Annotated in this window: 361 protein-coding genes, 1 tRNA gene and 2 pseudogenes (2 of these 364 only partly in view); 161 read left to right on the forward strand and 203 right to left on the reverse strand. The window is 45.5% G+C overall.

Going from position 1 to position 461,373, the window contains the following annotated elements; translation table 11 throughout:
- Together NCI00_RS03905 and cdaA are read left to right on the forward strand one after the other, a co-directional pair.
- Positions 1-159, forward strand: the 3' portion of a protein-coding gene (locus NCI00_RS03905) for a DedA family protein (RefSeq protein ID WP_166557112.1). Its footprint begins 480 nt before the window's first position; the window shows 159 of its 639 coding nt (coding positions 481-639); its start codon lies beyond the left edge, outside the window; its stop codon occupies positions 157-159.
- A gap of 51 nt (positions 160-210) precedes the next feature.
- Positions 211-1,014 carry a diadenylate cyclase CdaA gene (cdaA, locus tag NCI00_RS03910; protein ID WP_253525221.1) on the forward strand — a complete coding sequence of 268 codons (804 nt, stop codon included), beginning with the start codon at positions 211-213 and terminating at the stop codon, positions 1,012-1,014.
- A 3-nt stretch (positions 1,015-1,017) separates the two neighbouring features.
- On the opposite strand, the gene NCI00_RS03915 is transcribed toward cdaA, so the two are convergent.
- The 4 genes from NCI00_RS03915 to NCI00_RS03930 form a co-directional block, all read right to left on the reverse strand.
- Positions 1,018-2,424 carry a sulfatase family protein gene (locus tag NCI00_RS03915; RefSeq protein WP_253525223.1) on the reverse strand — a complete coding sequence of 469 codons (1,407 nt, stop codon included), beginning with the start codon at positions 2,422-2,424 and terminating at the stop codon, positions 1,018-1,020.
- Positions 2,425-2,459: 35 nt separating this feature from the next.
- On the reverse strand, positions 2,460-3,992 hold the full coding sequence (locus NCI00_RS03920) for a sulfatase family protein (protein ID WP_253525224.1): 1,533 nt from the start codon (positions 3,990-3,992) through the stop codon (positions 2,460-2,462).
- A gap of 83 nt (positions 3,993-4,075) precedes the next feature.
- The gene (locus NCI00_RS03925) at positions 4,076-5,416 is read right to left on the reverse strand and encodes a sulfatase family protein (protein WP_253525226.1); all 1,341 of its coding nucleotides are present in this window, start codon (positions 5,414-5,416) and stop codon (positions 4,076-4,078) included.
- 56 nt (positions 5,417-5,472) lie between these two features.
- Entirely contained in the window at positions 5,473-5,658 is a 186-nt protein-coding gene (locus NCI00_RS03930; protein WP_114067122.1) for a hypothetical protein, read from the reverse strand.
- Positions 5,659-5,732: 74 nt separating this feature from the next.
- Between NCI00_RS03930 and NCI00_RS03935 the strand changes: the two genes are divergently transcribed.
- Positions 5,733-6,743, forward strand: coding sequence for a S1C family serine protease (locus tag NCI00_RS03935; protein ID WP_253525228.1), 1,011 nt, complete (start codon positions 5,733-5,735; stop codon positions 6,741-6,743).
- Positions 6,744-6,825: 82 nt separating this feature from the next.
- On the opposite strand, the gene NCI00_RS03940 is transcribed toward NCI00_RS03935, so the two are convergent.
- The 3 genes from NCI00_RS03940 to NCI00_RS03950 all read right to left on the reverse strand — a co-directional run bounded on the left by NCI00_RS03940 (position 6,826) and on the right by NCI00_RS03950 (position 8,050).
- A complete protein-coding gene (locus NCI00_RS03940) occupies positions 6,826-7,083 on the reverse strand; it encodes a hypothetical protein (RefSeq protein WP_253525230.1) in 258 nt (85 codons plus the stop codon).
- Positions 7,084-7,213: 130 nt separating this feature from the next.
- Positions 7,214-7,672: a nuclear transport factor 2 family protein gene (locus NCI00_RS03945; RefSeq protein ID WP_253525232.1), complete on the reverse strand. Its 459-nt coding sequence runs from the start codon at positions 7,670-7,672 to the stop codon at positions 7,214-7,216.
- Between the two features lie 78 nt (positions 7,673-7,750).
- A complete protein-coding gene (locus tag NCI00_RS03950; protein ID WP_253525234.1) occupies positions 7,751-8,050 on the reverse strand; it encodes a hypothetical protein in 300 nt (99 codons plus the stop codon).
- Between the two features lie 96 nt (positions 8,051-8,146).
- On the opposite strand from NCI00_RS03950, the gene hslU reads away from it, so the two are divergent.
- Positions 8,147-9,583 (forward strand): ATP-dependent protease ATPase subunit HslU, encoded by a 1,437-nt coding sequence (hslU, locus tag NCI00_RS03955; protein ID WP_253525236.1) that lies wholly within the window; start codon positions 8,147-8,149, stop codon positions 9,581-9,583.
- Positions 9,584-9,590: 7 nt separating this feature from the next.
- Here hslU and NCI00_RS03960 read toward each other — a convergent pair whose 3' ends face one another.
- Genes NCI00_RS03960 through uxuA form a run of 3 tightly spaced genes read right to left on the reverse strand, consistent with a single transcriptional unit; the run spans position 9,591 to position 11,571 of the window.
- Entirely contained in the window at positions 9,591-10,067 is a 477-nt protein-coding gene (locus NCI00_RS03960) for a PIN domain-containing protein (RefSeq protein ID WP_253525239.1), read from the reverse strand.
- Positions 10,064-10,348, reverse strand: coding sequence for a hypothetical protein (locus tag NCI00_RS03965; RefSeq protein ID WP_253525242.1), 285 nt, complete (start codon positions 10,346-10,348; stop codon positions 10,064-10,066). The genes NCI00_RS03960 and NCI00_RS03965 overlap by 4 nt, the downstream gene beginning before the upstream one ends.
- Positions 10,349-10,383: 35 nt before the next feature.
- Positions 10,384-11,571, reverse strand: a complete 1,188-nt coding sequence (uxuA, locus tag NCI00_RS03970) for a mannonate dehydratase (RefSeq protein ID WP_253525244.1) — start codon at positions 11,569-11,571, stop codon at positions 10,384-10,386.
- Between the two features lie 204 nt (positions 11,572-11,775).
- Between uxuA and NCI00_RS03975 the strand changes: the two genes are divergently transcribed.
- From NCI00_RS03975 to NCI00_RS03985, 3 genes are all read left to right on the forward strand, one after another.
- The gene (locus NCI00_RS03975) at positions 11,776-12,906 is read left to right on the forward strand and encodes a Re/Si-specific NAD(P)(+) transhydrogenase subunit alpha (protein WP_253525246.1); all 1,131 of its coding nucleotides are present in this window, start codon (positions 11,776-11,778) and stop codon (positions 12,904-12,906) included.
- Between the two features lie 93 nt (positions 12,907-12,999).
- The gene (locus tag NCI00_RS03980) at positions 13,000-13,308 is read left to right on the forward strand and encodes an NAD(P) transhydrogenase subunit alpha part 2 (protein ID WP_013928540.1); all 309 of its coding nucleotides are present in this window, start codon (positions 13,000-13,002) and stop codon (positions 13,306-13,308) included.
- Between the two features lie 78 nt (positions 13,309-13,386).
- Positions 13,387-14,790, forward strand: a complete 1,404-nt coding sequence (locus tag NCI00_RS03985) for an NAD(P)(+) transhydrogenase (Re/Si-specific) subunit beta (protein WP_253525248.1) — start codon at positions 13,387-13,389, stop codon at positions 14,788-14,790.
- 165 nt (positions 14,791-14,955) lie between these two features.
- Here the strand turns inward: NCI00_RS03985 and NCI00_RS03990 are convergent, their stop codons facing one another.
- The 4 genes from NCI00_RS03990 to NCI00_RS04005 form a co-directional block, all read right to left on the reverse strand.
- Positions 14,956-16,119 (reverse strand): DNA-binding transcriptional regulator, encoded by a 1,164-nt coding sequence (locus NCI00_RS03990; RefSeq protein ID WP_253525250.1) that lies wholly within the window; start codon positions 16,117-16,119, stop codon positions 14,956-14,958.
- A 109-nt stretch (positions 16,120-16,228) separates the two neighbouring features.
- Complete coding sequence (locus NCI00_RS03995) at positions 16,229-17,482, reverse strand: sugar MFS transporter (protein ID WP_253525252.1); 1,254 nt, start codon at positions 17,480-17,482, stop codon at positions 16,229-16,231.
- 220 nt (positions 17,483-17,702) lie between these two features.
- On the reverse strand, positions 17,703-18,551 hold the full coding sequence (locus NCI00_RS04000) for an ROK family protein (RefSeq protein WP_253525254.1): 849 nt from the start codon (positions 18,549-18,551) through the stop codon (positions 17,703-17,705).
- Positions 18,552-18,724: 173 nt separating this feature from the next.
- Positions 18,725-21,304, reverse strand: a complete 2,580-nt coding sequence (locus NCI00_RS04005; protein WP_253525256.1) for a family 20 glycosylhydrolase — start codon at positions 21,302-21,304, stop codon at positions 18,725-18,727.
- Between the two features lie 101 nt (positions 21,305-21,405).
- On the opposite strand from NCI00_RS04005, the gene NCI00_RS04010 reads away from it, so the two are divergent.
- The 4 genes from NCI00_RS04010 to NCI00_RS04025 all read left to right on the forward strand — a co-directional run bounded on the left by NCI00_RS04010 (position 21,406) and on the right by NCI00_RS04025 (position 27,847).
- Positions 21,406-22,503, forward strand: coding sequence for an acyltransferase family protein (locus NCI00_RS04010; RefSeq protein WP_253525259.1), 1,098 nt, complete (start codon positions 21,406-21,408; stop codon positions 22,501-22,503).
- Positions 22,504-22,551: 48 nt separating this feature from the next.
- Positions 22,552-23,538, forward strand: coding sequence for a metallophosphoesterase family protein (locus NCI00_RS04015; RefSeq protein ID WP_253525262.1), 987 nt, complete (start codon positions 22,552-22,554; stop codon positions 23,536-23,538).
- 220 nt (positions 23,539-23,758) lie between these two features.
- Positions 23,759-26,170, forward strand: a complete 2,412-nt coding sequence (locus tag NCI00_RS04020) for a hypothetical protein (protein ID WP_253525264.1) — start codon at positions 23,759-23,761, stop codon at positions 26,168-26,170.
- A 123-nt stretch (positions 26,171-26,293) separates the two neighbouring features.
- Positions 26,294-27,847, forward strand: a complete 1,554-nt coding sequence (locus NCI00_RS04025) for a calcineurin-like phosphoesterase C-terminal domain-containing protein (protein ID WP_253525266.1) — start codon at positions 26,294-26,296, stop codon at positions 27,845-27,847.
- A gap of 55 nt (positions 27,848-27,902) precedes the next feature.
- On the opposite strand, the gene NCI00_RS04030 is transcribed toward NCI00_RS04025, so the two are convergent.
- The 6 genes from NCI00_RS04030 to NCI00_RS04055 form a co-directional block, all read right to left on the reverse strand.
- On the reverse strand, positions 27,903-28,175 hold the full coding sequence (locus NCI00_RS04030) for a hypothetical protein (RefSeq protein WP_253525268.1): 273 nt from the start codon (positions 28,173-28,175) through the stop codon (positions 27,903-27,905).
- Positions 28,176-28,639: 464 nt separating this feature from the next.
- A complete protein-coding gene (locus tag NCI00_RS04035; protein WP_253525270.1) occupies positions 28,640-28,891 on the reverse strand; it encodes a hypothetical protein in 252 nt (83 codons plus the stop codon).
- A gap of 70 nt (positions 28,892-28,961) precedes the next feature.
- Entirely contained in the window at positions 28,962-29,834 is an 873-nt protein-coding gene (locus NCI00_RS04040) for a DUF808 family protein (protein WP_253525272.1), read from the reverse strand.
- Positions 29,835-30,328: 494 nt separating this feature from the next.
- Positions 30,329-31,714, reverse strand: coding sequence for a purple acid phosphatase family protein (locus NCI00_RS04045; RefSeq protein ID WP_253525274.1), 1,386 nt, complete (start codon positions 31,712-31,714; stop codon positions 30,329-30,331).
- A 195-nt stretch (positions 31,715-31,909) separates the two neighbouring features.
- Positions 31,910-32,890, reverse strand: coding sequence for a Gfo/Idh/MocA family protein (locus NCI00_RS04050; protein ID WP_253525277.1), 981 nt, complete (start codon positions 32,888-32,890; stop codon positions 31,910-31,912).
- Positions 32,891-33,004: 114 nt separating this feature from the next.
- Complete coding sequence (locus tag NCI00_RS04055) at positions 33,005-33,829, reverse strand: HpcH/HpaI aldolase family protein (protein WP_253525279.1); 825 nt, start codon at positions 33,827-33,829, stop codon at positions 33,005-33,007.
- A gap of 211 nt (positions 33,830-34,040) precedes the next feature.
- Here NCI00_RS04055 and NCI00_RS04060 point away from each other — a divergent pair, with 211 nt between their 5' ends.
- From NCI00_RS04060 to NCI00_RS04075, 4 genes are all read left to right on the forward strand, one after another.
- Positions 34,041-35,642 (forward strand): sodium:solute symporter family protein, encoded by a 1,602-nt coding sequence (locus NCI00_RS04060; protein ID WP_253525281.1) that lies wholly within the window; start codon positions 34,041-34,043, stop codon positions 35,640-35,642.
- 132 nt (positions 35,643-35,774) lie between these two features.
- Positions 35,775-36,746, forward strand: coding sequence for a glycosyltransferase family 2 protein (locus NCI00_RS04065; RefSeq protein WP_166557288.1), 972 nt, complete (start codon positions 35,775-35,777; stop codon positions 36,744-36,746).
- A 139-nt stretch (positions 36,747-36,885) separates the two neighbouring features.
- Positions 36,886-37,887, forward strand: a complete 1,002-nt coding sequence (locus NCI00_RS04070) for an OmpA family protein (protein WP_253525283.1) — start codon at positions 36,886-36,888, stop codon at positions 37,885-37,887.
- 358 nt (positions 37,888-38,245) lie between these two features.
- Positions 38,246-39,619, forward strand: coding sequence for an amidohydrolase family protein (locus NCI00_RS04075; protein WP_253525285.1), 1,374 nt, complete (start codon positions 38,246-38,248; stop codon positions 39,617-39,619).
- Between the two features lies 1 nt (position 39,620).
- On the opposite strand, the gene NCI00_RS04080 is transcribed toward NCI00_RS04075, so the two are convergent.
- The 9 genes from NCI00_RS04080 to NCI00_RS04120 all read right to left on the reverse strand — a co-directional run bounded on the left by NCI00_RS04080 (position 39,621) and on the right by NCI00_RS04120 (position 52,912).
- The gene (locus NCI00_RS04080) at positions 39,621-40,250 is read right to left on the reverse strand and encodes a hypothetical protein (RefSeq protein ID WP_253525286.1); all 630 of its coding nucleotides are present in this window, start codon (positions 40,248-40,250) and stop codon (positions 39,621-39,623) included.
- A 152-nt stretch (positions 40,251-40,402) separates the two neighbouring features.
- Complete coding sequence (locus NCI00_RS04085) at positions 40,403-42,955, reverse strand: M1 family metallopeptidase (RefSeq protein WP_253525289.1); 2,553 nt, start codon at positions 42,953-42,955, stop codon at positions 40,403-40,405.
- 183 nt (positions 42,956-43,138) lie between these two features.
- Positions 43,139-44,149, reverse strand: coding sequence for an aspartate-semialdehyde dehydrogenase (locus tag NCI00_RS04090; protein ID WP_114067153.1), 1,011 nt, complete (start codon positions 44,147-44,149; stop codon positions 43,139-43,141).
- 331 nt (positions 44,150-44,480) lie between these two features.
- Positions 44,481-45,059, reverse strand: a complete 579-nt coding sequence (locus NCI00_RS04095) for a 5-formyltetrahydrofolate cyclo-ligase (RefSeq protein WP_253525292.1) — start codon at positions 45,057-45,059, stop codon at positions 44,481-44,483.
- A 4-nt stretch (positions 45,060-45,063) separates the two neighbouring features.
- A complete protein-coding gene (locus tag NCI00_RS04100; RefSeq protein WP_166557075.1) occupies positions 45,064-46,533 on the reverse strand; it encodes a peptide MFS transporter in 1,470 nt (489 codons plus the stop codon).
- A gap of 156 nt (positions 46,534-46,689) precedes the next feature.
- Positions 46,690-48,141 carry a TolC family protein gene (locus NCI00_RS04105; protein ID WP_253525295.1) on the reverse strand — a complete coding sequence of 484 codons (1,452 nt, stop codon included), beginning with the start codon at positions 48,139-48,141 and terminating at the stop codon, positions 46,690-46,692.
- A complete protein-coding gene (locus NCI00_RS04110) occupies positions 48,134-51,286 on the reverse strand; it encodes an efflux RND transporter permease subunit (RefSeq protein WP_253525298.1) in 3,153 nt (1,050 codons plus the stop codon). Before NCI00_RS04110 ends, NCI00_RS04105 begins: the two co-directional genes overlap by 8 nt.
- A 45-nt stretch (positions 51,287-51,331) precedes the next feature.
- Positions 51,332-52,453 (reverse strand): efflux RND transporter periplasmic adaptor subunit, encoded by a 1,122-nt coding sequence (locus NCI00_RS04115; RefSeq protein ID WP_253525301.1) that lies wholly within the window; start codon positions 52,451-52,453, stop codon positions 51,332-51,334.
- Positions 52,454-52,567: 114 nt separating this feature from the next.
- A complete protein-coding gene (locus tag NCI00_RS04120; RefSeq protein WP_253525303.1) occupies positions 52,568-52,912 on the reverse strand; it encodes a hypothetical protein in 345 nt (114 codons plus the stop codon).
- A 373-nt stretch (positions 52,913-53,285) separates the two neighbouring features.
- Here NCI00_RS04120 and pckA point away from each other — a divergent pair, with 373 nt between their 5' ends.
- On the forward strand, positions 53,286-54,896 hold the full coding sequence (pckA, locus tag NCI00_RS04125) for a phosphoenolpyruvate carboxykinase (ATP) (protein WP_374758831.1): 1,611 nt from the start codon (positions 53,286-53,288) through the stop codon (positions 54,894-54,896).
- A gap of 195 nt (positions 54,897-55,091) precedes the next feature.
- A complete protein-coding gene (locus tag NCI00_RS04130; RefSeq protein ID WP_253525305.1) occupies positions 55,092-55,982 on the forward strand; it encodes a S1 family peptidase in 891 nt (296 codons plus the stop codon).
- A 7-nt stretch (positions 55,983-55,989) separates the two neighbouring features.
- On the opposite strand, the gene NCI00_RS04135 is transcribed toward NCI00_RS04130, so the two are convergent.
- Together NCI00_RS04135 and NCI00_RS04140 are read right to left on the reverse strand one after the other, a co-directional pair.
- Entirely contained in the window at positions 55,990-56,793 is an 804-nt protein-coding gene (locus NCI00_RS04135; protein ID WP_253525307.1) for an SDR family oxidoreductase, read from the reverse strand.
- Between the two features lie 90 nt (positions 56,794-56,883).
- Positions 56,884-57,888 carry a helix-turn-helix transcriptional regulator gene (locus NCI00_RS04140; RefSeq protein ID WP_253525308.1) on the reverse strand — a complete coding sequence of 335 codons (1,005 nt, stop codon included), beginning with the start codon at positions 57,886-57,888 and terminating at the stop codon, positions 56,884-56,886.
- 202 nt (positions 57,889-58,090) lie between these two features.
- Here NCI00_RS04140 and NCI00_RS04145 point away from each other — a divergent pair, with 202 nt between their 5' ends.
- The gene (locus tag NCI00_RS04145) at positions 58,091-59,506 is read left to right on the forward strand and encodes an aldehyde dehydrogenase family protein (protein ID WP_253525310.1); all 1,416 of its coding nucleotides are present in this window, start codon (positions 58,091-58,093) and stop codon (positions 59,504-59,506) included.
- Between the two features lie 52 nt (positions 59,507-59,558).
- Positions 59,559-60,305, forward strand: a complete 747-nt coding sequence (locus NCI00_RS29490; RefSeq protein WP_253525312.1) for an energy transducer TonB — start codon at positions 59,559-59,561, stop codon at positions 60,303-60,305.
- 3 nt (positions 60,306-60,308) lie between these two features.
- On the opposite strand, the gene NCI00_RS04155 is transcribed toward NCI00_RS29490, so the two are convergent.
- Positions 60,309-62,552, reverse strand: a complete 2,244-nt coding sequence (locus NCI00_RS04155; RefSeq protein WP_253525314.1) for a tetratricopeptide repeat protein — start codon at positions 62,550-62,552, stop codon at positions 60,309-60,311.
- Between the two features lie 287 nt (positions 62,553-62,839).
- On the opposite strand from NCI00_RS04155, the gene NCI00_RS04160 reads away from it, so the two are divergent.
- Positions 62,840-64,963, forward strand: coding sequence for an outer membrane protein assembly factor BamB family protein (locus NCI00_RS04160; protein ID WP_253525317.1), 2,124 nt, complete (start codon positions 62,840-62,842; stop codon positions 64,961-64,963).
- Positions 64,964-65,076: 113 nt separating this feature from the next.
- Here NCI00_RS04160 and NCI00_RS04165 read toward each other — a convergent pair whose 3' ends face one another.
- The 6 genes from NCI00_RS04165 to NCI00_RS04190 all read right to left on the reverse strand — a co-directional run bounded on the left by NCI00_RS04165 (position 65,077) and on the right by NCI00_RS04190 (position 74,113).
- Positions 65,077-65,850 (reverse strand): NIPSNAP family protein, encoded by a 774-nt coding sequence (locus NCI00_RS04165; RefSeq protein ID WP_253525320.1) that lies wholly within the window; start codon positions 65,848-65,850, stop codon positions 65,077-65,079.
- Positions 65,851-65,903: 53 nt separating this feature from the next.
- Positions 65,904-68,192, reverse strand: a complete 2,289-nt coding sequence (locus NCI00_RS04170) for a S9 family peptidase (protein WP_253525322.1) — start codon at positions 68,190-68,192, stop codon at positions 65,904-65,906.
- Between the two features lie 163 nt (positions 68,193-68,355).
- Positions 68,356-70,383, reverse strand: coding sequence for a M13 family metallopeptidase (locus NCI00_RS04175; RefSeq protein ID WP_253525324.1), 2,028 nt, complete (start codon positions 70,381-70,383; stop codon positions 68,356-68,358).
- A gap of 271 nt (positions 70,384-70,654) precedes the next feature.
- Positions 70,655-71,908 carry a DmpA family aminopeptidase gene (locus NCI00_RS04180; RefSeq protein WP_253525325.1) on the reverse strand — a complete coding sequence of 418 codons (1,254 nt, stop codon included), beginning with the start codon at positions 71,906-71,908 and terminating at the stop codon, positions 70,655-70,657.
- Between the two features lie 55 nt (positions 71,909-71,963).
- On the reverse strand, positions 71,964-72,167 hold the full coding sequence (locus tag NCI00_RS04185; protein WP_253525327.1) for a M3 family metallopeptidase: 204 nt from the start codon (positions 72,165-72,167) through the stop codon (positions 71,964-71,966).
- 137 nt (positions 72,168-72,304) lie between these two features.
- Positions 72,305-74,113, reverse strand: coding sequence for a helix-turn-helix domain-containing protein (locus tag NCI00_RS04190; protein WP_253525329.1), 1,809 nt, complete (start codon positions 74,111-74,113; stop codon positions 72,305-72,307).
- Positions 74,114-74,522: 409 nt separating this feature from the next.
- On the opposite strand from NCI00_RS04190, the gene NCI00_RS04195 reads away from it, so the two are divergent.
- Entirely contained in the window at positions 74,523-75,989 is a 1,467-nt protein-coding gene (locus NCI00_RS04195; RefSeq protein ID WP_253525330.1) for a carbohydrate-binding domain-containing protein, read from the forward strand.
- Between the two features lie 95 nt (positions 75,990-76,084).
- On the opposite strand, the gene NCI00_RS04200 is transcribed toward NCI00_RS04195, so the two are convergent.
- The 4 genes from NCI00_RS04200 to NCI00_RS04215 all read right to left on the reverse strand — a co-directional run bounded on the left by NCI00_RS04200 (position 76,085) and on the right by NCI00_RS04215 (position 80,779).
- Positions 76,085-76,837: an SDR family NAD(P)-dependent oxidoreductase gene (locus NCI00_RS04200; protein WP_253525332.1), complete on the reverse strand. Its 753-nt coding sequence runs from the start codon at positions 76,835-76,837 to the stop codon at positions 76,085-76,087.
- Between the two features lie 23 nt (positions 76,838-76,860).
- On the reverse strand, positions 76,861-79,233 hold the full coding sequence (ppsA, locus tag NCI00_RS04205) for a phosphoenolpyruvate synthase (RefSeq protein ID WP_253525333.1): 2,373 nt from the start codon (positions 79,231-79,233) through the stop codon (positions 76,861-76,863).
- A 15-nt stretch (positions 79,234-79,248) separates the two neighbouring features.
- Entirely contained in the window at positions 79,249-79,635 is a 387-nt protein-coding gene (locus NCI00_RS04210) for a hypothetical protein (RefSeq protein WP_253525335.1), read from the reverse strand.
- A gap of 271 nt (positions 79,636-79,906) precedes the next feature.
- Positions 79,907-80,779, reverse strand: coding sequence for an alpha/beta hydrolase (locus NCI00_RS04215; RefSeq protein WP_253525337.1), 873 nt, complete (start codon positions 80,777-80,779; stop codon positions 79,907-79,909).
- Between the two features lie 203 nt (positions 80,780-80,982).
- Here NCI00_RS04215 and NCI00_RS04220 point away from each other — a divergent pair, with 203 nt between their 5' ends.
- Positions 80,983-84,111 (forward strand): ELWxxDGT repeat protein, encoded by a 3,129-nt coding sequence (locus tag NCI00_RS04220; RefSeq protein WP_253525338.1) that lies wholly within the window; start codon positions 80,983-80,985, stop codon positions 84,109-84,111.
- A gap of 1 nt (position 84,112) precedes the next feature.
- On the opposite strand, the gene NCI00_RS04225 is transcribed toward NCI00_RS04220, so the two are convergent.
- The 7 genes from NCI00_RS04225 to NCI00_RS04255 all read right to left on the reverse strand — a co-directional run bounded on the left by NCI00_RS04225 (position 84,113) and on the right by NCI00_RS04255 (position 89,701).
- A complete protein-coding gene (locus NCI00_RS04225; RefSeq protein WP_253525340.1) occupies positions 84,113-84,565 on the reverse strand; it encodes a DUF4440 domain-containing protein in 453 nt (150 codons plus the stop codon).
- Between the two features lie 147 nt (positions 84,566-84,712).
- The gene (locus tag NCI00_RS04230; RefSeq protein WP_253525341.1) at positions 84,713-86,224 is read right to left on the reverse strand and encodes a choice-of-anchor I family protein; all 1,512 of its coding nucleotides are present in this window, start codon (positions 86,222-86,224) and stop codon (positions 84,713-84,715) included.
- Between the two features lie 108 nt (positions 86,225-86,332).
- Positions 86,333-86,899, reverse strand: coding sequence for a DUF4256 domain-containing protein (locus NCI00_RS04235; protein ID WP_253525343.1), 567 nt, complete (start codon positions 86,897-86,899; stop codon positions 86,333-86,335).
- Positions 86,900-86,922: 23 nt separating this feature from the next.
- On the reverse strand, positions 86,923-87,306 hold the full coding sequence (locus tag NCI00_RS04240) for a DoxX family protein (protein WP_253525344.1): 384 nt from the start codon (positions 87,304-87,306) through the stop codon (positions 86,923-86,925).
- 6 nt (positions 87,307-87,312) lie between these two features.
- The gene (locus NCI00_RS04245) at positions 87,313-87,792 is read right to left on the reverse strand and encodes an SRPBCC family protein (protein ID WP_253525346.1); all 480 of its coding nucleotides are present in this window, start codon (positions 87,790-87,792) and stop codon (positions 87,313-87,315) included.
- 6 nt (positions 87,793-87,798) lie between these two features.
- On the reverse strand, positions 87,799-88,122 hold the full coding sequence (locus tag NCI00_RS04250) for an ArsR/SmtB family transcription factor (RefSeq protein ID WP_253525347.1): 324 nt from the start codon (positions 88,120-88,122) through the stop codon (positions 87,799-87,801).
- Between the two features lie 271 nt (positions 88,123-88,393).
- Positions 88,394-89,701, reverse strand: coding sequence for a hypothetical protein (locus NCI00_RS04255; protein ID WP_253525349.1), 1,308 nt, complete (start codon positions 89,699-89,701; stop codon positions 88,394-88,396).
- A gap of 224 nt (positions 89,702-89,925) precedes the next feature.
- On the opposite strand from NCI00_RS04255, the gene NCI00_RS04260 reads away from it, so the two are divergent.
- Positions 89,926-91,119: a DegT/DnrJ/EryC1/StrS family aminotransferase gene (locus NCI00_RS04260; RefSeq protein WP_253525350.1), complete on the forward strand. Its 1,194-nt coding sequence runs from the start codon at positions 89,926-89,928 to the stop codon at positions 91,117-91,119.
- Positions 91,120-91,226: 107 nt separating this feature from the next.
- On the forward strand, positions 91,227-93,899 hold the full coding sequence (locus NCI00_RS04265; RefSeq protein ID WP_253525351.1) for a glycoside hydrolase family 2 protein: 2,673 nt from the start codon (positions 91,227-91,229) through the stop codon (positions 93,897-93,899).
- 120 nt (positions 93,900-94,019) lie between these two features.
- On the opposite strand, the gene NCI00_RS04270 is transcribed toward NCI00_RS04265, so the two are convergent.
- The gene (locus tag NCI00_RS04270; RefSeq protein WP_253525353.1) at positions 94,020-96,587 is read right to left on the reverse strand and encodes a glycoside hydrolase family 20 protein; all 2,568 of its coding nucleotides are present in this window, start codon (positions 96,585-96,587) and stop codon (positions 94,020-94,022) included.
- A 292-nt stretch (positions 96,588-96,879) separates the two neighbouring features.
- On the opposite strand from NCI00_RS04270, the gene NCI00_RS04275 reads away from it, so the two are divergent.
- From NCI00_RS04275 to NCI00_RS04290, 4 genes are all read left to right on the forward strand, one after another.
- Positions 96,880-99,222 (forward strand): hypothetical protein, encoded by a 2,343-nt coding sequence (locus NCI00_RS04275; RefSeq protein ID WP_253525354.1) that lies wholly within the window; start codon positions 96,880-96,882, stop codon positions 99,220-99,222.
- 6 nt (positions 99,223-99,228) lie between these two features.
- Positions 99,229-100,137 (forward strand): dihydrodipicolinate synthase family protein, encoded by a 909-nt coding sequence (locus NCI00_RS04280; protein ID WP_253525356.1) that lies wholly within the window; start codon positions 99,229-99,231, stop codon positions 100,135-100,137.
- Between the two features lie 57 nt (positions 100,138-100,194).
- Positions 100,195-100,428, forward strand: coding sequence for a hypothetical protein (locus NCI00_RS04285; protein WP_253525357.1), 234 nt, complete (start codon positions 100,195-100,197; stop codon positions 100,426-100,428).
- 152 nt (positions 100,429-100,580) lie between these two features.
- Positions 100,581-100,847, forward strand: coding sequence for a hypothetical protein (locus tag NCI00_RS04290; RefSeq protein ID WP_253525359.1), 267 nt, complete (start codon positions 100,581-100,583; stop codon positions 100,845-100,847).
- Between the two features lie 105 nt (positions 100,848-100,952).
- Here the strand turns inward: NCI00_RS04290 and NCI00_RS04295 are convergent, their stop codons facing one another.
- From NCI00_RS04295 to NCI00_RS04320, 6 genes are all read right to left on the reverse strand, one after another.
- The gene (locus NCI00_RS04295; protein WP_253525362.1) at positions 100,953-103,115 is read right to left on the reverse strand and encodes a polysaccharide lyase family 8 super-sandwich domain-containing protein; all 2,163 of its coding nucleotides are present in this window, start codon (positions 103,113-103,115) and stop codon (positions 100,953-100,955) included.
- 81 nt (positions 103,116-103,196) lie between these two features.
- On the reverse strand, positions 103,197-104,831 hold the full coding sequence (locus NCI00_RS04300; RefSeq protein WP_253525363.1) for a zinc-dependent metalloprotease: 1,635 nt from the start codon (positions 104,829-104,831) through the stop codon (positions 103,197-103,199).
- A 102-nt stretch (positions 104,832-104,933) separates the two neighbouring features.
- Entirely contained in the window at positions 104,934-106,661 is a 1,728-nt protein-coding gene (locus NCI00_RS04305; RefSeq protein ID WP_253525365.1) for a tetratricopeptide repeat protein, read from the reverse strand.
- A gap of 68 nt (positions 106,662-106,729) precedes the next feature.
- Positions 106,730-106,921, reverse strand: a complete 192-nt coding sequence (locus NCI00_RS04310; protein WP_253525366.1) for a hypothetical protein — start codon at positions 106,919-106,921, stop codon at positions 106,730-106,732.
- A 48-nt stretch (positions 106,922-106,969) separates the two neighbouring features.
- Positions 106,970-107,695, reverse strand: a complete 726-nt coding sequence (locus NCI00_RS04315; RefSeq protein ID WP_253525368.1) for a hypothetical protein — start codon at positions 107,693-107,695, stop codon at positions 106,970-106,972.
- Between the two features lie 63 nt (positions 107,696-107,758).
- Positions 107,759-108,916: a DmpA family aminopeptidase gene (locus NCI00_RS04320; protein WP_253525370.1), complete on the reverse strand. Its 1,158-nt coding sequence runs from the start codon at positions 108,914-108,916 to the stop codon at positions 107,759-107,761.
- 306 nt (positions 108,917-109,222) lie between these two features.
- On the opposite strand from NCI00_RS04320, the gene NCI00_RS04325 reads away from it, so the two are divergent.
- On the forward strand, positions 109,223-110,431 hold the full coding sequence (locus tag NCI00_RS04325; protein ID WP_253525372.1) for a neutral zinc metallopeptidase: 1,209 nt from the start codon (positions 109,223-109,225) through the stop codon (positions 110,429-110,431).
- Between the two features lie 243 nt (positions 110,432-110,674).
- On the opposite strand, the gene NCI00_RS04330 is transcribed toward NCI00_RS04325, so the two are convergent.
- The 9 genes from NCI00_RS04330 to NCI00_RS04370 all read right to left on the reverse strand — a co-directional run bounded on the left by NCI00_RS04330 (position 110,675) and on the right by NCI00_RS04370 (position 121,247).
- Entirely contained in the window at positions 110,675-112,180 is a 1,506-nt protein-coding gene (locus NCI00_RS04330) for an agmatine deiminase family protein (RefSeq protein ID WP_253525375.1), read from the reverse strand.
- Between the two features lie 78 nt (positions 112,181-112,258).
- Positions 112,259-113,326, reverse strand: a complete 1,068-nt coding sequence (locus tag NCI00_RS04335) for a DUF3500 domain-containing protein (RefSeq protein ID WP_253525377.1) — start codon at positions 113,324-113,326, stop codon at positions 112,259-112,261.
- Positions 113,327-113,411: 85 nt separating this feature from the next.
- Positions 113,412-115,568: a molybdopterin-containing oxidoreductase family protein gene (locus tag NCI00_RS04340; protein ID WP_253525379.1), complete on the reverse strand. Its 2,157-nt coding sequence runs from the start codon at positions 115,566-115,568 to the stop codon at positions 113,412-113,414.
- Positions 115,569-115,621: 53 nt separating this feature from the next.
- Positions 115,622-116,056, reverse strand: a complete 435-nt coding sequence (locus tag NCI00_RS04345; protein ID WP_253525381.1) for a WG repeat-containing protein — start codon at positions 116,054-116,056, stop codon at positions 115,622-115,624.
- A 31-nt stretch (positions 116,057-116,087) separates the two neighbouring features.
- The gene (locus NCI00_RS04350) at positions 116,088-116,603 is read right to left on the reverse strand and encodes a nuclear transport factor 2 family protein (RefSeq protein ID WP_253525383.1); all 516 of its coding nucleotides are present in this window, start codon (positions 116,601-116,603) and stop codon (positions 116,088-116,090) included.
- Positions 116,604-116,641: 38 nt separating this feature from the next.
- Positions 116,642-117,190 (reverse strand): YceI family protein, encoded by a 549-nt coding sequence (locus NCI00_RS04355; RefSeq protein ID WP_253525384.1) that lies wholly within the window; start codon positions 117,188-117,190, stop codon positions 116,642-116,644.
- Between the two features lie 3 nt (positions 117,191-117,193).
- A complete protein-coding gene (locus tag NCI00_RS04360; protein ID WP_253525386.1) occupies positions 117,194-118,753 on the reverse strand; it encodes a hypothetical protein in 1,560 nt (519 codons plus the stop codon).
- A 258-nt stretch (positions 118,754-119,011) separates the two neighbouring features.
- A complete protein-coding gene (locus NCI00_RS04365; RefSeq protein ID WP_253525387.1) occupies positions 119,012-120,127 on the reverse strand; it encodes a tetratricopeptide repeat protein in 1,116 nt (371 codons plus the stop codon).
- Positions 120,128-120,338: 211 nt separating this feature from the next.
- Positions 120,339-121,247 carry a dioxygenase family protein gene (locus NCI00_RS04370; RefSeq protein ID WP_253525388.1) on the reverse strand — a complete coding sequence of 303 codons (909 nt, stop codon included), beginning with the start codon at positions 121,245-121,247 and terminating at the stop codon, positions 120,339-120,341.
- A 214-nt stretch (positions 121,248-121,461) separates the two neighbouring features.
- Between NCI00_RS04370 and NCI00_RS04375 the strand changes: the two genes are divergently transcribed.
- Complete coding sequence (locus tag NCI00_RS04375; protein WP_253525390.1) at positions 121,462-121,752, forward strand: nucleotidyltransferase family protein; 291 nt, start codon at positions 121,462-121,464, stop codon at positions 121,750-121,752.
- A gap of 77 nt (positions 121,753-121,829) precedes the next feature.
- Positions 121,830-122,078, forward strand: a complete 249-nt coding sequence (locus tag NCI00_RS04380; protein ID WP_253525392.1) for a HepT-like ribonuclease domain-containing protein — start codon at positions 121,830-121,832, stop codon at positions 122,076-122,078.
- Between the two features lie 3 nt (positions 122,079-122,081).
- On the opposite strand, the gene NCI00_RS04385 is transcribed toward NCI00_RS04380, so the two are convergent.
- Both NCI00_RS04385 and NCI00_RS04390 read right to left on the reverse strand, forming a co-directional pair.
- The gene (locus tag NCI00_RS04385) at positions 122,082-123,380 is read right to left on the reverse strand and encodes a DUF418 domain-containing protein (RefSeq protein WP_253525394.1); all 1,299 of its coding nucleotides are present in this window, start codon (positions 123,378-123,380) and stop codon (positions 122,082-122,084) included.
- 49 nt (positions 123,381-123,429) lie between these two features.
- On the reverse strand, positions 123,430-124,758 hold the full coding sequence (locus NCI00_RS04390) for a DUF418 domain-containing protein (RefSeq protein WP_253525395.1): 1,329 nt from the start codon (positions 124,756-124,758) through the stop codon (positions 123,430-123,432).
- Positions 124,759-125,122: 364 nt separating this feature from the next.
- Between NCI00_RS04390 and NCI00_RS04395 the strand changes: the two genes are divergently transcribed.
- The 4 genes from NCI00_RS04395 (at position 125,123) to NCI00_RS04410 (ending at position 129,090) form a co-directional block, all read left to right on the forward strand.
- Complete coding sequence (locus NCI00_RS04395) at positions 125,123-125,689, forward strand: RICIN domain-containing protein (protein ID WP_253525397.1); 567 nt, start codon at positions 125,123-125,125, stop codon at positions 125,687-125,689.
- 177 nt (positions 125,690-125,866) lie between these two features.
- Positions 125,867-126,457 carry a collagen-like protein gene (locus NCI00_RS04400; RefSeq protein WP_253525398.1) on the forward strand — a complete coding sequence of 197 codons (591 nt, stop codon included), beginning with the start codon at positions 125,867-125,869 and terminating at the stop codon, positions 126,455-126,457.
- Between the two features lie 387 nt (positions 126,458-126,844).
- Positions 126,845-128,395, forward strand: coding sequence for a tetratricopeptide repeat-containing sensor histidine kinase (locus tag NCI00_RS04405; protein ID WP_253525400.1), 1,551 nt, complete (start codon positions 126,845-126,847; stop codon positions 128,393-128,395).
- Between the two features lie 2 nt (positions 128,396-128,397).
- The gene (locus NCI00_RS04410) at positions 128,398-129,090 is read left to right on the forward strand and encodes a LytR/AlgR family response regulator transcription factor (protein WP_253525402.1); all 693 of its coding nucleotides are present in this window, start codon (positions 128,398-128,400) and stop codon (positions 129,088-129,090) included.
- A 47-nt stretch (positions 129,091-129,137) separates the two neighbouring features.
- Here NCI00_RS04410 and NCI00_RS04415 read toward each other — a convergent pair whose 3' ends face one another.
- The 4 genes from NCI00_RS04415 to NCI00_RS04430 form a co-directional block, all read right to left on the reverse strand.
- Positions 129,138-130,667 carry a sulfatase family protein gene (locus NCI00_RS04415; RefSeq protein ID WP_253525403.1) on the reverse strand — a complete coding sequence of 510 codons (1,530 nt, stop codon included), beginning with the start codon at positions 130,665-130,667 and terminating at the stop codon, positions 129,138-129,140.
- Positions 130,668-130,725: 58 nt separating this feature from the next.
- On the reverse strand, positions 130,726-132,390 hold the full coding sequence (locus NCI00_RS04420) for a sulfatase (protein ID WP_253525405.1): 1,665 nt from the start codon (positions 132,388-132,390) through the stop codon (positions 130,726-130,728).
- A 301-nt stretch (positions 132,391-132,691) separates the two neighbouring features.
- On the reverse strand, positions 132,692-134,116 hold the full coding sequence (locus NCI00_RS04425; RefSeq protein ID WP_253525407.1) for a sulfatase-like hydrolase/transferase: 1,425 nt from the start codon (positions 134,114-134,116) through the stop codon (positions 132,692-132,694).
- Between the two features lie 370 nt (positions 134,117-134,486).
- The gene (locus NCI00_RS04430) at positions 134,487-135,626 is read right to left on the reverse strand and encodes a phosphatidylserine decarboxylase (protein ID WP_253525409.1); all 1,140 of its coding nucleotides are present in this window, start codon (positions 135,624-135,626) and stop codon (positions 134,487-134,489) included.
- A gap of 177 nt (positions 135,627-135,803) precedes the next feature.
- On the opposite strand from NCI00_RS04430, the gene NCI00_RS04435 reads away from it, so the two are divergent.
- On the forward strand, positions 135,804-137,126 hold the full coding sequence (locus NCI00_RS04435) for an adenylate/guanylate cyclase domain-containing protein (RefSeq protein WP_253525410.1): 1,323 nt from the start codon (positions 135,804-135,806) through the stop codon (positions 137,124-137,126).
- 106 nt (positions 137,127-137,232) lie between these two features.
- Here the strand turns inward: NCI00_RS04435 and NCI00_RS04440 are convergent, their stop codons facing one another.
- The 15 genes from NCI00_RS04440 to NCI00_RS04510 all read right to left on the reverse strand — a co-directional run bounded on the left by NCI00_RS04440 (position 137,233) and on the right by NCI00_RS04510 (position 165,476).
- Positions 137,233-138,801, reverse strand: a complete 1,569-nt coding sequence (locus tag NCI00_RS04440) for a hypothetical protein (protein ID WP_253525413.1) — start codon at positions 138,799-138,801, stop codon at positions 137,233-137,235.
- 437 nt (positions 138,802-139,238) lie between these two features.
- A complete protein-coding gene (locus NCI00_RS04445) occupies positions 139,239-139,766 on the reverse strand; it encodes a YybH family protein (protein ID WP_253525415.1) in 528 nt (175 codons plus the stop codon).
- A gap of 89 nt (positions 139,767-139,855) precedes the next feature.
- Entirely contained in the window at positions 139,856-140,746 is an 891-nt protein-coding gene (locus tag NCI00_RS04450) for a dioxygenase family protein (RefSeq protein ID WP_253525416.1), read from the reverse strand.
- Between the two features lie 53 nt (positions 140,747-140,799).
- Positions 140,800-143,229 (reverse strand): TonB-dependent receptor, encoded by a 2,430-nt coding sequence (locus NCI00_RS04455; protein ID WP_253525418.1) that lies wholly within the window; start codon positions 143,227-143,229, stop codon positions 140,800-140,802.
- 201 nt (positions 143,230-143,430) lie between these two features.
- The gene (locus NCI00_RS04460; RefSeq protein ID WP_253525420.1) at positions 143,431-144,237 is read right to left on the reverse strand and encodes a hypothetical protein; all 807 of its coding nucleotides are present in this window, start codon (positions 144,235-144,237) and stop codon (positions 143,431-143,433) included.
- 264 nt (positions 144,238-144,501) lie between these two features.
- On the reverse strand, positions 144,502-145,278 hold the full coding sequence (locus NCI00_RS04465) for a hypothetical protein (RefSeq protein ID WP_253525421.1): 777 nt from the start codon (positions 145,276-145,278) through the stop codon (positions 144,502-144,504).
- Between the two features lie 86 nt (positions 145,279-145,364).
- A complete protein-coding gene (locus NCI00_RS04470; RefSeq protein ID WP_253525423.1) occupies positions 145,365-145,835 on the reverse strand; it encodes a YybH family protein in 471 nt (156 codons plus the stop codon).
- 100 nt (positions 145,836-145,935) lie between these two features.
- The gene (locus NCI00_RS04475; protein ID WP_253525424.1) at positions 145,936-153,030 is read right to left on the reverse strand and encodes a choice-of-anchor D domain-containing protein; all 7,095 of its coding nucleotides are present in this window, start codon (positions 153,028-153,030) and stop codon (positions 145,936-145,938) included.
- Between the two features lie 426 nt (positions 153,031-153,456).
- Complete coding sequence (locus NCI00_RS04480; RefSeq protein WP_253525426.1) at positions 153,457-155,400, reverse strand: helix-turn-helix domain-containing protein; 1,944 nt, start codon at positions 155,398-155,400, stop codon at positions 153,457-153,459.
- 146 nt (positions 155,401-155,546) lie between these two features.
- Positions 155,547-156,827, reverse strand: coding sequence for an HlyD family secretion protein (locus NCI00_RS04485; protein WP_253525429.1), 1,281 nt, complete (start codon positions 156,825-156,827; stop codon positions 155,547-155,549).
- 116 nt (positions 156,828-156,943) lie between these two features.
- Positions 156,944-159,136, reverse strand: coding sequence for a peptidase domain-containing ABC transporter (locus NCI00_RS04490; protein ID WP_253525431.1), 2,193 nt, complete (start codon positions 159,134-159,136; stop codon positions 156,944-156,946).
- Between the two features lie 210 nt (positions 159,137-159,346).
- The gene (locus NCI00_RS04495) at positions 159,347-161,098 is read right to left on the reverse strand and encodes a helix-turn-helix domain-containing protein (RefSeq protein ID WP_253525435.1); all 1,752 of its coding nucleotides are present in this window, start codon (positions 161,096-161,098) and stop codon (positions 159,347-159,349) included.
- 196 nt (positions 161,099-161,294) lie between these two features.
- Positions 161,295-162,881 carry a 3-keto-alpha-glucoside-1,2-lyase-like domain-containing protein gene (locus NCI00_RS04500; RefSeq protein WP_253525438.1) on the reverse strand — a complete coding sequence of 529 codons (1,587 nt, stop codon included), beginning with the start codon at positions 162,879-162,881 and terminating at the stop codon, positions 161,295-161,297.
- Positions 162,882-162,883: 2 nt separating this feature from the next.
- The gene (locus NCI00_RS04505) at positions 162,884-164,503 is read right to left on the reverse strand and encodes a M28 family metallopeptidase (protein ID WP_253525442.1); all 1,620 of its coding nucleotides are present in this window, start codon (positions 164,501-164,503) and stop codon (positions 162,884-162,886) included.
- A 169-nt stretch (positions 164,504-164,672) separates the two neighbouring features.
- Positions 164,673-165,476 carry a hypothetical protein gene (locus NCI00_RS04510; RefSeq protein ID WP_253525446.1) on the reverse strand — a complete coding sequence of 268 codons (804 nt, stop codon included), beginning with the start codon at positions 165,474-165,476 and terminating at the stop codon, positions 164,673-164,675.
- A gap of 244 nt (positions 165,477-165,720) precedes the next feature.
- Here NCI00_RS04510 and NCI00_RS04515 point away from each other — a divergent pair, with 244 nt between their 5' ends.
- The 3 genes from NCI00_RS04515 (at position 165,721) to NCI00_RS04525 (ending at position 167,696) form a co-directional block, all read left to right on the forward strand.
- Complete coding sequence (locus NCI00_RS04515; RefSeq protein WP_114067231.1) at positions 165,721-166,059, forward strand: hypothetical protein; 339 nt, start codon at positions 165,721-165,723, stop codon at positions 166,057-166,059.
- A gap of 47 nt (positions 166,060-166,106) precedes the next feature.
- Positions 166,107-166,505, forward strand: a complete 399-nt coding sequence (locus NCI00_RS04520; RefSeq protein WP_253525449.1) for a hypothetical protein — start codon at positions 166,107-166,109, stop codon at positions 166,503-166,505.
- A gap of 81 nt (positions 166,506-166,586) precedes the next feature.
- Positions 166,587-167,696 (forward strand): acyltransferase family protein, encoded by a 1,110-nt coding sequence (locus NCI00_RS04525; RefSeq protein WP_253525450.1) that lies wholly within the window; start codon positions 166,587-166,589, stop codon positions 167,694-167,696.
- Positions 167,697-167,843: 147 nt separating this feature from the next.
- Here the strand turns inward: NCI00_RS04525 and NCI00_RS04530 are convergent, their stop codons facing one another.
- The 7 genes from NCI00_RS04530 to NCI00_RS04560 all read right to left on the reverse strand — a co-directional run bounded on the left by NCI00_RS04530 (position 167,844) and on the right by NCI00_RS04560 (position 177,919).
- Positions 167,844-169,232: a mandelate racemase/muconate lactonizing enzyme family protein gene (locus tag NCI00_RS04530; RefSeq protein ID WP_253525452.1), complete on the reverse strand. Its 1,389-nt coding sequence runs from the start codon at positions 169,230-169,232 to the stop codon at positions 167,844-167,846.
- 4 nt (positions 169,233-169,236) lie between these two features.
- On the reverse strand, positions 169,237-171,567 hold the full coding sequence (locus NCI00_RS04535; protein ID WP_253525454.1) for a c-type cytochrome: 2,331 nt from the start codon (positions 171,565-171,567) through the stop codon (positions 169,237-169,239).
- A gap of 171 nt (positions 171,568-171,738) precedes the next feature.
- A complete protein-coding gene (locus NCI00_RS04540) occupies positions 171,739-173,067 on the reverse strand; it encodes a DEAD/DEAH box helicase (RefSeq protein WP_253525455.1) in 1,329 nt (442 codons plus the stop codon).
- Between the two features lie 81 nt (positions 173,068-173,148).
- Positions 173,149-174,918 (reverse strand): purple acid phosphatase family protein, encoded by a 1,770-nt coding sequence (locus NCI00_RS04545; protein WP_253525457.1) that lies wholly within the window; start codon positions 174,916-174,918, stop codon positions 173,149-173,151.
- A gap of 91 nt (positions 174,919-175,009) precedes the next feature.
- The gene (locus tag NCI00_RS04550) at positions 175,010-176,650 is read right to left on the reverse strand and encodes a glycerophosphodiester phosphodiesterase family protein (protein WP_253525459.1); all 1,641 of its coding nucleotides are present in this window, start codon (positions 176,648-176,650) and stop codon (positions 175,010-175,012) included.
- Positions 176,651-176,737: 87 nt separating this feature from the next.
- Positions 176,738-176,932 carry a hypothetical protein gene (locus NCI00_RS04555; protein WP_114067239.1) on the reverse strand — a complete coding sequence of 65 codons (195 nt, stop codon included), beginning with the start codon at positions 176,930-176,932 and terminating at the stop codon, positions 176,738-176,740.
- Positions 176,933-177,061: 129 nt separating this feature from the next.
- Positions 177,062-177,919, reverse strand: a complete 858-nt coding sequence (locus NCI00_RS04560; protein ID WP_253525462.1) for a glycerophosphodiester phosphodiesterase family protein — start codon at positions 177,917-177,919, stop codon at positions 177,062-177,064.
- 174 nt (positions 177,920-178,093) lie between these two features.
- Between NCI00_RS04560 and NCI00_RS04565 the strand changes: the two genes are divergently transcribed.
- Positions 178,094-178,795 carry a hypothetical protein gene (locus tag NCI00_RS04565; RefSeq protein WP_253525465.1) on the forward strand — a complete coding sequence of 234 codons (702 nt, stop codon included), beginning with the start codon at positions 178,094-178,096 and terminating at the stop codon, positions 178,793-178,795.
- A 106-nt stretch (positions 178,796-178,901) separates the two neighbouring features.
- Here NCI00_RS04565 and NCI00_RS04570 read toward each other — a convergent pair whose 3' ends face one another.
- The 7 genes from NCI00_RS04570 to NCI00_RS04600 form a co-directional block, all read right to left on the reverse strand.
- Positions 178,902-180,248, reverse strand: a complete 1,347-nt coding sequence (locus NCI00_RS04570; protein WP_253525468.1) for a PhoPQ-activated pathogenicity-related family protein — start codon at positions 180,246-180,248, stop codon at positions 178,902-178,904.
- A gap of 42 nt (positions 180,249-180,290) precedes the next feature.
- Complete coding sequence (locus NCI00_RS04575) at positions 180,291-181,535, reverse strand: hypothetical protein (RefSeq protein ID WP_253525471.1); 1,245 nt, start codon at positions 181,533-181,535, stop codon at positions 180,291-180,293.
- A gap of 86 nt (positions 181,536-181,621) precedes the next feature.
- A complete protein-coding gene (locus NCI00_RS04580) occupies positions 181,622-183,259 on the reverse strand; it encodes a SusD/RagB family nutrient-binding outer membrane lipoprotein (protein ID WP_253525474.1) in 1,638 nt (545 codons plus the stop codon).
- 22 nt (positions 183,260-183,281) lie between these two features.
- Positions 183,282-186,695: a SusC/RagA family TonB-linked outer membrane protein gene (locus NCI00_RS04585; RefSeq protein WP_253525477.1), complete on the reverse strand. Its 3,414-nt coding sequence runs from the start codon at positions 186,693-186,695 to the stop codon at positions 183,282-183,284.
- 347 nt (positions 186,696-187,042) lie between these two features.
- On the reverse strand, positions 187,043-188,731 hold the full coding sequence (locus NCI00_RS04590) for a SusD/RagB family nutrient-binding outer membrane lipoprotein (RefSeq protein ID WP_253525480.1): 1,689 nt from the start codon (positions 188,729-188,731) through the stop codon (positions 187,043-187,045).
- A 29-nt stretch (positions 188,732-188,760) separates the two neighbouring features.
- The gene (locus NCI00_RS04595; protein WP_253525484.1) at positions 188,761-192,042 is read right to left on the reverse strand and encodes a SusC/RagA family TonB-linked outer membrane protein; all 3,282 of its coding nucleotides are present in this window, start codon (positions 192,040-192,042) and stop codon (positions 188,761-188,763) included.
- Between the two features lie 293 nt (positions 192,043-192,335).
- Positions 192,336-192,878 (reverse strand): RNA polymerase sigma factor, encoded by a 543-nt coding sequence (locus NCI00_RS04600; protein WP_114459919.1) that lies wholly within the window; start codon positions 192,876-192,878, stop codon positions 192,336-192,338.
- Between the two features lie 352 nt (positions 192,879-193,230).
- On the opposite strand from NCI00_RS04600, the gene NCI00_RS04605 reads away from it, so the two are divergent.
- From NCI00_RS04605 to NCI00_RS04630, 6 genes are all read left to right on the forward strand, one after another.
- Entirely contained in the window at positions 193,231-195,477 is a 2,247-nt protein-coding gene (locus NCI00_RS04605) for a ligand-binding sensor domain-containing protein (RefSeq protein ID WP_253525486.1), read from the forward strand.
- Between the two features lie 67 nt (positions 195,478-195,544).
- A complete protein-coding gene (locus tag NCI00_RS04610; RefSeq protein ID WP_253525488.1) occupies positions 195,545-197,764 on the forward strand; it encodes a ligand-binding sensor domain-containing protein in 2,220 nt (739 codons plus the stop codon).
- A 181-nt stretch (positions 197,765-197,945) separates the two neighbouring features.
- On the forward strand, positions 197,946-198,389 hold the full coding sequence (locus NCI00_RS04615) for a DUF6934 family protein (RefSeq protein WP_253525490.1): 444 nt from the start codon (positions 197,946-197,948) through the stop codon (positions 198,387-198,389).
- Positions 198,390-198,409: 20 nt separating this feature from the next.
- The gene (locus tag NCI00_RS04620; RefSeq protein WP_253525492.1) at positions 198,410-198,571 is read left to right on the forward strand and encodes a hypothetical protein; all 162 of its coding nucleotides are present in this window, start codon (positions 198,410-198,412) and stop codon (positions 198,569-198,571) included.
- A gap of 568 nt (positions 198,572-199,139) precedes the next feature.
- Positions 199,140-200,318, forward strand: coding sequence for a protein NO VEIN domain-containing protein (locus NCI00_RS04625; RefSeq protein WP_253525493.1), 1,179 nt, complete (start codon positions 199,140-199,142; stop codon positions 200,316-200,318).
- 208 nt (positions 200,319-200,526) lie between these two features.
- On the forward strand, positions 200,527-201,264 hold the full coding sequence (locus NCI00_RS04630) for a DUF4240 domain-containing protein (RefSeq protein ID WP_253525495.1): 738 nt from the start codon (positions 200,527-200,529) through the stop codon (positions 201,262-201,264).
- Between the two features lie 168 nt (positions 201,265-201,432).
- Here the strand turns inward: NCI00_RS04630 and NCI00_RS04635 are convergent, their stop codons facing one another.
- Together NCI00_RS04635 and NCI00_RS04640 are read right to left on the reverse strand one after the other, a co-directional pair.
- Positions 201,433-202,881 carry a Gfo/Idh/MocA family protein gene (locus NCI00_RS04635; RefSeq protein WP_114067255.1) on the reverse strand — a complete coding sequence of 483 codons (1,449 nt, stop codon included), beginning with the start codon at positions 202,879-202,881 and terminating at the stop codon, positions 201,433-201,435.
- A gap of 278 nt (positions 202,882-203,159) precedes the next feature.
- Positions 203,160-205,085 carry a sialidase/neuraminidase family protein gene (locus NCI00_RS04640; RefSeq protein WP_253525497.1) on the reverse strand — a complete coding sequence of 642 codons (1,926 nt, stop codon included), beginning with the start codon at positions 205,083-205,085 and terminating at the stop codon, positions 203,160-203,162.
- A gap of 294 nt (positions 205,086-205,379) precedes the next feature.
- Between NCI00_RS04640 and NCI00_RS04645 the strand changes: the two genes are divergently transcribed.
- On the forward strand, positions 205,380-206,810 hold the full coding sequence (locus NCI00_RS04645; RefSeq protein WP_253525499.1) for a hypothetical protein: 1,431 nt from the start codon (positions 205,380-205,382) through the stop codon (positions 206,808-206,810).
- Positions 206,811-206,999: 189 nt separating this feature from the next.
- Here the strand turns inward: NCI00_RS04645 and NCI00_RS04650 are convergent, their stop codons facing one another.
- On the reverse strand, positions 207,000-207,926 hold the full coding sequence (locus NCI00_RS04650) for an NADP-dependent oxidoreductase (RefSeq protein ID WP_253525500.1): 927 nt from the start codon (positions 207,924-207,926) through the stop codon (positions 207,000-207,002).
- Between the two features lie 99 nt (positions 207,927-208,025).
- Here NCI00_RS04650 and NCI00_RS04655 point away from each other — a divergent pair, with 99 nt between their 5' ends.
- Positions 208,026-208,382 (forward strand): winged helix-turn-helix transcriptional regulator, encoded by a 357-nt coding sequence (locus NCI00_RS04655; RefSeq protein WP_114067260.1) that lies wholly within the window; start codon positions 208,026-208,028, stop codon positions 208,380-208,382.
- A 91-nt stretch (positions 208,383-208,473) separates the two neighbouring features.
- A complete protein-coding gene (gene aac(6'), locus NCI00_RS04660; protein WP_253525501.1) occupies positions 208,474-208,911 on the forward strand; it encodes an aminoglycoside 6'-N-acetyltransferase in 438 nt (145 codons plus the stop codon).
- Positions 208,912-209,073: 162 nt separating this feature from the next.
- Here aac(6') and NCI00_RS04665 read toward each other — a convergent pair whose 3' ends face one another.
- The 4 genes from NCI00_RS04665 to NCI00_RS04680 form a co-directional block, all read right to left on the reverse strand.
- Positions 209,074-210,369 carry a PQQ-dependent sugar dehydrogenase gene (locus NCI00_RS04665; protein ID WP_253526002.1) on the reverse strand — a complete coding sequence of 432 codons (1,296 nt, stop codon included), beginning with the start codon at positions 210,367-210,369 and terminating at the stop codon, positions 209,074-209,076.
- Positions 210,370-210,511: 142 nt separating this feature from the next.
- Positions 210,512-211,450, reverse strand: a complete 939-nt coding sequence (locus NCI00_RS04670) for a M20/M25/M40 family metallo-hydrolase (protein WP_253525504.1) — start codon at positions 211,448-211,450, stop codon at positions 210,512-210,514.
- 139 nt (positions 211,451-211,589) lie between these two features.
- A complete protein-coding gene (locus NCI00_RS04675) occupies positions 211,590-211,838 on the reverse strand; it encodes a GlsB/YeaQ/YmgE family stress response membrane protein (protein ID WP_114067264.1) in 249 nt (82 codons plus the stop codon).
- A gap of 84 nt (positions 211,839-211,922) precedes the next feature.
- The gene (locus NCI00_RS04680; protein ID WP_114067265.1) at positions 211,923-212,495 is read right to left on the reverse strand and encodes a helix-turn-helix domain-containing protein; all 573 of its coding nucleotides are present in this window, start codon (positions 212,493-212,495) and stop codon (positions 211,923-211,925) included.
- A 179-nt stretch (positions 212,496-212,674) separates the two neighbouring features.
- Here NCI00_RS04680 and NCI00_RS04685 point away from each other — a divergent pair, with 179 nt between their 5' ends.
- The 6 genes from NCI00_RS04685 to NCI00_RS04710 all read left to right on the forward strand — a co-directional run bounded on the left by NCI00_RS04685 (position 212,675) and on the right by NCI00_RS04710 (position 219,619).
- The gene (locus NCI00_RS04685) at positions 212,675-213,784 is read left to right on the forward strand and encodes a sensor histidine kinase (protein ID WP_253525506.1); all 1,110 of its coding nucleotides are present in this window, start codon (positions 212,675-212,677) and stop codon (positions 213,782-213,784) included.
- 5 nt (positions 213,785-213,789) lie between these two features.
- The gene (locus tag NCI00_RS04690; RefSeq protein ID WP_253525508.1) at positions 213,790-214,485 is read left to right on the forward strand and encodes a LytR/AlgR family response regulator transcription factor; all 696 of its coding nucleotides are present in this window, start codon (positions 213,790-213,792) and stop codon (positions 214,483-214,485) included.
- A gap of 286 nt (positions 214,486-214,771) precedes the next feature.
- Positions 214,772-215,506, forward strand: a complete 735-nt coding sequence (locus NCI00_RS04695) for a dioxygenase family protein (RefSeq protein WP_253525509.1) — start codon at positions 214,772-214,774, stop codon at positions 215,504-215,506.
- Positions 215,507-215,552: 46 nt separating this feature from the next.
- Entirely contained in the window at positions 215,553-216,254 is a 702-nt protein-coding gene (locus NCI00_RS04700) for a pirin family protein (protein ID WP_253525511.1), read from the forward strand.
- Between the two features lie 75 nt (positions 216,255-216,329).
- Complete coding sequence (locus NCI00_RS04705; protein WP_253525514.1) at positions 216,330-217,007, forward strand: zinc metalloprotease; 678 nt, start codon at positions 216,330-216,332, stop codon at positions 217,005-217,007.
- Positions 217,008-217,150: 143 nt separating this feature from the next.
- Positions 217,151-219,619, forward strand: coding sequence for a DUF5686 and carboxypeptidase regulatory-like domain-containing protein (locus NCI00_RS04710; protein WP_253525516.1), 2,469 nt, complete (start codon positions 217,151-217,153; stop codon positions 219,617-219,619).
- Between the two features lie 127 nt (positions 219,620-219,746).
- Here NCI00_RS04710 and NCI00_RS04715 read toward each other — a convergent pair whose 3' ends face one another.
- Entirely contained in the window at positions 219,747-221,570 is a 1,824-nt protein-coding gene (locus tag NCI00_RS04715) for an ABC transporter ATP-binding protein (protein ID WP_253525518.1), read from the reverse strand.
- A 187-nt stretch (positions 221,571-221,757) separates the two neighbouring features.
- Between NCI00_RS04715 and NCI00_RS04720 the strand changes: the two genes are divergently transcribed.
- From NCI00_RS04720 to NCI00_RS04740, 5 genes are all read left to right on the forward strand, one after another.
- On the forward strand, positions 221,758-222,324 hold the full coding sequence (locus NCI00_RS04720) for a Uma2 family endonuclease (protein WP_253525520.1): 567 nt from the start codon (positions 221,758-221,760) through the stop codon (positions 222,322-222,324).
- 86 nt (positions 222,325-222,410) lie between these two features.
- Positions 222,411-224,780: a PSD1 and planctomycete cytochrome C domain-containing protein gene (locus NCI00_RS04725; RefSeq protein ID WP_253525522.1), complete on the forward strand. Its 2,370-nt coding sequence runs from the start codon at positions 222,411-222,413 to the stop codon at positions 224,778-224,780.
- A gap of 48 nt (positions 224,781-224,828) precedes the next feature.
- Positions 224,829-226,283 (forward strand): DUF1501 domain-containing protein, encoded by a 1,455-nt coding sequence (locus NCI00_RS04730; protein WP_253525524.1) that lies wholly within the window; start codon positions 224,829-224,831, stop codon positions 226,281-226,283.
- Positions 226,284-226,408: 125 nt separating this feature from the next.
- Positions 226,409-226,942, forward strand: a complete 534-nt coding sequence (locus NCI00_RS04735) for an REP-associated tyrosine transposase (RefSeq protein WP_253525527.1) — start codon at positions 226,409-226,411, stop codon at positions 226,940-226,942.
- Between the two features lie 175 nt (positions 226,943-227,117).
- A complete protein-coding gene (locus tag NCI00_RS04740) occupies positions 227,118-229,262 on the forward strand; it encodes an FN3 associated domain-containing protein (RefSeq protein WP_253525529.1) in 2,145 nt (714 codons plus the stop codon).
- 48 nt (positions 229,263-229,310) lie between these two features.
- Here the strand turns inward: NCI00_RS04740 and NCI00_RS04745 are convergent, their stop codons facing one another.
- Positions 229,311-229,733, reverse strand: a complete 423-nt coding sequence (locus tag NCI00_RS04745; protein ID WP_253525531.1) for a DUF2141 domain-containing protein — start codon at positions 229,731-229,733, stop codon at positions 229,311-229,313.
- 219 nt (positions 229,734-229,952) lie between these two features.
- Here NCI00_RS04745 and NCI00_RS04750 point away from each other — a divergent pair, with 219 nt between their 5' ends.
- Entirely contained in the window at positions 229,953-231,419 is a 1,467-nt protein-coding gene (locus tag NCI00_RS04750; protein WP_253525533.1) for an MFS transporter, read from the forward strand.
- 88 nt (positions 231,420-231,507) lie between these two features.
- Here NCI00_RS04750 and NCI00_RS04755 read toward each other — a convergent pair whose 3' ends face one another.
- Positions 231,508-232,191 (reverse strand): hypothetical protein, encoded by a 684-nt coding sequence (locus tag NCI00_RS04755; protein ID WP_253525535.1) that lies wholly within the window; start codon positions 232,189-232,191, stop codon positions 231,508-231,510.
- A 296-nt stretch (positions 232,192-232,487) separates the two neighbouring features.
- On the opposite strand from NCI00_RS04755, the gene NCI00_RS04760 reads away from it, so the two are divergent.
- The 8 genes from NCI00_RS04760 to NCI00_RS04795 all read left to right on the forward strand — a co-directional run bounded on the left by NCI00_RS04760 (position 232,488) and on the right by NCI00_RS04795 (position 238,992).
- Positions 232,488-233,039, forward strand: a complete 552-nt coding sequence (locus tag NCI00_RS04760; protein ID WP_253525537.1) for a YceD family protein — start codon at positions 232,488-232,490, stop codon at positions 233,037-233,039.
- Positions 233,040-233,092: 53 nt separating this feature from the next.
- On the forward strand, positions 233,093-233,284 hold the full coding sequence (gene rpmF, locus NCI00_RS04765) for a 50S ribosomal protein L32 (protein WP_114067282.1): 192 nt from the start codon (positions 233,093-233,095) through the stop codon (positions 233,282-233,284).
- 150 nt (positions 233,285-233,434) lie between these two features.
- Positions 233,435-234,373: a phosphate acyltransferase PlsX gene (gene plsX, locus NCI00_RS04770; RefSeq protein ID WP_166556951.1), complete on the forward strand. Its 939-nt coding sequence runs from the start codon at positions 233,435-233,437 to the stop codon at positions 234,371-234,373.
- 100 nt (positions 234,374-234,473) lie between these two features.
- Entirely contained in the window at positions 234,474-235,463 is a 990-nt protein-coding gene (locus NCI00_RS04775; RefSeq protein ID WP_253525538.1) for a beta-ketoacyl-ACP synthase III, read from the forward strand.
- Positions 235,464-235,596: 133 nt separating this feature from the next.
- On the forward strand, positions 235,597-236,160 hold the full coding sequence (efp, locus tag NCI00_RS04780) for an elongation factor P (protein ID WP_166556949.1): 564 nt from the start codon (positions 235,597-235,599) through the stop codon (positions 236,158-236,160).
- 76 nt (positions 236,161-236,236) lie between these two features.
- The gene (gene accB, locus NCI00_RS04785) at positions 236,237-236,710 is read left to right on the forward strand and encodes an acetyl-CoA carboxylase biotin carboxyl carrier protein (protein ID WP_253525540.1); all 474 of its coding nucleotides are present in this window, start codon (positions 236,237-236,239) and stop codon (positions 236,708-236,710) included.
- Positions 236,711-236,830: 120 nt separating this feature from the next.
- Positions 236,831-238,174, forward strand: a complete 1,344-nt coding sequence (gene accC, locus NCI00_RS04790) for an acetyl-CoA carboxylase biotin carboxylase subunit (RefSeq protein WP_253525542.1) — start codon at positions 236,831-236,833, stop codon at positions 238,172-238,174.
- Positions 238,175-238,464: 290 nt separating this feature from the next.
- Positions 238,465-238,992, forward strand: coding sequence for a YciE/YciF ferroxidase family protein (locus NCI00_RS04795; protein ID WP_114067287.1), 528 nt, complete (start codon positions 238,465-238,467; stop codon positions 238,990-238,992).
- A 113-nt stretch (positions 238,993-239,105) separates the two neighbouring features.
- Here NCI00_RS04795 and NCI00_RS04800 read toward each other — a convergent pair whose 3' ends face one another.
- Positions 239,106-239,522 carry a GNAT family N-acetyltransferase gene (locus NCI00_RS04800; RefSeq protein WP_253525545.1) on the reverse strand — a complete coding sequence of 139 codons (417 nt, stop codon included), beginning with the start codon at positions 239,520-239,522 and terminating at the stop codon, positions 239,106-239,108.
- 251 nt (positions 239,523-239,773) lie between these two features.
- Here NCI00_RS04800 and NCI00_RS04805 point away from each other — a divergent pair, with 251 nt between their 5' ends.
- The 9 genes from NCI00_RS04805 (at position 239,774) to acs (ending at position 251,425) form a co-directional block, all read left to right on the forward strand.
- The gene (locus tag NCI00_RS04805; RefSeq protein WP_114067290.1) at positions 239,774-240,196 is read left to right on the forward strand and encodes an IS1/IS1595 family N-terminal zinc-binding domain-containing protein; all 423 of its coding nucleotides are present in this window, start codon (positions 239,774-239,776) and stop codon (positions 240,194-240,196) included.
- Positions 240,197-240,605: 409 nt separating this feature from the next.
- Complete coding sequence (locus tag NCI00_RS04810) at positions 240,606-241,982, forward strand: porin (RefSeq protein WP_253525548.1); 1,377 nt, start codon at positions 240,606-240,608, stop codon at positions 241,980-241,982.
- A 73-nt stretch (positions 241,983-242,055) separates the two neighbouring features.
- Positions 242,056-243,654 (forward strand): MFS transporter, encoded by a 1,599-nt coding sequence (locus NCI00_RS04815; protein ID WP_253525551.1) that lies wholly within the window; start codon positions 242,056-242,058, stop codon positions 243,652-243,654.
- 72 nt (positions 243,655-243,726) lie between these two features.
- A complete protein-coding gene (locus tag NCI00_RS04820) occupies positions 243,727-243,951 on the forward strand; it encodes a DUF6814 family protein (RefSeq protein WP_114067293.1) in 225 nt (74 codons plus the stop codon).
- 103 nt (positions 243,952-244,054) lie between these two features.
- The gene (locus NCI00_RS04825; protein WP_114459881.1) at positions 244,055-244,258 is read left to right on the forward strand and encodes a hypothetical protein; all 204 of its coding nucleotides are present in this window, start codon (positions 244,055-244,057) and stop codon (positions 244,256-244,258) included.
- Positions 244,251-246,947 carry a sodium:solute symporter family transporter gene (locus NCI00_RS04830; protein WP_253525554.1) on the forward strand — a complete coding sequence of 899 codons (2,697 nt, stop codon included), beginning with the start codon at positions 244,251-244,253 and terminating at the stop codon, positions 246,945-246,947. Before NCI00_RS04825 ends, NCI00_RS04830 begins: the two co-directional genes overlap by 8 nt.
- A gap of 108 nt (positions 246,948-247,055) precedes the next feature.
- Entirely contained in the window at positions 247,056-247,439 is a 384-nt protein-coding gene (locus tag NCI00_RS04835) for a response regulator transcription factor (protein WP_114067296.1), read from the forward strand.
- 25 nt (positions 247,440-247,464) lie between these two features.
- Positions 247,465-249,393, forward strand: coding sequence for a propionyl-CoA synthetase (locus tag NCI00_RS04840; RefSeq protein ID WP_253525557.1), 1,929 nt, complete (start codon positions 247,465-247,467; stop codon positions 249,391-249,393).
- Positions 249,394-249,535: 142 nt separating this feature from the next.
- A complete protein-coding gene (gene acs / locus NCI00_RS04845) occupies positions 249,536-251,425 on the forward strand; it encodes an acetate--CoA ligase (RefSeq protein ID WP_166556940.1) in 1,890 nt (629 codons plus the stop codon).
- Positions 251,426-251,480: 55 nt separating this feature from the next.
- Here acs and NCI00_RS04850 read toward each other — a convergent pair whose 3' ends face one another.
- Entirely contained in the window at positions 251,481-251,981 is a 501-nt protein-coding gene (locus tag NCI00_RS04850; RefSeq protein WP_253525560.1) for a DUF1003 domain-containing protein, read from the reverse strand.
- A gap of 39 nt (positions 251,982-252,020) precedes the next feature.
- Here NCI00_RS04850 and NCI00_RS04855 point away from each other — a divergent pair, with 39 nt between their 5' ends.
- Entirely contained in the window at positions 252,021-253,010 is a 990-nt protein-coding gene (locus tag NCI00_RS04855; RefSeq protein WP_253525562.1) for an aldo/keto reductase, read from the forward strand.
- 607 nt (positions 253,011-253,617) lie between these two features.
- Positions 253,618-254,490, forward strand: coding sequence for a CPBP family intramembrane glutamic endopeptidase (locus NCI00_RS04860; RefSeq protein ID WP_253525564.1), 873 nt, complete (start codon positions 253,618-253,620; stop codon positions 254,488-254,490).
- Here the strand turns inward: NCI00_RS04860 and NCI00_RS04865 are convergent.
- Positions 254,480-255,463 (reverse strand): hypothetical protein, encoded by a 984-nt coding sequence (locus NCI00_RS04865; protein ID WP_253525566.1) that lies wholly within the window; start codon positions 255,461-255,463, stop codon positions 254,480-254,482. The two genes, NCI00_RS04860 and NCI00_RS04865, sit on opposite strands and share 11 nt — an antisense overlap.
- 90 nt (positions 255,464-255,553) lie before the next feature.
- Here NCI00_RS04865 and NCI00_RS04870 point away from each other — a divergent pair, with 90 nt between their 5' ends.
- Positions 255,554-256,363: an SDR family oxidoreductase gene (locus tag NCI00_RS04870; protein WP_253525568.1), complete on the forward strand. Its 810-nt coding sequence runs from the start codon at positions 255,554-255,556 to the stop codon at positions 256,361-256,363.
- 153 nt (positions 256,364-256,516) lie between these two features.
- On the opposite strand, the gene NCI00_RS04875 is transcribed toward NCI00_RS04870, so the two are convergent.
- Together NCI00_RS04875 and NCI00_RS04880 are read right to left on the reverse strand one after the other, a co-directional pair.
- Positions 256,517-257,761, reverse strand: a complete 1,245-nt coding sequence (locus tag NCI00_RS04875; RefSeq protein ID WP_253525570.1) for a glycosyltransferase — start codon at positions 257,759-257,761, stop codon at positions 256,517-256,519.
- On the reverse strand, positions 257,758-258,564 hold the full coding sequence (locus tag NCI00_RS04880) for an FkbM family methyltransferase (RefSeq protein ID WP_253525572.1): 807 nt from the start codon (positions 258,562-258,564) through the stop codon (positions 257,758-257,760). Before NCI00_RS04880 ends, NCI00_RS04875 begins: the two co-directional genes overlap by 4 nt.
- Positions 258,565-258,628: 64 nt before the next feature.
- Between NCI00_RS04880 and NCI00_RS04885 the strand changes: the two genes are divergently transcribed.
- The 9 genes from NCI00_RS04885 to NCI00_RS04925 all read left to right on the forward strand — a co-directional run bounded on the left by NCI00_RS04885 (position 258,629) and on the right by NCI00_RS04925 (position 271,152).
- Positions 258,629-259,210, forward strand: a complete 582-nt coding sequence (locus NCI00_RS04885; protein WP_253525574.1) for a Uma2 family endonuclease — start codon at positions 258,629-258,631, stop codon at positions 259,208-259,210.
- Between the two features lie 37 nt (positions 259,211-259,247).
- Complete coding sequence (locus NCI00_RS04890) at positions 259,248-259,742, forward strand: dihydrofolate reductase (protein ID WP_253525576.1); 495 nt, start codon at positions 259,248-259,250, stop codon at positions 259,740-259,742.
- 173 nt (positions 259,743-259,915) lie between these two features.
- On the forward strand, positions 259,916-261,373 hold the full coding sequence (locus NCI00_RS04895) for a M20 family peptidase (protein WP_253525578.1): 1,458 nt from the start codon (positions 259,916-259,918) through the stop codon (positions 261,371-261,373).
- An 89-nt stretch (positions 261,374-261,462) separates the two neighbouring features.
- Positions 261,463-262,725 (forward strand): tail fiber domain-containing protein, encoded by a 1,263-nt coding sequence (locus tag NCI00_RS04900; RefSeq protein WP_253525581.1) that lies wholly within the window; start codon positions 261,463-261,465, stop codon positions 262,723-262,725.
- A gap of 220 nt (positions 262,726-262,945) precedes the next feature.
- The gene (locus NCI00_RS04905) at positions 262,946-263,563 is read left to right on the forward strand and encodes an RNA polymerase sigma factor (protein WP_253525584.1); all 618 of its coding nucleotides are present in this window, start codon (positions 262,946-262,948) and stop codon (positions 263,561-263,563) included.
- A gap of 103 nt (positions 263,564-263,666) precedes the next feature.
- On the forward strand, positions 263,667-264,728 hold the full coding sequence (locus NCI00_RS04910; RefSeq protein WP_253525587.1) for a FecR family protein: 1,062 nt from the start codon (positions 263,667-263,669) through the stop codon (positions 264,726-264,728).
- Positions 264,729-264,954: 226 nt separating this feature from the next.
- Complete coding sequence (locus NCI00_RS04915) at positions 264,955-268,482, forward strand: TonB-dependent receptor (protein WP_310586763.1); 3,528 nt, start codon at positions 264,955-264,957, stop codon at positions 268,480-268,482.
- A gap of 21 nt (positions 268,483-268,503) precedes the next feature.
- Entirely contained in the window at positions 268,504-270,276 is a 1,773-nt protein-coding gene (locus NCI00_RS04920; RefSeq protein WP_253525591.1) for a RagB/SusD family nutrient uptake outer membrane protein, read from the forward strand.
- A 33-nt stretch (positions 270,277-270,309) separates the two neighbouring features.
- Positions 270,310-271,152, forward strand: a complete 843-nt coding sequence (locus NCI00_RS04925) for an endonuclease/exonuclease/phosphatase family protein (protein WP_253525594.1) — start codon at positions 270,310-270,312, stop codon at positions 271,150-271,152.
- 69 nt (positions 271,153-271,221) lie between these two features.
- On the opposite strand, the gene NCI00_RS04930 is transcribed toward NCI00_RS04925, so the two are convergent.
- Both NCI00_RS04930 and NCI00_RS04935 read right to left on the reverse strand, forming a co-directional pair.
- Complete coding sequence (locus NCI00_RS04930) at positions 271,222-272,991, reverse strand: ABC transporter ATP-binding protein (protein WP_253525596.1); 1,770 nt, start codon at positions 272,989-272,991, stop codon at positions 271,222-271,224.
- An 18-nt stretch (positions 272,992-273,009) separates the two neighbouring features.
- Positions 273,010-274,245, reverse strand: coding sequence for a 3-phosphoshikimate 1-carboxyvinyltransferase (locus NCI00_RS04935; protein WP_253525598.1), 1,236 nt, complete (start codon positions 274,243-274,245; stop codon positions 273,010-273,012).
- A 170-nt stretch (positions 274,246-274,415) separates the two neighbouring features.
- Here NCI00_RS04935 and NCI00_RS04940 point away from each other — a divergent pair, with 170 nt between their 5' ends.
- The 4 genes from NCI00_RS04940 (at position 274,416) to NCI00_RS04955 (ending at position 278,029) form a co-directional block, all read left to right on the forward strand.
- Positions 274,416-275,351, forward strand: coding sequence for a glycosyltransferase family 2 protein (locus NCI00_RS04940; RefSeq protein ID WP_253525600.1), 936 nt, complete (start codon positions 274,416-274,418; stop codon positions 275,349-275,351).
- The gene (locus NCI00_RS04945; RefSeq protein ID WP_253525602.1) at positions 275,293-275,868 is read left to right on the forward strand and encodes a WcaF family extracellular polysaccharide biosynthesis acetyltransferase; all 576 of its coding nucleotides are present in this window, start codon (positions 275,293-275,295) and stop codon (positions 275,866-275,868) included. Before NCI00_RS04940 ends, NCI00_RS04945 begins: the two co-directional genes overlap by 59 nt.
- A gap of 80 nt (positions 275,869-275,948) precedes the next feature.
- Positions 275,949-276,713: a glycosyltransferase family 2 protein gene (locus tag NCI00_RS04950; protein ID WP_253525604.1), complete on the forward strand. Its 765-nt coding sequence runs from the start codon at positions 275,949-275,951 to the stop codon at positions 276,711-276,713.
- Between the two features lie 101 nt (positions 276,714-276,814).
- Positions 276,815-278,029: an MraY family glycosyltransferase gene (locus NCI00_RS04955; RefSeq protein ID WP_114459858.1), complete on the forward strand. Its 1,215-nt coding sequence runs from the start codon at positions 276,815-276,817 to the stop codon at positions 278,027-278,029.
- A gap of 32 nt (positions 278,030-278,061) precedes the next feature.
- On the opposite strand, the gene NCI00_RS04960 is transcribed toward NCI00_RS04955, so the two are convergent.
- Positions 278,062-278,655, reverse strand: coding sequence for a DUF502 domain-containing protein (locus NCI00_RS04960; protein ID WP_253525606.1), 594 nt, complete (start codon positions 278,653-278,655; stop codon positions 278,062-278,064).
- 295 nt (positions 278,656-278,950) lie between these two features.
- Between NCI00_RS04960 and NCI00_RS04965 the strand changes: the two genes are divergently transcribed.
- A complete protein-coding gene (locus NCI00_RS04965) occupies positions 278,951-280,267 on the forward strand; it encodes a tetratricopeptide repeat protein (protein WP_253525608.1) in 1,317 nt (438 codons plus the stop codon).
- Positions 280,268-280,633: 366 nt separating this feature from the next.
- Here NCI00_RS04965 and NCI00_RS04970 read toward each other — a convergent pair whose 3' ends face one another.
- Positions 280,634-281,644 carry a threonine aldolase family protein gene (locus NCI00_RS04970; protein ID WP_253525610.1) on the reverse strand — a complete coding sequence of 337 codons (1,011 nt, stop codon included), beginning with the start codon at positions 281,642-281,644 and terminating at the stop codon, positions 280,634-280,636.
- A gap of 93 nt (positions 281,645-281,737) precedes the next feature.
- Positions 281,738-282,247: an RDD family protein gene (locus NCI00_RS04975; protein WP_253525613.1), complete on the reverse strand. Its 510-nt coding sequence runs from the start codon at positions 282,245-282,247 to the stop codon at positions 281,738-281,740.
- Between the two features lie 545 nt (positions 282,248-282,792).
- On the opposite strand from NCI00_RS04975, the gene NCI00_RS04980 reads away from it, so the two are divergent.
- The gene (locus NCI00_RS04980) at positions 282,793-283,224 is read left to right on the forward strand and encodes an Hsp20/alpha crystallin family protein (RefSeq protein WP_253525614.1); all 432 of its coding nucleotides are present in this window, start codon (positions 282,793-282,795) and stop codon (positions 283,222-283,224) included.
- A 97-nt stretch (positions 283,225-283,321) separates the two neighbouring features.
- On the opposite strand, the gene proB is transcribed toward NCI00_RS04980, so the two are convergent.
- Positions 283,322-284,353, reverse strand: coding sequence for a glutamate 5-kinase (proB, locus tag NCI00_RS04985; protein WP_253525616.1), 1,032 nt, complete (start codon positions 284,351-284,353; stop codon positions 283,322-283,324).
- Between the two features lie 431 nt (positions 284,354-284,784).
- Here proB and NCI00_RS04990 point away from each other — a divergent pair, with 431 nt between their 5' ends.
- Together NCI00_RS04990 and NCI00_RS04995 are read left to right on the forward strand one after the other, a co-directional pair.
- Positions 284,785-285,321 carry a hypothetical protein gene (locus NCI00_RS04990; protein ID WP_253525619.1) on the forward strand — a complete coding sequence of 179 codons (537 nt, stop codon included), beginning with the start codon at positions 284,785-284,787 and terminating at the stop codon, positions 285,319-285,321.
- A 476-nt stretch (positions 285,322-285,797) separates the two neighbouring features.
- Positions 285,798-287,159: a YopA family protein gene (locus NCI00_RS04995; RefSeq protein WP_253525621.1), complete on the forward strand. Its 1,362-nt coding sequence runs from the start codon at positions 285,798-285,800 to the stop codon at positions 287,157-287,159.
- A 54-nt stretch (positions 287,160-287,213) separates the two neighbouring features.
- Here NCI00_RS04995 and NCI00_RS05000 read toward each other — a convergent pair whose 3' ends face one another.
- The 6 genes from NCI00_RS05000 to NCI00_RS05025 all read right to left on the reverse strand — a co-directional run bounded on the left by NCI00_RS05000 (position 287,214) and on the right by NCI00_RS05025 (position 298,875).
- Positions 287,214-288,626, reverse strand: a complete 1,413-nt coding sequence (locus NCI00_RS05000) for a SusD/RagB family nutrient-binding outer membrane lipoprotein (RefSeq protein ID WP_253525623.1) — start codon at positions 288,624-288,626, stop codon at positions 287,214-287,216.
- A gap of 33 nt (positions 288,627-288,659) precedes the next feature.
- On the reverse strand, positions 288,660-291,827 hold the full coding sequence (locus NCI00_RS05005) for a SusC/RagA family TonB-linked outer membrane protein (protein ID WP_253525625.1): 3,168 nt from the start codon (positions 291,825-291,827) through the stop codon (positions 288,660-288,662).
- An 85-nt stretch (positions 291,828-291,912) separates the two neighbouring features.
- Positions 291,913-292,515: a peptidylprolyl isomerase gene (locus NCI00_RS05010; protein WP_253525627.1), complete on the reverse strand. Its 603-nt coding sequence runs from the start codon at positions 292,513-292,515 to the stop codon at positions 291,913-291,915.
- A 131-nt stretch (positions 292,516-292,646) separates the two neighbouring features.
- Positions 292,647-294,995: an FAD-dependent oxidoreductase gene (locus NCI00_RS05015; RefSeq protein ID WP_253525629.1), complete on the reverse strand. Its 2,349-nt coding sequence runs from the start codon at positions 294,993-294,995 to the stop codon at positions 292,647-292,649.
- A 63-nt stretch (positions 294,996-295,058) separates the two neighbouring features.
- On the reverse strand, positions 295,059-297,068 hold the full coding sequence (locus tag NCI00_RS05020; RefSeq protein ID WP_253525632.1) for a glycoside hydrolase family 2 protein: 2,010 nt from the start codon (positions 297,066-297,068) through the stop codon (positions 295,059-295,061).
- Positions 297,069-297,159: 91 nt separating this feature from the next.
- Positions 297,160-298,875, reverse strand: a complete 1,716-nt coding sequence (locus NCI00_RS05025) for a sodium:solute symporter family protein (protein ID WP_253525635.1) — start codon at positions 298,873-298,875, stop codon at positions 297,160-297,162.
- 132 nt (positions 298,876-299,007) lie between these two features.
- On the opposite strand from NCI00_RS05025, the gene NCI00_RS05030 reads away from it, so the two are divergent.
- Entirely contained in the window at positions 299,008-299,448 is a 441-nt protein-coding gene (locus tag NCI00_RS05030; protein WP_253525638.1) for a DUF6934 family protein, read from the forward strand.
- A gap of 30 nt (positions 299,449-299,478) precedes the next feature.
- On the forward strand, positions 299,479-299,616 hold the full coding sequence (locus tag NCI00_RS05035) for a hypothetical protein (protein ID WP_253525640.1): 138 nt from the start codon (positions 299,479-299,481) through the stop codon (positions 299,614-299,616).
- Positions 299,617-299,627: 11 nt separating this feature from the next.
- On the opposite strand, the gene NCI00_RS05040 is transcribed toward NCI00_RS05035, so the two are convergent.
- The 7 genes from NCI00_RS05040 to NCI00_RS05070 all read right to left on the reverse strand — a co-directional run bounded on the left by NCI00_RS05040 (position 299,628) and on the right by NCI00_RS05070 (position 312,726).
- Positions 299,628-302,138, reverse strand: a complete 2,511-nt coding sequence (locus NCI00_RS05040; protein ID WP_374758832.1) for a glycoside hydrolase family protein — start codon at positions 302,136-302,138, stop codon at positions 299,628-299,630.
- A 45-nt stretch (positions 302,139-302,183) separates the two neighbouring features.
- Entirely contained in the window at positions 302,184-304,091 is a 1,908-nt protein-coding gene (locus NCI00_RS05045; RefSeq protein WP_253525642.1) for an early set domain-containing protein, read from the reverse strand.
- Between the two features lie 41 nt (positions 304,092-304,132).
- Positions 304,133-305,113: an FAD:protein FMN transferase gene (locus tag NCI00_RS05050; protein WP_253525644.1), complete on the reverse strand. Its 981-nt coding sequence runs from the start codon at positions 305,111-305,113 to the stop codon at positions 304,133-304,135.
- A 51-nt stretch (positions 305,114-305,164) separates the two neighbouring features.
- A complete protein-coding gene (locus tag NCI00_RS05055) occupies positions 305,165-306,967 on the reverse strand; it encodes an FAD-dependent oxidoreductase (RefSeq protein WP_253525646.1) in 1,803 nt (600 codons plus the stop codon).
- Position 306,968: 1 nt separating this feature from the next.
- Positions 306,969-308,129 carry a hypothetical protein gene (locus NCI00_RS05060; RefSeq protein ID WP_253525648.1) on the reverse strand — a complete coding sequence of 387 codons (1,161 nt, stop codon included), beginning with the start codon at positions 308,127-308,129 and terminating at the stop codon, positions 306,969-306,971.
- Positions 308,130-308,199: 70 nt separating this feature from the next.
- A complete protein-coding gene (locus NCI00_RS05065) occupies positions 308,200-309,639 on the reverse strand; it encodes a RagB/SusD family nutrient uptake outer membrane protein (protein WP_253525650.1) in 1,440 nt (479 codons plus the stop codon).
- Positions 309,640-309,660: 21 nt separating this feature from the next.
- On the reverse strand, positions 309,661-312,726 hold the full coding sequence (locus tag NCI00_RS05070) for a SusC/RagA family TonB-linked outer membrane protein (protein ID WP_253525652.1): 3,066 nt from the start codon (positions 312,724-312,726) through the stop codon (positions 309,661-309,663).
- A 336-nt stretch (positions 312,727-313,062) separates the two neighbouring features.
- Between NCI00_RS05070 and NCI00_RS05075 the strand changes: the two genes are divergently transcribed.
- Entirely contained in the window at positions 313,063-314,076 is a 1,014-nt protein-coding gene (locus tag NCI00_RS05075) for a LacI family DNA-binding transcriptional regulator (protein WP_253525654.1), read from the forward strand.
- A gap of 40 nt (positions 314,077-314,116) precedes the next feature.
- On the opposite strand, the gene NCI00_RS05080 is transcribed toward NCI00_RS05075, so the two are convergent.
- The 15 genes from NCI00_RS05080 to NCI00_RS05150 form a co-directional block, all read right to left on the reverse strand.
- Positions 314,117-315,136, reverse strand: a complete 1,020-nt coding sequence (locus NCI00_RS05080) for a glycoside hydrolase family protein (RefSeq protein WP_253525656.1) — start codon at positions 315,134-315,136, stop codon at positions 314,117-314,119.
- Positions 315,136-316,257 (reverse strand): glycoside hydrolase family protein, encoded by a 1,122-nt coding sequence (locus NCI00_RS05085; protein ID WP_253525659.1) that lies wholly within the window; start codon positions 316,255-316,257, stop codon positions 315,136-315,138. Before NCI00_RS05085 ends, NCI00_RS05080 begins: the two co-directional genes overlap by 1 nt.
- A 6-nt stretch (positions 316,258-316,263) precedes the next feature.
- On the reverse strand, positions 316,264-318,588 hold the full coding sequence (locus NCI00_RS05090; protein ID WP_253525662.1) for a DUF5703 domain-containing protein: 2,325 nt from the start codon (positions 318,586-318,588) through the stop codon (positions 316,264-316,266).
- On the reverse strand, positions 318,585-319,403 hold the full coding sequence (locus NCI00_RS05095) for a sialate O-acetylesterase (RefSeq protein ID WP_253525665.1): 819 nt from the start codon (positions 319,401-319,403) through the stop codon (positions 318,585-318,587). The genes NCI00_RS05090 and NCI00_RS05095 overlap by 4 nt, the downstream gene beginning before the upstream one ends.
- A 67-nt stretch (positions 319,404-319,470) precedes the next feature.
- Positions 319,471-321,189: an alpha-L-fucosidase gene (locus NCI00_RS05100; RefSeq protein ID WP_253525668.1), complete on the reverse strand. Its 1,719-nt coding sequence runs from the start codon at positions 321,187-321,189 to the stop codon at positions 319,471-319,473.
- A 17-nt stretch (positions 321,190-321,206) separates the two neighbouring features.
- Positions 321,207-322,451: an L-fucose:H+ symporter permease gene (fucP, locus tag NCI00_RS05105; RefSeq protein ID WP_253525670.1), complete on the reverse strand. Its 1,245-nt coding sequence runs from the start codon at positions 322,449-322,451 to the stop codon at positions 321,207-321,209.
- A complete protein-coding gene (locus NCI00_RS05110; RefSeq protein WP_253525672.1) occupies positions 322,439-322,795 on the reverse strand; it encodes an L-rhamnose mutarotase in 357 nt (118 codons plus the stop codon). Before NCI00_RS05110 ends, fucP begins: the two co-directional genes overlap by 13 nt.
- A 5-nt stretch (positions 322,796-322,800) precedes the next feature.
- Positions 322,801-323,565, reverse strand: coding sequence for an SDR family NAD(P)-dependent oxidoreductase (locus tag NCI00_RS05115; protein WP_253525674.1), 765 nt, complete (start codon positions 323,563-323,565; stop codon positions 322,801-322,803).
- 12 nt (positions 323,566-323,577) lie between these two features.
- Positions 323,578-324,804, reverse strand: a complete 1,227-nt coding sequence (locus tag NCI00_RS05120; RefSeq protein ID WP_253525676.1) for an enolase C-terminal domain-like protein — start codon at positions 324,802-324,804, stop codon at positions 323,578-323,580.
- Positions 324,805-324,841: 37 nt separating this feature from the next.
- Positions 324,842-326,236 carry an alpha-L-fucosidase gene (locus tag NCI00_RS05125; protein ID WP_253525679.1) on the reverse strand — a complete coding sequence of 465 codons (1,395 nt, stop codon included), beginning with the start codon at positions 326,234-326,236 and terminating at the stop codon, positions 324,842-324,844.
- A gap of 52 nt (positions 326,237-326,288) precedes the next feature.
- Positions 326,289-327,800 carry a sulfatase gene (locus NCI00_RS05130; RefSeq protein ID WP_253525681.1) on the reverse strand — a complete coding sequence of 504 codons (1,512 nt, stop codon included), beginning with the start codon at positions 327,798-327,800 and terminating at the stop codon, positions 326,289-326,291.
- An 87-nt stretch (positions 327,801-327,887) separates the two neighbouring features.
- Positions 327,888-329,561, reverse strand: a complete 1,674-nt coding sequence (locus NCI00_RS05135) for an alpha-L-fucosidase (RefSeq protein ID WP_253525683.1) — start codon at positions 329,559-329,561, stop codon at positions 327,888-327,890.
- 51 nt (positions 329,562-329,612) lie between these two features.
- On the reverse strand, positions 329,613-331,901 hold the full coding sequence (locus NCI00_RS05140; protein WP_253525685.1) for a glycosyl hydrolase family 95 catalytic domain-containing protein: 2,289 nt from the start codon (positions 331,899-331,901) through the stop codon (positions 329,613-329,615).
- 253 nt (positions 331,902-332,154) lie between these two features.
- Positions 332,155-333,684, reverse strand: coding sequence for a RagB/SusD family nutrient uptake outer membrane protein (locus tag NCI00_RS05145; protein ID WP_253525688.1), 1,530 nt, complete (start codon positions 333,682-333,684; stop codon positions 332,155-332,157).
- 40 nt (positions 333,685-333,724) lie between these two features.
- The gene (locus tag NCI00_RS05150; RefSeq protein ID WP_253525690.1) at positions 333,725-336,853 is read right to left on the reverse strand and encodes a SusC/RagA family TonB-linked outer membrane protein; all 3,129 of its coding nucleotides are present in this window, start codon (positions 336,851-336,853) and stop codon (positions 333,725-333,727) included.
- 188 nt (positions 336,854-337,041) lie between these two features.
- Here NCI00_RS05150 and NCI00_RS05155 point away from each other — a divergent pair, with 188 nt between their 5' ends.
- From NCI00_RS05155 to NCI00_RS05165, 3 genes are all read left to right on the forward strand, one after another.
- Entirely contained in the window at positions 337,042-337,914 is an 873-nt protein-coding gene (locus NCI00_RS05155) for an AraC family transcriptional regulator (RefSeq protein WP_253525692.1), read from the forward strand.
- 332 nt (positions 337,915-338,246) lie between these two features.
- The gene (locus tag NCI00_RS05160) at positions 338,247-339,494 is read left to right on the forward strand and encodes an MFS transporter (RefSeq protein WP_253525694.1); all 1,248 of its coding nucleotides are present in this window, start codon (positions 338,247-338,249) and stop codon (positions 339,492-339,494) included.
- Between the two features lie 161 nt (positions 339,495-339,655).
- Positions 339,656-339,841, forward strand: a complete 186-nt coding sequence (locus NCI00_RS05165) for a C1orf53 family protein (protein ID WP_253525696.1) — start codon at positions 339,656-339,658, stop codon at positions 339,839-339,841.
- A 6-nt stretch (positions 339,842-339,847) separates the two neighbouring features.
- Here the strand turns inward: NCI00_RS05165 and NCI00_RS05170 are convergent, their stop codons facing one another.
- Both NCI00_RS05170 and mutS read right to left on the reverse strand, forming a co-directional pair.
- The gene (locus tag NCI00_RS05170) at positions 339,848-342,787 is read right to left on the reverse strand and encodes a leucine-rich repeat domain-containing protein (RefSeq protein WP_253525698.1); all 2,940 of its coding nucleotides are present in this window, start codon (positions 342,785-342,787) and stop codon (positions 339,848-339,850) included.
- A gap of 45 nt (positions 342,788-342,832) precedes the next feature.
- The gene (gene mutS, locus NCI00_RS05175; protein ID WP_253525700.1) at positions 342,833-345,553 is read right to left on the reverse strand and encodes a DNA mismatch repair protein MutS; all 2,721 of its coding nucleotides are present in this window, start codon (positions 345,551-345,553) and stop codon (positions 342,833-342,835) included.
- A 155-nt stretch (positions 345,554-345,708) separates the two neighbouring features.
- Between mutS and NCI00_RS05180 the strand changes: the two genes are divergently transcribed.
- Together NCI00_RS05180 and NCI00_RS05185 are read left to right on the forward strand one after the other, a co-directional pair.
- The gene (locus NCI00_RS05180) at positions 345,709-347,151 is read left to right on the forward strand and encodes a Gfo/Idh/MocA family protein (RefSeq protein ID WP_253525702.1); all 1,443 of its coding nucleotides are present in this window, start codon (positions 345,709-345,711) and stop codon (positions 347,149-347,151) included.
- 36 nt (positions 347,152-347,187) lie between these two features.
- Entirely contained in the window at positions 347,188-347,925 is a 738-nt protein-coding gene (locus tag NCI00_RS05185; RefSeq protein ID WP_253525705.1) for a glucosamine-6-phosphate deaminase, read from the forward strand.
- 248 nt (positions 347,926-348,173) lie between these two features.
- On the opposite strand, the gene NCI00_RS05190 is transcribed toward NCI00_RS05185, so the two are convergent.
- Complete coding sequence (locus NCI00_RS05190; protein WP_253525707.1) at positions 348,174-348,431, reverse strand: hypothetical protein; 258 nt, start codon at positions 348,429-348,431, stop codon at positions 348,174-348,176.
- A gap of 678 nt (positions 348,432-349,109) precedes the next feature.
- Here NCI00_RS05190 and NCI00_RS05195 point away from each other — a divergent pair.
- The 4 genes from NCI00_RS05195 (at position 349,110) to NCI00_RS05210 (ending at position 355,115) form a co-directional block, all read left to right on the forward strand.
- On the forward strand, positions 349,110-350,222 hold the full coding sequence (locus NCI00_RS05195) for a fatty acid desaturase family protein (protein ID WP_253525709.1): 1,113 nt from the start codon (positions 349,110-349,112) through the stop codon (positions 350,220-350,222).
- A 191-nt stretch (positions 350,223-350,413) separates the two neighbouring features.
- The gene (locus NCI00_RS05200; RefSeq protein ID WP_253525711.1) at positions 350,414-353,257 is read left to right on the forward strand and encodes a family 78 glycoside hydrolase catalytic domain; all 2,844 of its coding nucleotides are present in this window, start codon (positions 350,414-350,416) and stop codon (positions 353,255-353,257) included.
- 257 nt (positions 353,258-353,514) lie between these two features.
- Complete coding sequence (locus NCI00_RS05205) at positions 353,515-354,072, forward strand: RNA polymerase sigma factor (protein ID WP_253525713.1); 558 nt, start codon at positions 353,515-353,517, stop codon at positions 354,070-354,072.
- A gap of 32 nt (positions 354,073-354,104) precedes the next feature.
- Positions 354,105-355,115: a FecR family protein gene (locus NCI00_RS05210; protein WP_253525715.1), complete on the forward strand. Its 1,011-nt coding sequence runs from the start codon at positions 354,105-354,107 to the stop codon at positions 355,113-355,115.
- Between the two features lie 119 nt (positions 355,116-355,234).
- Here NCI00_RS05210 and NCI00_RS05215 read toward each other — a convergent pair whose 3' ends face one another.
- Positions 355,235-355,393 carry a hypothetical protein gene (locus NCI00_RS05215; protein ID WP_253525718.1) on the reverse strand — a complete coding sequence of 53 codons (159 nt, stop codon included), beginning with the start codon at positions 355,391-355,393 and terminating at the stop codon, positions 355,235-355,237.
- A gap of 20 nt (positions 355,394-355,413) precedes the next feature.
- Here NCI00_RS05215 and NCI00_RS05220 point away from each other — a divergent pair, with 20 nt between their 5' ends.
- The 13 genes from NCI00_RS05220 (at position 355,414) to NCI00_RS05280 (ending at position 371,990) form a co-directional block, all read left to right on the forward strand.
- Positions 355,414-358,881: a TonB-dependent receptor gene (locus tag NCI00_RS05220; RefSeq protein WP_253525721.1), complete on the forward strand. Its 3,468-nt coding sequence runs from the start codon at positions 355,414-355,416 to the stop codon at positions 358,879-358,881.
- A gap of 16 nt (positions 358,882-358,897) precedes the next feature.
- Complete coding sequence (locus NCI00_RS05225) at positions 358,898-360,376, forward strand: RagB/SusD family nutrient uptake outer membrane protein (RefSeq protein ID WP_253525723.1); 1,479 nt, start codon at positions 358,898-358,900, stop codon at positions 360,374-360,376.
- A gap of 128 nt (positions 360,377-360,504) precedes the next feature.
- Positions 360,505-361,962 carry a sulfatase family protein gene (locus tag NCI00_RS05230; protein ID WP_253525725.1) on the forward strand — a complete coding sequence of 486 codons (1,458 nt, stop codon included), beginning with the start codon at positions 360,505-360,507 and terminating at the stop codon, positions 361,960-361,962.
- Between the two features lie 17 nt (positions 361,963-361,979).
- Positions 361,980-365,600, forward strand: a complete 3,621-nt coding sequence (locus NCI00_RS05235) for a family 78 glycoside hydrolase catalytic domain (RefSeq protein ID WP_253525727.1) — start codon at positions 361,980-361,982, stop codon at positions 365,598-365,600.
- 147 nt (positions 365,601-365,747) lie between these two features.
- Positions 365,748-366,641, forward strand: a complete 894-nt coding sequence (locus tag NCI00_RS05240) for an RluA family pseudouridine synthase (RefSeq protein WP_253525729.1) — start codon at positions 365,748-365,750, stop codon at positions 366,639-366,641.
- 262 nt (positions 366,642-366,903) lie between these two features.
- Positions 366,904-367,320, forward strand: a complete 417-nt coding sequence (locus NCI00_RS05245) for a DUF1801 domain-containing protein (protein ID WP_253525731.1) — start codon at positions 366,904-366,906, stop codon at positions 367,318-367,320.
- Positions 367,321-367,377: 57 nt separating this feature from the next.
- Positions 367,378-368,382 (forward strand): 4-hydroxyproline epimerase, encoded by a 1,005-nt coding sequence (locus NCI00_RS05250; protein WP_253525733.1) that lies wholly within the window; start codon positions 367,378-367,380, stop codon positions 368,380-368,382.
- A gap of 25 nt (positions 368,383-368,407) precedes the next feature.
- Positions 368,408-369,394, forward strand: coding sequence for an HNH endonuclease (locus NCI00_RS05255; RefSeq protein WP_253525735.1), 987 nt, complete (start codon positions 368,408-368,410; stop codon positions 369,392-369,394).
- Between the two features lie 173 nt (positions 369,395-369,567).
- A complete protein-coding gene (locus tag NCI00_RS05260; protein WP_253525737.1) occupies positions 369,568-369,735 on the forward strand; it encodes a hypothetical protein in 168 nt (55 codons plus the stop codon).
- A gap of 132 nt (positions 369,736-369,867) precedes the next feature.
- Positions 369,868-370,062, forward strand: coding sequence for a PIN domain-containing protein (locus tag NCI00_RS05265; protein WP_253525739.1), 195 nt, complete (start codon positions 369,868-369,870; stop codon positions 370,060-370,062).
- 387 nt (positions 370,063-370,449) lie between these two features.
- The gene (locus tag NCI00_RS05270; protein ID WP_253525742.1) at positions 370,450-370,680 is read left to right on the forward strand and encodes a DUF8507 family protein; all 231 of its coding nucleotides are present in this window, start codon (positions 370,450-370,452) and stop codon (positions 370,678-370,680) included.
- Positions 370,649-371,083, forward strand: coding sequence for a putative toxin-antitoxin system toxin component, PIN family (locus NCI00_RS05275; RefSeq protein WP_253525745.1), 435 nt, complete (start codon positions 370,649-370,651; stop codon positions 371,081-371,083). The genes NCI00_RS05270 and NCI00_RS05275 overlap by 32 nt, the downstream gene beginning before the upstream one ends.
- Before the next feature lie 298 nt (positions 371,084-371,381).
- A complete protein-coding gene (locus NCI00_RS05280) occupies positions 371,382-371,990 on the forward strand; it encodes a Uma2 family endonuclease (RefSeq protein WP_253525747.1) in 609 nt (202 codons plus the stop codon).
- A 3-nt stretch (positions 371,991-371,993) separates the two neighbouring features.
- Here NCI00_RS05280 and NCI00_RS05285 read toward each other — a convergent pair whose 3' ends face one another.
- From NCI00_RS05285 to NCI00_RS05295, 3 genes are all read right to left on the reverse strand, one after another.
- Entirely contained in the window at positions 371,994-373,139 is a 1,146-nt protein-coding gene (locus tag NCI00_RS05285) for a cysteine desulfurase family protein (RefSeq protein WP_253525750.1), read from the reverse strand.
- 67 nt (positions 373,140-373,206) lie between these two features.
- Complete coding sequence (locus tag NCI00_RS05290) at positions 373,207-373,602, reverse strand: hypothetical protein (protein ID WP_253525755.1); 396 nt, start codon at positions 373,600-373,602, stop codon at positions 373,207-373,209.
- Between the two features lie 96 nt (positions 373,603-373,698).
- Positions 373,699-374,931 carry a sulfite oxidase gene (locus NCI00_RS05295; protein ID WP_253525758.1) on the reverse strand — a complete coding sequence of 411 codons (1,233 nt, stop codon included), beginning with the start codon at positions 374,929-374,931 and terminating at the stop codon, positions 373,699-373,701.
- A gap of 407 nt (positions 374,932-375,338) precedes the next feature.
- On the opposite strand from NCI00_RS05295, the gene NCI00_RS05300 reads away from it, so the two are divergent.
- The 9 genes and pseudogenes from NCI00_RS05300 (at position 375,339) to NCI00_RS29560 (ending at position 385,856) form a co-directional block, all read left to right on the forward strand.
- Positions 375,339-376,427, forward strand: coding sequence for an aminotransferase class I/II-fold pyridoxal phosphate-dependent enzyme (locus NCI00_RS05300; protein WP_253525761.1), 1,089 nt, complete (start codon positions 375,339-375,341; stop codon positions 376,425-376,427).
- 145 nt (positions 376,428-376,572) lie between these two features.
- Positions 376,573-377,274, forward strand: coding sequence for a DUF2306 domain-containing protein (locus tag NCI00_RS05305; protein WP_253525764.1), 702 nt, complete (start codon positions 376,573-376,575; stop codon positions 377,272-377,274).
- Positions 377,275-377,412: 138 nt separating this feature from the next.
- Positions 377,413-377,883: a MarR family winged helix-turn-helix transcriptional regulator gene (locus tag NCI00_RS05310; RefSeq protein ID WP_114070280.1), complete on the forward strand. Its 471-nt coding sequence runs from the start codon at positions 377,413-377,415 to the stop codon at positions 377,881-377,883.
- A 421-nt stretch (positions 377,884-378,304) separates the two neighbouring features.
- Positions 378,305-378,955, forward strand: a complete 651-nt coding sequence (locus NCI00_RS05315; RefSeq protein WP_253525767.1) for a TetR/AcrR family transcriptional regulator — start codon at positions 378,305-378,307, stop codon at positions 378,953-378,955.
- A 64-nt stretch (positions 378,956-379,019) separates the two neighbouring features.
- A complete protein-coding gene (locus NCI00_RS05320) occupies positions 379,020-380,381 on the forward strand; it encodes a TolC family protein (RefSeq protein ID WP_253525770.1) in 1,362 nt (453 codons plus the stop codon).
- Between the two features lie 69 nt (positions 380,382-380,450).
- Complete coding sequence (locus NCI00_RS05325; protein WP_253525772.1) at positions 380,451-381,587, forward strand: efflux RND transporter periplasmic adaptor subunit; 1,137 nt, start codon at positions 380,451-380,453, stop codon at positions 381,585-381,587.
- A gap of 7 nt (positions 381,588-381,594) precedes the next feature.
- Complete coding sequence (locus NCI00_RS05330; protein ID WP_166556858.1) at positions 381,595-385,071, forward strand: efflux RND transporter permease subunit; 3,477 nt, start codon at positions 381,595-381,597, stop codon at positions 385,069-385,071.
- 135 nt (positions 385,072-385,206) lie between these two features.
- Positions 385,207-385,440, forward strand: coding sequence for a hypothetical protein (locus NCI00_RS05335; RefSeq protein ID WP_253525774.1), 234 nt, complete (start codon positions 385,207-385,209; stop codon positions 385,438-385,440).
- Positions 385,440-385,856 (forward strand): annotated as a pseudogene (locus NCI00_RS29560) (PIN domain-containing protein). Before NCI00_RS05335 ends, NCI00_RS29560 begins: the two are co-directional and overlap by 1 nt.
- Positions 385,857-385,904: 48 nt before the next feature.
- Here NCI00_RS29560 and msrB read toward each other — a convergent pair.
- From msrB to NCI00_RS05375, 8 genes are all read right to left on the reverse strand, one after another.
- The gene (msrB, locus tag NCI00_RS05340; protein ID WP_253525776.1) at positions 385,905-386,399 is read right to left on the reverse strand and encodes a peptide-methionine (R)-S-oxide reductase MsrB; all 495 of its coding nucleotides are present in this window, start codon (positions 386,397-386,399) and stop codon (positions 385,905-385,907) included.
- A 13-nt stretch (positions 386,400-386,412) separates the two neighbouring features.
- On the reverse strand, positions 386,413-386,682 hold the full coding sequence (locus NCI00_RS05345) for a DUF5615 family PIN-like protein (protein WP_253525778.1): 270 nt from the start codon (positions 386,680-386,682) through the stop codon (positions 386,413-386,415).
- Positions 386,683-386,780: 98 nt separating this feature from the next.
- On the reverse strand, positions 386,781-387,008 hold the full coding sequence (locus NCI00_RS05350) for a DUF433 domain-containing protein (protein WP_253525780.1): 228 nt from the start codon (positions 387,006-387,008) through the stop codon (positions 386,781-386,783).
- Positions 387,009-387,186: 178 nt separating this feature from the next.
- Positions 387,187-387,801 carry a DUF1684 domain-containing protein gene (locus tag NCI00_RS05355; protein WP_253525782.1) on the reverse strand — a complete coding sequence of 205 codons (615 nt, stop codon included), beginning with the start codon at positions 387,799-387,801 and terminating at the stop codon, positions 387,187-387,189.
- A gap of 74 nt (positions 387,802-387,875) precedes the next feature.
- Positions 387,876-389,585, reverse strand: a complete 1,710-nt coding sequence (locus tag NCI00_RS05360) for an alpha/beta hydrolase (protein WP_253525784.1) — start codon at positions 389,583-389,585, stop codon at positions 387,876-387,878.
- 84 nt (positions 389,586-389,669) lie between these two features.
- Positions 389,670-390,689 carry a GntR family transcriptional regulator gene (locus NCI00_RS05365; protein WP_166556854.1) on the reverse strand — a complete coding sequence of 340 codons (1,020 nt, stop codon included), beginning with the start codon at positions 390,687-390,689 and terminating at the stop codon, positions 389,670-389,672.
- 21 nt (positions 390,690-390,710) lie between these two features.
- Positions 390,711-391,517, reverse strand: coding sequence for a tRNA threonylcarbamoyladenosine dehydratase (locus NCI00_RS05370; RefSeq protein ID WP_253525786.1), 807 nt, complete (start codon positions 391,515-391,517; stop codon positions 390,711-390,713).
- Positions 391,518-391,588: 71 nt separating this feature from the next.
- A complete protein-coding gene (locus NCI00_RS05375; protein WP_253525789.1) occupies positions 391,589-392,254 on the reverse strand; it encodes a TatD family hydrolase in 666 nt (221 codons plus the stop codon).
- A gap of 49 nt (positions 392,255-392,303) precedes the next feature.
- On the opposite strand from NCI00_RS05375, the gene NCI00_RS05380 reads away from it, so the two are divergent.
- Positions 392,304-392,759 carry a GNAT family N-acetyltransferase gene (locus NCI00_RS05380; RefSeq protein ID WP_253525791.1) on the forward strand — a complete coding sequence of 152 codons (456 nt, stop codon included), beginning with the start codon at positions 392,304-392,306 and terminating at the stop codon, positions 392,757-392,759.
- On the opposite strand, the gene NCI00_RS05385 is transcribed toward NCI00_RS05380, so the two are convergent.
- From NCI00_RS05385 to NCI00_RS05395, 3 genes are read right to left on the reverse strand one after another with little or no spacing between them, the layout of a single operon-like run.
- Positions 392,760-393,116 (reverse strand): hypothetical protein, encoded by a 357-nt coding sequence (locus NCI00_RS05385; RefSeq protein ID WP_253525793.1) that lies wholly within the window; start codon positions 393,114-393,116, stop codon positions 392,760-392,762.
- Positions 393,113-393,337, reverse strand: coding sequence for a DUF4160 domain-containing protein (locus tag NCI00_RS05390; protein ID WP_253525795.1), 225 nt, complete (start codon positions 393,335-393,337; stop codon positions 393,113-393,115). Before NCI00_RS05390 ends, NCI00_RS05385 begins: the two co-directional genes overlap by 4 nt.
- 23 nt (positions 393,338-393,360) lie before the next feature.
- Positions 393,361-394,695 (reverse strand): cation:dicarboxylate symporter family transporter, encoded by a 1,335-nt coding sequence (locus NCI00_RS05395; RefSeq protein WP_253525797.1) that lies wholly within the window; start codon positions 394,693-394,695, stop codon positions 393,361-393,363.
- Positions 394,696-394,738: 43 nt separating this feature from the next.
- Between NCI00_RS05395 and NCI00_RS05400 the strand changes: the two genes are divergently transcribed.
- Positions 394,739-395,356, forward strand: a complete 618-nt coding sequence (locus NCI00_RS05400; RefSeq protein WP_253525799.1) for a Uma2 family endonuclease — start codon at positions 394,739-394,741, stop codon at positions 395,354-395,356.
- Between the two features lie 28 nt (positions 395,357-395,384).
- Here NCI00_RS05400 and NCI00_RS05405 read toward each other — a convergent pair whose 3' ends face one another.
- From NCI00_RS05405 to NCI00_RS05440, 8 genes are all read right to left on the reverse strand, one after another.
- Positions 395,385-396,305, reverse strand: a complete 921-nt coding sequence (locus NCI00_RS05405; protein ID WP_253525801.1) for an AEC family transporter — start codon at positions 396,303-396,305, stop codon at positions 395,385-395,387.
- A gap of 45 nt (positions 396,306-396,350) precedes the next feature.
- Entirely contained in the window at positions 396,351-397,364 is a 1,014-nt protein-coding gene (locus tag NCI00_RS05410; protein WP_253525803.1) for a polysaccharide deacetylase family protein, read from the reverse strand.
- Between the two features lie 7 nt (positions 397,365-397,371).
- On the reverse strand, positions 397,372-398,202 hold the full coding sequence (locus tag NCI00_RS05415; RefSeq protein WP_253525805.1) for an alpha/beta hydrolase: 831 nt from the start codon (positions 398,200-398,202) through the stop codon (positions 397,372-397,374).
- A gap of 111 nt (positions 398,203-398,313) precedes the next feature.
- A complete protein-coding gene (locus NCI00_RS05420; protein WP_253525807.1) occupies positions 398,314-399,225 on the reverse strand; it encodes a sugar phosphate isomerase/epimerase family protein in 912 nt (303 codons plus the stop codon).
- Positions 399,226-399,480: 255 nt separating this feature from the next.
- On the reverse strand, positions 399,481-399,807 hold the full coding sequence (locus tag NCI00_RS05425; protein ID WP_253525809.1) for a hypothetical protein: 327 nt from the start codon (positions 399,805-399,807) through the stop codon (positions 399,481-399,483).
- Positions 399,791-400,021: a DUF433 domain-containing protein gene (locus tag NCI00_RS05430; RefSeq protein WP_114459799.1), complete on the reverse strand. Its 231-nt coding sequence runs from the start codon at positions 400,019-400,021 to the stop codon at positions 399,791-399,793. Before NCI00_RS05430 ends, NCI00_RS05425 begins: the two co-directional genes overlap by 17 nt.
- A 144-nt stretch (positions 400,022-400,165) precedes the next feature.
- A complete protein-coding gene (locus NCI00_RS05435; protein ID WP_253525811.1) occupies positions 400,166-401,680 on the reverse strand; it encodes a DUF1501 domain-containing protein in 1,515 nt (504 codons plus the stop codon).
- Positions 401,681-401,696: 16 nt separating this feature from the next.
- Entirely contained in the window at positions 401,697-404,909 is a 3,213-nt protein-coding gene (locus NCI00_RS05440) for a DUF1553 domain-containing protein (RefSeq protein ID WP_253525813.1), read from the reverse strand.
- 200 nt (positions 404,910-405,109) lie between these two features.
- Here NCI00_RS05440 and NCI00_RS05445 point away from each other — a divergent pair, with 200 nt between their 5' ends.
- The gene (locus NCI00_RS05445; RefSeq protein ID WP_253525816.1) at positions 405,110-405,991 is read left to right on the forward strand and encodes a helix-turn-helix domain-containing protein; all 882 of its coding nucleotides are present in this window, start codon (positions 405,110-405,112) and stop codon (positions 405,989-405,991) included.
- Between the two features lie 56 nt (positions 405,992-406,047).
- On the opposite strand, the gene NCI00_RS05450 is transcribed toward NCI00_RS05445, so the two are convergent.
- The 7 genes from NCI00_RS05450 to NCI00_RS05480 all read right to left on the reverse strand — a co-directional run bounded on the left by NCI00_RS05450 (position 406,048) and on the right by NCI00_RS05480 (position 412,245).
- Positions 406,048-406,803, reverse strand: coding sequence for a class I SAM-dependent methyltransferase (locus tag NCI00_RS05450; protein ID WP_253525818.1), 756 nt, complete (start codon positions 406,801-406,803; stop codon positions 406,048-406,050).
- A gap of 101 nt (positions 406,804-406,904) precedes the next feature.
- A complete protein-coding gene (locus tag NCI00_RS05455; protein ID WP_114067579.1) occupies positions 406,905-407,834 on the reverse strand; it encodes a hydroxypyruvate isomerase family protein in 930 nt (309 codons plus the stop codon).
- An 81-nt stretch (positions 407,835-407,915) separates the two neighbouring features.
- Positions 407,916-408,461, reverse strand: coding sequence for a PH domain-containing protein (locus tag NCI00_RS05460; protein ID WP_253525820.1), 546 nt, complete (start codon positions 408,459-408,461; stop codon positions 407,916-407,918).
- 30 nt (positions 408,462-408,491) lie between these two features.
- A complete protein-coding gene (locus tag NCI00_RS05465) occupies positions 408,492-409,874 on the reverse strand; it encodes a sensor histidine kinase (protein WP_166556836.1) in 1,383 nt (460 codons plus the stop codon).
- A gap of 38 nt (positions 409,875-409,912) precedes the next feature.
- Positions 409,913-410,680 (reverse strand): hypothetical protein, encoded by a 768-nt coding sequence (locus NCI00_RS05470; RefSeq protein WP_253525823.1) that lies wholly within the window; start codon positions 410,678-410,680, stop codon positions 409,913-409,915.
- A 45-nt stretch (positions 410,681-410,725) separates the two neighbouring features.
- On the reverse strand, positions 410,726-411,775 hold the full coding sequence (locus NCI00_RS05475; RefSeq protein ID WP_253525826.1) for an AMP-binding protein: 1,050 nt from the start codon (positions 411,773-411,775) through the stop codon (positions 410,726-410,728).
- Between the two features lie 8 nt (positions 411,776-411,783).
- On the reverse strand, positions 411,784-412,245 hold the full coding sequence (locus NCI00_RS05480; RefSeq protein ID WP_253525828.1) for a QcrA and Rieske domain-containing protein: 462 nt from the start codon (positions 412,243-412,245) through the stop codon (positions 411,784-411,786).
- A gap of 176 nt (positions 412,246-412,421) precedes the next feature.
- Here NCI00_RS05480 and NCI00_RS05485 point away from each other — a divergent pair, with 176 nt between their 5' ends.
- Positions 412,422-414,050, forward strand: a complete 1,629-nt coding sequence (locus NCI00_RS05485; protein WP_253525830.1) for a CotH kinase family protein — start codon at positions 412,422-412,424, stop codon at positions 414,048-414,050.
- A gap of 4 nt (positions 414,051-414,054) precedes the next feature.
- Here NCI00_RS05485 and NCI00_RS05490 read toward each other — a convergent pair whose 3' ends face one another.
- A complete protein-coding gene (locus tag NCI00_RS05490; protein WP_166556832.1) occupies positions 414,055-414,504 on the reverse strand; it encodes a type I restriction enzyme HsdR N-terminal domain-containing protein in 450 nt (149 codons plus the stop codon).
- Between the two features lie 80 nt (positions 414,505-414,584).
- On the opposite strand from NCI00_RS05490, the gene NCI00_RS05495 reads away from it, so the two are divergent.
- Complete coding sequence (locus NCI00_RS05495; RefSeq protein WP_253525832.1) at positions 414,585-415,355, forward strand: AMP nucleosidase; 771 nt, start codon at positions 414,585-414,587, stop codon at positions 415,353-415,355.
- Between the two features lie 83 nt (positions 415,356-415,438).
- Here NCI00_RS05495 and NCI00_RS05500 read toward each other — a convergent pair whose 3' ends face one another.
- The 5 genes from NCI00_RS05500 to NCI00_RS05520 form a co-directional block, all read right to left on the reverse strand.
- A complete protein-coding gene (locus NCI00_RS05500) occupies positions 415,439-416,779 on the reverse strand; it encodes a tetratricopeptide repeat protein (RefSeq protein ID WP_253525834.1) in 1,341 nt (446 codons plus the stop codon).
- A 110-nt stretch (positions 416,780-416,889) separates the two neighbouring features.
- A complete protein-coding gene (locus NCI00_RS05505; protein WP_253525836.1) occupies positions 416,890-417,789 on the reverse strand; it encodes a 1,4-dihydroxy-2-naphthoate polyprenyltransferase in 900 nt (299 codons plus the stop codon).
- A 318-nt stretch (positions 417,790-418,107) separates the two neighbouring features.
- Positions 418,108-421,032 (reverse strand): FAD-binding and (Fe-S)-binding domain-containing protein, encoded by a 2,925-nt coding sequence (locus NCI00_RS05510; RefSeq protein ID WP_253525838.1) that lies wholly within the window; start codon positions 421,030-421,032, stop codon positions 418,108-418,110.
- A 349-nt stretch (positions 421,033-421,381) separates the two neighbouring features.
- Complete coding sequence (locus NCI00_RS05515; RefSeq protein ID WP_253525845.1) at positions 421,382-422,842, reverse strand: UDP-N-acetylmuramoyl-L-alanyl-D-glutamate--2,6-diaminopimelate ligase; 1,461 nt, start codon at positions 422,840-422,842, stop codon at positions 421,382-421,384.
- Between the two features lie 133 nt (positions 422,843-422,975).
- Positions 422,976-423,563 (reverse strand): LOG family protein, encoded by a 588-nt coding sequence (locus tag NCI00_RS05520; protein ID WP_166556827.1) that lies wholly within the window; start codon positions 423,561-423,563, stop codon positions 422,976-422,978.
- 130 nt (positions 423,564-423,693) lie between these two features.
- Here NCI00_RS05520 and NCI00_RS05525 point away from each other — a divergent pair, with 130 nt between their 5' ends.
- From NCI00_RS05525 to gmk, 11 genes are all read left to right on the forward strand, one after another.
- Positions 423,694-424,815: an XdhC family protein gene (locus NCI00_RS05525; protein ID WP_253525848.1), complete on the forward strand. Its 1,122-nt coding sequence runs from the start codon at positions 423,694-423,696 to the stop codon at positions 424,813-424,815.
- Between the two features lie 4 nt (positions 424,816-424,819).
- On the forward strand, positions 424,820-426,016 hold the full coding sequence (locus tag NCI00_RS05530) for a molybdopterin molybdotransferase MoeA (RefSeq protein WP_253525851.1): 1,197 nt from the start codon (positions 424,820-424,822) through the stop codon (positions 426,014-426,016).
- A 445-nt stretch (positions 426,017-426,461) separates the two neighbouring features.
- A complete protein-coding gene (locus tag NCI00_RS05535; RefSeq protein ID WP_253525854.1) occupies positions 426,462-428,903 on the forward strand; it encodes a ribonucleoside-diphosphate reductase subunit alpha in 2,442 nt (813 codons plus the stop codon).
- 125 nt (positions 428,904-429,028) lie between these two features.
- On the forward strand, positions 429,029-429,367 hold the full coding sequence (locus NCI00_RS05540; RefSeq protein ID WP_253525857.1) for a YbaB/EbfC family nucleoid-associated protein: 339 nt from the start codon (positions 429,029-429,031) through the stop codon (positions 429,365-429,367).
- Positions 429,368-430,405 carry a glycosyltransferase family 2 protein gene (locus NCI00_RS05545; protein ID WP_253525860.1) on the forward strand — a complete coding sequence of 346 codons (1,038 nt, stop codon included), beginning with the start codon at positions 429,368-429,370 and terminating at the stop codon, positions 430,403-430,405.
- A gap of 97 nt (positions 430,406-430,502) precedes the next feature.
- Complete coding sequence (locus NCI00_RS05550) at positions 430,503-431,528, forward strand: rod shape-determining protein (RefSeq protein ID WP_013926777.1); 1,026 nt, start codon at positions 430,503-430,505, stop codon at positions 431,526-431,528.
- Between the two features lie 105 nt (positions 431,529-431,633).
- Positions 431,634-432,482, forward strand: coding sequence for a rod shape-determining protein MreC (gene mreC, locus NCI00_RS05555; protein ID WP_253525862.1), 849 nt, complete (start codon positions 431,634-431,636; stop codon positions 432,480-432,482).
- Positions 432,479-432,982: a hypothetical protein gene (locus NCI00_RS05560; RefSeq protein ID WP_253525865.1), complete on the forward strand. Its 504-nt coding sequence runs from the start codon at positions 432,479-432,481 to the stop codon at positions 432,980-432,982. The genes mreC and NCI00_RS05560 overlap by 4 nt, the downstream gene beginning before the upstream one ends.
- A 220-nt stretch (positions 432,983-433,202) precedes the next feature.
- Positions 433,203-433,832, forward strand: coding sequence for a sigma-70 family RNA polymerase sigma factor (locus NCI00_RS05565; RefSeq protein ID WP_114067598.1), 630 nt, complete (start codon positions 433,203-433,205; stop codon positions 433,830-433,832).
- 138 nt (positions 433,833-433,970) lie between these two features.
- Positions 433,971-434,261 (forward strand): hypothetical protein, encoded by a 291-nt coding sequence (locus NCI00_RS05570; RefSeq protein ID WP_229598947.1) that lies wholly within the window; start codon positions 433,971-433,973, stop codon positions 434,259-434,261.
- Positions 434,262-434,264: 3 nt separating this feature from the next.
- Positions 434,265-434,831, forward strand: coding sequence for a guanylate kinase (gmk, locus tag NCI00_RS05575; RefSeq protein WP_253525867.1), 567 nt, complete (start codon positions 434,265-434,267; stop codon positions 434,829-434,831).
- A gap of 99 nt (positions 434,832-434,930) precedes the next feature.
- Here gmk and NCI00_RS05580 read toward each other — a convergent pair whose 3' ends face one another.
- Positions 434,931-435,935, reverse strand: a complete 1,005-nt coding sequence (locus NCI00_RS05580) for a YpdA family putative bacillithiol disulfide reductase (protein WP_253525869.1) — start codon at positions 435,933-435,935, stop codon at positions 434,931-434,933.
- Positions 435,936-436,053: 118 nt separating this feature from the next.
- Here NCI00_RS05580 and NCI00_RS05585 point away from each other — a divergent pair, with 118 nt between their 5' ends.
- From NCI00_RS05585 to NCI00_RS05620, 8 genes are all read left to right on the forward strand, one after another.
- Positions 436,054-437,604 (forward strand): S10 family peptidase, encoded by a 1,551-nt coding sequence (locus NCI00_RS05585; protein WP_253525871.1) that lies wholly within the window; start codon positions 436,054-436,056, stop codon positions 437,602-437,604.
- 176 nt (positions 437,605-437,780) lie between these two features.
- The gene (locus NCI00_RS05590; protein WP_253525873.1) at positions 437,781-439,079 is read left to right on the forward strand and encodes a serine hydrolase domain-containing protein; all 1,299 of its coding nucleotides are present in this window, start codon (positions 437,781-437,783) and stop codon (positions 439,077-439,079) included.
- 138 nt (positions 439,080-439,217) lie between these two features.
- Positions 439,218-440,333: a redoxin domain-containing protein gene (locus tag NCI00_RS05595; RefSeq protein WP_253525876.1), complete on the forward strand. Its 1,116-nt coding sequence runs from the start codon at positions 439,218-439,220 to the stop codon at positions 440,331-440,333.
- Positions 440,334-440,825: 492 nt separating this feature from the next.
- Positions 440,826-441,161, forward strand: a complete 336-nt coding sequence (locus NCI00_RS05600; RefSeq protein ID WP_253525878.1) for a hypothetical protein — start codon at positions 440,826-440,828, stop codon at positions 441,159-441,161.
- A gap of 432 nt (positions 441,162-441,593) precedes the next feature.
- Positions 441,594-442,154, forward strand: a complete 561-nt coding sequence (locus NCI00_RS05605; protein ID WP_253525880.1) for a helix-turn-helix domain-containing protein — start codon at positions 441,594-441,596, stop codon at positions 442,152-442,154.
- Between the two features lie 98 nt (positions 442,155-442,252).
- Complete coding sequence (locus NCI00_RS05610; RefSeq protein ID WP_114067607.1) at positions 442,253-442,477, forward strand: hypothetical protein; 225 nt, start codon at positions 442,253-442,255, stop codon at positions 442,475-442,477.
- Between the two features lie 89 nt (positions 442,478-442,566).
- Entirely contained in the window at positions 442,567-442,914 is a 348-nt protein-coding gene (locus NCI00_RS05615) for a cupin domain-containing protein (protein ID WP_253525882.1), read from the forward strand.
- A 31-nt stretch (positions 442,915-442,945) separates the two neighbouring features.
- Positions 442,946-443,095 (forward strand): DUF1003 domain-containing protein, encoded by a 150-nt coding sequence (locus NCI00_RS05620; protein ID WP_253525884.1) that lies wholly within the window; start codon positions 442,946-442,948, stop codon positions 443,093-443,095.
- A gap of 64 nt (positions 443,096-443,159) precedes the next feature.
- Here NCI00_RS05620 and NCI00_RS05625 read toward each other — a convergent pair whose 3' ends face one another.
- From NCI00_RS05625 to NCI00_RS05640, 4 genes are all read right to left on the reverse strand, one after another.
- On the reverse strand, positions 443,160-443,942 hold the full coding sequence (locus NCI00_RS05625; protein WP_166556810.1) for a class I SAM-dependent methyltransferase: 783 nt from the start codon (positions 443,940-443,942) through the stop codon (positions 443,160-443,162).
- A 2-nt stretch (positions 443,943-443,944) separates the two neighbouring features.
- Complete coding sequence (locus NCI00_RS05630) at positions 443,945-444,868, reverse strand: glycosyltransferase family 2 protein (protein WP_253525886.1); 924 nt, start codon at positions 444,866-444,868, stop codon at positions 443,945-443,947.
- Complete coding sequence (locus tag NCI00_RS05635; protein WP_253525888.1) at positions 444,862-446,010, reverse strand: DegT/DnrJ/EryC1/StrS family aminotransferase; 1,149 nt, start codon at positions 446,008-446,010, stop codon at positions 444,862-444,864. Before NCI00_RS05635 ends, NCI00_RS05630 begins: the two co-directional genes overlap by 7 nt.
- Positions 446,011-446,832: 822 nt before the next feature.
- Positions 446,833-446,904, reverse strand: a tRNA-Arg gene (locus tag NCI00_RS05640).
- Between the two features lie 191 nt (positions 446,905-447,095).
- On the opposite strand from NCI00_RS05640, the gene NCI00_RS05645 reads away from it, so the two are divergent.
- The 5 genes from NCI00_RS05645 (at position 447,096) to NCI00_RS05665 (ending at position 450,506) form a co-directional block, all read left to right on the forward strand.
- The gene (locus NCI00_RS05645) at positions 447,096-447,401 is read left to right on the forward strand and encodes a transposase (protein ID WP_253525890.1); all 306 of its coding nucleotides are present in this window, start codon (positions 447,096-447,098) and stop codon (positions 447,399-447,401) included.
- Positions 447,401-447,832: an IS3 family transposase gene (locus NCI00_RS05650; RefSeq protein ID WP_253525892.1), complete on the forward strand. Its 432-nt coding sequence runs from the start codon at positions 447,401-447,403 to the stop codon at positions 447,830-447,832. Before NCI00_RS05645 ends, NCI00_RS05650 begins: the two co-directional genes overlap by 1 nt.
- The gene (locus NCI00_RS05655; RefSeq protein ID WP_253525894.1) at positions 447,801-448,244 is read left to right on the forward strand and encodes a DDE-type integrase/transposase/recombinase; all 444 of its coding nucleotides are present in this window, start codon (positions 447,801-447,803) and stop codon (positions 448,242-448,244) included. Before NCI00_RS05650 ends, NCI00_RS05655 begins: the two co-directional genes overlap by 32 nt.
- Before the next feature lie 449 nt (positions 448,245-448,693).
- Positions 448,694-449,554: a DNA-methyltransferase gene (locus NCI00_RS05660; RefSeq protein WP_253525897.1), complete on the forward strand. Its 861-nt coding sequence runs from the start codon at positions 448,694-448,696 to the stop codon at positions 449,552-449,554.
- Positions 449,544-450,506, forward strand: a complete 963-nt coding sequence (locus NCI00_RS05665; RefSeq protein ID WP_253525899.1) for an XcyI family restriction endonuclease — start codon at positions 449,544-449,546, stop codon at positions 450,504-450,506. The genes NCI00_RS05660 and NCI00_RS05665 overlap by 11 nt, the downstream gene beginning before the upstream one ends.
- A gap of 170 nt (positions 450,507-450,676) precedes the next feature.
- On the opposite strand, the gene NCI00_RS05670 is transcribed toward NCI00_RS05665, so the two are convergent.
- The 10 genes and pseudogenes from NCI00_RS05670 to NCI00_RS05715 form a co-directional block, all read right to left on the reverse strand.
- Positions 450,677-452,296: a hypothetical protein gene (locus NCI00_RS05670; protein ID WP_253525901.1), complete on the reverse strand. Its 1,620-nt coding sequence runs from the start codon at positions 452,294-452,296 to the stop codon at positions 450,677-450,679.
- A gap of 165 nt (positions 452,297-452,461) precedes the next feature.
- On the reverse strand, positions 452,462-454,051 hold the full coding sequence (locus tag NCI00_RS05675; protein ID WP_253525903.1) for a hypothetical protein: 1,590 nt from the start codon (positions 454,049-454,051) through the stop codon (positions 452,462-452,464).
- Between the two features lie 49 nt (positions 454,052-454,100).
- Positions 454,101-455,183 (reverse strand): S1 family peptidase, encoded by a 1,083-nt coding sequence (locus NCI00_RS05680; RefSeq protein ID WP_253525905.1) that lies wholly within the window; start codon positions 455,181-455,183, stop codon positions 454,101-454,103.
- Between the two features lie 71 nt (positions 455,184-455,254).
- A complete protein-coding gene (locus NCI00_RS05685; RefSeq protein ID WP_253525907.1) occupies positions 455,255-456,391 on the reverse strand; it encodes a caspase family protein in 1,137 nt (378 codons plus the stop codon).
- 9 nt (positions 456,392-456,400) lie between these two features.
- Positions 456,401-457,201, reverse strand: a complete 801-nt coding sequence (locus NCI00_RS05690) for a hypothetical protein (RefSeq protein WP_253525909.1) — start codon at positions 457,199-457,201, stop codon at positions 456,401-456,403.
- Positions 457,202-457,621: 420 nt separating this feature from the next.
- The gene (locus tag NCI00_RS05695; protein ID WP_253525912.1) at positions 457,622-458,503 is read right to left on the reverse strand and encodes a hypothetical protein; all 882 of its coding nucleotides are present in this window, start codon (positions 458,501-458,503) and stop codon (positions 457,622-457,624) included.
- 225 nt (positions 458,504-458,728) lie between these two features.
- Positions 458,729-459,142 (reverse strand): annotated as a pseudogene (locus tag NCI00_RS05700) (transposase); the annotation flags it as partial.
- 150 nt (positions 459,143-459,292) lie between these two features.
- A complete protein-coding gene (locus NCI00_RS05705) occupies positions 459,293-459,775 on the reverse strand; it encodes a helix-turn-helix domain-containing protein (RefSeq protein ID WP_253525915.1) in 483 nt (160 codons plus the stop codon).
- A 25-nt stretch (positions 459,776-459,800) separates the two neighbouring features.
- The gene (locus tag NCI00_RS05710) at positions 459,801-460,112 is read right to left on the reverse strand and encodes a hypothetical protein (RefSeq protein WP_253525917.1); all 312 of its coding nucleotides are present in this window, start codon (positions 460,110-460,112) and stop codon (positions 459,801-459,803) included.
- A gap of 999 nt (positions 460,113-461,111) precedes the next feature.
- Positions 461,112-461,373 carry the end of a tyrosine-type recombinase/integrase gene (locus NCI00_RS05715; protein WP_253525919.1) on the reverse strand. Its footprint extends 329 nt past the window's final position, so only the last 262 of its 591 coding nucleotides appear in the window; its start codon lies beyond the right edge, outside the window — the gene reads right to left on this strand; its stop codon occupies positions 461,112-461,114.

The raw sequence follows: 461,373 nt of genomic DNA on the forward strand, positions 1-461,373 counted from the left end.
ATTTTTGGATTGACGGGCGGAGGGTATTATTTTGGCGAAAAATTTCCCTGGATTATTGATTATGTTCATTATATTATCTTTTTCTTTTTGGGAATTACTACGTTCACGGTGGTGAGGGGGTATTTTAGCGCAAAAAAAGACATAAGCAGCGAGGGATAAAATGTAGTCTAAAAGAGATAAGCCGCCGTAGTACAGTTAACTTAACAAATTATGTTTTTATTCCAGATAGGTTTTTTAAACATCGAATGGGTAGACGTATTGGACATTCTACTCGTGGCGTTTTTGCTGTATCAAATCTACTACTTAGTACGGGGAAGTCTGGCGAGCCGCGTATTTTTGGGCTATTTACTGATTTATCTTTTCTATTTGGTCGTACGGGCCGTTGGCCTTGAGCTTTTGACCAAGATTCTGGAATATTTTATGGGCGTGGGCGCCGTGGCGTTGATTGTGATTTTCCAACAGGAAATTCGGCGCTTTCTGTTGTTTATCGGAAAATCAACCGCTTTTGCCAACAACCGACTTCTGGGTCGTTTTTTGCGCCAGCCTACTTCAACCGACAAAATCAACGAAATCAAACCCATCATTGAAGCCGTTCGGGCCATGGCGTCCGAATTTACGGGTGGGCTATTGATTATCAAGAAAAACGACGAGCTCGACAAATACCTCCAAACTGGCGAAGAAGTCGACAGCGTGCTCTCCAAGCGCCTTTTTCTTTCATTGTTTAACCAATACAGCCCCATGAACGATGGCGGTGTGATTGTGGCCGACGGGCGCATCAAAGCCGCACGCTGTATTTTACCCGTTTCTGACAGTGACGATTTCGGCAATTTAGGCTTTCGTCACCGGGCGGCGTTGGGCATGAGTGAAGTAACGGATGCCGCCGTCATTGTGGTCTCCGAAGAAACAGGCCGTATTTCGCTCGCCATTGAAGGAAATTTATTAAGTAATATTCCCGCTTCTGAAGTCGAAGAGCGTCTACGGAAATATCTGTTTGAGCAAAGCAGTAAAAAATAATTATTAATTCTTCATTTGTTCGGTCTTTGCTGAGTTGCCGTAGTAAGGGTACGTTTCAAAAGGCTGCATTCCCGCCGTGCGAGGGTCGGCGGTCTCTTTTCGCCATTGGTTCAATTTCATTACCAAACTCTTTTTAATGGACTGGTAGTTAGCGTTTTTGGCCAAATTATTCACTTGTTCAGGGTCTTTCTTTAAATCATACAGCTCCTCTGCTGGACGCTTGGCAAAACACAATCGGTAATGATAGGCGTACTTGGCCGAATCTTGTAAGATAACATCCTTGGTAGGCCCAGGATCAACGTCTCCGTAAGCCCCTACGGCAAAATAAGGCTGCGGGTCGCCGGCAGGCCATTGCTCTGGCGCAAGGTTTTGAATGTATAAATAATCACGGTTACGAATGGCGCGGATAGGATAACTTCGGTCGCCCTTACGCACATTGGCGTGCCGTTCGCGTTCTAGAAAAACTTCATTGCGATGATTTTGAGTTTCGTTTCTCAACAAAGGCCACAGGCTTTTACCCGACATTTCTTTGGGAATTGACAAACGGGCAGCCTCTAAAAAGGTAGGCGCAAAATCGACAAAACTTACGAAACTATTGGTAGCATGAGCTGGGATTTTGCCTTTCCAATAAACCACCAATGGTAAGTTCGTTCCCGCATCATACACATTGGCTTTGGCACGCGGAAAAGGCATTCCGTTGTCGGAAGTAACGACTATGAGAGTATTTTCCAGCTCGCCGATTTCTTCCAGTTTTTTGAGCAATAGCCCCACTTCCCGGTCAAAACGCTGTACCTCATAATAATAATCTAACACATCGTCGCGGATTTCGGGCGTATCGGGCCAGTAAGCAGGCACACGCACGTCGGCAGGGTTCATTCCCGAGGCTTTTCCCGTTCCTGCCTCATACACCCGGTGCGGGTCTTGGCTGCCAAACCAATAACAAAAAGGGCTGTTGGTGGGTCGTTTTTCCAAGAACTCATCAAAGTTTTTGTAGCTTTTACCCGCAGGGTTTTGTTCATAACCCCCGACTTTAAAATCGCCCGGCCCCCATCCTTTGCGCTCCAATCCCACATGGTAACCGTTCTGGGCCAATATTGATGCATAATTGGGCAACTTGGTTTGCAGCGTACTCCAAAGGTTTCCGCTTTCTTCGTTTTGGTGCGGATAACGCCCCGTCAGAATCGTTGCCCGGGAGGGGGTACACGACGGAGAGCCACAAAAAGCATTTGCAAAAACGACACCCTCGCGGGCCAAACGGTCAAAATTGGGCGTTTTTACGACTTTATCCCCGTAAATACCCGCGTGTTTTCCCCAGTCATCCGCAATACAAAAAAGGATATTAGGCTTTTTTTGCGCCCACAAAGAGTGCATAAACAAGCATAAGACACCCGCAAACTTTATAACTTTCATAATGAAGAGATGTGAAGTGTGGTACGGACAAAGTGTCAATAATTGCCCTTATAAATATGGTCGCTACGCTTCTGCTTAATTGGTTTGAGCGGAATTTGCAAACCATTGGTACTCTCCAACCAGCCCCAAACTTGGTCGCGCAGGTCTTTCGCAATCGCTTGGTGTTGTGGACTTCTGATGAGGTTATTGATTTCTTCAGGGTCGATTTGGAGGTCGTAAAGTTCGTTGGCATCCCACACGCCGTGGTTGAAAATGTATTTATAACGGTCGGTTCGTACCGCAAACATCGTGGGTGTTTGAGGATAATCATATTCCCAATAGTACTCATAAAATGCCCGGTCTTTCCACTCCGCTTTTTGTCCTTTCAGCAACGGCAAAAACGATTTTCCCTGCATTTGAGCGGGCGTAGCCAAACCCGCATAAGCCAAAATCGTGGGTGCAATGTCGATGTTCTGAATCACATTGGTGAGCTTGGTTTTGGGTTTTATTACCGACGGGCAACTCACCAACATCGGCACCCGCATGGATTCTTCGTAAGCGTGGCGTTTGTCAATCAGGCCGCGTTCACCAAAACTAAACCCGTTGTCGCCCATATAAATCACCAAAGTATTTTCGGCCAATCCATTGTCTTCCAAGTATTTCATCACCCGACCCACGCTTTCATCGACTCCGAGTAGGGTTTCGCAATACTGACGATAAAAATCATTGAAACTGATGGTTCCGTGGTAAAGATAATCGACTCCGTGCCAGCTATATCGCTGATTTTTGACCCAATTGGGCATATCTTTCATGTTGCCTTTGACCTCACCCGTTTCGGGGTCTTTTGCATTTTTTCCCCAAATTTTACTGGTATCGCTCTTGGTCAAGTACATTGAGGCAGGGTACTGAATCGGCATGTCTTTGTACTTGCCCGCGTGGCGTTTGGCGGGTTGAAAATCGGCGTGAACGGCCTTGTGCGAGAGGTACAAAAAGAACGGTTTGTTTTTGTCCTGCTTACCCATCCACTCAATGGCGTAGTCGGTCAGCAAATCGGTCGTATAGCCATCTTTGTGGCTTACCTGTTTGCCGTTGATGTTGAATGTGGGATTGTAATACTGCCCTTGTCCTTTAAAACTCAGCCAATAATCAAAGCCCGGTTGCGGGGCGTCGTCGGCGTTACCCATGTGCCATTTGCCCAAGAAAGCCGTTTTGTAGCCCGCCTTTTGCAGATACATCGGAAAAAATTTGGTATTGGGCGGCAAGGGCGCAAAGTTGTCAACCACCTGATGCGTGTGCGCGTATTGACCCGAAAGAATGCTCGCCCGGCTCGGCGAACAAAGGGCCGTGCTCACAAAGGCGTTTTGCACGTGCGCCCCATTGGCGGCCATTTTATCCAGGTTAGGGGTCTGTAAACCCGAGAACTTTTCCATAAAACCCATGGCATCGTAGCGGTGGTCATCGGCCAAAATGAAGATGACATTTTTGGGAGAAGCAGCAACGTTTTTGGTGTTTTTCGACGGATTAAATCCCGTCAAAGCAACGATACCAGCCGTAGCTGCGATACAAAAGAGAAAGGCTTTTTTGAACATGATAAAAGAAAGGTGAATAATCTCTTGATAATAAGCGTAACAGAAGACGCTTTTACTTAAATAATTCAGGTAGATGCACGCGGCTACTTTTGCCAGTTTACCGCGCCTGCTTTTTGAATATGCCGTCTTAGCTTTTTTTCTAGTGCGTCATAAATTGGCTTGTTGGCTTTTCTAACGTCCGTTGTTTCGAGGGAATCTTTCGACATATCGAAAAGCTGAAACGGCTCAAACGGCGTGTTTTGCAAGATTTTCCAGTTTCCCTCTCGCAAAGCGTAGTACTCTTGTCCGCCATACGCACCACCTTCCCGCCGTACCCAGAAAGTGGGCCTATCCGAGTTTGTTTTGGCCCCTCCCTTCAGCACGGATAAAAAAGACTTCCCATCTACGACGGGTGGGAGTTTCGCCCCCGCAGCTTCACAAAAGGTGGGGAGTAAATCCATGGTAAGCGCCCGAAAATCCGTTTTAGTGTTGGCGTTGATTTTATTCTTCCAAACGGCGATGGTCGGCACCCGGATTCCGCCTTCGTACATGGTCTGTTTGCCTCCTTTCCAGATACCGTTATCGGCTTCGTCCGACAGCAGGCCACCGTTATCGCTGCTGAAAACAATGAGCGTATTTTCGGCCTGCCCATTTTGGCGCAGTACCTTCATTACCTTGCCGATACTTTCATCCAGATGCTCAATCAGGGCCGTGAGTTTGGCCCGTTTTTCGGTAAGATTAGGGTTCCGTTTTTTTACTTTGTCCAACCATTCTTGGGGCGGTTGAACGGGAAAATGAGGGGCGTTGTACGCCAGATACAAAAAGAAAGGTTTCGGATTTTTCTTTTGGGTATTCAGGTAATCAATGGCCCATTGGGTAAATAAATCAGTGGCGTGGCCTTGAGGTTCAATGACCTGTCCGTTGAGCCGCATCCAGTTTTTCCCTTCGCGCAGGTGCGTGTAGTAATCATCCATCATGTCTTCCAAAAACCCGTGAAAATGCGTAAATCCCCGTTGGTTGGGGTGATTTTCGGGCTCCAGTCCCAAATGCCATTTTCCAACCATAGCGGTCTGATAGCCAGCCGTTTTCAATATCTGAGGGAGTGTGGGGGCTTGGGGCAAAAAGTACCCCCAGCTATTTTCAACGTTGCCCCGAATCACGCCAGGCACACCCACCAAATCGGGATAACGGCCCGTCATCAGGGCGGCCCGGGTAGGCGAACACACGGTTGAATTGGCGTAAAAATTCGTGAATCTCATCCCCTGTTTGGCAAGGTTGTCCAGATGGGGTGTTTGGCAATATTTTGAACCGTATACACCTACTTCGCCCCACCCCATATCGTCCACCAAAATCATGACGATGTTGGGTTTTTGTTGGGCAAAAGCCAAAGAAGAGAAAAATAAAAGAAAACAGAGACAACGAACGCAAGAAGGCAAAAGGCTCATATCGTTTTTTATGATTTACTATTGCTATAAATCACAAAAGCCGCTATTCTAACCTTCTATTCACCGCTTTTTAATAGATACTTTCTGCGCACATCATTGATTAAAAATTTTTTTTGGGCGGTGAAGCTCTCGGGATGTACTTGTGCATACAGCGTTTCCCATTCCTGAAAACGCTCCGCTTCGTGTTGGCGAAATGCCTTTATGTCAATTTTTTTGGTGATAAGGTATTGTTCAAAGGTCATTGTCTGTCAAAATGTCGTTTTTTATACAATGGAACGGGGATTGAAGCACTGGGTTTTTCTCATTCTCAAACACCATGATTACTTTCACTAACTCAAGTACTGACGTCGCCGAGGGCGGAAGTTCAGTCTTTCAAGATGATGCACCTTTACTCGATGCTTACTCCCAAACGGTGGTAAATGTAGCTAAAAAAGTCAGCAACTCGGTCGTTCAAATCAAAGTGAGCGGCAAAAAAGAACCCCGCAGCCGCAACCCAAACGAAGGTCAGGGAACCGGCTCAGGGTTTGTGATTTCGTCCGATGGGTTTGTCATCACCAACAACCACGTCGTGGCGGGTGCCACCAAAATTTCGGCACTACTACAAGACGGGCGTGAGTTTGAAGCCCAAATCATTGGGCGGGACCCCGCCACCGACATTGCCGTGTTGAAAATCTACGGAGATGCCTTAAAGGCCGTTGCATTTGGCAACTCCAAAAACCTTCAGGTAGGCCAAATCGCCATTGCCATCGGCAACCCCTACGGATTTCAATACACCGTCACGGCAGGGGTCATCAGCGCCTTGGGCCGCACGTTACGCTCGGAGTCTGGGCGTTTGATTGACGATGTCATTCAGACCGACGCTTCACTCAATCCCGGCAATTCGGGCGGGCCGTTGGTCAACTCACAGGGGGAGGTCATCGGCGTCAATACCGCCGTCATACTACCCGCGCAGGGGCTGTGTTTTGCGGTATCTTCCAACATAACGGCGCAAGTAGCCGGTCAGCTTATCATGCAGGGGCGCGTACGCAGGGGATATTTGGGGATTGCTGGGCAACTCATCAACCTCACCGACCGCATCATGCAGTACAATCAATTACAAACCAAAACGGGAATCTACATCGTGAGTGTAGAGGCCGACGGTGTGTCGTACAACTCGGAGTTCAGGGCGGGCGATATTATTGTGGGCTTTGAAGGAAACCCCGTTGGTTCGGTAGATGATTTACACAAATTGCTCACCGAAACCACCATCGGAAAACGCAGTGAAGTAACGATTTTAAGGAATAATTTGGCGAAGAAGATAAGCGTTATTCCGGGGGAGCTGAAGTAAAACCGAAAAATCAGTAATGTAAAACTGAAAAAGTTTTTCAACAATTATCCATCCTCCCTGATACCTCTTCAGGGAGGATATTTTAAGATGTTTCGACACGCTCAATGGCTTCCTGAAAATCGGTGTGCATTTGATTGAAACGCGCAAAAATGGTTTTTAGGAAGGCTTCGTCAGAAAACAGCTTATGAATATCGGCTTCGTCACCCAAAAAATCCATTTCACTAACTTTGTACGTTTGCTCGTACAAACCCGCTTCCACCTTGACGATGTACTTACCGTTCCATGTATAAAGGGCAATTTTGTAATGATCGGTGCTTGATATATCTCCTACGTAACGCATGATAGTAAGTGAAAGCGGTTACTCATAACCGCGTTTTTTTGAAGGGGAGGTTGCTTACAACCGACCTTGTTTTTCTTAGTATTGCTCGGGTATTCTATCGGGCAGAGGCCGCTGCGGCCCTGCCCCTACCTTATTCACAACCCTCTTTGCGGCGGGTGTCGATGATGCTCAGGATTTTCCAACCCGCGGCAGTTTTGACCAATTGAAACGCATTGACCCCGCAATGACTGAAATTACCTTTGTAATAAAATTTGTAGGGTGTCCAAGCCGTGGCCATTTCACCGTCGATGCGAATGTCGACCGCGCTCAGGCGTTCGTCCAAATCACCAGGGGTGGCTTTGCCAATACTTTTCAAAAATCCTTCGAAAGAATCAGAGCGTACCGTGACTTCACCAGATTTGTTTTTGGCAATCGACTCAAGGCGCGCGCCCGGCATCAACGATTGGCGTACCAAGGTCGAATCGCTCTTCTTCATTCCGTCAAACAGCTGCTGGATAGGCACTTTGACCGCCATTTCTTCGGCCGATTGGGCAAAACCGCCAACGCTACAAAAGAGCGAAATACTCAAAGTTTGGAATAACTTTTTCATAGGAAAATGAGTTTTAGGAAACAAAAGAAGCGACGCTTATTCAAACGTCGCTTCGTATTTATATCAAATGCTAAAAATCTATTTGGCAGCAGTTGCTGCTGAATCAGCCGCTGCTGGGGCCGCCGCAGGAGCCGTGGTTTCAGCCGTAGCTGCACCAAACATTTTTTCACGAATACTGTTGGTACGTAGTTCGAGTTCGGGCTTAGCCGTATATTTAATCTTGGTCTGACGAGCCGCCGAATCAGGATGCACACCGTAAACGTATTCATCGCCGGCGCGTACATCTGTTTGATCAATCTTATTGTTCTTTTGATACTTACAAGAGGCCAAAGAAACAACCAACAACAAAGCACTTATTTTCAAAAAGTTACGTTTCATCTTCAAGATTCGTTTATCAAATTTGTACAAAAATAGAGCTCAAATTTGAAATTGCCAACGTTTCTACATTTGTTTTGCAAAATTTTAATCGCATTTATGTCCTTACACTTAGACAAATTGACACCGCGCGAAATAGTCGCCGAGCTTGATAAATACATCATCGGACAACACGATGCCAAACGCAACGTGGCCATTGCCCTCCGAAACCGTTGGCGACGCATGAACAGCACGCCCGAAATGCAAAAGGAAATCATTCCCAACAACATCCTCATGATTGGGGCCACGGGGGTCGGAAAGACCGAAATTGCCCGCCGATTGGCCAAAATCGCCAATGCACCTTTCGTAAAAGTGGAAGCGTCGAAGTTTACCGAAGTGGGTTACGTGGGTCGCGATGTAGAAAGTATGGTACGGGATTTGGTAGAACAGGCGGTCAATCTGGTTAAAACTGAAAAGAAAGAAGCCGTCAAACAAAGAGCGCAGGAAATCGTCGAAGATATTATTCTGGACGTATTGATCCCTCCGATGTATCCCAACAATACCAACCAAGGTCAGCACCGCCCCAGCGTTGGATTTGCCATTACGGACGATGCTGACATGGTGCAAACACCGCCGCCGATTTCTTCCATGCCCGACCACGAGCTCAACGAACGGACACGCGGGCGTTTTCGGGAAAAGCTGCGCGCGGGCGAGCTCGAAGACCGCAAAATCGAAATCGACATGCAGGCATCGGCTGCACCCAACATCGGTGTCATGGGCGGTCCCATTGATGATATGTCGATGATGAATATCCAAGAAATGCTCGGCAATATGATGCCTAAGCGCAACAAAAAGCGCAAGGTGACCATCGCCGACGCCCGTAAGATTTTGCTCGAAGAAGAAGCCGCCAAGCTCATCGACATGGACGAGGTCAAAGAAGAGGCCATCGCTAAAGCCGAAGATTTAGGCATTATTTTTATTGATGAGATTGACAAAATCGCCAATTCAAACGGTAAAGGTGGAGGCCCTGATGTGAGCCGCGAAGGCGTGCAGCGCGATTTATTACCGATTGTGGAAGGCTCCACGGTCAACACCAAATACGGCCCCATCAAAACCGACCATATCCTGTTTGTGGCAGCGGGGGCATTTCACGTTTCGAAGCCATCTGATTTGATTCCCGAATTGCAGGGACGTTTCCCGATTCGGGTAGAATTGCAAAGCCTTACGGAAGATGATTTCTACCGGATTTTGAAAGAGCCGCGCAACTCTCTGACTCGTCAATACCACGCGCTGATGGAATCCGAAGGGGTTGAATTGACATTTAACGACGACGCCCTGCGCGAACTCGCCAAACTGGCGTTTACCATCAACTCCGACGTCGAAAACATCGGTGCGCGTCGTTTGCAAACGGTCATGAGTACCTTACTCAATGATTTTATGTACGACATTCCCGACGTTATCGGTGCCAATTCGCATGTGTTGGTCACCAAAGAATTGGTGCAACAACGTCTGTCGAGTCTGGTCAAAAACCGTGATTTGAGTCAGTATATTCTGTAGTGAATGACTATTTCTTTAGTAAATTACCTGACCTCAAATGGTTGAAATTGAAAGCTGTATAGCCTTTTGTAGAAAGATAATGGTAGAGACGCAAATCATCGGTAAGCACTACATAGTTTTGCTGCGCTAAATATTGGATAGCAGTATCGCTCAGACCAAATTTGTTAAAGCAAGTTTGGTCTGAGTGTATTATTTCCAAACTACTTGTTAGATTTTCCTCCAACAGTTCAATGATTGTTTTAAGTATGGGAAAGGTTTGTGTATCAGCCAGATTAGTTGTTTCAGCCAAGATGTGTGGGGTAATGATGACTTTATCAAATATCTCAATAAACCGAAGGAGCAATTGAAAATCCTCTTCCAAAAATTGTTGTGTCCGTTTGAATTGACTGATTTTTTTAGGGTCATAAATACCCATTAAATATAGCAAAAGCAGGTTGGTATCTATCACCAAACCTGCTTTTTTCTTTAATTCCGCTCTGGTCATTGTGCCTTGGCTAATTCTCTTATTTTCATAGAAAGCACTTCTCCTTTGTCAGAGTCTACCTTAAATATTTTATACTTTCTTACATCCCCTGCCAAAGCCGATAGAAGATTGTTTTTTTTTTGACTTTGAGGATGCGTAAAACTAAGGGTGATCAACCAAGCTTTAGTACCAAGTTGATAGTCAGAGTACTCTACTTCTTCCACCAAAACATCTTGGGCTTCATTATCAATAGAAGCTAAAAACTCTACGCTTGCTGCAACTGCCTGTTTTACATTAATCATGACTTACATATTTACAGAACAAATATAATCATAAATCACAAACCCCGCTCAATGCCCATTTCCAATCCTCTCAACTCCGCCAATCCGCGCAAACGACCGATGGCCGTGTAGCCAGGATTGGTCCTTTTGCCCGCGTTGAGGTCGTCGAGCATTTTGTGACCGTGGTCAGGTCGGAACGGCATCCGTAGGTCGGTGCGGCCTTCCTGTTTTCTACGTCTTTGTTCCAACACCAACGCTTTCATAACGCCGTACATGTCCACATTTCCTTCCAAGTGATTGGCTTCGTGAAAGTTACCTTCTTCGTCGCGCTGCGTAGCCCGTAGGTGAATGAAGTGAATGCGGTCGCCGAGGCGCTCGACCATGCCCACCAAGTCATTGTCGCCGCGCACGCCGTAGCTTCCCGTGCAGAAACACAGGCCGTTGGCCGATAAATCGGCAGCAGCTAACAATTGTTTGGCATCAGCTTCGGTACTTACCACGCGGGGCAGGCCCAAAATCGGATACGGCGGATCATCGGGGTGAATCGACAATCGAATGCCCGCATCTTGCGCTACGGGCACGATTTCGCGCAAAAATGCGTACAGATTTTCGCGTAATTCTTTGTCACCTACATATTTATACGTATCCAACACGTCCCGAAACTGCTCTACGGTGTAGCTTTCTTCAGAACCGGGCAAACCCGCGATGATGTTACGCACCAATCGTGTAACATCCGCCTCGTCGGCTTTATCAATCCACGCTTTGGCTTTTTTCTGTTGCGTTTCGGTATAGTGCGCTTCCGCCCCTACCCGTTTTAAAATATACAATTCAAAAGCGGCAAATTCATTAAAATCAAAACGCAATCCCGTAGAACCGTCGGGCATGGGGGCGTTCAAATCCGTCCGTGTCCAGTCCAAAATGGGCATAAAATTATAGCAAACGGTATCAATGCCGCAAGCCGCCAAATTGGTGAGCGATTCTTTGTAGTTGTCGATGTATTGCTTAAAATTTCCCGATGCTTTTTTGATGTCTTCATGAACGGGTACACTCTCTACCACCGACCAGCTCAAACCCGCTTCTTCGATGATAGCTTTGCGTTGTTGAATATCTTGTACCGTCCAAACCTGACCGTTCGGAATTTGGTGCAGGGCGTTTACGATGCCCGTTGCGCCGGCTTGTCTTACGTCCGACAGACTTACGGGGTCGTTGGGGCCAAACCACCGCCATGTTTGTTCTAATGCCATATTTTGATATGCAAAAGCACTGTTAATTGTTATCTGTTAATCGTTATTTATTAATTCTTTTACCCTGAATAAGTTGGCAAGCAAAAAATAAAGTCAGCAAACGAAAAAAATTACTTCACAAATTTGCTAAAAACAGCCTGCTGCTATTGTTTATGCAAATTTTGTCCTATATTTTGGCGTTTAATTCCTAAAATCTTCTTGACCTTGAAAATTGCGATTTTAAAAGAAACGAAAGCCTTTGAAAGGCGCGTTGCTATCACACCTGATATTGTTAAATCTCTTCTGAAAGCAGGTTTTACGTGCACCATTCAATCGGGCGCGGGCGAAAACTCCTCCCTTCTGAACGCAGACTACGAAAAAGCGGGCGCCACCGTCGCCGCCGACACTCAAACCCTTCTGTCCGATGCCGACGTGGTGCTGAAAGTCAACGCCCCCACGCTCGACGAAGTAGCCCAAATGCGCGAAGGTGCCGTTTCGATTTCGTTTTTGTACGCTTACACCCAGCCCGAGTTGGTCAAGGCCCTCAATGCGAAAAAGATTTCGGCTTTCAGCATGGATGCCGTACCCCGCACCACCAAAGCCCAAAGCATGGACGCGCTCAGCTCGCAGGCCAACCTCGCTGGCTACAAGGCCGTGCTGCTCGGCGCCAACGCCCTCGGTAAGATTTTTCCGCTCATGATGACCGCCGCTGGTACCATCAAACCTTCCAAGGTACTTATTTTTGGCGCGGGTGTGGCGGGCTTGCAGGCCATTGCCACCGCCAAACGCCTCGGAGCCGTCGTGGAAGTATCGGATGTACGCCCCGAAACCAAAGAACAAGTGGAATCGCTGGGGGGCAAATTCTTGAGCGTTGAAGGCATGGAGGCCAACAAGTCGGAAGGCGGCTACGCCAAAGAAGTATCGGCGGAGTTTTTGCAGAAACAACAGGACCTCATTAAACAACGCATCAAAGACGCCGACATCGTTATCACAACTGCCCTTGTGATGGGCAAAAAAGCCCCGATTCTGGTCACGGAAGAGATGGTAAAATCCATGAAGACGGGTAGTGTGATTGTGGACATGGCCGTAGAATCGGGTGGAAACTGCGCCCTGAGCGAAGCCAACAAAACCGTGGTCAAAAACGGCGTCACCATCATCGGAGAGTCTAATCTCCCCGCCTTGCTATCGACCAACGCCAGCGATTTATACGCCAAAAACATCAGCACACTTCTATTGCATTTGGCCAACAAAGACGGTTTTAAGTGGGAATTGGAAGAGGAAATCACCAAAGGCAGCCTCATCACCCACCAAGGTACTTTGGTACATGCTTTTACAAAAGGGATTCTGGAGAAGTAGTGAGGAGCGAGAAATGAGGAGTTTTTGACTTCAATCTTCCTCATCAATTACTAATCACCAGCTACCAACCACTAACCACAAATCACTAATTAAATGGATTCAATCATCACGTTTATTGGAGAAAATATCCAGCTTATTTATATCCTCATCCTCTCCATTTTTGTGGGAATTGAGGTCATTTCCAAAGTGCCGTCGGCGCTGCATACGCCGCTGATGTCGGGTGCCAATGCCATCCACGGGGTGGTGATTATCGGGGCCATCATCGTCATGGGCCACGCCGAAGCTGGCAACTGGCCCGCCTTGATTTTGGGCTTTTTGGCGGTGATTCTCGGCACGCTCAACGTCGTCGGCGGTTTCGTAGTCACGGACCGAATGTTGGAAATGTTTAAAAAGAAGAAATAAAATTTAGTTCGCAGTTAGCAGCCCACGGTAACAAGGGGAAGCGGCTGCCAACTGTTTACTGTAAACTGCACACTCACAATGCTTCAACAATACTGGTTATACCTCATTTACCTTTTGGGTTCCGTGTTTTTTATTGTAGGCTTGAAAATGCTCTCAGGCCCCAAAACCGCCCGTAACGGCAATTTTTTGGCAGCAGCGGGCATGACACTCGCCATTTTGGGCACCATCTTCATGCACAAAAATGAAGAGGGCGAGTCGATAGGCAACTACGGCTGGATTTTCGGCGGTATCGCTATCGGTACCGTGTTGGGCTGGATTTCGGCCAAGAAAGTTAAAATGACTGCCATGCCCCAAATGGTGAGCCTTTTCAACGGCATGGGCGGTGCCTGCGCAGCCCTAATTTCGCTGGTAGAATTTGGACACCTGCACGGCGATACCTCGCCCGTCACGATTCTGACCATCGTGGCTGGACTCGTCATCGGGAGCGTTTCGTTTTCGGGCAGTATTATTGCTTATGCCAAGTTGCAGGAAATTCTGAAAAAGACTTTCAAGCTTCCTGCCCAAAATATCCTGACCATCATTCTCATGGCAGGCATCGTCGGACTGAGTATTTATCTGGCCTTCGGACACGCTTCTACTGCGTTGCTGTACGTTATTTTTGCCCTGTCACTGGCTTATGGTATCCTGTTTGTGTTGCCCATCGGCGGGGCGGATATGCCCGTGGTCATTTCGCTGTTGAACTCCTTCACGGGTGTTGCGGCGGCTTTCGGCGGTTTTCTGTACGACAATCAGGTCATGCTTACGGGCGGAATTCTGGTGGGTTCGGCGGGTACGCTACTTACGATTTTGATGTGTAACGCCATGAACCGTTCTCTCACCAATGTTATCTTCGGGTCGTTTGGCGGTGGCGGTGCTACGGCAGGAGAAGCCAGCACCTTTGCGGGCGGCTCAGTAAAAAGCAGCACGCCTTCCGACATTGCCATCTTGATGAACTACGCCCAGAAAGTAATCGTAGTGCCGGGCTACGGATTGGCCGTGGCGCAGGCGCAGCACGTCATCCACGAACTGGAAGCGATTCTCGAAAAACGTGGTGTGGAAGTCAAATACGCCATTCACCCCGTAGCAGGACGGATGCCCGGCCACATGAACGTGCTCTTGGCGGAATCCAACGTAGCTTATGATAAGCTCGTGGAAATGGAAGAAATCAACGACCAGTTTGCCACCACCGACGTGGTGTTTGTGGTAGGAGCCAACGACGTGGTCAACCCTGCCGCGCGTAGCAACCCCGCCAGCCCCATCTACGGAATGCCCATTTTGAACGCCGACAAAGCCCGCACGGTGATTGTAAGCAAGCGCTCCATGGCGGCCGGCTACGCGGGCATTGACAACGAACTCTTCTACTACCCCAACTGCCTCATGCTCTTCGGCGACGCCAAAGATTCGATTACGAAAGTTGTGGCGGAATTGAAGGGAATGGATTAGTGGCTACCATCTGATGATTATTGGGCAGTACCAGTATTAGAAATTAGTGAGACATATTTTGGATTTTCACACAACAGGCAGCCCAAAAGAGCTGCCTGTTGTGTGAAAATAAATTGTTTATTTCTTAAATTCCTAATGCACCAATTTTAACGAAACTTGGAGCACTCACTTCCCTGCCAAATGCTGATTCCGGTACTCAATGGGCGTGCAGCCTTTGATTTGGCGAAATTGACGCGCAATGTTTTTGCTGTCAGCTAGCCCCATGTCCAGTGCGATTTCAAAAACCGTCATGTCGGTTTCGATGAGTTTTTGGGTAAACTTTTCGATACGCAGATTAAAAATGTATTTGTAGATGGGATAGCCTGTAATGTCCTGAAAACGCTGTTCCAAGGCTCTTCTCGATAGTGGAACCTGCTTAACAATGTCTTCCACTTGGAGGTTTTTGTCGATATTTTGGTGAATAAACTTCAACGAAGAAGCAATGTAGCGGTCGTTGGTGGCGTAAATATCGGTGGACTGCCGCGTGATGATTTGCGTGGGTTTAACGATGATGTCGTAATAGTCGGCCGTGCCGTTCTCAATCATGTGGTGTAGTAGCTTGGCCGCGTCGTAGCCGCCTTTTTCGGTGTCTTGGCCGATGCTCGACAGTGGTGGGTCCGAAAATTCACAAATCATTTCGTCGTTGTCGACGCCCAGCACTGCCACGTGTTCGGGAATACGGATATTGGACTGACGACAGGCTTCGGTGATGTGTTGACCCTGGTTATCGTCGCAAGTCATAAGCGCGATGGGCTTGGGAAGCGATTTGAGCCACTGACTCAGCGGACTGGGTTTGTAGTACCACAACTCACTCGACCGCGCCATAATGTGCTCAAAATAATGCACTTGATGCCCCGCTTTTTTGACCCGATCTTCGAAGCCATCTGCGCGCTCACGCGACCAAACGATGTCTTTGAAACCATAAAAAGCGAAGTTCTTGAATCCTTTTCGGAGAAAATACTCGGCCCCCATTTTACCCGCTTCGTAGTGGTCGCCAGTGATGTTGGGAATCTCTTTGAAGCGCTCTTTAAAATCTTGGGCAATGACGGGGATGCCTGCTTCCACGATTTTACTGATTTTGGGGTCGTTGTACAACTGCCCGATGATACCGTCGGCTTCCCATTCGAGCGCCCACTCCAAAATCCCGTCAATGCCAATTGTTTCGCGCTGAAACAACGGCATCCGACAGAAAATCCAGGGTCCGTGCTCTTTGGAATATTTAGAGATTCCTTTCAACAGTCCCTTGCTGTATTCTTCGGCAAAGTCGATGAGAAGAATGATCTTGTACATGTGTGACGGAGTAGGGTTAATTTTAGGTACACACCCGTTTCTGGAAGGAGCATTTTATCATTTGTTAACTTTCGGTTTTCAGAAACCTCGTACACAAACGCCCATAGCCTTACGAAAAAAGCTCTTTCCAACTTTTGACGGTGGCATTGGTCACGAGGGGTTTGGCCCAGAGACCGATGCTCAAAATGTACCCTAAAGTAATCATCAAAAACAACATTGCCAAGCGTAAACCGACCAATTCGGCCAATCCGCCGATAATGAGCGGCACCACCGCACCGCCCGCAATGCCTGAGCAAAGAATTCCCGAAAATGTACCGTGGTGATACGGCACCGAGTTGAGCGCCAACGACACAATGATAGACCACATGACCGATGCACAAAATCCGCTTAGCGGAAACGCATACAGCGCCGCTTGAACCGGCCCAAACAGCCCCACCAACACCGAAACAATGGCGCCCACGGTGAATAAAATCAATACCCGACGGCTATCGAAGATTTTGAGTAACACCAATCCTAAAATACAGCCAATGGTAAGTAAACCCCAAAAATAAGAAATGACCGACGCGCCTTCGGTGGCGGGGTCGATGTTGTGGTAGGTTTGGAGAAACTTAGAAGTCCAGTTGGCAATGCCCTGCTCAGTACCTACATAGCAGAAAATACCGATAAAAAACAGGAATACATAGCGGTTTTTGAGCAGGTCTTTGAAGGCATTTTCGGTATCAATTTTTTCATCTTCCTTAAGTTCCACTTCGGGGAACTTAACAAATCGAACCACGACCACCATCAGAAAAGCCACCACCGCAAACACCCAGTACAGCGACACCCATTTCAGGTCGGCGGGCACAATTTGGTTGAGCGTGTTGATGACAGCATTGGATGCCGTGCCAGCGTGTACATTTAAGACCAAATAACTGTACAACATCGGGCTCAGAAACGAAGCTCCCCCGAAAAAAAGCTGTGCCATCACCGAGTTAAAGGCAAAATTGGCCTCGCCACCCGCCACCCGCAGCAACGGATTAATCACCACTTGCAACATTGCCATGCCAATACCGATGATGAACAATGAAACCAACGCCACCGTAAATGTAGGCACCAAGGCAAACAATAATGCCCCTCCAAAAGCCATCATAAAAGCCCACAAAAGCACTTTTTTCTCCCGGTATTTTTCCACCAAAATCCCCGAAGGAATGGAGGCCACCCCGTACGCCACAAAAAAAGCAAATGGTAAAAAACCCGCAAGTCCAATACTCAGATCAAAACCAGAAACGATGTCGGGGATGATGGGCCCCAGAATGTTGCTAAGAAAGGAAATAACGAAGAATATCAGAAAAATCAGAATGACAATAAAGGTGTTGCTTTTCATGGAATGGGGTTTACAGGAATAGGAAAGACAAAGTTAATTCTTAATGCGAATGGCGCAAACGATGCAATTGGAGCCGCAAAACTGAAAAATGTAAAATAGCAAACCGCCCGACGCAGTCCCGTACAAAGTTGAAATCTATTTTTTCACAAAACCACCCTCGCGGTTTTGTATTTTTCGGTTTTACATTCTTCGCGGGGCTACCCGAGCGGTTCTATTGCTCCTAAACTTTCACCTTCAAGTCTTGCGAAACCAGCGCGGCGGCTCCCAACATTGAAATATCATCATCTTGAGATTGAAGCAGTTTGAGGCGCTTGAGCGACTGCGGATAGGCAAAATCGTTGAGCGTTTCCAACATTCCCGCCTTAAATAAAGGATAGGCTTTGGAAATCGACCCGCCCAATACAATGGCTTCTGGGTCAAATACATACATGGCGGCTTTGATTGCACACCCGATATGTACCCCAAATTCAGACCACATATTGATGGCCTTTTTGTTACCATTAAGTGCCGCTTGGCTTGCTTCGAGGGCGGTGGTGCCGTGGATAGAATCGAAGAAATTGCTACAAGCGTAGTATTCAAGGTTATGGTCGCGATAAGGAAGCAGGCCTATTTCTCCCGCCCCGCAATTGTGCCCTATATATAACTGATTATCAATGATTAATCCAGAACCAAGGCCTGTGCCGATGGTCATCCCGACAACCGAGCTGTAATTTTTGGCCACTCCGAAACGGTGCTCTCCGAGGGTAAAACAATTGACATCGTTGTTGACAAATACTGGCAGGTTGAATTCTTCTTCTAAAATATCACGCAAGGCCACTTTTTCCCATGAGGGAATATTCGCGACATTATACACGATGCCGCGTTCAACATCCACCACCGACGGCACACCGATACCAATGCTGGTGGCGGGGTAGTCGGTCAGGGGTTTAATAAGATTGATTAATTGGGTTAAAGTAGCCGATAACGAGTCCTTTTGTTGAAGGAATATGGTGTTCTGCCGAATAATCGAACCGTTTGTTTCGACGCCCGCCTTTATTTTTGTTCCTCCTAAATCTACACCTATTTTCATGTTCACTCTTTTTTAATCGTTTTCTTTTTTTCATTCCTGCGACGGGGCATATCCTGCCGCTAGTTACCTATTTATTTACCGTAAAGTTGTGGACTGTTGAAGCAATACCGACCCTCGGAATTTTGGACAGTAAATTCCGTTTACTGATGATTCTTTTGTGTTTTTTAGTTTAATCAATTCACAATCACGGTTCGGCTTCCTTTGCCAGAGGCATCAAAACTTTTCAGTTTAACGGTACCGCTTACTTTTACTGGACTTTTGTATTCTGCTGATTTTTGGGTGGGCTCGCTGCCGTCAGTAGTGTACCGAATCGTTAATCCTGGAAAGGCTACGTTGGCGTTCAGGGTGCCGTTTTCAATGAGGGCTCCCGGTAACGGTACTCGGTAATTGTAGCCGCCGTTGAGATAACTTAATCGTGGCAACTCTTTCTGGGCCAACGTATTTACAAATACATTCCAGCCCGTTTGAATGACTTTTTCTCGCGTCGTTTTATCGGCGATATTCTCCCACGGGCGCTCGGCACTCCAGGCACTTTCAGCAAATCCCATAAGCTTGGGGAGGGTATAATATTCCATCATGTCGCGGCCTTTGACGGTTTCGCTCCAGAGCTGACATTCTACGCCAATGATATTTTTGCGGGCTTCGGGTTTGAGGCGTTCCACTTTATCAAAGACCATGGGTTTGCCCATGGCGGTGGTGTAGGTGGTTTTGAACATATCGTAGGGCGCAAAGGTGTAATTGTCGCGCGTGTCTACAAACCCCGCCCAATAGAGACCGGGCTCTTTGGGGTCGTTGTTGTAGGCCAAATCAAAATAGAAATTGGTGACGTTGCAGAGCACCACAGGGTAGCCAGCATTGGCGATTCTATACCCCATGTCGGGGTCATACACGTTGTTCCAAACGTAAGGAACGACATTTTTGCCCGCAAACTCAGGGTTGACTTTCAACGTACCTTCTTTGTCTTTAATCATCGAAACTTCTTCCCAACCATGTACCTGAAGGTTGCGTTTTTGGAGTCTTGGCAACAATCGACGAATGAAATACGGATGTAGGTTGTATTCATTGCCAATACTTGGGTCTTTTTTGAGAAGTTCCTGTGCCAAAGGGGACTTCGTCCAAGCGCCTGCGGCAACTTCATCACCACCGATGTGGAAAAGGTCGAGCGTTAGCCCTGCTTCCTTGTACATTTTGATGATTTCGTCGGTGACTTTTTCGTAAAAACGATAGGTGGACTCCCGCGTTACGTCCACTACGTTGTCTTTATAGCCCTGCGCCGATAGGTACACCGATTTATCATCGGGGTCAATGAGGCGGTATTCGTTGGCTTCTTTTTCTTTGCCTTCCTTCATCAATCGCTCATAGCGCGCCTCCATGGCTTTGATGGCGGCATGGGCGTGTCCGGGCAGATTTACTTCAGGAATGATTTTGATGTGCCGTGCAGCGGCGTATTTTAGGATTTCAATAAAATCTGCTTTAGTATAAAAACCGCTACCATGTTTGCCTTTTTCGTACGCCACTGGTCCAGAACCATAGCCCGGGTGCAGGGCGGCATTCTTGTACGAGGAAATGTGTTGACGTTGTGCACCTACCTGCGTCAGTTCGGGCAAACCTTCAATCTCCAATCGCCAGCCTTCGTCTTCGGTGGTGTACAATAAAAAGTGGTTGAGTTTATAAAACGCCAGCACATCCAGCAGCCGTAAGAGGGTTTCTTTGGTCTGAAAATTTCGGCTCACGTCGAGCTGCATACTACGAAAATGAAAACGTGGAGCATCTTCGATTTGAACGTAATCCAAACCAACCGAAGCCGCTTTTTGAACAAACGCTTGGGTAGGAATCAGCGCCACCAAACTCTGTGTACCGTAAAAAACCCCCGCCGCGTCGCTGCCGACGATGGAAATACCTTTGTCGTTGATGTTCAGTTGGTAGGCTTCTTTGCTGATGCCGTTGACGGCGACTTTGCCCGTTTGCAGCGAAATCGTGTTGTCAGCAGGGGCCGCATTTTTTACCGTAAAATCGCCGCCGGTCAACTCCTTGAGACGTTGGGCGAGCAATTTGGCTTCGCTCTCCAGTCCGTTTTGGTAATGAATGGGCGTGGAGGCGGTCAAAGCAAACGTTCCTTTGCCAGACGTTACTTTCACGGGTGTCGGAATCACCTTCAACAATTGGTCGGCGCTGACTGGACTGACGCCCAAATTTTCTTTGTATTGCTGCTCATGGGTCAAAATCGGGTCTTCGTCGTTGCTTCCGCGTAGCAATTGCTCTTTTTTGGTGAAGGGCACCACAGTACAGGGGTCAAGCTGTACGATTTGTGTCTCTTTTCCTGCTTTATCATAAAATACAAAATACAAGCCCAAAGGCGCGTCGGTTTCTTTTATGATGCCTTCCGTTCCCCGATAACTCACCGTCAGCGAGTCGCCGGGGGCTAGACGAAAGCCCTTATTGGGCGTCATTTTGTACCAATCTCCGTTGATGTGTTCGAGGGTAGCGGGTTGGGGAGTCGGATGCCCCGTGAGGGGGCGCGGAGCCATGTTGAAAAATAATGCCCAATCACGGTCATTTAACGTGAGCGTTCCGTTGTTTTTTAGGTAAAATTTGGCTTCAAAGGTGTCTTTCGGCCCCACAAAATTACTGACCAATTCCCACGAAATAGCCACCTTGCCAGCTTGGTCAAACTCACCGCTTTGGGTTGATTTACAGCTGATAATCGCAAGAATTGTTGTAAAGAGAAACGCACTATGTAAAATATTACGCATAATTTGCGGGGTTAAATAGCCCTAATAATACTGTGGCACGTATTAAAAATACCATTCAGGTTTGAAGTAATTTTTAACATTGACTTAATCCCTTCCTTTTGATGCTACCACAAACCAACCGACTCATTTCGCTGGACGCGCTGAGAGGGTTTACCATTGCGGCCATGCTCATGGTCAATTTCCCAGGCAGCGAGGAGCACGTCTTTTTTACCCTGCGTCATACCAAGTGGAACGGCCTTTCTTTTACAGATTTGGTAGCTCCTTTTTTTCTGTTTGTGGTGGGGGTTTCGATTGTTTTTGCGTATTCCAAACGAAAGCAAGACGGCAGTCCGAAAGGAGAACTTTACAAGAAAATCGTCATTCGCTCACTGAAGATATTTGCGGTGGGAATGTTTTTGAACCTGATGCCCAACTTTGATTTCAGCGACATACGTTGGACGGGCACATTGCACCGCATTGCGTTTGTATTTTTGGGGTGTGCTATTTTGTTTTTGAATACAAATTGGAAACAACAGGCTTGGATTGGGGGCCTCATACTGGTCGTTTATTGGCTGGCGTTGACGCTGATTCCTACGCCGGGCGTGGGGCAAGTGATGCTAGAACCGGGCGTAAATCTGGTGGCGTGGTTTGATAGTAAATTTCTGCCGGGTAAAATGTGGCAGGGCACCTGGGACCCCGAAAGTATCCTGAGTACGTTTCCGTCTATCGTGTCGGGCATAACGGGAATGCTGGCCGGGCGGTTGTTGCAAAGTACCTTTACGCCCAACGAAAAAGTTAATTACCTCATGACGGCGGGCGTGTTTTCGGCGGCATTGGGGTATTTTTGGGGCTTGGGTTTTCCAGTCAATGAAAACCTTTGGACGAGTTCGTTTGTCCTCGTGACGTCGGGTTTTGCGGCCTTGCTGCTGGGGGCTTTATATTTTATGGTCGATGTTTTGGGCAAAACCAAAGGTACCCAACCCGGAATTATCTTTGGCGCAAACGCCATTGCGGTGTATGTATTGGGAGACGTATTAGCACTCTTTTTTTACGGGGCAAAATTCGGCGACTATTCGCTCAATCAGCACGTTGTCAATGGTTTAATCAACGCAGGCGTTGCGCCCAATTTGGCCAGTTTGGTGTACGCACTGTTTTTTGTTTCGGTCAATTTTGTCCCCGCTTATTTTCTTTATCAAAAAAAGATATTTATCAAATTGTAACAACATCTGATTGTCAGGCATTGATTTACTCGAATAATTTGTTGATTTATGAAAAACCATTTTTACACCGCGCGGGCGAACCCATTTTCGGTTTGTTATTTTATTGTTTTTCTGTTTTTCGGTTTTCTCCTTTCCACCACCTCCTTTGCTCAAAAGGCACAAAAGGTAAAGTTTGGTCTCTTTACGGATGTGCATGTGCCCACCATGCACGACGCCAAAGAGCGCCTCACGGCTTTTATGGACAGCATGAAGACCGCCAAGCCCGATTTTATCATCGAACTCGGTGATTTTGGTACGCCCGCGCCCAAGTATGCCTACGGATTTGATATTTGGAAGTCGTACGCTGGCCCAAAATATCAGGTCATCGGCAACCACGAAATGGACGGAGGATTTTCTCTACCGCAGGCATTGGCTTACCGTGGTATGTCCTCTTCGTATTATTCATTCCAACAAAATGGTTTTTATTTTATCGTGCTGGACGGAAACGACAAAAAAACACCCGACGTAAAAGGCTATCAGCAATACATCGGAGAGAAGCAATTGGCGTGGCTGAAAGATGAATTAGCGATAGCCAAAACACCCATCGTTATTTTCTCACATCAAGGATTAGGGAAAGACGGTGTTGACAATTCGGCCGATATTCGGGCCATGCTAGAAGCGCACAATACGAAGGCCAAAAAGAATAAAATTATTGCCAATTTCTACGGGCACATTCACTACGACCGCGCCGACAACATCAATGGCATCTGGTATGTCTGCATCAATTCCATGTCGTACAAATGGCTGGGAGAAGAATATGGTCACGTGCGGTACAGCCAGCAGATTGATAAAGATTTTAAATGGATAAAATACACCGCTCCTTACAAAGACCCGCTTTATACCGTGATTGAAATCTCTACAAAAGGAACGATTTCTATTGCTGGAAAAAAATCGGAATGGGTGGGCCCTGCTCCCGAAAAAGTGGGTTTCCCCGTGCAGAATAGCGAATATGAAGTACCCGAAATCAGGGCCCGAATGCTGAAATTTAAACCGTAGGGCAGGCCCGCAACGGCGTATGACGCCCAAATATATTTTGGTATATGAACCGAAAAACCTAAAATAATAAATGTAAAATGTAACGTAGGGGCATGCCTTGCGTCTGCCCAGTAACCGCGAAAGATTTCTAACCGCATCGAAAAAGGGCGGACGCAAACAGGGGCGGACGCAAGGCCCGCCCCTACATGTTTTGACTATTTGTTTTAATATCTATCTGATTATGAATAAATTACTATTTATTTTTTTGTTGTTATCCTGTTTTGCCAGTTTTGCCCAAACCATTGATATTTCTGAGGCACGAATCTATACTTCAATTTCTGATAAGCAGGTGTTACGGCGAAGTGTTGAGATATTACAACAGGAAGTAAAAAAACGCAGCCGCTTGGATTGGCCCCTTTTGAATAAACTCCCGTCGGATGGGAAGCCCTACGTGGGCATTGCGTTGGAAAGTGATTTGTCAGCGTTGCCGACCAAAGTACGTGACGAGATTCGCAAACTGCCCGCCATCGCCGCCGAAGGGTTTAAGTTGTTGGTAATGCCCGACACCAAAGCGGTTTTCGTTGTGGGCAAAGACGCCCGCGGAATTTTGTACGGAGTGGGCCGGCTCTTGCGGAAAATGGAAATGAGTCATACGTTGGTTACCGTTCCTACTACGCTGGCGCTGGCTACGAGTCCTAAGTATCCCGTTCGGGGGCACCAATTGGGCTACCGCCCCAAAACCAACGCTTACGATGCTTTTACGGTGGAGCAGTTTGACCAATACATTCGAGAATTAGCACTTTTTGGGGCCAACAGCATCGAAATTCTGCCGCCCCGCACCGACGACGACGCCACAAGTAGGCACATGAAGCTGCCCGCCATCAAGATGATTGCGGAGCAAGCCCGGATTTGTAAAGAATACGGCTTGGACGTGTGGATGTGGTACCCCAACATGGGCTCCAACTACACACACCCCGATTCTATTCAAAAAGAATTGAAAGAGCGGCACGAGATTTTTTCTACGGTTTCTCAACTCGACAACGTGTTTGTACCCGGCGGTGACCCAGGCGACTTAGAGCCCGACGTGATGTTTGCGTGGCTGAGCAAAATGGCCGTTGTGTTAAAAAAATATCATCCAAAAGCCAAAATATGGGTGTCGCCGCAGGTATTTCGACCCACCAAAAAATGGTTTGATGCGTTTTATTCGCACGTCAATCGTAACTATCCGTGGTTTGGGGGCGTGGTGTTTGGCCCGTGGGTTAAAATGCCCGTGGCGGAAATTCGTAAAGTGATAAATCCTGCGATTCCCATTCGCCATTATCCCGATATTACCCACAATTACAGCGCACAATACCCCGTGCCGCACTGGGATTTGGCCTACGCCATGACGCTCGGGCGGGAGAGCATCAATCCGCGTCCGCACGATGAAAAAATGATTCATAATGCCTTGGATGAATACGGCGTGGGGAGCATCAGCTACTCGGAAGGCACTAACGACGACGTCAACAAATTTGTGTGGAGCGATCAGGACTGGAATCCAGACATGCCCGTCATTGAAACACTACGGGACTACGCCCGCCTGTTTTTTGGGCCTGAATATCAAGAACCCGTTGCACAGGGGTTGGTGGCGTTGGAAAATAATTTAAAAGGACCGCTGATGACCAACGAGTCGGTATCTCGAACGCTGATGCAATGGCAGACGATGGAAAACGACGCCTCACCCGAACTGTTGCAAAATCCTCGCTTCCAGATGGGGCTGATTCGGGCGTATTACGATGCCTACACGCGCCGCCGCTTGATGTACGAGACCGAAGTAGAGCAGGAAGCCAAAGATATTCTAGAAAGGGTACGGTCTGGCAGTTCACTGGCCACGATTCAGCGGGCAAAAACGGCGTTGGAAAAAGCCTGGAAGTGGCCTATCCTGCCCGATTACCGCCGCAAGTGCTTTGCATTGGCGGATTCATTGTACAGAAGTATCGGGGCACAGTTGACGATTTCTAAACACGGTGCAATGTCGGGACGCGGTAATTTTGTGGACAATATCGACATTCCGCTCAATGATGCGCCCTACCTTTTAGACCAATTATCAAAAATTGAAAAATTGGGTAATGAGACCGAACGATTGCAGAAAATTGACCAGTTGCTTCGCCGTACCGACCCTGGGCTTGGTGGCTTTTACGATCATTTTGGTTCTCCCGAAAGCTGGCACCGCGTGGTGTCGGAGGTGTCTTGGGAAAAAGACCCTGGCAGTTTGCAATCTCCCCGCATTGGATTTGGGGTAGGTTTGGTGGGTGAAGAATGGGTAGACGAAATCAAAGCCACGGGTTTTAAAGGACAGGTCACGCCGCGGGTGTGGATGAAGCAAGCGAAAACGCTGTACGACCAACCGCTGAAAATCGCCTACAATGAATTAGACCCGCAGTCGTCGTACCGAATGAAAATTTCGTACACGGGGCGTTTTCGCTCACGCATGAAACTCACCACCGACGACGGCTCCGTTATCCACGATTTTCTTCAAACGGGCGAGCAGCCGATTTTCGAATTTGACGTTCCCCAAAAAGCCACCGCCGACGGCAAAGTGACGTTTATTTGGAATTGTGGCGAAGGAGAACGCGGCTCACAAGTGACGGAGATTTGGTTGATGAAGAAATAAAGCTTTCGCTCTTAGGTAGCTTTCCGTTTATTTTTATAAGGGAAATCATTAAGAACCACTAAAAGCAGAAAGTTAGATTTTTACAAAATGACAAATATGCTTTTAACCCCATTTTAAATTAGTATGAAGCAGGTTGTGTGCAGCATTTTTCTATTCGTAGGTTGGCAATCGTTTGCTCAAACCACCGCAACTGGCACGGTCTACCACGACCTTAACAAAAACAGTCGAAAAGATAGCGGCGAGCTGGGCATTGCCAACGTGTGCGTTTCCAACGGCAAAGAAGTCGTCAAAACCGATAAAAACGGTAAATGGACGCTACCCGTGGGCGATGATACGGGCTTTTTTGTGATTAAACCTGCCGAGTATGCCGTTCCGCTGACGAGCGATAACCTACCGAAACATTATTATTTTCATAAACCCAACGGCTCGCCCTCTACCAAGTCGGAGGGAATAGCGCCTACGGGTGCGCTGCCCAGTTCCATTGATTTTCCGTTGTGGAAGCAGAAGCCAGAGAGGCAATTTTCGGTGCTGTTGTTCAGCGACACGCAAACGCGGGGCCTGACGGAGGTCAATTACGTAACACGCGACGTGGTCGAAGAATGCATCGGAACAAAGGCGCGTTTTGGTATTTCATTGGGCGATATTGTGGCCGATGACCCTAACCTTTTTGCGGAAATCAACGGCAGCATCGGGCAAATCGGCGTGCCTTGGTACAACATTTTTGGCAATCATGATTTTAACCGTGGGGCTTCCGATGACCAGTTCAGTGATGAAACCTTTGAGCGTTTTTACGGCCCAAGTACCTACGCTTTTGAAGAAGGCCAAGTGGCGTTTGTCGGCCTCAAAAACGTTTATTTCGGCCCCGACGGGAAGTACAAAGGCCATTTTACGGAAGCGCAGATTGCGTTTGTTAAAAATTACCTTGCCCACGTACCCGACGACAAATTGGTCGTTTTGCTGATGCACATTCCGATTGTGATTTGTGATAACCGAAAGGAAATCTTTCAGCTCATCGAAAAACGCCCGTACACCTTTTCGACGTCGGGGCATACGCATACCATGATTAATTTTTGGGTGGATGAAAAATACGGCTGGACCAACCCAACGCCGCATCATCATTTTGTCAATGCTACGATTTCGGGAAGTTGGTGGTGCGGCCTGAAAGATGAAACGGGTATTCCGCACGCAACGATGAACGACGGGACGCCCAACGGCTATTCTATTTTGACGTTTGACGGCAACAAATATGCCATTCGCTTCAAAGCGGCTCGTCGGCCAGACGACTATCAAATGAATATTTATTGGCCCGATGAACTTACCAAGGCAGAGCTAGATACCACGCAGTTGCGGGTCAATGTTTTTGCCAGCTCGGCTCGCTCCAAGGTAGAGTTTCAATTGGCGGGTCAAACGAATTGGACGCCTTTGGCGCTCACTCCTCAGCGCGACCCCGGAAATATGCTTATGTTTCAACAAAGTGCCTATTTGGAAGCAACCGTCAACGACACCAAACTGGACAAAATCTTTGGCTGGAGCATGGATAAACCCAGTGTCTCAACGCACATTTGGCAGGGAAAATTGCCGGCAGATTTACCAACAGGTACGCACCGACTGACTGTTCGCACGACTGACGCCTTCGGCAAAACCTACACTTCACATCGGATTTTTAGGGTACGATAAAAAATAGAAAAAGGGGGAAATTCCGTGGAATCCCCCCTTTTTCTATGAACCATCGCTAGCGACTTGGGCTATCATTAGGTCGTTTTTGCTCCTGCTCCTCACGAAGCTCGCGGTCGGCATCGCTTTCTCCGCTGCGCTGTTGGTGCTGTTGGCTTTGGTCGCCCTGTTGCGTCTGCCCACCTTGTTGTCTTTGTTCCTGCTGTTTAGTGCCGGAGTCCTGACGTTGGGTTTGGCCTTGTCCCTGTTGCGACTTGTCACCTTGTTGTTGAGGGTTGTTGCGTTGCTCAGAATCTCGGTTCTGATTTCCGCTTTTTTGGTTGTTTTCCATTTTAACGAAAAGATGGTTTGTTAAAAAAATGGTTTTTGATTTTAACAAAGAGAAAGATTCTTTTCCATGTGTAAGACATTCCGCTCTTCCATTTCTCCTCTCTTTCTCTTTGCTCATTTTCAGAGATTATCTCTCTGGCTCTATTTATCAAAATAACCATACCATCCCCTTTTGGAGGGTTTTAGGCTTCTTTTCGAGGTGAAAGTTTCACAGTGTGGGGCTATTATTGGCCAACAATGGGGCAATAATTGTGTTAAAGAAGTTATTTATTATATTTTTTTAATAATCCAACGTAATATTCAGGTTATCTGAGTAGCGGGTATTTTAAAAGCATAGTTAGTAGCTTTCAGCGCCATCTCCGTGTTACAAAGAGGCTGATTGTTTTTAGTTTGGGGTGGTTTTCGGAAAACGTTGAACTAAAGAAAATTCAAAAAACTGTAAAACTATTCCAGCAATGCAGAGATTTAATTATTCTGTTCCCTTCTTTTGATCTCTTTATCCAAGTTTTGGATACTGATGAATAAAGGTAATAATGTTCCAATCACCCCAAGGGTACCAAGTTGTCCCCAATTTTTAGTTGTGATGGCTACATACACAATAAAAATGATAGCTACGGTCATAAGACCTGCCACTGCCGCGGATATTTTTTGGTATTTCGCTTTGGTCGCTTTGAGTTCTTCGAGGCTCTTGTTTTCGAATGAGTTGTTCTTTTTCATTTGATTGAGGTTATTGATGATAAGGGTTTAACGTGTTTTTAATTTTCAATAGGCAAAACAGGCATTCAAATCAGGTGTTTTTTCTAAATAACGAAAGGATTGTTTTAGCAGCAGCCACTAAAACTAAAGCCAAGAAACCGCCTATCACACCAAAAGTAAATTCTTTTAAAAGGGTTGGCCACTCGGGTAAAATGTGGTGTAAATAGTCAATATTGTGCGCAAATATCCCCCCCGATACAAGCAGTAATGCTATGGTTCCTACCACCGAAAATACTTTGATAACAACGGGTAACGTTCTTACCAATAACCGACCGAGGGTGTTTAAAAAGCCTTTTTTCTTCGATTTTTCAATCAACTTAAATCCAAAATCATCCATGCGAACCACCAGCGCTACAATGCCATAAACACCCACAGTAGCTATTATGGAAACAACCGATATGGTTAAAATTTGCATAATTAAGCTATTGTTTAAAACGGTACTTAAGGCAATTATAACGATTTCAACAGATAGGATAAAGTCGGTGGTTACGGCTGATTTTATTTTTGTTTTTTCTAAAGCAGCATCTTCTTTCATTTCTCCAATGGCTGCTTGCTGAGCAGGTTGTTTTTTATGAAAGAAGTATTCCGCTATTTTTTCTACACCTTCAAAGGCGAGGTAAAAACCACCCAGTATAAGTATGACGATAATGGCAGTCGGTAAAAATATATTTAGCAATAAAGCTATTGGGATGATAATTAGCTTGTTAATGAAGGACCCTTTTGTAATTGCCCATAAAACAGGGATTTCTCTGGATGACACAAAGCCCGTTGATTTTTCAGCATTTACGGCCAGGTCATCGCCAAGTATTCCGGCTGTTTTTTTGGTAGCGAGCTTGGCCGCAACAGCAACGTCGTCCATCAAAGCAGCTATGTCGTCTAAAATTGCAAAAAAGCCTGATGCCATATCTTTGATTAAAGTTGTTTGGATGCCAAAGTAAATCTTTTTTTGTTAACTACCCGGGCATGGTGATGCAAAAAAGCATCTGCTTCCGGGGCAAAGTCTATAGGTTTTAATAGTTCAGGAGTAAATTTCCCTAAAATTTGAGGTATGTGTCCTTCCCAACAATAGCCCTTCTGTGATAAGGACTCTAACGGGTTTTAAGGTTGCAACTTGTTGTATAACAGGATTATTTTTAGTTCTGGCTAATTATTTGGCGTTTACAGCCTCCCTAGCTTGGGGTGAATAAATCAGTATTTTGGAAGAATAATTAGCGGCTTCTAGCGCACTCACCATGTTGCAAACACTTTGATTATTTTTGGTTCGCAGTCTCCCTACGGAAGACTACGCACAACTTGGGGGCTTTTAATGCCTTATTGAGGTAGTTTTACGAAAGTAAAAAACGAAAAAGGCAAAAGCAATCAGTCGCCCCAATTGCTTTTGCCTTCAATAAAAAAGTCTTACTTCTTGCCTTCTTTCCGCGCTTTGTATTCCTTAAATCGGTTTTCGTATTCCTTGATTTGCTCAGGCGTGAATCGGTTGAGGTAGGTTTCGGGCAAGGCCAAGCGCTCGGGAGCCAATGTAGGCGCTTTGTCGATGAGCGTATTGCGGCCGTTGGCACTTTTGGTCAAATCAAACACATCATACAGCTCTCCCGTCACGGTGTAGGATTTGTACGAAAGTTTGTTGCCATCTACCGTAATAAGCTGGTACAATTGCGTGTTGGAACCCGCCCGGTCCATCCAGTCTTGCAAACCAATCGTGTACATTTTGGGCCCGCTGACCGATACCACATAAATAGGCCCATCGGGGAATTTGCGTGTTTTGCCAAGGGGCATATTGAGGCCGCGTCCGTAGGTGTGGTCATGCCCCTGCAAGACTAAATCGACGTTGTATTTTTTGTAAATAGGCTCTATTTTCTGACGCCATTCGTCGTTATTGCGCCCGTTGGCGGTGGAATAAATGGGGTGGTGATGCACCGCCACGGTCCATTTATTGGGGTTGTTGCTCAACACGCCCACGAGCCATTTGGCCTGCGCATCCATCACGGTTGAGTCCAACAAAGCCCCTTGCGAGTCCAAAGAGATAAAACGAACACCTTGGTAATCAATGTAGTATGCGGTTTCCTTGAGTTTATCGGGACCATTTTCGGGCAACACAAACGACGGCCGCCAGTGCATCGACACCCGCCCTTTCCCAGTAGCATCTTTAAAATACTCGTGGTTGCCGGGCGTAGCTAGCGTAGGCACCATGCCCGTAATCCAGCCACCCGCCTCAAACCACTCGCCCCACTGCCAGTCAGCGTTGGAAGTGGTAATCAAATCCCCCGCGTGAATCATTAAATTAACGGAAGGCATTGTCGAATACGCTCCCCGAATGGCCCGTGACCAGAGCGAACGAATGTCGTTTTGGGCATCACCAAAGTAGAGAAACGAAAACGGGGCGGGTTGGTCTTTGGCGGTCTTAAAGTGAAACCATTCGCTCCATTCGTCACCAGCACCTACGCGATAGCTGTATTTGGTGTCGGGTTTGAGGTCTTTGAAGTGGACCGAATGGTATAAAATCTGTTTACCTTCAATGAGTACTTTTTCGGTAACGGCTGGAACGATGGTGGCTTTTTTGACAAAATCAGGGCTCGCATCGGCTTCGTGAATGGCCCCAACGGCTCCCACCACCGATGAGTCGGTACGCCAATTGACGGATTGGGAAGTGGCGGGATTGCCTTGCCAGCCCAAAATAAGGCGGTCGGGAAAACGCGTAGGCGTGTAAGGCTTGTGGGTCTGGGCCTTGCCAACAAAAGCAATCAGTCCGCAGGCAAGCAAGAAACTAAGAGAAAGACTTTTCATAGGGGTTGGTTATTAGAAACGTGAGGGGCCGAAATTGCATGGATTTAAAAACCAAACTTACTTCATAAGCCACTGATTTTATAATTTCGTTTATTATCAAATGCTTAATTTAGAAATGGGGTGCTTTTGGACGAAAAAATGCGCAGTAAAGCCCCAACTTGGAGTGGCCCCAATACCCTTGCAATGAATGGTGGGTTAGTGGTGCGTAATTTGGTCCATGATGGTATTGGCACGAGCGCCCGTTTCGCCCGTGCTTGGGCATTGGCCTTCACCGCGCAACTGCTGCACAATGGTCTCAATCAAAGGTTGTTGGACGTGTTCAGGATAAGGAATCAAGTACTCATCGGTGCTATCGGCGGTTTCTACTTTGATGGTAAACCGTTCGAAAAAAGAAAACGTAATTTTCCCTTTAGAACCGATGAGCTGAGATTCGTCGAGGCGTTGCTCTGGGTTGAGCGTGTAGCACCAGCTTCCTGTGCCCAGCACCCCCGATTCAAACTCAAAATTGGCAACAGTGATGTCGTCGGCTTCGTACAATCCCGCCTGATTTCGAGAAATGCCCTGCGCCAATTTAATGGGGCCGAGCACGTATTCCAGAAAATCAAACTGGTGAGACGCTAAGTCATGAAAGTGCCCACCACCCGAAATAGCGGGGTCTACGCGCCAGCGCGGACGCGCGTCGTCGCCAATTTCTTCGGCGTAGGGATTATAATGGATTTGCACCGTTACCAACCGAATATCACCGACAACTTTTTGGTCGATAAGTTCTTTGAGTTTTACAAAATAAGGCAACGTGCGACGATAATATGCCACAAAAAGCGGCACGCCAGTTTCGCGACTAACCTGGTTCATGGCCTCGCATTCGGCGGCGTTGCGCGCCATGGGTTTTTCCACGTACACGGCTTTACCTGCTTTCATGGCTCGGGTGGCGTAGTCAAGGTGTACGTCGGGCGGCGTGGCGATGTAGATGGCGTTGACCTCGGGGTCGTTGATTAGCTCATCCACGTTGGTATACCATTTAGGTACGCCGTGGCGTTGGGCGTAGTCGGCGGCTTTTTCGGCGTTACGGCCCATGACGGCCACCAACGACGAGTTAGGTATTTTGCTAAACGCTGGGCCACTCTTCTTTTCGGTTACGTTGCCGCAGCCAATCATCCCCCATTTGATTTGTTCCATTTTTGTCTAATGCTCAATTTGTAGAAACTACTTATTTTTAATTACTTATCTATAAAGGCCAAAAAAAGGGAAGATTACCAGTTCGGACAGTTGTTTTTATGCATTTGCAAATTCCTAGACCGTCAAGGAGGGGGTAGCATCAGCGTTTGGGCTATCTCCTGCGGCTTGTTTGATGATACTCAAATCATGTTGTAAGCGTTGACTAAAAAGCGCCACGTCAAAACTGTGTACCACCATGTTGGCTCCTTCTTTCATCCATTTGATTTGTCGTTCAGGCTCCAGCGAAAAGTGAATACCAATCGAAAGTCCTTTGGCGCGGGTTTGGTGAATAATACTCCGGACGGCCGCTTCAAAGTCGGGGTGGTCGTACTGCTCAGGCAGGCCCAGACTCACCGATAAGTCGTGCGGACCGATAAACACCGCATCCAATCCCGGCACCGACAAAAGGGCGTCGAGTCGTTCCAACGCGGGTACGCTTTCGATGTTGGCAATGCAAAGATTGGCGGCGTTGTGGTTGGAGATGTATTGTTTTAGTTCAGGCGTCATTTCTTCGGCTCCCGTCAGGTAATTCTTTAATTTTTCTCCCTTAAGTGGTCGAAATTTAACGGCCCCTACCAACTCCTGAATTTGGGCGGTTGATTCTAAATAAGGCGCTACCACGCCCAATGCACCGCCGTCAATCACCTGACAAGCCAAAAAAGGATTGGGCTCAGGAATCCGCACGATGGGCGTAATGCCCAATGCCCTGAAAATCTGACACATTCTGGCTAATTCGGCGCGGTCGAGTGGGATGTGCTCGGTGTCAATAAACACAAAATCAACGCCAGTGCGCTTGATGGCGGCGGGCCACATGGGTGCGGTAGACGTAATGCACGTTCCGTACACATTTTGACCGTTTTTTAATTTTTGGAGTAGCGTGGGAGTAATTGAAGTGCTCATGAGTCTTCCTGAATTGGATAGAAACAGTACTTGCCTTTGGGCGAATGAGGCTATTTCTTCTGTGCAGTATTTTAAGTTATAAATAGTCTTAATCGAATAAAAAAAGGTATTAAGGATTGCGTGACCGAAAAACGGATTTTCGGAACACAACTAACTGGATATACAATAAACGAATAACAAATAATCGTGCTTTAGCACCCAGACCCAAATCATGAAGAACCTTCCCCTTATTGATGTTGCCATCATTTTAATGTATTTAGCCGGAATGGTGGGCGTTGGTGTGTATTTTTCCCGCAAAAACAGCCGGGAAAGCAGCAACAACGCCGAGCAGTTTACTACCGCCTCGGGGCAGATTCCGGGCTGGGCCATCGGTATGTCGATTTATGCGACTTTTCTAAGCAGCAATACCTTTTTGGGCGTGCCCGGCAAGGCTTTCGGGAGCAACTGGAACTCCTTTGTGTTTAGCCTTTCTATGCCTTTGGCGGCGTGGGTAGCCACTAAATTTTTCATTCCTTTTTACCGAAATACGGGCGAAGTATCGGCCTACACCAACCTCGAAAACCGTTTTGGACCTTGGGCGCGGTCGTACGCGGTAGTGTGTTTTTTGTTGACTCAGCTCGCCCGTATGGGGTCCATTTTCTTCGGAATTGCCCTTAGTTTACAGGCCCTGACAGGCTACCCGATGGCCACGATTATGGTGGTGGTGGGTATTTGCATCATTCTCTATACCGTCATGGGAGGCATGGAAGCCGTGATTTGGACCGAAGTAGTGCAAGGCGTAATCAAAACAGCGGGTGCGGTCATTATTTTGTGGCTGGTAGTCGATGGTATGTCGGGAGGAGTTGGTAAAATCATCGACATCGGACAAGCCGACAATAAATTCAGTCTCGGTAGCTACGCACCAGATTTTTCCCAACCTACTTTTTGGGTGGTATTGCTTTACGGGTTCTTTATGAACCTCAATAACTTCGGTATGGACCAAAACTACGTACAGCGCTACCACACCACCACCTCCATCAAAGAGGCGGCCAAGTCGGTGTGGCTATGCGTGTACTTGTACGTACCTATTTCGTTGATATTCTTTGTATTAGGTACGTGTCTATACGCTTATTACCAATCCAATCCTGAGTTGTTGGAGGCGGTTAAAATGCAAGCGGCGGCCGATAAGTTGCCGGGTGGAACGCAAGAGGCCATCAAACAATTGGCCGCCACGCTCAAGCCAAGCGACTTTGGCGATAAGGTAATGCCGCACTTTATGGTCACCAAAGTTCCAGCAGGTTTGTTGGGGCTGATTGTAGCCGCGATTTTGTCGGCGGCCATGAGCACCATTAGTTCGGGCATGAACGCTTCGGCCACGGTGTTTTCGGTCGACATTTACCAGCGCTACATTAAGTCAAATCTGACCGATAAGCAGTCACTGAGATTACTATACGTTGCCACCACGGTGTTTGGGCTCATGGGCATGGTTACGGGCATTGCCATGATTGGTGTCAAGAGTATTTTGGATGTGTGGTGGGTGCTTTCGGGGATTTTTGCGGGCGGTATGTTGGGGCTGTTTTTGTTGGGAATCATCTCGCGTCAGACTCGCAACGTGGAAGCCCTTACGGCAACCATGATTGGTTTGCTCGTCATTCTATGGATGACCTTTTCGGCCCAAATTCCTGATTCTTTAGCGTATTTGCGGAGTGCGTTTCATCCCAATATGATTATCGTCGTGGGCACGCTCACTATCTTTTTGGTAGGTATTCTTTTGACAAAAATTAGGGGTAAAGTGCCTGAAAAGACCGAAGAACAGACCGTTACTGGGGCATAATTGCAATTTTGAAGTGCTTTGGCACGTTTGTTGATTTTGGGTTTTATGCAACACCCTAATCCTCAAAATCCAATGGAAGCACCAAAAGAATTTGTAGCTTTGCTGCGCGATACGCAATTGATTTTGGATACTATGCCCGGCGAAGCCCTTGATATATCAGTCGTTATTCCGCTCTTCAACGAGGAGGAATCGTTACCCGAATTGACCGCTTGGATTGGGCGGGTCATGGAAGCGCATCAGTTTAGTTATGAGGTACTGCTGGTCGACGACGGCAGTACCGACGATTCGTGGAAAGTGATTCAGAAACTGGCCGTTAGCGACCCGCACATCAAAGGGGTGCGCTTTAACCGAAATTACGGTAAAACGCCCGCCCTGCAAACGGGTTTTCAGCTCGTACGCGGCAGCGTGGTTATTACGATGGATGCCGACTTGCAAGACAGTCCCGACGAAATCCCCGAATTGTACCGCATGATTACGGAAGATGGTTTTGACTTGGTGTCGGGCTGGAAACAAAAACGCTACGACCCACTTTCCAAAACCCTACCCACCAAGCTCTTTAATGCCGTAACTCGCAGTATATCAGGGGTTCATCTGCATGATTTCAACTGCGGCCTGAAAGCCTACAAGCAGCGGGTGGTCAAAAACATTACGCTCTATGGCGAAATGCACCGCTATATTCCAGTGGTGGCTAAGTGGAACGGTTTCCGTAAGATTGGTGAAAAAGTAGTACAGCATCAAGCGCGCAAATACGGCAGCACCAAATTTGGTCTGGAGCGGTTTGTGAATGGTTTTCTGGATTTGCTTTCCATTACGTTTGTGCACCGTTTTAGCAAAGCGCCCATGCACTTTTTCGGGCTGTGGGGTACGCTCTCGTTTTTGCTGGGTTTTGTCATTACCTGTGGTTTAATTATTAAAAAGATATACCTCATTTTTGCCCACGAGCCTTTTCGCAACGTAACCGAAAATCCGCTGTTTTATATGGCCTTGGTCGCCATAGTCATCGGATTTCAGCTGTTTTTAGCGGGATTTTTGGGAGAAATGATGGTCAAACAACATACGGTCAAACAGGCTGATTATTTGGTCGTGGAGAAGATAGGGGTTTAATTAGTTTGAACGAAAAAATTACGAATATAGAAGCGCGGGAAGGGGTCTCGCGCTTTTTTTATATAAAAAATAAAATTTATGGTTAAAAAACGAAACTATATAACTTTCTTAGATATAAATAAATTCTTAAATTGAAAAAATGATGATTTCTTATTTGCTAAGTTTCGTTTGCAACCTTTACGGCGGCGGGGTTACTCAGGAAGTTGCCCAAGTAGAAAATCACTCGGTACGAATTGTCGGAAGCTTTCGTGACAATACCACGAAAGACTTTCTCAAGAAAAGCACCATTCAGGCGGTATTTAAGTCGGGAAAAAAAATGACGTACGAAACCAATGCCAATGGTGTGTACGAAATTGTAGTGCCTGATTCTACACAATTTCTAACGTTTGATGCGGATGGGTACCGCCCCCAAACGATTCCTGTCACGTTTATTGGGAAGATTTCGAGTAAAGCGACATTCTCGATTACGCCAGAAATGGTACAGAAGGATTCGCTTCAACCTCATGGCAACTTTCCTGGAATATTGTTGGTATCATTTCGTTTTCCTGACCAAATAAATGTAAATCACTTAGTTACGCAAACCAATAATGCGATGCGTTACGTGAGTTTGGACTACCGTAAAACTTACAACAAAGGCAAGCACTGGCCAGGTCAGTCCATCCCATTAGCCAAAGGCGCTTACGAATACAAATCGACAACAATAGAGGGGAAAAAGCTGTTTTACAGGCAATTTGAAATGCGGGAAGGGTATAATTTTATGGAAATCGAACCTCAACCCGAAGAAGTACTTTCACTGCCTGCGGAGGCATTGACCACCAAGGTGTTGTATTTTTCGCAAAGCACCTATGAGTTGAATGATGATGCGAAAACCGCTTTAGATGGAGTAGGAAAATTTTTGCTCGCTCAACCACACATAAAACTGCAAATCACTGGGTATACAGACAATGTCGGTGAAGCCGAAAAAAATCTCATCCTTTCAGAGTACCGTGCCAAAGTAGTGGCGAGTTATTTGGAGCGAAAAGGAGTTCCAGCAAGTCAATTGGTAGTGCAATGGAAGGGAGCAGCATTGCCAGTCGAGTCAAATGACGTAGAAGATAACAAAGCGAAAAATCGCCGAGTGGAGATAGAGGTGATTCGGTAATACTGTTAAGAGGATTCACGCAGAGGTTCAAAGACGCAACCGATTATTTGGTCGTGGAGAAGATTGGGGTTTAATTTCCTGAGATATTCCCAAAAAGCGTCCAATGGGTGTTTCTGCCTGCTGGACGTTTTTTCATTAGTTAACCTTTCCTCGTAAAAAATCAGCGCCCCTCAAATCTCTCTCAATTTAAAGAATATCCAATACCTCATAAAGAATCTTGTTTTGCTTTTTTGATGTCAGCCATATTTTCAACAAATTGCCATAGCATCAGCCATCAAATAAACCTCATTCCTTGATAGATGGCCCCGCCCCAATAGGAATTTTGATTACTACGCACAAATCCTAACCATCTACTTGTATGCGCAGCTCCTCTCTCCTCCTGTTTATTGTCTGGCTTTTGGCCTCCTGTACCGCAATTATGGCGCAAGAGCTGGTCAACAATCGTCAGCGTGAAATCGTTTTTAAATCCGTTAATGTTATCCCGATGGATAAGGAACGGGTCATGGAAAATCAAACGGTTATTATCAAAAACGGTCGCATAACGGCATTGGGCGACGCGGCAAAAGTGAAAGTAAGTAAAGGCGCCTTGGTCATTGATGCAAAAGGCAAATACCTAACCCCCGGTTGGGCTGAAATCCACGCGCACGTTCCCCAAACGGACGATTTTGAACCCATGAAAGAGGTGCTGATGCTTTATCTGGCGAATGGAATCACCACCATTCGAGGGATGCTCGGCCACCAAAAACACCTTGAATTACGGAGTAAAATCAACGACGGAACGATTCTTGGGCCTCATTTTTACACAACGGGGCCATCGTTCAACGGACAGACCGTAAAAACTGCCGAACGAGGAGCAGAAATGGTACGCGAGCAAAAAGCTGCGGGGTACGATTTTCTAAAGTTACACCCAGGGCTCACAAGAGAAACTTTCCCCGCTATTGCCAAAACCGCCAAGGAAGTTGGTATTCCGTTTGTGGGACACGTTTCCTTTAATGTCGGTGTTTGGCGGGCCATTGACGCAAAGTATTCGACCATTGATCATTTGGATGGTTTTATTGAAGCCCTAACCCCAGGAATTGATACGCTGGTCGAACAAGAAGTGGGTCTGTTTGGGGCTTGGATTGCAGATCGGGCAGACGCTTCACTCATTCCAAAACTAATAGAGGGCCTACGCAACAACCACATACGGGTTGTACCTACGCAGGCGTTGACTGAGCGGTGGCAATCGCCACTTTCGGCAGAGGCTTTTACCAACGCCCCAGAAATGAAATACATGAAGCCCGAACAGGTAAAGGGTTGGGCAAATACGAAAAACACCTATAACAGCAACCCTAACTTCTCAAAAGCGCGCGCCGAAAAACTGATACAAATTCGCCGAAAGCTGCTCTATGAATGTCAGAAAAATGGGGTGGAGATTTTGTTAGGCTCCGATGCTCCCCAAATATTCAATGTACCGGGTTTTTCTATTCATCACGAAATGAAATACCTCGTAGATGCTGGACTGACGCCGTATGAGACTTTGCGTACTGGAACTGTCAACGTAGCTTCTTATTTAAATAAACCAGATTCGGGGATTATAAAGACTGGAAATGTATCGGATTTGGTCCTGCTAAGTGGCAATCCCCTGAAAGACATCAATCAGACCCGACAGATTGAAGGGGTGATGATTGGTACCAACTGGCTTTCAAAAGTCTACATTGAAAAGGAGTTGAAAAAGTTAGAGAAAAAGTAAACTAAAAGGATTTATTTTCTTTTAGCTCCTGTATTTTCAAAAGCATTTCTACGTCCAATTGGTCTTTGAGCCGATTGGACGCTTTTTTTGCTCGAATAAGATCTTCGAGTGAGATAAAGGGGATTTGTTGCTCTGCCAAGGTAACAATTAGTGCATTTTTCAGGGTTGTTTCAAAATCGTCAACCCCTGCCAAAGCCAGCATAAAATCAATGTTATATCCTTCAATATTAAAGCGATAAACACTTCGATCATTGGGACGAGCAAGGGTATGCACTAATTCGTAAATCTGCTCTTTATCTAGCCCTATTTGTTTCAAAACCAGCCGAAAGCGTGCTAAGTTGGCAGTTGTATTATGAAGCCAAATGTCAAAATCATCGGAAGCACGCAAATAGCCGTGAATGTTAACTGCATGGCCGCCTACAACCAGATAATCAAGTTTATATTGATTGAAAATTGAAATCAGTCTCAAATGAAAATCTTCGGTCAGTCGCATATTTTGGCGAAAAAACAATAATTCCCGATGTAACTCTACTCCTCTTGAAAAGCGTTGAGCAGCGTCCAACTGAAGAGCCTCGCGTATATTTTCGAGGTCTTCGTCTTCGGGAGCAAATATTTTTATGGCTACTTTCACTTCCAAAAGGTACGATTTTTCTTAAAATCCACAAAAGCAAGAAACTCTTCTGTACCAAATATTTTGCGGTCAATACAGTGTTTAATAAAAAATCCCCACCTTGGCGAGCCATAAGTGGGGATTTTTATGCGGGTTATACTCAAGTGATTTTCTCAAAAATCCCCTACCTGTCCGTACATATTCTTCAATTGGGGGTCGCGCTCGGCGTTGCGGATGTCTTTACGCATGGCTTTTACCCCTTCGATATCCGTCAATAATCCCAGCACTTGATAGGCCCCGAACCGCACAAAATAGGCGGGGTGATTGCGGGCCGTGGTTTCGAGCATAGGTAGGGCTTTGCGCTGCACGTCGGCATTGGAGCGAATGAGGTATTTACCGAAAACCTGCAAGAAATTATAGATTTCAGCCGATTTTAACTTACTCATTTTTTGCATGAACCACTCGTACTGGTCTGGTTTGGCCAAGCCAGCGTAGTAATTGGCCACGGCGGTCACAATTTCGCTGTTAGGGGCGTTTTCAAACCGAAGTGCCACATCGGCGGCGTCATCAGGTTTGCCAATCAGGTACGCATCCAAGGCCGCCGAAACTACTTGGTATGAACTGTCGTTAAGCGCTTCGCGGAAGAGCGGGTCATTGGAGTTGTCACCAAACGAGCCCAACGTAATCACAGCTTCCATGCGCACGCGCGGGTGGGCATCCACGCGGGCTTTACTTTGAATGATGCGTTCCACTTCGTTGAATTGCAACCCGTCGTATTCGGAGAAATTAGAGATGGCCAATTGTCGGATTTTCCAGAATTTATCGTTCATAGCGCTCATCATCACGTGGCGCACGGTGGAGTCAATCATTTGTCCTTCCAATCGCGTGATGGCTTCGTAGCGTGCCAGATATTTGTCGCAATGACCATACTGAAAAATCAATTCAGGCTTCGTTTTTTCGTAGTCTACTTCACCCAACAGTTGTTTTTCAACGTCAAAATCCACCAAATCGGGACGTTGCGCGGCGGGAAACTCAAAGGTTTGACGCGCCCGGTTGACCACAATTTCGTGGGTATTTTTCTGGCCGTTTACCCACACATCTACTTTGAGCGGCAGACGATAAATGGGCGTATAGGTCGAATCCTGCAATTGACTTACTTTCAGCGTTACTTTTCCATCGTTCCAAGTTTTTTCTACCTTGAGGTTGGCGTGGCCCGGCGATAAAAACCATTGGTTAAAAAACCAGTTTAAGTCCTCCCCTGTCACTTCTTCAAAGGCTTCGCGCAGGTCATTGATTTCGGCGGTTCCGTATCCGTGACGGATAAGGTAGTTGCGAGAAGCCGTAAAAAAGGCCTCATCGCCCACGTATTTCCGAAGCATGTGCAACACCCGCCCGCCTTTGGCGTAGGAGTGATTGTCAAACATGTCTTCCATGTCGGTGTAGTTGTACCGAATCAGCGGCTCCTGCTTTTGTTCCGACTCGCCGAGGTATTGTTGCAACTCGCCATGTCCCCACAAATCGGCTTCTTCCGTGCCTTTTTTGTATTCATTCCAGAGGTATTCCGAATAGTTGGCGTAGGCTTCATTAAGTGGCAAATGCACCCACGATTCGCAGGTGACCAGATTGCCAAACCAATGGTGCATGAGTTCGTGCGCAATCACATCGTCGGAGTTACCGTCGAGCAAGGCACGCGAATCGTTCTGTACATTTTCGGCATGAACGGTCATGGAGGTATTTTCCATGGCACCCGCTACAAAATCACGGACAGCGATTTGGGCGTACTTTTCCCACTGAAATTCTACCCCGAATTTTTCCTCAAAAAATTGAATCATTTCGCGCGTTCGGCCAAAAATCGCTTTGGCATAAGGAGCGTATTGAGGCTCTACATAATAACTCAGTTCTAACCCTGGGCGGACGGTATCGCGTGCTACTGCAAAATCTCCCACCACAAACGCCGCCAGATAAGGTGCGTGCGGGAGGCGCTGCACCCAGCGGTCGGTGCGGGTACTGTCGGAATTGATGCGAGATTCGACCAGTTTGCCATTTGAAAGGGTCTTAAAACGGTTTTCGACGGTCAATCGAAAATCTTGCGTCATTTTTTCGTTGGGGCTGTCGACCGTTGGCATCCAGCAGGAGTTATATTCTGTTTCGCCCTGCGTCCAGATTTGCTGCGGTTTGCCTTCGTCCATGCCGTCGGCATTGATAAAATAAAGCCCTTTATCTCCTTTGGGCCCTGCCACCCCAACGGGCAGTTCGTTGGGTTTGGCCACATAGTCAATCAATACGTGCAGCGTATCAAAGCGGCTATAGGTACGCCGAAGTTTGATGGTAAGCAGACGTTTGTCGTAGGTATATTCGAGGGGGTCATTGATGTATTCTGTAACGACTTGTTTGGTCGTTGAATCTATCCTCGTGAGGGTATCAAGCTGAAATATCCCTTTAATATCGAAGCCCTTAGCATCTAATTCCAGCGTTTTTTGAGGATAAAAATAAGGCTTAAATGTAATAGTGGCCGAGCCGAGTGCGTGCTGACGGAGCCAGTCAAAGCGCATATCCAACTGGGTGTGCAGAATATCATTTTTAAGCGCACGAGTAGGTCGATACGGTCCTTTTTTGGCCGCCCAGAGGGGCGCTTTACGAAGGGTGTCGGTGGGAGTATAACCTTTGGCAAACGAGTGATGAGTGACAAAAAGGAAAATGAAAAGTATAGAAATATTTTTTACCATTAGCTTCAACCTTTGTGCTTATAATCTTGATAATCAAAACAAAATACCTGCAAAATCGTTTGCTGGTTGCAATGAAAATAACGCAAAGTTCGGAAACCTATTGGGAAGCACGAAATAAAATTAATAAAAAAGGCGTCCGACGGTTATAAACCGTCAGACGCCTCTGCCTAAAATTCGTTATTTTTATACCAATTCAGCTTCTTCTACCAAATTGTGTTTTACCAAATATTCGGCAATTTGTACGGCGTTGGTGGCGGCTCCTTTGCGGAGGTTATCGGCCACAATCCACAAATTGAGCGTTTTGGGTTGCGATTCGTCGCGACGGATACGACCGACAAACGTCTCATCTTTTCCGTGCGCCGTGAGCGGCATGGGATAGATTTTATTTTTTGGATCATCCTGAATTACAACGCCTTCCGCCTGACCCAAAATTTCATAAATCTCGCTCAGTTCAAACTCATTTTCAAATTCGATATTGACCGCTTCTGAGTGACCACCGATGGTAGGGATGCGCACCGTCGTAGCCGTAACGGCGATGTTGTCGTCCATCATAATTTTCTTGGTCTCATTGGTCATTTTCATTTCCTCTTTGGTGTAGCCGTTATCCAAAAATACGTCGATGTGCGGCAGTACGTTGAGGTCGATAGGATGCGGGTACACTTTCGCCACGCTAGTATCGCCTGTACGCTCAGCAAACAGCTGATCTACGGCGGCTTTACCCGTTCCAGTCACTGACTGATACGTCGAAACCACCACGCGCTTGATGCCATAACGCTTGTGCAATGGGTTCAACACAACCACCATCTGAATGGTCGAACAGTTGGGGTTGGCAATGATTTTATCTTCTTTGGTCAGCGTGTACGCGTTGATTTCGGGAACAACCAATTTTTTGGTTGGATCCATGCGCCATGCCGAAGAGTTATCGACCACCGTAATGCCCGCTTCCGCAAATTTAGGCGCCAATTCCAAAGAAGTGCCGCCGCCTGCCGAGAAGATAGCAATCGCAGGTTTTGCAGCAATGGCATCTTCAAAGCTTACGATGGTGTATTGTTTACCCTTGAACGTCACCTGTTTACCTACCGATCTTTCGGATGCGACGGGAATCAATTCTGTGACGGGGAAGTTGCGCTCTTCGAGTACTTTGAGGATTTCGCTGCCTACCAAACCGGTAGCGCCTACTACTGCGATTTTCATTGGTTTGCTTTTGTTTGAGTTAAATTAAAGTTGACAATGGTACATAAAAAAATCGTCACCGTGAAGGTTAAGAATCAGGACAAACACGCTGGCATGGTGGGGTCAATATCCCATCAGGCTCCGCGTGTCTATTTAGATTTCTTTGTGTTCACAGTGACGATAAAAATGTGGGTGCAAAATAAAGGTAAACTTTAAAACTTACCAAGAAAAAAATGTCTTTTTTGCAAAAAAGGGCTTTGTTGGTTGTCAAAATGGTAAAAAGTAGGGCAAGATTTTGAAAAATTGCTTCTCCGATAAATCACACCAAGCCGCAGAAAGGCAAAGCTACAGGTTACCACTGCCAAATTTGCGTAGGGGTAATGCAATAATCCATCTGGACATCAAAGGAATCAATGTCGTCGATTTTGAGGATAGGGTCAAACAGCGAAAGGCCCACTTTGATAACATTGGGGCGGCATTGGACCAAAAAACGGTCATAAAAACCACGGCCGTAGCCTACGCGGTAGCCGTTGCGGTCAAAAGCCATCAGTGGTAGAATGACCAAGTCAATGCCCGTAACGGCATACTGCAAATTGCAGGTAGGGTCGGGTTCCAGAATGCCCCATTTGTTGAGTTGGAGCTTCATGTCGGGGAGCCATTGATAATGCTCCATTTCGCTTGTTTCGGGCAATGCCCGGGGAACAACCACCTGATTATAAAGGTATTTTTCCTGAATTGTATAAATAATGGGAAACGTATCTACCTCATTTTGGCGACGGATGGGGAGATAAGTATGAATGGCCTTGAGGTTTTCAATGGCAAAAAAAGAAAAAAAGAGCCGCGCAATGGCCTGACTTCCCTCGGCCACCTCTGCGGTTGTCAATGTTTGACGGCGCTCTCCGAAGAGTTTGCGCAGCTCCTTTTTTTTCATCTTATTATTTGATTCCGCCCATCCAATCTTTGAGCGGGCGTTGAAGAATAAGCGTTACACTGCCCACGGCCAAACAGAACCATACAATGCTCATAAACATTTCGGGCATTTGCTGTACGTTCTCTTCGTCGAAGCCGCCCGCAAATAAGCCCGCAAATAAATTGCCCAAAGCCGCCGCCACAAACCAGATGCCCATGAGTTGACTAAGGTATTTTTTAGGGGCTAATTTAGTGTACGCACTCAAGCCTACGGGACTCAAACACAGCTCACCCAAGGTATGAAACAAATAGGTTGAAATGAGCACAAGCGCCGAGGCTTTTACGCCAGTGAGGGCAATTTTAGCACCCCAAACCATGATGTAGTACCCTAAACCCAGTAAAAATAAGCCAATCGCAAACTTCACTAATAACGGAGGATTCAGCTTTTTCTTTTCCAAAAACACCCATAATCCGCCCAAAACGGGGGCAAAAACCAAAATATAGAAAGGATTAAAATTTTGGAACCAACTGGAAGGCATCCCGAAGGGAAGGTCTGAATAGCGGTCAGCAAAAATTTGGAGCGACGAACCTTGTTGTTCAAATCCCGCCCAAAATAGTACGGCTCCCCAAAACAAAATAAACAGAATCACGATGCGCTTCATTTCGATTTTGGAAAGGTCGGAAGCAAACAGTAGGTTGGCAAAATAAATAATCACAATAGCCACCGCAATGATGCCCATAGACGTAGCCACGCCTGATTTGCTGCTCCACGAAAACGTACCGTTGAATTGCAAAATGAGCACAAACGCCACCAAAAGGGCCGCCAACACCCAAGAAAGCGGGTTGATTTTTTCGTCACCCTTTTTCACTTCAGAGACTTTAGGATGCATTCCCTTGTCTTGCAGGTAGGGTTCGGCAAAAATACGGTACACTACCAAGCCCAAAAACATCGCTACGGCAGCGGCCCCAAAGCCGTAATGCCAGCCTATTTTCTGGCCTAAATAGCCCACAATGGTGATGCCCAAAAAAGACCCCAAGTTGATACCCATATAAAAAATGGAAAAAGCGGCATCTCTGATGGCGCCGCCCCCTGGGTAAAGCTCACTCACAATCGAGCTGATGTTTGGTTTCAATAAACCCGTTCCGATGGCTACCAATCCCAAACCCGTAAAAAATACCGCTTCGGAAGAAGGAAACGCCAGCACAATGTGGCCGAGCATGATGGCGATACCACCGTACCAAATGGCTTTACGCTGTCCTAAAATATTGTCGGCCAACCAACCGCCTGGCAGCGACAGGAGATAAACTGAAAATGTGTATAATCCATAAATGGCCCCGCCTTCTCCTTCATTGAGCCCCATTCCTCCGCTGGTTTTATCCAGTAAAAAAAGCAGGAGGATGGCCCGCATTCCGTAGTAGGAAAAACGTTCCCACATTTCGGTAAAGAATAATACAAATAAGCCTTTCGGGTGTCCAAATACTGTTTTTTCAGTCATAAAACGGTTGGTTTAGCTTGTTGAAATGAATAGGTTATAAACGTCAATAAATGATTTGTGGTAACCGAACAAAGTACATTTGAAATGTTTAACTCTGTCGGTCACCACAAAAATATAAAAAAAGCCCTATTTGTTGAATTTTGGCCGATAAGTTGCTTATTTCCAGCCTCCCCCTAAAGACCGATATAGGTGAATGAGGGAGTAATATTGCCGCTTGCGAACGTCAATCAGCTCTATTCTGGATTGTAGCGCATTTTTACGGTTCAAAATAACTTCCAAATACGTAGCGCGACCCGTTGAAAATAATTCGGAAGCCGTCTGGATAGATTTTGTCAACACATCGGCTTCCGAGGTTTTAAGGGCGTGCAGTTTCTCCAAATTATTGATAAGAACAAGTTGGTTATACACTTCAAAATAGCCGTTCAACATACTCCGCTGGTAATTGTAGAGCGCTTCCACCTGCGCCGCGCGTGCGGTTTTGAGTTCGGCTTTCAGCGCACTTTTATTGAACAACGGGGCCGTCAGACCACCAATGATGTTGTACGCAATAGATTGCGGTGTGATTAAAAACTCAGGACGAAACGACTGCAAGCCCAACACCCCAGTCACGTTTAGCGACGGATAAAAGGCGGCTTTGGCAATGAATACATTGGCTTTAGTGGCCGTTAATTCGTATTCTGCCTGCTTCACATCGGGCCGATTTTTGAGCAACTCTGCTGGTACGCCCGCCCTGACCAGACCTGGCAAAGGAGTCGTAAACCGCGATTTGTTTCGGCGTATGGGCTGCGGATAGCGCCCTAGCAGGAAGTTGATTCGGTTTTCTATTTCTACAATACGTTGGGATACTTCCACTTCAATACTTTTAGAATTAAGCACTTGCGCTTCAAACTGCTTTACGGCCAATTCGTTGGCGCGTCCCGCATCTTTCTGAATTTGGATGATACTCAACTCATTGTTTTGCAAGGTGATGGTTTCTCGAATGAGGTCTAATTCATTCTCAAACGCCAGCAGTTCATAATACAACAGCGCAATGTCGGCCACAAGGTTGGTGAGCACAAAATTACGACCTTCGACCGTCGATAAATAGCGCGCCAAGGCTGCTTCCTTACGCGTGCGCAATTTCCCCCAAATGTCAATCTCCCAAGAACTTTGCAAACCAACGGTAAAATCGGGTAGGTATTCGGGAATTCTCTGGTTCTCGGAAATATTATCGGAGAAGTTGGTGTCGTAATTTCCAATTCCATCCATGGTGTATTTCCCAAACCGCCGTTGTCCCGTCGAACCGCCCCCCGATACAAAAGGGAGCGTCAATCCTTTGGCTTGCTCTACCTGCGCCCGGCCCATTTCGATGCGCTGGAATGCGATGCGCACGTCAATGTTGTTTTGCAAGGCGGTATCAATCAGCGCCGTGAGCGTCGTGTCTGAGAAATAATTTCTCCAATGAATATCGGCCGAATTTCCCTCTTTTTGCGCAACCGGATATGCTTCAGGCATGGGTTTGAGCGTGGGAAGTTGTTCTGGCGTTTTTAATAATTTACAGCCTGTAAGTAATACAAACAGGGCTGAAACAACAACGGTGGTTTTATATTTATAGGGTAGGTTACGCATCAATTTCCTGATTTAAGTAGATCTCTTTCTTTTTCTTGGGGGTGGAAAAACGCTCGGAAAGGGTTGCAAAAATGACGTACAACCCTGGGATGATGATTACCCCGAAGATGGTTCCGAAAAGCATCCCTCCAGCGGCGGCGGTTCCGATGGTACGGTTACCAATTGCGCCCGCTCCCGAAGCCATCATGAGTGGGATTAGCCCTGCTATAAAAGCAAAGGAGGTCATCAAAATGGGTCGCAAACGAGACGCTGCCCCTTCGATGGCCGCTTGCAAAGGTTTCATGCCTTCGTCGCGTTTGAGAATGGCAAATTCTACAATCAGAATGGCATTTTTTCCCAGCAATCCAATCAGCATTACCAGCGCTACCTGCGCGTAAATGTTGTTTTGCAATCCTAAAATAGCCAAGAAGAAAAACGCCCCAAATATCCCCGTAGGCAGCGACAAAAGCACTGGTAGCGGCAACAAAAAGCTTTCGTATTGGGCCGCAAGTAGCAAATACACAAACACCAAACAGATGATGAAAATATAAATGGCTTGGTCGCCCGACAGGATTTCGTCGCGCGTCATACCCGACCACTCGTACGTGTAGCCCTTGGGTAGCTTTTGAGCCGCCACCTCTTGAATGGCTTTGATGGCATCGCCACTACTGAAGCCCGGAGCGGCATCTCCGTTGATCATGGCCGCCGTAAACATATTGTAGCGTGTAAGCTGTTCGGGGCCATATACTCGCTCCATTCTGACAAAAGCCGAATAAGGCACCATTTCGCCTTCGGTATTTTTGACGTACAATTTGAGCAGGTCGTCGGGCTGCATACGGTACTCGGGCGATGCCTGAACCATGACCTTGTACATTTGCCCAAAACGAATGAAATTGGTGGCGTAAAAACTACCGATAAGCGATTGCAGGTTGTTCATGGCGTTGTCCACTGAAACGCCTTTTTGGGCGGCTTTTTCGTTGTCAACGTGAATCAAATACTGCGGAAAACTCGCATCATAACTCGTAAAGGCATTGACCACTTCGGGGCGTTTGTTGAGTTCTTCAATAAACGACTTTGTGACTTTTTCCATCGCCTGCAAGTTACCACTTCCCGTACGGTCTTGAAGACGAAACTCAAACCCACTGGCGTTTCCGTAACCGGGTACGGCAGGAGGAGGAAAAAACTGAATGTCAGCGTCTTTGATGTGTTTGGTTTTTTCGGATAGCAACGCAATGACATCGTCAACCGATTCTTTACGGTTTTCCCAAGGTTTAAGGTTCATCATCCCCATCCCAAACGATGCCCCCGCTCCGTCGGTCATCAAACTAAAGCCCGACAAAGTCGAAATAGATTCAACGGCGTCGAGTTTTAGGCTCACTTTTTCAATTTCGTCCACTACGGCCTCGGTCCGTTCGAGGGTAGCCCCCGAAGGAGTCGTGATATTGGCATAAATCGTTCCTTGGTCTTCCGTTGGGATAAAGCCCGAAGGCAAAAACAGGTTAGTACCCCACGTAGCCGCAATGAAGAAAACGAGCATCGCGAATGTTACCACGCGGCGATTGGCAATGGCATTGATAAGCGATTTATAACGGTCTGACACGCCGTTGTACCAATTATTGAAGCCATCAAAGAAACGAGTGAGCAACGTGGCTTTTTGTCCGTGGTGGCTTTTGAGCATGATGGCACAGAGCGCAGGCGTGAGCGTAAGGGCGTTGACCCCCGAAATCACAATCGAAATGGCCATCGTAATCGAGAACTGACGGTAGAAAACCCCCGACGGGCCGTCCATGAAAGCTACGGGCACAAATACGGCCGTCATAACGAAGGTAATGGCCACAATGGCCCCGCTGATTTCATTCATGGCTTCAATGGTAGCTTCTTTGGCGTTGAGGCCTTTTTCTTCCATTTTGGCGTGAACGGCTTCGACAACAACAATGGCGTTGTCGACCACAATCCCGATGGCCAATACCAAGGCAAACAGCGTAAGGAGGTTGATTGAAAACCCGAACATCTGCATAAAGAAAAACGTACCAATGAGCGAGACGGGCACCGCCAAGGCGGGAATCAACGTAGAACGGAAGTCTTGAAGGAAGATAAACACCACCAACGCCACCAAAATAAAGGCTTCAATCAAGGTTTTGATTACTTCGTGGATGGAGGCATCCAAAAAGCGCGATACATCGTAGCTAATGGTGTATTTCATGCCTGGCGGAAATGACTTCTGCAATTCCGTCATTTTGGCTTTCACGTTGGCAATCACTTGACTCGCGTTGGAGCCGGGGCGTTGTTTAAGCAAAATCGCCGCCGAAGGACGCCCGTTTTCTTTCGACAACACGTTATAATTCAACGAACCAAATTCAATATCGGCAATGTCTTTGAGGCGTAAAATATCGCCGCTGGGATTGGCCTTAATGATGATATTCTCGTATTGTGTTTGGTCAGTAAATTTCCCCGTATAGCGAAGTACGTACTGCAACGACTGCGACTTTCGCCCCGAGCTTTCCCCGATTTTTCCGGGGGCCGCTTCTACGTTTTGGTTGCGGAGCGCCGTGATGACATCGTCGGCGGAGACGTTATAGACCGTCATGCGGTCGGGTTTGAGCCACACGCGCATGGAGTACTCCCGTTGCCCCATGATGTTGGCAAAACCCACCCCGTCGACGCGCTTTAACTCAGCTACGACGTTGATGTCGGCAAAGTTGTACAAAAACTCTTCGTTAGCGGTGGTATCTTCGCTCAAGAGGTTAATGTACATCAACATACTGTTGACCTCTTTTTCGGTCGAAACCCCCGCTTTGATTACCTCCTCGGGCAATTCGTCGAGCACCGTCGCTACCCGCGTTTGAACGTTTACGGAGGCCAAATCGGGGTCGGTTCCAACTTTGAAATAGACCTGAATAATACTGGTACCGTCGTTGCCCGAAACTGACGTCATGTAGGTCATACCCGGCACTCCATTGATGGCCCGTTCGAGCGGCGTTACCACGGCCTTAGAACAGGCTTCCGCGTTTGCTCCCGTGTATTTGGTAGTTACCGTCACGGCAGGAGGGGCAATGTCGGGGTACTGGGTCACGGGCAATTGGGTCATGGCCAAAAGCCCCAGCAACGTAATAATCAAAGAAATAACAATAGACAGGACGGGCCTGTGAATGAATGTGTTAAACATGCTAAAATTCCTTTAGGGTGAGACAACATTGAATAAACAGACCAGTTATTGCTGCTCCAATTGCGCGATAATCTGCCTTAAAGGAACCATTTGGGGCTCAACCTGCATCCCTACTTTCATATCCTGAATGCCTTCATAAATGATTTTATCATTCTTGCTCAAGCCCGATTCGAGGATGTATAAGTGCGGAATGCGCAACTTCGGAACAAAACTGCGCATCTGCACTTTGTTCTGACTGTCAAGCACATAGACGTATACTTTATCCTGAATTTCAAACGTAGATTTTTGGGGAATCACCAAGGCCTGATTGACCTTTTTTAGGATGCGGACTTTGCCGCTGGAGCCGTGCTTGAGGATTCGCTCTGGATTGGCAAAACGCGCCCGGAAAGCAATGCTACCCGTAGCGTTGTCAAATTCTCCTTCGATGGTTTCGACGTAGCCTTTGTGCAAATGCTCTTCGTTGTTGGCTAAAATGAGCGAGACTTCATTGCGGTTGGTTTCCTCTTTGTTGCCAGAGGCAAATTCTAGGTATTCTTTTTCCGACACGTTGAAATAAGCATATACTTCGTTGTTGTCGGAGATGGTAGTCAACAGCGTGCCTTCGTCAATCAAACTACCTATTTTATTGGGGATACGGTCAATGATACCGTCAAAAGGGGCTTTTATTTCAGAGTACGATAGCTTAAGCCGGGCACTTTGTTCTTCAGATTCGGCTTCCTCCACGCGGGCCAGTAGCGCGTCCAACTTGGCTTTGGCCATGTCTAGTTCGGTTTTGGAAACTACATTTTTATCGACCAACTTTTTGACGTTTTGCAGGTCTAGTTCGGCCGTTTTTGCCTCGGCAATGGCGCTTTTTAAGCCCGCCGTTGCGTGCAAGAGCGCGCCTTTATATTCTTGGTTGCTGATACGAAAGAGCACTTGCCCCTTTCTGACACTTTTACCTTCGTCGACGTGGATACTTTCGATGTATCCTTTGACCCGGGCGCGGATTTCAACGTTTTTTATGGAGTGGATATCAGATACATAGTCCTGATTATACACCGTATCAATCGCCACGGGTTGGGTAACTTGAAATTTCTCGCGGGTGGTTTGGGTTCCTTGGTCGGGCGTGGAACATGCCATCATAGACATACCCACAATCGTTAAACATACGAATGGTTTCCTCATTGTAATAATGGTTATTAAACAGAAATGGATAATATAAAAGAACGTACTGAACACCCATAACGGCAGATGTTCGGCATTTAACGGAAAAGAAGCACTTTGAACTAAAGTGTAAAATTAAGCCTGATTCGGTGGGGGTGAATTAGGCTCACTGTAATGCGGTACGAAGTTGTCTAAATAATGACCAAAATTGCGTGAAAGCCCCTCAGGGTTTCCGCGCTGGATAAATTCCAAATCAAGCGGTGGCCAAATAAGACAAATACTGAATTCTTCTAAAAAGCTGCTTTCCTCATTTTTATCATTGACAGGAACGTCCTGATGGAAAATCGAAGGATTGAAAATATTGCCAGCAAGCCATTCAAATAGGCTGTTGGCTTGGTGAGAAGTAGAACTTGCCTGATAGAAAAAACCTCTCTCAGAAAAACCCGTCGGACTGACAGTATCCATAGATACATGAATCATTTGCAAAAGTAATACCCAGCAAATGAACCTTCTGATGATATGTCTGCCTTCCAATGGTTTCATATTTGTAAGACAAATATATAGATAAAAGGTTTGTTATCACGCACATTATGTTAAAAAAATCCAAAAACACTACGTTATAAAGTTTGGTGATTAAGAGTATTAGCCAAAAATTGGGTTTTATATCCCCGAAAATTTATAAAGTCTGATTCAAATCATTCCTACCACCAGATTAAACCAGTAGGTTGTTGGAGCAATACCAAATTAGCAAAATAAATTACAAAAATCACCGATGAATATTTTTGTAATTTGGGTTCGTTGCTAACTTTGTGAAGTCGCAAAATGACGTACACTTCCTCAAACAATAATGCTCATGAATGCTTTAATGGACAATGCTGAAGTCAAAAAAGACATGGTACAAAACCTGTTAGGACTGGGACAGGTTAAAAAATTCAATTTTAATTTACCCCCAGCGGCGTTGGTTGAACACGCCATTCTCAACGGCGAAGGCGTGTTGGCCGATACGGGCGCGTTGATGGTTGATACCGGAAAATTTACTGGGCGTTCACCAAACGACCGCTACATTGTAAGCGATGATAAAACCCTTCAGGCCGTTTGGTGGAGTGACATAAACATTCCTTTTGATGCCCAAAAATTTGACGCACTGCACCGCAAAATGTTGGATTATTTGGAGGACAAGACCGTGTACGTACGTCAGGCCCATGCTTGTGCTCATGACAACTACCGCCTCGGTATCACGGTGGTCAATACGTGGGCTTGGCATAACCTGTTTTGCTACAACCTGTTTATGCGCCCCGAAGAGCAGGCCCTGCTAAGCCCCAACACTGATTTTACCATTATCAATATTCCCGAATTTCAGGCCGACCCGCTCACTGATGGCACCCGCAGCGAAAATTTTGCCATTCTAAATCTCAGCAAAAACATCATTCTGATTGGTGGAACGGGCTACGCGGGCGAAATGAAAAAAGGGATTTTTTCGGTGCTCAACTTCAAATTACCCCACGAAAGGGGAGTGCTTTCCATGCACTGCTCAGCCAACGTGGGCAAGAAAGGTGACACGGCGATTTTCTTCGGGCTGTCGGGAACGGGGAAAACGACCCTTTCGGCCGACCCGAATCGGTCCCTCATTGGTGACGATGAGCACGGTTGGGCCGACGAAACTGTGTTTAATTTTGAAGGAGGGTGCTACGCAAAAGTGGTGGACCTGACCCGCGAAAAAGAACCCGAGATTTACGACGCCATTCGCTTCGGAACGATTGTTGAAAACACCCGTTTTGTGGAAGGTCAGCGTACCATCAACTATGCCGACCGGTCGGTGACGCAAAATACCCGGACGGCGTATCCCATCCATTATATTCCCAACATCATGCGTCCTTCGCGCGGTGATGCTCCCCAAAACATTTTCTTCTTGGCCGCGGATGCCTTTGGCGTTTTACCTCCGATTTCCCGATTGACCGCTGGACAGGCCATGTACCATTTTATTTCGGGCTACACGGCCAAAGTAGCAGGCACCGAAATGGGCGTAAAAGAGCCTCAGGCTACGTTTTCGGCCTGCTTTGGAGCCGCATTTTTGCCGTTGCATCCTACGCGCTACGCAGATTTGTTGGGCAAAAAAATCAACCAACACCAAGTGAATGTATGGTTGATTAACACTGGCTGGTCGGGAGGAGGCTACGGCGTGGGCAGTCGAATGAAACTGTCTTACACCCGGGCCATGATTACGGCGGCCCTCAACGGTGATTTAGACCAAGTGAGTTATACAAAACATCCGATTTTTGGCATCGAAATGCCCGACTCGTGCCCGAATGTGCCAAGTGAGCTGTTGCATCCGCGCAATACGTGGGAAGACCCCGAAGCTTACGACCACATGGCATTGCATTTGGCGGGTTTGTTCAGGGATAATTTCAGTAGATACGAAGATTTTGCCAGTCCGCAGATTTTAGCTGGTGGCCCGATTGGCTAAGGAGTACTCATTGATTTTTGTTTAGCCCACGGAGCCATCTGTGGGCTTTTTTTGTATAAAAAACCCTGAAATTAAGCACTTTGATGGCGGTTGCCCGACTTTCAATTTCCACCTTTTTTTTTCTGGTACAGGAATTGCTATTAATCTTCCCAAAAGTTGCGGAACTTTCGCAAAAATCTAACCAACCCTTCAAGAATGTTTGTCGAAGCCATTGAGCGCGTCAGCGAGTTTACCCGACCTATTCACATCATTACCCGTTTGTATCACCAATCCGACATTTTGCCCGGGGCGGCAACGATGTTTTTTGTCAACGAAAACGGCTATGCCGTTACGTGTCGGCACGTGGCCGAGATTATTGTCAACGCAGCGGCGATTCAGCAAAACTATACGCAGTTTGCGGCCGAATTGCGCAAGTATCAGCGCGACCCTCAGCTACGCCTGCACCAAAAACGACTCGAACAAAAACACGGCATGGCTTTGGGTACAATCATTACCCAAAAACTGGACTTCATCAATTGCTTTGACAGTCTGACCCATATCGACGTAACCTATCACCAAAAATACGACTTGGCCCTTTTGCGTTTTCGCACCAACGGTAAATCATACTACGGTCGCCCTGCTGAATTTCTGTCGGATGCCCAGGCCGTAAAACCCGGCAAAACACTTTGTCGTTTGGGGTATCCTTTTTCAGAATTTAACAATTTTCGGTACAACGCCGACCTTGATGATATTGAGTGGACGGGTGCGGCACCGCACGTAACGCCCGCCTTTCCTATCGACGGTATCGTGACGCGCTTCATCGGCGACGAGACGGGCCAAGCCTACGCCATTGAAATGAGTACGCCTGGGCTGGTAGGTCAAAGTGGCGGGCCCATGTTTGATTCTGACGGAGTGGTGTACGGAATGCAGCAATCAACGCGGCATCTTCATTTGGGTTTTGACATGGTCAACCGCGACGTATGGATTGGTACGCAACGCGCCAAAGTATCTAATCACCCTTTTTTGCACGTGGGAGTGTGCATCAGCGGAACCATCATTAAGGATTTTTTGCGTCAGCACGGAGTGAAGTTTTACCAGAAAAAATAAGGTGTTTTTATTTTAAACCATAATTTCCTCGGAGCAGGTATTCAAAGAATCGGCTCGGCAAAAAACGTTTGAGCCAGAGTGAAAACCGCTGCAAAAATGGCCCTGCGATGTAGTGGATTTTTGGCGAAGAACTATTGATGGCCTGCTCAATGATTTTGGCGATGTAAAGCGGGTCTTCGGCCTTGCTCACTTCGTCGTTGACAATGTTATTCATGGTTTCGACGAAGGAACGATAAGGTGACGCTGGCGAGGGCATGGCCACAAGGCGGGCGGCGTTGATGTTGGTACGGACGTCGCCCGGTAAAATACTGCACGCCCGAATGCCAAAGGGTTTCAATTCGATGTTGAGTGTTTCGGTCAGGATTTCGACGGCGGCTTTGCTGGCGCTATAAATACCCCGAAAGGGCAATCCCATTCGCCCCGCAATAGATGCCACGTTGATAATCAGCCCATTGCCTTGGAGCCTCATGACCGGAAGCGCCGCGCGGCACATCCGGAGCAGACCATAAACATTGGTATTAAAAACCTGTTCAATGAGCGCATCGGGGGTTTCTTCCAGTGCCCCGATGATTCCCAGCCCTGCGTTGTTGATGAGCACGTCGAGGCGCTCTTCACGTTGGAGCAGTTGCGCGATGGCCGCCTGAATGGAAGTCTCATCATTCACATCCAGCAGGAGGGTTTGAAATGGAACGATTTCGGTAAAAGGTTTTCGGCTGGTGCCGTACACGCGATGCCCCAACTGCGTTAAATATTCGGCCGTAGCACGGCCAATTCCGGTAGAAGCACCCGTAATTAAAATAACTTTAGACATTTTTTGGGTATATCGTTAACCGTTAATTAGTTAAAGGTTTTAATACGTCTTTTATGACGTTCAATCTTTAACGGATACCAGTTAACTGCCTTACTTTTTAATTTGATTTAACTCTTCCTGCATTTGATTGACCAGATGCCTAAGGTGATCCAAAGATACGGTAGGCTCGGGCAAAACCGTACTAAAAAACGCTTTAATTTCCCACACTTCTAATACATCTTTCAGTGGAACTTCGAAGGTTGGAATGGTATTTTTGTCGGAACTAAGCAAGAGTGTCCCCTTGATTTTGACCTGATTATAGACCCTACGACACACTACGCCCAGATTTCGGGCCACCAATAAATAGGTTTTACCGTCGGCAATGTCGTACCAGTTTCCGATAAATTGCCCAATCAAAAAAGCGTTGGGATAGGTAAAATCATCTCCCGCTTCAAAGGCCCGGTATGCGCCGTTTGGCAGGAGCGGCCACTGAAAAACGGGCAAACGTTTGATAAAATCGCTGTTGTTGTGCTTCTCAATGTACTCCTTCCACTGGCTTTGGCGCACGTAAGGAATCAGCTGAGGCGATGTTTTTTCGTACTCGGCGGTTGGCATTTGTACCATCGTAGCCCCGTTGCTGTTGTCGTATTGGTTATTGAAAGCAGGCGGCTGATACGCGGGAGACGGCGGCTGAACTGGAGCAACGGGTTTGGGCGGCTCAATTACCGAAGCAACTGGCACAGACGGCGGCGCAGGAATGGATTGCGGACGAGGAACGGCCGCAGGAGGTGTATAGTATTGTTCAAAAATGCTGGATAATGTCTGTGGTTCTACCCCTACTTTAGGCTCCGACACAAGTGGGCTAACGGCGGGCTTGTCTATCGGGAGTAAATTGGGGGTTTCACGGATTTTGCGCAGGTCTTTTTTTAGCAAATCGTCCACCGATACATTGAAGAGTTTTGACATCAACTTCAACACATCAATGTTGGGATTGGCGCGCTGCTCCTCATACGCCCCTACCGAAGCCCGCTTAATACCCAACCGACGGGCAAACTGGTCCTGCGTCATTCCGTGTAGTTTGCGCAGGTATTTCATATTATCACTGACAATACTCATGGCAATTTTGATAAAAATTTTAGTAAAAGTAGGGAATTTTCAGTTTTACTAAAAATACATCTACAATCTCCTTGAAAATTGTATTTTTGAGGAGAAATAATAAAATAAAAGTTAGACACAGGTTAAAAGTGTCAGGGTAGAAATTGAGGCAGAACGAACAACTTTATTTTTTATAACTCATTAATAATTAACGTATTCCAATATGTCAGTCGCTGAATCAACCTTAACCCGTGACCTACAACGCGTTTTTGACGCCCAACGTAAAAATGCCGTCAACGTGGCATTAACAAACGCAGATGAGCGGGCCGAAAAACTAAAAGTACTGCTGGATTACCTCATGGCCCACCTGCCCGACGTAGAGAAAGCGATGTATGACGATTTTCGCAAACCTGCCGTAGAAGTGCTATTGGGAGAGGTCTATACGATTACGTCAGAGATAAAATTTGCCCGCAAAAACCTAAAAAACTGGATGAAACCCCAACGCGTTCCTACGCCATTGGGCATGATAGGTACTTCCAATTACATCAAACACGAGCCCAAAGGCAATGTGTTGATTATTTCACCCTGGAATTATCCGTTGGCATTGGCCATCAAACCCCTCATTTCGGCCATTGCGGCAGGCAACGTAGCCATGCTGAAGCCTTCAGAGCTTACGCCCCATACTTCACGTTTTCTCAAAAAAATGATTAACGATTTGTTTGCCGAAGAAGAAGTTACCGTTTTTGAGGGAGATGCCGAGGTGGCCACCGAGCTACTGAAACTGCCTTTCAATCATATTTTCTTTACGGGCGCGCCCACAATCGGCAAAATAGTCATGCGAGCCGCCGCCGACCATCTAGCATCCGTGACGCTGGAGTTGGGAGGAAAATCCCCCAATATCATTGACGAGACCGCCGACATCCAAAAAGCCGCCGAAATGACGGCTTGGAGCAAAGGCCTGAACAATGGTCAAACCTGCATCGCGGTAGATTATGTGATGATTCATGCTTCCAAAAAAGACGAGTTCATCACTTCGTATCGGGCTGCACTCCAAAAAATGTACAGTGAAGGCGCGGAAAAATCAGACAGTTATGCGCGCATAGTCAACAATCGGCACTTCAACCGCCTGAAAGGCTATCTGGACGATGCCATCGCTAAAGGAGCCTCGGTGGTGGTGGGCGGAAAAACGCTGGCCGAGCAAAACTACGTGGAGCCTACTTTGCTAACCAACGTCGGCGACGAGATGAAAATCATGCAAGACGAAATCTTTGGCCCGCTGTTACCCGTGTTGACTTATCAAAACAAAGAAGAGGTAATTGCGTACGTGAATGGCAAAGAAAAACCGCTTGCGCTCTACATTCACAGTACGGATTCAAAAAACATTGATTATTTCCTGAACAACACTACGGCGGGCGATACAGTCATCAACGACGTGATGATTCAGTTCGGCAATGCGGAGTTGCCCTTCGGCGGGGTCAACAACAGTGGCATTGGGAAGTCAAACGGGTATTTTGGTTTTCAGGAATTCAGCAACCTGCGGGGCGTGTCTAAACGTCAATTTGGCACCATGAAGTTTCTGTACCCGCCTTACACGGCCAATGTCAGAAAAATTATGGATTTATTTGTGAAGTATTTTTAGATGCTTACGTTTGTACATAGACTTGTATTACATTAAATGAAAATTCAAGCCCGTGAAAACAGTCCTTCTTTTGATACTGTGTATCTCTTTGTCGGCAGTGGCGCAGGAATTGAAAACGGTCAAAAAGACCCTGACTTCCAATCCCTTTACGGAAGAAATAGAAGAATATCAGGTCTTTAAATCGGATAAAAAAATTCGGCACGGCTCCTACGTTCGTTTGGTCAATAAAAAAATACTGGAGACGGGTTTTTACAAAAACAACCAAAAAGACAGTGTCTGGACCAAGTTCTATCCGCAAACGGGAGCAATTCGTGAACAGGGAAACTACCAGAATAATCAACGTGTGGGCCCTTGGAGTTTTTTTAATTTCAAAAAGCAGAAAGAGCAAGTGTATGATTTTACCGCCCGCCGACTGTTGGAAACAATTGATGACAGTACCACTAAAATAGGATGGGTGATTATGGGAGCTGATACAATCCAAACCAACATAGAGTTTGTGGCAACCCTCATTGGGGGGAGTTCAGCATTTGCTGAAATCCTGACTAAAAATATCAAATACCCCATAGCTGCCGTCAAAAAAGGTATTTCGGGACGGGTATTGGTATCGTTGACGGTGGATGAAGATGGGAAAGCGTCAGCGCACAAAGTGGTCAAGCCGCTCAATAAAGACTGTGATGCGGAGGCATTGCGGGTAAGTTTACTACTGACCGATTGGCTGCCAGCCATTAAAGATGGAAAACCAGTCAAAAGTATTTGTCTTGTACCGGTCAGCTTCAATTTTGGAGGGATTGTTCGGTGAGCTTTACATCTTCGGGCAGCTTGTCTTGCCTCGGCTCCTGCGCGAAGCGGGCCGGAAGCGAATTTGGTTCTTCGTGACTAAATACCCTCCTTTTCCTTTTTTAAAGACATCCCCGCCGCCGTCCATTGGGATAAAATCCATGGAGGGCAAAAACGCAAAATCATCAAGGGGCTGCGCCTGTACGTCAAAAAGCGGGTCGCCGGGAAAGTGATAAGTTTCAAAATCGTAATCAAACAAAAAAATCGTCACAAATCCGTCTGGGCTGTATTTGAGGCTGATGTCGTTGGTGGGCATGAGCTTAAAGGCCTGTTTCAAATCAGCGCGACGCACAAACACATCCTTAAAGTGGTCGTGGTACAGTTTGGCGCGGTTGTAGAGATAAATGACGTTGGCGGTGTCGTAACTGATGGCAATGTCGAGGTAATGCCCCGAAAAATCCCGCCTGGCTTCTTTCGCAAACAGCACGCCCATGTTACTGATGGCGTTGGGGCTCAGGTAGCGTTGATAATTCTCAATGGCGGGGGTTTCTTCATTCCGATTTTTGTACACATTGCCGATATTGACATAGTACGGTCTTTTGGTGGAGTCAACTTCTAGCGCTTTATCAAAGTCCTGCATCGACAGCGTTGAAAATTTGGCCTCATCTTTGTGGTTGCGCTCATGACGCTCCCGTAACGACATATACGACTGAACAATGCCTCGATTGTTGTAGAGCATGGCGAGTTTTCGTTGCCGTAGTAGACTGTCATACAATACTTTTGCGCGGTCGATTTCATCTTTGTTTAGGAGCGATATCGCCAAGCCATTGCTCGCATTTACATTGCTCGGATCCATGCGGTGCGCCTGCGAAAAGTCATCCATCGCATCGTCGTATTGGCGGCATTTGAGGTAAATATTCCCCCGATTTACGAGCATCCTTACGCTTACTTCATCGTTAGCTCTAATGGCTTTTTCGAGCCATTTTAGCGAGGAGAGAAAATATCCCTCAATGCGTAAATATTCGCTCATGGCCAAACACGGAAGCAGCCCATTGCCCGCGAGCCGAACGGCGGTTTGTACATCGTCTTTGGCGAGTTTTGATTGTTCGGTGTACAAACGGCAAAAAGCGCGGGCCGCAAAAAAATCAGCGTGGTTACGGTTTTTTACATTCAGAATCTCGCCTGCTTGCTCAAAACAGCAGACCGCTTCCCCAAAATTTCGCAGCCGATAATTGACCATTCCTAGTCCCAGCCAAGCACTTTTTTGGGTTGAGTCCAAGTCGAGGGCGCGTTCAAAAGCCTTTTGTGCTTGTCGTTGGCCGTTGGTGCCCACGTACGCATTGCCGAGGCTCAACCACGCTTCTGCCGATGATTCATTGTGGCGGCAAGCCGCATCGTATTCCAACACGGCAAGCTGGTATTTTCGCTGTCGATACAGCGCATGGCCGAGCCCCAAATGGGCAGCAAAACGATAATAAGGGTCTTTTAATTCTAAATATTCACGGTACAACACCTCCGCCTGCTCATATTCTTGCTGGGCAAGGTGGGTGTTCCCGCGCTGAACCAGTAGCCTCGGCCCCGTAGCTCTTCGACCCGTTTTAAGGGTAAATTTCTCGGCTTTTTCGTAGAGTTTTTCGGCATTTTTGTAATCACCCAACCGAAAAAAAATGTTGGCGTACAGTTCGTGAAATTCGGCGGCTTTGGCAAATCCAATCCGTTTGGTGTGCTCCTGCGCTCCCGATAGATTATTGAGACGGTACTCGGCCAAGGCCATGTTGAACAATAGCGTGTCGGTCGGTTGGGCCAACGCCCAAGTAGCCAAGCTTTTATTGATTTCTCCATTTTGGGCTTCCCAAACGCCTTTATTGTGCAGATACCTACGCCCTACGCCCGTTTGTGTCATTATTTCTAATGCATCATTGTAGTTTTTTAGCAAACCCGTTATGAGTGAGAGATTGTACAATAAGGTATCATTGGCGGAGGAATGTTCCTGCGCTTGCATGAAGAGTGATTGGGACGTCTGAAGTTTAAGTTGATAAGCCTGTTGAATACCCGCATTATTGAGCTGTCGGAAGCGTTTATCCGTCATTTTCGGCGCTTTGATGGGGATAGAAGCTGGGCTACGGCGGGGGATATTTTTTTTTCCAAGAGCAGACCTTAAAGGTACAGAGATATTCGTGTCGGTTGAGTCAACTTCCATTGCCAATGCAGGCAGTACCGAAGACAGTACCAACAAGAAAAACCCTAAAAAAAGCCCTTTTATAGTCATAACAAACCAATATTTTGGGTAGCTCTCAATACAATCTTTCACACGAACCGTGCCATTTAGACTACTTTTCTTAAAACAAAATATTGAGTTTGGAAGGGAGAAATTATATACCAAAAAAAATAATGGTACAGAGACTGTTGGTAAAAATACCAGTTAAGGCTTACAAAACAAACATCCGCCCTGAAGAATATTGCCAGCTTTTATTATTTGGCAATCGTCTTTTACAGATTTATTACGTGAAAAAATCGCCAAATGGTGCTTATAGAGTCAGTTAAAAATTGTTCTCTATGAAATTAAGTTCTTTGTCTAAAATCACGATTGCCAGCGCGGCCCTTATCGTTTCGGCGTGGTATTCTGGCTCCGACGATAAAAACCGATACACGGGCTGGAGTGAATTTTTGGGTGGACCAGAACGTACGCATTATTCGAGCCTCACCCAAATTACGACCGAAAACGTCAAAAATTTACAGGTCGCGTGGGAGTATCATTCAGGGGATACTACGGGGCAAATTCAGTGCAATCCCATCATGGTCGATGGCGTCTTGTACGGTACAACCGCCTCAGTACAAGTATTTGCGCTGGATGCCGCCACGGGAAAAGAACTTTGGAAATACAAAGACTCCAAAGACCCACAATGGTTTAATACCAATCGGGGCGTGACCTACTGGGAAGATGGCAACGACAAACGTATCTTTTTCAGCGCGGGGCAGTGGCTCTACGCACTGGAAGCAAAAACAGGAAAACCCATTGAATCTTTCGGTGAAAACGGTCGGATGGACTTACACAATGGGCTACCTGCCTCGGCCAAAGATAAATTTATCTGCTCTAACACCCCCGGCACTATTTTTAAAGATTTGATTATCATGCCCGTACGCCTGTCAGAAGGCCCAGATGCGGCTCCGGGCCATATTCGGGCTTTTAACGTTCGCACTGGCAAACTGGCTTGGACCTTCCGGACCATTCCGCATCCCGGCGAAGTGGGCTACGAAACTTGGGGGAAAAATAACTACAAAAATGAAGATGTGGGCGCGGCCAACAACTGGGCTGGCATGGCCGTAGACCGCGACCGGGGTATTCTTTTTGTGCCTACTGGCTCGGCAGGGTATGACTTCTACGGCGGCAATCGGCCCGGGCAAAACCTGTTTGCCAATTGTTTGTTGGCACTCGATGCCGCTACTGGCAAGCGACTGTGGCATTTTCAATTTGTGCACCACGACGTATGGGACCGGGATTTACCTTCGGCTCCCACGCTCGTGACGGTCAATCGAGACGGGAAAAAGATTGATGCCGTGGCGCAGATTACCAAGTCAGGTTTTGTGTTTGTCTTTGACCGAGTGACGGGAAAATCGCTCTTTCCCATCAAAGAAATTCCCGTACCTACCAATGGAGTGCCTGGCGAAAAACCTTGGCCTACCCAGCCCGTACCGCTCAAACCGGCGCCTTTTTCGCGGCAAACACTGACGATGGACGAAATTAATCCATTCGCCGCCAATCGAGATGAATTGGCCGCTACGCTTCGCAGTGTACGTCATCGCAATCAGTTTGAGCAACCAAGCAAAGAAGGAACGTTGATTTTTCCCGGCTACGACGGCGGCGGGGAATGGGGCGGAGCAGGCTACGACCCCGAAACGGGCATATTGTACGTAAATTCGAATGAAATGCCTTGGATTATGACGATTGTGGACAAGCCCAAAATGGATAAGTTGGCGATGCTTCCCACGGGCGAACGCGCCTACGTGCAGTACTGTACTGCCTGCCACGGTGCCGACCGCAAGGGGAATCCAAAGAGTGGGTATCCGTCGTTGGTAGGCATTAATACCCGTCGCGACCGGGCCTACATTCACACACTGGTCAGCAATGGAAAAGGAATGATGCCGGGATTTTCGTACCTGAAACCCACCGAAAAAGACGCGCTGATTGCCTTTTTGTTTGGGGAAGAGAAAAAAGAAGCGGGTAGCGCGGCAGTTGAAGACAAGTTTTCGAGCGTGCCTTACAAAACCACTGGTTACAATAAATTTTTGGATAAAGACGGCTACCCCGGCATCAATCCACCGTGGGGGCAGTTGAGCGCCATCAACCTCAATACGGGTGAATACGCCTGGAAAATCACATTAGGAGAGTTTAAAGAACTAACGGCCAAAGGAATAGCCCCGACGGGTTGCGAAAATTACGGCGGCCCAGTCATTACGGCGGGTGGTGTGTTGTTTATTGCCGCCACCAAAGACGGGATGTTCAGAGCGTTCAACAAAAAAACGGGACAACTGTTGTTTGAAACTAAACTCCCAGCGGCGGGTTTTGCCACGCCAAGCACCTATCAGGCCAACGGAAAACAGTACGTGGTCATTGCCTGCGGTGGTACCAAGCTAGGCACGCCCAAAGGCGACAGTTACGTAGCGTTTGCTTTGCCGTAGATTATACATTTTTTTGTCAAGAAAATTAATACAAAACGGGTGGTTTTGCAGCTAACGCTTGCAAAACCACCCGTTTTCCGTTCCTCCGTATTCCGTGTTCCTCCCTATTGGTCTTAAATCTGCGAATAGGCCGTAGGTTCCAGAAAGATACGCGCAATTCTAGAAACTGTATTGGCGTATTCGGGCGCTTGCGAAAGCTGCTTCCAGTCAGGGTCAGCGCTAAATTGTGCCCAGTTGGCGTTGCGCTCTTCCATGTTTTTAAAGGTCAGCATATAGGTCAGACACGGCATACGCGGCCCGATAAGGACTTCGCCAAAGAAGACAATGTTGAGTTTGACTTTGTTAAAAATAGCAATTTCTCCTTCGTTAAACATCTTGATTTTGCGACGGGCGGCGTCTTCGTTGTAGCTTTCGTAGGTTCTGAGTTCCATGATTCGCGGCTCTTTGACAGGCGTAGCCAACTTGGGCATCCCGTCAAAGGCAACCATCAATGAACTGCCCATCCGGTCAAAAGTAGCTTTATCGACGGGGGTTTTTAGGTAGGCATCGGCGGCGCTGAGGTAGTCGGCATCGGTTTTCAGTTGATCGTGGATTTGGAAATATTGCTCCTGCGTAGCGTAAGCAATCAGCACGTGCAATTTGGCGGGGTCGTCCTTGCTCATTTCCTTAAACACCCCTACTTTACTCGCTCCCATTCGGTTGAGGGCGGGCATCAAGGCGGTTTGTATGTAGGCTTCCAAACGGCCCATGCCACCCATTTTTGTCTCGTACGACCGCAATTCGTAGACTTCTTTATCGTTTTTTTTAACTGATTGTGCAGCTAATTTTGGCGAAACGGCCCCGAGCCCAAGCAGGGAGGAGGCCGCCATAAACTTTCTTCTTTTCATTTGTATGTGATAGGTTATTGCTTAGAAAAGCATCAATTGGTGCTTCCTTACCCTTATTTTGCTTCGTTTAGCAATAATTGCACGGGAAAAGAAGGTGGCTCAACGCCCAGCAAATGCCGTACGAAGAAATCGCGGCGCTTGCGCTCGCCATACTCACCACCCATGGAGTGGCCCATATTAGGAATCATCAGAAAATCAAAATCTTTGTTAGCTTTGATGAGAGCATTTACCAGTTGCAGGCTCGAAGCAGGATCTACGTTATCGTCCACTTCCCCCAATATTAGCAATAATTTTCCTTGTAGTTTGTGCGCGTGGGTTACGTTTGAAGATTCGGCGTAGTGAGGCCCTATGGGATAGCCCATCCACTGTTCGTTCCACCAAATTTTGTCCATGCGGTTGTCGTGGCAACCCGATGATGATACGGCCACTTTGTAAAAATCGGGATGTAAAAGCAGCGCTCCAGCCGAATTTTGCCCGCCAGCTGAATTTCCGAAAATGCCAACCCGACTCAAATCCATGGCCGGATAAATTGCTGCCGCAGCTTTCATCCACAGAATTCGGTCAGGAAATCCTGCATCTTTGAGATTTTGCCAACATACATCGTGGAAAGCTTTCGACCGGTGGGAAGTCCCCATTCCGTCAAGTTGTACCACAATAAAACCCAGTTCGGCCAACTCAAACATCAAACGGGGCCGTTCGGCTTCGATAAAAGATTTGGGGGCATGAGCGCTGTGCGGACCAGCATAAATGTACTCAATGACGGGGTATTTTTTAGCGGGATCGAAGTTAGTCGGGCGGACGATAACTCCCCAAATGTCCGTCTTACCGTCGCGGGCCTTGGCAGTGAATACTTCGGGGGCGCGCCAATTTACTTTTACATATTCCGAAATATCACCTTTTTCCAACTCCATCATCACCGCGCCATTCGCGGCTGAGCGCAGAACCGTAACCGGCGGCATGTCGACGCGAGAGTATAGGTCAACAAAGAATTGTTTATCAGGCGAAAAAAAGGCAGTATGGTTGGCGTTTTCGGTCGTTAGTGGCGTGAGTCCAGTACCGTCAAAATTGATTCGATAGTACTGCACATAGTAGGGGTCTTCTTTGGGATTTAAACCTCCGGCTGCGAAAATGAGCGTTCGCTTTGTCTCGTCCACATGAACGACATCCCGAACTACCCATTCACCTTTGGTGATTTGGTTTTTAACCTTTCCCGTTTGCCCGTCGTACAAATACAAATGGTTCCAGCCGTCGCGCTCCGACATCCAGATGATTTCCTTGCCATCCGCAACATCATACCGAAATCTTTTGCCCGAGTTAGAACTGGGTGAGTAAGTAAAAAAGGTTTTGCACTGTTCGTCCACAAGTGCCCGAACCACGCCCGTTGTGGCGTTGACTTCCAAAACCCGATACACCTGATGGCCCCGCTGATTGTACTCGAATGTAAAGGTGCGGCTGTCTTTGCGCCACACTGCTCGTGAAATACTATACTGTTGACTAAATAGTGCGTCGTCAATGGATAAATGCTTTTTGTCATCAATTAGAAACAACTGAGGGCGTCGAACCGTCACAACATCGCCCGGTTTGAGGTAGTCCCGACTTTCGAGTTTGGGTTGTAGTTGGTCCTCGGGCGAGGAGCGTACAAAGTAGATTAGGTGTTTTTGCCCTGGTCGTACTTTGTTAGTGACCAGTTTTTTAGAATCAGGCGACCATTGGATAAGTCCTGAGTAATATTCTCCTTCAGCTCCATCAAAACTTAGCTGGGTTTCAAGGTTTGTTTTCTTTGAACGAATGTACAGATTATGATTTTTGATGAAAGCGGTAGATTCGCCGTTGGGAGATACAACCGGTTTATCCGTGGATTTGTCTGCTTGTTCATCTCTGTTTGCACCCCCATAGCTGGGTGTCCGGGAAATTACCGGTTGTTTTTTGAGCAATGAATTCGATGCAAGATTATATGCCCACACATAACCACTTGCGGTAAATTCAATCTCACGATCATCCTGACTATACGTTATGGCTGAAAAAGGCAAATTGAATGAATCAATAGCCCCATCACTCATGACGGCAAGTTTCTGAGCTAGTTTTACCTGGTCAAATGCTGGTTGGCGGGTTTTGGCGACTGGATCAACCGAAAAAAATTCTTTACCGCGTGGTGTTTGAATTAAATACCATGCCAATCGACCACTCGCTGACCAATTGATAGTAGAGGGTGTATTATAAAGTTTATCCATCGCCTTTTTCATTTTAATGGCTTTGGCATAATCTTCTGGTTTCCCTTGGGCAAACCCTGAAATTGGGATTAACAATACTGATATAAGCAGGGTAAAAATTGTCTTTTTCATAAAGTTGGTTTCTGTTGTATCCCCGTACCTTTGTTTTTATGTTAGGCAAAGTTGTGTTAGGTATTATTTATAAACAGTTTTAAGCTTCTTTTTAGATTTTAGCACTTTTTCAGAATACGTAGGCAGGTCAATAGTCTTAACATAGACTTTTTGAAGGTCTGCACTACCAAATCTTTGTCCGGTTCTCGCGGTAAAGTTTATCTCCTTGCTTCACATCAAACGCCTGATAGAAAGGCTCGAAGTTGGAAAGGGGACCGTTAGCCCTGAACTCGGCGGGCGAGTGAGGATTTGTATTGATGCTTAGCTGTAAGGTTTCATCTCGTACTTTTTCTCGAAATACCTGAGCATAAGCCATGAAGAAGCGTTGATTGGGGGTGAAACCTTCCAGCTTCTTTTGCTGCTTAGCCTGCGAAGTTAGCGGAAAGGCTTCATAGGCAATAGATAAACCACCCAAATCGGCGATATTTTCGCCCAGAGTCAATTCCCCTTTGACCGACAGCCCCTCCAGCACTCGGAACCCGTTGTATTGATCAACTACCTGCTGAGACCGCTGTTTAAAGGCTTCATTGTCTTCTTTCTTCCACCAGTTTTTCAGCATACCCATGTAGTTGAAGAGCCGTCCCTGATCGTCGAAGCCGTGTGTCATTTCGTGACCAATCACTGCTCCGATGGCCCCGTAGTTAACGGCATCGTCGGACATGATATCGAAGCAAGGCCATTGTAGAATACCCGCTGGAAACACAATCTCGTTTTGCAACGGATTGTAATACGCGTTGATGGTCTGGGGCGTCATTCGCCATTCGGTTTTATCGATGGGTTTATTCAGCCGGGCAATGGTTTCTTTTTCATGCCATAGCTGTAGCGCCTTTACGTTCTCATAAAAGGTTGTTCGGTTGATGACTACGCCCTCGTAGGTTTTCCATTTATCAGGATAGCCGATTTTTGGGGTAAAAGACTCCAGTTTTTTGAGGGCCTCTGCTTTAGTTTCGGCCGTCATCCAGTCAAGTGACTCCAGGCGGGTTCTGAATACTTTTTTCAGATTGCCCACCAACTCCATCATGCGCTGTTTGGCCTCTGGTTTGAAATACCGTTTTACGTATAGCTGCCCCAGTAAATCACCCATCGCACCATCGGTTTGGTCCAATATCCGTTTCCAACGATCCTGCTGCTTTTGCCTGCCAGTCAGTACTTTGTTATAGTCGAAATTGGCCCTTACAAATGGCGCACTCAGCAGCGAAGCCGCTGACGCAATAACCGAAAAGCGTAGCTTGGCTTTCAGAATCTGAATGTCATAGGTTGTTAATAGTTCATTAAGTGCCCTGTAATAGTTAGGATGGGCTATGATGATGGTATCCTGAACCGCTCCCCTAGTAGTCAGGAATTGGGGTAAGGCCAGATTCGGCACCTGCTCACTGAATTCTTTTAAAGTAACCTTATTGTATTGTCTCAGGAGGTCACGCAGCTCAATGCTGCTGAGGTGCGAGGCGGCCAGTTGGGTTTCTAACGCTAAAATCTCGTCAGCCTGTTTTTGGGCGATGGCTTCTGAGGTGCCAGTCAGCACAAACAGTTGGCTGATATATGCTTTGTAAGCATTTCTTATTTTAACCGTAGCCTCCTCGGTTTTGGTATAGTAGTCTTTATCGGGCAAACCGGTACCCGCCTGAGCCATATAAAGTACGTTTTTGGTTGGGTTACGGGCATCCTGAAAGATAGAATACGTTATAAAGGTGTTACCCCCGTCCAAGGGGTGCGACGCGCAAAAAGCAAGCAGGGCTTTATAATCATTAATGGCTTCTATCTCGGCCAGAACCGGCTTAATCGGCGCATACCCGCGTTTCTCAATCGTCAATGAGTCCATGCCGGCGGCATAAAAATCGCCCACGCGTTGTTCCACACTGCCTATAGCAAAGCGGCCTTGGGCAGTGTTTTCCAGAATAGACTTTAATCGGTTTTGCGTTTCGTTTTGGAGTATACTAAAAGTTCCCCATCCGGTTTCTGAGGCCGGAATAGCTGTGGTTTTAAGCCAGGTACCGTTTACGTACCGAAAGAAATCATCCTGTGGCCGAACCGATTTATCCATCGCTGACAGATCAAGACCTGCCTTTTTAGGTTCATCTTTTTTAGGATCGCCAACGAAGGCAACGGTTAGTAAGGCGGCTGTTATGAGGAAAAGGAGGGTAAATGATTTCATGATTTTTAGATTGAAAGGTTATTGTGGCATCTTATTTGTCTTTTGCAGGTATAGCTGCCATAGCACGTAATCCTTTTACAAAGCTTTAGGGCTGACATTTACAACTTTGTAATGACCAAGTCCTACGATTACTGAATTGGGTGAAGGAATTAACATCGTAACCTGACCTCTTTCTTTGTCCATACACTAAGCTCCATATGGCATAATTTCTCCATAAGGCTTCATAGCGAGTTTTGGGGCGCTTCTGTATGAAAGCGTAATCGTAGTGAGATTATGGCTTTATAATCAGCCGGTTGTATTTTTTAAGGATTGTACGTATACTTTCATGCGGTAGGGCGGGAATGAAGTTTCCATTGATACCATCCATTGATTTCGCGGCAACCAGAGCGTTCAGAATGGCTTCTTCTGTGGCCTGAACGGTTGCTGTAAACAATGGATCCATGGCATCGTTGGACAGCATCTGAACGGCACGGGTCGCTGTTCGGTCAAACGAAGCCGAATTTGCCGTGGAAAACGCCAGAAAAATGTCCCCGGAGCTATTGCCACCTACGCCTCCTGTTTTGCCGATTCCCAAAGGAACTCGCTGGGCGATACGTTTAAGCTGATGGGGAAGCAAGGGGGCATCGGTAGCGACAATCACGATGATGGAACCTTGTTCAGAGGACTGTTTAGCGGTTGGTTTGCCGTAAATCTGCTCCCCGTTAAGCCGCCAGGAGAGCGTGTCCAGCAACGCCCTTCCCACAGGTATACCGGCAATGGTCAGTTGCCCGCGGCTACCAAAATTGGCCTGCACGAGCACCCCCACTGTATGTCCGTTAACGACGCGTGAAGCAGTGCCGGTTCCTCCTTTAAAACCCAGACAAACCATACCCGTACCGCCCCCAACAGCCCCTTCTGCAACGGGCCCGTTCTTAGCCCCATCCAGCGCCTGCATTACATGCTCGCGGGTCACATGAAAGCCGTTGACATCATTCAGCAGTCCATCATAGGTCTCAGCCACGAGCGGGTAAGAAAACCAAAAACCACCGCCTTGTGTATTGTAAAATTTCTTTTGAGCCTGCCAAGCTACGGTTGCATCCCGGACAACGCCTACACTATGTGTGTTGGTTATAAGAATCGGAGTTTCAAGAAATCCTGATTCGGTTACCCAAGTGGTTCCGGTCATTTCGCCGTTTCCGTTCAGGCTGTACCAGTTAGCAAAAACAGGATCGAAGGTTTTACCACGGGGCAGGATAGCCGTTACCCCTGTTCGGACAGGGCCTTTCCCCACCACTAACGGGCCGCTTCCTTCAATGATCGTCGTCATACCTACTTCTACCCCTTTTACATCAGTAATTGCATTGTAAAGCCCAGGTTTGCCGTCAAGGGGAATGCCCAGGTCTCGGGCACGGGTAGGATTTGGCTGGGCTGGTGCTGCGGCTGAGAAGCCAATGAATAGCCAGAAAATGATAAATTTGGTTTTCATAAGAAGTAAGGTTTGTTTAAAAAAAATTGTTTTCGGAATCACACCCTTACGGAAGGTCACGAACGTGGTATCGGTTTGAAATTGTCTGATAGAAAGTACAAAATAAAACCCCGCTTTAGGGTATCAACCCCGCTCGGCGTAGCATCGCCTGCGGCTTGGGGTCGCGACCGCGAAACTGACGATAAAGTTCTATTGGCGGTACGCTTGCACCTTTTTGGAGTAGGTCTCTGAATTTACGGGCGGCCTCTGGGTTAAAAATGCCTTTTTCTCTGACGTATTCGTAGGCATCGGCATCCAATGGCAAAATCAGGAGTTTCATAATGTAAAGCCGTAGGTTAGGAATGTATGCGCTTAAAAGTAGCCTATTTGGCATACACCGACTAAAATCGAGCGTTACAAAAACGTTACAATTGATTTCGGGCTTGTTTTGGGCAAAATACGGAGGGACGAAAGCGGCTAAATAGTGCTCGCCAACTCGCTGATATCCAAATCTTCTGGTGCTTCCAGCTTGCGCCTGATGCGGAGGCGGTATTGGCGCACGGCCCCCACCCCTACGCCGAGCATGGCGGCCATTTCTCGGTTGGAGTAAGAAAGCCGAGCGAGGGCCATAAAGCGAATTTCTGCGGGTGTCAGGTCGGCAAATTTGGTTTTGAGACGCACAAAAAAGCCGGGATGTGCTTTTTCAAACAGCTCGGCAAAGGAGTTCCAGTCATCGTCGGTCAAAATGACTGATTTTCTGAGTTCATGGAGCAGTTGATACTCCGCCGAATCGCGGGACGGCGTGCTATTGGCGGAATTCCAGTTTTGGGTAAAGCGCGCAATCATGTCATTTTTTTGCTGAATTCCCTGCCGTATTTGGTCCAGTTGGGCTTGGGCGTGGTGGAGTTCCGTTTCGGCCAATTGCTTTTGAGCGATCAATTTTTGCTGTTTGAGGTGTTGCTGTTTGTAGAGTAGATACGCCACCAATACAAAAACGACCAATAACAGCAGCAGCCCGTTTCGAATCAGTAATTGCCGTTCCCGGTCTTTTTGCAGAAGCAATTCCCGTGCGTTGAATTTTTCGTGGTCAACGGCAATTTCGGCTTTGTGCTTATGAGTTACGTCCATTTGCTGTTTCACAATAAGTTCTTGTGCTGCCGATGAGTCGGCATATAGCATGGCCTGCCGGTAGTTCCCGCTCGCTTTTTTTACATTTGACATGACGAAGTAAGGCTCGGCTAAAAATTTAGCGTTGGGCAAAGCTCTGTCTTGGTCGCGGTATTTTTTGGCATGATTCAGCGTCGTAACGGCCCATTGCTGCGCCCTTTTAATGTCACCTTTTTCCAAGGCTATCAGCGCCAGCTTAGCCCCGAACGAAGCTGAATTATTCCACATTTGGGTTTGCTCACTGAGTTCAAAGCCTTTTTGAAGATAAGGCAGGGCTTTGCTGTATTTTTTTTCTCCAAAGTAAGTTAAGCCAATATTACCATTGATGATTCCTGTCCATTTTTCGAGCTTTTGCAGTTTCGACTTACTAAACAGCGAAGCAAGATAAGGAACGCCCCACTCAAAATACCGCCGGGCGGCGGCGTAGTTTCGAAGCCTCAGATAGGCCATTCCCACCATATTGGCATTAAAAAGATGGGTTTGCGTGATCGGTTTCTGAATATTATTCATCAGAACTTCACCGTACCGGATGGCATTTTCGTAGTCAGTAAAATCATAATGAGCCAACGCAATGATGTACATCGTGTATTGGTAATCAGGATATTCAGTCTCGTTGAGGTCTTTGATAAGGTCAAAAAGTTTCAGGTAGTATTGAAAGGCGAGGCCGTATTCCTTCTGAACATTATAATGGTACATCCCTAATGCCTGGTGCATTTTGGCAAAAAGAAAATGGTTGCCTGATTCCTCCGCTTTTTGCAAGGCAGCCAGCGCCCGGGGGAGGTATTTTGTTTTAAAATTAGGGTTGGCATGTTCATATTGCATGATCGTAACCTCCAGCGTGAGCAAGTCCAACGCGGTCCCTTCGGAAGTAAAGAATGTTTTCAATTCATCAACAAACGGTCTCAAAAGAGAAGTGTCTTTTTGGTGCAGCGTATGATATGTATTGAAAATGGCGCTGTACTGCCGTTGCGGGGTCAGATACAACAATGAATCAGGATTAGCAGCCTTTGCTTCTGGCAGGGTAAGAAGGCAATATACAATCCCAGCAAAGCAGATTGAGTTGTAAAACTTAATAGACCAAGTTATCAAAAATGTTGAATTCCGAATTGTTGAAGTCATTTACACTAAATCTTTGGTGATTATGCAGTACTTCGCACAGCTGACAAGGTTTTATTTTGCCATAAAGTACAGCTACGAAATCATACCTTATTGATTTTTTAGATGACTTTTATGTTTGACCAAAAGAGAGAACTTTTGATTTCGAGAAGAGTATAATAGACCTGAAAAATCCGAATAGTTGGAAGAGTTTATCATTTTTTTGAGGTTTTAGGAAAGACAGCAATATTATTATTTATGGCTTATATTCCAAAGAATATACCTAAATGTTATCTGACATGCGCTGATATGTTTTCGGCTTTTTGTACTGTATCGCATTTTCACCGCAACACAATGTATACATTGTGCGTAACGTATCATAATAAATCAAGTTGGATTTAACAAATATTACCGACACCCAAGAATGAAAAGGATGAATAAGAAAAACCTGCCTTTATGGATGATGTTGACCATAATTGCATCGCTGTTGATTGCCTGTAAAGATGGCTCGGACGTATTGCCCTCCGAAGACGAAGACAGTATCGAATTGCATGAAGCAGATAGCGATTACACATGGAACAATGCCGATGTGATTCCTATTGTACTAAACGGAACCTCAATTACGGCCAATAATGCGGGTGTCAGCGTAGCAGGGGCGGTTGCTACCATCAAAGCGGCGGGAACTTACAGCATCAGCGGCACCTTGACCAACGGCCAAATTGTGGTGAACAATGAAGACAAGGGTGTAGTGAGGATTATCCTTAACGGTGTGGATATTACGAGTTCAAACAGCGCCCCGATTTATATAAAAAAAGCGGGAAAAGCACTTGTCGTTCTGGCCGACAACACCCAAAATAAACTCACCGACGGGGCCACTTACGTTTATGACATACCCGCCGACGAAGAGCCAAACGCAGCCTTGTTCAGCAAGGCAGATTTGACCATTTTTGGTAATGGCTCGCTGACCGTAACTGGCAAATTCAACGACGGCATTGCGAGCAAAGACGGTCTTATCATCAAAAGTGGCACCCTTAACGTAACGGCCGCTGATGACGGTATCCGAGGAAAAGATTATCTCATCATCAAAGACGGGGCAATCAACGTGACGGCAAAAACCGATGGGCTCAAATCCAACAATGACGAAAATACGGCATTGGGATATATTATTATTGAGAAGGGAGCCATGACAATCTCAGCGGGCGACGACGGGATTCATGCCGAAAGCAAGTTGACAATCAACGGAGGAAACATCAACATCACCAAGTCTTACGAAGGAATCGAAAGTAAAATCATCACCGTCAACGACGGCACTATTCACATCGTATCTAGCGACGACGGCCTCAATGCGGCGGGTGGAAGCAGTGAATCAGCCACAGCCTCGGGTAGTTATTATTTTTACATGAATGGCGGCTACATCTGGATGGATGCCAACGGCGACGGCGTGGATGTAAACGGCACAGCCGAAATGACAGGGGGCGTTATAATCGTCAACGGAACCACGGCCAACAACAATGCTGCCGTAGACTATGATCGCTCTTTCAAGATTGCGGGAGGGTATCTGTTGGCGGTGGGTAGCTCCGGAATGGCGCAAATTCCAGGTACAAGCTCGACGCAAAATTCAGTGTTGATTACCCTTACTACGGCGCAGCAGGCGGGCTCTTTAGTCCATATTCAGGACAGTGAAGGCAAAGATATTCTAACCTTCAAATCCACCAAAAAATACCAATCTGTGGCGTTTTCCTCCCCCGAACTCAAAAAAGACACTTCCTACGACGTCTTTTTTGGAGGAAGCTCAACGGGCACAGTCACCGACGGCCTGTACAAAGATGGTATCTATACCTCGGGTACGAAAGCGGGTACTGTAAGCATTACGAGTGTGGCAACTAAGGTAAAATTGTAGTTTGTTCTGGGGCAAAACACCCATAATGATAGAAATTCCTATTAATAGCCCAAAAACGAAGGCGGATGTTTGCATCCGCCTTCATCAATAAATATCTATCGGGCAATCAATCCACCGTCGAGCACCAACTCGGCACCCGTCATAAAAGAAGACTCGTCGGAAGCAATGAACAATGCGCCATAGGCGAGTTCTTTAGGGTCGGCGAGGCGTCCCTGTGGCGAGGTGTTTTTGATGAGTTCTTCGGCGCCGGGCACGTGCGTAAAGAAATCGGTCATGGGGGTCAGTACACCGCCTGGGTGTAGGGAGTTAACGCGAATGTTGTCTTTGGCGTATTCAATGGCCATATCCTTGGTCAACAGCCGAAGCCCGCCTTTGGATGCCGTATAGGCTGGCCCGTTACCGCCCACGTTGCCCGCAATGGACGCCACGTTTATGATACTTCCACCGCCATTTTGTTTCATGGTTGGCACCACCGCTTTCACGCCCAGAAAAGGCCCTGTTAGGTTGATAGCGATGATTTTATCCCAACTGGCTTTTTCGGTATTGTCGGTGGTTGCTCCTGCGGGATAGACGCCCGCGTTGTTGACCAAAATATCAATTTTTCCGAATAATTCAACGGCTTTGTCGGCCACTTTTTTCCAATCTGCTTCCGATGTTACATCGTGGGCAATACATTCAATGGCTAACCCTGCCTTTTGGGCTTCGGTGACCCATTTTTGCATTTTTTCAAACTGAACATCAGTGGCGAGTACTTTGGCCCCCTCTTCGGCAAAGAGCTTGGCTTCGGATTCTCCCATGCCTCCTGCGGCTCCCGTAATGATGGCAACTTTGTTTTGTAAACGGCTCATATTCTTTTGGTTAAAATGGTGTATTAAAGTGTTTTTTCGGCGATAACAATGTTTTCAATTCCTTTCAGTAGCGCATCGGGCGTGAACGAAATACTGTCGATTCCTTCTTTTACCAGAAATTGGGCAAAGGCAGGATAGTCGCTCGGGGCTTGTCCGCAGAGGCCAATTTTAGTGCCTGATTGTTTGGCCGACTGAATCACCATCGCCAACATTTCTTTCACGGCGGCGTTGTTTTCATCAAACAACCCGCTGATGATGGACGAGTCGCGGTCGATACCGAGGGTGAGCTGGGTAAGGTCGTTTGAGCCGATAGAAAATCCGTCAAAAATCTCGGCGAATTGTTTCGCCAAAATCACATTGCTCGGAATTTCGGCCATGACGTAGACTTCCAAACCGTTTTTGGTTCGTTCGAGCCCAAAGCTTTTCATCACCTCCAAGACTTTGCGGCCTTCGTCTACCGTACGACAAAAAGGAATCATCACCTTCACGTTGGTGAGGCCCATTTCATCCCGCACGATGCGGATGGCCTCGCATTCCATGCCAAATCCTTCGCGATAACGCTCATGATAGTACCTCGATGCGCCCCGAAAACCCAACATTGGGTTTTCTTCTTTGGGTTCATAAAGCGCCCCGCCAATCAGTTGACTATATTCGTTGGTTTTGAAATCACTCATCCGGATGATGACATCCTTTGGATAAAAGGCTGCCGCCACCGTGGCCACGGCCTCGGAGAGTTTTTCGATAAAGTATTTTTTTTTGTCGTGATAATGCCGCGTGATGGCTTCAATCGCCTTTTTGTCGTTGCTGTCGGGCAGTGTGTCATACAGCACGAGCGCCATCGGGTGAATCCGAATGGCGTTGGCAATGATAAACTCCATGCGCAACAAACCCACGCCCTCATTGGGATAAAACGAGAGTCGGAAGGCGTTGTCGGGGTCGGCCAAAATAAACATCGGCTTGGTGCGGGTGCGGGTATCGTTGCCAAAATTAATTTCGTGCTCTTCCCATTCCAATTTGCCGTCATACACCCGCCCCTCGTCGCCCTCAATGCAAGAAACGGTGATGATTTGGCCATCTTTGAGTTTTTGGGTCGCATCCATCGTACCCACTACCGCGTGGATGCCCAATTCGCGCGCCACAATCGACGCATGACTGGTACGCCCGCCTTTGTTGGTGACGATACTGACCGCTTTTTTGAGAAGTGCGTTCCAGTCGGGATTGGTAATGTCGGCCACGATAATGTCACCTTGTTGGACTTTTCCCGCATCTGCCAGCGACTCCACAATGCTCACCCGGCCGCTTACAATGGAGCGCCCCACGGCCTTGCCTTTACAGATGGGCAACGCACTCGAATGTATTTTATATTCTTTGATACCAATGCCTTTGGCCTGTTTTTGGGTTTGTACGGTCTCGGGGCGAGCCTGCACAATAAACAGCTCTCCCGTCAGCCCGTCTTTGGCCCATTCAATGTCCATGGGCATTCCGTAGTGTTGTTCGATTTGAGAACACCAACGCCCAAGCTGTTCGACATCCGTGTCTGAAAGGCAGTATACGTCTCGCTTTTCGCGGGGTGTGGCAACGTTAATAATTGGCCGCTCGGTGCCCGTCGAATACACCATCATATTTTCTTTGGCTCCCATGCGGTGCTGGATAATGCTCCGTTGGCCTGCTTGAATGGCGGGCTTGAACAGGTAAAATTCGTCGGGATTCACGGCCCCTTGCACAACGTTTTCGCCCAGTCCCCAAGCACCAGTAAGGTAAATTACGTTGGTAAAACCCGTCTCGGGGTCCAGCGTAAATGCCACGCCCGCCGAGCCTTTGTCTGACCGAATCATCTGCTGTACCCCCACCGAAAGCGCCACTTTCAAGTGCTCAAACCCATTGTCGATACGGTACTTGATGGCGCGGTTGTTGAACAGCGAAACGTAACATTTTATCACTGCGTTCAACAGGTTTTCTTCGCCTTCGATGTTCAAAAAAGAATCGTGCTGCCCTGCAAAACTGGCCGTTGGCAAATCTTCGGCGGTGGCACTGCTCCTTACGGCCACCGAAATAGGTGCATTGTTCGCCAAAAGGCGATAGGCAAGCAGCGTTTCCTGCTTTACGGCTTCTGGAAGCACCCCACTACCAATCAGCTTACGGCATTTTTGGCCGATTTCGGGGAGGTTGGAAAGGGTATTAACATCCAGTTCCGCAAGCCATTCGGTGAGTGGCTCCACAAAACTATTTTCATGCAGAAACAACCGAAAAGCATCGGCGGTCAGCGCAAATCCATCGGGGATTTGGATGCCGAGCGGCGAAAGGGTGTTGAGCATTTCGCCCAACGAAGCATTTTTGCCACCCACCGACGGCAGGTCAGTGAGCTTTATATCCCTGAAATTGACGGAGTAATTCATAACACGTTGATTGCATTACATTCGGTCGGCCAAAAAGCGATTAAACTCCGCTTTTAGATCGGCATAGATTTCTTTGAAGGTGGTGATTTTAGCGTGGGTGGCTTGGTGGTCGACAAAAAGGTGGCGGTCTATCGCCACGGGATTTTCTTTGGCATAATTGGCCAACCATTGCTCATGAATAACCGCTTCGTGATTGAGCGTATCCAATTGCTCTTGTTGGATAATGAATTGATTTTGGAAATGTTCAACCTGTATTTTCACCTCTTGGGCGGTGTTTTCAGCGGCGATTTCCTCCAATCTTTTGTTGAAAATACTCAATTCATCTGCGTAAAATTTCGCTTCTGCCAACCATGTTTGATGTTCAGCGTGCAATTCGTCGATGTGTTTTTTCTGTGTTTCCATGTTCTACCAGAGGAGTTAAATTCCTTGGAGTAAGGTCAGGAATTCAGAAGTAACAAGGAATGACAATTGTCATGTTTTAAGCTGATGTTTTAGAGAAAAAATTATGTTTTTATATTGATAAACAGACGGTTATATATTTTCATATTGCAGCGCCGTGTGAGCTAACATTCCCTGTAACGTCTTGAGAGAAGCTCCTCTATCACACAAAAAAATGGCGGTGAAAAACACCGCCAATGGTACAAACCCAAAAAAATGGCTTCTTGCTCCTAAATCAATATTGATGAAACGCATCGGAGACAAACGACAGCACCGTGGGTAAGGCTTTGCGCCAATATGTCCAAGTATGCCCGCCGTCGTGAATGCGGAATTCGTGCGGAATTTCTTTCTTCCGCATCGCAATGTGTACCAGAGAGTTGCCCTCAAAAAGAAAATCATCGTCGCCGCAATCAATGTACCAGCGCACCGCCTTTTTTTGGTCGTCGGGTACATTTTTGATTAACTCCAACACACTCTGACGCTTATAATACGCTTCCATTTCGGCATCGGTGTAAGTTACATCGGGCTTCGTTCGTTTTAGTTGGGCTTTTACATCCTCCAAAGTAAGCGGCCCCGTAGCGGCGCTGAGCGGGCAGGCCGACGAGAACAACTCTGGATGATGCAACGCGTAGGTAAACGAGCCCCCGCCGCCCATAGATAAGCCCGCCACGGCTCTAAACCGTTTTTCGGTTTTAATACGGTAGGTTTTTTCCACGTAAGGCATCAATTCCTGAAAGAAAAAATCTTCGTAACGCCATTCATTTTTTGGGTCGTTGGCGTAGCCACGGGTACCCGTGTTGGCATCCGGCATAACGATTATCATGGGCGTAGCGGTGCCATCACTAAAAGCTTTTTCGGCAATATGCTGTACTTCACCAAATTGCACCCAGCCCGTTTGGTCGTCGCCAGCGCCATGAAGTAAGTACAACACGGGATATGTACGCTGCGAAGTCTCATAATTGGGTGGCAGATAAATGGCAAATTTTCGATCGCTTTTCAGGATTTTGCTCGGCACACTCAGATTATCAAATACTTTACCCGATTGGGCCATCAGCAGTTGAGTGGCCAACAAAAATCCCCCAACGGTAATTGATATACTTTTTTTCATTTTCAGGAAGATTTAAAAATATACTTATGTATGTTATAATTCAGTTTTGCATGATATAAACAGGTACATATTTTACCTTTTTTACATTTTAAGTTATTTTTGAGACATGCGAAAACCGTTGAAAAAACAACGGCAGATTGGGGCGGGAGAATACGCAGTTACATTTCAATAAAAGAATCCTAAACCACTTATTTAACCTACAAATGAAAAGTTTACTTTTAGTTGTATCATTTTTCACCATTTGCAATTTTTTACAAGCCCAATCTCTCCTGAAAGATATCAAAACCGACAACGGTTCGTCGCACCCCCGGCAAGTGATTGACATCAACGGAACCATCTTTTTTCTTACCAAAACCAACGCTAGCGAAACCGTAGAACTCTGGAAATCAGACGGCACCAACGCAGGAACATCGCTCGTCAAGAGCCCTTATTCTGGCGCATCTGGGCCTTTTTTCCCAAATACCAGCACTCCTGTATTCTTTAAATTCAATGATAAACTGATTTTTACCGCTACCGATACTCAGTCCAATCAGACGTTTGAATTATGGATTACGGACGGTACGGCGGCGGGCACCAAAATGCTCAAAGACATCAACCCTGGGAGTTCGGGTTCTAACCCCAATACCTTCGTACAACTCGGGGCAAAGTTCCTGTTTAAAGCATTTTCTCCCACCAGTGGGGAAGAACTTTGGGTGAGCGACGGCACCACCGACGGCACGCAACTCTGCAAAGATATTTACAGCGGAGCGAGCTACTCCTTCATCCGAGGATTTACCGTTTTTAACGGCAAGGCTTTCTTTTATGCCTCCGAACCCACCACTGGCACCGAACTCTGGATGACCGACGGCACCACGGCTGGCACTGTGGTGGTGACGGATGCCCAACTCAATCCGGGCGGTGGGCTAAGCACGATTGACGCAACCGTCCAACTCCCCGTAGCCACTTCTACCCACCTGTATTTTCCTGTCGCTAACAGTGTGTATGGCAAAGCCTTGTTTGGCTATTCGACCACGGGCTTGCTGGGATTAGCCTTTCAAAATCCCTATGGGAATGCCATTCCTAGAGAGCTAACGCTGTTTAATGACCGGGTGTATTTCACCGCCAACCACGACAATATTGCGAGTCATCGTACCCTTTTCAAAACCGACCCGAACGACTACGCACAGTATGCTTTGGGTGCCTACGGCAATGACCCCAAAGACTTGACGGTTGCCAACGGAAAATTGTTTTTTACGGCCGATGATTTCAACTTAAGACGTGAATTATTCAAAACGGACGGTGTCACCGACATTACCGCCCCTACCCCCATTAAAGACATCAATCCCGCCACTACCACTGGTGACGTAACCTTCCCGACCGAAGCCGCCAAACGAATCTTTATCGGAACCCCTACCCGACTTTATTTTTTTGCCAATAATGGCACAACAGGATTTGAACTTTGGAGCTCTGACGGCACCTCCGCTGGTACCAACTTGGTCAAAGACTTTATGACAGGCACTGGCACCGCCAACTATTCTTATTTGCAGGCGTTTGAGAGTGAATTGTTTTTTATTGCCAACGAAACAACCTTGGGGTACAAAGCTTGGAAAACCAACGGCACATTGGCGGGTACGCAGACCGTTGAATCCATCACTCCCGCACTCAATATCACCAATGTGTACCCACTCCAAAATTCAGGCAGTACGTTTTTTCTCAGTGCTTTTTCGGCCACTACGGGCTATGAATTGTATAAACTGAGCGGTGGCGTGGTGTCGTTGGTCAAAGATATCAAAACGGGCGGCACGCAAAACAACAGCCAAAATCTCTTCAGGATAACCGAGAGCACAGCAGGTATATTTTTTACCTACGACAACGGCAAAGACGGGCTAGAATTATGGAAAACTGACGGTACCCAAAGCGGCACGCAGTTGTTTTATGACTTCTACTCGTATCCACTGAGTACCCAAAATCCGTACCGCTCGTTTTCTTCCTTCGATTTCTACAGCAATTCCAGTATCTTCAACTCGGAGTTTGTTTGGTACAACAACAAAATGTATTTCTTTGTTAATCAACAACTTTGGGTGACCGACGGCACCAACCCTCCTACTCTTTTCAAATCTATCCAGAGCAATAATCAGTCCAATGCATACTCTCTTGCGGTTTATAACGGGGCATTGTACTTCAACATTGCCAACAACCTTTGGAAAACAGACGGGACCGAAGCGGGAACCGTGCTCGTCAAAAGCCTAGACAATAGCCAAGGCCCACCCCTCAGCAATTTTGCAGTAGCCAACAACCTCTTGTTTTTTTCGGGATATACCTCCACCCACGGCGAAGAAATCTGGCGGTCAGACGGTACCACTGCGGGTACATTTATGACCAAAGAACTCATCCCAGGCATTAACTACCCCAACCTTCCTAGCTCATTTCAGGTTAAGCCCGTAGGTAATACGTTATTTTTTACATTCTACGACTCGGTCATAGGAGACGAACTTTGGAAGTCTGACGGAACCGAAGCGGGCACCGTTTTGGTCAAAGACATCGCCCCGGGAGTGGGTGTGGGTGCTTCGCTTTCGTACATGACCAACTTCAACAATCAGTATCTGGTGTTTGCTGGCAATGACAGCGATTGGACCGATCCTAATCCCAACGGAAACGGGACTGAACTCTGGAAATCAGACGGTACTACGGTGGGTACCCAGATGATCAAAGACCTAAATCCTGCTCTTGGAGAGGGTACCTTTCCCCTCAATTTTTACCAAAATGGGTTCGCCATTTTTAACAATAAAGTCTATTTTTCAAGCACAGCTCCCGACGGACAGCGCCGACTGGCAGTGTCTGATTTAACCCCCACTGGCACTTATCATCTCGACATGCTGGCGGGGACGGAAGTGCGGGCCACCAATTATGGGTTGATCTTTGTAGGCTATGACACAATTTCAATCGGCTATGAACCCTACTTCTCAGACGGCATCACCAAAGTGCTGCTGAAAAATATTGCCCCCGCTACAAACGCATCATCATCGCCCTTTTTTTTTTACCACTCGCCATTACGAAAAATCATTCTTTTTATGGCCAATGACGGCACTACGGGAACCGAAATCCACGCCTTAAAAGATTGCCCCCTTCAGTCAACCGTAGGCGGAACACTTTCGGGCACCAATCAAGTGGCGGCCCAGCAATTCATCACGTCGACGGCAAAGTTATCGACCAACAGCACCACCACTTTCACGGCAGGCAACGCAATTTTGCTCACGCCCGGTTTTGAAACCACCGCCGTCAAATCCTTTTTGGCTCAACTCAATGGCTGTATCTACAGCACCACTGGCAGCGCGCCTATTCCCAGCAACTAGCCTATTTTGGCATTGGGGTAGAGTGCATTTGAGTTAGCCACCAGCGGCGGTTTTTCTTGACCAAAATGGCACTTTCTAGCCATTTGACGGTTCTTTTTTCGTTGGTCTCGGCGTGGGTTAGCGAGGCGGTATTGTAATACCCCACCCACGCAATGTCTTTTTTGACGTTAATCCGAATGAAGTTAAAGGCGTTGGTTCTTACCCAAACCCGCTTCTGCGCCTGCCGTTTGGCCACGAAATTACGCAAGGTATCAGTTGTCCAGAGATACCCCACTTCGTAGAGTTCAAACTCGGGCGTACAGTTGCGCTCCATGTATTTGAGGTCATTTTGGGAGAACAGCTCAAAAAAATCGGCAATGACGTTTTTAATAGCCACAGTGTCTTTGGCCAATGTTTGGGTAAAGCCGCTCAGGGGTACATATCCTAAAAGGCAAACAAGGAGAATTTTTTTCATGGGTTTGTCGAAGTAAGCAGGCAATTAACCGATTTTGCCGCGTTTGGGCAAGGAAAATTAGCAAAACAGCTTAACGACCTTCTTACTAATACAAACATAGGCTGCTCCGCATAGCAGAACAGTCTATGTTTGTATTAAGGATAAACCTTACTGAGGCATGTACACTTTGATGACGCCATCGTTTTCGCTGCTGACCACAAACAAACTCTTTTTAACGGGGCTGTTTTGGGCGGGAATAAACAGAACACCTTCTGGAGCATCGCCACTTTTGAGTATTTGTAAAAATACTGGCGAAGTGGGGTTAGTTACGTCATAGATTGCCACCGCATCAGCTCTTTCCATACCCACAAAAGCAATCTTACGACCGCCCACCGTACCCACCGCGATACCTTCGGGTTCAACGCCTTTATCGTCGCTTCGACCGTCATCGTATACACCCGCAGTTACGGCGCGTTTTTCGAGGTCGTTTTTACTGTCGAATACCAAGCTACCATTGGCTCCGTTCCAAACACTAAACGAACGGGCACCTAAAGAATAAAGTGCTTCGAGTTCGCCATCCCCGTCGGTGTTTCCGAGCGTTGTGGTGATGTTTAGGCGGCCCAATTGTGTTGCCTGTTTCAGCGTGGCAGCCGTGGGAAACACGGCAGGGTCAAGCGTAACGGCATTGGCGCTTATCCTGCGTATCTCCGAGAATCCGCTATATTCGCGGGCATCTCCTTCATTGGCGGTGAATAAATAGGGGGTTCCGCCAGTTTCTACTACGGCAATGGCGTCGGGTTGGTACATGCCAAATACGGGCCATTTCTTAAACGCCACGGCATTGTCTTGGTCGCTCACATCAATGGCGTTTTCGTCCAAATTGTAATTTTTGAAGCCTAACGGAAAAATGTCAGTGATGGTTTTTGACGCGAGGTTAATTTTGGCAATGGCGTTGTTTTCCTGCAAGGTCACCCACGCCGTTTTTGAATCTTCTGACACCGTAATATATTCAGGTTCAATGTCTTTGATGATGTCGGCACCAGGGCCGAATAACCGAAAACCCTTAGCCATCAAGGCGGCAAGTTGGGGGGCAAAAGCCGCAAAATCAAGCGTAACGACCGAATAGTTGTTATCTACTGAAATGATAGAAACCGTACCAGCGGGGTCGACGGTATAGGCGTCGTTTGGCTCACCTTCATTGGCGGTAAGAATAAAACGTCCGTCGGGTGAGTAAGTAATCATGTCGGGCAATGCTCCCACGGGAATCACTTTTACTTCTTTGTAATCTATGGTATTGAAGATGACCACTTTCCCGTTCTCTTGCTTATTTAGGGATTCAATGGCCGCCGCCAATTGACCTTTGTATACACTTACGCTGTTGACCGCTCCGCCGTAAGGGGCCATGCTGATACTCCCGATTACTTTCATCGCCGACGGGTTGCTAAAATCAATCACGTCGATTTTGTTGATGGGGTTATTCCCCGCTACGTTATTGTTGACCACAAAGAGCCGACCCGTAACGGGGTCGTAGGCGCTTATTTCAGCCGCGCCAATATCGCCAATGTCGATACTGCCGATTTCGGCAAAAGTAGAGGGGTTTTCGTTGGCGGGGTCAAGGCGGTGGTCGTCGCAACTGATGATGACGAATAACAGCGAGAGAGAGAGTAATATTTTTTGCATCGTGTTTTATTTGCAAAAGTACCCTCCCGGTATTACGCGGATATGAATAAACCATTAAGTGATGGTTAAATGTAAGAAGGACGTCATGAGCCAATTTTTTGAACAAATTCAGACCCTTAGCGAGCCACGAAACCCTCGGGCAGCGTAGTAAGATTCGGCGCCGTTGTGATACAAAAAGACGGTGTCGTAGCGACGGTCGCAAAAAAGGGCACCACCACGCTTTCTAATTTCGGCGGGTGTTTGTACCCAACTTGAGGTTTTTAGATCAAAATTTCCCAATTGCTGCAACTGTCGGTATTGTTCCTCCGTCAGAAGCGCAATGCCCATATCGGCCGCCATCTCAACGGCGCTATTTTCGGGCTTATGTTCTTTCCGTGACTCCAGTGCTTCGTGGTCGTAGCAAACACTTCTACGGCCTTTAGGACTTTCTACCGCGCAATCATAAAAAATGTATTCGCCAGTCTTGGCATCATAGCCCACCACATCGGGCTCACCGCCGCTAATTTCCATTTCATCAAGCGACCACAGTTTTTCGGGGTTTGCTTCCAGCTTTGCCAGTACGTTAGTCCATTCCAACCCCTGATGTCGGTTTTTATTTTTCTCAAAGCGCGTTTTCAATACGCTGAGCAGTTCTTCCCGTTGTTCCGACGACAATTCTTTTTTAGTGTTATTCATGGTTTTGTAGGTGTATTAACTGTTTATTGAGCAACTAAACTGATTTTTCTATCGGCAGGCCTGAAATACCACGATACCGCCGTCAAGATTAGTAACAGTAACGGGCCGAACAGCTCTTTTGGGGAATCACCCAATAAGATATGTGAAAATACCGCTCCCGACATGGCAAAGAAAAAGCCTGCATACGCCCATTCTTTCACTAACGGAAATTTGGGGATAAGCACAGCCACCACTCCCAATAGCTTCCAAACACCCAGCAACGTTAGAAAATAGACAGGATAGCCCAAATGAGCAAACATATCCACTTCTTCTTTCATTTTTAATAATTGTACAATTCCCGTGGATAGCATTCCCAAAGCCAACCAGACAGTAGCTATCCAGTAAATGATTTTATTCCGTTTTGTCATAATGGATTATTTTAATGGGTTTAGGATGTCCTGTATTCGGTTGTGGGCCATATTGATGCCTTGTGCAAAGGGTAACTTGAGCATTTGGTCTCGGTCGGCCACGGAACGATATACGATATGCATGGTGAGTTTGCTGGTGGCTTCGGTGAGTTTCTCAAATTCCAAAAACTCCAACTGAATGGGAAATCGGTACGCCGAAGCGGGGGTATTTTCCATTTCAAACGTCCGGGTGATTTTCTGGGTTGGCACAAACTCATGAATGACGCCGTTGAAACCGTATTTGTTTCCCTTTGGGTCGGTGGTTTCAAATTGATAACTGCCGTGCTTTTTGTTCTCCAATTTCAGCACTTTCGTTCCCATCCACTGCTCCACAATGTTGGGCTCTTCGTAAGCCTTGAACAATAATTCTAGGGGCAAATCAAATTCCCTCGTAATCGTCAAGTCCTGTTTGCCGTCTTCGGCGTGGATTTTTGTTTTTTGTTCCATGCTGTTTTATTTTTCTGTTTTGTAATTTTTCATGATGGCTTCCAATTTGTTAAATCGGTCGTCCCACATTTGGCGGAACGGCTCAATAAAATCATCTACTTCTTTCATTTTCAGCGCATTGAGTTGATAGTAGATTTCTCTGCCGTTTTGTTGTTGTTGCAGCAATTCACACTCGGTGAGTATTTGCAGGTGTTTGGAAACCGTCGGGCGGGCGGTGTCAAAGTTGGCCGCGATGGCCCCCGCCGTCATAGCTTGCGAAGCCAGCAGCAGCAGAATAGCCCTCCGTGTGGGGTCGGCAATGGCTTGAAATACGTCTCGTCGTAAGTTCATCGTGTAGTCATTTGACTACAAATATATGCGTAGCTATTTGACTACACAAATTTTTCTACGATTTTTTTGGGGGTGAGAAACCTCGGAGTATTCCTCACCCTTAGTATACGGGGACACAGGTCAAGGGGCAGGTTATTTTTTGGAGTTTGGTGGGTGGGGGGCTATTTTATAAAGTCTTTCTAAAGAATGTGCATAACTTAGTGTCCAACGGCAAAACCCCACAAAAAAAGCGCTGGTTGCCCAACGCTTTTTTTATTTTTTAGACCATGAATTACTTCGCTTCCTCCACTGGCGGCGGTACGCCAAAGCGCTTTTGGGCATTTTTCAGCTCGTCGTGGGAGTTGATGAGGATGAGCGTCAGAAACGCAAAAACGACCAGCAAAATGCCGAAATTGACGCCCCATTTCTTGGGCGCAAGCGGTTTGGCGCTAAACTCGGGCTGGGCTTTACCAATCAACAGGGCTACGATGACCCAATTGACAATGTAGAGATACTGCTCAATGCGATAACCACTCATAAAAGCACCCGTCACCAACAGGCTGAACATCACATACAGCCCCCAATGACCAAGGAAAAGGGTATAAATTTCGTTGGCGCTGTAAGCAAGCGGATTAGGTTTGTTTTGATAAAAACGCACCCACCAAAAAGCCGTAAACGCCACCACCAGACCAATTGATGTCCATTGTACCCCCACCAACACGGGGCTGTCTTCGGCCAAAGCCAACTTACTAAAAATTCCCTGAAGGCGGTCTAAGTCAAAGGATTGGTCCCAGACAATAAACGGAATCACCAACACAACCATCAGCAACGGAAACCACACCTTGGATTTGGGTTGGGCATCGTCGGTCTTTTCCCAATGAGAGGTCAGCGTGCCGTAAGTCATGCCGAGTCCGCCGAAAAAGCCTAACGAATATTCCATCACGTTCCAGAAATTGAACTTGATGCCTGATACATGCCCAAGTACTTGCAGAAAATTCCCGAAACCAAAGCCAAAGCCCCCGCCCAATCCCGTAAACACCGCCACACGCAGGGCTGAATAATGCTTATTTCGGACCAGATACCACGTCAGGGCCACGGCCGAGCCAAAGCAGGCCGCCCACATTTCGGAGCGCGGCGGGGTCATGCGCCATTCAAATTCTTCAATCATAAAGAAGTAAAAAACAATCGCCCCCACGACCATTTCAATGATTACTTCGTGCCATTTGACAGGTTTGGCAGCTGAATTTTCCAACGCTAATCCAAACAAACCCCCTCCTACAAAACCGTACAATCCGCCAATCACAAACAGCATCAGCAAGCCGTAATAGACGTTTACAAACTCAATTCCGCGCCCGTAGCCCACTACAATTCCATAACTTGCCAAGCCGCCCAAGCCCCAGCCAATGGCCCCCGCAAGGGTAGCGGCAAAGACTTTGGCGTACCAATCGGCACGTTTGGCCACGAGCAAAACGCTCAGCGAACCAATGGCCCCCGCCCAAGCAGCGCCGTGTTCGTGACCGAATTGTCCGCGAATGGCCCAGGCCGTCCCGAGTGCCATTCCTACCATGAGCATCGCAAAATAGAGTTGTTTGTTTTTCATCTTGAAAGAAGGTATTTTAAGGGTTTAGTGTCGTTTTTTGATATACAGTTTTATCGAGAAAAAGGGCTACTTTAGGTTGTTTTTTGGGTCACAGAGTGGCACAAAGTTTTTCTCTGTGTAGCTCTGTTTCTCTGCGGTTAATAAAAAGGCGCTGAGTAAAAGAATAGCCTAAAACACTCCCAAAACAGTATTATAGTTTATACTAAGAAACCCATTATAATAAAGTGGAAATAGCCGAAAAAACCGTCAAGAAGACCTTTTCTTGGCCCATATTTGATGAAACCGAAGTAGAAGCCGTGGCCCAAGTGGTACGGAGTGGCAAATGGGGGAATCCCGATTGCGGCGATTTGGTCGAGGCGTTTGAGAAAGAATTTGCCGCGTATTGCGGCAGTAAGTACGCCGTTAGCTGCGTCAACGGCTCGGTGTCGCTGCGGTTGGCCTTGATTGCCTGCGGCGTAAAGCCCGGCGACGAAGTCATCGTACCGCCTTATACGTTCATTGCCACGGCCTCCACGGTCATTGAGGCCAACTGCGTGCCCGTCTTTGTGGATTTGGACCCCGATACGTACAACATTAGCCCCCAAGCCATCGAGGCTGCCATTACGCCACGCACCAAAGTTATCATTCCTGTACATTTTGGTGGACAGTCTTGCGACATGGACGCCATCATGGACATTGCCAAACGTCACAATCTGCGCGTCATTGAAGATGCCGCCCACGCACACGGAGCCGAATACAAAGGCAAAAAACTAGGCTCCATCGGCGATGTGGGCAGTTTTAGTTTTCAATCTTCCAAAAACCTCACGGCAGGCGAAGGCGGAATCGTGGTAACCGACGATGATGAACTCTACGCCATGATGAACTCCCTCCGCAACGTGGGGCGCATTGAAGGCGGGCAGTGGTACGACCACTATAACCCGGGCTGTAATTACCGCATTACGCAAATGCAGGCGGTATTGCTCTCGGCTCAACTCAAGCGCCTAGAGGCACAAACCCTCACCCGAAACGAAAATGGGCTGTATTTGAATCAGTTGTTGGAACAAATCGACGGCATTACGCCTTTAAAACGCGACTCCGACATCACCCTGCATTGCTACCACATTTACATTTTCAAATACGACAAAACGTACTTTGGCGGACTGAGCAAAACCGAATTTGTGGAGCGTTTGGCGGCAGAAGGTGTGCCATGTTTTCGGGGCTATCCTCATCCGTTGTACAAACAGCCGTTGTTTCAAAACAAGAATTTTATGTGCTACGCCATTCCTGACGATGTAGACTACACGCAGGTAGAGTGTCCCGTTGCGGAGCGCGCGTGCAGCGACGAAGCCGTTTGGATTTTGCAACATGCGATGTTGGGAACCAAAGAAGACATGGAGTCGTTTGCGGAGGCCATAAAGAAAGTACAAAGAGAAGTTTAAAAATGGAGGTCACAAAGTCATACAGAGTTCCGCCACAGAGTTTCATAAAGTCAGTAAGACCCTGTGCTTCACTCTATGAAACTCGGTGACCATTTTATTTAGAAGCAATGCAAAAAACAATCTTAAAACTCAATTTCATCTTAGTAACGGTACTCGCTCTCACAAGCTGCGGGTCAAAAATAAAAGTTGAAGACCGCGCCTTGCGCGACGGTTGGATGATTGCCTCCTCGAAAGAAGTAACCGGCGACGCCAAAGCCCTCTCGGAGAAAATCAACGCTTCCGAAAAATGGTACAAAGTCACCTTACCCACCACCGTTTTGGGAGCATTGGTAGACGCGGGCGAGTACAAGGATGTGTTTGTAGGAAAGAATCTGGAAAAAGTGCCGCGTGCGCGTTTTGAAAACAATTGGTGGTTCAGAAATACCTTTACCGTTGAAGACTTTGACGCCCAAAAAGAACAATTACGGCTGTTGGTAGAAGGCATTAACTACCGCGCCAATTTTTGGGTGAACGGTAAACAAATCGCCACGCAGGACACCTTGTTCGGGGCGTTTCGGCAGTTTGATTTAGACATTACGCAAGCGGCCCAAAAGGGAGAAAATACGCTTTTGGTGGAGATTTTTCCGCCCAAAGTTCGTGATTTTTACATGGGTTACGTCGATTGGGCCCCCACGCCTCCCGATCATTTTATGGGTATTTACCGTGACATTCGCCTCAAACGTTCGGGAAAAGTGTCGCTCAATGCGCCGTTTGTAGCTCCTGATGTAGACACCAAAGACCTGACCAAAGCGAGCGTGACCGTCAGTACCGAAGTCCAGAACCACGGCAGCGAAGCCAAAACGGTGGAGATTTCGGGAAAAATAGACGACATTACGTTTAAGAAAACTGTCAAATTGGCTCCCAACGAGCGACAGGAAGTAAAATTTACGCCGCAGGAATTTGCACAATTGAACCTCAAAAACCCACGCCTTTGGTGGCCGAATGGCTTGGGAGAGCCCGCAATGTATCAACTCGAATTGGAGGTCAATGAGCAAGGAGTCGTACAGGATGCACAATCCACGAAATTTGGCGTACGAAAAATTGAAACCGCGCTCAACGACAAAGGCGTACGCGGCTACAAGGTCAACGGCCGCGACGTTCTCATCAAAAGCGGCGGTTGGGTAGATGATTTATTTTTGCGATTCATGCCCGAAAAAGACGCAGCGCAATTGCGTTACGTCAAAGAAATGAACCTCAACTCGCTGCGGTTTGAAGGAATTTGGGGCAACAATCACCATCTCTATGACCTATGTGACGAAAACGGAATTTTGCTCATGGTCGGCTGGAGTTGTCAGTGGGAATGGCCCGATTATTTGGGCATGGAGCTGAAAATGAAGCCCGGCGACGAAAACCTCCCCATCAACGAAGGAGTGGATTTGTACGCGGTAAAACTCACGCCACAGGAAGAGATTTTGCTTTCCAACTACTTCCGCGACCAAGTGAAATGGCTGCGCAATCACCCGAGCATCTTCACTTGGGCGGGCGGCAGCGATGCCATGCCCAAGCCGTCATTGGAAAAAATGTACCAAGAGACCCTGAAAAAATACGACCCAACGCGGGAGTTTTTGGTATCGTCGGGGGCGTTTGTGAGCACGATTTCGGGTTCGTCGGGTATGAAAATGAATGGGCCGTACGAATACGTGCCGCCAGTGTATTGGTACGAAGACAAGAAACTAGGCGGCGCTTACGGCTTCAATTCCGAGGTAGGCCCCGGCCCGCAGATTCCCCCCGTAGAAAGCATCAAAAAGATGATTCCCGAAGCTGATTTGTGGCCTGCCGACAACAAAATGTGGAATTATCACTCGGGACGTAAAGACTTCAATACGATGGGTGTATACCTCAAAGCCCTCAACAACAAATACGGCACACCGACCAATTTGGACGATTTGGCCATGAAAGCGCAGTTGATGAACTACGAAGCAATTCGGCCTATGTTTGAGGCGCACGTCATCAATCGTCCCACGGCCACTGGCGTAGTGCAGTGGATGCTCAACTCGCCATGGCCAGAGTTTTACTGGCAGTTGTACGATTATTACCTGATGCCGACGGGCGCGTATTACGGCACAAAAAAAGCCGCTCAACCGCTCAATGTGGTCTATGATTATTTCAATCGTACCCTCCACGTAAGTAACGACACCCGCGCCGCCATCAAAGGATATCAGGCGGAAGTGAAGTTGCTGGACCAAAATTCCAAGGTGATTTTTGAGCAAAAACAAACGTTTGATGTAGCAGAAAATACCGTTCAGAAATGGATGCAACTTCCTGCGTTACAGGGTAAAAATCAAGTCTATTTTTTATCACTAAAACTTAAAGATACCGCTGGTGATATTGTGGCCGATAATTTTTATTGGCTTCCAACCAAAACCGATGAGCTGGATTGGAAACAGTATTTTTGGTTTTACACTCCTCAGAAACAGTACGCGGATTTTACGGCCTTAAATACGTTACCCAAAGTAAAACTCCAAACCGAAAAAACGCTCAAAGAGCAGGGCGATGAATACGAAGTGGCCGTAAAACTCACCAACCCTTCGGACAAAGTGGCCTTCTTCATTGAACTAGAATTGGCCAAAGACGCCAAAGGTGCCGCGATTTTACCCGTTTTTTGGACGGACAACTACGTATCATTATTGCCGGGTGAAACCAAAACGGTCAGCGTTAAATGCTACAAAAAAGACGCAGATAACAAAGCCCCGGCGGTGCGGGTGAAAGGGTATAATTTGGAAGGAAATTTGGCTTTGTAAGATGTTTTTTCAAGCGCCAGACCCACCCCGCCCTAAAGGGCACCCCTCCTTGGAGGGGAATAAAGCGAATCCCCTCTTGGGAGGGGTCGCCGGAGGCGGGGGTGGGTCTGGCACATTGAATCATTTAGCACTCTCCACCCAATGATGAAACGCCTGTACGTTGGGTGCGCCTTCTTCGGCGAAATGCGTGATGCCTTCTCTTTTTACAATGGTATTAAATTTGAGATATGTGCCATCCACCCGCGAAAACGTTGGGTTTTTGCGGCATTTTAAGTACAACAACGGCAACGAAGCCATTTCAACACGACGCAAAATTTCATCATTGTCCGCTACTTTTTCGGCTTCTTTGAAAAGCTTCGATGCCTGTTGGACAAAATCTCCCGCAAAAATGACATCGTCGGGTTTGAGTCCCAAATGAATGTGCGTGTCGGGGGTAATTCTTCCTTGAAGCAAATCATAATATTGGCGAATAAATTTCCCCGCCCGGCCGTAGTAGCCAACCATAAAATCATCCACCACTTCGTTGACGTTGCACTCTGGATTCCACAGTAATTTGGAAATCAGGTAGGCCTTCAACTCCGCAAATTCTCCCCCGCGACTTTGGTAAGCCGCCTGCTCCATGATACCGATGGCGTTATTTTCCTTAAAAGTCTTGATGTTGGGTTGCAGCACTTTAAAATTAGGATACGGCATGATGTAATGCCCAAAATTGACCACATAATCCCAAATGTACATGTGCGGAGCCAAGGTCGACCAGCCTTTGAGGTCTTGCAAAAACGATTGGTTTTCGGGGCAAGATTTAAAATCGTGCGCAAAACAGCACTCAATGCTGCAAAGCCGCACCACGACATTATTGCGCGGACGAATGCTTTTGGGCGGCGTACGGGTGTATTGATAGGCCAACGTTCCAATAAATTTATTTGGAAATTCTTTCTCTACTGCCTCGGCTACTTGGTTCACAAACCAAATATTAATACCAGATTCGCCGCCTTCACGCTGCACAATCGCCTGACATTTATCGCATTGACAGGGATTGTACCAGTCATTTTGAGAGACATCATAAATCAGATAATCGGGACTTTCGCGCATCCGTTTTTTGATGCGGTCGGTGATGATTTGCAACACGTCCGGATTGGAAAGGCACAATTGTGCGCGGTCGTGGGTGCGTTTGCCTTCGATCAAACTGTAATATTCGGGATGTTTTCCAAAAAACTCCGCCGGAGGCATAAGTGGATAAAAGGTGTGCACCGACCAATACGCCTCCACTCCACCAGGCTGCTGTCGCTGATTCATTGCTCCGTTCATCTTGTTGCGTGCGGCCCACGTTGGGTCAAAGGCTTCGTAATAAAAGTCATTGCGCACCCGAACACCCGGCGCTTCCGAATGGTCAAAATGATTGAAAATCAACTCGTCTCTTTTGGGAATGACCTGCACCGTGGGCGTATAAAACCGACAGCCTAATTCGTTTTCCAAAAAAGTCATGACACCATACATGGTGCCGCGTTGACTACCGCCGTAAATCAAAATATCCCGTCCTGCGTTGCAATAACGAAACGATTCGTCAAGTTGGGCAGGCGGGGTAGCTCCCGTTTTCGTTTTGATAAACTCATTAAAACCTACCACAATTTGCGGGCCGTCGAAGGGTTGGTTTAAGGACTGAATCGGCAGTTCGGCCCCGCTGATTTCTTTCAACCAACGTTGCAATTCCTGCGCGGCCCACTGCTCAGAAGCGGAGGCTGTGGAGGCCAACGCAATGCGATAACTTGATTTTTTTTGAGCAAACAGCGTGTAATTAATGCGCTTTCCTGCCTCAAACGGAATAAGTTGCGTCAATTTTTCTCCGTTTTTCAGCTGGATGTCAATTTGTACCGTAAAAGGCTGTAAATGACTGATTTTTAAATTAAACGGATGGGTAAAGTTGCGGCCTCGCTGTTCGGTTAACACCACCTTCTTTTGGTTGTCACGAATGGAATACTGGATACTTTGGACCAATTCATTCAACACCGTGCTCGATAACTCAGAAGCCAATTCGGCCTCGCCGTTTTCCTTGGTGGTCACTTTGAAAATGCCGCCGTTCGCCATCAATTTTTGGGTCGAAAAGGGAAACAATCGAACGCAGAACTCCCACCGATTGCCGCGCTCTTCTACTTTGAGAAGCAATGTGTTAGTGCCTTTTTTGAGAGTAACGGGAATAATGTCATCGTCGACGGTCAGGCCGCGCGCGCCAGGCGCATCCCACACTTCCACGCCGTTTACCCACAATCGTCCGCCGTCGTTGGTGCCCAGCGCCACAAACCAAATACCTGCTTCTGGGGCCTGCACTTCGGTGTAGGCGTATGCGCACATATTGTCTTCCCGTGAAATGGTTTTGTTCAAGTCAATGATAGAATCCGAAGTGGTATGCACCTGCCATTTGGCGGTTCCGTTGGCGTGTTTGACCACGTCGCCCGCTTTGATTTTTGGATTTTTTTCACCGCCGATTTTGCCTAAAAAGTCATTATTAAACCCCACCAAATGGTCCCATTGCTGAAAAGCATCTGTGGGTTTTTCCAACGAAAACGGTCCGCACAACAGCCACGTTTGGAGCCATTTTCCTGCCGCAATGGGTTGAGGGGTAAGTTTTTGGGCGGAGCTTTTTCCCGTAAAGAAGAATATTGAAAAACAGAGGTATAGAATGCATTTTTTCATGATAGAAGGTTTAGAAAGAGGGATAAATAAAGTACCTTTTTTAGGGACAAAAAGGCTATTGGTAATCTTTGATTTACGCTCATTTTGTCATGCTGTAAGCATCTAAATAAATGCCGTCTTTTTCTCTATAACATGAAAGCCCTTTCTTATAATTATCGACCCCCATGAATAGGTTTTTAGACCCTTACAGGGTGACAAAGCGAGGTGGCAAAAGAGGGCTTTTGCTATTCTTCAATAGCCCAAACCTCTGCTTGATAAGTAATACAACAACATTCATTTGATTTACAAACCCATGTTTTCTAAAAATACTTTTTATCTCTTTGGCCTTCTGCTTTGCAGCGCATTGATGCTGAACGCTCAACCCATTAGCCTTAAAAATGCCACGGTTTTAGTCGCTTCGTCGGTGCCGTCCCCTATGAAAGAAACCGCCGCGCGAATGTTGACGGAAGAAATCGCCAAGCGCACCAATATAACACTTAAAACAGCAACTGCTTGGCCTAAAACAAATGCAGTAACGGTGGCGCTTGTACTTGCCAGTGACCGTGAATTGTTAGGAAAAATGATTCCTGCCCGACCCGATAAAAGTAGTGCGGAATACCAAGCTGAAGGTTTTCGGGTGGTAAGTGAAACCAATGAAAAAGGTGGTGTTTTATGGGTCATCGGAGCCGATGCGCGCGGGGTTTTGTTTGGTACGGGTTGGCTGCTCAGAAAACTTCAATTAGCGACAGGAGTAGCTCAGTTGGATACTAAAATGGATTTTGCTTCCTCGCCAGCCTATCCCATTCGGGGGCATCAGTTGGGCTATCGTCACACCGCCAACTCGTACGATGCGTGGAGTGTGGCGCAGTATGAGCAGTATTTCAGGGAGTTAGCGATTTTTGGCACCAATGCCGTAGAAGGAATTCCGTTTCACGAAGATGAAAAACCCAATCCGCATTTTAAGATTCCTGCATCCGAAATGCGCATTAAAATGGGGGAATTGTGCCAACTATATGACATGGATTATTGGGTTTGGACGCCTGTGACGTTTGAACTGACCGACAAAGAAAAACGCACTGCCGAACTCAAACTGCACGAAGAGTTTTACAAAAACTGTCCGCGCCTTGACCATATTTTTGTACCCGGCGGCGACCCTGGCGATAATCATCCAAGCGAGGTGATGCCGTTTTTGAAAGACCTGCACCAAATTCTCACCAAATACCATCCCAAAGCTAAGATATGGATTTCGTTGCAGGGTTTCAGCGTGGAGCAGGTAGATTATTTTTATCGTTATCTGGCCGAAAATAATCCCGATTGGTTGCAGGGCGTAGTCTCCGGACCGAGCAGCCCGCCGATGGCCGAAACCCGTTATCGTTTGCCGAAAAAATACCAACACAGGGAGTATCCCGACATTACGCACAACGTCCGCTGCGAGTTTCCGGTGCGCGGTTGGGACCAAGCTTACGCCCTCACCTTGGGCCGTGAAGCGTCCAATCCGCGTCCGTACGCCTTTGCCGAAATCCACCAAACGTACGCACCATTTACCGACGGTTTTGTGTCGTATTCGGACGGTTGTCACGATGATGTCAACAAGGTGATTTGGAGTATGCGCGGTTGGAATCCGCAAACGGATGTGCGGGAAATTTTGACCGATTATACGAATTTCTTTTTTGGGAAAACCGTTACAGAATCCGCTGCTGATGGTATTGCAGCACTTGAAAACAATTGGAAAGGGCCACTCGCTCAAAACGGCGGCGTAGAGGCAACGTTTGCCTTTTGGAAAAATCTCGAAACCACGAATCCAACCTTAAAAGGCAACTGGCGCTGGCAGATGCTGTTGCTGAGGGCTTATTATGACACCTACACCAAACGCAGACTAACCTACGAGCAATCGCTTGAAAAACAGGCGAATGCGCTACTATCAGAAGCCCCAAAAACAGGTGCAGAAAAGGCCATGGAAGCGGCATTGGAGACCGTAAACAAAGCCGATAAAATAAACATCGCTCCCGAACTGCGTCAGAAAATTGAGCAATTGTGTGCCGATTTGTTTGCTTCGATTGGTTTACAAACGAGCGTATCCAAGCATCAGGCCAAAAGTCACGAGCGCGGTGCGGTGCTGGATTTGGTGGATTATCCGCTCAATAACCGTTGGTGGTTGGCCGATGAATTTAAGAAAATCAGCGCATTGCCTTCCAACGAAGCCAAACTGCAACGACTCAAAACCATCAGTACGTGGGAAAACCCCGGGCCAGGAAGTTTTTACGACGATGTATCGAGCGTGGCCAAAGGCCCGCGCGTCAAGACGGTCTCCGAAGATGCGACCGACGTGGCTTGGTGGCAGGACGGTTTCAGTCGGGCACGGCTTTCGTCGCAGTTGTTTCAGAAATGTCCAGAATTGGTTTATGATAATCTGCAACCGGGGGCGCGCTATATTATCCGGGTAGTAGGCGAAGGCGAAGCTTTGTTGCGGGTAGATAACCATCGTTTGCAACCAACCGTTTATAACCGTGAAACCGAATCGGTGAAAGAATGGATCGTGCCGCTTTCGCTGACGCAGGATGGGAAATTGCACGTGACGTTTGATGAGCCGGAAGAGTCGCATTTGAACTGGCGCAAGCAGTCTAAGATTTCGGATGTTTGGTTGTTGAAACAGTAAAAACCAATGAAAGAACTCTTGCCGGTTTCGGGTATCATTACCGTTTTGAATACGCCTTTTGATGGGCAAGGTCGGGTCGATGAAGCTTCGTTGAGACGCAATGTGCAATATGCTTTGGCGGCGGGCGTAGCGGGTTTTTTGGTGCCAGCGATGGCGTCGGAGGTGTATTCGTTGGCAATAGCGGAGCGTTTGCGCATGGTGGAAATCGTGACGGAGGAAGTGGCAGGACGCGTGCCAATTTTTGCGGGGGCAGGCGAACGCGACGCCGTTCGGCAACAGGAAATGGTGCGGCAATACGTGCAAATGGGCTGCCGTCATGTGCTTTTTCAAATTCCGTTTGAGAACGAAACGCAATTCAAAAAGCAGTTTTATGACTTGGCTGCCCTCGGTCCCGAAATCATCATGTTGCAGGATTGGGATGCCAACGGCGTGGGTCTTTCGGATGCGCTTATTTGGGAACTTTTCAAGGAAGTAGACGCCTTTCGCAGTCTGAAAATTGAAACCGTTCCTGCGGGTGTGAAGTACAGCCGTATTTTAGAATTGACCGACGGAAAGCTGCATTTAAGCGGCGGTTGGGCCGTAACGCAGATGATAGAGGGCCTGAAACGAGGCGTTCATGCGTTTATGCCCACGGGCATGCACCTGATTTATACGACGATTTACCGGTACTTCAAAACGGGAGAACTCGAAAAAGCGGAAGCCTTGTTTTATCGGTTGCTCCCCGTGTTGAGTTTCTCCAACCAACACCTTGATATTTCGATTCATTTCTTCAAACGCCTTTTGCACCGTCAGGGGATTTACAGCACGCCCAATACGCGGGCGGCGCTTTTGCCGTTTGATGCCGTTCATGAGCAAATCGCAGAGGCGCTGATTGAGCGAGTGATGACGATGGAAGCGGAGTTGAGGGAAGGGTAATTGGTATTTGTAAAGTACTTTTCTGTTATCTTTGATAAAGAATAAAACAGTAAAAGTATGTCAACTTTAGAATTGAAAGCGGAGATTCATAAGAAAATAGATGCCTTGGACAATGTTTCCGAACTGATTGACCTCAATCTGTCTTTAGATTGGTTTATGCAGCAAAAGTTGACAGATGAGGAAAAAACAGTCTTGGAAAGATTAAATCAGGCCAAAAAAAGTGCAGATGAAGGGACTGGTATTTTGCACGCTGACGTAATGAAAGAAGCAAAGCAATGGCTAAAAAGGTGATTTGGCAATCCGACGCAAAAGAGGATTTTAGAGCGATTGTCAATCCTACGCCCTTGGTGGTGTTTTCACCGCCAAGTTTTTCAGGTCAATAAGAGAAAGAGTTGAGGGTGAAAAACACCTTCAACAGCGTTAAACAACGGAACACCTTAGAAATGAAAATGACCCGTGAGCAAAAGAATCTTTTGCAACTAATTGATGAACTTCTTTGGAAGGAGTGGGATCCAATTGGAATAAATGATATGGAAGAAGCAAGAGATGAATACCGAAGTTATGCCTTACATATTTTAAGTTTAAAAATTCACGGGGCTGATAAAGTAAAAATGGCTAGCCACCTTTTTAATATTGAAACCGTTAGCATGGGTTTAGGTGGTAATTATAAGCACTGCGAAGAAATTGCAGATAGGATATTGAATCTTTAGCAATATTGTGTGATGATGTTTTCACCGCTAAGTTTTTCAGGTTAATAAAAGAAGGAGTTGAGGGTGGAAAACACCCTAAACGGCGCTACGGCGCTGAAAATCTCCCTACAATTTTACACCCACACTTTTGCCCGCATAAACTCCCTGCGGCAAGTCCACCACCAATAAAGTAGTATTTTGTTTGCTGTCCGGGACGGAAAAATAGCCTTCTCCTTTGGCGGTGTAAATGCCCGGCATGGTGAGGGTTATGCGTCCCAATTTCCGGGAAGGATCGGCGAGGGTGAGTTCTTTCAGTCGATTGCCGTTCATTTTGAGCATTGCCATACCTTGGCTGTCCATTTTCAGTTTTGAACCTTTGGCAATTTCGACTTCGCCGTTCTTATAAAAAGCCAATTGAATGATGCCTAAGTTAGTGTGTTTTACGGCCTGTAAATCAGGCGTGTTGGAAAGGATTTCGATGGAACGATTCGCGCTACCAGCCAATTGTTGCTCCGACACATTGGGCACCACAATGTATTGGTAAGACGCGCCGTTGGGTTTGTTCCCGTGATTGAACCACAATTTAAACACGTCTTCTTTGACTACTTCGGTGCTGATGTTTTTCTGGTCAGTAATATCTGACCAACGCCCCGTTTCTGGCTGATTGGACAGGTTGATGGTGGTGGGCTCGGGGAAAATGTACCCTACTTTGTCGTGGTAAACCCATTTCACCTTTTCGGCCACTCGGTTACCTTGCGGGAGGGTCTTTTTTGTGCCGTCCTGCATGACGGTTACGTCGCTTCGCATCAATACCTGATTAATGGTGGTGGCTACGGGCAGATCGGGCTTTGATTTGATGTCGGTGCCGAGACAAACGTATTCTTCGTCAAAAAAGAACCACGATTTTTTGGCTTCAGTCATGTCGTGCGGACTTTTGAAATCAAAGGCTACGGCTCCGTACAACCCATCGGTCACGGCGCCTACAAAGTTCGTCAACCCTTCTTTCTGAATATCTTCCGGACCGTACAATTTGGCCTTTTGCATGATAGTAGTGCCCGATATTTTTTGCCAATCATACACTGCCCAAATGTTGTGGTATTCGTCGCCTTTGAGCATCAGGTAGTTGGTGCCGTCGGCGCGGTGGTGGGTGGTTTTGCCTGGGCCGTTGTAGGGCTCTTCCATGTTGCGGTTGCGGGTAGAAAACATCCGGACGGTGGTATAAAACCCGGGCCGCTGAAACACAAAATGCTCGGTTTGCCAGAAGAATTTGGCGAACGATTGAGAAGGTTTGGCTTCTCCTTTGCGGAGCCGAATGATTTCTTCTAACTCTTTTTTACGGTAATCGGTACTGACCAAAACTCGTTCGATTTCGAGGGTGCTTTGCGGCTGAAAAAAAGCTACTTTCTGGGAAATACTGCGGTTTTTTACGCTGATGTCTTCGTAGACTCCGTATACCATTTGTTTGTAAATCCCGTCCAAATAATAGTCTACGAGTTGGTTTATTTTTTCTTTGGAAAACTGATACTTGGTGCCAGCCACATAAAACGACCACTCGCCGTACGCGTTGGCATATTTGCCGTAGCCGTAGGAGGAGGTATTATTGACGCGATCGACGCGATGGTGAAAACTGTAATCGTGCTGAATGCCGCGCTCGCCCGTCGCAAATTTCATTTCGCCTTCAATGATTTTGATGATGTTGTCAAACTCCTTCGCATCTCCCCTGAAGAGCAAATTTTTGGCCAGAATCCCTGCAATCACGATTCGGTCGCCGCTTTGACGGGCACCCGACGCACTCATATTGGCCCGACCAATCATGGGTTGGGCTTTTTCTACCAAGTCTTTGGGCAGTTCATCCCCTATGACCAACATCAGATTGCCCAAGTTAGTGGGCGTCGTGATTTGATTGTCGTGCCAGTTGTCGCCCACAAAATCATTTTTTACCCAATACTCCAACCCTTTCGTTATCAGGTCTTTGACTTTTTTATTTTGATAAAAAGCGGAGGTTTTGGTTTTATAGGCTTTGGCCAAATACACCAGATCGCGGGTGTGGCCTCCGTGCGGAAAGCTCGCGGTTCGGCTGAGGTCGGCGTAGTTGATTCCCTGAAAACTGCCGTCGTCGTTCATCTTGGCGATGATGGCTTCTATGGCCTTATCGCTGACGTTGTTGCTCATCAATTCGGTGACGATTCGCCCTTTGATGGTTTCTAAATCTTTATTTTGGGCGTGGCAAAAAGTGGCAAACACGCTACCAAACAGGACCATCAATAATGCCTTGATACGTAGTTTCATGGTGGATAAACTGGAGGATTAGGGTTTCATTGGCCGTAAGAAAGCAGACCTTCTAATGAAAAAGAAGGCTTGCTGACAAACTTACTTGACCACCTTATAAACCTTTGACGCACTGGCATTCAGTTGGATAAAATAGTTCCCCGAGTTCCACGAAGCGGCATCTATGATGTGATGGTTTTTGGGCGTCGCAATTCGCAGTATTTCCCGCCCCGTCAGGTCATAAATGACGACACTTTGCGGAGTCAGGGTTTTTATAGACAATTGGTTAAAAAACGGATTGGGATAGATAGAAACATTCTCGTCCAAAGGATCATTTTCCAAACCCGTTATGCTTACCGTAACAACATTAGAGGTAATGTTTTTTTGCCCCCGTTGATGCACCCGAAAGTACGCCGTTGTTCCCATAGGTAACGAATATGCTAAGGTTTTTTGATAGGAAGAAACACCCGCTGAGGGAAATGTGCCGATCGTAGCCCACGTTTTTTGCGCATCTACACTGTGTTCAATCACAAATGAATCTCCTATAGCATCGTAATTGGTTTGCCACGCCATCGCTAGGCTGTCTTTCTTTACCTCATACCTTAAGTTGATGACCGCACATTGAGCAAGCAAATTTTGGGTTTCCAACCGACCCAATGTTCCGTTAATCGTTTCTTTACTTTTGGGACTCCAACTAGCAGCTCCGTATTGAGGAAACATTACATAACCCGAAAATTCGTCATGACCTGCCCCAAAAGCATGGCCTAATTCGTGCGCAAACAGCCACCTTGTTTGAGCGGCATCTGGAAAGTTTTTCAGCACCACCGTTCCCATTCCAAACTCATTTTGCCCCCCTCCCCCGTATCCCCAAGTGCTAAGTTCATTGGGTGTATTTCCAAAGTTTATCCCCGTGATTCCCGCCAAAATCAGCGATTTATGTTTTTTCCAATCAGCGGGTTTTGGCCATGAGTTATGAAATTCTCCCCAAACCGTAGCCAGCGATTTACGACTGTCAGTGGTCCAAGGGGAATTCATTTCGTTGGTCTGAATCACCTGACCGATTACAATGAACGAAATGTTGGCGTTAAATACATAGGGGCCCCATATTTCTTGGGCAGCGGCCAATTTCAGAAGATTATCCGCCTCAACTTCAGCTCGGTTTTGATTCAAAAAACGATAGTGGGCGTAGTCACACACAAAGCCTACTGGAAACTCATAACAACCGCTCAAAAGCCCCACCCCAACTCGGGCAGACGCGGAGGTTTTGGCCACTGGTTGATGGTCGTGGTTACAGGAATAACCTAACGCTCCGTTTGGGCTCATTTTTTGGTAAGAATACAGCGAGTCATTCGATTTTTCCAAACTGACCAAATCACCGTCTTCGACCATCAATAAACCATAAAATTGGTGGTCAATAGCCGTTACATAGTATTTTTGGCCATTATCCGTTGCTTCAAAAAAATCCACCTTGCTTGGTTCTTGCCCTTCCGACGTAAAAATGTGATCATATTCTTTGAGCCGACTGGGTTTCAGGGTTAAGTTGAGCGTTTTTTGGGGTAATTCAATACGTAGTTTTTGGGTAACACCCTGTCCAGTTTGCTCAATTCTACCGCGCCCAAAGGGTTGTTCAGTGCCGTTTTTTAACGGATTTTCCGGCACAAACCGAATCGTCGTTTGTGCTTTTGCTAATGTAGCAACCCACAAAAAAGCAGATGTTATTAAAGTGACAATTTTCATAGATTTAGCTCCCCGTATTAAACATCATAAAACGATGGGTTAGTCACCAAGTACGATATCAGTACCTCAACACAAAGCTGCGGACTTGGTATATCTAATCTGTCACTTTTTCTTGGCTATTGTATAAATGCCCTTATCGCCGTACTTGCTGGCTTCTTTTAACTTGATTTCCAAGTCCTTGATTTTGGCGGGGTCGTTTTTCTGGACATATAAGTTGAGCATAGCATGATAAACGTAGGCACTAATGGGAAATCTTTTGAGCAGTGAATTGTAGCTTTCAAGGGCTTTATCCCATTGGCCTGCTTTTTCGTGTGTTCGGGCGAGGCTCACGGCCACTGGTCGCGCATACAGTGGAGGTTCGCCGTAGCCTAACTCCAATTCTTGCTTTTGGGCTTTTTCCAGCAACTTTATCGCCTGTGTATAATTGCCCTCCTCACTTTCGATGCAACCTTGTAGCTCCAAAGAAGCCGTATTCAGCGGGTTTTGTAGCCATTTGCTCAGGGTACTGTCTTTTCCCGCTTGTTTTTCGTTGCGCCACAAAAAAGCGTCTAAACTATTGGAGAACTGGGTAGCTTCATTGAGTTTGCCTTTTGCAAGGGCATCCATGCCTCTGCAAAAGAGCAACAAGCCATTTTTAAAATCCATGTTTGACACACTATAAACGGTATCTTTATCGAGAATTTTCTCCAACTGCGCTACGGCTTTGTCCCAATACCCAAACGCCATTTCCATTTTAGCAGGCGCCAGTATGCCTTGTTGAAAAAACGTACCGTCGTAGGCTTTTTTACGCTCTTTGGTCACGGGCATACTTTTTAGTTTTTCGGCATAATAAAGCCCCTCATTGTGCCTCCCATCGTGAACACAATTGTTGATTAAATAATTGATATTGTGGATATAATTCCAGTTGTCTACTTCCTGAATGCCCTCGTTTTTCATGTAAGCCGAATCCACTTTTACCGCCGCCACAAACGAATCGTGGGCTTTTTTGTAATCTCCCACTCGGTTGTAAATATGCCCTGGCATGTGAACGATGTGACCAGAGGTAGGGGCGAGAGAGGTCAATAAATCGGCACTTTGCAGGGCCTTTTCGGGGCAACAATGCTCCATCTGATGAATCCAATAGTGATGAAAGGCGTGGTTGTTGGGTTCGGCTCGTTGTATATCTCGTAACAGGTATTCACTGTAAATCATACCATCGTTGGGATTCAAATCGGTATCAAAACCACTCATTTTGCCTAAGGCCAAAAACAACTTAGCATCAATATCATCGGGGAATTTATGGACAATCATCTCGTACTTTTTGAGCATTTCTGGATAGGCTTTTTCTTTGAGCGAATCGTCCAAAAGTGCCAGTTCGGCATACAGTTTTTCGTGTTCGTTGGCGGTTTTGAGTAGCTTTTTCAATTGTTTTACGGCATTTTTTTTCTGACCTGTCAGTACGCTGTCTTCCTCAGGGCCAGGGGTTTGGAGTAGTCCCCAATACGGCATCACGGCGGTAGAATCCTGCCGAATGGCTTCTTTGAAGGCACGGTAGGCCTCAAAATCCCAAAAATCGTGCAATAGGTTAAGTCCTTGATTGAAATACTGTTGTGCTTTTTCGGATTTGGTCTCAATCTTCATTTTTGAGCCCCCGATTCCTGTCATCAATTTGGGGCTTGGGAGGTTGTGGATATAAAAGTTTTGTTTTCGTGATGCCTGCATGTGGGCGAGGTGATTATGGCTGTTTTTGGTATCGTCCACGTGGTGGTCGTGTTGAGCGTAGGCATTTGTGTTGGCGGTGAATACACAGCCAACGGCAAAGCAAAAAAGGAGCAGGGTAGAGTTTCTCATATTGGATTTATTTTACGACAAATACTAATACATTCGTTATCAATGGGTTTGAGTAGATAGCGCTACCGTCAACCTCGTCTCTGATAGTTCTCCATAAAACCCAAAGTATCTTTTAATTTTTCAAATCCAGAACTACCTTTTAAGCCATATTCTAATGCTATTGCTATGGTAATTTCGTATTTTAAGCTATCAATTAATTTTCTGTTTTGGCTAAAACCAAAACTACTTATGAGGGCGAGAAAGAAGGCTAGGGTTTTCATCATCCGTTGGTTTTGAGAGATAATTTAATAGTAAATTCCGAACCCTCATTAAACTACATGAAACCACTCACAGAACGATTGCCAAAAAGGGTATTTGTAAAAGTTGAGTACCGAAAAATGGTAGAGTAGTAAAATGACTAAGGCAACCGGAAAAATATTCCACCGCTTATTTGAGCGAATATCCCAAATACTCAACCCCACCAAAATAAGGTCGGCCATCAGAAACCCGATGACGGGAACAACGGGCATTCTGTCAATGGTGGGTACATAGGCAACTAACGAAGGAATATAATTGCCAATGATGCGGTCGGTGATGGGTGTAAACATCGGAAACGCCGTACAAATCATGTAGCGGGCGTGGATGTTGGCTTTGCGTTTATGATAAATGGCCAACCCATAAAAAATCAAATACGCGATTAGCGCATTGACCACCAACGCCACGAAAAAATAACCTGTGCTTCCAAGCTGTTCAAACTTTGATAAACTGTATTTGAGTAAGTCCAGTGTGGTAAATACCAATATCGGTACCAGCAGATACGAGAATTTTCCGAGTGTTCTATGAAGTCGCACTTTTTTAGTCCGTATCAAATACGGCTGAATGATGAGTATAACAAGCCACATGATAAGGGCCATGCCGTGGGTGTGCATACGGTAGTTTTCTTGGTCAAAAATTCTGGTAAAATAGGAGTTCCAGAAACCCACAATCGCACACAAAAAGAAGACGATAAAGAAAATAATGATGTAACGGTAATTGATGGATTGGGTTGGTTTCATTGTTCGTGATTTTTAAGATTTAGGCATCATAATCCATTGCATAAACCTCGACCAGAAGTTGATTTATTTTACTCTGTTATACTTTTTCAATACATCAATCACCGTTTTGTGCGGCAGGGCATAGGCTTTATTTCCGTTGATGCCTTCCATTGTTTCAGCGGCAACCATGGCGTTGATGATGGCTTCTTCGGTAGCCTGCACAGTGGCTTCAAATAAAGGATTAATTAACTCGTTGGGCAATTGGTCTACTTTTGTGAAATTCTCACGCTGAAATGCTGCGGGATTGGCGGTCGAAAACGCAATAAAAATATCGCCTGAACCATTTTCACCCCGGCCCCCTACTTTGCCTACGCCAATAGGAACCCGCGCCGAGATTCTTTTTAACTGATGCGGTAGCAGTGGTGCATCAGTTGCCACCACAACAATGATGGAGCCATCGCCAGGTTGGTAGGAAGGAGGCGCATTGAACTCGTAGTTTAGAGTGTCTTTCAACTCCTGTCCTATGGATACTCCCGCAATGGTGAAGTTTTTTTTGCCACCAAAGTTGGATTGAACCAAGACGCCTACCGTATAGGTAGAGTCTTTAATTTTGACAATTCTGGAAGAGCTACCCGTTCCTCCTTTAAAACCCAGACACATCATACCCGTACCACCGCCTACATTACCTTCTTGTATTACGCCTGATTTGGACGTATTTAAGGCTTCGAAGGCATGTTTTTCTTCGACATGAAATCCGTAAATATCATTTAAAAAACCATCGTAAGTTTCGGCCACGACGGGATACGTGTACCAAAAATCTTCTTTATACCAACCCGTTTTTACATACCATTTCAAGACCGCATCCCGCACTACACCCACGCTATTCGTGTTGGTTATCATTATCGGCCCTTCTAAAAAACCTGATTCGGTGATCCAAGTAGTACCGGTCATTTCACCATTGCCATTCAATGAGTACCAGTTGGCAAATACAGGTTTATTATTTCGTCCTCTTGGCAATATAGCCGTAACGCCCGTTCTTATAGGTCCTTTGCCGCGTATATTCTTACCTTGACCAGAAATAATGGTGCTATAACCCACCTCCACGCCTTTTACATCCGTGATGGCATTGAATTTTCCCGTTGTACCTTCAAAAGGAATTCCGATTTCTCTCGCGCGTGGTTTTTGGGCGAAACTGAAGGATTGGCTCAATAAGGAGACTACGAAGAACAAAATAATTTTCATGATTTATGATTCAATATATAGAAGGATTATTTGTAATTAGGCATTGGTTACCAAAACAATTCAAGAAACTGACAATAAAAAAAACAAGCATCTTTTTTGGCTCCGGCAACTGCTTTGCGTTTGTTGAAATTGAAAAAAGGTTTGCGAATATTTATATTTATCCCTTTTGATTTATTCTGTATACCTACGGGCAATTATAGACCCATTCTGTTTATTTATCCCAATACAACCTTTAAATAAAACCAAGTTGACGATTATAATGTTTTTTTGGTATATTAGCAAATCATAAACCTTTACTACAAAAACATGAAAAAGCTACTAGTACTTTCAATGGTCTCGCTCTTTTTATTGACAGGATGCGAAAGAGAATCCTCCTTAAATGTTACTGAAAACAACACTACGCAGGAAGCTAATTTAACATTGGCAAAAGAAAGATTAAATGCCTTAATTAAAGAAGGCAAATTGGTTCCTAAGTTTGGTTCGGCTTTAGCAAAAACGGCCCCCGGAGCTTCAAATGCGCGGGCTGGGGTTCAATCATCTATTTGGTCAAAAACCGCTGATTATACTTATTACCAATCTTTGGTACAAAGGGCAATTAATCCTGATGACTATGAGTGCGGACCGACCGAACTTGATGGATATATTCCATCGCTTATTGTGGGTTGGACAAGTAGTGACTTTTTCTTATACAATAACTTCGGTGATTTTGCTTTTTTGGAAGCCTATTTTCTAGACAATACCGATGGTGGAGATTCTTTTGGTACAACTGGGCAGTTTACCAACGTGACCAACCGTGTTTTTAAAGATTTAAAGCGATTCTGGAATATTCCGACCGATATTCAAATTGCGGATGCCCACGGAACAGTCTATAATAATGTACCTCTAGTGGTAACATTGGTTAAGACATTTTTTACGTATAATGGAGGGCCTGTTCCCGACGATATCGCCTTAGATTTAGCATTGACATTGCAAGCGGTATTTGGCTCCCCTAAATTTCATTATTTTAACAATCCTTTGTTGACGTTTAATGCCTTTGCTTCGACTGCTGAGCCTGCTTACGGTCTTCCCAAAAAAATTGTAATGGGCGATGGCATTCAACAGGCGTATGCTGATCTGGGCTACAGTGATGTGGCCACACAGGCCATATTGGCTCACGAGTATGGCCACCATGTGCAGTTTGCTCAAAATGTGGATTTTGGCAATAGCCCTGAAGGAACCAGAAGAACGGAATTAATGGCCGATGCCCTCTCTGCTTATTTTCTTACTCATAAACGCGGAGCGGCTTTAAATTGGAAAAGAGTTCAAGAGTTTTTGGGTGTTTTTTATTCAATAGGAGACTGTGCATTTGACAATGATGGACATCATGGTACGCCAAACCAAAGAATGAAAGCGGCTGAATTTGGTTATCAACTTGCCAATCAGGCTCAAAAACAAGGCCATATATTAACAAGTGAAGCGTTTATTGCTCTATTTGATGCCGAACTTCCCGTTCTTATCGCACCTGATGCCGATTAATTAATCCCTTATATCCTTCAGAGCAGATTCCAAAATCCGCTCTGAAGGATAATCAATATAGGCAGTATTTCGGTGATTTAATTATCGTATCTGCCAAACTGAGAAGTTAAAGGGAATTTTATGGTTTCGTTTAATAAAACATCTCCACTCAAAAAATACCCCAAAGCCAGCCTAGCTGCTGAATAACGAGCATCATAGACGAAAATGGAGGTGCGCCCAATTCAACGTTTTTGGAATACGTGGTTATCGCTCTACCGTATAAAACCCAATCGGTGCAGTGCGGGGCATGGTTTCTGTTTTGCCCGATTTTGAGGCCGCTGAGATGTAATATTCGATGGTTTTGTTGGAGGCGTTGGCTGGAATGGTAGCCGCAAAATGCGTGTCAATGTCGGTCGGTTTGAGGGCTTCTTCCTTCCAGTTTTGTTCTCCTTTCACGCGCCAATACAACCTCTGGGCTTGCGTCTCCAACCCTTTTTTGCTATAATCTATAATGGTAGCATACACAGTCAAAGGCTCGTTGCGTGCTACTTGCACGGGCAACCTTTTGACCGTGAGGTAAAGCATCTGACTGTCCCACACCGCACGGGTGCGGCAATGTAGCGCATCGCCAAAGTTCCAGCCGTAGCCTGATTTGTAGTGTTCTTGCATGGCCTTCGAGACCACGGGTTCATCTTTCAAAGCAAAGGTAAATCCTTTAATGGTGTAGCCTGGCATGGCTTTTTGCCACGTTTGGAGAGCTGCGCTGTCTTCTTTGATTTGAAACAGCGGTACATAGATGGTTTTGTTGACAATAATCGAATTGGTATACGCCGCCAATTGTTCTTTGTCGTAGCGGCCCGTTTTTATTCGGATGATTTGGTAAGGGCGACCATAGACGGATTTCAATTTTTTCAATTCATTCTCAACGATGTTTTCATAAATGGCATACAGCTCATGGTCGGTGGGTGGTTGGGCCACGAGTATGCGTTCTTCGTCTAGGAGTTTCATCAAACAGTCAAGGTGTTGGATGCCCCGTTTTTCAAAGTTGGGAAGAATGTGGTACTTACCAAATCCAGCTAATTCTTTGTTGAGACGAAAGAAATTGTCTTTAGAAACCCCGTAAAACTTGTTCTCATTCAGCAAGATACAAGAGGAAAACGCCGTGCCGAGCCCATCGGTCAGGACGTTGCCACCCGTGGTGATAAAGGGTAAGTCCAACACCCCGATATTCAAGCCTTTGGCCAGTGGCAGGGTGGCGTTGTCGTCGGTTTCGGTCTTGATGATTCTGTTTTCTTGGTCTTTGTAGATAAATTCTAAAGAATCATTACAACCTATTTTGGTGTTTGGGGTGGCAAAGATGTACTTGCCGTCGCCGAGTTTCATGGTGCCATCGGGCGTAAAAATGGCGCTTGGCCCCCAGTCTCTCGTCCACCAAGCGTCTATGCCTTGCGGAGCTTGTACAAATGTATTGTTGGCAGCCGCAATGCCCCATTTGTCGTAGCATTTTTGGGCTTCGATTTTGGACGAGTCGTTGGCGACCAACGTATAAAGGTGATTGTCTTTGGCCAATTCTACCACCAATTTGTACGGCACGCACAAAGGCCACACTACCATCGTGCCTTTGGCAGGTTCCCATTCGGCGGCGGTTCGGTTGGTGTTGGCTTGGGTGTAGTAATTATCAACAAGGCTCGACGGGTGATTGCTTTGCTGACTTGTACAGGCTGACCAAAGACATAAAAACAGTAATAGGATAGATTGAGATTTCATCATCCTGCTTTTGTAAATAAGTGTAGAACAAGTTTAGGAAAGCCGATTGCAAATCCAGATGAGTAAAGGTTGTATCAAAACTCAATGTTTGGATGCTTTGTAGTGTTGGTGCAAAATATCCTCGCCAAAATCGTTGCCTTTTTCACGAAGAATGGCGTGAATATGATTGCCATCATTTTGAAAGCCTACGTTGTCATATTCAATCAAAAAATCAGGCCCATGGATGATGTAATAGTGGGGTTTGTTGTTGTCGAGGCTCCCTATCCAAGCAAAATACACCTTTTCGATGCCCGATTTCATGATTTTCTCCATCAATTGATGGGCTTTGTCGTGTTCAAAATTATGGGTATATTCTTGAATCAATAGTTTGAAAATCGTCATTTGCGTTTCGTTCAACTCTTTAGCCGCAATGCCGTAGTATCCCTCAATACGCTGCTTGGCCTGCGGTGAAGTGATGATGTCTTTAGGAACATCTTGTTTCAAAATAGCAACCGCTTTTTGGGCATCCGTAAGTGAGTTTATGAACATAAATCCGTAGTCTTCTTCTTTGCTCAGCACCCGCAGACCCGAATATTTTCCAAACTTAACTTCGGAGGGGTCGGTACCAATGAAATAGGGCGACATGGTGATGTTCTTGCCGTCGGAAGTGAGGCTCAATGCCATGTGGTGTCCCCCAAAATTGAGTCCCCAAGGTGCTTTGGTGTCGGGTTTGCCCCAGATGGAAACAAAATAATTTCCGTAAGCCCATTTAAAATCCTGCATCCGTTTCAGGAGTTTTTGGTCAATTTTGCCTTCATCAAAAGACTGTTGATAAAGTGAATTTAAGATGTCGTCCAAGGCCATAATACTGGTGGTTTTCAAATATCCCTGCGAACTGAGCATGGCCGAAAGCACCCGATGAAAAGCCAATCTACTTTTGTCAGAAAGCGAGCCGTAGGCAATACCCGGCCGAGGCACCAGACCCACGGGCAGGTTGGTCCATTTGTGGCGGAGGCTGTCATTGAAAGCATACACCGTCTTTTTCATCTCGTCGGCACTGAGCGTATTAAGAAAAGAATTTACGGTTTGGACAAGGGGTTGATTGGCTTGACAAAAGCCTTTTAATGTCACAATAAGACTCAAAATGAGGACTTTAAAAAGTATTTTCATTAGGAAAAAGGTTTAGGAGTAATTGGCTTACTTGGCATACCAAGGTAATAGAAAATTATTCAAGATAATGAAGGAATTAATGTTTTCAAACCTTCACCACCTCTACTCGGGCTTCTTGGAGGGCGGCGCTTCCGCCCATATCGGTCAGTAGGTCGTGCGTGAGGGCGTTGGCCGATGAGCCGCCTTTCATCAACGACGACCAAAAACCTTGGGGCAAACAAACTACGCCTTTTCTCACTTTATTTTTGATGCGGGCGGTCAGATACACTTCGCCTCGTTGGTTGAAAACTTTGAGTTCGTCGCCATCCGCGATGTTCCGCAGTTTGGCATCGGCTTCGTGGATGTCCAAATAAGGCTTCCCCTCCTTTTTAGTGTGTTTTTCGTGGTTGGCACGGGTGCTGTTCAAGAAATTTTTGGTGGATTTGACGGTCAATAAATGCAACGGGTATTTTGCCAAATCTTCTGCCGAATACGCAAAAGGAACATAGTCGGCGATGGGTGGATTTTGGCCCGCATCGTACAGCTTGCATTTACCGCCCAGTTTGCCAAAATTACCTTCGGTGTGGGGCATCCATTTTTCGGGTATATTTAATTTGGCCCATCCTGTTTTTCGGAGCGATTCAAACGTGATTCCTTTCATGTAGGGCTTGTCGCTGTCCAAAAGGCTTTTCACAATGTCCAAATCGGCATGATACAGGTACTTTTCCGTGAAACCCATTGCTTTGGAGAGCAGTCTAAAAAACTCGGTGTTGGGTTTTGATTGCCCCAAAGGTTCGATGGCCGGTTCGTTGAAAGTCAGGTAAGGCGTTCCGTAGGAGGTCAAAAGGTCCCAGTTTTCGAGGGCCGTGGTGGCTGGAAATACGTAGTCGGCATAGCGAGCTGTGTCGGTCAGGAAGTGTTCCAAAACAATGGTCAATAAATCTTCCCTTTCTAAACCCTTTACCACCAAGTTTTGATTAGGCATGGTGACGGCGGGATTTGAGTTAAACACAAAAAAGGCATGAATGGCGGGGCTTAAGTCTTTACTAGTTAGGGCTTTGCCCAGCTGCACCATGTTTATCTTTCTGGTCTTTTTGTTTTTCAGTTCTTCGGGTGTATCAAGAAGTTGGTAGTTGAGGGCATCGCCAAAAAGTTCATAAGTCATGTTCATCAGCCCACCGCCCAACTGTTTCCAAGCTCCCGTGAGGGCGGGCAGCATGGCAATGGCCCGGGCAGCACTGGCCCCGTTTGCTTGGTGCTCAAGGCCAATCAAGACCCTGATGAGCGAGGGACTTCCTTTGGCGTATTCGCGGGCCAATTGGGTGATGTCTGTTTCGTCGAGGCCCGTTATTTGAGCCACGGCTTGGGGCGAATACCGTTCTACGTGCTTGGTTAGTTCTTCAATGCCTGTGGTGTACTTGTCAATATAATCTTGGTCTTGCAGTTTTTCGTTTAAAATAACGTGGATAAGCCCCAGCGCCAATGCGGTATCGGTGCCTGGCAGCGGTTGAATGTGCCAATCGGCCTGCATGGCAGTTTGCGATTGAAACGGGTCAATGACCACCAACTTTGCACCTTTTGCGCGGGCTTTTTCAATAATCGTCCATAAATGCTGATTGGAATGAACGGGGTTTGTGCCCCACAAAACAAGGTATCGGCCATGAATGATGTCTTCGGGTAATACGCCCGTGGTTTGGCCGTTGGTCGCCATGATGCCGGCTTCCACGGCTCCACCGCAGATGCTTCGCTCCAATTGAGTAGCCCCGATGTGGGCAAAGAAATTATCCCCTGCACCGATTTGTACTTTGCCTTCGTTGCCTCCGTAACTAAACGGCAAAATTGCCTCTCCGCCCTTTTCTTTGATGATTATTTGCAGTTGGGCGCTGATTTCCGCAATCGCTTTTTCCCACGTAATTTCTTCAAACTTTCCTTCACCTTTTTTACCGATTCTTTTCAAAGGATGAAGCAATCGGTTGGGAGAGTAGGTGACGTCGGTGGGATAATTGGCCATTTTGTCGCAGAGTTTTCCTGCCGTAAAAGGGTGCTCGGCAGGAGCTTTAAAATCGGTGACTTTGTCGTTCTGGACAGTTACCTGCCAACTGCACGAGTCGGGGCAGTCCAAACAACAAGCTCCATTGACTGTTTTGGCGGCGTTGGCATCCGAACAAGCAGAGTTTATGAGTGGAAGAAGCCCAAGACCAACAGCCCCTTGTGTGCTCATTTCAAGGAAGTTACGGCGGGTTATTTCTTTAGAAGCAGTCAAATTTTCAAGGGTTTAGTAAGATTTAATGACGAAGTTTGATTAAAAATTAACGGCTATTTTTTTGCCCCACTTTTATCCACGTATTCCCAGGCATCGCTCACCCAGCTACGGTTTTCACCCTCTTTGACGGTTTGACATTGGTTGCTCACTTTGGCTTTGCCGTTTTCGAAAGGATAGGCGCAGTCAAATTGAGGCTCGATGACGATTTCATAAGTTTTGGCATCAGCATAACCAATTTTGCCGTTTTTTACCACCCTTATCAACCCCTCCGACGGGTAATCGGGGCCGTTGTCATAAACAAATACTGCGTAGAGCGCCATTTTTTTGCTGTCCATGATGACCCATTTGCCATCGCTGACTTGCTCCATCACCAATGAGTCGGTGACGGTCTGCTTTTCTTCCTTATCGGTGCTTGAAGTACAAGCGGCCCCCGTGAGTAATACCCCAACAAGTAGCGATAATAGGACGTGATGAAGTGTTGTTTTCATAAATTGATTTATTGTTTTGAAAAGGAAATGATTACTTCAAAGCATCCCATTCTTCTTTGGCAGCCTTAGATTTTTGGTATTCCATCAAACATACCCACTTGTCGCCTTGCTTTACCAACAATGCTTCTAAGTGTGTATAACTCTCGGCAATGAGCTTGCCCGTGCTATCGTGGGAGGTGAAATAGAAAATCCCTGTTTCGTGAGCCGTAGTTTCGCCGCCTATTCTTTGTGAAAAACGAAACTGAACGTTATCCATCTGCTTCCCGTTTTTGGTATCAAGAAAACCCTGTTTCCACCCAGCCAATGCAGCCGTCATAGGTACTGAATACTTATTTTTTCCTGAGGTAGTCACCAAGACGGCATTCTCGTGGCAAGTAGCTTTGTAGCCCTCAAAATCACCTTCTTTTACCGTTCGGGATATTTCCTTCCAATAGCTCTTGTCTATTTCGGCTATTCGCAGAGCGTCTGTATTAGTTTGGCCTATCACTTTTGTGGTTGCTATACAGGCAAGAAAAATAACGGTTGGGAAGAAGGCCTTGCTTTTCATAAATATTTGATTTTATTGGTTAAAAAAATGAAGTGCTATCAATTAGTACCCCGACTTGTACCAGCCCAAATGTCAATTTTAACGGTATCAGATAAGACAATGCTTTTTTCACCCAAACCAAAGTCCAAGCGATTCAGCGAAAATGTTCCCTTGAATTCTGCTTTGCGGTTGGTTTGTTTGAACATAAATGGTATCACAATTTCCTTCGTTTGTCCTTTGAGTGTAATGGCGCAATAGGCATCAAAACCGTTTTTTGATTGTATTATTTTTTTGCTTTCGATTTTGATGGTTGGATATTTCTCAATGTCAAAATAATCCGCTTTTTTCAAATGTTTGTCCCGCAGTTTGATGCCAGTGTGTATGGTTTCGGGCTTGGCTTCGGCTACAAAAAGACTTCTGTCTAATTTGTTTTTTGAGAATTTGATTTGGGCAGTTATTCCTGTCATGCTACCCTCTACGTCAAGACCTGCGTTTGAAATGTAAAAGACAAGGCGGGTGGAATCAATTTTCCAAGAATCTTGACCAAAAACCCAGTTTGATGCGAGGGTAAAAAGCGCTATATAGCCGATTATTAATTTAAATTTCATCTTTTAAAGCGTTTTAAGAAATGCTATCAATGCTGTTTTTTCCTCTTTTGTGATATCCATTCCAAATTCATGTCCTTTTATTGCCATTGTTTTGGCGAAGGCGGGTTTAAATCCAGTAGGAACATAATCATCGTCAAGTCTTCGTTTGTCGAGCCAATCTTCCAAAGTCGCTACATTGCCACTATGCCCAAATGGACTGCGATACCAAACGCCTAATAGTGAAGGAACTTTGTAATATCCTGTACCACGCCTTGTATATAAGGCTAATTCAGGATTGGTTTCGACTGAAACATCAAAAATGTCGTATGATTTATAATGACTTGCAGGGGGGGTAAAACCATCAACGGGTGTTAATTTATTGTTTGTATAGAGTGGTGGTGTGTGGCAGGTAACACATCCTTCCCGTTTAAAAACCAATTCACCTTTTTTAACCAAATCTGGCGGAAATGAATTTGGGTTTTTAGGTGCTTTTAATGAATACAAATATTTCCCCAAAGCATATAATTGCATTTCAGAATAGCGGTCAGAGCATCCTAAAAACGGCGCCTTGCCAACTTCGGGTAAGGTCTTGAAATCAGTAGCGGCGGGTATATAACCATTATAACTATTGAGCATATCCAATAATTGGTTAAATGCTGCATACCGCATTATATCGCCAATATTGCGGTGCATCATCAATCCCGTATAATCAAGATATTTCCTGTCTTTGATGCCGATTAAGTCAGGAATATTTGTTGGCTGATTATAATTTGAACCATGCCTTATCATTACACCCGATGGGATTGCTTTTAAGTAAGCGATAATTCTGGCTGCACTAATGGTATCAAGTTCAGTTTGAGAAGAATGACTAACCCAAGGTGCTTTTTGCAACATATTCCTGCCAGCTCTCATTCCTTCATCAAATTCTTTCAACTTTTCCTTAGGCAATGATTTTAATGCGTTTTCAGCACCAAATCCATCTATTTTATCCAAAGGGAAATTTCCTTGTGCCCCCTTTATAGTTGTACCATCTGGCATTACCCGAGTGTGGCACATGGCACATGAAAAAACGCCAACCTTAATTTTTGATTTTTCATCAACCACGTAGGAATAATACGGAAATGTTTTTTTAGAAATAGGAATTTCGGCATTTTTGATAGATGCTTTAAGCTCCGTAAGAAAACTATCTGAATAGTCAAACGTGGCTAATGGTGCACTAAACACTTCTTCACCTAATCGAATTAGGTCTTGTTCCGTTTTGGGTTCGTTTTGAAATATATCAACAGGGTCAAGCGATTTTAGCGAATCTATATATTTTCGATTTGCCTCCGTATCATCTGTTAAAAGTATGGGGTAGCTTTTAAAAATTTTTCTCTCGGGAAGTTTGTAATAATACTCCTCTGAAATGGGTGTAACTGATACCGCCGCATCCGTTGGGGGAAGCATAAACTTGGTAATTTCAGCTATATCCCAAGTTTTCGGAATGTCAAAAGAGGCTGATTTCAGTTGAAATCCAAGAATAGCAGCAGTACTTACAGCAATAACTGATAGGGCCGTACTTCTTAAAAGTGTTCTTCTTTTCATTGTAGAAGGGGTTTATTCTTAAAAATTGAGAAATCACTTCGCTGAGGATTGTGCAATCGTTTTGGTGATTGTTAAAAAAGTAAGAAGTAGGGTTGTCAGAAAAAAGATATTTTTTTTCATTTTAAAATTGATTTTTTGATTGAAAATAGCGAAAATGCTGAGAGGACGGTGGTTACTTGGTCGTTGTGACAAAAACACCAAGTCCCCATTTCATTCAAGACTTGCTGAGACGGGTAGCCTTTTAATTATTGATGCTTGTCACAAGCCAGCTTTATTTGTAAGTTCCTTAAATCTTTTATCACTTCTGATACGTTGCCAACGAGGGTCATGGTTGAGCCAAAGCAACCAACCATGAATACCATCGCCATCTTCCACAACTCTGTTGAGCCACATAAACGTGTTGTCGAAATCACCAAGTGCTTCATAGACTCCAGCTATTTGATATTTCACCACATGTTCACCTCTTCCAAACCTGTCTAATAATTCTTGAAGTGCCTTTTTTCCATTTTCAATGTCACCGGCCTGAACATAGGCACGGGCAAGATGGCCTACACCACCCGCATCACCTTGTAGCGATGGTGTGGCAAGTTTACTTTCTTCCAAAGCTTTGTCGAACTTTCCAAGCTCTGCCAATGCAAGCCCTTTATAAAAATGAAGAACTGCACCGCCAGGATTACGGGCAATAAGACTATCGCTATAATTAATAACCCAATCGTAGTCATGTGCCATAAAACGCATACGTGTGGAGTTGTAAAGGATGCTTCGTCTTGTCACACTGTCGGCATCGGCAAGGGCTTTTTCTCTTACTTTATAAGCTTCGGTAAAATTGTTTTGCGCTGCCAATAAGATGGCATATTCAAATCTTATCCACGCATTTTTAGTGTCTACTTTTAAAATTCGCTCCAGAATTTCTCTTGCACAGGTATAGTCGTTCTGTAATGCTATTTTCCCCTCTGCTATTCCTCTGAGTCCCGTAACACTGTGAGGATTTAAAGAAAAGGCTTTAAAGAAATATTCCAACGATTTTTCACTTCCCATTTTCTTTTGCATACCTGCAAATCTCGGTGCTGAACCGTAAATGTCACTCAATGTATAGTAGGCCCTGTCATTGGTTGTATCTGCGGCTATGGCGCTTTCAAGTATTTCAATTATTTCCCCAACACTCTCTTTAGTAAGGGGTAAATATTTTTTCCTTGTTTCAATCAAAGAATCAGAACGCATTCGTTGTGGGGAGAGATTCACCTCATTTGTCAACTTAGGTAGATTAGTAGGACATTCAGATGGGAATCCTTTTGGCAAGGGCTTTTGTTGTGCAAAAGTGTATAGGCTTGAACAGCCTATAAAAACAATTAGAGAAATGATTAATTTTTTCATTTTGAAAATTGGTTTTTTGATTGAAAAATAGTTATCACCTCTCAAACCCTACTTGACTCAACATCATCAAGTCGCGCCCCGTGGCAGCCTTGTCGTTTTTACAGATAAACATAGACATCATACTTGCCCGTTTGTGGCTTTATCGGTTGCAATAAAAGGTTGTAGTTTTTTGTGGTAGTATCGGGCGTGGGCGACCCGATAGTTCTCTCCATCACTTCCCTTTCACCGATACTGTTGTCTCCTTCTCTCCTTTCTCATTGGTAAAATTTTCCATCATTTTTACGGCACCAGAAGGCATAACTTCAAAAACAAAAGATAATTGATACTTGGGTGGCACCCCCGATATTGTGAAAGTGTTGTTAGTGATGTATTCTAAATTCATCCCGAAAGGCATACCATTTGCTTTGTCGCCTTTTATCCATAATTGTTTGTCTTTTTTGATAAGTTCGGTTTTTTTATTCGCATCTTTTTCATTCACATAAATGCCAATCAAACGGTCAAGTGCAGCAGGTTCTGCGGCGAGTTTTTTAGCCATACTAACATCAAAAGATACTTTTTTGCTTCCATCTTTCAGATTTTGGACTTCCAGAATCCTTCTTTTGGCGGTTGGAGAAGCCGAACCACTATCCTTTTCAAGCCAAGGGTCGCCCGTAAAATAAAGTTGAGTCACTAATGGCTGATAGCCTTCGGCAGAAATCATCAGGTGAAAATGCGCTGGTCGGTAGTTGTCGCCCTCACCGTAAGGAACCGGCAAAATGGTTTTGAAAGAGTAATTACCTTCATTATCAGAATAGAGCGTACCTCGATATTTAAAATCAGCCGATTCGTTGTCATATACGCCGTTGCCGTTGCAATGCCAAAGTTCTATTTTGGCGTTTTTGTAGGGTGTGATGCAATCGTCGTGTTTGATTTTGCCGAATAATTCAATCGGGGCGCCTTTTTCGCCTTTAATGACGAGGCTGCTCCGAACTGGGCTGTCGGGGCGGTAAAATGGGCCTAAAACATCGGAGGTTGTTTCGCAGTCGCCCACGTAGCGGTCGCCTTCTAAACGTACAAAGCCAGTAGCCGATACCGCAACGGCTGATAAAGCCGAGGTTTTCAAAAATATCCTTCTTTTCATTGTTGTCAATTGTTTTATCGTTAAAAAATGGGGAAAGTTTTGAGCGATTTTTATTTTTTAAAAGGCTGCATTTGCCAATACGTCAAACTTCGCCAGAGCCATTCTAAGTGGTGATTTCAGAAACGAGTGCGTCCAGTTGTTGATTAGAGGAAAAGCGTTTGATTCATTGGGTTTGATATAAATTGAATAGTTTTGTACTAAAAATAAAATGGGCATGATTGAATCTCAAAAAATCAAAAACCTTTTGGTAGCAATCAAACCTGAATTGCTGAAACACTACCCAATTAGCCGTTTGGCTATTTTTGGGTCGGTAGCACGTAACGAAACAACGCTATTGAGTGATGTTGATATTTTGGTTGAATTTGACAAACCCATTGGTTTTCAGTTTTTTAATTTGGCAAAAGAATTAGAAGCTTATCTCCAAATGCCCGTTGATTTGGTTTCTCGCAATGGTATCAAACCTGCTTATTTTGCCGCCATCGAACCCGACTTGATTGATGTCTAAGCGTAATCCTGAATTACTGATAGCTGATATGCTTTTGGCTATCTCTAAAATCAAAACTTACACTAACGGCTTAGATTTTGACAGTTTTATGGCTGATAGCCGGCCGCACTGGTGATGCCGTTGAACGAAATTTTGAAATCATCGGTGAGGCTGCCAACCAATTACCCGAAGCCTTCCAAAATGAACATGCTGAAATAGCTTGGCATGGTGTTATTAGTTTTCGCAATAGACTGATTCATGGTTATTTTGGTGTTGACTATGAAATTCTTTGGTACATCGTGCAGAACGATTTACAATCATTAGAAAACCAACTTCGGGCTTTGTAGAAACTACCGCTTCATCGGCTGCAATTTCCAATACGTCAAACTCCGCCAGAGCCATTCGAGTGGGCCGAAACGGAAATACTTTAACCATATCGGGCTAACAATCAATTGAAAAACCCAAATGCTGATAACGATGTAATACAACTCATAGCGCTGCAATTTGCCGTACATCGAAAAGCCATAACCCAAGAATATGAAATTGCAAATAATAGAATGAGTGATGTAATTGGTAAAGGCCATTTGCCCCACTGCCGCCAACGATTTTTGTAGAAAAGGAAGGAAACCTGATTTGACAAATAGCATGATGAGGGCAATATGCCCGCAGGTGGTGGGGATTCTGCCCAGATTATAAGTCATAAAGGTTTTGTAGATAGACAGAATAGAAAAATTTGAGGATACGATGTGCGACCCTTCAAAATAATTAATGGTAATACCGATACCATAGCCCATCAATGCCATAAGCCAATAAAACCGATTCGATTTGGCAGCTTTTAAAATGCCCAATTTGAAAAATGCCATGCCCCACAGCATCATAGCCAGCGTATCCCAAAAATTGAGAAAGTATAGAAACGTCGTCTCCATGTATTGATTCACAGGCAATTTGTGCATCACAATACTCCAATACCCTTTACTTCGAGCAGTCATTTCTTCCTTTACTTGTGTGGGAGTCGCTTTTTCTTCTTTTAGGATTGCATTCCACTTTTCAATAGCAGTAGAATCTTCTTTGACGAGATTTTCCCCAGTTGTTTTTTTCGTTTGGGCTATTGTAACCTTTCCAAAAGCATCTTTAATTTTGAAATAATCCTTTACATTAAAAGCAGCCGCAACGATTAAGATAATAGCCGATGCCAGGATGAGATATTTGGGTGCAAGATGTCTAAAACTAAACGCAAACATGCCCACAATGCCATAAGTATAGAGTATATCTCCATCCCACAACAGCAAATAGCAATGGATAACCCCAAAAAGAACCATCCACATCAATCGGCGGAAAAAGAGATCGGTTACGACTGTGCCCTGCTTGTTTTCGACCGAACGACTAGTAAACAATAGGATCCCTGCGCCAAACAACATCGAAAACATCCCGCGCATGGTACCTTCAAAAAACAGCGTATTCATCCACCAAAACGTAAGGTTCCAGCCCGTGGCACCTCCGTTGTTGGTCGGGTCAAAATAGGCTTTGTATAAGCCAAAAACGATAATATTCATCAATAAAATGCCGAATAGGGAAATGCCCCGAATGGTGTCCATTGCTAAGATCCGCTCGGATTTGATGGTAGGTTGTAGGGTTTCTTGAGTTTGCATAAGTACTAAGGTTTTCGGTATAAGTTATTGGTACTTACTGTTTCAAGTTTTATTTTTTGAAAGGCTGTATTTTCCAATACGTCAAGCTGCGCCACAGCCATTCGAGTGGGCCAAATAAGAAGTATTTTAGCCATATCGGACTGATAATCAACTGAAAAACCCAAATCGCAAAGGCCACGAAGTAAATTTGATAGAATTCCAGTTCGGCAAAGTAGTTGAGACCGTAGCCAAAGAAAAACAGCGTACATATCACCGAGTGTGAGATATAATTGGTGAAAGCCATGCGGCCTACCGCCACCAAGCGGTTCATCAAGCCCTGCACCACGCCCGATTTGTAGAGCAAAATCAGCGAAGCGGCATGGCCCATCACCAACAGAATACGCTGAAAAGGATAAATCAAATTGACCCAGTTGATGGGCACTTGTTCCATGCGGGCGAGGTTGGCTTCGAGTGTAGAGAAGTGATAAAAAGCGTAATAATTGGCGTAAATCACCAGCGGCAAGCCAAGGCCATATCCGATTTTGATAACGGTCCAATAATCTTTGTTTGACCAAGCGCCCGTCAAAAAACCCCATTTGAAAAGTGCCAGCCCCAACAGCATCAATGCCAACGAATCCCAGACTTCAAAGGGCAGATATTTGGTCTGAATGTCAAAAGCAATGGGGCGCAAATAACTAGCCACGGTGCTATAATTCGACTTCATTTTCAGGGTATTGGCCTTGGCATCTTCACGGTTAGGAATCATGGTTTTTTCTATTTCTCGCCATTCGGCCAATGCCTTGTTTTGGGCGGCAGTCAACGTTTGATTTTGACTTTTGGCTTTGGTGGCTTCCACGTAAGCAATTCGTTTTTCGCGGATGTCTTGGTACTGAATCGTGCCTGCCACAAAACTAACCACTGCTACGATAGGTACCGCCCACACCAAGTATTTGGGCGGAACGTTACGAAAAAGGTACAAAATCATACCGCAAACGGCATAGAGATAAAGAATCTCCCCAATCCAAAGAATCAAGTGGGAGTGTATCAATCCAAACAACAGCAACCAAAACATACGACGGTAATAGAGGGCATGAACCGAAACACCTTTGGTGCCTTTGTTGGCAATAAACAGCAACACGCCCGCCCCAAACACCATCCCGAACATGGCCCTCATTTTGCCCTCAAAAAAAATACCGATGAATTGGTAAAGCCAAAAGTTTGGGTTGTCGGGGTCATTTTTGAAGACTTCAAACGAATAATCTGCCATTGAAAAGCCAGGAATGTTCATTAATAAAATGCCGAGTAGCGCGAACCCTCGCAGCATATCAATGGTTTTGATACGATTTGACTCCGATACTGGCGCGATGGTTGAAGACTGAGAAGAAATGAGCTGTTCCATTGATTTTTGAGAGGGTTTAAGTAGGGTAATGTATGGGCTTCTTTCTTATAGGTTACCAAACACAACAAAGATAAAAAGTGGGGTTCTGAAAGGCTTCTCTTATTGTTCCAAAGACTTTGTTTATTGTTCCAAAACTTTGTCTATTGTTCCAAAGTGTGAGTTTCTATGTATTAACTACCTCTTAGCGCTGGGTATAATGACGAATTTAAGGTAAGCAAAATCTTCATTCTATCCCTAAAATCGAGCTTCTATCCCAGAAATTTTGGAGGCTCTGAATGGCAAAATAGCTTTGGTACATTATCAAAAAGCAGGAAGCCGAAAATGCTGATTCAGAGTAGGCAACAAATAGTAAATCTTTACCTAAATGAAAACTTTAAAAACCCTTGGAATGATTCTGTTCATTGGCCTTTCATTAACATCTTATGCCCAAGAGCGGGGGCGTTCTTTTAGCCCTAATTATCAAGGCTATTATTATTTACGGACGGCATTCACGGGTGACGCCCTATCTCTTGAAAGCAATGGTTCAGCGAGTAATGTTATGAGTGGTGCATCGTTTATGTCTTCTCAAAAAGGTGCGACTGGAACAATGTGGAAATTGGTTCCAGATGCTAAAAATAAAGGTTGGTATCGCTTAAAATCGAATGATCAGGGCGATGGTAGATGTTTGGAGGCTAATACTGCCGGGGGAGAGAAAGATGGTCGGTCTTTTATGGATAATTGTCAAGATGTAACTGGTCAACTATGGCGATTAGATTTAGTGAGTGCCAACAACGGCGACCACCTTTATAGATTACGTACAATGCTCCATGGCAACAACTTCTCTCTGGAAGGCAATAAGCCCGAAAATAAGTCTGTATATTCTGGCAATGCATTTATGGATAAAACCCAAAATGTTTCGGGTCAAATGTGGAGATTAGTACCTGTACAATGAAACCATAATTATAGTATTGAGACATGATATTCTGAACGTAAAGTAGTATAAAATGATCAGTTATTTATGTCTCAATACCATATAATTACCTCAAAACTGCATATCGGCTATTATTAAATTGAAAATTTTAACCTTTTATCAACCAATCAAATCTCCGACAAAGCCACACATTTTATTATGAACAAATCATCCATTATTTCAGGCGTTTTATCAGTACTTGTAGTATGCGGCAGTTTATTGTTTACCAGTTGTGAAGGCCCCGCTGGGCCTGTTGGACCCGTGGGACCCGCGGGACCGACTGGTGCCACCGGACCCGCTGGGCCTGCCGGTGCAGCTGGGGCAACAGGACAGACTGGCAATGCCAACGTGATTCAAATCTCATATCCAGCCAAAACTTGGGCGACAACAAAAGGCTCAGCTCAACAATTTGTTTTCCCTTCCAATGTCACGACGGCGATAATGAATAGTAGTGCTGTATTAGTCTATATGACCGATGGTACACCAAATAATGCAACCCCTTATGGTTGGTATTCTATACCTGGTATTGTTCCATCAAATGGAGTTGAACATGAATTCTACACACAAACCACTTTTGCTGGGAACACCGCAGGGATCAATATTTATAGAAAAGTAGCTTCGCCAGCAGCGCTTACCGCTTCAACCCGAATAGTTATCATCCCAGCAAATGACCTCCGCAATGGCCGCAAGGCCACCGTAGATTTCTCAGATTATAATGCAGTGAAGGAGTTTTATGGTCTGAAAGATTAATAAATAGACTTCTGTAAACCACAAAAATGAATACGATTTTGTGTTAAGTTTACAGAAAGATTTATTAAAGCAAATAAAATCAACTTCCCGAAAGTTTTAGTCCTTTCGGGAAGTTCTTTAGCAATTATGCCGAGCAAACTCATTAAAATATCACTTTTGCTAATCACGGCTTTGGCTACCTCTGGCTTTGGTCAACCACTTAGTTTGCCCACGAAAGAGGTCGATAAATTGAAACAAAATCTGACGGTTTTTAAAGAAGACACCAATCGAGTTATCAACTTATGGCGTTTGGCAAGGTATCATACCATGACAGAGCCTCGGCAGGCGGTGTTGTATGCCACCGAGGCAATTACGCTCGCCCGAAAACTCAAATACACCTACGGCGAATTGGTTTCTTTACAGTCTTTAAGTTTTGTATCAACCATTACAGGCGACTGGCAAAATGGGATGCAAACTGCTTATGAAGGTTTGAAAATAAGTCAAACCAAATACCCCAAATTAGAAATCGTATTTTATAATTTGATAGCACTCGTTTATGAAAAACAACAAGATAGTAAACAGCGGCTGGAATGGCTATTGAAAGCCTATCATCACCCCGAAATCAACTCCTTGCCCAACAACGGAAAATGGCTGATTTACCATAACATTGGTGAGGTTTACGAAAACCTAAATGAATATGATTCTGCAATGAAATATTCGGAAATAATAGATATTAATTGCCGAAAACTGAATATTCCCATAGAGGTATCGTATGCCAATGCAATAATGGGCAGAGTGGAAAAAAAACGAAAAAACTATGCAGAAGCATTGCAATACTTAAAAATCGCAATGAGTTTTTCGAACAAATTTGGTAATCCTTTTTTAGAATCAGAACAATCGGTTGATTTAGCAAGCGTTTTTCATGCAATCCATCAACCAGACTCCGCTATTTTTTATGCCGAAAAAGCCTTAAATGGGGGTAGAAAATTTAAAAATTTAGTGCTGACGGCAAGTGCCGCAAAACTTTTAGCTGAGATATATGAATATAAAAACCCCTCAAAGGCCATCAGTTATTTAAAAATTTTGAATGCTACCAATGATAGCCTTTATACCGCTACAAGAATTATTCAGACACAAAATATCGTAAACACTATACAACAACGTGAGCGAGATTTAAAAGAAGCAAAAAAAGATTACGATAACTCAATAAGGCAGAATGCACTCATCGGATTTCTCATTTCTTTAGGCTTGCTGACATTGATTTTGATACGAAACAACCGTCAGAAACAAAAAGGTGTGGCTATTTTGAAGGATAAAAACAGAGAAATAAGCCTTCAAAAAGATGAAATTGAAAAAACAATGGAGCAGAAGCAAATGCTACTTTCTGAGTTGCAACACCGAGTAAAAAATAATTTACAGTATGTTATCAGTATCTTAGAAATCCAGAAAGAATCAGTAAATTATAGCAATATTGACGACTTGATTAAGAGCAACCAAAATCGCATTCATTCGATTGCTCTGCTTCATAAAAAATTAAATTTAACAGATAGTGTCAATGACGTTGATTTGAAAAGATACATAACAGATCTCTCCCAACTCGTCAAAGATTCGTATGATAATAAATTTAAAAATGTGAATTTGTTTATCACTTGCGAAGTTGAAATTTTATCTATCACAAAGGCTTTGCCTTTAGGTCTGATAATCGTCGAATTGGTCAGCAATAGCATGAAACACGCCTTCAAAAACCAGCAAAATGGTATCATCAATATCGAAATTACGTATGACGCACATTCAAAGAAGAATTGCCTATACTATATTGACAATGGCGAAGGTTTTGATTTTGTAAATGTAGAGACCAAAGGGCTGGGCGTAGAAATAATGAAAGGTTTGATTGACCAACTCAATGGTAAAATAGATACCTACCTCAAAAAAGGCTTTGAACTGAAAATCTATTTTTAAAGATGAATTCAAAGGTAATATTAGTCGTAGAAGACGATTATCTGAATAGAAGACTCACCAAGAAGATTCTTCAAGAAAATGGTTATCAGGTTTTAGAAGCAAAAAATGCCGACGAAGCCCTGAAGATTCTCGATAAAGAATTGGTGGACCTCGCCATTCTCGACATCAACCTTGGCGATGGCGAAATGGACGGTATCAGCTTGGGAAATCTCATTCAAAACAAACAAAAAGTACCATTTATTTATCTGACTGCCTACGAAAACGCAAAAGTTATCAGCGAAGCCGTAGCAACTTCGCCATATTCATATTTAACCAAACCATTTAAAAACAGCGACTTAGTTGCCTCTGTCGAATTGGCAATTATCAAATCTGCCAAAGAAGACAAACCCAAACCTACAATTTTGGTAAAAGATGGTGAATACAAGGTTGCATTGCCAATAGAAGACATCAACTATATCACATCAGAAGGCAACTATTTGCTATTTTACACTGATAAAAAGACCTATAAATGTCGCTCAACCATTGAGCAGATTCTTAAAGTTCTCCCAGCATTATCATTTATACAAATCCATCGAGCTTTTATTGTCAATAAAAACAAAGTTGAGAAGTTCAATTCTAAAAGCGTGATAGTAGGAAATTCTGAAATTCCGTTGTCGAAAAAAGATTTTCCAAATAATTTGTCGAGCACGGGGTAATATTTCCAAAATCTAAAACGATAGCACAGAAGGAGAAAATCTTTTGCTCAATGTTGAATCTTAGAAGTGATAATGTCGTTCAATTTTTGTTCCAATTCTTTCAAAATATCGGGATGCTCAGCGGCAAGATTTTTAGTTTCTTTGATGTCAGTTTTGAGATTGAAGAGCCGTTTTTCTATTCTATGACCGCTATCAATTTGTTTATTTTTCATCCAGTCTGCCCCATTTGATTTGGTGGGTTTGATGTATTTCCAATCTCCTTTTCGGAGGGCATACGTAAAGCCCTCTTCCAACAAATACTCTCTTCCTTTATTGGATTTCCCCAACCAAGAATCCATAAAATTCTGACTGTCGGGGGCATCACCCGCAGGTATTTCTTGTTTCAAAAAGGCCGCCAAAGAAGCGTATAAGTCAATCTGGGATAATAAAGCGGCACTTTTTTTGGGCTTTACGGTTCCGTTCCAATAAACAATGGTTGGTACCCGGTTTCCGCCTTCGTAGATTGAGTACTTAGTACCTGTATAAATCCCCGCAGGTTTGTGATTTCCGACCATTTCAGCAGCTTTGTCGGCGTAGCCATCTTGCAAAATCGGGCCGTTATCGCTCGTGAAAATAATCATCGTGTTTTTATCCAAACCTTCGGCTTTGAGTTTTTTCATGATTTCGCCCGTACACCAATCCATTTGAGCAATCACATCGCCTCTTGCTCCCATACTACTTTTACCCTGAAATTTCTGATGTGGCAAACGAGGTACGTGAATATCATGGTAAGCGTAAAACAGAAAAAATGGTTTTGTTTTGTTCTTTTCGATGAATGATGTGGCTTTTTGTGTCAATACGAAGGGAAAGTCTTCGTCGGTCCACAAGGCTTTTTTGCCCCCACTCATGAAACCAATGCGACTAACACCATTGATGACAGCGTTTTTGTGCTGTGTGTCGGCATCTACTCTGAGCAGGTCGGGGTTTTCTGTCCCGATTGGGTAGCCCCCCTCTATTCGTTCACCGTAACTTACCTTCATAGGGTCGTTGGGGTCTAAGCCCACTACTTTTTGATTTTCAACAAATACGCAAGGCACTCTATCGCCCGTGGCGGGAATCAAAAAGCTATAATCAAAGCCAATTTCTCGTGGCCCTGGACTGATTTCTTGGTTCCAATCCAAGGTACCATTGCCTAAGCCCAAATGCCATTTTCCGACCACGCCCGTGGCGTAGCCCGCTTTTTTGAGCATACTTGCCAAGCTTCCTTGTTTCGGATTTATCAGAAGTGGCGCATCACCTTGCAAAATGGCCGCTTGACTCCTGAAAGCATGACTGCCTGTGAGTAAAGAATAGCGAGAAGGGGTACAAGTAGAAGCCGAGCAATGGGCATCACTGAAATTGACGCCATTCTTTGCCAAAAAATCAATATTGGGCGTTTTTACGCCCACAGCGCCGTTTACGCCAATGTCACCATAACCCAAATCATCCACGTAAATCAAAATGATATTGGGCTTTTGGAGCGTTGCTTGGGCTTTTGTAATCTGTATAGAAAAGGCAACGAATGCAATAAGTAGCGAAAGCTTTTTCAAAGGGTTCATTATCACGAAAATAAGCAGTTAGAAAATCGAATGTGAATAGACGCGAAATCAAGTCTTATTAATCCTTGGTCGTTTTACTTTTCCACCAGTTTTGGTTGGGTTGGTAATCTACCCTCAGAAAATTAAGCCTTTCTTTTTCGAGTTTTGGCATCAATACTTCTACATTATTTTGGTGTTTTTTATGGGCCAATTCAGGGTTAAATTCGGGGTCTGGAACGGGATAATTGGCGTTTACACTTTTCAGCCAATTGAGCAGTTTCGCCTTCAGCCTTTGCGTTTCCTTTTGATTTTTTGCGGCTAAATCGGTTTGTTCGTAGGGGTCTTTGGCCAAATCATAAAGCTCATCATGCCCATCTTCCCAGTAATGAATCAGCTTCCAATTTTTATACCTGATGGTAGAGTTTGGCTGACCTCCTTGATTTCCATAATGCGGATAATGCCAATACAACTCCCTGTCTTTTAATGTTTTATTTTCAAACAAGGGCTTCAAGCTAACGCCGTCTATGTGTTGTTTTGGCAAAAGCGGAAGATTGGCAAAATCTAAAAGAGTCGGAAAGAAATCAGCCCCCGTGGCTGGAAAATCAATTTGTTTGACCTGCTTTTTCAACCAAGGGATTTTAATGAAGTACGGCTCCCTGATGCCCCCCTCCCATTGATAGCCTTTCCCTCCTCGCAGCGGCAAATTGGACGTCGAAAAAGCATCTCCCGACGCAACGCCTCCGTTGTCGGAGGTGAAAATGACGATGGTATTTTCTTCCAAATTCAACCTTTTCAAAGTATTCAACACTTCACCGACGGCATCGTCCATACTTTCTACCAAACCGCCATACACGGGATTGTCTTGTACTTGCCGAATCGGCAAATCTTTTTCCATCACGTAGCCGTTTTGGGCAAGGCCATTTTTTTCGGCTTTCTCACGGTACTTTTTCCATTTTGCTTCGGTGGTTTGAATGGGCCCATGCACCGCGTAAAATGATAAAAAGGCAAAAAAAGGCGTATCTTTTTGTTGCTCAATAAATGCCGAAGTCTCCTTGGCCAGTCGCATTTCGAGGTTTTCACCGTCTTTGACATTGGGCAACGAAGGGTTTTCCCAGGGAGAAAAATACCCACCTTTGGGGCTGCCTACTTCCCAGCCACCTTTGTTGATGTCAAAACCGTGGTCTTCTGGGTAGCTTCCTTTTTCGCCTAAGTGCCATTTGCCCGCAAAAAAAGTTTTGTACCCGTTGGCTTTCATTACCTCGGGCAAGATTACGTCGGCTTTGGATAACTCATGGACGTATTCAGCAGGCAATAGCTTCGAGAATCGTTTTTCGGTCCGCCATTCCGTGCCTGATTTTGCCCCAATCCAGTCGGTTATGCCATGCCTCGCCGTAAATTTACCCGTCATGATACTTGCCCTCGAAGGACTACACACGCCGCTACACGCATATCCTTGGGTAAAAACAGTCCCTTCATTGGCAATTCTGTCCACATTAGGGGTTTCGTAAAACTTGCTTCCTGTACAGCTTAAATCTCTCAGCCCCAAGTCATCCACAAGGATAAAAACTACATTTGGTTTTTGGGGTGCTTGGCCTTTACTATTTTGCGCTTTTAGACTAGGAAAAGCCAACAACAACACGATTGTGTATTTTATGAGCATACGTAACGGACTTCTAAAGGCTTTATTCATTTTATCCACCCAAAAATAATTCTCTGAAAGGGATACATTGAGGCTTAAATTCATCTTTTTTAGGCAAGTTTTTTTACATTAAACAGCATTGAATCGTCTTTTTATTTTTTTAAGGTCTTATCTTCCAACAATTGCTTATCTACATCAGGCAGCAAGGCAAGGAGGTCGTTATCACCACTTTGTCTTTTATACCAAGCCTCCACTTTGCGTGTTTCATCGATAGTACATTGACCACCAAGGTATTTATCTAATAATTCTTGAAAGATGGATTTAGCGCATAAGATTCTACCAATCTATAAAATCATTTTTGCTACGAGAAACTACTGTTTTACAAATTGACAATTCTACTGTGACTTTATTTTTTTAAAGTCATCCCTTTCAGCTTTTCGTACTCTTCTCTTTGGGTTAATCCCAAGAAAACAGGGGCAATCATTCCTTTTTCCCACCTTACTCTTGCCTTGCCCATTTCGTCTGCCAATTTTTTTTCTTTATCTATGCTATTGGTGGCTTCGTTTATTTCTTTCTTCAAATCATATAAGTAAACGCTGTCTTTCAATACCACCATTTTCTTTTCATCCTTCTGGATGATGGCATAATTGCCTCTGTCGTACATCCGCCAAAACAAAAAATCGTGCGGTGCTTTGTTGGTTTTATTGGTTAGATAGGGCAACAAATCAGTGCCATCTAATGGGTTTTTAGGTTTGGCCGCGCCTTTGATATTTGCCAAAACCGTACTTAAAATATCCAAGGCAATGATGGGTTTATCGTACGTCAATTTAGCGGGGATTTTACCCGTCCATTGCATTACAAAAGGCACGCGGATACCGCCTTCAAAGACGCTACCTTTTTGTCCACGCAGGGGGGCATTGCTGCTACCGTTATCAGCAATAGGCCCACCGTTATCGGATAAAAAAACAATAATCGTATTGTCAATTTGCCCAATTTCTTTCAATTTATCAAGCAATCTGCCTACACCATCATCCACGGCACTCACCATAGCGGCATAGGTGCGGCGTTTGGTATTTTTGATGTTTTCAAAACGCTTGAGGTATTTTTCGGTGGCTTGTAGCGGGGCATGGGGGGCGTTGTAAGCAAGGTACAAGAAGAACGGCTTTTGTTTATTTCTTTCCACAAACGACACCGCTTCTCTGGAAAGAGCATCGGTTAAATATTCAGTTTCTTCAACGACAGTATAATTTCTGTTCAGTTTTGTTCTATAACTTTCCCCTTCGCCATTGGCATCTTCGGGGTTTTGGAGAGTTAAATTTTCGGGGAAGTATTGGTGTCCGCCGCCTAAGAAGCCAAAAAACTCATTGAATCCACGTTTCAAAGGGTGCAGTGACTTATGGGCTCCAAGGTGCCATTTGCCCACAAGCATACTATTGTACCCCGACCGCCCCAACACATCGGCCATTGTCTCTTCAGTAAGGGGCAAGCCCATTGTACTATCGCCTGTTACGTATAGTGGATTGCGTTCATAACCAAAACGGTATTGATAACGGCCCGTCAGCAAACCCGCACGGCTTGGGCTACATACACCAAACGAAACATGCCCCGACGAAAACACCACGCCAGCCTTAGCAATACGGTCAATATGGGGCGTTGGAATATCTTGACAGCCATTAAAACCCACGTCGTTGTAGCCCAAATCATCGGCTACGATGACGATTACATTGGGTTTTTGGACTTGGGATGCGACTGATTGTGCCCTTTTTTTGGAAACAAAGGCCGCCATTGTGAGAACGAAGGCAGTTGAGAATAGGAATACTATTTTTTGCATGGTTCAATCTTGGACGTTATTCTTATGGAGATGAGGACTTCTATATTTTTTTAAGGTACATAATCTATTTGAGGTTTTGCAACACTTAGTGATGATAGAATTTCTCTAATTTCTAAGCGTAGGTCAATAGAAAGCCCCTCCAACCCTTAGTGGGTGTCAAAAAAAGGTGAATTATACAAGATTATAGGTTAGGGATTTTCTTGAGGTCATAAACATCAGCCCATAATGTTTTTTCTCCAGCAGTATTTTTTACCGCTGGAGAAAAAACAGAAGTTTAAACATTACTTAAATAGTACTTTTCATAGTCATCCCCCTGTTCGTCAAAAATTGGGCATAGTTGATTATTTTTAAAACATTAATTCGCATATTTTCAACACACAGGAAAAGCCATTCCGAGCCTTGTACCCATTTTATAATGCACATTGGGCTGGGCCGTGATGCTCAGGTTTGTGGCAGATTCAAACAGTAACACGATGTCGGACCCACCAAACTGGAAATAGGCCAATTCTTCACCTTTTCTAAGTGTTACACCAACTTCAGCCGTAGTAATTACTGATGAAACTTGGCACATCCCCATAGGCAATACCGCAACCAAACCTACTGACGATTCTATTACGACCAACCCTCGGGTTTGGTCAAATTGATAACCCGGCGAATCAGGTGCGTCAAAATGCCTCTTGGGCAATAAAATACCGTTATTCGATAAATCTGCAATGGCATCTACTTCGAGATAAGCTTGCCCCTGAATCACCCGCGACTCCAACACTTTTCCTCCTACTGGTGCATGTAGGCGATGGTAATCAGTAGTATTAAGAAAGGCATGCATAAAAATACCATTTTTGAAACGATCTTTATAGGGACTGCCTTCCATCAGTTCGCTTATTTGCCAATGAAGGTTTTTGATAGTTACGTGCGAATCAGCCCTGATTTCCCATTGACCAGCAAAAGTACAATCGGCGGGAAACACTACTACTGCAGAATTTTCAACCGCTGCCACTGGGCGATAACCCGGCTTAAAATTTCTTGCAAAAAACTGATTGAAGGTTTTCCAGCCGCCATTTGGCCTAATGTATTCACTCATATTATATGCTGGTGAGGCATAAAATGTGGCTTCATATTCGGGGGTTAGTGATTCGGGAGTATCCATAAAAGCACCCATTGCATTGGCATAATTAACAATCCATTGCGAAAATGGAGTAATTGGTGGCATACTTTGGTGTGGCAATAACTTGGTTTGTAAAGACAAAACGGGCTCTTGATCAATGATAAAATAAGAAGCGCAAAGATGATTGTACACGTCTTTGCCCGTACTGTTTTCTCGAGGTTGCCAGTACAAAAGGTCGTTGTACCAATCAAGTAAACTGGGGATATCAGTGACTGATTTGAGGAGCGGAATATTTTTAGTCCCTGCTTTTTTAATGGCCTCTTCAAATTTTTGTTCCCAATTGTATTTGGTTATCAAATCGGCCAGTTCTGTTACCACGGGGTGGTATTGTGCATTTTTGCTCATGATGAAATTATTTATTTAAAGTATTAATTATTAGATATATGAAAATAAAAAAAGAATACATAACTTTATTTCAATATTTTAATGAGCGGATTCATCTGTTTTACACATTTTTTCAAATAGACAAACCCAATTCTATTGTAAAATTTTCAAAGCTCTTTTAAACCCGCAACCCAACCCATGAATTTCAAATTATTTATAAAAAAATTCAATAATTTTATTAATTGGATTGGTAGTATTGGATTCGCTCCCCATGATAAGGCAGAGCAAAAAAGTGTCAAAATCATACTGACCATAGTGCATTACGTAACCATCATCAACATGCTGTATTTCAGCTTTGTATATGGCGCTATGGGCAGATTGGCAGTTAAGCAGGCTTTACTTATTTTTTCTGGTTACCTAATTTTAAACCTTATTTTTTTTAGATTCCACCGTAATTTCAAGCTATTCAGAGATATTATATTTGTCGGCATATACGTTTATATTATTTATTATCAATGCCTAATGGGGGGGTATATTGGTTCGACTGGCTATATGTTGTATGGTATTTTAGTATTAAATGGGGTGCAATTATTTTACAGAAAAAATGCAGAAAGAAACGCCTGGTTTATTTTATTTATGGTTACAGCTATTGTATTATTTTTCTTAGAACCGATTATTTCAAAGGGGATGGTGCCCGTATCAAAGGAGTTTGTGTTAATTACATACCTCAATACATTTATACTAATGGCTAGTATGGCAATATTATCTACTAATTATTTTGTAAGAATCATCAAAAATGAGCAATTAAAATCAGATAATTTGATTCGAAATATATTACCCGAATCGGTGGTAAATGAAATCAATGAGCAAGGCAAGTATTTGCCAATTTCAGTACCATTGGCTACTGTTATATTTATGGATTTTGTGAATTTTAGTAAGAACACTTTTGTGTTATCACCCAAGGAGATTATATCAGCCCTTAATTTGCATTTTTCTGAATTTGATCAAATTTTCAAAGATCACGAGGTAGAAAAACTTAAAACGATAGGAGATGGTTACATGGCGGTAGGTGGCTTACCTATTGTCAATAATTCCCATCCTGTTGATGTTGGTTTAGCGGCTATGAAAATTATACTTTATTTAGAAAAAGTAAAAATGGAAAAAAAACAGCACGATTGGGATATAAGAATAGGTATCCATACAGGGCCCATGGTGGCGGGCATTATAGGCAAAACGAAATTTTCGTACGATGTTTGGGGTAATTCAGTAAACCTCTGTGCCCGATTAGAAACTGCCAGCAAACCCAATTGCATCAATGTTTCTCATGAATTTATGCTTCTAACTGCCGATTTTTTTGACTTTGAACCAAGAGGATTTATTGAAATAAAAAATGGACAACCCATAAATATGTATTTCTTGAAAGATATCAAAGCCGAATTAAAGCTCGAACGTTTTGTGCCAAATCATCTTTTTTTTGATTACTATAAACAATTTTCCAATACACCTTTAGTGACTGATTGAGTATGTAGATTATGTACTTAAGCGGATGGCTGGAGTGGGTTTTGAGAAACCAACTCCTTTTAGCTGCCAAATGGATTTAAAAATTATTGAATACCAAATCTGTTTATTAATAGACCTTAGGTTTTGGCTCTAATTCCGTATTTATCATTACGGTACAAATCGTTTTTAGGTTAATATTGGGGTTTTTGTCAAACAGGCCAATTTCTATCATGTGTACAATGGATGGAGGTGCATTAAACTCAATACCTGTGGCTGTTGGGGCTACAATATTTCTTGAGTCGTCAAACATCGTTTTTATATTGGTTTTCATCCATTCATAAGCCTCATCTACGGAGATTGCCGGTGTAGCAATAATTGTAGCCCAGTTGGCTCTAACTTGCCACATTGCCCACCAAGCTAGAAATTCGGGTAATATTTGAGGCTGTGCCATTAAAAAAGTTACAAAATCCTGTAATTTCCCTTCAAACCTATTTAAACTCGCCAAATTGGTCAATGCAGCAGGAATATTTTCAGCTTTTCCGCCAAAGCCAATATAGAGCCCCTCAAATGTTTGGATATAGTAAGGGCTGTTGTTAAAATCGGGAACGGGGCTAATCGGTGCAAAAATTTTGGCATGAGCCTGCATGATAGTTTCCAATATGGGCATGGCAACCAATAAATATTGTGCCTTGGCAATACCCAATCGGTTTGCTGCCTGATCGCAGAATGCCATAATGGTAGCACAGCTAACTATTGCACCCGCATCAATAAAATCGGCATAAGCCTCCACAAAATCAAATATTACATCAGTAGTAAATTGAGGACTCCAACCCGTGCCCTGCGTGGGTAATAAAGGCCGAAACCCTGTAAAAGTGTTCAATTTCCCCTGCCTTCTAGCCGTGTCATACGCATTATATTCGTCAATTGTAAAGGGCTTAATTTGGGCAGGACTAAGGCCGTCTTTTTTCCAAAGTTGCTCAAAATCAGTTTCAAGCTCAGGCGAAAATACTTCGCCTAATATTTCAAAATGGTTTTTACAAAATTCATCATAAAAAGCAGATCCCTCTACATCACCGTAGGCTTCCATAAAGGCCTTCCGATTATGTGGTAAATTTAATGCAACTGTAGCCACGAGTGTTTTATGAGCCGCACAATACGTAAACCATGTAGGGTCAGTTTTTAAGTAGTCGGCCTCCATAATCCAATCACGGTAAAACATCAGGGCGGTATTAATATCTACCATTCTGAATTGCGAATTTTTATAATCTTGTGGAAACCTAATCCCGTAATTCAAAAATTTATCGACAATCAAAAAGTTTTTATTAAGCATAGCCTGGTCTACTCCGTTCATCGAAATCACCACTAAATTACACGGATAGCCAAAGTCATTGTTTATTTCACCCTCAACACCCCACCTGCGATTGTGGTAAAGTGGTGGAGAATTTGAAGTTACACCCTGCCCATAATAGGCCCCCAGATGCGTAATTCCCATTTCAATTTTTTCGGTTTTTGCAAATCCCGCAATCGTATTTTTATTGAGCTCTGGATGAATAAAAAAGATAAAGGCGTATAATGGATCTGTGGCTGAAATATTCATTTTCTGCCTCACAAATGTATCTACTATTTGTGAGGCCCATGCTTCCTTGCCATCGGCACTTATCAAAGTGCCGTATTCATTGACGGGTAAAAGGTACATGCCCACATCACCATTTTCGAGCAGATATTGGTAGTCTTTTACGTTGAAAATACTGCCGTCGGGCAAAATAATATCGGTTGAGCCAAACTTTTCACGAGTGGTTCCATAGTTTTTAAGAGCCAGATCAGTTACTTGATAATCGCTCGGATAAACTGAGGGCTTATTGTTATGTAAAACGGGATTGCGGGTAGAATTTGTCATGTCTTTATAGGGTTTAAGAAGTAGTTTTTAGTTAGGCGGTTTCTATTTTTTCAAAGACTTTGTGTATTGTTACATGGGCTCAGTTTTAAGCATTATTGTGTCGTTTCATGCGTATTAGAAGCCGGTATTTTGGAGAATTTCGTAAAATAGCCCCCCCCTTTCAAATCGGTAGGTATTTTTCGAGTAATAGGTTTTACTGAGAAAGCAAAATACCTTCCCAGTAAAACCCTAGATGATTACTTCGCTTTCACGTCATCGTTGTAAATATCTCGTACGCACAGGTATTTTCCGTCACGTTTTTCCCAGATTGCCATGTATTTACCCGTGGAAATCACTTTTCCAGAGGCATCTTTGAGCGTTGACTTACCAACTTCCGTAACGGTATTTTCGTCGCCAAAAACATCCATCACTTCATAGGCACTCGTGGCACCTTTGGCTTTTTTGGCAAAGTTTGCCTCAATGTCCTTTTGAAGGGCCGCTTTGCCTACTACCATTGGCGCATTATTGGACAAACTCGCGGCATCATCGGCATAAAAAGCCAGTAATGCCTGCACATCGCGGGCATTGTCGGCGGCAGCCCAAGCCGTTTCTAAGGCTTGTATTTCCGTTTTTATGGCCGCCATGTCTGGCTTGGTCACTGCTTGTTCGGTAGTCTCCGCAGCGGATTTGGTTGTAGTGTCAGTAGCAGGCGAATTACACCCGATGGTTAAAAAAGAAATAGCAACTGCCACAGTGGCAGGTAAGAAAAAGTTACTGTTTTTCATTGTTTTGAGTGATTTGTTTTTTTGCCTGTGCTGACCGGTCGCTTCGGCAATACGATTTCGACAGCTCCGTTTTTGGTATTAATTTTCGGCTACCCTTTCCAATACTCTACCGTTCCTTTTTGATTGTTTTCGTACATAAAATTCAATGTACATTTAACGCCCCCCGACCCCAATAGCTCAAAGGTGTAAGTTTCAAACATTCCTTTGGGCATTCCTGCGTAGTCAAATGTATTATTGCCAATGTAGCGGTACTCTTCACCGAACACTTCATTTTTTAGCCAAAGCGCGTTATTCTTTTTGAAAAACTCTCTGCTTTTGGTTTTATCTTCTTTGCTCACATAAGTACCTAATAATCTATCAATTGCCATTGGTTCAGCCATCATAACTTTTGCCATCGACACATCGTAAAACACCTTCTTTGCATTGCCCGAATCAGACACTTTCAAGATTCTTTTTTTGGCAAAATCGGAGTTGGCGTAAGCGTCTTTCTCGATGTGCTTGTCGCCATTGAAGTAGAGCTGCGTCACCAAAGATTGGTAACCTTCGGCGATAATCATCATGTGGTAATGGGCAGGTCTGATTTGGCCCCCACCCGCATCATAGGCAACGGGCAAAATCGTTTGGAAGGAATAATTGCCGTTTTCGTCAGAAAAAGTGGTGCCACGGTATTTGAACTCCGAGGTAGCGTTGTCATAAACCCCATTTCCATCGCAATGCCACAGTTCTATTTTGGCGTTTTTGTAGGGAGTTGTGCAGTCTTGGTGCTTGATTTTACCCACCAATTCCACCAATTCTCCTTTTTCTCCTTTGATGACCAAATTGCTGCGAACGGGGCTGTCGGGCCGATAAAAAGGCCCTAAAATGTCGGAGGTAGTTTCGCAATCGCCCACGTATCGGTCGCCTTCTGGACGTACAAAACCAGTGGCTGATACCGCAATAGCTGATAAAGCTGTGCTCTTCAAAAATGTTCTTCTTTTCATGGTAGAGGTATTAAATTAGGGTAGAAGAATGTTTGTAGGTCATGGGTACACACTTACTCCACGCGCGCTTTCTCTTCTGCTTCTGCTCTTTTGGCGGCGGCTTTCATTTTTTGATTACCAAAATTTTGCGACCAAGCCACTTTGAATTTGGGCTGGGTAAATTGCAGTCTTGTTTCAAAATACTGCTGCTGTTCGGGCAAATTCAAATTAATTCGGTAGATTGAAGAGTTGAAAATGTTATCGTAGCCGAGGCTCAGTTTACCGCCATTCTTACCCATTTTCTTTTGTAAACCAACATTCAATTCACCAAACGCTTTCATTTTAGAAATGCCCCACAACCCACCTGAATTGTAATAACCTGAAACTTCCAAAGTGACTTTTTTGGTCAAACTAAACGTCTGTACGTTGTATAAAGTCACATTGGGAAATTTGACCGTTACCAAATATCCGTTGTTATAAGCATTTACGACGCTGAATACTCCCGCAAGATTGGTGTACGTTGTCCACCATTTAACGGGGCTATAAGGCTGCCCGATGGTCAACGAATACGTTTGCAAGTTTTTTTGATTTTCCGCAACATAATAGAGTTTGTTGCTACCGGGTTTTATGCGCGCCTGAAAACCCGCAATGGGACTCGACGTGTAGCTATACTGCAAACTAAACAAGGTGCTTTTGAAACGATAATCGGCCTTTAAGTTGTCAGAGAGGGCAGGTTGCAAGGCCGCATTGCCCGACAAAAAAGTATTTGGGTCAATAAAAAAGGTAAACGGTGCCAAATCTTTAAACGTAGGGCGCGTAATGCGGCGGCTGTATGAAAAGCTCAACGTTTTATTTTTATTGTAATCATGCGTCAAAAACAGGCTTGGAAATAATCGCCCGTATTTGCGGTCAACAATATTGGGGACTTCTTCCGAACCCAAATTCGATTGCGTGTATTCAAAACGCAAGCCCCCCTTCACCGTGGTTTTTGGGCCCCATTTCATTTCATACGAAGTATATGCGGCGCCGATACTCTCTTTCAAACTGTATTTTGCCGTGAAATCAGGGTCGGCTTTCCACGCATTAAACATGAGCGTTTCAACTCCTACATTGTTCTTAAATTGAGACATTACGGCCTTCACTCCCATCTCCAACTTCCCTTTTTTGCCGAAATCTCGGCTATAATCCATTTTCACAATCCCAAAATTGATGGGTGTGATTTTAGTACTTCTTACCGTTTGATTGAAAAGTAAATTGTTTTTACCATCAAACCACGTATTGTTATAATTTACGGGTTGATCGTTGTCATAATGCAAGTAATCAACCCCAAATGACAGCACTTCATTCTCACGCAAAGTGCGCTGAACCCCCAAACTTGCCCCTACGTGTTTCCAAAGATTCACTTCGTTGATTTTGAGACGAATCAGGGTATCCACCACGTTATTTCGTGAAAGGGTTGATTCATTCAGTGTGTTGTTCATGGCATATTTTTTTGAAAAAGCCGACACCGCAAAGCTCACCGTTGTCTTGGTATCCAGCTGATAATCAAGCCCAATGCGCACATTGTGGTTGTTGTCGCTGGGGTGGCGCAAGGCAGAAGTCTCCGTTTCCAGTAAATTATTCCCCAACACAATGCGCCGATACGTCCGACTGGTTTGCTCCTGACCCAAATGCACGTAGTCGTAGGAGCCATAAACCGTTATTTTTTTGTGTCTATAATTCAGGTTGAAGCTACTATTTCCAACGGCGCCTCGGCCATAACCCGCCGTAAGTGCATACGAGCCACTAAAGCCTTCGTTTTGATTTTTTTTCAGGAGAATATTGATGTACCCGGCATTGCCTTCAGCGTCTAAATTGGAAGGTGGCGTAGACAATAATTCGATTTTCTCAATGCTCCCAGCACTCATGCCGCTCAACATTTGTACGGCGGCATCGGAGCTCATATAATTTAGCTTACCATTAATCATGACCACCACGCCACTCTTGCCCGAAAGCGAAATTGTGTTGTCTTGGCGATTTACCATCACGCCGGGAGAACGCTCAAGAACATCCAAAGCGGTGCTGCCTGCCGATGTAATCGAACTTTCGACGTTTATCACCAGGCGGTCAATTTTTTGCTCAAATAGCGGCTTTTTGGCAACGACTTCAACGGTATTCAATTCCATATTTTCTGATAAAGCAATCACTCCCAAATCCATCGTTGAAGACTGCGGAATCAGCTGAAAGGAATGTGTATTTTTTTTAGAAAAACCCAACATGCTCACTTCACAGAAATAAGCACCTTCTTTGATATTTTGAATCGTGAATGAACCATCTTCTTTGGCAACATCTCCTTTTACAAAAGAAGAATCTTTGACACTTAAGACTAAAATATTGGCAAAGGGCAGCGGTTTACCCACATTATCGGCAACTTTGCCTAAAATTTGCATTTGCCCAGAAACAGATTGGCTTATAAAAAACACAACTGATACAATGTAAATAACTGAACGAATAGAGGTTTTCATTTTTGTAAGGGTTTCAAGAAGTGAATGATGAAATTCTGTACTCTCCTCAGGGGAGAAATTCAAACTGAACCCTTCGAAACCAACGACGGCTTTTATCTTTTTCGTTGGCCCGATTACATATTGTAGTAAGCTGGGGCATCATTTGTACATCAAAATTTAACGACAAATGATACCCATTCAATAAACCTGATAATCAGTCGATTAGCGTGCCGAATCTAGCAATTCCCACAACTCTTGACTTACCATGCTCCGCGCGTCAAAAATCTTTTTTTCGTAGGCTTTGGAGGTCATACCGGGATGCACTTTTGCTAAGATTTTTTGAAAATCGGAAGCAGCAGCCATGTCTTCCCACTTGTTATAAAAATCAGAAGTGACGTAATTAAACGGTTGCCCTTCTCCACCCAACACGCGGCTGTAAAGCCCCCATGCCGAGCGTCCACCTGTTTTCATCATTTCAACGTGCATCGGTTTCACCAACTTGGTTTCCATGTTGTAATACTCCTCCGCCTTCTCGTCTTTTACTTTCATGAAATTGATCATTTGATACTTGGCGAATGTGGTGGCCTTGGGGTCGGCGGCCACAAAATCAACACCGTAAAACACATTGCTTTGGGTCAGATTACGCAGTTTTCCAGTTTCGTTCGCAATGGCAAGTTGTTCTTTGGTCAACAATTTCTCAACATCACTAGCGAGCAAATTCCCGTACGGATTTTCCAACTTTTTCCACCCCTGAACCACCGTTACGGTGACATAATCATAGGGTCGGTCGGTGCCGCTTGGCATCCGGACGGCATACAAGCTCCACGAAGTAATCAGACCAAGTTTGATGCGCTCCTGATGAATACGCTTCCAAACCTCGCGTTCAGCTTTGAGGTATTCGGCTTCCTTACCAGGAGTTGCCTTCATCGTTTCGACGATAAAAAAGGAAGGCTCGGGGTTCTGAGCCAAAAGTGAAAGGTTGCTCAATAAAAGGGCAACGAAGAGCACGAAATGTTTAGCATTTTTCATTAGTAGAGGAAGATTTAGGGTAAAGTGATAGACTTAAAAGCTGACTCAAAGATAGCTTGCTTAAAATAGACGACTTTAGTGTATTGTTGCAGAAACTTAGTCTATTGTTGCAAAAAGTTAGTCTATTGTTCCATTGACTCAAAAACACCCTACAATTGCTCCCACTCTACTCATCATTCTACCTGATTATCAATATTTTGTAAGATGCTAAAAAGCCTATTTTTTGCTTGTTTTTAATCCCAAAGAATCTTCAAAAGAAATATTTCAGCGCGATTCTGCGCCCATGATAAGCGTCATAAGCTGCTCCCACCAAACCATGTCGGGCACAACATAATACAGCCCTTGGCTGATGAAATAAATGACTAGACAAATTTCCAGCGTTTTGGTGTTGCGTCTGGCGTTATAGTCGAGCCACAGAAGATATGCTAAAACAATGATAATCAGCGCATACGCAAAGGTTTCGACGGGTATTCCTAAAGGAAAGACGGAGATGCCTACCACCATAAACCAAATCCGATCTACGGTAGGCCCCAACACGGTCAAAGACGCCGCCAACATATAACGGGCATGCACATACGTGCTTTTGCGATTGAGAATGGCCAATGTGTAAAATAAGCCCAGCCAAAATATATAAAACATGGGCAGAGCTTGGTACTTGGCCGACAGGTGCAGTAATTCTTCCTGCGTGTATTTCGGTATTCCCTTGACGGCCTCTTTCGAAATCAAGTCCATGTACACAAAATAGCCGTGTTTTGTCATCAAAAAAGCAGAAATCAAGAGAAGTGGCACAAGCACATAACTGGCTTTCCCAACCCTCCGATGCCAGACCTTTTCTTTGTATTTAATCAAAAATGGCTGAACGATGAGCATGATAACCCAGGCGGCCATCAACCCAAAATGAACGTGGATAATAGTGGCCTTGGGTTCAAAAAACACCGAAAAATAGGTGTGATAAAAACCCCCGAAAACCAGTAGGATTATGATCAAAAACCAGTAACCGAGGTTGGGGTACAGTGAATAGGCTTTAGGGCTTGTTTTCATCAAATGGATTTGATTAATTGTTCAATTCCCAACACTTTACCGCACACTGATTCCTGGCCTGCAAAATGAAAAACTATCAGCGCACGTTACTTGGCATCATCGTTGTACATCTCTCTGATGCACAAATACTCACGGCCGCGTTTTTCAAAAAGTGCCATGTATTTGCCACTGCCGACCACTTTCCCCGTCGAGTCTTTCATGGTGGTTTTGCCTACTTCCAACACCTGCTTTCCTTCCGAAAACACCTCGATGGTTTCAAAAGAATGGGTCAATTTTTGGCTAAGGTTTTGCTTTTCCTGAAACTTCCGGATGGCCTCCTTTCCAACCAGCATGGGCGAATCGTCGGGCATTGACACGGCATCGTCGGCGTAGAAAGCCATGAGCTCGGGGATATTTTTGGTATTCACCGCAATGGCCCAATTGTTTTCTAGGGTTTCAATATCGGTACGGATTTGGACCAAGTCGGGCTGGGCGTTTTCATCCGTATTTTCACCCTGCGATGCCGTACAGGCACCCAACATAACAAATATACATCCGATTTGAAGAAGAGATTTCATTTTGTCAAATTTTAAAAAATAACCCACTCATAGACAACCAATTAAATATTAAAGTATTCTCCGAAAGCAAAAGTGCTTCCGGAGAATACAATGCATTATTTTACAACTTATTGACCTTCACAACCGCTTCGTGGTTTTGGCTGTCGCGGCAGCGAATCAGGTACAGTCCGTCGGGCAGCTGATTCAAATCAAAGGAGAGTTGGTTGGCTCCTTCGTTCATCTGCTCGGCCTTTTGCACCAATGGGCGGCCAATCAAATCTACCACTTCAATCCGCGCCAATCCCTTGCTGACGTTGCGCAAATCAACCGTTACCAAACCAGCGGTCGGATTAGGATACACCTGCATCATCAGGGCCATTGGGCGCGTTGCCTCGTCGGACTCCACACCGATGCGGGCACTGCTTTGGGTGCCGCAAGGCGTGATACCGCAGGCGCCCAGCGTGGCACCGTTGGCCAAAAGAGCGGGTACGGCCGTCGGGGCTACGCAGAGCGTCTTGCCTCCAAAACAAACCAGTACTTTTTCGACGGCATTGGAATTGCCACAACGTACGTCAATGACTTCTACCGTTACCTCGTCGGTGGAGGTACAGCCGTTGGCATCGGTCACCGTAACGGTGTAAGTGGTAGTGACCGTGGGGCATACCTGCACCGTGGCACCCGATAGATTGCCCGGCGACCAACTGTACGTAAACCCACCCGCGGCACCCGTGGCCGAGGCAGTCAGATTGGTACAGTTGCTGCCGTAGCCATTGTATACGAATTTGCAGCTACCCGCATCCACCGAAGGAGGGGTTTTCAGGGTAATTACCACGGGGTTGCTGGCGTAGGTCGTTGTGCACGTAGGAAAAGCCTGCGAACGTACTTTGATGTTGTAATTGCCAGCGGCAAAGCCGCCGAAAGTGGCACTGCTTTGCCAATTGCTGCCGTTGTCGATGCTGTACTCCAACGTGCCGCTACCCGTGGCGTTGACCACGATAGTACCCGTAGGAGTGGCGCAGGTGGATTGCGTAACAGTAGGTGCATTGATGGTAATGGCAGGGCAAACAGCATTGCCGGTTACCGCAAAATCATACACCGCTTCGTCGCAATCATTGCTGTTGACGGTGATGACGGCATTCTGCACGCCCGTTGCGGTGGGCGAAAAGGTGACAGTAAAGGTCGCCGAACCGCCTGCCGCAATTGGACTCGCAGGAGATAAAGCACCTACCGTAAACAGCCCGTTGTTGGAAACAATGCTGCTGATGTTGAGGGGAGTACTGCCCGTATTTTGTACAGTAAATGTTTTTACTGCGTTGCTGGTTACCTCAAAACTTCCAAAATCGGTTCCTTTGGCCGCCGTAGGCGCGTTGTCACCATCGGGGATATTGGTGAGGGGAGAACCTCCTTGAAGGTTGATTTCTTGCCCGTTAACGGTAATCAAAACCGGCATGGAATTGACTTCGTCACACACCCCGTTTTTGACCACGGCGCGGAAGTACGTATTGGCCGTCAGGTTACCGATGGTGGCACTGGTAAGTGTTGTACTCGTACTTGCGATGTCAGTCGGTGAAGTGAAGGCCAAATCGGTTGATTTCTGCCATTTGACCACGTTGCCCGCATTGCCCGTGAGGGTTAAATCTGCGGGGGCCGTGTTTGCACAAATCGTTTGGGCGGCACCCACCGTTCCGCCGACGCTGGCGGGATTGACCGTCACATTAATCCCTACCGTTCGCGGACACGCATTGGCGGGGTCGGTCACGGTGAAATAAAGCGTATGAGCGCCCACCGTCAGGTCGGTGACCGTAAATGTATTGCCGCTGTAAGTACCTGCCGTAGCCATCATATTGGCATCTTTGTACCACGTACCGCCCACGGTAAAGTCATTGGAACCGCCAATTTGCAGGGCAGGCGTAAGCACACCACAGGTGCTGATGGGCGCTATGATCACATCATTGTTGGTGACGTTGGGGATGGGATTACCTTGTGGGTATTCGATGACTCCGTTGTTGGTGAGGGCTGAGTTAGTATGTGCTTGCGCCGTTTTGACCGTAAAGAAACCTGCGTTGGTAAAAGTGCTGCTGTTGTTTAGGTTGTCAAATACCGTCAAGGTAGCGCAGGCATTGTTGGAAAATGTACCCGCATTGTTTATTCCATGGCCCCCAATGCTACCCAACGTGCCGATGCTAACGGTGCCTGCGTTGGTGAAGGTGGTCAACAATTCATTCAAAATGCCGTCTTGGTTAGCGGGTGTTTGGTCGATTTGAAGCAAGCCCCCAGCCAGATTATTAAACACCGCTGCCACCATACCTGAACCATTGCCATTCAAAAGACCTTGCGCCGATCTTAACGGTACATTGTTGCCCATCTTGATTTGACCCGCATTGGTAAACGTACTCGTATTGGTCATACCCCGGGTTACCCGATCTAATTGAATGCTACCCAAAGCATTGTTGGAGAAAGTCCCCGTATTCAAAATACCTACGCCCATATTGGCAATAGATCCTACGGTGATTTCACCACTATTTTGAAAGCTGTTTCCGGAAGTCCAAATGCCGTTACCCCATGCACGATCGAGGTAAATTTTACCACCAGAGTGATTTATAAATGAGTTTGTATTTCTAATGCAATCCTGAGCCGTTATCGCAGTTGCACCAATTCGTATTTCCCCTGTATTTGAAAAGGGATTGTTATTTAGAATACCTCGAGAAGTTACTCTATCAATCGTAATTTGCCCACCAGTATTATTATTGAAAGTGGCATCATTTGTGAGGCCATTCGAGGCCATCCCTGCGCTTACTGTCGCACCGATAGTGATTTTAGCGGCGTTGGTAAAAGTGCCACTCTCGTTGTATAGACCGATGGCGGTTGCATTATCAATTTTGATTTCACCGCCTGTGTTGTTGTTGAACATGGCTGTGCTGCCAAAGTTATTTAAGCCACGCTGACCTACACTTGCCAAAGCACCAATGGTGATAAGGGCTGCGTTATTGAAGGTGGCCGTATGGTTCAAAAGACCACGGCCAGTTCGGTCAATCTTAATGTCGCCACCTGTATTGTTATTGAAAGTACTCGTGTTATGGTTATAAATTCCTTCGCCTCCTATACTTGTGGTTGCGCCGATGGTGATTTTAGCGGCATTGGTAAAGGTGCCTCCCCCCTCGTTGTATAGACCTATATTGGTGGCATTATCAATTTTGATTTCACCGCCCGTGTTGTTGTTAAACATAGCTGTGCTGCCAAAGTTATTTAAGCCACGCTGACCTACACTTGCCAAAGCACCAATGGTGATAAGTCCGGAGTTATTGAAGGTTGCATCTCTATTCAAAAGGGCACGAAAAGTTGAACGGTCAATCTTGATGTCCCCGCCCGCGTTGTTATTGAAAGTACCCCTGTTATAAATTCCTTCGCCTCCCACACTTGTGGTATTACCCAAGATAAGCTGTCCATTGTTTTCAACCGTGCCAAGGTTGTCGAAAGCCGTGGTCGCCCCACCAATACCACTTACATTTTTCGAGCCGTTCACCGTCAGACTGGCCGTGGTGGAAATAGTGAGGGTAGTTCCAGTTTGTACTTCAATAGATTTAGCTACTGCCGCAGTCCCACCCACAATGCTGGGTTTGTTGGTCGTATTGGGTAGCACTACATCGTCTACTGCCGTAGGTACGCTGCCATCCGCCCAATTGCTTGGGGTAGCCCAGTTCGTAGAGACGCAGCCCGTCCAAGTATCGGTAGTGGTGGAGGCGGTAAAAGGCGAGGCAAGCACCACGGGGTTGCTGGCGTAGGTAACCTCGCAGCTTGGAGTGGCCTGCGAACGTACTTTGATGTTGTAATTGCCAGCAGCTTGCCCACCGTAGGTATTGCTGCTTTGCCAAGTGCTGCCATTGTTGATGCTGTACTCCAACGTGCCGCTACCCGTGGCGTTGACAACGATAGTACCCGTAGGAGTGGTGCAGGTAGGCTGTGTAACTGTAGGTGCATTGATGGTAATGGTAGGACAAGCGCCATTGCCCGTCACAACAAAATCATACACCGCTTCGTCGCAATCATTACTGTTTACGGTGATGACGGCATTCTGCACGCCCGTTGCGGTGGGCGAAAAGGTGACAGTAAAGGTCGCCGAACCGCCTGCCGCAATTGGACTCGCAGGAGATAAAGCACTCACCGTAAACAGCGCGTTGTTGGAAACAATGCTGCTGATGTTGAGGGGAGTACTGCCCGTATTTTGTACAGTAAATGTTTTTACTACATTGCTAGTCACATTTACATTGCCAAAATCGGTTCCTTTGGCCGCCATAGGCGCGTTGTCGCCGTCGGGGATATTTGTGAGAGGTGAACCGCCTTGGAGATTGATTTCTTGCCCGTTAACAGTAATTAAAACTGCCTCGGAATTTACTTCGTCACACACCCCGTTTTTGACTACGGCACGGAAATAAGTGTTTGTTGTCAGGTTGCCGATGGTGGCACTGGTAAGTGTTGTACTCGTACTTGCGATGTCAGTCGGTGAAGTGAAGGCCAAATCGGTTGATTTCTGCCATTTGACCACGTTGCCCGCATTGCCCGTGAGGGTTAAATCTGCGGGGGCCGTGTTTGCACAAATCGTTTGGGCGGCACCCACCGTTCCGCCGACGCTGGCGGGATTGACCGTCACATTAATCCCTACCGTTCGCGGACACGCATTGGCGGGGTCGGTCACGGTGAAATAAAGCGTATGAGCGCCCACCGTCAGGTCGGTGACCGTAAATGTATTGCCGCTGTAAGTACCTGCCGTAGCCATCATATTGGCATCTTTGTACCACGTACCGCCCACGGTAAAGTCATTGGAACCGCCAATTTGCAGGGCAGGCGTAAGCACACCACAGGTGCTGATGGGCGCTATGATCACATCATTGTTGGTGACGTTGGGGATGGGATTACCTTGTGGGTATTCGATGATGCCGTTGTTGGTCAACGTACCGGAATTGGCGTGGGCGCTGAGCGTATTTACCCGAAAAAATCCATCATTGTTGAAAGGGTAATAGTTGTATAATGTACCAGACAAGTGTACCTCTGCACAAGGATTGTTATTGAAAGTGGCATAGTTAATGATGCCGTAGGCTCCTACACCTGCGTTTACACCGATAAAAATTTTCCCTGAATTTGTAAAGGTGTGAGAGAACCCAGTACTAAGCCCTATAATCGTCGAGTTATCAATATGAATTTCTCCGCCGGCGTTGTTATTAAAATTGCGTTCAGCAATAATGCCCACCTGCCCTACACTGGATAGGTTGCCAAGCCTCAGTAGGCCACTATTGTTTACTGTTCCAATATTATAGAGGCCGCTGGTGAGACCGTTCCAGCTTTTGGAACCATTGATAACCAATTCACCTGAGGCATTAATGGTAAGCACCGCATTATTCATCACACCTACGGTTTTAGCTACCGCTGCCCCGTTAATGACGGGATTATTGCTTGTCGCAGGAATCGTCACTTCGTCTACTGCCGTGGGTACGGTGCCGTCTGCCCAGTTGGCTGGGGTAGCCCAGTCGGTAGAGACACAGCCCGTCCAAGTGTCTGCCGTAGTTGAGGCGGTAAAGGGCGAAGTGAGTACCACGGGGTTGCTGGCGTAGGTAACTTCACAGCTTGGAGTGGCCTGCGAACGTACTTTAAGGTTGTAATTTCCTGCGGCTTGCCCACCGTAGGTATTACTGCTTTGCCAATTGCTGCCGTTGTTGATGCTGTACTCCAACGTGCCGCTACCCGTGGCGTTGACAACGATAGTGCCCGTAGGAGTGGTGCAGGTAGGCTGCGTAACAGTAGGTGCATTGATGGTAATGACGGGGCAAACAGCATTGCCAGTTACGGCAAAATCATACACCGCTTCGTCGCAGTCGTCGTTGTTGACGGTGATGGTGGTATTTTGAGCGCCCGTTGTAGTGGGCGAAAAGGTGACGGTGAAGGTCGCCGAACCGCCTGCTGTTATGGTCGTGGGGAGCGTTAACCCGCTCACGGCGTACAGCCCGTTGCTGGAGCTAATACTGCTGATGTTGAGGGGAACTCCGCCCGTATTTTGAATGGTAAAAGTTTTTACTTCATTGCTACCCACATTTACATTCCCAAAATCGGTTCCTTTGGCCGCCGTAGGCGCGTTGTCACCATCGGGGATATTAGTGAGAGGAGAACCTCCCTGCAGATTGATTTCATGTATGGTGCTGGTCATCACGCTGTTTGCACCTACTGCCACGAAAATATTATTTCCAAACGTTACGCCCACCCAACTATTCGCCGCTGCTGCTGCACGCGCCGTCCAGGTGATGCCGTCGGGGCTGGTCATCACGCGGTTTGTACCGTCGAATGCCACCGCCACGAACAGTCCATTGCCATAGGTCACTTCAATCCAAGTGTTTGATTCCGCTGCGGTGCGGGCTGTCCAGTTGATGCCGTCTGGGCTGGTCATCACGCGGTTTATGCCCACCGCCACGAATAGCCCGTTGCCGTAGGTCACGCAGGCCCAGCCAGCAGCCCCCACTTCCGTGCGAGCTGTCCAGTTGATACCATCTGGGCTGGTCATTACGCGGGTAGTACTAGGACTGATGGGAGTTCCCACGGCCACGAACAGGCCGTTGCCGTAGGTCACGGAATTCCAACGAGTCGTCACTCCTGTCGCCGCGCGGGCTGTCCAGGTAATGCCATCGGGACTGGTCATCACACGGTTTGTGCCAGTTACCGCCACCGCCACAAACAGGCCATTACCGTACGTCACGGAGCCCCAATCATTCGCTTCTGCGGCCGTACGCGGAGTCCAAGTGATACCGTCGGGGCTGGTCATCACGCGGGTAGTGCCGCTGTTTGCCACGGCCACAAACAGACCATTTCCATAGGTTACGTAGTACCAATTGCTCACCGCTGCTGCTGCGCGGGCTGTCCAAGTAATACCGTCGGGGCTGGTCATCACGCGGTTTGTACCATCAAGTGCCACTGCCACGAACACACCGTTACCATACGCTACGGAGCGCCAACCGTTCGATTCTGCGGCCGTTCTGGCTATCCAAGTGGTACCGGTGGAGAGGCATTCAACTGCTGGCTGCGCGACCGAGGCTGGTGCATCGCCGGCGGTGACTTTAGGGACTTCGGCCCAACTTTGTACGGATGTACAAATGATTAGGTAGAGGAAGAAGAATTTTCTTATTGAATCAAAAACAGTAGGGTAAAAGACCTTCATAAATAGAGAGTTTTTCATACGAAACGCTTGTAAAAAAAGTAGTATAAAGTGTAATTGTAAACGTGTAATAAGTTAGAAGTCCCAAGCGTGAAAACGCATCCGCAAAAGCCGCCAAAGGCTGGCCTTTCGAGCACCGAATCAAGAAGGCATGGGAGTAATAAGTACAGGTGGGCACCTGCCAAAACAGCAAAGAGTTTTCATCCAATTTTGGTTTAAGGGTTTAGAGAATAGCCGTTACGCCATTGTTTTGGCAAAGCTAAGGAGCTATAATTTGAAGATGTTAGTCTATTTGGGCAATTCGTTAGTTTATCGTTCCAGACTTAGTTTATTGTTCCAAAAACTTAGTTTATTGTTCCAAAACCCTTTTTGAAACGCAAAAAAGAGCCCTACACCGAAAATAAACAGTCGGCAATGAGATAATAAAACTGGCGGTCAGTTGCTGGCTTATTGAGGCAGTGATTTAGAATCCATTAAGTCAAACTTGCGAAGTATGGCCTCAAAACGGGGGTCTTTTCGATGGATTTTGAACGTTGGGTTTACCAGAATATCGGAGTGAATAACGCCCAAATCGGCCGCTTTTTGTAAGTAAACCATGCTGCTGTCTTTCTCCCCCATGCCTGCGTAAACCATCGACTTAGAAAGGTAATCTTGCGGGTGATTCCCCAGCGATTTTAGATACGACACCGACGAAGCTTTATTGCCCTGACGGGCTTCGCAATAGTAGATGAGCGTGCTGAAATATTTCATATTTGGATTCAACTTCTGCACTTTTTTGAATTCTTTCAGCGCCTGCGCGTAGTTCTCCCGAGTCAAGTAATAGTAACCCCTCGCCATGTAATACACAAAGGAATCATCGAAAATCAACTGGCCGTCTTTGATGCTTTTTTCAGCCAAATCGTACTGCCCAGCGTAGGCACAATTCAAGACATGCCCACCCAAAATAACAGGGTACAACGGGTCGATGGCCATGGCTTTGGCGCTGTATTGGAGCGCTTCCTCTGGGTGGCCCATCGAGCGCATCAACAAGCTGTACCAATAAATGGTTTGGGCGTCGTTGGGGCGGTATTTCAAGGCAATAGTGTATGATGTCTTGGCTTGCTGCCACTTAAACTGATCCCGGTACACATTCCCTAAGGTGGCATAAGCCGTGGCATTTTGCGCATCCAATTGAATCGCTTTCAGCGCGTTTTGTTCGGCGACATTGCCGCTAGTCGCCATATCGGCATAGCCCATATTTCCCGTAAGATGACTGGCAATCGCCTTGTAAGCGTAGGCTTCTGCAAAATCGGGGTCGAGCGCCAGCGCACGTTCAAACTTCTGGATACTCGCGGCCAATTTTTCTTGGGTACGCTCAATCATCAGCAAGCGCCCCTGCAAAAACTCATTGTAAGCCTCGGCATTTTTTGTCGGAACCCGCTCTAATTTATTCGCCAATCCGGGCGTAATCTTTTGGTTAAGTTCTAAGGCAAGTTCTTTGACGACTTCGTTCATCAGATTGAAAAAATTCTTCAAATCTCCTTCCTGGTTTTTGGTCCAAACCGTGATACCATCTTGGGTACGAACCAATTCTAGCGCCACTTGCGCCTTATTGTTCTTTTCATCGACGCGTCCCTGCAAAATATACGCCACCTGAAGTTCGGCCCCAATCTGCCGAGCCGTCTTTCCGCTGTCTTTGTATTCGTTGGAAGACCGCCGGGCAATCACTTTAAGGTTTTCAATGAGCGACAGTGAACCGTGGATTTCTTCCATTACCCCTTCGGCCAGCGATTCGCCGTTAGCATCACTTTTGAAGGGTAAAATGACAACGGAGTTATCAAAAAGTTCGTTGTAATTAGCCACGCCGAACGCATTAGCAGAGCGTGAATTTTCCTGACTTTTCCAAAAATACACCCCAATCACAAACCATATCGCCAAAAAAATACCACCCCATACGTACCGATAACTTTTGTCTGAACGATGCACCGAAGCGCCCTGAACACTGGGCCCGCTCACCGTAAAAGTGCTGCTCGCTGGGGCAGGGATATTTTTTTGTTTTCTGAATTCGGTCGGGCTAACCGCAAATTCTTCAAAGAAGTATTTACTGAAATTTTGGGGGCTGTCTATTCCGATTAAATCCGCAATTTCGGCAATGCGCCGGTCAGACGTTGCCAGTAGCTCTTTTGCTTTGTGCAATCTTATTTTTCGGATGTACAGCGTGGTCGAGAGTTGGGTTTGGTCTTTGATAATCCGGTGCAGGTGCGTCCGGCTGATACCCAATTCTTTATAGACCTGATCTAATGAAAACGTAGGATTATCAAGGTTTTCCTCAACAATTCGGGTTAATTTCTCAATGATTACATTTTCTGGTACACTCATACGACCAACTTGGGAATCAAATACTAGGGCCATGTTTGGGTATAAAGTTAAGGTCTTTAATGATATTTTTAGAATATTTTATTGGACAATAAATATCCTTGATTGAAGACCAATTCTCTTGGCCTATATTTTGGATTTCTGAACTACCTAACCGTCGTGGTACGACTACCCAAAATACCTTACATCAATAACTTCCGAAAACCGTAGAAGGCACGTTCAATCAGGCGAAGGTCGGCGGTTACGATTTCTGCCGTACCCGCCATTTCTGACTTACAAACAAAGGTCTGGTTGTAGGTACTTTTCAGCCCTTTAGGTAGCGCCACCATGACGCGGTAATAGCGCACATTCAGCGAAGGAGCCAGGCTCAGCACTCGCCCTTCGAGCATTCCAAATTCTTGATAGGGATAGTCGTCTAGTTTGATGATGACTTTTTGGCCCACATCGGCCTTTCCCATGCCATGAACAGGGATATCCATCGTGGCAATAAACTGTGCTTTTGTTGGCATCACGGCAAAGAGCGTATCCGAAACGCTGAGGTGCTGGTTTTCGGTTAAGTTCTTCAAAAAGACCAACTTACCGTCGGCGGGAGCCGTAATGAGGTAGTTTTGTTGCCAGTTGCGCAGGCTGTTTTCAATGTTATGAACACTGCGTTCGATGTTGTCGAGATAAAGACGTTTTCTTTCCAAAAACGTTTGCTCAAACACCCGCAATTCTGCTTCCAATTCGTTAATTTTTAAATTATTATCAAGCGTATTTTTAAGAAATTCTTCACGCTCTCGTTGTTTTTTTAAATGCTTATTCTTGCTCGCGATGTATTCAAATTTACTGTAAATCCCTTCTTTAAACAGCTTTTCGTCGCTGAGAAAATGCTCTTTTTCATTGGCAAACTCCTCTTCATTGAGCATTTTCTGACGCTCGTTGATGGCAGCCAATGCACGAAGCTGCTCCGCTTGTTGTTGCATCGTTTGCCCCTGCGCTGCTTGGTAAGTATCTGACTGAATGCGTTTGAAATCTCGGTAATTTTGGCGAAGTGCGTTAAAATCTTCCTGTAAATCTCCCCAGACAAAGTTGTTGCTTGGAAAAACAATTTCACGTTGTGGATTTTGCAAAAAAGCCTGCGCATCGCTGAGTAATTGCTGCATGGTAGGGATATTTTCTAGCCGCGTTGTATTTTCCGTTTCGGCCAAAACATCTCCTTTTTTTACCATCATTTCGTCCTTGGCCAACAGCCGTACCATGCGCCCGCCCATGGGCGCTACCACCCGAATAGGCGGCACTTGCGTGGTGACGATGGCGTTTCCTTTCAATACTTCGGGGTATTTAATGACCCACGTACCAACAAAAAACAACATCACAATTCCCGACATCACCCCCGCTCCCGTACGAATCACCCAACTGGGTGTTTCGCTCAAAATACTGAGCATTTCTTCTCCTAACTGATTATCTGAGTACTTTTTCATGTTACGTTTAAGTTACTGAATTGAATAAAATCAACGATTGAATAATTTTGAGGGTCACTCTCTACTTGGGGCAGAGGCAAGAACTATACTTCGGGCCGAGGCAAGCCCTGCCCCTACTAGGCGGCGGCTTCTAGCTGCGTGGTGAGCAGTTCATAATAGCGCCCTTCCAACGCAAGCAGCTCTTCATGGGTGCCTTTTTCTTTAATTTGCCCTTCTTCAATGACCACGATTTGATCGGCATTGCGAATGGTGCTGAGGCGGTGTGCGACTACTACTACGGTGCGGCCGCTGAAAAATTCGTCCAGATTTTTCATGATTATCTGTTGATTCTGAACGTCTAAGGCGCTGGTACCTTCGTCAAAAAATAAGAATTCAGGGTCTTTATAAACTGCACGGGCAATGAGTATACGTTGCTTCTGTCCTTGGCTGATGCTGCCGTGCTCGCTGCCGATGATGGTGTGATAACCCAGCGGCGTGGACTCAATCCACTCGTGGATATTGGCCACCCGAGCGGCATTCTGCAAACGCTCCATGTCGGGGTCGTTATCGCCAAGGGCGATGTTGTTCAGAATCGAATCCGAAAATATCACCCCGTCCGACATCACCACTCCGCATTCGCTGCGCCAAGCCCGCGTTGAGATGTTGTTGAGACTGAGTTTTCCGAGCGACAATTCCCCCGAGGTGGGTGCGTAATGTTTCATCAACAATTTGAGAAGGGTGGTTTTGCCGCTGCCACTTGAGCCCACAATGGCGGTTGTTTTGCCCGCAGGAATGTAGAGCCGAATATCGCGGAGAGTACTATTTTTGGCATTTGGGTAGTGGAAATTTACATTTCGCAAAACCAAGGGTTGTTTCTCCGACAACTGCGTCACTTTTGTAAAATCATCGCCTTCTTCTTCGGGCATTTGATGCACCGCGTTGATGCGCTCGGTGCTGATGCGGGCATCCTGAATCTGCTGAAGATAGGCAAAAAGCTGTTCGGTGGGGCCGTTGGTTTGACCTAGCATTTGCTGTACGGCGAGCATGGCTCCCAGCGAAAGGTCGCCGTCAAGAACGGCCTTGGCCGACAAAAACGTGATAATCAACACCTTGGTTTCGTTGATGAGCAAGCCGCCGATTTGCTGAACCTGCGAGAGCTTAAGGAGTTTGATATTTTGCCGAAAAAGCTTGGCCCGAATCTGTTCCCAATCCCAGCGTTTGAGCATTTCGGCATTGGCCAACTTAATGTCGGGCATTCCCTGAACGAGCTGAACCAGTTTATTTTGTTCTTGTTCGGCCATTTTTGCCCGCTTGAAATCATGCTCGCGGCGTTTTTTCATAAAAATCGAAATCCAACTGATATAGAGCAGCGTAGCTCCCAGAAAAATGCCGAAGATGGTCAAGTCGTAGAGGGCAAAAATAAGGGTGTAAATGACCAGATTCAGTACCGAAAACAAGATGGCAATCAGGTGCGTTGAAAGAAACGTTTCGATGCGTTTTTGGTCTTCGATGCGCTGCATCACCTCCCCCACGGCTTTTTCGTTGAAATAACTGATGGGCAAACGCATGATTTTGGCAATAAAATCGGTCAATAACGACACCCCGACGCGGGTACTGACATAGAGCAAAAGCCAACCTCGAATGGCTTCGAGCGAATTGCGCCCCACCATCAGCATCAATTGCCCCGCCAGAAAAATATAGATAAAGTTTAGGTTATGGTTCATCACCCCCACATCCACAATGGACTGGGTAAGAAAAGGAAAAATGAGTTTGAGAATAGTCCCGACAATCATGCCCAACCACAACTGCCACATCAATTTGGGGTATTTTTTTAAATAGGCCGTCAACGAACGTAATCCCTGCGGCTGGGCATCGGTGGGTGCTTCGGCATCCTGAAAAAACGCGGGCGTGGGGTCGAGCAACAATACGGTTCCTTCTTCTGCGCCCGCTGGTAGCCAATGTTTGCAAAATTCATCGGCCGACACCGTCAGCGGAGTTTTGTCGGTGCAGATGGAAACCTGATTCTGAACGATGTTGGAAACTACCACAAACCCGTGATTATCCCATTTTATAATGCAGGGCAGCGGGATTTCCCGTTTGAGGGATGAAAAAGAAATACTGATGCAACGGGCTCTGAAACCAATGGACTCGGCGGTTTCGGCAAGGTCTCTCAAGCTACCGAAACCATGGCTTTTTTTAGCCCGGAGGGTACTTAACGAGAGGATTTTGCCATGGTGTTGCGCTACGCTTCCCAGGCATTTTAGCGCGGAATCATTGTGGTCTTTTTGACGTACAAAAGCCGATACAGACGAAAAATGTTGAGTTTCCATACGCAGAACAATCTTAAATAATTACAGTTAGACCCTTGTTTATCATTAATAAATGATAAATCAAAAGTATAACCGCCCCAACAAAAGCCGTTGGTACGATGTTCTGAAAACTTAGTCTATTGTTTCAAATATTTAGCTTATTGTTCCACACCCTCGGCAATAGAAGAAGGAACAGATTGGATGTGAAAGGCTACCGTGGTAGGTGCATTTTTATCGGGCTTTAAGGATTGTCTTTTCCAATAGCGTTTTGTAGCGGGAATCTTCTTTGAAATGAGCCAACCAATCCCGTACAATAAATGGGAAAAACAGCATCGGAGGCTCGCGCAAGGCAATAGCCTTTTCAAAGAAATCATACGCCGTATCTTTATCGCCCAGACAGGCGTGTACGATACCCATGTCATAGTTGGCCACGGGTTGGGTTTGGTGCAAGACTTCCATTTTCTGGATTACCTCCCTCGCTTTCTCTTGGTGGCCCACCAGCGCCAACAGGCTGCCATAGCCGCTCAGGGTTAGGCCACTATAATTTTGACGGAGGGCCTTTTCTAGTTCGGCGAGGGCTTCATTATATTGCTTGGATTTTATCAAATTGAACCCCATGATGATGTGCCCGCCCCAAAAATTGGGTTCGAGTTCCAGCAGCCTTCTTCCCTGTACAAGGGCTTTCCGAAAATCACCCGCAATCCAGTAAATATACCCTGTGTAGAAATTATTAATCAATGAAAAAGGGTCGAGGTCAAAGGCAGTCTGGGCATGGTCGATGGCGCGGGGAACTTCGCCCAATATACTGAGACACAGGGCATATTGACCGTGGGCTTCAGCCATGTTATGATTCTGCTCGAGGGCTTTTTGGAACGAGCGCAACGCCCCCACCAAATCCCATTCATAATACATCTTTAAGCGAGCGATGGCCAGATGACTTTCGGCAATTTGGTCATCCAATTCAAGCGAATATTGGGCGCACTGCTGCATTTGAGGTAGGCACTGGGTAGCCGAGGCGTACCGATAAAACCACAAATTGAGAAAACAGGACGCCATTCCAGAATAGGCGATAGCATAGCTGGGCTCGATTGCTATTGCTGCCTGATAATAGTCAATGGCTTTGTAAAAATTGTCGGCTCCCGCAAATTTATTGTAGTAAAAACGCCCGTACAGATACAGCCGATACGCCTCGGGATTGTTGGTGTACCTCTTCAAGACGGCGACTTTTTCGGTAACTAATACATTGCTCTTAATCCGGTTGAGAATGGATAGTGAAATTTCATCCTGAATATCAAATACATCTTCCGCTTCGCGGTCATATTTTTCCGACCATACATTAAACCCGTCGGCTACTTTGTTAAGTTGGGCGGTAATACGTAGCTTATTGCCTGATTTTCGGAGGCTTCCTTCCAAAACAAAGCTAACGTTCAGCTGCTGACCGATTTGTCTTACGTCCAGGTTTTGGCCTTTAAACGCAAAACTGGAGGTACGTCCCGCTATTTTCAGGCCCGAGACCTGCGCAAGTCGGTTGATGATCTCTTCGGTCATGCCGTCACAGAAAAAATCCTGCTCGGGGTCGCTACTCATATTTACGAAGGGCAATACTGCAATCGACACTTCCAAGTCGGTCACCGTAGAAACTTCTTCCGTTTGGGACTGTTTTCTGAATTCAGTAGGATTTACGTTGAACTCCTGCGTAAAGTATTTGCTAAAGTTTTGCGGACTGTCAATTCCTACTTCGTAGGTAATTTCAGACACTCGCATGTCTGTATTCAGTAATAAGTCTTTGGCTTTCAACATTTTTACTTTCCGGATGTAAAGAGTGATAGGAAGTTGGCTGTGGGCAGTTACGATTCGGTGCAGCTGCGTTCTGCTTATTCCCAACTCCTTACAAATGCTACTTAGCGAGAAGGCCGGATTGGTAATATTCTGCTGGATTAAATAGGTTAGTTTCTCAAAAGTTTCTTTTTCTGAACTATGCATAATACCCTTAACGCAAATAAAGACTAGATTAAATTTTGTAAAATTCCCTGAATGTAGTCAATAAATACATTTTTTGGGCAATGGAAAGAATTATTATCATAGGTGCTTCATTTTTTGTCGAGAAACATCGTTAGGGGAAACACTATAACCAATTATCGTTCAAAATATCTGAGAGATTAATGAGTCAAAAAATAATTTACAACTCCCGAATCCGAATGTTTCGAAAAGCCGCTTCGTCGCCGTGGTCTTGGAGCAGGATATGCCCAGGGGCAGTTCCGAAATCCTTTACGTCTTTAAACTTACTTTCGGCTTTGGCTTTCATAAATTCAGGGCTGCCGATGGTGTACTCAACCACTTTTACGCCATTGAGCCAGTGCGTTACGTGCTTACCTTCCACCCTGATACGGCCTTTGTTCCATTCGCCGATGGGTTTTAATTGTCGTGAAACGGGCGCAAACAACTCGTACAATCCGGCGGTGCGGCGTTTGTCGTTGGTGTCGTTGGCAATGTCTTTGTTGCCAGCATCATCGATGAGCTGATACTCACAGCCTAAAATGGCACCGTCGAGGTATTTTTTGACGAAATATTTCAACCCTGTATTTGCTCCTTGGGCTAGTTTGAATTCAAACTCCAAGTCAAACTGCGCAAACATCTTTTTGGTAATAATGTCACCACCACGTACTACGGCTTTGCTTTCGCCTTTCCCTTGATTAACCACCAGAATTCTATTGTCAATGGCCCAACCTGCTTTGGGAAATTGGTCCGATTTGGCCGAAACCCATTGCTCGGTAGAGGTGCCGTTAAAAAGTGGAATCCAGTCGTTTGGAAAATAGACATTTACCTCGGGGTGCATCGTATACATGCGGTATTGCTTGCCGTCGTGGACCAGCAAACCGCTGGATTTGTCGTTACCGATGATGGGGTTATTTTCATATTTTTTCCAGTGGATCAAATCCTTAGAAACCGCCACGTTCATCGACCATTCGCGCCAATCTTTAAAGGCGGAGGCGTGATAATAGCCGTAGTACAGCCCTTTGTATTTGATAATTTGGTTCATGGCTACGGCGTATTGGTCGTAGGTTTCGGGCCCCATTTTCAACACGGGTTCGTCTTGCACGTTCGTCCAGATTTTCAGGTCTTTGGAAGTAGCCAGCCAAATACCCAAGTCGCCGCGTTCATAAAAAAGATACCACGTGCCCTTTTCGTACCAAATCGCGGGGGTTCCGTACGCCCCTTCGGAAATTGGGTTTCCGTTGGTGAGCCGCACATTCAGCGCCCCCTTTTCCTGCCAATGAATGCGGTCGGTGGAGGTGAGCAAATGCGCAATGTCGTTTCTGCCTTCGGCAAACATATAATACACGCCGTTGGACTTAATGACCGACATATCTTCGACCCAATCCAAATCATAAATGGGATTCGACGAATGGCGCGTCCACGTGAGTCCGTCGGGAGAAGTGGCGTAGCCTAAATGCATAACGGCATTTTTTTCCTTTTTGTAGCCCGTGTACCACAAATGGTAGGTGTTTCCTTCACGTAAAATGTAGCCGCGTTCCCTGATTTTCTCGTCCCAAGTGCCAGGCTTACCCGTTCCTGCAAAAACAGGATTTTGGGCGTAGGATTTGAAATTGACAATTTCGCTCGGGAATTCATCGGGTGCCGTTGGTAGTATTCTCACCGCCAACGTTTTATTGCCGTTGGCAGTATTCTCATTGCCAGCCTCGTTAGGCGAATAACCAATGGAAAAAGCCACCATGAGTGGCGTTAAAAGCGTTACTATTTTCATGGTCATTTCATCATTTTATCGCGAGCTGCCTTGAATTCAGAGCCTTTTTTCCATCCCGGATAAGTGCTTTCGTTGCTGATGCGATGCCCCACTTCGTACAACAGTTTCATGTCTTCGACGATACCCGTCAAATCCCACTTTCCGTCATACTCGTCGGTGGGCATGTGGTAGCGGTAGAGATTAAACTGCTCTTTTTGGGCTTTGCCCCAGTCTTCGCCGTGTTGACGGGAAATGACGCCGTTTTCGATGTACAACGACGGTACGCCTACTTTGGCAAAATTAAAATGGTCGGAACGAAAATACCATCCTCCCGACGGATTGGGCTCCCCGCGCGTGAATCGGTCTTGCTTTTTGGCCGCGGCCTCAATGTAATCGTCCAAATCTGACTGCCCTTTTCCGACCACAATCACGTCTTTGGTGCGTCCAAAAGGCTGCAAAACGTCCATGTTGATGTCGGCCACGGTTTTGTCAAGCGGAAAGATGGGATGCGTACAATAATATTCTGACCCCAACAAACCCTGCTCTTCGGCCGTTACAACCATAAACACAATCGAGCGGGCGGGTTTCTTTTTGAGTTTAGTAAAAGCCGTCGCTATTTCCAATACCGCCGCCGTACCTGAGGCGTCATCGGCGGCTCCGTTATAAATAGAATCCCCGTTGATTGGCTCGCCCTTGCCGAGGTGGTCCCAGTGGGCAGTGTACACCACGTACTCGTTGGCGCGGGTTGTTCCTGGCAGCACCGCCATCACGTTGTGAGAGGTGGATTTTTTGGTTTCATTGTCGATGGTCAACGAAGTTGTTACGCCCAGCGGCACGGGTTTAAACCCTTTTTTGCTGGCTTCGTGCATTACATCGGGCTTAATCCCTGCGAGCTGAAAGAGTTTTTTGGCCGATTCTAGCGTAATCCAACCTTCCATCGCGGCCCGTGAGCGGTTGTCGTCGGCAGCTTGGAGGTAGAGTTTGGATTTTGACCAGCCGCTTCGCACTACCGACCAGCCATAACTCGCCGGGCCTGTATCGTGAATGATGAGCACGCCAGCCGCGCCTTGACGAGCGGCCTCTTCAAATTTGTACGTCCACCGGCCGTAATAGGTCATGGTGTTTCCTTTAAACAGGTTATCGTCTACAATCCCCGGGTCGTTGACCAACACCAATACAGTTTTACCTTTGACGTCCAGCCCAGCGTAGTCGTTCCAACCGTATTCGGGCGCCACAATGCCATAACCCGCAAACACCATTTCGGAGTTTTCGACCTTTACTTGGTCTTGCACGCGGCGCGTAGCGGCCACAAAATCTGTAAGGTAGTTGAGGGAAATCTCCCCGCTTTTGCCTTTCATGACCAGCGGACCAGCGGGTTTGGACAAAATATCCACCATAGGCACCTCCTGAAAATAGCTTTTGCCATTGCCGGGTTTCAGGCCCAATTTTTCAAATTCGGTTTTTAAGTAATTGATGGTTTTGGTTTCACCAACACTGAATGGCTTGCGACCTTCAAAGGCGTCGGAAGCTAGTACTTGAATATGCTTTGCAAATGCCTTGCCGTCGATGAGCGCATCGTCGGCGGTGTGGCTTACCAAAAAGACACTGCTCAGGAGGAGGCAGAAAAAAATCAATTTGTTCATGAGATGATTACGGGGTCAGTGAATCACCAAAGATAGGAAGATAGGCTCCATAAATTCAAGAACGAAAAACGTATCTCCCCAAATCATTTTTTTCATTCACCACAAAAAAGCCCCCTCTCGACACCCAGAAGGTGACAAGAGGAGGCAATACACTTAAAATCATACTGAATCAATACTCCAATTTCAACGTCCATTCAGCGCCTCCTTGGTTGATGGTGCGCTGGGTAGGAATCCCTTTGGCGTCGTATTGGTAGCGGAACGTAGTCGATTGTTTAAGACCCGTCGAAGCCGCCGTGCTGATTTGTTTTCCGGGGTTATTTACTTGAAATTTCACCCAAGGTACGTACGGGAAAAACGATAGTTGATCGAAGGGGTTGGACGCGCTGTCAAACTCACTGTAATCGAGCGTTTCGTACAAAGAATATTTACCTTCCATAAAGAGAAAATAATCTACATGTACGCAATTGCCTTTGGCATCGTAGGTGTACTTCCATTTGGTTTTGGCGGGTGCATCCGACATTTGACGGTCATCGGGGACAACCTCCTCCCGCTCACTGACCCGGCCTTTGGCATCAAAGAGAAAATACGTGGTGGAAATCAGGCGATTAGAGGCTCGGCTTTCGACCCGTTCCAACGTGCCATTTGTGTAAAAATAGCGGTGGTCGCTGCCCTGCGAGCGCACCGTGATGAGCTGCCCAGCGGAGTTGTACTCAAAATTGTTTTCGATGCGTTTGATTTGACTCGGGTCTGATTGAACATACTGCCATTGCGACACATGTCGGGTAATGCGCCCGCTGCTGTCGTAATCAAATAACTGATAATCAATCTCTGAAGCGCTCGCCTTGCGCAATTTCAAGGCATTCGTTTCGGTTTCGTCGGGAGGCTTGGGAAGGTCATCATTGTTTTTGCAGGCAGTCATCATCAACGCTACCGCAACGACCCATGTCGTCATTTTTAACAAGTGTGTTTTCATAAAAAAGTGGCTGTTTCTAATAAAACGGATACTGAATTCTGACCCAAAACTGCTTTATTTATCATTAAATTACGCAACCATCCCTCTTGAATTGTGGGAAATCATTGATGAAATGTCGAAAAAAGTAGCTATTCTGTACAACAATGCGCTCAAACGAAAACACTAATTTTGCAGCAAATAGCCAACGCTCATTAGCACCTTTTCAGCATCATTTTTTATCTTAAACCCATAATTGCTATCTGTTATGAATTTAACCAAGATTTTGATTGCTACCTTCCTGTTTCTTCTAGGCTCTTTTGGCCATTGGTACATCATGTATTGGCAGTTCAAATCTCCCAAATGGATTTCCTCCATTTATCCTTATTTGCTGGCGATTGCCTGTACGTGGCTGTGGATCAAAGCCTCAGAGTACGGCGTAAAAGGCTTTAACGGCTCCATGTGGTCCAATCGGTTTTTGTTTTTCGTAACGGGCGTTTTTGTGGGCTCTTTCCTGTACCCGATTCATTTTGGGCAAACATTCACCCTAAAAGTCGCCATTCAGCTTTTATTGGCATTGGCCATTATTGTCGTTTCTATTCTTTAAACCACAATTAAGCTTTTGATATATTTAACTTTGAACCAAAAACAACCATGAAACGCACCTCCATTTCGCTGCTATCTTTCTCTCTATCAGTTCTTTTTCTGTTTTCTTGCGGCGGTGATGCTGCCGAACTGGAACGCCTGCAAAAAGAAAATCTTGACCTAAAAGCGCAGTTGCAAAAACTGAACGCTCTTCAGTCGGCCAAGAAAGTACGGTACATTCTCAAAATTCGGTTGAAGCAGGCAAATTTTTCGCTTAGTATCAAAAAACACATCAAAAACGCCGTGAATGCCATTGATTTTGAGCTTCCCGTCGATAAGGATTTCTACGACAGCGTATCGAAAGGCACCGAAATTGTGGACAAATTTCGCTTTGGCTCTTTCGTACTATACGGCAGTTTCGGCGACTGGGAAATGACCGTCAAAGACAAAGAAATTAGAGAAATGTAGCAGATTTGGGTGGTAATCAATAGTAAAAAAAGCCGCAAATGGAGTTATAGGATGTAGATACCTAAACCTACAACCTGACACATGAATTCAGCTTCTTCTTCAAGCCGCCTAGCCTCACTCGATGCTCTACGCGGCTTTGATATGCTCATGATTTCTGGCGGCGGTGCCTTTCTTTCTTTGATGGGCGGCAAAACCAACATTGGTTTTATTGATGCCATTGCAGCGCAATTTCACCACCCCGATTGGGACGGATTTACCTTCTATGATTTTATCTTTCCGCTGTTTTTGTTCATGGCGGGCGTGTCCCTTTCCATCAGTCTCAAAAACGGCGTCGCCAAAGGCATTCCCCAATCCAAACTCTTGGAAAAGGTATTTAAGCGAATGCTCATTTTGTTTTTTCTGGGAATATTAGACAAAAATGCCCCCGTTGATTTTTTTGACCCCGCCCATATTCGCTACGGAACGGTGCTCGGGCGCATCGGGATTGCCACTTTTTTGGTAGCTATTTTGTACCTTAACACTGGCTGGAAAACGCACCTTATCGTCGCATTCTCCATTCTTGGGCTATATTACGCAGCATTGATGCTGATTTCGGTTGGTGATTACGGCGGTGGCGACCTTACCTTTGAGGGCAATTTGGTGGGGTGGATTGACCGCTCTTTCATGCCCGGACGCCTCAAGCAAACCACCTACGACGAGCTAGCTATGACCACCCAACTCTCGGCTACCTGCCTGACTATTTTCGGCAGTTTGGCGGGCAAAGTACTATTGGACAAAACCACCGCCAACATCAAATTGATTCGGCTCATTGGCATGGGTGCCATCGGCATCGCGGCGGGCTTGGCGTGGGCTACGGTTTTTCCACTCAATAAACACCTGTGGTCTAGCTCCTTTATTCTGCTCACGGCCGGCATGGCTTGTCTGTTGGTCGCCCTTTTTTATGGAGTAATGGACGTGTTAAAATTTACCAAATGGGCCTTTTTCTTCAAAGTTATTGGCATGAACTCGTTGGTGATTTACATGGCCTGTCGCTTCGTCAATTTCGGAGAGTCGTCTCGGCTGCTTTTTGCGGGATTGTACGGCTACGCGCCCGAAAAATGGCACGAAGTATTCAACGCCCTAGGCGGGCTGATCTTGGTGTGGCTGGTGCTGTACGTGATGTATCGCCACAAGATTTTTGTGAAGGTGTAACGCGTATGTAAGTACTAAGACAATATTAATCACGCAGAGACGCAAAGTGGCAAAGGGAATAGGTTATTGATAATAAACACTTTGCAGCTTTGCGCCTTAGCGTGAATCTTAAATTTATCGTGCCTTGATACTTAAGATAAAGTTTATTTATCTCGGAAATAACCCTTCATAATGCGCGGAAGGCTCAAAAATACCCGCGCTTTGGGCGTAGAACGACGCATCGGTTGGGTAGACGCCCTTTACCGTTTTTGTCCACGTGCCGCTGGCTTTGGGGTGATAACTCATAAGTCGGTCCCAGTTTTTGTAATATTGATGTCCGTTGGTTTCCTGTAGGCCAATCGACATATTGGGAAACGGCGGCAGCCGCGCCGCCACGGATTTGTTCCAATCCACCAGAATCGGGCTCACCGTGAGGTCGGCGCAGAAGCAGGGGATGTTCTTTTCGTAGGCAAGCTGCGCAATCTTCATGGTCATGCTTAGGGTTTTGGCGATGGCCTTGACCGCAATGGCCGAATACCCCTGCTCAATGCGCCGAGCGGCATCTTCGACGGTGTGGGCGCTTTCGTCGGCAGCAATGCGTACCCCAAAATCTCCGACATAGACCTCATTGTCTTCGGCAAATGGCTCTTCGACCACGGCAATTTGGTCAAATGCACCGATTTTTTTAGCATGGTCCAAGAACCGCAGTAGCGTGTCTTTGTGCTCGTAGCGGCCGTTGGCGTCGAAATAGTACGGAATTTTACCACTTTTGGTGTAGGGCGTTTCGTAATGCCCGATGGTCTTGTGCAGGGCGGTCAAAAATGCGAGGTCTTTTTCCAGCATTTCTTTCTGCGTACCCGCCGCCCCCGTTTTGAGTTTGAGAATAAAATAGCCTTCATCGGCGGCGGTTTTGATGCGCTCCGTGGTGGTCCCGACGCTAAACGACGGAATGCTCGCCACCTTTTCGTGCCGATAAGACAGCCCTGGCCGATACGCCGTCGGAATCATTTCATCAAAGGTTTTCATGTTGTTCTCGTGAGCGTACAGCAACCACGCTGCATTGTCCACACACACCAAGGCATTGAGGGCGAATGTTTTGCGCAGATCGGCCACGCCCGTGATTTTTTTGCCGTAGTCCAGCACTTCGGGCAAAACCTGCTCCATCAAATCGACGGGATTGGTAAAGGAGGTGCCTTTGATGATCTGCAGTGCGCGTTCGCTCATGGCGTACATGAGGGCATTGCCGGCGCTTTCGGAATGGCCCGCCGCCACCCGCGCATCCGACCACAGCACGCCCTGTGTGCCCAAACCGATCTTCCGAACCCCCGACTCGGATTCTATCATGGCCACGGCCTGCCAACTATCGGTGATGGCGCCGCCCTTAAAACGGTAGGCGTTCAAGGGTTCGCGTTCAAAATTGGCATCAACGTTTTTGATTTTAATCAATTTTTCGAGGGTTTCGGCAAAAGTTGGTTCCGCCAAACCCAATGCCGCCACGCTGCCCGTATACTTCATAAATTCTCGCCGATTAAGGAATTGATTTTTGAAAAAGTCCATGAGATTAGTTCGGAATATTGTTTAAAGTATACCACGCTTCCGACGACCAAAGGGATTGTCCGCGGTGGCTTTTGAGCGTATCTGGCAAGCGAAAATAAACGACGTGCTCTTTTTTTAGATTCGGAATTTCGAGAAAAACCCGCGTTCTATCTTCCGAAATGCTGAGTTTCTGTACATTCATCGCGGTCAGGTCCATTTTGGGGCCGCCGTAGTTTTTGGTCGGCAGGTACCACCATTGATGGATCAGAAAATCAGCCGGGCGCAATTTTTGTCCTTCTTTGAGTGGCTCCGTAAATTCAATTTCAAAGCCCTGGGGCTTAGCACGCACGGCCAGCATTTCAAAGGTACTTTTGCCGTTGTATTTTATTTTTTGTAACCCCCGTACGCGGTCTTTCCAACTCCAGCCGCCGCCTGCCATACCTACTTCTCCCACATACAACGCGCCATCTGGCCCCCAGCGCAGCCGATTGACGCCCGCTTCAAATCCCTGCGAGAACCGAAAGACAGCGCCTTGGTATTCACCGTTTATCTTTTCCAAAAAATCACGTTGAATACCGCCGTGGGTCACGTCGCCGTGCAGCATTTGGCCTTTGTAAGGGCCGTCTTTTATCAAAACGGGCTCAGAAGGAGAATTCCCGATTTCATCCTCGGGCAACCAAATCGCGGGCGCAGCCATCGGTGGGGCGGGCTCGTCGCTGAGCCAGCCCCACGCCATGCCGTGGTACTCTCCTTTTTTGACGTGAATAAATTTATTGCCGGGCAGCCATTGCCCTTGATTATCAGTCACAAACAACTCATTATCAACCCCTAACCCGATACCATTGGGCGTGCGCAGGCCATAATTGACGGACTCAAAACTACCATCGGGCGCAATTTTGATGGTGCGGCCTCGGTCGGGCAGTTGCTTTTCGTAGGGTTTGAGGCGCATCGCCATCGAGAGCGTGACGTAGAAATACCCCTCTTTGTAGACCAATCCAAAAGCAAATTCGTGAAAATCGGCAGTAACGCCCCAACTGTTGCACACTACGCGGTATTCATCAATAATTTCATCGCCGTCAGTATCAATCAGTTTCGTTAATTCATGTTTTTGCAAGACGTAGATTTCACCATTAACCACCTCAATACCAAGCGGTTCAGCCAAGCCAGACGCAATGCGTTTGACGGTGATTTTGTTGGTATCTCCCGTGGCAACATTGTCCAATACATACACACCGCCGACTTCGTCCCACGTGGTAACCAAAAGCCGCCCGTCGGGTTTGAATGCCAACGCTCCCACTCGGGGTTTGAAGTTTTTGGTGTGCAGCGTTTGCAGATCATAGCTTGGATGAACTTTATCGAGCGGTGCCCCAAACCCCGGTGAATTTGTGCGTTGCACTGCCGGTTCTTTTTTTGGTTGGTTCACTGGTTTTTGGATAACGGCCTCTTTGGGTTTGAGCGTAAAAATATAACTAACCATGGCCGTCAGGTCATTTTCGGTCAGTAAGGCGTGCGAATTCATGACGCCAGTGCCCCATACGCCCGTGCCGCCTTCCCTAATTTTATTTACCAACAAATCCACCGATTTCTTGTTGTTAGGATAGCGTTGCGCCACGCGCTGAAACGCCGGCCCCACTTCGTTTTCATCCACTTTATGACACACAAAACAATCGCTTTTGTCCATCAGCGCCCGTCCCGGATGAACGGCTTTGGCAACAGGTGCCGGCGGAAACTGCTCGGGCAAGGGTTCAAAATAAGCGCTTAGGTAAGTAGTGTTATTGGAATGTAAAGCCCTTATTCCCTCGGATGTTTGTACAGAAACGGCAACTCCTTCCGGAACATTTGACGTGGTAAACATTCTTTCCAAGCCAGGCTTCCCAGCCGTATTGCGCACAAATTCGGGGCGCTCCGTTACGAGAACGGTGTCTTTGGAAGAAAGCACTAACGCAAAATGAAGGTAAATCTGTTGATTTCTGAACGCATAACCTTTGTACAGTACGCGCGCCGGCTCGTCCTTACCACTGATGCTTACACGCCACGGCGACGCGGGCAGGCTGTCGCACAGGTAGGCGGTGCCCCATGAGCCTGGCTGAATGTCTTTTTTGTTGGTATAAGCCGCCCCTTCCAGCGTGATCCCGCCTTTCCAAACTTTGTACAATTTCCCTTTGGCCAAGTCGTAGGCTGCGTAACATTCTTTATCCAAAGCCAAAGTCAACATCCGGGGCTTTTTGTCAAGCACCGAGCGTATCGCCCATACATCCAACGGCCGTAGAATGTCTTCTTTGCCCGAAGGGAAACCTGCCGCAAAAACAACCACCGTCGCGGCCAATAAGGCCAAATTTCGTAACCGTATCGTCATAACCTTCCACCCGGGGATTGGAGTTTTTTTCTGGGTTAAGAAGGTGTTTTGGGCATTTATTTACTCTCCATGCTAAAGCGTGGAGTTAAGGAAGAAGGGCAGGCAACACGGGTCTGCATCCCAATGACAAAAAAAGAGGGTGGTGAAAACACCACCCTCGGCAATTGAAGTTTATGATTTTCGGGTTTTCCGAATCGGCTTGCCGTACTTTTTCATCATTTCTTTGGCGTGATTTCGGCGTACGTTTACCTTTTGGTTCTTTTCGGTTTTTTCGTGAAAAGCCCCACCAAAAGTATCACTTTTGACAATTTTTACACTGATGATTTTCGTGTAACCCGTATCTCTTTCTTCGGGGGTCAGTTCGTCCGAAATTTCGAGTAATTTGGGCAACGGGCGCATCGGAATCGGCTGCTTCATCAGGGCTTCGATGGCTTCCTGCTGCTCCTTTTCTTTTTCCACGATAAAACTGATGGCGATGCCTTTTTTATCCACCCGGCCCGTACGTCCGATGCGGTGGATGTAGGTTTCGGGAAGTTCGGGCAAATCAAAGTTAATAACGTGCGATACTTCCGAGACATCCAATCCGCGCGCAATGACGTCGGTGGCAATGAGCACGCGACAAGCTCCACTCTGAAAGCGATTAACGGCCTCAAAACGCTGCATTTGGGCTTTGTTGGAGTGAATCACGCTGACCGTATCGCCAAATTGCTTTTCCAGTTGTTCAAACAATTGATTGGCCAGAGATTTAGTGGCCGCAAAGACCAGCACTTTGACCATGTCGGGGTCGTGGCCAAGAAGCAATTCTAGCAGATTTACTTTTGTGTAGAAATTGGGCACTTGATAGGCCATTTGGTAGATATTCTCCAACGGCGTACCTGCTGGGGTGGCCTCCACTTTGACGGGATGGTGAAAATATTCCTGCATCAACTGCTCCACTTCGTCGGTGATGGTGGCAGAAAACAAAAGGTTTTGGCGTTTTTCGGGCAAGGTATCCAAGATGAGTTTCAACTGCGCCCGAAAGCCCAGATTGAGCATTTCGTCGGCTTCGTCGAGCACCAGTTTTTTCACGGCTTTAGGCTTGATCACCCCGCTCGACAACATATCCACCAAGCGCCCGGGCGTTGCTACCAACACATCTACGCCCTGCAACACCTCCGCTACCTGCGGCTTCATGTTTACGCCTCCATACACACCCACCGTAACCACGCTCATGTACGGAGTCAATTTCTTGACCGATTCCACCACCTGCACCACCAGTTCTCGCGTGGGAACCAAAATAACTACTTGCGGATTTTTTTCTTTTGAAAACTGAAATTGCCGAAGGCAAGGCAAAAGATAAGCTAGGGTTTTTCCCGTTCCTGTTTGTGCAATCCCGTACACATCTTGCCCCGACATCACCACCGAAAATACCTTTTGCTGAATGGCCGTAGGCGTCGTAAAGCCTAAGTCATTGATGGCATTGAGCAGCGGTTTATTGAGATTTAATTCGTCGAAAGTCATACCTAATTCGTTAAAATAAAGACTAAAGGTACAGGGATTCAGCGAATTTTACATGAACAGGCCTAAATCAGGGTGGCCTTTTTATTTCTCAATCGTAAATTCATCCTTCACTTTTCCGTACTCATCCAAACAGCGCAGGGTCAATTTGTTGTTATCAATTCTGATGTGCTGGTACACGGGCCCGCTCTGAAAACGCGCCGCTGCGTAGGGCTCGTCGGGCCAGTTTTTGTGGTGACTCGGAATACTGATAGAAATGGTATAAATCGTGCCTTTGGCGGGAGAATCAACAGGTTTTTCGGCGTACATGGGTTTGCTGCGCATGTAGTAATGTACGTGCCCACTCATGACCATATCAACGTGGTAACGGTCAAACAACACGCCCCATTCTTTGCGGATTTGCGCATAATCTTCTTCAAAATTATAGGGCGGAAAGTGCAGCATCACAAACTTCCATTTGGCCTTGCTTTGTGAAAGTTGCTTTTCAATCCAATCCGTTTGCGCATCGATGGGCGACGTGCCATCGAGCATGATAAACAAAGCATTTTGGTAATTGAAAGCGTAGGTCCGTTCAGAAGGTACTTTATCGGGGCCGTTGGTAGGCAAGCTGAACAGGTTTTGGTACATCGCCGCGCCTAGCCCGTCTTGGCTGTCGTGGTTGCCAGGAATGGGCATGAAGGGTTTTTGACTAAAAATCTTTCCTGAATGATGAAAAAACTCATCCCACTCATTGCGGTCAAGGCCCGTACTGACCAAGTCGCCGATGACCGAATAAAAAGAAATTTCAGGGTGACGTTCGAGCGTTTGGCGGGCCATCCGCCCCCAATCAGGCGACTTGTGCGTATCGCCAAACCAAACAAACGAAAACGCTTCAGGCTGAGCTGCTTCGGTCTTAAAATCAGTCACTTCTGACCAACCCGTACTCGGAGAACCCACCCGATACGCATACGTAGTAGCAGGCGTAAGTTGGGTTAGTTTGGCCGTAAAACGCTGAATGTAACGGTCGTTGCGTAGCAAGCGGTCTTCCATCTTAAACGGCAGTGCGTTGGCGGTCAGCGTATCGGTCGAGTTTTTTTTCCAGTATTGTACTTTTCCTGCTTTAACCGCCGCCTGCGTACGCCACTGCACATCAATGGTGGTAGAAGGGTCGGCACTCCACGAAAGCAGCAACTGATCAGGTTTGTTGACGGCAGGATAGTCGGTCTGCCGGAAGGCTTTCACTAAATGGGCTTCACGGGCGCGCCCACGAATGGTGGTCAACAATTGCTGTCCCTGCAATGCCAATGGCACTTCCGTAAGCGTGAGCTCATCCCAATCATGGTAAGTAAAGGCTCCTACTTTAAATTCTTCGATGTGTTGGTTGGCGGGAAAAAAGTTTGAGATAGTCAGTTTATCGCTTTTTTTCTGCGGCCCTACACCCACAAAATACACGGGGCGATGCTTGTCAAATCCGTTGATGCCCAGCGCTACTTTACCCTTCGAAAACTTCTTTTGCCAGACTTCGTAGGTATATTCTTCATTTTTTACCAGCATATTTGTTTTTTGAAACCCACTTTTTGCCAACCAAAACGGCGGCACTTTCTGCGCTTGGTCACGCATGAGAGATACAACCACGGGTACATTTACGTCAAAAGTCCAGTAGCGAGTAGCGAGGGTCTGTTTTTCTTCATTTGTTAAAAAAGGCAGAATGTAGGCTTCCGAAATGGTGTCAAGTTGGGCGGGTGTCAGTTTTTGATACAACCGCGTGACGACATTGTCCATCACTTTATGAACCGTGGAATCAGTAGTGGCGGCGGTGCCAAAAAGCAAAAAAGCACTCAGAAAAATGGATGTAAAAAAAACGGAAAGTTTCATGGTGGATTGATTCACGCCAAGGAGCAAAGCATTTAAGTACATCAACTACTTTGCCCCACAGCGGCTTGGTGGGAGTTTAAGTGTATTATGTTTATTTAACAACAGGGTATTGTTTTTCGAGCCATTGTACCATTTTCCCAAAAACATCCACTGCCGCCGAGGCGCTCATGCCGTGTTTTTCGTGGGGGTACAATTCTAGTTGGGTCAGAATTCCCAATGATTGAAGTTTTTTGTGAAGATTTTCGGCCTGACTTACGTGCACCAACGGGTCTTCTACCCCGTGGAATGAAATGGTGGGCACCCCGCTTTCTTTGGTGAGGTGCAGCAGCGGGCTGGCATCTACACAAATTTGTGCTTTAGGGTCGGCCTCTCCCAAAAACCGAATAACGGTATTGTTGGCATCAGTGCCATCGGCCCGCACAGACTTGTCGGTCAGGTCGGTAGGCCCCCAGAGGTTCAATACGGTTTTTACTTGTTTGTTGGGGTCATGGGCATAGGCATAAAGCAAGGCCAAATGCGCCCCCGCGCTGCCGCCCATGAGGGCAAATTCGTTGCCGTTGAAACGGTATCTTTTGGATTGAGCCGACAGAAAAGCAATGGCTTTTTTAACGTCTTCGATTTGGGCAGGAAACAGATTTTTTCCGTCTTTGACCAAACGATAATTTATCGAAACCACGATGTACTTTTTTACACCGACCAATTCATCAATGAGTTGTTTCGGAAATTCGCTTTTATCACCCCGACTCCACGAGCCGCCGTGGATGTAGACCAGCACTTTGGTATCGGGCGTATGATTTTCGGGTATGTAGGCGTCCAGCATATTTTCTTTGCCCTCGCCTTGCGCGTAGGGCACGTCCAACAGGGATTGATACGCGGGCTTTTTGGGAACAATGACCGCATTTTTGGCCACTCCATCGCGCCAATTATTGGTTTTTAGGTAATTGACCAACGCTTCGGGATGGTCGGTTTGTACACCCTGCACCCCCTTGCTCAACGCTGAGTCCCACGCATCTTTGCCTTCAGAAGGGCTTTGAACATCAAGCCAAACAGCTACGCCTTCTTCCTGCGCGGTTTGCACCATTGCTTGCTCGGAGATGTTATCCAGCACCTCTACTTTTACCTGACCCAAAAAGAATTTTAGCTGCTGGGGGTTCTTGACGTCGTCCAACAAGCTGGTCATCAGCGGCATCTGAGGGGCAATACTCCGCCATTGTTTGTAGTAGGGCACTTTGTTGAGGTACACCACAATCTGCTTTTCCATGCCCTCTTCCTGAATCTGTTTCCAGGTTTCGGCCACGTCGGCGTCTTTAAAATCCAGATAAATATTAATCCGATTTTTGCACAACTTCAACACTTCCCGAAAAGTCGGAATTCGGTAAACGGTGGCATCGTCCGCTTTGGGGCTTTTGAGCTGAAGTTGGCTCAGCTCGGCAAATGTCTTGGCTTTGACCTCCCCCGTTGTGGTAGTCATACGGTCGAGGGTTCCGTCATGATGAATAACCAACACCCCGTCTTTGCTCGTCCGGATATCGACTTCTACATAATCTGCCCCGCTTTTAATGGCTTCTTCGTAGGCAGCAAGGGAGTTTTCGGGCACATTCACGTGGTTGCCACGGTGGGCAATGACCACAAACTTATGCTTAGAAACTGGCAGCGGAATTTGGGCATAACTTCCGAAGAATGCCGTTGCTGTTATTAAAAACAGCAGAAACTTAGAGATATATTTTGTCATATAACTATCCTGTCGCGAGATACGCCCAGCGCTTATTGAAGATACAGGTTTATTACGTTAAAAAAGGGGTGGATACAGCCAGAAAATCTACTTTTCTTGTTGCACGCTTTTTGCGTGTTCGTTCTCGGAAAGCAATTGCATGAAGTAGCGCTCCAACACTTCCGAATAAGCGGGCGACATTTCATTTTCCCCAATACCAGCCAAAAATTCTTCGAGTTCCACTTGTGAAATCTCGTTGCGCATCAGCCTACCAATCAAATAGTCAGGACGGTTGGTTTCCATTATTTTTTTGGCTTGTTATATGTCTATATACTTTGTTCCAATCATAAAAGGCTACTCAGACTGTGTTAAATTTAAGTTTTCAATTATTTGATTGGACAAAAACGTCGTTTGTCAATAAACAACCTTCCTTCAAATATGTAAACCTTTATCTTTCAATAGCTTTAACAACAATTCGGGCTCATCTGTTTGAATAACGTTGGCCCCGTGTTTCAACAATTTGTCGAGTGCTTCGTCTCGTCTTTCGGTCCGGAGCAATATATCTATCGGTCCCAACGCATTAATCCATACGCGTGCTCCGCGCTTTTTGATAAGACTGACCACTTCGGGCGTGTAAAACGAAAAATCAATGTGTACGACTTCGGGTTTGAAAAGCGTAAGGGCCGAATCAGCCATGGCTTGCGAATGTGCCCGGGGCATGAGCATGTATTTTTTATCGACCTTGTCTACAAAATGGAGGGCGTTGTAGTCACTGTCGAAATAAAAGACAATGTCTTCGGTTTTGGTCTTCTTTACCACGTCGATGATGGGCCCCAACTTGTCGGTTTTCAAATCCAAATCCACCAAAATACGTCCTTTTGCTAAACGTAGTACCTCCTCCAACGTGGGGATTTTCTCTTCGGTTTTTGCGCCCTTTACCACCAAATTGTAGGTTTGCAACTGCGCAAAGGTCATGGTTTCGGGGTTTCCTTTGCCGTTGGTGGTGCGGTCAATCTTACCATCATGCATCAACACGGGCACACCGTCGGAGGTTACTTTGACGTCAATTTCGATGATGTCAATACCCAGTCGTATCGCTTCCTTGACGGCGGGGATGGAGTTTTCGGGGTATACATTATGAACTGCGCGATGCGATGCCACCAACACGGTATTGGAAGTAGTTGTTAAGAAGTCTTTTTTGATTTCTTTGGCGCGGCGCGCCGTCATGGTGGCAGCCGTGCCCATAAAAAGGGCCGCACCTACAAAGGCAACAATAATTCTGTGATTCATGAGTGTTACTTCTTTATCAAGTAATACCTCTGTTCTCTGGAAAAAGACTAATTTCGGCGCAGGTTATTTTGATAATTGTCTGGCGGCGTACCGTAAAAAAAACGATTGATTAACAATCCAAACCAGTTCATTAATTTTGACCATCAATAAATTATGTACTTAATATTTTCCCCAATGGCTCGTCTTTTTTTGTTCATTATTTTACTCTTCGCTGTACACCTAACTTCCGCCCAAAACCGTTACAAATACCCAGTTTTACCCCAAACTGGCCCAAAAATAGAATCGTTTGTGCCCAAAGGCTGGCATATTGTGGAAAAAGCCGAAGGCGACCTCAACAAAGACAACGCGCCTGACATCGCCGCCGTGGTGGAAGCCGACAAAGACGTACCCAATCTCAAAGAAGAAGATTACCCGCAAAAGCCTCGTATTCTGCTGATTGCTCTGCGTCAGGCCAACGGTAGTTATACTTTATCCATACAAAGCAACGAGTCCATCTTGCTTTTCAATGAAGGGGGCGTAATGGGCGACCCGCTGGCGGGATTGACCATCGAAAGAGGTACGCTGTTGGTGCAGTTTTATGGCGGGAGCGCCGACCGCTGGGGCTATGACTACCGCTGGCGTTTTCAGAACAACGACTGGTTTTTGATTGGTGCTACGGCTACCTTTTCGTCGATGAGTGCGAATCAATTCAACACCTATGATTTTAATCTCTCAACAGGAGCTGCCGAGCACACGAGCGGGGCATTTTTGGAAGAAGAAAACAAGAAAAATACGCCTGAGAAAAAAAGGAGCTTCAACATTGGCAAAAAACCGCTCCTCAAACTCCGTACCTTCAAGCCCGTCACGACCCTCATTTACAAGGATGTGTATATTTAAAAAGGAGCTAAAAGTCATTTTTGAACAACCCCTCCGAGCCATCTTTACAAACACAAACCCCGACCATTGAGCCGGGGTTTGTGCAATAATGGGGTTACGCTTTTTGTTACAATATACCTTTTGAATCGGTCAAAAACATGCGGGTACTGACGGTGTAGGTACCGCCGTTGGCATCTTTGTATTTTAGATCCACATAAAAAGCTTTGTAACCGCTACCCGCGTAGGCTTCCTGCAACTTTATTTTTGAGGTATTGGAAACGCCCAAACTATAACTCGTCCATTTCTCATTTCTGAAATCTTTGTCCGACGAAGTAGCGGTCCACACCACGGCGTCTACCAAATCGTTGCGGTCGGTTTTGATAGAAACTTGCGCTCCTTTTTTCTTAGGGCTTACTTTCCACGTAGGCGTAGGATAATTGCGGTCGTTGATGGTCGTTCCAAAAAACGCGCTTAATGCTTCCAAGGCCTGTTTTCCTCCGCCTAAGTCGTGACCAGCATTGGGCACGTAGTGAATCATGTTTTTGCCCGGAATCTGGTCGTAGTAATGTTTAATGGCATCAACGGTCCAGTACTCGTCGTTGGTACCGATAAAAATCAACTTCGGGACGGTCAATTTCGCACGGTACGAGTAGGGGTCAATCATGGTCGTAATGGCGTTGCCTTGGGGGGTATTGGCCGTTTGTGGGATTTCCAGTTTTACATAATCTTCGATTTGCTCACTGTATGCGCCGTAGGATTTCAACTGATAATCTAGGGTAGCGGGCATATTGAGCATATCAATGACCATCGGGCCGATGGCTTTCACCCGTTTGTCATCAATGGCGGCTGAGAGCCACGTAGTCCAGCCGCGTTTGGAAGCGCCCGTTACCACAAAGTTATTGACATCGTGTTTGAGGGTTTGTTTTGAAAATGCCTGCACGGCATCCATCGCTTTTACGGCGCTTTTCACCATCGGAAACAACAACGGCCACGAATAATCTCCGTCTTTTTTGAAGTTATGCAAGGTGTACGAAATCAGCGCATCTTCGGTCAGATTACCGTATAAAGGCTGATTGGGCGCTTGTTTCAGCAAGACCACAATGGCTTTGTTTTTGGCCGCGATTCCCATCAGCGAAGGCCACAGTTTGTCACTTTTGCTCCAATTGGGTTGTTCTTGTTTGTTAGAGCCACCCGTGATGAAAAGCATTGCGCCATCGTGCAGGTTTTCTTTAGGAACCATAACGGTGAGTTGGTGCCGCCACGCGATTCCCCGCCATGTTTGGGACGTAAGCAATAAATTATAACCCGTTACATCTCCTTCAGTAAACGAATCTTTCAACTCCCATGAAAAGGTTTTATCTCCATTGTTGACGTAACTTTTAAGGGCTGTTTCGGGGGTAATGGCCTGCTGTGCAAAGAGTTGGAAAATACCAAGGCAAACACTGAGGACTAAACTAAAAAGGGATTTGTGCATGGCAATAAATTGATTATTGAGGAATAATTATTAACGATTTTTTTATTCTGGCTTAGGGCTCTCTTTGACCAACTTGAGCGCCTGTTCGATGTAAATTTCACCCGTCATTTCGCCGAGACTAGTGCGACTTATATAATCGTAACGTTTGAAACTGTTAAAATCTACTTTGGTGAGCATATACCCAAACGCGTCGTTGGTGAGGCCAAACAAAAACGGCAATTTGGTATTCATGTGTCGTTTGAGGTAAAAGCCGATATTGGGCAATGCCTCCCCTGGAATGGTCAAAATCTGCGCCGGCCCAATGTTCAGCAGATTTACCTGCGTACTCACGGCGTCGGGTTTGGCATTCGCGTGTTTGAGTGGCGAATTCTTGAGAATGTACTTCATCATGTCGGAGTCAACGGGAAACTCTACAGTCCGTGCCGTGCAATACACCGACGGATTTGATACCGTTGGCGCGGTACTTACAATCCTCAGGGCTTCGTCGCCGAGCAACTCTCCGATGCGGATACATTCTTCCCACGTATTGGCTTCAGTGTTGGCTTCGCGGCGGGTATCGGCCGTGACCATTCCGCCCTGCGCACCGTTTACAAAAATGGCCATGCCACCGCCTTTAGACTCGATGCGGTTGTATAATGGTCCACACAAGTCGGGGCTTAAAATACCCCGTCCCGAGCCTAGTACTTCGGGGTGAATGGCGTAATTTACCAAGGTAGCAATGGGTTTTCCCGACTTGGAAATCGCCTGAATGACGCCGCAGCGAGGGTCGTACAAGTCGGCGGCGTAATAATTATAGGCAATCTTTCCCTTGGCTTCCCCCACGGCTACTTTGAGCGTAGCTGGCTCCAACTTGGCAACGGCTTCATTGACCGCATCGGCAATTTTTTTAACGCAGTCTTCCAAATAATTCAAGTCGGCCGAGGTTTTGCCCGTTTGGTCAGGAAATCCATACGCATCTGGCCCACTGTGGGTATGCGTACAGCCAATCAGAACATTTTCGGGCGGAATGCCTTTGATTAACGCCCTTGAACGGTTGCCCAAAATAGACGACCAGCCCAGATTATCTACGCTCACGATGGCTACGCGGGTGTTTCCTTTTTCGAGCACCAACACCCGGGCAAACAAATCACCTTTTTTCTCCGTAGCTGGTTTGGGCGTTCCGATGCCACCCGATACGGGCAGGAGTGGATTAGGAGTAATGACACGCAATGCTGCGGCAGCTTTAAACTCCTGCGCACCAGCATTATAAAACAATAAAAGAAGGAATAAATAACCAATTTTTCTCATGCGAATACTTTCTATTTTTATTTGTGAAAAGGGCAAAAAAAGGGTGGATATACTCCACCACTTTTTTGTTCAACTAACCCAAAAAATTACCACGGTTTGCCCGTACCCTGGATGACCCACGGTTTGGACCAAGGACTGTTTTTACCGTCAACGGTTGAGTAAGGCGTGGTTTCCAACTTACTCATGGCCGATTCAGCATTTGTTTTATTCAAGTTACGTTCGTCAAGCATGTAATAAAAACGCACTGGCAACACACTGCGCTTTGATTGATTACCCGTTTTCAATTCGGGGAAACCCGTTCTGCGGTAGTCAAACCAAGCTTCCTGCGCAGCCGTCCAGCTCGCAATCCATTTTTGCTCAATGATTTGCTTCAACGTACCGTCAAATTTAGCATCCGCTCCCGCGATGTAGGCCGCGTAGCTACTGCCCACACCCCACGTATCCATCGACGCTTTTACGCCCGCTTCGTAGTGGGTTTTGGCATCACCTGCTGCCCATCCTTTCAAGGCGGCTTCGGCCAAAATAAAGCGCACTTCAGCCGCCGACATCAACCGTGATTTAAGCAACGGCCCTTTGGCCTGACGATAAATATCACTCAGCCACGATACGTGTGGATTGTTGGCTCCCTGCTCAGCCGTGGGGCTAAGGTTGTAGGTAGGCCCGCCCAACATCGCCGTTGGCAGTCCCACGTATTCGTTGGTATTGTATTCTTTACCAGCTACTTTATCGGGCGACAAATAGCGTTTATTACCTTCTATTTTATCAGTTCCTTTTGGAAGAGCAGGGTCAACGACGATTTGAATTTTAACCTTATTGGCCCAAATACCCAAACGCGGATCTTTCAAAACAAGCAATCGGTCTACCAAAGTAGCGGCCATTTTAATCCGGCGATAATTACTTTCGCTGGCGTCATAAATGGCGTTGGCTGGCCACGAATCATCGTTGCTATTGCCCGCAAATGGCATGGCGGCATCATCGGCAATGGCCGTAATGATGGGGTATTGTGTAGCATTGGCCACGATTTTTTCAATACCCGCCTTGGCTACATCTGGTTTTTTGGCAGAGATACGCATGTAATAACGCAGCGCGAGCGAATTGGCCAATTTCCGCCATTTGGCAGGCGCGCCCTGATAATACACATCGGCGGTTCCGACGGTAGCGGTGTATTCCGTGGCATTTTTGGAAAGCAACGTATTGGCTTTGTCCAAATCAGCTAAAATACCCGTATAAATGGCTTCTTGTGAATCATAGGCAGGGAACGTATTCTCAGCCCCACCTACGGCGCCTTTCAGCGCTGCCGAGTAGGGAGCATCGCCCCAAAGATCGGTAATTAACCCAAACATCATGGATTTCACGACCAAAGCAATGCCTTGATGCAACTCCGACTTGATGGCTACGCCACGGTCGTACACGTATTGGTTGTTGCGCAGGATGTCGTAATACCCCGCCCAACTCTGACTTCCGCCCCAATCATAGTCATTGTGGCCACCGCTCCAGCCGTCTTTTTGGGTGTGCTGCATTACCCCGGCAATGTCTTGATACCCTAAGTTGACGAATGCCTTTCCCGTTTCGGTCAACACCGTAGACAGCACCAAATTTGGGTTGGCGTTGTCGGGGTCTACTCCGTTGGGGTTGATGTTCAGTTCGGTTAAGTCTTTGCAGGAAAACACCGTACAGGAAAACAAAACCGCGAAGCAGGTAAATTTGAGTGTGTTGAATTTCATCACTTTATCCGTTTATGTTTTCTTAAAAAGTTAAGCCTAATTTGAAGCCGACCGGAATCACCCAAGGATTGACGTTGTAGCGTTCAATCCCTTGTTTGAATTGGCTGCCACCCTGAATCCCCGCTTCTGGTTGGAATGCGTTTTCGGGGTCAATGTTGATTTTAGCGGCCGTCCACAAGATAATGTTGCGACTATAAACTGAGAAGTTGGCACTCTGAACGCCCACTTTCCGCAGCCAGTTTTGGGGTAGGTCGTAGCCCAACGTAATTTCTCTCAGTTTCAAGAAAGAAGCATCGTACAAAAATGCCCGGGTAAACGACCAAGCCGTACTACCCGCAAACGGCAGGATAGTGGTGCCCGCTCCGCCAAGGTTTTCTTTGAAGCCGGTTGGGTTTCCGTTGGCATCGTAGCCCGTAGCAATCACACCCGGAATGAACACCCCACCGTGCGGCAAGGTGTAGGGGCCGTATTTGAACGGATAGCCGCCATAATCAGGCGTTGGGCCACCCACCAGCGGGAAATAATTTCCGTTAATCCGAATGAGTTCATCCTGATTTGCCACCAAATAATCGCGCAATGCTTGGCCCGTCAAACCGTTAGGATTGATAAGTTTGTCCAAAAACAACTGCGACTGTCCGTTTTCTTCGCCATAGCGGTAGGTTTGAGAAACAAAATCTCCCCCGTTTCTCCAGTCAAACGACATGCTCAAGCTAAAGCCTTTATACGAAATCGACGTCTGCAACCCCATGATAAATTTAGGGTTGAAGTTACCGATTTTGTTTTTGGTATTAATGGCGTCAATCGACTGCCACTTACCCGTTTGGTCCAGGATTGGATACCCAAAATACGGCGATTCTTTGTTTTCGACCGTCACGATTTTGGCGTCATAAATATCCCCGATTTGTTCGCCCACGTACGTCCACGCCCCTCCTTTGGCATCTTGCCACAAGGTGTAGTAGGGCAAATCATCCGAAAGTGATTTGATGGTGGTGCGGTTGCGGGTCCAGTTGGTGGTCAAATCCCATCTCCAGTTATTTTTATCCACGAGGGTTCCGCCGAGGCTCAACTCAAAGCCTTTGCTGACCAGCAAACCAGCGTTGATGTTTTTGGATGAATAGCCCGACGAAGGCGGCAACTTAGTGCTCAGGATTTGGTTACGGTTTTCAACCATATAATACGTACCCGAGAATCGCAGACGGTTTTTGAACAAGTTTAAGTCAATCCCACTTTCGTACGAGGTCACGATTTCAGGTTTTAAATCAGCAATCAGGAGCGTTCCGGGCGTTGACAAACGCGGAATGCCGTCCCACGTACCCGCATTGCCCAACGAACCGAGCAACTGATACGGATTGGCGTCATTTCCTACCTGAGCAAAACCTGTTCTCAATTTCAACATGCTGATTTGACTCGTCAAAGGCAACATTTCGTTCACCAATAAGCTCAACGAAGCCGAAGGATAGAAATACGAGCGGTTGGCGGCAGGTAGCGTACTCGACCAATCGTTACGGGCCGTTACGTCCAGAAAAATCATGTCTTTATAACCAAAATTAGCCAATCCGTACACGCTGTACATGGCACGTTGGAAACGACTGCTGTTATAATCTAAGTTGGCAGGTGCAATGTTTTGGATGTTAAACACTCCCGGTACAATCAAGCCAGTGCCTCCCTTGGTGGCGTTGGTGACGTTTGAGCCCCGCTGATAACGGGAGTTCCCACCCACTGAAAGCGACAGGCTGAAGTCTTTGATGTCTTTTTTGTAGGTCGCCAAAAAGTCGGCGTTGGTTTCCAAATTGGCAATATTGATGAGGCCATAAGCACCACGCGGGTCGTTGGTGTAGCTGTTGGCTATTTTCAATTCACGGTTTTCATTATACGTGTCAACGGCATAACGCCCCATTAGGCTGAACGACGGCGAGATTTGCCAGTCGGCCCGGATGTTTCCAAATACCCGGTCGCGGGTAAAGCTGTTGTTAACCTCGTTTGCCAAGAAGTAGGGGTTATTGTAAATTCCTTTGAACTGCGAGCGTTGCTGAAGTCCTTCCTGACCCGGCAACCAGTAGTTTTCGAGGTCTTTGATGTCGGTGTGGGGCGAAACAGCGTACGCCCATTGCAGGGGGTTGGTTCCACGGTTACCAGCAGGGCGGTTGTTGGAATTGGAACGGCTCAGGTCAAGATTAGTGCTGATTCTGAGTTTTTCATTCACCTTCACCGACGTGTTCAAGTTGATGGTGTTTCTGAACAAATCAGAATTGGGAATGATGCCCCGGTTCTGCATATTTGAATACGATAAACGATAGCTATAATTGTCGTTGCTGTTGGCCACCGATACTCCGTTGGTTGTAGTAATACCCGTCTGCACAAAATTTCGGACGTTGTTGGGATGCGAAACCAACGGCATTTTGATTGGTTTTCCGCTGGCGTCGAGCGGGCTGTTCCACTGCACTTCTTCGTAGCCTTTATCCAATGCCGCCCCGTAGGTAGCCCCCACATTTTCTTGAATAAGCGCCCCAAACGGATTGCTCAGCGGAGTCCCGCTTATTGAGGGCGGAATGGCCGAGAATTGACCTGGGCCAAACTGAGTTTGCCATTTCAAGAACTTAAACGGTTTATCAAAAACGGTATTAGACGTAATAGAAACGGTCATTTTCTTGGCTTTGGCCCCGTTTTTTGTCGTAATCAAAACCACACCATGTCCCGCACGCGAGCCGTAAAGGGCCGCCGCACTGGGTCCTTTCAAAATCGAAACGCTTTCTATATCGTCGGGGTTTAGACTGGAAATGGAGTTGCCAAAATCGGCGCGGTTGTCATTTCCTACCTGACTTATATTGTTGAGGGTATTGGCCAGCGGCACCCCGTCAACGACAAACAGGGGCTGATTGTCGCTACCCAATGAAGTAGCGCCCCGAATAATCATACTAACCGACGAACCAGTGCCGCCCGTAGAACTTACCGTAACCCCGGCCACCTTTCCGGCCATTGCATTCAAGACGTTTTCTTGCGCTACCCGGTTCAGTTCTTTGCTGTCAATTTTACCCACCGAATACCCCAGCGATTTTTCTTCCCGCTTGATACCCAAGGCCGTTACGACCACCTCTCTGAGGTTTTCAGCACTGGGCATCAACGAAACGTCCACGATGCTTCTGGCTCCAATGGCTACCTCCTGAGCGGTAAAACCCACAAAGGAAAAAATCAGGACTGGATTGTTGCCCGACACCTCAATGGAGTACGCACCTGCACCGTTGGTACTGGTTCCTTTTTGGGTTCCCTTTACAATAATATTTACCCCGGGCATACCGGTACCGTCTTCACTGGATGTGATTTTGCCAGTTACGGTTCGGCTTTGCGCCATCGCCGTAGAGAAGCATAACCCTGCAACCACTGTTAAACTAAGCAAACACCTCAACGTACGTTGTAGAAAAGTAGAGCTAATAATCATGGTTATTATCGGTTAAAGAAGTTCTATACTCCAATACCCACAAACCCTTTAATCAGACTACTCTGCATGAAGAATTATTTCAAAAAAATGTACTATTTAACGATAATTTAAAAATATTATAATATTGAGATAATCTTGTTATTTTTTTTACAAAAAAACATTTTTATTATTTCATTGATTACCAATAAATTAGCAATAGACACTTGAGCGTTACATACCATTAACCGAAAAATTTTACACCAAAACCTGTCTCAAAAATATCCTAAAAAAAACGAAAGGCGGAGGAATATTCCCCCGCCTCTCAGCATACTACCAATTGTACATTTTTAACTAATCTTCTACTTTGTCTACCAAGGTTTATTGGTTCCTTGTACAATCCAAGGTTTTGACCATTGGCTATTTTTTCCTCTCAAACCTGAGTGTTTTGTGGTCTCAAGTTTATTGATAGCCGCGTCGGCATTGGTACGGTTGAAGTTTACTTCGTTGTCGCCGTAGTTGAAACGAACGGGCAATACTGGCTCAGCCGACGCCTGACCCGCTTTGAGTGCTGGAAGGCCTGTTCTGCGATAATCAAACCATGCTTCGGTGGCGGCGGTCCAGCTGGCAATCCATTTTTGCTCCATGATGCGCTCCAACGTATTGTTGTAGGCTACACCCGGCTTAGCGATATAAGCATCATACTGTGAGCCTACGCCCCAAGTTTCGAGGGAGTTTTTCACCCCTGCGTTGTAGTGCGTAGCGGCAGTTCCTACGGCCCAGCCTTTTTGAGCGGCTTCGGCCAAGATGAAGGCCGTCTCAGCCGATGAGGCCAAACGTGCTTTCAACAAACCACCGCTGCTACCGCGATACACATCCGCCAACTGAGAAACGTGCTGGTTTTGGACTGTTTGACCCGGTGTTGGGTTATTGTTATAATAATCAGGTTGTCTCAAGCCCGGTGGCACGCCTACGTACTCGTTGGTGTCCAAAGTCCCAGTGTATAATTTAGGATTGTAATGACGGGTGAACTTAACACCTTTTTTTACTTCTGCATTAAATACAACATCGGTCAAATAACGGGTTCCTTGCATAATCACACCGTCTTTTCTGATAAACTCATCAACGGGCGTAGCAAGGGTTGGGTCGGCTACCCAACGTACATATACTGGCGCAAACCACACTTTAAGACGAGGGTCGCTGTTGGCCATCAAGCTATTGAGCAAGGTTTGAGCGGGCTTTTTGCGTCTGAAGTTAGATTGCTCTTGATCAAAAGCTACCGCACCTGGCCATGAGTTACCAGCCGTAGCGCCGATGTAGTTCATGACGGCATCGTCAGCGGGGGTTTTCATATAAACTCCCGATGCGTAGATGGCTTCAATACCGGCTTTGGCTTCGGCAGGCATTTTGTCCGAAACCCGCATGTAGTACCGCAACAAAAGTGTATTGGCAAATTTCTGCCATGACGTAGGATTTCCCGCGTAGAAAATATCGTATCCTGCGGTATAGCCTGTGGCATCTTTGGTGGCAAAAAGCGCCGAAGCCGCTTTCAAGTCAGCAATGATCCCTTTGTAAATCACCTCTTGGCTATCAAATGCTGGTTTCAAAAACTCATTTGACTGGTCGCCTTTTACGGCGGCGGTATAAGGGGCATCGCCCCATAAATCAGTGATTACGCCAAAGATGAACGAACGCATGGTCAAGGCCACGCCCTGGTGGAATTTATAGTTAAGTTCGGTCGAACGCTTATACAAAAATTCGTTGTTGCGCAACATATTATACCAGCCGCTCCAGTCTTGCGGGCCCCAATCATAGTGGTTAATTCCGCTAAACCAACCGTCGTGTTGGATATGTTGGGCTACCCCTGCCACATCACCGTAGCCAAGTTCCAGATAAGACCGGGCAGCGTTGTTCATTACTTCGGGCATCATTAAGTTGGGATTGGCGGTAGCTGGGTCAATCCCGTTGGGGTTCTCGTTGATTTCAGACAGGCGGTCGCTACAAGAAGCTACCAGCATGACTGCGAGAACCAAAACCGATTTTGATATTTTCTTTAACATGTTGATCGTAGTGATTTAAATGTTATTGGTTACAAATTGAAGTTTAATTTAAATCCGACCGGAATGGTCCAAGGCATCACGTTTTGCAATTCGATTCCCTGACGGAAGCGACCGCCATCGGCTTGGAACGCTCTTTCGGGGTCAATTCCGATTTTAGAAGCCGTCCACACCATGATGTTTCTCGTAAATACCGAGATGCTGGCGTTACGGAAAGCACCGATGTTTGGAATATTGTATGAGAACGACAATTCTCTCAGCTTGATGAACGAAGCATCAAACGTGATTTGCTTGTTAAAGCTCCAAGGGTAGGTATCTGTGATGGGATAAATGTTGGTACCTGCACCGCCCAAATGCTCTTTGTAAGTGCCATCAGACTGAAGAATTACGCCCGGAATAAATCCGCCATCGCCATCAGCACCCATACCACCCGTTGCTTTGGTGTGACCACCCACACGTGGGAAGTTACCGTTTTCAGGAATGATATATTTCTCAGGATCTGATTTCAAAAGGGCCACTAATTCTGCCTCTGAGTACAACCCACCCGGAATCAACTGATTCAATTGGCGCTGTGATTTCCAGTCAGACTCTCCGTAGCGATAAGTATACGATTGGAAGTTACCGCCGATACGGGTATCAAAGCTAGCCGCCAACGAGAAACGCTTGTATGAAAGCGTGGCTTGCATACCCATGATAAAACGTGGGTTGAAATTACCTACTTTTTCGCGGGCAGTACGGTCGTTTACCGCAATCCACTCGCCATTGTTATTCAAAATTGGCCAACGGTAATAAGGAGAAGAAGCATCTTTGACGGTAGCATAGCCACGGCTGTAGATATTTCCGATTTCTTCGCCTACAAATGTAAACGCGCCACCGTTGTTGTCATCCCAAAGTTGGTAAAAATCCATTCCTTCGGTCAACTCTTTGATGACGGTACGGTTGCGGGTAAAATTCACGTTAAGGTCCAGATTCCAACCGTTCTTGTCACGAATCGGGCTACCTCCCAAGTTGATTTCCCAACCTTTGCTGGCCAATAAACCTGCGTTGATTAGTTTGCTACCAAAACCCGAAGAAGATGGGGTAGTGATACCCAAAATCTGGTTTTTATTCTCTACATAGTAGTAAGTACCTTCAAAACGCAGACGGTTTTCGAAGAAACCTAAGTCAACTCCAAATTCGGAAGAAGTGGCGATTTCAGGCTTCAACTGTGAGTTCAAAAGCGTGCTTGGAACACCTGTGGTAATCAAACTTCCCCATGAACCAGTGCCCAGTGTAGGCACCAATTGGTACGGGCTGGCGTCGTTACCTACCTGCGCCCAACCAGCTCTGAATTTCAGCAATGAAATTGACTTAGGCAAGTTGAACGTGTAGTTTGCCAACCAGCTCATTGAAGCCGATGGGTAGAAATACGAGCGGTTTTCGGCAGGGAGCGTGCTCGACCAGTCGTTGCGGGCGGTCAAGTCCAAATAGAGCATGTTTTTGTAGCCCAAAGAAGCCATTCCGTACAAACTGTATATAGCTTTTTTGTTGGTTCCGTTGCTTACTTGCAACGATGCCAAAGGAATGTTGGAGATTCTGTAAAGCCCTGGCACGGTCAGGATACTGCCGCCCATAAAATCTTCATTGTAATTCTGAACCATGTAGTTACCACCACCCGACACGCTCAAATCAAACGACTTAATGTTCTTTTTGTACGTCAAAAGGAAGTCAGCGTTGGTTTCTTTACGACCGATGCCCTGCTTGTAATAGCCACCGTTGCGACCACGGCTATAGCTCCAAGGAATGCTAGTTTCGCGGTCTTCTACAAACATATCGTGTGAAATACGCGCAAAAGCCGACAAGTTTGACGTAATCGAGTAATCTAATTTCATGTTTCCGTAGATACGGTCACGGTTGAAGGCGTTGTTGATACCATAGGCCAAGAAATAAGGGTTGTCACCGTTGGTTGGTGAGCGCTGCTTGATTTGCTCGTTGCCTGGTAGCCAGTAATCTTTCAATTCTCTAATATCAACGTGCGACCACTGATAAACGGCCTCCAGCGGGTTAGCACCACGGTTGGCGGTAGAAGGGCGGTTGTCCGACTGCGAGCGTACAAAGTTCAAATTGGTTGTCAATTTAACTTTGTTGGTGATGTCGTAAGTAGCCGCGGCTGACAACGAATGGCGATTCAAATCCGAGTTAGGGATGAGACCTTTGTTGGTCATCATGTTGTAAGACACCCGGTAGGTTGTTTTATCATTTGACCCCGAAATCGCGATGTTGTTGGTAGAAGTGATTCCCGTTTGCAGGAAGTTCTTCATGTTGTCTTTATAAGACTTCAATTCCGTAGGGATTTTATTGCCGCTGGCATCCAATGGGCTGTTCCACTGAACGGCGGTCAGGCCTTTGTCCAGTTCAGGGCCACCCCAGTAAGCCGAAGTTTCATCCAAACGGGCATTGCGGTCGCCGTTGCCATATTTGTAGTGCAGGTCAAGGTAGCGGTAAGGCGTTTCAAACACATTGCTCGTCGAAAACGATACGCCAAGACCTTTGCCTTTTTTACCAGATTTGGTGGTAATCAAAATCACCCCGTTACCAGCACGAGAGCCGTAAAGAGCCGCAGCGCTGGGGCCTTTCAACACCGAAACGCTTTCTACATCGTCGGGGTTAATGTCAGAAATGGCGTTACCGTAGTCCACGTTGTTACGGTCGCCCATAGAACGAAGGTTGTTCAAGTTGTTGGCAACCGGAACTCCGTCAATCACAAACAACGGCTGATTGTCGTTGCTCAATGATTTAGCACCACGAATAATGATACTTACCGATGAGCCTACACCACTGGTTTGGTTGATGGTTACCCCCGCTACGCGTCCAGAGAGCGCATTTAGCACGTTTTCTTGGGGTACATTAACGATGTCTTTTCCCGACACCTCGCCCACCGAATAACCCAGTGCGCGTTTTTCTCGCTTGATACCCAAGGCCGTCACCACTACTTCGTTGAGGTTTTCGGTACCTGGGGTCAACGAGACATCCACTACGTTGCGGTTTCCTACTGCCACTTCAGCAGCATCATAACCCACAAACGAAAATACGAGCACGGGATTGGCCCCGTTTACTTCGATGGAGTAATTTCCGGTTGCATTACTGCTGGTTCCTTTTTGCGAACCTTTCAAAACGATATTGACGCCGGGCATTCCGGTACCGTCTTCGCTGGTGGTGACTTTACCTGTGATGGTCCGGACCTGCGCCCAAGACGTCACAAAACAAGTCCCCACAACCATTGTCATAAGCAGCAAACGCCTTAGCGTTTGTTTCAGAATAAAGTTGCAGTTCATCTTTTGTCAATTGTTTAAGGTATTAAATGGTACTCATAAATACAGGTTGTCCTATGTGATGTACTATTCGTAAGAAGATTATTTTTTTATTAAGTACGGGAAAATAAGTAAGCAGGTGCTTCAAACTCAGCAGTATAAACATGAAACATAGGCATAAGGAACCATCTCGTGAGCGATGGACTTGACAACAGGAATAAGGCAGTGAAAGTAGGGATACAAATCTTCGAAAATAGGGCAATATCGGTATGGATTTACGGGCTTTACACCCGTGCAAACGTTATTGAATGGGTCAATTAAAGTACAGCCGCCATGTCTACCCGCTCGCGCAGAAATTGCTTGGCTTTAACCAACTGATTTTTGACGGTATTTTTTGAAATACGCATCAACTCCGCAATCTCCTGATAAGATTTACCTTCCTCCACATTCAGCTTCAGAATGATTTTTCGCTTTTCCGACAACGAATCAATGGCCGAACGTAGGCGCACAATCTTTGCCTCTTCGGTTTCAATCTCATCGATGTGTCTATCCTCCATTCGTTCCATGTACTGCTGACGAATAAAATGGCTTTTTTCCATCTTTTTAAAATGGTCAAAGGCCAAATTACGCAAACACGTAAACAAATAAGAATTAAAGTTTAGCTCTGGATTTATCTGGGTTCTTTTTTCCCAAATCTTTATGAAGACCTCATGCAGCATGTTTTCTGCCTCCTCTTCATCTTTGACGAGCGAAACGCAAAACTTAATTGCAGGGGTTTTGTAGTGGTTGTACAACTCCGCAAAGGCAGTCTGATCACCTTGGATTACTTTACGCAGGGTATATTCGCTGATACAGGCCATGGTGTAGTTTTTTGGGAAAGGTTAAAACTGGGTATAGATTGTAAAAGGACTACTTATTCTTAGAATTGTGAAAGTAAAATTACACCCTTATTTTCGGGAAACCGTCTCAAATTGCGTAAATATATCCTCAAATCGCGCAAAATATCAAAGAAGTAATATATCCTTAATAAAAGCCTATAAACCATTGTAAAACTATCATTTAGCCATAACAATTCGTTTATAAACGAGGGACATTGCGCTGTATCACCCCTCCCAAAAAACAAAAATTCCCCTATTCGCTAAAATTGACGCCTTCTCAATAGCCTGCACCCGGTCGAACGAAGTAATATCTGTGCATGACACCCAGCCAAAAATGAAATCGTTCCTCAAAAAAAGTATTCTAATCCTCCTGTTTTTGTGCCCTCTTAGCTACGTCTGCGGTCAAGTCAGCCCGCTGTCTTCATATCAAGACACGGCATTTTGGCAGGAGTTTCACGAAGCATACCCCGTCCATTCGTCGGCTTCCGCACCCAATGAGGTCCGCAGTATTGCCGTCGACAAAAACGCCAACGTATGGATTGCCACCGCAGCGGGGGTGTTTGTAAAAAACGCCAAACAATCCACTTGGAGCCCCCTCCCAACCGAGGGGACAAATGGGCCCGCTTTCTCCGTCGCCGTTGACGCCAACAACGTGGCGTGGGTGGGTACTTGGGAAGGCATATATCGGTCTCGCAACCAAAAACTCGAACGCCTCGCGGGTGTAGAAGCACCCATCTCTACCCTCTGCCCCACGCAGGACGGATTGGTGGCCATCGGGCCCAAAGGAATTTGGCAATTTGACGGGCAGCGGTTTGTAAAAAAAGACTGGGAGATTCCCCGTTCGGTACGCCATGCCATGACCGATGCCCAAGGAAATTTATGGCTCTCAAGCGACGTGGGATTATATAATATTAATAAGGTAGAAAAAACCAGAATTTTCAGGAATAAAAATGAGCTTTTGAGCGCATATATAAAAGGTAGCGCATCAGATACCCAGCAACGAATTTGGGCAGGAGGTTTGGGGGGAGTAACCGTCCTTCAAGATGGAAAAAAAATACAGACCATCACCCCCGCCGAAGGCCTCCCCACCGTGTACGCCACGTGCGTCAAAGCAGCCCCCGACGGTACGATGTGGGTCGGCACCGAGAAAGGCGTGGTTCGCTATTATCCAAACGGCACCCACTCATTGCGGTTTACGCGCCGATGGCTACTCGACGACCACGTGGTTGACATTGATTTTGACCAAAACGGCAACGCTTGGATTGCAACCAAGAAAGGGGTGAGTGTTATCAAACGCAAAAAAATGACCTTGGCGCAAAAAAACGATTACTTCCACGATGTACTCCTCAAACGCCACATCCGGGCCCCGTGGATTGCGGGCCAGTGCCGCTTAGAAAAAGCGGGCGACCTCACCACCTGGCAACCAGAAGACGACGATAACGACGGCGAATACACGGGCAACTACCTTGCCATGGAGTGTTTTCGGTACGCCGTTACCCAAAGTCCCGACGCCAAAGAAAATGCCCGAAAGGCCTTTGGATTTCTGAAACTGTTGCAGGAAGTAACCGATACCGAAGGTTTTTTTGCCCGAACAATCGTTCCTGTTGATTGGAAAGGCGTGCTTCACGACAGAAACCGTAGCTTTTCTCCCCAAGAACTAGCCGACGAATTGGTCAAAGAGCCGCGCTTCAAGCCCGTGGAGGTTCGTTGGCGTAAATCAAAAGATGGCAAATGGCTCTGGAAAGGCGATACCAGCAGCGACGAAATGTGCGGACACATGTTTGGCTATTATTTCTACTACGAACTGGTGGCCGACGAAGCCGAAAAAGCAATCGTGCGCAAGCACGTAGCGCGCATCATGGATTACCTCATCAAACACAATTACAACTTTGTGGATATTGACGGAAAGCCCACGCGCTGGTCGGTGTGGTCGCCCGACCAACTCAACCGCGACCCGGAATGGGCCCCTGACAAAAATCAAAACTCAATGGAATTATTGGGTTTTCTGAAATTGGCGCATTACATGACCAACGACGACAAATACCAACGCGAATACCTGCGGCTCATCGAAAAGGAAAATTATTTAGAAAACATGGCGCAAGTAATCCACCAAAATCCCGCGTGGTTTGTCTATTTTGATGTGGTGTTACAGGCGTACATTTATCCGATTTTATTAAAATGCGAAAAAGACCCGCAACGCTTGGCCTTCTACCAAAAACACATGGATGAATGGTTTGAAAAACGCAAAGCTGACCAAAATCCACTCATCAATTTTATTTATTGCTATTCGAGAAACCAAAAAGTGGAGCTCGCCAACTCCGTTGATTTTCTGGTCGATACCCCGCTGGATCTCATCGACTGGCCCATCGACCACACCCAACGCGAAGACCTGAAAATTGTACGAACACCCGTGCTGGAAGACCAACAGGTGAACATTCTCCAACCAGCTAGCATCCGCATGACCGTTCGTTGGGACAAAAACCCCTGGACCGCCGCCGGAGGCGAGCCCCACCGCGAGCGCGAACCCGTTTTTTGGCAGTTGCCCTACTGGATGGGCCGCTACCTCGGCATGATACGATAACCCTTTCATCTAACATTTATCAGTTAACATTTATCAATCCTATTTCATAACTCGTAATTCACTCAAAATGCGTTCAACCACCTTTCTATTGCTGTGTTGTCTTGGATTATTCCTATCCTGCAGCAAAAACACCACTACCCAACCCGTCTACGAAGACGTCCCCTTTTGGCAGGATTATAGCGTCAAATATTATTCCGAACCCACCAACGGCACCTTACTTTCGGCGTTCAGCGACCGCAACGGCGTGGTGAAAATTCTGTCGAGTGCGGGCCTGTTTCAGCCCTACGACGGGCAGTTTTTGTACCACGGCAAACTCCAAGCCGACGGCACCTACCGTCCGTTGAAAGATAAAAAAATCGCCGCGTTGGGCGTATACGAAAATCAATTCGTGTTTTTGGACGATAAAACCGTGTTGAGCAATGCTTGGGCTGGCAAGCTATTTTCTAAACACGCCCTTCCTGCCTCCCGGATTTTTGCGGGCGGAAAAGCCTTTACTTTTTTGGTTTCAGACGGCAAATCACTGCAACTCCTCAAAGATTCGACCTCACTTTGGAAAGGCGATTTGGGCGGCGACGAAGTGGTTTCGATTCGCTACCAAGCCGACGCCAATGTGTTTTGGATTTTGGGCAAAAAATCGTTGCACACCTTATCGGGCACTCAACTAACCAACGCTTTTCAGGGTGCCGCTTTCACGGCCTTTGACATCACCGACGATGGCAAAAAGCTCTTCATCGGCACCACCGACGGCTACATCGAATGGGACATTGCCACCAAAAAACAAGTGGGTGAAATCCGTAAAAAACTTCCATGGACCGAAATTACGGCCGTGGATGCCATCGGCGACAAAGTGTGGTTTGGCACCACCAACGGCGCTTTTGCGCTCCGCGCCGACGGCAAATTTGACTACTACAACGGCGAGCGTTGGCTACCGAGCAACAGCGTTGTTCATATTGCCGAAGGTCCCAAAAAATCTGTGTTGGTGTTGACCACGGCGGGTTTAGGACAGATTTGTTTCAAACAAATGACCTTGGAAGAAAAAGCCATGTATTACGAAGAGCAGGTACGCAGCCGCCACATTCGCAACGGTTTTAATGCCTCTTTGGACAACATGGAAAAAGGCAACATCGCTTCTGGCTACCTCGCCGACTCCGACAACGACGGCTTGTGGACTTCGATGTATTTGGGTGGCGAGATTTTCCGCTACGCCGTGACCAAAGACCAAGATGCTCTCCAAAATTGCCGCGAAGCGCTCGACGCCATGGAACGCCTCTACACCATCAACCCCGTGCCTGGGTTTCCGTCGCGGTCGTTTGAGCGGAGTGGGTACATTTCCCAACTTGCCGACCCTGAGCGCTGGCAACACGCCGCCGACCCCGAATGGGATTGGAAAGCCACCACCAGCAGCGACGAAGCCGTGGGGCACATTTTTGCGTTCGGAGCCATGGCGGAGCTAATCGACGACCCCGACATGAAAAGCCGCGCCATTACGCTGATTGACACCCTGATGGGCCACATCGTAAAGAACAATTATTACCTCATTGACTACGATGGTAAACCGACCACTTGGGGTCGCTGGAGTCCAGAATACGTCAATGCCATGCCCAAAAACGTGGGTGACCGTAAGATTACATCGTCCAATATCACGGCGATGCTGCAAACCGCCTATCATTTCACCAAGAAAGAAATCTACAAAGAAAAAGCGCTTGAGCTAATGCAAAAGCACGGGTATCTGGAAAACCTCATGCGCCCCATGAAGGAAATCGGCCCAGCGCCCGGCGAAGCCGACGACCTCAGCAAACTGCTCTCCGACGGCTGGAATCACTCCGACGACGAAATGTATTTTGTGAGCTATTGGGGTCTGTACCGTTATGCTTTCAACGACACGCTCAAAGCCAAATACAAAGAGGCCATCATCGACCACTGGCAAATCGAACGCCCCGAAAAAGAAGGAGCTTGGAACATTTTCACGGCCTTGACGGGCACGTCAGAATTTGACCTCAACGAAGCCGCTTGGTACCTAAGAGAGCACCCCCTCGACCTCATCGACTGGGCCATCTCCAACAGCCACCGCAAAGACGTGGAAAAATTAGCGCCTAATTTCCGCAACCAAACGCTCAAGGAAGTGCTCCCACCCGACGAGCGCCCCGTACAGCGCCACAACGGCAATATGTTTCACCTCGACCGCACGGGCAGCAACGGCACCTCCGAGCACAGCGCGGGCGATATTTGGCTCCTGCCCTACTGGATGGGCCGCTACCTAAACGTCATCAGCGCCCCGAAGAAGTAACTTTCTATACGTAACAAAAGGGTTGCAATCGCTTATTTCATAGGCAGTTGCAACCCTTTTGCTGTTTTTATACGCTCCATTTTTAGCCCTTACGGCGAGAACATCGTCAAGATTGTCGAAAAAAACCTACAACGACAAAAAAAATGTAAATTTGTAGGGAAATGACAAAAATAATGAGTAGATGAAATTACCTAAATATCCTCTCGCATCGAGCGACAGGATGATGACTTTCGAGTTTGTGAGCGAAGGGAAAAAAGGGCTTATTCATAAACTTGTGAAATATCAGCCAACCAATTTAAAAGGCTTGTATAATCTCGCATTTGGGGATAAAGCACCTGAAACAGGAGAAATTGATGATAAAGTAATTTCAAACAATGGGGATAGCGAAAAAGTTTTGGCCACTGTAGTAGCAACCGTTTATGCCTTTACTGACAAATATCCTGACGCTTGGGTTTATGCGACGGGGAGTACAAAAGCCCGGACAAGGCTTTACAGAATGGGAATTTCAAAATTTTTTGATGAAGTATCATCAGATTTTGAAATCCTTGGCGAACTAAATGATGATTGGGAAACATTTAAAACCGATGTTGAATACGAAGGATTTTTGGTGAGACGAAAATTATAAACAACGAAAAAGAAGAGAATATGAAAGTGACAAACGAATTAAAAAAGAGAAAAACCCCAATCGTAAAGATTGATAAATCGTTAGATAAGTTTGACGATAAAATATTGTTTCCAGAAAAACTTGAGAAAGCGAACGAAATGCTGAAAAAGATTGGGTTGCCAAAGCAGTGGACAACAAAATAGTGACCCACTGCCTAGGCATTTTTGAAAGCAGGGCTAGACGAGAAAAATCTAATCCTAATCTTCTTATTTTCGCCACTTGGCGCTGTTCTCACCGCCCCCCTTTTTGTCACCCTGTAAGGGTCTGGGTCTACTTCTCGTCCTTTTGCCCTTAGCGGGGCCTTCACCGCAAAGTTCTTTGCTTGCCTCACTCGTCACCCTGTAAGGGCCTGCTTCTCGTACCATACCCACCATTTTTCTCCCCGACCTACCGCTTAATAACTATTTATGACACGACTTGCTAAATGGCATAAAAAAGGGTAGCTTGCCTAAGGAGAAACATATTTGAAATATGACATAATACCTTTATCTTCTTTTGTAGTGGTCAATTGGTTATTGTATCTGATATTGACAACATGGAAAGTATAACTCGAATAGTACAATAAAAACTTAATAAAGTTTAAATAAATACAAAAAACGGCAAAACCCCTTGCCGCAGGCGCAACACAAGGAGAACTTCACAAAGCCGCAAACTGTTAGCGGTCATGCTTTAACGACAGTGCTAACATCAAACTAACGAGGATTTAATAACATGAACAACCAGAAAGTAAGAGAAATAGTAAAAGGCTACAAGCGACATTTTAAGAGCATCCACAAAGAGGAGATTTATAAGTGGCGTGCTGTAAAGTGCTTCCAAGACAATTGGAATGTTAGCGCACCAGACTTTCTGGCAATGCTTGACAACTCATTTGCTTTAGCAAAAAATTTACTTGACTCTGGGCTTTATTATCCTAAGCGAATGTTGCATCACTACAGCGCTAAAGAACCTGAAACCGTCCGACAACTTTTTATTGACCTTTACAAAGAAGACGAAGACCTCATTGACAGAATTGAAACTTTTCAAGAAGGTATTAAAGCAATCAACAAAAAATATTTTCCCGACAAAAATGATTATCAAGACAAACGAGCAGTTTTAGTTTATCTCTGTTTGCGTTATCCCGACAGATACTATCTCTACAAATACAGAATGTTCAAAGGGTTTGTCGGACTTGTTGACTATCCCTATCAACCAAAGACAGGTGATATTCAAAACATTTTAGAATACTTATCGCTTTGCGACATTGTAAAAGCAGAAATTATCAAGGACAACGAGTTGCTTGAAGTTCACAAGACGAGAATAAAAGACCAAGAGTATTTAGACAGTTCATATCACATCCTAACGCAAGACATAATTTATGCGGCTGTTCAACACATTGACAAGTTTGACCAAGGCGGCAAGCAAGAACCCGCTTTGAAACGATTGGTAAAAGTTGATAGAACTGTTTTGCCAAAAGCCGACCCAGTTGTTCTGAAAGGTTCATTCACCAACTACATTGAAAACGACAAAGAGAAAAAAAGAATTGGCGACCTTGGTGAACTCTTAGTTCTTCAACATGAACAGGAAAAATTAAAATCTCTCGGCATCAACAAAGTTCCTGAACATATTTCCAAATCACAAGGTGATGGTTTAGGTTATGACATTCTTTCGTATGACGAAAACGGAAAACAAATGTTCATTGAAGTTAAAACAACTTCCAATGGGGTAAACACACCGTTCTACATCACACGTAACGAACTTGAAAAGAGCAAACAAGACAGCGACCATTTTTTTCTCTACAGGCTTTACGAGTTTGATGACACAGACAACAAAGCAAAATACTATAAACAAAAAGGAAACTTGACTGACTTATGCGTGAACCCTATTTTATACCGAGCAATCGTAGCAGAGTGAGTGCAAACTTTGGACTGACTGACCTTCGTGGACGGCATAGCACGAACCGCTAACAGCAGTTTGGCAAAAGCTAGGCTTCATTGCTAAAACGTTGGTGGCAAGCATAAAAAAACTATCAGCGGACATTTTAAAACCAATTTCGGTGGACTTAAAGAAAATGCTTTTGCGATTCTGGAACAGTTTTTTGAAGAATAACAATAAAATAAGTATGACTAAAAACCTAATTTTCCAAGACGATTCCTCAAATAAATTTTGGCGTGTTTCTGTTGAAAATTCAACTTTAACGGTAATTTATGGACGGATTGGAACGGCTGGACGTTCCGATTCAAAAGAATTTCCATCTAATCTTGAAGCTGAAAAAGAAGCTAATAAATTGATTGCTGAAAAGTTAAAAAAAGGATATAAAGAAGACAATAATATCAATTTTAGTGAGGCAGACTTTTGGAACATTATAGAGCGTGCAAAAAAATCCTCAGAAGGAGATTATGAATATCAAGCCGACTTATTGACAGAACTACTTCAAAGTCGACCAATTTCTGAAATTATTGAGTTTGATAATATTTTTAGCGAACTTCATCGTAAATCATATCGTTCAGACTGGTGGGGAGCAGCATATTTAATAAATGGAGGCTGTTCTGATGACGGTTTTGACTATTTTAGAGCATGGGTTATTTCAAGAGGTCAGAAAGCATACTATGAGGCATGGGAAAATCCCGAAAGTTTATTGAAATATATAAACGAAGACAATATTGGCGAATGCTACGCTGAAACTTTAATGTATTCTGCAAGTATAGCGTATGAACAGAAGACAGATAAAGACGATTTTCATGATAAAACTTATTCCCTTCCTTTGCCAGAAATTGTATTTGATTGGCAAGAAGACGACGACAGTTTACAAATTAAGTTTCCTAAATTATTCAAAAAATGTAAAGATTTAGGTTTTTGAAGTTGTTTTTTTTCCTTTGTGCTGTTATCCCCGCCAATTTCTTCCCTCCCTCTCCATTTTGCAGGCATAAAAACACCTGCAAAGGCATATTGCACCCGCAGAGTCATAAAAAAGGGCAGTCTCCAACGTTGGAGACTGCCCCGGCAAAGGTATAGTTAGGGATAGTAATTAGAGATTTAAGCTCCAACCTTCGCGGTACTCGCGCTTCACGAACTGATTGGCCGGCTCGTAGTTAGTGATTCTCATATTGGGCGCGTCGTAGTACAGCTTCTTGCGGCCGTTGTATTTATCCACGGTGCGTTTGGCGGTTGGGTTGTCGCGAAGCATCCAGCTACGGAGCGCCAAGTTTCCAATCAAAATGCTTTCGGTAAACGGTGCCGCGTACTCAAACGGCGAACTCGTCACGCCTTTGCCGTGGCCCGCAATACAGGCATTTACCCACTGTAAATAATGGTTTTCGTCGGGAACGCGGGCGATGGTTTCGGGGATATTGAGCGTTTCGTTGGCCTTGAGTGGCAACAAACGCGGTTTGGCTCCGTAGCAATCGGCCATCAGTTTTCCTTTAGAACCAATGAACAACACCCCGCCGTCGGAGTTGCCGAAGCTCTCGCCGGGCAATAATTCTTCGGGCAGTTCGGGCAAAATACCACCGTCGTACCAGCTTACTTTGATGTTGCCTTTGCCGTCTTTTCGGGGATAGTCCAAGTGAATCGACGACGAGAACGGCGTCCAGTCGGGGTTATCGTCCTGCGGGCGAAGCGTAAAAGTCCAAGTGCCGGCCACGCTACACTCGACCGAGGTGGGGTAATCAATCGGTAAAATTCGATAAATCGGGTCCATAATATGGCAAGCCATATCGCCCAAGGCACCCGTACCGTAGGGCCACCAGCCACGCCAGTTCCAAGGTAGATACGCTTCATTGTAAGGCACTTTTTTGGCGGGTCCGAGCCACAAATCATAATCCAGTTCTTTCGGAATCTCAAAGGTTTTATCGGTCGGTACGGCTTGCGGCCACACGGGCCGGTTGGTCCAAGCCAATACTTTGTGTACTTCGCCAATGATGCCCGAATCGTAGATCTCTTTCATGCGGCGCACGCCGTTGCCCGAGCCGCCTTGGTTGCCCATTTGGGTCACAACCTTGTATTTTTTGGCGGCCTGTCCCAAAATACGCGCTTCGTAGATGTCGTGCGTGAGGGGCTTTTGGGTGTATACGTGTTTGCCCAACTGCATCGCGGCGAGGGTGGCTACGGCGTGGGTGTTATCGGGCGTAGAAATAGAACAGGCGTCGATGTTTTTGTTTTCTTTGGCCAACATTTCCCGAAAATCCTTGTAGTAAGTGGCTTTCGGGAATTTGGTGCGAGACTCCACCGCCTGCCGGTCGTCTACGTCGCAAAGGGCTACAATATTGACGTTGGGACTCGCCGCAAACGATGCTAGATCACTTTTCCCTTTGCCCCCTACTCCAATGCCCGCAATGTTGAGTTTGTCGCTGGGGGCAACGAAACCTTTGCCCAGTACGTGGCGCGGCACAATAAAAAACGACGTGGCCGCCAGAGAAGAGGCTTTGATGAAATCGCGGCGGCTATTGGAATCAAGCTTGATTTTTTGTTCTTCCATGATAACAAATAAAATTTTGAGGTTTAGGAACGGAGCGTTGACGGTATACTACTGAATAACAAGGGAATCGTACCTATCTTTTGTCCAAAAAATTATCTATTAACTGATATATGCCTTTTTTTATGTTCGGCAGACGTAATGTGTAATGTTGCCGGGTAGACGTGATGTGTAATGTTACCAGGCAGACGTGATGTGTAATGTTACCGGGCAGACGTGATGTGTAATGTTACCGGGCAGACGTGATGTGTAATGTTACCGGGCAGACGTAAAGCCTGCCCCTACGGGTGTTTTATCAATACATCATCCACGTAAAAAACCGCCCGTGTTAGGGGTTCGTCGGCGCCAGCGAGCGGTGGGTGCGGGTCTTCGTTGGGTGACTTACGGTTGGGCAAATTGCGGTAAGGGCCAGTGCGAAGCGACAGCCGCTCTACCGATTTGACGGCTTCGGCCAAGGCTGCTTTTTCTAACACTTTTTTTCCGTTGATGCTCAAATCAAAACTTCCCGCCAACGTTGCATTTACCCTAAACGCCAGTTCGTACCACTGCGCTGGCTGATAGGTCTGCACGATTTTCTCCGTGCCTCCGTCGGCGACGATGATGTTCCCTTTTTCATCAAACCGTACCCTCACGGGGCGGTTGCCGTAGCGGTCGGTGAGGTCAATTTCGAGCGAGCCGCTTTGGTTTTGGGCGGGTTGTACTTTCAACGAACATTCAATTTGGGTGCCTTCTTCAAACACCCGAATGGCGCGGGCGTAATCGTGCGGGTCTTTGTCCGACAATTCGAGGCATTTTCCCGTGGACTTGGGAGTATTGACCACCGTAACGGGGGCCCACTGGGGAGCGTATACGTTCCAGTCGGGCACGCTGCCGTTGAGGTCGAGCGCGTCAAAGCCATCGTTGACGTTGCCTTTCACCGCATAGCGCACGGGCGTAGGCACGCGGCTGATCCAAATATCTTCTTTGTTCATGCTGTACGACAACCACAGGTCATTGCCAGGAGGATTGCCGTTGCCTTCTTCGATGCCGCGCACGTAGCAGGGGCCAAAGTCTTTCCAACGCCCAAAAAACCGACGCGGCGGCACTTCGCCCTGCACGAGCAGCATATTGTCAAAAATAGCGCCGTCGTCGCCCGTGATGACCGTGAGCGGGAAACGGTGCTCGTCCATTTCGATGGGATTGTACGCGATGGCGTAGCGGCCGTCGTCGGTGCGCTGCCCCCACTGCTTGCCACCCGCCATGGTCAGCGTCGGCACTTTGACGGGGGGCGAGAAGGTTAGACCCTCGTCGTCCGACAAGGCCGCTTTGGAGCGTTTCCACAGCGCCACCACTTTGCCGTCTTTGCGGTGGTAGTACGATAGCGCCTGAATATCAAGCGATTTGTCGAGATTATTTTTATAAAACCCGTCCAGCCCAAGGTCTTCTTCGCGCCATTGCAACGTCATGAGTTTATCGGCCAAAAGTGCATTGCAGGCCTCCACAAAACCTTTATCGGTAGATTTTTGGTAAAACGGATAGCTCGTGTTCTTTTCGTTCCACTTCATGCCGTCGACGGTGGTGTGGCTGCTGTAACGGATAAAATAAATGGGGCCGTAGGTGCCGTCTTTGTAGGCCTCGCGCACCACGCGCCCGATGCCGCCTTCCTTAAACGGCTCTTCGGTGTGACCATAAAAGGCCAATACCAACAGCCGCCCGTTGGGGGCAGTGTAAAAACCCATGCGTTGGTGCATCATGTAACCATCCGACCCTTTGGGGATTTTGACGCCCTTGGGGGCCACATACGGCGGAAACACTACCGTGGGTTTGCTCCAAGTACGCCCATCTTTGGAGGTCACGACCAGCGTTTGCCCCGGCGCAATGTGCTCATCGACGGGGTTGCTGAGGTATTGCTGATAGAAGGTATCGTTCCAATAACACAGGTTGGAGGCGTGGTTGTAGGTCCACCCAAAACCATCGGCCAGCTCGGGGTGCGTACGATTGACGCGCAACGTTTGGCGACTCTCTACGCCTACCGCATACCGCAACCGCCCCTCGTGCACCTGAGGGTCTACGCTTTCGCCGCCCACGTACCGCACGGGTTCGTGGATGCTGCCCGTTTGGGCTACCCCTATTCCACTGCCAAAAACCAAGGCCATGCCGTACCAATACGCTTTATTCATCATTTTTTTCAACAGGATTTTCTTGAAATGAATACTGCGACTAGGCATTTTTGGGCTAGTGCTACCTCTTTTTTTGAGAAACTACCGCTTGATAACTATTTTCTGACACGACTTGCTGAAGGGTGTAAAAACTTGTATTTTTCGGGAGGATTTGGGGGGATTCATGCTCTTTTTTCTGGGTGGGCAGGTTGATTCAGTTGAATACCGCCTCCACAAAAGTATAATACAAATAATACAATAAAAACTTGGCAAAGTTTAAATAAATACAGAAAGTACGACATAACTTTCGCATATTTGAGAGTTAGCTGTCAGGCTATGAGCGACACGAACAAATATTGAACAATGGAGAGAATTTATTTTGACAAGCAAATTTTCAGTCACTTATTCAAAGGAGAGAAACCATTATATCAGAATTTCCTTAAAGACTTACTTGATAATAAAGACAGATTTCTATTCTGCTATTCTCACGGACATTTACTTGATTTGAAAAACGACAAGACAGATATAAAGTATAAAGAACTTGATTTTATAGAAAGTCTTGTTGGAGACAACTATCTATCCTATCACGCTTTAGACAAAAGAACTTCTTGTTATTTGGCAAGACCTAATGAAGCATTTAGAGATGTTGATGTTGAAGACGAGCCTTTTTCATTTTCTTCAATATTTGAAGACTTAGATTTAAGTTATGCAACACCAGAACAAGCAGAGAAATTAAAAAATGCTACCAACATTCTGAAAAATCAACAATTAGACTTTGGATTTTTACAAAACCAAGAAATCCCAAAAGAACTTAATGATACTGTAGGAAAATTTTTGCCTGTTGGATTAAATCCAATGTCAATAATGGAATGGACTGAGCATTTTATGGGAATGCTAAAAACAATGGAAGAAGACAAAACAGCTTATAAAGGCTTGCGTAATGTGGTTGACAAAAATATAAATAATGGCAAGTTTACTGTTGAATATGATAGTATTGACTTCAACGATGACTTAAAAAATTCAGTTCTACAAAAAACCTTTATTGAATATGTCAACAATAATCTAAATCCAAACGGTGACAAAACCATAACTGATTATGATTTTTACATTCAAGCTTATTTCACACTTGACTTACTTGGAATTAGTAAAGAACCTTCTAAAGGTGTGAAGTTTAAAAATGTAATGAATGATGGATACCATAGTTATTATGGAGCTTTTTGTGATTATGTTATTTCTGACGACCAAGGTTTTCTAAAAAAAACAAAAGCACTTTATAAACTTTTAGGAATAGAAAGTAAAGTTTACCACATAGAAGAATTTATCAGTTATTTTACTTTATTAAAGAATTCACTTGAAAAAGACAGTAATACTTTTTTCGAACTCTTAGTCAATGACATAAAAAACGGACTTGTTTTAGAGGATAAGAATTCTTTAAAGTATAATAGGCAGACGACAATTATAAGGCCATTTCACACTTATTTAGGTTACTTCAACAGAATTGAAAGTATAAACGAAGACAACCAAAGTTTTATTCTACTGCGTAGAAAAACTAAAAACTACTCTTATTTTAGTTTTTACAGAGAATATGAAGGAATTATCAATAATGCATTTAAACTCTTTGGCTACGACAAAAATTTCAAAGGCGAATTTAATTGGGAAACTGAAATTAATGAAATTAATAAAGGTGTTTGGGACGGACGCTTTTGGGACTTTGACAGCTTGACAATATTAATAGAGATTAACAAAGGAATTAATGAAATATGTTTACTAATTTCAACAAAAGATAACGGATGACAAAAGCCCGAACAGCTAACATCGGTTTGGCAATAGTGGGGCTGAACTGCAAAACTCAACATTAGTAATTCTATTGAGCATTTGTGCTAAATTCGGCTGACGAATATAAAATGCCCCACCATCGCCAAGCCCTGTTCGTTAGCAACCATTATATCAGGCATAATTAGTCAAAAATGGCGCTTTTTTGAATTAAAATACTAGCACAATTTTTGAGTGAGTTTTTCTATTTTCTACTAATGATAATGCATTTTTTGCATCCGAAAACGAAAGCACCTGCGGCTGTTTAACCTTAATTTTTTCAGTTTCTAACCACGCTGATATTTTAGAAAATATTTTGGAATTAGCCCTTGTTTGCGTCATCTTTCCTGAAATGCCATATTTAGTCAGCTCGGCAGCATTGGGTGGCTGTGTAGTAGAGACAATTATTCCTCCTTTTTTTACCAGAGCATACGATTTACTCAACGTTTCGCCTCCTACCAAATCTAATACTACATCTACATTTTTTACCACCGTAGAAAAATCGGTATGGACATAATCTATGGCAGTATCTACGCCTAATGCCGTAATTTCTTGTAGATTATTTCCTGTGGCGGTTCCTATTACATTAAGACCCATTTTTTTGGCAATTTGTATAGCCATTTGTCCAACTGCCCCGCCTGCTCCGTGTATTAAAAGCTGCTGACCTTCTTTAATTTTTGCATCTTCAATGAGTGCAGTATATGCCGTCCCTAATGAAAAAGGAACCACTGAAGCCTCTGTAAAAGATAAAGATTTGGGTTTCAACATGATTTCATCGGCATTTACCGCAACGTATTCGGCATAAGTACCGCCCTGCATAAAATTTGCCATCAACATTATTTCATCTCCTGGCTGATAATTTTTAACATCATTGCCCACTTCTGTAATCGTTCCGGCACCTTCCCAACCCAGCGTAAAAGGAAATGATTTAGGCAAAACACCAGACATATAACCTGAACGAATTTTGTAATCAACAGGATTGACCGATGATGCTTTTAACTGCACCAATACTTGATTGGGCATCGGTTGAGGAATGGGAATGACTGTATTTTCTAAAACGGAATTATCTCCGTATTGATTAATTTGTACTGCTTGCATTTATCCAATCTTTATAAAAGTTTATTCGCAAAAGTATGTACATTTGACACATAACTAGGCTAATCCTAATTATTTTACATACGCAAATATTTTAGACTAATGGAAAATAAACGGCAAAGAAAGCTGAAAGACTTTAATCCGAACAATTGTCCTGTTGTTTATAGTTTAAATAAGATTGGAAATAAATGGAAGTTATTGATACTTCATTACATCAAACAAGGCAACAACAGATACAGTACCTTACAAAAGGTAATTCCAGACATCAGTCGTCAAACACTTACCAATCAGCTTCGTGAACTAGAGGATGATGGTATATTGGAACGAATTATTTACCCGCAGATTCCGCCAAAAGTTGAATATAAATTAACAGAAATGGGCAACTCTCTACAACCCATCATCCATGAAATGAGTAAATGGGGACTTCAGTACGTTACACCAACTGCTAGAAAGAAATAACGGTACATAACGTCGCGTCGGTTTGGCAATAGCCCACTTCGTCCTTATCTCTCATTTACAGATAAAACCACCCCAAATTCAAAACGTTTCCATGCACATCGAAGTCCTTTCAACCCACAACTGCCAAGCCCTGACCCAACTCGCGTTGGAACTCTGGCCCGAGTGCGTATTCGAGGAAGAGTACGAACAGTTTGCGGGGCTGATTGAGTCAGAAAATGACATTTGCTACGTTGTTCGGGAGCAGGAGGAATACATTGGTTTTGTGCATGTCAGCATTCGGCATGAGTACGTAGAAGGTGCCGACGACCTACCCGTGGCCTACGTGGAGGGTATTTATGTAAAACCGAGGTATCAAAAGCAGGGCGTTGCCAAACAACTAATGGCGGTTTCGGAGGCGTGGGCCAAGCAAAAAGGACTCACCCAAATGGCATCTGATACTTCCGTGGAAAATTCGGCAAGTATTGAGTTTCATCAAAAAATAGGGTTTATCGAGGCCGAGCGTATCGTGTGTTTTATCAAAGCATTGTAGCTTTCGCTTATGCCGCTGTTGGTGTTCTTCCACCAACAGCCCGCCTTGATTTTGCAAGCCCCTATTGATTACGGGGGAGAACACCCGCAAAGGTGTAATACCCGCAAAGGCACAAAAAAGCGCACGCCATTGCTGACGTGCGCTTTTTTTGTATATACAACCCTATTTTTTAGGAGCCTTGTAGGCAATGCGGTACAGGGTTCCGTTCAAATCATCGGTGACGTAGAGCGAGCCATCAGGACCTTGGGCGAGGCCCGTGGGGCGGTGTTGAATGGGGCCAGTGGGTTTGGCGAGGTCGGTACCCGCAAAATTGTCGGCAAAAATCTCCCAAGGGCCCGAAGGTTTACCGTTTTTGAAAGGCACAAACGCTACCATGTAGCCTTTTTTGAGGCTAGGAGCTTGGCCATGGAAAGCGATAAACGCCCCGTTTTTGTAGCGCGCAGGAAACATTTTTCCCGTATAAAAAAGCACGGCGTTGGGGCCCATGTGCGCCGGAAAATCGGCCACAGGATTGATGGCTTTTTCGCCGCCCGTTTTTTTACCGTCGCCGCCGTATTCGGGGCAAAGGATTTTCTTCTTTTGGAACGGGTCATAGTACACGTACGGCCAACCGGCATCATCGCCTTCGTGAACCTCGTACATGGTTTCGGCAGGGAGTTTTTCGCTGTCTTGCGGGGTGTAGTACTGCGGGAAAACGTCGTGGAACTTGCCGCGCCCGTGCATCATCACAAACAACGAATTGGTACCTGAATTCCAGTCTAATCCTACCACGTTTTTTAGTCCCGTGGCGTAGCGAGTGCCGTCGGAATACTGCTGATTAAGCTGATCGGCTTTAAAACGCCAGATGCCGCCCACCGAATCCAGCAATGGGCACGGCATTTTGCCTTTGTTGGTGCCCGCTTCTTTGCAGGTTTCGTCGTAAGAACCTACGTTTACGTACACGTAGCCGTTGTTGTCTACCGCAATATTTTTGGCTTCGTCGCGGCCTTTGCTCACCAATCCTTTCACAATCTGCTCGGGATTGTTCATGTCAATCACTTCCTCTTTTTCATTGAGTTTGTATCGGTACACGCCCGTATTGGAAGAAGCATACAGATAGCCCCCGCGAATAAAAATCCCCGAGCCTTTGTAATCTCCGAAGCCCACTTTTTCGTCAATGGCTCCGTCGCCGTTGGTGTCGCGCAGGCGATAGATGGCCTTGCCCTCTTTGAGTTTGTTGATTTTAACGTAAATATCGCCGCCTTTCGAAACCGCCAAGTGGCGCGGCGTTTCCAAATCTTCGGCCAAAATAGTGGCGGAGAAGCCAGCGGGCATTTTAATATCGGTGGCAGGAATGACGCCCGTGGTCGTTTTTTTAGCGTTGGGAGCCGTGGTGTCGTCACTTTTGTACGCGGCCAAACCGCTTACTGTCACCAACGCGGCAGCCACAGAGAGCGTTTTTAGAAATGGATGCATTATCGTAAATTAGGTTGAAGTTAGATTACTTTGGTATAAAGCAAGTTGTGGGTGAATTATAACGTCGGCGAGGTTTAGACCTTTATAACATCATAACGTCGGCGAGGTTTATAACCTCGCCGACGTTGAGTGCCGACCTTGAAACCTACTTCACTTCGGTGTACCCCAACTTGGGCAACTTCATTGCGTTTTCAATCAGCTGAATATGAATATCCAGAATCCCGACGGCAGATGGAATATCAATTTTTTCGGGGTCGTCGGTGGGCATGTGGTAGTCGTCGTGGCCGCCTGTGTGGAAAAACAGCACGGGCACTTTTTTGGCATAAAAAGACGCATGGTCGGCCCCTCCGCTCCCTGAACGGTCGGTAAAGAATTTAACGCTTCCTTTTACTTCTTTAAACACTTCTGGCCACGCGTCGCTTGTTCCGTAACCGCCGATACCCACACCCCGGTCGGCGTTGTAGCGGCCAATCATGTCCATGTTGCTCATAAAATGGATTTTATCCAACGGCAAGGTTGGATTATTCACAAAATACCGCGACCCCACCAAGCCCAGTTCTTCGGCACCAAAGGCAATAAACAGAAAGTTGTAGGGTTCTTTGATGTTGTTTTGGGCGTAATAGCGGGCCAATTCCAGCAGCCCAGCCACGCCCGAAGCGTTGTCGTCGGCACCGTTATGGATTTTTCCCTGCGGCGCTTTATCCCGCGAGCTACCCTGCGTTCCCGTGCCCAAGTGGTCATAATGCGCGCCAATGACGATGGTATAAGGAGCACCGTTGTCCAAAAAACCGATGACATTATTGGCCGGTCGAATGCTGTCGGGCACAACTATACGCCTTACTTTGGCCGTAAAAGGCTGACGGTAGCCGTCTGTGCCCAAGGCGGTTAAATCGAGTTTTTTGAATTGTTTGATGATGTACTTGGCCGCTTTGGCGTTTTCTTTGCTGCCCGTTTCGCGCCCCTTCATTTTATCGGAAGCTAAATAATTGATATGCTTGGCCACACGGTTGGCATCGATTCGGGGAGATTGCCCGAAAAGGAGAACTGAAGCAAAAAACAAGGGTAAAAAGAATGAGTGTTTCATGAAGTAAATGGGTAAATAACGGCGGCAAAGATAAAGTGAACTCCGCACTATCAAAGCAACTCTTTTCATTTTAAGACCCATCAAACACACAAATAGCCGGCAACGGGCCGGCTATTTATAAGATAATTTTTTCTGTATACTATCGTCGCTTGACGAGTCCTACCACAAAAAGTAAGACCAACGCCCCAATAACGGCGGTTAGAATAACCCCAACTAAGCCCGCTCCGAGCGAAACTCCTAATTGAGCAAAAAGCCAATTTCCGACAAACGCACCGAGAATACCCACAAGGATATTGCCGAACAAACCATAGCCGAAACCACGTTTGATTTCACCAGCTATCCAGCCAGCGATGGCACCCACAATCAGTACATAAATTAAGTTATTCATTAGAAAAGCGTTTGAGTGTAGACAACATCAATGCCTTTTGATTGATGAGCAACCACAAGCAACAAAATAAAATCGGCATTTGCGCTATTCCTTGAAAAAATACATAACCAGCATGGTAGCGGTGGTATCTCCGATGTTGGTTGGTTTGTGCGGTAGGTTGGCATCAAAGAAGATGGAATCTCCCGCTTGCAGGGTATATTTTTGGTCGCCAACGGTATATTCTACATATCCGCTGATGATGTATTTATATTCAAATGCGTTGGTTTTGACCATAAAAGAACGGGTAGCTTTGGGGGCCAATTCCAACAAAACGATGTCGGTGGGCAAGCTCTGAATGGTGCGCGTCATCACCCGTTTGTAAACAAACCCTTTCGATTGTTCCTTTTCAAACTTTTGATAATCTTCGTTGCGTTTCACCACCACTTTGCTTTCGGAGGCCTGCTCTACATCGGCAAAAAAGTCGTTTAAATCCACGCCCAGCGAGCGAATCAAATTGATGAGCACCAACAACGAGGGAATGGTCCGGTTGTTTTCGATTTGAGAAATCAGGCCTTTGCTTACCTGCGCACGGTCGGCGAGCTGCTGAATGGTAATCCCTTTTGACTTGCGATAGTCTTTAAGTTTGCTGCTAATTTGAATAATTACTTCGTTGGCCATACGAGTGAATATAAAGTTGAATGTTAGGTGAGTTTAGCAAGGGATTGTCTTCCAGCGTCCAAATCTCCGTGTTTTTTCGGTGATACAAGCCGTTTCACCTACGGATTCTACTTTATCACCTCAAAAATTTCGCGCCAAGGGCTTTGTTTTTTACCTTTCAACCCAAATTATCCCTGCCAATGAACAGAACCTATTGGACCATCGCGATTCATCTTTTATGTGGTGTATCGTTTTTGGCCTTGCCCTATATTTTTGCGCCAAAAGGCTTTTCTCAAATGGCCGAAATCGCGCACAATCCCCACGAACGGACCAACCTGCTGGCTTATCTATTCATGTTGGGATTTTTTTACCTGAATTATTACGTCCTGATTCCTAAGCTCTATTTTGCCAAAAAGTACGTTTTTTATGCAGGAAGTACGCTTTTGTGCTTTGGGGTCGTGGTATTTATGCTTGTGTCGGTAGACCGCCAAGATTTAATCCCTCAACACACCGCCCCTGCGGAGCCACCGCCTTCGGAACTTAAAACCGCCCACCCACTTCCGCCTAAATTTGACGTTCAAGACCTGCACATGCCCCCGCCTCCCCAGAGAGCTAACCAAGAAAAACCGCCTTTTGGCTTTGAGCTGAGCCATGCGCTTTTTTTGTTTTTGGTGGGGGTGTTTGTTTCGCTTTCGTTACGTATCAACGACCGTTTGCGGGAAACCGAACGCCAAAAGCTCAACACCGAATTGTCATTTTTGAAGGCTCAAATCAACCCGCATTTTTTGTTCAATACGCTCAACACCATCTACTCGCTGGCCATTGAGCAGTCGTCCAAAACCGCCGATGCCGTGGTCAAACTTTCGTCGCTGATGCGGTACGTCATGCGAGAGGCCGATACAGATTTGGTGCCGTTGGCCAAGGAATTTTCGTACGTTGAAAACTACGTAGCCTTGCAACAATTGCGACTAGACGATACCGTGACCGTCGATTTTAGCATCACGGGCAAGCCCAACGGCCAACAAATTGCGCCGTTAATTTTGATTTCATTCATCGAAAATGCGTTCAAATACGGCGTCAATCCACAGGAAAAATCACTGGTACAGATTCAGCTTTCTATTGCCGAAAATCGTTTACATTTACGTACGTTCAACAAAAAAGTACGGGTGTTTTACGACGAAGAAACTTCCAGCGGTATCGGTATTGAGAATACCCAAACACGACTGCAACTGATGTATCCTGCCAAACATTTGCTGACCATTACGGATGTTCCTGAAAGTTTTACGGTAGATTTAACCATTGAATTGTAAGCAACATGCTCAAAGCCATTGCCTTAGACGACGAGCCGCCTGCCCTCCGCGTGATTGCGCATTTCTGCGGGCAAGTGGATTTTGTTGACCTTCAACAAACATTTTCCCGCACCGACGAAGCCTTTGATTACCTCTCTGCAAACACCGTCGATTTGCTTTTTTTGGACATCAACATGCCGTCTATGTCGGGCATTGAATTTTATAAGGCCATTCCGCAAGATGCGATGGTGATTTTTACGACGGCCTACGCCGAGTACGCCGTAGAAGGCTTTAATCTGAGCGCTATTGACTATTTATTGAAGCCTTTTACGTTTGAGCGTTTTGTGCAATCGGTTCATAAAGCCAAAGACTATCAGCAGTTTCTGCAAAAGTCAGAAGCACCCGAACCGCCCCAGTATTTGTTTATCAAAGCTGATTACAGCATTTACAAAATCGCTTTTACCGACATTGTTTTTATCGAAGGACTGGACGATTACCTCAAAATCCACCTTGAAGGCAGCAAACCCGTCGTAGCGCGCATGACCATGAAAGGAATCATGGAGAAGCTACCAGTGCAGGATTTTATTCGGGTACATCGCTCGTTTATTGTGCCTTTTCGCCGCGTTGAAAATGTCCGCAATAGACTCATTACGCTGGCAGGCGAAGAGATTCCGATTGGCAATAGTTATGAGAAAGAGTTTTTTCGGTTGTTTAAAGGCTAAACATGACCGAAGCATACCCCTCCCCTTTTCTCCGCTAAATTCTGCTTCTTCACTTCAAATTTTCAGCACTTCTACACAGTTTTGGGGTTATGGGTATGGGTTGTTAATTAACTCTAGCATCCACAAAACCCCATCTATCAGAGATTTAGGGGTTAAACTTTACCCTCACGTTTACCGCAGAAAACATCCTATTTACCTCAAATACAGCCTTTACCACAACGAAAGTGCAGGTTTGAACGTATAAAGAGAGGTAAACAATCACCCCTCTCTAAAAATTTATAAGAACATGGAACGCAAGGATTTTTTGAAAAAAAGTTTGTCATTTTTGGGAATTGCCGCCGTCACGCCGTTGGTGGGAGCTTGCAGCAAATCGGACGTTGACCCTACTACTACTACTACTACCACTACGGGGTCTACCAATGGCACCACGGGCGGCACTTGCGACGTTACTCCTTCCGAAACCGCAGGGCCTTTCCCCACCAAAACCCCCAGCTCACTGGTACTAAAAGACATTCGCTCCGACCGTACGGGGGTTCCGATGACCGCAACGATTACCATCCGAAACAAAGCCAATGACTGTAAAGCCCTCGAAGGTGCTTTGGTAGATATTTGGCATTGCGATGCCGCTGGCAATTATTCAGAATACGGCGGAACGGGAATGCAGAGTACCAATTACACGGCAGTTCATTTTTTGCGGGGGCGCCAAACAACCGACGCGAGCGGCAATGTAGGCTTCACCACGATTTTCCCGGGTTGGTATTCGGGCCGTGCGGTGCATATTCACGTTCACATCTACAACGCCGCTGGCAAATCGCTGTTGGTTACGCAAATTGCCTTTCCTACCGCTGTATGTGACACGGTATTTACCACCGCAACCAATTTTTATACCAAAGGGAAGGCCGATACCACCAACGAAAGAGACAACGTTTTCAGCGATGGTTTTGCCAATGAAATGGCTACCATAACGGGCAGCGTTGCCAACGGGTACGCTTTAACGCATACCATAGTGGTCAGTGCTTAATGATTTTGCCAGCCCTCTTTTATTCAAGAAAAAACCTCTGACAGGAATGACCCAAATTGAAGCAACGATTTTTTTGGCCGACCAACGCGGCTGTTCTCAAACCGATTGGTTTCGGAGTTTTCATGGCTTCAATTTTGGGGCATACCATAGCGAGCACCGTCAGCCGTTTGGCCGATTGAGGGTTTTTAATGACGATACCCTCGCTGCCCAAAAAAGCCTTAAAATGCAGGTGGATGAAAATACGGAGGTGATTTTGATGCCGCTGGTAGGAGCTATCGAATACCGTGACAGTTTAGGCGAGACCGGTTTTGTAGAAGCAGGACAGGTGCGAATTTTCTCCGCAGCCCGGGGTATGGAGTACGAAATCACCAATCCGTATCCTGACGAATTGGTCAATTTTTTACAGATTTGGCTCACGGGAAATGAGCAAGAATTTACGCCAAGTTTAATCCAAAATTCGTTTGATTTCCAACAAAAAAATCAATTACTCCCTCTTCTTTCCACCCAAACAAGGGCCTACATTGGTCAATTCGGGGGGCGGGAAGAAGGGATTTATGAAGTGCAACATCCCAATACGCATGGGATTTTTGTATTCGTTATCGAAGGCGCTTTTGAAGTGCAAAACCGCCTGCTCCACCCCCGCGACGGACTTGCTCTGAAAGGAGTAGACACGGTTGATTTTGAGGCCCTTTCCAACGACGCCATTCTCTTTCTATTGGAAGTACCTCTTGAACCATATAAGGCCTAAATATTTGATTTCCTTTGATACCTTATATGGTTCAGGGCTTTTTTTCGTTTAAGAATTGCTCTTAAAATCCATAAAATGGCCGCTTTAGCAATCCGAAACGAACAAAGTAAAATCGTTACCATCTCTGCCAAACTTATCTTTTATGGCACCCAAGCCACGGAAGAGTTAGCAAAAAAAATAGCCACCGAAATTCGTGACATGTACCACGAACCCAAAGCATGTGTTAACATCGCAGGAGAGGCTTACGAAGTACACATACGAATTGATTATGAAGTGGTTAGCTTTGAAGAAGTGATTCAGTTAGCCATAAAAAACGCCAATTTTCGTTACAATTTTATTCGCCTCGAAGCCCAGAACCATGTTACCCGTTCGTTCATGGGCTTTGGTTTAGGCGACAACGTCGGGCACTGGATTACATCCGACAATTTGGGGGACTCTACCACCGCCGCCCACGAATTCGGGCACGCCCTAGGACTTGACCATCCCGAGCGTTATGATTTCAGAGGCTTAGGCAATCCCGGCATCATGGCTCCGCGCGGCACGATTGTCGATGCCCATTTACAATGGAATCCCGCCGTAGCGGCTGGCGAATACGGCGGTACGCTCAAGCCCTTTCACCGCCGCGTGCAGGCCTACGAAATTGAGGCCATTTTTAAAGATTTGAAATTTGACCCCAACGGCTACGCCGAAATCGGGCATTTGAGCAATGTACTGTTCACTGAAAATGGCGACCCACTCAATATAATTTTTTAAAGATTCAGCACCTAGCTTTGCGGTTCCGTAGCCTGTCATCCTGGATGCAATCATCAAATACTCGAATAAGAAAATAAAAACTCCCTTTCCGACGTTTTTCAAAAAGGTGCAAATCGTACGATAAACACTTTAACTACAGCCTTTTGAAAAACAAACTACTGCTAACCAGCCTTTTCCTGCTGCCTTTTTTATCCTTTTCTCAAGAGTATTTTATACTGCGCGGCTACGTTTATTCTGAAGACAACGAGCCCTTGCCGGGTGCTTCTATTCGGGTGGTCAACAACAATACGGGCACGGTGACCAATGCGCAAGGCAAATACGAAATCAAGTTATTAGAAGGCTTAAACCGCATTTCTGTGTCTTCCATGGCCTATCAAACGGAGGTATTTGAGGTGGTGGCTAACAAAGATTTGGTAAAAAATATCTTTCTGAAAATTGACTATAAGCAGTTGGATGAGGTGGTGGTGAAAATCAAAAAGAAAGATGAATCGTATGAAGTCATTAAAAAAGTGCTTGAAAACAAGGCAGCTATTTTAAACCAATACCAAAACTACAAAGCCAAGGCGTACATCAAAAGTGTGGAGATAGTTGAAAAAAAAGTTGTAAAAAAGAAAGACGAAGACTTGCCTCCCAATCCAAACGAACAGCTTCAACTAAGCGACAAAGCACCCACAAAAAAAGACAGCATTCCCAATCTCAACATTTTTGAGTGCCAACTCATAAGGCACCAAAGCAATATTGGTCAGCAAAAAGAAGAGCGCGAAGCTGTGAAGAAAATAGGCGACCAAAGTACCCTTTTTTTCAAATCAGTCACCGATGGGGAGTTTAACTTTTACCAAAATCACCAAAAAATAGCCAAAATCGGTGACAACGAAATCACTTCTCCTTTGAGCGACCTTACTTTTCTGAGTTATAAATTTCAGTTGCTCAAGTATTATTTTGTGGGTCAGGATAAAATATTTCAAATCAAAGTCACCCCCCGAGCCTTGGGCAACGCGCTGTATGAGGGTACAATAGAAGTGCTGGAAGATAAGTGGGTACTGCGGAATGTGGACTTGAAATTGACCAAAAGAGGACTGCTGCGTTATGACGAATTTGGGGTGAAGCAAGAGTTTGAAAACATTCAAAATCGTTGGGTTGCATCAAAAATTACCTATACGTGGAAAGTAAAAGAAGGCGGAACGAAAAAATCTGGTAAGACCGAAGTCATTCACTCCGATTATGCATTTGACCTGAATTTACCCAAACGATTTTTTGGGGATGAAGTAGGTCTAACCACCGAAAATGCCTACAAAAGAGATTCGACATTTTGGGAGACAATCAGGCCCCATCCCCTCACCAAAGACGAGCAAAAGGTCATCAAGGAAAAAGAACGGCTTGAAAGATTGCAAAATTCAAAAGCCTATTTGGATTCTATCGACAAGATTTACAACCGAATCACGATTCCCAAAATCCTTTATTTGGGTATGGGGCACATCAATCGTGAGAAGAAAAACAATTGGTATTTTGACCCGATTCTGGGCCTCATCGACCCTTTGGCCATCGGTGGTTGGCGAATTCGATACGGTTTGGGCTACTACAAGCGTCATGAAAACCGAAAACAGGTGTGGATTAACACGAGTTTTACGTACGGTTTCAAAAACGAAGACCTTAAAGGCAACATCAACCTGAATTATTTTTACAATCCGCTAAAAGTATCCAATATCTACTTCGCGGTTGGTTCTGGATTCAACGTCATTAATGGGGCCGCCACCCTGAGCGATATAGCCCGACGCAGCAATTTTTATCAGAATAAATTTGCGGAGGTTCGTCACCGTACCGAGCTCTTCAACGGATTTTATCTCAACACACAACTATATTATGAAAACCGCAGCGATTTGGCAGATTTTAAATTTGGGTCTTTAGGCGATAGAATTTTTAGTAACAACACCCCACAACCTTTCCCCACTAGCCACGTCTACCGAACCAACATCGGCATCGAATACACTCCTCGGCAATTGTATTTGAGAGAACCCAACGAAAAAGTAATTCTGGGCTCAAAATACCCCACTTTCAGCGTTAATCTGGACCGTGCCTGGCCGATTAAAGGGCAAAACAACAACGTCTTTACCCACTTGTCGGCCTCCGTCCGACAAACTTTCAATGTGGGCATCATCGGCACTTCCGAATACCGCCTCAACGTTGGAAAGTTTCTGGATACCACTAGCTTAGCGGTGATGGATTATAAGTATATGCGGGGTGGCGACAATTATTTTTTCTCACCCGCCATGCTTACTTATCAACTGATTCCCAAGACGTTTCCTGTCTTCAACTGGTATTTTGAATCGCATTATGTGCATCAGTTCAATGGTTTTTTGACGAGTAAAATACCGTTATTCAACAAAACTAAAATCAGAGAAGTAGCAGGCGGTGGGTTTTTGTACGTTCCCGAACGAAAATACCAGTACTCAGAGGTCTTTTTTGGATTGAACCGGGTCTTCAAGATAGGCCGCGAAAGAATACGGCTCGGTGCTTATTATGTCATTGGCCAATCCAACGATTTTGGCGTCAGAAATGGCTTCAAGTTTTCTTTAGAGCCTTACAACCACAGTAAGAATACGTGGAGTTTTTAGGGAAATTGTTTGGCGGTTTTCACTGTCGGGCCTGCCCCTACGTTTAACATTTTACATTTATTATTTTTCTGTTTTGCGGTTCCCAAAACGGTCAGAGGCAAGCGGGCAGACGCGAGGCCTGCCCCTACTAACTCTGCATCAGGCTCAACTTTCGATAAAAACCTTTTTCATCCGTCAACAGGTCGTCGTGTGTGCCGCGTTCGATGATTTTTCCGCCGCTCAATACTAAGATTTCATCAGCGTGTTGAATCGTGCTGAGGCGGTGCGCAATGACGAGTGTTGTACGGTTTTTCATCAAATTGGTCAAGGCTTCCTGTACCAGTTTTTCGGATTCGGTATCCAACGCCGAAGTAGCTTCGTCCAAAATCAAAATCGGTGGGTTTTTCAGAATCGCCCGCGCAATGCTCAGGCGTTGGCGCTGCCCGCCCGATAGTTTTGTGCCACGGTCGCCGATAACGGTCTGATAACCATCATTTTGCTCCACAATAAACTGATGCGCATTGGCGATTTTAGCAGCGGCAATCACCTGTTCCTTTGTGGCATCGGTTCCAAATGCGATGTTATTAAAAATGGTATCGTTAAACAAAATAGACTCCTGCGTCACGATGCCCATTTGGTCACGGAGTGATTTTGTAGTTACGTCGCGCAGGTCAGCGCCGTCTATTAAAATTTTTCCTTCCGTAGGGTCATAAAAACGCGGCACCATATCGGCCACCGTCGATTTCCCGCCACCCGAAGAGCCCACCAAGGCCACGGTTTTTCCTTTTTCAATGGTAAACGAAATATCCTGCAAAACAGGAATGCCTTTTTCGTACTCAAAAAATACGTTTTGAAATTCAATGGCGTGGTTAAAGGTTTTTACCTGCGTTGCATTGGGCGCATCTTTTACGTCAACGGGGGTATCAATGAGTCGCATGATGCGCTCTCCCGACGCCACCCCGCGCTGAATCCCGCTCACGGCATTGGATATTTCTTTGGCGGGCCGCAAAACCTGCGAAAAGATAATGATGTAGGTCACAAAGGTAGACGCCGACAGCTCAAAATTGTCCGATAGCACCATCGAACCGCCGTACAATAAAATACCCGCCACCACAGCGACGCCCATAAATTCCGACATCGGCGGTGCCAATTCCTGCCGAAAAACCATGCGCAATAATGAATGACGATAGCCTTGATTTTCAGCGGCAAAGCGTTTTTGAATTACTTTTTCAGCATTAAAGCCTTTCACGACCCGGATGCCGCCGAAGGTTTCGTCCAATACGCTGATGATATTGCTCAAGCGCTGCTGCACTTCCGACGCCGATTCTTTGAGTTTTTTGGCCAACGTGCCGATGATAATTCCCGAAAGCGGAATCACAATTAATGTAAAAAAGGTCAGCTTGACCGACATCGCAAACAACGTTACGAAATAGAAGATCAACGTAAAAAGTTCTTTGAACAACGCACTGAATGCCCGCCCAAGTGAGTTTTCAATTTCCTGAACGTCAGTAGTTACCCGAGAAATGAGGTCGCCTTTTCGCTCATTGGAAAAGAACGATAAGCTCAACCGAATGGCATTATCAAACACCGCCTGCCGTAGTTGCGACACGGTATAGGCTTTGAAATTTTCGATGATACGAATGGAAAAATACTTAAACACATTGGACAACAACACACAAATCATGATGGCTCCGCACACAAACTGCAGCGCCCCATATTTGCCATAATCCTGAATGGCGTGGCCGAAATAATACTGAAACAAATCGACAAGGTAGGCCGCATCGAATCGAAACGACGGAAATACCAACTGCTCAGGGATTTTTGCTTTTCCGAAAAGAACATCCAACAAAGGCTGAATCAACGTAAAATTGAGCACCCCAAACAAGCTACCCAATAATGAAGTAATAAAGTACGGCCCCACGTATCGGCTCAACGGACGCGCGTACTGTAAAATGCGCCAATAAATTTTCATCTAAATGTGTATCTCAATTTTATCAATCCCAACAATGACGAGGTCTTTATGGTTGAGAAGGTGCAGAAGTTTATCAAATTAAAAGGCAAAGTTAGTAAAAAACGCGGGGAGTTGGACTTTCTCGAAAATGCTTTCCGCCTTTGTCAACTACCCGAATTATTGTATTTTTGGTAAAAAAGATGAAGCTATGCAAACATCGACGTCGGTAACAGTAGCAGAATACTTTGATTTACTTCAGAAATCAGACATTAAACTCGAATACCATGCCGGCGAAGTAGTAGCCATGGCAGGCGCACAGCCTGCCCACAACAGAATATGTGTCACACTTTCTGCCGCACTTGAAAATTGTCTTCGTGCAGGAGAATGTGTTGTATTAAACAGCGACCAACTTATAAAAATAGAAGGCTGTCAAAAATACGTCTTTCCCGATTTGGTCATTGTTTGCAAAAACCCTGTGTACGAAAAAGCCCCCAACGGCTTAGATGCGCTCGAAAATCCCGAGATTATTGTCGAAGTGTTGTCAGATTCAACCGAAAGTTACGACCGTCTCGAAAAATTTGATTGCTATAAAACCATTCCCTCCTTCCGTGAATACGTACTTGTTTCCTCAAAAAAGAAGAAAGTAGAAGTAATCAAAAAACTGAGCGAAGCCGAGTGGCTAAGCCATACTTATAGCGAAAAAGACACTGCCATCCAGATTGGAGAATTTGTGATTGACCTTTCTGAAATTTACCACAAAGTAGTGTTTGCATAAATTATTTGACGTCAAGGAGTAGAAATTAGTTTTTAATATTTTTTAAAATATATTTGTACTTATTATAAACTGTACCAATCCTTAACGTGAAAATATTTTCCTCGGCAAAGTCTTATTTGCTCAAAAACAGGCTTTTAATTGGTATTGTGGTTGCGTTGGCGTGCGTCACAACGGCTTGCTTTCTCAACCGAGGCAACGCGTCGGCGGCGTCCATTCCTGACGAGGTAGACTACAATTACCACATTCGGCCGATTCTCTCCGACCGTTGCTTTAAATGCCACGGCCCCGACGCCAACAAACGCGAAGCTGACCTGCGTCTTGATACGGAAGCTGCGGCCTATGCCGCACTGAAAGACAATCCAAAACTCCACGCCATCGTCCCCGGCGACTTGGACAATTCGGCCGTTTGGCTCCGGATTACGACCAAAGACACGGCCGAACTGATGCCGCCCGTGGAATCTAACCTCAAGCTGACCGAGCACGAAATTGCCCTTATCGAAAAATGGATAAAACAAGGAGCCAAGTACAAGCCTCACTGGGCGTTTATTGCCCCTACCACGCCCAAGCTCCCCGAAGTAAGCGATGAGGCTTGGCCTAAAAACGAAATTGACCGGTTTACCCTGGCCAAAATGGATGAAAACGGCCTCTCTCCCAACGAAGAAGCCGATAAAGAACGCCTGCTCAAACGCGTAGCGCTTGACATTACGGGCCTGCCCCCTTCGTTTGAATTACAAGAGCGTTTTTTGAAAGATAAATCCGAAAATGCCTACGAAAAAGTGGTGGATGAATTGCTCAAAAGCAAGCACTACGGCGAAAAAATGGCGCTCCCGTGGCTCGATGCCGCTCGTTATGCCGACTCCCACGGCTATCAGGATGACGGCCTCCGCACGATGTGGCCGTGGCGCGATTGGGTCATTCATGCTTTCAATCAAAACTATGGATACGATAAATTTGTAACCTGGCAATTGGCAGGTGACCTGTTGGTCAAACAACAGGGCAAAAAAGCCGATGACCCCGCAGCCAAGGAAATGATGCTGGCTACGGGTTTTAACCGCAACCACAAAATTACGCAGGAAGGCGGTGTAATCGACGAGGAATATCGCATTGAGTACGTAACTGACCGGACCAACACTTACGGAAAAACGTTTTTGGCGCTCACCTACGAATGCGCCAAATGCCACGACCACAAGTACGACCCTATTTTGCAGAAAGATTATTACAGTGCCTTTGCGTTTTTCAACCAAGTCCCCGAAAAAGGCCTTTTCGGCACCATTGACGCCAATTTTGCCGACCCGCCAAACATGAAAATCACGACTAAGGATGTCAAAGACATTCTGAAATTTGTGAACAAAACCGACACGGCGGCGGTATTGGTCATGGTGATGCAAGACAAAGATACGCTACGCCCTACGCACATTCTGAACCGTGGAAATTATGACCAACTCGGCGATGTGGTCACGGCCAATATGCCCAATTTTATTCTTCCTTTTAATCCTAAAAAATACCCTCAAAACCGCCTCGGGCTGGCCCAATGGATGCTTGACCCTAAAAACCCCCTGACCGCCCGTGTGTTTGTGAACCGAGTATGGCAGGAGTTTTTCGGGCGGGGAATTGTCAAAACGGTCGGTGATTTTGGAATGCAGGGCGAGCTTCCTTCCCATCCGCAATTATTGGATTGGCTGGCCGTTGATTTCCGAACGCACGGCTGGGACATTAAGCGGTTGGTCAAACAAATTGTACTCTCAGCCACTTATCGACAGTCGTCCGTTATTACCAAAGAGCATTTATCGAAAGACCCTGAGAATGTTTTTCTCGCCCGCGCTCCCAGAATGCGCCTACCCGCTGAGTTTGTCCGCGATTTAGTGCTGGCCAGCAGTGGCCTACTGAACCCCGAAATCGGCGGTCCGAGCGTCAAAACGTACCAACCGAAAGGGCTATGGGAATCAGCAACTTCTGGAAGAGGAATCCTGAAAACTTATGTTCAGGACCACGGCGACAGCCTCTACCGACGCGGTATGTACGTCTTTATAAAACGTACGGTTCCGCCGCCGAACATGTTGATTTTTGACGCCAGCAACCGCGACCAATGCGAAGTCAAACGCTCCCGCACCAACACGCCGCTCCAAGCACTTCTGATGCTCAACGACCCCACCGTTTTGGAATCTGCCAGGGTTTTGGCCGAAAAACTGACGTTGGAAAAATCTTCCGTTGACGATAAAATCAGCAAAGCATTCCGACAAATCGTCTGCCGTCAAGCCAAATCCAAGGAGTTGGACGTGATACGAAAGTATTTTGATGAAGAAAAAGCCGCACTCGCCAAAGCTCCGCAAAAAGCCACCAAATTGCTAAGCGTGGGCGAAGCGCCTCAGGCCCGCATTCCCGACCGCCCGTCGGTAGCGGCGCTGATGCAGACCATTTTGATGGTGTATAATTTGGAAGAAGTTATCATGAAATAAGGGGTTTTTCGACAAAAACCTACGTTTCCTATCCCCTATGTGGTTACAATGAAAAACGAATTTTTAGAAAATCGCCTTAACATAAATCGTCGGCATTTTTTGGGTAAAATGACTGCTGGCATTGGCAGCGTAGCCCTCGGCTCACTGCTCGTTCCCGATTTGTTCAAAGGCTCGGGCGACGACTCCGACGCCCTGCCCTTGGGTATTCCGCACTTTGCACCCAAAGCCAAACGCGTGATTTACCTGTTCCAAAACGGCGCGCCATCGCAATACGAAAGCTTTGAGTATAAACCTATGCTCAATAAAATGGCCGGGGAAGAGCTCCCCGCTTCCATTCGCATGGGCCAACGCCTCACGGGTATGACCGCCAATCAGGCCAAATTCCCGTTGGTAGGTTCGCATTTTCAATTTGCGCAATACGGGCAATCGGGCATGTGGATGAGTGAGTTGTTTCCCAACATTGCCAACATCGCCGACGACCTCTGCATGATTAAAACCATGAACACCGAGGCCATCAACCACGACCCGGCCCTCACGTTTATGCAAACAGGTGCCCAACAGGGCAACCGCCCCAGCATGGGCGCATGGGCAAGCTACGGACTGGGCAGCGAAAACAAAAACCTTCCTGCATTCTCGGTGTTGCTTTCGCGTGGCAAGGGCAACGGTCAGGGCGTTTATTCCAAACTGTGGACCAACGGTTTTTTGGATTCTACCCACCAGGGCGTGGTATTCAGCAGCGGCGAAGAGCCCATTTTGTACCTCAACGACCCCGCTGGCACCGACCGCTCGGCCCGGCGTAAGATGCTGGACAACCTTTCTGAACTAAATAACATGGCCTACGACGATTTTGGCGACCCCGAAATCAAGGCCAAAGTGCAGCAATACGAAATGGCCTACCGAATGCAAACGGCCGTGCCTGAACTCACCGACCTCAGCAAAGAACCCGACCACATCATCAAAATGTACGGTCCAGAATGTTTGGTACCGGGCACTTTTGCCGCAAATTGTCTTTTGGCCCGTAAGCTGTCGGAAGCGGGTGTGCGGTTTGTGCAGTTATACCATCAGGGATGGGATCAACACGGCAACATGGTCGGTGAAATGCCCCTTCAGGCCAAAGATACCGACCGCGCTTCGGCGGCGTTGATTACCGATTTGAAACAACGTGGTCTACTCGACGAAACCTTGGTCATTTGGGGCGGTGAATTTGGCCGTACCAACTACAGCCAAGGCACGGCTACCAAAGACAATTACGGTCGCGACCACCACCCCCGCGCTTATTGCACCTTTATGGCGGGCGGCGGCGTCAAACCAGGCACCGTTTACGGCGAAACCGACGATTTTGGGTACAATATCGTCCGCGACCCCGTACACATCAACGATTTCCACGCCACGGTCATGCACCTCATGGGACTGAACCACGAAAAGCTGACCTACAAGCACTTAGGCCGCCGCTATCGCCTGACGGATGTGGCCGGAAAAGTAATTCCGGGCTTGATTGCATAACGCTGTCGCTCGCGTCCCGCGAGTGACGACTATTATAAGGCTTCCAGCCGGTTTTAATTCTTTAGGCCAGAGGCCTGTCAATAAACGTCACTCGCCAGACGCGAGCGACTGCGATAACAAAAATTATGTCTGAACTGCGTAAAGCAAACGTATTGGAGGCTACTTATTTTGTAACACTTACCGTAGTTGGTTGGATAGATGTATTTACCAGAAAAGAATACGCTGATGAAATCATTAAAAACCTAAAATTCTGCCAACAGAAGAAAGATCTTGAAATATTTGAATATGTAATCATGCCAAGCCATATTCACCTGATTTGTCGTCGTAATCAAGGCTTATTGAGTGAATTACTCCGCGATTTCAAAAGCTACACCGCAGAGCAAATCCTGCAACTTATCCGAGACAATCCACAAGAAAGTCGCAAAGAATGGTTAATGTATATGTTTCAGTTCTTCGCCAATCGTCATGCTCAAAATTCAGATAATATGTTTTGGCAAAAGACTAATCATCCGATTGAGCTTTATTCAAATAAGGTCATTCAACAAAAAATTGATTACATACAGCAAAATCCTGTTGCGGCAGGCATCGTTACGGAGCGTTATTATTATTTATATAGCAGTGCCTGCGCTGATTCACCGTTGCAAGTCAGTGAAATGTAAAATGCAGTCGCTCGCGTCTCGCGATGGGGCGGCCCGCGCTGTGACCTGTATTAACAGGCCTCCGGCCTAAATATATACAAAGGCCAGAGGCCTTGTGATAATCGTCACTCGCGAGACGCGAGCGACTACTTAAAGCCAATTCGACACTCTGCATTCTTAACTCGACATTCCAAAAATGCTTCGTTTTCAAAACCTAACCTCATACCTACTTTTAGCCATTCACGCCCTGTTGGTATTTTTATTGGTATTTCAGGACAAAGTCATCCTTCCGACGTGGTTGCAACCCGTGGGGCGAATGCACCCGATGCTACTGCATTTACCCATTGGTTTATTGATTTTGGCAGGATTGCTGTGGATATTCAGGGAAGAATTTGAAGGGGCAAACTTTAACAAATTATTGGGCTTTATCCTGTCATTGACTGCCTTAACGGCTGCCCTAACCGCGCTGATGGGATTCTTCCTCTCCCGCGAAGAAGGCTACACCGCCGACTTGCTCAATTGGCACAAATACACCGGAATCGGCCTGAGTTTTCTGGCGTATGGCTTGGTTTTATTGCATCAACAATCCATTGAACGCAAAGCCATATTTAATGCAGTTTTGGCGCTTAGTGCGGTAGTTTTAGCCGTAACGGGGCATTTTGGAGCCAGCCTCACGCACGGAGAAGGTTATCTGTTTCCCACCAAAGATGGCGACGCCCCCCTTACCATCACCGACGACACCCCAGTGTTTGAAGCGGCTGTTCAGCCCATTTTGAAGGCCAAATGTTTTCAATGTCACAACGAGCAAAAGACCAAAGGCGAACTGCTCATGACCACCGTGGCGGGCTTGCTGAAAGGCGGCAAAAACGGCCCGATATGGGTAGCGGGCGACGCCCTCAACAGCCACATTATCCAACGCGCAAACCTGCCACTCGACGATAAAAAGCACATGCCTCCCCGAGGAAAAGCCCAGCTGACGCCGCAAGAAATCGGTTTGCTGACGGCCTGGGTGCAAAGCGGAGCCGATGTCAAAAAGCCCATCAAAGCCTTGGCGGCCAACGACCCAATAAAAGCATTTTTGGAAAAGGGAGAAAGGAAAACGGAAAATGCAGCGGTTTACACCTTTGAACCAGCGTCTGAATCTACCCTCGAAAAACTCAACAATCCCTTCCGAGTGGTGTTTCCTCTGGCGCACAATTCACCCGCATTGCAGGCTGATTTCTTTGTACGTCAGGCGTATAAACCAGAGCAGTTGGGCGAGTTGTCGGACATCAAACAACAATTGGTGGTGCTGAATTTATCAAATATGCCCATCAAAGACGAGGATTTGGCGACCATTGCCAAATTTGAAAAGTTAGAAAAACTCAACTTGAACAATTCAGACATTACAGGCAAAACCCTGTCGGCATTTAAAACGCTGACGGGCTTAAAATCACTGTCATTGTCGGGCACAAAAGTGACCAAGGAATCATTGAAAACCATTGAAAATCTACCCAATCTTCAGGAAGTATTTATCTGGAATACGCCCATTTTGGAGAAAGAAGTGGCAGAATTGAAGAAACAAAACCCTAAAATTCGCTTTGAATTGGGCTACGTTCCCAAAGAATCTGAAAGGTTAAAGCTCAATCCTCCGATGTTGGTCAACGAAAAATTTGTGTTGACCGAGCAAACGCCCGTTACCTTCAAACATCCCCTCAAAGGCGTCACAATTCGGTATACGCTCGATGGCTCCGTCCCCGACTCTACGGCCTCGTCGATATATAAACAACCGATTGCCCTTAACGGCTATACCGTGGTGAAAGCCCGCGCAACCAAAGACAACTGGTACGCCAGCGACGTGGTCGAGTACACGTTTTTCAAAGGAACCTATCGCCCTACCCTTGTCGAATTGTTAAACGAACCCAACCCTCAATACCAAGGCGAAGGCAGCAATACCCTCATCAATCAGAAAAAAGGCGAAGCCAGCGATTTTAAGAACCCTGCTTGGCTTGGCTACCGCGAAAAACCTTTTGAAGCACTGTTTACGTTTGCCCAGCCTACGGGAGTCAAAGCAGTGACCCTGAGTATTGGCAAAAACATCGGTGGCTTCATTTTCCCGCCAGCATCGGTCGAAGTGTGGGGCGGCAGCGATAAAGCCCATCTGACCCTGTTGCAGAAAATTTTACCCGAACAACCGACCAAAGACCAATCAGCCCGCATCGAAGCCATCCAGAGTCAATTGAAAGAGGGTAAATACACGGTCATTAAAGTTGTTGCACGGCCAGTACCAAAACTTCCCGCTTGGCATCCGGGCAAAGGACAACCAGCGTGGGTATTTGTAGATGAAGTATTTTTCAACTGAAAAGAAGAATCCCACTCTCCCAAGGTTTCAGGTCAGTTAAAAAACCGCCTAATTCAGCAGTTTTATTCTAAGGTGTGAAGTTCCGTTGCCTTTCACTTCAAAGGCGCAATCTTCAAAATTGGGGCCCGTAAATACCGGACGATAATTATTACTGAAGCCAAAAGGCTCTTTGGGATAACCCACGAAGTTTTTATCCAACTTCCAATTATCATTCATATCGTGATACAACGCCAGCGCATAACGCCCCGGCGGCAAATTCATCACGGTGCGGGTTTCTCCCTTGGCCGACACCGCCACCATTTGCCCAAAATCAGGCTTGGTGTACGTACTTCCAAAGGTATTTCCTGCCCGAAATACGCCCAAACGCAAAGTGCCCTTCGGATGGCGGATGTTGGTTATTTCAATGGTAAGGGCGGTTTCTTCGGCCGTCAATAAAAGTGAAAGTAAAGAAATTAAAAGCAACAACTTCATAAACGAGACTGGGTAATAGCTGAAAGAAAATAATGTATACGATTACTAAAGACTATAGACAGGCGAAAATAATATAACCCCTAGTTAACAACTAGCGACTGCTTACTTTTATTACTTTCATCCAAATTTTTCTCGCTTAAATGTAAGTCATTAGATTTGCATTTAATGACGAAATGCCTATAATTGCATCACTGCTTTCGATTTAACTTAACCTATGTAATGAACGAAAAACCCAAATTAACCTTTTGGCAAATCTGGAACATGAGTTTCGGGTTTTTAGGGATTCAATATGGCTTTGGCTTGCAACAAGCCAATATGAGTCCCATTTTCCGCTACCTCGGAGCCGACGAAGCGTCTATCCCTGGCCTTTGGCTTGCTGGACCGCTTACTGGCTTATTGCTCCAGCCCATCATCGGGGCCGTTTCAGACCGCAGTTGGTCCCCCACTTGGGGGCGGCGTAGGCCATTTATCCTTGCGGGAGCACTTTTAGGAAGCATTGCTATGATTCTGATGCCCAATTCTTCGGCGGTCTGGATGGCGGCGGGCCTGATGTGGATTCTCGACGCGGGCCTCAATTCTGCCATGGAACCTTTTCGGGCTTTTGTGGGTGATATGCTCAACGAAAAACAGCGTCCTGTTGGTTTTGCGGTCCAATCCTTCTTTGTGGGTTTTGGACAAACCCTCGCCAACCTGATGCCCTATATTTTGCCACTTTTGGGTGTCTCGATGGTTTTATCTGACGACCAACTGGCCAATGGTATTCCCAACTCGGTTCGCTATCCATTCTATATAGGAGCAGCGTCTATTTTACTGGCGGTATTTTGGACAATGCGTACCACCAAAGAATACCCTCCCGAAAACGATGATTATAAAAAAGCGCACGTTTTCTCGGAAGAAGAAAAAAAATCCATTTCCTTTTGGCATTTAGCCTTAGCCGTTGGCGCCGCGATTTTGGCCTTTGGCTTTGCTTACTTTTCGGGTGGCTTGGCCAACGGCCTCAAATGGGGTTTAGGTATTTTAATTGGTGGGTACTTGGTGTTGATGTTGCCCGTATTCAAAGAAATTTTGGCCCCGCTTTCAACCATGCCTACGGTCATGCGTCAATTGTGGTGGGTAAAGTTTTTTACTTGGTACGGCCTGCCGCTGATGTGGCAATACCTTTCATTGGCTACGGCCAAATACGCCTTCAACGCGCCCGATGCCGTTTCAAATCCAACGGGTTTTGAAGAAGGAACCAAATGGGGCGGGCTTTGTTTCGCCATGTTCAGTATTTCGTGCGCGGTCGTTTCATTTTTTATCCCCCGGATTGCCAAGGCCGTCGGGAGCAACCGCGCCACCCACGCCCTGTTTATGTGCCTCGGCGCGGCTGGTTTCTTTATGACACTGATTTCTAACGATAAGATGATTTATTTGGCCGGTATGACCATCATCGGGTTCATGTGGGGCTCTATAATGTCAATGCCTTATCTAATGTTGGCCGAAGCCGTACCCAAAGAAAAAATGGGGGTATATATGGGTATATTCAACGGCTTTATCTGTGTTCCGCAGTTTATCGGGATGCTTACCGTACCGCTTTTCTATAAAACATTGTTGGGCGATGACCCTCGCAACGCCCTTGTGTTGGCGGGCGTTTGTATGTTATTTGCCGCTGCTTCTTGTTTTTTGGTGAAAGAAGCGAAATCATAGCCTAGAAACTTACCCTAATATAAAAATCCCCAATAGCATCATGCCATTGGGGATTTTTATAATTGTACTTAGTTATACGATTCTTGGTCTACTTTTTATTAAAATTATACCCCAACGTCAGGAAGAAAATCTGGGATTCTGTACCAGCGTAAGGTTTTACACCTCCTTCCGAAAAACCCTGATTCAGGAAGTCGTTTAAGTAATACTGCACTTTTAACCCAAATCCATTTTTAGCCTGAAATCCAACAAAAACGGCGGGCATAAACGCATTGGTACGATTGCTGAACCATTCATTAAATTTATCGACCTTCTCGCCGTTGATAAAGTCTTTTTGTTTGTAATTGATGGCAAAACCAGCTTCAGCTCCCCCATACACGTAGAAGTTACGCAAATCTCCGATTTTAATCCCCACCGGAATTCCCACCGCATACACCCGCTGTTTGGTTTTAAATTTATCGGTTTTGACCGTTCCTACAATCTCTTCTTCCGTAATCATTCCGATATTGGTCAGGTTCAATCCACCAAAAACCCCGAAATGATTTCCTAAGTCCAGATTGGCATTGGTGCCTAAGTTAAAAAACAACGTAAAACGCGGAATACTTCCCACTTCCTTACCGTTGCGGGTTACTTGCGAAAACGACAAAAGAGCACCGTTTCCACCCTGCGTGTAATAAATCTTCGACGATTTTTCTTTGGCTGAATCTTCAACGCTGTCCTGGGCAATGGCAGCTACGGAAGTCAAAAAGGCGATGGCGAAAATGATTGTTTTCATGGCTGTTGATTTTTTATGGTTAAGAATGATTTTCGTAAACAAGATGCAAGCTACTGGTCAAATGGTGACGGAATTGAGGATAAATGGGCAAAAAAAAGGACGAGCGTTCCAAATTCTCCGCTCGACGGCAAAACCGTTTTATAGACTTCCTTTGAAAAATATTTCCCAGCCTTTGGGCCTCTTGGTCGTTAAAACCGCGTTTTTCGCTTTGTCGACATTAAAATAGAATATAAACTTTTTAAGATTTGCGATTTTTAATAAATACTCCTAACTTTGCAGCCCATTTTGATAGAGAAGTGAAAGCGCTAACACAGTACGACATAGGCATTTACGGTTTAAAAGACAAGCAGTATGTCTATAATTTTGAGTCAGGTCGCGAATTTTTCGAGGCACTGGAGCAAGAATTAATTGAAAATGGTCATTTTACAACGCATTTGACCATCGACAAGTCTACTACGATGCTGATTCTTAATTTTAGCATTGCAGGAGTCGTTGAGTTGGTGTGTGACCGCAGTCTTGAAGTTTTTGAAGAGCCGATTGATTTAACCGAAAAGCTCATTTTAAAATTTGGAGACCACGATGAAATACTGGCCGAAGACATTGAGCTTATCCGTCACGAAACGGTTAAAATCAACGTTGCTCAGTACATTTTCGATTTCATCGCGCTTTCATTGCCTATGAAAAAACTTCATCCACGCTTTAGAAATGAAGAGAATGAAGATGAAGAAGAGGGAATTTTGGTGTACCAGTCGGGAGAAGAAAGCGAAACAAAAGCCGCTGATACCCCCGACAACGAAGCAATAGACCCCCGCTGGGCCGCTTTGCAAAAGTTAAAAGGAAAAGAATAAGCATTTTTTTAGAGTAACTATAGATAACGAACAAACAATAAAGACATAAGGCAATGGCACATCCCAAACGAAGACATTCAAGCACTCGCCGCGACAAACGCCGTACACACGACGCAATCCAGGGTAAAGCACTTTCAACTGACCCAACAACGGGCGAAGTACATTTGATGCACCGTGCGCACGTATTTGAAGGAAATTTGGTTTACAAAGGCAAAGTTGTGGTAGAAGGCTACAAGCAAGTCTAATTCATAACTCTCTGTATGTGAAAGCATTTTATGGCAACTTATAGATAAAGTTGTTGTGAAATGCTTTTTTAGTATCGGTTATCTGCTATTTTTACAGCCTCATTTTGAGTATAACGATACCTTCTTGATACCCAATACCTCTAAAGAATAATGAAAATAGGAATAGACGCAATGGGAGGGGATTTTGCCCCCGATGCTATAATAGAAGGAGCCGTCAATGCAGCATCCCAATTACCCCCGGATATCCATATTGTATTGATTGGTAAGCAGGATGTAGTCAATGCTTTGCTGGAAAAATATAATTATCAGGGCAGCCAAATTGAAGTTGTCCATGCCGAAGAAGTCGTAGAAATGGGGGAACATCCCACAAAAGCGCTCTCTCAGAAGCCCCATTCCAGTATCTCAATTGGATTTAAGTTATTAAAAGACAAACAATTAGATATTTTTTGCGGAGCAGGCAACACGGGCGCTATGCACGTAGGAGCACTCTTCAGTATCAAAGCAATTGAGGGAATCATCCGCCCAGCCATTGTAGGATTTGTGCCTCAGAAAAAAGGCGGGCACGCCGTTATGCTTGATATTGGCGCCAATGCCGACTGCAAACCAGAAGTATTGGAGCAATTTGGCGTCATAGGCTCTATCTTCGCCCAGCAAACTTTCCAGATTGAACGCCCACGCGTGGCTTTAATGAATATCGGGGAAGAAGAGCAAAAAGGCTCGGTAGTAGCGCAGGCCGCTCACCAACTTTTAAAAGACAATACCCGAATTCATTTTGTAGGCAACATGGAAGGCGGCGATATGTTTGACGACAAAGCCGATGTCATTGTCACCGACGGATTTACGGGAAATGCTCTTTTCAAGTTGGCCGAATCTTTCTACGATGTTGCTAAAGAGCGCGGTATTCAGGATGAGTTTATTGATAAAATGAATTATGAATCAGTGGGCGGTAGCTCCATCATCGGAGTCAACGGCAACGTCATGATTGCACACGGAATATCCTCGGCCATCGCCATCAAAAATATGATTACCTGGGCGCGCAAACAAGTGGAATCACACGCCTACGTTCAGATTGCCAAAGCCCTAAGTTAAAACTGCGTTAGCTGTTACCCGTTCAACGTGGTTCGAATTTAAAAAACGAACTCACGTATAACCGAGACACAGATAACTAATAACTTTTACGAAGTAAAAAATGAGTCAAATTCGAGCTGCTATTACGGGGATACAAGGATACGTACCCGACTACATTTTGACCAATGCAGAATTGGAAAAAATGGTTGATACCAATGACGAATGGATAACCGCCCGCACAGGTATCAAAGAACGTCACATCCTCAAAGGAGAAGGCCTAGGCACTTCTCACATGGCAGCTGAAGCAGTACAAGGTCTTTTGACAAAGACCCATACCGCCCCAGAAGAAGTTGATTTACTTATCTGCGCAACCACAACCCCCGACTTTATCTTTCCAAGTACCGCCAATCTTATCTGCGATATGGTCGGTATCAAATCCATCGGGAGTTTTGATATTCAGGCGGCCTGTTCGGGCTTTGTGTACGCCCTGACCGTGGGTTCTCAGTTTATCGAAACAGGAAAATACAAAAAGGTGATTGTAGTAGGTGCCGATAAAATGTCGGCCATCGTCGACTACACCGACCGTACCACCTGCGTACTTTTCGGCGATGGAGCGGGGGCTGTAATGCTCGAACCCAACACCGAAGGCTTTGGAATTATCGACAGTATTATCCGCTCCGACGGTGCCGGACAGCCTTTCCTGAACCAAAAAGCAGGAGGAAGCCGCTACCCACCCACCCACGAAACCATCGATAAACGCTGGCACTATGCGTACCAGGATGGTCCTTCGGTATTTAAGTTTGCCGTCACCAATATGGCCGACGTTGCCGCTGAAATCATGGAGCGCAATCACCTCACGGGCGACGATGTGGCGTGGCTCGTACCACATCAGGCCAACAAACGTATCATTTCTGCCACCGCCAATCGGATGAAAGTAGGAATGGATAAAGTGATGCTTAATATTCAGAAATACGGCAATACCACCGCCGCTACCATCCCGCTTTGTTTGTGGGATTATGAATCTCAACTCAATAAAGGCGACAACCTGATTTTGGCCGCTTTTGGGGGTGGGTTCACATGGGGCTCGGTGTATGTCAAATGGGGCTACTAAGCTTTCCAGCAGCTCTTTAATGTTTTTTTATCAACCTATATTTTGCAAATAATCGTCAGTTTAAGGGTTTGTAATGTAGTTTTAGCCGCTTTACCAATCAACTACTCAACCAAAAACTGTAACTCAAAAAAGTATGGCAACAACCGCAGACATCCGTAATGGATTGGTCATTAACTTCAACAACGATTTATTCCAAGTAGTTGAATTTCAACACGTAAAACCTGGCAAAGGCGCAGCTTTCGTACGCACGAAAATCAAAAGCCTTACCACTGGAAAAGTGTTGGATAACACCTTCAACTCAGGAGTAGCTATTTATCCAGTTCGTGTAGAACGCCGCTCTTTCCAGTACTTGTACAAAGATGAAACTGGTTATAATTTCATGGACAATGAAACATTTGACCAAATCTCTATTTCCGAAAAACTTCTTACGGCGGCTGATTTGCTGAAAGAAGGCCAAGTCGTTGAAGTACTCATTAATACCGAAAACGAATCCCCCCTCACCTGTGAATTACCCTCTTTTGTGGAACTTGTCGTCACCTACGCCGAGCCAGGCATCAAAGGGGATACTGCCAATAACCCCCGCAAGGCCGTTGAAGTTGAAACAGGAGCCCGTATTATGGTGCCTATGTTTATCGAAGAAGGAGATAAACTCCGCATCGATACCCGCACTTACGATTATGTAGAACGCGTAAAATAATTCCTACTGATTGTAGCCAATCATTGATGGCATGGCGCTAAAAAATAGTGACGACTGCGTAATAACCACTAAAAAAATGGAAATCAAAGACATTCAAAAATTGTTGGACTTCATCGCTAATTCTGGCTTGGATGAAGTCAATATCGAAACCGGAGAATTTAAGGTAAGTGTAAAGAAAAATGCGGCAGCTACGTATGTAACGGCCGCCCCTGCCCCCGTAGCAGCAGCGCCCGTAGCGGCTCCTCAGCCCGCGGCTCCCGCCGCCCAGCCTACCGCCGCCCCTGTGGCTCCCAAGGCTGATGATTCAAAGTACCTGACCATTAAATCACCAATGATTGGTACTTTCTACCGCTCAGGTGGCCCCGATAAACCCTCTTTTGTAGAAATAGGCGATGAGGTTACGGCGGGCAAAGTAGTTTGCATCGTGGAAGCCATGAAGCTCTTTAACGAAATCGAGTCGGAAGTATCGGGCCGGATTGTGAAAGTATTGGTTGAAAATGCAACTCCCGTTGAATACGACCAGCCTTTGTTCTTGGTAGAACCCATTTAAATCGTCGGAGTTAATCAAGTTTTGCCGTAAAATATCGGAAACAATCAAGTTTTGATTGATAAACTCCCCGATTTTATGACAACCCCCTGATTACCAATGACTACTCAATGACTCAAAATTATGTTCAAAAAAATACTTATTGCCAATCGCGGGGAAATCGCCTTACGGGTGATTCGTACCTGCCGCGAAATGGGAATTCAGACCGTGGCGGTGTACTCAACAGCCGACCGTGAAAGTCTGCACGTACGTTTTGCCGACGAAGCGGTTTGTATTGGCCCCCCTGCGAGCCGTCAGTCTTACCTGAATATTCCAAACATCATTTCGGCCGCCGAAATCACCAACGCCGACGCCATTCACCCCGGCTACGGATTTTTGTCGGAGAATGCGGAGTTTTCTCGAATTTGTGCCGATTACGGTATCAAATTCATCGGAGCCACGGCCGAGCAGATTAATTTCATGGGCGACAAAGCTACCGCTAAAGCAACCATGAGAGCCGCGGGCGTACCCGTAATTCCAGGTTCAGAAGGACTGCTTGACTCGGTAGAACAAGGCAAAGAATTGGCCAAAGAAATTGGCTACCCCGTCATTGTGAAAGCAACCGCGGGGGGCGGTGGACGTGGAATGCGTATCATCAAGGATGAAAGTGAGTTTCAGAAAGCGTGGGATGATGCCAAAATGGAATCGGGCGCGGCTTTCGGCAACGACGGCCTTTATCTCGAAAAATTTGTAGAAGAACCCCGCCACATTGAAATTCAGGTGGTAGGCGACCAATACGGCAAAGTATGCCACCTTTCGGAGCGCGATTGCTCGATTCAGCGTCGCCACCAAAAACTGGTTGAAGAAACACCTTCTCCCATCGTGACCCCCGAACTTCGGGAGCGCATGGGACAAGCCGCCATCAAAGGTGCCTCGGCCATCAATTACGAAGGTGCAGGAACCATTGAGTTTTTGGTCGATAAATACGGTGAATTCTACTTCATGGAAATGAATACCCGGATTCAAGTAGAACACCCGATTACGGAAGAGGTAACCAACTTTGACCTCATTAAGGAACAAATCAAAGTGGCGGCTGGTGAGCCAATTTCGGGACAAAACTACACCCCACAGCGCTACGCAATGGAGTGCCGTATCAACGCAGAAGACCCCGCCAACGGATTCCGCCCAAGCCCCGGCAAGATTACGCAATTGCACTTTCCGGGCGGTCACGGCGTTCGTATCGATAGCCACGTGTATGCCGGCTACACCATTCCTCCCAATTATGACTCCATGATTGCGAAGATTATTGTAAGCGGTCAGTCACGCGAGGAAGTAATGACCCGCATGAAACGGGCTTTGCAGGAATGCGTCATTGAAGGCATCAAAACCACGATTCCTTTCCATATCCGCCTCATGGACGACCCCGGCTTTAAATCAGGGATATTTACGACCAAATACTTGGAATCCTTTGATTTCGGAGGATTGTAAAGTATAAATAACCGAAAAATGTAAAACTGATAAATGTAAAATAAGGAGAATACAGTCTGCAACAAGCTGTAAATCCGTTTTTCATTTCTCAACATTTCTTTAAAAGCGAGCTTTCAAAAGCTCGCTTTTTTTGTTTCAACTTTCCCAAAAGTGTGCCTTTTTGGGAAGCCTTTTCTTGAACTGATGCACAATTTGAGGTTGTTATTTCCCAAGAAACCCTGTCTTTAAGTTAGCATGATTTTTTTATCTTTTCGGTCATAACTTATCATTTAACTTTAACAAACAAGGTTATGAAAAAGCAACAAATCACCGAAGAGATGAAACAATCTCCGCTTCATCAATTGTTTTTGGAAGAAATTAAAGACATTTATTGGGCCGAAAATCATTTGCTGAAAGCCCTACCAAAAATGGCCGAAGCCAGTACTTCAACCGAACTTAGGAAGGCATTTGAAGGTCACTTGGCCGTTACGCAAACCCACGTAGAACGTTTGAAAAAGGTTTTTGAATCATTGGACGAAAAACCTGAAACCAAAACCTGTGAAGCCCTTAAAGGACTAATCAGAGAGGCCAACGAAATCATTGACGATACCGAAGACGGCACCATGGTGCGGGATTGCGGCCTGATTTTGGCAGCCCAAAAAGTTGAACATTACGAAATTGCAACCTATGGTACCCTGCGTACTTTGGCCGCTATTATGGGCCATACGGAAGTGCAGGCACTTTTACAGGCTACGTTGGACGAAGAACACTCGGCCGACGATGAGCTAACACAGGTGGCGATGTCATTTGTCAACGAAGAAGCCATGTCCGAAAAATAGCTTAAGAGATTCTTATTGAATAACTTAACAAAAAAGCAGAAGGTGAACCCTTCTGCTTTTTTGTTAAGTTAAACTCATCTATGCTACTCAAGTTTTAGCTTCTTTGTGAAACGTCATTTCAGTTCTTCTACCGTATCTATAAAATAACAATGCGGATGATGTTTCATGCCTATTTTGGGATAATACTCTACTGCTTTGGGCGCCGACAATAAAATGAGTTTGGCACGGGGCGCGGCCAGTTTTGTTTGCCGAATCAATTCCTTACCGATGCCCTGTTTTTGATACGCTTCGTCCACCGCCAAATCTGACAAATAGGTACAAAAAGCAAAGTCAGTAATGGCCCGCGATATGCCAACGAGCGCGCCATTGTCGCGCGCCGTTACCAACAGATTGGCATTTTTGAGCATATCTGCTATCCGCTCAGTATCCTCAACGGGGCGACGCTCGCCTAAGGTTGAGCGATTGAGTACTGATATAAATTCATCAACAGACAGCTGATCTTCTACTTGATAATTGATTGAAAATGACATGTAAGGTATTGTTTTAGGCTCCAACAGAACAGGCAACAATTATCCGTACTTTTCGGCACTTTTCAGCATAGAGAAACAAAAAACTGTTCTTTTGCCTCGAATATAAGCAAGCCTAAAGGCTATCTATCTAAAATTAGCACATCCACCCCAAAAATGATCAAAAGCATTTTTTCATAGAACGGGGCAATTTAGATTTGGTAAATTACTATAGCGAAATATCTTTTTTCACCCGACTAAACCTTCTCTCATCAATGGCTGCAACCTTGAAATGCCCCAAATGCGATAGCCTAGAAACTGTCAAAAACGGAATTATTAAAAACCGCCAACGGTTTCGGTGCAAAAAATGCGATTACAATTTTACCGTCGACAAACTCGGCAAAGGCATTAGTTCGTATTACGTCATCAAAGCCCTCCAGCTGTATATTGAAGGGGTGAGTTTCCGCGAAATCGAGCGTTTGTTGGGCGTCAGTCACGTATCGGTCATGAACTGGGTCAAAAAATACCAAATCAAAATGCCCGACCGAATCACGCATCATGCCACTTATAAAGTAATGAGCCATAAGGAATTGGCGGAGTTTTATGCCGACCGCAAAAACCTCGAAGGAACGGGCATGATTGTGACCGAATTGGGCGATAAATTTATGATGATTAAATGGGAACGATTTAAAGATTGAGGCTCCGAAGAATTCTTTTTAGTCAAACAAGGCATTGCATTCTCCCCTATTTCTCTTATTTATTGCTAATATAATATACTTTTGCTAAATTACTATAGGCACTTTTCGGGGTGCCTATTCCTATTTTGTGCCCCTTTATACTTCAATTAGCGCCAAAATACCCTATAATATTCTGCTTTTTTCTTCAATTACCACAGAATATTTAGACTTGGGCACCATTATTAATATAAAATAAGGCAAATCGGGTGTTTTATTTGCCTTTACCTATACTAATTGACCAAAGCTATATCAATATTTTTTTTATTTATTGTATTTTATGGTGTTTTGAATCACGATTGCTGCCCAAGGCGCCGGGGCTTCGATTGCAATGCAGTCCGAATTTTTCGAAACCTTCTCCTCTTAACCGACAATGAAAAAGTTATTTTTAGTATTGATTTTTGCTGCAAGCTACGCCCATAGCTACGCCCAAGGCTCTACGGATTATGGTTCAGGAATGAAATTTAATATAAATCCTGAAGGCACTAAATACGTGCGTTTGATTACTTGGAGTCAGATATGGGCTAGGTCTGTACAGAACAATCCTGGCACGTTAGTCAACGGAACACCCCAAGACAAAACGTTTGATGTGGGTGGTCGGCGCTTACGGATGTTAGCAATGGCCCAAGTCAGTTCACGATTTATGGTATTGGCTCACTTTGGTGTCAACAATCAGTCTTTTCTGAACGGCGGTGCTGCGGGCACTTCCGGAACGGGTGGGTATGGCGCTGGCAAAAAACCCGGGCTATTTTTCCATGATTTTTGGAGTGAATATACCGTCATCCCCGCCATCAATGCCGAGACAAAAAAGCCCAACAAATTTACGATGAATATTGGGGCTGGTCTGCACTACGTAATGGGGATTTCAAGAATGACCATGTCGAGTACCCTTAATTATTTGGCCGTTGATGCACCCATATTCAACTGGGCACTTATCGAAAACAGCGATCAATTTGCCCGCCAATACGGCATCTTTGCCAAAGGAAAAGCGGGCAAGTTTGAGTATCGTTTGGCATTAAATAAACCGTTTGCCACCAACGGAACGGCCACCGAAGGCGTAGCCGTTGACAACAATGGCCAGAGTAAAGCCGCGCTGGCAGGCTATTTAGAATATGAATTTTTTGACCGAGAATCCAATGCCCTTCCTTTCAAAGTGGGCACCTACGTTGGCACCAAAAAGGTATTTAATGTAGGCGCAGGGTTTTATTCTCAAAAAGAAGGAACACAAAGCCTGAAAAATGGAATTGTACAAAAACATGCAATAAACTTGCTAGCGTTGGATGCATTTCTGGATATGCCGATCGGTAAAAAAGAGAAAAATGCGGCCATTACGATGTACAGCGGCTATTTTAATTACAATTTTGGTCCCAACTACCTCCGCAACATCGGCATCATGAATATTGGCACCATTGACCCCAAGTTTACCGATAAAAAAGCCTTGGCGGGCGCGGGAAATGCCCGCCCAATGATGGGAACAGGCTCCATTTTCTATACACAAGCAGGAATTTTATTGCCCAAAACCAGCGATAAACCCAAAATCCGCGTTCAGCCATTTGCCGCTTACACGTCTAAGAAGTTTGAAGCCCTCAGTAAAACAGGCAGCTACTTTGACCTCGGCAGCAACTTTTTCATCGACGGGCACCACGCAAAAATCACTTTACAGTACTCAACTCGCCCCATCTACACGGCCAAAGATGTCATAGATGGCAACAAAGGTGAGTTTATCGTTCAATTCCAAACGTATCTTTGAGTTTGGTTAAGTAAAACCCTCCTCCGAAACCCTTATATTTTCTCTAATTATAACACCTAACTTTCCTACACTAATGTCAGAATCTGCAACAACGAATACCAAAGCGCAGAAAAAACAAAGCTTAGCGGCCATCATTGCGGCATCGTCGGTCGGTACGATGATTGAGTGGTACGATTTCTACATCTTTGGAAGCTTGGCGACGATTATCGCCACCAAGTTTTTTCCAGACGGTAACCCCACCGCGGCTTTTCTTTCTACCTTAGCCACTTTTGCCGCAGGCTTTGTGGTTCGTCCTTTCGGGGCCATTTTCTTTGGCCGCTTAGGTGACCTTATTGGCCGAAAATATACCTTCATGGTCACGTTGCTGCTGATGGGCGGCGCTACGTTCATGATTGGTTTGATTCCCAGCTACGAAACCATCGGTTTCTTGGCCCCTACCCTCGTGCTTTTACTGCGTCTTTTGCAGGGGTTAGCCCTTGGCGGCGAATACGGCGGCGCCGCTACTTACGTGGCCGAGCACTCTCCCGCCGACAAGCGTGGGTTCTGGACTTCATGGATTCAAATCACGGCTACGGCAGGGTTGTTTGTATCGCTGATTGTGATTCAATTGACCCAAAACAGCATGTCGAAAGAGGCTTTTGCCGAATGGGGCTGGCGCGTACCGTTTTTGGTTTCCATCATCATGGTCTACGTTTCGGTCTTGATTCGTAAAAATATGCACGAATCGCCGTTGTTTGCCAAAGCAAAAGCCGAAGGCAAAACCTCTACCAATCCGCTGAAAGAATCATTCGGCAACCGTTACAACTTCAAATTTGTGTTGCTGGCTTTATTGGGAGCCACTATGGGTCAGGGAGTTGTGTGGTACACGGGGCAATTTTACGCGTTGAGCTTCCTGCAAAAAGTAATGGCTATTGACCTTCAGCAATCCAACGCGCTGATGACCTACGCGCTGATGTTGGGCACGCCATTCTTTGTGCTATTCGGTTGGTTGTCTGATAAGATTGGCCGCAAAGGCATCATGCTTGCCGGTATGTTGATTGCCATTTTGTCGTACCGTCCGATTTACGAGAAAATGTACCAGACCACCAACATCCAAAATAAAACGGAAGTAGCCGAAAAAACAACGGTAGGCATAACCCGCACGCTGGACAAAAAAGACGGGGTTGAAACCAAAGATTCGCTCATTGTCACTACCACCAAAAAAGAATATACGGACGGCACTCAATACGAAGAAAAGAAGATTGAAAAAATCTTAGCCGATGCTTCGGCGGCCCCTGTAAAACCTGAAGTCAAGAAACTCGTCACCATCAATGACAGCGATAAATGGACGCTTATTTGGCTAGTCTTCATTCAGGTGATTTTCGTAACAATGGTCTACGGCCCTATCGCAGCCTTCCTCGTTGAGATGTTTCCGACCCGCATTCGCTACACGTCTATGTCGTTGCCGTACCACATCGGAAACGGCGTATTTGGTGGACTGTTGCCTACCATCGCCACCGCTTTGGTTGCCTCGGCTGGCAAAGCCAACGACATCGCCAAAGAAGCGGGGGAAGCATTGCCCAACGCCGCTCCTTACCTCGAAGGACTTTGGTATCCGATTGTCATTGCAGGAATCTGTTTTGTCATTGGATTATTGTACATCAACGGTAAAGACCGCAACGTGAATGACTAGTTCACCAAATCAACGAGTAACAAAAACGCTCATTGCTCCTATTTTTCAACTGATTTAGCAACAACAAAGACAATGAATACGATAAAAAGACTAGCAGGTATTATCTGGTTGGCCGTGGGTGCCGCCGCAGGGTATTATTTATTAATCAATCAGGCCATCCCCAAATTTGGCACGGGCAAACCTGAAGACTTGATTCCTGCGGGAATTTACACCTTTATCTTGTGTCCTCTTATTGTAGGGAGCCTGGCTACTTTTGGAATTTATGCCCTCAAAGGCGAATACGACAGTAAAAGTTAGGTTTAGGGTTTAGTAGTTTGAATGATTGTCGAAGTAGTATCGCTCTTCGGCAATCATTTTATAACGGCAACGCTTAGCAGGCACCTTCACTTTATCCCTTCTTATGAATACAAATCGTAAAATTTCATTAGTGGCGTTGTGTGTAGTGGCTATTGTCCTCTTCAATACCCCCTTTCTTTCGATTTTCAACAAGCCGACATTTATCGGGAGTATCCCCGTATTTTACGGTTTTCTATTTGGGGCATGGTTACTGATTATTGGGGCTACGGCGTGGTTACTTCGTCAATCTAAAGCAGAAGATGAGTAGTTTTTGGATTATTTGCTGGTCTTTATTGTACCTGTTGCTCTTGTTTGTGATTGCCGACCGGGCCGAGCGCCGCTCGTCCCACAAGCGCAGTTGGGTGAATAATCCTTACGTGTATGCTCTTTCATTGGCCGTTTACTGCACCGCTTGGACGTTTTATGGCAGCGTGGGTCGGGCGGCCGAATCGGGGCCAGATTTCCTAAGCGTTTATATCGGCCCTACGCTCGTGATTCCGCTTTGGTGGATTATTTTCAGGAAGATTATTCGCATTTGTAAAGTCCAGAGAATCACCAGCATTGCCGATTTTATCTCCGCCCGTTATGGCAAAAGCCGCGCCTTGGGCGTGATTGTGACCGTGGTATGTTTACTGGGCATCATCCCCTACATTTCCATTCAACTCAAAGCTATTACGAGCAGCTTTCTGATTCTTTCGGGCAATGATACCTCGCCCAATCAGTCGTTTTGGAGCGACCAATCGTTTTACATCGCCCTGATGCTGATTGTGTTTGCGATTCTATTCGGAACCCGAAAACTAGAAGCCAACGAACGCCACGAAGGCCTCGTTGCGGCCATTGCCTTTGAGTCGCTGGTCAAGTTATTTGCGTTTTTAGCGGTTGGAGTCTTCATTACTTTCGGCATTTTCAACGGCTTCGACGACATCGCCGCCCGCGCCGTGAAAGTCCCCGAACTTCGTAAACTATTTACTTTACCCGAAAACCAAACGGGGAATTGGTTCTGGCATTGCTTTCTGGCCGCCATTGCCATTCTGTTTTTACCGCGTCAGTTTCAGGTAACGGTGGTGGAAAATATCGACGAAAATCACCTCAAAAAAGCGCAATGGTTATTCCCACTTTACCTGCTGATTATCAACATTTTTGTGCTACCAATTGCCCTCAGCGGAAAATTGCTTTTTGCCAGCGAAGCCATCAAATCTGACACCTATCTGCTGGCCATACCACTGCATTTTAAGCAACAAGGCTTGGCTTTTCTGACTTATTTGGGCGGATTTTCGGCAGCGACAAGCATGATTATCGTGGAATGTACCGCCCTGACGGTGATGTTCAGCAATAATTTACTGATGCCGTTTTTGGTGAGCCGTCGGGGGTGGCAAGAACGTATGGGGTCTTCGATTGGGAGTTTTGTCATTACGGCCCGTCGTTTATTTATTGCCGTCATTATTTTGCTAGCGTACGCTTATTACAAAAACGTCAGTGACAAGTACTCGTTGGTATCGGTCGGCATGGTTTCGTTTGCGGCAGTGGCGCAGTTTGCTCCCGCTGCTTTGGGCGGAATTTGTTGGAAACGGGCCAATCTGACGGGAGCGATGAGCGGAATTTTGGCAGGAACAACTGTTTGGTTTTATACCCTGATTATTCCCTCAATGGCCTCAAATGGCCTTATCTCTTCCGACTTTTTGGCGCATGGGCCCGCGCACATTCATTGGCTTAGGCCAGAAGCATTTCTGGGGCTTGAGGGGATGGACAACCTTTCGCACGGCGTCTTTTGGTCGTTACTATTTAACGTTTCATTCTACGTTTTGGGGGCGCTAAATTTCTCCCAAAGTGCCGTAGAGCACAACCAAGCCGCGTTGTTTGTCGATATTTTCAAATACGACACGTCTTACGAACGTTCGGTGGCTTGGCGAGGAAAAGCCTTGGTGACTGACATAACGAATCTTTTAAGTAAATTTTTCGGGGAAATGCGCGCACAACGGGCCATAACGCTCTACGTCAAACGCAATAAACTTGCCCTTTCTGCCAAATATGCCGACCCGCAGTTGGTCAATTATGCCGAAAAAATGCTCAGCGGTGCCATTGGGGCTGCTTCGGCGCGGGTGGTGGTGGCGTCGGTGGCGAAAGAAGAACCCGTAACGGTGGATGAGGTGATTGATATTTTAAAAACGTCACAAGAATTGCGCCTTGTGAACGAAGAGCTGACGCGCAAATCGCGCGAACTGGAGCAACTCACGGGTCAGCTCAGGGAAGCCAATGAGCGTCTGCAACAGGCCGACCGCGAAAAAGATGATTTTCTGTCGACGGTTACGCACGAAATCCGGACGCCCATGACCTCCATTCGGGCATTGTCGGAAATTGTCCACGACAATCCTGACATGGACGAAGACCAGCAAAAGCATTTTCTGAGTACCATCATCAAAGAATCAGACCGCCTGACCCGGCTCATCAACCAAGTGCTTGATTTGGAACGGTTTGAAACTGGAAAATACCAATTGGCCAAAGAAACATTTCACCCCGAAACCCTTATCGACGAATCTATCAATTCCATTAATGCCTTGGCCACCGAAAAAAGTATTGTCATTCAAACCTCTTACGCGACCAAACTACCCAAGATAAACGGAGATTTTGACCGGCTGATGCAGGTGCTCATCAATTTGTTATCCAACGCCATCAAATTTTGTCCCGCCCAAAACGGGCTCATCGAAGTAAGGGCAATGGCAGACGGCAATTACCTTTCTATCAGTGTAAAAGACAATGGACCCGGCATCAGTGCGGAACATCTAGCCCTGATTTTTGATAAATTTTACCAAGGAAATGCCCCGCTTGCCCGCAAGCCCAAAGGCAGTGGATTGGGGCTGGCCATTTCCAAAAAAATCATTGAACTGCATCAAGGAAGCATTCATGTGCAGAGTACAGTAGGTGAAGGAGCGTTGTTTACTTTTGAAATTCCGGTGTAATATCTATATCTCTTTGCGATCACAATTTTATTTTAAGAGAATAAATTTTCTATTTTACAACGTTATTCACTCAAAACTCCTAGGTCACCCTACGAACATACTGCCTATATGACACGCCAACATATAAAAATAGTAATAGTAGACGACGAGCCCAATATTTTGATGTCGCTGGAATTCCTGATGAAAAAGGAAGGATACAAAGTTTTCATTGCCCGCGACGGCGAAGAAGCCGTTGATATCGTTCGCACCGAAATTCCAGACGTTGTTTTGTTAGATATTATGATGCCCAAAGTCGACGGGTATGAGGTGTGCCGTTTTATCAAAAGCTCACCAGAATATCAACATGCCAAGGTCATCTTTATGAGTTCAAAAAGCCGCGAAACTGACCTGCAAAAAGGATATGATCTTGGCGCCGATTTATACATACCTAAACCGTTTTCAACCCGCGACATGGTGGCCAAAGTAAACGCACTTACGATGAGCGCCGTGTAGTTTCCCCTTTTAAATTTCATTACTCATGAAATCACCAACACCCTCTTATGCAGGCTTTTATGAAGCCAGCCTTGCTAGTCCTGTGGATTTTTGGGCCGAACAGGCCGCCAAAATTGCGTGGTATAACGCACCCGTTCAGACATTAACGATGAACGAAAGGGGGTTCTATCGGTGGTTTGAAGGGGGAACACTAAATACCTGCTACTTGGCCGTGGATTATCACGTGGAACACGGCCGGGCGGAGCAGGTGGCGCTTATTTATGATTCTCCGGTGACCAAAAGCGTTCAAAAATACACCTACGCTCAACTTCAATCGGAGGTGGCAAAATTGGCAGGGGCATTGCGTCAATTGGGCGTCGAAAAAGGAGATTGTGTCGTGATTTATATGCCGATGGTACCCGAAGCGGCTTTTGCGATGCTGGCTTGCGCCCGTTTGGGGGCGGTTCATTCGGTGGTTTTCGGAGGATTTGCCCCGCACGAACTGGCCATACGCATTGACGATACGCGTCCTAAAGTTGTTATTTCGGCTTCGTGCGGTATTGAGTTTGAGCGGGTGATTCCGTACAAACCGTTGCTCGACGACGCCATTCACCTCGCCCAATTTAAACCACCTCACTGTTTAATTTTACAGCGTCCCCAAATTCACGCTCTCATGCACGCGGGGCGCGACGTTGATTTCAGCACCGCCGTTGCGCAGGCCGAGCCCGTTGATTGCGTACTCGTTGACGCCCTCGACCCGCTATACGTTTTGTACACGTCGGGTACCACGGGCAAACCCAAAGGAATCGTTCGCGACAACGGGGGGCACGCCGTTGCCATGAAATTTTCGATGCAGTATGTATACAACATTCAACCCGGAGATGTGTATTGGGCCGCTTCTGATTTGGGCTGGGCAGTTGGTCATTCATACATTATCTATGCACCTCTTATTCAGGGCTGTACCACCATTTTGTTTGAAGGAAAACCCGTTAGAACCCCCGATGCGGGCACCTTTTGGCGCATTATTTCAGAACATCAGGTAAAAGTATTTTTCACCGCACCCACGGCATTTCGCGCCATCCGGAAAGAAGACCCACAGGCTGAATTTCTCCAAAAATACGACCTTAGCTGCCTCCAACAGCTCTTCGTAGCTGGAGAGCGCTGCGACCCTTCTACCCTCAAATGGTTGCAGGAAATAACCAATAAACCCATCATTGACCATTGGTGGCAAACAGAGTCTGGCTGGCCGATGATTGCCAACATGACGGGTGTGGAGCTTTTGCCAGTCAAACCCGGCTCCGCTACCAAACCCGTTTGTGGGTTTGATGTGCAGATTCTGGACGAAGACCGACAGCCGTTGGAAGCCAACCACGAAGGATACGTTTGCCTCAAACTCCCACTACCTCCCGGCTGCCTACCCACGCTCTGGAACGACGATGCCCGCTTTCAGGAATCGTATCTTTCTAAATTCCCGGGGTATTATTTTTCGGGCGACGGTGGTTACAAAGACGACGACGGCTACGTATACATCATGGGCCGCGTAGATGATGTCATCAACGTAGCGGGGCACCGCCTTTCTACGGGTGAAATGGAGGAATTTGTGGCTTCGCACCCCGCAGTGGCGGAATGTGCCGTGGTGGGAATTCAGGACGAAATGCGCGGACAACGCCCCGTGGCGTTTGTGGTGCTGAAAGATGGAATGGCCATCGACGAGCCAATGATTGAAACGCAATTGGTGACGCTGATTCGAGAACAAATCGGGGCTGTGGCGTACTTCAAAAGTGCGTTAATTGTAAAACGTTTGCCCAAAACTCGTTCGGGAAAAATCCTGCGAAAAGTGATGCGCCAAATCGCCGACGGCGAATCTTACAATGTTCCTTCTACAATTGACGACCCAGCGATTTTAGGAGAAATAGCCGAAAAATTGCAGAACCGAAAAATTGGCAAAGGATTCGGAGAATTTGCAGTCATCTGATTTTCATTACTTTCTATACCTTTTTAGCAATTTTAGGACAGCGATTTCACTCAAACGGGAAAATGTTTTGTTATTTTTAGACCCGCATTCATCAACAACCTTCCTAACCACGTTAACTTTTACCAAAACACATTCAGATATCATGCGTATCCGTACATTTGAAGAGTACCAAACCGCCTATCAGCACAGTGTAGAAGACCCCGAAGGATTCTGGGCCGAAGTAGCTCAGGAATTCAAATGGCATAAGCCGTGGAAAAAAGTGCTCGAATGGAATTTTAGCACCCCCGACATCAAGTGGTTTGTAGGTGGAAAAACAAACATCACCGAAAACGCCCTCGACCGTCATTTGCGCGAACTAGGCAATCATCCCGCCATCATTTGGGAGCCCAACGACCCTTCTGAACCCAGCGTAACGCTCACGTACAAAATGCTCCACGACCAAGTGTGTCGTTTTGCCAACGTGCTCAAGCGCAACGGCGTTGTCAAAGGCGACCGCGTGTGTATTTACCTGCCAATGGTGCCCGAAGCAGCCATCGCTATCTTGGCCTGTGCGCGCATCGGTGCTGTTCATTCGGTCGTATTCGGTGGGTTTTCGGCCCAATCGTTGACCGACCGCATCATTGATTCTAACTGTAAAGTTATTGTAACCTCTGACGGTGCGGCGCGTGGCAATAAAAATATCCCCATGAAAGATACCGTTGACGACGCCCTGATTGCGTGTCCTTCGGTTCAAAAAGTTATCGTACTGACCCATACCCGCACGCCCATTTCGATGATTAAAGGCCGTGACGTATGGTGGGAAAGTGAAATGAAGCAAGTTACGTCGGACTGCCGGCCCGAGGTGATGGATTCAGAGGACCCTTTGTTTATTCTCTATACATCAGGCTCAACGGGCAAGCCCAAGGGCGTTGTGCACACCACTGGCGGCTACATGGTGTATTCGGCGTATACGTTCCAAAATGTATTCCAATACGAAAAAGACCAAGTATTTTTCTGTACCGCCGACGTGGGCTGGATTACGGGCCACAGCTACATCGTATACGGCCCGCTGTTGAGTGGAGCTACTTCTCTGATGTTTGAAGGCATCCCGACCTATCCCGATGCGGGACGTTTTTGGGATATTGTTGACCGGCACAAAGTAGACATTCTTTATACCGCCCCCACGGCCATTCGGTCGTTGATGGGCTTTGGCTTGAAATACGTCGAAGGCAAAGACCTTAGTTCGCTCAAAGTGCTGGGCTCGGTGGGGGAACCCATCAACGAAGAAGCATGGAACTGGTACAACGAACACATCGGTAAAGGTAAATGCCCGATTGTAGACACATGGTGGCAAACCGAAACGGGCGGTATTTTGATTTCGCCCATCGCGGGAGTGACCAAAACCAAGCCAACCTACGCTACCTTGCCGCTGCCCGGGGTACAACCGATATTGGTCGACGAAAGCGGCAAAGAAATAGAAGGAAACGGCGTGAGTGGAAATCTTTGCATCAAATATCCGTGGCCGTCTATCATCCGTACCACTTGGGGCGACCACGAGCGCTGTCGGCAGACGTACTTTTCGACCTATCCAAATCTATACTTTACGGGCGACGGCTGCCTCCGCGACGAAGACGGCTACTACCGCATCACGGGCCGCGTAGATGATGTGCTCAACGTATCCGGGCACCGCATCGGAACCGCCGAAGTAGAAAACGCCATCAACATGCACGCCGACGTCATCGAGAGTGCCGTGGTGGGCTATCCGCACGACATCAAAGGGCAGGGTATTTATGCGTTTGTGATTTGTGAAAACACCCTCGACGACGAAGACCTGTCGCGCCGAGATATTTTAGCCACCGTGACGCGCATCATTGGGCCCATTGCCAAACCAGATAAAATCCAGTTTGTCAGAGGATTACCCAAAACGCGCTCGGGAAAAATCATGCGCCGAATTCTGCGTAAAATCGCCGAAGGAGACACCTCTAATCTAGGCGACACGACCACGCTTCTGGACCCCACAGTGGTGGATGATATTAAAGCAGGCGCGATGTAATGTAAGTTTATCCGCTATTCTTTCAAGAAGGCTGCCTCATTCAGGGGTAGCCTTTTCATTTCTTCGTCTCCAGTTTATGAATCACATAATCTAGTTTTTCGTGCAAAAGTCGAATTTCCAACTCGGCACGGAGGTTAATTTCGTAATCACTTTTGGCACGTTCGCGGTCCTTTTGCTCCTGACGATTCTGGCTCATCATGATGACTGGGGCCTGCAAAGCGGCCAAACAAGACAATATAAGGTTGAGCAAAATGAATGGATAGGGGTCAAAACCCTTGTTGAGCAACAACCACACATTGACGCATATCCAGACGGCGATAAAAAGACCAAACGAAATGATAAACGTCCAGCTACCGCCAAATTCCGCTATTTTATCCGCTACCCGCTCGCCAAAAGTAGTTTTTTGTCGGGCATCATCCACCGAATTGTCCACCAAAATACGGCTGATACTCATAGAAACCAAGATTTTCATCTCTTCATCCGATAGCCTTCCTAAGTCTTTTTGGAGAAGGGTTTCGAGGTGTTTTATTTTTTGATTGTTTAAACTTGTTTCCATTTTTATTGGTTTTGAATAACACACAAACGCCGCAAAGCAATGCAAAAACGCCCACTAGGAAACAGTACGATTTCGCTCTCGTCCATCGGCTTAGGCTGCATGGGAATGTCTGAGTTTTACGGTGCCACCGACGATACCGAATCCCTCAAGACCCTCCATACGGCCCTCGACGAAGGTATAAATTTTCTGGACACTGCCGACGCCTATGGGCCATTTAAAAACGAAGAACTCGTTGGAAAAGTGGTACGCCAACGCCGAGACGAGGTAGTGATAGCCACCAAATTTGGCATCATACGCGACACCAACGACCCCGCCAAGCGAGCCTTCAGCGGACGCCCAGAATACGTACAAGCGAGTTGTGATGCCAGCCTTAAACGCCTGGGTATTGATACCATTGATTTATATTATTTGCACCGTTGGGACCAAATTACCCCCATTGAAGAAACGGTAGGTGCCATGAGTGAGCTTGTAAAAGCGGGAAAAGTGCGCTACATAGGACTTTCGGAGGTGTCGGCACAAACCATCAAACGCGCCCATGCGATACATCCCATCTCGGCTGTTCAGTCAGAATACTCACTTTGGAGCCGCGATATTGAAGAGTCCGTCATTCCTACCTGTAAGGAACTGGGCATTACTTTGGTTGCTTATAGTCCACTGGGGCGAGGTTTTTTGACGGGACAGTTTCAAAAATTTGAAGATTTATCTCCCGATGATTTCCGACGGAATTCGCCACGTTTTATGGGCGAAAATTTTGCCAAAAACCTCGCCATCGTTGATTTACTCAAACGCTGGGCCGAAGAGCGCGGCATTACACCTTCACAGTTAGCGCTGGCGTGGGTACTGGCACAGGGCGAAAATATCGTACCTATCCCCGGCACCAAACGAGTTTCTTACTTAAAGGAGAACCTAGGTGCACTCACCATAATGCTCTCCAAGGAAGAATTGGCCGAACTCGAACGCATCAGCCCCAAAGAAGCCGTAGCAGGACTGCGTTATCCAGAAGCAATGATGAAGGTGCTGACGGCATAAAGTATAGTTATGGCCACGTAGTCTATTTCTCAAAATTATACCAAAATAGTGCTAAACATAATTAAGTTTATTTTTTGGACAAAACTCTTTGTATCTATTAATCTTCGCCATTTTTTTCTTTTTAAATAGTAAAAAACAAGAAAATAAATTTCACATTTTCTGATTTTTAATTTTTTCATTTAATTTTTAAAACCAATAGTTATTCAAACAAAATAGCGACTAATTGTGGATAATATATAATTTTATCAAGAAAAATATTCAATTAAGGATATTTTTTAAAAATTATTTGTAGATACATTGAATTTTACATTAGCTTTGAGCATTCAATGAAAAACAAAGCAGATTTTATTTGTTTTGTTCAACTTTGAAACACATTTCATCAACCTTCAAATAGTGACTACCCCCTTTTTGTGTAAAAGCGAAAAGGGGGTTTTTTGATGCTCAACGTCCCTATGGATTGTGGTTACTTTGCCGATTAGGGTAGCTTAGTAGACTGAAAACTGCATCCGACAAGCTATTTTTCTTATTCCAATAGGTGTAATTCACTGACTCGTATCAATTAGTGAAGAAAATGTGCTTATTTCGGCCTTCATAAGACCTTTACCCTATGCAAATCAACCCCTTCATTGATGCCGCTCGGCAGGGGCGTAACGAATTTGGCGTGTACGTCGCTGTGTTTATCTTAGTATTTATCGCCAATCTTCTTGGCTCAATTCCGGGCGCTTGGGCCATGGTCACGTGGAAAGATGACCCTCAGGCCTTGCCCGTTTATCTTATTACATCCCTGATGTTGTTGGGCTTTGTGGCTTCGCTCGTGGTGCTTTGGCTATGCGTAAAACACCTCCACAAACGCAATCCACTCACGATGATTTCGCCTTCGGGGGTTGTCAATTGGCCTCGTATACTCAAATCCGCCGGGCTTTGGATGGTTTGCTCAGCGGTAGTAGAAACCGCTACTTACTTACTGTTTCCTGACAAATACCAGTTTTCGCTCAATTTGAAGGACTTTTTACCCTCGTTGGTCGTGGCCATTGTCTTACTTCCTCTTCAAACTTCTTTTGAAGAGCTTTTTTTCAGAGGGTACCTTTTGCAGGGAATTGGCTCGTGGAACCTCTGGGCTGGCATCATTATTACATCCACGGTTTTTGGACTTGCGCACAGTTTCAACGACGAGATTGAGGCCGTAGGCTCATTGGGCCTCGCGATGGTATATTACATCGGTGTCGGTCTGTTTTTTGCGCTGTTGGGCGTCATGGACAAATCACTTGAACTGCCACTGGGCATTCACTTGGCCAACAATATGTACGCTTTTCTGTTGGTAGGCTACCCAAGCAGCTCAGTACCAAGCTCAACCGTGTGGATGACTACCGAGCTAAACTTTCCGCTCATGGTTACCCAATGGGTGGTGGTGATGGCGCTTTATTTATTGCTCGCCAAAAAAGTCGTCGGGCTTCAGTTGACTGCCAAGCCTACCAGTTAATGCCGCTTTCTCCGCCTAAGCCCAATTTCTTGGTAAATTGATTAGACATTTTTGATTTACTGGTAATGTAGCGCACGCTTGCCCCGATAAAGGGCGCAATGTTGGGTTTTTGGGTAATCAAATTTTCGTGGGCAGAGTTAAAAGTGCGCAGCTGGCGAAAGGTTCCTAATCCCGCTTCCAACGACACATTGAAAACAGTAAACAAATGCGCATTGGCGGCCACCGAAAACTTAACGTGCTGATAATTGCTGCGACGAAACATTTTTTCGGCATTCATAACCTGCTGAAAACCTCCGCTATATCCGTCAAAGGCACCAATCATATCAATGTTAAACCATTCGTTGAAGCGGCGGTTGACATCCAACCGAAAAGGCAATAAAGCCGACACACGCCACTGTTTGCCAAGGCGTTTGTTGAGACCAAAAACGGGAATCAAACGAAATTTTTGGTTATAAATAACGGCCGTTCCGTAGGCAATCTGGGTATGTATCCCCAAAATTCGCATTCGGGCAGCCCCTCCCCAGAAAAAAGGCTGGGGCGTAAAAAACGTTTCGTTGGACTCCGTTACGCCCAACCCTCCGCCATAAATCCAGAGTCGGTCGCGCAGGCTGGCCTGAAGCATAAGCACTCCCACCGATGCTGTTTTGTAACCGTTATCCGGGGTAATGATGCCGTTTTGGGTAGGTTTGAGTTGAGAAACATTGGCCAGCATCAAAAAATGGCGCGCGCGCAAATCAAACTTTTTACGCAAACTAAAAGACACATCCACCTCGCTCCGCAGCGGAATAATGCCATTGAACGACGTCCGCGAAAGGCCATAACGCTGATTATTGCCCATGTTGGCTTCGGGCATATAGTCGGCACGAAGGGTAGCATTAGGATAAAAAAGCCGACTCAGCGCAAAATGCTGAGCCGAAAGAGAAGTAGAAATAAGCAGTGTAGCCGAAAGTAAAAAGCAGGCGCGAAAAAACATAATGTCGTGTATTTGGTGGAATTAACGCGCAAAAATGGGCAATATTGCGGAAGAAATACAATCATCTTTTCATTCTGAATTTAGTTTTTAATGAACCTAACCGATAAAATAGTTTGGATAACGGGAGCCTCGTCGGGTATTGGCGAAGCATTGGCCCATGAATTTGCCAAACAAGGCGCAAAATTGGTGCTCTCTGCCCGCCGGCGGGATGAATTGGAGCGCGTCAAAAAAAGCCTAAACCTGCCCGATGCTTCCGTTCTAATCTTACCGATTGATATGTTGAAACCTGAAGAATTTGGGGCAAAAACCCAAACCGTTCTTCAACACTTCGGGCAAATAGACGTATTGGTTCCCAACGCGGGCATCAGCCAACGGGAAAAATTTCTGGACATTGCGCCCGCCGATTTTCAAAAATTGATGGATACCAATTTCACCAGTGTAGTCCTCCTCACCCGCGAAGTGCTTCCGCACATGATTGCTCAAAAATCAGGGGGCATTTTGGTCACGAGCAGCGTGAGCGGCAAAATCGGCACCTCATTCAGGACATTCTATTGTGCCTCCAAACACGCCATTCAGGGTTTTTTTGATTCGTTGCGGGGTGAGGTTTGGCGCGATGGCATCGTGGTAACGGTGGCGTGTCCAGGGTATATCAAAACCAATATTTCGCTCAATGCGATCGGAAAAGACGGCAAACCTTTTGGTAAAATGGACCAAAATCAAGCAAAAGGAATTCCAGCGGAAGTGTGTGCCCGCAAAATGGTCAATGCGCTCAAAGCAGGAAAACACGAGATTATCATTGCGGGCTTTAAAGAAACGCTCGGCACTTATCTCAAGCGCTTTGCTCCCAGTCTGTTGTGGCAATTGACCAAAAATTACAGCATCAAAGCCGTTGAACAATAACTGATTTCGATTTCTGGGAAATAGGTTTCAAGTTTTAGGGGAGTTTCGCGGTTTTGAGAAACCACTCGCGCGTGGAGGCGGCTTCTCAAAATCGCGAGATTGCGTGAAAGCAGTTTCTCAAAACTGCGATCTCAGGCCTACCGCCTCTACTCGCTATCTAGGCATTTCTGTCAGCTTTTGATAGAGGGATAAGTACGCGTTTGCCACCACCCCGAAGCTATTTCGTTGCCTAATCACCTGGAGGTTATTGGCCTTTAATTGCTCATAATCAGCATCCTCCAATACAAACCGAATGCCCTTGGCTAAGTCTTCAGCAGAATACAACTGGGACACGTAGCCCGTTTTTTTGTGCTCGATTTGTTCGGAAATTCCGCCCGAATCAAAACCCACCACGGGCGTACCACAGGCCATGGCTTCAATAACGGTGTTGGGGTAATTGTCTTCCAACGAAGGAACCACCATCACATCGGCGGCCTGATACACCTTGACAACTTCGTGCGCTGGTAAGCTTCCCAACGACTTTACTTCCAAGCCCATATCGGTAAGGGCATCGGGTTCGGTTTTGCCAAAAACGACAATACCCCAGTCTTCAAGTCGGTCTTTTAATAACTGAGTTGCTTCTTTAAAGTAGGCAAAACCCTTGCGCGGGTCTTGGGTATTGACACCCGCAAAAAGAATCCATTTTTTAGCGGGATTTAGGTCGATTTCTGAAGACGAAGCAGGCTTAAAAACGGATGTATCGATGGGATTGGGAATGGCAAGCGAAGTCAAGTGTTTGGTTAGCGCGGCACGCGTGCCCAATTCTGCCAGCCATCGACTGGGCGAAACGAGCGTCAGCGGAGCATTTGAAAACAGCTTTTTCTTTTGCTCAAACACCTGAGATGATAAATCTGTGGCGCTGGGCTTTCGTACATAAGGGCAAAATCCACAATGTGTAAGGTAGCGTTCGCATTCACGACTGTAATGACAACCGCCCGTAAAGGTCGCCATATCGTGCATCGTCCAGACTACGGGTTTACCGAGCGCAAACAGTTTTTCTAATGAATGTAAAGACAGAAATCCGAAGTTTATCCAGTGCAAATGAATGACATCGGCTTCGCGCACGAGCGGATGAGCGGATACGTCGGTGCCAGCCCACAAGGGTGAAAAATGAAAGCGAACGCTTTTGTCTTTTTCATGAAACAAAAAATAGGCGCGTTCCGCTGCAAACCGTGCAAATGCTATTTTTTTTTCAATAAAACCAGACGCAAGTCCCTGCACACCCTCTTCCTCGCGTTCAGTTTGCTGCACCAATACCGACGATTCCACCCCAATGCCGCGCAAGGCATGATGTAGTCGAAGCGCCGCAATCGCAGCCCCACCAAAGGTATGGTAAGTACTCAGATGTACGACTTTCATACCCGCCACGCCGATATATTTAACTGTAAATCCATGACATCGTTGTTGCGATAACGGTGATTTACAAAAGGTGCTTTACGGTGCTGATTGGTGTCAATGTAATACCGAAACCCTGCTTTTTCAATCACTTCGATGACCTTCGCCAAGGCTTGCGGTTGGCCGATATAAGCGTGAAACTCTACAAACAAATGTTGCACGCGGTCGAGCACATCGGCACAATCGGGCAAAACATCAATTTCGGCTCCTTCAATATCAATTTTCAGAAAATCAACGCGGGTTTCTACCGCCAACTCGTCGCGCAAGCGCACCGAAGGAACCAACTTTTTGCTGCCTTGGCCATAAATAGAGGCATCGTCGGCCTGACCTTCGCCAAACCACACGCCAGCATTGTCTTTCCAAACCGCTTTTTGGACGATTTCTACATCATTAATGCAGTTAGTTTTTAGGTTTTGGGTCAAGTAATTGGCAATTACTGGCTCCGCTTCATAGGCTTTGATACGCGCCTGTGGGTACAATTCCTTAAAGTAAATAACGCTCATACCGACGTTGGCCCCGCAATCATAAATCACGGGTGCAGACGCGGAAGTGTTGAATTTATAAAACGCTTCGACGTAAATTTCTTCGTATTGCCACGTCCACGAAAAAGCATCGGGCACTTCCAGTTGATAATGTCCAAATTTAACCTTGGTCGGTTGGTAGCGCGGGCGGTCGCCATAGCGCCAAAATAGCCCCAACAACTCCCTACCGGCTGGATTTCGGAGGATGTGAAACGGGTGTTTGAGTAAATATCGGAAAGCAAGCATGGAGCAAAATTAAGGAATCATTCTGTATCTTTGTTCAAGTATTCTACAATCCACAGGTGCACTCATGGTGATTCCGTTAAACCTACCAGCCCGCGACCAATTTACCGACGACGAATTGGTCACATTCTGTTTATCCAACCCCGATCTTCAAGTTGAACGGGATGAGAATGGCCAAATTTTTATAAATATGTCTCCTACCCACCTCCTGACAAGCTCAAACAACAGTGAATTAAATGGTGAATTTGTCATCTGGAACCGCCGCACCAAAGCGGGCAAAGTAATTGACTCCAACGGAGGATTTTTTCTACCAGATAAATCAATGCGTGCTCCCGATGTTGCTTGGATTCGGAAAGAACGCTGGGAACAATTGTCGACCGCCGAAAAAAAATCATTTCCACACATGGCCCCTGACTTCGTGTTAGAACTGGAATCAGATACGGACAATGTAGAAGATCTGAAACAAAAAATGACGAAATGGATTACTAACGGCGTACGATTGGGTTGGTTGATCTCCATGAGTGAGCAACAAACCTATATTTATCGCCCAAGCCAACCAGTAGAAACCAAAGCCTTTTCGGAAGCATTAGACGGTGGCGATGTATTAATTGATTTTGAAGTTGTATTGAACAACATTTTAGAAATATAGTTGTAAAAACACGACCTTTGGCAAAAACTGCTCCTCCATGCTTATTTCTCTTATCGTAGCAGCGGCCCAAAATGGCGTTATCGGGCGTGATAATCAGCTCATCTGGCATTTGCCCGACGATTTGAAGCAATTCAAACGCCTCACCACAGGCCACCCAATCATCATGGGGCGTAAAACATTTAACTCCATCGGAAAGCCCTTACCCAACCGGACATCTATCGTCATTACGCGAAATCAAGATTGGCAATTTGAAGGCGTAATTGTGGTCAATTCAGTCAACGAAGCCGTGGAAGCCGCCCGCCAAACGGGCACCGACGAAGCCTTCGTCATTGGCGGGGCAGAAGTATATAAAATGACATTGCCCGTAGCCGACAAAATTTATCTGACGGAAGTAAAAGCTGAGTTTGAAGGGGATGCCTATTTCACTATCCCCAATAAAGAAGAGTGGCAGGAAGTAAGTAGGGTAAGTCATGCAACCGACGAAAAGCACACCATTGCGTTTGATTTTGTAGAATTGGTGCGCCAAGGCTGATAGAGTCCGAGAAGGCAGTAGTGTCTGACGGTTTGGAACCGTCGGACACAGCTAACGTCGGACACGGCTAGTATCTAAACCGCCAGACGGATGCAGAAAATCCCCCCTTGCTAAAGTCAAGTATATTTTTAATTTTGCAAGGCACTTTATATAACCGAACGCTCCCCTTCCTGATGAAAAACGCACTCCGAGTCATTGCCATTGGCCTTGTTTCATTGATTGGTGTGTTGTTATTCAACACCTTCCGCATTTCTTCCAAACAAATGGCTGGCATAGTACCCGCACCCGCCCTAGCCATCAGCGATTCTGCCCTTACGCACTTATCCGATGCCGTTAAAATCCGTACCGTTTCGTACGAAGATTTGTCGCTCATGGACAGTACGCAGTTCGAAAAATTCATTGGTTTTCTCGAACAAACTTACCCCCTCACCCACGCCCGTCTCAAACGCGAACGGATTAACGGCTACGCTTTATTGTTTGAGTGGAAAGGAAAGAACCCTACCCTCAAACCTGCCCTGCTGATGGGCCACTACGATGTTGTCCCCGTAGTACAAGGCACCGAAAAAATGTGGAAACACCAACCTTTTGCGGGAGATATTGCCGATGGTTTTATTTACGGTCGCGGTACGCTTGACGACAAAGTAACGGTTATCGGGGTTTTGGAAGCAATCGAATATTTATTGCAGCAAAACTACCAACCTGAGCGCTCTTTTTATCTGGCCTTCGGCCACGACGAAGAGGTTTCGGGGCGCTACGGGGCACGCCAAATTGCGGCGTTGCTTGAAACCAGAAAGGTACAGTTGGAGTACGTCATGGATGAAGGCGGCACCATCAAGACCGATGGGGTGTCGGGCATCACCACTCCTATTGCGCTCATTGGCATCGCCGAAAAAGGCTACACGACCCTTCAATTAACCTCGGTCGGTGACGGAGGCCATTCGTCCATGCCACCGCCCCAAACCAGCATCGGCATGATGGCCGAAGCGATTGACAAGCTTCAGAAAAATCCTTTCCCCGCGCGTTTGGAAGGCGCAGCCAGTTATTTACAGGATTACCTCGCCCCCGAAATGCCCTTCGACACCAAAATAGCCATGGCAAATCGCTGGCTACTCAAGCCAGTGATTGTCAATATTCTCGCTAAAACCAACGCTGGCAACGCCATGGTTCGCACGAGTATTGCCCCCACCGTAATCCACGCAGGCGTTAAAGACAACGTGCTCCCTGTGGAGGTCATTGCCAAAATCAACTTCCGAATTCTGCCCGGTGATTCTGTAAGAGGTGTAGCCGATTATGTCAAAAAAACCATTGATAACGAGCGCATTACCATTGAAACGCTCAAACAGTTTGACTCCGAGCCCTCCCCTGTTTCTGATACCGCTACCCTTGGATTTCGGGCGTTGCACCGAACCATCAAAAGCTGTTTTCCAGAAGTGATTGTAGCCCCTTATCTGGTGGTAGGTGCTACAGATGCGCGTTTTTACCGCAACGTGTGTTCAAATATCTACCGTTTTATGCCCGTTCGAATGAACGAAGAAGACCTCAAACGCCCCCACGGCACCAACGAGCGCATCAGTGAAACTGATTTCAAAAATGTGGTAAAATTTTATGTTGAATTGGTAAAAGGAAGTTAAAAAACAAGTTGATTTTCTTACGAATATGCTTCTCGCAAGTGTTTGGTTGAATATTTTTCTGTACAAAAATTTCTAAAAACACTGAAATTATGAAAACTCAATTTCTTCTATTGCTCTTAGCGGGCATGCAACAGGTGTTTGCCCAATCACTTACTTTCAGTCCGCTTCCAACCCAAGGGGGTGGTGCAATTCTGGCCAGAGGGGTCTTTTTAAGTCCCTCACTTCCGCCTCCCGCTCCTATGCTGCCCGATAGTGGGCAGGGCACACGGCTGATGTGGATTCCGAGTCTCAGCGCTTTTAGGGTTGGTACGGCTTCGGGTTGTTGTGATTGGAACATGAGCAACATCGGCGCCTATTCTTTTGCCTCTGGCCTAAACACCCACGCAAGTGGTTTTGGTTCTACCGCCATGGGCGAAGCAACCATAGCTTCCCACTATCACACCACGGCGTTGGGTTACTATACCGTTGCCAACAATTTTTATGCAACGGCCGCAGGCATCTCGACAACGGCAAGCGGTAAATCCGCGACAGCTTTGGGGCAGGGAACCGTAGCCAAAGCTTACGGCAGCACCGCCATTGGAGCCTACAACAACGATTTTCTTTATTTCCCAGACCCTAATTTCCACGCCGCTGCCAACCGTATCTTCGAAATCGGAAACGGATACAACGGAATGCCCTCCAATGCATTTACGGTGTACCAAAGTGCCCGTACTGTAATAAATGATGTGACAGTTACGGATGCTATGTTTCGTATCAAACACAACAGCAACCCTTCTGACAGCCACATTCTTCTATACGAAAACGGAGATGATTTTGGACGAATTACCTTCAAAAACAGCTCTACACCCAATTTTTGGACAATCGGCGGCTCTCCTCAAAGCACGGCAACAGGTGCCCGTTTCAATGTCTACTTTAGCGGCAATAACACTAACGCAATGAGTCTTACAGGCGAAGGTAACGCTACATTTTTGGGTTGTGTTTCTGCCACCAATGTATCCTGTCCCTCCGACGCCCGTTATAAGACCAACATTCGAGCGCTCACAAATTCATTGCAAAGCATTCAGCGGATTGAGGGGGTGCGTTATGACTGGAAACGCGATGAGTTCCCCGAAAAACACTTCGGACAGAATCCTCAAATCGGCTTCATCGCGCAAGAAATAGAGAAAATTTTCCCTGAAATGGTTCTGACCGATGAGTCTGGTTACAAATCGGTGGATTATGCCCGTCTGACGCCTGTTTTGGTGGAGGCTATCAAAGAATTAAATCAAAAAAATACCGCGTTGGAAAACCGTTTGAATAAAATAGAGGCAATGCTCACTTCAAAAAACACCATAGTTTCGGCTGATAAATAACTCGTCTAGCAACGTCTATTATTCCTTTTTCCAATCCGTTAAGCAAGGTATAATTCAGTTATTTCCTGATTTATTTCTATACACTAACCATCTTTTAATGTCAAACTGGTCAATGCCACTCACTTTTTTGGTAATTTTAAACTTAATTTACACGTAATATTGCCTCAATGTTAAATCAACGCAATTCGATTACTTTTGCGGTATAAATCCTTTGATTGAAATGATTTCAAAATCGTTGCCAAGTTTTGATGAAGCCTTCGCTTGGGATTGCTTTAGAGGAGGGGACAAAAAGGCCTTTGCCGAAATCTACGAACGGTTTGTGAAAGTACTTTATAACTATGCCTACAAGCTGACCCACGACCCGCAAATCTCTCAAGATGCAGTACAAGAGCTTTTTGTGGAAATCTGGGACACGCGCGAGCGTCTGAGTGCCACCACTTCGATTCGATTTTATCTGTATCGGGCGCTGCGGCGCAAGATTCACCGTTCTTACCAAACCGAGTGGCGTACCGATTTGAATTCTTTGCAGGACCATGAGATTCCTGATACGCACCTGTGGCCTTCTATCGAAGAAATGACCATTTCGGAAGAGACGTTTGATGCCAATGTAAAGTGGTTAAAATCTCAGCTTGAGCAACTCTCGGCCCGAGAATACGAAGCGCTCCAGCTACGCTTTTATGATGGGTTGGAATATGACCAAATCGCGGAAATACTGCAAATAAACGACCAATCGGCCCGAAATTTAATCACTCGGGCCATTCAGCGTTTGCGCCGAAACCTCCCCGATTCGTTGCTTCATGTGCTGCTGTATTACGTTTTTCAATTTTCTGTTAAATAATTTCAAAAAAAAATCAGAAAAAGTGAGTTACCGATAAAGTTTCATGCTTTTTCTTCATGAGGGGTAAACGTTTACTGTTTACACGCCATTCGATTTATTATTTATGAAGCCCCTTTCCGAATTTTCTGCGCGTGATTTTGCCGAACATCCGGACTTCAGAAATTGGGTACAAGCCCCAACGCCGGAGTCAGATACTTTTTGGGAAAATTATCGCCAGACTTATCCACACCAACAACCCCATATACTGAGGGCCCAAGCTTTGGTTAAAGCCATCGCCGAAAGCCCTCAGTTTTTTCCTTCCGATTCCCAACTTTCCGAGATGTGGCAGTATATAGAAACCCACACATCGGAGAAAACCCACACACCAGTCGTTCGTTCATTGAGAGCATGGTGGGCTGCCGCAGCAGCCGTCATTTTGGTCATGGCCGCGGGATGGATTTGGTGGCAGCAACGTCAACAGCCCATTTCGTACGATACCATCGTTGCCACCGCAACCAAGCAACTGGAAGAACGAATCAACACCCAAAATCAGATCCAACACCTTCGCCTTCCCGACGGAAGTTCGGTACAGTTGGCCCCCAAAAGTCGTCTGAGTTTTGCGAAAAAATTCGAAAACCTACGCGAAGTATACCTAGATGGAGAAGCTTACTTTGAAGTAAAACGTGACCCCGAACATCCTTTTTTGGTATACGCCGCCGAAACGGTGACTCAAGTAGTAGGTACGAGTTTTACCGTGCAGGCCTTTGTAGGAAAACCCAACGTAAACGTGTCGGTCCGGGAAGGCAAGGTGGCGGTCTCGTCGCGAAAAAACCTATCTAACGACCTTAAAAACACGGTTTTACTCGCCGCCAACCAACAAGCAACGTTTGTCAGAAACGGTGAGATTTTGGTAAAATCGCTGGTAGAAAATCCCACCAAAATTATCGCCGACCAGAAAGAATTGGTTTACACCGACCGTTCGGCAGTAAGCGTATTGCGTGACTTAGAGCAACAATACGGGGTAGAATTGGTGTACGATGAAGAAGTGCTAAAGAAATGCTTTGTTACAATAAGTTTTTCTGACGAAGTATTTTATGAGCGTCTGCGTTTACTATGCCGTACCATCGGTGCCGAGTACGAAACCATTGAAGCCCAGATTGTCATTAAATCCAACGGATGCCAATAACCTTGCATTCAGTTTCGTTTTATTGAATAGATTTTTATATCCACTCCTCTTTTTAAAAGCAAAATGGCCGGTGAAGGACCAGTTCACCGACCAAAAGCAGTAAGCCCTCAACCATCTGCAATACGGTTGAATCGGGGCTTTTTTGTTGTGTCCGCGTTTTCCACATCGAACAAAACAAACAAAAATATGAATTTTTTTTCCAACTAATCATTGGTTGTACGTAGCCTTGAAAATTACTACTGCCCAACTCGTTTTCGTGCTGCTGTTGATGAGCGTTGGCTACACCCGACGAGCCGCAGCCCAGGATGTCCTCAACCAACGATTCTCGTTGAAGGTTGAGAACCAATCCTTGCGCCAAGTGCTCAATAAAATCGAAAAACAGGCAAAAGTTCGTTTTTCATATCGGTCCGAAATACTTAAAAAAGTGCCCGCAGTCAACCTGACGGTGAAAGACGAAAAGCTGGAAAATGTGTTTGACCAACTTTTTTCGCCTCTTCAAATCAACTATGAGATTATAAGCCGAAAACAAATTGTACTCACCAAAAAACCGCAAAGAATCACGGTTTCACCCTTAGAACTTCCTAAACGCACCAAAAGCACGGCCATAGAGACCGTCATCTCTGGAACGGTCAAAGGAGAAAACGGCGAAGGACTGCCCGGCGTAAATATTTTGGTCAAAGGAACGGTCAAGGGAACTTCCACCGACGTCAACGGCCACTTCACCCTTTCCGCTCCTGTCCCACAAACGGTTTTGGTATTAAGTTACGTGGGCTACCTTCGTCGGGAAATAATGGTGGGAAATCGAACTACCCTCGAAATTATGATGGATTCTGATTCTAAGTTACTTTCAGAAGTCATAGTCGTAGGCTACGGAACCCAAAAGAAAGCACACCTCACCGGTGCCGTTGACCAAGTGACGAGCGAAGTACTCGAAAACCGTTCGTTGCCCAACCTGACCCAAGGTTTACAGGGTGTAATTCCCAATCTAAACCTGCGCATGGCCGACGGAAAACCCATTCAATCTCCTTTGTATAATATTCGCGGCACTACTTCCATTGGGCAGGGAGGAAACGCCCTGATTTTGATTGACGGCGTAGAAGGCGACCCTAGTCGCCTCAATCCCAACGATGTAGCGAGCGTAACGGTCCTGAAAGATGCGGCATCGGCAGCTATCTACGGGGCACGAGGGGCGTTTGGCGTGGTACTGATTACCACCAAAAGCCCCCAAAAAGATAAGACCGTGATTAGCTATTCGCTCAACCACTCCATCAAAAGCCCCACCACGCTTCCTAAATTCGTGACCAATGGCTACGAGTTTGCAAGGATGTTTAATGAAAGCTGGACGGCTTGGAATGATTATTCACAGGCCCCACAAAATGTCAATAAAACACTTCGCTTCTCTCCCGCCTACCTGACCGAATTTGAACGCAGGAACAATGACCCATCTTTGCCCAAAACAGACATCGACCCCGCCACCGGCGAGTACGTATACTACGAAAATACCGATTGGTACAAGGAGTTGTACAAAGAAAATAACAGCGCCACCGAGCACAACCTTTCGGTGTCGGGGAGCAGTGGTAAAGCAGATTTTTACGTAACGGGTCGTTACTATACGCAAAGCGGCCTGTTTCGTTACAATTCCGACGATTACCGCCTCATGAGCGTACGGGCCAAAGGGTCGATTCAGCCATTTCCGTGGTTGAAAGTGACCAATAACGCTGATTTTTCTTCCATGAAATACCATAATCCGCTCAACGTAGGTGAGGGCGGGGGCATCTGGCGCAACATCGCCGACGAAGGCCACATGATGGCACCAATGTTTAACCCTGACGGAACCCTTTCTTATTCGGCGGCGTATACGGTAGGTGATTTTTGGTACGGCAAAAACGGCATCGACATGGACAAACGCGTGTTTAGAAACACGACCGATTTTACCAGCCAATTTTTCAATGACCAATTCAGGATAAAAGGAAATTTTACCTTTCAGAATACCGACGACAACGAATACCGCCGCCGAGTGCCCGTACCCTACAGCCGCAAACCTGGGGTGATTGAATACGTAGGCACAGGCACCAACGATTTGCAGAATATTTACCGTGAAACACTCTACACCGCTACCAACCTATACGCCGAATACGAGCCTAAAATCAGTCAAAATCATTATCTAAAAGCATTGGTGGGGTATAACTACGAATTATCAACTTTTCGCCGCCTCGAAACCATACGTAATGGACTGATTTACGAAGATGCCAACGACATCAACCTTGCCTTGGGGCAGTCGGTCAATACGAGCGGCGGCTGGGAAAAATGGGCGGTTGTGGGTGGTTTTTACCGGTTAAATTATTCATTTAAAGACAAATACTTGTTGGAACTCAACGGCCGCTACGATGGCTCGTCCAAATTTCCATCAAATGAGCGGTACGCATTTTTCCCCTCTGTTTCAGCGGGTTGGCGCTTGTCTAACGAATCTTTTTGGAAGATTTTGCCCAAATTTATCAGCGACCTTAAAATCAGAGGCTCCTACGGCTCGCTCGGCAACGGAAGCATTGGCTCTTATGCGTTTCAGGAGCAATTTTCCATTTCGCAATCCAACCGAATTTTAAACGGAGTCCGTCCCCAAAAAACAGGGCAACCCAGCGTCATTCCCGATGGCCTCACTTGGGAAACCTCCACCACGCAAGATGTGGGAATCGACTTGGGAATGTTTAGCAATCGCCTGATTCTGAACGCCGATGCGTACATTCGCAAAACGACCAATATGTTTACGGTAGGAATGACGCTGCCCGCGGTTTTCGGGACCAATATTCCCAAAGGCAACTACGCCGACCTCACCACCAAAGGCTGGGAGGGCGTTTTGTCGTGGCGGGATAAATTCCAAGCAGGTGGTAAGCCTTTCGACTACGAAGTGCGCCTTACGATGGCTGACTACACCTCTACCATCGACAAATTTAACAATCCCAACAAGAAACTCAGTGACTATTATGCCGGGCAAACCATCGGTGAAATTTGGGGTTATACCACCGACGGGTACTTTACCTCCCTAGGCGACGTGGAGAACTCCGCCAAACAAACCTTGTTTAAAGCCTCTAACACGGGACAATGGCTGCCCGGTGACATAAAATTTAGAGATTTGAACGGCGATGGCCAGATTGACAACGGTGATAATACCGTGGCAAGCCCCGGCGACCGCAGTATCATCGGCAATTCAACACCTCGTTACACTTACGGAATCATCCTCAGTGCCAACTGGAATAACTTCTTTTTTTCGACCTTCTTTCAAGGCGTTGGACAACAGGATTGGTGGCCAGGCCCAGAAGCCGCTATCTTTTGGGGACAATACAACCGTCCGTACAATAAGCTACCAGAATGGCATATAGGGAATATTTGGTCGCCCGAAAACCCCAATGCCTACTTGCCGCGCTACCGAGGGTACGTAACGCAAAACAGCGCCGGGGAGTTGTATCAGGCCCAAACTAAATACCTTCAAAATGCGGCCTATCTCCGGATGAAAAATCTTCAGATTGGCTATAATTTACCCCGCGTGCTCATTAAAAAGTGGGGAATGAGCACAACCAAACTTTTTGTTTCGGGCGAAAATCTCGCAACATGGTCGCCACTCTACAAACTCACCCGCGATTTGGACGTAGAAAACCTCGGTCAGTCCGACAGCGTGGTCACAAATGGAAACAGCGGCAACGGATACAACTATCCGATTTTGAAAAGTATTACCATCGGCCTATCGGCAACATTCTAAGCTAAAATCAGCCTTGCACAAATGAAAACATATACAATAGGATTTTTATTGACACTGTTTTGCCTCACTGGTTGCAGCGAATTGGATCAGGTGCCTGAGGCAACAGCCACGAAAGATGCCGTTTTTAGCAGCGAAAAAGGCCTAGAATTATACACAGCTTCTTTTTACGATAACTTGCCCAGCGCCAGCGAAATCCACAAAGGAGACGCCATGGCCGATTACAGCGTGCGCATCCAAGTGCCCGATTTTTTGCGCGAAGGAGCCTATGGCCCCCGCCAAAGTACAGGATGGTCGTGGACGGCATTGCGCAACATTAATTACTTTATTGCCAACAACACCAACCCTTCCATCCCCGTCGACGTGCGTAAACATTACAACGGAATGGCGCGTTTTTTCAGAGCGTGGTTCTACTTCGACAAAGTGGTGCGTTTTGGCGATGTTCCGTGGATTAATAAACCCTTGGATGTTTCGGATGGAGACTTGTTTGGTGGCCGTGCTCCCCGCACTATGGTTATGGACTCGGTCTTGGCCGACTTAAACTACGCCTGCGAAAACATCCGCACTACCAACGACAACACCCGCAGCGTGATTACCAAATACGTGGTTTATGGTTTTAAATCACGCGTGTGTCTCTTTGAAGGAACTTTCAGAAAGTACCAAACTTCGTACACCCTGATGGATACCGCCGAAAAATGGCTCACCGAAGCCGCTGGTGCTGCCGATAAAGTAATGAAAGAGGGCGGTTTCAGCCTCAACGAAGCGGGTGGTTCCGAAAAATCCTACCGCCAATTATTTACGAGCAAAACCCCTATTGCCTCCGAAATCATGCTCGCTACGGTCGTAGACCCCGCCCTGAGCATCTTCAACGACGCTAACTGGTGGTGGACCAGCGCCACCTACGGGGCGCGAGTGAGTTTGAATCGTACCTTCGTAAATACCTACCTAAATATAGATGGAACACCTTTTACCAGCCGCGCAGGGCACGAAGCCCTCCCGTTTATGGAAGAGGTAAAAGGTCGGGATAAACGCCTGCAACAAACCATTCGGGTGGGAAATTATACCCGTATCAACGGCGGAACTGCGGAGCCTGCCCCGCCCGTTTTTTCGTACACGTACACAGGGTATATGCCCATTAAGTGGTCGCTGGATGATACCTATTTTGATGGCGGAAGCCGCAACGACAACTCCATCTGCCTCATGCGCTACGCCGAAATACTACTCAACTATGCCGAGGCAAAAGCAGAGCTTAAAACCCTAACCGATGCCGATTGGGCAAAAACCGTAGGAGCATTACGCAAACGAGCAGGCATAACGGGTGGTTTTGCCGCCAAACCAACCGCCATTGACCCATATCTTCAAGTCCATTACTTCCCCGAAATTACGGATGCTACTCTACTCGAAGTACGGCGCGAACGAGGCATTGAGCTGGTATTTGAGGGCTTCCGATTCCATGATATTATTCGTTGGAAACGCGGTGAATTAATGGAGCAAATCTGGAACGGTTTCTACGTACCCGCCCTCGACAAACCCTTGGATCTGAACGAAGACGGAAAAAATGATGTCGTTTTTTATAAAGTAAGACCTGCCACTCAATTGGCGGGGGTAACGTATATTAATGTGGCAGAAACTATAAACGGCGTTGCCAACCCTCAGCGCTTGAAAAACGACACCTCTGGTGAACTCACTTGGCTGACCAATATTCCTCGAAAATGGAATGAAAAATATTATCTTTATCCCATTCCGGAAGCGGATAGACTGTTAAATCCAGCCTTAGGACAAAATCCTGGTTGGTAATCCACTCAATTTCAAACCACTATTCTTTCACAAATGAACAAAAGTCTGTTTTTAGGGGTGCTGTTTGCACTATTTGCCCAAAACGTTTATTCACAAAAAAACACCCCGATTGTGGTGGCCACGTACAATGTAAGGTATAACACCCCCAACGACGGCGTCAATGCCTGGCCTAACCGCAAAGAAGAAGTAAAAGCGCTGATTCGCTACCACGAATTTGATATTTTTGGCACGCAGGAAGGCCTGCGCGGGCAGTTGGACGACATTGCTGAGTTGCAAGAATTTACGTTTTTTGGAGCTGGCCGCGATGATGGTCAAAAAGCGGGCGAACATTCGGCCATTTTCTACAAAAAAGACCGTTTTAAAGTATTACAATCGGGCAATTTCTGGTTAAGCCAAACCCCTGATAAACCTTCCAAAGGATGGGATGCTACCTGCTGCAATCGTATTTGTTCGTGGGTAAAATTCAAAGATGTCACTACGAAAAAGGAGTTTTACTTTTTCAGCGTTCACTTCGACCACCAAGGCGTTGAAGCCCGCCGCCAGTCGGGGAAATTGATGGTGCAGAAAATCAAAGAAATTGCCAAAGATGCACCCACGATTTGCGTCGGAGATTTTAATTCCACCCCCGAAACCGAGCAAATTATCGAAATGCAAACGCTGCTCAGCGATGCAAAAAAGGTATCAGCCATGGCTCCTTATGGCCCCGAAGGCACATTTAACTCCTTCAAGTTTGACGCACCAATGAAAAACCGAATTGACTACATCTTTGCAAGTAAGCAAATATCTGTCTTAAAATACGGCGTCCTGACCGACGCAAAAGAGCAACGCTATCCTTCAGACCACCAGCCCGTTGTGGCAAAGGTTGTGATTAACTAAGAAGTTTTTTTGCTAAAATGCCCCCTGAGGAAATTATTAGGGGGCATTTTTATGATTTTTACGGTCGATTTACCCCTGTATTTTCTCCTGATGTTTCCACAAATCTTGAAAAATAGCGCTGTTTTGGCGGAGGTACTCAAACGTTCCTTGGTCGGCAATTCGTCCGTTTTGAAGAATATAGACGTAGTCAAATTTGGTCAAAAGATGTAGGCGGTGAAGCGTGGAGACAATCGCCTTACCGCTAAATTCTTCAAACAAACGGTCATAAATCTGCACCTCCGTTTTGGGGTCAACGCTGCTCGTTGGCTCATCCAAAAGCACAATGTCACTGCTTCGGGCGGCCAATACGCCCCGCGCTAAAGCCAGACGCTGTTTTTGTCCACCCGATAAATTCACCCCTTTTTCCTGAATGTTTGATTGCAGTCCGTTCGGCAATTGCGCAATCACTTCCGCAAAATGCGCCGTGGCACAAACCATCATGATGTCGGTTTCCTCAAATGGCAACCCAAGTGTAATGTTGTATTCAATCGTATTTTCAAATATTTCAGGTTCTTGCGGAAAGAGCGTTACGGTGTCGTTAATAATTCCCAGCCCCGTAAACTCTTTCCCATCGATGTTGACTTTTAGCCCACTTTCGGCTTGATACAACCCGCGCAACAGCGCCAACAATGTGCTCTTACCGCTACCGCTTTCACCAATAAACGCCACCCTCTGTCCGCGCTTAATGTTCAACGAAAGATTGTGCAAACTGTGGGCTTTGTGCTCGGCATCATACAGCTCTTGGTGCGAAAAGTTCAGGTGTTGAATCTGAATCGTTTGCCAAGCAGTCGGCAGCATTTCCTCCGACTCAGCCCGGTGCTGTTGGGAATACGACTCACCAATGGCACGGGCCGTTTGCACGTCGGTATTGTACCGAGTGATTTCGGTATACTGCCAAGCCACATCCTGAAACACACTCGTAAACTGATTGACATACCCTAACAAAGTCACCAACCCACCGACCAAAAACACCGTATTGGGTACATAATTCTCATACACGTAGCCAATGGCGACTACCACGTAGATAATTCCAATCAGCACACTAGCAACAAACCATTTCCACTCATTGATAACCACCGTACGACGAAAAGGCGGAAAAATCTCGGCTACTTTTCCCATCAAGCTATTTTGCATTCGTTTTTCGAGCCGAAGCGTAATCACCGTAATGATATTGGAAAGACTGTCAAAAAGCGTGGAAGAAACGACGTGTTCTTTCTCGTTGGTTTCGTCGAGTGCTTTGATAAACGGTTTGTCGAATTTGAAAATAATCCAGACCGTCAATACGCCAATCAACACGCCAATCCCCCCGTAAAAAGGAGAAAAATATAGAATGGCGCCAAACGAAAAAATAAACTTGGCAAAGGCATGAAAAAACATGAAACCGTTTTGAAAGAAATCTCTCAACGCTTCATAAGCCTTTCGGATGCGGTTGATGGTAGCGCCGCTGTGGTGGTCTTGATGCCAACGTACCGGCAGATGCAGGGCTTGATGATAGAGTTCATCCAAAAAATTGCGGCTGAGGTTGAACGCCAATTCACGCTCCATCACGCGAGCAGGGCCGTGAAAAGCCCACTCCAACAGCATCAAAAACAAATATCCACCCGCATACATCCACACGTGTTTAATCACGCCTGTACCTTCTTTTTGAATGGCTTCAATAAACCACCCATAAAGCAGCGGATTGAGGGCATACACGATATTTGCCAAAACAAACAGCCCATATACAAGCAAATAACGCCCCTTTTGCTGGCGGGCATACCGCCAAGCAATACGAAGCAAGGAAATATAGGGGTTTTGCATGGGTTACAATAATCAGCCTCAGGCGATTGTCGTCACTTTTTTCAAATCATCCCAAAAACTCGGGTACGATTTGGCCACCACGTGCGGTTCGGAAATTTCAACAGGAAACACCATACCTACTGGCGCAAAAGCCATGGCCATGCGGTGGTCATCGTACGTCTCAATCACGGGTGTTGAAGGAGGAGTAGCAGGCGTTTCTGCCTTTCTTCTAACGATGTATTTAGTGTTTTGCTCCAATTCAACCAACTCACCACCAATTTTGGGTAATTCTGCCTGAAGCGCCCCTACGCGGTCTGTTTCCTTGATTTTCAGGCTTTCAATTCCCGTCATGGTTACCTCAATTCCTGCCACTGCGGCACAGGCCGCCACGGTTTGGGCCAAATCTGGACAATCGGTAAAATCCCACGCAAAAGCTTTTTCAGCGGGAATTTTAGTCAATAAAACACCCCGCTTGGTAAAGACACTTTTTACGCCCATATGCTCCATAATTTTCACAATGGCGCTGTCGCCCTGCAAGGAGTTTTCTTTAAGACCCAATAATTCTACCTCCGCATCTTTGGCCAACGCCACCAGACTGTACCAATAACTCGCCCCCGACCAGTCGGATTCAATGGCATAGTGCGTTGGGGTGTAGTGTTGAGCAGGCACCCGAATGGTTTTCGCTTCCCAGTTGGCTTCGTGGGTCACGCCAAAAGCCCGCATTTGTTGAAGCGTCATTTCAATATAAGGCCGCGAACCAATTTCTCCCGTCAATTCAAGCGTAATGCCGTCGGGCAACATCGGTCCAATCATCAACAAAGCCGAAATATACTGACTGCTTACGTCCCCCCGAATCGTCAGGTGATTTTGGCCCGAATATTGAAAACCGTTAAGCTCGGTAGGAGGATAACCTTCGTTTTGTTTATACGTAATATTTGCCCCCAAAATACGCAACGCATCTACTAATATTCCAATCGGGCGCTCACACATGCGCGGCGTTCCCGTCATGGTTTTGTGTTGATTCGTAACGGCAAAATACGCCGTCAAAAAACGCATGGTAGTACCCGCATCCAGCACGTCGGCTACGACATCCGAAGACTGTAAAAGGCGCATCATGGTTTGGGTATCACGAGCAGAAGAAATATTCTCCAATTGTCCTTTAAACTGCGTCAGGGCATTAATGATCAATGCCCGGTTGCTCTCGCTTTTAGAAGAAGCCAGTCGGATTTCGGTACGAATGGGTTGAGTAGGTGGGTTAACAATAACTGAGTTCATGAAATAAGAAACGTTGGACGAAAGACACTGGACCGAAATAAGTAGCATACTTTATTGTCAAAAGTCCAAGGCATTTCGTCGATTAATATAATAATTTTACAAAGTTAAGGCCATTTTTTTGCTTTTCAACATAAAAAAATACAATTTGCAGCTTGATTTATTCATAGCTTATGAATGATGTTTCGGTTATTATTCTGACGCACAACGAAGAAAAACACATTGAAAGATGTATTCAAAGTTTGCTGCACTTTACGGATAAAATCTTCATCGTAGATTCTGGCTCAACAGACCGTACTGTAGCCATCGCTGAATCGTTAGGGGCAAATGTAATGCATAACCCTTGGGTTACGTATGCGGTTCAATTCAATTTTGGCATCACTCACACGCCTTTTAAGACCGATTGGCTGATGCGCATGGACGCCGACGAGTACGTTACCCCTGAACTAGGCCAAGAGATAAAGCAATCACTTGCCGCTTTGAACAACGACACCACGGGTATCTATGTGAAACGCCGGGTCATGTTTATGAACCAATGGATAAAACGAGGCGGATACTATCCGATTTGGCTTTTAAGGCTTTGGCGAAGAGACAAAGGAATCTGTGAAGAACTCTGGATGGATGAGCACATTAAACTTTCAGAAGGCACTACGGTCCAATTCAAAAATGACATTGTGGATCATAATCTCAACAACCTGACGTGGTGGACGCAGAAGCACAATAATTATGCCATTCGTGAAGTAATTGATTTATTGGATATAAAATACAATTTTACGGAAGCCAATCGCGTTATACCTAAACTTTTTGGAACGCAAGATCAACGTAAACGTTTCCTAAAGCTGAAATACGCTTCTTTACCCCTTTTCACACGTCCTTTTGCCTATTTTTTTTATCGTTATTTTGTAAAGTTAGGTTTCCTTGACGGCAAAAAAGGCCTGATTTGGCACTTCTTACAAGGACTTTGGTATCGCTTTTTGGTTGATGCCAAAATATATGAAGTTTATCATCGAGTTGGGAAAGACAAACAAGACATCATCGAATTTTTCCGAAATGAATACGGAAAAGACTTATCAGCGGTTCAAAACCGACCTGTCGAAGTACGACAATAGTTGGTACAAGCAGCCACCTTTCATAAAAAATGTGCTTTGGTTTATTACAAACGCCATTTTTTTGAATTCATATTTGCTCGTACCAGTTTCATTAAAACGCCTCATTTTGAGAGCCTTTGGTGCAAAAATAGGCACTGGAGTCATGATTAAGCCAAAAGTAAATATCAAATATCCGTGGTTACTTAATGTAGGTAATTACGTCTGGATAGGAGAAGAGGTCTGGATTGACAACCTGACGGCAGTATCGCTGGGGGATCACGTATGTTTGTCGCAAGGCGCCATGCTCCTTACGGGAAATCATGACTATACCCGCAGTACTTTTGATTTAAGCGTGGGTAAAATCGTCATTGAAGACGGCGTTTGGATTGGTGCCAAAGCGATGGTGTGTCCCAATGTAGTTTGCCATTCGCACGCGGTATTGGCCGTAAATTCGGTTGCAGTCAAAGACTTGGAAGCCTACGGAGTCTATCAGGGCAACCCAGCACAATGGATAAGAGAACGAAAAATAACTGAATAATTACAGCATATACAACAAATATAGCTTCTCCCTCAACAGATAAATTAAAAAGGAAGGAGAACGGTTAACATTTCGAAACTTTGAAAGTAAGCATTATAACAGTCGTCTTTAACGGAGAAAAAACCATACGAAGTTGTATTGATTCGGTGCTAAATCAGTCCTACAAAGACATCGAATATATCATAATCGACGGAAAATCAACCGATACGACACCAGAAATTGTTAAAAGTTACGGCACGAAAATTGCTGTATTTTTGTCCGAAAAAGATGCTGGAATTTATGATGCAATGAACAAAGGCATCGCTCTAGCAACCGGTGAGGTAATCGGCATTTTGAATGCCGACGACTTTTATCACGACGCTTTTGTCATTGAGCATATTGTTGACAAGCTGATAGCAACAAACGCAGAGGCAATCTACGGCGATTTGATTTACGTAAATGCCGACGATACGCGCCGAGTAACGCGCTACTGGAAATCTGGTAACTATCAACGGAGTAACTTTTTGTTTGGATGGATGCCACCTCATCCAACGTTTTTCCTTCGAAGTTCGTCCTATAAGAAATTCGGGACGTATCGATTGGACCTTGGAAGCGCGGCTGATTACGAACTCATGCTGAGGATGATGTACAAACACCAAATAAGTGTGACCTACCAACCTCAAATCACAACCGTGATGCGAACAGGTGGCGTCAGCAACAAGTCGCTTGATAATCGTTTAAAAGCAAATACAAGCGACCGGATGGCATGGACCCTCAACGGAATTAAACCTTATTGGTTTACGCTGTGGTTAAAACCCCTCCGAAAAGTTTTACAGTTTGTTTACAAGCCAAAATATACCGAATAATAAATTGCCCCCTATTTTCGTCGTCGATTTTTGTTCGGTAACCTTATTTTTATAATTTTTGCTTTCAAGTTATGAAGGCAAAGTAAGCTGAAATTGAATTTATGAATGCAGATATACTTATAGATGTACTCCGAACACAGTATCAAAATATACTTCAACACGAAGTGTATCAGTGCCTTATATCTTTTTTGATTGCCTGTGCCGTATCCGTTACATCTATTCCCGTCATCATTAACATCAGCGGTTTATTGGAGCTTAAAAAGAAGCCCAATTTCCGGAGCGCTCACCAGCAAGAAACCCCCGAATTTGGCGGTATAGCCATCTACGCCTCCCTATTGATTGCCCACTTTCTTTGGCCTCATACCAATGAAAACACCGATTCTTACCTGACAAGTTTGGCCGTGGTAGGGCTCACGATACTGTTCTTCCTGGGTCTAAAAGACGACATTTTGGTGCTCGACCCCAACAAAAAACTGTTGCTTCAGGTATTGGCCGTTTCAACGCTTATTCTTTTGGGTGGGCTGAAAGTGGATAATTTCTTCGGGATTTTCGGTATTCATCAGATTCCAGATTTAATCAGCATTCCTTTTACAATCTTTATATTCATTGCGCTCATCAACGCCATTAACCTCATTGACGGGGTCGACGGCTTAGCGGGCGGGATTGCTTTTATTGCGGGGTTGAGTTTCGGGACGTGGTTTTTGCTTAACCACCATTTTTCAATGGCCTGTATGGCGTTCTCGATGTCGGGGGCTTTGCTGGGTTTCCTTCGGTTCAATTTCTCCAAAACCAGCAAGATTTTTATGGGTGATACAGGCTCACTTATTGTCGGTTTTTTGTTGGCTTTTTTTGCCGTAAAATTCATCCGACTCAACGTCACCTATATCCACGACAGCAGCGCATTTTTCAACGCACCTATTTTGGCGGTTGTGCTTTTGATTGTTCCGATATTTGATACACTGCGGGTATTTCTGGTACGTATACTTAACCGACGTTCTCCGTTTAAGGCCGACCGCAATCACATGCACCACGTTTTACTGGATAATGGCCTGAGCCATTTCCAGACTTCCATCACACTTTGGAGTATGACTATTGTTAACGTGATTGGTTATTTTTTGACTTTTAAGTACATTACCAACACCCAGGCTTTCTTTGTACTGGTAGGTCTTTTCTTTTTATATCTGCTTATCGGGTATGTATTGAAAATGCGAGCGGTAAAAATGAAGAGGCAGGTATCTTGGGCCGATGTATGGAAACCTCAGGATTTACGTAGCCAACGTTACTCCTGGGCAAAGAGATTTATTAAAGGATTATAATAAAAGAAGAGAGGCCCTAAGCCTCTCTTCTTTTATTTGATAGATACCCCACCCGATATAATCATCTTCATCACATCGGCACTTGAGAGGCCTTCCAGTACTTGAATATGCTCCGCCGAAACAATAAAAAGTTCTCCAGAAAAAGCATAAGAATGGGGACAATAAACTGCCATATAGCCTTCCAATTGCAAATTGGACAAATCCGTTTGGGTAATAAAACCCAGTTTTTTTAGGTTTGAATGTTGATTAACCGTTACCAGCACAGGTTGGTTAAATTTTCGCTTGTCGCCCACAAAAGCTGTGATGAGGTCTTTGAAGGAATAATAGATAAGACTCACCAACGGCATCTGCTTCAAAATGCTTTGGCCAAAAGCGAAAAACGACTGCGGTACAAAACGCGAGAAAATAAATCCCAAAAAAACGATACTAGAAAGGATAATCAACAGCCCCAAACCAGGTAAGTAAAGGGTCTGTTTGTCGCTTGTGTCAATATAAATGGGAAGAATACTGTCTAAATACCCAATCCCTTCTTTGATAATTACGAATGTAAAATAGGTCGGCGCTACCAATATAAGCCCACGGCCAAAGTAGGCCAGAATACGTTTAACGATACGATTTTGTAGCATTTTACGGCATAATAATAGTTTTACACTTGCCATATTCTTGTAACTGCATCAACAAATCGGCAAGGCATTTGTTCTTCTCAACTGCGAATGTTTTATGTAAGTTCCTTCTCTCAAACGCCAATAATCCCCTAATCGGCTCTAAAAATGGATAAAACTCTAAAAAAAAGAAAAAGATATTTCTTTATAATTACCCGATTTAATGAGATGTTTACATTTGAATACTACCCCTTCAAATTTACTTGTCTTCCGGTAAACGCGACCAATTGTATGGTGTCATTCTAATTTAATTACCCATATGCCGCGTACCAAAAATAAAATACATTCTCCCTACTATATGGGAGCAATGGCCAAGTATTGCGACTTGGCCATTGGCGGTCATCCTTCTGCCCGGCCCACTGGGGAGGAACAGGCCGCGTGGTTTGCAAAACACCTTCGCAAAAAGGGTGAGCAAGGGGCCGATTGGGAAGTGCCTGGTGTAGAAAGCCTCAAAAAAGTTTACTGTAAAATGCGCCGCTCCCCGTGGAGTTGCAGCTTCGATGAGTCGACGCTCAATAAAGTATGCGGTATGATTGGGAAGGACGTGGAGTTTGCTGATTTCGAAACGTATGAGGACTTCAAAAAATGGATGGGTGAGCCGCCAAACGGAGACGAAAATTGGCTGGCAATCATTGCCCGCGAACGCATCCAACAGCTTTTTGAGGAAACCGAAAAACAAAAATTATTGATACGGAATGCCGAAAATACGGCCCGTTCGCTCACGTTTGACATTGAAAAGATTGAACAATACTTTGTGGTCGGAAACCTGTCGGCATTGGAAGCGAATAAGTACGTTAAGTTTCAAAAAAAGCAACTGGAGCAACTGGAAAAACTGGCAGATTTTGCCATTCAGGAGATTGCTACCGAGTCGTTTGTAAAAGCCTTTAATACGGTTTTTGTGTACGACAGCAATAAAATTTTGACCGTAACCTTAACCGCAAAACTTTGGAATTTTGCGTGGAAAATAGACCAATATCTAAAAGGATTGGTAAAACCCACCCCCGAAATGCTCCGCTATATGCTGGATCTCAAATGTAACCTGATGAAAACGGCAGGGGCAATGGAGAAGAACGAAATAGCCCAACAGCTTAACCGTGAATTTTTGGAATTGATTGACGAAAACGCTCCCCGCCACACGTTTGATTTATCCCCTCTGATTTCGTATCATTTGAGCAATTGTATCATTAATCCCCACTTCTACCACTTAAACCCCGAGTATCGCTCCAAGACCGATGAGTCGACTTCCCAAAAATCGCTCTCTCCGTTTTATTATTATCTGCTGGGTATTATTCAATATTACAGAGGTCGTCAATTTTACACGGCAGCGGTCCAAAACCTCCACCATGCACTTGAGCATTGGAGCAAAACTGAGCTGAATAAAAGCGTGGAAGCAGCCCACGCATACTATTTACTGAGCAAAATACAACAGGAAATGGGGTACTTTGTTGAATCCATGTCGCTTTCCGAAAAAGCAAACATTATTTTAGGCAACGTTGCCGAAATAGATACTTTTTTGGAGAATCACCCTGTTTTCACAAAAAAGAGTACGCACAATATTGAAAAAGAGCCCCGTTGAGGTATCAACGGGGCTCTTCAGAAACCAAAAAGCATGGCAACGGCAACGCCTCGACTTATGCTTTTTTTGCTTGCAGTTTTTTAACGGTGTATACCGCTGCACCTACTGCCAATGCCACCGACAAGAGTTTTACTACTTTTTTCACGGCTTTATGGATGATTTAGAAATGAGTAAAATGAACATTTAATGCTGATTTAGGACTTTATCTCAGGGTAGAGGTCACACGGTTGCACCTAATTAATAAGACTCCTAAAAGAGGCAAAAGGTTTATTGGTTTTGCAAATAAAATTACAGCAACAAAAGTGCCAATTTTTACGAATGTGTTATAGCGTAGAAATACGTGTTTTAAGACCGTTTGATAATTTTTCACAATCTTTTCCCCAATTCTTCCAACTGTTGGTCCGTAAAATCCATGTGCGTCACAAAGCGCACCAAATGTTTGCCAAACGTAACGGCTCCAATCCCTTTTTGCGCCAATTGCGCCACGTAATCAACGGCAAGGATGGTTTCGGGCAAACGAAAGATGACAATGTTGGTGTCAATCGGGAAAATCTCTTCTACTTCAGGGAGTTGTTGAAGCATCTGCCCAATGGCTCGGGCCCGGGCGTGATCTTCGCGCAGACGCTCCACGTGGTAATCAAGGGCATAAATACCAGCGGCGGCCAAATAACCCGCCTGTCGCCAGCCGCCACCCATTACTTTCCGAAACCGTCGCGCTTGTTTTACAAAATCCTTCGTCCCCAACAACAACGACCCCACTGGACAACCCAACCCTTTGGAGAGACAAATGCTGATGCTATCAAACACACGGCCGTACTCCACGGGAGATTCGCTTGTTTCGACCAAAGCGTTGAATAGTCTAGCCCCGTCAAGATGCAAGCCTAGACCATGCTCGTTGCAAACCAGACGAATGGCCTGAATATCCGACAAATTATAATAGCATCCACCGCCTTTATTCATCGTATTTTCGAGCGAAACGAGCCTCGATACAGCCGCATGAACATCGTCGGGATTGTTGACGGCATCTCGTACCTGCTGTGCGTTGATACGACCACGGTCGCCCTCCAATAATTTAACCGAACTAAACGAATTCAGCGCTATTCCTCCTCCTTCGTAAAGGTAGATATGAGAGTTCTTGTCACAAATTACTTCACTACCCGGACGCGTGTGTACTCGAATTGCCAATTGATTGGTCATGGTTCCCGAAGCACAAAACAAGGCCGCTTCCATTCCAAACAATCGAGCCGCTTTTTCTTCTAATGCATTGACCGTCGGGTCATCGCCAAAAACATCGTCGCCGACAGAAGCCGAAAACATGGCTTCAAGCATGGGTTGAGTAGGCTTGGTTAGGGTATCAGAACGAAGGTCGATGGACATTATGGGGATTGGTTAGTTTAAAATTTTGAGCGATGCAAAAATAACAAAAGGCGGACTTCTCCGCCTTTTGTTGTGGGAATAAACTGAAAACAATCAGCTTTTCAGCACCAATGTGCTGGCAATCATATCGTGCAAGGCCTGTTTTTTGGCGGTAAAGGCCGCCATAATGTACCCAATCAGCATAATCATCCCCGAAACAATGCGCCCAACAAAACGGATTATTGCGGTGGTCGGGGTAATACGATTTCCGTTGAGGTCTGTTACTTTGAGGCCCATGGCTATTTTACCCAGAGTAGCCTGCTTTTCTGACGACTCCATGAGCACAAAATAAACGCCGCTGATGCCCCAGCTCACAAGCTGAATCATCAAGCCCGCTCCCATCATTGCCGAAAAAATGCCCATCGCCTCGCCAGGCTCCATTGTTTCGAGCGAATCGGTGTCAATTTTGGACGCTACCCCCAGGCCCAAGGAAATCATAATCGGTACAATAATGAATGATTGAGCAATACCAATGATGATTCCATCGATAATCAAGGCAACAAACCGGCGACCAAAACTCGCATAGTTGGTAGGTTCTCCTACCTGAGTAATTACATTTTCCATGTTAAAAAGATTAAAAGGTTTCGAACGAATAGGTTGTACAAACCTATGATTTTCAGGCAAAAAACCAAACATTTTAGCCCATTCTTTCGCTGATGTATTGAAGTTTCTTTCTCTTTTTAATACCAAAAAGCCCGCCTATATCTGCTTGGCAATTTTCGTCAGCATTTACTATCCTTTTGGCAACTATCTTTCGCCCTTTTCAAACACTTTCCAAAACCCTCCCAACCACTTCCATTTTTGATTACCTAGCCCTTCGCTTGCAGCACCTATTCTATCAAATTTTGCAAAACAGTCATTTTGTCAGCTTAAAATAACCTAAAATTGACACATTAAGACATTTTGTCATCAATATAAAATCCTCAGAAAATCAAACAAAAAAAATACAATTGATTGAATATCAAATATTTGAATAAAAATAGTTTATGTAAATCAATTACTTTGTTGGTAGGTGGTACAAAAGTTGAAGATATAGAACCGTCGCATCGGCGAACCGTCGCATCGGCGAATTGAATCAGAAAACTTAAAACACTAAAAAAATAACAATCATGGCAACTTTAGTAAAAACAAACGGCAATTTCCCCAACTTATTCGGAAGTGTATTTGGCAAAGACCTCAATGACATTTTTGCCCCTGCTACCTTGAGCAACTATGGCGTACCAGCCGTTAATATCGTAGAACACGAGGGTGGTTTTCGACTAGAAGTAGCCGCTCCTGGCCTCAAAAAAGACGATTTTAAAATCAACTTAGAAAACAATGTGTTGACGATTTCGGCCCAACAAGAGCAGAAAAACGAAGAAAGTACGGAGAAATACACCCGCAAAGAATTTAGCTACACAAGTTTCCGCCGGGCTTTTACCTTGCCTAACACCATCAATGGCGAGCAAATCAGCGCTGCTTACACCGACGGAATATTAAAAATCGAACTTCCTAAGAAAGACGAAGCGAAAAAATCGCCACGTATCATCGAAATCGGCTAATCCAGAACAATAAATGACAAAAGCCCCGCTTCTTGGATAAAGAGCGGGGCTTTTGTTATTAGAGTGGTGTGGTTTCTCAAAACCATCGCCACGGCGCTTAAAGCAGCACAATATCATTTGCATTGGCTACTTCAAAGTTTTGGGTTTTGAGGTTTTGGGCAATTGAGCTTGAAGATTCTTTTGCTTTGGCCACCGCCACCGACGTACCTTCTTCATCCACAATTTCAACCGCTTCGCCCGCTTCAAAATCTCCTTCTACTTCAGTGATTCCGACGGCTAAAAGGCTTTTTCGATTTTGAAGGGCCAACGCCGCCCCCGCGTCGATTAGGATACGCCCCGCCACCAAACTACCACTTCCGAGCCAGCGATTGCGGGCCGAAAGCACACTTTCCTGAGAAACAAACACAGTTCCAGTTTCTTCACGCAATGCCCTTAAAATACCATCTGACTCGTTCATCCCGAAGATAATCGTCCGAATACCCATGCGCATCGCGAGTTTGGCGAAGGTAAGTTTAGAGGTCATCCCGCCCAAACCTACGCTAGACTTATCCGTTCTGACGTACTTAAAAACATCATTTACCTGCGAAACTCTCGGGATAACTTTACCAGTATTGTCCAACAATCCACCCACTGATGTACACAACATCAACGTGTCGGCACCGAAACCTACCGCAATGAGTGTTGCCAGTTCGTCATTATCAGAAAACTTTAATTCGCGGCTGCTGACCACGTCGTTTTCGTTTACAATTGGGATAATGCCGTTGTCCCACAACTCCTGAAAGGTTTCTTTCATTTGTAAAAACTGGTCGCGATTAGCAAAATGCCCTCGCTCGCAGAGGCTCTGGGCCACGGGAATCTCGTAAGGGGCAAAGAACTGCGCGTATTTGTTGAGTAAGAGCAAGTTACCAATGGCCGCTGCCGCTTTGCGCTGGGCTATTTCGCCCGCATAATTGCGGATATACTGCTTACCAGCCGCCACCGCCCCCGACGATACAAGCACCAAATGATACTCCGAATACAACTGCGCCACCTGCCGCGCAATCTCAACCATCACCAATTGATTCAGCTCTCCATTGGCTTTGGTAATGGCCGCACTTCCAAATTTTATAACTAAGATGGGTTTTGACATGAATCGTAATCTTTGCGGCAAAGTTACGAACCAGAAAGGGTTACCCAAATTTAGGATTCAGGAATCAGCAGACAGAAACATAAAAAAGGATATTTAGCAACTCATACTACAGTATTTTCAAAAAGTAAGCTCACGCATAAATGGGGTAAGAATTCCCGATTCCCCATAATATAACGCTCACTTTTGCGGTTATTTCCCCTTTTATGCATTCCTAGTCACTCTCTATTTTTTATTTATCTCAATCCGTAAACCTGCAAATCAAAAACACAACCAATTGATTATAAAGCCATTAATAGACACATCCTCTTAGGCTCAACCATTGTTATTTCTCCAAAACGACCTGTCAGGGCACACTTTTTTAATCTTAGTAGGCAAATGGCCGCACAAGCGTCATTGTTATGTATCACCAAAAATCATCAAAGAAAATTGTTATGGAAACAAACACAAGTGAAAAAAATCGCCATCTGACAGGCATGTTTCGGGATCGGGAAAGTGCGGAGAAAGCCTATAATTCACTAAGCGAACGCGGCTACACCAAAGACGATGTCAATCTGGTCATGTCTGATGAAACCCGCAAAAAATATTTCGACAAAGACGATGATGTCAACACCGAGCTAGGCGACAAAGCCATGGAAAAAGCGGGTGTGGGCTCGGCCATCGGTGGTACACTCGGGGCCATTGTGGGAGCTATTGCCGCCATAGGTACTACACTGGCGCTTCCGGGGCTCGGGCTCGTAATCGCGGGACCAGTAGCGGCAGCCTTAGCTGGTGCAGGAGCTGGGGGCTTAACGGGCGGGCTAGTAGGTGCGCTGGTAGGTTCTGGTATTCCAGAAGACAGAGCCCATGAATATGAAAAGGGAATCAAAGAGGGCGGAATCTTTATGGGCGTTAAACCCAAAAACGAAGAAGATGCCCGTTATCTGAACGAAACCTGGAACCAAGGCCAAGGCCAGCAGAGTCATTACTAGGACAAACGGACACTGTCCCGAACTTCTGATAACCCAACAACCCGGTAGCGTATTCGTTATCGGGTTGTTGGGTATGGGCTTGTATCTTATCCATTTTTACATTTCTAAGTGCATCTATTTTGCGGCTATCTCTCAAAGGTTTTGCCGCCTAAAAATCAGGCCTTTAACTGGCATCCTCATTTATAAACTCATTATCTTCATCTTGTACATCTGCGGTAGAGGAATCATTCGTGTCTTTGTTATCGGAAGAATTACAAGTAGTGAATCCCCACATCAAGATGAGAGCCAATATCCAAATCAATTTTGTTTTTATAAAACTTATTTAAAAGGTTAAATAACACTGTATTCAGTTAAAAAGCCGTGCTGGCACCTTTTGGGAATAGTTTTTTTAGATTGGAGATGTGGTGAAGGTTAGGTAATTTTGAATAATGTAGAAGAAAAACTCACTGCTTCAATCATACCAACACATTTATAAAATGGAAGAGTTAATTTATCCCACCATTATTGAATCCTCAGTCAAAATGGGGACTCCAAACCAAGCCATTATCATTTATCAAGGGCTATTTGTGTTAAAAAATAGAGATGAAGAATTAATAGTCGATGGTACTATAAAGTATAACTGGTTTCCTGATTCGGGCATTCATTTTGAAGGCGCTTCTCAAAATTCAAAAAATAAGATAAAATTAGAGCATTTTAATGAGTCCAGTGAATTATTTATAAATAACTTATGCGTAGGTAAAATCTTTATAACAAACATCAACACAAGTGATTTAAACCAAAATTCATTCATCCGAGGAGCAACTAATGGCAAAGCCATTTTTGGTGATAGTTCAATACCAGTAGAAAAAATAATTTTTTCAGTTCCAAATCTAAGAGATTTGGACGGCTTACCAGTAATAAGATATAATAATGATTCAACTTCATATCATAGAAATCGTTTAGAATTTGAAAATGACAAATATTTAATAAAAATTGATAAATGCTTCAATTACACATCCTTACAAAGTGATTTAAAATCTCATGGAGGCTATATTATCCAATATTATGGCGAACTTACTGGCAAAAAAGGTTCAGTAAAACTAACCGATATTCAAGATACGCTTAATTGTTTTAATAAATTTCTCAGTTTTGTTAATGGTAGAAGAACCTCTGCGTTATTTATTCAAGGTATTTTTAAAAATGAGGTACAATGGTGTGATTATACAGCTTATATTGTAGATTTATATAAATATGTTAAGACGTGGCCACAGCATTATTCAATTGACGGAATTAATAAAAGTTGGAAGAAGTTCAACGACTTATGGCAAGACAAAAATGACAGAAATTTCTTAAATTCAGTTATACATTGGTATGTGGAAGCTAATAACCAATCTGGTTTTGTAGATGGCTCAATAATTATGGCTCAAACAGCTTTAGAGCTCATTTATAATTGGTTAATCATTGAAAAAAAGGGGCTTCTGCTTGGTAATGACGCAGAAAACATTGCCGCTGCCAATAAAATTAGGCTTTTACTCTCTCAACTTAATATTAACAATAATATTCCTTTCTCTTTTACCAATTTACAGTCTTATCTCAGTAGTAATAAAGAAGCTAAGGACGCTCCTGATGCAATTGTCCAAATAAGAAATTCTATAGTTCATTCTCAGGCAGAAAAACGTAAAAAACTCGCTTTAATTGATAATAATACACTTTATGAAACCTTACAATTATGCCTTTGGTATATTGAAATGTCTATATTATACATCCTTGAATTCAATGGGAAATATTATAATAGATGTTCCGGAGCAACTTATTTAGGTGAAGGGGATGAATTAGTGCCATGGATAAAAGATAATTAAAAAGCGAGCGACTTTCGCCGCTCGCTTTTGCACTGAATTCATCAGGAAAAATCTTTATTTGTCAAACCACTGTGGCGTATCCAACGTCAATCCAGAAGGCGTATTAGGATTGGAATTGACCTCTTCGCTACGGTAAAGCAGGCGGCGTATCAGCCCCGCTACCGGTGCCCCCGTTGGAGTAGTCATGGCAGGCACTTCCTGTCCAATGGTTCCCGAACGACGGTGCTGCACCCAGCCTTCAATCGGCCGCATAAACAAGTCTAAATATTGTTGTTGCGCCAAAACTGTTTTGTAATTGGTGGCCGTCAGAGCAGGCAAAGCTGCAACATAGGCATCCGTTTGGGACGCAGTGACTCCCAAGGCCAACATTGATTCGCGCACCCCAGCCCGCATCTTGGTGGTAGCTGCCTCAAAGCCTCCGGGGGCAAATCCCCGGGCAATGGCTTCGGCTTCAAACAACAATTGTTCTGAATACGAAAACGATACTTCGGGCAGGTCGGGTTTCAGCAAGTTCATGTTAACCAAAGCAGATTTGGTGGTGTAAACTTCAACGGGCCCCAACGCAATATATTCATTGGGAGCCGCATCTGTGCCAGGCTGATAAAAATACGGAATCCGTGGATCTTTGAGCGACACCAGCAAGTCATAAACGGGCTTGGAACAATACCAATCTGACTGTACGCCTCCCCTAAAAATAGCCGTAAACGAAAAGCGCGGGTTCTGACGACCGGGTTGATTGTAATATTTATACAACATGGCATCGGCATTAGAAGAAATCATATTTCCCCCCGCAATCAACTGACCAATGGCTGCACCCTTGGTAGGGTCAGAATCAACCATTGAAAATAAGATTCTCATTTTCAATGAATTGGCAAACTTACGCCATTTAGCCATGTCACCACCATAATACAAGTCATTGGGGGCAATAATACCTTTAGCGTTCAAGTCAATCAGCCCGATGGCTTCGTCGAGTAGCGCAATAGTGCCGTTCAACACATCCTGTTGTTTGTCAAATTTAGGAAAGTCTACTTTGCCGTTTGCAGCTTCAGTAAACGGAATATCCCCCCACAATAAAGAGGTTTGCGCGTACGCAAACGCCATCAAAATTTTACACTGAGCCACCGCATTTTTATTGACAGGCTGGGTGTTTTGGGCAATCTCAATGGCCACATTCAGGTTTTTTAGAACGTCGGTGTACGTCCGTCCCCAAGCGCTGCGGATACGGGTCTGGTCATACTGCGACTGCGAAAGGCCCCAACGACCGCCCGAAGCCCACATCTGGTTCATCAGGGCAATGGGCCAAGTGAGTTCGGCCACGCGCAAAAGCGAAAATTGCGTAGAAGCTCCCGAAAACAACAACGCAGGGTCAACCGATGTAGAACGGTTGGGGTCGACGTTGATGTTGCTGTCTTTGAAACAAGCCGTTGTGGAAATGGCCAGCAAAGCGGCTAAAATCAGCTTTTTCATGTTGGTTGTAGTTGATATAAGTGAATATTTTTATTAAAAAGTAAATCGTAAGTTACCGCCCACGGTGCGACTGCTCGGGATACTTCCGCGCTCTAGCCCTTCTCCGATGAGGCCCGTCCCCAATACGTTGGCTTCGGGGTCAATGTGCGGCACTTTCGAACTGATAATCCACAGGTTACGTCCCTCTAAACCTAACGCAATACTGCCAAAAGGTGTTTTGCTAATCCACGATTTAGGCAAATTATAGGCAATGCGTACCTCGCGCAACTTAGTGTAAGAACCGTCGAAAATGTTGTTTTCTGGACTAACCGAATTATCCAATTGGCTCCAGTATTGTTGAATACTCGCCACTGGTTTATCGTTCGGACGGAAGGTACCATCGGCGTTACGAATCACGCCCGGATCAATGAAAGGAGTCCGGTTGTCGATGGCCGTTTCGGCGGCTAAGCCACTACCGCGCACAATACTTACCGTTTGTGAGTTGATTACACCGCCCTTACGCACATCTACTAGAAAGTTAAAATCAATGCCTTTGTAAGAGAACGAGTTGTTGATACCCAACGTCCAATCGGGATAAATCGAGCCAAATACCTTACGTGGGCCGGGTGTCCGTAAGCCCGTTGTGGGGTTGATGATGATATTTCCCTGCGGGTCACGCAACCAGCCTACGCCCTGAATACTAAACGTTTCGCCAGGACGCGCCACCACAAAAATCCCAAATCCGTCGCCAGAAGTGGTGATAAATTCAGTCAGACCAGGCGCCAAAGATTCCACGCGGTTGATGTTTCGGTTGAAGTTGAAGGCCGCATCCCAACGAAAACCCGAACGAGTTTTGAACGGCGTAACGGTCAGCATCGCTTCTAGACCTCTGTTGGAAATTTCACCTACGTTCAAACGTCTGGCCGAGTAACCCGTCGTTTGGGGAATGGCAATGGAGATGATTTGGTCGTAGTTGAGAGTTTTGTAGTAGGTCATATCCAAGCCCAAACGTCCACCAAAAAACTTCAACTCCGCTCCGAATTCATACGAAGTTTGCTGCTGTGGACGGAGGTTGGTGGGTGGCAAAATATTGGTCGCTCCAAAAGCCGACGCCCCGCCGATAGGATACAGAATATTGAATGTATAAATATCGCTGGCCTGCGTAAGTGGGTTGTACGTAAACGATAATTGGTAGGGGTCTTCGTCCGAACCTACGTTGGCGTAGTTGGCGCGCAGTTTGGCATAACTCAAAATATCATTTTTAACAATTCCTAAATTCGGAAATGCTTCAGTCAACACAAAAGAGACGCTGGCCGATGGATAAAAATACGAGTTGTTGTTAACAGGAAGCGTTGATGACCAGTCATTTCTACCCGTTACGTTCAGAAACAAATAGTTTTTGTAATCAAAGCTAAAGTCACCATATACCCCAAAAATATCGCGACGACTGAAGAAGTTGGAGGGCACGTTGGATTGGGCGTTGGCAAAAGTATAAAGTTGGTCAATGTTTAAACCTTCCGACAACAAACGCGAACGGCGAATAGTACGTTGGTTAAACTGGTGTCCAACGATGCCTTTGAAAGTCCAGTTGGTATTGATTTTGCGCGAAATCGTCCCCAAAATATCTGTTTGGAGTTCGCGTTCAAAAATATCGTTGGTTTCAAACTGTCCGTTTAGGCGTCCGCGTGTTCCTTTGCGCGTTACAGCGCGGCGGTTTTCGGTAAAGAAGTCCGTGCCCACGCGCCCCGTCACGTTAAACCAAGGCGTTACATCATAGCTGAGGCTGGTTCCTCCATAAACACGGTCAACAGTATTAGAAAAACGGTTGAATGCCGTCACAAAATAAGGGTTGTTCTGAACACCATTAAGGTCAATAGAACGCGCCAAATCTCCCGTCCAACCTGCGGGAACCGCCTGCGTCGATGGCGCGAAAAGATTGTTTCTCAATTCGTTAATATCTACCGTCACGGGTAAACCAGCCAAAATCGTAGCGATGATGTTGGTCGTATTTGAGCCTTGCTGCGGGCGTCCGTCGCTGGTGGTACGTACGTAGTTCACCCACGCGCGCGAAGTCAGTTTATCCGTAATTTTTTTGCCTGCATTGATGGCAAATGTATTGCGGTTGAGTTCAGAGCCTGGCACCGTACCCGTTTGACGTAAGTTGGTGTAACCGATACGGTAATCCCCTTGGTCGGTAGCACCGTCCAGCGAAACACTGTTAATCATGGTGTGACCCGTCACAAAGAAATTTTTCCAGTTTTGTGGATATGCCTGCAATCCCTGCACGGTTTCGCCTTTGTAATCTTTGACAGGTCCTGTTACGCTGGAAATCTTTGGCCCCCAGCCATTCCCTGACTGAGGATTGTACACCCCCAAATTTCCTTGTGCGTACTCTGTTTGGAGTTCAGGAACGCGTAAAACATTATCGGTACGATAAGACGAGTTGACCGTCACGTTCATTTTTTTCGCTCCTTGCTTACCGCGTTTGGTCGTAATCACAATCACACCGTTGCGGGCCCGCGAGCCATACAAAGCCGACGCCGCCGCCCCTTTCAGCACGTTCATGGTTTCAATGTCATCGGGGTTCAAATCTCCTGCGCGGTTACCTACGTCTACCCCACCCGTCACCACGTCGGTTTCGGAGTTGTTAAAAGAAGAGTTTGAAATCGGGATTCCGTCCACCACAAATAGCGGCTCGCTGGAGCTTGAAATGGAGTTGGCACCGCGAATCATGACGCGGCTAGAACCACCCACCGTACCCGACTGCTGCGAAATGCGCACCCCCGCAATCCGGCCTGCCATTGAATTGAGCACGTTTGGGTCACGCGCTTTGACGAGCTCAGCGCCCCCGATGGTCGAAACAGCATAGCCGAGTTCTTTTTTCTCACGCACAATGGCATTGGCCGTTACGACTACTTCGTTCAAATTGACCAAATCAGCCTCCAATTGAATATTGATTGTAGACTGGTTTCCAATGGTGACATCCGCCGTTTTGTAGCCGATAAACGAAAACACCAACGTACCCGCTTTGTCGGGAACGCTGATTTGGTAGCTACCGTCGGCCTTGGTAGCCGTCCCTACATTGGTTCCCTTGATTAAAACATTGACGCCAGGAACGCCTTCATTTTCGGGCGAGGTAACTTTCCCCGAAATCATTTTGGTCTGCGCTCGTCCGAGCATAGACATGCCTAACAACATTAACAGAAGTAGCCTTCTTTTCATGAGGAGATTTGGTTTTTACGGTGTACAGAAAATGGGTAATCGACAAAAAAAGGGTATCCTCGGCTGATTGGATAATACTCTTGGTCTATTTTACACGTCGCACAGCGGTAATTACGACGGGATTTTTTAGCAATTGCATGGGATTGGAGAAAGCATTGGTCGGCCCAGGTTGGCCCGTTTCTCCTTTTTGAATTTTACGCACTACCTTCATCCCTTTCACTACCTTACCAAAAGCAGCAAATCCCTGACCATCAGGATTTCGCTTACCTCCAAAGTCAAGTTCAGGCTGGGCATTAATGCAAATAAAAAACTCAGAAGCTCCGCTTTCGGGCTTCCCACGCGCCATCGAAATGGCTCCATCCACGTGCAGGATGCCCGTTTTGTTGGTTGTTTCCTGCGGAATGGGCGGCAGCATTTTGGTAGAATCACTTTGAAGTCCTCCTTGGATTACTTCAATTTTGACAGGGCTGGTAGACTGATTGTCCATACGTACGACGCGGTAAAACTTACCACCATCGTAGCGTTTTTCATCTACATAGCGAAGAAAATTGGCCACCGTAATCGGGGCTTTATCGGCGTAGAGTTCAACAATAATCTTACCCATTGAGGTTTCGATTTGAACCTTTTGGGCAAAAGTCAACGAAAACGAGCCGAGAATAAGGGCGAAAATAAATAGAGTTTTCTTCACAAAGGAGGTTATTTTGGCTGAATGGGAGACCAATATAAATGTTATATCCCATTAAGTCAAGCACTTGCCATTAAACCTCTAAAAATTTAAAGTTGTTTATGAAATTATGCAAAAAATTTAAAAATACATGCCTAATAACAACGCACCTCCATCAACGCCGCTGGAACATTGGCCGAAGGATGCTCTACTTCGATGGTAAGCGATTGGGTTAGGATGGCGTTTTCCAATACAATCGTCCGTTGGCTTTGGTGATTATTTTTAATTTCGGCAATCACCTCATTTTTATCGTTCAAAATCCGCACATTTTTTACACAAAATGGCATTTCATTTTCGGGGTGCGACATCAGTACGGTTTCCATCGGGTGGTCAAAATCCGTATCAAAATGCAGCACAATTTTCTTTATTTGTTGTTTTTCGGGCCAATCTAAACGCAATTTGGGTTTCTCATCTTTATAATCGGCCACCCATGCATTGGGCTCATTGGTAGGCCGTTGGAAACCATTTCGGATATTTTCCACTCCAAAAGCCTGCAAAGCGGGTTCAAACTTCACCGCTAAATTCTTGCCCAATGGACGTCTTTGCGGACACCAAAACTCAAACGTATCTACGCCAATATCTTCAACGGGTTCTTGTTTGCCATAGTTAGAAACCGCTTTATTAACTAAATTAAACACTGATAACAACCCCGTAATGCGTTGGTCTGAATAGTGCATTCTTACTTTTTCATTTTTTTGAATGGTCAAAAAAGCATAGCCCAAATTCTCTAAGCCTTGATTTCCCGTCAGTGCATCAGCTATATCAAAATCCAAATGCACGCAATTACGACCCTTTTGCAGCGAAATCAGGCGTTTTTCAAGGATAATATCAGGCGTGTGGTTGGTGGCCTTGCTCGAAATCCGAAGTTCTACTTCCAGTTCGGTTGGTTCATCGGCGTAGGGGTGAAAGATAGTTTTAAATTTAGCGGCAGCGCCAGTTTTAACGTCGGCGAGGTTCAAAACCTCGCCGACGTTGGCTATCGGCAACATCTGCGCTGCCGAAAAGTCCATACGTTGCGGCTCACCCGCAGGCATTAATTCTTCCAAAGCCAACTCACTGCTCGCCGAAATCGTGGCTTTTTGAACCAAATCTTGGGCATCCTGCAAACGCAGATTTGGAATGTGTTGCCCTGTTTTGAGCAATTCCTGTTGTAGATACCCAATGTGTTGCGTCTCCGAAAGCTGACGCGGCAGCAGTCCTTTTTCAATGCATACTTTCGCGGCCATTCCCACGGCCTGCCCACCGTGGGCACTCGTGGCCATCACCCGCGATGACCCAAACGCCACGTGGCTCGCCGAAATGATACGCCCCGCTATGAAGAGGTTATTGATATTTTTAGAATAAAAACAACGATACGGAATTCCGTAGATTCCTTTGCTGTGCCATTGATTGCAACTGGATTGACCGATTTCCGAAAAAACGCCATCTGACGGATGCAAGTCAATCGACCAACCTCCAAAAGCAACATCATCATAATGAGCGCGTTGCTCCACAATATCCTGCTGAATCAGCATATAGTCTCCTTCAAAACGACGGCTCTCGCGTTTGCCCGGAATATGCCCGACCCATTCCAAAGTGAGGTTTGCCGCTTCAGGAAAATTGCCCGAATTTTTGATATAATCCCACACCCCGTAGACCACTTTCCACAATTCCCACTTGATGGTTTCGGTATCATGAACGGTATCCAATCGCCCTCCGTACTCAATCCACCAGAGCTTACAACCAAATTCCTGCGTGTTGAACGAGCGGAATTTAGGTACTTTTTGGGTGACATCATGGGAAAAACTAGGCGGGATAAAGGTGATGGGTTTTCCTGCATCTTTGGAATAAAAATAAAGGCTGTGGCCGAGCAATTCACCGTACTCTTTGGATGGCGCAAATTTCTCCCCAAACTCCTCCTTTGATTCGGCGCCCACGCGGAAAGCGGCCCCCGACAAAAACCCTAAAATACCATCCCCCGACGCATCGCAAAAAAGCGGAGCAACGAGTTCATATTGCGTTGAATTTTGGGAACAAAAACCATATACCTTCGAAATTGTATCAGGCGAAGATTTTTCTAAATCGTAGACCGAGGTATTGAGCAGAAGCGTGATATTTGGCTCAGAAACGACTTTTTCGAGCAAAATAGTATCGAAAATCAGCGGATTGCTGTCGGGATTGCGGTACATATTTTCAACCAACAGCTCGTCAATCACGCCGCCTTCCCTCGCCCAGCGGTTGTTGTTGCCCATGTGTGAAGTAGCACCCAAAACCCACAACCGCACTTCGCTCGATGAGTTGCCCCCCAATACGGGGCGGTCGGTAACGAGCACTACTTTTATCCCTGCCCGGGCCGCCGTAATGGCTCCGCACAATCCCGCTAAGCCTCCTCCTACCACGATCAAATCAGCGGTTAATGTGACACTTTTAGGCAATCTTTTGCCTGTTGCTTCTGCTTTAATCATCCCTATTTCTTTCAAAAATTCGTAATAATCGTATCGCTTTGTGTTTAGACTTACCAAGTCTGCTTATTTCAATTCAAATGTTTCGGTAATGACCGAAAAACCCGTGGGTTTCAATATTTCCAATTTTACATTTTTCTCAAAACCACGCACTAGAACCTTTATCTCTGTGCTTTGACCGGGCTGTAAATCAGGAATCACGACCGTTTTTCCGTCGGTTTTAAGCACGTATTTTTTGATGGCATACGCAGGAAAATCATTCCGGGCTTTTACCCGAATCATTAATTGATGTTGCCCCTGTCCTCCCGCCTGATAACTTACTTTTTCGAGGGTAACGGGCGACATTTCGCGTCGATGCGCAGCATACAACAACCGTTGAACGCGCTCTGGCCCTACCAAACCCCACGGCCGATAGCCATTGGGAGCCGTTCCTGCGTGCCGACTTTGATAATCATTGTACGACCACCACGAAGCCCCAACGATGTAAGGGCGCTTTCTAATTTCCACCATTACACTCTCTAAATGAGACACTTGACCTACTTCTCCTGCCACATTATCGGCGCGTATTCCCCACTCGCTGATCAGAATGGGTTTATCGGGGTAGAGGGCATGAATATGATCAAACGCTTTGGCGTGGTTTCCGTAGGTATTGGTCGAGACAAAATCGCAGTATTGGGTTGCTTCGTCTTCGGGCTTGGCGGGCAAAATATTGAGACGCATGGAGGCAAAGGTGTACAGACGCGTTGGGTCAAGACTGCGGCCATACACCGTCATGTCTTTGGTCCAACGTTGACCCGACGGGGTTTCCGACAAATACTCATTGCCCACGCTGTACGCAATGACGCTCGGGTGATTCCAATCGCGCTCCATCATTTCCCGAAACTGCTGCTGAAATTTGCGTCGAATGGTGTCGTTGTCCATTTGGGTTGGCGTAAGTTGCCAATTACCCGGCTCGGTAATGATGAGCATTCCGTAGCGGTCGGCCAAATCGTAAAAAGTCTCGCTCGGAGTATAGTGGGTAAGGCGGTGAAATTCCATTCCAGCTTCCTTCATTAGTCGAAAGTCTTTCTCGACCAACCAATCTGGTTCCAATGAACCTAAGCCAGGATAATCAACGACCCGGTTTCCGCCCGCCAGCCGTATTGGCTGACCGTTGAGCAATATTTGCGCATTCTGCACTTCCACTTTTCGAATGCCAAAATTGGTCGACAGCGTATCGCCGCTAATAGCGGCCTGAAGTTGGTACAAGGTAGGCTCGTCGAGATTCCATAATTTTACTTCGGTTGCCTTCAGCGAAGTTTCCGCCTCCAAAATCGACGTTTGTCCCGCGCCAATGGAGGTCGAAGATGTTTTCCAAACCAATTTTAAGGGTTGGTTGTCTAAGGAAACGACCGTCGTCAATTTAGGTGTAACGACCTGTTTAGAGACATTCCGTACGCGAGCCTTGAGGCGCACACTGGCCGTACCTTTGGCCAAATCGGGCGTAGCTTCCACTTTCAGGTTTTCCAAATAGACTTCCGATTCAACCGTCAAATAAACAGGACGAATTAGCCCTCCGTAATTAATCCAACCAGGAAATGGGTCGTTGGCATTGCCATTGTCTTTCGCACCCGGAATGGAGCCCGTTTGCCACGTATCGTTATTGATAGAAATGGCCAAAACGTTATCGCCCGATTTCAGGAACTCCGTAATATCAAAATGGAAAGGAGTATACCCGCCTTCGTGCGTGCCTACTTTTTGGTTGTTGAGCCAAACATCCGACTTGTAATACGCGGCATCAAAATGCAAAATGACCCGCTTCCCCACCTGGGGTTGCCACGAAAATGACTTCCGATACCACACCGTTCCCGTATAAAACTGAAAGCGCGGATCTACCGAAAAACAATGCGGAACGGTTACTTTATCCCATCCATTTACATTATAACTATCTTTAAACCAACCTTTTGTGGCACCCACATTACGGGTATCCATGGCAAATGACCACTGTCCGTGCAACGGGATGGCCTCTGGTTGACGAAGAGTGTATTGCCCAAAAGCAGTAATAGAGATAAGAAAGAATAAAGCACTTAATTTCATACAGGTTTTGTCAATTTATTGTCAGGGCTAAAGCCAACTCTTTATAGTCTATTTTCTTCTTTCTTTCACCGCCCTAAAGGGCGGAGCAATTCTATTTTGTATCCATCGATATAGCATTTTGCTTCGATAATTCTATTTTTTGTGCTGCTCGCCACGGAATAATTGCCCCCAAAAGAATCACGACCGCAATTGCTGCCGTAACCATACCTCCCGACGTGGCAAACGCGCTCAATCCCAACAACATAGCCGCCACAAAAACCAGCGCTCCCGCAATGACCCGCATTCCGAAACGGTTTTGACGTTTGATTTCGGTGGCTTCCTCTTCAGTTTCGGCCAATTTAGCCGCTTTGCGCGTGGCTTTGGTGGCCAAGTATTGTTCGTATTCTTCAGAAATTAGGCCTTTGGAACGGGCGTACAATTCGTAAGCAAGCAACAACACCAGAGGCAAACCAATACCAATGATGGTTTCTAACGCCCGGCTTAATTTAAAGTCAAACAGCCACGGCGACAATACTTTAAAGAACAGATTGACAGTTAGCCCAATGACCGTAATCCAAAAAGTGGTCTTTCCGTTAATACGCTTGGAAAACAGCGCCCAAAGCGGCGGTGCCAGCAACGGCCCGCCCGAAATGGCCGAAATACTCAACACCACTTCCACAATTCCACCCGCCGCAGGTACGAGTAAGGCAATGACAATCATGCCCAAACCAAAGCCCCACGACGAAAGGCGAGCTATTTTAATCAACTGTCTATCAGAGGCTTTTGGATTAATGAATCCTTTGTAAATGTCATTGGTAAAAACCGCCGAAACGACATTGAGCGTGGTATTGGCGCTGGCCGAGGTAGAGAAATACATGCCCGTGAGCATCAGCCCCAACAAGCCCGGCGGCAATACGGCTTTGCAAATCAGCAAATACGCATTTTCTGTATCCAAACCGACCAAGCTGGGATTGAGCGCGCGATAAATCATGGGCGGCAGCATCCAAATCATAGGACTAACGAGGTACAAAGCAGCAAAAAGAAAGGCCACTTTTCGAGCTGATTTGGGGCTATCGACACTGGTATAGCGTTGTACAAAGGTCCAGTTACCGCCAATGTAGGCAATGTGGTACAACACAAAAGCCATCACAAACCCCAAGGTGTATTCTCCGTGCAGTAAGTTAAAAAAATCATCAGGAACGGTTTGGGTAAACTTCTCAAAACCACCCACTTTGGCCAACGAGAGCGGCAACAGAATAAACACCGCCGCCGTCAGAATGACGAATTGCAGAATATCGGTGACCATCACGGCCCACAGTCCGCCCACGGCAGTATAGGCAATCATAAACAGACCCAATACAATGGTTGATTCGACCAACGGAAAACCCAGTGAAATGCTCACCAGTTTGGCGACAGGATACAAAACCGAGCCTTTGATAAAAACCGACACCAACGTAAAAATGCCGATATAGGTTTTCTGAACGCGCTCGCCGAGGCGTTCACGAATGAATTCTGCCGCCGTCAGATTGCCCGTTGCGCGCCAACGCGGGGCCAAAAACAGACCCGTCACGATAGCCCCTACGCACATGGTCCACTGAATCGTGACGGCCACCCAACCGTGTTTGTACGCAATGGAGCCCCACGCCACAAAGGTTCCAGCCGAGAAAAAAGACATAAAAAGCGACAAGCCGCCAATGAACCAGGGTACGGCCTCGCCTCCCGCAAAGAAGGATTTAAGGTTACGGCCCGTTCGGGCAAACAGCATCCCGATAGCCAGCACAAAGGCCGAGAATATGAAGATGACGGCAGTATCAATGGTTGAGTTCAAAACGGTTTTGCTTAGTTTTGTAAAAAAATATATTTGTAAAATTTGCTCTTTCGGAACCGTCGCAATGAGCGAAAAGTAAGAGGTACACTAATAAAATAGTTACTTTACGTTTTTAATTTGCCTACTTACCTTATGAATTTACCTCATTACACTTTACAAACCGATAAAACTCATTCTATTTACCTATTTGAAAGCATTGGAGTAAAAGGTATTATTCAAAAAGCAATTTTATTCGAGCCAACAGAAACAGATACTACCTACAACTTATCCTTGTGCGATCTAAATCCTTTATCAGGAAAAATGGATTTTTCTGCCATTTCTGACAATGGTGATACTCAAAAAATTTTAGCAACTATCTATTTCGCTATTTTTGAATTCACAAAAGAACATCCTCAATCCAATGTTATTTTCTTTGGAAATTCTACGGCTCGAAATCGCCTTTATCGAATGGCAATCAACCATGAGCTAAAAGAAATTTCAAAAACGTTTGACATTTTAGGTCTTTGGAATGATTCATGGATACCCTTTGTGCCAAATAAGAACTATAATGCGTTTTGGATAAGCCGAAAATAATTTTTATATTTCATTTAAAATTTAAGCTTTATGAAAACAACTAAGCCAACTCTTGACGATAAAGAATGGGAAAAAATTCACCAAACTCTTAAAATTGCGACTGCTCCTAAATTGGAACAAGCCAATGAGTTGTTAAAAAAAACACCTTTGCCGGTTAGAAAAAAATAACATTTTTCTGCTCATTTTTCAATCACCATTACCTCAAAACCAACGGCCAGAAGTTGTTTTTTCATCGACTTCTCTTTTACAGTCACCTGAAAATCAGTAGCCTGCGCGCGATTATTCAGCAATACCACAAAAAGTTTATCCTTCTTTTCTGATTCCGCCAAAATATAATCAATGGTCGGGTTGTCTATTTTTATCAAATTTTCATTCACGATAAGATTGGCTTTTTCCCCGTTAATCATCCCGGCGGCAAAACCGTAGCTTTGGTGCGGTCCCACTTTGGGTGTTACAAATCCGCGCGGGAATTTTACCTGCCCGCTGGAACGCAATTCGGCTTCGGCCATGAGGTAGTCGGTAAGCCAACCAACTTGCCACCACGCGTGGTGCGGATACGGCCCGGCCCCGCGATTCATGGCGTTCCAATAATACGAGGCCACGCTCGTTTTGGCATCCACAAAGGCATCACGCCCCCACGCCACCGAACGCGCCATGTCGGCAAAAATCGGTTCTTTCGTCAGTTGATACATCCGAATGAATAGCCCCGCATGACTCGCCAATTGAATGGGGCCGTGCGTATTAGATGAGCCAAAAATGCCGCCGTGTTCAAAACTTAAACCCGCCTGCGAAATTTCCCAATCTTCGCGTTGCGTACCGTTGACCGTTTTGAGGCTACGATTTGGAATGGGATGCGTATAAATGGAAGCGGTATAGACCTTGGCGGCCGTAATGGCGGCATTTTTGTACTTTGAATCCTGCGTTATGTCATACAAATCCAGCAGCGCCTGCGCCGACTGTGCCGTGGCAAAATCGGGCGCGTAGCGGGCATCCCCGCAAACACCCAGAAAACCACCCGTTTCCACGGCATTTTTCACAAACCAATCGGCACCTTTTCGAGCAGCAATCAAGTATTTCGGGTCTTTGAGAATACGATAAGCGACCAGCAAACCGTAAAACGTTGGACGCACGTCCTGAATATCTTTGAAGGCTTCCTGCTCAGTTTTGCGGTCGTAGGCGACGGCCCAACTTCCGTTGGCTTTCTGGTTTTTCAGCAACCATTCCGCTCCCGCCCGCAACCGCTCTTTTAGAGGTTGGTTGTTGGGTTCAAAGAGTAAAATATTGCCAATGTCCAACATCGTGTAATACGTCACGGCAATGGGTTCAACGACCTCGCCCCACTCTTCGGTAAAGCGTTTTGATTTGGCCAAATAATACTGACCGGCCAGTGCGCCTTTGAAAAAACCCTCGTCGGAAATTTGCTGCGTAAACTTGAAATTCAGCGCATAAGGCAATACATTTTTGATCAGCAAACTGTCGTTGGTAGCCTTTGCCAACATCCACATTGCGCCATAATCGGAATTTTTCATGGCATCTTTGTTGGAACCCACCACGCCGCCCAGATACGACTGCGCCCCGATTTTCAGCCCTTTATATTCCTCAATATTCCAAAGCGACGTTTTGGGGTCGGTCAGATAATGGTGCATTTTTTGGATGCGGTCAGTCAGCGATTGTTTGCTTTGGCGCAGTGCGAGGGCCTCTTTGAGTTGATAAATATTGTACGCGGCATGGTTGATGGCCTTGAACCAATCGCCGTCGATTAGGCTGTAACGAAAGGAATACGTTACCACCTCACCCGCTTTCAGCGAAGATTTGGGTTCACCCAATACGGGATAATACAGTGTAGCCGAAAGTTGCGATTTACGGTTTTTGTGCGACAGCCCAACGTTCCAATTTTGGTGCGTGTTTTGGTCTTTTTCCCACGGGTCGCGGCAGAGCGCGGGGTCAGGAATGACCGAAATCGTAATGCCGTTTTTGGTCGTAACCAACGGGCTTAACGTGCTCGCCGAGCGCTCCCGATAGACGGCAGGCAGGGCGGGCACTCCATGACCGTAGGCATACGCCAAGGCAAAATTGGGTTGAATATAATTTCCCTGAAAATAGCCCGGCACCGACGCCCAAGCCATATCCGCTTCACTGACAGGCGCAATCGTGGGGGTAGCCAACGAAAAGTAGCCAGCTGTTTTAGGTGTCAGGGTTTGTTTAACGATAATATCGGTCGTGAATTTTGGGTCAAAACTCCACTCAGTCGTCACTTTGGCGTTTTCTGTCTCGTGATTAAAAGTCAACGTATTATCGGCGGTTCGTTGGCCGTTTTTTGCAAAAAAATGAAATGCTTTTCCTGCGGTATTCAACGAAACGGGGCTGATGCTTTCAGCCCACCATTTGGTTTGGTAGTGGTATTTGGGGCCAGGAAACTCTTCGCCCGTAATACTTTTGACGATTTGCTCGGGTTTTTCGGAGGGTTTTTCGGCGGCATAGAGCAATGTATTTTCGCCCGATGGTGTTTTTAAGTTCATCCACGTTTGGCCCTTTTTGACCGATAGCGTTTTGAGTTGCCAACCCTGCGCGCTGTTTTCCCACCGCATTTTAACGGACGGGCTTTCCAGCACCAAAGACTTTTGTCCCCAACTGTTTCCCCAACCCATCAAAAGGGCCAGTAGGAGTAAAAAGTGTTTTATTTTTAACATTGTTTCTCAAATTATTTTTGACACGGAGTTTGGCACCGAGTTAAGTCATTTTATACCCAAATCTGCTTTTTTGGCAAAACCCATCGTTCCGTACGACACTTGCAGCGAGCGGCAAGCCGTAGGAATGGTATACGATGCCCGAAAAATCCCTGTATTTTCTCCCGTTTCGTTTACTTCAATCGTATTGGCAGATTTTCCATTGACGGTTAACAAAACCTGCCCTTTTTCAACCAGATTCCAGTCCATGTTCAGGGCAGCTTTTAATTCAATGACAACCGTTTCTCCCGCTTTGGCCTGCTTGATTTCTTTTCCGTCACGATTCAAAATTTTCACCTGCTGACTGCCAAGCGTGGAGAACGTCAGCGTGGCCTGCCAGCCTCTGTTTGACACACACCAGCCTTCGGTAGCATAGGCATCTTTTCCGATCAGATCCAGGCTTTCGTTGCCTCCAGTCGTTGCCGTTTTTGTTTTCTGAAAATCTTTATCCAACGGTGAACCGTCGAGCGTGCCGCGCACTTTGCCCAACATTCCGTAGCCGTTGGGATGCGCAGCGGGCCACCCATGTTCTACGCCTTCCCAATAGCCGCCGATGTCGAGCCGTTCTTTGCTTTTGTTGCTCAAATGTGCTCCTACGGGATTGACGCCAAACACAAAATCTACCTGCGCCCAGCCCAAATCGCGCAGTCGGGTATCATTTAATAGATAGGCCACGGCAAACATCGACCCGCCCAACGCAGGTGCTCCGCCCAATTCTTTGGTTTTGGGATGTGCCCATTCGGTTTCGCTGTGGACACGGTATTTCCAAAAATTATTGGTCTTCTGGTGCATGTGCGTAGCCCAGGCACGCAGTTTTTCTTTCGTTCCTTTGGGTGCGTGCTCGGGCGCGACCATCATAAAATACGCCAATGCCTGCGGCGTTATGTGCTCAGCATTCCGAATCCACCACATGTGGCGGGGGTTATTAAAATCCCAGTGTTGGATAATGTCCTCTGCGCTTTCCTGCGCCCATTTCAGGTATTGCCCAGGCTTACCGTCGGGTTCGTTTTTTTCACATAAATACATGAACAAATTGCTGAACACCGACTGACCGTAGGCATTGCCCATTTCGTTAAATTCCTGAAAACCAGCATCCACCCATTTGTTGCTGTACGTCCAGTAGCGCACTACTTTATGGCGGTCGTAGTCCATCCATTTTTCATTGCACACTTGGCGGTATTTCAGGTATTTTTCACGGGGCAAATACGGCTTCAAAAAATCATGGTAAGCCGCACACACCACCGAAAGTTGGTCTAATAGATTCCAATAATCGTACTGCATCCGTGGTTGTCCTTCATAGCCCAATGAGCCGTGGCGAGTGCCGACAGGACCTTGGTAGGCCACGTGGGCGTAGGCAAATTCGGCGTGCCAGAGGATAAGCTCTATCAAATCGGGTACGTTTTTGTCACCAAATTCAGTTTTCCAGCGGTCATAAAGGGCAGGATTGGACGCGTATTGCAAACATTCAAAAATAGTTTCCAGCCCATACGCACCGCCATCCCGCGAAGGGCCGCCGCCGTAGACTTTGGGCAAATTGGCATTGATGGGGTCTTCGGAGCCTCGTACATCAATAAAAAATTGATAGCCCAATTTCGACGCTATCTTTTCCAGTAAATGGTCGGCAATCCAAAAGGGTACGGAAGTACCGACGCCGTCTACTTCAATTCGAAATTCATCTTTGGACACGGGATTGAAACGCGTAAACCAACCTTCTTGATTAAGGATTTCCCCTTCAAATACTGCCTGATTGGTGGCAATATTGATGATTTTAAATTTTGCCCCGTCTTTCGCACCCAGGCACACAAAGCGTTTGGATTCGCCCAGATTATAGCCCGCCTGATTGACCAACACTGGCAGTTTTTCGGGTTGAGCGAAGGTGGTTATACAGCAAGTGAGTAAAACAAAAAATACACGCATTGGATTATCGTTTAGGACAACCGGACTGCCCGGCTGATTGATTACAAATTCTTTAAACCGTCGGTTGAGAAAGTTTTCAACTGCCCGGCATCATCCGTATAAAGAATATAAACGTCTATATCTTTTCGGTTAACCAAAAACTCTTTTACAGCTTCCAGTCCCATCACAAAAAAAGCGGTATCGTAGCCATCGGCGGTGATGGCATCATTGGCAAAAACGGTGACGCTGAGGATAGCACTTTGCTCCATCTCGCCCGTTTTGGGATTAATGATGTGACTGAATAGCTGCCCGTTGGCCTCGTACCGATTGCGGTAATTTCCCGCCGTGGTCATGGCTCGATTGTGCAGCTTGATTGTTGTTTGCAATTGGTTTGGAGAAAGCGGATTCTCGATACCAATGGTCCACGGCTGCCTTTCGTTTTTTTGTCCTTTCGTCCGAACTTCTCCGCCAATTTCCACCATATAATGATGGATATTTTGCGCTTCCAACAATGACGCCACTTTATCTACACTATAGCCCTGCGCGATGGAATTAAGGTCTAAACGAATGTTTGCCTTTTGTTTTACCACCGAAACCGAATCAAACATTACATACTGAAAACCAACATATTGCAAAAGAGAGTCAACATTCACCAGCGCTCCTTTCGGTTGTTTTGTCGGCCCAAATCCGTAAGCTTCTACCAACGGCAACACGGTAGGGTCAAACGCTCCTTTGGTAGCACGAAACACTTCCGCCGATTTTTTAAGTACGGCATAAAAATGCGATGACTTGAAGCGATGACTCATCGACCGATTGAACGCTGAAATCTCGGAGTCGGGTCGGTAAATCGACAGTGATTTATCAATCTCTGCCAACAGCGAATCAATTTCTTTTTGAAACGAACGCTTTTGCCCGTCGCAGTATTTAATGTGATACGTTGTCGCCTGCGCTTCCCCTGTCAGGCTCATCATCGGCTCCCTCCAAGACGTGCCCACCTGCCCCTGCCCGAAAGCAGGAATGAAGGCAAATAAAAGGAGGAACATCGGTTTCATGTGCGGTAAGTTAACGTTGAATAGCGTAGTGTTGTCTTGGTTTTAGGGTTTGCCTGGCGGCGTTTCGTCCTTAATAATCGCCATCAATTCGGGCAAGTATTCCTGATACACTCCCCGGGGCGAGGTGTTGTATTTTTTGGTTAGGTAAGCGGCAAAGCCTACCACTTCACCCATCATGCCACAGGTTCGCATCACCCGTGTACTGCCAAAGGCAACGTGCGTAGTGCTGATATTGCGCCCAGCCATGAAGAGGTTGCTGATGTTTTTGGAATACAGACAACGGTACGGAATGGTGTAAGGAGCTACTTTAATATGCTTTGTACCCGCAAAAAACTCCTGCCCTTCAAAATATTTTTTATTACGCTCGTCCGGAAAATGCAGGTCAATGGTCCAAGTGGCGGTCACGGTGCCGTCGGGGTATTGCTTGCCTTCCTGAATGTCCATTTGGTTCAGTACGTGGTCGCCCATCAACCGGCGCGACTCGCGTTTGCCGCCGATGTAGGCCACCCATGCCAGTTCGCGTTTGGCGTATTTGGCAGGTTTGTTCTTTTTCAGGTACGACCAGTTTCCGAAGATGGCTCTTAAGTTGTGGTCGCGTATTTTTTCGGCATCAGTAATGGTGTTAAAATTACCGAAACCCGTTTCCCATTGCCAATCGGCTTTGGAGTCATCAATGTGGTATTCGTCGGAAAACTGAATTGCCCAAGGAGTTTCGGGAAACGACGACACGGTGTCGCGCTCAAGCGAAGCCCAAAGGTTGGACGTGCCCAGCGTAAAATTATCGGCTTTGTCGGCGGCCAATGATTCGCCCGTTTCGGCTTTGCTTTCACGGCCCATTCTAAACTCCGCCCCTGCCAACTCGCCGATGGTACCGTCGCCGGTGCAATCAGAGAAAAACGTACCCGTAAAGCGCGTTTCTTTATTGGTGGCAATATCACGGCCCACCACTGCCACAATTTTATCACCGCTTTTTTCCACTTTATACACGTGGGTATTCAAAAACAACGAGATATTTCGTTCCCCTTTCACAATGGCCGTTTTGCGGGCGTCACCGTATTCTTTGGCATCGGGGTTTCCGTTGCCGGGGTCGCCGTTGTCCATTTCACGTACAATTCGGCCGAGTTTTGGGTAATGATTTTTGTCGACATCGCCCATCAAATGCACCCGAATTTCTGAACTATTGTTTCCTCCCAATACTGGACGGTCCTGAATCAAAGCTACTTTTAAGCCCATGCGAGAAGCTGAAATGGCCGCGCAGGTTCCGGCAATACCGCCGCCGACAACCACTAAATCAAAATTACTGGCTTCGGTGGGCGCATCGGTCAGCTTCAGTTGCTGCTTGCGAAAAGCCGTCATGGCGTCAAGTTTGTCGGGCGGAATAAAAGTTGGTGAATTCGTAAACAGAATCGCGTCACAACGACCGTTAAAGCCCGTTAAATCGTGTAATGCTACGCTCATTTGCTCATTTTGCACCTCTATTTCACCGCCAGGATACCATTTCCACACATCAGAGCCGCTTTCACCAAAGACTTGATTGAGTGGTTTTCCGTTCAGTACGACCTGAAATTTGCCAGGGCCTTTCGGAAACGGTGCCCAATCTTTGGTTCGTACCCAAACCCGGTATTTACCTTTTTTAGGAAAGGGAACGGTCGTAGTCGCATCTTTCACCGGACGGCCCATGCCATGCGCCATAAGGTACGACGAGCCCATGACCACAAACGATTGCTGGTCGATGACCCAGCCGCCTTTATCGGTAAATGACTCCGTTTCCAGAAAAACGTGGTCTTGTGCTGATAGTTTTAGCGATATAAACAGTAAAAGGAGCGTTCGGAGCAGCGGTTTCATGTTATTTGTCGTTTGGGTGGAGTGTTTGTTTAAACGTTACTATTTTCTTTTGTACGGTTCGGTTTTTGGGCTGGCGTGCTTCCAACACCCGACAAACTTCAGCGGCACAGTTTTCATTGGTTAGCTCATCAGCCAGGGTCAGCAGCGTTTGTTCCGAAAGTTTCGGTTGGGTTGCCAGTGCTTTCAGCAAAAGACTCCCTTGTTCCTGATTCGACTTGCCAACTTGCTGGGCCGCCTGTTCAGTCAATGTATTGTTGAGAGGCAGCGTCGCCATCTTTTTCAGAATAACGAGCTGCAACGGATACCCCGCTGATTGATAGGTTTCCCATAACCATTGCTGACGTTTTTTTTCAGCAAAAAATGCCGCATTGACTTTTTGTAAAGCAAAACGGGCGGTAAAGATGTTTTTTCCTCGAATGATTTGCTGTATATCCGACTGAAAATCAGGAGCAACAATACCCTCTGCATTCATTACCCGTTCCATGGCCCAATATTGGTAATGGTGATTATTATCCGTCAGAAATCGGTGCAGCAGGGCGTCAGTTCTAAAAGATTCAGTCATCCGCTGCATCTCCGTTACCACCTTTCCGTGGGCGATGTGCCAGAGCGTGTAGCAAGTATATACTGCTCCGTCGATTACTTCATTTTTTACGGTTTTAAGCGTAGCTCCTGCTTTGGCATCCACAGAATCGGCCAGATTTTCGGTGCCTTTTCCGACCAAGTCTTCCATCGAAACTTCTTTCAAGAGCGAGTGCGTATTGGCCAGAATCATCTGCAACTTTTCGTAGTCTTCGGGCTTAAACGGTTTGTGGTCCATGCGGGTCAAAACCGCGCCTTTCGGAAAGTCGAAACGGGTATAATTCCCCAATAAATCCCAGTAAAAGTTAATATACACTGGCTTGCATTCGCCCGTCAGGCACACTGGCGTAAATAGGTTGCTGAAATAGTACAGCGGCTGCCCAGCCTCATCCAAAGCCAATTGCAGGGTGTATTCGGTGGTGTCGTTGATGGTCACCGTATACTCTTTTGTCTTCGGTGGAGTTTGGGCAAAAACGATAAGCGTTACCGATAAAAAAACACACAGAATACCAGCACTCTGGCAGGCTTTCCAAAAAACCGCAGGAAGCAGAAGGCGATATTTTATGTGTTTAGTTTTATGCACGATTACTTTTAAGCGGTTTGCCAACGTCGGCGAGGTTTTGAACCTCGCCGACGTTTTCCGACGTTGTATTTTACTTCCAAGCAGGATTTTGTTCCAGTTTAGAATTGGTTAAAATTTCGATATTAGGAATCGGAAAATAGCGATGTTTGTCCTGCACGGGGCGCGATGGATAGTAAGAATTCAATACATTGGCCACCATTTTAAACTTACCCGTACGTGTCAGGTCGTACCAGCGGTCGGCTTCGTAACATAATTCCCACGAGCGTTCTTGTAAGACCGCCTCAATGAACGCGTCTTTACTCAAGCCCGGCGTCAAATCAGGCAAGCCCGCCCGTTTGCGTACGGCATTGATGGCGGCATACGCGGCTGCCGTAGGGCTGCTAGCTCGGGCTTCGGCCTCAGCGGCAATCAGATACACATCGGCCAAACGTAAAATCGGGAAATTATTTTCACCGTTAGCACCGTTAGAATTGGGGTCCATGAATTTCTTCACAATGATTCGGTCTCTTAGAGTTACGTCAGCCTGACCAATGAGTCGGCCCTGGGCATTGACATAGGCCGTGTCAAGCAATGCTTTGCGTTTGTCTAAATTACTAAAGGAACGATAGAAAGAATGATACCCAAAAGCCGAGCCAAAAGCAGTTTTGGAAAAAACTGGGGGCGAGTTGGCTGGGGCATAAAACCCTAACAAATCGTAGCCATTCAGCCCCGAAAGGCTCGAAAACTCTGCCGCAAAAATCACTTCTACCCGAGCCGCATCTTCCCTTAATGGATTGTATAAATCCAAAACGTTAGGCATTAGGCTGTATCTGTTTGACTGAATAAGTGCCTGAGCATTTTGGGCCGCTTTGGCGTAATCGCCCGCGTACAATTGGGCCTTTGCTAATAATCCAATCGCTGCCCCATAGGCCGCGCGACCTCTGTCTTTGGGCGTTGGCGGTAAATCTTTGACGGCAGTTTCTAAGTCTTTGATCAAAAAAGCATAGACATCCGCCACGGGACTTTTTGCGGTCTCGGTGCCAGCAATGTCTTTGGTACTTTCCTGCTTAATGGGCACATCGCCAAAGGTTTTGGCTAAATGAAAATAATACAGCCCCCTTAAAAAATAAGCTTCGGCCAAAATTTGCTTTTTGCGGGTTTCGTCCATCGCCACACGAGGAACATTTTCAAGCACTTGGTTGGCGCGGTCAATACCCTGATAACAATGCTGCCAATACTGTCCGATTAAGTCCATGGTAGCATCGTACGAAAAAACCGTTAGTTGGTCACGACCTACCACTGCACGCGGAAAACACTGGTCGGCGGAGTAATCGGGCAATTGCGTACCTACGCGGCTATAGAGGTTGGTTACGGGCGTATAAGCTGCCGTCAGAGCGGCTTCGGCATCAGAGGCCGACGTAAAAAATTGGTCAGGCGATACAAACGAGTAGGGCTTTTCGGTTAAATCGCAGGCGCTGATTGCGACCGCGGCCACCAAAAACGCAAGAAATTTTAAAGTGCTATTTTTCATAATTCTTAAAGGAATCGGTGATTAAAAAGTGATTTGTAAACCAGCTATCAAAGACTTAGCAATGGGGTAGCCAATGTTGTCAACCCCTAAATTCAGGTTGTTTTGTCCAGCAGTGTTTACTTCTGGATCGTAGCCAGAATACTTGGTCAAGGTCAAGAAATTGTTGGCACTCACGTACAAACGTGCGTTGTTGAGCCACGACAACTTACCTTTGGTAGGAACGGTATAGCCCAAGGTCGCATTTTTGAAGCGCACAAAAGAACCGTCTTCAATCAACACGTCCGATTGGTTGATACGCTGTCCTTGCGCTACCTTTGGATAATAATTACTTGGGTTGGTGGGCGTCCAACGGTTTACCATCGTAGCAAATTGATTAAATCCTGCCGCACCGCCTTCCATTCGGAGGCGTTGTACGTAGAAAATCTGCCCGCCTTGCACACCTTGCACAAAAACACTCAAATCAAACCCTTTGTATTTCAGGTTATTGGTGATTCCAAAATAATAATCGGGGTTAGGGTCACCAATGATTTGTTGGTCGGCTGCCGAAATGGCTCCGTCGCCGTTCAAGTCCTTGTAACGAATATTCCCTGCCACTCTACCCGTCGGGATATTGTCGCCTGTTTGATAAATCCCGTCAAAAATGTAGCCGTAAAAAGAACCGAGGGGTTGGCCTACTCTTAAAATACTGTTGTTGGTAAATGGCCCCACCGAGCCGCCGCCATCTCCTGGAATAATCTCAGTACGTGTACCATCAATCAGCGTCAGCTTGTTACGGTTGGCCGAGATATTGCCGTTGATGTCCCATTTGAAATTTGAATAATTAGCAACGTTTGCCGTGACTGAAAACTCAATTCCTTTGTTTTCGACCCCCCCAAAGTTGCCAAAGACCGAACCATAACCCGACGACAACGCTACCGAACGTGATAAGAGCAAATCGGTGGTTTTTTTCTGATAGGCATCAATCGTAAACTGAAGGCGGTTGTTGAGTATGCCAAAATCTAAACCGATGTCGGCCTGCCCACTTTTTTCCCAACGAAGGTCGGGGTTGGCAATATTGGCCGATAGAATACCTATGTTGCGGGTATTGTTAAAATTGTAATTTCCGACTGAACTCAAACGGGCCAATGAGTTGTACAAAGGAATGTCGGCATTACCCGTTATTCCGTAGCTCACCCGCAGTTTCATGTCGCTGAAAAACTTCTGATTTTGCATAAATTTCTCTTCTGAAATCCGCCAAGCACCTGCAACCGAAGGGAAAAATCCATATTTGTTGTTTGCCCCAAACCGACTCGAACCGTCCACGCGGGCAGTGAGCGTTAGCAAATATTTGCTTTTCAAATTGTAATTCACCCGACCCGTGTAAGAATCCAAACGCCACTGTTGTTTGTTACTGCCGATGCTGAGAATTGATGCCTGTCCGAGGTTATCATTGAATACCAAATCGTTAGGAAACTGCTGTCCCGACATCGCGTCTGTAACCTGCGTTTGGCTTTGCGTGGAGAATACCCCCGTCAAATTGAAATCGTGTACACCCAGCGTTTTGTGGTAATTGAGCAAACTTTCGTGCAAAATGGTGTTGGTATTGTTGTTTCCCCGTCCACCTGTACCATTGACCGTTGCTCCCGCCCGTACAAAACGAGTTACGTAAGAATCGCGGGTGTCGCCTATCAAATCCCCCCCAAACGACGCACGGTAAGTGAGGTCTTTGGTGATGGTCCAATCGGCAAAGATGTTGCCCAACAATCGGCGTGTGGTATTGCGGTTGAGTACTTCGCTCGCTACCGCTATCGGATTGTTAAAATCAATGTATCTTCCACTAAACATCGTGGGTTTTCCTTGGGCATCGCGCGGTGACTCCGTTGGCGGGGCATAGAGCGCCGACAATACAATCCCACCCCCTGTACCATCCAACAGGGTGGAAGAAACAGCCCCGTTGTTGACTGAATACGTGTAAGTTAAGCTCGTACCGATTTTAAAGTTTTTGCTTACTTGGTTATCCAAATTGACCCGTATCGAACCACGTTTGAAATTTGAATTTATGATGATACCGTTTTGGTCAAAATAATTCATCGAGACGTTGAAAAGCGATTTTTCGGTGCCGCCCGAAAACGAAAGTTGGTGGCTCTGCATCCCGCCTTTTTGGAAAATCTCTTTTTGCCAATCCGTTCCTTCGCCCAATTGTGCGGGATTGGGGAACAGGTTTTGTCCCGTAAGCTCATTTTCTAAGGCCGCAAATTCCGAGGCATTCATCAAGTCCAAGGTTTTGCGAATTTGCTGTTGGCCTGCATAGCCTTCATACGTTACCCGGGTTTGCCCTGCCTTGCCTCTTTTGGTCGTGATGAGTACCACGCCGTTGGCACCGCGTGTTCCATAAACTGCGGTCGCAGAGGCATCTTTCAGTACTTCGATAGATTCAATATCATTCGGATTCAGCGTTGAAAGTACCGACAGGCGGTTTCCGTTGTCATTTCCGAAACCACTTCCGCCACCAGCTACGGGGTTGTCGCCTCCCGAAATCGGGAAGCCATCCACTACGTAAAGCGGCTCACTACTACCGCTGATTGAGTTATTACCTCTGATTCTCACGCTGATACTTCCGCCGGGTGCACCTGAATTTTGGGTTACCTGCACTCCAGAAGCGCGGGCTTGCAAGCCCTGCACAAAGTTGGCAATGGGAGTGACTTTCAACTCTGCCGCTTTGATGGAAGAAACTGCCCCGGTCAAATCACTTTTTTTAACCGAACCATAACCTACCACCACTACATCTTCCAACAACTTGGTGTCGAGCTTTAAAACAACATCAACTTTTGAACGATTACCAACCGTTTCGGTCACTGAAAGATACCCAATGTAACTAAAACTCAATTTGGCATCAGATTTTACATTGGGAATGCTGTAATTCCCGTCTTTGTCGGTTGTGGTGCCGCTTGGCGTACCCACCACAATGACGCTTACCCCTGGCAAGCCCTCCCCATTTTCCGTGTTCACTTTTCCTTTCACCGTCAGCGATTGCGTAAAGGCATATTGAGTTCCTAGCAACAAAAGCAAGGAATATCCCAGTAAAAGTTTAAAATGTAGAAATTTCATAGATTAAGGTACTGTGTTTAGAAGGTTGAAAATTTTTAAAACAATTCAATTACAAAAAACATGGTTATGTACAATTTTATAGAACTATATAATTGCATTCATTGTAAGCCTTCATTTTAGGATAGAAGAGTCTTTTTAATTTCTTTCTGATTAAAAGAGTAATTAAAGCCTATCAAAAAAGAAATATTATTCAATAATAAGTAGATATTATACAATCTTTATCAGATAATTGCATTTAAAAAAAATTGGGAACGTTCCCAAACAATGGGAACGTTCCCAAAAACACCAAACCAACAAATAACACAGCTTAGACTTTAAATTAAAATAATACAATAAATGAAAAAGCACCAAATCACCATCATTGATATAGCACGGCAGTTGAATATTTCAAAATCAACGGTATCAAGAGTGCTCACGGGGCATCCAAGCGTAAGCGAAAAAACCAGAGAGGCGGTGTTGAAATTGGCCAACGAACTCGACTACCAACGCAACATGTTGGCCATTAACCTCATGTCGAGTCAAAGCCATACGATTGGCATTATCGTACCCGAATTTGTTACGTCATTTTTTCCAATGGTGATTATGGGGGCACAGGAAGTGGCTTCGCAGGCGGGGTATAATGTGCTGATCAGTCAGTCGAACGAAAGCTACGAAACCGAAGTCGCCAATGCCAAAGTAATGCTCGACAATCGGGTGGATGGCGTGTTGGTGTCTTTGACGCGAGAAACGCGAAATTATGACCACCTTAAAGTTTTTCAACGAAAAGGAATTCCGATTGTGTTTTTCAATCGGGTGTGTGACGATATGCAAGTTCCGAAGGTGGTGGTGGACGATTACGAAGGGGCTTTTAAAGCCGTAGAACACCTCATCCTGACGGGCAGAAAACGCATTGCACACTTGGGCGGGCCTACTTCACTCCACGTAAGTAAAAAGCGTTTGGAAGGTTATAAAGACGCTTTGCGAAAATACAATCAAGCGATTGACCCAGGCCTGATTCTTGATTACGACCTCAATTTGGAAAAAGTCAAAATTTATATCAAACACCTACTCGACCTGCCCGAGCCACCCGATGCCCTTTTCACCATCAACGACCCCACGGCCTTTGAAGCCATGATTTTTATGAAAGCCAAAGGTCTCAAAATACCCGAAGAGATTGCCGTTGTGGGGTTTAGCAACAACTATGGCTCTACACTCATTGAGCCCCGCCTCACCACCGTAGCACAACCGACCCACCAAATTGGGCAAGTAGCGGCACAGCTATTGCTGGACCAAATCAACTCAGATGCTTCCGAGTGGAAGCCAATATATCGGGTATTGAAAACCGAATTGTTGGTACGGGGGTCGAGTTAACAAATGGTACATTCAGCCGTATTCCAACCACTTTTGCCACTCAATTTTTAAGGGGTATGGCCACGTTATAATTCACCGTGTCGCTGATATAAACGGCACAAAAAAGAATTTTTGGCTTACCATTTTCAAAATACAATTGGGGCCGTTCGAGTTTCCCCACTTTTTCTGTTCCACTTTCCCAAGGGATTTCCAACGTAGAAACAAGGATATTTTTGGCGGGTTTCCAGTCCAACCCATCCAGCGACTCAAACAGGGCAAGGCTCGTACCAGCGTTGGTAAAAACGCCTTTCATGTCTTTAACAATGGCCCAATATTTCCCTTCTTGAAACCAGATATAAGGGTCTTCGGCGGCAAATTTGACGGTATCTTTGACAAAAACGGGTTTGGGTTGCTTTACAAAAGGACCTTCGGGGCGGTTGGCAATTGCTACGCCGTGCAGCACCCGCCCGCCAAAAGGCATTTTACCGTTGCTGACGCCTTTATAGACCATCAGAAATGTTCCGTCGGGCCGTTGAGCCACAGAAGGATTGTTGGTCAATAAATGGTCGAAAGCGTTGGTGGTGGTGTCCACCAAGGGTTTATCGCTGCGTTTCCATTGACCCAAAGGTGAATCGGCCACAGCTACGCCAATACGCTGATGATTGCGGTGGTCCCACCACTCACCATTGCCGTAATTGCCCATGTAGTAGAGGTAGTATTTGTTTCCAAACTTATGAATCGTGGGGTTGTGGGTGACGTCGGCATCCCAATACTTTTTGTCTCGTTTGGGTAAAATCACCTTGGCAAATTTGTATGGCCCCGCGGGTGCATTGGATACGGCCACCGCTACCTCGCTGTCGGTGGCCCAAGCCAAATGCTTTTTGCTTTGGGGCCATCGGCTATAAAAAAGATAGTATTTGCCGTCGTCACCTTTCACCATACTTCCGCACCAAACCATGTAGCCTTTGTCTTCAAACTTGGCTGATTGCGGCACGGGTTGAATCATTTGTGTAAAATTAAGGTCTTGGGCATTTGCGTTTAGCATCCCAAACAAAATACTAACAATCAGAAGTTTACTCATTATTTTAGGTTGTATTTTAAAGGTACAGCCACGTTCATGGAGTGTTTGCGTTTGTTAATACCCATTGCTCCAAACAACAGTTTCGGAACGCCTTTTTCCATGTACAGACAAGGTCGTTCGAGCTTATCATCTAGCGGCTTTCCATTTTCCCAAAAAACAGTTTTTGAAAGCACTTTGGGGTAGGCGGCAGGTTGCCAATCGAAACCGTTGGTTGAAATCATCAAGGCCAATGCCCCGCTTTCACCCGTGAATTTTCCCACTACGTCCCGTACAATGGCGTAGTTCACGCCCTGCTGATGCCACAAATAGGGGTCTTCGGCCACCATCCATTCTTTACTCCCCTTTTCGGCTTCAAAAATGGGTTGCGGGTGCTTTACAAACGCACCCGTGGGGGCATTAGAAAAGGCCACTCCAAAACGTACCCTTCCACCTCGAATAGTACCGTTTTTCTCGACTTGTTTATAAACCAAAATAAATCGGCCTTTGTCATCAACCGTAATGGCGGGGTTTGAAACCATGAGTGCGTCGTGGGCGGTAGAGTCGGCGCTTACGTCCAAAATCGGTTGAGCAAATCGGGTCCATTCGCCTTCGGGGTCGTCGGCTACGGCTACGCCAATGCGCTGATTGTTACGGTATTCCCACCAATTAGGGTTTTCGTAAGAGCTATGGGGCTTCACGTACGATTTGCCCGTAGAGCCCATGTAGTAGAGGTAAAATTTGTTCTTATAGACAATCACGGCGGGGTTATGGGTACAAACACCGTCCCAAAATTGGTTGCCCCGCGCAGGAAAAACCACTTTGACGTGACGATACGGGCCTTCGGGTCGGTCTGCCCGAGCCAAGGCAATTTCGGAATGAGTTATCCACGCTTCGTGGCCTTTGTCACGCGGCCAACGGCTATAGAGCATGTAAAACTTCCCGTTTTTCCCCTTGACCACTGAGCCACACCAAATGTTGTAGAGGCTATCGATAAAACTGTTTTGGGAAGGAATGGGTTGCGCCATCGCACTCAAATCCCTCTGCGGCGTTGAACCCCAATGGCTCTCTTTTGAGGATTGTCCAAAAACGTTTGAAATAAAGCTACTCAACAAAATGAGCAGCATCCCTTGATAAAGTTTCATGTGGCCTTATTTAATCATTAAAATCACATCTTTGGCCCGTGATTCAGGGGTCACTTTGAGCGAAAGTACTTTTCCGTCCTTCAACTCCCCTTCGATGGTCGTGTTGGCAGGGGCGTGCAGTTTGAACTGTACATCCCAGTTTTTAGGCCAGGCAGGAAAGAGATACAGCTTATCATCGGGGGTTTGGAGGAGCATTTCCTGCAAACCAATCATGCCCGAACCACCCCAATTGTGGTCGGGAACCCAATCGTGGCCTGGGCCCCAAAAAGTGGGGTATCTTCGCGGGGCATTTTTCAGTTTTTTGACGGTTATCTCGGCGGCTTCTTCCGTCAAGCCCAATCTTGCACAAAAAATAGCGTCTTGGTGCCAACTGATGTGATTTTTCTGAATGGGGAGGTCGGCTCCGTACTTCCAAGTATTGATGGCAATATCGAGCTTGGGTTTGCCGATACCAAACATTCCCCAAGGATAAACGGGGTACAGTTGGGGCAGTTCCTGATTATTGATACGCCCCCACGCCTCGGCAGGGGCAATGGTCAGGTGGCCGTTTTTTTCTTTCAACGGTATTTCGGGAATGCTTTTCAGCACTTTCTCGTAGTGTTTTCTCTTTTCGGGCGAAAGGTACTTATCCGACAGTTCGGTCAAACGCTTCGTAATGCTGTACAATCCTGCAATGGTCGAAGAAGAATTGTAGGCCATTTTGTAGGTTTCTGCGCCCGTTGATGGAAAAAAAATAAGTTTACCGTCGTCGGCAAAGGCGCTTCTACTGCGGGTGGTGGCTTCCCATTGATAATGTTCGTAGAAAAAAGTAACGCAACTTTCCACAAACGGCAGGTATTTGCTGATGTCTTCGTTGTTGTATTTTTCCAAGTCGAGCATCATCAGGCAAAACTCCATTTGGGTGTCCCAGAGGTATTCCAACCAGTAATTATACTCAATGCCAGCGGGGAAGTTTTGGGGGCGTTTCCAGCCGTAAGAAGTAGCGAGCGGCAACCCAAACTGCTCCAACTGCTCAGTAAATGATGCGCCCTTGTGCCCCCAATACACTCTTGTACGGGTTTCGGCATTTTTTAAGGCCCTCAGATAAAAGTTGAGTTGGGAGGGTAGCATATCAAAATCGCCACTTCTGAACATCGGGAAGTACACCAGACGTTGGTTTTGGGCGGTATGCGTTCCGCCGCCCCAATCGCGGTGGTCGGGGGTAAAAGGTGCATTTTTGTCCGTGAAAGATGGGTCAAACGTAAACATGCCCCCGTTGAACTTAGTGGGATAAGTACCGTAGGCGTTGCATCCCAATTGATACCGAAAGAGATTGTAGTTGCGCCCTACTTGCCACGCCACCGAACTACTGTCTTTTTGAGGACTGTTGATGGCAATATGACTTCGCTGCCAAAAAGCATTCCACCATTTTTTAGTAGCCTCAAAATCAGCAACTTGAGTTTCTTTTGAAGACTGAATTATTTGTTCCAAACCCGCCTTCCACTGCGCAATCGTCTCGGTAGTGGCTATGTGTAAGACAATTTGCAGCTCTTGTTTTCGCGCCGCTTGTTTGCTCTCTAATTTCCACGCTGTAAACTCCGTATCGACGTATTTGCCTTGACTGATTCCTGCACTTTTGAAATTATTGCCGCCCATCCAACCGCCAAAAGTTAGGTTTTTGAGGGGATTCCACAATTGATTTTTTACAGAATCTAATTTTTGTTGTTTGACCGTAAAATCAAAAACCGACTCGTCACGGTTGCGGTGGTACCAAAGCACATTGGGGCCTTCAAATTTTACGGAATCCTTGCGCACCACCGCCTGAAACGGGGCATCTCTGAAAGCTAAACTCGCCTTAGTTTGCCCTGCCTGCGTCCAAGTGAGGTCTTTGTCGCGCCAGTTTTCGTACCACGCTTCCACTTTCAATTTTTCGTCGCTTTCGGTTTCTACGTGCACCACGGGCTTGAACACATCCACCCAAATTTTAACCAGCACTTTCTTCCTATTTTTTACCGAAGAAATTTCTACGTAGCCTTCATTTAGCTTCAATTCTTGCTTAAAAGTGGCATTTTGAAAGAGATTGGGGGTAATGCGTAAACGAACACGCCCAAATTTGGGAAATACGTTGTTTTCGTCAAATGCCCCACTGCGTGATAAATAGAAGAAAATTTCGTCCTTCTCCGTCCACACGTTGAGGCCAATATCCCCTCCACCACAAGGCATTGATTCTGAAGAATTAGCACTTTGTTTTGACCAAACAACGTTGTACTGCGACACGTCAAAACTGCTTTGAGCCACGGCTTGGTAAATAACCAGCGATGACAGGAAAAATATCTTTACTATTAATCTCATTTAATTGGGTGGGTTAAAATATACTTTGCCGCCGCCTCGCCAATATCATTCAGGGCCGTTTGATTGTAGTGAATGACGTCGTATAACCAGTTTTTTTCTTTGAATAAATGGGTATTTTCATAAACAACGTGGGTGTTTTTCAAACGCTGGGTTACATTTTTTTGGGCTAATCGTACTTGCTCAAACCCCGATTGTGGATGGCCTGTATAATAACCAGTCTGGACGATATAAAAGCCTACTTTCTCACCAAATTTGTCCCTAAAACGTTGAATCACCTTTGTTAAAGCCGCCTCGTATTCTTGAGCAGTCAGTTGTTGGGCATTCATGGCATTGGCATCTCTTTCGCCTTGTAGCCAGATAATTCCGCTTAATTTTACCCCAGTTTTTTCAATCGCATTTTGGGTTTTCAGCACCGCATTTTCAAAAAGCTGTAAGCGTCCTGTATCATCCCACGTCCCATAATTATCAAGCTCCGCTTTTTGATGGCACGATGCTCCACTTCTGGCCGCTGAGACTATAACAACCTGTTTTGTACTCAATTCTGCGTATGTTTTGGCAAATGCGGGGCCTATACTGCCCGTGGTAGCAGCGCCAAATTTTAATTCATTTGCTCCTACAGGGTCTTGTAAATGCAAGAGTGTGTCATTAGAAAATCGGTATTCAAAGGCGGTTTCAAGCATACACTTAGCCGATTGGGCACTGTCGCCTACTCCCACGGCGTTGCTTTGCCCTGCCACCAAAAACAAAACTTTTTCTTGAGCCTGTAAACGACTGAAAACCAGTAAAATCATCAAAAAGTTAATTGTTTTAGCCATGCAATTTTTCAATGAGTTGAAGTTAAATAGAGTACAATGTATACCACGGCTTTACTCGTGCCAAAAATCAAAACAGCTGAAACTCCCTAACTCCTGCAAAACCGTAGGAATCTAAAATCACCAAACGAAACTTTTGGGCTGTTACGGGGCTAATATCTTTGCTCCAATTGCCCATTTTTTCATCTTGCGCCAGCGTCAGCCATTGTCCGTCTTTTTCATACTGAATTTCAAAGCGTTTTATCTGAGACTTTTGATAAACCAATTCACTCACTTTAAGCTGCTTAACCGTTTGTTTTGTACCCAAATCTACTTCCAGCCAACCTTTGTTCTGAAACAAATTGAAAGCCGCTTCTGTCTGATAATGCACGTCTTTTCCATAATACGCTTCAAAATCTACGTCGGTACGCCGCCCCATTTTCCAAAAAGTAGCGGGATTGTCGTCAAAAGCGGCTGATGGGTCGTGTAAAAACTGCCCCAACGCACTCGAAGCCGTCGCTTTTTTGCCGTAAGCCAATGAATTAGTGGTTGTAAACGGGATAATTTGCCCCAATTGAGCAGCGGGTTTATCCAGCGTAATCGTCACAATGGTAGCGATAGAATCACGCCCGTTTTGGGGTATTTTTAAAGTAATATCCGCCTTACTTTGCGTAAAGGGAATGGCATTTCCATTCAAAAAAGACACTTTTTTGACGTTGGCTGCCATGGGTGGGAGCTTGATTTCGTCGCCTGTGTTGTTCAACAGATGCAGATACAGTTTGTTGCCTCGGTACGAGCTAACGTAGTCTTTTGAGGGGGTATAAATTCCCCCTTTGGTTTGGTAAACGGCTTCCGCGTTTTTGTTCAGCCAATTGCCCATTTCGGTTGCCCGTGCTACAAAATTGGGTGGAAAAACGCCCGAACTGTCGGGGCCGATGTTGAACAAAAGATTGCCATTTCCACCCACGCAACGCAGCAACGTATGCAGCGATTCTTTCAAACTACGCGGCGTATCGTTGAATCGCCACGCCCACTGATGCCCCATGTTGGTGCATGTTTCCCAAGGCACGGCACCGTAGCCCGCCACAAAACCTTCGGGCGTAGCATAGTCGGCATAAGCCCCTACCCTTGCGTGCGATTCGTCGGGATTGAAGGGTTCGAGCCGATTGTTAATGATGATTTCGGGCTGTAAAGTACGCGCCAAATCAAACACTCGTTTGGGGTGAATCGGGCTGGGTGCGCCTTCGTAATCTATCCATAACAAACTGATTTTGCCGTAGTTCGTCAACAATTCACGTACTTGTTGCTCCACCCGATCGGCAAAAATATCATTCGTTTTGGGGTTGCGACAATCAGGGTCTTTCCAGTCGGCAACCGAAAAATACCAGCCAATGGGCATTCCTGCTTCGTGGGCAGCTTGGGCGAGTTCTTTACAAACATCCCGTCCGAAAGGGCTGTTCATGATGTTGTAAGGCGTCGTTTTGGTATCAAAGAGGCAAAATCCGTCGTGGTGTTTTGAAGTCAAAACCAAATACTTCATTCCTCCCGCTTTGGCCAACTTCACCCACTCTCTGGCGTTGAATTGCTTGGGATTAAATCTCAAATACAACGAATCGTACTTGCTTTTACCGTAGCCATTGCGCGACCAACTGATTTCTTTACCAATCAACGAAACAGGTCCCCAGTGGATAAACAAACCCATTTTGGCATCTTGCCACCATTGCAAACGCTGCTGTTTGGAAATGTTCGTTTGGCTAATTCCCTGAAATGCAATCAGGCTAAGCAAAAGAATTACAGATAGCTTTTTCATTAAAAGAGGGAGTTTAATTACTTGATAATATGGCCTTTTTGGGCGTAATACAAAATGTAAGCATAACACAAAATGGGTAACACAAAGGCAAAGCGAATGCTGTACATATCAGAAATAAGCCCCATGAGCGGCGGTACAATGGCACCACCTACAATGCTCATGATAATCAACGACGAACCTGTTTTGGTGTAAGCACCCAAATTTTTGATGCTCAATGTAAACAAGATGGGGTACATGACCGACGTAAAAAGCCCCACCACCGAAAGCGATAAAATCGAAAGATAACCCGTGCTTAAAATTGCCAGTGCCACCAGCGCAATTGCCCCTAATGCACAGGCCATCAACATTTTAGAAGGATTTACTTTTTGCAAAAAATAGGCCCCTGCCAACCGTCCGACCAATACCAAAGCCATGAAGAGAGTGATAAACAAAGCAGCTTTCTGTTCGCCTAATTCATTAATTTCTAATGACTTGGCATAACGAATCAAAAAACTAACAATACCCACCTCAGCACCTAAATAACAAAATACGCCCAATGCTCCCAGCACCGTATGCTTATATTTAATAATGGCCCTTAATCGAATATTTTCTTCACCTTCTTCCTGAATATCAGGCATTTTAATAAAAAACAATGCCGCGCCCAATACCAAAAAAAGCGTTCCTAAGGCCAAATAAGGTATTTTGACCAATTGGGCTTCGGCGTTGAGATAATCTGCCAATTGGCTGGGGCTAAACTGCTGAACGGTAGCTTCGGAAATATCAGTGGCGTGAAGCAAAAACACCGCTCCAATGTAGGGGCCGATGGTGGCGCCAATAGAGCCTACCGCCGCCGCCAAACTGAGCCGACTTGACGCTTTTTCGGGGTCCCCCAAAATGGAGAGGTAGGGCGTAGCCGTCACTTCCAGAAAGGTAAAACCTGCGGCCATGATGAACAAAGCCGTCAAAAAAAGTGGATAAAAGCGCGTTTCGGCGGCTGGAAAAAATATAAATGCCCCCACCGCCGCCAGCAAAAGCCCCGTAATCATTCCCGCCCGATACCCAAACCGTCGGATGTATTGACCCACGGGTAAGGCCAACAAAAAATACCCACCAAAAAAAGCCGATTGCACTAAAGATGACTGAAAATCAGTCAATTGACAGGCTCTTTTGAGGTGTGGAATGAGTACATCGTTGATGTTTCGGCTCAAATTCCAGATAAACATCAGGCTCATGACGACCAAAAGCGGTATCAGAAATGGGTGGCGGTTTTTCACTTCAGACATTCATTTAACAAAAAAATAGGTTTCATTTCAGCCCAGTGTTCGTGGGGTTTGGCTTGGGTCAATCGTTGTTGAAATCCATTCATAAAAGCCGCCCATTCTGGTTGTCGAGGCATTTTACCAATGGCTTCAAAAGCCGTATTCAGGTCAATACCTTCTTCGGTTTCGACAATCATAAACAACCGCGTCCCGATGCGATAGATTTGCATATCCACAATTCCGCCCGCTCTGATACCCTTCGGGATTTCGGGCCAAATATGCTCAGGTTGATGAAAATGTTCGTATTGGGCAATGAGCTCGTCGTCGTCTTTCAAATCCAGGGCCAAACAGGTTCTTTGTGTTTTCATATCATTTACTTTTTATAGCCCAATTCCGCCCCTCCGCTTACGGGCATGATACAGCCCGTTATGAACCGAGCGGCCTCAGAAACCAAAAACACCGCCACATCGGCAATGACATCGCCTTCGGGGCAGTAACCCAAGGCGTGAATATTGTCCAGATAATTTTCAATAGCCTCCGGGTTAGGCTGTTGCGTTGCCCACTGGCGCAGCATGGGGGTCCAAACCCCAGCAGGACAGATGGCGTTGACCCTAATCCCAAACGGCGCATAATCCAAGGCCATCGCTTTGGTCAGGGCACTCATGCCACCTTTGGTAGCCACGTATGCCGCGTGGTTTTCCTGCCCAATGGTACCCACCATGCTACTGGTGTTTAAAATGCAACCTTTGGTCATTTTTAGGGAAGCAATACCGTAACGGGTAGTCCAATACACACTTTTTAGATTGATAGAAAATAGGCTATCCCATTCGTTTTCGGTGGTTTGGTCGAGCGATTTTGAAGGGTGGGCAATCCCTGCGTTGTTGTGAATGACATCTATTTTACCAAACCGAGCAATGGCCGTTTCAATGGCCGATTTTACGTCTGCTTCATTTTGTACATCACCCACGAAACCAGCGTGTTCATTCCCCAAACGACCGATGAGTTGAGTTAAAGAAACTTCATCTTTATCCATCACCAAAACCCGAGCACCTGCTTTTGCATACGCCTCGGCACAGGCTTCGCCAATGCCCGAAGCACCGCCTGTGAGAAAAATCACTTTATTGGTCAATACGGTCATGTTTTTGGTGGATTAGATTTTCAAATCACTGCTGCTACCTGCTTCCTGCGGCACTTGATAATAGCCTCCAACGATGTTGGCCGGATGCACAAAATAGGGTCGCAAATGCGGAATATGCTCTAAAAACAGGTTTTCATGCCCCATACCGATGTGATTAAAAAGCACCAAATGTTGGTGTATTTGCCCCATATCTCCTACGTGGGGCAGCACAGGCACCTTAAACTTTTTTGACAATAAACTAATGGCCAGAAACTCAGAGACACCCCCTACGCGTACGACATCTACCTGACAAAAATCCATGGCCTTCGCCTGCAAAAAGTTCTTAAAAATCACCTTATTGGGGATATGTTCGCCCGTGGCTACTTTAAACGGGGCAATGGCTTGAGCAATGACCCGATGCCCAAAAACATCGTCGGGGTGTGTGGGCTCTTCAATCCAATAAGGATTAATGCTACCCAGCCGTTGACAAATATCCAATGCTTGCGGTACGTTCCATTTTTGATTGGCATCCAGCATAATCGTGGCGGCATCGCCCGCCGTTTGTCGAATCAAAGCCGCGCGCCGTAAGTCACGAAGGGGGTCAAATGAGCCCACTTTGAGTTTAAGGGCCGTAAAACCTTTATCGAGGGCTTGCTTTGTTTTTTCAACGATAAGCGCGTCAGAAAAATTAAACCAACCTACCGACGTATCGTAGCCTTTGTAGCCTGTTGTCAGTACCTCATTTCTATTTTCTCTCGTTTTGTACTGTTCATCGAGTAATTGAATGGCTTGCTCGCGCGTAAGTTCATCTTCTAAGTAGCTCAAATCTAGAGTATTGACCAGTGCTTCGGGCGACAAATCCAGCAGCAGTTTCCAAAGCGGCACTTGTCGGGATTTGGCCCACAGGTCAAAGCAAGCATTGACAATAGCCGCCAACGCCAAATGAACCACGCCTTTGTGCGGCCCCAACCACCGCAACGAAGGCTCGTCGGCCAATGCACGGTAAGTTGTACCAAAATCGGCCATCAACTCTTCGATTTCTGCCCCTACTAATTTTACCGATAAATATTGAATGGCTTTGCACACTAAGTCATTGCCTGCCCCCAAGGTAAAGGCCAAACCTATTCCTTGCATAGCAGTATCCGTTTTTAACACACAAACGGCATAAGAATACTGAGGGTTGGTGTGGGTTGCATCTGAACCCGCTCCTTCGCCCATTTTAAAACGTTTATCAAGAACTTCAACAGAATGAATGTACATGGAATTAGGTTAATTTCATACAGATAAAGTGCGATTACTACTTGGTCATAACATTGAAAATACCAACGTTTTTTAATCTTGGCGGTGCCGTGCTTTGCATAATTGTGAGGCGAAATTTTGCGCCTTCAATCGGGTCAACGGGTCGAATATGTTTGTAGCCAATATTTGTTCCTTCGGCGATGGTTTTCCATTTTTTATTTATTTCTGCCTCAATTTTAAAAGCCCTTACCCGCTCGCCTTGCGTAATGTCTTCTTGCAAAACGAAATAATTGACCGCCTGTTTTTTGTCTAATTTCAACTCAAAAACAGTTCCTTCGCCGCTTGTAGTTTTAATGGGATTCGAAAAACGGCTTTTGATTTCATCACCCCATTCGGTCAGGCGTCTTACATCAGCATCAGGAAGTAAGCCTCTATCATCGGGCGTAAGCCCCACGATTAAGGTCGAATTGTGCCCCACCGACCGCTCATACATATTCATCAAATTTTTTAGTGGAAAGATATGCGCGTCGTCATTGGGCTCCCAAAACCATTCATGGCGGCCATTATACCCCCTCAGTGGTGCGTCCGACATGGCTGGCATCCAATATTTTCCGGCTTTATCGCCCTCTTTCAAGAGTTTGAAATCGTCTTTAAAAACAATCTCTTTCTGCGCAGAATGTGAAAACGGGAACGGAAAAGTAGCCCAACATGGGTAAGGCACCGTGCCAGATTCGGAGCCCCCCCAACGAAAATCTGCCCGCTGCGCATTGTGGTAAAACAGGCATTTGCGCTGGTATTTTTCAACAATGGGCAATACATCAGCTCCATATTTGGTGGGGTCGTCGGCACCGCCATCAAACCAAATCATAAACAAATCGCCGTAGCGCGTGCAGAGTTCTTTGACCATGCCTTCGCACATTTTTTTGTAGGCTATTTGCCGATTTTTAACAAATTGGCTTTCGCCTTCAATCCTAAAATCATGGACACCCAAAAACGAATTCCACCGAATTCCGAGATAAATCCCAGGGGCAATACCGTATTTTCGACAGGAATTGACAAAATCACGCACTATATCACCCTTACCCTCCTGAAATTTCAGGGCTTTCATGCAATAAGGATTCACGTCGCTTTGATAAAGGGCAAAGCCTGTTTCGTGGGTGGCAGTCAGGACGGCAAATTTGCCGCCCATTGCTTTCACGGCTTTGACCCATTGGTCGGTATCTAATTGGGTCGGATTAAAAACATTGATGTCCTCAATGGGCGTGATGCGATTGTAGGCCTGGTTGTAATTTTTTCCATCAAAAACGTGTAAATCATAACTAATAAGCGCCCCGATTTCCGCTTCATGCCAAGCCATCTGGGAAAGCGTAGGTTTGGGAAAATCGTTATTTTGAGCCCAAACTTTCGTTGTTAAACCCAAAATAGTGAGAAGAAAAAGGAAGATGTTTTTCATTGATTCGTGGTTTATTGGAAGCATTGACGCTGCAATTAATGTTTTATTAGCATCATTTTACGCCGTCAGGATACGGAATGGGTTGCCCCGTGGCTTTGAAAGTAGGGCGATGTGCATTCCGTTTTTTGAGTTCATCGGTCAATAGCTGAGCCATTTGTTTCAGCTTTGTGGGCTGGGCTTTTGCTAAGTCGTTCAGCTCGCCAATATCGTTTTTCAAATTGTACAATTCTAAGGTCTGGGTTTTGTGTAAATAGACCAATTTCCAGTCACCTTGGCGCATGGCGCTTCCCCACGACGTGCCTTTAAAATTTACGTTGGTCCAGTTGTTGGGATAATGCCACAGAAGGATTTTTTTCTCGTCGCGTTTGTTCTTATTTTCCAAAAACGGCCGTAAATTTTTGCCATCTACGGTTTGGATGGTAGTGTATTTGGTCACGCCCGCCATACCCAAGACGGTGGGGAAGAAATCGTCAATGGATACGTACTGACTGGAAATGCTGTTTTTCTCCACCTTCGGCCCCGACACCAGCATAGGTACACGAATACCTCCCTCATACAGAGAGCCTTTACCTTGTTTTAGAGGTAGATTTTGGCTGTGTATTTCCCCGCTGCGTAACTGAAGACTATACCCACCGTTGTCAGAAATAAATAAAATATACGTGTTTTTATCCAAATTATTGGTTTCCAAATAATCCATTATATCGCCCAAGCTCTTGTCCATTCCTTCCACCAAAGCCGAATACCTCGCCTCGGTATCGGTTAGGCCTTGGTCAATGTATTTTTGGTAAAAACGCGCGTCTTTATCAAATGGCAAATGAACGGCATAATGCGACATGTACAGAAAAAAGGGTTTCTTACTTACCTGATTTTCTTTCAGGGCAGCAATCGCTTCTTGGGTAAGTGCCTCGGTTAGAAATATATCTTTTCCGTGATACTTTTCTAAATCGCGTACTCCCCAAGTGGTGTCGTTGGGGGTACGTCTGAAATTTTTTTCACCTAAAAAGCTACTCGGATGTCCTGCGGCTGTGCCGGCAATGTTTTTCTCAAAACCAATCGCCAGTGGATTGGCCGCTGGGGTTCCGTAAGAGGCAAAATGCGCCTTGCCACAGTGGAGCGTGAAATAACCCGCTTGCCGTAACAATTGGGGTAAAGGCGTAGCATGAACGGTCTTGGCGATGCCCGCCACGGGACTCATACCGTTGTGATTCCAGCTGGGGGGATTCAGCAGACTGTCGGGGTAGTCGGTGGGGGTGTCTTTTTGGGTGTTCGTCCAGTTCGTGACATTGTGTCGTGCTACATTCATGCCCGTCATGAGGCTTATCCTCGACGGGGTACAGACGGGATTGGCGTAGGCATTGGTAAACTTCATGCCATTGCGGGCAAGTCGCTCCATGTTGGGGGTATGGAAGCGCTGATTAATGGGCGTTTTGTCTTTCCAAAAGGGTACGGAGGTGTCTTGCCAACCCATATCGTCAACAAAAAAAATGATAATATTTGGTTGGTTTTGCGCACTTAATAAGTGACTCCCAACGCTAATTCCGAGAATTATTAATAGTCTTAACATCAATTTATCGTTTAAAATAAAGGACAAAATACCGCCAATACTAAACCATTTTTAGTATTTCATTGCCCTTTAAAATAACAGCCTTGGTCAACGTTTTCTAATTTTCACAAAACCTTTATTCTGAAACGACCTATTGTCTGAACTCATCACCACATTCAGGATTGAACTTGTACCTTCATCAATTTGGCCAGTACGATTGATAAAAAACACATTTTCCTTGCGTTTTCTTTGAATAAATTCTTGAAGCGTATTGGGGTCTTTATCAAAAATGAGTTCGGCTTTTTCAACGTACATACCCGTCACGCTGACGGCATTGGTAAAAATTACTTCGTATTGACCCGGTGCGGTGATAAACTTTCCTAAGTCAATACTCATTTGACCTTTTCCGTTTACGAAGTCTTTGGTATCCCATTCCTGCAAAATAGTGTACTCTTTGGCTTCTTTCTCCGATTTTGGGAGTTCAAAATCCGTAACGTAATAGGCTGCCATGCTCCTAATGAGGGGCGCACCTTTGTTTTCGGTGACTTTTAACTTTATGGCCGTAAGTTCAACATCGTCGAAATAATCTATTTTTGTTACCCCTACCGAGCTGCCTGTTGTCAATTTTTCCCATTTGTTTTTTATCAATCCCCACAGTTCGTATTTTCTAATTCGGTGCCCCTGTCGGTAGTCTTCTTTCAAGATGATGTGGTTTACCTTGGTAGGTTTTGTAAGCACCAATGCTACTTCGTTAGAGGTTTTGTTTTTCACTTCGGCCAAGGGACGGTTAAATCTTCGGTTGATTTCTGCCCCAAATTCAGCGTACCTTTTTACATCTCCTGCTGGTATCAAGCCAGTTGTGTCGGGGTTGGAGTTAAGCAATAAAGTACCACCATGACCAACCGATTTATAATAAATTTCCATCAATTCGTCCACCGATCGGCGTTTGGCTTCATTTTTTGGCGACCAAAACCAATTGTGGTTGTACAAAGTGACATCGGCTTCTAGCGGTGCCCAAACATCCCCGTCGGGGTCATCATCGTATTGAGTAGCCACCCCTGATTTTAAGACCTCCCCTTTGAGGGAATTCCAGACGGGATAGTGGAGAATACCGCTTTCGGTACCGGGCCAACGAATAGTGGCATCTGAACCTTGAAAAATGACCGCTTTGGAGGCGTATTTTTGTAAAATATCGCTCACAGGTACCTTACAGGAGCCGTCAAACCAAACTTCGAGCATGTCGCCATAATTTGCCAAAACCTCGGTGAGTTGTTGTCTGAAAATTTTATTGTAGGCTTCCTGTTTTGAAGGGTCTTTGGTAATTCCCCCACTTCCAAGGCCCGCGCCCCACTTGATATCACCGGGATAAATATAGATACCGAGGTTCAGACCCGCCTTTTTGCAAGAATTGGCCAAGTCTTTGATGACATCGCCTTTGCCGTTTTTCCACGGAATATTTCTGACGCAATACTCGGTGGTGTAGGTAGGCCACCAGCAAAAACTGCCCGCGTGTTTGGCCACAAAAATGATTTCTTTTGCACCCCACGACTTGGCCACACTACACCACTGATCGGTGTCGAGGTTGGTAGGATTGATGCGGGAAATGTCAAATTCACCCGTCTCGTCGTACTCTTTGCCGAGCCACGTAGCCACCCCAAAATGGACAAACATAATACGTCCCTGCTCCTGCCATTTGTACTGAACATCAGAGGGTTTAGCCAATTGTTGACCCGATAAATGTACGTGGACAAAGAGAAAAACGATAAGAAGGATTTTCTTCATTGGTAAAAAAATAATGAGTAAGTTAACGAATCTGAAAAGTGGGTTAAAAACTTACTTTTTAGCGGCATTTTTGATTTTTATGCTTCCATTTTTTTCAAATGCCAGCTCCATAAACTCGGCGTTTTGTGAAATCACCTTTACTCCTTTGTTGAACTCAATTGAATGGGTTTTAAAAGGAAGTTTGACTTTTGCTTTTCCGCCTTTCTCGGCTTTTATTTCAAGGCTCGAAACCAGGCCATTCATTTTCTGGGCACTTACCAAAAATGCCCCTTCGGCCCGTAAATCTTTGAACGAGGCTTGCTGCCATTTTTGGGGAATGGCCGGAAAAACCTCAATTTGTCCAGCATAACTTTGTAAAAGCATCTCCTGAATACCAGCAGCGTAGGCAAAATTCCCCTCCAACGTAAAGGGCCGATACGTCATATTTGATTTGCCCGACTTGGTTTGGTCACCGTTGAGGTGAAAGGAGTTGGTGGAGCAAAAGGCCGTGGCAAAATCGGTCAAGGCCGCCACTGCCCCTTCACCATCCTTGGCGCGGGCTTTCAGATTGCCCTCCCACGCATACGAATAGCCGCACCACCAAGCGGGGCCGACTTTATCCAGTAATTTGAGCGAATTTGTAATAATTTCTTGGTCTTTCGCTCCGTTTTCCCAGCGAATTTCGCCCAGTGGATGGATGGCCATCAGATGCGAAAAATGACGGTGAGATTGGTTATATGGCAGGTCTTTTGAAAAGTTAAGTTCTTTGTTATCAGACAAATGATAAGACTGAAACTGATTCATAATTTTAGAATAATGCTCGGCTTCGGTTCGTAGATTTAGTTCAAGTGCCAGTTCGTTTGCCTTCGCAAACAAAAACCGCATCAGAGCCAAATCATAATTGGTATTTTCTAAAAACCAAGCTGACTTTTTATTGTCATTAATTTCAGGACTGGAACTTAAAGGCAACTGACGGTAGCCATTTTTATCGATGTACGTAATTTCTTCGAGGTGTTGGGCCACTTCTTTAAACCAAGGGTAGGCGCGAGTTTTTAAGAAATCTTTGTCCATGCTGTATCTCCATTGTAAATAATAATGTTGCGCCAACCAAGCCGATACCGTGGGCGAAAGCGAATATTGAATCCATCCTCCCATTTCCTCACCCAAAAGCGTGGTTACACCTGGCACGTTGAGACCGCCAGACCCAAAATACCACTGCGTATATTTTTTATATTGTTCTCGGTTTTGATCGAGGTGATTAAGATAGCCCATGGCCTCTTCTAAGTGGTTGGCGCTGTAAGCGGGCCAATAGCTGAGTTGCGTGTTTAAATCGTGGTGAAAGTCACCCTTCCAAGGGGGAATACGCCCGTTGTCGGCCGTCCAAACCGCCTGCAATGAAATAGGGGGCGTATTGCTTCTGGCAGCACTCCCAAATTTATACAGTTCAAGATAATATTGTTTTTCGAGTACCGGATCGGGCAACGATAATGACGATTTTGCCCAAAAGTTTGTCCACCAACTCTGATGCGACTGCCATGCCGCGCTGTAACTGGGAGCCAAAGCCACTATTTTTTGGGCTTCTGGTTGGGGCTTGTTGGGATAATGGGCCGAAATGGCCCAAGAACCTTCAATCGTTTTAGGATTAATTTTCTTCCATTTTACATAAACTTCATAATAGAATCCTCCCCATCCCTGCTGAATATAGCGATAAGACTGGCCACTTTGAGTTATTTCCCCTTGCTTATACCCAAGCCTTGCCAAGTCGTCGCCAGCCACGGGGCCACCGACGGTATTGCCAGAACTACCTTCGTACTTCGGAGCCAACAATTTCAAATTCAGTTCATTAAGATTCTCAAATTTAAAATAGCCAATGTTTTGTTTGGCATGAACGAACGAGGTCATTTTTACGCCATTTTGCCAACTGATGGTTGCTTCTGCTGTTTCGATATTCAGCGTGGTCTGTTTTACACCGCCCCAATCTTTGACCTCGAACTCAAGGGCGGCACCCGGTATTTTGCTGGGAGCAGGCTCTCGATCGTAGGGATGGTCGCCTATTTTTTGAACGGCCACGTAGTTGTCGGCAAGCACTTGTTCTTTGACCCACTTGTAGTTAAAGCCGGGGGTGTGCAGCTCCTGCATGGGGCGCATATCCCAGAGTTCGGCGTGGTCGAGCGAAAAACGCAGTTTATCTTCTTTCTGCCAAATCAGTTCGCCAATAAGGCCATTACCGAGGGGCAGACCTTCGTCCCAGCGAACAGGTATTTTTTCAGATTGAAGCCCTATTCGATTGCGTTGGATTTGACCAAACGCGCTAAAAAACAGAAGTATTTGCAGTGAGATTAGTACAATTGACTTCATCATATTGTTCCGTTGGTGATATGGTGGGTAGTGGATTGGGTAGACCAAAGGCAAAATCCGTCGTAACACTCCGTAAAGGTGTTAATCGTAGAGAGAACACCGATGGGAGTCGGCAGGGCAAGTCAGTAAGACAAGCTAAATAGAGCTATTTATTTTACTTTCAGAACGTTACAACAAATAAAAGGACTTATAAAAGCGTTGGTGTTTCTTCCAAAATCAGTAACACCAACGCTCATTTCAACTGAGATGCACGCTGTTAATAGCCTGCATTCTGTACCAAGCTCTTGTTTCTATCCAATTCGTTTTGGGGAAAAGGAAGCACATTATTTTTTTCACCAAAAGATAGCGTTACGCCCGCAGGATTTTTGACATTAGCTAATTTTGCCGCCATCACACCCCAACGTTTCAGGTCAAAATAGCGATGCCCTTCCAGTGCCAGTTCAATGCGCCTTTCGTGACGGATAAATTCTCTCAGCAAGTCTTTGGAGTTGTATTTGGTTCGGTCCACAGGGGGAAGGTTTACGCCGGTGCGGGTACGTATTTTATCGAGGGCATCGTAGATAGTGGCATCTGGTCCTGAAACTTCATTTTTAGCCTCGGCATACGCCAACAACACCTCGGCATAGCGTGTATGTACCACGTTCATGTCGGTAACCGTAATTTTAGATCTATCCCAAGGCAACTTAGAAGTATCCATGTACTTCTTTTGATTAAAACCAGTAAGCAATGGATCTGTCACGGCAAATGTAGAGCCATCTGGGTTTTTGTAAGAATCGCCCGGCACTAAAATGGTCATTTTTAGCCTTGGGTCTCTGTTGTTGTAGGGGTTGGCAGCATCGTAGCCCGAGCCCGCCTCCGTAATTGGTTTACCATTGGCCATTTCATAGTCATCTACGAGGTTGCGATAGGGGGCAATGGCTCCGTACCAACCAAGCTCCACGAGCATCCCTTCTCCTCCTTGTGGATTGTTGGGGGCAAGAAATTTGGTAGAAAAAATGATTTCTGGGTTATTCTGCTGCGTTGTCGTTAGAAAAAGATTGGCGTATCCTCCCTGATAGATTGAAAATTTGCCAGAATCAATAATGTCTTTGGTAATCGCCGCCGCATCTGCCCAGTTTTGTTGATACATCCTGACTCGGGCTTTTACCATTTGGGCCGATGCCTTCACCGCACGACCTGAGTAAGAGGTGGCTGGTAATTTTGAAATGGCAAAATCCAATTCTTCAACCACAAATGCCAGTACATCGGCTTTGGGGGTTTTGGCAATTTTGGCTTCTTCGGCGGTTTTGGGGGCTGTTTTATAGACCACTACATCGCCAAAAAACTGTACCAAATCAAAATAGTACATGGCCCGAATAAAACGTACATCGGCCTTGTAAGCATCTTTACTTGCTTGAGATACCGCAGCTACCCCATCAATGTTGTCCAGAAAATAATTACACTGAGCAATTCCCGAATAGGGTACATTGTATAAGGCAGCATTGACATTGGAAGGATTGATAACCCCAATGGTGTAATTTCCAAAGCCAAAAAAAGTATGTCGGTCTAAGGCATTGTCGGAATAGGCATCTAAAAAAGGCTTACGGGCGCCGTAAAAGTTATTTTGTAATGTCCGATATACGGCCGTAAGCGACATTTGCACGTCTGTTTCTGTTTTCCAGAAAGTAGGGCCTGAAATAGCATTGAGCGGATTTTTATCCAAGAAGTCTTTATCGCAGGAAGTATGGGTAGTGAGTACCATTATTCCCAGCAATGCAGAAGCTATGTATTTATTTTTGAATTTCATTTTTGTAACAGTTTAGTGAAAGTGAATTTGACTCCTGTCTTTAGAACTTAATGCTTAGGCCAGCGGTATAGATTTTCAACTGTGGGAATTGGGCAAATCTACCGGAGCCAGCGCGCTCGGGGTCATTTCCTTCGTATTTCGTCCAAGTGATTAGGTTATCGCCTGATAAATAAACAGTTAAACCCTTCGATTTAATTTTACTTAAAATTTGCTCATTAAGGGTATAAGAGAGGTACAGGTTCTTTAAGCGCAAATACGACGCATCCTGAATAAAATAGGTAGAGGTATATCCAGATACCCCCGCGTAACCCGTCAGGTAAGTAGCAGGTACGGTATTGCTTGGATTGGTAGGAGACCACGCATTGAGAAATTTAACTGGAGGTGCCGAACCTTGCTGGAAAGGCTCGTAGCCCCAACCTGATACCTGCGTATTGATTCCCTGCACACCCTGAAAAAACGCGCTTACACTAAATCCTTTCCAACCAGCATTCAGATTAAAAGAATAGTTATAATTGGGGAATCGGCTAATGCGAATTCGATCTTCTGGTCCTACGGTGCCGTTGCCATCTATATCTCTTATTTTCAAATCGCCTGGTTTTAAGGTTCCTGACAAAGGTTGCTTAGGAGAAGTATTAATTTCTTCCTGACTTTGGAACACACCTGCCCATTCGTACACAAAAAAATTGTTGTAAGGCTGGCCGACTTCGATTGTCCCCAAGGTGGGAGCGAGGATTTTGGTTACTTTATTTCTGTATCTGTGAAAGAGGACACTGGCACCGTAGTTGAAATCGCCGAAACGTTTTCTGTGTCTAAGCTCAACTTCAAAACCTTTGTTTTCCATGGCTCCCGCATTGACAATAGGTGCGGCCAAACCTACACTATTGGGCAAATCGGCGCGTTGAGAAAGAATATCGGTGGTGTTGCGCTTGTACCAGTCGATCGTAGCGCCAAAGAGCCCTTTAAATATATCAATGTCCAGTCCAAAATCTAACATCGACGTCTTTTCCCATCTCAAATCTTTCGTTACCAATCGCGTAACGGCCGCGCCAGAACTAAGTCCGCTAAACGGATATGCCGTAAGGCTTAAAACATCTTGGTACGGATAATTTCCGATTTCCTGATTTCCCAAAGTACCGTACGAAGCCCTCAATTTTAGATTATCCACCCAAGACAGCGAGTTTTTGATGAATCCTTCTTCTGATATTCTCCACGCGGCGGAGCCTCCTCCAAATATTCCAAAGCGATAATCAGGAGCCACGCGTGAGGAACCGTCGCGGCGAATGTTGCCCTCCAGAAAATACTTGCCTTTGTAGTCATAATTGGCCCGTCCAAAAAACGATTGTAAGGCCCATTCCGACGCACCTCCGCCGGTGGACTGATTGACGGCCCCGCTACCATCCAACACCATGATACTTGTATTGGGAAAGTCAAACCGATTGCCCAATATGTTTTCTGTAAAATTATTCTGCTGCTCATAGCCCGCCAAAACCCCTAAATTATGCTCTGTTCCAATTTGTTTGGTGTAATTTAAGGTACTGAAATAGGTCTTGGTAATGTTGCGGCTTTCGTTTTGTTGGAGGCCAAAAAAAGTTGGGTTTCCATTGGCTACCTGCACATAGTTGCCCGCAGCATCTGGCTGATAAGCGTACGACGGCGAACCAAACTGTCGGTTTTTGTATTGGTCATTAAAGAACGTAAACCCAGCTTTGTTTAGCCATTTAAGCCCTTTCAAAATCTCAACTTCGGCATAGGCCTGAGCGTTCACGTTGTAGGTCTTTGTAAATTGGCCACCCGTAGCATAGACTTCTTCTACACTTCGATTGACTCCTCCGTTGCTCGCAAAATCTCGGTTGGTGACTCTTCCGCTGCCATCTGGCAAAAAGGGCGCGTACGTGGGTGCAGTAGCATAGGCCAACAAAAGAAGGTTGTCGTTGGTAAGCCACGGCGCTTTGGCATCTTGGAAGGAAAGGTTAATGTTAGTACCTACCCGAACTCTTTTATGTACCTGACTCGAAAAGTCAATCAGTCCGTTGTAACGCTTGTATTTGTAGCCTTTGGTAATAGCATCCTGATTCAAATAATTGAATGAGATGTTGTATAAGGTTTTTTCATTGCCTCCGCTAAATCCCAAGTGGTGATTTCTGATAGGCCCTTTGTCCAGTACATAGTCCAGCCAATTGAAATTGGGGTATTGCTCACTATTGGGATTGTTTTTGTACAAATCAATTTGCGCCTGTGTATATAGGGGAGCTTGACCGCTTCGGGCCCTAGCCGAGTTGTACATTTCCATGTACATAGGAGAATTAGTAATCAATTCAGGCACTCTCGTGGCTTCACTTATCCCGTAGCTTGCAGCATATTCTATTTCTGATTTGCCTGCTTTACCTTTTTTGGTCGTAATCAAAACCACCCCATTGGCCGCACGAGCACCGTAGATAGAGGCCGAGGCCGCATCTTTCAACACCGTAACGCTCTCAATGTCTTGCGGGGAAAGGTTTTTGATAGAAGCGATGATACCATCGACCAAAATCAAAGGGGCATTTGAAGCGCCAAACGAACCAAATCCTCTCAATTGGTAAGAAGCATCGTCCCGACCCGGCTCTCCAGTGGACTGGATAATATCCAAGCCCGCAATCCTACCTTGCAAAAGGTTTTGCACGTTGGGTACGGGCCGCTCCGTGAGCTCTTTGCCCGATACCGTTGAGACTGAACCCGACAAATTGGCTTTTTGCTGAACACCGTAGCCCACCACAACCACTTCCGAAAGTGATTCAGCCGCTGGCACTAAATTTACATCAATGGTAGTTTTGCTTCCCACCAACACCTCCTGTGCCGTGTAACCAATATAACTGAATACCAAAGTGGACCCACTCGATGCCTGAACGTTGTATTTTCCATTTACGTCGGTTATGGCTCCTACGGCCGTACCCTTTATCTGAACACTTGCTCCGGGCAAAGGCGCACCTCCTGAGTCAAATACGGTGCCTGAAACCGGGCGGTTTTGGGCAAATACCCCCTGACCTCCCAACAACAGCCAAAGGCTGACCAACAGGAGTAACGTTTTAGTACCTGCTGATTTAGCAGTACTTCTGAGCTTGCTGTTTGAGTCGCCGACGGTGGTATATAAACCCCCATCTGACGTAGAGTTAAACCAGTAAAGACATTTCATGGATTGGATAAGGTTAATACAGGTTAATTTTGTACAGATATTATTCTTTGCATAGTATAAAAAAAATATTTAATAGTTATATTATGCATAATATAACCGCAAAACAAGGCCATAATGAGTGAAAAAGCCTACAATGGGTTGATATGTTTATGTACTATATTTGCATAACTGATAATTGTCTCAAAAACATGAAGCCTACTTTCGCACTTTTGCCCGATTTTGCCACTTCTCAAACTCTTTTTGTGGCAAAAGAAATCATACGCCCGGCCTTCGCTACCGATTTTCATTTTCACGATGAATGTCAGTTGGTGTATATACGATCTGGTGCAGGAACGCGAATCATCGGTGGCTCTATCGAACATTTTGAAGCAGGAGATTTGACCTTTGTCGGGCCACGGGTACCCCATGTTTGGTATTCAAAGCCTAAATTAGAAGATAGTGAAAACCCTGATGTTTCAATTGCCCTTTATATCCACCCCGTTAAGGTCGTAGAAAACTTAAAACCTTTTATAGATACCCAATCAGTAAAATCCTTCTTTCAACAATCTACAAGGGGAATAAGTATTACAGGGTCAAAAAAAGAAGCAATGACAAGCCTTCTGCAAAATATGATTCACCAAAAGAACGTACCCTTATTAGCTTCTTTTATTCAAATTCTGGACTTGTTATTAGATTCCGAAGAGCTGGTGTGGTTAAATGGTGCCTCCTTATTGTCGGCCTATTCCAACGACGCGCAAGGGCGAGTAGCCCAATTAATGGATTTTATCCAACAAAATTTTCGAACAGAAATTACCTTAGAAAAAGCCGCTTCGGTAACAGGCCTGCAACTTCACTCCTTCTGTCGCTTTTTTAAGTCGCTTACGCACCGTACTTTTTCCGATTTTATCAATGAAGTGAGAGTCGGCTTTGCTTGTCAGCTTTTACAACATTCAGACATACCCATTACGCAAGTAGCCTTTGAGAGTGGTTACAGCAACATCTCTTATTTCAACCGTTCGTTCAGAAAAATACACCGAATTACGCCAAGGGAGTTTCGGGCACAAATGAGTACTTTACCTTAAAATTTCCAAAAGTTGGGACATTAAAATTCTGCAGGAACTAGGAATTCTAGGTTTTAGCAATGCCCCCCCCTTTCGGCCATCTTTGAACCGTCACTTACTACCGAGGAGCCGTCCGTTTGGGAGACGGGGCGAAAAGCCGCACGGCTTTTGTTAGAACAAATAAAAGAGCCTCATAATGTGACACATACGCCCAACGCTAAGCTCATTGTCCAAAATTCTTCGGTTAATTTAAGGTTTAAAAAGCAACTTTATTTTAAGGAATTAGGTTAAAATTTTAGGTAGGCAACTAGTTGCAACCCCATAAAAACACAGCGCACATAGTTTAGAACACTTTGAAAACTTCCACCAACGACCCCTATGCCGCGTTGCGGTATCCCGAGTTTGTCCGATTGATTTCAGCCAACAGCATGATTACCGCGGCCGTCATGATTCAGGAGGTAGTCATTGGCTACGAACTCTATAAGCTCACCCATGACCCTCTTTCGCTGGGCTTTATCGGTTTGGCCGAAGCACTACCTTACATTTCAATTGCGTTATTTGGAGGGCATTACGCCGACCGAAAAGATAAGCGTACCATCATGCAAATCAGCCAAAGTGTGATACTTTGCTGCTCATTGGCGTTGATTTGGGTGATGTATCCAGCGCACCGCGCTGAGTACTCGACCACGTCTTTGCTCCTGACCGTCTACGGAATTTTGGCCGCCATTGGTTTTGCCAAAGGATTTTATTCTCCCGCCTCTTCTTCCATGAAGGCTTTTTTGACACCCCGCGAAGTCTACTCAAACGCGGCCACTTGGAGCAGTACATTTTGGCAAACGGGTGCCATCGCCGGGCCAGGCATTGCGGGTTTTTTGTATGCGTACATTGGCTTGACCAATACGCTGTGGGTGGTAGTGGCGCTGTTTATCGTCAGTCAAATCCTGTTAGCTTTAATCAAGAAAAAACCGATTCCCGAAGTGGCAGGCCCCGAAGTAAACGTGTGGCAAAGCATCAAAGAAGGCATCAAGTTTGTGTACGAAAAAAAGATTCTGTTTTATGCTACTTCGCTCGACTTGGCGGCGGTACTTTTTGGCGGGGTGATTGCCATTTTACCCGTTTTTGCCGAAGATATTCTGAAAGTAGGCGCCGAAGGACTCGGTATCATGCGGGCCGCGCCTTCTGTGGGGGCCGTATTAACCATTTTTGCCACGGCCTATTACACTCCCACCCGCAACGCATGGCGCAATATGCTCATTGCGGTAGCTGGCTTTGGGGTGGCCACCTTGGTGTTTGCCATTTCTACCAATTTCTGGCTGTCGGTGTTTATGCTCTTCCTAACGGGCGCATTTGACGCCATCAGCGTGGTGATTCGTCAGACGATTTTGCAGGTGGTCCCGCCCGACCACATGCGCGGACGCGTGCTTTCGGTCAACAGCGTTTTCATCAGTTCTTCCAACGAAATAGGGGCGTTTGAATCAGGCGTAGCGGCCAAAGTGTTCGGAACAGTCCCTTCCGTTTTGATCGGCGGCGGGCTTACGATGGTTATCGTGACCTGGGTATGGCTACGTTCCAAAGAGTTGTTTGGCATAAAATTAACCTAAACAACAAACTATTTTTGCAACTTATTTATCGGCCAATTATCTAATAATCAAATGATTGCTAGATTTAATATTGCCAATAAAAGATAATAATCAAACAAGACCTAAAACAATTCTGCATCATTTGCTGTTTATCCCCCATTACACCAAAGACAATCATTGCTTTGAGCAGTCAGCGTTCCTCTCTTACTCACAAAAAAACCACTTTTAAGCGCCACGGCTTAGAAGACGAGGACTATTATACCGACCCCAACGGTTTTTTAGTGTTTACGGCGGCCTATCACCTCAAACGCGGCTATTGCTGCAAAAACGGCTGTCGGCACTGCCCCTATGGATTTCGGAAGAAGTGAGATTGATCAATCCACCAAAACACTTTGCATTTTCAACGCAACCGTTAGACGACGAATGAGGGCTTTTTGCTCGGTGGGGTATTCCAAACTGTCCAATGCTTCTTCAAACAGTTGATAACTCCAGCCTTGTATTTTTATTTTTTCTGATTTCAAGCGTTTTTCAAAGGTTTCTACGTCCTCTTCTCCCGCTTGTTTTTGGGCAACCTGCGCCGTCAACAGCAGATAATCTGCCAAACGGTTTTCTTCAAGTTTGAATTTTGTCCGGTCAAGTCCAAAAAGATATTCGTAAGCTTTGTCAGGTTGTTCATTCATCAAGTACACTTCGGCCGCGCTGAGTTGCACCATCGGAAGTGGATTGCGGACGGCTTCATACATGTTAATCGCTTTGTCAAACGCCGCGCCACTTTTGCCAGCCGTAGGGCGATACCTCTTGTACCACACCCCGAGGCGGCCCCACAGATTGGGCGCAAAAAGTTTGTAGTCGTTTAGGAGCAGTTCGTAGTCTTTGATGGCCCCCAACGAATCGCCGAGCTTCCATTTAGATTGTCCACGCAGGTCAACATAAAGTGCTACGGGTAGTCCACGTTGCGGTTGTTGCCCAAGAGATTTTAGAAGTTCTTTTTCGTACCTGAAATAACGCTCAACCACCACATTCATGCTATCGACAGCGCGGCGGTATTGATGGGTATGAAAATAGAAACGCGACCATAATTCAGGAGCATATTTCGCGGCGGTAGAATCAATGCGCTGCACTTCTTTCATGTACTCCACAAAGCGCGGAATATCACCCATATTCACTTTTTTTCCTGCCTGATTTAAGTACGCCCTCGCCATATCTTTGGTCTTCGGAAAAGGTTTGGGAACGTCTATTCCCATTTCGTCTCCCAGCAACAAGCGCTCTTCAAAGGAATGGAATTCCTGATTTAATGACGGCGGCGTTAATTTATTTCGAAACAACACAATGGATTTGATTCCTTGGGTCTTGTACCACTCAATTGGGAATTGTGTTAGTTCATTTTTAACCAGATGCAGGTTTTGTATCTGCGTATCCAGCCAACCCGTCATTGGCATAGCACTCAAATTACACTCGGTCAAGTTGACGGTTCCCTTCGGCATACGGAGTTGTTGAATCACGGGCCACAGGGCTTTTTCATCCCAATATTTATTACGGGATAAATCAAGGCTGAGCAGTTTACGGCAATTGGCCAACGACGCTGGCAACGACCGAAGTTGGTTGTGGTTTTTGGCTGGCACTTGGTCCAACGTTCGGCTATTAATGTTCCGATTAAAATACAAGACGTCAGCGTCGGCAAGGTTAAGAAAATTTAGGTGCTGCAATTTTCCCAGCGAATTAGGCAAGGTTTCCAAACGACAATTCGACAGCGTTAGCATTGAGAGGCTGTCGCAGTCGCCCAACGATTCAGGGAGTTGAGTCAGTGGATTATGGGAAACATCAAGGACTCTGAGGCGTTTCAATTGACCGATGGAATTGGGGAGCTCGGTCAATTCATTATTGTTTAATTGTAGATTTTGCAAGCTAACCCAACTGCCGATATTTTTGGGTAATTCGGTCAATTGATTCCCTCTCGCATTCAGCTCTTTTAGTTTTTTGCACTTTGAGAATTCTGCAGGAAGCCTTATCAGGTTGTTGTCGGCCAAGAAGGCCATCTCCAATTCAACCGCATTAACCAACCCTGATGGCAGTTCGGCCAATTGGTTATTTTCCACATTCAACATTCTGAGCTTTAGGGCTTTGCCTATATCATTAGGCAACTCTTTCAGTTGATTGTTATTGACGATAAGGTTCCTGAGCTTCGTCAGCTTGCCCAAATCAGGCAATTGGGTGAGACGATTTTCGGCCAGATTGAGCGTTTCCAATTCAGTCATTCTTTCTATCCCTTTCGGCAAAGATCCTCCCAGTACCCTTTCAAGTTGAAGCACTTTCAACCCAATGGATTTTGAAAAATCAGGCATTGCGGAAAGAGGATTTTTCCGCAATGAATCTTCGGATAAATTCCAAAAAATCAATTCCTTTAGGTTGGGTAATGCTATCGTTGTAGCCGCAGAAAAAGAAGGTAAAGTACTCATTATCAAATAAAACGACTCTAATCTCTGACAACGATTCAAGGCGTTTATCAATTCATCGGGCTCGGAAAGTGTACAATTATTTACCGAAAGATGCTGTAATGAATCACTTAAACCTTTAAAATCAGCCCCTTTGAATCTAAAGTTACTGATTTCTAACCCCTTTAAAGAGGCAAATTCAGACAAAGTCTTTGGGTAAGTTAACAAGGGTTGTACCTTATTCTCATGATACTTTCCTTGGAGCGTTATATACTCAAGCGTTTTTAGCTCGGCAAGCCAATCGGGCAACTGTCCTTCAAACGATGAAATCTTTAGTGATTTCAGATTTTTACATTCTCGCAATGCCAATGGTAAACGCATTTGTTTTGAGGGCAACTCTATGTCCAGAGCGGCCAACTGCTTAAAATTGGGTAACACAGGCCAAACAGCACTTAAATCTAGGCTCCCAATCATTTTAAGACTGAGCCCTTCCAAACCTTTCAACTTCGCTACGTTAGCGGGTATCTTTAGAGTGTCACCTGGTTTGATAATGTTCCCACTTATACTCAAATACTTTAACTTGGGCAATCGGCTCAGTTCGTCAAAAAGAGCGGCCATTCTTACCGAATCTGACCTTGAAATTTGGACAAATACCTGCTCTACATCCACCAATTGCGCAAGCGGTGCATCCAAAGGTTTGGCAAACTCATTCAGAACCAACGTTATAACAGGCTTGCCATTCTTGAAATCAATTTCGGCCTGTTCATAACTTTTGGCAGCAAATTGCCTGTTGAATCTTTCCTGATAGGGGTTCTGCCAATTTTGAGCGTGCAAGTGGGAAGCAACGACCACCCAAAGCATTAGCCATAAGTAACGAGTCATGAAATTCATTCTTAAAAGCTGTTAATCTGTTCTTTATGTAAGTTCTTACTCCACCAACCGTCGCAATTCGTTCAGTTTCAGTAAGGCTTCAATTGGCGAAAGGGTGTTGATATCCAGAGCTTTGAGCTTGGTTTTGAGTTCTTCTATTTTGGGGTCTTGCGGCTCAAATAGCGTCATTTGGTAGTTTACTTTGGGCATTTCCTTCACGGCTTTGTTGGTTTCAGCCCGTTGGTGGCTCTTTTCGAGGCTGTGCAGAATATCGTTGGAGCGCAGCACAATCTCCTGTGGCATCCCAGCCATCTGCGCCACGTGAATCCCGAAGCTGTGCTCGCTGCCGCCTTCTTTCAATTTCCGCAAGAAAATCACTTTGTTGCCTACTTCCTTCACCGCCACGTTGAAGTTTTTGATGCGCGGAAAATCGTCGGCCAATTGGTTCAGTTCGTGATAGTGCGTCGCAAACAACGTTTTGGCGCGGTGGCGCGGGTGATTGTGCAAAAACTCCGCAATACTCCACGCGATGCTGACGCCGTCGTACGTACTCGTTCCGCGCCCGATTTCGTCCATCAGCACAAGGCTGCGCTCGCTGAGGTTGTTGAGAATACTCGCCGTTTCGGTCATTTCGACCATGAACGTACTCTCCCCGCGACTCAGGTTGTCGGAAGCTCCTACACGCGTAAAAATCTTATCTACCAACCCGATTTCGGCCTCGGCGGCGGGGACAAAACTGCCCATTTGGGCCATCAGCACAATGAGCGCGGTCTGGCGCAGCAACGCCGATTTTCCCGCCATATTGGGGCCCGTGATGATAATAATCTGCTGTGTTTCGTCGTCAAGATACAGGTCATTGGGCACGTAGCTTTCGCCCAACGGCAGCTGCTGTTCAATCACAGCATGACGTCCTTCTTTGATTTTCAGCGACTTATCTTCCGTAATTTTGGGTTTATTGTAATTGTTTTTACGGGCTACCCGCGCAAAAGACGCCAACGCATCCAGCACCGATACCACGCGAGCATCCTGCTGTACCGCCGCCACGTAATCGTTGGCCATCATCACCAAATCATTGAAAATACGCTGCTCGATGGCAAAGATTTTATCTTCGGCACTCAGGATTTTATCTTCGTACTCTTTCAGTTCGGGCGTAATATAGCGCTCGGCATTCACGAGGGTTTGCTTCCGAATCCACTCGGGCGGCACGCGGTTTTTGTGGGAGTTGGTCACTTCGAGGTAGTAGCCGAACACCTTATTGTAGGCAATTTTGAGGGAGGTGATGCCCGTCCGTTCAATCTCGCGGTTTTGAATTTGTATCAGGTAGTCTTTGCCCGAAAACGCCAGTTTGTGCAGCACGTCCAAATCAGCATCGATGCCACTCTTAATCATACCGCCCTGATTGGTCACCACGGGTGGGTCTTCGCGGAGTTCGGTCTCAATTTTTTCCAGTAAAAACTCACAGGGATTGAGCTGGTCGGCGTATTTGCGTAGCGGTGTCAGAGAGGATGACGGAGAAACGGACGACTGAGTTTCGGATTCGTTACCGTTTGGTGATTCTTCTCCTTTTGTACCCTTCCCTTTTACCTCTCCGCTCCACGCCTTTTGCAGCAATTCTTTCACGGGCGCAATATGGCTCAACGACTTCTTCAGTTGCAGCAGTTCCCGTGGGTTGATGCGTCGAACCGCTACCTTTGAAATGAGGCGTTCGAGGTCACCTATTTGCTTGAGGTGCAGGGTGATTTCGTCCAGCAGTTCTTCGTTTTGGAGAAAAAACTCCACCGTTTGGAGGCGCTCTTCAATTGGCGCTTTATCTTTCAGCGGTAGCACCAGCCACTTACGCAGCAGGCGCGCGCCCATGGGCGTCACGGTTTGGTCGAGTATTTGAATCAACGGCACGCCACCTTCTTGTTGGGGATACACCAATTCTAGGTTACGAATGGTAAAGCGGTCGAGCCACACGTATTTTTCTTCGTCGAGGCGGGTCAGCCGCGTGATGTGCTTCACGTCTTTGTGCTCGGTATCGGCCAAATACCGCAAAATCACCCCCGCCGCAATGATGCCTTCGGTGAGGGTTTCGACGCCAAATCCTTTGAGCGAAGTGGTTTGAAAATGCTTAATGAGAATTTCGTAGCCGAACTCGTGCGTATACGCCCAATCTTCGAGGCAGAAGGTATGAAATTTATCCCCAAACAGCTCGCCGAATTCCTGACGGTATTTTTTACAGTACAGTACCTCCGACGGCGCAAAACTTTGCAGCAATTTTTCGATGTATTCTTTGTTGCCCTGAGTGGTCAAAAACTCCCCCGTCGAAATATCCAAAAAGGCAATCCCGAAGGTGTTTTGTTTGCCAAAATGAACCGACGCCAAATAATTATTCCGTCTGGTATCCAGCACATTGTCGTTGAATGAAACCCCCGGCGTCACCAGCTCCGTTACCCCACGCCGTACGATGCCTTTGGCCACGGCGGGGTCTTCCAACTGATCACAAATGGCCACCCGCTCACCCGCCCGAACGAGCTTGGGCAAGTAGGTATCCAACGAATGATGCGGAAAACCCGCCAATTCTTCCTGCGCACCGCCGTTGTTGCGACGGGTAAGCACAATGCCCAGGATTCGGCTGGCACGGATGGCATCTTCCCCAAATGTTTCGTAAAAATCTCCCACCCTAAAGAGCAACATAGCTCCCGGATAGCGTGATTTTATCTGATTATATTGGCGGTTAAGCGGGGTTTCTTTGGGTTTAAGGGGTTCTGTTGAGGTTTTTCCAGTACGGGCCATGCGTCAATATTAAATAAAAAATAGAGGGCAAAAATAGCCAAAATATCGCAGTATTGAGTAATACTTGTTACTCCTTGCCTCTTATAACAAGTGATACTTTTTTCATTCATTTTCCCTCATTGCTTCAACCTTAAAGCCTAAACCTGCAAACGATTATGCATAAATCATCGGAAGAACGCCGCGATTTTTTAAAACTAACGGGAACCATGGGCCTTGGCCTGCTCTCTGCGGGCATTACGCAAGCCTGCGCCACGGCCAAACCAGTCTCTTCCCTGAATCATATTCAACAACAAACACTCATACCTCACGCGCAGAAGTTTAACATGAGTGGCTACGGTGCGCCCAAAATCGAGACCGTCAGGATTGGATATATTGGCATGGGCAATCGCGGTTCTGGGGCACTCAACCGCATCGTGTACCTCGAAAATGTGGAGGTGAAAGCCCTTTGCGACATCCGGCCCGAAAAAGCACAAGAAGCCAAAAAGAAACTGGAAAATACACCCCATAATCCAACGCTCTATTCGGGAGGCGAAAACGAATGGAAAAAACTCTGCGAGCGCAATGATATTGACTTGGTCTACATCTGCACGCCTTGGAACCTCCACGCGCCCATGGCCCTCTACGCCATGGAACAAGGCAAACACGTGGCCGTGGAAATTCCCGCCGCTACAACGATGGAAGATTGTTGGAAACTGGTCGAAACCTCCGAGCGGACGAGAAAACACTGCATGATGCTCGAAAACTGCTGTTATGATTTTTTCGAACTGCTCACCCTCAACATGGCCCGTCAGGGGTTTTTCGGGGAAGTAGTTCACGTAGAAGGCGCTTATATTCACGACATTTACGATTCGTTTTTTGATAAAAGCAAACGCTACGACCTTTGGCGGCTGAAAGAAAATCAACGCAATGGTAACCTCTACCCGACGCACGGATTGGGCCCCATTTGTCAGATTTTGAACATCAATCGCGGCGATAAAATGGACTACTTGGTCTCGATGGCGAGCAATGATTTTATGTTGGCACCGAGGGCGCACGCATTGGCCGCCACCGATGCCGATTTCAAGCAATTTGCCAATGCGTCGTTCCGCGGCAATATGAACACAACCACGATTCGCACCCAAAAAGGCAAAACCATCATGGTGCAGCACGATGTAACCTCTCCGCGCCCTTATTCACGCATTCACTTGGTGAGCGGTACCAAAGCCACGGCGCTCAAATATCCGCTCCCCGGTAAAATCTCCACGGGACACGATTGGATTTCGGAAGAAGAATACAAAAAACTAGAAGAAAAATATCAGCCCGAAATCATAAAACGCATCGGCGAACTGGCCAAGAAAGTGGGCGGCCACGGCGGCATGGACTTTTTGATGGACTGGCGGCTGATTGACTGCCTCCGCAATGGCCTGCCGCTCGACCAAGACGTGTACGACGCCGCTTCGTGGAGCGCCATTGCGCCGCTGAGCGAGTGGTCGGTGGCCAACCGCTCGACGTCCATCGACGTGCCTGATTTCACGGGTGGGTCGTGGAAAAATAACGCACCCGTCGATATTTCTATGACCAAAGGCGGTAATACCAGAATCAAAGAACGTTCACTATAACTCACCTCAATCCGTACCTCTGTTTTTCTTTATTTTATGAACATCCATATTTCTAAAAACCCCGCTGATTTAGGCGAGATTTCTGGGCAAAAAGCGGCCGAGTTAATCCGCAGCGCCATTGCCGAAAAAGGCTTCGCCAACGTTATTTTAGCCACGGGGGCGAGTCAATTCGGAACGTTACAAACACTGATTGACAATAAAGACATTGATTGGAGCAAGGTCACGATGTTTCACCTCGACGAATACATCGGTCTGCCACTTTCCCACCCAGCGAGTTTCCGTAAATACCTCAAAGAGCGTTTCTTGGACCAGGTGCCACCGCTGAAAGCGAGCTATTTAATTGACGGCGAAGTCAATCCCGAAGAAGAATGTGCACGATTGGGCGCGTTGATTCAGCAACTTCCCATCGACGTCGCACTGGTCGGCATCGGCGAAAACGGCCACTTGGCCTTCAACGACCCTCCGGCTGATTTTGACACCGAAAATCCGTACATCGTGGTAAATTTGGACGAGCCATGCCGCCGTCAGCAAATGAACGAAGGGTGGTTTCCGACTTTGGAAGATGTACCCAAACAGGCCATCAGTATGTCGGTAAAACAAATCATGAAAACCGCGCACCTCATTTGCTCGGTACCCGATTTACGAAAAGCGCAGGCCGTCAAAGATTGTTTGGAACATGAAGTAAGCAACCTCTATCCTGCGAGTATTTTACAAAAACACCCCAATTGCAGTTTGTATTTGGATGAACTTTCGGCGAGTTTGCTTTCACAATAAAGGCAGTTAAATGGTTGTTGGTGGAAAAACACCAACAACCGCCAAAAACACCTACAACCACCAAAACAATCTCAATTCAGTTTATCACTTACCGAACAATCGTTCACATAATCAATTGGCAGCCAAATGGCTGTGGCCCCTTTGGTTGCCAATTGATTATTTTAAATTTTTCCCTTTCAGCCTTGAATCCTAACAAAGCAGGATGGATGTTGGAAAATCAAGCAAAAAAGTTGAGCAATTACTCCTATCTAGCTTCCTTTTATTAAAAAAGCGATTATCTCAGGGGTTGATGATTCTCCCTCATTTTCAGGTTCGTATTCCACTAAGCAGTAAACATTATAAAACGGGGCTTTTCCGGGTTCGGCTATTTGATAAGCGACTACTTCTTTCTCCTTGTTTTCGAGTATCCACGTATCTTTATTTTCTATCCTGCCAAGCTGAACAGAATATTCCAATCCGCTCTCCAACAATTCTGAAATCAGTATCCATACTGGTTCATTTTCCATACTAAAATTAAAATCTGTTCAACTACGATTCCATTTTTATATGCTGTATAGGCGGGGGGGTATGCGGCAATTCCACCATTACAGCTCTTTTGTAGACATGAACAGGCACGTTGTAACCGCGTCAAGCAGAAACAGTTGTGAAATTTCACCTCTAACGTTGAGTCCTGACAATCAAAAATCTGGCAGGTTTTTTTACAATAATAAACGAAAGGCAGGACTGCGCAAACAAAAAGAGACACAATCTGTTGATAATTTATTAATCGTTCATTTTAGGATATACATTAGTTGCATTTTAGAACAATAAAATGACAGCAGCTTACTCCGATTAAACCGATAAATGCGCAATCAAACGCTATTTTACACGATGTATGTGCTGAAACTAAGAGACGATTTTAGAATTTCAAGTTTTTTTTGTCTTGCTGCTCTGCTCAGAAAAATTCTTTTGCAATCAATCTGCATGACTTTCAGTATCTTTGCGTCAACCTATTGTAGAATTACTAAATACGTTCGCCAATCAGTTGGTTTCTGAATTATAATTTTTGCTAAATCAGTAATTATAATTCAAACTTTTTCGTTTTTAATATAGGGCGGTTTCCTGAATAGGTTTAGACTTCACAACTCTTCTTCTTCTCTTGATTTTTCGCTTCGTACATTTAGCCTATCTAACCTTTAATTTTAATGAAACTTAAAGAAAACGTAAAATTTGTTGCCCAAGAAAAAAGTCAATTTTTCCCAACCCTAAAAAAAAGAGTAGACGCCTATTTTAAGGAAAACAATATCCCAAAGCACGCAAACCGAACGATGATTGTCAAAACGGTCGTTTTGTTGAGCGCCTACATTCTTCCTTTTATCTGTATTCTCGCTTTTCAGCCCTCGCTCGCCGCAAGCATACCGCTCTGGATTGTCATGGGATTTGGCATATCGGGCATTGGGATGAGTATCATGCACGATGCCAATCACGGCGCCTATTCAGACCGTACTGCGGTCAACAAATGGCTGGGTTATTCAATCTATTTGGCGGGAGCAGGCGTTCTGAATTGGAAATTACAACACAATGTACTTCACCACACGTACACCAATATTGTACCAATGGACGAAGACATTCGCGACCGGGGTATTGTCAAACTTTCTCCCCACGCCGAAATCAAAGGAGTACATCGCTTTCAGTGGATTTACGCATTTTTTTTCTACGGAATTCTTACCTTGTATTGGGTACTTTTGAAAGATTTCATCCAATTCGTTTCTTATATCCGCAACGGCGTCAATAAGCAGACCAAAGCACAAAATGCCATGACGCTCCTTAATTTGATTGTGGTTAAATCGACCTATCTCGCCATCTTTTTGGTGCTACCAGTGGTGGTTTTCTCGATTCCTTTTTCAGAAATCCTCATTGGTTTTCTGGTCATGCACTTCACCGCTGGACTGGTGTTGACGGTTATTTTCCAATTGGCGCATACCGTAGAAGGAACATCCCACCCGGTGATTCCCGAAACGGGTATTGTGGCCAAAGATTGGGCCATTCACCAGTTGGAAACCACGGTCAATTTCTCGCCACGCAACAAGTGGCTGTCGTGGTACGTAGGCGGTTTGAATTTCCAGATTGAGCATCATCTTTTCCCCAAAATCTGTCACGTCCATTATCCCAATATCGCGCCCATCGTCAAACAAACAGCCGAAGATTTTGGGCTGGTTTACATGGAAAATCCTACGTTTTGGAGCGCACTACAATCGCACGTAGATACGCTGAAACGCTTTGGCGGTTTGCCAGACCTAAACGAGGCGATTGGCTAAAAAATACACTCCTTGTTTATCAAATCCCCAGCGTATTGTTGGGGATTTTTTTGTTTTCTACAAAGCCAGGCTATTAAGCAGGAATGAAAAATGATTTTTTTGGATAAAAGATAGGTTGGTAAAGGATAGTTTTACCGAGGTTTCACGGTTATTTGCACCCTACTATACATCCTAATACCCCTTAAACTGCTATGATTCAGAAGCTTTACCTCCAATTATTGTTCGTTTTTTTCTCTCTTTACGTATCCGCCCAAAGCGACTTAAAAGCTACCTACCTGCGTTCTGAATACAAAATCAACCCCGTCACCGACGTGGCTCATCCGCGTTTGAGCTGGGAATTGACCTCGGCGGTTAATAGTCAATACCAAACGGGCTACCAAATTCTGGTGGCGTCTTCCATTACCCTTCTGGAGGAAGGAAAAGCAGATTTATGGGACACCAAAAAAGTCACGGGCAACGCCACCTCCCAAATCGAATACGCAGGAAGACCACTTGAATCACGGCAGATTTGCTTTTGGAAAGTCCGCAGTTGGGACAAGAAAAACCAACCCGGACCATGGAGCGCTCCCGCTACTTGGGAAATGGGTTTATTGCAAAAAAATGACTGGAAAGCCGATTTCATTGGTCTCAATCTGAATCATTTAGGTAAAGGTAAAGAGTACCATTTGCCACCTGCCCCCTATCTAAGAAAAGATGTCGAAATAAAAGGTGTCGTAAAAAAAGCAAGGTTGTACGTGACAGCGCTAGGTTTGTATGAATTTCAAATCAATGGCAAGAAAATCGGTAGAGATTATCTCACTCCCGGCTGGACCGACTACAACAAACGCCTTTATTATCAAACCTTTGACGTAAGCAAAGAACTCCGACCCGGCAAAAACGCCTTGGGTTCTATCATTTCTTACGGTTGGTATGCTGGGTATTTGGGCTATGCTTTGTTGGTTAGAAATCCCGTTGTGAAAAACTTTTACGGCGACGTGCCTGTCCTAAAAGCCCAATTGGAAATTGAATACACCAACGGTCAAAAAGAAATAATTGCGACTGATAATACGTGGAAAGCCAACTACGGCCCCATCGTAGAATCGGATATTCTGAACGGGGAAGTCTACGACGCAACCAAAGAGCTAACGGGGTGGAATCAACCCAATTATAATGAGGCGACTTGGAAAAAAGCGATTACCATTTCGGATAAAACCGAGCGCCAACTTCAAGTTTACCCAGGCGACCCCGTACAAGAAGTGGCCAGACTAACGCCAAAAAATAGTAAGCAAATGGGCAAAAATGCCTATTTGGTGGACATGGGGCAAAACTTCGCGGGGCTGATTCGTATCCGATTCAAAGCCGCCAAAGGCGATTCTATCCTTTTTAGATTCGGTGAAATGCTCTATCCTGATGGTAAACTCATGACCGAAAACCTGCGCAAAGCGCGGGGTACCGACCTGTACATCGCCAAAGGCGACCCCAACGGCGAAATCTATGAACCGCGCTTTACCTACCACGGTTTTCAGTACGTGCAAATCGAAGGCTTGAAGTACGCACCGGGAATGCAGGACATTGTGGGCATCGTGCTATCATCGGCCACGCCCAAAGCGGGGACGTTTGAAACCGACAACGCTTTTGTTAACCAACTGTATCACAACATCATCTGGACACAGCAGTCTAATTATCTGGAAGTTCCGACCGACTGCCCGCAGCGCGACGAGCGCTTGGGCTGGACAGGCGACGCCCAAGCCTACGTCAAAAGTGCCACCCTCAACAACGACATTGCCGCCTTTGGCACCAAATGGGTGGTGGATTTGAACGACGCCCAACTCGCCAACGGTGCGTATCCCGTCTACGCCCCAGCTCCTTCGGTGCGCGTCACCGACACATACTCGCCGGGATGGATGGAAGCGGGTATCATTTATCCGTACCAAATTTTTAGGTCTTATGGCGATACCAAAATCATCAAAGCACACTGGACCGAAATGAAGAAATTCATGCAGTTTTTGGAAACAAAAAGCAAAGGTGAGTACGTGTTTAAGGAAACTGCGTTTGCCGAAGTTGACCCCAAAGGCGGCTTTGGCGATTGGCTGAGCGTGGGCAAAAAAACACCGCCCGATATGCTGGCTACGATGTATTATGCGTATTCGGCCAGCTTGATGCAAGAAATGGCCTCCGCCATCGGCGATGAAAAAGAGGCAGCCCATTTTAAAGAAGTATTCGCCAAAGTTAAAGCGGCTTTCTTGAAACATTACACCAACGCCGAAGGCAAATTTATCTGCAACGCCGCTGCTTACGGCAATGGAAAAGGCTACGTTGACGGAGAAATGGGCTTTGAAGGCCACACTCAAACGGCCTACGCCAACGCCATTTTTATGAATCTTTTGGACAGCACGCATACCCTAAAAGCCGCCAAATGGCTGAATGAATTGGTAGTCAATAATGGCAATAAACTAACAACGGGCTTTTTGGGCGTTCGGCCCATGCTTCCAGCACTTTCGGCAACAGGCAACAGCGAAACCGCTTATAAGCTATTGTTTCAAAAAGAATACCCGTCGTGGGGTTTTGAGATTGCCAACGGAGCCAATACAATTTGGGAACGCTGGAACAGTTTCACGCGTGAAGGCGGTTTTCCTGCGGGCATGAACTCCTTCAATCACTACGCCTTTGGGTCGATTTGCGAATGGATGTTTGAAAACATGGCGGGCATCAAAGAGACCTCGCCCGGCTTCAAAAACTTCCTTATTCAACCCGAAGTTATGGCTCCTAATATCAATTCATTAAGGGCTACACACCGTTCCATCAACGGCACCATCGTTTCGGCTTGGCAAAAAAAGGGAGATATTATTACGATGACTCTTGAGGTGCCCGTCAACACCACGGCTACGATTTGTCTACCGCCAACCCCAACAAACTACATTATTTTTAATGGCAAAGCCCTTGCCGCCACGGCCGTAAAGTCCAAGTTGGTAGGTCGTCGGGAGTTAAATACAGTTACGGTGGGCTCAGGAAAATACGTTCTTACTTATAAAAAATCGGCTTTGTCGGGATTTTAATCAATTGTGCATCAGGATTTGAGAATCCTGATGCACAATTCAGAATCCTGATGCACAATTCAGAATCCTGACGCACACTTCAGAATCCTGACGCACATTTATCTTTTTCATTAAAGCGCCTTTGATTGAATGAAGGCGCTTTTTTGGTTAAAAAAGCGCTGGTTTCAACAAAAACATAAAATTATTTAAAGAATTTTTAAAATCATTTAGGGATTTTGGTTAGCTAATTGACTATACAAGTACGACCGTATTTTGAGATGAAGCACCGCAACCTAACAGATGAGCAATTGGTAGATTTTCTAAAAAGTGGCGACCAATCTGCTTTTGAAGAAATCTATAACCGCTATTGGTACAAGCTATTGGGCATTGCATACCACGAAACGGGAACCCGTGAAGAAGCTGAAGAATTGGTGCAAGACCTGTTTGAGCGGATTTGGCATAAGCGCCAAGAGAGCATCATCCGACATTTGAGTGCTTATTTGGTGGTATCAATCAAGTATCTGGCTACCAACTACGTAAAGTCGCAGATTACGCAGCGAAAATTTCAGGAGTATTTGATTTTCAACGAAATACGCCAATCCTACGTCACCGATGAAAGCGTTCAATTTGCCGATTTGTCGAAAGCCGTAGAAGAAGCAATGAAGAAATTACCCGAAAAAAGTGTCGAGATATTCAAGATGAGCCGATTTGAAAACCAATCCGTCAAAGCCATTGCGCAGCAGTTGAATCTGTCGGAAAAAGCCGTGGAATACCACATCACCAAATCGCTCAAAGTCTTGAAAGAGCAGTTAAAAGCCTATTATTCTGACAATTAATATCCTCCCATTTCTTCACAATCGACTAACCAATGAACCAATACGAATTTAATCAATTACTGGAAAAATACCTCGCGGGCGAGTGCAGCCCCGACGAAGAAAGGCTGGTACATGAATGGCAGGAAAATACGCTCAAAACCAATACGTTAATTCTGAGCGAACCCGAACAGATAAGTGTCAAAAAACGCCTTTGGCAACGCATCACAGAAGCCGTTTTTGAGGAAACAGCAATACGCCCTTTCTACAAAGCACAATGGTTTCAATGGGCGGCGGCCGCTTCTGTGGCCATCGTTTTGGGTGGTGGATGGTTTCTTTCTCAGCCAACTAAATTTAACAAAAACCCTATCACTCACACCCTCCAAACTCCGCACGGTATTGAGGTTAAAAATACGGCAGCCAATCCGCGACAAATCCACTTGGAAGACGGTAGTGTGGTGATTTTGAAAGCCAACAGCAGCGTGACCTATCCAGAGCATTTTGGCAAGCAGAGTCGGAGTGTATTTTTAAGAGGAGAAGCTTTTTTCAACGTTAAACGTGACCCAACCAAGCCATTTGTCGTTCATGCCGGCGAGCTGGTGACGGAGGTTTTAGGAACTAGTTTTACGGTCAAATCGTACGAAGATGCCCAATCCATTGAAGTGTTGGTGGCCACGGGACGCGTATCGGTCTACGAAAACTCTGCCAAACCGACCCAACAACGTAACGGCCTGATTTTGACGCCCAATCAGAAAATCATCTTTGACAAAGTTTCTCGAAAACTAACCCCGAGTATTGTTGAAAAACCCGTTGTGATTCAGCCTCCGACGCATCCCACCACCTTTATTTTTGACGAAACCCCGTTGCCCAACGTGCTTAAAAAACTGGAAAATGCCTATGGACTTCAGATTATCATAGAAAACCAGATGCTGAGCCAGTGCGTGTTTACGGCCGATTTGAACGAACTGCCCCTCCGTACGCAGCTTGATTTGATTTGCAAATCGGTCAATGCCTCTTATGAGCAACGCGGCACGAGCATTTTTATTAATGGGGAGGGATGTAAATGAGTTTTGAGGAGTGGGGAGTCAGAAGCAGCAAGACCGAAGTAGGAGGTAAGAAATAAGAAGTATGAATAATCAATTCATGTTTATTGTGTCAAGATTTTTTGATGAATAACGAATAACAATTAACCAATAACGGTGGCTTGCCGCCAAGTACCAAAAAAGCCGACAATGTTGCGAGCATTGTCGGCTTGGAGTGACCCGCAGCCGAATTGGCGTTCGGTTGGCAATGATTCATGCGTGCACGAAACGTAGCCTTGCGGGGGAGTTTTTGCCCTTTTCAAACCAAAAACATGTTAAAATTATGCAAAAAAATGTACGAACCAAAGCGTTCTTACTCAAAGCGATGAGAATGACGGTTACCCAATTTCTGCTACTGGTCGCTTTTTGCGGATTAGCCAGTGCCCGCGACACAAAAGCCCAAGAAGTGCTCAACACCTCCGTTTCGCTCAAAATCGAATCGGTCGAAATTAAGCGGGTTTTTAATACGATTGAGAAACAGGCAAATATCAAGTTTGTCTACAGTCCCAATGCCATCCGGTCCGACCAAAAAGTATCATTGAGTATGACCAATAAGCTTTCTGAAGTATTGAGAGAGCTGCTTACCCCCCTCAATATTTCGTACGAAGTGGTCGGAACGCGCATTTTGTTACGCAAAAAACTGCCCGAAAAATCAGCCTCCATCGACGAAATATCGGTCCCCATCCCAAACGCAATCGAGCCTCAGGAGCAGGTTATCAAAGGCAAAGTAACCGACGCTGAAAAAAACGAAGGGCTACCGGGCGTGAGTATTTTGTTGAAAGGAACCCAAAAAGGAACATCAACCAACGCCAACGGAGAGTTTTCGCTCGCCGTACCTGACAATAACGCCGTATTGGTATTCAGTTTTGTAGGCTACGAGCCGCAGGAAATAGTAGTGGGAAGCCGTACCCAAATCAATATCAGCCTCAAAACTGACACCAAGGCATTGGGTGAGGTAGTGGTGGTGGGCTATGGCACCCAACGCGCCAAAGATGTGACGGGCTCGGTAGCCACGATTAATCAAACCACCATTAAAGACTTGCCCGTATCGAGCATTGACCAAAAAATGATTGGGCAAGTAGCAGGGGTTCAAATACAGCAACTATCGGGCGCGCCCGGTGGGGGTACTTCCGTAAGAATCCGTGGTAGCGGTTCACTTGGTGCGGGAAATGAACCCTTGTACGTGGTTGATGGAATGCCTTATGCCGCAGGATTGAATCAAAATTTTAATCCTCTCCTACTGATTAACCCCAACGACATCGAGTCAATCTCCATCTTGAAAGATGCCTCTTCTACGGCCATTTACGGCTCACGCGGGGCCAACGGGGTGATTATGATTACGACCAAAAAAGGCCAATACAATCGCCTTCAAGTCAATGTATCTTCTATGAGAGGGGTACAGCAGGTTCCCCAAAAAGGCAGACCTAATTTGATGAATCAGCAAGAATTTGCTGATTTGCAGCGCAATAAAATTGACATTGCCGTTCGGCGCGCCGAAAACAGAGCCGCTACCATCAATGACTACCCCGTTGAATATCAAAACCCAAGTTCATTGGTAGGTGACGGCACCGATTGGTATGATTTACTGCTCCAAACTGCCCCGATTCAAGACCATACCGTGAGTATTCAAAAAGGTACGCAGGATTCTCGTATGAATTTCAGTATGGGGTATTATAAACAAGAGGGTGTTTTGCGCTACACAGGCGTAGAGCGGTACAGTGCCAATCTGGGCATTGAGTCCAATTTGAGCAAGCAGGTTACCGTGGGAGTATCGCTCCAACCTACGCTTATCAACCAAAATCGGACCAACACCAATTCAAGTCGTGAAGACGTAATTGGGGTAGCCAACTGGGCAAACCCAGTCATGAGCCCGTACGATGCCAACGGGCACCTTATCCCCTATATTCGCTCGCCACAGAGCAAATACCACTCGGCGTGGAGCTTTGCCAATCCGCTTTTTGTGTTGCGAGAAACTACCCAATTACAGCAACAGTTTCAGAACCTCGGTTCGGCCTATTTGGAATGGGAGATTACGCCCGATTTAAGAGCAAAATCGTCGCTCAATACCATTTGGGCAACTTCTAAATTTAACCAATTCACGCCAAGTACCGTGGGTGCGTCCAATATTCCACCCGTTGCCGGAACGGGGCGGTCGAGCAATTCGAGGGGCGACAGTTTCAACTGGCTACTCGAAAATACACTTACTTACAACAAAACGATTCAGAAACATCGGTTGAACGCCCTGTTGGGTTATACTACACAGAAAGACCGCTCCAATGCCATCAATCTCAACGCCAGCCCTTACCCTAACGACCTGATTCAGACCATCAACGCGGCACAGGCCATCGGAAGTTGGGGAGAAAGTCAACAGGAGTGGAGCATTATTTCTTACTTAGGACGACTCAATTATTCTTTCGACGATAAATATTTACTTACCGCTACCTTCCGTTCTGATGGTTCTTCTCGTTTTGGCGCAAAAAACAGGTACGCTACTTTCCCTTCTATCGCCGCCGCTTGGCGTATTTCCGAAGAAGATTTTTTGAAAGACAACAAAGTACTGAACAACCTCAAGTTAAGGGCCAGTTATGGCAGAAGCGGCAATAACAACATTGGGAATTATTCGCACTTGGCCGCCATCAACCCCGGCGCGTATGTCTTCGGAAACACCCAAGTTTCGGCTTCTTTCGTGGGGTTATCCAATCCTTTTTTGACGTGGGAAGAATCTCAACAAATTGATGTGGGGTTGGATGCCGAATTTTTCAACAACCGCCTTTCTTTGATTGTAGATTTTTACAATAAAAAGAGCAAAAACATGCTCCTCAACGACGTCATCCCTGCCATTACGGGTTTCAATTCACAGATTGTTAATAAAGGAAACGTGCGAAACCGAGGCGTTGAAATTTCACTCGGAGGAACACCCCTAGCGGGACCGTTTAATTGGGACTTTAATTTGAATGTCGCATTCAATCGTAATATGGTACTTTCTCTAAATGAAAACGGGGATCGGATTTTATCAGGAAACAACGACAACAATCCCACCCACATTACGGTGGTAGGAAAGCCCATCGGTCAATTCTTTGGGTTTATTGCCGACGGCGTTTATACCGCCGAAGACATCGCCAATCCCAACATCGTCAAAACTGCACAGGTCTATGAGGGGAATTCTAAATACAGGGATATCAACGGCGACGGTGTTATCAACGACTTTTTGGATTATACCATGCTCGGCAACCCTCATCCCGACTTTATTTTTGGCTTCTCAAACAACTTCTCTTACAAAAGATTTACCTTGGGAGTCATCATGAACGGCCAAAAGGGAGGCCAAGTAATGAACGGATTGCGGCAGTCAACCGACAATTTACAGGGTTTTTTCAACGTAAATAAAGAGTTTGTAAACCGCTGGAGAAGTGCCGAGAACCCCGGCGACGGAATGCTTTACGGCGTGCCTAAACTAACGCCAAGCTGGGGGCACCGCGTCAACAGCCGTTGGGTAGAAGATGCTTCTTTCCTCCGCGTTTCCAATCTCTCCCTTGGGTATTCGCTTCCCGAAGGCTTGGTCAAAAAAACGGGTTTTGTCAACAGTTGCCGTTTTTATTTTACGGTACAAAACTTGGCCATGTTTACCAACTACACAGGCGCTAATCCCGAAGCACAGTCCAGAGACATTAACAATACGCTTTCACCAGGCTTTGATATGTCATCTTATCCACTTGCGCGAACTACTTCAGTGGGCCTGAATTTATCCTTCTAAAAAAACGACTTTTAACATGAAAAAAATCATATATGTGCTGGCACTCTCCCTGATGACAGGCTGCACCAACAAGTTTCTGGAACTCTATCCTAAATCAACCCTCAACGAAGGGAATTTTTACCAAACAGAGGTAGAATACACCCTTTTGGCCAACGGCTGCTACGTTCCTTTGCGTGATAATGAAAAAAACAACCACTGGATTTTGGCCGAGTTAATTTCTGATAACGCAAGTTTTCAAAACAACGTCCGAACGGGGGAAGCCTCGCGGGGAGTCATTGACCAATTCATTTTAGTAGGTGACAATATCGCCTTTTCGGCCTTTTGGAACCTCTCATACAACGGCATTACGCGTTGTAATAAATTACTGAGTGAATTGGATCGGGAAGGCGTAAATTGGTCGAAACTATCTTTCAAAGAACGTTGTGCGGGCGAAGCCCTCTTTTTACGGTCGCTGTATTATTTTAACCTTGTTCGACAGTTTGGCGGAGTACCTTTGGTTTTAGCCCCCACCACTTCGCAAGAAGCAGTGGACATTAAGCGCTCAACGGAAGCGCAGGTGTATGACAGTATTATCAGTGATTTAAAACAGGCCGCCGAGCGTTTTGCCAAAGCCAAGGATGTGGAAGAAGTAGGCCGGGCCAATGAAATGTCGGCCCTGTCGCTGTTGGGCAAAGTGTATCTCACCCTTGGCAAGTATGCCGAAGCCGAACAAACCCTGAAAACCGTCATTAATTCGGGGAAATACGCCCTTTTACCCAATTACGCCGACCTTTTCAATCCGGCCAAAAAGGACTTCAAAGAAACCATCTTTGCGGTTCAGTATTCAGAAAACAGTGCTGAACTCGCCAACCGATTCATCTTTCTGTTTGCCCCGCATACTTCGGGGGGAGCCGTTACGAATCGCCCTAATATCAACATCGTAGGCGCGGGTTGGAATCAACCTACCGACGATTTAATCAACGCTTTTGAGGCAGGAGATACCCGCAAAGCGGTTTCGATTGGCTTTTGGAATGGACTGGACTGGGATAATGTCGTACGTCCTATCGCCTATTGTGCCAAATACAAAGCGCCTATTTCTGCCCCTGACGACCGTTGTGGCGACAATTTTCCTGTGTTACGTTACTCGGACGTCTTGCTAATGTACGCCGAAGCGCTCAATGAACTAAGCCGTACGGGCGAAGCCATTCCTTACGTTCAGCAAGTGCGAACTCGGGCAGGTCTCACCGCCCCGTTGGGCGCATTGGGCAAAGAAGCCCTAAAAACGCTCATCGCCAAAGAGCGTCAGGTAGAGTTTTGTTTTGAAAACCAACGTTGGTACGACCTCAAGCGTACTGGCAAGGCCGTTGAAGTAATGACCGCCCACGGCATTCGCGAAAAAGCCAAAAAGACATTTCTTTATCCCGAAGGCTATACTTTGACCCCCAATAAACTACTTGCACCCATTCCAGTCAATGAGGTCTCCATCAATAAGTTAACTCAGAATCCGGGATATTGAGACGAATCACAAACAACCACAGAAATTATAAAGTAAAATCAATATTTTCTCTGTGGCTCTCAATTTTAAACTCTTTGGTCCTCTGTGTAATCTCCATTTGAAGATTTACCTTTTACCTGAAACTATTTATGAAAAAAATAAGCATAAATCTGTTTTTCATTGCCTTGATTGTTCTCAAAAACAACCAAACTCTTTTGTCACAAAACACCGCCAAAAAACCCAACATCCTCTACATTTTGGTGGATCAATGGCGGGCGCAGGCCACGGGCTATGCAGGTGATAAAAATGTGTATGCTCCCAATCTCGACCGATTGGCACGCCAAAGCGTAAACGTCAAAAATGCCGTATCGGGCACGCCCGTCTGCACGCCGCACCGCGCTTCGCTCATGACGGGGCAGTACCCGCTCACCAACGGCGTTTTTATGAATGATGTTTTACTGGACACCAACGCCACGACAATAGCGAAAGTCTATAAAAAACACGGCTACACCACGGGGTTTGTGGGCAAGTGGCACATCGACGGGCACGGCCGAAACACCTACATTCCACCGACGCGTCAGCAGGGATTTGGTTATTGGAAAGCCTTGGAATGCACCCACGATTACAACAATTCGGCCTACTACGCCGGCGATTCCAATAAAAAATTGGTGTGGAAAGGCTACGATGTCATCGCGCAGACCGACGATGTCTGCAACTACATGACCGCCAAATCCAAAGAAACCAATCCTTTTATGGTGTTTATTTCCATCGGTAGCCCACACGACCCGTACCAAACGGCTCCCGAAAAATACCGTAAAATGTTTGAAAACAAAGACATCATCATCAATGAAAATGTGCCCGTGGAGAAACGCGAAAAGGTCAAAAATGACCTCCGAGGCTATTATTCACACATTGCAGCGATTGATGACTGCATCGGCAAAATGTGGCAGACGCTCATTGATTTGGGCATCGAAGACAACACCATCATCGTATTTTCGTCTGACCACGGCGATTTACTCGGCGCGCACGGTTCATGGAACAAACAGCAGCCTTACGCCGAAAGCATCAAAGTGCCTTTTTTGCTTCATTACCCTAAATTGTTTGGTAAAACGGGCAAAACTTCCGAGGCGCTCCTAAACTCCCCCGACATCATGCCAACGCTGTTGGGCCTGTGCAATATTCCCGTTCCAGCGTCGGTCGAAGGCATTGATTTTTCGGGCGTCTTGAAAGGAACAAAAAAAGACAACGTCAAGCATACGTTGATTTCCTGCACTCAGCCTTTTGGGCAATGGACCCGGAAAATGGGCGGCAAAGAATACCGAGGCCTCTTCACGCACCAATACACCTACACCCGCGACCTAAACGGCCCATGGCTGTTGTTCGACAACCTGAAAGACCCGCTTCAGCTCAACAATTTGGTGGGGAAAGCTGAGTACAAAAAAATTCAGGACAAACTGGATGCTGACTTAAAAGGGGAATTGCGCAAACGAAAAGACGAATTTAAGCCCGGAATGGAGTATGTAAAGCAATGGAATTACTTAGTGGATGAGACGGAAACGGTGCCTTACAGAAAAGTAAATTACGAAGGCAAACCGATTATTGAGTAACCCAAAACGATTTAGTCATGTCCCAAAACAGCGGGTTTTATACATTTATTTGCAGTCGCTCGCGAGACGCGAGCGGCTGTTATTACAAGGCCTCTGGCCGGAAAGAACACGACAATAGCCAACGTCCCCTATTTCTCCTCCTTCTTTCACTCTTACCGCTTTTCAACCAAGCAGTAGGCCAAAACACCGCCAACAAGCCCAATATCATCTTTATCCTGACCGACGACCACCGAGCCAGCGCCTTGGGCTACACGGGCAATAAGTATGCCCACACGCCCGAAATGGATAAATTGGCGCAAACGGGCGTTTATTTTAAGAAAGCACTGGTAACCACCCCCATCTGTGCCGCCAGTAGGGCCAGTATTTTGAGTGCCATGCAGGAACGCGCCCACCGCTACACGTTTCAGACTGGCAATATCAAGCAGGAATACATGGAAAATGCCTATCCCAAAGTACTGAAAGAGGCTGGCTATTACACGGGTTTTTACGGAAAATTCGGGGTAAATTATGCCCGAAAAGACCAATTATTCCACGTGTATGAAGACTACGACCGCAACAACCGATACACCGACAAACGGGGCTATTTCTTCAAAACCCTGGGCAAAGATACCGTCCACCTGACCCGCTATACGGGCCAAAAAGCCATTGATTTCATTGAAAATGCCCCCACCGACAAGCCCTTTTGTTTATCGCTGAGTTTTTCGGCCCCCCACGCCCACGACGGAGCCCCTGACCAATATTTTTACGATGAACAAACAGCGCATTGGCTTGAAAATGAAACCATTGACCCACCGCTTTTGGGCGAAGACAAGTACTTTAACGCACAACCCGAAAAAGTAAAAGCGGGGTTCAGCCGTCTGCGTTGGACGTGGAGGTTTGATACGCCCGAAAAATACCAGCGCATGGTCAAGGGCTATTACCGAATGATTGCGGGGATTGATTTGGAAATTGCCAAAATTCGGGAAGAACTGAAAAAGAAAAACCTCGATAAAAATACCATCATCATTTTGATGGGCGACAACGGCTACATGCTGGGCGAAAGACAGTTGGCCGACAAATGGCTGATGTACGACAATTCCATTCGGGTTCCGCTGATTATTTACGACCCAAGGCAGGAAAAGCACCTAGACAGTGACGAAATGGCCCTGAACATTGACGTACCTGCCACGATTTTGGACATGGCAGGGGTAAATCGACCGAAAAATTATCACGGAAAAAGTTTGTTCCCGTTGGTCACTCAGACGGCCCGAAGTATGCAGCGCGATACGGTGCTGATTGAGCACCTTTGGGAGTTTGAAAATATTCCGCCCAGCGAAGGCGTACGCACCAACGAGTGGAAATATTTTCGGTATGTCAACGACAAAACCCTCGAAGAACTCTACAACCTCAAAGCAGACCCCGACGAAATCACCAACTTGGTTCGGGACGAAAAATACCGGGATGTATTGAACAACCTGAGGCAAAAAACAGAACAACTCATCCGGCAACACCGAGATGCCAATGCTTGCCAACCGACGGGCTTGATGGTGGAATTTATCCGACAACCCGCCACCGTTTTGTTAAAAGATAATACCCCCGAATTTGGTTGGGTGGTACCCAAAGAAGCCGTTTTTCAGTCGTCGTACCAACTACTAGTCGCTTCTTCCAAAGCCAACATCGACAACAACATCGGCGATGTATGGAACACCGGACAGGTGCGCGGAAACCAGTCTTCCAATGTGGCTTACCAAGGCAAACCCCTACAAACGGGCGTGCAGTACTTTTGGAAAGTGAGGATTTGGGACACCGACAATCGTACGGGCGATTATTCAGAAGCGCAGTCGTTTCGGGTGGGGCCACCCGACAATTCAATCTCAACAACCAATATTTTTCAGGTAGATAAAAAGAAACCGGCAAAATTCACTAAAACCGCTCCGGGCAGTTACTTTATTGATTTTGGAAAAGCGGCCTTTGCCAATCTGGCACTCAATTATACCGCCAAAAAGAACCAAACCCTCATCGTACGACTGGGAGAACAGCTCGAAAACGGGAAAATAAACCGCAAACCGATGGGCAGTATTCGGTACCAAGAGGTAAAATTGGAGGTATCGAAAGGCAAAAAAACGTACCAGCTTAACATCAAACCCGACGCAAGAAACACCAAATCGAGCGCCGGCGCGGTGGTACTGCCCGATTCGTTTCCCGTCTTATTGCCGTTTCGATACTGCGAAATAGACAATGCCACCGAAAATCTGACGGCCAATGACTTAACGCAATTGGCGTATTTCAGTTATTTTGAAGAAGACCAAAGCCGTTTCAAAAGCTCCGACACCACCCTCAACCAAATCTGGGAGTTGTGCAAATACACCATCAAAGCTAGTTCATTTTCAGGATTTTACCTCGACGGCGACCGTGAGCGCATCCCGTACGAAGCCGATGCCTACCTCAATCAGCTGAGCCACTACGCCACCGACCGCGAATACGGCATTGCCCGCAAAACCATTGAGTATTTTATGGAACACCCCACGTGGCCTACCGAATGGCAACTCCACGTGGCGCTGATGTTTTACCAAGATTATATGTACACGGGCAATACCGAGCTCATTGCCAAATACTACGAGCCCCTGAAATACAAAACCCTCATGGAACTCGCCCGTGAGGATGGTTTAATCAGCTCGTCGTCACCCAAAAATACGCCTGAATTTATGCAAAAATTGGGTTTTAAAGACCCTAAAATTCAGCTAAAAGACATTGTGGATTGGCCACCGGCCCAAAAGGATACGGGTTGGAAACTGGCCACGGCCGAAGGCGAACGCGACGGCTATGTTTTTACGCCCATCAACACCATGGTCAACTGTTTCTTTTACAAAAACATGGAAATCATGGCCGAATTTGCGCGCATTCTCCACAAATCAGAAGATGAAAGGCAGTTTCAGACGATGGCCATAAAAGCCAAAAATGCCATCAATGAAAAATTATTTAACCCCAAAACGGGAGCGTACGTTGACGGGGAAGGCACCGACCACTCCTCGCTGCACGCCAACATGATGGCCTTGGCGTTTGATATTACGCCCGACGTCCACAAGAAATCAGTTGCTAAGTTTATCAAATCTCGGGGCATGGCGTGCAGCGTGTACGGCTCGCAGTATTTGTTGGAAGCCCTTTACAACGCCAACGAAGCTGATTATGCCCTGCAACTCATGACCGCCACCCACGACCGAAGCTGGTGGAACATGATAAAAATCGGCTCAACCATGACGTTGGAGGCTTGGGATACCAAATACAAACCCAACCTCGACTGGAACCACGCTTGGGGAGCCGCTCCTGCCAATATTGTTGCGCGCAATATGTGGGGTATTCAACCCAAAACGGCGGGCGGAAGCATCATGCACATCAAGCCGCAATTAGGCACGCTTTCTGCTTCCGAAATCACCGTACCCACCATGAAAGGACTCATCAAGGCATCGTATCAGCGCAAAAGCAGGGTTCTTCAGGAATACACCTTTGAACTACCCGCCAATGTATCGGCAGAGTTGACATTAAAGTACTCACCAGAAGATACGATTTTGCTCAACGGAACGAAAGCAGACACCTCCTTTGGTACCCTCCGACTCTCGCCGGGCATCAATACGGTGGTGTTAAATGTTAATACGTTTTGAGTAGTGCTTTTGGTTTTGAGAAACCAAAAGCACGCTGAAAGGCCGAGGGATTACTCAACAAACTGTCTTTCTCAAAAATTCCGATAACTTTGTCCCTTTCTCAACGCTCAAAATAGAAGCGTTGAGAAAGGATAATGTTATCCCAACATGCCCAAAGAAAGACCCTCGAAACCGCCGCTCGTATTGACCGTCACCGAAACCGCCGAATTGATGGCTTTTCTGTTGGCAAAACTTCCCCATAAAAACCGCAACAACATCAAAACGCTGCTGCGCGACCGGCATATTTTGGTCGAAGGCCGGGTTCAAACAAAGTATAATTATTCGTTGCAGCCCAATCAGCGCGTTGAAGTACGCTGGACCCAAGGTTCCAAGGAAAGCGTGTATCGCGGCCTGACGATTTTGTTTGAAGATGCGCATTTGATTGTCATTGAAAAACAGGAAGGACTCCTTTCCATATCGGCCAACAATAAGGAATCCCAAACGGCCTATAACACGCTGAGCGCCCACGTCAAGAAGCAGAATCCCGCCAACAAAATCTTCATCGTTCACCGCCTCGACCGCGACACATCGGGCGTGATGGTGTTTGCCAAAACCGAAAGGGTAAAGGCATTGTTGCAAGAAAGCTGGGAGCCTACCACCAAAGAGCGCACTTACATTGCCGTAGCCGAAAAGCCTTTCGAAAAGCTTTCGGGCACCGTTACGTCGTATCTGAACGAGAGCAAGGCGCTCATTATGTATTCGAGTCAAAACCCCGCTCAGGGGCAATTGGCCATCACGCATTATGAAGTGTTGAAGCAAAATGCCGATTTCTCATTGTTAAAAGTAAACCTCGAAACAGGGCGTAAAAATCAGATTCGGGTCCATTTACAAGACTTGGGGCATTCTATCGTTGGTGATAAAAAATACGGGGCCGTCACGAACCCCATCGCGCGCTTGGGCCTACACGCGTGGGTTTTAGCTTTTGTTCATCCAATAACTCACGAAAAACTTCGTTTTGAAACTACCATTCCAAAAAAGTTTTTGGAATTATTTCCCCGATAATTAACGTAATTTACTCACCCTTAAACAACTACCGATATGGCAAAAGATAAGCCTGGCAAGGAAAAGAAAAAAGAACCAGAAAAAACTACCAAAGAGAAAAAAGCTGATAAAAAAGCCAAAAAAGAAGGCAAAAGCAAAAGTACCTTGTAACGTCAGCCACCATCCCCGGCACCTTGTGTCGGGGATGTTTTTTTTCAGCCCTTTCGTAGATGTTCAATTCCTGTTAACTTTGTTGTAGGTCCTTAACTTCCTCCATTCAACCATGGCTGAAAACAAAACCCAACCTACCGACCAAAGCGTAGACGCGTTTATTGACGGTATCGACCGCGAGCAGCAACGTACTGACAGCCGCGTCGTAGCAGAAATGATGCAACGCGCTACCGGAAGCAAACCCCGAATGTGGGGCGAAAGCATCATCGGTTTTGGCGACACTCACTACAAATACGCCACTGGTCGCGAAGGCGACTGGTTTTTGGTGGGTTTTTCTCCCCGCAAACAAAACCTGACGCTTTATCTGACCTGCGGCATCAACAACCTAGAAGAGGACCTCAAGCGGTTGGGCAAACACAAAACCAGCGTGTCGTGTCTGTACATCAACAAGTTGTCGGACGTCAACCTTCTGGTGCTGGAGGAAATCATTCAAAAGTCGGTTCAAATAGGCCCAAAAGCGTTAGTTTAGCTTGTTTCGACGCAAAATCTAAAATCAACCATCTTTCATCGTCATTTATATTTTCCTGTGTCATCCAAAACTTTTTTCTGCATTGATGCCCACACCTGCGGCAATCCTGTACGCGTCGTAGCTGGCGGCGGTCCTATTCTTGAAGGCAAAAACATGAGCGAAAAACGCCAGCATTTTCTGCGCGAATACGACTGGATTCGCAAAGGCCTGATGTTTGAGCCGCGCGGCCACGACATGATGTCGGGCAGTATTTTGTACCCGCCCCACGACCCCGAAAACGACGTGGCGGTGCTATTTATCGAAACCAGCGGCTGCCTGCCCATGTGCGGCCACGGCACCATCGGCACCATCACCATCGCCATCGAGCATGGTCTCATTCGCCCCAAAACGCCCGGCATCGTACGCATGGAAGCACCAGCGGGATTGGTACTTATTAGTTATGTTCAGGAAAGCAACAAAGTCAAATCCGTCAAGCTCGTCAACGTGCCTTCGTACCTTGCCGCCGAAGGCATCGAAGCCGAATGCCCCGACCTCGGCACGCTCAAAATGGACGTGGCCTACGGGGGCAATTTTTACGCCATCGTGGATGTGCAGGAGAATTTCCCCGGCTTGGAGCATTACAAAGCCGAACAGCTCATTGGTTGGGCGCGCGTATTGCGCCAGCGCATCAACGAAAAATATACCTTCGTTCACCCCAACGACCCCACCATCAACGGCCTCAGCCACATCGAATGGACGGGCGCGGTCATTGACCCGACCTCCTCGGCCCGCAACGCGGTTTTCTACGGCGACAAGGCCATCGACCGCTCGCCCTGCGGCACGGGTACCTCGGCGCGCATGGCGCAGTGGGCCGCCCAAGGCAAATTGAAAAAAGGCGACCGTTTCATCCACGAAAGTATCATCGGCAGCAAGTTCATCGGGACGGTCGAAGATTATGCCAAAGTAGGCGACCACGACGCCATCATTCCGGGGGTGGAAGGCTGGGCCAAAGTCTACGGTCTCAACACCATCACCATCGACCCCGACGACGACCCGTACGCGTATGGGTTTCAGGTGATATAGAGAAAAACATCTTACAGAAAAAATAATGCAGGAAGTAAATCGGGTAATTGAGTATTTCATTCACGCTTTCACGCACCTTCACCGTGATTCAAAAAAAGGCGGTGCTCCTCACAAACCCATTTTACTTCTTGCCATTATTCATGAATATGAATTAGGCCGAATTACGGACAATCGAATTTTTATCACACCTGAATTAACCCATTCTTTCTCAGTCTTTTGGAATCAGTTTGTAACAACAGAACATGACCAACGTTTTGCTTTACCATTTTATCACCTATCGGGAGAAAAAGGTAAGTGGTGGCAGTTAGTTCCTAATGTTGGTTGTGAAATTTGGATTGAAAATCCAGGTTCCATGCGAAGTTTCGGCAATTTGAGTGCCGCAGTTGCTTATGCTGAAATTGACCTAAATTTGGCTTCTTTGTTTTTGATTAAAGAAAGCCGAGACGTGCTGAAACAAATGGTTTTAAAAACGTACTTCCCTCAAAAATCTACGCAGCCCATTGAAAATCAAGAAGATGGATATTTAGAAGATTTAAGGAACGAAGTTTATGAACCTTCCGCTGAATACAAAACCAAGTTACTAAACCTCAAAAAACGTCTTGACCCCGAAACATATCAAATCGAAGTCTACAACCGTGGAACCATTTTTAGGCGTGAAGTAATTAAGATTTATAATGAAACTTGCTGTGTTTCAGAGCTTCGTGTGTCAGCGCTTTTTACAATTACGATGGTGGATGCTTGTCACATTATCCCATTTGCAAAAGATTTTGACAATAGTTTAACGAACGGAATCGCCCTTTGCCCTAATCTTCACCGCGCTTTTGACAGGGGATTGATTTCGGTCAATGAAAATTACGAAGTCATAGTTTCACAATCATTTAAAGAAAACACCAATAGCGAGTACAGTTTCTCAAAAATTGAAGGCAAAACAATCGCATTGCCTTCTGACAAGGATTTTTGGCCGTCATTGGCTAATTTTGAATGGCATCGAAAAAATGTGTTTAAGAGGTAGTTAAGGTTTACGTTTATCCCCAAAGCCATCGGGACGAAGCTCTGAAAAATGTGTCTATAACGCATGACTCCTTTCCCGCAATGAATTCAGACACTTACAGTTTGACAGAGGAGTTGACAATAATTTGAGCGTATTATTTGTTTCGTTATATTCGCTAAAAATATAGTACGACCATGACAATCATACTAAAAAAAGGGACCTCACGCGAAGAAATTGATGCTCAAATCAAAGTGGCTCAAAGTGCAAAGCCAAAGCATGACTTCAAAAAATATGTGGGTGCATTAAAATTGAAAGAAGACCCTTTGGAAATTCAAAAACGGATGCGCAATGAATGGGAGTAACCTGCTGCTCGACACGAATGTTGTTCTTTACTTACTAAACGGAGACACCGTTATTTATCGTTTATTAATGAATTAGAATTGCTTGGCTACAAAGACATTACCTAGGAAGAGGAAAACGCTGTTCGCTATTTTTTGGATGAGTCTGCCTTGATTGACATCAATACCGGAATAAAAGAGATTACCAAACAAATTCGCCGTAATTATCGGTTAAAACTCCCCGACGCTATTGTTGCTGCTACTGCAATTTTCTTAGGAATTCCCCTCATCTCGGCTGATAATCAGTTCAAACAAGTCAAAGAATTGACTTTTATTTTATACCAACCTTAACTGCTCATCGCCTGCATCCCAGTTAGTTTTCGTTTGTCCCGAAAGCCTTCGGGACGAACCTCTGAAAAATGCCTTTGTAACGCACGGTCTTGTTAATTATCTCACAACGATTTCAGACGCTTACAGCGTGACAAATTAACGCCCCTTATACCACCCCTACAGAGCTTCATGGGTGGGGAGAATTACTTCTTTTCTACCAATATTACGCCCCGCTGGGGCTGTTACATGATTGTTTTGCGTTTATTCCGAAAGCCTTCGGGACGAATCTATGAAATACGCTGCCCCCTTTCCCACAAAAATTCAGACGCTTACTGCGTGACAAAGAAGGGGAATTAGGATAATTTGGGGTTACGCTGTATTTTCGTCTAAAATAAACCACGGATTCTTATGGCGGCTATTCAAACAAAACCGATGAGCAATTTGCAGGCAGAGTTGCTCAAACTATACGCCAACAACCTAAGCGATGAACAATTGTTGGAAATAAAAGAGATGCTTGGCAACTACTTTGCCCAAAAAGCCACCGAGGCCATGGACGAAGTATGGGAAGCGCAAGATTTGACTGAACAGGACATGACTAACTGGACAAATGAGCACAACCGCCTTAAAGGTAGTCATTGATACCAATATTTTCATTGCCATCATTGGTAAGAAATCTCAGTTTCGTTGGATTTTTGATGCCATTATTGAAGGTGATTTAATACTCTGCATTTCAAATGATATTTTGTTGGAGTACCGTGAAATTTTAGAGCAAAAGACTAACGTTATCGTCGCCGAAAATGTACTCAATTTTTTGTTGGTTCACCCATTCGTTGAAAAATACGAAATCTACTATGATTTGACACTCATTGCCGACGACCCCGATGACAACAAATTTTGCGATTGTGCCTTTGCCGCCGGGGCACTTTTAGTGACCAATGACGGGCATTTCAATGTTTTAACAGAAACAGGCTTTCCACAAATAGCACTTATGTCACTTTCCCAATTTAGTAATTTTATCAAGGATAACGAAAAGTCAAGTTAGTTCGTACTGCGTACCAAATTACTCTTAAACATTTGTTTCAATTTCAAGCTGGTTTGCGTTTATCCCCAAAGCCTTCGGGACGAACCTCTGAAAAATGTGTCTATAACGCATGACTCCTTTCCCACAAAAATTCAGACGCTTACAGCGTGACAATGGAGAAGGCTTTATGCCGCTCTAATGGGGCTTGGCGGAGGGGGTTTGCTGTCATTTTCTGCTGATGCACCAATACCCTCTTTTGGCTTTTATGCTTTTCTATTTTATCTTTACCTTATCATTAGTGTCTACTTATCAGGAAACCATGCTGACAAAGCCTATTCGTCGAAAAGTATTGCTACCCACCCCAAAAGTGTCTATTGAGGACTATTTTAGGGCGGAGGACAAATCTATTCACAAACACGAATACCATAATGGCTTAATCAAAAAAATGGCTGGAGGACAACTACCCCACAATCGGTTAGCTCAAAAAGCAGCCACTATTATTGATAGTTTTGTTGAAGGCAATGAATTAGCGTTTATTGTCAGTAACAGTGACACCAAAATAAGGATTGAGCAATACAACAAGTTTGTGTATCCCGACGCGGTGGTCATTTGTGAAAAACCCGAATTTTATCAAAATCGTAAGGATACCATCACCAATCCCTTACTCATTGTGGAGGTGCTGTCTGACTCGACCAAAGAGTACGACCGAACCATCAAATATGAATATTACCGTACGATTCCAAGTTTTAAGGAATATGTGCTGGTACACCAAGACACCAAACACGTGTCGGTTTATACCAAACAAACCGACAATACTTGGATAGTTCGTGACTACGATGGCGACGATGCCACGGCCGTTTTGTATGCTATTCAAGAATGTCCTTTGCCTTTAAAAAGACTTTATAGAGGATTAGAAATAGGCATTTAAGGTTTAGCCACTCATCGCCCGCAACTCCCCCACCACTTTCTTTACCGCTTCTACCACCTGCGGGATTTCGTCGGCGGTATTGAAACGCCCTAAGCTGAACCGAATGCACGAAAAAGCCTCAGTTTCGGTCATACCCAAGGCCATCAAAACGTGGGAAGGGTCAATAGAGGCCGAAGTACAGGCCGAGCCGTTGGACACGGCGATGTTTTCCAAACCCATGATGAGCGCGTCGGAGTCGCAGCCTTCAAAAAGTACATTGGTGACGTTGTAGAGGCGGTTTTCGCGGTCGCCGTTGATGCGTGTTCCCGAAATTTGAAGCAGTTCGTTTTCGAGTATATCGCGCAGTTTCCCTACGCGTTCGGCGTCGGATTGAAGTTGTTTTTGGGCGAGTTCTGCCGCCCTGCCCATGCCCACGATGCCCGTCACGTTGAGCGTGCCCGAGCGTTTGCCGCCTTCGTGCCCACCGCCGTGCAGGAGCGCTTCCAGTTTGACGCGATTCGGTCGTCGCTGCCGCACAAACAACGCACCCACGCCTTTGGGCCCGTAAAATTTATGTGCCGACATTGGCATCAAATCAATACCTAATTCATCAACGTTCAGCGGCATTTTCCCCACAGCTTGTGTGCCATCTGTCATAAACAGCACGCCAACTTCACGAGCCAATCGCCCTATTTCGTTTAAAGGTTGAACGACGCCAATTTCATTATTTACGGCCATCATCGACACCAAAATCGTATCTTTGCGAAGCGTATTTTTTAGCAAATCAAGGTCGAGTAAACCATTGGACTGTACCGGCAAATAAGACACCTCAAAGCCTTTTGTTTCAAGGTGTTTGCAAACATCCAAGACCGCAGAATGTTCTGTTTGGAGCGTGACAATGTGTTTGCCTTTGGCTTGGTATTGTTCAGCTACGCCTTTGATAGCCAAGTTGATGGCCTCCGTTGCCCCCGAAGTAAACACGATTTCGTGGGTTTGGGCTCCTATCAAATCAGCCAACTGTTGACGGGCGGTTTTGACGGCTTCGCTTGCACCTACCCCAAAAGCGTGCGTACTAGCCGCATTGGCAAAGTTATCGGTCAGAAACGGCATCATTGTTTCCAGCACGCGTGGGTCTATTCGGGTCGTAGCGTTGTTGTCTAAATAAATCATATTCTTCCGTACTCTCCTTTTTTATTGATATCACCTACCGTTGCAATAACACCTGAAAATCAACGCTTTATTTCTCCAATTTATACCACTTCACATTGCGCAACGCCTCCCTACGCGAGTAGGCCGCTTGATTGGGGGCGTAATGTTTGGCGAGATAATCCAACACCGTTTTTTCGGTTTCGCCCAAATCCCACAGCTTATGATTGCGCTGCATCCAGCGAATTTTGCTCAACCATTCGTCGCGGGTGAAGCGGTGCTGTAAGATCAACTTCGGCGAGTGGCAGCCCGTACATTGGGCTTTCACAATCGTAAAGCTAGGGTCGAGCGCCAAACCAGTTTCGGCATCTACGCTGTCGGCCAATGCTTGCGTCGAGGAGGGGTTTGCGACGTATGTATGTTCCCGCTGCATCGCCGCCACAAACAGGCCAACGGTGCAAACTACTAACAATAGGTTCTTTATCATATTTGATTCAATAAAGAGATAACTTTTTATTATCAACACTTTATCATTTTACATTTTTCGCGGGGACACCCGGGCGGTTTACCATTTTTTGGTTAACTAAACCGCTTTTACGGCAATCCGATGGCAGGCGTTGTTGAGGTATCCTCCGGGATTCCAGGCAGGAATTACCATCGGCTGCGTTATGCCGTTGGTATCCGTAGCACGCGCCCATACTTCATAATAGCCCTTTTTGGGAAGCTGAATCTGCGCCGACCAACGCTGCCACGCCAAGCGATTTTTGGGAGGCTGCACGTTGGCTTTTTGCCAAGTAGCCCCGTAATCCACAGAAACCTGCACTTCTTTTATGCCAACATCGCCCGCCCATGCGTGCCCGCGCAGCGAAAGGGTTTTGCCCAAGTCAATCATTGCGCCTGATTTAGGATACGTTATCAGCGACTTGACGGGCATGGATTCAATGATGCGGAAGTTTTCGGGGGTCTCGGCCAGTTTTTCCCCCGGCGAAATCGGCTGACGCGGCACGCGGTAACTCTGTCCATCCATTTTGGCTCCGTCGTGCTCTTTGTTGCGAATCGCAATCGTATGCAACCACTTACCCGATACCGAAGCAGGCCAGCCGCCGATGACCAACCGCAGCGGAAAGCCGTGCATCAGCGGCAGGTCTTGTCCATTGACCGCCCAGGCCACGAGGGTTTCGTCTTCCAAGGCTTTTTTGATGGGCACGCCACGCGAAATCACCACCTTGCTCGGGTCACGGCTAGGGTGCAAGTCTTTGCCGTAGTACCCGATATAGACCGCGTCGTCTTTCAAGCCCACATCGGTGAGGATATCTTTCAGGCGCACCCCCGTCCATTCGGCGCAGCTTACCGCGCCTTGGTCCCACTGATTGCCAGAGGTTTGGGGCACAAATCCAGAGCGACCGTTACCACCGCATTCTAGTACCAACTGATAGGTATAGGTCTTGAATTTGGTTTTCAGCTCGCTCAGGGTATAGGTTTTCGGGGCTTTGACCGACTCACCTTTGATGGTCAGCGTCCAAGCCTTAGGGTCAATTTTTTCTTCGGGAACAAGGCCGTTATTCCGAATAAACATTCGCTCGATAGGCGTTACCGCATCATCCAACAAATGGGGCGGAGTTTCAACGTTCCAAGGCTTATCACTCAGCACAATCATATCGGGATGCTTGCCCGCCAATCCCTCATCAAATGCCAGCGGAACGTGATTTTGAGGCATATTTTCGGCAAAAACGATTTCGGTTCCCACGAGCCCTGCCAACGTAGTCAAGGCACTTTTCTTTAAAAAACCGCGACGGTCGTGAAGCGTTTTGCTCATTTTTTTATCTATTTTATAATCTATGGGATTAGTGGATGATTTTATTTTTCAAAGATGCTACAAAAAATTGTATAATTGAAACGTTCTTTCGTCAGGATTTTCGAATTGGCTGAACCAACCCGTTACTTCTCCATTTTGACGTTATTACAGAAGGCATAAATTGAAAGATTCTCCGTATGTTTGATTAAAAAAATTGCCCGATTCGAAGTACGAGTTTGGGATTTACGAATTAGTACATTTTTATCTTTTCAGTTTTAAAATTCCTGACTTTACGGTTTTACTTTTTTCAGTTTTTCGGTTTAATATTTTTCAGTTTTAAAATTCCTGACTTTACGGTTTTATTTTTTTCAGTTTTACTTTTTTCAGTTTTACGGTTTAATATTTTTCGGTTTTAATCTTTTTATCCCTTGCCAGCCCCCACCCATTTCCACCAGATAGCCCATTTACCGGGTCGCACTATCGATATTGAAGGCCAAGAATACCTGTATTTTAGCGGCACGGCCTATTTGGGGCTACCGCACAATCCCGCTTTTCAAGGCCTCATTCAGGAAGGTTTGCATCAATACGGAAGTGTGTACGGCAGCTCCCGAAACGGCAATTTACAACTGACCATTTACGAACAGGCGGAACAAAAACTGGCTTCGTGGGCGGGTGCCGATGCCGCACTCACGCTATCATCAGGGATGCTGGCGGGACAGGCGGCCGTTCGTCAACTGATGCTCGAAGGCTACGAATTTAGGTATTCGCCCGATGTCCATCCTGCGGTTTGGCATTTGCCACAGGTGGAGATTCCCAAGGGTAGTTTTACCGCTTGGCATGAGCAGTTGACAAGTACCAGTCACAATTCACAAATCACAATTCACAAATTAGCCCTCGTCACCAACTCCGTCGATGCCCTTCGCGGAAAACTGTATGATTTTGAATGGGTGAACCAACTGCCCGACGACAAAGAGTTTGTTTTATTGGTCGATGATTCACACGGTTTGGGCGTAACGGGTACGGGAGGCCGTGGCGTTTGGGATCGTATTCCTAAAACAAAAAACGTGCGTCTGATTGTTACAGCTTCGCTGGCCAAAGCCATGGGGCTACCCGGTGGCGTTATTTTTTCGGACCCCGCGAGCCTGCACCATATCCGGTATTCCGCCTATTTTGGCGGCTGTTCGCCCGTGGCCCCCGACCATCTTTACGCGTACGTTCAAGCCGAGGCCATTTATCAAGACGCTTATAAGCGCTTACAGGCCAATATCCGCCAATTTACCGATTCCATTCGGGGCTTAAACTTGTTGAGCTTTACGGACAATTACCCCGTTTTTTACAGCGAGCGCGACGAGTTATACCCTTTTTTATTGGAACGCGGTATCTTTATTTACAGTTTTTCTTACCCCAAACCTACCGACAAAGCCAACACCCGCGTCGTATTGAGTGCTTGGCATACTCCCGACGACATTCAAAAACTCAGCGCCGCCTGCCGCGACTTTGCCGCCCTGTACCTTTAGGCATTTCAGTTTGCCCTTGTCTTCCTTCGCTTCACTCCCTTCGATGGTTACTCCGTCGGAAAATAGCTGTTTGCCCAAGGGTTTCCGCAGATATTTGTTTCGTTGTTCGGCCTTAAACCATTCTTCAACCAAACACAAAACTGCCATGAAAACATTTTTTATCATCACCCACGTTGCCATTGGATTTCTGGCCCTTGCCGTGGGACTTGTTCCTATGTTATCCAAAAAAGGAAGCCGTTTACACAACACCACGGGTCTAATTTATTATTGGTCAATGGTCTTCGTGGCCGTCTCGGCGGTTGGCTTGGTGCTCATTTCCCCCCTTACCGACGGGCGTTTGTTCTTAACAGGCATTGCTGTTTTCAGCTTCTATCTCTGCTTTACGGGGCGGCGTTCGCTCCAACAACGCGACGAAGAGCCCGTAAGATGGTATGATTGGGGTATATCGGGATTGATGGCGGCTACCTCCGTAGCCATGATTGTGTATGGCGTGTATCACCTCTCCACGCTGTTGATGAAGGGGCAATTTGAATCGGTGGGAGTATTATTTTTAGTTTTCGGGGTTTTCAGCGGCTCTAATGCTCGTTACGATTTCAGGAAATACCTCCTCCCTCACGCCGCCAAATACGGTAGCCGGGAGTGGTTATTTGTCCACATTGAGCGCATGGGAGGCTCGTATATCGCTACTTTCACGGCGTTTGCGCTGGTAAATATACGTTATGTTTTTCCTGACGCCCCCGCAGGGATTTATATCGCCACTTGGATTATGCCCGGCCTGATTGGTGGACTGTTTATCGGCCGAGCCGTCCGTTTTTATTTGGCAAAATTCAAAATGTCTATTCAATAATGTGGTATGCAGGCATATCATAATCAATTTTAACGTATATCTTTGCCTATCTGACACTGATATTAAACTTCCCGACTTTGGCAGATGGATTCTTCCAAAACTTGGGAAGTTTTAAAAATGACATCAAATCAACAGGTAATGCGCAAGGAAAAAACCGTCGACTTTCACATCAAATGGGCTTGGCACGCCATTTCCAGGATGTATAATACTTACGCCTCTCGGCGGTATGGTATGACGATGGCGATTGGGTATGTGTTGCTGAATATCGACATGGAAAACGGCACCCCTGCCACCCGCATTGGGCCGTCTATCGGCATGGAGCCGCGCAGCCTCACGCGTACGCTCAAGGCACTCGAAGAGCGCGGCTGGATTCGGCGCGAAACCGACGATGTAGACAAACGTTTTGTGAAAGTCTTTTTGACCGAAGAGGGAAAACGAAGACGCGAAATGGCCCGCGAGGGCGTGATAGCATTCAATACCATGCTGCGCGACCAAATTCCGCTCGACAAATTGGTGATCTTCTTTGACGTTATCAAGGAAATCAACCGATTGGTGGAAGAGGAAAACAACAAAATCAAAGCCGAAAACTTCCTTAACGACGAAATTTAAACACTGCTCTTTTTTTTATCCCCCGAATCTTCCCTTTTGTCAGCATTTTCACCCACTTCGCGCTTTTTTTCTAGCCGCGTGTGAGTTGGGTTTTTACTTTTGCCTTCTCGTAAAATTATATTCCCATTGGTAGATTCTGCCGATAGGTATCTATACGTTTTAATAAAACTTATTCTTTAAATAATACAAAATTAAACGGATTATTGAACATACTCTAGTCATTCCGATTTAATTTTTATTTTCTCCAACCCTGCTGACATAGGGTTGTCAGTGCCGACTATTTAATTTGTATTACCAAAAAAACGCCTTAAATACCTGTTTAGCTCTCATGGAACTCAAAAATATTTGATAAAAAACTTCGGAAACTCTGAACTTTCTTATAGTTTCCGAAGTTTCTATCTTTAAAAAGTGAAAAACAATAGTGAGAGAAAGAATCCTTGAAAAAGCGCAGGAACTATTTTTTAGGTTCGGCGTCAAAAGTGTTACGATGGATGATATTGCCCGTGAGTTGGGTATTTCAAAAAAGACCATCTACCAACATTTTGAAGATAAAAATTCAATGGTATGTGCGGGGGTAAAACACCATTTTGAATGCGACCACTTCATTGCCGAGAAAATCCACAATGAAGCCCCCAACCCAATTGCGGAGGCAGTGATGGGTGCCGAAATGATGCGACAAACCATGTCGGGATTGAATCCGTCGGCCATTTTTGACATCAAGAAGTATTACCCGCAGGCTTGGGATTTGTTTTCGCAGTATAAAAAAGAGTTTGTGCTTGATTTGATTCGTAAAAACATACAAAAAGGCATTGAAATGGGGTTGTATCGCTCCAATGTCAACGTTGAAATTATCGCAAGATTACGACTCGAACAGATCGAAATGGGGTTAGACCCTTATATTTTCCCCGTGGGGCATTTCAATCCGTTGGACACTCAGTTGGAATTACTCGACCATTTCTTACGAGGAATTGTCACCCCCGAAGGACTTGAATTATATGAAGAATACACAAAAACACAACTTTCCGTCTCTATATCCCTTTCAGCACTGCTGAACACCAAAAGTACCTATTAACAGCCCATTTTTTTAACTCGTACCGGTCGGAAACGGCCACCAAACACAAATTCAATCACACTCTATGCAATCAATTCAACGCAAATGGAAATGGCTGGTGCTATGCCTGCTACCGCTTTTTCCGACCTACAGCCAAACGCGTTATTCACTTCAGGAGGCCATTCAATACGGAGTGACGCACAACATCAACGTCAAAAACTCGCAAACCGACGCCCAAAGCGCGGAGTCGCGGATTGGAGAAATTCGGTCGGTGGGTTTACCGCAAGTAAATGCATCGGTCAGCCTCATGGACAACCTTATCATCCAACGTGTTTTTTTACCAGCTATCTTTTTTGACCCCCAAGCACCAGAAGGCGCACCTCCAGTACCCGTTCAATTTGGCGTAAAATACTCGGGAAATGCGGGCTTGCAACTCAACCAAATGATTTTCAACGCCCAATGGCTATTGGGTTTGAAAGCCGCGCAGGCGTATCGGGAATTGGCCGTTAAGAACGTAACCCAATCTAAAATCCAAATTGCCGAAAGCGTTTCAAAAGCCTATTATGGCGTATTGGTGGCCGAAGAGCGCGCCAAACTACTGGATTTGAACATTCAGCGTCTGGATAGCCTCACCCGCGAAATGGGCGAAATGAACAAAAAAGGGTTTGTCGAAAAACTAGACGTAGATCGTTTGGAAGTATCGCTCAACAACCTCAAAACCGAACGCTCTAAGGTTCAGAACATGGTGGATTTGAGTTATTATATGCTCAAATTTCAGATGGGCATGAAACTCGACGAAGCCATCCAACTGACCGACCGCATCAACGAAACCGACGTAGAAAAGATTGCGGCAGAAGTAAAAGCCAGCGATGTCAACGACTTTAAGTATGACCAACGGGTTGATTATTCTATTCTGAAAAGCAACCTGTTACTGTCAGAAATGGACGTTGAGAACAACAAAAGAGGTTATTATCCTACCGTTTCGGCTTTTGCTGGCTACGGCTACAACACGGGTAGAAATGGTTTTGGGGAAGTTTGGGGCTCACCGTGGTTCAACAACGCCAACATCGGCTTGAGTGTCAACATTCCCGTTTTCGACGGTTTTGCCAAGAAATACAAGATTCAACAGGCCAAATTTACGGTCGATAAAGTGAAGCAAAGCCTGAGTTTGGTGGAGCAATCCATTGATTTGCAGATTCGCAGCGCCAACATTACCATCATCAACGGCCTCGAAACCCTCAAAACCCAAAAGCGCAACCTTGATTTAGCGCAGGAAGTAGTGCGGGTTTCTAAAATCAAATATCAATCAGGAACAGGCTCTAATATTGAAGTAATCAACGCTGAGTCGGCCCTGAAAGAAGCTCAAACCAACTATTTTGCCTCACTCTACGAATTGCTTTTGTCAAAAGTAGATTTGGACAAAGCCAAAGGGAAATTAAACTATTAAGACAGTGGGCAGTGGACCAAGACTCACCTCGCGGTCCACTATCCAACCTGAAATCTAACAACACATTTTATGAAAGCACAATACATTTTCTTATTAACAGCCACTTTATTCGTAACTGCCTGCGGAGGCGAAAAGAAACCGAATACGTTAGCAGAGAAAAAAGAAGCCTTGGCCAAACTCAAAGCCGATGCCAAAACGCTAACGGAAAAAATCACGGCGCTCGAAACCGAACTCAAAGCCGCTGACCCCACCCTAAAAGCCGCCGAAAAGGTGATTCCGGTCGTGACCACTACGCTCGAACCACGCAGTTTCAAAAGCTTTATTGAAATTCAGGGAACGGTCGAAACCAAAAACACCGCTACTGCTACCCCAAGAATGGCAGGTACGTACACCACGGTCTACGTAAAAGAAGGCCAAACCGTAAAAGCAGGGCAATTATTGGCTAAAATTGACAACGCCATCTTGCGCGACCAAATCGCGGCCTTGAAGCAGCAAATGGAGCTGGCCAATACCGTTTATGATAAACAAAAAGCCCTCTGGGATCAGAAAATTGGAACAGAAATTCAGTATTTGCAGGCAAAGAATAACAAAGAGTCGTTGGAGAAAAACCTCGCAGTGCTGAATACTCAAGTGGACATGTATAATGTATACGCACCCATCAGTGGAGCGGTGGAAAGAGTAATGGCCAAAACGGGTGAGGTTGCTGCACCGGGTATGCCGCTGGCGAGTATCGTCAACTTGGGCAGCCTGAAAGCAACGGCCAACGTTCCCGACAGCTACTTGAGCAACATCAAAATGGGTGATGCTGTAAAAGTGAGTCTGCCCGATATTGGTCGTGAAATCAACGCTCGTATTACATTTATCAGCAAATTGGTCAACCCAGCCAACCGTACATTCAAAATTGAGGCCACCATTCCAACCAGCAGCGACATCAAGCCTAATATGCTTTCGATTCTGAATATTGCCGACATCAACAAATCCAACGCCTTGGTTATCAAGCAAAATTATATCCAAAGTACCGAATTTGGCGATGTAGTGTACGTGGCAGAAATGGAAGGAAACAAGAAAGTAGCGAAGTCGCGCAAGATTAAAACGGGAGTATCTTACAACGGCGAAATCGAAATCACGGAAGGACTCCGGGCGGGAGATTTGATTGTAACGGAAGGTTATCAGGATTTGGTAGACGGACAGGTAATCAGTTATTAATACGCTTATGACAACCCTAAAAGACTTTGCAATTACCCGTTGGTGCTTAGAGAATAAGACCACGGTATATCTCTTCACGGCCATTATTTCACTGGCGGGTTTGTTCGTGTACTTCACGATGCCCAAAGAGCAGTTTCCCGAAATCGCCGTGCCCACGGTTATCGTTTCGACGATTTACCCCGGCGCGAGCCCTTCGGACATTGAAACGATCATCACAAAACCCATCGAAAAGCAATTGAAAGCCGCGAGTGGGGTGACAAAAATTAAATCAAATTCGATTCAAGATTTTTCACTCATCACGGTTGAATTTACGACGGGAATCACGGCCCAAGCCGCCAAACAGCGCGTATCCGACGCCGTAGACAAAGCGCTAGTTGACCTGCCTACCGACCGTAAGCAGGACCCTTCGGTGCAGGAGGTAAACTTCTCGGAGTTTCCGATCATGAACATCAACTTGGCGGGTAATTATTCGTTGAAAAAACTGAAAGATTACGCCGAACAGTTGAAAGATGAAATTGAATCCCTGCCCGAAATCACCCGCGTAGACATCGTGGGGGCCCTCGACCGCGAGATTCAAATCAACCTCGACCTGTACAAAATGCAGGCCGCGGGGGTTTCATTCTTCGAAATTCAAAATGCCATTCAGGGCGAAAACATCAACATATCGGGCGGTGAGCTCAACGTTGATAATGTACGCCGCAACCTCCGCGTGGTGGGGGAGTTTAAAGATGTAAATCAACTGAACAACATCATCATTCGTTCGTCGACCGGCGCTACGCTCAAACTGAGCGAAATCGCCGAAGTAAAAGACGGTTTTGCCGAAAGACAAAGCTACGCGCGTTTGGATGGAAAAACGGTAATTACCCTCAACGTTATCAAGCGTGGGGGCGAGAACCTGATTTCAGCGGCGGATGAGATTAAAACCATTCTGAAAAAATACGAGGACACCAAGTTCCCCGAAGGCTTAAAAGTAAGCCTGACCAATGATAGTTCAGAGCGTACAAAAGTAGAATTGAACGACTTGTTGAACACCGTAATCTTGGGCTTTATCTTCGTGGTATTGGTCTTGATGTTTTTCATGGGGGTTCAGGATGCCATCTTTGTGGGGCTTTCGGTTCCGCTTTCTACGTTGGTAGCTTTCGTGCTGTTCCCCGTCATCGCTTCAGCTACGGGTATTACATTTACATTGAACACCATCGTGCTTTTTGCTTTCTTACTCGGACTCGGGATTGTGGTGGATGACGCCATTGTGGTGATTGAAAACGCCCACCGCGTATACAATGACGACAAGAAACTCAGTCGAAATCAAGCAATATCATTTGCGGCGGGCGAAGTATTTGTGCCTGTATTGACGGGAACACTGACGACGATTGCGCCATTCTTACCGCTCTTGTTTTGGCCGGGGATTGTGGGTGAATTCATGAAATTCTTACCGCTGACACTTATCATCACGCTTTTTGCGTCGTTGTTTGTGGCCTACGTCATGAACCCAGTATTTGCGTCTTCATCGCTGAAACGCGTAGAAGAGCACGCCAACGAAGACAAGTCATTCCGTTCTATCCTAAAGCCGTTATTGGTATTGATAGGGCTATCGGTTGTGGGTTATTTTATCAACTTCGGTATCGGTAACTTATTCGCACTGATTACGATTCTGTACGTTTTCAACCATTACATTCTGACTCCGCACATCATTGTTCCATTTCAGGAAAATGTGTTTCCACGCCTGAAAAACGGCTATCGTAAACTTATTTCGTGGGTCATTACGGGTGCTCGGCCTTATGTACTGTTTGCGGGAGTGATTGCGATGTTTGTCGGTACCATCATCCTAACGGGCATTGTTCAGCCCAAATCGGTCTTTTTCCCTTCGGGAGATCCTGACTTCGTGTACGTTTACTGTGTCATGCCGCAAGGTACCGACGCCGCCAAAACCAACGAAGTAATGAAAACACTCGAAGACCGCGTGTATGGCGTTATTGGCAAAAACAGCCCGATTGTGGCTTCGGTGATTACCAACATCGGTATCAACGCTGGTGACCCTTTTAACCCCGACCGTACGGTGGTGCCCAACAAAGGGAAAATCACGGTGGCTTTCAAAAGTGTGGAAGAACGTATTCATTACGGAATCTCAACCGCTGATATTTTGGCCAAAGTACGCGAACGCGTAAAGGGAATCCCTGGTGCGCAGGTAACGGCCGAGCCAGAAAGTAACGGTCCACCAACGGGTAAACCCGTTACGATTGAAATTGCGGGTGAAGATTTTGATAAATTGGTCAATTTGACGGCCAACGTAAAAAATGCCATCATCAAAGCGGGTGTTCCTGGGATTGAAGAACTGAAGTCTGACTTGGTGTTGAACAAACCCGAAATCGTGATTGACATCGACCGCGAACAAGCCGCTCGTGAAGGCATCAGTACGGCTCAAATCGCGCTGCAAATTCGTGGGGCATTGTTCGGAACCGAAGTCTCTAAATTCCGCGACGATAAAGACGATTATCCCATCATGGTACGTTTAAAAGAAAACGACCGTGGTCAGATCGAAAAGTTGTTGAGCATGAACATCGTCTACCGCGACATGAACCTCGGCGGAGTATTGCGTCAGGTTCCATTGAGCACGTTGACCAATATTCGTTACTCGACCACTTACAGCGGCATTAATCGTAAAAATCAGGAACGCGTAGTAACGCTTTCGTCCGACGTGCTGGGTGGATTCAACGCCAACGACGTAAACGCCCAAATCAAAGAAGTGGTAGACGGCATTGATATTCCGCAAGGCTACAACGTACGCTTAGGCGGCGAGCAGGAAGAGCAAATGAAATCCATGCAGTTTTTGAGCGTAGCGTTCTTAGGAGCTATCTTGCTGATATTCTTGATTTTAGTAACACAATTCAACTCCATGAGCAAGCCTTTCATTATCTTCTTTACGGTGTTGTTTAGCTTGATTGGGGTATTATTAGGATTTATGATTACGGGTAAGACCATGTCCATCATCATGACGGGTGTAGGTATCTTTGCCTTGGCGGGTATCGTAATCAAAAACGGAATCCTGTTGATTGAATTCACTGAAGAGTTACGCGGACGAGGAATGCCGGTACGTCAGGCGCTTATTGAAGCAGGAGCGGCGCGTCTTACGCCCGTATTGCTGACCGCCTCGGCCTGTATCTTGGGTCTAGTGCCGTTGGCCATCGGGATGAACATCAACTTTGTGACGCTCTTTACGGAGTTTGACCCGCAGTTCTTTATCGGTGGATTCAGTGCCGTATTCTGGGGCTCACTGGCGTTCACGATTATTTTCGGATTGTCGTTCAGTACCGTCTTAACCTTGGTGATGGTTCCTGCCATGTATTATATCGTTGAGCGTTTGAAAGACCGTTTCGGCCGCAAAGACCGTCACGTTTTAGCGCCAGTTGTCAATGGAGTGGATGGAAAAGCATCTGCCAACGGCAACGGTGCCAAATCAAAGCAGGAAAAGAACTTAGAAGTATAGTTAATTTTAAAGGTTTAGAGATGCTTGGTAAAAAAAGCCGTCCCACTTGGGGCGGCTTTTTTAGTGGCGAACGCATTGGAATTTGATATTATATCAAAAAAAACATACTTTCGTTTATATAATCAAAGACTTTCTATGACTACAATTCAGATAAAAGTTAGCGACGCGTTAGTAACTCGCTACGGGGTCAAAGCCTTGCAAGAACGTGTACAACGCGAAATGGAATGGGAAGAAATGCGTCTTTTAGCGGAGGATTACCAACAGTCTTTGGAGGAAAACGATATTGATTATAATACAGTGGCCGAAACAGCTCGGCAAAAAGCCTGGGAGAAATTTAAAGTAGAAAACGCAATACTCTTTCAGCCTTGATGCAATTTGTAACGGATGCGAATGTTATCTTCAGTTGCCTTATTAGCGGCAAAGAACAATACTTGCATATTGTTTCAGAAAACAAATTTTACTTACCTGACTTTGCACTAACGGAAATCCAGCTTTATCAAGAATTGATTACTGAAAATCTCGAATTTCAGGCCAAAAATTTCGTGAATACACTTTATATCTATTCGAAAAGTTAATTGTAGTGCCTAATTTCCAATCATCATTATTATCAGGCATTTATGCTTTGTAAAGATATTGATGAAAAGGACACTGTATATGTGGCTCTTTCACTCGAATTTGGCTATCCACTTCTTACTAAAGATGATAGACTAGCGTTAGGGCTTCGCCAAAAAGGGTTTACCAATGTTGTATTGCTTAAAGAACTGTTTGGCAACTTAAACGGTTAGCAATTCATCTCATCTCTTACTTTTCCTTCCTTTTCACCTTTTCCCTAATTACTTCTCCACAAACTTCAACGCCAGCGAATTCATACAAAACCGCTGCCGCGTGGGTGCAGGGCCATCGTAAAACAAATGCCCCAAATGCCCGCCGCAGCGCCGACAACGCACCTCTATACGTTCTTCCCGTTCTGAAAAATCTTTCCGAAAAAGCAGTCGATTTGGTTCCGAAGGTTGCCAAAAACTCGGCCAACCCGTGCCGCTGTCGTACTTATGGGCCGAGCTAAAAAGCAGATTTCCACAAGCGGCACAATGGTAATAGCCCGTCCCTTTAAAGTCCCAGTATTCGTTGGTATAAGGCATTTCGGTGGAGGCTTCGCGAGTAACAGTGTAGACTCCATCGGTCAAAACCTCCTCCCAAGTGCTGTTGGGTAAGCGCAGCTCCGTCGTATCTGTCAACGAAAAATAGTGATTGTGTTTTTTTACCCCGCCTTTGCAGCTTATGAAAAGCAAAAAAATTCCAATAAGCCAAAATCCACAAGCCTTTTTCATTATCGTGTCAAAGCTATTCCCGAAAATTATAAATGGTAATGAAATCTCCCATTTCAAGATAAAACCGTTCATTTTCACTTAACTCCCAAATAGTGGGTAAGTGTTTATCAAACAAAGAGAGAAGAGAGTCATTAGAAATATTCCCCAGTAAAATACGAATCAGTTTTCGAGGAGTGCGTTGCAGGAAAAACGAGTTGCAGAAGTCTTCGTCTTTTGTAATGACAATCAAATCATTGGCATCAGCGAAGCGACAAATTTCATTGTCTTTAGTATAGTATGCCACTTATCTTCTAAAGAATTAACGTGATAGGATTCTAACCCTTTAGATGTCAGAAAACGAACAAGTTTATACGAAATATGAACATCACAAATAAATTTCATCTAGGCCGCTTCTCTGAGTGAACGCCCTGATACCAACAACTTAGCATAATTAAGGCAGGCTAAAATGTCTTCCTGCTCCAATTCCGGATGGTCTTCCACAATTTCGTCAAAAGACATGCCTGCCCCCAACATATCAATAATCACCTCTACGGACCAGCGCATTCCCCGTACACAAGGTTTACCGTGACATAGCTCTGGGTCAATGGTAATTCTTTCAAGATATTGCATGATACACTTTTTTATAACGCAAGATAACATCGAACTGGCACATAAACAACACACGCAAAAGGTCTGTATTTGCTGTTAGAAACGCTTAACAATCATCTTCCCTTGTTAGAATCATAACTTTTGAGCACCACTATTTTTAAATTTACCATTTTATATTCTTCGGTTTCCTTAACTGCCTCTAACGCTCTTTCCCATAATTCTTCTCCCCCGCTTCTAGCCGTACCGTTAGGTGATTTTCTCGGGGGGGAATCGGGCAGCTGTATCCATCAGAATACGCACAATACGGATTATAGGCTTTGTTAAAATCAATGGTCACGTGTCCATTTTGAAAATCTCTCAGCCGAAAATCGAGGTAGCGCCCGCCGCCGTAGGTTTCTTTGCCCGAGGTTCCATCCCGAAAAGGAATAAACACATAATCCCTGTAATCAGGCATTTTCATCAGGGCGGGGCTTCGATATACCGACAACTGATACGTTTTGTTGTTTACCTTAAAGCTTACAACCCCAAACTTCACATAAGCCGTTCTTTTGCCATCGCTCGTTGCCATCGTAAAGGGCTCAGCATCGGGTGTAAGTTCAAAATGGGCTTGGATTTTAAACTTAGGATTGGCTTCATAAAACCGCAGAAAAGATAAATCTTCCTTTTTGAGCGGTGAACCTGCACTTTTCAGAAAATCTTCACGGTAGTTTTCACGGTGCTTTTCCAAGCTATCGGCATACGTACTGACCTGCTGGGCCATTGCACAGTAACTGACCATTACCCAAAACACTAACCAATGAGCCACTGTTTTCATAAGGATTTTTGGCTTTTCTTTAGTATTAAACTTGAGTGGGTTTGCGTCTCAAAACACAAACCCACTCACCCAAATCAATACCGCCAACTCTTCAAATCAGCACCCGCAGGAGCGCCCGCTTCAATGCGTTTGAGGATTTTGGGGATATACATCGTATTGTACCGCAGGCGCGTCACGTGGTTGGGCTGATTGGGGTCGCCATTCCAGCAATGCTCAAAGCGGTCGCCGTATTTTACCTCACCGTCGTAGTGCGGATTTTTGGTAGTTTTTAAATAATCCTCCATCAAATAAACAGCGTTATTGAGGTAATAGTTGTCCATATCGCCGCAGTAAATGTGGATTTTACCCTGCAATTTCTTCCCGACCGTAGCCCACTGACGCTTCAGAATGTGCATTAAATCGTAGTTTTCTGACCAATATTTTGCTACGGAATGGTCAATTTTTCCAGTTGCTTTGTCCCAAATCGGTTTAGGATACCCATTTTCACCCACGGGTGAGTAGGTAGCCTGCCAAATATCCCATTGGTCGCCAGAGCGGGAATTGTCGCCGATAGCCAATTCTCGTTGGTTGATTTCTTCAATGGTACATTTGACCTGACCGAGGTAATTACGCATACCAGGTCTAGGCGTTTTCTTGAAATCCCCTGGCAAAAAATAGGCGTTTTCGTCTTTGTAAATATCTACCACCGTGTAGGCCTCAAACGTAATCGGGTCTGGGCAGGCGGCAAAACAGCCGTTGTACTCATCGGGATAAAATACCTGCGCCGCCAACGCTTCCCAACCACCCGTACTTCCACCGTACAGAAAACGCGCCCAACCTTGGCCTATTCCGCGAAAACGTTTTTCAATTTCGGGAATCAACTCGTACGTGATGGCATCGCCGTATGGGCCCATATTGGCCGAATTGACCGCGTAGGAGTCATCGTAATACGGCGTAGCGTGCTGAATTTCAATGATAAGCATACGTGGAAAATCCTTACTCGTCCACTGCTTATAAAAATTATATGCTTCCTGCCATACAAATTTTTTATAGCCATAAACGCCAAAGCGCGCCACATAATCGGTGGTGTCCATATCGGCAGGGGGCGGGGTTTCTTTGAAACCATCAAAATCGGCGGGAAAATGGCCGTGGTTGATACAGAGTGGATATTTGGCTTCGGGATGCTCATCAAACCCATGCGGCAAGAGCACGTGCGCTCCCAAATACATGGGCCGCCCCCAAAATTCCGTCAGCATTTTACTCTGAATCTTGATGTGTTTGATGTATTTGGTGTCTTTGGGCTCAACAACGGGTGGATTTTCCTGATCAAGCACGATTTTTACCACCTGTTTGGCTTTGGGGTCAAACTTGATTTTGAACGGTTTTGAGTACAAGTTTCCGGGAGCCGTGCGGTAGTTTTGGCCTTCACCACGGTCCATTGGTAGCTTAACGGTATATCCAGTTTTGAGTTTAAAAGTTTCGTATTTGTGCAAAAGTGCCTGTACCCAATATTCGCCAGCGGGGAAATCATTGAGGGATTTGACGGGATAACCAAAAGCCGAAGCCCCTATTAACGTTGGTTTGCCAGCCTGCCAACCGTCCACATTTTGACCGAATAATTGCTGCGAATTGGCATCGTCGCTTACTTGAAAACGCGGCTCCGATTTGTTGTCTTTTGCCAAAAACAACATCAGACGGCCATCAAATGAAGCGCCTTTGGCCGTCGGGAAAGTAACAGAAAACTGGGTTTGGGCGGAGGCAAAGGTTGCCCAACAAGCACATACGAGCAGTAGAAGACGATGCATATTGATAAGTTGTAAGTTGATGATTATTCAATTTTACAACTTATTCAGCACTTTTTGAATGATTTAACCCATAAAATCTTTCTCTTACAATGAGCCTCGACGAATCAACCCAAAGGGGTTTTTGATTTGGGCGGTGTTGCCCTCCAAAATCAACTCAGCCGCTGAGCGGCCCATCTGTTCGTGGTCGGTAGAAATCACCGTGATGCCATCCGCCAGTACTTCTTTGAGCGGCGTATCATTGAAGGCCATGACGCCCACATCTTTGCCCAATATAAGGCCCTGCTGCTTTGCTTTTTTTACCAACTCGGCCAAATCCGAATCTTCCAATACCGCATAAGCGCGGCCTTTTAATTCGGTTTCAGAAGAGGCACTTTCGATGGTGCGGCCGTTTTTATGAAAATGGGCGCAAAAATTCCGAAATCCACGCACAATTTCGGGCGGGTATTTGACATCTTTTGGGAACACTAAAACCAACTCAGTATACTTGTCCAACAAATCCTGACCCGACTCTAAGGCTCCGTACAAATCATTGGTAAAGTCCTGATAAATGCTGGAATGTGCTTCCGTCAGCTCGGGAATCTCTTTATCCAACAGCACCAATTCATTGGCAGGAATTTGGCGTAAAGTATCAACAATTGACGATATGTTGACGTCATTGTAAAAGTGAGGCATGACAACGTACGAATGATAATGCCCCACGCTGTCTTTAACAATATCCCTAAAAATACGAAGACTGCCGTGGTGAATGTGCAACGTAACCGTGGCCCGCTCACCCAATGTAGCCACAAAAGACTCATAAATAGCCTTTTTGTAAGCACTTAGCTTGTTCATTACCAACAAAATCCGAATTTGTTTCGGTTTTTCATTGAGGATATAATATCCCTTTCCGCGTACCGAATCAATGATGCCCAGGGCTTTAAGTTCTTTGTAGGCTTTTTCGACAGTATCACGGGCCAAGTAATATTCTTCACTCAATTCATTGATTGAAGGCAATTGCTGATGACGCTTTAGAGAACCTCTTTCAACCCCGTCGATAACAGATTTTACAATCTGCTTGTATTTAGGGGTTTTAGCGTCGTGATTCAAGTGAAGGGTAAATGACATACGCCGGTACTTTTTTCAAATTTAGTCTTTTTGTGGCTTCTTCAGCTTCTTTCGTTGTTGTTTTTTCTTGATTTCTTTCAGCGGATTTTTGTGCAACTCCACTTTTTGACCAAGTAATTCACGAATAACGACTGAGGCACAAACACTTCCGAAGGTAGCTGGGATGTACGAAATAGTACCGTAGGCCGAACGTTTAAAATTATTGCCGTCGGTCAGCATGAGCGATTCTTTCTGAACTTTCTCCGTCGAAAACACCACTTTGATTCCTGACTCAATGCCGTATTTTTTTAATCGCTTGCGCACATAATGCGCCAACATACACTCGTAAGTATCAAACAAATCCGCAACTTTGAGCTGCGTGGGGTCGTACTTTCCCCCCGCCCCCATAGAGCTAATCAACGGATAATTATAATTCAATGACGTTGACAGGAGTGTCAACTTGGGCGTAATGCTATCGATACAATCCATGACATAATCATACGGCCCCGTCTCCATAATTTCGCGTACCTTTTCGGGGGTCAAAAACTCTTTCACCACCCGTAGTTTTAATTCAGGATTGATGGCTAAGAGGCGCTCAGCCATGAGGTCGGCTTTCGGCAATCCGTGCGTAGTGGCAAGCGCGGGCAATTGGCGGTTTCGGTTGGAAGGGTCTACCACATCGCCATCAACGATGGTCATGGCCCCCACCCCCGAACGGGCAATAAATTCGGCCGCAAAAGAGCCTACTCCGCCCAGTCCAACCACCAACACATGGGCTCGTTGAAGTTGGGTCAATCCTTCATCTCCCACCAACAAATGCGTGCGTGAAAGCCATGACAAATCAGCCATTTTTTAACAATAAAACTAATGCGTTAGTAAATAAAGAACCGGCATTTCCCAATAAAAAGGCTAATTATTCTCTACTGGTTGAACACCGTTGCAAAGTTAGTCCAAATTTGATTTTTTAACGCAGAAATCGGGATTTCTAACTGCACAGCCGCCGCTTCGTATATCTTTTCAATGGGCGTATCACGGTCATCATTCTCCAAAAACAGACGTGTTAAAGGTATGGTTTTCAGCGCCTTTGCGGCATTTGATTCTGGCTTTAGCAAGGCTACCCCGAGCGAAAAGTAAAAACCATGCGCTAATAATTGCTGCATGATTTCGGGCTTATTATTAAATCCGTGGACAATCAACGGCACCGAAGGTCTTACTTGTTTTTTCCATTGTAAAAGCTCGTTAAACGCCCGTACACAGTGAATAATAACAGGTTTTTGCAGCTGTTCGGCCAACATTACCTGAGCCGCAAAAATCGTCAATTGCGTCTCTAAAGGAAGCAAAATTCCCCTATCAAGACCGCACTCACCAATGGCAAGCACGTTTTTATGGCCCGCCACCTGCTCAACCGCCGTCAGTTGGCTTTGCCAGCCTTCAAGATGGGCATACCACGGGTGGATTCCCGCCGAAAGCCAGTTGTTTTCGACCTCTCCAAACCGCCCGATGTCTTGTATGAGCAGGTTGTAAATGCTTTTCTCCTGGGGCGTGGATGGAAAATTGTGGGTGTGAAAATTGAGAAATTGTGTCAACTTTGCGAAAATTTCAGAATAACCTCAAAGTTATTAAACTTCGCCCAACATGAGTACCGTTACTTTCCAATGCCTTCCTTTCGACAGCCTCAGCCTCCGCCAATTGTATGATGTGTTGGCGCTGCGAATTGACGTTTTTATCGTTGAACAAAATTGCCCTTTTCACGACGCCGACAAAAAAGACTTTGTGGCGCATCATTGTTTAGGCTACGACGAAGACGGCGATTTGGTTGCCTATACACGCCTGTTTGATGTCAACCTGTCGTTTGAAGGCTACACTTCCATCGGTCGCGTGGCCACTTCCAATAAAGTACGCGGACAAGGTATTGGTCAAAAACTAATGTCTTATTCCATCCAACAATGTGAACAACTATACGGCCGCCAACCCATCAAAATCGGCGCGCAAAAGTATCTTTTGAAGTTTTACGAATCGTTTGGTTTTCAATCTACTGGCGAAGATTACCTAGAAGACGGCATTCCACACACCATTATGATATGTCCTTAATTAAACGGCGATTCCAAGTGGCACTAGTCTGTAGTTTTCTAACGGTTGGCTGTGAGCATACAGCAAATCAGGATCTATCGCGAAAGGAGAAAAAGTGGAAGTTTGATTTCCGTGTTCATCCCAGAAAGCATGTTGATAAGGTAAATTAACCCATTGAAGGTTTTTTTCTTCACTAACAGAAACAAATTTAAACACCTGATAATCTACCAATTGGCCTTCCAATTGTAAATTATTGGGCTTCCATTCTTCAAATAGAATTTCAAAATCTATTACACGCACTTCTCCAGTGGTCCAGCGGCATGTGACTTTGAATGGTTCTACCTTAATGATTTCGGTAATTCTGGGTAATTTGTTCATTTTGCTTGCAAGCGAATAAATTCATTTAGAAGTTGTTCCTGCACTATTTCAGCCCATTTGATTACTTTTTTGAGTTGCTTGGATGGTAATTCCCCCGCAATTATCTCTAAAGTACGAATGGAAATTATGGCCTCGTATTCCCCATAATACACATGAAAATGAGGAGGATTATTGTCGCGCGGGTACAAGTAAATCTTAATTCCCTCAAACGAACTAAACATATTTCAAAATTAATAAATTTTTATTAATCTAAATTATCCGTTTTGATATCTTCAAAGCGCTCCACGTGCCCGAAGGCATAGCCCATTTTGTGCCGATTAAACTCTTTTTCGTTGTTGGCAATCCAAATCGTAGCCACGCCGTTTCCGATAAAATTGGTGATAGCCCGGGCTTCCGACATAAATCGGTCTACCCCCAACAGCAACGCCAAACCTTCTACCGGAATCACTTTGATAGCCGACAACGTACTAGCCAACACAATAAAACCGCTCCCCGTAACGCCCGCCGCCCCTTTAGAGGTAATCATCAGAATACCGATGATGGTCAAAATCTGCCCAAGGTCAAGGTGAACGTTAAACACTTGCGCCAGAAAAATCACCGCCATGGAAAGGTAAATGGTAGTTCCATCCAAATTGAACGAATAGCCCGCAGGAACCACCAGCCCAACCACCGATTTTGAGCAACCCATACGCTCCAATTTTTCCATAAGCGAGGGCAATCCTGCCTCCGACGATGACGTGCCGAGCACAATCAACAGCTCTTCCCGAATATAGCGCAAAAACTTAAAAATACTGACTTTGTAGTAACGCAACACAAGATAAAGCACCACAAACACAAACAGGGCCATAGTGACGTATACCGTCAGCATGAGTTTGGCGAGTGGCAGCAAGGTTTTGATGCCGTACTTGCTGATTGTAAATGCCATACCCCCAAAGGCTCCGATGGGGGCCAACAACATGACTTTGTGCAATCCCCAAAAAATGGTTTTGGAAACAGGCGTCAGCAACTCAACGACTTTGTGGCGTATCGAACGACCGCTGATGACTATTCCCGACACGATGGCTACCACCAACACCTGCAATGTAACATTATCCCAAAAGAACTTCCACCAACTAAACGCCACCGCACTTTTGGTATATTTTGAAATATCGCCTCCCTGAATCGCCTCGGTCATTACGCCATCGCCGGGGCGAATAATATTGGCAACCAATACCCCAACGATGAGTGCAATGGTAGTCACCACTTCAAAATAGAGCAGCGCTTTCGCGCCTACTTTACCCACTTTTTTGAGGTCACCCATGCTGATGATGCCGAGCGTGATAGTCACAAAAATGATGGGGTTGATAAAAAGTTTAACAATACTGATGAAAAGACTACTTAAAAACTCGCTAAAAGTAGTTTTGATTTCAAATTCGGAAATCCATAAGTTGAATTTGATGGGTTTTTCCAGAATGGGTTGCAACGCCACCGAAGGATAATAATGCCCCAATAACACACCCAACGTAATCGCGGTTAAGACCCAAAAGGTCAAATTTGTGAAGAGTTTGGTTAATCCCGAACCAGAAGTAGTCTTTTGCATTGTCAGTGTTTAGGGCTTATATTTGTTTAAAAATGATTAGGCGATGACCATTACTCAAAAAGTACCCCGTCGTAAACGAAAAGTTGAGAAGATACCTTCCTATTTAGTTTATGAAACCTTGAACGGCAAAGTATTGCCGTACAAGGGGTATAAAGATGTATTGGCAAAAAAGAAAAAAACGTCCGAAATCATGGGTAGTAGTGCTTTACAGGCAATATTAGTAGGAATTGTTTACGGTTTTATTTTTAGTCGAGTCAATCGAAAAAAATACTGGGCTGTCACAAATGAAGCTGGGCTTCACATTGACAAAAAAAGCAATCTGGCCAACGACATTGCTATTTTTGAAAAAGAGGGGATTATTCCCAATAATCAATATTTTTCGGTTCCTCCTAAAGTCGTCATCGAAGTAGATGTACGAATAGACATCGACCCCGACGACCACGAACAAGATTCCAATTACATTATTGAAAAAGCGCAAAAAATGCTGGACTTCGGTACTGAAAAAGTCATCTGGATCTTAACTCAAAGTAAAACCATTTTTGTCTTCTCAAAAACCGAAACTTGGACTCTTGTGCCTTTCAGTACGGATATTCCAGTGTTAGATGATTGCGTTTTAAACCTTGCCCAATTGATGCAGGACGAAGGCATTGACGAATTTTAAACTACTTGTCTGGCCCTAGCTACTTTTTTCAAAAATAGCCAATCCACTCCAATATCCAAGCCAAAATACTTACCGTAACCAACGACAACGGAATACCGACGCCCACCATTTGAGCGGCCAACGCAGGATTGAGGCGATAGTTGGACGCAATAATGGCGATGGTATTCATCGGCCCCAACGCCGCTCCCAATACGCACATTTCGGCAATGAGGCCCCGTTGTTTGAGAATTATCACACAAAGCAATGTTATCAGCAGCGGGGCTAAAATCAGCTTATAACCCAGCCCCCAGCCAAGCGCCCGCCAATGAATGTTTTTATCCCGAAAATCAATCTGCATTCCAATCGAAATCAACGCCAACATGCTGAAAGGCGCAGCGAGTTTTTTCAATAAACCAGTTACAATATCTGGCAAACCCAAGCCCGACAAATTGATAATCAGAGCGATACAAAAGGCAATAAACGTAGGAAATCGCAGCACATCAAGGAGGAATGTCCATTTTTTTGTTTGGGCATTGGCATAGTAGGATGCCGTAATAATCCCCACCGTACTGCATACCAAAAACGACCCTGCTTGGCTCATCAACACTCCGATTTTCATGCCTTCTTCGCCATACAACAAGTCAAAAATCGGAAAACCAACAAACGACACGCTCGGGATACCCGCCGTCAGGATAAGCACCGCTTCGCTATGGCGGTGAAACTTTACGAACTTTTTTAAGAGTTGAAAAAACAAAAACGAGCCTCCAAAAGAAATCCAAGGCATCAAAATCGGCAAGGCATAATTGGAATTAAATCGGGTCGTGGAGGTGTAAAGCAACGTAGCGGCGGGCAAACAAACGTACAAAAGCAGGTTGTTAATGACCAAAGGAGCATCTTGGCGCAAGGCAGGGACTTTTTTAAGCAAGGTTCCCAGTACGAGGCACAGCAGCAGAAAAAGAATATTTGTCATTTTAAAACCCTTGATCCCGACATTTCTTAAAATTTAAACAAACCGCTAACGAAACAAAAACTTATACCCCGATACAATCGCGTGCAAATGCGGTGCATCGGCAATGGGCGGAAAAGCAAAACGCGGCAACGTAAAATGGGGCGTGGAAAGTGAATGTTGTTGGACATTCATCAACGCCGTCTGATACCCCGCCTCTTTTGCAGCGCTCACCGTAGCATTGTCAATTTCGGCCATGCTTCCGTACGGGTACACCAAAATATCAACCGATACATTCAGTTGCGTTTCGAGGCGTTTTTTAGATTCGGCCAACTCATATTGCTTTTCTTGGGCCGACAAAAACTTCAACACGCGGTGCGTCATGGTGTGCGAAGCAATACGGTGACCTCGTTTTGTTAAATCCTGTATTTGCCCCCAATTCATGAATTGATAGCGAAGCGGGTCGTGCATCACTTGGGCATAAGGCCAACCGTTCTTTGCGCAAATCTGTCGTACAAGTCCGTAAATATCCGCGATTTGATTTTCGTAGACATACTTTTTGAATTGCCTCGTCAACGAGTTCAAGCATTCTGATTCTGAAGTTATCTTGAAAGGCCTTTGGTATTGATTGATTGGTAAAAAAATTTCTTGGCCTTGGGCTTGTTGAAACAACAAAAACAGATGGTCGCGCCAAATGTGCGGGAGTTCACCATCAATCATGGCGGGACAAATCGCAAAGAGGGCGGAGAGTTCGTGTTTTTCGAGAATTGGCGCGAGGATTTCGTAGTTGTTCAACATCCCATCATCGACGGTCAAAAACAGCCCTTGCGCTTGCGGATTTTCCAATTCCTGAATGGGCAAGACCCGAAAATGCTTCTTCAAAAAAGTCAACTGCTTGTCAAACACCGACGCGGTAACGTCTACATTATACGTGTCAAACGCTGATAAACTACTTACAGGCAATACATTATGATAGGAAATAACGCCTCGTTTTCGCCCCGCCAACGCATGATATAATTGGCTCAGGCCTGTGTAATACGAAGCAGTGAGCCAACTATCTCGGACAAAATGTTTGAAGGCCATACCGACGCTATTTGCTTTTCTGTTTATCAAAATACTGCTTCATAAACAGCAATTGATAACTCACCGCGCTGTTCCAATAGGGCCAGTTATGCCCTCCCGGGCGGGAAATATAATCGTGGGGAATATTGCGCTCCGCCAGTTTCTCGTGGAGATTGTTATTGACCCGATAGAAGAAATCCTCGCTGCCACAGTCGATGATGAGCGCCAATGAGTTGGGCGTCAATAAATGCAGCATATTGATTACCGTATTCTTTTCCCAATTTTCGGGGGCTTCGGCATATTTCCCCAATCGTTTGGCCATGTCCCAATTATTAGGAAAAGGCCGAATATCGACGCCCCCACTCATACTGCCCGCTACGCCGAATACATCCTGGTGTTTTAGCGCCAAATACAACGCGCCATGGCCGCCCATACTCAAGCCCGTGATGCCCCGCCCCGCGCGGCTTCTGATGGTTTTGTATTTACCATCAACCCAAGACACCAACTCGTTGGAAACGTAGGTTTCGTAGCGCATCGTCGGGTCAAGGGGGCTATCCCAATACCAACTTGAAAACCCGCCGTCGGGACAAACGATGATGGTTTGGTACAAATCGGCCGCCTCGCGCATAAAAGGGGCTTTTTTGACCCATCCGTTGTAGCTATCGCCGTAGCCATGCAACAAATACACCACCGGAAACTCCCTGCTCCCGTCGTAGGAATCGGGGGTAATAATCACGGCCTTGATGCTTTTCTTCATGGAGGCGCTGTACGTTTCCACGGTGTCAATTTTTACGGCCCAAACCGCCTGACTCAACAAACAGGCCAGGCCTGCTATTACTATTTTTCTTAAAAAGGTCATACCAAACAAGGGTTTGTTGGCAAAGTTCAACGATTGTATTTATTTAGACAAGAAAAGCCTTTTTAAGTTTGGATAACTTAAAAAGGCTAACGGGCAATTATCTCCAAGATTTTACACTTCCGACATCTGCTGTTTCAACACTTCGATACTCTTTTTGGCTTCGTTATCAAAATCTTTCCAGCGACACTCAATAGATAGTCCGCCTTTATATTTTATCTTTTTCAACGCTTTGAAATACTCCCTAAAATCATCACCTACCACGCCCGGCGCCGTACGATTCTGCTTTTCGGCAATGTGGCAATGGGTTATGTATTTACCGTATTTCACAATTTGCTCGGGCCCTTCGTTGTCTTTCATCATGTGGTAAATATCGCACAACAGCCGAAAACGCGGATGATTGACGGCCTCGATGATTTCGACGCCTTCCGCCAAGCTGTTGACAAAATTGGTCTCACTGCGGTTGAGTGGTTCAATGGCCAGCGTGACACCACGTTTTTCGGCCAAAAGAGCCATTTTTTTGCTTAATTCGATGTGTTGCTGCTTGGCTTTTTCACGGTCAAATCCTTCGGGAATAAACCGTGAACCGCCGCTGCCAAACACGATATTGGCGGAGCCGCATTCTTTGGCGCGTTTGAGGGCCAAATCGGCACGTTGGAGAATGGCCTCATGGTGCGTATCATTACCTACCGACTTAAGGGTTCCTGGAAAGAAACTTACGTACGACCTAACGGGAAAACGCTCGGTCTGAAGGGCGGCGGCGTTTTTTTGATATTGCTCATCCCCACCTTTGTCAGGAATCAGGAATCGCCCGACGTTTTCTTCGATAAACGAATAGCCCAAACTTTTCATCAGCGGCGTTTTGTCGTATGAGGTACAGATACCCAAAGGCAAGGATAATGCTCTGTGCGTATCACCAAAAAAAGCTGCTTCGGCCCAAGTTCCAGACGTGACAATTCCCGCCACGGTTCCAGTGGCTATTTTCAGAAAGTTTCTTCTTGAATTCTTATTTTCGAATGATTCCATCGGATAAAAAAGGGATTTTCATTCAGAAGCACATTTGCCCCCTTTTTTTACTATTCAATGCCCGAAAAACGCGTTATTTTTAATCAGGAAGTGCCTTTTTACCCTCGTTAGTATATCATCAACAAGCGGATAAAGGCTTCCTTTGGGGCTGAGTTTACAGGCCTTTACGCTTAAAATTGAGGCGAAGGTAGTAGTTAGTGATAACACCCAAATACGGCAGAAGTGACTTGGCTAGTTTATTTACAACGAAGACGTTTACTTTACTACATAAACCTGATTTTCAAGCGATTGCCCGAGCACAATTACTAGAGAAGGATAAATTACTTTTAAACTTGGCAGTACATTCTTATAAATATCTATCACAATAACAGGTAACGCAAGGACAGATAAGTTTTGTTGATAGGGTAAATTTTTATCCACGCAAATAAAAGCATCAAACCCATAATCTGCGGCTAGTTTTAGAAGTTTGCCGTTTTTAACACCGTTCCACTCCATGTCTCGTACCGTTAATACTTCATAGACGTTTGTATCAAAACAAAATTTGAAACGCACATCAATATTCTCATCAAGCAGCAGCTTCATAATGGCGGGTAAAGGTATTTAAAAGACTGGATGCCAATTCAATAACAGCTTCGGCTTGCCCACGACTCACGCTTGGATAACCCTCCAAAAAATCATCCAAAGAGCTAACTTCTAAATAATCGAACAACGTTTTTATCGCTACTCTTGTCCCTCGAAATACAGGTGTACCACCCAATATTTCAGCATCCACGACAATCACATCTCTCTGATTCATAGTCTTCGTAATTGCTCAGTTTCTTTAACAAATATATACAATATACCCGTTGATAGCATTAATATAAATTGAGTGCAAGATAAGTAGTTGGGGATAACGCCCAACTACGGCAGAAAAATTTGGCCTTACTCAACGAAAAATATCCTACGCCAAAATCCCCTTCACCAATTTCCCGTGTACATCCGTCAAACGAAACCGTCGGCCTTGAAATTTGTAGGTAAGTCGCTCGTGATCAACGCCCAGCAAGTGCATCAACGTAGCATGAAAATCATGAACATGAACGGGGTCTTTGATGATGTTATAGCTAAAATCATCGGTTTCGCCGTAACTGATTCCGGCCTTCACTCCTGCCCCTGCCATCCACATCGTAAAGCAACGCGGATGGTGGTCACGGCCGTAATTATCGGCAGTAAGTTTGCCTTGTGAATACACCGTGCGGCCAAATTCTCCGCCCCAAATCACCAACGTATCATCCAACATACCGCGACGTTTGAGGTCAATAATCAGCGCCGCTGTAGCTTGGTCCACCTGTTTGCACTGATTGGCAATATTTTTGGGCAAACCGCCGTGCTGATCCCAACCTTGGTGGTAGAGTTGCACAAATTTTACGTCTTTTTCGAGCAGTTTTCGCGCCAAAATACAATTGGCCGCGTACGTGCCCGAATCACGGCTGTCGGGACCGTACAGGCTAAAAACCTCGTCCGATTCACCCGATAAATCCATCACTTCGGGCACCGAGGTCTGCATCCGATACGCCATTTCGTACTGCGCAATTCGGGCATCCACTTCGGGGTCACCGTAAGCTTCGTTTTGGAGTTGGTTGAGTTTGGTCAAATAATCCAGCATCTCCTTGCGGTCGTTGCCTTCGTAGCCTTCAGGGTTATTGAGAAACAAAACGGGGTCTTTTCCCGACCGAAACTGTACCCCCTGATGTTTGGAAGGCAAAAAACCATTGCCCCACAAGCGCGCATACAACGGCTGGTCACGGGGGGCATTTTTAGAAACCAAAACAATGAAAGTCGGTAAATTTTGGTTGTCTGACCCAAGACCATAACTCACCCACGAGCCAATCGATGGGCGCCCCGGAAGCTGATTGCCCGTTTGGAAAAACGTAATCGCAGGGTCATGGTTAATGGCCTCAGAATGAATGGATTTTACCAAACAGAGTTCATCCACTACCTGCGCGGTGTAAGGTAAGAGTTCACTTATCCACGTTTGATTTTTACCGTGTTGATTGAATTTATAAATAGACGGCACCACTGGCAAAGCACTTTGGTTAGCGCTCATTCCCGTGAGCCGTTGCCCTTTCCGCACCGAATCTGGAAGGTTTTGGCCCGCCATTTCGTAGAGTTTGGGTTTATAATCAAACGTCTCAAACTGCGACGGGCCACCCGCCATAAAAAGGTAAACTACCCGTTTGGCCTTAGGGGCAATGTGGGGTAGTGCTTTCAGAATTTCTTCCTCCAGATTGGCCGAACTTTCTTCTTTAATCCCCGGTGAAGCGCCAAACAAATGCTTTGCACCAAACAGTGAGCCCACCGCCAATGCCCCTAGTCCCAGTGAGGTTTTGGTCAAGAAATGACGCCGGTCAAGCCGCTTATTTAACTCCTGAAAATCAGGCGTGTGTAGTCTAAATTCGTCGTCGTGATGATGTGACATGGTGATAGTCGGGCGGTTATCTCTTCGTTAAACTTGCGTCTGAATTCAATATTGTACTCGCAACTACGGCATTGGCCGCAATAAGCGACACGTCCAATTTCGCATCTGCTTTGTATTGCCCCGCTTGAAGCCACCCGTTGGTTTTCAACGGATTTTGGCTAAATTTTTGCAGCTGAGCCTTTTGCAAATCCGCTAGCAATTCTACTTCCTTCGGCGACGGCCTACGTCCGGTCAGTTTTCGATAAACCGCCACAATCGCCTGTTTAACATCGTTGGTTTTGGCCATTTGTTCCCCCAACACTTTGGAGGCTTCCACAAATGTCGGGTCATTGAGCGTTACCAAGGCTTGCAAAGGAGTATTGGTTTTTTGACGACGTACCACACAAAAACTCCGCGACGTGGCATCAAAAGTTGAAAGGGTGGGGTTCGGAACGGCGCGTTTGGCCAGTATGTACAAACTCCGGCGGTACACCGCAGCGCCCGAATCGGGCACGTAATTGGCACTATTGATGAGCCATAGTCCCTCTGGCTGGTACGGTTTCACGCTGCGGCCACCAATTTCTGGATTCAGCAATCCACTCGCCATCAATGCGTTATCCCGAATCATTTCGGCGGTGAGGCGATAGGAAGGCCCATGCGACAACCAACGATTTTCGGGGTCTTTTTCACGGGCTTGTTTGGTTGTTTGAGAGGCTTGACGGTAAGTCGCCGACATCACGATGAGTTTGTTCAACTCCTTCACATCCCATCCGCTTTCTCTGAACGTAACCGCCAAATAATCCAACAAACCCAAATGACTCGGCAGTTCTCCCTGATTTCCAAAGTCTTCAGTGGTTTTTACCAAACCCGTTCCGAAGAAATTTTGCCACAAACGATTCACCGCTACCCGCGCCGTGAGGGGATGGTCTTCGTGCGTGAGCCACTGCGCTAATCCGTAGCGATTTTTGGGGAAAGCTTTGGGGAAAGCTAAAATCGTTTCGGGCGTATTGGGAAAAACTTCTTCGCCAAACGCATCATAATTACCACGCAAAAGAACGTGCGCTTTTTTCGGTTTTGGCGATTCCTGCATCACCATCAATTCTTTCACTTTCTCGGTCGAATCGGCCAAGGTTGAGCGCAATTGCTGCAATTTTTGCCGCGCCATGAGGGTCGTCGGCTCAATGGCAGATAAGTAATATTCCTTTAAATCGGCCAATTCAACTGCCGAAAGCTGCGCTTTGGTTTTAGTAGCAATGGCGTTCCAATTGGCTTTTTGGGCCAACTGTTTCAATTCAAACGGCGTCAAAACGCGGTCGTAAAACGTAATATCGTCCACTTTTCCGTCGGTAAATCCCCAACCGCGCCACCATCCGCCTACTTGAATCCCCGACTGCTCCCGCGACCGAAACAAAATGTCTTTTTGAAGTTGGTCCATCGTAGTTTCCATCGCCAATTCGCTGCCATCTAAGTACAACCGAAGCCCCTGCGCTTGCGCTGAGCCATCATACGTAATGGTCAACTGAATCCATTTATCACGCACAACTGGTTGCTTTGATACGCGCGTAATGGCATTTGACGGCCCAACGTGCGCCATATTGAGTTCAAACTTGTTGTCTTTCAAATACAAATGCCAGCCCCTAAAATTATACAATCGCTCCGCTTGGCTTTTGTGAATAATGACCCCTTCTTTCAGATTTTTGGGGATATTTACCCAAAGACCTACGCTGAAGGGTTGTGATTTTCGATACGCACCTACGCAATCCAAATCCAGCCACACGTCCCCGTTAAGGGTCAAGGCTTTAGCGGCCCCTCGGTCGGCAAAAGCGGGCGTTTCCTCGCCCGATTCACGCAACATTCGGCCCGATTGTTTGGGGTTAAGGCTGTTTTTTAAGTCATTTTCAAAAGCAAAATGGGCCACCAAACCCGTTTGTGGAATCGTTTGTTTGGCCAATTTTTGATGACCGTTTGTCACCAGCCATTGGTCAAAACTTCCACCGGCCTTTGTTTTGGTTTGGGCTACGACGGCTTCCTGCTGTTTGATTTGGGTATTGATAAATGCCAGCACTTTTTCCTGCTCCGAAGTCGGCAGCAACAATGTGGGTGAAGGCATGGCATCGTCCCAAGAAATCTGCCCCGCTTCTTTCACATTATTGAAAAAGCTGAACAATTCGTAATAATTCTTCTGCGAAATAGGGTCATACTTATGGTCGTGGCACTTGGCACAGCCCACCGAAAGCCCCAAAAACGCGTCGCCAAACGTATTGGTGCGGTCTACTACGTATTCTGTCTGAAACTCTTCTTCAATGATACCGCCCTCCAGGTTTTGCTGGTGATTGCGGTTGAAAGCCGTGGCAATCAGCATTTCCTTCGTGGGCTGGGACATCAAGTCGCCTGCCAACTGCCAATGGATAAACTTATCGTAAGGCATATTTTTGTTAAAGGCCCCAATGACCCAATCGCGGTAAGGCGACATATCGCGCAGGCGGTCTACCGTGTAGCCGTGGGAATCGGCAAAACGAGCTAAATCCAACCAATCCACTGCCATTTTTTCGCCATAATGCGGCGATTTCAACAAGCGGTCTACCTGTTTTTCGTAGGCATTGGGGGAATTATCTTTCAAAAAGGCGTCGATTTCGGCCAAGGTAGGCGGCAACCCTGTCAAATCGAGCGAAAGGCGCCGAAGCAGCGTTTCTTTATCGGCCATTTTAGCGGGCGATAATTTTTCTTCTTCGAGTTTTTTAAGAATAAAATTATCTACTGGATTAATGACCCAATCTTCGTTTTCTACGTCGGGAACGTCGGGTTTTTCGGCCGCCACAAACGCCCAATGAGGTTTGTATTCGGCCCCGTCTTTGATCCATTTGACCAATACGGCCTTCTCCTGCGCCGTGAGTTGCAGGTGCGAATTGGGCGTGGGCATCATGTACTCAGGGTCAGTCGAAAGGATACGATGAAACACCTCGCTGTCTTCCAAATCTCCAGGGTCAATGGCTACTTTATTGGGGTTTTCGGGAAGATTCGCAAAGGCAAAGTCGGCAATGTCAAGCCGCAAGCCCGCTTTTTGTTTGGCTTTGTCGGGACCGTGGCAAGCAAAGCACTTGTCCGACAAAATAGGTTTGACGTGCAAGTTATAATCCAATTCGTCGGGCAATTCTTTATACGCCGCCGCCACGTCGTCGGGGAGGTCGGGTGAGCATCCAATCACCGACAGGCACACTATCCCAAAAAGCAGCAAATAATATCGAGGCATGATGACTTCTAATTTTAGGCTGACAAATTTAAAGTTTAATTATTTATTCGAATTATACAAACAAGACTAAGATTTGCACAAATCCGACTTTTAACGCTTATTTTTATGATTGAATTTATGGACCACTGACTTTGATGGTTATCCTCATTTAAGCGGTTTAACAACATAATTCTTCTTAAAAATCTTATCACCAGTGTTCTATGTCTACGTACAAATTTGCTTTTAACTCCACTTTTTCGTTACTCAACGTGGATTATGTACAGTTGAACAAAAGCTGGAACTATAAGCACATTATCAGTCCTTTTTACCGATTATATCTGATTAATGAAGGTCATGGAACGCTCTCCAATACTACGCAAAACGTTACGCTTGAGGGCCATTTTTTATACCTGATTCCGAGTTTTACGCAGTGCAGTTATTATTGTCCTAGTCATTTGAGCCAATACTATTTGCATATTTTAGAAGCAACTTCCGACGAGGTTTCTCTTTTTGTAGGCAACCGAAAAATATTTAAAATTCCCGCCAATAGCGACGATTTTAGGCATTTCAAACGCCTGATTGCGTTAAACCCCAAGCGCGGTTTGTTCAAATCTACCGACCCAAAAGAGTACGAAAAACGCCCCATCATTCAGGAATTTCAGGAGCTCAACAACCGTGTATCGCTGTCGGCTTACGTCGAAACGCAGGGCATTATCTTGCAATTACTCTCCCGTTTTATCGGTACCGAAGACTTTCGTTCCGATTCCGAAACCACGTTCTTTTATAAAGTCTCGGAAACGATACGCTATATTCAACAAAACCTTCAAACCCACTTAACCGTGGCGTTTTTGGCCGAAAGAGTCCACCAAAACGCTGATTATTTTTCCCGAATCTTCAAAGAAAGTACGGGCGAGCGCCCAGCGGCCTACATCCAACTAAAACGCGTCGAGCGGGCTCAATTTCTGATGATTACCACCGATTTAACGTTCAATGAAATTGCCACCGAAACGGGTTTTGAAAGCCTAGCGTACTTCTCCAGAACCTTTAAAAAAGTAACGGGCCAAACGCCAAGTGTGTACAGGAAGAATAATCGGAGGGTATAGTGTGTGTTGTCATGCTGTAAGTATCTATCTCAGCCCCTTTCAGGGTGACCAACGGGCTACTTCCAACACACATACACTTCCTCATCGGCCATGAGTCCGTAGTGTTTGTAGTCCAATTCTTTGACGTAATCGCTTACTTCTACGCGGAAGCCCGCAGTGGCTAGGCGGTGGCGGTAGTCGAGACCGTAGCGGCGTACGTGTTGGTGCGCCCCCGCAATGCGTTTGCGCTCTTCGGGACTGAGGTCTTGGGTTTCGATGGTTTTGGGAAGGTTATTGTTGACCGCTCCCTGAATAATGGCATAGCCGTTGGGTTTGAGCACCCGGTAAATCTCGCGCATCCCGAGCGCATCGTCGGGCACGAGCTCAAAAACGTGATTGCAGATAACGACGTCGAAGGTATTATCGGGAAATTTGATGTCGGTAACCGACATGACGTGGTCGGGCATGACACCGATGGCGTCGATGTAGGTCGTCATCAAATCGGCGGTTTGGTAGTCGATATTAGAATATTGCCGAATGACGTCGTGGAGGCACTTTTCGGGCGCAAAATGCAGCACTTTTTTAGGCCCCTCAAAAAAATCCGTTTTATTTTTCAGATACAAATACACCAACCGATGCCGTTCGAGCGACTTGCAGGTATAACACAACGCATTGGGGCGGTTGAAGGGAAGAAATTGACTATAAGTACTGCCGCAAATCGGGCATTCGACCTCATTACCTAATCCGTAAATGGCGGCCCGAGTCGAAGCCTGAACGGCCCTAAGTTTTTTGCGGCCTGCGGGGCCAACGATATTTTTGAGAAGTGATTTCATGCAGTAAAGTTAACGTCGGTGAAATGAAACGTCGGCGAGGTTTTGAACCTCGCCGACGTTATTCAAATCCTCGCCAACGTTTAGACCGCAAAGTTAGCAAATCATATCGTAAAACTATCTGACTCAATATAGGCTTTGATTAAGGCTTCTTCACCTTCTTTGCCGGGCTTGGAGTTGCCGTGTTCCATCCCGAAAATGAAGTTTTGGTTATTGGCCTTCATTTTGGTATAAATGTGCTTAAACACGTTTTTGTAATTGATTTCACCCGTAGTTGGCTCTTTACGGCCGGGGTTATCACCTATTTGGAAGTACCCAATTTCGCTCCAACACCAGTCGATGTGCGGAATGATGTGCCCTTCGGTTTTTTGCATGTGGTAGATGTCAAACAAAATCTTACACGCGGGGCTATTGACGGCGCGGCAGATTTCGTAGGTCTGGTCAGAGGTTTGCAGGAATAAATTAGGGCTGTCGCTCAACGGCTCCAACACCATAGTCAATCCGTGCGGGGCCAAAATATCCGCCCCGCGACGCAAAGCGTCAATCACATGGCCAGTTTGGATACCGATGGGGAGATTGCGCTCAAAATCGCCGGGCACAACCGTCATCCATTTGGCGTTGCAACGCTTGGCTGTTTCTACGGCACGTTTGCAGCCATCCAGAAAAATGTCGACGTGTGCTTGCTTACCAGCCGCCAAGGTATTCTGAGAATTACCGCCTTTATCTACCACAAAAACGCCCATTGTCATGCCCAATTTGGCCAGTGTTTCACCAATTTTGGTTTGCAGCTCTACGGGTTTTCCCATCATGCCGTTGTCTTCCAAGGCCATGAAGCCATTGTCGGCCATGAATTTGAGCTGGTCGATGGGGTCTTTGCCGGCGCTGTTGCTAAACATCCCAAAGTGGGGAGCATACGCCAATTTAAAGTTATTTTTTGCCTTGGGAGCAGCCGTATTAAAAGCGGCAGCAGTGCCACCCGCCAACGTGGCTCCCGTAGCCGTAAGGGCAGATTTTACAAAGTCGCGACGAAACATAGTTGTGTCGTTTGGGAAGTTTGAGTGAATAAACGATTTGACTGCAAAAGCAATAGAGGGCGTTTTTCTAATCGAAACAAATTATTGAACGCGTTGGCTCTGCATAATGCCCTTAATATCGGCCAACAATTCTTTGATTTCCTGAAGCACGGCTGCGTTGTCAGAAACAGGATTGGCAGGGGCCGTGTTTTTGGCCTGCATTCGTATTTGGCGTTGCGACAAAATCAAGTTACGCAGTTCCTGCGCGTTGATAATACCGACCAGTTGCATATCATTGGCCTGACCTGCGCTTTGACCGGCCGTTTCAAATTTGAGGATACACAAATGAAAATACTTCAACAATGGTCCTTCTACAAAGGTCACATCCTGAATGTTTTCCAACGGTATGGTTTTCTCCACCTGTACCAAAATCCCTTTTTTGAAGCGAATAGCAGTTTCGGTGAGTTCACATTCCAGCTTGTCGTAGTAATGGCGGCTCCACCACTGCCCTACGCCCAAAAACCAAAATGGCAGCAGCACAATGCCGATGACGGTCACGAAAAAGAGCGAGCCTACGTAGAGCACCATGTAGGGCTTGACAAGCTCATTGAATTGAGCTTTGAACACAGATTTGTCAGAAGTTTCCACGAGTATGGGGGTTAGTAAATTAGTTTATCACTAAACGTGCGGTAATACTACCTCAAAAGTACTGCCTTTGTGTAACTCACTCTGCAACCGAATCGAGCCCCGGTGCATATCCACAATCCGCCGACAAACCGACAGTCCTATCCCGTACCCACGAAAAGCCGTGGCGTTTTTGGCGCGGTAAAGCGGCTCAAAAATGCGCTGTTTTTCATCGTCAGGAATGCCGATTCCCTTGTCTATCACCCGAACGAAACAACTTTTGTCGTTGAAACCAATGCGCACTTCTGCCCGTTTTTCGGAAGAATATTTACAGGCATTGTCAATCAGATTACTGAAGACGGTTTTGAGAAGTGGACCATTACCCAAAACGGTAATATCTTGCTCTAAATCGGGTATATCGTCAAAATCAATGTTTATCTGATAATCATTATGAAGGCTCAGCAACTCCTCCTGCGTTTCAAAAATCAGCTCATCAAGCCGCACTTCCTGAAAACTGATGGACCGCTCTTTCTTTTCGGACTGTGCCAATTGGAGTAGTCCATTGGTCAACTGAATGAGCCGTTGGGTATCATTCAGCACCGAGCGAAGCACTTTGCGGTATTCGTCGGGTGTGCGCTCTTCTTCCAATGAGACCTGAATTTCGGATTTCAATCCTGCCAGCGGCGTCCGCAATTCATGCGAAGCATTGGACACAAAACTTCGCTGTAAATCAAAAGACTCTTCGAGTCGCTCCAGCATTTGGTTAAAATTGATGGCCAATTGGGCAATCTCGTCTTGTCTATTCCCTTCATTGAGCGGTTTTCGAAGATTATAGGCCGTAATTGTACTGATTTCCTTGTTCATCGCCGAAATAGGTTTGAGCGACTGCCCCGCAAAGATGAACCCTAACACAATAGTAATCAGCACACCAAACAAAAAACTGTACACCAATGACTCCCTGAGTTTTTCGAGCTGGATTTTACCCATGTAATCCTGCGCCGAAGCCATCACCACAAACTCCCCTTTTTCTTCATCGGTATACATCACGCCCACCACATCGAGGCTGTCGCGGGTGGTTTCGACGTACTTACGTTCACGTACACGTTTCAACAATTCAGGATTGTAGAAGTAATAAATTTCCAAACTATCGGCACTGTAGCTGGCGTAAAGAACTTTATTGTCAGCGTTAAACATCAACACTTTCTCGGCGTATAGCTTAGAAAGCGTTTCTTGGTCAATAAGTTTCAGTAGTTTGGTATTGATTGGCCCTACTTTTATGAGCAAATTGGCATCCGTCAAAGCCCGGTCACGCAGTCGCGCAAAAAACTCATCTTTGCGGTTTTGCTGGGCAATGTAATAAAACGACGCTGAGAATGTAGCCAAAATCAACGCGATGATGGCCGTAAACTGAAGCGCTATTTTGGTCCGGATTTTCATAAAAAAATACAACCTAAAGAATATTAGGCAGCGAGGGGTTAAGTCAATAATTTACCAATCAGGTTTTTTAATTTAGGCAAAGTCGAAGCTCCTTTTCCAGGCTCCACTACCTGTTTATTGTACTCATACCACAATTCATCACCCGGATTAAAATAAAGTCCATTGCGTTTAGGCTTTTGGGCGGCGGCGTTGTCAGTGAGCCAATTGGGCGCATAAAGCACCTCCATCAAATGCGGCAATTCTTGCCACGGATAAAACCTAAGCGATGATTTGCCCCCATCCACCACGCGTTTTATCTGGGCACTGCGCGTCCGGAAAGAGGCCGTTACAATGGCTTCCACCGTTCCCTGCGCGGTCACGTCCAGAATGTGTAATTCAAAAGCGCGCTCTTTGCCCGAAGTTTCGAAGGTAGCCTGCAATAGCTCCTGCGCAAAATAATGCCAGTCGCTCAGGTTTTCGGGCTGGCCCCGCTGGAGTTTTTCGGTTTGCCACTCCAAAGTCAAAAAATCCTGCTCATCGTCGAGCATGATTCCTCCCGAAAGGCGGGTTTTAGCCAACAATTTTTCCAATTCGCCACGCCATACTTTGTCCAACTCCCCTTTCCAATGATAATCATCGTTGTCCGTAAAGCCCTCGGCTTCAATCTCATCGGCATCCAGTTCGTCGCGGTGCGTGTACGTTAAATTCAAATCGACCTGCAAAAGCTCCGCCACGGGAGTAAGCGTTAAGGCATATTGGTATGAATAAGGCGGCGGCAATTGAGCCGAGGTTTCAAAATGAATGGTGAGCTGACGAAACAATGACATTTTTCAGGGATTGATTGAGTGAATAATCGTCGCTTTTTCAAGTCTTTACAACGATTGGGTACTTGCAAAGGTAGCCCGTTTATCTACTTTTCCCGTGGGAGTTTCGCGAAATTTTTCCACCCTAATCAGCTCCTTGGGGATTTCGTAAGGGCTTAAGAGAGAGGTTAACGCTTTTTTTAAGGCTTCTACGTCCACCACTTCCGCGGTTTCAAGCACCAAAATCAATCGTTGCCCTAAGCGCTCGTCGGGCTTCCACCACGCAAAATACCGCGCGGAGCGATTCCATACCTGTTCAAAAGCCCTTTCTACCTTTTCCAACTGAATTTTTATACCACCACTATTGATAATATTATCGGCCCGACCCACAATTTGAAAGTGACGTTCACCCGTAAATACGACCACATCATTGGTTTGCACCCATTCCCCGTTGGTCACATTCCCCCTGACTCGCAAGCAGTTACGCTCATCAACTTCGGCTTCTATTCCCGTCAACAACTGGTACGACTTATCCGCTTCACTAGCCCCGTTAAGGCGTTGTAAAGCCACGTGCGATACGGTTTCTGTCATTCCGTAGGTGCTAAATACCGAAGCGCGCACGGCTTTGATTTTCGTCAATAAAGCCCCGCTAATCGCCGCTCCACCGACCAAAATCACCTTCAATGAATCAAGGCGTGACGGTTGACTCTCCAATAGGGTTTGAACTTGAAGCGGTACAAATGCTGCAAAATCAACGTCGGTTTCTTCGGGCAATGCCTCAAACGGCTGCGAAGACGGCGGCACAAGGTACATCGTCAGGCCGATTTCCATGCCCCGCACGAGCATCATTGTGCCTGCAATGTAGGCCACGTTTAAGCAAACGAGCGCGGCATCTCCTTGCTGCAACCCCAGTGCTTGCGCAGTCATGCGGGCACTGGCCTGCATTTGAGCGCGCGTGAGCGTAATGGGCTTGGGCTGCCCCGTAGACCCCGAGGTATGAAGAACAAAAGCTGTTTTCTCCAAAGCCCAATCACGACAAAACTCCCACGCCTGCCGAAAATACGGGTCATTAGGCGCGGGAGTTTGGAGTATTTTTGCGGGATGAATTTCGTAATACATTCTCACTTTTAAACAATAACCTCAACCACCCCCGTAGAGGCATCAAAGGAGGTTTTATAGGACGTAAGTGGCTTTGTGGCGGGGCCCGTCTGCACGGCCCCTCTGTCCGTAAAAACCGACCCGTGATTTGGGCACACAAAGGTACTGTTTGAACTTAGATAATTTACGGGAGTTCCTTCGTGGGTACACGCCTGAGAAACCGCAATGACGGCTCCCTGCAAAGTACGCGCAATGATGATTCCCTTGTAGCGAATAAATCCACCCGCGGTACGGAGGGCGGTATAATTGGGGTCGTTGACATTCAGCGTAAAATCGTTCGTCGGCGTTTCATCGCCTGGCTTGGGGTCATCGGTTCCTCCAGTACTGCACCCCGACAAACATTGTTGTAATACAATGGCGCCCACACTTACCCCAACCAGTTTAAAAAATTCTTTCCGGTCCATAACCGTCGTTTTTTGCTGCGTAATCATTTGTTAATGAGTTTTATACATTCACGTTTTCTAATTAAACATTCTCTGTTTAAATGCGTTTAACAGTAACCTATTTTAAACAAAAACGATGCTGTTTCAACAAATAAAAGGTTGTTTTCTTACATTTATTCACTAATTACCTATGGAAACGTAAGGGGGCAAAAAAGATTGTAAAAATGAAAAAATTGATTGGATTGTGCGGTTGGCTGTTGTTTCAAGGCAGTATTTATGCCCAAGGTTTTTATTCTACCAACTTACCGATTGTGATGATTGAGACGGAAGGGCGAACCATTGTAGATGAACCCAAAACAACCGTCAAGATAAAAATCATTTACAACGGTCCCGACAAAATTACCTCCCTCACCGACGCCCCCAACATATACGACGGATTTGCTGGCATTGAATTTCGTGGTTCTTCGTCGCAGATGTTCCCCAAAAAATCGTACGGTTTTGAGCTCCGCGACGCACAAGGCGAAAACAAAGAAGTAGCGCTCTTGGGAATGCCCAAAAACGAAGATTGGATTTTGTTTGCGTCTTACAACGAGAAAAGCCTTATTCACAATGTGTTGGCAATGAAGATGGCCAATGATTTAGGAATGTACGCCAGCCGAACCCACTACGTAGAACTGGTCCTAAACGGTCGTTATGAAGGCATTTATGTATTGATGGAAAAGATAAAACGCAGCAACGGGCGGCTCGGAATCACCAAAATATCGACCACCGACAACAGCGGCGATGCCCTCACGGGCGGCTATATCTTTAAAATCGACAAAACCACTGGCTCAGGAGGCAGTGCGGGTTGGTACTCTCAAATCCCGCCGTTGAAAGCAAGTCGCGGGCAACGTACACTGTATTTGTACGAGTACCCGAAGTTTGACGATATGACGAGTGAGCAACGGCTCTATCTTCGAAACTACGTCACTACCGCTGAATCAGTCCTCAACGGGGCCACATTTCGCGATTCCGTCAACGGCTATCGGCGTTATTTTGACCCACTTTCATTTGCGCAGATATTTCTGGTCAATGAAGCTTCCAAAAACGTAGACGGCTACCGCATCAGCAGTTTTTTTCACAAAGAACGCGACAGCAAAAAAGGAAAAATCAAAGCGGGTCCCGCTTGGGATTACGACTTGGCATTTGCCAACGTAGATTATTGTCAGGGCAACCAAACCTACGGCTGGGCCTATCTTTATGGCGATATTTGCCCAGACGACAATTGGCTAATGCCTTTCCAGTGGAAACGCATGTTGGAAGACCCTTATTTTGTCAATACCCTTTACGGTGAATACAAACGGATGCGCGCGGGCCCGTGGAAAACCGAACGACTAAATGCTTATATCGACTCATTGGCCACTACTTTACAATCCTCCCAACAGCGTAATTTTCAGCGGTGGCCCGTTTTGGGGGTATATCTTTGGCCCAACCCTAAGCCTGTTCCTACCACTTGGCAAGGCGAAATCAATGAGCTAAAAAACTGGCTTTCGGCCCGACTAGCGTGGCTTGATGCTTCCATGCCCGGTACGCTGACGTCTATCGACCCTAGCCCAGCGGCTACCGAAATCAGCGTAGAATTGGCCCCCAACCCTTTTTCCGAACAAGCTCGATTGGTGCTAAAAACCCCGCGACCGATGGAGATATTGACGGAAGTATTTGACCTAAACGGTCGGTTGCTGGATACCAAACTTCATTTTCTGGAACATGCCAAGAACGAAATTTCGTTGCCCGTGGCGGGGCCTTCGGGCACGTATATTTTACGCATCCATACACCCCGAGAAGTGCTTCAGAAGAAAATGATGAAACGATAATCGGTTATTCGATGCCCGCCGCATAAGAAGGAATGGTATCCAACAAAAAAGCCTGCCCGTCTTTTACTTCAAAAACAAAGTAATCCATTCCGTTGCTTATCAATACGTAGCGGGCTTTCAAAATGGAATTATAGCGAATCGCCTGTTCAAAAACCACGTCGTTGAGCGAGATGTGCGGGGCTTTGCATTCCACCAATAAAAAGGGAACCCCTTCGCGGTCATAGATTAAAATATCGGTACGTTTGGCCAATTGGTGATAGGTTAAGCCGCTTTCGGTCCGAATCAGGGCTTTCGGAAAACGATGCTCGCCCATGAGCCAATGCAAGACGTGTTGACGCACCCATTCTTCAGGCGTTATCACCACGTATTTGCGCCGTATGATGTCGAAAATGTAAGGTTTTTCGCCGATTTTTGTAACTTTGTACTCAAAGGCGGGCAAATTTAACTGTACCATCTTTTGCGGGATTTGTAAGACATTGATTCTTACAAATCTTTTTTTTAACCTATCCTTCCCAGAAATCAACAACAAAACTAATGAAAACCAAAGAAGAAATCGTAGAAAATTGGCTCCCCCGCTACACAGGCACTCCGCTTGAATCGTTTGGAGAATACATCTTGTTGACCAATTTTATCAACTACGTACAGATGTTTGCCGACAAATACAGCGTAGAAATACAGGGTCAGGGCCGCGCCATGCAAACCGCCACGGCCAACAATATCACCATCATCAATTTCGGAATGGGTAGCGCTATGGCCGCCACGGTCATGGATTTGCTGTCGGCGGTTTCGCCCAAAGCCGTATTATTTTTAGGAAAATGTGGTGGGCTGAAAAAGACGCAAATCGGTGATTTAGTGCTCCCCATTGCGGCCATTCGCGGCGAAGGAACCAGCAACGATTACATGCGCCCTGAAATCCCAGCGCTGCCTTCGTTTCGCTTACAACGCGCCGTTTCCTCCGTGATAAAACAGCACGAACTGGACTATTGGACGGGCACGGTGTACACCACCAACCGCCGCATTTGGGAACACGACGAAGTGTTTAAAGATTATCTGCGCGAAATCCGTACCATGGCCATTGACATGGAAACCGCTACCATCTTTACGGTCGGCTTTGTGAATCAGATACCACACGGGGCATTGCTGCTGGTTTCTGATAACCCGTTGGTTCCAGAAGGAGTAAAAACCGAAGAAAGCGACAAAAAAGTAACCTCGACATTTGTGGAACGCCACCTGCAAATCGGTATCGATTCTCTCATCGAATTGGCCAGTTCGGGCGAATCAGTGAAGCACTTACGGTTTGAGTAAAAAATTCGTTTGCCCCTTCATACAAAAGCGCAACCGGGAACTCCGATTGCGCTTTTGTTATATAAACCTACAAGGCTTTGCTATTAATTACAATAATCGCTGATTACTTTATAGGCTTGCGTGTACCCCAATTCTCCCGCTTTCGAGAGGTCCATGCAACCGCTGTTTTCGTCGCCAAGGCTGTGCTTGATTAGGCCGCGTACATAATACGCTTCGGCGTATTTGGGGTTAAGTTTCAAAGCACTTGTACAATCCAAAACAGCACCGCGCTGGTCGCCCATCGCCGATTTTACCATTCCCCGCGTAAAATACGCTTCGTAGTAAGTAGGGTTTAATTCAATGGCTCGGTTTAAGTCAACGATGGCACCCTTACCGTCTCCTTGTTTGTTTTTACCCACTGCTCTTGCAAAAAGCGCTTCCGAACGCTCCGTCGACAATTCATTAATTTTGTTGCGCTCTTGCACCACACCTCTCAGTTCATCCAAAATAGTACGCGAAATTCGTCCTGCATACACTACTTTCGAATCTGTCGGTGTATTGTTAAGATCAACCGCTTTATTTAAATCGCTGATGGCATCGCGTTGGTTTCCAAGTTTACTTTTACAAAACCCACGGCCATAATAGGCCCGGTAATTTTGAGGATCAAGCGTGATAGCTTGGTCAAAATCAGCAATGGCTTCTTCGTATTTTTCTAATTTACTCCGCGAAAATCCTCGGTTATAAAACGACTCAGCCTCATCTGGTTTTAGCTCAATGGCTTTTGAATAATCCGCCACGGAGCCGTTAAAATCATTGAGTTTAATCCGAGCATATCCCCGACCTGCAAAAGCCGACGGGCTTTTGGGCGTGAGGTCAATCACCCGCGAAAAGTCGGTTAATGCGCTGGTAAAATCTTCAAGTTTCAATTTTACGTTTCCTCTGGCGTACAATGCCCCCGCGTTGTTGGGCTCCAACTCCACCGTGCGGTTCAAATCTTGCAAGGCCCCCCGGTAATTTTCAAGGCGAGACCGATTGATTCCGCGCTGATAATATCCCTGAGAGTCATCAGGATTTAATTCAATAGACCTCGAAAAATCCTGAATAGCCGAGCGAAAGTCATCTTGCTTAGCCTTACTGATTCCGCGGTATAAATAAGCGTCTGAATATTTAGGGTTAAGTTCAATCGAACGATCAAAATCCAAAATGGCGCCTCGATTGTCTTTTAGGTTGGCCTTTGCCATAGCACGGTTGTAGTAGCTGGGGGCATTTTCTGGACTCATGGAAATGGCCTGATTGAACGCCTGCAATGCCGCCATAAAATCTCCCGCTTTACTTTTTGTCACTCCTTCTTCAAAAAACTCAGCCGCAGTTTTTTGGGCTTTTACAAGAGTTGGGAATACCAGAAACAGGGAAAAAACAAATAACAAAATAGGATTTTTTTTCATTGTAAAAGGGGTGAAATTAGAAGGTGAACAGGGATTCAGCCGTCAAAACTACCTAAATTTTAAACGTTTTGCCAACTTGGCACCAAAATTATTTTCCAGTAAAAGGCATACTACCCAACCCAATACCCTACTCCGAAGAGCACCACAAACAACAAGGTAGAGAGCGCCATTTGTTTTAAATAAGGGTCTAATTCACGCGGATTTTTTAAGCGACTTACCGCCAAACCATTGCGAATGAATAAAGGAAAGCTCAACAAAAAAAGCCATTGAGGAAGGGCCTCGAAATGGGAAAACATGTACAAAACACCACATAACATTCCTCCTCCCAACAACAACCAATGGTAGACAATCGCACGCTCACGCCCTAGCCTGACGGGCACCGAGCGCTTGCCTGTTAACGTATCTGATTCAATATCACGGATGTTATTGATGTTTAAGACCCCCACTGCAAACAAACCACAACTAGTAGCTGGCAAAAGCAACGTCCAATCGAACGTTTTGGTATGTAAATAGTAAACACCCAATACCCCCACCCATCCAAAGAAAATCAGTACCGACACATCTCCTAGGCCAGCGTATCCGTACGGGCGCTTGCCCGCCGTGTAGGTGATTGCTGCAATAATGGCCAAAACACCCAATCCCAAAAAAGCCGCAAACGTTTGCCAAGTAGCATCTTTGAGGGCTTCATACAACAGTCCGATTCCACTCACCAGAGAAATTACGGAGAAAACGATGATGGCCCTTCGCATGGCATCTACCGAGATTGCACCCGATTGCACCGTTCGCTGTGGACCTTGCCGGGCTTCGGTGTCTTTTCCGTTGACGGTATCGCCGTAATCGTTGGCAAAATTTGAAAGTACCTGCAAACAAATCGTGGTTACCACAGCCAGAATGGCAATGGTCCAACTGAATTTTTCGTGCGCTGCCGCCAAAAAACAGCCCATCAATATACTCGATAACGCTAAAGGCAGCGTCCGCAAACGTGCCGCTTCAATCCAAGGTTTTATCATTTAATGCACTCTTTTTAGTCTTTTGCCCTCAATGAGGGGTTTTTATTCAATTTTAAACTCTTAATTGTCAAACGTTTAACAATTAACTATTAACAATTCCCCCGCACTTTTTGGTGCGTTGTTTACAATTTCCTAATTTTGCAGCGGCAAATCGGAACTACCAGCTCCTGCTGAATCCCCCAGGTCTTGACCGAAGCAAGGGTAGGTGGTCGTAGCGGTGAGATTCTCGGTTTGCCATTTTTTGTTTTTATTCCGCAAACGTCGGCGAGGTTCAAAACCTCGCCGACGTTTTTATTTCGCGGGCCTCGCCGACGTTTTTTATACCAATGCTTCCCACAAAACTTCTACCGGATGTAGCGCTGTTCGCCCTGTACCATCGTGAATCTGGTGGCGGCAACTCGTTCCGGGCGCGGCAATAATCACTTCTTCAGGTTGGCTGCGAACCGTCGGGAATAATACCAATTCTCCGATTTTCATGGACAAATCGTAATGCTCTTTTTCGTAGCCAAAACTTCCCGCCATGCCGCAGCAACCACTTGGAATAAGGGTTACTTCGTAATTTTTGGGCAACGAAAGCATCTTTTTTGTCGGTACCATCGAAGCAATCGCTTTCTGTTGACAATGCCCGTGTAGCTTTATTTTTTTGCTGTCGGCTGTAAACTGCTTACTGCTTATTCTTTTTGCGTCTATCTCACGCGCCATAAACTCATCAAACTGTAACGCATTTTGGGCCAATTGCTTCGCCGCTTCCATCAGTTCTTCGCTGACCAAGTCAGGATACTCATCCCGGAAGGTCAGAATGGCCGAGGGTTCAATACCTACGAGTGGAGTTTGCTCGGTAATTAAATCCTTAAGCAGGCGCACATTTTGCTCCGCAATCTTTTTGGCATCTTTTAATAAACCTTTCGACAACTGAGGGCGCGCGCTTGGCGCATGGTCGGGAATGATGACTTCATAGCCCAGCTTTTCCAAGAGCTGAATGGCTTTTTTACCGATTTCAACGTCGTTATAATTCGTAAACTCATCGCAGAAAAGATAAACCCGTCGCTTTAAAGACGAAAGAGGTTGCTTCTCTGCAACGTGTTTTTTAAACCATGACTTCAGGGTTGTATCATGCAGCAATGGCATAGTTCTATCAGGGTGAAAACCAACCACTTGATTAGCGATACGGCGCAACGGCTCATTCTTAAAAATCAAATTGTACGCCCACGGAATGTAGCTGGCAATACCCGTCATTTTGGAGAAATTCCCCACCAGCCATGACCGCATCGGCACGCCGTTGGTATCATAATATTGCTGCAAAAACTCCATTTTTAGCTTCGCCACATCTACGTTTGACGGGCACTCGCCTTTGCAGCCCTTGCAGGCCAAACAGAGGTCATATACTTCCTTAATTTCTTTGTGGTCAAAGCGGTTGGCTTTGTCGGAACGTGTCAAAAATTCGCGCAGTACGTTCGCCCGGGCCCGCGTGGTATCTTTCTCATTGCGGGTTGCCATAAAGCTCGGGCACATAGTCCCACCGCTGAGCTGCGTTTTACGGCAGTCGCCTGAGCCGTTACACTGCTCGGCGTGTTGTAGCACATTTTGATCGGGATAACGGAAATAGGTCTTAAACTCTGGCGTTTTCTGCCCCGCTTCGTAGCGCAGAAACGTATCCATCGGCGGCGTTTCTACAATTTTGTTCGAGTTAAAGATATTGTAAGGGTCCCACGTATGTTTGATTTCTTTAAACAACTCGTAGTTTTTGGGGCCTACCATCTGCGGAATAAACTCCCCACGCAAACGCCCATCACCGTGCTCGCCCGACAGCGAACCGTCGTATTTTTTAACCAAGGTCGCAATCTCCTCCGCAATCATCCGAAACTGCGCGTGGCCCTCTTTGGTCTTGAGATTAATGATGGGTCGCAGGTGAATTTCACCCGAGCCCGCGTGGGCATAATGCACCGCCGACATGCCATTTTTGTGCAGAATCTCGTTAAAATCACGAATATACGCGGGTTGGTCGTACACGTCTACGGCCGTATCTTCGATGACCGCAACGGCTTTTTCGTCGCCAGGCAAGTTGGCCAAAAGCCCCAAACCCGCTTTCCGAAGCGTCCAGATTTTCTTGGTATCATCGGCATGAAGCAACGGATAATGAAACCCGATGCCTTGCTTTTCAAAATCCGCAATCAATTCGGCAGCAACGGCTTCTACTTCTTCTTTGGTATTTTGTGAAACATCTACCACTAAAATAATCGGGAACGACCCGTCGGCTTTCCGCTTCACAAAGAAGGCGTTTTTGCTTTGTTCGGGATTCTCAGCCGCACATTCCAGAATATAGTTATCAATCAATTCTACGGCCTGAGGCTTGTATTTGAGGGCCGTAATGGTAGAGCACAAGGCTTCGTCGATGGTATTAAAATGCGCACACACCAAGCCCTGGGCTTTGGGCGGTGGCGGAATAATGTTGAGCTTTATTTCGGTCAAAAAGCAAAGCGTTCCTTCCGACCCTGCAATCAAACGACACATGTTAAACGCTGGACCATCTTCCGTAAACGGCTGACAATCCAATAGCATATCTAAGGCATAGCCAGTATTTCGGCGCTCAACGGATTTTTTGGGAAAATTCTTTCGGATTTCCGCTTGATTTTCAGGATTCGAAAGAATATCGAAGGTTTTAGCATAAATAGCCCCTTCGAGTCCTTCTTTGGGCAACGCTTGGGAAGCCAAAGACTTAAAAACGACTTCGCTCCCATCGGCCAACAATGCCTTCACTTCCAATAAATGTTCGCGGGTAGAGCCATAAACCACGGAATTGGAGCCGCAGGAGTTATTTCCCACCATCCCACCAATCATGGCGCGGTTGGCGGTAGAGGTTTCGGGACCAAAATACAGGCCATAAGGCTTGAGCGCCATGTTGAGTTCGTCCCTAATCACGCCCGGCTGCACGCGCACCCAACGTTCTTCGGGGTTGATTTCCAGTATTTTGGTAAACGTCCGCGACACATCGACCACGATGCCGTTCCCTACAACTTGCCCCGCCAACGACGTTCCAGCGGTGCGCGGAATGAGCGACGTGCGATGTTTGCGCGCAAAGGCAATCAGCGTTTTGAGGTCTTCGATGTCTTGGGGAATAGCCACGGCCTGCGGCATTTCACGGTACGCCGATGCATCAGTGGCATAAAGCGTACGCATCGTACTGTCGTAATGAAGTTCGCCTTTGAGGCGTTGAGCTAATTCAGAAAGTGGTAGGTGAGTCATTGGTGAGCTTTCGAAATCTTCAGCGAAAGCGCAAATTTACGACCTCTGTTTTTGTTATGCTAATTTGATTTTAAGCGCAGGCAATTGAAATGCCATCAGTAGAGGAAGAATAAAAAACAAAAGCTCCGACCTTTAGAAGATCGAAGCTTTTACAAAACAGATATAACACATAAACGCCGAAGCCTTTAAAATAGTTTTAGGTTTGAAAAATAGCTTTGTAATTTTTCACTTTTATCAGGATTTCTGATAAATTATCGAAAAACCGATAATTACGCCTGTTTTTTGGCAAAAATACGCACACTGTTTCGCGGCTAATTCGGCAACAAAATGAATCAAAATTTCTTGATGGTTACCTTGCCTCAAACGCCTCCCTCAACTCCTCCCTATCATCAAAGTGATGTTTGACGCCCTTAATCTCTTGGTAGGTTTCGTGGCCCTTACCTGCGACCAAAATGATGTCGTGCGGCTGTGCCAACGATACCGCATAACGAATGGCCGCGCGGCGGTCTTCGATGACTTTCATTTTTTTGTAATCTACGGGTGAGATTCCAACTTCCATCTGCGCCAAAATCGCCATGGGTTCTTCATTACGCGGATTGTCGGACGTAAGAATCACACGGGTGCTCAATTCTCCCGCAATACGCGCCATTTCGGGGCGCTTAGTAGCATCACGATTTCCGCCACAGCCTACGACCGTAATCACCTGCTGGTCGCCTTCACGAAGTTCATTGATGGTTTCCAATACATTTTGAAGGGCATCGGGCGTGTGGGCATAATCCACGATTCCTACGATGGCATCCGCGCTGACAACTTGCTCAAAACGGCCCGGTGGCGGTGTAATTGCCGATAAAGCCGTAAGAACCTGCTCTTCGTCCTCCCCCAACAACAGCGCTGCACCGTACACCCCCAACAGATTGTAAGCGTTGAATTTACCAATCAATTTAAACCAAACTTCTTTGCCATCAATTTCCATTTGAAGACCAAAAAGGCTATCAGAAAGCAGCTTTCCTTTGAAAGTTGCGATGGTTTGGAGCGAGTAGGTTTCTTTGCGAGCGGCGGTATTTTGCACCATTACCCCGCCACGACGGTCGTCGATGTTGACGAGCGCAAAAGCGTGTTTGGGCAACTGGTCAAAGAAGCCTTTTTTAGCTTTGATGTAATTGTCAAACGTTTTATGAAAATCAAGGTGATCATGGGTGATATTGGTAAAAATACCACCCGAAAAAAGTAAACCCGCAATGCGCTCTTGCGCCACAGCGTGAGAGCTCACTTCCATAAAACAATGCGTACAGCCACGCCGTACCATTTCGGCTAGTAACTCATTGATTTTGACCGAGTCAGGCGTGGTGTGCGTGGACGGAATAACGTCATCGTCAATTTGGTTTTGCACCGTTGAAAGCAGCCCCACACGATAGCCCAATTGACGAAACAGCTTGAACAAAAGCGTCACGGTCGAAGTTTTGCCATTGGTACCCGTTACACCCACCAATTTGAGTTTTGACGAAGGATTATCGTAAAAATTGGCCGCCAAAAAGCCCATCGTACGGGCAGAATCTGCCACATGAATGTAAGTGACTCCATCGACCAAATCAGCGGGTAGGTCTTCACACAAAATCGCCGATGCACCCATTTCAATCACTTTCGGAATAAACTGATGTCCATCTACTTGAGTGCCTTTTTGAGCCACAAACAACGACCCCGAACCTACGCGCCGCGAGTCGAATTCGATACTTTTGATTTCGGTATTGGTATTTCCAATCACCGAAATGACTGGAACACCCGCCAATATTTCTTGAAGCGTCTTTGACATGTTTAACTGCGTTCTTTTGGTTTTAAAAAAACGAGGATTTGAGAATCCTCTGGGTTGGTTTTGAGAAACCAACCACACTAACTTATCTCCTCACTGCTGGGTTTTGAGAAACCAACAGCACTCACTTATCTCCTCACTTCTCCCGCTGAATATTTTTCAGCTCCAACTTACTTTCTTTGCGCACAAAGGCCTGCATTTTATCCAATAAATCTTCAATATTGTCGGCAACAATCAACAAATCCCGATTTTCAGGTTTAAGAAACCCTTCTTCTACCATTACCTCTAGGTGCGCCAACAAGTTGTTGTAAAAACCGTTGTAATTGAGGACACCTACCGGCCCGTGAAAAATTTTCAACTGCGCCCAGGCCAAAATCTCGAACATTTCGTCGAGAGTTCCGTAGCCGCCCGGCAGATTAATGACGCCATCCGACAACGACACCATCTTGGCTTTGCGCTCATGCATGGTATCCACAAAATGAATTTCGGTCAGGGTTTGGTGGGCTACTTCCAACTCCGCCAAAAAATTAGGAATAATGCCCGTCACCTGTGCGCCGCCCGCCAACGTGCCGTCGGCCACGGCCCGCATCAGGCCGAGGTTGCCGCCTCCGTACACTAAATTAATGCCCCTTTTGGCCATAGCCAGGCCTACTTCCGTAGCCAATTGGAGATATTCAGGACGCTTGCCCGCGTTGGAACCACAATACACAACGATTGATTTCATGTTTGGAAGAATATGCTTTTGAGCGCAAATATCGGGAACGAATTTGACCAATACTAACGGAGGTCATTGCTGAAAGGAACGAAAAAACTATTTTTGTTGTGAATCTGACAAGATAGATTTATACAAAAGCATGAAAGAGCTGAAAGCAATCATTAACGCGTACGATCACTTAAATCCTGCAAAAACCAAAGCGGCCATCGCAACCGTGGTGCGCGTCGAAGGCTCTTCTTACCGACGCACGGGCGCACGAATGCTGGTCATGGACGATGGCGTGTGGGTGGGCGGTATCAGCGGCGGCTGTTTGGAGGGCGACGCCCTCAAACGCGCCCGGCTGGCCATGGCCAAATCTCAGCCGAGTTTGGTTACCTACGATACCACCGAAGACGACCAACACCAAATCGGTGTAGGATTGGGCTGTAATGGCGTTATCGACGTACTGCTTTCACCTTTAGAAATCGGCAACCCAAACAATCCCGTTGAAATTCTGAAAAGCTGCATGGCCGAACGCCGTCAAACGCATATTTTACTGACCATCATTGGTTTGGAGGATGAATACAATGATTTGCGAGCGGGTAGCATGGTTCGCTATACTGGGCCAGAAAGTCTGAATGTGTTTGGCGACCGCGACTTACAGCAAAACATTGAAAAAACGATTCATAATTTCGCCCAAAAAGGCCGCTCACGACCCGCTACCTTTGGCCTTGCCGACGGGCGAGAAATAGAAATATTCATTGAAATTCTCCCTCCCGAAGTTCACCTTGTTTTGATGGGGCACCAATACGACGTGCTGCCGTTGGCGCGGCTGGTCAAAGAAATCGGGTGGCGGGCCACGGTGGTGGCCAATCCGCAGAAAATCATGCAGAAGCTCAGTTCCGTGGCCGATGCCATTGTTACTCCTGCCGAGTTTGATTCGATTCTCATCGATGAGCATACTGCCATCATTTTGATGTCGCATGATTTCAAAACCGATAAATACAATTTACCCAAAGTCCTGAAAACCGCCGCCGCGTACATCGGAATGCTGGGGCCACGCGTACGTTCTGAAAAGATATTTGACGAACTGGCCCAAGAAGGAATTAAGATTTCGGAAACCGACATGGAACGCATACACGCACCTGTCGGTTTGGATATAGGCGCCATTTCGCCCGAAGAAATTGCCCTGTCCATTGTCTCCGAAATTAGGGCCGTTTTCTCCGACCGCAGTGGCGCGGCTTTGCGCCTACGCACTACCCCCATTCACGAAAGAGACTGATTTTATGGAATTAACCACCGTTACCGAAGCCACCCGCATCATTTTAGAAAACAGTATCGACTACGGTACCGAGTATGTGCCCTTTACCGACGCCCACCGACGGGTATTGGCCGAGCCGCTCGTAGCCGACCGTGACTTTCCGCCGTTTGACCGCGTCACGATGGACGGCATTGCTATTCAATGGCAAAGTTATGCCAACGGGCAACGGGCTTTCCGGGTCGAAAGCACCCAAACCGCGGGCGAAACACAGCACACACTTTCGGACCCCAGCGCCTGCATTGAGGTCATGACGGGTGCCATGTTGCCCATCAACACCGACTTAGTGATTCGGTACGAGGATTTTACCATTAAAGACGGCATTGCTCAACTCAACGCCGACGTAAGAGAAGGACAAAACGTGCATTATCAAGGCGAAGACCGCCGAGCGGGTACTGCTATTATCCAACCTCACACGCTTTTAGGCCCGCCCGAAATCGCAATTGCCGCCAGCGTCGGGGCGGTCCAAGTTGCCGTCAAAAAGTTACCTTCGGTGGTCATCATCACCTCAGGCGACGAACTGGTGGCGGTGGAGCAAACACCCCTGCCCCACCAAATTCGCAGTTCAAACGTGCATTGCATAGCTACCCTGTTGAAAGACTACCGCATCAACGTTGATTTTGTCCATATTCCCGACGATTTGTCGGCCACCCAACAGGCCATTCAAAACGCCCTTACCCAGTACGACGTGCTGATTTTGTGCGGGGGAGTGTCGCAGGGCAAAAAGGACTTTATTCCTAAAGCACTGCAAGCCGAAGGAGTCGAAAAATATTTTCATAAACTCAGCCAACAGCCCGGCAAACCGTTTTGGTTTGGCCGCAAAAACAACAACGTCGTTTTTGCTCTGCCTGGCAACCCAGTCTCTTCTTTTGTCTGCGCTCGTCGGTATTTTATTCCGTGGCTACGCAAGTCATTGGGGATTCCAGCAATGGATAATATCTATGCTGCACTAAGTGACGATTACGTATATAATTCGCCCCTTACCTACTTCCTTCAGGTACAATTATTTCAGGAAGGAGCAACGCTGATGGCTCGGCCCCTAACAGGTCACGGCTCTGGCGATTTCGCAAATCTTATTGATAATCAAGGATTTTTGGAGCTCCCAAAAGAAAAAAATGAGTTTAAAAAAGGAGAAATACTCCCAATATGGCGATATGGATATTAAATATGATTTTTAACAGATACCGCTTGATAAATATTCCAAAAAAAGTAGCCCAAAAATTTTGAAGGGATATAATTTTCGTTTACAATTGTAAACATATCTTCCATTTATCAGATTCTTGATTGAAAAGTTTGGGGTAAAAATATTCGAAAAATTTTTCGTATAAATATTCAACGAACCCCAAGCCCCTGCGCTTAGCGTAACCCGCTAAGAGCAAATTTGTTAACGATTTCTTAATGTAACATAACGATTATATTTTTCAAATTTCTCCTCGGCCTACGAGATAAGTCGAGTTGTGGAGAGCCGGGAAAGATTCGTATTTTCGCACACTTTACCTAACATTTTGAGAAATGTGGAAAACAACTATCGCCTCCCTCGAAAAAGCACTATATTTTTCAGAAAGAACACAAACTAAGGTATCGCTAACCCCATATAATTTCTTAAGTCTATGTATGTTATAAAACGTGATGGCCGCCGGGAATCGGTCAAGTTTGACAAAATCACCTCTCGCATCGAAAAATTGTGCTATGGCTTAGACGCACTTTATGTTCAGCCGATTGAAGTAGCCAAGAAAGTAGTAGGAGGCATCTTTGATGGCGTCACAACCGCACAGTTGGATGTTTTAGCCGCCGAAACGGCTGCTTCTATGACCACTAAGCACCCCGATTACGCTATTCTGGCAGCCCGTATTGCTATTTCAAACCTTCACAAAAACACGCTGAAATCATTTTCGGCGACCATGAAGCAGCTTTATACGTACACAGACCCAAAAACGGGAGAAAACGCATCGCTTATTTCAAAAGAAGCACACGATATTATTCGTAAACATGCCGCCTTACTGGATTCGACCATTATCTACGACCGCGACTATGGTTACGATTATTTTGGGTACAAAACCCTCGAAAAATCATACCTGTTGAAAGTGAACGGCAAGATTGCCGAACGCCCTCAACACATGCTCATGCGGGTAGCGGTAGGGATTCACTTGGAGGATATTGACTCCGTCATTGAAACCTACAACCTCCTTTCGGAACGTTGGTTTACGCACGCTACCCCGACCCTGTTCAACGCAGGTACTCCCAAGCCCCAGATGTCGAGCTGCTTCTTACTTACCATGAAAGACGACAGCATCGACGGCATTTACGATACCCTCAAACAATGCGCGTTGATTTCACAGTCGGCGGGTGGTATTGGTTTGAGCATTCATAATATCCGCGCTACGGGAAGCTACATCAAAGGCACCAATGGTACTTCAAACGGTATTGTGCCGATGCTCCGGGTGTTTAATGATACGGCTCGTTATGTAGACCAAGGGGGTGGAAAACGTAAAGGTTCTTTTGCTATTTATTTAGAACCTTGGCACGCCGATATTTTTGAGTTTTTGGACCTGAAGAGAAACCACGGAAAAGAAGAATTACGCGCCCGCGATTTGTTCTATGCCATGTGGATTCCTGACTTGTTCATGAAGCGCGTCGAAGCCAATGATACATGGTCGTTGCTTTGCCCGCATGAGTGCCCAGGATTAGCGGATACTTATGGCGACGAATTTGAGCAATTGTACGAAAAATACGAACGTGAAGGCAAAGCCCGCAAAACCATCAAAGCGCAAGATTTGTGGTTTGCTATTATGGAGTCCCAAATCGAAACGGGAACGCCATACATGCTTTACAAAGACCACGCCAACCGTAAGTCAAACCAGAAGAATTTGGGTACCATCAAGTCGTCGAACTTGTGTACCGAAATCATGGAATATACCTCTCCCGACGAAGTGGCAGTGTGTAACCTTGCCTCTATCTCGTTGCCAAAATTTGTGGAACAGGGAGAAGACGGATTTTTGCATTTCAACCACGAGAAGTTGTTCGACATTACAAAAGTAGTGACGAAAAACCTCAATAAAATCATTGACCTCAACTACTATCCAGTGCCAGAAGCCGAGTGTAGCAACAAGCGCCACCGCCCCATTGGTATTGGTATTCAGGGTCTTGCCGATGCATTTTTGATGATGCGTATGCCTTTCGAATCAGAAGAAGCGCGTCGCCTCAACGAAGACATTCACGAAACCATCTACCACGGTGCCCTAGTGGCCTCTATGGAATTGGCCAAAACGCAGGGGCCGTACGAAACGTGGAAAGGTTCGCCGATTTCGCAGGGTATTTTTCAGTTTGATATGTGGAATGTAACGCCAAAAAGCGGACGCTGGAATTGGGATAAATTGCGCAAAGAGGTGGTTAAATTTGGCGTACGCAACTCGCTGCTTTTGGCTCCAATGCCAACGGCTTCAACCAGCCAAATCTTAGGCAACAACGAGTGTTTTGAGCCATTTACCTCCAACCTTTACGTTCGTCGGGTATTGTCGGGAGAATTTATCGTCGTCAACAAATACCTTTTGAAAGACCTCGTAAAAGAAGGTTTGTGGAACGATTCCATGAAAAACAAACTCATGGCCCACAACGGTTCGGTACAGAAAATCGAAGAAGTACCTGCCAACCTCAAAGAACTGTATAAAACTGCTTGGGAAATCAAACAAAAGACCATCGTAGATATGGCCGCCGACCGAGGTGCGTACATCTGCCAGTCGCAGTCGCTCAATATTTTCATGGACAATGCCAACTACGGCAAACTGACTTCCATGCACTTTTATGCGTGGAAAAAAGGACTCAAAACTGGAATGTACTACCTCCGTACGCAAGCCGCCGTTGACGCGGTTAAGATTACGGTGGAGAAAAACGCCGAAGCAGTTCTGGAGCCAGTCACTACTGCCGTTGAGGAGAAAGAACTGAACTATGAAAAATACGCTCAGGACAATGCCCCTCAGGCCGCCGCCCGCGACAGCCAGACCGAAAGTCAGTATGTGCTTGATAAGCCTGAGCAGAAAGAAGGCGAGAAATAATCCTTACTGATTACATTCCAACAGCAGGCAATCAATCGTTGTATCTTTGTACACAATTGATTGCCTGCTGTTATTTTTATGTATCTTTGCGCCCTAAAAATTACACGTTTTAGCCCCCAAAAGTTATGTTTGGAGATATGATGGGAATGCTTGGAAAGGTCAAAGAATTCCAAGCCAAAATGAAAGAGGCCCAAGAAGGTCTTGGGCAACTGACCGAGTCGGCCGAAACAGGCGCGGGTCTCGTAAAAGCAACGGTCAACGGGCGCAAACAAGTCGTAAGCCTTAGCATCGACCCCGATTTGATGAAGCCAGAAGACCGCGAAATGTTGCAGGATTTGATTACTGCGGCCATTAATCGGGCTTTAGAAAATATCGAGGACCAAATCAAAGTTCACATTCAGCAATCTACGGAAGGCGTTTTGCCCAATATCCCGGGATTGGATTTGAGTAAGTTTATGAAGTAAATGCCAATCGACAAAGTAGCCCTCGTCATTCTTAATTATAACGGGAGAAACTTCTTGGAGAAGTTTCTCCCGTCTGTTGTTAAATATACCGAATCCGCCGCGATTTATGTTGCCGACAGCGCCTCTACCGATGGTTCGGTGGATTGGGTTGAACAAAATTTTCCGACCGTAAAAACGGTTATTTTACCCAAAAACTACGGATATGCAGGCGGCTACAATCGCGCCCTGAAAAACATCTCTGCTGAGTATTATATCCTTCTCAATTCTGATGTGGAAGTCACACCTCACTGGCTCACTCCCATCGTCAATCTGCTGGACCAAAATCCTCAAATTGCGGCCTGCCAACCCAAACTGTTGGCCCACCATGACAAAACGCAATTTGAGTACGCAGGGGCCGCAGGAGGCTATATCGACTGGCTGGGGTACACGTACTGTCGCGGCCGTATATTTTACCACAACGAGACTGACACGGGTCAGTACGACACCACTGTCCCTATCTTCTGGGCGTCGGGTGCGGCTTTGGCGATTCGGTCCAAGCTTTTCCACGAAATGGGCGGATTTGACGAAGATTTTTTTGCCCACATGGAAGAAATTGACCTTTGTTGGCGGCTGCATTCGGCAGGCTATCACGTATATTGTTGTCCGCAATCGGTGGTTTATCACGTAGGTGGCGGCACCCTTCCTCCTACAAGCCCTTTCAAGACCTTCCTCAATTATCGCAACAGCTTGGCCATGCTTTATAAGAATTTGCCAGCCCATCGAACCTGGCTTATTCTCTTTTTGAGGCTTATTTTAGATGGGGTTTCGTCAATTCGTTATTTACCGCATGGTCAATGGCGAGATATATGGGCCATTGTAAGAGCTCATTTTGCATTTTATAGGTGGATTTTGGGTGAACTTCCCCAAAAACGCCGTCGAATTCAGCAGAAAATCGCCCAAACAAAAGGCCATCAAACACTCCCAATCTCTTCTAAGAGCATCATTTGGGCGTATTTTGTCAAAGGGTGTAAAACCTTCGACTCATTTTCAAGGCTTTAATCAAAAAAATACTTGCTTTGTATTCTGTCAAAAAGCCGATAAAATCCTTTAATTTTGCGGCTCATTAAATTTTAGTCAATCTGCGAAAGCAAACAACATGGCATTATTTGATTTTTTAACGAGCGAGATTGCAATAGATTTAGGAACAGCGAACACGCTGATTATTCACAAAGACAAAATCGTTGTGGATGAGCCATCTATCATTGCTTTGGACAAGAATAACGGGAAGGTGTTGGCGATTGGTCACAAAGCAATGCAAATGCACGAAAAGACCAATGAAAATATAAAAACCATACGCCCGTTAAAAGACGGTGTTATTGCCGACTTTACCGCTGCGGAATTAATGATTCGTGGGATGATCAAAATGATTACGCCCAACAATCGCTTCTTCACGCCTTCACACCGAATGGTTATTTGTATTCCATCGGGTATTACAGAAGTAGAAAAACGAGCTGTAAAAGACTCGGCAGAACACGCAGGCGCGAAGGAAGTTTATATGGTGCACGAACCCATTGCGGCGTCAATTGGTATCGGTATCGATATTACACAGCCCAACGGTACCATGATTGTGGATATTGGCGGTGGAACAACCGAAATTGCCGTTATTGCCCTTTCAGGTATTGTTTGTGAGCAATCCATTCGCATTGCTGGCGATGTTTTTACCAAAGACATTGTTGATTATATGCGCCGTGAGCACAACCTGCTGATTGGTGAGCGTTCGGCGGAGCAAATCAAAATTGAAGTAGGCTCGGCCTTACCCGAACTAGACAATCCTCCAGCAGATTTTGAAATTCGGGGCCGCGATTTGATGACTGGTATTCCGAAAGAAATCAAAGTTACGTACAGCGAAATTGCGTATGCGTTGGATAAATCGATTTCCAAAATCGAAGAAGCTGTGATGAAAGCCCTTGAAATTTCCCCTCCAGAACTTTCGGCCGATATTTACACCAATGGTATTCACTTGACTGGCGGCGGTGCGCTTTTGCACGGTCTCGACAAACGATTGGCCACTAAAACAAAGCTGCCAATCCACGTCGCCGACGACCCCCTCAAGGCCGTTGTGAAGGGTACGGGTGAAATCCTGAAAAACCTAGAATTGTATAAGTCGGTATTAATTCAATAGTAGCGAGCAGCGAGGCGCGGCCGCCGCTGCGGTGAGAAGCGGCCGCCGCCGCGGTGAGTTTTAGTTCCCTTCTCACTCCTCGCTCCCGTTGTCACTCCTACCTCAATGCTTCAACTCTTTGAGTTTATTGCCCGTAATCGAAACTTTATCCTCTTTGTTTTGCTTGAGGTGTTTAGTTTTTGGTTGCTCGTCAATAACAATAACTATTGGAGTGTAGAATACTTCAACACCGCTAACTCACTAAATGCAAGGGCGTTAGAGGCTTCAAATACCTTACGAGAATACACCAACCTCCGGCAAGTAAACGAGGCATTGGCCGAGGAAAACCGACGTTTAAATGAACGCGTAACGGCAATGCAACAGCTACATCCCAGCAATGCTCCCGTGGGCTATAAAGCCGATTCAGCCTTTGCTTCCCGATATAAGTTTGTGACGATTGCCAAAGTAATCGACAACAGCACCCACCGCGCCGACAATTACCTGACCATCGACAAAGGTTACGCCGACGGTGTTAAAGTAGGTATGGGGGTGATTTCATCGACGGGTGTTGTAGGAAAAGTAAAATCTTGTAACGAACATTTTTCGGTCATTACGTCCATTTTGCATTCGCAATACATGATTTCAACAAAACTCCTGAGAAGTGGTGAAAATGGAAACGCTGAATGGGAAAACAATAGTAACCCTTCCATCATCCAGTTAAAGGATATTTCACGCTACAAACCCATCAGCAAAGGAGATACCGCCGTCACATCTGACTATAACGCCGTGTTTCCGCCCGGCGTGCCCGTAGGATATGTAAAAAGCTTTAAAGTGGCTCCCGACCAGGCATTTTTTGAGATTGACTTGCAACTAGCGACCGACTTCTCCAAAGTCTCCTATGTATATTTGGTAGATAACAAGCTTTCGGATCAACAACAATCCCTTCAGGAAAGCCTTATTAATAAACGTAAATGAATCCAAACGAAATAGCCCGCAGTGCCTTAAGATGGTTAGTGTACGTGCTGCTGCATATATTTGTAGCCCGTCACTTGGTATTGTTTGACTATGCATTTTGTTTTATTTACATAGGCGCCATCCTGTTTTTACCGCAAGAAATTAACCTAACGGGCCTGCTACTCATCGGTTTTGCAACGGGTGTAGCTGTTGATTCGTTTGATAATACCCTCGGCCTCCATGCGGCCACTGCCGTTTTTGTGGCCTATCTACGCCCGATTATCATTCGCTATCAGTTTGCTCAAAAACTCTCAGAAGGGCGCTTAGAGCTTTCATTGAAGGGGCTTGGCCTCCCTGCCTTTTTGTCTTATACCCTCATACTGGTTTCGGTTCATCATCTACTTTTGTTCTTTGTCGAAGCGGGTAGCCTCAGCTTACTGCCTTACACCCTCTTAAAGATAGTTTGCAGTATTTTGTTTACTACCCTGACCATTTTGCTCACGCAACTTTTTTCCCGTTAGGTGAAAAAACATCCTCACTTCTGACATTTTGTCTAAAAATCGAATTATTTATTTTCGTTGGAATAATTTTTGTCGTATATTATATCAGCTAATTATGGGCAAGTTGTTCTACAGCTAATCCTAAAAAAATAACCTTTCATGAGGGGTTTTTGTTGATTGGTGAAAGAAGAGTTGCGCGGAAGGTGGGTCGTTTGCTAAAATTCGTAAATTTACGGCAGCCATGTCAGTCATTATGTCAGAAGAAATCGAAGAAATACCCCTAGCCTCCTCAGAAACGTCTTACAACGACGCTGAGAAGAACGATATATTCAATCGTGAGTTTATGCCCCACATAAACTCCATGTATAACTTTGCCTTTAGGCTAACAATGGACGAAGATGACGCCAACGACCTCGTCCAAGATACCTATTTAAAAGCTTTCCGTTTTATTTCTTCCTTTGAGCGGGGAACTAATGCAAAAGCGTGGTTGTTCAGAATCCTGAAAAACAGTTTTATTAATGATTATCGTAAGCGGAGCAAAGAGCCGTCGAAGGTAGATTACCAAGAAGTAGAAACAACCTACAACTCGGAAGAAGCTGCCGAAGTCGACCACACTACCGACTTACGCGTCGAAACTGTTCAAGACATGATTGGCGATGAAGTAGCCACTGCGCTCAACTCATTGCCCGTCGATTTTCGTACCGTCATTATCCTTTGCGACATTGAAGGATTTACGTACGAAGAAATGGCTAAGATTCTGGATATTCCGATCGGTACTGTTCGTTCTCGTTTGCACCGCGCACGGAATCTCCTTAAAGACAAACTCAAAGTGTACGCTTCCTCCATGGGGTACGACACCGACGAGGATTGATTTAAGGATGGCATTGAGTAATATCCAATTTTTTCAAGCTATGTCTTTGAACTTTTTTTGATGAAAATTCATTCTAAGTAAAGACAACTTAATAGTAAGATTCAAAGAAAAAATTGAACCTTTGCAATGTTATTGGATATGCATTCGTCAGCCTCCGCCAGTGAGAACAATGAAACGAGGAAGCCTCAAAAACAGTACTGCGAACACCACGCAGAGTGTCTGAAAAAAATTCAGGCTGTTTTGGATGGAGAAGCTTCAGAAGCCGAGAAGGAACACTTCAGGGTAAACATGGATGATTGCCTTCACTGCATCAAAATGTACCACCTCGAAAAGTGTGTCAAAGAATCCCTTCAGGCGAAGGTCGACAAACGACTCTGCCCCGATAATCTCGTACAGGCAATCAAAGCAAAATTAAACATCACCGCCTAAGTTTTGGAAGGAAAGCTCATCATCTTCTCTGCTCCGTCTGGTTCTGGTAAAACGACCATCGTACGACACTTACTCTCCAAGTACAACAATCTGGGTTTTTCGATTTCGGCCTGCACCCGCGACCGCCGCGGCAGGAATGAAGTACACGGAAAAGATTATTACTTTCTTACACCCGACGATTTCAAACAACGCATTGATAACAATGAGTTTGTGGAATGGGAAGAAGTGTATCCAGGCGGGTATTACGGAACCTTAAAATCAGAAATTGAGCGTTTGTGGGCCGCAGGAAAACACGTCATTTTTGACGTAGATGTAAAAGGAGGCCTCAAACTCAAAGAATACTTTGGAGAACGTGCCCTTGCCATTTTTGTAAAAGCTCCCAGCGAAGACGCAATCAAACAACGCCTCATGATGCGCGGCACCGAAACCGAAGACAGTCTTTCTAAGCGGCTCTTTAAAGTAAAATTTGAAATGTCATTTCAAGACCGTTTTGACGTAATTTTGGTCAACGATAACCTTGAAGCCGCTCTAGCGAAAGCGGAAGAGCTGGTAGAAAACTTTCTAGGATAAAATATAACAACAATTATAACAGGAAAAGCCGGATAAATAATATCCGGCTTTTCCTGTTACTGACTAATAGGGGTGTTGTTGCAAACAAATAAACTTAACTTATATTCTTTCAATCAATTCTTTTACCTGACGGATTTTACGTCCCGCAATGTGGTCAATAATGGCCGCTGCGTGTTCTCTACCATTCTCAATGAATACTTTTTCGGTATGGATTCCCGCCACCACCGTACCGCACAAATAAAGACCGGCCACATTGGTTTCAAACGTTTCGGGGTCATAAACGGGCACCATGCTCGGCTGGGTTAGTTCTATACCACAACGTTGTAACAAAGCTCCATCTGGGACATAACCAATCAACATCAAAACAAAATCAGCATCAATCCATTCGGATTCTCCCGTCTCAACATTTTCGATTTGAACGCGCTTGGGTTCAATAGCCGTGGTGAGGCTATTAAACCGCGTTTTGATTTTACCTTCCCGTACACGATTTTTTACATCTGGAACAAGCCAATATTTGACCGTTGGGCGAAAATCCTCTCCCCGATGAACAATTGTGACGTCGACATCATGACGGTACAATTCTAGGGCCGCCTCCACTGCCGAATTGGCCGCACCTACAATAACAACTTTGGAGAACGAATATAAGAAAGGTTCGTCATAATAAGGAGTAACGTGCGGCAAATTTTCCCCAGGAATTCCCAAATGACGCGGAAAATCAAAATAGCCAGTCGCAATAATTACTTTACGGGCATGATAGGCTTCACCCTTGGCAGTTTGCACTTCAAACAAATCATCTTGTTTTACTACTTGTGTAACTTCCGTAAAAAGTTTAAAATTGAGGTGATAATACCCCGCAACCTTACGGTAATATTGTAAAGCTTCACTGCGGTTGGCTTTTAATTCAGAAATGGGAAAGGGAATCCCTCCGATTTCAATATTTTCGGCGGTCGAGAAAAAGCGCATCCGTTTGGGGTAGCGCCTGATAGACTCCGTAATGCTACCTTTTTCTAAAATGAGGTGGCTCAATCCTGCTTTTGCGGCCTCAATTCCTACGGCCAATCCGCACGGTCCTGCGCCTATAATCAATACGTCGTATACTTGCATAAAAGAAGAAAATGATAAATGTTCGTATTATTGCATCACTAATGCGCTAAGTCCAAACCGTTCCATTTTATAACACCTTATTTCCACTGAAAAATTCACTTCAAAACTAAATTCCTGTATGAAAAACCCGTTACTCCTGGCCATTGTTTTCTCTGGCAGCTGTATTCTTACTAACGCCCAACAACGCCCTTCGGCCCCGGCTCCCACCAATACTACAGCCACAGCCCCTGCCAAAGAAGAAAAATCATCTAATAACCTTACGTTCAACCCCGATTCTTTCGTGGCCACCGACCACGAGACGACCATCAAGGGCCAAAAAATTCCTTACCGAGCCACCACTGGCACCATGCCCGTGTGGGACGAAGACGGCAAAGCCATTGCGGGTTTGTTTTATACCTTCTACGAAAGGTCTGACGTCAAAGACCGCACCACGCGTCCTTTGGTCATTTCGTTCAATGGCGGCCCCGGTTCAGCGGCCGTTTGGATGCACATTGCGTACACTGGCCCGAGATTGCTTAATATCGACGATGAAGGCTACCCCGTCCAACCTTACGGCATCAAAGAAAACCCTTATTCTATTCTGGATGTGGCAGATATTGTATTCGTAAACCCGGTCAACACTGGTTATTCACGGCCTACGAGCAAAGACGTTCCCGGCTCAAAATTCTTTGGCGTTCGTGCCGACATTAAGTATCTCGCCGAATGGATTGGGACTTTCGTAACCCGCAACAACCGCTGGGCATCGCCCAAATACCTCATCGGCGAAAGCTACGGCACCACGCGCGTATCTGGGTTGGCACTCGAACTCCAAAGCTCGCAATGGATGTACCTCAACGGGGTGATTCTGGTCTCTCCTACCACGCTCGGCATCGAACGCGGCGAGGTGTCAGAATCCGCACTGCGGCTGCCGTATTATGCCGCTACCGCTTGGTACCACAAAGCATTGAGTCCTGATTTGCAGCAAAAAGATTTGACCGACATGCTGCCCGAAGTGGAAAACTTCACCATCAATGAGTTGCTTCCAGCCATTAGCAAAGGTGGATTTTTGGAAGATGCCAAACGAAAAGAGATTGCCGCCAAAATGGCGCGGTATTCGGGCATTTCCGAAAAAGTGATTTTACAGAGTAATTTTGACGTACCCACGAGTTATTTCTGGAAAGAACTATTGCGCGACAAAGGATTTACCGTTGGCCGGTTGGACTCACGTTATAAAGGAATCGACCGGCAAGATGTGGGCGATAGACCAGATTTTAATTCGGAGCTGACGTCGTGGCTACATTCCTTCACGCCCGCTATCAACATCTATTTACGCAATGAGTTGAATTACAAAACGGACTTGAAATACTACATGTTTGGCCCCGTGAATCCGTGGGACCGCAGCGGCGACCAATCGGCCGAAAACCTGCGTCAGGCTATGGCTCAAAATCCATACCTGCACGTGATGGTACAATCGGGCTATTATGACGGGGCTTGCGATTACTTCAACGCCAAGTATAATATGTGGCAAATGGACCCAAGCGGCAAACTTAAAGACCGCATGAGCTGGAAAGGCTACCGCAGCGGCCACATGATGTACCTCCGCAAGGAAGACCTTCAAACGGGCAACGAAGACATTCGTCAGTTTATCAAACAATCTTTGCCTAAACCGGGGCAACCCGCTAAGTATTAGTAAATATTTGTAGGGGCAGGCTTCACGTCTGCCCCCCACGATGTCACAAAAGAGGCGTGAAACACACGCCTCTTTTGTTTTGCATAGTTATCCACACTACGCCTACTTTTATCCACATAATCAGTAAAATTTGGCCGCTAATTGCTTGATAGTGTTGTAACTATCCAGTATTCACTATGAAGTCCCCTTTACTCTTTCTTCCTTTTCTTTTTATTGGTTTTGCGCAGGCCACTGCTCAAACAAAATCCATCAAAAACTCGCCCACCTTGGGCGATGCAGCCCCCGAAACCGTGGGTATATCCGCAGAGCGCCTCAGCCGTATGGATGGTGTTTTGCAAAATGCCGTCACGCAAGGAGCGGTGCCAGGCGTGGCTGCGATTGTGGTTCGCAACGGCAAGATTGTTTACCATAAAGCCTTCGGCATGGCCGACAATGAATCCAACCGTTCGCTTAAGCGCGACGATATTTTTCGAATCGCTTCCATGACCAAAGCCATCACTTCTACCGCCGTGATGATGCTCTGGGAAGAAGGGAAATTTCAATTGGACGACCCGATTTCCAAATACATTCCTGAATTTAAGAATCAGACGGTGCTGAAAAGTTTTAAGTTTTTGGATAGTACCTACACCACCGAACCCGTCAAGTCTGAAATCACGATTCGTCATTTGCTGACCCACACCTCTGGGCTTGGCTACGGCGTCATTGACGGCGATGAGCGGTTCAGGGCCATGTATCACAAAGCAGGTATCGTAGATTTGTTTACGACCCAACCCGTCAAAATCGGCGACAACATCAAGAAACTCGCAAAACTGCCTTTGCACCATCATCCAGGTGAAAAATACGTTTACTCAGAAGGTTTAGACGTGCTGGGGTATTTTATCGAAATCATGTCGGGAATGCCTTTTGATGAGTTTTTGCGCAAAAGATTGTTTGACCCATTGGGCATGAATGACACCTATTTTTATTTGCCAGAAGCCAAAGCATCTCGTTTAGTGTCTATTCAAAAACCCCAAAATGGCCAATGGGTGAGGTATCCAAACACATTTTACGACACCGAATACCCCGTCAAAGGCGCGAAGGCTTTCTTTTCGGGTGGGGCAGGATTATCGAGTACCGCCAAAGATTACGCGACTTTTTTGCTGATGTATCTCAACGGTGGCGAAGTGAGTGGCAAACGTTTTTTAAGTCGTAAAACCATCGAAACCATTCTCAGCAATCAGGTAGGCGAACTATTGGGCGGCGACAAAGCCAACTCTTCTTACGGATTGGCGTTTGGATTGCTAAACAAAGCGGGGGCTGAAAAAGGAGCTAAAGGCAGCGAAGGCACCTTTGAATGGGGCGGATATTTCAATACCAACTATTTTGCGGACCCCAAAGAAAAAATCATTGGTGTAATCATGAAACAAACCCAAAGCAGCGGTGATAATCTCAATAATCTGTTTCGGCAAATCATTTACCAATCCATTGATGATTAATCGTTGACGAATAGTGCCGAAGAGAGGTCTGGTGTAAAATTCAAGGTTAGTCACTCTAACATCATACCTCTTGCGTCTGACTTCTATCTTCAGCAATGAGCAAATCTTGTAAATCAATCAGTAAACCCAAAAAATGCGATGAAAACGACATTCTTTTTTCTTTTATCAGTCGTATGGGCTACGCTGAGCGCGTATGCCATCGACCCAAAAACGCTGGAGATTGGCGCGCAAGCTCCCGATTTTAAGCTCCCGGGCACCGACGGAAAAACGTACAGTTTGGCGAGTTTCAGCAAGGCGAAAGTGCTGGTTGTTGTTTTTACTTGCAATCATTGCCCTACCGCACAAGCCTACGAAGACCGCATTATTCGCCTCACCAACGACTATAAAGCCCAAGGTGTACAAGTGGTAGCTATCTCCACCAACGACCCGTCGGCGGTGCGTTTGGACGAGCTGGGGTACACCGATTTGAGCGACACATTTGAAGAGATGAAGATTCGGTACAAAGACAAAAAATTTAATTTCCCTTACCTCTACGACGGTGCTACGCAGATTACATCCTTAGCCTACGGCGCCGTGGCTACTCCTCACGTTTTCATTTTTGACCAAAATCGTAAGCTACAATACACGGGTCGTTTTGACGACGTGGAGAAACCCACCGAAACCCCCAAGGTCAATAATGCCCGCGACGCCGTGGAAGCCTTACTCGCCGGAAAGCCCGTGGCAGTCCCTAAAACCAAATCATTTGGCTGCTCCGTCAAATGGAAAGAAAAATCGGATTGGATTGAACGGGGCAAAGCGGAATGGGCCAAAGAAGAAGTAAAACTCGAAACCATCAACCCCGACGGGCTACGTAAACTATTAAAAAACGACACCGACAAACTCCGCGTCATCAACGTTTGGGCCACTTGGTGCGGGCCTTGTGTGGTAGAATTTCCTGAGTTTGTGACCATGAACCGCATGTACCGAGGGCGCGATTTTGAGTTTGTCAGCATCACCACCGACAAACCCGCCCAACGCGAAAAAGCCCTAAAATTCCTCAAAGCCAAACAAGCCTCCAACCTTAATTATATTTTGGACGGCATGGACGTGTATCAATTTATCGAAATCGTTGACCCAAAATGGCAAGGAGCCTTGCCTTATACCCTCATCATTGAGCCTGGCGGCAAAGTTATTTATACCAAACAGGGAGCAATCAATGCCCTCGAAGTCCGAAAGAAGATTGTAGAAAGCCCGACGATAGGGCGATTTTATTGAATAAAGAAACAAAAACCCCAACGCCCAATACGTTGGGGTTTTTGTTTGTAGGGTATTTTTTGAAAACCCACAAACAAAATATTCTTCAAATAATTATACTTTAGGAGTTTGTCATAAACGCATTAAAAGAAACTTTTTATCCAAAAAAAATGTCTATACACTTGGATAACAAAACATTTATTTTATATTTGTAATACAAATCTACTCAGAATTTAGAAAGCAAATCTTTCTTTTATACATATCTACCTCTTTTGCCCATCTTTTGATAGAACGGCAAATCACCCACTAAAGCACTAATCAGAGGCAGATACCATCTCTAAGTTTTATCCAACTTCTCAGCTTTGCCGTTAGGCGTTGATTCTCATTTCAATTAACATTTAAGGCTCGCTGAGCACTCATTCATTCAACTAAAAACCGCCTTCAAAACAGGCATCCTACTTCAAACAACTCACCGTTGGGTTGTTGTACACTTCATTTAAAATTTCCACTGACATGAACCGTTTTTCAGTTTTATATACGCTCAAAAAGCACCACCAGCATCTTACTTTCAACACCCGTGCCGAGGCCGAAGACGCCCTAAAAAAACTCTCCCGCCACCGCCGAGGAGTTCCGATTGGTATTTATGATGCCAAGACCGAATTGTTTTTTTGGGAACCTAACCGCCAAAAAAAATACAGCCAACTGAGTTTTAGTGAGCAGGCCCAAGAAGACAATGCCATGATTGCGATTGTTCAGAATTTACGCTTGCAGGCAGAGATTGCTTCCAATGAAAACCAGATGGATTTGGACATTATGCTGCGGCCTATGCCTCGCCTAGTTCATTCCTAAATCGCAGCCCTCCGAAAAATGTAATCAAAGAAACATTAGCTCAGATATTTCAAAGGCCTCGCCACCCTCCAACCGCTTAGCGGCAGCTGATTGTCAGCTGTCGCTAAGCGGTATACCCAGAAATCCATTTCTATGGTGAGTGGGTTAAAAGCCACCCAAAGAAAGATTTAGGCAAATCAGGTTGGATTATTTTTTTATTCTCGGTGAATTAACTACATTGATTAAACGTTAACTAACATTACGCTTAAACCCTTCATTTCTCGGCTTAACGCTGTTTGACCTCTAAAAACGTGGGCTTTCTACTGGCTTCGCGGGTCATTTATTGTTTCAGAGATGCATTTTCTTGATAATCAAAGACGATTCCACTGCGCTTAAAACCAGCATAAGCGCAGTGATTTTGCCAATACTCGGGCTGTTTATCTATTTAAATGTATGAAACTATATATCAAGTACATGGTCAGCCTGCGATGCAAGATGATGGTGAAAGAAGAGCTAAAAAAACTAGGCGTACGGTACGTGACGGTAGACTTGGGGATGGTGGATATTTTGGGGGAAATTTCCTCACTACAACGCGAGAAACTCAAAATCAACCTTCTAAAATCGGGGCTAGAATTGCTCGACGACCGAAAAAGCATCCTGATTGAAAAGATAAAAATTGTGATTACGGAAATGATTCATTATTCTGATGAATTACCCAAAGTAAATTATTCTGATTATATCAGCGAAAAAATGGGTTATGATTATACCTACCTTTCCAATATTTTCTCCGAAGTGAAAGGCATTACGCTCCAGCAATTTATCATTATTCATAAAATTGAGCGGGTCAAAGAACTGCTGCTATACGATGAACTCAATCTCACCGAGATTGCTTATAAACTTCATTACAGCAGCGTAGCGCACCTCTCCAACCAGTTTAAGAAGGTTACTGGCCTTTCACCTTCTTTTTACAAACAACTGAAACAGAGGCGTAAAGACAATTTAGAGAACATGTGATTTGTGTAAGATTGGAACATACATCTATAACGCTTCAGCCTTAAATTTTCCTGACCTTTGTTATGTGACAATCCAATCACTTCATTAAACCGAACACCATGGCCACACCACAAACAAAAGACGCGGAAACATTTAAAATCACTGGAAATTGGGATTCAATGGCACGACTGCTAAAAGATAAATTTGCCCAGCTTACCGACGCCGACCTGAAATTTGAGCCAGGCAAAGAAAGCGAACTGATTAAACGAGTAGAACTTCGATTGAATAAAAAACGCGAAGAGGTCATTAACATCATCAAAAAAGGGCAAACGGAGAAGGCATAAATCTTACCCATCGAAAGCGGGCTAGCCGTCTTAAACGAATCCTTAAAATACCGCTTTTTTCTTCGGTTTCATCTCAACATCAGTTACAATTGGAAAATTCAGAAGTGGAAAAATCGAGGGTATTTATCATACTTGAAATCATCGAATATGTCCCTAATTCCATTGTCATCAAAACCATTCTAAAAAAAACCACGGGTAATGTAAGTGTTGTTTCATTTGATTCTGGAGAGGCATTGGCGGAAAAGATTTCGCCTTTCGATACCTTCATTCAGGTGATTGACGGGAAAGCAGAAGTAATCATTGATGGCACCTCTCATTTGCTGGCTACGGGTCAGTCCATCATCGTACCTGCCCACACCCGCAATACCATCAAGGCAAGCGAACGTTTTAAAATGATTTCGACCATCATCAAAAGCGGATACGAAGACTTCGTTTAGGGGGCATTTTTTAGTAGATTAATTTCCTTTTATGGATAACAAAGAAGTAGAACGGCTGGATTGTGTTCAAGTCCGTAGCTATCGGATTTATAAATTTGCCCCCTATCCTTTTATTTTGATGAACCTCATTTTATCGCGCATTGCGGCCTTGCGAGCCACAGTAAAGCAGCCGATTCACTAGCCAAGGTCAATCGTTATCACCCTATTTTAACTACCGACTTAGCCAGAATGGGTATTTAAGGCGTTTACTCTTTTCTGAAAGTAATGCACAAATGTTTGTGGAGCAGCACCGTTTGATTGGTATTAAGCAAGTGCTGCTCCCGAAGAATCTTCTTTTCCTGTGGGTTAGTAGTCTTACCAGATAGTTTTTGAGATGTCAAAAACGAACGTAAATGTAGGAATAAGCCCAAGAATAAATACCAAACCAATGAGCTGATACTTAATTGATTGGGATATACTTTCTGAAAACGCAAACCTGCCAAACCCGCCATAGACCGCAGCCGCTGTACATTGCAGAGGTATACCCGGCCGTTGTAAAGGTGCGCATCATCATAGCCAATGACTTCGGCTTCGTTCGACAAAAACATGTCACTCCGCTCAGCTTCCACCAAAAGGTTAGCCATGCGCCCACTCAGACTGCTATTGTTAGGTTTTGTAATAATCAGCAGCCCGTTGGGTTTAAGAATGCGGGCGATTTCTTGCAACAGAAATGTTTGATTAGGAATGTGCTCAATGGTTTCCATCAACAACACATAATCGGCCGAATTTGACTCGATAGGCAATGTTTTGTCCAAATCGATAGGCGAACAAATCAACGAATCGCTCTTGAGAATATCAGGATGCTTATCAAAAGGCTTGACCTTTGCCCCTGCATTATGCCACAGATTTGCCACATATCCCGAGCCCGCAGATACATCTATCACCCGCTTATCGCGTACGTCGTGCTCAGCAAGATAACGGTGGATAAACTCTAAGGCATTGCCTTTGGAATGCGGCACATGCTTGATTTGCTCTTTGTAATTGGACATAGTTATCGGGAAATATCAATAGGACGGGTTTTGAATTTAACCTTCCATCGATCAATTTGTTTTTTAAGTTTTAGCGTAAATGTCTCGTCGGGATCGGGCAGCGTACCTAAAAACTTGGGCCCAATTTTGAGGTAATTTTTAAAAAATGTATTGCTACTCAAGCCCCATTTTAAGATAAACTCGGTTCGTCCGTCGTTGCGTTTGACCCGCCCCGTGCTTCTGCTCGCAAAATGGTACACCCGGCTTTTACCGATTCCTTTGTAAAAGCGGACACCATAATGCCACAATTTAATCATAAAATCGGGGTCGCTGTACATTCCCGGAAAAAACTCTATGCTCAAGCCCCCCACGGCCCGGTACACAAACGTTGGCAAGACCATAGGATACCATTGGCTGCCGTTCCAGTCTTCTTTCGGATAGCTGGCGTATTCCGACAAAAATTTTGCTTCATCAAATTCTGACGGATGTGTACCGTAATTTTTGTCGGCAATTACGCAGGCGTTTCCTTTATCAAAGCCTTCAATCATGGTTCCGCTGATGCACCATTTATCGTCTTTCTTCTTTTTTATTTCTTCCAACAGAAAGAAGTCCCAATCGGGACATAAATACATATCATCGTCAATAAAAACCAGATAATCGGCTACGGCCAAATGAGAGGCCGCATTGAAGCCATAGCATACTCCGGAGTTCTGACTGCTTTTGGTATAGCCAATGTCTCCCTGCGCTAAAACCCAGTCTTCAGAACCATCTTTTCCTTCGTTGACATGCACAATAATTTGGTGCTTATATCGGCTGTTTTTTCTAATACTATTTACCGCACACTTCAAGTAATCGAGATTATTCCAAGAGGGAATAAGTATTGAAAAAACGGGAGAATACGCCAAAGACACTTTTTTGTACGTGAACTCCATAGCATTCTTTACCATCCTTTTCGGAGAATATAGGCGATATATTCAACGTCTTCTTCGGTCACTTTGGCGTGAAGCGGCAACACCAAATAGCGGTCTTCAATAGCGTCCATTTTGGGGAACTGCCCTGGAGTTCGGCCTCCAAAAATGGTATATTTATCATTGCGATAATGCACCTGACCAGATTCTATCCCGTGTTCACGCAGGTATTTCACCAGATTTTCACGGTTGTCAACCTCGGCGGTCAACAACCAAGCGGCGTGCTCACGGTCGGTGTATTCGCTTCCGATGACCCGTATCCCTTTAATATCTTTCAATAAATTGCAATACAAACGGTATAATTTTTGGCGGTGCGCCAAATGCTCATCAAACTCCTCAAGAGACGCCAACCCGAGACTCGCAGCAATATCGGTCATCTGATATTTATAACCCACCTCCACGATGTCGTTTTCCCAAATACCTTTTTGTTTGCTGCTGCGGTCAATACCGAACCAACGCAAACGTTTGGCTTTTTCCACCAATGACTTATCTTTCACCACCAACATGCCCCCATCGCCCGTTGTGATGTGCTTGATAGCCTGAAACGAAAACATCGTAAAATCGCTTTGACTACCAATGTACTCACCTTTGTATTTTGCTCCTACGGCATGGGCGGCGTCTTCTATGATGGCAATATTGTGTTTTGCTCCCAAGGCCCAAAGTTCGTCCATATCGCAGGGTAGTCCGCCGTAGTGCACGCAAACAATGGCTTTGGTTTTTGGAGTAATAAGACGCGCTACATGGTTGACGTCAATATTGAGGTTTTCGTCAACATCAGCAAAGACGATTTTTACCCCCATGTAGAGAAACGGAATATTGGTGGCAGTGCAAGTAAAAACCGGTGCAATCACCTCATCGCCGGCCTGTAAACCCGCCAGCAGGTACGATAAATGCAGCGCATCAGTACCCGACCCTACCGCTAAACTCTTGCAAGGAGCCGTGAATTTTTCTTCAAAGCGGTTTTCAAATTCTTCTACCCTAGGCCCTTGCCCAATCCATCGAGTATTCAGAACCTCGGTCACATTTAAGGCCGCTTTAGCGGGAATGTTTGGATGGAATAATACAATACCGTCTCCTGTATCCATCACAGGAAACTCATTCATAGGTTTTTCAGTAATCATAAAGATAGGTTTTTCAAGTTAGGCTTTAGAGAGGAACGACTATGGAATACGGGCAATTTATTATTTCAAAGCATAAAGGGTTAGATAGATAAAATCATCCATTCCATAGACAAAATTAGTCATTACATAGACAAAAAAACAATAGTGATTACAAATCTACTATAAATAGTGTCCGTTTTTATATTGATATAAAAATTTTTAATTGGACTTTAACACCACAAATCAATAATACTTAGCATTCCGAATTATTCTCGTTAAGCGGCTATATAATTTGAAACTAGCTCTTCGCAAAAATTACATTTTTTATGTTCTTTTGCCCCAAATAATATAGCAGAACGCATTGTAAACTAGGTAGTTTAAATATCTGATAGAGAAGAATATTCTACCATTCGACGCAAGAATATGTCAGCAACTTTGGGAAGAATTGTGTTATCGGGCAGAAGGTAATGAGTTAACTAAAAATCAAAAGTCCCCCCCCCTTCATAGGAAGTGATTAAGAAGCACTTTGAAAAAAGTTAGTAACTCTAACAGGAATCGAAGGTAGGCAGGGCTTAATCTATTGGACGTTTTAGGATAATTTTGAAAAAACTAAACAGCTTCTCATAAAAGTCGAACGCGACTCCGACCATAGCAAGCACCTAGGAAACACTTTGAAAGAAAACATTGTGACTCCGACGGGAATCGAAGTCGAACGCGACTCCGACCATACCAAGCGTTCAGGAAACACTTTGGAAGAAAACATTGTGACTCCGACGGGAATCGAAGTCGAACGCGACTCCGACCATACCAAGCGTTCAGGAAACACTTTGGAAGAAAACATTGTGACTCCGACGGGAATCGAACCCATATCAAGCGTTTAGGAAACGCTTATTACACAATTAAAATATAACAGCCTAATAATCAAACACATAAAAAATACAACTGCAACGAATATTACTTTTTAGAAGGAGTTATTGCAAGTTTTATTGCAGTATGAAGGGTTGTAAATCTGTCCGTTTTAACCTTTAATAACAGTTATATTGATACTTTCCAGCCCGGTAAAAGTTTGGACATTAAGCTAAGGGAATCTCTTAACTTGTAGTCCAATGATCAAACACCGCAGGCATTGGAGTGAAAGCGACAAAAAAGCCATCCTCCAATATTATCAAGAACACGGAGCATCCTCTGCCGCCCGTCAATTTGAGGTTTCGACCTCTATGATTTACCGATGGGCATCTGAATCCTCATCAGCCTTAGTAAAAGAGGTTGAGACTAGTATTTCAAGCAAAGAATATCATCGTCTTTTACGCGAAAATCAGGCACTTAAAGAACTGGTAGCCGAGAAGGAACTTGAAATTCGTATAAAAGATGCCCTGTTAAAAAAAACTTCCCCTCTCAACAAGAGCGGTTGATGGTGGCACAGGAATTCATTGAAACCCACTTTCCCAAGAATAAAGTGTTGGCTCTATGCTACATTGCTCGAAGTAGCTATTACTACCGACCTTCTGAAGGAAAACAGGGGCGTAAGCCTTATGCAAAAGTAGTTGATAAGAACGGTCAAATGATTGAAAATGAGATTATTGTTGGATATATCCATGAACTTTTTAATCACCCTTTTGTTGATTATGGTTATTATAAAACTTATATCTACTTACGCAGAAAAAAACAATTGAATCTCAGCAAACATTTGGTTTATCGGCTCATGAAAAGCCATCAATTGCTTAGAAATCAATATGTTAATAGTTCAAAAAAATCTAAACGAAACTGGGTTAAAGATTTGTTACCACAGGTGGAAATCGCATTCTGCTACCTTGAATTTGACCGCGGCGGCGGACCGCATTAAATTTGTATGGGTTGCAGGACAAAGCAGAAATATGCAGGTTTTGACCGTTTTAGATGTTTATTCCCGTTGGAATATCGGCCATTACATTAGCTATTCCATTAAATATCAAGATGTTATCAGCCTATTTGAAAGAATATTTGAACACATGATAATTCCTGAAAAAAAGTATGTACGATGCGATAACGGGGCTCAATTCATTGCTGAAATGGTCCAAAGGTATTTCAAAGATAAACAGATCGTTCAGGAATTTACAAAACCTGCCACGCCTCAGCAGAACAGCCATATTGAATCGTATCATTCCATTATGGAAAGCGCTGTGTGTCAGAAATTTGAGTTTAGTAATATAAGCGACGCAAAAAAAACAATGAATCAATTCCGTGATTTCTATAATCGCTTCGGCGCTCCGATTTGAAAGAATTCATAGTGGAATCAATTTTCAGAGTCCTGCCGAGTTCCTTCTTCAAAAAGGAATCGACATAAAAAATAGTCCCATTAACCGAGTTCCCATTCTCTAAAATAAGGGACGGTTTTTTGTCCAGTTTTTATCGGTCAGCACAGATACCTCTCATTAATCGACGAAAAGTCTCTGATGTACTTCCATTAATCCGAAAGTTTGTGTTAGTAGATCACTAGCATAAAGCAAGATAAAATGCATAGATTTATTGCCGATTAAATTGGCAAAACTTCCAAACTCTCTACTTTAAATCGGCCGATTTTTATAGATTAATCCATTTGTAATCTTTTGATAACAAAATAGTTATATTGTTAAGTGAGCAGAAAACAACCCATACTTTAGTATTTATATTAAAGGGTTGTATATTTACACAATCCATCGAGAGTAAAAAACTTAAATAAATGGAAATGGTTAAACAACTAAATAAAGCAAAAATTGAATCATTGGATAATAGATGGACGGATTCAAGTATTATACTTGGCGATACGAGAGAAATAGTTCATACACTACCGGATAATTTTTATTCAAGTATCATTACAAGTCCACCATATTGGGGGAAAAGAGACTATGGCTATAGTGGCCAAATTGGTGCAGAAGAGGATTTAAATGATTATATAACGCATTTAGTCTTAATATTCAGAACTTTACGGGATAAAATAAAGAAAGATGGAACCCTATGGCTTAATATAGGTGACTCATATACAAGTGGTAATAGGACTTGGAGATCTGGCGATAAAAGAAATCCCGCCAGAGGAATGTCATATAGACCAGCAACTCCAGTTGGGCTAAAACCTAAGGACTTAATAGGCATTCCATGGCGGCTTGCATTAGCTCTACAAGAGGACGGGTGGTATTTAAGATCAGATATTATTTGGTACAAACCAAATTGTCAGCCAGAATCCGTCAAAGATCGGCCTACTCAATCCCATGAATATATTTTTATGTTTTCAAAGAATAAAAATTACTATTATGATTCTGAAAGCATGAAGGAACCCGCTGCAGAAAAAGGCAAAACCAGAAGCAGAAGGTCTGTATGGCAAGTAAATACTGAACCTTTGAAAGAAGCCCATTTTGCCACTTTCCCAGAAGAGTTAATTAAACCTATAATACAAGCAACTTCAAAAGAAGGGGAATTTATTTTGGACCCATTCTTTGGAGCTGGAACTGTTGGAGTAGTATGCAAAAAGCTTAATCGTAATTATCATGGGATTGAATTAAAAGAAGAGTATATTCAAATTTCAGAAAGGAGAATAAAAAATGTTAAGTAAGTCTTTTCCAGTTTTATCTCCAGAATTACAAATTGGGTTTCACTACAGGCTTAAAAATATCAAAGACCTTTACTTTCATGAAGCTTTAAGAAAAGCAGTTCAGAATTTACAAATTAGTAGTATAGATGCTGAGCTTAATGAATATGTTCCTACCGATAGTTTACAAAAACTTGCATCATTTTCAATAAGAGGAGAAGCAATTTTTCCTGTACCAATTTTATTAAAAGAAAACCCATTTTTATTGGGCTATTACAGATTACTCCTTGGTTTCTCTCAAAAAGAATTTTATTCAAAGGGGCCTTTTGGAATATTTAAGTTAATGGAGGAAAAGGGGAAATTATCGCCTAAATCTTCACAATTACTCAACGGGCTTTGTGTAAGCTTGATAGCATCTGCTGCTGAATTTGTTGTTCAATTTGAAGAATTTAATTTATTGATAATATCTGAATTACAAATTTTAACAGTTGGTCCTCAATTAAGAGGTTCTATCAATAATGAATATGGGCAAATTGCAACTCAAAAAACATTTGGCATAATTAAAGATTTGGTAAGTAAATATATACTATCGTCTACACCAACATCTATTAAAATTAAAAACGATTCTGGAAGAATAGTAACTATTAAATTCTCCTCCGATCCAGACATTGAAATTATTGAAGAACTCCAAAGTGGTTCACGAGGGCTTATATCAATTGAAATAAAAGGAGGGAAAGACATTTCCAATATTCATAATCGAATTGGTGAAGCGGAAAAAAGTCATCAAAAAGCTCGTCAGAGGGGTTATTTTGAGTTCATGACAATAATTAGCGTTGACATAGACTATATTGCTTTAAAATCCGAATCACCAACAACTAGTCATTTTTTCAACCTTTTTAAAATATCAGATAAGAACTCTTTTGAATATCAAAGATTTAAAGATATTATTTCTTCAATAATAAGTGTTAACATCTGAGTTTCTAGATATAAGAATACTCACTATGTATTATTAAATATAAGTTAATTTTACAAAATTTAAATGTTTAATAGTCAACATACTGAAAGTATCCCTGTAAACAGGCAGTTTAAAATTAGATAATTTTCATTAATTTTGAACTGTGTGTTATACAGGGATACTTTCAAACATCAAATATCAATTATTATAACTGTACCATTACGTGAAAAATCAATATTCAATTTATTAAGGTCAAATTCCCATAATTCCGTGTCGTTCACAAGGGTATATATCTTTTCATTAAGAAAAACGCCTTGTGAAATAGATTTCGGTAGCCCTCCCGGAAACCAGTCTTCATAAACAAGAGAAAACTCAATAGTATTATTAAGATATTTAAGATCTATAATGAATTGATTAGATATTAATAAATAAGCACCATCTTTTCTTGTTACACAAGGAATGAGCCCATATGAAAAGGAAGGAACATACGTACCTAGGTCTACAGTAGAAACGCTAATATATAGATAGTTGACATTGACTTTGCCATTACTTTCAACATTAAAAATACTAAAATCATTATAAATACCTGGATCAAAAGAATCAGTTAAAAAACTTTGCCCAAATTTAAAACCTATTTTGTATTCTCTAATTTCTTCAGGATATAAGCTTAGAATAGGTGATTTGATATCATTGTTGATTGAATATACATAAGAATAATTAGAAATCTTTGAAGCAGATAGATATGGTTGTAAATCTTCAAAAGAAGACGGGTATTTCAGTTCTAAAAATACTTTATTCATATGATAGAAATAAAGATTTGAATTATAGGAAATGCTATCTTTATACTGCATAAACATTAACTTAAACTCATTTGATTCAGAAAGAAATGAACAATAAGTCTGAATTGAATTCTTAAATTTGGTTCCAGTTAACAAGGACTTTACTCTATATTTTTTATCTGTCAGATTTATATCAATAATTTCTAAGTTATAATTCCCCTCATTAACCATAGCTCCTTCTGTCTTTACAGCAAGCACTAAACTATTGGATATTTTACTATATTCTACTTCATTAATAGAAAATACTTCAACAGAATCACTAGTAATTGGACTTTTCCTGATTTTTGTAGACATGTCAAAAGTAGTAGTCCAATTGTTTTTTAAATTATCATAAGTAGATACGATTAACTTTGAATTACTAATATAGGCACAGGACAGAATACCATCTCTAGAAAAAAGTTTAATACTTCTCTGGTTATTAGTAGGTCCTTTTAAATTATCCCAAGGTGTAATCTGAATACGCATATAATCTTTAGAAGTATAGGTACTACTCAAATTACCATTATTAAATATTTCAGACTCGTTATTTTTATTGTAGGCAAAAGGAACAACATAAAAGTAAGCACCTTTACTTTTATCAAAGTTGATTAGATTGGATGAAATAATTTTTTTACCATCCTGAGTTGCCGAAGTCTGTGTAGCTTTTAAGATTTGATAGGCTCCTTTTACTTCTCTAGCTCTTATAAAATCTGAAACAACTAAACTATCGTAAGAATAAAAAACTCCAAAATCAAGCAAATTATCAGAGGTTTTAAATCTGACTTTATAGCCTGCTGTAATTGAATCATTAGAAAAAGGAGAAGAGTTATTCGGGTCCTTCTCACGTACAATTATTGGTTTGAGTGTTTCATCTAATTCGACTGGGTAGTAAATAGATTTGGTTTTGATTTCAAATGGATCTTTACAGCTACTTAACCAGAAGCAACAAAATGCTAAACCAATGACAAAAAAAATGAACCTTAAGTTTTTCATTTAAGAGTAAATACCAATCAGTATAGTTTTTAGTACCTTTTCAAATAATTATTTTTTTAGCCAAACTTACAAGATAATAATTTCTTTAAATCAAAACGCTTATTAATTAAAAATGAGTATAGACGTCATCTTGTCGCTTTTGTAAGTCTTTCCTTCTATCAGCAATCAAATATCAATTATTTTAACTGTACCATTACGTGAAAAATCAATATTTAATTTATTAGGATCAAATTCCCACAAATCAATACCATTAACAAGTGCATATATTTTTTCATTAAGAAAAACGCCCTGTGAAATAGATTTCGGTAGCCCTCCCGGAAACCAATCTTTAAAAACTGGAGAAACTTCTATGGTATTGTTTATATATTTAAGGTCTAGAATAAATTGATTAGATATTAATAAATATGCACCATCTTTTTTAGCTATACAGGGAATAAGCCCGTAAGCAAAAGTAGATATATAGGTTCTTAAATCACCATAAGCAAAGGTAATGTCCAAATGAGAAACATTGATTTTGCCATTACTTTCAATATTAAAAACACTAAAATCAGGATAAAAGTCAAAATCAAATGAATCAGTAATAAAACTTTGTCCGAATTTTAAACCTATATTATATTCTCCAATTTGATTAGAATACAAGATTATAGTTGGTAATTTAATATCATTGTTGATTGAATAAACACAAGAATAATTAGAAATATAGCCTGAAAAAGAATACGTATTAGGTGATGGCGAGGGGTACTGTAGTTCTAAAAATACTTTAGAAACGTCAGAATAACTACCTTTAGACGACATAAACATTAACTTAAACTCATTTGATTCAGAAAGAAATGAACAATAAGTCTGAATTGAATTCTTAAATTTGGTTCCAGTTAACAAGGACTTTACTCTATATTTTTTATCTGTCAGATTTATATCAATAATTTCTAAGTTATAATTCCCCTCATTAACCATAGCTCCTTCTGTCTTTACAGCAAGCACTAAACTATTGGATATTTTACTATATTCTACTTCATTAATAGAAAATACTTCAACAGAATCACTAGTAATTGGACTTTTCCTGATTTTTGTAGACATGTCAAAAGTAGTAGTCCAATTGTTTTTTAAATTATCATAAGTAGATACGATTAACTTTGAATTACTAATATAGGCACAGGACAGAATACCATCTCTAGAAAAAAGTTTAATACTTCTCTGGTTATTAGTAGGTCCTTTTAAATTATCCCAAGGTGTAATCTGAATACGCATATAATCTTTAGAAGTATAGGTACTACTCAAATTACCATTATTAAATATTTCAGACTCGTTATTTTTATTGTAGGCAAAAGGAACAACATAAAAGTAAGCACCTTTACTTTTATCAAAGTTGATTAGATTGGATGAAATAATTTTTTTACCATCCTGAGTTGCCGAAGTCTGTGTAGCTTTTAAGATTTGATAGGCTCCTTTTACTTCTCTAGCTCTTATAAAATCTGAAACAACTAAACTATCGTAAGAATAAAAAACTCCAAAACCAGTTAAGATATTATCACTTTTGAATCTGACTTTATAACCAACTAAAATTGAATCTGTAGAAAAAGGATAAGGCCTATTCGGATCCTTCTCACGCACAATTATTGGTTTGAGTGTTTCATCTAATTCGACTGGGTAATAAATAGATTTGGTTTTGATTTCTAATGGGTCTTTACAGCTACATAACCAGAAGCAACAAAATGCTAAACCAATGACAAAAAAAAAGAACCTTAAGTTTTTCATTTGTTAGCCTTAAATTAATAATTATTAGCTTGAAAGAATTGTTCTTTTTTTATTTATGAATGACACTGATATATTGAATTGACTCACCTATACAAGAGCCATGGCCATTTAGGTCGCAATTATAAAGATATGGACAGTCATTCTCTATGAATATATCAGTATCAACATCACCAGCAAGAACCATACCTAGCACATTTCCTTGTTTATCTAAAATTGGAGAGCCAGAATTACCTTCGAAAAGATCTAATTTAATTTTAAAAATATTTTTATCTGAAGAAGGCTTAGAGGAAAAAAGCCTACCGTTGTTGGCATATTTAAGTGGTATTCCTTGAGGATAACCTAATGTATACAACTCTTCTTTAGGGCTAATAGGAGATGTTCTAGGCACTAGTGCTTTTTTATCTAAAGAAAGTTTTCCCTTAACTTTAATCAAAGCAAAATCTATTTTATCTTTCATAGATTTCATTAAATCGACAGATTCAATTTCATAAACATCTTCTTTCTTTAAATTTCTATTATAATCATCTTCATTCAGCATTTGATATCCAAATACAACATAAAAATCAGTAGACTTTTTGCCTTCAAAACAATGACCAGCAGTAGCAATTAAATTATCCTTAATTATGAAACCAGTTCCTATGGCACAGCTCGGCTGAAGCCCAAATCTAACATTTGCATCACAGAATGCATAAGCTTTCCAATATAGATTTATATTTTTTTTGAATGAATATGAACCATTAGAGTTTTTATTTATATATTTTTTTGGTATCAATGCAGGAACCGATTTAGCAACTTTTGTAAATAAATCATATGAATCAGGAATATACTTTTTCATTCTATAAAGATCATTTCGTTCATCAGCATGTCCCCCAATTCCCCGTTTTCTTTTTCGGACTATTAGTTCGTGTATTAAAGTGTCCGAAACGTAATTAGCTAATTCTTTATACTTAAAACCGTTTAGATTTAATCTTCGGAATCTGATTTCGTGTAAAATTACTGTATCAGGAAATTGTCTGAGACTGTCACTCTTCCTTTGACTTATAAAATGTGTATTCTTGCTGGTTAAAGCACCAACATACAGGCTAAATGTTGTTATAGCTATAAATAATAAAAAAAAAGTGAATTTTTTCATTCAATTAAAGGTTTTTGCAATTAAATATTCTGTTAAAAATTATTAAATATAATGATATTTGAGCATCATACTTATTTAGGTAAAAATATAAAACTACCATGGTTCGTTGTAAAATTGTAAGGTCTTTGGTCTCCGATTGATTTCCTAAAGACTTCGTCTGTAATCTTCTGAAATATAGCTCCTAGAGTTAATCCAGGTGATGGCAAATATTGTAGAAGTGTTTCTGTATATAGACTATTCCTTCCAGTTCCGTCTTCAACCGTACTTTTTGCTTGAGTCGAATAAGCTATTGACGAAGTTGTAGGTGAGCTTGTGCCAAGGCCTCCTGTACCTTTAACGGAACGTAGTCCTGATTTTATGAAAGGGTTATTTCTACAAGCATCTAAAATAATGAGGTTTACCGATGCATTAGATTGCTCTAAGTTTTCTATTAATTTATCCAAGTCTACGCATTTATTTCTGATTCTGATATTAGTACTATCATTTAGAGTTTCGCTTTGTGGAATACCATCAATAGGAATTAAATAGTTTTTATTTCTAATTTCCATCCCATGCCCAGCATAATAGAATATTATAACTTGATAATTTTCTATTTTTTCAGCAAATTGGGCGATTTCGAAATCCATATCTTCCTTGGATAAATCTAATCTTAAGAATATGTCTTCTTCTCTAAAATTTAGTCTAGTATTTAATAATTTTGCCATATCTATAGCATCATTAACTGGGTTATCTAGCTTAGCTTTACCAGGGTATTTCGAATTGCCAATTATTAAGGCTATGCTTTTTTCAGGCTTATGATTATTTATACTTACTTCTCTTGTAATAACACCACTAATATTATTTGCTATAATTTCAACTGTATTTTCTCCTTCTCTTAGGCTAATGGTTCTAGAAAAATAAAGACTATTAGGAGGACATAAGTCTGATTTTTTTAGTGTGTCAATTTGAGGCTTATTTTCATTTAATTTTATTTTAACTATTTCTTTTTCTGGAAAATTAATATTGGAAACGCATCCTTTGATAGTAAACAAACTATAGTCAATAGCTATACTACTTTGAGTAGGATATATAAATGAAATATTTGGTAGAGGAGGAAACATGCTTTTTGTATTCAAAATACCAATATGAACCTTCCCTACTGAAACATCGTATTGAGCAAAAGAAATTGCAGGAGCTATTAAATATAAAATTATTATCAGGCGGTTCATAAAATAGTTTTAAAAGTTATAAGAAACGCTAATTGAAGTACCATTACTATGAATATTAATATCTGAGTTTAATTTAAGGGGTTTAATAAATATAGGGACCAAATTACCTAAAATACTTAAACCAGTATAGGTTGCCCAAGATCTGACAAGCTTACTTCTTTGAGATTTAAGTTCAGCTTCACGATTGTCATAAATCTTTTTTTGATTAATGTTAATAGGGTCAGGTTCATTATTAAATTTTTTTATTTCCTGTGATAACGGAATACCCTGAGCTAAGGTTGTTGTAAATAAAGCCGCACTAACTGCCCACCGAGAATAAGTAATTATTTCTTTTTTACTTATTCTCTTAGATGCGAAAGGTTTATTATCAATTTTATTAATTTTAAAAACTATATCAACAGGTTCAGCCACTTGAAAAGTATCTTTTAGCGGGTACCATAAGAAAAAATTAGAATCGTTGTTTCTAATATTGGTACCTACATCACCTTCTAATGATTTAGTCGTAGGGTGGTAATCTGGTTTGCCTGACCTTTTTATTATTATATAGAGTGAGTCTTTCGGTTTTAAATTTTGTAAAAGTTTATATTGAAATTTTACAAATTTTTTTATTGTATCTACGTCTATCTTAATATTAGTAATGATATTTTTTTCTATTCTATCGTCACTAATATCGTCTCCGTTTGTTATTTTTAAGGCAGAATCTACTTTTATAGGCTTTTTTTTGATAAACGGAATTTGAGCATTTACTTTTATAGTAAATACAAAAGATGTAATTAACAAGAGTATGCCTACTAACCACTTTTTTTTCATGGAAATCAAATATTTACAATTTGGAACACTCCTTTTGTGAAACTTATTTCAATATTCTCTTTATATAAAAAAATATTTTGTATAATAATTACAGATTAAACAAATTAAGGATTTATTATTTCTGAAATTAGCTTAGATAGAGATAGTCTAAATCAAAATATAAATCTGAAAATATTTTAGTTATTAACTGGCGCAAAATAAGAATGACAATTTTGGTATTGGCTGTTTATAAATAAACTAATAATTTGCACTTAAAGTTGGAGGAATGGGACCAGATATATTGTTACTGATTGTAGCAAAATATATCATAACTTTAGTAATAATATCTAATTTGCTGAACTATACATTCATACATCAAAAGCTACTATATTTCTTAAGAGTCCAGTAAGTTTTACTGGACTCTTTCTTTTCTAAAACAACCTAAAACTTAACACTCTCTACATTTGACCACACAGCAAAAACATACACAGTTTTAGGTGATGACTCAACAGTTATGACTCTGTTACCTTGCATTTTTATATTAATATCAGCATTCCCATTAGCAAGTTGAATTTTTTGTCCTCCAACTAGTTTTGCTTTTAGTCCTCCTGAAATGTCATGGTCTAATGAAATAGTCCCTTTAAAATTTGCTACCCGAATAACTTTCGTAATTACTTTATTCCCAGGTGTAAGTAAATCTGCTTTGTAGTCTGCCCACTTTGGTGTTTTTTCATTGTCATTTATATATCTTTTTAGTGGTGTAGCTAATAAATTATCTGCAGCCCAAGTGAATGTCAGATTCATTTGTTGTGTATTTTCAATAGCTGCATTTAATTCAGCATTCAAATTTACTAAAGTTGAATCCTTAAATTGTAGCTCCGAAGCTAAAATAGTATTGAGACTATTTGTTATTTTTTCGACAAGAGCTGTATTTTGGTCGCCTCCTTCGTTAATAAAATCAGGTTTGGCTTTTCTTACAGAGTCAGCTTTACCTAAATCGTTTTGTGCATCTCCATTTTCATTTTGAATAGCCCCCAAATATAATGTATTGGTTGGTCCCATATATTCAGCCGTACGTATCCAGTCAGATTTAGCACATTTCTTGAAGATTTTTTTCCATGTTGCTTTCTCAGAACCGCCAGCTTTATTTGTATATGAAGTATCAACAGGAATATTAACAAAAACCAAACTGTCTATTGGACTGTTATGAGCCAAACTGTCTTTTGAAATATCATTTTCTGATTTAGTTGAATTGTTAACTCCATTACAATTCCATAGGAAAAGTAAAATAGTTGAAGCAAATAATAAATACTTTAGTTTCATAGTTTATAAGTGTTTTAAGAGTGAATAAAATTTATTATTAAGTCCCTATATTCAATGCAATTAGCAAGTTATAAAAAGAAACATAAAAAAAATACAAAATTGTTTTACTTTTTATGTAGATGTATCAAGACCACAAAGTATTTGAAATACAAAGTCGGATATTTCATCTTTTTTTAGGTCAAGTTTAAGTGCCTTTTTTGCTCTTGTCCATAGATTAATACTAAATCAGAAAATAGGTGACGTGTTTTTTATATAAGGAAAACAAGTCAAAGAATGTACTTTTTTGTCTTCTTCAAATAAACTCTCTACGATTTTTTGAATACGGTGTTGAACTTGTTCCAACGTATCAAAAATCTTGTTTTTCAACTGCTTGCGAAGTTTTTTAAAAAACCTTTCAACAGGATTGAGCTCAGGACAAGCCGCAGGCAGTCTTTCAAAGACCAGTTTTTTTCTATCAAATAGTTCTTCCTTGTGAGCAGTTGCCCCATCGGCAATAAAAAGCGCCTTTTGAGACAAACCCTTTTCCGTTAATTCTTGCTGAATTTTATCCACAAACCATGCAAAGCATTTACTGTTAAGTTTCGGTAAAAAGGCGCCAAAACCCTCACGCGTAAATGGGCAAATCGTTAGATGTAGATAGGTATTTTCATATCGGTACGTCCCCGCGGCCTATCTTGACAGGAGCAATAGGTCTATGCCCTATTGGCCCCTATTTGCGACTCAACTCTGTACGGGTACCCGCTCTAAGTTCATCATGGAAAAATATGAGCTCATCAGTATAGCCGAGTCTTAATTCTTTGATTTTTTTTTGAACTCTTCTACAGCGCCGGGTTGCTGGCGAACGTTAACTGGACGGCCAGTCTTCAGCTTGATTTTTAAACACTTACATAAGTCACTTATTCCGCCAATTGTATAGCTAATTCCCAAGTTATTCTTTAAATAAGTTTGTATATCGGCCAGCGTTTCAGCTTGGTCATCCATTAAAAATTGCCGAAGCTGCGCTATTTGTGCACTACTTAGCTTACCCCAATATCCCCACGCCGGCTTTTTTTGCAAACCTCCAAGGCCTTCTTGCTGATAAACACGCCAGAGCCGCTGTGATTGACGTTCGCATAGACCGATGGCTTCACTGGCGGCTGATTGAGTTCTTGCTTCACCGCTTTTCAAAAGGCGAATAAAACGTACACGGTCGCGAATCAGCACCAGAGTGCTTTTGCGCTCCTGTTGTAATAAATAATCTATGCTTTCGATTATCTTTGATTCATATTTCAATATATAATAATACGACTATTTAATTCTAAATTAGTATAATAATGTTACCGTCATTTTTTATTTCAGTCTTTTCTGTTGTTTTAATTATATGAATAAAGACAGCTCCGCAAAGTGTCCTTGCATTTGTGATTGCTCTATTAAAGTCGTCCATTGATATTTTTTGCTGGCACTTTTCAATTTGTTCTCCTACAAACTCGTTTCTAATAGCACTTACTGTTTTTGCTTCAATGAAATTTCCTTGAATGTCGGCACTTTTGTAACTATTTCCTTTCTTTATAAGTCCAAAACCATCATATTTTATAAGCTGATTTATATCGGAAACTACCTTGTCAACCACTTGCTCGTCCCCATCATATCTTCTTGGGTCAACAAATTCTTCTAAAATCTTTTTCAGTTTTGGTGTCCCATTACTCTCATTCTATAAATATCAAATTTATAAAAAATTAATTAAAATCCAATTTGTCGATTGGGCCTTTTATCTGGTGGAAACTTTTGGTGGTGAAATGGTGTAAGTACCCCATTTCTCAGACAGCAGTTATAAGTCCCCCCATTTGGCAGACAGTAGTAAATGGAGTTAATGTCAGGGGCAGGAGATAATTTATTGATTTTTTCTTGAAATTTTATTTCACTTAGGCTCTTCCTATTAATGAATTAAAAGTTCATTAAAAATTTGAAAAATTTTTTCCAGATTTTTTCGCTCAAACCATTATCCCCCTCCTTTGAATCACTTTTACACCAACAGTTAAGGAGGGATACGGGGAAGGAGGGGAGGAATACGCAATCAATCTCAGCTACCGTCAGGACAACCAATGAGAGTATCATATTAATCTCCATTATTTAAATGGAGGAACGATTCCAAACGGAATTATCGGTGGTTATGGATTGACGGATAACCTTTTTACCGTAAGAAAGTTAGAATAGGAACGATGGATTCACTTTGTAATGACGGTTGATAATGGGGAGGGAAAGTGTTCCTTAATGGTAAGTTGGTCGATGCAGTTAATTGGAGAACACCACCATCTGCTTGTTCCAATGACCTAACTTGGCACATTGATAGCCAACCCGGCAGAAATTATCCTTTGGATTATCCCGAATCAGTTTTTTTAAAGGTAAAATTGATGATGTCGGTGTTTGGAACAGAGCCTTAATCCCAGAAGAAATAGCTTATTTGTATCAAACCCAATTTAACCTTTGATTTCTTATTAATGTTGTCTATCAAAACCCTCCCAATTTGGGTATAAACAACATTAGGAGGGTTTATGTATGTGGTTGTTATAATTGTGGTTTAAAGAACGCTGAAATTGAACGGTTAAAAGGTTATTGGGGTTATGGATGTCTACAACTTCAAACTGTCATAAACACTCAACACCTCTTTTTCACGTAATCCAAGGTATTTTTTGGTGATGGCATAGGAACTGTGACCAAACAGCTCCATCAACAAAATGATACTTTGGTCAGAATAGTTGTTTAATTTCAGTACCCGATTCCCCAAGGTTTTTCTAAACATGTGAGAACTGACGTTCCCTTCTACATGAATCCCGTATTTTCGGAATATCTTTTTCAGGTTGACATTCACCCAACTTCTATCAATGGGTTTA

Source organism: Runella salmonicolor, assembly GCF_024158025.1.
GTDB lineage: Bacteria > Bacteroidota > Bacteroidia > Cytophagales > Spirosomataceae > Runella > Runella salmonicolor.

Coding starts and splice junctions, on each gene's coding strand:
- cdaA (WP_253525221.1), top strand. CDS start 211: ATGTTTTTATTCCAGATAGGTTTTTTAAACATCGAATGGGTAGACGTA.
- NCI00_RS03915 (WP_253525223.1), bottom strand. CDS start 2,424: ATGAAAGTTATAAAGTTTGCGGGTGTCTTATGCTTGTTTATGCACTCT.
- NCI00_RS03920 (WP_253525224.1), bottom strand. CDS start 3,992: ATGTTCAAAAAAGCCTTTCTCTTTTGTATCGCAGCTACGGCTGGTATC.
- NCI00_RS03925 (WP_253525226.1), bottom strand. CDS start 5,416: ATGAGCCTTTTGCCTTCTTGCGTTCGTTGTCTCTGTTTTCTTTTATTT.
- NCI00_RS03930 (WP_114067122.1), bottom strand. CDS start 5,658: ATGACCTTTGAACAATACCTTATCACCAAAAAAATTGACATAAAGGCA.
- NCI00_RS03935 (WP_253525228.1), top strand. CDS start 5,733: ATGATTACTTTCACTAACTCAAGTACTGACGTCGCCGAGGGCGGAAGT.
- NCI00_RS03940 (WP_253525230.1), bottom strand. CDS start 7,083: ATGCGTTACGTAGGAGATATATCAAGCACCGATCATTACAAAATTGCC.
- NCI00_RS03945 (WP_253525232.1), bottom strand. CDS start 7,672: ATGAAAAAGTTATTCCAAACTTTGAGTATTTCGCTCTTTTGTAGCGTT.
- NCI00_RS03950 (WP_253525234.1), bottom strand. CDS start 8,050: ATGAAACGTAACTTTTTGAAAATAAGTGCTTTGTTGTTGGTTGTTTCT.
- hslU (WP_253525236.1), top strand. CDS start 8,147: ATGTCCTTACACTTAGACAAATTGACACCGCGCGAAATAGTCGCCGAG.
- NCI00_RS03960 (WP_253525239.1), bottom strand. CDS start 10,067: ATGACCAGAGCGGAATTAAAGAAAAAAGCAGGTTTGGTGATAGATACC.
- NCI00_RS03965 (WP_253525242.1), bottom strand. CDS start 10,348: ATGATTAATGTAAAACAGGCAGTTGCAGCAAGCGTAGAGTTTTTAGCT.
- uxuA (WP_253525244.1), bottom strand. CDS start 11,571: ATGGCATTAGAACAAACATGGCGGTGGTTTGGCCCCAACGACCCCGTA.
- NCI00_RS03980 (WP_013928540.1), top strand. CDS start 13,000: ATGGATTCAATCATCACGTTTATTGGAGAAAATATCCAGCTTATTTAT.
- NCI00_RS03985 (WP_253525248.1), top strand. CDS start 13,387: ATGCTTCAACAATACTGGTTATACCTCATTTACCTTTTGGGTTCCGTG.
- NCI00_RS03990 (WP_253525250.1), bottom strand. CDS start 16,119: ATGTACAAGATCATTCTTCTCATCGACTTTGCCGAAGAATACAGCAAG.
- NCI00_RS03995 (WP_253525252.1), bottom strand. CDS start 17,482: ATGAAAAGCAACACCTTTATTGTCATTCTGATTTTTCTGATATTCTTC.
- NCI00_RS04000 (WP_253525254.1), bottom strand. CDS start 18,551: ATGAAAATAGGTGTAGATTTAGGAGGAACAAAAATAAAGGCGGGCGTC.
- NCI00_RS04005 (WP_253525256.1), bottom strand. CDS start 21,304: ATGCGTAATATTTTACATAGTGCGTTTCTCTTTACAACAATTCTTGCG.
- NCI00_RS04010 (WP_253525259.1), top strand. CDS start 21,406: ATGCTACCACAAACCAACCGACTCATTTCGCTGGACGCGCTGAGAGGG.
- NCI00_RS04015 (WP_253525262.1), top strand. CDS start 22,552: ATGAAAAACCATTTTTACACCGCGCGGGCGAACCCATTTTCGGTTTGT.
- NCI00_RS04020 (WP_253525264.1), top strand. CDS start 23,759: ATGAATAAATTACTATTTATTTTTTTGTTGTTATCCTGTTTTGCCAGT.
- NCI00_RS04025 (WP_253525266.1), top strand. CDS start 26,294: ATGAAGCAGGTTGTGTGCAGCATTTTTCTATTCGTAGGTTGGCAATCG.
- NCI00_RS04030 (WP_253525268.1), bottom strand. CDS start 28,175: ATGGAAAACAACCAAAAAAGCGGAAATCAGAACCGAGATTCTGAGCAA.
- NCI00_RS04035 (WP_253525270.1), bottom strand. CDS start 28,891: ATGAAAAAGAACAACTCATTCGAAAACAAGAGCCTCGAAGAACTCAAA.
- NCI00_RS04040 (WP_253525272.1), bottom strand. CDS start 29,834: ATGGCATCAGGCTTTTTTGCAATTTTAGACGACATAGCTGCTTTGATG.
- NCI00_RS04045 (WP_253525274.1), bottom strand. CDS start 31,714: ATGAAAAGTCTTTCTCTTAGTTTCTTGCTTGCCTGCGGACTGATTGCT.
- NCI00_RS04050 (WP_253525277.1), bottom strand. CDS start 32,890: ATGGAACAAATCAAATGGGGGATGATTGGCTGCGGCAACGTAACCGAA.
- NCI00_RS04055 (WP_253525279.1), bottom strand. CDS start 33,829: ATGAGCACTTCAATTACTCCCACGCTACTCCAAAAATTAAAAAACGGT.
- NCI00_RS04060 (WP_253525281.1), top strand. CDS start 34,041: ATGAAGAACCTTCCCCTTATTGATGTTGCCATCATTTTAATGTATTTA.
- NCI00_RS04065 (WP_166557288.1), top strand. CDS start 35,775: ATGCCCGGCGAAGCCCTTGATATATCAGTCGTTATTCCGCTCTTCAAC.
- NCI00_RS04070 (WP_253525283.1), top strand. CDS start 36,886: ATGATGATTTCTTATTTGCTAAGTTTCGTTTGCAACCTTTACGGCGGC.
- NCI00_RS04075 (WP_253525285.1), top strand. CDS start 38,246: ATGCGCAGCTCCTCTCTCCTCCTGTTTATTGTCTGGCTTTTGGCCTCC.
- NCI00_RS04085 (WP_253525289.1), bottom strand. CDS start 42,955: ATGGTAAAAAATATTTCTATACTTTTCATTTTCCTTTTTGTCACTCAT.
- NCI00_RS04090 (WP_114067153.1), bottom strand. CDS start 44,149: ATGAAAATCGCAGTAGTAGGCGCTACCGGTTTGGTAGGCAGCGAAATC.
- NCI00_RS04095 (WP_253525292.1), bottom strand. CDS start 45,059: ATGAAAAAAAAGGAGCTGCGCAAACTCTTCGGAGAGCGCCGTCAAACA.
- NCI00_RS04100 (WP_166557075.1), bottom strand. CDS start 46,533: ATGACTGAAAAAACAGTATTTGGACACCCGAAAGGCTTATTTGTATTA.
- NCI00_RS04105 (WP_253525295.1), bottom strand. CDS start 48,141: ATGCGTAACCTACCCTATAAATATAAAACCACCGTTGTTGTTTCAGCC.
- NCI00_RS04110 (WP_253525298.1), bottom strand. CDS start 51,286: ATGTTTAACACATTCATTCACAGGCCCGTCCTGTCTATTGTTATTTCT.
- NCI00_RS04115 (WP_253525301.1), bottom strand. CDS start 52,453: ATGAGGAAACCATTCGTATGTTTAACGATTGTGGGTATGTCTATGATG.
- NCI00_RS04120 (WP_253525303.1), bottom strand. CDS start 52,912: ATGATTCATGTATCTATGGATACTGTCAGTCCGACGGGTTTTTCTGAG.
- pckA (WP_374758831.1), top strand. CDS start 53,286: ATGAATGCTTTAATGGACAATGCTGAAGTCAAAAAAGACATGGTACAA.
- NCI00_RS04130 (WP_253525305.1), top strand. CDS start 55,092: ATGTTTGTCGAAGCCATTGAGCGCGTCAGCGAGTTTACCCGACCTATT.
- NCI00_RS04135 (WP_253525307.1), bottom strand. CDS start 56,793: ATGTCTAAAGTTATTTTAATTACGGGTGCTTCTACCGGAATTGGCCGT.
- NCI00_RS04140 (WP_253525308.1), bottom strand. CDS start 57,888: ATGAGTATTGTCAGTGATAATATGAAATACCTGCGCAAACTACACGGA.
- NCI00_RS04145 (WP_253525310.1), top strand. CDS start 58,091: ATGTCAGTCGCTGAATCAACCTTAACCCGTGACCTACAACGCGTTTTT.
- NCI00_RS04155 (WP_253525314.1), bottom strand. CDS start 62,552: ATGACTATAAAAGGGCTTTTTTTAGGGTTTTTCTTGTTGGTACTGTCT.
- NCI00_RS04160 (WP_253525317.1), top strand. CDS start 62,840: ATGAAATTAAGTTCTTTGTCTAAAATCACGATTGCCAGCGCGGCCCTT.
- NCI00_RS04165 (WP_253525320.1), bottom strand. CDS start 65,850: ATGAAAAGAAGAAAGTTTATGGCGGCCTCCTCCCTGCTTGGGCTCGGG.
- NCI00_RS04170 (WP_253525322.1), bottom strand. CDS start 68,192: ATGAAAAAGACAATTTTTACCCTGCTTATATCAGTATTGTTAATCCCA.
- NCI00_RS04175 (WP_253525324.1), bottom strand. CDS start 70,383: ATGAAATCATTTACCCTCCTTTTCCTCATAACAGCCGCCTTACTAACC.
- NCI00_RS04185 (WP_253525327.1), bottom strand. CDS start 72,167: ATGAAACTCCTGATTTTGCCATTGGATGCCGATGCCTACGAATACGTC.
- NCI00_RS04190 (WP_253525329.1), bottom strand. CDS start 74,113: ATGACTTCAACAATTCGGAATTCAACATTTTTGATAACTTGGTCTATT.
- NCI00_RS04195 (WP_253525330.1), top strand. CDS start 74,523: ATGAATAAGAAAAACCTGCCTTTATGGATGATGTTGACCATAATTGCA.
- NCI00_RS04200 (WP_253525332.1), bottom strand. CDS start 76,837: ATGAGCCGTTTACAAAACAAAGTTGCCATCATTACGGGAGCCGCAGGA.
- ppsA (WP_253525333.1), bottom strand. CDS start 79,233: ATGAATTACTCCGTCAATTTCAGGGATATAAAGCTCACTGACCTGCCG.
- NCI00_RS04210 (WP_253525335.1), bottom strand. CDS start 79,635: ATGGAAACACAGAAAAAACACATCGACGAATTGCACGCTGAACATCAA.
- NCI00_RS04215 (WP_253525337.1), bottom strand. CDS start 80,779: ATGAAAAAAAGTATATCAATTACCGTTGGGGGATTTTTGTTGGCCACT.
- NCI00_RS04220 (WP_253525338.1), top strand. CDS start 80,983: ATGAAAAGTTTACTTTTAGTTGTATCATTTTTCACCATTTGCAATTTT.
- NCI00_RS04225 (WP_253525340.1), bottom strand. CDS start 84,565: ATGAAAAAAATTCTCCTTGTTTGCCTTTTAGGATATGTACCCCTGAGC.
- NCI00_RS04230 (WP_253525341.1), bottom strand. CDS start 86,224: ATGCAAAAAATATTACTCTCTCTCTCGCTGTTATTCGTCATCATCAGT.
- NCI00_RS04235 (WP_253525343.1), bottom strand. CDS start 86,899: ATGAATAACACTAAAAAAGAATTGTCGTCGGAACAACGGGAAGAACTG.
- NCI00_RS04240 (WP_253525344.1), bottom strand. CDS start 87,306: ATGACAAAACGGAATAAAATCATTTACTGGATAGCTACTGTCTGGTTG.
- NCI00_RS04245 (WP_253525346.1), bottom strand. CDS start 87,792: ATGGAACAAAAAACAAAAATCCACGCCGAAGACGGCAAACAGGACTTG.
- NCI00_RS04250 (WP_253525347.1), bottom strand. CDS start 88,122: ATGAACTTACGACGAGACGTATTTCAAGCCATTGCCGACCCCACACGG.
- NCI00_RS04255 (WP_253525349.1), bottom strand. CDS start 89,701: ATGAAAAACAAACAACTCTATTTTGCGATGCTCATGGTAGGAATGGCA.
- NCI00_RS04265 (WP_253525351.1), top strand. CDS start 91,227: ATGCAAAAAACAATCTTAAAACTCAATTTCATCTTAGTAACGGTACTC.
- NCI00_RS04270 (WP_253525353.1), bottom strand. CDS start 96,587: ATGAAAAAATGCATTCTATACCTCTGTTTTTCAATATTCTTCTTTACG.
- NCI00_RS04275 (WP_253525354.1), top strand. CDS start 96,880: ATGTTTTCTAAAAATACTTTTTATCTCTTTGGCCTTCTGCTTTGCAGC.
- NCI00_RS04280 (WP_253525356.1), top strand. CDS start 99,229: ATGAAAGAACTCTTGCCGGTTTCGGGTATCATTACCGTTTTGAATACG.
- NCI00_RS04285 (WP_253525357.1), top strand. CDS start 100,195: ATGTCAACTTTAGAATTGAAAGCGGAGATTCATAAGAAAATAGATGCC.
- NCI00_RS04290 (WP_253525359.1), top strand. CDS start 100,581: ATGAAAATGACCCGTGAGCAAAAGAATCTTTTGCAACTAATTGATGAA.
- NCI00_RS04295 (WP_253525362.1), bottom strand. CDS start 103,115: ATGAAACTACGTATCAAGGCATTATTGATGGTCCTGTTTGGTAGCGTG.
- NCI00_RS04300 (WP_253525363.1), bottom strand. CDS start 104,831: ATGAAAATTGTCACTTTAATAACATCTGCTTTTTTGTGGGTTGCTACA.
- NCI00_RS04305 (WP_253525365.1), bottom strand. CDS start 106,661: ATGAGAAACTCTACCCTGCTCCTTTTTTGCTTTGCCGTTGGCTGTGTA.
- NCI00_RS04310 (WP_253525366.1), bottom strand. CDS start 106,921: ATGAAAACCCTAGCCTTCTTTCTCGCCCTCATAAGTAGTTTTGGTTTT.
- NCI00_RS04315 (WP_253525368.1), bottom strand. CDS start 107,695: ATGAAACCAACCCAATCCATCAATTACCGTTACATCATTATTTTCTTT.
- NCI00_RS04320 (WP_253525370.1), bottom strand. CDS start 108,916: ATGAAAATTATTTTGTTCTTCGTAGTCTCCTTATTGAGCCAATCCTTC.
- NCI00_RS04325 (WP_253525372.1), top strand. CDS start 109,223: ATGAAAAAGCTACTAGTACTTTCAATGGTCTCGCTCTTTTTATTGACA.
- NCI00_RS04330 (WP_253525375.1), bottom strand. CDS start 112,180: ATGATGAAATCTCAATCTATCCTATTACTGTTTTTATGTCTTTGGTCA.
- NCI00_RS04335 (WP_253525377.1), bottom strand. CDS start 113,326: ATGAAAATACTTTTTAAAGTCCTCATTTTGAGTCTTATTGTGACATTA.
- NCI00_RS04345 (WP_253525381.1), bottom strand. CDS start 116,056: ATGAAAACAACACTTCATCACGTCCTATTATCGCTACTTGTTGGGGTA.
- NCI00_RS04350 (WP_253525383.1), bottom strand. CDS start 116,603: ATGAAAAGCAAGGCCTTCTTCCCAACCGTTATTTTTCTTGCCTGTATA.
- NCI00_RS04355 (WP_253525384.1), bottom strand. CDS start 117,190: ATGAAATTTAAATTAATAATCGGCTATATAGCGCTTTTTACCCTCGCA.
- NCI00_RS04360 (WP_253525386.1), bottom strand. CDS start 118,753: ATGAAAAGAAGAACACTTTTAAGAAGTACGGCCCTATCAGTTATTGCT.
- NCI00_RS04365 (WP_253525387.1), bottom strand. CDS start 120,127: ATGAAAAAATTAATCATTTCTCTAATTGTTTTTATAGGCTGTTCAAGC.
- NCI00_RS04370 (WP_253525388.1), bottom strand. CDS start 121,247: ATGAAAAGAAGGATATTTTTGAAAACCTCGGCTTTATCAGCCGTTGCG.
- NCI00_RS04375 (WP_253525390.1), top strand. CDS start 121,462: ATGATTGAATCTCAAAAAATCAAAAACCTTTTGGTAGCAATCAAACCT.
- NCI00_RS04385 (WP_253525394.1), bottom strand. CDS start 123,380: ATGCAAACTCAAGAAACCCTACAACCTACCATCAAATCCGAGCGGATC.
- NCI00_RS04390 (WP_253525395.1), bottom strand. CDS start 124,758: ATGGAACAGCTCATTTCTTCTCAGTCTTCAACCATCGCGCCAGTATCG.
- NCI00_RS04395 (WP_253525397.1), top strand. CDS start 125,123: ATGAAAACTTTAAAAACCCTTGGAATGATTCTGTTCATTGGCCTTTCA.
- NCI00_RS04400 (WP_253525398.1), top strand. CDS start 125,867: ATGAACAAATCATCCATTATTTCAGGCGTTTTATCAGTACTTGTAGTA.
- NCI00_RS04410 (WP_253525402.1), top strand. CDS start 128,398: ATGAATTCAAAGGTAATATTAGTCGTAGAAGACGATTATCTGAATAGA.
- NCI00_RS04415 (WP_253525403.1), bottom strand. CDS start 130,667: ATGAACCCTTTGAAAAAGCTTTCGCTACTTATTGCATTCGTTGCCTTT.
- NCI00_RS04420 (WP_253525405.1), bottom strand. CDS start 132,390: ATGAATTTAAGCCTCAATGTATCCCTTTCAGAGAATTATTTTTGGGTG.
- NCI00_RS04425 (WP_253525407.1), bottom strand. CDS start 134,116: ATGCAAAAAATAGTATTCCTATTCTCAACTGCCTTCGTTCTCACAATG.
- NCI00_RS04430 (WP_253525409.1), bottom strand. CDS start 135,626: ATGAGCAAAAATGCACAATACCACCCCGTGGTAACAGAACTGGCCGAT.
- NCI00_RS04435 (WP_253525410.1), top strand. CDS start 135,804: ATGAATTTCAAATTATTTATAAAAAAATTCAATAATTTTATTAATTGG.
- NCI00_RS04440 (WP_253525413.1), bottom strand. CDS start 138,801: ATGTACCTTTTACCCGTCAATGAATACGGCACTTTGATAAGTGCCGAT.
- NCI00_RS04445 (WP_253525415.1), bottom strand. CDS start 139,766: ATGAAAAACAGTAACTTTTTCTTACCTGCCACTGTGGCAGTTGCTATT.
- NCI00_RS04450 (WP_253525416.1), bottom strand. CDS start 140,746: ATGAAAAGAAGAACATTTTTGAAGAGCACAGCTTTATCAGCTATTGCG.
- NCI00_RS04455 (WP_253525418.1), bottom strand. CDS start 143,229: ATGAAAACCTCTATTCGTTCAGTTATTTACATTGTATCAGTTGTGTTT.
- NCI00_RS04460 (WP_253525420.1), bottom strand. CDS start 144,237: ATGAAAAATGCTAAACATTTCGTGCTCTTCGTTGCCCTTTTATTGAGC.
- NCI00_RS04465 (WP_253525421.1), bottom strand. CDS start 145,278: ATGAAAACAAGCCCTAAAGCCTATTCACTGTACCCCAACCTCGGTTAC.
- NCI00_RS04470 (WP_253525423.1), bottom strand. CDS start 145,835: ATGAAATCTCTTCTTCAAATCGGATGTATATTTGTTATGTTGGGTGCC.
- NCI00_RS04475 (WP_253525424.1), bottom strand. CDS start 153,030: ATGAAAAACTCTCTATTTATGAAGGTCTTTTACCCTACTGTTTTTGAT.
- NCI00_RS04480 (WP_253525426.1), bottom strand. CDS start 155,400: ATGGCCCTAGTATTTGATTCCCAAGTTGGTCGTATGAGTGTACCAGAA.
- NCI00_RS04485 (WP_253525429.1), bottom strand. CDS start 156,827: ATGAAAAAGTACTCAGATAATCAGTTAGGAGAAGAAATGCTCAGTATT.
- NCI00_RS04490 (WP_253525431.1), bottom strand. CDS start 159,136: ATGGAAACTCAACATTTTTCGTCTGTATCGGCTTTTGTACGTCAAAAA.
- NCI00_RS04495 (WP_253525435.1), bottom strand. CDS start 161,098: ATGCATAGTTCAGAAAAAGAAACTTTTGAGAAACTAACCTATTTAATC.
- NCI00_RS04500 (WP_253525438.1), bottom strand. CDS start 162,881: ATGAAAATAGTAACGCTTTTAACGCCACTCATGGTGGCTTTTTCCATT.
- NCI00_RS04505 (WP_253525442.1), bottom strand. CDS start 164,503: ATGAACAAATTGATTTTTTTCTGCCTCCTCCTGAGCAGTGTCTTTTTG.
- NCI00_RS04510 (WP_253525446.1), bottom strand. CDS start 165,476: ATGAAAACACACTTGTTAAAAATGACGACATGGGTCGTTGCGGTAGCG.
- NCI00_RS04515 (WP_114067231.1), top strand. CDS start 165,721: ATGAATTTAACCAAGATTTTGATTGCTACCTTCCTGTTTCTTCTAGGC.
- NCI00_RS04520 (WP_253525449.1), top strand. CDS start 166,107: ATGAAACGCACCTCCATTTCGCTGCTATCTTTCTCTCTATCAGTTCTT.
- NCI00_RS04525 (WP_253525450.1), top strand. CDS start 166,587: ATGAATTCAGCTTCTTCTTCAAGCCGCCTAGCCTCACTCGATGCTCTA.
- NCI00_RS04530 (WP_253525452.1), bottom strand. CDS start 169,232: ATGGACTTTTTCAAAAATCAATTCCTTAATCGGCGAGAATTTATGAAG.
- NCI00_RS04535 (WP_253525454.1), bottom strand. CDS start 171,567: ATGACGATACGGTTACGAAATTTGGCCTTATTGGCCGCGACGGTGGTT.
- NCI00_RS04540 (WP_253525455.1), bottom strand. CDS start 173,067: ATGACTTTCGACGAATTAAATCTCAATAAACCGCTGCTCAATGCCATC.
- NCI00_RS04545 (WP_253525457.1), bottom strand. CDS start 174,918: ATGAAACTTTCCGTTTTTTTTACATCCATTTTTCTGAGTGCTTTTTTG.
- NCI00_RS04550 (WP_253525459.1), bottom strand. CDS start 176,650: ATGACAAAATATATCTCTAAGTTTCTGCTGTTTTTAATAACAGCAACG.
- NCI00_RS04555 (WP_114067239.1), bottom strand. CDS start 176,932: ATGGAAACCAACCGTCCTGACTATTTGATTGGTAGGCTGATGCGCAAC.
- NCI00_RS04560 (WP_253525462.1), bottom strand. CDS start 177,919: ATGAATCACAGAATTATTGTTGCCTTTGTAGGTGCGGCCCTTTTTATG.
- NCI00_RS04565 (WP_253525465.1), top strand. CDS start 178,094: ATGGCTCGTCTTTTTTTGTTCATTATTTTACTCTTCGCTGTACACCTA.
- NCI00_RS04570 (WP_253525468.1), bottom strand. CDS start 180,248: ATGCACAAATCCCTTTTTAGTTTAGTCCTCAGTGTTTGCCTTGGTATT.
- NCI00_RS04575 (WP_253525471.1), bottom strand. CDS start 181,535: ATGAGAAAAATTGGTTATTTATTCCTTCTTTTATTGTTTTATAATGCT.
- NCI00_RS04580 (WP_253525474.1), bottom strand. CDS start 183,259: ATGAAATTCAACACACTCAAATTTACCTGCTTCGCGGTTTTGTTTTCC.
- NCI00_RS04585 (WP_253525477.1), bottom strand. CDS start 186,695: ATGATTATTAGCTCTACTTTTCTACAACGTACGTTGAGGTGTTTGCTT.
- NCI00_RS04590 (WP_253525480.1), bottom strand. CDS start 188,731: ATGTTAAAGAAAATATCAAAATCGGTTTTGGTTCTCGCAGTCATGCTG.
- NCI00_RS04595 (WP_253525484.1), bottom strand. CDS start 192,042: ATGAACTGCAACTTTATTCTGAAACAAACGCTAAGGCGTTTGCTGCTT.
- NCI00_RS04600 (WP_114459919.1), bottom strand. CDS start 192,878: ATGGCCTGTATCAGCGAATATACCCTGCGTAAAGTAATCCAAGGTGAT.
- NCI00_RS04605 (WP_253525486.1), top strand. CDS start 193,231: ATGAAATCGTTCCTCAAAAAAAGTATTCTAATCCTCCTGTTTTTGTGC.
- NCI00_RS04610 (WP_253525488.1), top strand. CDS start 195,545: ATGCGTTCAACCACCTTTCTATTGCTGTGTTGTCTTGGATTATTCCTA.
- NCI00_RS04615 (WP_253525490.1), top strand. CDS start 197,946: ATGAAATTACCTAAATATCCTCTCGCATCGAGCGACAGGATGATGACT.
- NCI00_RS04620 (WP_253525492.1), top strand. CDS start 198,410: ATGAAAGTGACAAACGAATTAAAAAAGAGAAAAACCCCAATCGTAAAG.
- NCI00_RS04625 (WP_253525493.1), top strand. CDS start 199,140: ATGAACAACCAGAAAGTAAGAGAAATAGTAAAAGGCTACAAGCGACAT.
- NCI00_RS04630 (WP_253525495.1), top strand. CDS start 200,527: ATGACTAAAAACCTAATTTTCCAAGACGATTCCTCAAATAAATTTTGG.
- NCI00_RS04635 (WP_114067255.1), bottom strand. CDS start 202,881: ATGGAAGAACAAAAAATCAAGCTTGATTCCAATAGCCGCCGCGATTTC.
- NCI00_RS04640 (WP_253525497.1), bottom strand. CDS start 205,085: ATGCCTAGTCGCAGTATTCATTTCAAGAAAATCCTGTTGAAAAAAATG.
- NCI00_RS04645 (WP_253525499.1), top strand. CDS start 205,380: ATGGAGAGAATTTATTTTGACAAGCAAATTTTCAGTCACTTATTCAAA.
- NCI00_RS04650 (WP_253525500.1), bottom strand. CDS start 207,926: ATGCAAGCAGTACAAATTAATCAATACGGAGATAATTCCGTTTTAGAA.
- NCI00_RS04655 (WP_114067260.1), top strand. CDS start 208,026: ATGGAAAATAAACGGCAAAGAAAGCTGAAAGACTTTAATCCGAACAAT.
- NCI00_RS04670 (WP_253525504.1), bottom strand. CDS start 211,450: ATGAAACACTCATTCTTTTTACCCTTGTTTTTTGCTTCAGTTCTCCTT.
- NCI00_RS04675 (WP_114067264.1), bottom strand. CDS start 211,838: ATGAATAACTTAATTTATGTACTGATTGTGGGTGCCATCGCTGGCTGG.
- NCI00_RS04680 (WP_114067265.1), bottom strand. CDS start 212,495: ATGGCCAACGAAGTAATTATTCAAATTAGCAGCAAACTTAAAGACTAT.
- NCI00_RS04685 (WP_253525506.1), top strand. CDS start 212,675: ATGAACAGAACCTATTGGACCATCGCGATTCATCTTTTATGTGGTGTA.
- NCI00_RS04690 (WP_253525508.1), top strand. CDS start 213,790: ATGCTCAAAGCCATTGCCTTAGACGACGAGCCGCCTGCCCTCCGCGTG.
- NCI00_RS04695 (WP_253525509.1), top strand. CDS start 214,772: ATGGAACGCAAGGATTTTTTGAAAAAAAGTTTGTCATTTTTGGGAATT.
- NCI00_RS04700 (WP_253525511.1), top strand. CDS start 215,553: ATGACCCAAATTGAAGCAACGATTTTTTTGGCCGACCAACGCGGCTGT.
- NCI00_RS04705 (WP_253525514.1), top strand. CDS start 216,330: ATGGCCGCTTTAGCAATCCGAAACGAACAAAGTAAAATCGTTACCATC.
- NCI00_RS04715 (WP_253525518.1), bottom strand. CDS start 221,570: ATGAAAATTTATTGGCGCATTTTACAGTACGCGCGTCCGTTGAGCCGA.
- NCI00_RS04720 (WP_253525520.1), top strand. CDS start 221,758: ATGCAAACATCGACGTCGGTAACAGTAGCAGAATACTTTGATTTACTT.
- NCI00_RS04730 (WP_253525524.1), top strand. CDS start 224,829: ATGAAAAACGAATTTTTAGAAAATCGCCTTAACATAAATCGTCGGCAT.
- NCI00_RS04735 (WP_253525527.1), top strand. CDS start 226,409: ATGTCTGAACTGCGTAAAGCAAACGTATTGGAGGCTACTTATTTTGTA.
- NCI00_RS04740 (WP_253525529.1), top strand. CDS start 227,118: ATGCTTCGTTTTCAAAACCTAACCTCATACCTACTTTTAGCCATTCAC.
- NCI00_RS04745 (WP_253525531.1), bottom strand. CDS start 229,733: ATGAAGTTGTTGCTTTTAATTTCTTTACTTTCACTTTTATTGACGGCC.
- NCI00_RS04750 (WP_253525533.1), top strand. CDS start 229,953: ATGAACGAAAAACCCAAATTAACCTTTTGGCAAATCTGGAACATGAGT.
- NCI00_RS04755 (WP_253525535.1), bottom strand. CDS start 232,191: ATGAAAACAATCATTTTCGCCATCGCCTTTTTGACTTCCGTAGCTGCC.
- rpmF (WP_114067282.1), top strand. CDS start 233,093: ATGGCACATCCCAAACGAAGACATTCAAGCACTCGCCGCGACAAACGC.
- plsX (WP_166556951.1), top strand. CDS start 233,435: ATGAAAATAGGAATAGACGCAATGGGAGGGGATTTTGCCCCCGATGCT.
- NCI00_RS04775 (WP_253525538.1), top strand. CDS start 234,474: ATGAGTCAAATTCGAGCTGCTATTACGGGGATACAAGGATACGTACCC.
- efp (WP_166556949.1), top strand. CDS start 235,597: ATGGCAACAACCGCAGACATCCGTAATGGATTGGTCATTAACTTCAAC.
- accB (WP_253525540.1), top strand. CDS start 236,237: ATGGAAATCAAAGACATTCAAAAATTGTTGGACTTCATCGCTAATTCT.
- accC (WP_253525542.1), top strand. CDS start 236,831: ATGTTCAAAAAAATACTTATTGCCAATCGCGGGGAAATCGCCTTACGG.
- NCI00_RS04795 (WP_114067287.1), top strand. CDS start 238,465: ATGAAAAAGCAACAAATCACCGAAGAGATGAAACAATCTCCGCTTCAT.
- NCI00_RS04800 (WP_253525545.1), bottom strand. CDS start 239,522: ATGTCATTTTCAATCAATTATCAAGTAGAAGATCAGCTGTCTGTTGAT.
- NCI00_RS04805 (WP_114067290.1), top strand. CDS start 239,774: ATGGCTGCAACCTTGAAATGCCCCAAATGCGATAGCCTAGAAACTGTC.
- NCI00_RS04810 (WP_253525548.1), top strand. CDS start 240,606: ATGAAAAAGTTATTTTTAGTATTGATTTTTGCTGCAAGCTACGCCCAT.
- NCI00_RS04815 (WP_253525551.1), top strand. CDS start 242,056: ATGTCAGAATCTGCAACAACGAATACCAAAGCGCAGAAAAAACAAAGC.
- NCI00_RS04820 (WP_114067293.1), top strand. CDS start 243,727: ATGAATACGATAAAAAGACTAGCAGGTATTATCTGGTTGGCCGTGGGT.
- NCI00_RS04825 (WP_114459881.1), top strand. CDS start 244,055: ATGAATACAAATCGTAAAATTTCATTAGTGGCGTTGTGTGTAGTGGCT.
- NCI00_RS04830 (WP_253525554.1), top strand. CDS start 244,251: ATGAGTAGTTTTTGGATTATTTGCTGGTCTTTATTGTACCTGTTGCTC.
- NCI00_RS04835 (WP_114067296.1), top strand. CDS start 247,056: ATGACACGCCAACATATAAAAATAGTAATAGTAGACGACGAGCCCAAT.
- NCI00_RS04840 (WP_253525557.1), top strand. CDS start 247,465: ATGAAATCACCAACACCCTCTTATGCAGGCTTTTATGAAGCCAGCCTT.
- acs (WP_166556940.1), top strand. CDS start 249,536: ATGCGTATCCGTACATTTGAAGAGTACCAAACCGCCTATCAGCACAGT.
- NCI00_RS04850 (WP_253525560.1), bottom strand. CDS start 251,981: ATGGAAACAAGTTTAAACAATCAAAAAATAAAACACCTCGAAACCCTT.
- NCI00_RS04855 (WP_253525562.1), top strand. CDS start 252,021: ATGCAAAAACGCCCACTAGGAAACAGTACGATTTCGCTCTCGTCCATC.
- NCI00_RS04860 (WP_253525564.1), top strand. CDS start 253,618: ATGCAAATCAACCCCTTCATTGATGCCGCTCGGCAGGGGCGTAACGAA.
- NCI00_RS04865 (WP_253525566.1), bottom strand. CDS start 255,463: ATGTTTTTTCGCGCCTGCTTTTTACTTTCGGCTACACTGCTTATTTCT.
- NCI00_RS04870 (WP_253525568.1), top strand. CDS start 255,554: ATGAACCTAACCGATAAAATAGTTTGGATAACGGGAGCCTCGTCGGGT.
- NCI00_RS04875 (WP_253525570.1), bottom strand. CDS start 257,761: ATGAAAGTCGTACATCTGAGTACTTACCATACCTTTGGTGGGGCTGCG.
- NCI00_RS04880 (WP_253525572.1), bottom strand. CDS start 258,564: ATGCTTGCTTTCCGATATTTACTCAAACACCCGTTTCACATCCTCCGA.
- NCI00_RS04885 (WP_253525574.1), top strand. CDS start 258,629: ATGGTGATTCCGTTAAACCTACCAGCCCGCGACCAATTTACCGACGAC.
- NCI00_RS04890 (WP_253525576.1), top strand. CDS start 259,248: ATGCTTATTTCTCTTATCGTAGCAGCGGCCCAAAATGGCGTTATCGGG.
- NCI00_RS04895 (WP_253525578.1), top strand. CDS start 259,916: ATGAAAAACGCACTCCGAGTCATTGCCATTGGCCTTGTTTCATTGATT.
- NCI00_RS04900 (WP_253525581.1), top strand. CDS start 261,463: ATGAAAACTCAATTTCTTCTATTGCTCTTAGCGGGCATGCAACAGGTG.
- NCI00_RS04905 (WP_253525584.1), top strand. CDS start 262,946: ATGATTTCAAAATCGTTGCCAAGTTTTGATGAAGCCTTCGCTTGGGAT.
- NCI00_RS04910 (WP_253525587.1), top strand. CDS start 263,667: ATGAAGCCCCTTTCCGAATTTTCTGCGCGTGATTTTGCCGAACATCCG.
- NCI00_RS04920 (WP_253525591.1), top strand. CDS start 268,504: ATGAAAACATATACAATAGGATTTTTATTGACACTGTTTTGCCTCACT.
- NCI00_RS04925 (WP_253525594.1), top strand. CDS start 270,310: ATGAACAAAAGTCTGTTTTTAGGGGTGCTGTTTGCACTATTTGCCCAA.
- NCI00_RS04930 (WP_253525596.1), bottom strand. CDS start 272,991: ATGCAAAACCCCTATATTTCCTTGCTTCGTATTGCTTGGCGGTATGCC.
- NCI00_RS04935 (WP_253525598.1), bottom strand. CDS start 274,245: ATGAACTCAGTTATTGTTAACCCACCTACTCAACCCATTCGTACCGAA.
- NCI00_RS04940 (WP_253525600.1), top strand. CDS start 274,416: ATGAATGATGTTTCGGTTATTATTCTGACGCACAACGAAGAAAAACAC.
- NCI00_RS04945 (WP_253525602.1), top strand. CDS start 275,293: ATGAATACGGAAAAGACTTATCAGCGGTTCAAAACCGACCTGTCGAAG.
- NCI00_RS04955 (WP_114459858.1), top strand. CDS start 276,815: ATGAATGCAGATATACTTATAGATGTACTCCGAACACAGTATCAAAAT.
- NCI00_RS04960 (WP_253525606.1), bottom strand. CDS start 278,655: ATGCTACAAAATCGTATCGTTAAACGTATTCTGGCCTACTTTGGCCGT.
- NCI00_RS04965 (WP_253525608.1), top strand. CDS start 278,951: ATGCCGCGTACCAAAAATAAAATACATTCTCCCTACTATATGGGAGCA.
- NCI00_RS04970 (WP_253525610.1), bottom strand. CDS start 281,644: ATGTCCATCGACCTTCGTTCTGATACCCTAACCAAGCCTACTCAACCC.
- NCI00_RS04975 (WP_253525613.1), bottom strand. CDS start 282,247: ATGGAAAATGTAATTACTCAGGTAGGAGAACCTACCAACTATGCGAGT.
- NCI00_RS04980 (WP_253525614.1), top strand. CDS start 282,793: ATGGCAACTTTAGTAAAAACAAACGGCAATTTCCCCAACTTATTCGGA.
- proB (WP_253525616.1), bottom strand. CDS start 284,353: ATGTCAAAACCCATCTTAGTTATAAAATTTGGAAGTGCGGCCATTACC.
- NCI00_RS04990 (WP_253525619.1), top strand. CDS start 284,785: ATGGAAACAAACACAAGTGAAAAAAATCGCCATCTGACAGGCATGTTT.
- NCI00_RS04995 (WP_253525621.1), top strand. CDS start 285,798: ATGGAAGAGTTAATTTATCCCACCATTATTGAATCCTCAGTCAAAATG.
- NCI00_RS05000 (WP_253525623.1), bottom strand. CDS start 288,626: ATGAAAAAGCTGATTTTAGCCGCTTTGCTGGCCATTTCCACAACGGCT.
- NCI00_RS05005 (WP_253525625.1), bottom strand. CDS start 291,827: ATGAAAAGAAGGCTACTTCTGTTAATGTTGTTAGGCATGTCTATGCTC.
- NCI00_RS05015 (WP_253525629.1), bottom strand. CDS start 294,995: ATGATTAAAGCAGAAGCAACAGGCAAAAGATTGCCTAAAAGTGTCACA.
- NCI00_RS05020 (WP_253525632.1), bottom strand. CDS start 297,068: ATGAAATTAAGTGCTTTATTCTTTCTTATCTCTATTACTGCTTTTGGG.
- NCI00_RS05030 (WP_253525638.1), top strand. CDS start 299,008: ATGAATTTACCTCATTACACTTTACAAACCGATAAAACTCATTCTATT.
- NCI00_RS05035 (WP_253525640.1), top strand. CDS start 299,479: ATGAAAACAACTAAGCCAACTCTTGACGATAAAGAATGGGAAAAAATT.
- NCI00_RS05040 (WP_374758832.1), bottom strand. CDS start 302,138: ATGTTAAAAATAAAACACTTTTTACTCCTACTGGCCCTTTTGATGGGT.
- NCI00_RS05045 (WP_253525642.1), bottom strand. CDS start 304,091: ATGCGTGTATTTTTTGTTTTACTCACTTGCTGTATAACCACCTTCGCT.
- NCI00_RS05050 (WP_253525644.1), bottom strand. CDS start 305,113: ATGTTCCTCCTTTTATTTGCCTTCATTCCTGCTTTCGGGCAGGGGCAG.
- NCI00_RS05055 (WP_253525646.1), bottom strand. CDS start 306,967: ATGAAACCGCTGCTCCGAACGCTCCTTTTACTGTTTATATCGCTAAAA.
- NCI00_RS05065 (WP_253525650.1), bottom strand. CDS start 309,639: ATGAAAAATAGCACTTTAAAATTTCTTGCGTTTTTGGTGGCCGCGGTC.
- NCI00_RS05070 (WP_253525652.1), bottom strand. CDS start 312,726: ATGAAATTTCTACATTTTAAACTTTTACTGGGATATTCCTTGCTTTTG.
- NCI00_RS05075 (WP_253525654.1), top strand. CDS start 313,063: ATGAAAAAGCACCAAATCACCATCATTGATATAGCACGGCAGTTGAAT.
- NCI00_RS05080 (WP_253525656.1), bottom strand. CDS start 315,136: ATGAGTAAACTTCTGATTGTTAGTATTTTGTTTGGGATGCTAAACGCA.
- NCI00_RS05085 (WP_253525659.1), bottom strand. CDS start 316,257: ATGAAACTTTATCAAGGGATGCTGCTCATTTTGTTGAGTAGCTTTATT.
- NCI00_RS05090 (WP_253525662.1), bottom strand. CDS start 318,588: ATGAGATTAATAGTAAAGATATTTTTCCTGTCATCGCTGGTTATTTAC.
- NCI00_RS05095 (WP_253525665.1), bottom strand. CDS start 319,403: ATGGCTAAAACAATTAACTTTTTGATGATTTTACTGGTTTTCAGTCGT.
- NCI00_RS05100 (WP_253525668.1), bottom strand. CDS start 321,189: ATGAAAAAGCTATCTGTAATTCTTTTGCTTAGCCTGATTGCATTTCAG.
- fucP (WP_253525670.1), bottom strand. CDS start 322,451: ATGTCTGAAGTGAAAAACCGCCACCCATTTCTGATACCGCTTTTGGTC.
- NCI00_RS05110 (WP_253525672.1), bottom strand. CDS start 322,795: ATGAAAACACAAAGAACCTGTTTGGCCCTGGATTTGAAAGACGACGAC.
- NCI00_RS05115 (WP_253525674.1), bottom strand. CDS start 323,565: ATGACCGTATTGACCAATAAAGTGATTTTTCTCACAGGCGGTGCTTCG.
- NCI00_RS05120 (WP_253525676.1), bottom strand. CDS start 324,804: ATGTACATTCATTCTGTTGAAGTTCTTGATAAACGTTTTAAAATGGGC.
- NCI00_RS05125 (WP_253525679.1), bottom strand. CDS start 326,236: ATGAAAAACATCTTCCTTTTTCTTCTCACTATTTTGGGTTTAACAACG.
- NCI00_RS05130 (WP_253525681.1), bottom strand. CDS start 327,800: ATGTTAAGACTATTAATAATTCTCGGAATTAGCGTTGGGAGTCACTTA.
- NCI00_RS05135 (WP_253525683.1), bottom strand. CDS start 329,561: ATGAAGAAAATCCTTCTTATCGTTTTTCTCTTTGTCCACGTACATTTA.
- NCI00_RS05140 (WP_253525685.1), bottom strand. CDS start 331,901: ATGATGAAGTCAATTGTACTAATCTCACTGCAAATACTTCTGTTTTTT.
- NCI00_RS05145 (WP_253525688.1), bottom strand. CDS start 333,684: ATGAAATTCAAAAATAAATACATAGCTTCTGCATTGCTGGGAATAATG.
- NCI00_RS05150 (WP_253525690.1), bottom strand. CDS start 336,853: ATGAAATGTCTTTACTGGTTTAACTCTACGTCAGATGGGGGTTTATAT.
- NCI00_RS05155 (WP_253525692.1), top strand. CDS start 337,042: ATGAAGCCTACTTTCGCACTTTTGCCCGATTTTGCCACTTCTCAAACT.
- NCI00_RS05170 (WP_253525698.1), bottom strand. CDS start 342,787: ATGACTCGTTACTTATGGCTAATGCTTTGGGTGGTCGTTGCTTCCCAC.
- mutS (WP_253525700.1), bottom strand. CDS start 345,553: ATGGCCCGTACTGGAAAAACCTCAACAGAACCCCTTAAACCCAAAGAA.
- NCI00_RS05180 (WP_253525702.1), top strand. CDS start 345,709: ATGCATAAATCATCGGAAGAACGCCGCGATTTTTTAAAACTAACGGGA.
- NCI00_RS05185 (WP_253525705.1), top strand. CDS start 347,188: ATGAACATCCATATTTCTAAAAACCCCGCTGATTTAGGCGAGATTTCT.
- NCI00_RS05190 (WP_253525707.1), bottom strand. CDS start 348,431: ATGGAAAATGAACCAGTATGGATACTGATTTCAGAATTGTTGGAGAGC.
- NCI00_RS05195 (WP_253525709.1), top strand. CDS start 349,110: ATGAAACTTAAAGAAAACGTAAAATTTGTTGCCCAAGAAAAAAGTCAA.
- NCI00_RS05200 (WP_253525711.1), top strand. CDS start 350,414: ATGATTCAGAAGCTTTACCTCCAATTATTGTTCGTTTTTTTCTCTCTT.
- NCI00_RS05205 (WP_253525713.1), top strand. CDS start 353,515: ATGAAGCACCGCAACCTAACAGATGAGCAATTGGTAGATTTTCTAAAA.
- NCI00_RS05210 (WP_253525715.1), top strand. CDS start 354,105: ATGAACCAATACGAATTTAATCAATTACTGGAAAAATACCTCGCGGGC.
- NCI00_RS05220 (WP_253525721.1), top strand. CDS start 355,414: ATGCAAAAAAATGTACGAACCAAAGCGTTCTTACTCAAAGCGATGAGA.
- NCI00_RS05225 (WP_253525723.1), top strand. CDS start 358,898: ATGAAAAAAATCATATATGTGCTGGCACTCTCCCTGATGACAGGCTGC.
- NCI00_RS05230 (WP_253525725.1), top strand. CDS start 360,505: ATGAAAAAAATAAGCATAAATCTGTTTTTCATTGCCTTGATTGTTCTC.
- NCI00_RS05235 (WP_253525727.1), top strand. CDS start 361,980: ATGTCCCAAAACAGCGGGTTTTATACATTTATTTGCAGTCGCTCGCGA.
- NCI00_RS05240 (WP_253525729.1), top strand. CDS start 365,748: ATGCCCAAAGAAAGACCCTCGAAACCGCCGCTCGTATTGACCGTCACC.
- NCI00_RS05245 (WP_253525731.1), top strand. CDS start 366,904: ATGGCTGAAAACAAAACCCAACCTACCGACCAAAGCGTAGACGCGTTT.
- NCI00_RS05255 (WP_253525735.1), top strand. CDS start 368,408: ATGCAGGAAGTAAATCGGGTAATTGAGTATTTCATTCACGCTTTCACG.
- NCI00_RS05260 (WP_253525737.1), top strand. CDS start 369,568: ATGACAATCATACTAAAAAAAGGGACCTCACGCGAAGAAATTGATGCT.
- NCI00_RS05270 (WP_253525742.1), top strand. CDS start 370,450: ATGGCGGCTATTCAAACAAAACCGATGAGCAATTTGCAGGCAGAGTTG.
- NCI00_RS05275 (WP_253525745.1), top strand. CDS start 370,649: ATGAGCACAACCGCCTTAAAGGTAGTCATTGATACCAATATTTTCATT.
- NCI00_RS05280 (WP_253525747.1), top strand. CDS start 371,382: ATGCTGACAAAGCCTATTCGTCGAAAAGTATTGCTACCCACCCCAAAA.
- NCI00_RS05285 (WP_253525750.1), bottom strand. CDS start 373,139: ATGATTTATTTAGACAACAACGCTACGACCCGAATAGACCCACGCGTG.
- NCI00_RS05290 (WP_253525755.1), bottom strand. CDS start 373,602: ATGATAAAGAACCTATTGTTAGTAGTTTGCACCGTTGGCCTGTTTGTG.
- NCI00_RS05295 (WP_253525758.1), bottom strand. CDS start 374,931: ATGAGCAAAACGCTTCACGACCGTCGCGGTTTTTTAAAGAAAAGTGCC.
- NCI00_RS05305 (WP_253525764.1), top strand. CDS start 376,573: ATGAAAACATTTTTTATCATCACCCACGTTGCCATTGGATTTCTGGCC.
- NCI00_RS05310 (WP_114070280.1), top strand. CDS start 377,413: ATGCGCAAGGAAAAAACCGTCGACTTTCACATCAAATGGGCTTGGCAC.
- NCI00_RS05320 (WP_253525770.1), top strand. CDS start 379,020: ATGCAATCAATTCAACGCAAATGGAAATGGCTGGTGCTATGCCTGCTA.
- NCI00_RS05325 (WP_253525772.1), top strand. CDS start 380,451: ATGAAAGCACAATACATTTTCTTATTAACAGCCACTTTATTCGTAACT.
- NCI00_RS05330 (WP_166556858.1), top strand. CDS start 381,595: ATGACAACCCTAAAAGACTTTGCAATTACCCGTTGGTGCTTAGAGAAT.
- NCI00_RS05335 (WP_253525774.1), top strand. CDS start 385,207: ATGACTACAATTCAGATAAAAGTTAGCGACGCGTTAGTAACTCGCTAC.
- msrB (WP_253525776.1), bottom strand. CDS start 386,399: ATGAAAAAGGCTTGTGGATTTTGGCTTATTGGAATTTTTTTGCTTTTC.
- NCI00_RS05350 (WP_253525780.1), bottom strand. CDS start 387,008: ATGCAATATCTTGAAAGAATTACCATTGACCCAGAGCTATGTCACGGT.
- NCI00_RS05355 (WP_253525782.1), bottom strand. CDS start 387,801: ATGAAAACAGTGGCTCATTGGTTAGTGTTTTGGGTAATGGTCAGTTAC.
- NCI00_RS05360 (WP_253525784.1), bottom strand. CDS start 389,585: ATGCATCGTCTTCTACTGCTCGTATGTGCTTGTTGGGCAACCTTTGCC.
- NCI00_RS05365 (WP_166556854.1), bottom strand. CDS start 390,689: ATGTCATTTACCCTTCACTTGAATCACGACGCTAAAACCCCTAAATAC.
- NCI00_RS05370 (WP_253525786.1), bottom strand. CDS start 391,517: ATGGCTGATTTGTCATGGCTTTCACGCACGCATTTGTTGGTGGGAGAT.
- NCI00_RS05380 (WP_253525791.1), top strand. CDS start 392,304: ATGAGTACCGTTACTTTCCAATGCCTTCCTTTCGACAGCCTCAGCCTC.
- NCI00_RS05385 (WP_253525793.1), bottom strand. CDS start 393,116: ATGAACAAATTACCCAGAATTACCGAAATCATTAAGGTAGAACCATTC.
- NCI00_RS05390 (WP_253525795.1), bottom strand. CDS start 393,337: ATGTTTAGTTCGTTTGAGGGAATTAAGATTTACTTGTACCCGCGCGAC.
- NCI00_RS05395 (WP_253525797.1), bottom strand. CDS start 394,695: ATGCAAAAGACTACTTCTGGTTCGGGATTAACCAAACTCTTCACAAAT.
- NCI00_RS05400 (WP_253525799.1), top strand. CDS start 394,739: ATGACCATTACTCAAAAAGTACCCCGTCGTAAACGAAAAGTTGAGAAG.
- NCI00_RS05405 (WP_253525801.1), bottom strand. CDS start 396,305: ATGACAAATATTCTTTTTCTGCTGCTGTGCCTCGTACTGGGAACCTTG.
- NCI00_RS05410 (WP_253525803.1), bottom strand. CDS start 397,364: ATGGCCTTCAAACATTTTGTCCGAGATAGTTGGCTCACTGCTTCGTAT.
- NCI00_RS05415 (WP_253525805.1), bottom strand. CDS start 398,202: ATGACCTTTTTAAGAAAAATAGTAATAGCAGGCCTGGCCTGTTTGTTG.
- NCI00_RS05420 (WP_253525807.1), bottom strand. CDS start 399,225: ATGGAATCATTCGAAAATAAGAATTCAAGAAGAAACTTTCTGAAAATA.
- NCI00_RS05425 (WP_253525809.1), bottom strand. CDS start 399,807: ATGAAGCTGCTGCTTGATGAGAATATTGATGTGCGTTTCAAATTTTGT.
- NCI00_RS05430 (WP_114459799.1), bottom strand. CDS start 400,021: ATGAATCAGAGAGATGTGATTGTCGTGGATGCTGAAATATTGGGTGGT.
- NCI00_RS05435 (WP_253525811.1), bottom strand. CDS start 401,680: ATGTCACATCATCACGACGACGAATTTAGACTACACACGCCTGATTTT.
- NCI00_RS05440 (WP_253525813.1), bottom strand. CDS start 404,909: ATGCCTCGATATTATTTGCTGCTTTTTGGGATAGTGTGCCTGTCGGTG.
- NCI00_RS05445 (WP_253525816.1), top strand. CDS start 405,110: ATGTCTACGTACAAATTTGCTTTTAACTCCACTTTTTCGTTACTCAAC.
- NCI00_RS05450 (WP_253525818.1), bottom strand. CDS start 406,803: ATGAAATCACTTCTCAAAAATATCGTTGGCCCCGCAGGCCGCAAAAAA.
- NCI00_RS05455 (WP_114067579.1), bottom strand. CDS start 407,834: ATGTTTCGTCGCGACTTTGTAAAATCTGCCCTTACGGCTACGGGAGCC.
- NCI00_RS05465 (WP_166556836.1), bottom strand. CDS start 409,874: ATGAAAATCCGGACCAAAATAGCGCTTCAGTTTACGGCCATCATCGCG.
- NCI00_RS05470 (WP_253525823.1), bottom strand. CDS start 410,680: ATGTCATTGTTTCGTCAGCTCACCATTCATTTTGAAACCTCGGCTCAA.
- NCI00_RS05475 (WP_253525826.1), bottom strand. CDS start 411,775: ATGTATTACGAAATTCATCCCGCAAAAATACTCCAAACTCCCGCGCCT.
- NCI00_RS05480 (WP_253525828.1), bottom strand. CDS start 412,245: ATGATTACGCAGCAAAAAACGACGGTTATGGACCGGAAAGAATTTTTT.
- NCI00_RS05485 (WP_253525830.1), top strand. CDS start 412,422: ATGAAAAAATTGATTGGATTGTGCGGTTGGCTGTTGTTTCAAGGCAGT.
- NCI00_RS05490 (WP_166556832.1), bottom strand. CDS start 414,504: ATGGTACAGTTAAATTTGCCCGCCTTTGAGTACAAAGTTACAAAAATC.
- NCI00_RS05495 (WP_253525832.1), top strand. CDS start 414,585: ATGAAAACCAAAGAAGAAATCGTAGAAAATTGGCTCCCCCGCTACACA.
- NCI00_RS05500 (WP_253525834.1), bottom strand. CDS start 416,779: ATGAAAAAAAATCCTATTTTGTTATTTGTTTTTTCCCTGTTTCTGGTA.
- NCI00_RS05505 (WP_253525836.1), bottom strand. CDS start 417,789: ATGATAAAACCTTGGATTGAAGCGGCACGTTTGCGGACGCTGCCTTTA.
- NCI00_RS05510 (WP_253525838.1), bottom strand. CDS start 421,032: ATGACTCACCTACCACTTTCTGAATTAGCTCAACGCCTCAAAGGCGAA.
- NCI00_RS05515 (WP_253525845.1), bottom strand. CDS start 422,842: ATGTCAAAGACGCTTCAAGAAATATTGGCGGGTGTTCCAGTCATTTCG.
- NCI00_RS05520 (WP_166556827.1), bottom strand. CDS start 423,563: ATGAAATCAATCGTTGTGTATTGTGGTTCCAACGCGGGCAAGCGTCCT.
- NCI00_RS05525 (WP_253525848.1), top strand. CDS start 423,694: ATGAAAGAGCTGAAAGCAATCATTAACGCGTACGATCACTTAAATCCT.
- NCI00_RS05530 (WP_253525851.1), top strand. CDS start 424,820: ATGGAATTAACCACCGTTACCGAAGCCACCCGCATCATTTTAGAAAAC.
- NCI00_RS05535 (WP_253525854.1), top strand. CDS start 426,462: ATGTATGTTATAAAACGTGATGGCCGCCGGGAATCGGTCAAGTTTGAC.
- NCI00_RS05540 (WP_253525857.1), top strand. CDS start 429,029: ATGTTTGGAGATATGATGGGAATGCTTGGAAAGGTCAAAGAATTCCAA.
- NCI00_RS05545 (WP_253525860.1), top strand. CDS start 429,368: ATGCCAATCGACAAAGTAGCCCTCGTCATTCTTAATTATAACGGGAGA.
- NCI00_RS05550 (WP_013926777.1), top strand. CDS start 430,503: ATGGCATTATTTGATTTTTTAACGAGCGAGATTGCAATAGATTTAGGA.
- mreC (WP_253525862.1), top strand. CDS start 431,634: ATGCTTCAACTCTTTGAGTTTATTGCCCGTAATCGAAACTTTATCCTC.
- NCI00_RS05560 (WP_253525865.1), top strand. CDS start 432,479: ATGAATCCAAACGAAATAGCCCGCAGTGCCTTAAGATGGTTAGTGTAC.
- NCI00_RS05565 (WP_114067598.1), top strand. CDS start 433,203: ATGTCAGTCATTATGTCAGAAGAAATCGAAGAAATACCCCTAGCCTCC.
- NCI00_RS05570 (WP_229598947.1), top strand. CDS start 433,971: ATGCATTCGTCAGCCTCCGCCAGTGAGAACAATGAAACGAGGAAGCCT.
- NCI00_RS05580 (WP_253525869.1), bottom strand. CDS start 435,935: ATGCAAGTATACGACGTATTGATTATAGGCGCAGGACCGTGCGGATTG.
- NCI00_RS05585 (WP_253525871.1), top strand. CDS start 436,054: ATGAAAAACCCGTTACTCCTGGCCATTGTTTTCTCTGGCAGCTGTATT.
- NCI00_RS05590 (WP_253525873.1), top strand. CDS start 437,781: ATGAAGTCCCCTTTACTCTTTCTTCCTTTTCTTTTTATTGGTTTTGCG.
- NCI00_RS05595 (WP_253525876.1), top strand. CDS start 439,218: ATGAAAACGACATTCTTTTTTCTTTTATCAGTCGTATGGGCTACGCTG.
- NCI00_RS05600 (WP_253525878.1), top strand. CDS start 440,826: ATGAACCGTTTTTCAGTTTTATATACGCTCAAAAAGCACCACCAGCAT.
- NCI00_RS05605 (WP_253525880.1), top strand. CDS start 441,594: ATGAAACTATATATCAAGTACATGGTCAGCCTGCGATGCAAGATGATG.
- NCI00_RS05610 (WP_114067607.1), top strand. CDS start 442,253: ATGGCCACACCACAAACAAAAGACGCGGAAACATTTAAAATCACTGGA.
- NCI00_RS05620 (WP_253525884.1), top strand. CDS start 442,946: ATGGATAACAAAGAAGTAGAACGGCTGGATTGTGTTCAAGTCCGTAGC.
- NCI00_RS05625 (WP_166556810.1), bottom strand. CDS start 443,942: ATGTCCAATTACAAAGAGCAAATCAAGCATGTGCCGCATTCCAAAGGC.
- NCI00_RS05630 (WP_253525886.1), bottom strand. CDS start 444,868: ATGGTAAAGAATGCTATGGAGTTCACGTACAAAAAAGTGTCTTTGGCG.
- NCI00_RS05635 (WP_253525888.1), bottom strand. CDS start 446,010: ATGATTACTGAAAAACCTATGAATGAGTTTCCTGTGATGGATACAGGA.
- NCI00_RS05645 (WP_253525890.1), top strand. CDS start 447,096: ATGATCAAACACCGCAGGCATTGGAGTGAAAGCGACAAAAAAGCCATC.
- NCI00_RS05650 (WP_253525892.1), top strand. CDS start 447,401: ATGGTGGCACAGGAATTCATTGAAACCCACTTTCCCAAGAATAAAGTG.
- NCI00_RS05660 (WP_253525897.1), top strand. CDS start 448,694: ATGGTTAAACAACTAAATAAAGCAAAAATTGAATCATTGGATAATAGA.
- NCI00_RS05665 (WP_253525899.1), top strand. CDS start 449,544: ATGTTAAGTAAGTCTTTTCCAGTTTTATCTCCAGAATTACAAATTGGG.
- NCI00_RS05670 (WP_253525901.1), bottom strand. CDS start 452,296: ATGAAAAACTTAAGGTTCATTTTTTTTGTCATTGGTTTAGCATTTTGT.
- NCI00_RS05675 (WP_253525903.1), bottom strand. CDS start 454,051: ATGAAAAACTTAAGGTTCTTTTTTTTTGTCATTGGTTTAGCATTTTGT.
- NCI00_RS05680 (WP_253525905.1), bottom strand. CDS start 455,183: ATGAAAAAATTCACTTTTTTTTTATTATTTATAGCTATAACAACATTT.
- NCI00_RS05685 (WP_253525907.1), bottom strand. CDS start 456,391: ATGAACCGCCTGATAATAATTTTATATTTAATAGCTCCTGCAATTTCT.
- NCI00_RS05690 (WP_253525909.1), bottom strand. CDS start 457,201: ATGAAAAAAAAGTGGTTAGTAGGCATACTCTTGTTAATTACATCTTTT.
- NCI00_RS05695 (WP_253525912.1), bottom strand. CDS start 458,503: ATGAAACTAAAGTATTTATTATTTGCTTCAACTATTTTACTTTTCCTA.